Genomic DNA, 461,373 nt, shown 5'->3' with positions numbered 1-461,373 from the left:
AAAACTTTTGCAAGAAGGCGATGAAAAAGCTTGGTATAAAAAATTCATTATTCAAAGACTTATGGAAAGTAAAAGCGCGTATGAGTTTGAAATTTACAAGGAAATGTTTTTTGCGTTTTTTGAAGGAATTTATCATATACCTTTTGTTTATAAGGGGAATAGGGCTTTGCTTGAAGCTAAGAAAAATGGAAATATTTTAGAGGTATATTTGTATTTTGAAATTTTTGGTGCTTTAAAAATTATAATTGATAATGGTAAAATCACACGCATACAAACACCTTTTACTAAAGTAGCACATTTTTTAAACGAGTATTTTAAATTTGAAGTAGTTAGTACGCTTAATCCTATGTTTGTTTTTAAAAGATTGATGGATATAAAGGGATAGAATGAATGAGTTAAAACATCTTGCTGTGGTGATGGATGGCAATAGAAGATGGGCTAGAAAAAATGGACTTTTAGAAAAAATCGGCTATAGTCAAGGTGCTAAAGTTGTTGAAAAAATCATAGAAGTATGTATGGATGAAAAAATTCAAAATCTAACCCTTTATGCTTTTAGTACAGAAAATTGGCAAAGATCAAAAGAAGAAGTGGAATTTCTTTTTAAGCTATTAAATAAATATCTTGATGAATCTTTAAATAAATTTATATCCAATAAAGTGCGTTTTAAGGCTATAGGAAATTTAAGTCTTTTAGATGAATTAACCTTAAAAAAAATACAAAATTTTCAAGAACAAACTAAAAAATATACAAAATTATGTGTAAATTTAGCTATTTCCTATGGAAGTAAGGATGAAATAGTTAGAGCGGTTAAAAAGGTGATTGAAAAAAATCTTGAAATTAATGAAGTGAATATACAGGCAAATCTTGACTTAAGTGAAGATGTGGATTTGTTTTTAAGGGTAGGGAGTGCTAAAAGAATTTCAAATTTTTTATTATGGCAGTCAAGTTATGCAGAAATTTATTTTAGTCAAACTTTATTTCCTGCACTTACTAAAAAAGAAATCGCAAATATCATTGCTGAGTTTAAAAAACGCAAAAGAACCTTTGGTAAATGATATTTTTCTTTTTATTGCTAGGGCTTTGCGTGGGTTCTTTTGTCAATGTTGTGATTTTAAGAACAATTAATAAAGAAAGCATAATAAGCCCAAGATCAAAATGTCCCAAATGTCTTAAAACTTTAAAATTTTATCATCTTTTTCCTTTATTATCTTTTGTATTTTTAAAAGGCAAATGTGCTTTTTGCAAAGAAAAAATTTCTTTGATTTATCCTTTTAATGAACTTATTTGTGCATGTTTGTTTGTTTTTGCTTTTTATCTAATTGAAGATGCTTTTCAAATTTTAATTTTTGCTTGTATGTTAGCTGTATTATTAGTACTTTCTTGGATGGATTATTACTTAAAAGCAGTGAGTGAGTTTTGGCTTTGGATTTTATTTATTTTGGCTTTTTATTTTGATTTTTTACATAATGGTTTAAATTTAGAAAATTTTCAAGATAGCTTTTTATTTCGAGTGTGTTTTGGGGCAGGGTTAATTTTTATACTAAAAAGTATGATTAACTTTATTAAAAATTTTAAAAAAAGAGATGAAATTTTAGAAAGTTTAGGGGAAGGTGATGTTATAATAATAGCTTTGATTTTTGGAATTTTTGGCTATGAAAAAGGCTTTTTGATTTTATTTATTTCAAGTTTTTTAAGTCTTTTGATGTTTATAAAAATAGCTAAGAAAGATTATCAAATGCCTATGATTCCTTTTCTATTTTGTGGAATTTTGATTAATCTAAGTATAGAAAGTATATTATGAAACTAGTTTATAAGTATTTGCTTAATCAGTTTTTAAGCACAATGTTGTCTTTGTTTTTTACCTTATTTATTATTGTTTCGATTATATTTTTTATACAACTTGCTAAAATTACTGCTTATATTGAAATTACTTTTTTTGAGTTAATCAAATTGTATATTTTTCTTTTGCCAAAGATATTGATTTTTACTTTACCCATATCTTTTTTCATAGCTTTAACTTTGGCCTTTTATAGACTTTCTAGGGAAAATGAAAGCACAGTGTTATTTGCTTTGAGCATAGCTCCAGGTATGATAGCAAGTTTTTTTGCAAAAATTGCAGCTTTAGTAAGTGCTTTTATGCTTGTTGTGGTTTTGGTTTTTATACCTATATCTTTTGAACTTTTTGATAATTTTGTAGATTATAAAAAAATTAGTGCTAAAGTAAGTATAAAAACAGGAGAATTTGGACAAAGATATGGAGAATGGCTTGTTTTTATTGATACTAAAAATTCTGATGAAACTTATAAAAATATCATAATGTATCATCCAAAGAAAAACTCACAAGATAAAGAACAAGTGATTTTAGCCAAAGAAGGAAAGTTAGAAACAAATGATGGAGTGATTACTTTTAAACTAGATGAGGGAAAAGCTTATGAGATTAAGGAAGAAGATTGGCATATTTCGAGTTTTAAAAATTTATTAATTAAAAGCAAACTTTCTTCTAAGGAATTAAATACCAAAAGTTTTTATGGGTATTGGTCTGATGTGACAAATAATAAAGAAAAGGCAAAAGAATTTGTTATTTATATTCTTATAGCTTTATTTCCTTTAGCTAGTGTGCTTTTTGCACTCTCTTTTGGTATAGTAACTTATCGTTATGAAAAAGGTTTTGCTTATTTTGGAATTTTTGTGATTATTTTTGCTTATTTTACGCTTTTGATTAGTTTTTATAATCCTCCTTTTGTAGCTATTGCTGTGATTTTTTCAAGCTTTTTAATCGCTTCTTTGTTTTATTTTAAAGCAAAAATTGCAAGTAAGTATTAATGCTTTTGAAATTAACTTTTTCTTATGATGGCTCTAAATTTCAAGGTTCAGCTACCCAACCACATAAGCTTAGTGTCCAAGATGCTTTAGTGCAGGCTTTATCACATTTAGGTATTTATGAAAAGCCTTTATTTGCTTCAAGAACTGATAAAGGTGTGCATGCATTTAATGCAGTTGCTTGTGTAAAAGTGGGAGAACATTTTAAAGATTTTGTGTATTTAAAAAATAAAATCAATCATTTTGCGCACCCATTTATACATATAAAGCATATTCAAAGAATGCAAGAAAATTTCCAAGTGCGTTTTGATGTGAAAAAAAGAGCATATCGATATATCATAAGCCATGAGAAATATAATCCTTTTTTAGCTTCTTATGTTCATTTTTATCCAAAAATAAATATTAAATTAGCCAAAGAAATTGCTTTTTTATTTGAAGGAGAACATGATTTTAAACTCTTTCAAAAAGAAGGCTCTGATAATAAAACAAGTATAAGAAAAATGTATAAAACTAGAGTTTATGCTTATAAAAATTATACTGTGTTTTATTTTGAAGCAAATGGTTTTTTAAGATCGCAAATTAGAATGATGATGGCAAGTATTTTAAAGGTATTAGAAGGAAAAATGAGCCAAAATGAGCTTTTAGAACAAATCAATGCTAAAAAAGCTCATTGTAGATTTTTAGCTCCTGCTAGTGGTTTGTATTTGAGCAAGATTTCTTATCATAATAATGCATGATTTTTTTATGTATAAAAAACGAAAAAAGAATGATTAAAGTCCCTATGCAAAAAGGTAGTAGCTCTACATCTACTCCAAAAATACTCATATTGATAAAAATACTTATAGGTATAATGGCATTATTCATCAAGGCTAAAACTCCACTATCTACTTCAGTAGAGCCTTTATTCCATAAAAAATATCCAAGCCCTGAAGCAATAGTACCAAGATATATCAAAGCTATCCAGGAGCTTAAATTGGATGGTAAATTATTATAATCTCCAAAAAATAAAAAAGCAGGTAAGGTTACGCAGATTGCACCTAAATAAAAATAAGCAAAAGCTTCTTTTTGACTTAAATTTGTATTTTTTTCTAATAAAATTTTATAAAAACTTTGTCCAGCGCCAAATACCAAATTAGCTCCTTGAATAAGTAAAAAGCCATATAAAAAATTAGAGTTAATATTATCAAATTTAACTACAAAAGCACCTATAATACATATAAAAATACTTATAAAATATAAATATCTAAGATTTTTTGAAAAAAGCCCATAAAAAAACACAACATAAAAAGGCGTAAAGATAGTAAAAAGCGCTACTTCGCTTACACTTAAATATAAAAAAGAATGATAATAAAATAAATTCATCATACCAAGTTGTAAAGCTCCAATGCTTATGAGTTTTAGTTTTAAATGCAAATTCAGCTTAAAATTTAAAAAAGGCAAAAATACTAATAAAGACAAAAAAACTTTTGCAAATGCAGCAAAAAAACTATCCATTTCTAAAGTTATAAAATGCCCAATTAATGGAAAAGAAAAAGCCCAAATAAAACTTGCTAGTAATAAACTAGGCATTTTAAAGCACACCTTCTAATTTAAGTAAAGCTTCTTTAATAAATAAACCACCATTGTATCCGCCTAAGTGATTTTTAGCTACCACTCTATGGCAAGGTATAAAAATTGCAAGTTTGTTTTTAGAATTTGCATTACCTACCGCTCTAAAAGCTTTTGGATGATTGATAAAAGAAGCAATTTCTTGATATGTTTTAGTTTGTCCATAGGGAATTTTAATTAAAGCTTTATATACTTTTTGCTCAAATTCGCTCCCCTTTAGAGCTAAGGATGTGTTAAAAGCAAAGAGTTTTTTGTTAAAATAAAGGTCTAATTCTTCTAAGGCTTGTTCTAAAATAGGGTGTTTATCTTTGGTGAAATTAGGCTTGTATGTAGCAAAATCAACATTAACAAGCTTATCTTTATCACTTTGTAAAAGAATATAAGCAAAACTAGCTTTATAAAAATTTTTATACATATTTTTCCTTATTTTAAAAGCAAGCATTGTATGAATTTTAAATTAATTAATTGTTATTAAAGCAAAAATTTAGTTAAAATAGTGATTTAATTTATATCAAAGGAAAATATTTGAAGATTTTATTATTTAGTTTGATTATAAGTTTAAATGCATTAGCTTTAGATTATACTTGTGGGTATGTCAAAGAAAATAAGATGGATTTTTTTAAAGAGTTTAAACCGCAAGTTTCTCAAGATTTTGCTCAAGTAGATTTAAATTGCGATTTTTCTTTAAAAAATAATCAAATCACAAAAAGATTATATGAGCTTGCTAATGAAATTAGGGGAAGCAATAGTGCTTGTATGGGTGGAGAATATTTTAGTGATTTGAGAAAATTTGATTTTAAATTATTAGAAATTGCACTTGATCCACAAGGCCATCAAAAGACTTTACAAGATCCTATAATACTCGAAGAAAAATTTGCAAAATTAAAAGCATATTTTAGATTTTGGGCTTATCAAAGCATTGGAAATTTTAAACTTTTTAAGGAATTTTGGAAAGAATATAACAATGCGATTAATCCTTTAACAAGATATTTTCAAAAGGAATTTAATTTAGATAAAGCAAGTGCAATTTATTTTGCTAGTAATGCTTTGAATGAATTTTTAAACTGGGCAGTTGGTGAGACTAAAATTTTTAAAGATGTTTCAGACTTTGAAAAATTTGTAGCTAATAAAAATAATTCTTTAGAGCAGATTAAAGAATACATTTATACTAAAAAAATTAGCAATTTAGAATTAAACAATGGTTTTAAATCAGCCTTGTTAAATAATAGAGAAAGTGAAATTGTAAGTGAATTTATAAAATTAGGTGTAAAAATAAATGAAGGTTATGAGTCTGCTTTATTTTTTGCACTAGATAATGCAGAAAATGTTAAGCTTTTGCTTGAAAATGAAGCGGTGGTTGATTATAAAAATTCTTTTGGTAAAACACCGTTGTTTTATGCTGTTGAATATAACAACTATAAAGTTGCCAAGCTTTTGCTTGAAAATGGTGCAAATGTAAATCAAAAATACATTAATGACAATGAAAAACTTTCTATTGCTAGTATGGGAAGTAATACGCCATATTTTATCACCTTATGTGCGCTTGAGCATACTTCTAAAAATATCTTTATGCACGGGGCAAATTACGCAGATGTAAAAATGCTTAAGTTGCTTATAGATTATAAAGCTAATTATAAAGAAATAGATGATTTAGGATTTAATGCTCTTGATTTTGCCATCATTGCAAAAAAAGAACAAAATATTAAATTTTTAAAAAAACTTGGTTTAAAAGAAAATGAAAATTTGATGTTATATGAAGAGGCGCAACCATGAAAATTGCTTTAATAACAGGGGTAAGTTCAGGCTTTGGATTGGAAAGTTTAAAAGCTTTAATAGAGCTTGATTATAAAGTTATAGCCATAGCAAGGCGCAAGCAAAGATTGGAAAAATTACAAGGGTTTTATGGAGATAAAATTTACCCTATAGTACTTGATGTTAGGGATAAGCAAGCAGTTTTTGCAACAATTGAAAATCTACCTCAAGATTTACAAAATATTTCTTTGCTTGTTAATAATGCAGGTCTTGCTTTAGGGTTAGATGAGTTTGATTCTTTAGATATTGAAGATATTGAAGCCATGGTAGATACTAATATCAAAGGCTTTTTATATATAGCAAGAGCTACTTTACCTTTACTTAGAAGGGTAAAAAATGCTCATGTGATTAATCTTGGTTCAATTGCAGCTAATGTGCCTTATTATGGAGGCAATGTTTATTGTGGCACGAAAGCTTTTGTGGCACAATTTTCTAAGGCTTTAAGAACGGATTTGCGCGGAAGTAATATAAAAGTAACTAATATTGCTCCAGGACTTTGTAAAACTGAATTTAGCGAAGTGAGATTTAAAGGTGATATTAAAAAAGCTGATGAGATTTATGAAAATACTAAATATATTAAAGCTGAAGATATAGCAAAAATTATTACTTTTATTATTAGCTTGCCTGAGCATATTAATATTAACGAAATCGAACTTATGCCTGTGACTCAAACATGGGCAGGAACTTTTAGCGAAAAAATATAAAAAAACTTAAGGAAAAATATGAGAATTTTTTATTTACTATTAGCCCCTTTATTATTATTTGCTGATACACAAGCAAATGCAGAGCTTTTTGGGGTTTGGACTCTTTTGCCACCGGTGATAGCTATTATTTTAGCTTTTATTACTAAAGATGTAGTGCTTTCGTTGTTTATTGGTGCATTAAGTGGTACTTTTATGTTGGGGCTTATCGAAAATAGTATTTATCATGCTATCATAGCTTCTTTTACAGGATTTATCTCTAAAGTGGTAAATGCCATGGCAAGTCCTGGTAATGCAGGTATTTTGCTTCAAGTTTTAACGATAGGTGGGGTTGTAGCTCTGATTACTAAAACAGGGGGTACTAAAGCTGTGGCCGTTTGGCTTTCTACTAAGGCCAAACAAGCAAAAAGTTCGCAATTTGCTACTTGGTGTATGGGGATTTTTATTTTCTTTGATGATTATGCTAATTCATTAATCGTAGGACCTATTATGCGTCCAGTGACTGACAAATTTAGAGTAAGCCGTGAGAAACTTGCTTTTATTATGGATGCTACCGCAGCGCCAATTACTGGCCTTGCTATTATTTCTACTTGGATAGGACTTGAAATTTCTTTAATTCGTAGTGGATATGATCTAATCGATAATGCAACTTTTGCTCACCTTGGCATAGCTAAAGAAGAAATTAACGCTTTTGAAATCTTTGTGCAAACCTTACCTTATAGATTTTACAATCTTTTTATGTTGATTTTTGTTGTTTTGACAATTTATACAGGTAGAGAATTTGGGCCTATGTTAAAAGCAGAACTTCGAGCTAGAGCGGGTAAATTTTCTCATGGACATGAGCAAATTGACAATATAGAAGATAAGGTATTAGAGCCAAAAGAACATGTAAAATTACAAGCTTCTAATGCGATCATACCTTTGGCTGTGTTAATTGTGTTTTCTTTTATAGGTTTTTATTTTAGTGGCTATAATGCTTTAGATGATGCAAGTATTAAAACACAAATTGATGTAGCGCCATTTAGTTTATTTGCTTTTAGAGAAACTTTTGGCGCAGCTGATGCTTCGGTAGTGTTGTTTCAAGCAGCGCTTTTAGCCACCATAGTAGCTATTATTTTAGGAATGTATAGAAAAATATTTACTTTAAAAGAGGCGATTGCGGTTTGGACACATGGTTGGAGGACTATGATTATGACAGTAATTATTTTACTTTGTGCGTGGTCACTTGCTTCTGTGATTAAAGATCTTGGAACTTCTAAGTATTTAATCGATCTTTTTTCAGACAAAACACCTATTTATTTATTGCCAACTGTAATTTTTATTTTTGCTTCTATTATTTCTTTTTCAACAGGAACTAGTTATGGGACTATGGGTATTTTAATGCCTTTGGCTATTCCTTTGGCAATGGCTGTTGGGGTGCATAATGACTTAAATGGCTTAGAATTGCACCAATATATGATTATTAATATTTCAGGTGTGTTAACGGGAGCGATTTTTGGAGATCATTGTTCGCCAATTTCTGATACGACTATTCTTTCTTCTATGGGAAGCAAGTGTGATCTTTTAGCGCATGTTAGTACACAAATGCCTTATGCTTTAAGTGTTTGTGCTATTAGTATACTTTGTGGTTATTTACCAGTAGCACTAGGACTTAATGTATGGCTTGGGCTTGTTTTTGGAATATTAGCTATGATAGCTTTGCTTTTTGTAGTTGGCAAAAAGGTAGATGAGTAAATGCATTTTGAAGAAAAAATTGCTTTAAACAAAGCATTGTTTTCTTCTTTATATGATGGAGAAATTCAGTGCTTTAAATCACCTTTAAAAGCTTATAGAACTAGGGCAGAGTTTTCTATATATCATCATGAAAATGGAGAAATTTCTTATGCAATGTTTAAAAATAAGAAAAAAACTCCTATTGAGAAATTTGATATAGCGGATGAAAAAATTCAAGAATATATGCCTATTTTATTAAATAATCTAAATGAAAATTTAAAACATAAACTTTTTGGAGTGGAATTTTTAGCGACTAAGTTGGATTTAAGTGCAACCTTGCTTTATCATAAAAATATCGAAACCATCATACATGATCTACAAGAATTATCTACAAGATTAAACCTTAAGCTCATAGCAAGAAGTAGGGGTAAAAAGCTTGTATTTAATGGAGAAAATTTAAGACAAATTTTAAACATCAATACAAATGAATTTTTATACGAGTTTAATAATGATTGTTTTATACAGCCAAATACAACTATAAATGAAAAAATGATTGAATGGGTGGTTGATTTATTAGAAAAAGAAGATAGAAAAGATTTATTAGAACTTTATTGTGGTTATGGAAATTTTACTATAGTATTGGCAAAGTATTTTAATAAGATTTTAGCAACTGAAATTTCTAAAAAAAATATCGAATTTGCTCTAAAAAATTGCACTTTAAATTCTATTGGAAATATATCTTTTACAAGACTTTCTAGCGAAGAATTAAGTCAAGCCTTAAAAAAGGAAAGAGAATTTAATCGTTTAAAAGGTATAAATTTAGATAGTTTTAGTATATCTCATGTTTTAGTTGATCCACCAAGAGCAGGACTTGATTTAAGTGTGATTGAGCTTATTAAAAATTATGAAAATATCATTTATATTTCATGTAATCCTATTAGTTTAAGAGAAAATCTTAAGAAATTATGTAAAACTCACAAAATATCTAAATTTGCATTTTTTGATCAATTTGCAAATACAAATCATCTTGAATGTGGTATTTATTTGAAATTAAATAACAATATAAAACATTAATTTTGCACATATTACAATAATTATAGTAAAAATAAATACAATAGGATGAATATATGCATGAAAAGGATTTTGTTTTTTTAAGATTATTTTATAAAAAAGAGAAAATAGTATTAATATAAAAATACATAAAGCAAAGAATATTTTGCAAACAAATATCCAATTTAATGAATTCAAATGAAAATGAGCCAAATATAAACCGCTAAGAAATAAAATCAATACAATAGGTGGCATTATTTTAATTGTATTTTTAATATCCAAATTTAATTTTCTTAACAAAAATACCTCGGTAAATAAAAATCCTATAAAAAATATAGCACAAAATAAATGTATTATTAGTATATAAGGATAAATATTGATCATGATTACAACCTTTATTGTGATAATTTTAATATTTTACAATACTTAGTGGTAAAATTTATTGATTTGTGTTAAATTATATTAAACATTATAAAATAATAATGCAAGTAAAATTTTAAATTCTATTATTAGTATAAATAAAGCCTCTGAAATCATGGTTTAATTTAAACTAAATTAAGCTTGTTAATACTATAAATATTTGTAAATTTAAAATAAAAACTTGAAATTTATAACAAAGCTACAAAATTTAATTTTTGATTAATTTATTAGTTTTTTTTCATCTTAAATGTGGAGTATATTTAAGGAAAAATTTTATATAAGTTAGAATTTATATAATCTTTGCTACTACTAAAATAGTTGATTTAATAAATTAATTTTTTACAAAGGATTTCTCATAATCAAGAGGTACTTTTAAAATTACTTGATTATATCAATGAAAAATTTAAGAAAGGTTTTTTCATGGGTCTTAGTAAAAAATATAATTTATTTAATGAAAATTTTTTCTGTATTTTTGAGATAAATTTTGTTGTTTGTCTTGTTTTTTTGTATGAGTACTATTTCTAGTGCAGATTATGTTTTGGGTGTTTTAAACCTTCAAACTAGTACCACAGGTCTTATTATGAGAGTTTTTGTTATAGGTGCTTTACTTTTCAGATTTTATTTTGGTTTTATTATTGATGATGTCAATATAAAAAAGTTATAGTGTTTTAGCTTTGGTTTTATCTGTTTTTTAAAGTAAGAAGATTTAAAAAACATCATCATATAAAAAGAAAATTTAGTATTTATAATTATTTTGAAAATCAGTTTAATTTAGCTTTAATAACCTTTTTAACCACATGTCCTTTTGGTGCTATTATAGCATATATGAGTGCTTATGCTCAAAGTTTAAATTTAGCTTTTGCTAGATCTATGTTTTTTGTGATATATGCTGGGTTTTCTATGATTTTTAGATCACTTGCTGGTAAAGTGTTTGATAAATATGGTGCTAACATTGTGATGATTTTTTCCTTTTTGAGTTTTACAGTATGTTTGCTTTTGCATTAAAATTTTATACGATTATTTTATCAGGAATTTTTTGTGCATTAGATTATGCTAATGCTATTTCAAGTGCTCAAGCTTTAGCTATAAAACTTACACCTAAAGATAAAATAGGTTTGACTAATCCTACATTTTATAGCCTTAGATTTTGACATAGGGGTGAGTTCTTATTTGCTAGGTATTATAGAGCTAAGTGTGGTTTTGCTAATGTTTATACTTTTGTGCTTTATTAGTTGCAATAGCTTTGATTTTATATTGTTTGTTGATTATAAAAAAGCTTCTTGTTAAATTGATTTTAGATACAATGCTCTAAAAAGGAAAAAGCATTGAGCGATAGTCATAAAATACTAAGTTCTATGAAAAATATAGCCATCATAGGACTTAGTCCTAATCAAGATAAACCTTCCCATTTTGTAAGTAAATATTTGCAAGATTTAGGTTATAAAATTTATCCCATCTATCCTAAAGAAGATTTTATTTTAAATGAAAGAGTTTATAGAAACTTAAAAGAAATCCCTTTTGAAATTGATACTGCTATAATGTTTAGAAAAGCAAGTTTTGCAAATGAAATTTTTGAAGATCTTTTGAGTAAAAATATTAAAAATTTTTGGATGCAACTTGGTATTGTTAATAATGAAATCATGCAAAAATGTAAAAAATATGGTATAAATTGTGTTCAAGATCGTTGTATTAAAATAGAACTACAAAAAGGATAGTCATGGTTGAATTAAATAAAATTTATCAAGCAAAACAAAAAATTGCCGATTTTGTATTAAAAACTCCTTTTGTGCACTCTTCTTTTTTGAGTGAGTTTTTAGAAACTGATGTTTTTTTAAAATGTGAAAATTTGCAAAAAACAGGTGCTTATAAAATCAGAGGAGCTTATAATACAATAGCTAATTTAACTAAAAAACAAAAACAAGCAGGTGTAATAGCTGCAAGTGCAGGAAACCATGCGCAAGGAGTAGCAATTAGTGCTAAAAAATTTAATATAGAAGCTGTGATTGTTATGCCTGAAGCCACGCCTTTATTAAAAGTAAGTGCGACTAAAAATTTAGGTGCAAAAGTGATCTTAAAAGGAGATAATTTTGATGAGGCTTATGCTTATGCGCTAAATTATGCTAAAGAGCATCATTTAAATTTCATCCATCCTTTTGAAAATGAAAGTATTATAGCAGGGCAGGGTACTTTAATGCTTGAAATGCTTGATGAAATTAGTGATTTAGATATGATTTTGGCTCCAGTTGGCGGGGGAGGTTTGATTAGTGGTGTAGCAAGTGCTGCTAAGCAAATTAATCCTGCTATAAAAATCATTGGAGTGAGTGCTAAGGGAGCTCCTGCTATGTATGAGAGCTTTAAAAGTAAAAAAATGATTAATTCAAAAGCTGTGAGAACGATAGCTGATGGTATAGCAGTGCGTGATGTAAATAAAATTAATTTTGATATTATTCTTGAATGTGTTGATGATTTTATTCAAGTTGATGATGAGGAAATAGCCAATGCAGTACTGTATTTACTTGAAAAACATAAAATCACAGTTGAAGGCGCTGGAGCATCAGGAGTTGCCGCACTTTTACATAAAAAAATAGATTTAAAAAATCATAAAAAAATAGGTGTGATTTTAAGTGGTGGAAATATTGATGTGCAAATGTTAAATATTATTATAGAAAAAGGTTTGTTTAAAGCTTTTAGAAAAATGCTTATTAATGTAACTTTGATTGATAAACCAGGAGCGTTGAGTGCTTTGAGTGATGCTATAAAAGGAGCTAATGCTAATATTGTTAAAATTGATTATGATAGATTTTCTACTAAGCTTGAATATGGTGATGCGATGATTTCAATTACCTTAGAAACTAAAGGAAAGGAGCATCAAGAATTAGTCAGAAGGATACTTTATGATAAGGGTTTTAATTTCAATGAAATTTTATGATAAATTAAATATAATATTTTATAAATAAATTATAAGGAAAAAAATGTCGCAAGAAAAAATTTTAGAACTAGATACATTAATAACCTCTAAGACAGACTTAAAAGGGGATATTATTTATGCTAATGATGATTTTTTAAAATATGCGGGTTATAAAATGGAGGAAATTTTATATAAGCCGCACAGTATTGTGCGTCATCCTGATATGCCAAAAACGGTTTTTAAATGTTTATGGGATTATATACAAGAAGGAAAAGAAATTTTTGCTTTTGTTAAAAATAAAACCAAACAAAATGATTATTATTGGGTTTTTACTAATGTAACAGCCTCTTTTGATGAACAAGGAAATATCATAAATTATTATTCGGTTAGAAGAAAACCTAAGAGAGAGGCAATATCGACTATAGAGCAAGTTTATAAAATTCTTTTAGAAATAGAAGAAAAGAGTGGTATAAAAGCTGGGGTAGATGAGCTTGTTAAAATAGTTAATTCTTATGGTATGAGTTATAATCAATTGATCTTGGAACTTCAAAGATAAATTTGATAAATTTTTGTTTATAAATTATTATTTCATATTAAGATATAATTTCTCCCATTTTAAATTTTAAACTAAGGAGATTATGTTATGTCTTCAGAAAAAAATCTGACTTCAGATGTTTTAATAACATCAAAAACCAATTTAAAAGGTGAGATTGTTTATGCCAATGAAGATTTTTTGAACTATTCTGATTATAAAATTGATGAAATTTTATACAAGCCTCATAGTATTATGCGTCATCCTGATATGCCAAGAACAGTTTTTAAGTATTTATGGGATAATATTCAGCTTAAAAAAGAGATTTTTGCTTTTGTAAAAAACAAAACAAAATTCAATGATTATTATTGGGTTTTTGCAAATATAACTGCATCCTGTGACGCAAATGGAAATACTTTAAACTATTATTCGGTGAGAAGAAAACCTAAAGCAGAAGCTGTTAAAACTATAGAAGGAATTTATAAAGTTCTTATAAGAAAAGAAAATGAAAGTGGCATAAAAGCAGGACTTGAAGAGCTAAATACTATAGTAAAATCCTACGGGATGAGTTACAATGAATTAATAATGCAAATTCAAAAATAAAGGAATAAGGAATGTTGATAAATATTGTATTAATTGGTATTGGACTAGGTGTTTTATCTTGTGTAAATTCTGTATATTCTACGGATTTTATTTCTTTTGGATTTTCTTTAGTTTTACTTTTGTTATTTGTTTTTCTTTATATATTGTTAAAAAAAGAAGATCAATTTAGTGATAAAATTCTAGATCTTAGTCGAGAATTAAAAAATGGTAATTTTGATTCAAGAATTGTGTATATTAAATGTAATAATAAAAAACTTAAAGAAATCGCGGATAATCTTAATAATACCATAGATGGGTTGGAAGCTTATTTGAGGGAAATTAATACCTCTATTGCTTGTTCTCAAAAAGGCGAGTATTTTAGAAGAGCTATTCCTGAAGGTTTAAAAGGGATTTTTGTTCATAATATTAATTTTATCAATAAAGCATTGGACGGTATAGAAAAAACAGGAAAATCTGTTTTCAAAAATGCTTTATCAAGAGAATTGATGGATTTGAGTTTAAATAGTCAAAACAAAAATTTAAATGATTTATCTTCTGCTTTAAATGGTATTATTAAGTTGATGAGAGAAGTGTTTGGTGATATTAAAATAATATCAGATACTGCTCAAAAAAATGGTCTAGAAGTAGGTAATTTGCAAGATTCAGTTTCTTCCATGATGCAAGTAGCTGATGAGAGTAAAAATGCTGTTGATACTTTTGCATCAAATGCTCAAAGTATTAATGCGATTGTGGAAGTTATAAGAGATATAGCAGATCAAACTAATCTTCTTGCGCTAAATGCGGCCATTGAAGCTGCTCGTGCTGGTGAGCATGGAAGAGGTTTTGCTGTAGTTGCAGATGAAGTAAGACAACTTGCTGAGAAAACTCAAAAAGCAACAGGAGAAATTACTTTGGCAATTCAAATAATGAATCAAGAAATTGGATCAATACAAGAAAATAGTGAAAAAGTATTTGATATTGCAAATTCTTCTAATAGCAAAATTGCTGATTTTAGCGAAGCATTTAGAGAATTAGAGGATAAAAGCTCTCACTTAGGAAAAGAATTTGTTAATTTTGCTTCTGATTTAACTTTATCTGCTATGAAAATAGATCATATTTTATATAAATCAGATGTTTATTTAACTCTTAATGGTTCTCAGCAAAATTTACAAAATCTTGATCCAATTTCTAATCTATGTAAAGATGAAGATGCAAAAAGTATTTTCTGTCCTTTAATCTCTCAAAATGAAATGGACTTTAAAAGTGAAAAAATACGACACTCTGCAAATAAAGCTATAGAAATAGCTAAAAAAGAAAATATTTCAAAAGAAGATTATGATTCAATTATTAGTGACATAAGAGAGTTAGAAAAAGATAGTAAATTAATTATGGATAAACTAGAAGCTTCGTAAGCTTCTAGTTTTTAAACAAGAGCTATTTTTAAAACTTCTTGTAAATTTTTCACCCCAATAATCTTCATATTTTTTACTACTTCTTCGGGAATATCTTTCAAATCTCTTTCATAGTTTTTATGTGGAATAATGGCTGTTTTAATATCAGCTTTATAAGCAGCAATTAATTTTTCTTTTAAGCCACCTATTGGTAAAACATTACCCATCAAGTCAATTTCTCCTGTCATTGCAACATCAGATCTTACCTTCTTATTGCTCAAAATAGAGGCAATGGCTGTGGTGATTGTTATACCCGCGCTTGGCCCATCTTTTGGTGTTGCACCATCTGGAACATGAATATGAAGATTGTATTGATTATAAACACTTTCATCTTTTTTATAAAAAAGATTTTTTGGTGCCTTGATTTGTTCTTCATCAATTAAATTTTTAATAAGACTTTGGGCAATTTTTGCTGATTCTATCATTACATCGCCTAAACTTCCTGTAAGAGTTAACTCGCCCTTGCCTTTGATTTTAATGATTTCTATTTTTAATACATCTCCACCTACTGCAGTCCATGCTAGACCGTTGACTTGCCCTATTTTATTTTCTTTTTCATGTTTTTCTATTTCAAAGACTTTTTTATTTAAAAAATCTTTTAAATTTTTAGCATTAATTTGAATGTTTTTAATATTTTCTTCCAAAAGAAGTTTTTTAACACATTTTCTACAAACTTCGGCAATTTTTCTTCTTAAATTTCTTACGCCCGATTCTCTAGTATATTCATTGACTATTAATTCTATAGCTTCGTTATCAAAGCTAATTTCTTTTTCTTTGAGTCCATGTTTTTTTATTTCATCAGGTATGAGATAGTTTTTGGCTATTTGGAATTTTTCTTGCGGAGTATAAGAACTGAGCTCTATAAATTCCATTCTATCTTTTAGTGCAGGTGGGATTAAGCTCGCATCATTTGCTGTGGCTATGAAAATGATTTTACTCAAATCGATATTAAAATTTAGATAATAATCCCTAAATTTCGTATTTTGTTCAGGATCTAAGATTTCAAGTAAAACTGCACTTGGATCTCCTCTGTGATTGCGACTTAGTTTGTCAATTTCATCAAGTACAACCACAGGATTACTTTGTTTTGCCTCTATTAGTCCTTGTATAATGCGTCCTGGCATAGCTCCTATATAGGTTCTTCTGTGTCCTCTTAATTCATTTACATCTTCTAGGCCACCTAAGGCTATGCGGACTAATTCTCTTTTTAATGCTTTTGCGACTGAATTTGCCAAAGAAGTCTTACCTACACCTGGAGGCCCAACTAAACACAAGATAACTTTAGCACCATCTTTGTCTTTGATTTTACGCTTTTCTAAAAGCTCTTTTACTGCAAAGTATTCTTCAATACGCTCTTTTGGTTTTTCTAGAGCATAGTGGTCGCTATTGAGTTGCAAGGATACATCTTTTAAGTTAAGTTTTTTCTTTGAAGAGTGCTCAAAAGGTATATCCAAAACGGTTTCGATATAAGTTTGAACCATAGATGCTTCTGAATTGTCTTGATGAATTCTTTCATATTTTTGAATTTGTTTTTTGATTTCTTTATAAGCATCTTCATACATAAAAGCTTTTTTCTTTTCTAGCTTTTTGTTGTATTCTTCTACTTCACTTTCTTTTTGTATATCACTTCCAAGTTCTCTTTGAATTTGCTTGAGTTGTTCTTTTAGGAAGTATTCTTTATTGACTTTATCTATTTTAGAATGAACTTTATTTTTGATTTCTTTTTGAATTTTATTTGCTTCGATTTCTTTAGCTAAATAATCAATTAAATTTAAAAGCTTGGTTTCTAAATTAGTTTCGATAAAAAATTCATAGGCTTGTTGTTTTTTGATTTTGATAGAATTGAGTATCAAATCACAAATTCTACTAGGTTCAACATCTTCTTCTATAGTTCGTAAAAGATCGGGTGGAAAATAATGACTAACTGTAGATAAAGCTTTAGCTTTTTCTCTAACCACTTCAATAATAGCTTCTTTTTTTGTATTGCAAATAGGTTCTTGATGAATTAAATCAACTAAAGCATATAAAGGATCATCTGAAATTTCATCTACGATTTTAGCTTTAGCATAACCTTGAAATAAAATTTTAATCCTACCATCAGGTAGTGGAACTTTTCTCATAATGGTTCCAATCACCCCGCAGTCATAAATATCATCAAAGCCACGTCCGCCTTCAATTTTTGAAGGTGCAACAAAGATCATGCTTTCATTTTGTAAAGCAGTATCTAAGGCTTTGATATTTTGCATGTCATTTAAAAAAATAGGTGTTATCATAAAAGGATATAAAAAAAGCTCATCTTCCACAAGGATAGGAAGTTTTGCTGGATAGTTTTGAGTATTTTCTAATTTCATTACATTATACCTTCTTCAAATATTTTTCTATACCATGGAAGTTCTGGTTTGATCATTTCGATTGTATTAAAATCGGAATTTTCTATTTTTTGCTTATAAATTTCATAACTTTGTTCTCTATCTTTTTTTTCATACAATTTTGCAATGCTTGTATCAAGATAAAAAACCGCAAGATTAAATTTGGTTAACATGGTATCAATGAGATCATTATATTGCACATTAGGATAGTTTTGGTTGTACTCTTTGATTTCTTCTATGGTTTTAAGCATTAATGCTTGATTGCGATTTGGAACAGCAAAAGAGTCAAATTTAGCTTTGATTTTTAAATATCTTATGTATGCGACATTTTTAGAATCACCAAATTTGTTTAAGTATTCATCAAGATAAAAATTTGCCATTTCATATTCTTCTTCATTAATATGAGCTTGTGCTAAGATAAGCAAAGTTTGTTCTAATAATGGATCAGCAATATGTTCAGCTGCCATGGAAGTATAATGTTTATCAGCTGCTTCAAGATTTTTTTCTTGTAAATCTTTAATGATTTGTTGATACCACTCCATAGAGCTAAGATTATATAAATCTTCTGTTTTTTTAGAACCGCATGCCCCTAAGAATAATCCTATTATTATAAGCGAAAAAATAAAATTTTTTTTCATATATATCACCTTGTAAATTTAATAATTTATAATTATAATGTTTTTATGTTTATGAAAATGTTAATTTTTAAATTAAAATTATAATCAAAAAATTTTAATTAATGTAATTTAAAAAGTTGGAACTAAAATTGCTTAATGGGTTGTAATTTCTTAGTCAATAGATTTTAGGAGGCAAGATGAACTTAGAAGTTAAATGTCCTATTTTAGGTTTTGAAGATACCAAAAATATGAATTTTTATAAAATAGATGAGGTTTTTTATAGACTAAAAAGCCTTGATGGTAAAGATTTTTCTTTTGTGATGATCGATCCTTATATGATCCGTCCTGATTATGATTTTGAAGTTCCTGATTATTATCAAGAGTTGTTAGCTTTAAATGAACAGACTAATTTTGGTGTATTTGTTATCGTGGCTATAAATGAACCATTAGAAGAATCTACGGTAAATTTTTTAGCACCCGTTGTGATGAATTATGATAATAATTCTTTGGTGCAAGTGATTTTAGATACAAGCAAATATCCTAATTATTTTCAATCTGAAAAGATTTCGACTTTTATTAAACAATCGAAATAATGTCCGAAATTTATATTTTAGGAAATGGTGCTATGGCTAGTGCTATAGCAAAAGGTATAAGCGGTGCTTATGAAGTGATAGTAGTTGCAAGAGATTTAAAAAAAGCAAGTAGCTTAAATTTCAAAGTCATATCATATGATGAGTTTGATATGGAAAATAAAAATATTATTTTGGCTTTTAAACCTTATGCTTTAGAAGATGTAGTTGTTAAACTAAAAGGCAAGGCAAGATGGCTTATTTCGGTTTTAGCAAAGACTACTTTTGAGCAACTTCATTGTATTGATGCGCAAAATTATATAAAAATCATGCCAAATACAGCAGCTGAATTTAAAGCTTCAGCGACTGCGTATTTGATGGAAAATGATTTATATAAAAATGAAATCTTATCATTGTTAAATACTTTTGGAAAAGCTATAAGTTTGCAAAATGAAAAAGAATTTGATGTGGCTATGGTTTTAAGTGGTTGTGCCCCTGCATTTTTAGCTTTGATAGCAGAAAGTTTAGCAAATGCAGGTGTTAAAAATGGTTTAAAAAATGAGCTTAGTTATGAGCTTACGCGTGCTTGTTTTGAAAGTTTTAGTGCTTTGTTTAATCATGCTCATCCAGCAATTATAAAAGAAAAAATTTGCTCTCCGGCGGGAGTTACAATTAAAGGAGTTGAAGTTTTGGAAAAAAAGGCTTTGCGTGGTGCTTTTTTTGAAGCTTTTAGCGCAAGTTTAAATAAATGAAGCAAGCTTTTAGTCTCCTAGAGCTTGCTTTTTGTATTGTAATTTTATCTTTTGTTTTTGGATCTTATTATCTTATATTTGTAAATAAATCTTTAGATGTTATATGGCAAAATCAAATCCTTTTTAATGAAGAAAAAGAATTATTGATGCAAAATCCTTCATATAAAGTAAAAGAAATAAATATAAATACTTATAATTTTTTAGAATACACTAGTGATGAGTTTAAACTAAAATCTTTAAAAATAAAAGATTTATCCTATGAAGAAGCTTTTATAGATGAAAAAAGCTTTTAATCTATTAGAGCTTGTGTTAAGCTTTGTTATTTTAGGTATATTGGTTGCTATTTTAAGTAATCCAACCATACATCTTTATAATTATAGTTACAAAATTAAAAATTCCAACACAATATTTTTAAATTTAAATCAAACTTTATTTAGTATAGAAAAAATTTATCATTCTTGTTTAAATGTGACATTGACAAGTAATTCTTTTGAGTGTTATATGAGTACAAATGATGATATTTTTTATGATATATCGTTAAAAAAGTTAAATTTTAGCGGTGTTATTTTAGAAAACAATGAAAGTTCTTTTAGTCCAAAAAGTAATTTACATTTTGTAGAAGATGGAATTTCTAAAGGAATTTTAAGTAATTACAAAGATATGCATAGTGAAAAAAAGTTAAAAATATATGCTAACGATTATATGTATTTTTATGATATGAAAAATTCAAAAGTTTATAAAGTGCTAATTGATGATAAAGAGAAAATCCATTTTTTTAATGAGAAATTTAGTGGATTTTATACTGTTTTATATGCTTATGTTAGAGTATATTTAGAAAATGAAAATATTTATATACAAATAGATGATTTAAATCATAACAAGCGATCTTTTTTACTAGCTCAAAATATTTCAAAACTTATTTTCAAGCAAGATGATAAGGCGCTAAAAGTTTCAATATGTGATAAAAATCAAAATGAATGTTTATCTAAGTGGATGTTTTTATGAAAAAATCTTTTGTTATGGTTTATACATTATCTTTTATTTTATTTATCTCTTTTGTTATGGTATTTATAATAAAAATTTCTTCATATTCTCCAAGAATTATAAAAGATTTAACTCTTTATACTCAAGGAAAGATTTTTCTCCATGATACAAAAGAACTTTCCAAGTATTTTTTATATCAAGCTTATTTAGAGAGTAAAGAATGCTTAAATGAATATAATTTTGAATATAATAATATAAAAATACGAATTGATTATGCTTATCCTTTGGGTGAGTGTAAAGGATATAAATTGATAACAAATGATACTAATGCAAAAAGCATTGTAGCAGTAAATATTAGCGTGTTGCTAAATGATAATAAAGCAGTAAATGAAGAAGTGTTTTTGCAAAAAAGTTTTTTTATTTATCCTAAATTAGATTGGATGTAAGTTTGAACCCCAATGGCTATCATTTTTACCCCCATAGCCATAATAAAAACTAAAGCAATACGTGAAAAAACATAAAGTACAAGCTTGCCTATGACTTTTTCAATAGTAGCTGAAAAGTGAAATAAAGCAAAAATAAAAGCAAAAGTAAGCAACACAGAAGCTATAGCTATAGCTAAATTTTGATCTTCTGAAATAACCACTATAGTAGAAAGTGTACCAGGTCCTACTAGCATAGGAAATGCCATTGGTACTATACTTTTTTTCAATAATTCTTTATTACTTAACCCTTGATAGTGTTGAAATTGAGTGCTTGATGGAGTAAAAAGCAAATTTTTTGTGCTCATAATGATTAAAATCAAACCACCCGCAACTCTTAAATCATTAATATCTATTTTAAATAAATATTTCATGATAAATGATCCAGAAAGTAAAAAAACTAAAACAATACAAAATGCAGTATAAATAATATTTCTAAAAAGTTTTTTTCTTGTATCAGCATCTAGACCTTCAGTCATTGCAATAAATTGTGGAAGATTTCCAAAAGGATTTAAAACTGCTATAATAGCAATAGAAGCAAGTAAAATAACATAAATTTCAGATTCTATATCTGAAAACATAAAGCAACCTTTTATTTTCCCAAGCTTAAAAGCTTGGGATTGATTTAATAATTATAGTCCTTCAAAAGGATTAGTAACAACTTCTTTTCTATCTACAATATAAGGGATAAGTGCTACATGTCTTGCACGTTTAATAGCAATTTCAACCATTTCTTGGTGTTTTTTGCTAGTACCTGTTAAACGGCGCGGCATGATTTTAAATCTTTCTGATAAAGCATGTTTTAACAATACTGTATCTTTATAATCGATGAAATCGACTTTAGCTTCTGTATATTTGCAATACTTACGTGAATATTTTCTTTTTTCTGCCATGATTTTTTCCTTTAAAATGGTAATTCTGTGTCATCATCATATTTATCAATGTCAATTTCCTTCATAGGGGTTTCCTTCTGAGGATTTTGATAAGTATTAGATGGGTTTGTTCTAGTTTGCACTTGAGCATAAGGGTCAAAACTTTGTTGTTGATTAAAATTTTGATTATAACCATAATTTTGACTGTTAAAATTGTTTTGTTGGCTATTTTGTACAGTTGAACCTAGCATTTCTAAATTTTCAACTTGAATGCTGTGTTTTGATCTATTTTGTCCATTTTGATCGCTCCATTGTTCAAATCTTAAACGACCTTCGATTAAAACTTTACTACCTTTGTTAAGGTATTGATTTGCAATTTCTGCTGTTCTTCCAAAAAAGCTAATGTCGATAAAGCAGGTCTCTTCTCTTTTTTCTCCTGTATTGGTGCTAAATCTTCTTGTTACAGCTATAGCAGAAGAACCTATTGCGCTACCTGATGGAGCATAACGCATTTCTATGTCCCTTGTGAGATTACCTACTAAAACGACTTTATTAAACATTAATTAGCCTTCTGTACTTTCACTAGCTTTGATTTCTTTTTTACCTTGTTTAATACCTTTGCTTAATTTTTCCCAAGCAGCGATTTCTTTTTTGTTTTCATATTTTACAACTAAAAATCTTATCACTTCTTCAGTAATTCTTAATACCCTTTCAAGCTCAGCGATTAAATTAGTAGGAGCTTTGAAGTAAATTACAAAATAAGTTCCTCTTTCGTATTTTTTGATTTTGTACGCAAGTTTTCTTGTTCCCATTGGAACTACGCTTTCAATTTCTGCGCCATTTTTTGTAAGGACTTCTTTTACGAATTCCAACTTAGCACTTACTTCTTCTTCTGTAAGTGTTGGTTTTAATATGAATAAAACTTCATAATGTCTCATTTGAATTTCTCCTTGTGGATATAAAGCCTAAAAATTAGGCAAGGATTTTGCATAAAATGCAAATTTTATTTTACCACAAGTTTTCTTAATTTAACTTTTTAATATTGAGCTAAGTTGCAAAAGTGTTGCGATTAAAAATTCTTTTTTTTCTATTTTAGAATTCTTTTTTAATTCATATTCGCAATTACAAAGTGTTAAAAAGATATTTTTATATTGTGATATTTTAATTATAAGAGCTTGTTTTTGAAGATTTTGTGTCACAGAAATAGGTGGAGCATAGCCTAAAATTTCTTTTAAATCTAAATTTCCATAAATTTTAATATGTAAAGCTATTTTAAAAAGTCTAGAAAAATTTGCATATAAGGCATTAATCAATGCTATTTCATTGTAATGATCTAAAATATTTTCAAGATCAGCTCTTAGATCCTTTTTTTGCATGAGGTTATCAAAAAAGCTTTCAAAGCTAATAGTACTTAAACTAAAACAACGTTCTTGTATGATTTTTTCATCAATGCTTAAGCCGCTAAATTTATTTAATTCATTTGCTGCTAAGTATAGATTTTCATTAAAATTGTAAAAAAGTGCAAAAAGTGCATTTTGTGTGATATTGATGTTTAACTCTTTGGCTTTTAGAGCTAGAAGCTCTATACCTTCTTTAGCTGAATTTACTTTATAAAATCTACAAAAATTATTAGCAAAAATTTTCTCCGCTTCACTTTGTTTGGAGCTTTCATCGTAAATTTCAAGTAAAAAATAATTATCTTGTGAATTTTGACAAAGCTGTAAAAGCTGTTTGAGTTCTTTACTTGGGATTTTCTTTTGAGTTTTGATTTCTAGTAGTTTTCTTTCGCTAAATAAGGAAGCACTAGATAAATAATCATAGGCTTGCTTAAAATCATATTCTTCAAAATAAAATCTTAAACTCTCATCAAAAGAGTATTTATCTTTAATAAATTTAGTATAAAGCTCTATTTGGAAATTATCCGCTCCATAAAGCAAGAAATAATTAGGAAAATTATTGCTATTAAGTAAGCTTTGGAGTTGATTTTTATACATTTTGCTTTCTTTCTAAGCTAAAATGCTTGGTGATTTTTCCAAAAATTTTGGCACTAACAATATCCACTTCAGTGATTTCTACTTCAACATGTTCTAATAAATTTGCTCTTGAACCTATAATGGTGATTAAAGCTCCTTTTATATCATCGTTGAGTTTCACTTGTAGTGAGCTTTGATTTTCTATCACTAAGGCTTTGAATTTTTTTCCTATGTTGTATTTTGCCCATCTTGCAAATTTTCTATCCATGAAATTCCACGAGACTTTATCTGCTTCTCTTTCTAAAATGCTTAGTTCTTCGCAAGTACTTTGAATATTTAAAAGCAAATAATTAAACATTTTTTCATCATGATTAATTTTAGCTTTTAAAAGTCTATGTAAAATAAGATCAGAATACCTTCTAATAGGGCTTGTAAAATGGGTATATTTATCAAAACCCAAGCCAAAATGTCCTGCATTTTCACTAGAATATTCTGCCTTTTTTTGTGCCTTGATGATGAGTTTATCTACTTCTTCTCTTATATTTAGCTCATTTGCTAAGACTTGAATGTCTTTAAATAATTCTATGATATTATTTTTAGGATTAATATCTATACTAAGCGTTGAAAGATCAGCTAATAATTGATCTATTTTTTTATAATCAGGACTTAAATGATTCCTAAAAACTCCTATATCAATGAGTTTTGCTGCAGCTTTATTAGCTAAAAGCATGCAATCTTCGATTAAATTATGTGAGGCCGTGTCGCTTTCAAGACGTGTTTTTAGGAGTTGATTGTTTTCATCTAGAGTCATTCTAAGTTCTTGGGTTTTAAACTCACAAGCATTTTTTAGGCGTTTTTTGCGTAAATTTTGAGTGATTGCAAAAGCATCATAAAGCCAATTAATCTCCCCTAAATCATCACGGTTTTTTAAGTACTCATCAACTTCATCATAATTAAAACGGCGTTTTGAGTTAATAATGGCTTCAAAAAGTTCTTCTTTGATGACTTCATTGTTTTGATCTAAGCATATTTTAAAACAAAATGCTAGTCTATCTTCATTAGGTTTTAATGAGCAGATATTTTCGCTTAAAGCCCTTGGTAACATAGGTATGGCAATATGAGGAAAATAAATCGAAAAACCTCTTGATCTTGCTTCTTTATCAATGGCGCTATAAGCATGCACATAAGCACTTACATCGGCTATAGCTACATAAATAGCGTGTTCGCTTTTATCATAATAAATCGCATCATCAAAATCTTTTGCATCTATAGGATCGATAGTGCAAAAATTTAAATTTCTAAGATCTTTTCTTGATGGATACATGCTTGCATCAACTTTATCTCCATAAGCTCTTGCTTCATTTTCACATAAATTATCAAAAATCGCATTTTTATTAAAAAGTGCTAAAGAAATTTTTTCATCTACAAAATCATCATCAATATGTCCTATCACTTCAGTGATATTGTTATCATGGTTTTCTATCTTTAAAATTGTTCCCAAAGGCAGTGCTTTTAAGGATTTTTGAGAGGCTTTTAAGGCACATGTAAGTCCTGTTTGAATATTTACTCCAAGGACTGCTTCGCCGTATTTTTTAGTCATAACCAAAGAAGTTTCGTGGGCTCTTTTGAGTATTGAAATAACTTTAGCACTTGGACGCTTTTTTTTAAGAGGGAGTAATTTTGCCACAACTATATCAGCATAATTTGCTCCTTTTAAATTTTTATTTTCTATGAGCAAATCACGCTTAAAAGCAGGATCAAAACTTTCTAAAAATCCCGTTCCACTAGCTGAAATATCAATCTTACCAAAAGTAAAGCCATCTTTTAAATAGTATTTGTTTTTATAAAATTTAATAATATCACAAGTTAATAATTCTCTAATTATTTGCTTGTTTTTATTGGTAATTTCATTAGCATTTAGACCATAACTTAGTTGATTAAATAATTCTTTCATAAGACTCTTTATAGTAATTTTTCAAAACTTAAATTTTATCATAAAAGGATTAAATTTATATTTTTTAGTTATAATCTTTGCTTTAATTTTAATTTTTTAGGAGTGCATAATGGCTGTATCAATTTATTATGATAAAGATTGTGATATCAATTTAATAAAATCAAAAAAAGTAGCTATTATAGGTTTTGGTTCTCAAGGTCATGCTCATGCTATGAATTTAAGAGATAGCGGGGTAGAGGTGATCGTAGGCTTGAAGGAAAGTGGGCAAAGTTGGGCAAAAGCTCAAAATGCAAATTTTATTGTTAAGAGTGTAAAAGAAGCTACTAAAGAAGCAGATTTGATTATGATTTTAGCTCCTGATGAAATTCAAGGTGAAATTTTTAATGAGGAAATTAAACCTGAATTAAAAGCAGGTAAAACTTTGGCATTTGCACATGGTTTTAATATCCATTACGGACAAATTGTTGCTCCAAAAGGCATAGATGTGATTATGATAGCTCCTAAAGCTCCAGGTCATACTGTAAGACATGAATTTAGTATAGGCGGGGGTACTCCTTGTTTAATTGCTATTCATCAAGATGAAAGTAAAAATGCTAAAAATTTAGCTTTAAGTTATGCTAGTGCTATAGGTGGTGGTAGAACAGGTATTATAGAAACAACTTTTAAAACTGAAACCGAAACAGATTTGTTTGGTGAGCAAGCAGTGCTTTGCGGGGGACTTAGTGCGTTAATTCAAGCAGGATTTGAAACTTTAGTTGAAGCAGGATATGAGCCTGAAATGGCATATTTTGAGTGTTTGCATGAAATGAAATTAATTGTAGATTTGATTTATCAAGGTGGTATTGCTGATATGAGATATTCTATTTCTAATACAGCTGAATATGGAGATTATATCACTGGTCCTAAGATCATCACTAAAGAAACTAAAGAGGCAATGAAAGGTGTTTTAAAAGAGATACAAAATGGAAGTTTTGCAAAAGATTTTATTTTAGAAAAAAGAGCAAATTTTGCAAGAATGCATGCGGAGCGTAAATTAATGAATGATTCTTTGATAGAAAAAACAGGGCATAAACTTCGTACTATGATGCCTTGGATTAGTGCTAAAAAATTAGTTGATAAAGATAAAAACTAATTTGAAAACGATAGGTAAAAAATACAAAGTGCTTTTAGCACTTTGTTTGATTGTATTAGGTATTTTTCTCTTTGCTTTTGGATCTTTGTTTTTAAAAAAAGAAAAAAATAAAGTTTTAGATTACAATCAAACAATGGTGAAAAAAAATCCATTGTCTCCTGCAATAGAACAAGAAAATGATTTTAGTTTTAATGATATAAATTTTACTTTAGAAAATGAAAAATTAGAATTTTTAGATAAAAATATTAGTGAAATTTTAAACTTAAATCCCATAGATATAGAATCAAATCAAACTACAGAAGACAATCAAACTTTACTTTTAGAAGTAATAGAGCAAAATGCAAGCAAAGAATTAAAAAACGAAGAACAAAATATATTAGATAAAAACGAAGATAATAAAACTCAAACTCTAGTGCAAAAAAATACTAAAGCTCGCTTGGCAATTATTATAGATGATATGGCAAGTCACACCCATGTAGATATGCTTAAAAAAACAAATTTAAGATTAATCCCATCTTTTTTTCCGCCTGATAAACGCCATCCTTATACAGCTGAGTTTGCAAAGGATTTTGATTTTTTTATGGTACATTTGCCCCTTGCTGCTATAAAATATGACAAGGCAGAATTAAATACTTTACATCCTAGTGATGACATGCAAAAAATAAGCGAGCGTGTGGCTTTTGTAAAAGAACAATTTCCAAAAGTAAAATTTATTAACAACCACACAGGAAGTTTATTTACTGCAAATAAGCAGGCTATGGAGAAATTATTTAGTGTTTTTAAACAAAATGATTTTATTTTTGTAGATTCAAGAACTATAGGTAATTCTAAAGCTAAAATTTTGGCAAACAAATATAATCAACCATATATTGCTAGAGATGTATTTTTAGATAATGAAGATAATATAGCTTATATTAAAAATCAACTCAAGCAAGCAGTTGATGAGGCGGTAAAAAAAGGGTTTGCTATAGCTATTGGTCATCCACGTGAGAAGACTTTTCAGGCCTTAGTGCAAAGCAAGGAATTGTTTGATTTGGTTGAACTTGTGTATTTAAATGAAATTTATTGACCATCTTGAAGCTTTTGATGAACTTTTAAATCCTCCTGCTAGGGTGTATTATAAAGGAAATTTGAAGCTTTTAGAATCTAGGAAAGTTGCAATTATTGGTTCTAGAAGAATGAGTGTTTATACTAAAAACTCTCTTATAGAGCTTGTGTCATTTTTAAAAAAAGCTAAAGTGTGTGTGGTAAGTGGTGGAGCTTTGGGGGTAGATATTCACGCTGCAAGGTTGGCTTATCCGCATACTATAGCGATCTTTGCAAATGGCTTAGATGAAATTTATCCCAAAGCTAATACAAGTGATATTTTGGATATTTATAACAATGCTTTAGCATTGAGTGAAAATGTACCAGATTATAAAGCCAAGCCTTATGATTTTTTACTGCGAAATAGACTAATCATTGCTTTAAGCGAAGTGGTGGTGATCGCACAGGCTGATTTAAAAAGTGGTTCTATGCAAAGTGCAAGACTTGCTTTAAGTATGAATAAACCCATTTATGTACTTCCTCATAGAAAAAATGAAAGCGAAGGGACTAATTTGCTTTTGGCTCAAAATAAAGCTAAATTGCTTTATGATTATCAGCAATTTGCAGCGATGTTTGGAGAGCTTGAGTGTAAACAGCAACAAGATGACTTGTTAAATTTTATAAAAAACGAAGATGACTTAGAGAAAGTTTTGCAAAAATTTGGCGATAAAGTTTATGAATATGAGCTTGAAGGTTTAGTGGAAATTTCTGGAGTAAAAATAAGAGTTTGTGTATGAAAACTTTAGCATTAGATATAGGTTTAAAGCGTATAGGCGTGGCATTGTGTGTTAATAAGAGTATTGTTATGCCACTTGAGGCTATTATAAGAAAAAATCGCAATAAAGCAGCTAGAGAAGTTCAAGAGCATATCAAAGAATATGAGATAGATACTTTAGTCGTTGGAATTCCTTTAGGTGGAGCAAGTGAAGATGAAATGCGTAAAAGAGTGGAGCATTTTGTTGCCTTGTTAGAGTTTGATAAAGAAGTGTTTTATGTAGATGAGAGCTTTAGTTCCAAAGGAGCACAAGAGCTTGGTGTGGCAAATTTAAGAAAAAAAGATGGTAAGCTTGATTCTTTAGCTGCATATTTATTTTTAAAGGATTTTTATGGCCTTGCTTGATTTAAGTATAGCTTTAGAAAGTATTTATACACAGTCACAAAAAGAGCAAATTCTTCAAAGCTTTGATCAAGAAAAAAATGTGAATATTTTTAGAAATTCTTTACTTATTGGAAATGATGAGCTCGAAAGCATTTTAAAAAATGAAACGATAGAATTTAAAAAAATTGATACATATTGCTATAAAATTCCATTTCATTTTAAAAGCAAATTAAGTGCGATGAGTGCATTTAGCGAGGGAAAGTTTTATATACAAAATTATGCTTCATATTTATGTGCAAAAACCTTAGGTGTAAAAGCAGGAGAAAGTGTTTTAGATATGTGTGCTGCTCCTGGTGGAAAGAGTTTGAATTTGGCTAATTTTATGCAAAACCAAGGATATTTAGCAAGTTGTGAATTATCTAAGACTCGTTTTTTTACTTTGAAAAATACCTTAGAAACTTACCAAGTGAAGATGGCAAAGTGTTTTTTAAAAGATGGACGCACGATAGGAAAGGCATGTCCGCTTAAATTTGATAAAATTTTACTTGATGCGCCTTGTTCTACTTTTGCAAAGATGGGTTTTGGCATCCAAAAAAATACTAAAGAAATCAAGCAAATTGCAAATTTACAAAAAAAATTACTGCATTCAGCATTGTTAGCTTTAAAACATGGCGGAGAACTTGTTTATAGCACTTGCACTTTTTTAAGAGAAGAAAATGAGGCTGTTTTGGAGAATGCCTTGAGAAATTCTAATTTTCATCTTGAATTGCTTGATTTTGAATTGCCAAATGTGCAATTTATCCAAGCAAAAAGCGAAGAATTTGATTTATCTTTTGCTAAAAGGGTTTTACCTGATGATTATGCTGATGGCTTTTTTATCGCAAAAGTGAAAAAACATTAAAAATCAATAAATTTAAATGTGAAAAATATTTTTTAATTTAAAACTTAAAGTGCTATTTTTAGGTAGTTTGAGCTTAAATTCACACTGTGAAACTCTTGTGAATAAAATACCAAAAAAAAGAAAACTTAAATTAAGAAAAAAGTAAAAATAATGGAAGGTGTTTTGCAGGATAAATAAGCACTAGGCTTATTTATCTCTTAAGTTTAATTCGCTAATTAATTTAGTGTAAGCTTGATAATCTTTTCTTTTTAGATAAGATAAAAGTCTTTTTCTTTGACCAACAAGCTTTAAAAGTCCTAAACGAGAAGAAAAATCTTTTTTATAGATTTTTAAATGTTCTGTTAAATCTGAAATTCTCGCACTTAAAAGAGCGATTTGAACTTCTGGAGAACCTGTATCTCCTTCTTTTCTAGCAAATTTTGCAACAATTTCTGCTTTTTTAGCCGAATCTAAAGCCATAATAGACCTCCTGAGCGGTATTTAAAATTAAAAGATGTAATTATAACGAAAAAAACAAAAAAAATGCTGAATTTTAAAATATAAGAAATTTAATATCGAAGAAGACTTATTTTTGATATAATAAAAATTTTATCATAATCGTAATAATTATACTTTATATATTTTAGAAAGGAAAAAAGTGTTATTTACAAAAGCTAGCGAATACGCTTTGTTGTCTTTAATACATATAGCCAATTCTCAAGAACCACAAGATGTGGATACAATGTCAAATGTTTTAGATATACCAAAAAGTTTTTTGGCTAAAATCTTGCAAGCGCTTGCTAAAGATTCGCTTTTAAAATCCTACAAAGGGGCTAAAGGTGGGTTTATGCTTGTTAAAAATCCAAGCGAATATACTTTAAAAGAAATCATAAATAGTGTGGAAAAAAAATCCATCAATGTTTTTGAATGCAGTAATGGAGTTTGTCCTTCACAAAAAGAAGAAAATTGCAAAATTATGCCCGTGCTTGTGAAGCTACAAAATAAAATTGATGATTTTTTGATTTCTATTACTTTAGAGGATATTATTCAAAATAATGGCTAAAAGAGATATTTTTAGCTTGGTATTGCCTTGGGTTGCTCCGCTTGTTGCACCGGTATTAAAGGCAAAAAGCTTAACTATAGTAGCTGTGATAATTGCTATTTTAGCAATTATCATTGTACCTTTACCAAGTATAGTTTTGGATTTTTTTCTTGCTTTGAGTATAGCCATTTCGGTTTTGATTATTTTAATTTCTTTGTATATACCTAAACCTACAGATTTAACAACTTTTCCAACGTTGATTTTGATCATCACGCTTTTTAGACTTTCACTTAACATCGCCACAACGCGTATGATTTTAAGTGAGGGTCATCAAGGTCCAGCGGCTGTAAGTGATATAGTGGCGAGTTTTGGGGAGTTTGTTGTTGGTGGAAATTATGTTATAGGTATGGTTATTTTTTGTATTTTGGTTTTGATTAACTTTATGGTTGTAACCAAAGGTAGTACAAGGGTTTCTGAAGTGCAAGCAAGATTTACTCTCGATGCAATGCCTGGTAAGCAAATGGCGATTGATGCGGATTTAAATGCAGGCTTAATTGATGAAAAAACTGCACGCCAAAGACGTCAAGAAATTATAGCTGAGGCAAATTTCTATGGAGCAATGGATGGTTCTTCTAAATTTATTAAAGGAGACGCTGTTGCGGGGATTATTATAACTATTGTAAATTTAATTGGTGGGTTTATGATAGGATATTTTCAGCATGATATGGAACTTAGCGAATGCGCTTCTACTTATACGATTTTAACGATAGGTGATGGACTTGTTTCACAAATTCCTGGATTGATCACATCGACTGCGACTGCTATTATTATTACGCGTGCTAGCAAAGATGAGGATAATTTCGCCGAGGGTTCTATTAATCAGCTTTTAGGTGAGTATAAGACCTTGCTTATTGTGGGATTTATTTTGTTTATTTTTGCTTTGGTGCCTGGCTTGCCACATTTTTCTTTAGGGTTTATGGCTTTGATGTTTTTGGGGCTTGGCTATATGATAAAACAAGTACAAGAAGGTAAAATTCAAATCAATACCGTCTCGAGTAAAAAATCTCAAGAAGATAACGAGCAAGAGCAGGCTAAACCTCAAAAACGTAGCGAAGAGGAGATTTTAAGAGAAGAAGAAAATAAAATTACAGATATTTTAAAATTAGAAATTTTAGAGTTAGAATTGGGCTATGGGCTAATTAAGCTAGCAGAAAGTGAGTTGACAGAACGTATTAGATCTACAAGACGTAATATAGCCCAAAGTTTAGGATTTTTAATGCCTAAAATTAGAATTAGGGATAATTTACAGTTAAAACCTAATGAATATACTTTTAAACTTAAGGGTGTAGGGATAGCTAGTGCAGAAATTTATCCTGATAAATACTTGGCTATGGATAGTGGTTTTATTACTGAACCTATTGAGGGTATAGCTACTAAAGAACCAGCTTTTAATTCAGATGCTTTGTGGATTGATTCATCTTTAAAAGATGAGGCAACATTGAATGGTTATATTGTGATTGATCCAGCAAGTGTGATTTCAACTCATATGAGCGAGCTTATAAAAGCAAATGCTTCAGAGCTTTTAACTAAACAAGAGGTGCAAAATTTACTAGATAAGATTAAAAATGACTATCCTATTGTAGTAGATGATTGTTTAAGAGTGGCAAGTATTGGTTTAATTCAAAAGGTATTAAAAGCCTTGCTTAAAGAGCATATCCCAATAAAAGATATGCTTACGATTTTAGAATCAATTAGTGATATAGCAGAAGTTAGTAAGAGTTTGGATATGATCATAGAGCATGTAAGAGCTTCTTTGGCAAGAGCGATTACTAATTTATATGTAGATGAAAAAGGTCAAATTAGTTTTTATATCTTTGATGCTGCTGCTGCTGCGAAGCTAATGGAACATGTGCAGTTTAAAGATGGGACATATCATTTGATGATCAATGTAGCACAAACTGGGGCTTTGGTTGAAGCTTTAAAAGCAGAGCTTGCAAGTGTAGCAAATACAAGAATCAAGCCTTTCTTGCTTTGTGTTGAACCACAGCTTAGAAAATTTATCGCCGATATTTGTTCGAATTTTGGTATTAATATTACTGTTTTAAGTTTTGCAGAAATTGCAGAAAATACTAAATTTGAAACAGAAGGCATTATCAAAGTTGATAATCTATAAAGGAAAAATATGAAAATTTATCATCTTTCGCATACTGATTTAGATGGTTATGCTTGTCAGTATGTGCTAGATTTTTATTTTAAGAATTGTTGTTTTTATAATTCTAATTATGGTAAAGAGATTAATGAAAATTTTAGTGTTATTTTTAAAAATATCGAAGAGGATTTAAAAGAAAATCCTAAAGAAGAATTTGTGATTTTAATCACTGATTTAAATTTAACCTTAAGTCAATGTGAAGATTTTCAAAAGACCATAGAAGGCAAAAAAATCAAACTTATGCTCTTAGATCATCATCAAAGTGGCTTAGAGTGTATGCAAAAGTATCCTTGGTATTTTCTAGATGATAAAAGATGTGCAACAAAAATTGTTTATGATTTTTTTAGTAGATGTTATGGTGAAAATAAGTCATTATCTCAGTTTGTAGATGTGGTAAATGCAGTGGATATTTGGCTAAGTGAAGATGATGGTTTTGAATTGGGAAAAGTTTTACTTGGCATGGTTTCTGGAGCAAAAGAGATAAATAGAGTGATGTTTGCACAAGAGAATATAAAATACCTTTTCCATCTTTTTGATGCTTCAAGAAAATATATTCAAGAAATTAATGCGCATATTCGTTTAGATGATGATTTGCATAGTTTAAAAAAATCATTCTTCAAAAAAGAAAAAAATGACACTTTAAGTAATTTAATTTCTCATTTTGTTGTAGAAAAATTAAGTGCTGAAAAAGAAAAATTTAGCATATTTTATAAAGGGTACAAGGGTTTGCTTACTTCTAATATAGGCAATACTTCAGTGATTGGAAATGATTTTTTAATGCAAAATCCTGAATTTGATTTTTTTGTAGATCTTAGCTCAAGAAAAACCTTAAGTTTTAGGGCAAATAATAAAATCGATGTAAGCTTAATGGCTAAAAGCTTGGTTAATGGAGGAGGGCATAAAAATGCTAGTGGAGGTTTGTTTGCTGCGTATAAAGATAGCTCTAATTATGATTTCATCAAAGCACAATTTGTAGATTTGATCAAAAGTAAAGAATTAAAGGAAAACAATCATGAAAACAAACAATCTTAAAGAAGAAGTAGAAAACTTACAATATGAATTAAGTATCGTTTTAGAGGCAATGCTCTTGCTTGCTGGGGTTGAGAAAAATAAATTAGAAAAAGCTGTAGAGGCGTATATTGATTGTATTGATGAGGTTTGTCAAAATACTCAAAAAGAGGGAGTTGAGGAAGTTTTGGAAGTAGTGGAGTATTTGAAAAATCATCACAAAGATTTATTTCAATGAAAATTTTATACCTGCTTTTAATGGGTGTGTTTGCTTGTGCAAATATTTATGAAGATTTGAATGATTTTGCTTATAATAAACAAAATACACTCAACTTAAATTCAAGTCAGGCTTGGTTTTTAGAGTATAAGCAAAACAAGCAAGCTTGTGTAGATATTGTGCTTACAAAGCATAAAGCTTATGTTGTACAAATTCATCTTGCGTGTAATAATCTAAATAAAGAAAAAATAAATGATTATTTAAATTCGCAATTTTTAAGCTTGTATTCTAAAGACCTTACCAAACTTAGAAGAGAAATAGCTAGTATTAAAAATGTTATGCGTGATTTTATGATTTATTATACTTTACATCAATCTTTTGCAAATGATATAAAAAAAATGAGCAAAAGCGATAAATTACAAGTATATCAACTTGATAAGAAAAATGGTGGGAAAATTTTTTACAAAGTCAATAATCAAGCATGCGTAGTTTTTGATCTTTATTTAGATGAAAATTTACAAGCAAATATGCAAGTAAGCGGATTGGAAAATTTAGATAAAACCTGTATGGAGTTAATCTCATCTCCAGAATTTAAGGATCTTTCTTATACTAAAGATGAGATGAAAAAATATAAATTAAAAAACTAACCTAAAAAGTCTTAAACAATAAAGCTTAAAAATTCTACTTAAAGCCATTTTTTTTCTTTCTATATTTGAAAATACATAAGCTTCAAGATCTTGCTTTTCTCTTAAAGTGAGATTTTTCATTATTGTAAACCTTTTAAAAATATTGCTAGGCGAAATTATATTATCTTTTCTTTTAAAAAAACTGAAAATAAATAATTTAAAATTGTAAACTTATAGCTAAAAAAAGTTTAGTCATATTGACTAAATAATATTAAATATTTTTATTTAGAAATAACTTGACATTGTTATACTAAAGTTGTATAATTATTTTGTCACTTAAAAATATCGAGTGACAAAATCGAAATAAGGTTTTATAATGAAGTCTTATAGTAAAAAGGATTTAATTTTAAAAACTATCATTGAAACCTATTTAGAGGGCAATAATCCGTAAGTATACCTGCCTCAACTATAAGAGTTTATTTTAAAAAACTAAGTGATGAAGGTGTTTTACGCAGCTTCATATTAGTAGCGGTCGTATACCAACTGCAAATGCTATGAAAGCTTATTAGTGTGAGCAACTTTGTGAAGATGAGATTGTGATTAATGATCTTGCTTTATTGGGGTTTTTGCTTGATAAGTTTGAAATATATAGTTTAGTTTATGGTGGCGATGAGTTGATTTTACAAGAACTTATCACGGTAAATAACAAATTCATCGTGCTGGATTTTGGATAAATGAACTAGTATTGAAATTTGATTATGATAGTTTGATTTTTTTGCAAAGACTTATCGGGCTTGATGTAAAAGGCATTGAAAATTTAGTTTTTAGAGTGGAATTTAAGGAGTTGTTAGAAAAAATAGCTATGTTAAAACATACAGAGATTTACTATAGGTATAACGAGAGCAAAGCTTAGCAAATTTATCATTTTGATAAATTTGCTAAGCTTTTATCTCCGCAAATTGGATTTTATTTTAATGAAAAATTACAATTTGATCCTTTGTTTGAAGAAGGCTCTATGGGGTTAAAGCTTAAGAGAACATTTTTAGGAAAAGAATCTCATGTGATTTTTGCTAGAAGTGTTTACTCTGATTTTAAACAATGTTAAATGTTATAAAGGAGGCTGCGTGAGCGAAGAAAAGCAAAATGAAACCATGCCAGAAGAAGCAGTGGAAAATTCAGAAAACCAAAACAGTGAATTAGAAAAGCTTCAAACAGAGTATAATGAGTTAAAAGATACTTATTTAAGAGCAAATGCTGAATTTGAAAATATCAAAAAAAGAATGGAAAAAGAGAAAATTTCAGCAACGATTTATGCAAATGAGAGTTTTGCTAAAGATTTGCTTGATGTAGTTGATGCATTAGAAGCGGCTATTAATGTAGAAGCTAATGATGAATTAAGTTTAAAAATTAAAGAAGGGGTGCAAAACACTTTGGATTTGCTTTTGAAAAAACTAGAAAAACATATGGTTAAAGTTATAGAAGCAAATGGTGAGTTTGATCCAAATTTACATGAAGCTATGTTTCATGTAGAAAGCGCTGATCATGAAAGTGGTCATATTGTCCAGCTTTTACAAAAAGGTTATGTGATGAATGATAGAGTGATTAGATCAGCAAAAGTTAGTGTTGCAAAATAAAATTAAAAAGGATTTTTGATGGCAAAGCAAAAAAAAGATAGTGGAAAAAAATATACAAAAGAGGAAATTCTATCTATTAAAAATTATATAGATGCAAATGGAAGTTTTAGAACATATGAAGATGGAAATCAGTATTCTATAATCCATTTTAATAATACCGGAAAAGAAAGATCCGGACATGCTTTATATATGTGTGCATGGAGAATTGAAAATGGAAAATATAATCATATTATTAATTAAAAAAATACATTTAAATAAAAAGGATAAAAAATGGCAAAAGTTATAGGTATAGATTTAGGTACAACAAATTCTTGTGTGAGTGTGTATGAAAGAGGTGAGAGTAAAGTTATCCCAAATAAAGAAGGTAAAAATACCACTCCTTCGGTAGTTGCTTTTACTGATAAAGGCGAGGTTTTAGTAGGTGATAGTGCTAAGCGTCAAGCGGTTACTAACCCTGAAAAAACAATTTATTCTATTAAAAGAATTATGGGTTTAATGATTAATGAAGAAGCAGCAAAAGAAGCTAAAAATCGTTTACCTTATCATATCACAGAAAGAAATGGGGCTTGTGCGATTGAAATAGCAGGGAAAATTTATACTCCGCAAGAAATTTCAGCAAAAGTTCTAATGAAATTAAAAGAAGATGCAGAAGCTTTCTTGGGTGAAAAAGTAGAAGATGCGGTGATCACTGTTCCAGCATATTTTAATGATGCGCAAAGAAAAGCTACGAAAGAAGCAGGACAAGTTGCAGGATTAAATGTGTTAAGAATTATTAACGAACCAACTGCAGCAGCTTTAGCCTATGGTCTTGATAAAAAAGAAAGTGAAAAAATCGTAGTTTATGATTTAGGTGGTGGTACATTTGATGTTACTGTGCTTGAAACAGGCGATAATGTTGTAGAAGTTTTAGCAACGGGTGGTAATGCATTTTTAGGTGGTGATGATTTTGATAATAAATTAATCGACTTTTTAGCAAATGAGTTTAAAGATGAAACAGGTATAGATCTTAAAAACGATGTAATGGCTTTGCAAAGATTAAAAGAAGCAGCTGAAAATGCTAAAAAAGAATTAAGTTCAGCTAATGAAACTAATATTAACTTACCATTCATCACAGCTGATGCAAGTGGTCCAAAACATTTAGCTAAAACTTTAACAAGAGCTAAATTTGAAAGCATGATTGATGGTCTAGTAGCTGAAACTATTAGTAAAATTAACGAAGTAGTAAAAGATGCAGGACTTGATAAGAGTGAAGTAAAAGAAATCGTTATGGTGGGTGGTTCTACTCGTGTTCCTCTTGTGCAAGAAGAAGTTAAAAAAGCTTTTGGTAAAGAGCTTAATAAGTCGGTAAATCCTGATGAAGTTGTAGCAATTGGTGCGGCGATTCAAGGTGCGGTTATTAAAGGTGATGTTAAAGATGTATTATTACTTGATGTAACTCCACTTTCTTTGGGTATTGAAACTTTGGGTGGGGTGATGACTAAAATCATCGAAAAAGGCACAACGATTCCAACTAAAAAAGAACAAGTTTTCTCAACTGCTGAAGATAATCAAAGTGCAGTTACTATCAATGTTTTACAAGGTGAGAGAGAATTTAGCCGTGATAATAAATCTTTAGGAAATTTCAATCTTGAAGGAATTCCACCAGCGCCTCGTGGTATGCCACAAATTGAAGTAACTTTTGATATTGATGCAAATGGTATTTTAACAGTTAGCGCAAAAGACAAAGCTACAGGAAAAGCACAAGAGATCAAAATCACAGGTTCAAGTGGACTAAGTGAAGAAGAGATCAATAACATGGTAAAAGATGCAGAGCTTCATAAGGAAGAAGATAGAAAACGCAAAGAAGCAGTAGAAGCTAGAAATGCTGCTGATAGCTTAGTACATCAAGTAGAAAAATCTTTAAATGAGCTTGGCGATAAAGTAGGCGAAGATGACAAAGCAAATATCCAAAAAGCTTTAGATGAGTTAAAAGAAACATTGAAAAATGCTAATGCTTCTAAAGAAGAAATCGAAAGCAAAATGAAAGCTTTAAGCGAAGTTTCTCATAAATTAGCGGAAAATATGTATAAAAAAGAAGAGCCAAATACTCAAAAGAAAAAAGATGATGATGTAATTGATGCTGAAGTTGAGTAAAAATTAAACTAGAAGCATAAAGCTTCTAGTTTAATTAATCAATATATTTCTTACAGTCTTCTTTGAAATAATTTCTGTCAAATCTTGCAAAATTATCGTTATTTGGCACTTTATAACATTCGCTAAAATTTTTAGCCTTAAGAATTTTGACATAAAAACTAGGAATGGCTATATTGTTTTTAATGCGTTTTGGTTTGTCATCATAAAGCACTAAATTTAAGACTTCTAATTCTTTATTTTTCTTTGCTAAATACCGCTCTCTTTGTTCGATTTCATTCCAAATTTCAGCATTGATATCTTTTTTTTGTGGTGTGATATTACTCATTAAAAAAGTGCTAAGTTGGGCTTGTGGAGTTGCATTCATGGATTGATTAGGCACGACATGTCCTCTTGTGTAGCCGCTTCTTAGGTAATCCTCCCAGTAAGTTCTGTATTTTTTAGGGATATTGGTATCATCTTCAAAGCGTGGGCGTTTTTTGATGTGCCCTTGATTTAAAATTTTAGCTTCTAGTTTATAAGCAATGGCCTTGGTACCCTTATAATTATAATTATAACAATTGATGTAATAATACTTATCCATCAATAAAGAGCATTCTTTAAAATACGGCTTAAAACTAGGGTGTAATTCATATTGAGTATAAGCAAAAGAGCTTAAAGCTAAAGCACAAAGCGTTAAAACTTTTTTCATGCTAAAAGCTTTCTAACCATTTCATTGAGTCTTTTGCCATCAACACTCACACCAAAAACTACTTTAGCTTCTTTCATTAAAACACCTTGTTCTTTTAAAGAATTAATTTGTAATTTTTCTATCAGTTTTTTTAATTCGCTTTCTAATTCCTCATCGCTTAGCTGTTTAGGTAAATAAGCACTTAAAATAGCGACTTCTTGAAGTTCTTTTTGTGCTAAATCTTCTCTAGCGCCCTTATTGAAAGCTAGTGCAGCTTCGTTTCTTTTTTTGATTTCACTTGCAATGATTTTGTAAATTCTTTCATCATCGAGCGTGATTCTTTCATCAACTTCTATTTGTTTAAAACTAGCATTAAGCGTTCTTAGAGTGTTTCTTTTGAAGTCATCTTTGCTACGCATAGCTTCTTTGATATCTTCTAAAATTTGATCTTTTAAATTCATTTTTTCTCCTTTAAATTTTAATATTTTTAAAATGTGCTATACACACACCTTCTCTAACACCATCATCAATGACAATGAGTTTTTGCTTTTCAAATAAAGCAAAAAGGATTAAAGAACCGGCTATAAGGTATTTTTTCTGTTTTCTCCAAGATAAATTCTAGCTTTTTCTTGTTCTAAATTCCAAATTTTCAATGCAAAATTAAAAAAATTCCTTTTTTGAAGTATTTTACCATTAACACTTTCTTCTAGGTAATCTTTGTATTTTATATTTTGTTTGTAAGCACAAAGTGTGGTTGGTACACCTGAATTTAAAACAAAATAACTTCCCTTGATTTCTTTTTTGATGTGCTTACTTATGGTTAGCGCTTGAAATAAAATCTGTTTAAAATGCATAGGATAAGAACTAAGATGAAATTTTAAGTTTTTGTCTTTGATGTATTTAAGGTTTTGTGGATTTTTCTTAAAAAAACGCATATAAGCACTAGGTTTTGTGGTTCTAAATCGCATTCTTTCATAAAAACTAATGATGCCAAAATCATAACTTTTGCAAGATTGCTCACTAGAGATTTCACAAGATGCACCACCTAAATCACAATAACTTAGTTGTTTTTTGAATAATTTTAGACTTTTAAGTCTTTCTTGCATACCTAAAATGCTTAATCTTGCTTCGGTTTTTGCATCTATGATTTGCACTTTGAGTTGAAATTTTTTTTCAATTTGTTCCATAATAGTTGTAACATTTTTTGCTTTTCTAAAAGCAGCTGTGGCAACTGCTTTTGCTTGACTTAGATCGTAATTTTTTTCTTTTAAAGATTTCAAAGCGTTAAAAATTCTTTCAATAGCTTCATCGCTAATAGTGTCATTTTGCATATTTTTAGCCGCTGCTATGATAAATTCTTCACTTTGTAATTTGTTGAAATTTTTATCCATTAAAACAGCCCTTAATGTGTTTGATCCCATATCAATACCTAACACCAGCTCTCCTTAAAAAATTTAAAGTATAATAGCTAAAAAACTTATAAGGAAAACTTATGCTTTTAGGGGTTAATATCGATCATATAGCGGTTTTGAGAGAGGCTAGGAAAGTAAATGATCCTGATTTGCTTGAGGCCGCATTTTTGAGTGCAAATTGGGCTGATCAAATTACCATTCATGTAAGAGAAGACCGTCGCCATGCTAATGAGTTTGACTTGGAGCATATCTTAAAATATTGCAAGTGCGTTGTAAATCTTGAATGTTCTATAGATATGATAGAGTATGCTTTAAAATACAAACCTTCACGTGTTACTTTGGTACCTGAAAAAAGACAAGAGCTTACAACAGAAGGAGGGTTAAATCTTCATAATGAAAAATTGCAAAAAGCAATTGATGTTTTAAAACAAGAAGAGATTGAAGTTTCTTTATTTATTGATCCAAATTTAGAAGATATTGAAAAATCATCTTCTTTAAATGCTGATTTTATAGAACTTCATACAGGTTTATATGCTAATATTTATAATGCATTATTTACCAATATCAATCAAACTTCTTATGCTATAGCTGAGCTAATTTTAAGTAAAAGTGAACTTCAAAAACGTTTAGAAGATGAGCTTCAACGATTAAAGCAAAGTGCAAGTTTAGCAAAAACTTTGGGTTTAAGGGTAGCTGCTGGACATGGATTAAATTATAAAAATGTAAAAAATATTGTGGATATTTTAGAGATAGAAGAGCTAAATATAGGTCAAAGCATAGTAGCAAGATCAGTTTTTGTGGGCTTAAAAGAAGCGATATTAGAAATGAAAGTATTGATGAAAAGATGAAAAAAATTGCCATTAACGTAGGGGATTTAAATGGTATAGGTATGCAAATTTTATTAGCTTGTCATGATGAGCTAGTAAAAATTTGCGAACCTTATTATTTTATACATCATTCTTTGTTTCAAAAAGCAAGCAAGCTTTTAAAAATCACTCCTAAATCTAAAATCAATTTAGTTGAAATTTGCAACGAAAACAAAAATTATTTTGCTTTTAAAGAGGAAAAAGAAAACTGTATGATTTATAGCTTTTCTTACCAAGCTAGTGGAGAAATTGATCCAAATTTCGAGCTAAATCCTGCTACTTTAGATGCGAAAAGTGGAGCGTATTCTTTTTTGAGTTTTGAAGGGGCAAGTTATTGTACGCAATGTTTTTTAGATGCTTTGGTGACTTTACCGATTAATAAAAAAACTTGGCAAATGGCAGGAGTAGAGTATAAAGGACACACAGAGGCTTTAAGAGCGTTTTTTAAGCAAGATGCTATCATGATGTTAGGCTGTGATGAGCTTTATGTGGCTTTATACACTGAACATATGGCTTTAAGAGAGGTTTATAAAGAAATTAAAGCTTTAAAGCTTGCGAAATTTTTAATCAATTTTTACCAATGTACTTCTTTTGAAAAAATCGGCGTTTTGAGTTTTAATCCTCATGCAAGTGATAATGGTGTTATAGGTGGAGAGGAAGAGCGGGAGATAAAAAAAGCCATAAGAATGGCAAATGTTTTTTTAAAAGATCACACTATAGGCTTACAAAAGCTAGAAAATGAGGACTTTCTAAGTCAAAAAGAAAAAGAAAATTTACATCAAAAAAATATTTTTATAAACGAGCCGTTGGTAGCAGATACTGCTTTTACACCTTTTGCTTTAAGTCAATGCAAGCGGTTAGTGAGTATGTATCATGATCTAGCTTTGGCGCCTTTGAAAGCCTTGTATTTTGATAAAAGTGTTAATGTTAGTTTAAATTTGCCTATTGTTCGTACTAGTGTTGATCATGGTACAGCTTATGATAAAGCATATAAAAATATAGATATAAATTTACAAAGTTACATGCAAGCGGTAAAATCAGCGTTACATTTTTTAAAAATCAAAGAAAAAACTAAGTAAAAATCACTAAAATGATAGTCTCAAAATCAATTCTAAGGAGAATGCTTGAGTAAAGATAACGCGATTGCATTTTTTATTTTTATTGTGAGTGTGCTATGCTTTTTTGTTTGGGGTTATAATTATATCTCTAATAATTCCATGGTATTGTTTATTTTAGCGAGTATCTTTGGAATTTTCATGGCCTTTAACGTTGGCGGTAATGATGTAGCAAATTCTTTTGGTACAAGTGTGGGCGCTAAAACAGTTACGATTAAACAAGCTTTGATTATTGCGGCTGTGTTTGAATTAAGCGGGGCTGTATTTGCAGGGGGAGAAGTAACAAATACCATAAGAAGTGGCATTGTGGTTTTACCTGATGGGGTTGAACCTATGGTTTTTGTATGTGTTATGCTTTCAGCTTTATTAAGTTCAGGAGTTTGGTTGTTTATTGCAACAAAAAAAGGACTTCCTGTATCTACTACACATAGTATTATAGGCGGGATTGTTGGTTCTAGTATTGCTATGGGATTTGTGTTTTTTGATCAAGATAAAGCATTTTCTATGGTAAATTGGAATGGTATCTATAAAATTGCTATGAGTTGGATTATCTCTCCATTACTTGGTGGACTTGTAGCGTATTTAATTTATGCTTATATTTATAAAAAAATCCTAAAGCCATCTGAAGATATTTCGCTAGTGGTAAAAGAAATAAAAAAAGAAAGAAAAGCTTTTAAAGAAGAATATTTTGCTAATTTAAAAAACAAAAGCCAAGAAGAGCAAATTAAAGAGTTAAGTGCGATTGTTTTAGATGATGATGAAAAAAGAAGCGAATATAAATTAAAAATTAAAGAGTTGAAAGAAAAAGAAAAAAATATCGATGTTTTTTCAAAAATGAAATTCCATGTACCATTGATCGCAGGTGTGGGAGCTTTGATTATTTCTTCTATGTTTTTATTTAAGGGTTTAAGCAAGGTTTCGACTTTAGATGTGATGCAAAATTTATGGATAGTTTCGATTATTTCTATTTTTGCTTATATTGTTACTTTAGCGGTTGTAAGATTGATGAAAAAAACTCAAGCTAATAAAACCATTGAAAAGATTTTTTCATGGTTTCAAATTTTTACCGCTTCAAGTTTTGCATTTTCTCATGGGGCAAATGATATAGCTAATGCACTTGGGCCATTTGCTGCAATTTTAGATGTACTTAAAAACAACACTATCAATCCTAGTTCACCAGTGCCATTTGCAGTAATGTTGATGTTTGGTATAGCTTTGGTTATAGGGCTTTGGTTTTTAGGTAAAGAAGTAATTCAAACAGTGGGATCAAAACTTGCTGAAATCAAACCAACAACAGGTTTTAGCGCTGAATTAGGTGCAAGTATAGTTATACTTTTGGCAACTCAATTAGGAATTCCTGTAAGCTCAACTCATATTTTAATTGGTGCTATTTTGGGTATAGGGGTGTTTAATAAAGATGCAAAATGGGGCATGATGAAACCGATAGGTTTAGCATGGGTGATCACTTTGCCAGTTGCTGGAATTCTTTCTAGTGTTATTTTTATAATTTTTGTTAATATTATCTTATGAGTTTAAACTCATAAGATTTTTCTTAGCTTCTTCTAAATTTGAACTATCGATAAAATAATCAATCTTTGTAGGTTTTTTATACACTTTATCATAATATTCAAAAAGCATCTTGATGCATTGTTCTAAAAGGTTGTTTTCAAAGTTCTCGCAAAGTTTTGATTTAAATTTTTTACTAATATAGGGAGAAATTTTTTCTACATTTTTATAAAACACATCTTTTTCCATAGGAGTATAATGCTTTAACACTCTTTGAATGCGCAAATTCATATCACATTCACACCAAATTTTCTTAGCATTTTGCATGCTATTGTAAAGATTTAATGGTAAGGTTAAATTTCCAATTTGTCTACTTTCAGCTTCTATAAAGCAAGTTTGAAAAGGGCAGTCTTTTAAAAAGAAAAATAACTCATCTTCAAAGGCTTTTTGACTAGGTTGTTCTCCATAAATTTTACCAAAACTTGATCCTTGGTGGTTGGCTAGTTTTTCTAAATTCAAAGCATTGTCTAAGCTTTGTATTAGATCACTTTTTCCGCTTGCTGTATTACCACAAAGGCATAAGAACTCGATGTTTAAGTTTTTGGTGAAAAAAGCACTTACATAACTTCTATAGGCTTTATATCCACCTTCTAATCTTACAACCCTATATCCTAGTTCGGCTAAGATTAAAGCTACAGCTTTGGATCTTTTTCCACCTCTTGCACAATAAATGCCAACCAAAGATCCGATTTTACATGTTTGATAAAGCTTGAGAATATGCTCGCTCATGTTTTTACATATATAGCTTGCGCCTTCTGCTTTAGCTAAGCCTTTGTTTTTCTTATAAAGTGTACCAATTTCTTGAAATTCAACATCGTTTAACGCATAGTAATTTTGCGCATTTTTAATATGGGCATGATGGTATTCTTTAGGACTTCTAACATCAATTAAAAGATCAAAATTGTAAGTTAAAAAATCTTCAAAATTAACTTCTTTATACATAGTCTTTAAATGCTTTGCATAAACTCATATATACTTTTTCCAAATCGCTACCACAAACTCTAGTTTGTCCTATGGTGGTGATAAAGTTTGTATCTCCTTGCCATCTTGGGATTAAATGATAGTGACAATGTGGTGCTATACCAGCACCTGCTGCAGTGCCTAGGTTCATACCTATATTAACTCCTTTGGCATGAAATTCTTGTTTTAAGATTTTTACGCCAATTCGCACAAAATGGCTGATTTCAAGCCATGTTTCATCATTTAAATCTTCTATGTTTTCTAAGTGTACATAAGGTATGATCATAAAATGTCCTGGGCTATAAGGGTATTTATTCATAACTCCAAAGCAGTGTTTGGCTCTAAAAATCACACCAAGTTTTTCATCTTCATGTAAATTTTGTCTACAGTGGCAAAAAGGACAAAAATCTTTATCTTTAGTGTTAAAATAAACATCTCTCCAAGGTGCGTATAAATACTCCATTATATTTCCTTTATGTTTGCATGTAAATTTGTGATGTTTTTGCTTATTAGTGCTTTATTTTTTGGTATTAAAGGTAAAAGGTTTTTATCTTCAAGGAGAAAAATTCTAGCTCCAGCTAAAATAGCATGGTTAAGATCTGTTTTGTTTTCTAGGTAAAAAATAGCTTCTAGACCAAGATGAATGGCAAAATTATAGAGCTTTTTAAGTTGCATAGTTTTAAGCATTTTAGGGAAAATGATAAATGCATCTGCACCATAAACTAAGCTTTCTAAAATTTGATATTCATCAAAAATAAAATCAAACTGAATCACAGGTTTTTCATGGTAACGTCTAAAAAGACTTAAATTTTGTATATCATGGTTTTGTAAAGAACTTGTTGGCAAGATAACAGCATCAAAGTTTGCTTGATCAAAATTTAAGTCTTTGGAGTATAAAAAATTTGAAAGTCTTCCTTCAATCAAAAGTGTATAGATATCTTTAGGATAAAAAGCATTGGAAGCTAAGCTACGTCCTAGCATATCATAAGGAAAAATTTCTTTTTTTGTTTCTAGAATTTTTTGTGTTTTTGAAAAACAGTCTTCAAGATTTATTTTTGTAAACATTTTTTGATCGCCTTTAAGTGCTCTTTACTTTCATCTGAGCTTGAAAATTCTTTATCGTGAAGTGTTTTTTGTAAAATTTCATAAGCTTTTTTGCAGTCTTTGAGTTTATAATATCCCCAGGCAAGCGAATCAAGATAGTAAAGGTTTTGCGGCTCTTGTTCAAGTGCCCAACCTACTAACTCCATACCTTTGGCTATATCGATATCATATTCGATTAAGGCGTATCCATAGTAGTTTTGATATAAAGCATCGCTACGCACATCTACGCTTTTTTCAAATTTTTTCAAAATAGAAGCTAGAATTTTAGGATCGTTGATTTTTTTACTTTTAGGATCCATATAAATTTCAAACTCTAAAACTCCTGCCATGGAGAGGTATTTTTTATCTTGGCTAAGTTTATAATGCTGGAGTGCTATCGCATAAGCTTTCTTATAATCTTTTATTTGAGTATATAAGAAGATTTTAGTATCAGGATTAATGTTGTATGTTTGGCTTAAATTTAAAGCTTGAGTGTAGTTTTTTTCTTGCACTAGCAGTTCTATGATAGCATAGATGTATTTAATATCATGGTTGAGTTTGTATAGCTTTTCAAGAGTTTGAATACTTGCTTTGTAGTTTTTTTGATCTTGATAGATTTTTAAAAGTAGAGTGCATGTTTTAAGTGTACAGCTTGATGTTTTTACAAAGTCTTCTAGTAGTTTTTTTGCTTGATGAATGTTTTTATTTTTTATATTGATTTCTACCATTTTCAACAATAAATTCTCATGTGCAAAAAGTTTATAAGCAAGGCTATATTGTTCTAAGGCTTTGGTGTATAAGGTTTTTTTGGCAAAAATATCTCCTAGTATTTCATGATTTTTAAAGTCTTGTTTTTTTTCAATAAGCTGATGAAGAATTGCCTCTGCTTGTTTATAATCTCCTATTTCAAAAAAATACAATGCATTTAATCTAGCAATAGCAGGGTGATCTAAAAAATCCTTAGAAGCTTTTATAAGCGCTTCTTTTTCTTTTAAATTAGCCCCAAGAGCAAGAAATAATGCTTTTTTTAGATAAATACTTTCATTGTTTTCTTTGAATAAATCCGCATAAACATTACACGCATCTTGCAGTTGTCCTTCTTCTTCATAAACAAGTGCTTGTATGATTTTATTCTCATCTTTTGCGAAGACAAAACTTGTTAAAAATAAAGCAATGATTAATGAAAACAAACCCCTATGCATTCTTTTTTCAACTCCTCTTTGTGTGTTTTAAAATAATCCCAAAATGGAAAAGTTCGACATTGTTTTGGCCGACATTGATAAATTAAACATTTTTTATGCATTGTATCAAAAAAAATACAACGATAGCCATTTTCGTACTTTGCCTCTTTAAGGCTGTATTTAAAACCAACTTTGATGAGGTATTGTTCTTTAAAAGCTTCAAAATCAAGATTTAAAAAACTAGCAATTGCTTCTAACTCTTCCTTGCTAGCATAAATATACCCACTATCGCCTATGCAACATTTACCACCGCATTTTTGACAAGCATTTTCATCAAAAGAATAATCAAAACCTTTTTCATATATCATAGCTTATAGTTCCTGTAGTGTTGTAAATTTCTTGTATTTTTGGATTAAGTGTATTGTTATTATACATAAAAAGCGTAGGCATAATCACACAAGGACTTTTGCTGTTTTTTTTGATATGCATTAAGATGATTCTTGCATTGGTTTGAGGGTTGGAGTGTACACATTGTAACGCTACCAATTTTAGTTTAAACTCCTTTAAATAAGCGCATATTTCATCTAAAAAATTTGCATCATAGCACATAAAAAAACTACCATTTGGCTGAATGAGGCTATTGATTTTGGCTAACATTTTTTCAAGTGGCATAAATTCTTGATATCTAGATATACACAAATGGGTATCTTCACTTTTTTGGGTGTTTTTTTTATAAAAAGGAGGATTGGAGATTAAAAAGTCAAATTTAATATCGCTATTGTAATTTAAAAAATCTTCGCAAAAGCTTTGGATTTCGAGATTGTTTTCTTTGGCATTTTTGCGTGTTAGTTTGATATTTTGCTCTTGAATGTCTAGCATATATACTTTGGAGTTGGGAAATTTTTGTTTAGTTAAAAGTCCCAAGATACCACATCCACAACCTATATCTAGGATATTTCCTTTGAGGTGGTGTTGGGATAAAAAATCAAAAAGCAAAAGACTATCATTGTTGTAGCGATAGCCTTTTGGAAGTTGAAAAAGTTTTAGCATTTATAAAGATAATCGCAGATTTTAAATGAATCATTTAAACCCACTACAATAGAAGCTCCATTTTTACTAGCAATATCTCCTGCTACAAACAATCCTTTTACATTGCTTTCTTTGTTCTCATCAAAACTAGGTACACCTTTTTCATCAACTTCAATTGAACATTTTTGCAAGAAATCAAGCGGAGTTGAACCACCAATAGCATAAATAATGCGATCGTAAGTTTCACATGTATCATTAGTGAAATTTACCTTTGCTTTGCCATTTTCATCTTCTATACTATTTATATCAATACCTAGTTTTGCTTTGACACTACCTTGCTCGAAAGCTTTTTGAATATCTTCAAGATTAATATCATTTAATCTTGAGAAAGTTTCTCTTCTATAGCAAAGCGTTACGTCGTTATTTTTAGCTAAATCTATGGCGTATTCAGCAGCTGAATTTCCACCACCAACAACCAATATTTTTTCATTTTGACTTGCTGAATTTGCATTGAAATTAATGATTTTAGTTAAAGTGATAGGTAATGGATAACTTGGTTTGTTTGGTTTACCCATTCTACCTATAGCTATAACTGCATTTTTGCAGATATAATTTTCATTTGCAGTGCTAACGATGAAATTTTCTCCATCTTTTTTAACACTTTCAACTTCACTTGAAAGTTTCACCTCAAGGTGATGTTCTTCGATCGCTTTTTGGAAAGTTTCTATTGTACTTTCTCTTGTTCCATCTTCAAAATTTATATGTCCGTAATTTGTACTATCGCAACCTTTATAAGCCTTGTCAACTCTTTTGCCTTCTTTGTAAAATTTAACCAAAGTTTGGCAGATTGAGTCAGTTTTTTCTAAAACAATTACTTCTTTATTTTTTATTTTGGCTTCTATTCCTGCTGCAATACCTGCAGGTCCAGCTCCGATAACTACCATATCAAAAACTTTCATTCTTTCCCTTTTTTAGTATTTTATATATGTAAATGTATCAAAAAAACAATAATAAAAAATAAAAATTTAAAAATATTTCCTATCTTTGAAATTATTTTTTATGATTATAAATTATTAAAATAATAATATCTTATAAAAAAATACAACAATTGTGTAAAAAAATACTAGTTTTATCTTTTTTTGTATAAATTTAAGTATTTATATTTAAAAAACTAGAAATTTATATATAGTATATAAAAGGAGGTTTTTTGATGGGACAAAGTGAAAATCATGGTTTAAAAAATAATTTTTTTACGCTTTTATTGCTGTCTTTTTGTGGATCTATTATTTATGGTTTACCTTATTTTAGAAAATACTACTACGATGATTATATGAATCTTTATCATCTTAACAATTTTGAAATGGGGCTTTTGGGCAGTGCTTATGGTTTACTTGGTTTGTTTTCTTATGCTTTGGGAGGTTATTTAGCAGATCGTTTTGCACCTAAAAAATTATTGATATTTTCTTTAGTTGCTACAGGATTAGGGGGTTTGTTGCATTTGTATTTTACTTCTTTAAATGCCTTGTTGGTTATTTATGGTTTATGGGGGATTACTTCTTTATTGACTTTTTGGCCTTCTTTAATGAAAATAGTAAGAAGCTTGGCAAGCTTCAAAGAACAAGCCCGTGCTTATGGAATTTTTGAAGGTGGAAGAGGGGTTGTTGGTGCGGCACATTTGGCTATAGCTACAAGTATTTTTGGGTATTTTCAAATCCAAGCTCTTGCCAATAAAGGAATAGAGATGATTATTATTTTTTACTCTTTAGCTCCTATTGTAAGTGCTGTTGTTTTGTTTTTTCTTTTAGAAGATAAAATAGAAGAAGCTAGTGAAAAATTACGACTTCAGGATTTGATCTTTCTTCTTAAAAATTCAGCCTTATGGCTTGTGGTAGCCATTACTTTTTGTACATATTTTTTCAATATGAGTTTTTATTATTTTACCCCTTATGCAAGTAATGTCATAGGGACATCTGCTGTTTTTGCAGCTATTTTAACAGTTTTAGCACAATATATCCGTCCTATTTCATCTGTGATAGGTGGGTTTATAGCAGATGGTTATGGTAAAGCAAAGGTAATGATGATAGGCTTTATTTTAATGGGTATTGGAGTGGTGTTTTTGATTTTAAGTTCTTATACAAGCGGCTTTTTGCAAATGAGTATTTTAACCTCTGCTTGTGTTGTGATTTATGTGGCTATGTATTCTAATTTTGGAATTTATTATTCTTTGTTGAGTGAGGGAAAAATTCCTATTCATTTGGCTGGTATGGCTATTGGTATTGTTTCTACATTTGGGTATTTGCCTGAGGTTTTTGCACCACTTTTAGCAGGGGATTTGTTAGATAGATATCCTGGTGTGAAAGGTTTTTATATTTATTTTAGCATTATGATTACAATGGCTTTTTTGGGTGTGATGTTTTGCTTGATTTGGATTAAAAAATATAATAAAAAGGAGAGAATATGAAAGAGATTGTTTTGGATTTTAAAAACAAAGTTAAGGTTATAGAAAATGTATGGATTGAGTTAAAAGATGGAACTAAACTTTCATCTAGAATTTGGCTTCCTCAGGTTAAAGAAAAAGTACCTGCTATTTTAGAATATATTCCTTATAGAAAAAATGATGGTACAAGAGGTAGAGATGAGCCTATGCATGGATATTTTAGTGGAAATGGCTATGCGGTTGTTCGGGTTGATATTAGAGGGAGTGGGGAATCTGATGGCTTGCTAAAAGATGAGTATTTAAAGCAAGAACAAGATGATGCTTTGGAAGTTATTGAATGGATAGTAAAGCAAGAATGGTGCAATGGTAATGTTGGTATGATGGGTAAATCATGGGGTGGATTTAATTCTTTGCAAGTTGCAGCAAGAAGACCTAAAAATTTAAAAGCTATTATAGTAGTAGGTTTTACGGATGATAGATACAATGAAGATATTCACTATAAAGGCGGATGTTTGCTTAATGATAATTTTTGGTGGGGCAATATTATGCTTGCATATCAATCACGTTTTATCGATCCAAAAATTGATCCAAATGGCAGGGAAAAATGGTTAAATAGGCTTAAAAACATGCCTTTATGGCCTGCACTATGGCTTGAACACACTTTAAAAGATGAATACTGGAAACATGGTTCTGTGGGAGAAAACTATGATGATATACAAGTTCCTGTGTTTGCGCTAGATGGTTGGGCTGATTCTTATACGAACACAGTGTTTAGTTTAATGAGGGGGTTAAAGGTGCCTAAAAAAGCTATTATAGGTCCTTGGGCTCATGTTTATCCTCATGATGGTACGCCTTTGCCTGCTATAGGTTTTTTACAAGAGGCGCTAAAATGGTGGGATAAATGGCTTAAAAATGAGCCTAATGATGTGCTTGAAACACCGATGATACAAGCTTATATTGAAAATAGCTACAAACCTTACTCAAAAATAGAAACAGTCCAAGGTCGTTTTGTTGGCGTGGAGGATTTTAAGCAGCAAGTAAGTTATAAAAAATATTATTTAAATTCGCATCAATTATCTTGTCAAAAATCTTATGACTTTGTAAAAATCAATACTCCATTAAACCATGGTCTTTTATCTGGTGAGTGGATGGGAGCAGGTGTTTTAGGTGAAAGCCCTTGTGATCAAAGGCTAGATGATGGAATGGCTGTGGTTTTTGAAAGTGAATGTCTAGAGCAAGATTTAGATGTTTTGGGTTTTCCTATCTTAAAAGTAAAACTTACAAGCGATCAAGAAAAAGCTATGCTTTTTGCTCAACTTAGTGAAGTAAGGGAAGATGGGTATGTTAAAAGAGTAAGTTATGGTGTTATAAATCTTGCGTTGAGTGATGATAATGAACAATTTGTGCCTTTAAAAAAAGATGAATTTGTTCAAAAACAAATCAAGCTTGATGCTTGTGGATATAGATTTGCCAAAGGTTCTAGAGTAAGATTATCATTAGCGAATTCTTTTTGGCCTATGTTTTGGCCTATGCCAAAAATTTCAACCTTAACTTTGGATTTAAGTGAGTGTGAATTTAATTTGCCATGTTTTAGTGGTAAAGACTGTGATAAAATCAATATGCAAGCTCAAAGCGCACCTTTAACACCAACAACACTTTTAGAAGAAGGCAGGGTTGATAGAAGTATTTCTTATGATATTTTAAATGATACTTGGACTTGCATTACAGATGGTGTAGGCGGTGTCTTTGGAGAGGGTGTTTATAGGTTTGATGAGGTTGATGTTTTGGTAAAGCATAATTTAAAAAGAGAATTAAAACTCCAAAACGAAAATCCTTTAAGCGCGCAATACACGATTACTCAAACCATGCAAATAGGACGTGAAGGTTGTATGATGGAAGCGGATATAGTCTTAACACAAACAAGTGACTTGGAGTATTTTTATATTAAGGGAGATATGAGAATGAAAGAAAATGGTAAGTTTGTTTTTGATAAAAAATATGATTATAAAACTAAAAGAAATAGTTTGTAAAAAAGTCCAAAGTATTTACTTTGGACTTTTAGTTTTCTTGTAAATTTTTAGCTAAATCTTTAGCACCTTTTAAATCTACCTTACCTGAACCTAAAAGAGGAATTTGTTCCACTTTAAAATATTTACTTGGCTTAAAAATCGCAGGCATGGTGGAGTTTTTAATCGCTTCACAAATTCCTTTGAAATCTTGTTCTTGACACTCAATCAGTAAACATACCGCCTCGCCTTTTTTATCATCTTCTAGCGCAACAGCGCAAAATTTTACCACTTCGGTGTTTATAAATTTAGCAATTTCTTCTTCTAAGGCTCCTAAAGATACCATCTCACCACCAACTTTTGCAAAACGAGAATAGCGATCTATGATATATAAAAAGCCATCTTCATCCACATGCCCTTTATCGCCAGTGTTATACCAACGTATGCCATCGATTTCTTTAATCACTTCATCAGTTTTTTCTTTGTTGTTTAAGTAGCCCACCATGACTTGATGACCGCCAATGAGTATCAAGCCATCTTCTCCATGATTTAAGCTTTTATAACTTGAAGGATCTACTATGCGTATTGCACTTCCTGGTAAAGGCATTCCTACGCTGCCTTCTTTGTTTGCACGGTGTAAAATCCAATAATCAGGGTCAAATTTATTTGGTAAATTTACACTTGCAACTGGAGTAGTTTCAGTAGCACCATAGCCTTCGAAAATAGGTTTTTTAAATTTCATTTCAAAAGCGGTTCTTACTTCGTTTTTAAGTTTTTCAGCACCTGAAACAATGATTCTTAAGCTTTCAAACATAATCGCATCAAGTTTTTTATTTCTTGCATAAATACCCAAGAAAGTTGAAGTACCACACATAATGCTTACATTATTTTTTGCTACAGCCTTAGCAACGCCTAGAGCATCGGTTGGATCTGCGTGAGTTACGCTTTTTATCCCTTCTAATAAAGGCAAAAATGTCGTTACGGTTAGCCCAAAAGCATGAAAAGGTGGTAAAGAGGATAAAACTACATCTTCATTCTTCGCACATAATACATCTGAAATTTGTGCTATATTGCTTAATATGTTACGATTGTTTAGCATTACCCCTTTTGGCATTCCTTCACTACCGCTACTAAATAAAATAGCAACTACGGCAAGATTTTGTTTATTAGGTGCAAATAATGTTTTTAACAAGCAAGTAGGCAAAATACTTACTAAAGCAAGCATAGAAAAGATTTTAAACTTTTGAGTTTTAAAACTTGCGATTACATCTTCCATAAAAATAAGTCTAACATGGGTTTCAAATTCTAATTTCACACCTTTGCTTTCTAGCTTTTCTATAAATTTTCTAGAAGTGTAAATTTGTTGAATTTGAGAACTTTGTATAGCTTGGTTGATCGCTTTTGTTCCAGCGGTAAAATTTAAGTTTACTACGATTTTATTTGCAAGTAATACGCTTAAATTACAAAGTGAGCTAGCCATAGAAGCAGGGAGTAAAATTCCTATACATTCTTCTTTTGGAGCATAGCTTCCTTGGGTAGGTTGTATATTTAAATCATATGATCGGTTTTTGATAAAAGAACTAAAAACTAAGCTTAGAGCAAGCATTTTTCTATAAGTAATGCCTCCTATGAGTGGGTCAACAATGGCAATTTGATTTAAATTTCTTTTAGCGCTATCAATCCAAGATCTAGCAATGGTGTGCATGCTTTCGCATTGAGATTTCCAAGCAACAAAAGAAAGTTCAAAAACTTTTGCTTTTACTACTTCTTTTTTAGAATGTATTGGCAAACTTTTTCCAAATGCAATAGCGATTTTTCTTTTGCTTATTTTGCGATTTCTTGCTGAAAATTCTTCATCGCTTCTTGAAAAAGCACTTCCCCAAAGCCCTTTGATGTAAAAAGGTAAAATCACTCCATCGCGTTCTTCTAGCTTGGAACAAACCAATTCAAAACCACCTTTAAATTCATTAAGCTGTCCATGGCGTGAAAGTACTCCTTCTGGGAAAAGACAAACTAGATTACCATTTTTAATATGCATAGCGATTAATTCTAAGCTTGATTTGCTTGAAGCGCTAGAAACAGGTATAACACCAAATTTGTCTAAAAATACCTTAATATACCATTTTGAATAAATGCTTCTTTCCATAACAAAATAAATTTTTCTCGGTATGACCATTTGTACTATAGCCCAATCAATAAATGAGATATGATTTCCTAAAAGTAAAGCACCACCTTTTTCAGGGATATTCTCAAAACCTTCTACTAGTAAGCGATAGCGTTGAAAAAAGGCTAGGCTCATTAGCAAACGCACCAAAGAAAAAGGTAATTTACCAAGTACATAAATACTTCCTAGTAGTGCTACAACCATAATAAAATAAAACAAAGTACTTGCTTGTAATTCTAAATAAGCACCCAAGGTAGCTAACATTAAAAAGCCTAGCATAAAGACATTTTGAATGAAGTTGTTTCCAGCTAGTACCTTTCCTAGTTCATTTTCTTTAGCATGAAATTGTATGAGAGAATTTAAAGGTATGATGAAAAATGCACCACATAAGCCAAATACAAAAAATACTGCACTATAGCTTAATAAGGTTTCTAAAAACGGCATTAAAAGACTTATAAGAAAAATACCCAAAGCACCAAGAGGTATAAGACCTAATTCGATATAGTTTTTCGAAAATTTACCACTAATAAGCGATCCTATGATCACTCCTATGCCAGAAAAAGCTAAAGAACACTGTACATAAAAGGTATTTTCGATAAAAAGGTTATTTTTTGCATATACAGGAAAGCTTACTAGATATAGTTGTGATATAGCCCAAAAAAGTGAAATTCCTATAATACAAAGCCAAATGACCTTATGGGAAAATATAGTTTTTAAATTAGAAGCTAAAAGTTTTCCTTGAAAGTATTGTTTTTTATTAAAACTTAAATTTTTATCTTCTTCTTTTAAACTAGGGAGTTTATGTGCCAAAAAAAGTTCCAATAGTGAAAAGGCTATTAAAACAAAACCTAAAGGCGCTATTTGCTGTAAAACATCTGAACTATCGTTAAAATTTGAGTCAAAGAGCATTTCAAAACTTAGAGAAAATACTGCCATACCTGCTAATATAGCTACTATACTAACAGCGTTAACGGCTCCATTTCCCATGGCTAAGAGTTCTTTGCCTACTAATTCTTTAATAAAGCCATATTTGGCAGGAGAATACAAGGCAGATTGTACCCCCATGATAAAAGTCATAGCAAAAGCAAGCCAAAATGCACCAAGATAATAACACAAGCAAATAATGCAGGTTAAAACCACAGAAAAATATGCAGACATCTTCATGATTTTATTTTTAGGGAATTTATCAGCTAAAAAACCTGAAGGTGAAAGCATAAGGACAAAGGGTAGAAGCATTAAGGCATTGACAATAGCGGTTAAAAAAAGTTGAGTACTATCTTCATATACTTTATAGATAGTGTTTTGTATGATGATTTTGTGACCTAAGTCTACAAAAGCATTGATAAAAGCTACTGCCAAAAATGGCAGTACGCCAAAGATTTTTAAAAAATTTCCTTGCATTGAATACTCCATTTAACTTGAAAATCTTATTTTATTATATCAACATTAAATGAAGTTTTATTATTTTCAGTCTTTAAATTCCACCACTTCATCAAAAGCAAAACGAGCTTTTTGTGTGTTTGGGTTGGTATTTATATGGCCTAGGGTGATTAGCATCGAAACTCTTTCTTTGTGAGCGTCTAGTTGGAGGTATTGATTCATTTTTTCTTGATTAAATCCTCCAATCACACATGAGCCTAAATTTAAACTATGAGCTGCATTGATGATATTTGCAATAGCAAGATAACTTTGTTCTTTTGCATAAATAAAACGTTGTTCTAAATTCATAGAATCTATAAACGGTTGATAGGTTTGAATGCGTTTATCAAGCTCTTCTTGACTTATATTGCGTTTTTTAAGCTTCTCTATAAAATAATCCTTAAAATCTGCTCTTGAGATCACAACAATGATAGCAGCACAATCTGCAACATGGGTTTGATTGTTTGCAATGGTAGCGATTTCTTTTTTATGTTTTTCTTGCTGAAAGACAAAAAATTTCCATGGTTCAAGTCCCAAAGAACTAGGGGATAATCTAGCACATTCTAAGATGTATTCTAGGTTTTGCCTAGAAATGCTATCTTTAGTGTAAGATCTAATCGAAGCGCGATTTTGCATTAAATTTAAATAATTTTGCATGATGATTCCTTTTTTGTTTTATCTTATATCTTATTAGCTTTTAAAATTGTTAAAATTATATTTTATTGCTACAATTTTATTTTTACTTCACACAAATGATTTAATATATTTATTTTTAAAGGTGAAAAATGAAAAAGATAGTTTATTTAAGTATATTATTAATCACACTTGCTTTGGGGGTGTATTTTTTCTTTTTTGCAAAAAAGCAAGAGTATAATTACTTAACTTATGAAGTTAAAAGACAGGATATAACTCAGAGTATAGAAGCAGTTGGTGAGGTATATGCAAAAACTCAAGTAGATGTTGGTGCGCAGGTCAGTGGACAAATTACAAAGCTTTATGTGAAATTGGGTGATCATGTTAATGAAGGAGATTTAATCGCTCAAATTGATAAAGATAAACAACAAAATGATTTAGATATTACTAAAGCTAGACTTGAAAGCGCAATGGCAAATTTAGAAAGTAAAAAAATTGCTCTTGAAATAGCTACGGAACAATATGAAAGAGAACAAAAGCTTTATGCTAAAAAAGCTACTTCTTTGGAAAATCTTGAAAATCTTAAAAATACTTTTTATGTTTTAAAAGCAAATGTAGCTGATTTAAAAGCTCAAACCACTCAGCTTGAAATTTCTTTAAAAAATGCTCAAAAAGATTTGGCTTATACTACAATAACTGCTCCTAGCAAGGGTGAAATTATCAATGTTGCAGTTGAAGAGGGTCAAACTGTAAATGCAAATCAAAATACACCAAGTATAGTGCGTTTGGCTGATTTAAGTGAAATGGAAATTCGCATGCAAATAGCAGAAGCTGATATTAATAAAATTAGTGTGGGTAAAAAAGTTAAATTTAGCATTTTAAATGAACCGGATAAAAAATATGAAGCAGTGATTTCTAGTATAGATCCAGCTAATACTACCATTAGTGATGCAACAAGCAATACCAACTTAAACTCAAGTTCAAGCACTAGTACTAGTGCGGTGTATTATTATGCTAGGGTTTTTGTAAAAAATGACAATAATTTTTTACGTATAGGTATGAGTACTGAAAATGAAATAGCCATAAACACACAAGATCAGGTTTTGGTAATACCTACTTTAGCAATAAAAAGTGATACGAATGGCTATTATGTAGAAATTTTAAAAGCGGATGAAAGTAGTGTTAAAATGCCTGTAAAATTGGGTATAAAAGACAGCTTGAATACTCAAATTTTAGAAGGTATAAGCGAAGGTGATTTGGTTATTGTGGGTAAAAATAAAAAATGATATGCTTAGAAAATATTCAAAAAAAGATCAACCATACTACGATTTTAGAAAATATTAATCTTTATATTCAAAAAGGAGAATTTGTAGCTATCATTGGGCAATCAGGTAGCGGAAAAACTTCTCTTTTAAATATTATAGGTACGCTTGATGAGCCAAGTAGTGGAAAGTATTTTTTGGATCAATATGAGGTAACTAAGCTCGATAAAGATGAAAAAGCAAGAATAAGGCGGGAAAAGATCGGTTTTATTTTTCAAAGATATAATTTGCTTAGTCTTTTAAATGCCAAAGATAATGTAGCTTTGCCTGCTGTTTATGCGGGAAAAAACAAGCAAGATCGTCTTGAAAAAGCAAAAAAACTACTTTCTTTTTTGGAACTTGATCACAAAGAATTATCTAAACCAAATGAATTAAGCGGGGGGCAGCAACAAAGGGTTTCTATAGCAAGAGCCTTGATGAATGGAGGAGAATTGATACTTGCTGATGAGCCAACTGGTGCACTTGATTCTAAAAGTGGAAAGATTGTTTTAGAAATTTTAAATAAGTTAAATGAACAAGGACACACTATTGTTTTAGTGACTCATGATAAGGAGATTGCAGTAAAGGCAAAAAGAGTTATAGAAATTAAAGATGGTAAAATTATTAGCGATAGTGGAGCAAAAAAAGCAGAGAAATTTCAAGCTAGGGTTATGCCAAAAGAGAAAAAAAACTTTGTTTTGTTTAAAAATCAACTCTTTGAAAGCTTAAAGATGTCCATTGCGTCAATTGTAGCACATAAGTTACGTTCTTTGCTTACTATGCTTGGTATTATTATAGGGATAGCCTCTGTGGTTTGTGTGGTGGCTTTGGGTCTTGGTGCTCAAGAAAGAATTTTAGCTTCGATTAATTCGATAGGAACAAATACCATAGAAATTGTATCTGGTAGAGATTTGGGGGATATAAGATCTGGTAGGACAACACTTAATTTAAGTGATTTGAAAACTTTAAATTCCTTGCCGTATTTAGAAGCAGTTGAGGCTGAAATTGGTAGAGTTGGAGTAGTAACTTATAAAAATAACTCATTACAAGCAAGAATTCGTGGAGTGGGACCAAACCATCTAAAACTAAGCGGATCTGTGATGGTTGATGGCAGGTTTATTAATGATGAGGATATTAAAGATAACGCAAATATTTGCATTGTAGATGAGAATACTTTGAGAATTTTGTTTGATAATATTAGCACGAAAGATGTTTTGGGTAAAAGTATTATTTTTAACAAACAGCCTTTGATTGTTGTAGGAGTTTCTAAAAAGGTAGATAAAGATGATTTTGGCGCAGATGAAAACACTGTAAAAATATTTACACCTTATTCTACCTTGATGAATAAAATTACAGGTGATAAGAGAATAAGAGTTATTGTAACTAAGGTAAAAGATGAGGTTGAGCCTTCATTAGCCGAAGAAGCTATTGTTAAAATTTTAGAAATTAAGCGCGGTAAAAAAGATTTTTTTACAGTCAATTTAGACAAAATTAAACAAAAAATCGAAGAAAACACTGCTACATTGACTTTATTGATTTCTTCTATTGCGGTAGTTTCGTTGATAGTAGGTGGTATTGGTGTGATGAATATCATGCTTGTTTCAGTGAGTGAGCGTACAAGGGAGATTGGAGTAAGAATGGCAATTGGTGCAAGAAAGGAGGATATTTTAATGCAGTTTTTGATTGAAGCTGTATTGATTTGCTCTTTAGGGGCTATTTTGGGTGTAATGCTTTCTTTTGTGGTTATAGAAGTGTTTAATTCTTTAAAAATAGGTTTTACCATGATACTTTCGCTTGATTCGGTATTTTTAGGACTTTTAAGTTCGGTTGTAATCGGTATTATTTTTGGATTTTTTCCAGCTAGAAATGCTGCAAATTTGAATCCTATTAATGCTTTATCAAAGGAATAAAATGAAAATATTTTTATTGTGTTTTATAGCTTTTTTCTTTAATGCTTGTGTAGGAGTAAAATTAGAGCAAGTATCTCAAGAACAAATAAAAAAAGAGTATTTTGAAGAGTTTAATGCAAGCAAAGCATGGTGGAAAAAATATAATAATCAAGATTTAAATCATATTTTAGATGCTGTAATTAATAATAATAAAGATTTAAATATTGCACGGATAAATTTTTTAAGCACCTTAACAAGATATAAGCTTTTGAAGTTAGATTTATATCCTACTCTAAGCGGTAATTTGGGTGCAAGTGTAAGGAAAAATTTAAACAACGGTTTACAAACGCATGATTTTTCTAATGGGATTATATTAAATTATGAGCTTGACGTGTATGGCAAAATTTCAGATCAAGTTGCAAGTTCTGAGTTTTTAGCAAAAGCAAGTGAGTATGAATTACGTACTTTGGAACTTGACACAGTAAATTTAACAATGAATGCAATTTTTGAGTTGATCTACTTTAATGATGTAGATCGTTTGTTAAATAATCATTTAAAAAATCTTGAAAAAATGCTAGAAATTTATACCACAAAATTTAATTATGGCAAGGTTGAGTATATTGATCTTTTAAACATTAAAAAATCTTTACTAAGTACCAGGCAAAACATCATCGCAAATTTGCAAAATAAAGACTTAACACTTAAAAATATTAAAGACTTACTTGGTAAAGAGGATGAGAATTTAATCAATGCAATATTAGCTTATAGTTTAGATGATTTTTCTATACATAAGCTTAATTTTGATATAGAATTGAAAATGCTTGTTTATAAGCCACAGGTACAGGCAAAGTTAAATCAGCTAAAAGCTTCTTATAAGGACTATTCGAGCATCCAAAAAGGTATTTTGCCTAGTATAAAAATACTAGGGGCTTTAAATGGAAACCATGCAGATATAGATGGGAGTTTTAAATTTTTACTTTTAGGTGGAAATGTAGCCATTGAACTTCCATTTTTGGACTTTTACAGAGTGAAACAAAATGTTAAAATTTCAGAATTAGCCTATCAAGCTCGTTTATTTGAATATAAAGATGTATTGCAAAAAGCCATTCATGAGTTTAAACTTTGTTATGAAAATGATAGATATTATAATGCTTTGTTAAATTTGGTAAAAGATATCAATGCAAATCAAGCAAAAATTACACAACTTTACTATGAAAAGTATGAATTAGGGCGTAGTGAATTAAAAGATTATCTTGATGCAAATACATTGCTTATTAATTCACTCCAAGAACTTAGTAGAGCAAAGCTTTCCTTGCTTAAAAATATTAATTTATACCACAATATTGTTTTGATTTCAGGGTAAAATAGACTTAAAAATGTTTCATTTTGTAATATCACGGTTAAACTGTAATGTTAATTTGTGTTGTTTTAAAGTCATTTAGAATACAATTGATAGATAAATCGAACAAAGGAGAGATATGAAATTTGATTTTTATGCAACGCTAGTTACTATGGTTATAGTATTACTTTTGGGTGTTTTTGTTATTAAAAGGGTAAAATTCCTTCGTGATTATAATATCCCTGAGCCTGTTGTTGGTGGTGGAATTGCTGCGATTGTTCTTTTAATCTTACATAGTTCTTTTTCATTGAATATCAAATTTGATGAATCTATGAAAGATCCTTTAATGCTTGCATTCTTTTCAAGCATTGGTTTGCTAGCTGATTTTTCTTCGCTAAAAAAAGGCGGAAGAAAATTAGCGATTTTCTTGGTAGTAGTAGTTGGTTTATTACTTGCACAAAATATTGTTGGTATAGGTGTAGCAACTGCTATGGGACAAAATCCACTTATGGGGCTTATTGCAGGTTCTGTTACAATGAGTGGTGGACATGGTACAGGTGCGGCTTGGGCGGCTGAATTTATCAAAGAACCTTATTTGTATTCTAGTGCAACTACTGTTGCTATTGCTTGTGCAACATTTGGTCTTATTTCAGGTGGTATTATTGGTGGACCGGTTGCAAGATACCTAGTCAATAAGCATAAATTAGTGGTTCCAAAACAAAACGATGATAAAGATGCGATTTTAAATTTCCAATCTCCAGAAAAAGAAAGATTAATAACTCCATCTTCTTTTATAGAGTCTTTAGCATTGATTGCTTTATGTTTATTAATAGGTAGTGCTTTATCTACTTATATTAAAACCAATACAGGGTTTACTTTGCCAACTTTTGTTTATTGTCTTTTTGTAGGTGTTGTTTTAAGAAATATTTTATCAGCTACAAAAATTCATCATGTGTTTGATAGAGAAGTGTCAGTTTTAGGTAATGTGAGCTTGTCTTTATTTTTAGCTTTAGCATTGATGACAATTAATCTTTGGGATTTAGTTACCTTAGCTTTACCAATGCTAGTTATCTTAGTAGTACAAGTTGCAATGATGGCAGCTTTTGCTATATTTATTACCTTTAGAGTGTGCGGAAAAGACTATGATGCAGCGGTTTTAGCAGCAGGACATTGTGGTTTTGGTTTAGGGGCTACTCCAACAGCTATGGTAAATATGCAAACTGTAACAAATCACTATGGTATGAGCCATATGGAGTTTATTATCGTGCCTTTGGTGGGTGCATTCTTTATAGATATTGTGAATGCTTTAGTGATTAATGCTTTCTTGTATCTACCATTTTTCCATTAAAATCATCTAGCACTAATTTAGTGCTAGATTAATTTTTTATCTTTACTCTTACATAAATGATTTAAAAAGCACTCTTTGCACAAAGGATTTTTGGCTTTGCATGTATAGCGTCCAAAAAGTACCATAGCTTGATGAAGATAGTTGAGATTGTCTTTAAAAATTTTAGTTAAGTCTTTTTCAGTTTCTTCAGGAGTTTTAGCCTTGCTAAGATGAAGTCTATGTGAAACTCTAAAAACATGGGTGTCAACAGCCATGCAATTAGCCCCGCACCATTCTATCATCACTACATGTGCGGTTTTTTGTCCTACTCCTGCCAGACTTTTTAAATCTTGCTCATTTAGAGGAATTTCGCCATTAAATTGCTCACAAACCGCTTGAGCCATTTTGATTAAATTTTGTGCTTTATTATTATAAAATGAGCAAGAATTGATCAAAAGTTTTAAAGATGACAAATTTGCCTTAGCTAAATCTTGCACGCTAGGATAAGCTTTAAATAAAGCCGGTGTGATGAGATTAACTCTTTTATCAGTACATTGTGCTGAAAGCATAACACAAACTAAGAGTTCATAAGCATTGCTAAAAACTAATTCTGTTTTTGCTTGTCCAAAATGCTCTAAAAATAATTTTTTAATTTCTAAATTTCTTTTCATAAACTTATTGTATGTTAATCGGCTTTAAATAAAGTTTAGATATAATAAAATCAACAAAACTATTTCAAAAGGAAAAACAATGAAAAAAATTTCTTTAGTTACTGCGGCTTTATTAACAGGTTTAAGTTTAAATGCTGCGGTGGTTGCAACCCTTGATGGAAACAATATCAGTGATACAGAAGTGAATGAGTTTTTTGCTCCTATGTTAAGAGGTGCTAAAATCACTGATTTGCCAGCTGAACAAAAAAAAGCAATCATTGATCAATACATCATTCAACAACTTGTATTAAAAGACGCTAAAGCTCAAAAAATTGAAAATGACCCTTCTTATAAAGAAGAATTAGAGCGTGCTAAAGAAGCTATTTTGGTAAATATCTATCAAAAGAAAATTTTTGATTCTATTAAAAATAACGATGCGAAAGCTAAAAAATACTATGAAGCAAATAAAGATAAATTTACTAAACCAGCTCAAGTAAAAGCTAAACATATTTTAGTAACTAATGAAAAAGAAGCTAAAGATATCATTGTTCAGCTTAGCAAACTAAGCGGAAAAGCTTTAAATGATAAATTCGCTCAACTTGCAAAAGAAAAATCGATCGACAAAGGTTCTTCGGCTCAAGGCGGTGATCTTGGTTGGTTTGCTGAATCAACTATGGTAAAACCATTTGCTGATGCAGCTTTTTCTATGAAAAAAGGTACTATTTCTAAAACACCTGTGAAAAGTGATTTTGGATATCATGTTATCTTAAAAGAAGATGCAAGAGCAAAAAGTACTATGAGTTATAATGAAGTAAAAGCAGGTATTGAAAGCAATATCAAAATGGAAGAGTTTAAAGAGCTTATGAATAAAAAAGCTCAAGAGCTTCGTCAAAAAGCAAAAGTGGAATATAAATAATGGGTGTATTAGATCTTGTCAAACCAGGTGTTTTAAGTGATGATGATCTAAATACCGTATATAATTATGCAAAGAAAGAAGGATTTGCTATCCCTGCGGTAAATGTTGTGGGGACAAATTCTATCAATGCGGTTTTAGAAAGTGCTAAAAAAGTTAACTCACCTGTGATTATTCAATTTTCAAATGGAGGAGCTAAATTTGTAGCAGGGAAAGCTTGCTCAAAAGCTGATGTGCTTGGTGCTATAAGTGGTGCAAGACATGTGCATTTAATGGCAAAAGCTTATAGAGTTCCAGTGATTTTACACACAGATCATGCTGCTAGAAAATTACTTCCTTGGATTGATGCTTTAATTGAGGCAAATATTGAGTTTAAAAAGGAAACAGGTAAACCTTTATTTAGCTCTCATATGATTGATTTAAGTGAAGAGGATTTAGAGAGTAATTTAAGCACGTGTGAAAATTACTTAAAACAAATGTCTGAACTTGGGATTTCTTTGGAGCTTGAGTTAGGGTGTACAGGTGGAGAAGAAGATGGAGTGGATAATACCAACATCGATAATGCAAAATTATACACTCAGCCTAAAGATGTAGCCTTAGCTTATGAAAGACTTTCTAAGATTAGTGATAGGTTTTCGATCGCGGCAAGTTTTGGTAATGTGCATGGAGTGTATAAACCAGGCAATGTAATTTTAAGACCTGAAATTCTTAAAAATTCTCAAAATTATGTAAAAGAAAAATTTGGCTTAAATGAAGAAAAACCGATCAATTTTGTCTTTCATGGTGGTAGTGGAAGTGATATAGAAGATATCAAAGCAGCACTTAGCTATGGCGTGATTAAGATGAATATAGATACAGATACTCAATGGGCTTTTTGGGATGGTGTGAGAGAGTATGAGTTTAAAAATAAAGCTTATTTGCAAGGGCAAATTGGCAATCCTGAGGGCGATGATAAGCCAAATAAAAAATACTACGATCCAAGAGTATGGCTTAGAGCGGGCGAAGAAAGTATGATCAAACGCTTAGAATGTGCTTTTAGCGATTTAAATTGTATCGATAGAAACTAAGAGTTTTATAACTCTTAGTTGATTTTCCTGTGAAGATTTTCAATTTTTAGAGTAAAATTAACAAAGGTTTATAAAATGGAAGTTAAAACAACTGATGACTTTTCTGATCTTGTATTGCCCGAAGGAAAAGGTAGTACAGGGATTGTTGCGTATTTAAAGATTATATTTATCCCTACTATGTTGTATATTTTGGTTTTTTTGGGGTATTTTGGTAAGATTGATTTTAAAGTAGAATTACACAGTGTTATAATGATAGGGATTATCTTTTTAGTGGCCTTGATCTTTGCTAGACATAGTGCTGATTATGCTTCAAGTATTTTTGAGCAACAAAAAGATGAGTTTAAGCTTATATTAAAACGCTACATTATGAAGCATTTTTTAGTTATAGGTAAAGAGACAAAATCTAACGCGAGTTTTGATGATTTTGCTTATGCTTATGTGAAAGATTTGAGAAATGAAAATTTTGCTTCTGTGGGCGCAGCTATTTTTCCTATGCTCGGTATTTTAGGAACTTTTATAAGTATAGCTATGTCTATGCCAAATTTTAATTCAAGTGACACAGCAGGCTTAGAGCAAGAAATTTCAGTTTTGTTAAATGGAGTAGGAACAGCCTTTTATGTTTCAATCTATGGAATTTTTTTAGCACTTTGGTGGATATTTTTCGAAAAATATGGCAGTAGTAAATTTCAAAAACTCTTAAATCGTCAAAAAAATGCAACAAGTGATTTTTTCTGGTCTAAAGAAGAAATTGATAGAAAATATCTTCAAGAAAGTTTGCAACATTTTGAAAAAATAGGCAGGATTTTTGAACATGTAAGTAATGAGGAATTTTTTAAAGAACTAGATAATACAATAGATAGAAAATTCAAAGTTTTTCAAGAGCTTGTAAATGCTGAAGAAAAAGCTGTGAGATTAAGCAGTGAGCATGTAAAACAAACTATGATTGATTTATCTAAAACCCAAAGAGAGCAAAAAGATATAGTTAAAACTTATAGTGAGATTGCAAATGCGGTGAATATGTTAAATTCAAACATAAAAGATCTAACTTTAAGAATTTCAGAGCAATATAACAGACTCTTAGATGTGAGTTCGGATAAAATTGTTCATCTAGATAAAAGCGTGAGTGCTTTAGATGAAAAGGTAAATAATTTTTCAAATAATATAGAAAAATATCAAAATCTTATGCTTGATAATCAAACCAAGCTTTTTGAAGGTTTTAAAGCAAGTATTATAGAAGGAATGCATACTTTTAAAGAAGTCTATGAAGATGAGAAAAATATCGATGAAAAAATTTCACTAATGCAAGAATTTAAAGAAGAAAGCAAAGAATTAGATGAGCAAACCACGCAAGTGATTACAAAGCTTGAAAATCAAAAAGAAGATGAAAAAATAGATGATAAAAAATAATTCTAACAATGAAGAAAATAATTTTTGGATAGCTTATGCAGATTTAATGGCAGGCTTGCTTTTTATATTTATTTTGCTTATTGGCGCTATAGTAGTTAAGTATGTTTTAACTCAAAGTGATTTGCAAATCATAAAAGAAAATCTACAAAAACAAGAAGAACGCTTAAGAGAAAATAAAGAAGAATTAAATCAAAAAGAAGATATTTTAAAAAATCTTAGCCAAAAATTAAATAATACCTCAAGTACGCTTGATGATGTTAATAAGCAAAAACAGGCTTTAGAAGCTAATATTACTAAACTTAATCAAGATTTAAATTCAAGTTTAGATGAAAAAGATCAACAAATTTTTGCTTTACTTGAGAGATTAAACAAAAAAGATGAAGAAATCAAAGAACTAGAGCGTAATTTTGATGAGGCAAAAAGTAAAATCAAAGAACTAGGCTTGATTAAAGAAAATACCATTAAAAATCTTCAAGCAAAATTTGATACAAATATCACTTTGGATTCTAATTCAGGTGCGATAGTTTTGCCTTCTGAAGTACTTTTTGATACCAATTCTTTTACCTTAAAAGCACAAGCAAAAGAAAATTTAAAGGTAATCTTAACACAGTATTTTGATAATATCTTAAAAGATGAAAATATCTTAAATAGTATAGAAAATATAGTCATAGAAGGGCATACGGATAGTGCTGGTTCTTATATATATAATCTTGATTTATCACAAAAAAGAGCTTATGCTGTGATGAGTTTTATACACTCATTTTATAAAGATTCAAGATTGCAAAAACTTTTAATGGCAAGTGGTAGATCTTATTCTGATGTGATTATGAAAGATGGTAAAGAAGATAAAGAAGCAAGTCGTAGGATAGAGATTAAGTTTAATATCAATACAAATAATGCATTAGAAAAGGTTGAAAAATACCTTGATAGCAAGTAGAATTGATGTTGTAAAATACAAAGATTTTGAATTTTTACTCAAAAGAGATGATTTACTAGGTTATATCAATGGAAATAAGGCTAGAAAACTAGCCTTTTTTGATAAAAACAAACATTTATTCAAAAAAGGACAAAGATTTATTTCTTTTGGTTCTTCTCAAAGTAATGCTTTGGTTGCTTTGGCTAAATTTTGCCATGAGAATGATTTTTTGCTTATTTTTGTTTGTGAAAAAATCAGCACTTTTTTAAAAGAAAAGCCCCATGGTAATTTAGAGTTTGCTTTAAAACATAATGTTATCTTAGTGGAAAATGAAAGCTATCCCACAAGAAGATTACAAGCTTTGGCTTTAAAAAAAGATGATGATATTTTCATAGAAGAGGGTGTGGCTATAAAAGAGGCTGAGTTTGGCTATAAACAACTTGCTTTAGAACTTAATGAGCAACTAAGCGAAAATGTAAGTATTTTTTTACCCTCAGGTACAGGAACTTCTGCGGCTTTTTTGGCTAAGCATAGTCAATTTAAGGTTTTTACATGTGCTTGTGTAGGCGATAGTGCGTATTTAAAAGAACAAATTTTAACTTTGGAGCCAAACCATGATTTTGGTAATTTAACTATATTAAATCCACCTAAAAAATATCATTTTGCTAAACCTTATTTGGAATTATATGAGCTTTATTATGATTTAAAAAAAGAATGTGAAGTAGAGTTTGATTTGCTTTATGATATGGTGGGCTTTAAAACTTTATTAGCTCATAAAGAACAGCTTGGTGGAAAAGTCTTATATATCCATCAAGGTGGACTTGATGGAAATGTGAGCATGATTAAAAGATATAAGTATAAATTTAATTAATATTTTATAAATAAATCTTCTATTTTAATATCTGTATCTATCATTTTATTATCTAGCATAAATTGTTTTGTTTTTTCTAAAGACCTTATATCATCATTGTTTATACTGATATTAAAATCATATAAAGGATACATTTGCTTAACTGCATTGATGTCTAAATTTGTTTCTTCAGCAACGATATTCATACTTTCTTCATAATTTTTATCTATATAATCTAAGATTTCTTTTTGAGCATTAATAAATTCATCAACAAGTATTTTATTTTCATCATAAAATTCTTTAGTTGTAGCAACTACAATCAAAGGCTCGATCAATCCATCAGCTGTAGTAACTACATTATACCCATCTTGTATCAAACTATAAGCACTAGGACCTGCTAATAAAGCCATATCTACAGATTTTCCAGCTAATGCAGCTTGAGCTTGTGGTATTCCCATAGATATAAATTCTACATCATTTTCTTTTAATCCCAAGCTATTAAGATAAGCTAGCAAAAGCTCATGAAGTATGGTTCCTTTCGGACCTGCTATCTTTTTTCCTTTGATATCATCAGCTGTTTTAAATTGGGTTCCTTTTTGGGATAAAATAGTAAAAGTTTTTGAGGATTTACTATATTTATTAACTATTTTAATATCAAGTCCATTAGCCTTTGCTAAGATTACAGAAGTAGATCCCACAGCGTATAAAAATTGTATATCTTTTGAAGCTAAAGCTTGGGTTTGCTCTGGGCCTGTTGTTAGTTGAGAGTAAGAAAGTTTAATGTTATATTTATCAAAATGTTTTTGAAAGATAGCTTTTTCTTTTTCTATGATAGAAGGCGTATTTAATGGTGCTTTGACATAGGTTATGGTTATTTGTTTTGCTGTGAAATTTTTATCCACATTTTCTTTAGAAGATGAATTTTCACAAGCGTTTAACAACAATAGTGAAAATATCACTATAGTTAAAATTTTGAAGGTATTTTTTGAAAAAATTTTCATTTAGTCTCCTTAATAGTATTTAATATATCTTTTTTTAATTCAATAAAATCAAAAGATAATAAGTCTCTTTCATAATCTTTATCTAAAAAATAATCTTTTTCAATCTGACCATTTTTAAAAATTACGATTTTTTTACCTAAAATTAAGGCTTCATCAATACAATGAGTAACAAATATAATGGATTTATTAGTTTGTTTTACTATATTTATAAGACTTTTTTGTAATTTTTCTCTAGTAAAATAATCCAAAGAAGCAAATGGTTCATCCATTAAAATAATATCTGCATCATTAGCTAAAGCCCTAGCTATAGAAACTCTTTGCATCATACCCAAGGATAGTTGTGAAGGATAAGCTTTTTCAAATCCATCTAGCCCTACTAGATTAGTCAGTTTATAAATTTTTTCCTTATCTATTGTGCTTTTTTTTATACCAAAACTTATATTTGAAAAAACATCAAGCCATGGCATTAATCTTGGTTCTTGAAATACTATAGATAGTTTTGCATTGCAAAGAATTTGTCCTTGTGATGGTTTTTCTAAGCCAGATAAGATTTTTAAAAATGTTGTTTTCCCGCAACCACTTTTGCCTAAAATGATAGTTATTCCATTATCTATGGTTTTAAAATTAATATTAGAGAGTATATTTATTTGTTTATTATTGATTGTAAAAAATTTAGATATATTTTGAGCTTCAAGCTTCATAGGTATATCCTGTTTTAGAGGATTTTTTTATCAAATAAGAAAAAAACCAATCAATCAAACATCCTAATAAACCTATAACTATAATACCAGCTATAACTCTATCTGATTTTGACAATTCTTGTGCATCTAATATCATATGACCAAGACCACTAGAAGCTGCTATCATTTCAGCTCCTATAATAGCTCTAAAACTATATCCAAGACCAATTTTCATACCAGATAAAATATAAGGTAAAGAACTTGGCAGTATGATTTTAAAAAACAATTGCATTTTTGTAAAATTTAAAGAATATCCAACTTCCAAAAGCTTTTTATCAACCATATAAATACCTTTTGTTGTGTTGATAAATATAGGAAAAAAAGATGCTAAGATTATAATGATGATTTTTGGTTCTTCTCCTATGCCAAACCATAAGATTAAAATAGCAATTAGACTAATTGGAGGAATATTTCTTAAAAATTCAATAATATTTTCAAAATATTCAAAAATTTGTTTTTTCATTCCAGCAATGATTCCAAACATAAAAGCCAAAATACATGCTATGAAAAAGCCAAATATGATTCTTAATAAGCTAATATAAGTATTTTCTAATAAATTTCCATCAATTAATTCAGACAAAAAAGCTAAAAAGACCTTTTGAGGAGTAGGAAGTATATACTCACTCCATATCTGTAGCTCACTAACTATATACCAAGATAATACAATAATACCAATAAATACATTTTTTTTAATCCATTGCATTTATTAAATTCCATCTCCATTATGACATCCATTATCACAATAAAGCATTTCTATAAGTTTATGTTTTTTGTAAGATTTTTCTTTAAATATTTTGATGATATTTTGCTCACCGCTTACAGAAGGTATTTTTCCTATGGAGCTTTCTAAATCTTTAAAAAAACCAGGAGGGATAGGACTATTTTGTAATTGTTTTTTATTTTTTAAATCAATTTTTAGTTTAAATTTTGATACAAAATTATTCCAAGTTATAAACAGAGTGTTGCTTAAATTTAAGTTATTTCCAAAATTCTCTAAAGCAATACAAGGTGTGGTGATATATAAAAAATCTTTCTTTTGTTTTTGAGCGTGTAAATGTAAAGCTGTTTCTATCAAAATAGGATTGATATTAGCAGAGAAAGTGTGATTTTCTATAAAATCTTTAATCTTAGGACATCTTGAATCTATAATACATTCTTTAGAATTAGAACTTAGTGATAGATATTTATTTTTAACAATTTTAGCGATATTTTTTTTGGGAAAAACGAGTTTAAAATTATTTTGTGTAAGTAGATTTTCTAAATATGATATATCATAAAGTTTTAAAACTACTGGATTGATAAAAATATATTTTTCAGCCAATTAAATAACCTTAATTTTTTGAAAAATATTATCATAATTAATATTTAATGTCAAATGTTTTATATTTTTATTTATTTTGGAAATTTATTAAAAAATTCCAAAATAAAATATGATTAAAATGATAGCTGGAATTATGAATTTTACATAATAATACCAAAGCGTAAAGACTTTTCCTTTTAAGGTATTTTGGTTGGAAAGTTCATAAATAGCATCTTTTTTAAGTACCCAACCTACATAAATACAACAAAAAAATGCAGTTAAAACAAAGAATATATTCCCACTAATAAAATCAAAACTATCAAAGATATTCTTTCCCCTAATGATGGTGATATCTCTTAAAGGACCATAAGTAAGTATACAAGGTAAGTTTCCTAATATAAAAATGGTTCCAAGCGTGAGATTAATCGCAGTGTTTTTAGCTAGTTTAAATTTTTCCTCTAAAACACTAATGATTACTTGGTAAATTGGCAAACTAGTGGTAAGTGCAGCGATGATCAAAAGCAAAAAGAAAAATACACAAATTAAACCACCAAAAGGTATATGCGAAAATGCTACAGGCAGGGTTTTAAAAACCAAAGATGGACCGCTATCAGGAGTTAAACCTACGCTGAATAAAGCAGGGAAAATCATAAATCCAGCAAGCACTGCTATAAGAGTGTTTAAGATCCCGGTGTAGATAGAAGTTTTGATCAAATTTTCATTTTTCTTAAGATGAGATGATAAAGTTATCATTACACCAAAACCTAAAGAAAGTGCAAAAAATACTTGTCCTAAAACATCTATAAATAACTTAGGAGTGATCTTAGAAAGATCAGGGGTAAGGTAAAATTTCACACCTTCACTTGCACCATCAAGGGTTAAATTGCGTGCAACAACGATCAAAAGACAGATAAATAAAAATGGCATAAGATATTTTACGGATTTTTCTATGCCATCAATGATACCTTTTTTTAAAATAATCCAATTAATCGCCACAAAAATTGTGGTAAAAACACCTATTAATAAAGGGTTGTTTTCGATAGTTGTATTGTAAAATTCGCTAGTATATTGAGCATCAATTGGTGTTGAAAGATTGAAATCACCTATGATGATCTTAAAAATATAAGCCAAGACCCAACCACCTATAACCATATAATAAGCCATAATTCCAAAACTACCCAAAAGCCCCATGTAGCCAACGCCTTGCCATGGGCGTGCTATTTTGACGCCGTTATTGGTTTTTCCACCAAAAGCGTCAACTGAATTTAGCATTCTGCGTCTTCCTATGACATTTTCCACTAAAATTACGGGAATTCCTATAAAAATCATTGCGATACAAAAGACTAAAACATAAGCACCACCACCATTTTCACCTACTAAATACGGAAAACGCCAGGTAGCTCCAAAACCTATCGTTGCTCCTGCGACAGTGAGTATGTAAGTTAGCGTGTTGCTCCAAGTTTGTCTTTGCATGCTTTTTCCTTGCTAAATTTAAATAAAAAATATTTTAAGATAAAAAATAATACCATTATGCCAAATTTTTATTTATTTTTTTATCAAATTAAAGGAAAATCCATGCAAAAAAAGAAAATTTTGTTTTTAGGTGCAGGATATGCTACTTTATCGGCTATAAAAGCTTTATCTGATGAGTTTTTTGAAAAAGCGCAGGTGAGTTTGATTAATAACAATTCTTATCATTATCATACTATTTTACTACACAAAGTAGCTTCAAATGAAGATATTTATAGTTCAAAATATGATCTTTTACCTTTATTAAATCCAAAAATTGACTTTATCCAAGATGAAGTTTTAAAAATTTCTAAAGACAAAGTTTTTACTAAAAATAATGAATTTTACTTTGATATTTTAGTGTGTGGGCTTGGTTTTGCCAAAGAAACTTTTGGTATTAAAGGTATGCAAGAATATGCTTTGAGTATAGATAATTATGAAAATGCTTTAAAAATTAATGAAATTATATATGAGAAAATAAAAAATTACAAAACTAGCCAAAATGAAGATGATTTAAAAATCGCAGTTTGTGGTGGGGGTTTAAGTGGAGTTGAATTTGTAGCTTCTTTAGCTAAAGAGCTTAAAATATTTTGTCAAAAAGAGCAAATTGCTTATGAGAAATTAGAATTATCTATTATTGAAGCTATGGATCAAATTTTACCTATGTTTGATAAAAACTTAGCTATAAAAGCAAAACAAAGGCTAGAAACACTTGGTGTGAAAGTATATGAAAAATCTAAAATTATAGAGTGTGAAAAAAATGGCATAAGACTTGATGGGGGAGAATTTGTTAAAGCCAATACCATCATTTGGACTGCAGGAGTTAGAGGTAATAGCGTTATAGAAAATAGCTCAGATTTTCCAAGCGCAAGATCGCGTATAGAAGTAGATGCTTTCATGCATCCATTAAATGTTAAAAATGCATTAAAATACTTTTTTATAGGCGATAATAGTTTATTTAAAAACCCTAAAACTAACACCCAGTATCCTCCAACAGCCCAGCTTGCATTAAGAGAAGGAGCATATGTAGCTAAAGCTTTAATGGCTATGGTTGATGAGAAAGAATTTAAACAAGAATTTTCTTTTGTAAGTGGAAATACCGTTTGTTCTATTGGTAATGATTATGCTGTTGGTACGGTTTTACATAAACCAATTAGTGGTCTTTTGGCAATAAAACTTAAAATTTTTATAGAAAAACTATGGCAATATCAGCTTGAAGGATTGAAAGGTTTTTTGAAATAAAATTAATTTTAAATAGAGTCCTTTAAGGAACTCTATTTAAAAATTCATTTGCATCTACATAGCCTATAATGCGTCCTTTTTCTTCGCTTTTGTTAAAAAATATTATCACAGGAGGCCCAAAAACTCCAAATTTTTTCATAAGAGCTAAATCTTCTTGGCTATTATGTGTTACATCTGCTTTTAAAAGTGTGTAATTAGCAAGCAAATTTTGTACTTTAGTATCTGTAAAAGTATATTCTTCTAAGAGTTTGCAGTTTTCACACCAAGCGGCTGTAAATTCAAGCATAACCGGTTTGGTAGAATTTTGTAATTCTTGCTCAAGTTCTTTTAAATTTTTAATCGTTTTGAAATTTAAATTAGAGCTATTTTCTTTTGAAGTAAGGTTAAGTTCAAGAGGTTTTAGTAAGTTTTTTGAACCCATTGAGCCACCTAAAATTAGACTTAAACTATAAGCTAAAACTAAAATCATACTTGCTTTTTTAAATTTGTCAAAATTAGTTTTAGCTTCATCAAATAAACCCATAAAACTAGCAAAAAATACCCCTATAATTCCATAAAGTATTAAAATGATATTTGCACTAAGTATTCTTTCAAGCATCCAAACTGCCATAATGAGCATGATAAAACCAAAGAAAATCTTTATCTTAAGCATCCATGCACCACTTTTTAAAAAGCTTCCGCCAAGACCGATTAAAAGTAAAGGTATACCCATACCAAAACTCATCACAAATAAAGAAAGTCCTCCCAAAAATACATCACCACTATTAGTAATATAAAGTAAAGCTCCTGCTAAAGGTGCTGCTACACAAGGTCCTACAATGAGTGCTGATAAAAAACCCATAACAGCTATACCAAAAACTCCATTTTTGCCTTCTATTTTTTTATTGATAAAATTTTGAAATTTAAGTGGTAGTTGTAATTCATAAAGTCCAAACATAGAAAGTGAAAGCAATACAAAAATGCCCGCAAAAGTAATGATAATCCAAGGTTGTTGTAATAAACCTTGTACATTAGCTCCTGCAAGCCCTACTAAAGCACCTGCTATGGCATAAGCTAAAGACATAAAAAAGACATAGATAAAAGATAAATAAAAGCTATGTTTTTTAGATGGTTTGTCTTTGAGTTTCATTGCGATTAATGATGAAAGAATAGGTATCATTGGTAAAATACAAGGAGTAAGTGCTAGCAATAAGCCATAACCAAAAAAAGTTAAAAGCGTAATAAATATATTTTGCGTGCTTAAATCATTAGCAATTTGCTCATCTTCGTTTTGCTTTTTAAATTGATTTTTAGTTGATTTTATAGCATAAATTCCATTTTGTTTATTAAGCTCATAATTTACATATATAGGACGATAGCATAAACCATCTTCTGAACAACCTTGATAAGCTAGGGAAAGTTTTGCTTTGTTGTTTTTAATAAAATCATCTAATAATAATTGAGGTATAAAAAGTTCAAGCTGGCTAAAAATCACCTCTTTGTTTTCTCTGGTTTGAGTTTGTGGGAAATTTAATAAAGAAGTAATATCATTAGAGTCTAATTCTACTTTGATTTGATCTTTATAAAGATAAATTCTATCTGCAAGATTGATTTTTAAAAAAATTCCTTGATTATTACTGTGAGTATTGAGTTTAAAGGCTTCACTAAGAGATAATACCCCATTGTTGGCAAAGGTTAAATTTAAAAAAATAAAAAATACCGCTAAAAAACGCATTTTTCTCCTTGAAATCGAAAATTAAATTTGTTTTATTTTACTTATTTGTGGTAAATTTAAGTTAATAATTATCCTAAATTAAGGAGTTTGTTGTGGATAAGGATAAATTTACTCTTATTAAAGTGAAAAAATCAACACTTGAGTATGAAAGCGAGCTTAGAAGATTACAAATTGAGCTTTTAAAATTTCAAAATCATGTCAAAGATAAAGGATTAAAAGTTTTGATCTTAATTGAAGGGCGTGATGCAGCAGGAAAAGGTGGTGCTATTAAAAGATTAATTGAACATTTAAATCCTAGAGGTTGTCGTGTGGTGGCACTTGAAAAACCAAGTGATGTGGAAAGAACCCAATGGTATTTTCAGCGTTATGTGACACATTTGCCTGCAGCAGGAGAGATAGTGATTTTTGATAGATCTTGGTATAATAGAGCAGGGGTGGAGCCTGTGATGGGCTTTTGTACCCCAAATGAGCATAAAAAATTCCTACGCGAGGTGTCTTCTTTTGAAGAAATGCTACTTGATAGTGGAATTTTGTTTTTTAAATTTTATTTTTCAGTTTCCAAACAAGAACAAAAGAGGCGTTTTGAGCAAAGGAGAACAGATCCGCTAAAACAATACAAACTTTCTATTGTTGATGAAAAATCACAAGAATTATGGGACAAATATACTCTAGCAAAATATTCTATGCTTTTAGCATCTAATACACCGAAATGTCCTTGGGTGATCATTAATTCAGATAGTAAAAAGAAAGCAAGGATAAATTTATTTAAGTATCTACTTAATTTTTTAGAATACCCAAATAAAATTAAAAATAAATACTTTCAATATGATAAAAAATTAGTGCGTAGTGGCGAGGAAGAAATTCGAAAAATGGAGCTTAGTTTAAATGATGAAAAACTTAAAAAATTTGATAAAAAATAAAGGCTAGAATTGAATCATCTTTTTATAGTGCGTAATAAATTTAATGAGCATAAAAAAATCAGTCCAAAAGTGTTTGCGGTTAATGCCTTTTTGCTAGCATTTTTATTGTTTTTACTTTTTTATTTATCTTTTTTAAGTGCTAGTTATAACTTTGATTTTATGGCAATTTATGAGTATAAAGACAAAATGATACAAGGTTTTTTTACGAGTTTTTTTATTAGTGTTTTGTCTTTGATTGCAGGTGTGATTTTTGCTTTGATTTTGTGTTATATGAGTCTTTGTAAAATCGTGCTTTTAAATATGTTTGCAAGAGTTTTTATAGAGCTTATTAGAGGTACACCTTTGCTAGTGCAAATTTTATTGATTTATTATATTTTCGCGGATAATTTGGGGCTTAATAATCGCTATGTTTGTGGAGTTTTGATTTTAGCTTTATTTGCTAGTGCTTATATTTGTGAAATATTTAGAGCAGGGATTTTAAGCGTTGAAAATATGCAATATCAAAGCGCTAAAGCTTTGGGTTTGAGTGAGTTTGAAATTTACAAAAGTGTGATTTTTCCTCAAGCATTAAAAAATATCCTAGCACCGCTAAGTGGACAACTTAGCAATTTAATCAAAGATAGTTCACTCTTGAGTGTGATAGCTGTTTCAGAATTAACTCAAAATGCCCAGGAGATCAATGCTTTTACCTTTTCTACTTTGGAAATTTACATTCCTTTGGCACTTTGTTATTTGGTGCTGACTTTGCCTATTTCTATGCTTTCAAGAAGGCTTGAAAAGAGCTTTTCTTAAAAGAAAAACTCTAGCTTTTGTTTTTTAAAAATTGTTTGCATGTCTTGAAGGTATTTTTGACCTAGTTTATCAAAAAAACCATTTTCTTTAGATTTTAAAATAAATTCATTCAACTCTTCTTTTAAATTGGTATTGTTTTTATTTAAAGCTATAGCCCATTGTTCTGGTGTTTTTTCAAAAGGAGTGAAAATGGCTTTAGTTTGTTCAGGGTGTTTTTCCCATGCTTTATAAATACTCATTTGATCATAAATAAACGCATCAGCTTTGGCTTGAATGACTTCTAAGATAGCCACATTTTCTTTATCAAAAACTAAAATTGTCGCATTTTTAAGATTTTTTTGTGCATATAAATGTGCACTAGACCCTCTTTTTAAAGCAAGGATTTTCCCTTTTTGATTTATATCTTCTATGGAATTAATATTTGATTTTTTAGCACTTAATATCGCTAAATTTGCCTTAGCATAAGGCAAGGTAAAATCTATTACTTTTTTTCTTTGTTCGCTTATACTCATAGAAGACATGATTAAATCAATCTTTTGGGTTCTTAAAGCAGGTATAAGTCCATCCCAAGCTATATTTTGAATTTTTAAATCATAGTTTTTTTCCTTAGCAAAGGCTTGTAAAAACTCTACACTAATGCCACTTGGATTACCTTTAGTATCACTCATTTCAAAAGGAGGGTAGGCCAATTCCATACCTACGATTAATTCTTTTGCATGGAGTGTAAAAAACAAGCTGAGTAGAAAAAGTATTTTTTTCATATTTTCGCTCCAAATTGAGCTAAAGCTCTTTCATAATCTTCTTTTGTATCTATACCTATGCTTTGACTTTGTATTTTTAACATTTTGATTTTTTTGCCATTTTCTAAAGCTCTTAGCTGTTCTAGTTTTTCACATTCTTCCAAAGCTGAATTTTTCAAAGTACAAAATTCTTGTAAATTTTTAACCTTATATGCGTAAATTCCAAGGTGTGCTTTGAAATTTTGTTTATAATTTGCTCTTTCATAAGGAATTTTAGATCTTGAAAAATATAAAGCATAATCATTAATATCAGTAACTACTTTAACTAAATTTGGATCTTCGCAAGCTTTTACATCCACTTCTTTATAACAACTACTCATAAAACAAAGCTTATCTTCAAAAGCTTTTTGACTAAATGCTTTAAAATTTTTGATATTTTGTGTTTCTATGAAGGGCTCATCAGCTTGTACGTTGATGATAAGCTCATCTTCACTTAGTTGTAAAATTTGACAAGCTTCGTTGATTCTATCAGTACCGCTTTCGTGGTTTTTGCTTGTTAAAATCGCTTTTATGTTGTGTTTTTGTGCTATTTTTAAAACTTCTTCATCATCAAGTGCTACGCATACTTCATCAACTTCTTGCATTTTTTTAGCTGTATAAATAAACATAGGCAAATTGCCAATTTCGCATAAAATTTTATTTTCAAAACGACTTGATTTTAATCTTGCAGGTATGATTATCATTGTTTTATCCATTCTATAATAGTTTGTTTTAAATTTTCAAGTTTGCAAACTGGATTTTGCTTTGGTATGCTTGTAAATAAGCTTGCGATATTAGGGTGAATTTCTTGGTTAAATTCTTTTGCAAGTTCTTGCATGCAAGCTTGTTCATCTTGGCATTCTTTATTATATATTGCTTGATACATGCTTGGTGTAAATTTACTCCATTGTGCTGTGGAGGTAATAAGGGTGGTGGTGTTAGGATCGAGCATTTTAAAACAAGTGCAAGTATGAGGGTCTAGTAGTCCCAAATGACTGTATTGTTTGATATATTGCATGCATTCATCATCGCTGCAAAAATCAGCTTCAAAATCTTCCTGTAAAAGCTCTAGTTCTGTTTGGTTAAGTTTGTAGTATTTTTCATTTTTTAAAGCTTGCATAAGCTCTTTGGTGCGTTCATCTTTAAATTTATCAAAAAGTAATCTTTCAATATTTGATGATATGAGTATATCCATCGCAGGAGAAATGGTCTTTTGTAAGCTTTTATTTCTTAAGTCATATTTACCTGTATTGAAAAACTCACTTAAGATATTATTGGAATTTGAGGCAATTTTGATTTTTCCTATCTTTGCTCCCATTTTTTTAGCATAATAAGCCCCCAAAGCATCACCAAAATTTCCACTTGGAACGATAATATCAATTGTCTTATTGATTTTTAAACTAGCATAGTAGTGATAGATGATTTGAAAAAGTATTCTTCCAAAATTAACTGAATTTGCTGCACTTAAACTTAACTTTTCTTCTTTTAAGGTCTTTTTAAAATCCTCATCATTTAAAAGTGATTTTAAAGCATTTTGTGCATCATCAAAATTACTCTCAATAGCTATAGATTTTAAATTGCTCGCATTTGAATGCGTCATTTGTAAAGCTTGAGTTTTACTTGTGCCTTCATTTGGATAAATACAAACTACTTTTATACCTTTTTTATTTTCAAAACTTTTTAGTGTAGCAGGTCCTGTATCGCCACTTGTGGCACACATGATTAGAAAATCATCATCTTTTTTTAAGTGTTCTAAAAGTACGCCAAAAGGTTGCAAGGCCATATCTTTAAAAGCCCTTGTTGGTCCATGAAATAATTCATTAATGTAAAGTTTATCATTAATTTTTTTTATATCAATAGGGCAGGTTTTATCATCAAAACTCTCATAGGTTTTTAAAGCTTTTTCAAAAACCTTAAGCTCTAAATCAAAGTCAAACGCCATAATGATTTTTAAAGCTAGCTCTTTGTAATTTAAATTTTTCAAAGCTTCATTGTCTAGTTTGGGTAGATTAAGTGGTGCATATAGGGCATTATTAGGCGCACTAGGGCTAAGCAAAGCTTTTGAAAAGCTTGTTTGATGGTTTTTATCTTGGGTTGAGTGTAGTTGCATTTTCTTCCTTTTTGTTAAATTGATCAATATAATCTTGTAAAACTTGTTTAAAGCTATCTTTTAAAACAATATCAAGATGAATCAGCTCGGTTTTAAAGCCAAAATCCTTCACTTTTACATAGTCTTTAAAGGTTAACATTAAGGTGTCGCAGTTATGCTTTTTTAGAAGTTTTTCTAATTCTTCTTTTTTAAAAGTATAATGATCAGCAAAAAAATAACAAGCCCTAGCTTTGATAAAATGTTCATATAGTCTAAAAGGCTTTGCAATAGAGCTTATCAAAATGGCTTTTTGATTTTCTTTTACATGAGAGTAACGCACAAAGTCTTCATTTTCTTTAGCTATGAAATCAGCCTTTTTAGTAAATGATTTTGGCAAACGATATGCCCCGCTGGGCAAGGTAAAATCAAAAAAAGGTTTTTCTTTACTTTGTAATAAAACATTGAATTTTTTAATATGAAATTTAGAAAAAGCATCATCTAAAAGTATGATTTTTGCTCCAAGTTCGATAGCTTTTTGTATCCCTTTAACCCTATCTTCGCTAACTATCACACCGCTAATATGCTTTGTGAGTGCATACTCCATAGCTTCGTCGCCGCTTTTTTTAATATCGCATAAAATTTCATCTTTATGTTTGACTATGATTAAGCCCTTGCTTTGTCTTTTATAGCCTCTTAAAATGATAAAACAACCCTCAAATTCAGTAGCTATAGCTTTGCAAATGGGTGTTTTGCCATTGCCTCCTAGAGTGAGATTGCCTATGCTTATAATCGGTAGATTAAAGGTTATTTCTTTTTTAAATTTAGTGTTTAAAATCGCTATAACCATATATAAAAAGCTAAAAGGTAAAAGCAAAAAAGCTAGAGTTTTTTGCAAAAAACTAGGTTTAAAAAAATACCGATCAAGCCAAGTCATATGGTGTCTTTTGGTGTTGTTGGGAGTCTGCGTTTAAAGGCGTTATCTTGTACACGTTTTAGGACTAAATTTTTTAATTTTTCATCGAATTTTTCTAAACTTTGATTGTTTTCTAAAGCTTTTAAAACCTCGTCTAAAACTTCATATTTATAACCTAACTCACTTTCATCGCTTTGATTTGGCCAAAGATCAGCACTTGGGGCTTTTTGTATGAAATTTTCATGCACGCCCATCAATTTTGCAAGTTCAAAAACTTCACTTTTATAAAGTGTTGCCAAAGGATTAAAGGCGCAAGCTAAATCTCCATAAATAGTCCCATAACCAAGCATTAGTTCGCTTTTATTGGAAGTACCTACTACTAAAGCTTGATGCAAAGCCGAGTAATCATAAAGTAAACTCATGCGTACTCTTGCGGCTAAGTTGCCAAAGCGTAAAGGGTTTAGATCTTGACAAATTTTTTCATAGGCGTAAAGAATTTCATCGATATAAATAATTTTGTGATGAATTTGCAAATCTTTACAAAGCATCAAAGCATCATTTAGATTTTCTTTTTTAGAATGTTTTGTGGGTATTAAAAGGGCAAAAAGTTTTTCACCTACTGCTTTTTTACAAAGATGAGCGACCAAGGCTGAGTCTATCCCACCACTTAAACCCAAGATAAGATTTTTATCTCCTGCCTGTTTTTTTATAAAATGGATCAATAATTCTTCTATTTTAGTATAATTCATATAAAATCTTTGACAAAGTTAATTTTTTAAAATTATATTTGATTTAGTTAAAAGGAAGTTTATATGCGTATTTTAAAACAACCATGTGGAATGTATGAGACTAATTGTTATATCATAGATCACAATAACAAGCAAATCATCATCGATCCAGGCGAGAATGCTTATGAGTTTATCAAAGAAAACACAAGTAAACCTTTGGCTATTTTAAATACGCATGGTCACTATGATCATGTGTATGATAATGCTAGGGTTAAAAATGCTCATGCGATTCCGCTTTATATTCACCAAGATGATGCTTTTATGTTAAGTAATCCTTTTAATTATGGTTTTGAACACTCAAACGCTGATGTATTGGTAGAAAATGAAAATGAATTAAATATAGATGAGTTTAAATTTAAATTTCATCATTTTCCAGGACATACTCCAGGGTGCTGTATGGTAGAGTTGGTAGGAGAAGATGTGCTTTTTAGTGGAGATTTTTTGTTTTATCGTAGTATCGGTAGATGGGACTTTCCTTATTCAGATGCGACTAAGATGAAAGAAAGTTTGCTTAAAGTTTTAGCTTATGATAAAGACTTTAGATTGCTTCCCGGGCATGGGGAGGAAACTACTTTAAAAGAAGAACAAAAAGCAATTCCTGCTTGGTTAAGGTATTTTCACTAATGGATAAGGTTTTATATTTTTTAAGCTTTTTGTTGGTTTTAAGTGCAATTTTGAGTTTTTTTAAACCCAAAGAAACAAAAAAGAAATTTTTTCATAAATGCCCGTGTTTTAAAGCAGTAGAAAATGGCTTAATGAGTAGAATTTGCATTTATACAGGAAGCTTTGGTTTTATGTACTCGGTGCTTTATATAGGTTTTGGCGTATATGATAAAAAGCTTTTTATCATATTGCTTTTATCTTTTGCCATATGGTATTTTGCTTGGGTTTTGAAAAAAGAGTAAAAGCTATTTTAAAAATGTTAAAATACTTTTTTAAAAATGTTAAAATACTTTTTTTAATTATCAAAAAGGGCATAAAAATGAGAAAAAGTATAGCAGAATGGGAAAAACAAGAATTGCTTTTAATTTCCTTGCCTCATAAAAATAGCGATTGGGCGCCTTATTTGGAAGAAATTTTACAAAGTTATGAAGAATTTGTTAAAACAGTGGCTAATTTTCAAAAAGTTTTACTTATAGCGCCTGGTGATGAAGATTTTCAAAGATTTCAGCATATTGATAATGTTGATTTTTTCAAGTGTGATACTAATGATACTTGGATTAGAGATTTTGGTGCGATTGATGTGCGAGAAGGAGAGAAGCTTTTGGCGCTTGATTTTACTTTTAATGCTTGGGGAGATAAATTCCAAAGTGCTTTAGATAATGCAGTCAATTCAAAGCTTTTTGCACAAAAATTATCAGGAAAATTGGAAAAAATTGATTTTATTTTAGAAGGCGGAAGTGTTGATTTTAATGGTAAGGGAGTAATGCTTACAACTAGTGCTTGTTTGCTAAATGAAAACCGAAATTCTACTTTTGATCAAGCGCAAATTGAAGCTAAATTAAAAGAAATTTTTGGTTTAAAGCAAATGATTTGGTTAAATCATGGTTATATTAAAGGCGATGATACCGATCATCATATTGATACTTTGGCAAGATTTGTAGATGAAAACACCATTGCTTATTGTGTGTGTAAAGATGAAAATGATGAGCATTATGCACCTTTAAAGGCTATGGAAGATGAGCTGAAAAAAACAGGATTTGATCTTTTAGAATTACCTTTACCTAAGGCTTTGTATTTTGAAGGAAAAAGACTTGGGGCAACTTATGCTAATTTTGTTTTTGTTAACGGTGGTTTGATTGTGCCAATATATCATGATGAAAATGATGCTTTAGTGATTGAGAGATTGCAAGAAAAATGCAAGGATAGAAAAGTAGTGGGAGTAGATGCAAGAGTGTTTTTAAGACAAAATGGTTCTTTGCACTGTTCTTGTCAAAACCGCTATGAAGGGCAAAGATGAATTTGCAAAAAAGCGCAACTATTATCGCGAGTGTTTGCGCTATCTTTTTAGCTATTGTTAAATTTGCAGTAGGTTTGGCATCTGGTTCTGTTGCGGTGCTTTCTAGTGCGATTGATTCTTTGCTTGATTGTGTGATTTCAGGTTTAAATTATTTGGCTTTGAAAAAAAGTTCACAAGGATCAAGCAAAGAATATAACTTTGGTTTTAGCAAAATTGAAGCATTGATGGGGCTTTTTGAAGGACTTGTGATTAGTGCTATTGGGGTTTATATATTTTACGAAAGTGTTTTAAAAATTCACAACCAAGAAAGTGTCGAAAAGCTTGATCTTGGAATTTTTGTCATGGCTTTTGCTATGGTAGTTACTCTGTGTTTGGTTATTTTTTTAAATTATGTGGCTAAAAAAACCAAAAGTTTAATCATAAAAGCTGACAGTTTGCATTATAAAATAGACTTTTTAACCAATGCGCTAACACTTTTGGCATTAATTATCATAGCTTTTACAAATTATCATTTTATTGATGGTTTATTTGGTATAGCTATTAGTTTATATACGATTTTTTCAGCCTTGAAGATTATCAAAGAGAGTTCTCAAATTTTATTAGATGTTGCAATTGCAAAAGAACAAGTGGAGAAAATCAAAGAAATCATTCAAGAAAATAAAGAAGTCAAAAGCTTTCATCATTTAAAAACTAGAAAAAGCCCTGATATGCTTTATGTTAGTGTGCATTTAGTTTTTGAGCCTACAATATCGCTTTTGAAAGCACATGAAATAGGAGATGAAATCGAAGATGCTATAAGAGAATATTTTAAAGATGAATTTTGGAATATCCATATACATTTAGATCCATATGATGATTCAGAAGAAGAAAGGAATAAAAATGAAATTAGCACTTATCCAGCATGAATTTAAAGGAAATAAAGAAAAAACTATAGAAAAAACTTGCGAGCTAATCAAGTTTGCTGCGCAAGATGGGGCACAACTAGTAGTTTTGCAAGAATTACACCAAACGCAGTATTTTTGTCAAAGTGAAAATACAAACTTTTTTGATTTGGCTAATGACTGGGAAGAAGATGTTAAGTTTTGGTCTAATGTAGCAAAAGACAATAAGATTGTTTTAGTGACTTCTTTATTTGAAAAAAGAAGTACAGGGCTTTACCATAACACAAGCGTAGTGTTTGAAAAAGATGGAACATTAGCAGGAAAATACCGCAAAATGCACATTCCTGATGATCCTTGCTTTTATGAAAAATTCTATTTTACCCCAGGCGATTTGGGTTTTGAACCTATACAAACAAGCATTGGAAAGCTTGGAGTTTTGGTGTGTTGGGATCAATGGTACCCTGAAGCTGCTAGGTTAATGGCTTTAAAAGGAGCACAAATTTTGATTTATCCTACTGCTATTGGTTGGTTTGATAAAGATGCAAAAGAAGAAAAACAAAGACAGCTTGAAGCTTGGGTAGGTGTGCAAAGAGGTCATGCCATAGCTAATGGCTTGCCTGTGGTGGCTGTAAATAGAGTAGGTTTTGAAAAAGATGAAAGCGGTGTGGAAGATGGTATAAGATTTTGGGGAAATTCTTTTGTTTTTGGTCCACAAGGCGAAGAGCTTTTTAGAGCTGATGATCAGCAAGAGTTGTATAAAATCGTTGAAATTGACATGCAAAGATGTGAAAATGTACGCAGATGGTGGCCGTTTTTACGCGATAGACGCATAGAGTATTTTCACGAATTAAATAAAAGATTTATTGACTAAAGGAGGAAAAATGAAAAAGGTTTTAATACCTTTGGCAAAAGGTTTTGAAGAAGCTGAGTTTATAGGTATAGCTGATGTTTTAAAAAGAGCAGGAGAAGCTAGTGGAAATTTAGAAGTAATTATTGCTTCGCTTGATGATGAACTTTTGGTGCAAGGAGCTAATGGAATTTGCATAAAAGCTGACATAAGTTTGGCTAGTGTTGATCAAGAAAATTTAGATGCAATTGCTCTTGCAGGTGGCTTTAAAGGTATGATGAATTTAAAAAACAATCAAGCTATCATAAAAATCATACAAGATTTGCATGCTAAGAAAAAAATTGTAGCTGCTATTTGTGCTTCGCCTATGGTGTTAGCTAAGGCAGGGGTAATTGATGGTGAGTTTTCTTGCTACCCTGGTTGTGAAGTGGGTATTGAAGGTGTTAGAGTAAACAAGGCAGTTGTAGTTAATAAAAATGTCATCACAGCAGCTGGGCCTGCTACGGCTATTTTGTTTGGTTTAGAGCTTACTAAACATTTGTGTTCAGAAGAAATTTACCAAAAACTTTATGAAGGTATGCTTGTTCCTTTAACAAAATAAACCCTCACTAATGAGGGTTTAGCTTACATTTGTTTCATAAGCTTAGTGATTTCACCCTCATGAGGAAATCTATCTACTTCGCAGTTAAATAAGTCTTTTTTTGAGTAAATGATTTTACCATCTACTTCTACTATAAAATGCCCACCACCTTTTTCTATGGTAGAAATTTGCGCATCTTTGAATTCATTTTGTATTTCTTCTGCAACCCTTGCAGCTTGTGGTTTGTAATTTCAAAGATTACAATAATAAATTTTCACTTCCATTTTTTACTCCTTTTTTGAAAGTAAGCTATTATACATTTTTTCTCCTTGTAAGTTTTAAATTTAAGGTTTTTTTTTATAATAATAAAAAACTTAAGGGAAAAGATGAGCCAATTTACACATTTGCATTTACATACTGAATACTCTTTACTTGATGGGGCAAACAAACTCAAAGAGCTTGCTAAAACGCTAAAAGCACAAGGTGCAACTAGTGTTGCTATGACTGATCATGGAAATATGTTTGGGGCTATTGATTTTTATAAAACAATGAGAGCTGAAGGGATTAAGCCTATCATAGGACTTGAAGCGTATTTGCATAATCATGATGATTTAAGCGATAAAAGCTCAAGACAGCGTTTTCATATTTGTTTATTTGCTAAAAATGAAATTGGTTATAAAAATTTAATGTTTTTAAGCTCACAAAGCTATATACATGGTTTGTATTATTACCCAAGAATTAATAAAAAACTTTTAGAAGCTCATAGTGATGGTTTAATTTGCTCTTCTGCATGTTTGCAAGGTGAGGTTAATTGGCATTTAAATACCAAAAATGAAAGAAATTTAAAATTTGGTGCAAAAGGTTATGAAGGTGCAAAAGAAGCTGCACTTTGGTATAAAAAGGTTTTTGGAGATGATTTTTACCTTGAGATTATGCGTCATGGTATTGATGATCAAAAATTTATTGATGATTCTATCATTAAACTTGCTAAAGAGCTTGATATAAAAATCATCGCAACCAATGATACGCACTATACTTTTAAAGAAAGAGCAGCTGCGCATGAAGTATTTATGTGTATAGCTATGGGGGTTAAGCTTGATGATCCAGGGCGTTTAAGACATGAGGTGCATGAGTTTTATGTAAAAACACCAGAGCAAATGAGTGAGCTTTTTGCTGATATTCCAGAAGCTATTGAAAATACTCAAGAAATAGCTAGTAAATGCAATTTAGAATTAAAACTAGGCGATCCTACTCCACCAAATTTTAAATTTACCCGTGAATATGCAAAAAAATATAGTTTAAATCTAGCGCAAGAAGATCAAGAATTTAGCTTTGATAATGATGATATAGTTTTTGAGTATCTTTGCAAAAAAGGCTTAGAAGAAAGACTTCAATTTATCGATGAGAGTAAGCATCAAGAGTATAAAGATAGGCTTGATTTAGAAATTAGTATTATTAAAAATATGAAATTTTCAGGTTATATGCTTATTGTTCATGACTTTATCGTTGCGGCTAAGGAAAAAGATATACCAGTGGGACCAGGGCGTGGGAGTGCTGCGGGGAGCTTGGTTTCGTATTGTTTGAAAATTACAGATTTAGATCCTATACCTTATAATCTTCTTTTTGAGAGATTTTTAAATCCTGAGCGTGTGTCAATGCCTGATATTGATGTGGATTTTTGTCAAGATAGAAGAGGGGAAGTGATTGATTATGTGATCGATAAGTATGGAGCTGAAAAGGTTGCACAAGTCATTACCTTTGGTAAACTTTTAGCAAAAGGGGTGATTCGTGATGTGGCTAGGGTTTGTGACATGAGTATACCTGATGCTGATGCTTTGGCAAAATTAGTTCCTGAAGAGCTTAAAATCACTTTGGAAAAAGCTTATGAGCAAGAGCCAAAAATTGCTGAATTTGTAAATTCTCATCCAAAAGGACGTCAAGTTTGGGATTTTGCTAAGGCATTAGAGGGTTTAAATAGAAATGCAGGTATGCATGCGGCCGGAGTTGTGATATCTAATGAAGCTTTGTGGAATAAAGCTCCACTTTTTAGACAAAGCAAAAATGATGAGCGTCATTTGGTAACACAGTATTCTAAAGAATATCTTGAAGATGTAGATTTAATCAAATTTGACTTTTTAGGTTTAAAAACTCTTACGGTAATTGATAATGCGATTAAGCTAGTTAAAAAGCGTTATGGTAAAGATGTGATTTGGGAAAAGATCGATATGAATGATCCTAAGGTTTATAAAACCATACAAAGTGGTAATACCTTGGGTATTTTCCAAATAGAATCAGGTGGTATGCAAAGTTTGAATGCTAGATTAAAGCCTGAGAGATTTGAGGATTTAATCGCGGTTTTAGCTTTATATAGACCAGGGCCACTTGATAGTGGAATGGTGGATGATTTTATCGATATTAAACATGGTAGAAAGGCTGCAACTTATGCCTTTGAAGACTTAAAACCTATACTTGAAAATACTTATGGGGTTATAGTTTATCAAGAGCAAGTTATGCAAATAGTGCAAAAAATTGGTGGTTTTTCTTTGGGTGGTGCTGATAATGTGCGCCGTGCTATGGGTAAGAAAAAAAGAGAAATTTTGGATAATCTTAAAGCAGAGTATCTAGAAGGAGCTAAAAAACAAGGCTATGATGAGAAAAAGGCTGATGATTTGTTTGAGCTTATTTTGAAATTTGCTGAGTATGGTTTTAATAAATCTCACTCAGCTGCCTATGCACTTATAACCTTTCAAACAGCGTATTTAAAGACTTATTACCCAAGTGAGTTTATGGCTGCGCTTTTAACAAGTGAAGAAAGCAATGTAGATAAGGTCGCAAAATACATTGAAGAGATGAAAAGAATGAACATCAAACTTTTGCCACCAAGCATTAACAAAGCCCAAAGAGAATTTAGTGCAACTAAGCTTGAAGATGGTTCTGAAGCTATTATCTATGGGCTTGGAGCGATTAAAAGTGTGGGGATTCCCGCGATAGAAAATATCATGGCTATTCGCAAGGAAGAGGGCTTTAGTGATTTTGATGATTTTATTAGTTCGATTGATCCAACTAAGATCAATAAAAAAACCATAGAAAATTTAGCTAAATCAGGTGCTTTTGATGAGTTTGGCTATACTAGAAAATGTTTGGTGGATAATCTTGAGCTTATTTCAGAAACAAGTAGGAAAATCGCTGAGGTTAAAAGAAACTCTACTGCTTCACTTTTTGGAGAAGAAGAAATAGCCGCAGATATCAAAGTGGGGCTTCATGGTAGCAAGATAGAATTTGAACTAATGGAAAAACTAGGATATGAAAAAGAAATTTTAGGAATTTATGTATCAGGTCATCCTTTGGATAAATTTGCAAGTCAAATAGAAAGCATAGAGTATTTTAAAAGTATGGATTTTGAAACACTCAAAGGCGAGGGCGAGCTTTTGGTGGTAGGGAAGATTGAGGATTTTAAATCGATGATGAGTAAAAGTGGTAAAAGATATGCTAAGGCTGTGATTTTAGACTTTTACTCTTCTTTTGATATGATAGTTTTTGAAGCTCAGGTGGAAAAAGTAGAAACGATTTTCAAAGAAAGTAAAGATGAGGCTTTTGCTTTTTTACTAAGATATAAAAACAATGACAATGATTTAAGCTTTAGTCTAAATGAAATTTATACTTTAGAAGAAGCAAAAGAAAATGAGCTAAAATCTTTTAGTAAAAGAAAAAGCTTTGCAAAAAAAGAGAATAAAGAAGAATTCACGCAAGAGCCTATGAAATTTGAAGAAAATATCATAGAGCTTGATATTAACAAACTTAGCAAAGATATGGTGTATGAAATTTATGATCTAGCTAATACAAGACATAACCCAAAAGATGCCAATAACAAAAAGCTTGTGCTAAAAGTGCTTGATATGGGTAGCTGCTTGCTTTATCACACAAATTTTGTCCTTTCGCAAGAAGCTATGGATGTGATAGCTCAAAAATGTAAAGGTTGAGATAAACAGCTAGTATATTTTGGTTTTTTTATTATAATATTGAATATGTATATGAGGTTTTAAAAATCTAATTTTAATCCATAGCTTTAAGCTATGGATTAGCTAATAAGCTCTTCTAAATGTTTTAAAATTTTTACCATGGCTAAAGTATCAAGTTTGCAGTATTCTAGCAAGGCTTGGCGGAGTGCTTTTCTTTTATTTTCATCTTTATCTTGGTATTTATAATTCTACATTATGCTATCTTAAATATTTGCTTTTATACTCTGTTTATACTGATAAAATAAAACACGAATGTGGAGAGATAATAATATAGATGAAGTTTTTGCTAGTTTTAGAAGCTGTAAATGAAGTAAGCAAAAATATGGTATGTTAAAATAAACACCATTTCAAGTGATGTCTTTTGAGATGATAAAGATAAAGTATTTATAAAACTTGTGCTTTGTAAAGAATAATAAAAAACTAGTAGCAATCAATAGATAAAATAGATGTATAGCAGTTGGTGAATATTGCAAAAAATCAAATTTATAAGTTGTATTCAGCAAAAAACATCTTAAAACTTACTTTTATATAAAAATAATGTCGGCGGAAAAATAAAAACAACACAAAAATGCTGATTTTATTTTTCTATAAAGCTTAAACTTAAATTGAATTCCAATTAATATAATCCAAATTAAAATCTTTGTCTTGATTTAATTTTACCTTTACAATTTCTCCTTTATTTGTTAAAACAATATGAGCATTTTTAGTATAATTACCCAAGGTAGAACTTTTTGCACTAAATGTTTGAATAATATAAATATATTTGCCATTATCAAGAATTTGATATTTTCCGTTTATAAATCTATAACTTTTAACATCTGTTGCATGCAATGGTTTAGCTAGCTCTTTTTTGATTACATTTTCAGCCAAAATATTTTCCGCATTTTGTAAATTTTTAAAATTTCCCATCACATAGCTTGGGTCACTATATTTTAAACTTTCTATATTATCATTCAAAACAAATGTAGTTTGACATCTTTCAGCTGGAATATCATAAGAAATATTTTGTGGATTTTTTATTGTCCATATTTCATAAAAAACACACTCCTTAAATTGAATAGGATTAATTTTAATTTTTACAACATTATCTTCAGATGCTTCAATTATAGTATTTCCTAATCTGATATTTTCATCAATAATCTTTTGCATTTTAGTATAAAATGTCACATTATTAGAATAAGTTTTGTTATAATATTCCTTATGAATATCATCTTGTACATCTACTACTTTGGTGCTTACGTCATATTCATTATTTCCACATCCGGATAACAATAAAAATCCTAAACCTAAAATAAATTTTATTTATTTCATTTTACAACCTCCTATAACTTAAATCATATGTTCCAACTACTCTGCCTATAATTTTAATCTCTTCGTTCTCTTCTACGATAATAGGTGGATAATCTTTATTATCACTAATTAAAGATAAAGGTCGTTTTCTCAATCTTTTTACGAAAACCTCACTTTGATATTCTATCACATAAATTCCACCTTCAATCATAGAGCCATCATCCTGAAAAACTATCATTTCACCTTCTTTGATAGTAGGTGTCATACTATCTCCTATTACTGGAATAATACCTATTTTTAAAAACCCTTGAATATTAAACATAAGTCTTAAATCCTGCTTGTTAAAAGGAATATATTGAACCGATCCTTCATAATTTTTAGAACCAAATCCAGCTGAAACAGAATTATCTTTATAGAATGGAATTAAAACAATATCTTCGTTTTTAGTCTTGTTTTCAGTATTTTTACTTGAATTTTTAATTTTTTTATCTTTTTCATAAATTAAAATTTGTTTTCCACTTATTCTACTAGGCCAATTATGTGCCGATTCTCTTGAAAGTCCTAAGTATTCAGCTAACTCGAATTTATCTTTAACATTGTAAAAATCTATCATTTCTTGAAGTAACTGCTCTTTTTCTTCCATGTTTTAAACCCTAAAAATACATATTATGTAAAAATACTTGATTTTTTAAGTAAAATTACTTATAATTTGAAAAATTATTTACAAATTGTATCTTAAAAAATATCAATTTGAAATAAAAATTACAAATTAAAGGATGTGTTTTGCTGAAACAAATAATCAATTTTTTATTAAAGAAGAAGTGAAAAAATCAAATTTTATTGAATGATATTAATACTTATTCTATTATAAGCAATTGCCTTAGATTATTAAACTTTAAGTAAATATATAGCTTATAAATATCTTAGAGAGTTTAAGCTTATAATCTCTCAACTTTAATGAAAGATATATAAAAAAAGATACTTAAAGCTAGAATACAACTTAAAAAGCTTTGATAAAGATAGTATCTTTTTATCTAGTATGATTATGAGTGTGAGGTTGAAGTAGTAGGTTTGATAAATTTTAAATTATGGTTGCTTTGTATGATATGAGAGTTGCTAGTCTAAAGAGCGCCTAGTTGTTAGAATACATAAAAGCAATAATTATTCATGAAGTTTTATGTGTATTATCTCGTAATTTTTTGTTTTTTTTCCTAAAATTTTACCCCAACCTAATTTAGAATGAGAGTGATTTCCTAAATTAAACAACATTCTTTCGTTGAAAATGATTTTAAGATATAAATCAACACAAAATTCATTATTAGTTAAGAATAAAATACTTTCTTTAAGTTCTTTGTGTTTTTTTGCATTTGGAAAATACTTTAAAGCTTCATCATAATGTATATCTTGTATATAAATAGCTATTTTATTTTGATAAGATAAAAATTTTTTTCCTAAAATTAAATTTTTTCCTAAAATATGATTTTTTTGTCCTAACTTATTTAGTTGTGTATGTCTTATATGAATTTGATGGGGTATGTTCTCTATAATACCGAGTTGATTTTGTAGGTTAAAAGTGATTTGTAAAATTTTTTCTATATAGCTTTTTGGTCTCCTTGAGCTTAGCAGTAATGGCGCAAAAGGTAGGTACCTTTTTGCAATTTTTGTATCGTTGATACCTAGTATGGAAAATAGTATTTTGGAAATCCTATCATTGAAATTAATATCAAAATTTTTTGGATAATTATTAAGGGTGATAATTTCAAAAAAAATCCAAAGAAGATAGTGATTAAAAAAATCAAAAAATAAACTCCACCCATCTCCACCATCTTCATTCCTAGAGAGTTTGTCTAGTATATAAGAAGGGAGTTGCGATGTGTTGCCTTGCAAACCCATAAAATTAATCATAATTTCAATGGGAAAATCGTTAATATTTTTACTGAATTTTACATATTCGATTTCTTTGTTAGGATGCATTAGGGCGTTATTTACTCTTAAAAAAATATCTTCTTTAGAATGTTCTTTTAATAATTTTTTAAGAAGTTTATAAAAGGTATAAGAATTTGCATTGTTCATAATATAGGTTTAATTCCTTTTTTAAAAGGATAGTGTATAGTAACTTTTGAATTTATACATTTAATTTTTAATTCACAAAATGAATTAATGCTTACAAAAGATGATAAAAATTCCGAAATTATCAATCCTAACTTGTAAACTTCACCCAAAGAATAAAAATTAGAATCATCTATACTTATGATACTCATAGTTCCTTTTTTTGTAATATATTCATCAATCAAGTAGCTTGGTTTTGACTGAATGTTAATAATTGAAGAGGTAAGTAGTTGGCATACTACTTCAGAGGTTTTATCATCAGGAAAGCTGTAACTTTCTAAAACTTGAAAAAAAGATGTTTTTGTTAAAAGAGTTTGATAGCTAAATGATAAAATAGAAACTAATTTCCATAAAAGATCGCCATTGATCTTAACTTGCTTAATCGGCGTTGGAATGGTAACATTTTTTGTGACAGCATCTTTGTAAAAAGGTATAAGATTAATATCACCTATTTTTAAATGGGTTGGTAAATTTTTATTACAGCATAATACATCTATTGTGATTGTTTCATTTGTATTGTTTGATGAAAAAAAAGATATTTCTTTGAAACTATCTTGCTTGGAATTTGATTTATTTGTAATGTAGTAAAAATCTTGAGTTTTATTTTGCATAAATTCAAAACGTTCAAAATTTTTATAATTTTTTAAAATTCTACTTCCACTGTCGCTATTATGTGCTTTAACTTGTTTTATTTGAACTATATCATATGCATTTAAATTTGTTCTATCGATAAAAATTCTGTATCCATTTTTTGAGTGATTGTTGATGATAGGTTCTGCTGTTTTTTCAAAAATATTAATGATTGGTGTTGTTGATAGTGAGAATAATTCATTTTTTACAATACAATTTTTAGGAAGTGTTTTGTTGAATTTAAAAAAAATACTGATTAGTTTACCTTTGCACTCATGCAAAACATCTAAGCCTTGTATCGAAATAAAGTTAAATTTTTCAGGCAAAAAAAAGTATTCTCTTAGCAAAGAAAAAGATTCAAATCCTAAGTCATTGTAAAATAGACAACTTTCATTTGGTGTTAAACCTACGGTTTTGATATTGTATGTACTTATTTTAAATTCTTCATTTGTATCATGGGATATAATTTTGAATTCTTCTAGGTGTTGGTGTATATAAAAAAGTAGTGTGGAAGATGTATAAACATCATCTCCAAGGTATATACACAGTTTATCTAAATCCAAATCAGCGATGTTTAAATCTTCTTTGTTAACTCTAAGTTGTATATTCATCGTGTGGTATTGCTTTTCACTACCAAAAAATACATTTTCTATGTTTAGTGGGTACAAATATACATCATATACTGTTTTAAATTCACACTCGCATTTTTCTATAGGTGTGGATTTTACTATACTGTTTTTAGGAATAATTAATTTATTGAGTTTGCTATTTTCGTTAAATTTAAATTCTTGCATACACATAGATGGCAAGATGTTAGTGTAGTTTGGAGAAAGAATATTGATTAATGATTCTGCGATGTAGGGTATATTTTGATCTAATTCTTGATGAATTTTAGAAGTTAATATAGCTAAATTTTCAATAATTCTTTCGATGTCTGGATCTTTACTATCGTAGGATAAAAATGGAGCTAACTTAGGAAATTTATCAATAAAAATTTTTCGAGTATGGTTAAGGTAAGCGATCTCTTTTTGATAATAAAACACATCATCTTGTGTCATTAGACAACCTCGCAGTAGCGATTGTTTTTAAATATAATTTCAATTGCAAATTCCTTAAAACTATCATTGCAAAAAACGCATCTTAGTAAAAATGAAAGTTGCCATGGTTTTAAAGAGTCGTTATATGTGATAGAATTAACCACAATCCTTTTTTCATATTTATTTATTAGTTTGTGTATTTCTTTTGCCATGCTTATGCAAAGTTCTGTAGAGCTTAAATTTAAATTTTCTATATTGGATAGTCCAAAGTCTTTAACACTTAAACAATCATCAAGTTTTGCATTAAGCAAAACTTGGATACTATTTTTTATTTCTTGAAATTCATTTTGATAAAAAGGAACATTTTTATATTGATCATCTAATGAATGAATAATTTTATCTAATAAAGACATTGTTATTCTTTATCTAGCTTACCTACTAAAGATAATTCAAAATTTCCACCCATGTATTTAAAATGCGGGCGAACGCTTAGTCCAATTTTATACCAGCCAGGTTCACCTGGTATACTATCTACTTTTACTTGCGCTCCTCTAAAAGGTCTTCTACTTCTAACTTCCGCAGGTGGATTTTCTTGATCTGAAATGTACTGTCTAACCCATTCATTTAAGCCATTTTCTATATCGCTTCTTTCTTTCCAACTTCCTATTTCTTCTCTTTGTAATACTTTTAAATAATGCGCTAATCTTGAAATCAAAAAGACATAAGGCAATTGAGTACCTAAGCGGTAGTTTGTTTCAGCTTCTTTTCCTTCAGGTGTATTTGGAAAAATTTTAGGTTTTAGAGCAGAATTCGCTGAGAAAAATGCAGCATTATTGGTATCTCTTCTTAAGGTTAAGGTTATAAATCCGTTCTCTGCAAGCTCATACTCTCTTCTATCTGTAATGAGTACCTCAGTAGGAATTTTTGCTTTTAAATTTCCAAAATTTTCATAAAAATACGTAGGAAGATCTTTTACGCTTCCACCGCTTTTTGGTCCAATGATACTACCACACCATCTATACTTCGCAAAACTTTCTGTAAGTCTTGTTGCAAAGGCATATGCTGAATTTCCCCATAAAAGGTGGTTGTGAGAAGCGTGTACGTTTTCTTTATAATTAAAGCTTTTTATAGGATTTTCTTCACTATCGTAAGGAGATCTTGTCAAAAATCTTGTAACCATTAATCCAGTGTATTTTGAGTCTTCATTTTCTCTAAAAGTTCTCCACCTTGTATATTGTGGACCTTCAAGAAGACTTTGTAGGTCTTGAATATTAGCTAGTTCTGAGTAATTTTCTAAACCAAAGAATTTAGGTCCTAAAGAAGTTAAAAATGGCGAGTGACTCATGGCTGCTATACTTGACATTTTATTTAAAAATGTCATATCCGGACTTGCAGTGCTTAGTTGATAGTCGCCAATTATTGCACCTACAGGCTCTCCTCCGAATTGACCATATTCTGAAGAATAAATATTTTTATAAACTACGCTTTGAGTAATATCTGGGTTATTTTCAAAATCCTCCAAAACTTCTTCTTTTGTAATATCGAAAAGATTGATTTTTATATTTTCATTAAAATCAGTTCTTTCAACTAAAAAGAAAAGTCCTCTCCAAGTTGATTCTAGTTTTTGAAAATCTTCATTATGTAAAATTTCATCCATTTGTTTTGATAATAAATCATCAATATGAGCGATCATTTCATCAAGTGCAAATTTATTGATTTTATCTTCTACATTATCACTTTCAACTATCGCGGAAATAAATTCAGCCACTCCTCTTTTTGCTATGCTATAACTTTCATCATTTCTAGCATATTTACTTTTTTCCATAATACTTTCAATAATCGGAGTATCAATTACTTTATCTTTTGACATATTATGTTCCTTCTATTCTTCGTTATTTTCTTTTTTAATTTCTAAAAGCAACTGTTCTTTGGTTTTTTCATTTTTTAGAGCTTCTAAGACAGCTTTTCTAAAATTCGGGATATTTCCCATAGGTCCCTTTAATGCCATTAAGGCTTCTCTAAGGCGTATTAGTTTATTTAGTTCTGGAACTTGTTGTGCTATGCTGTCAGGTGAAAAATCTTTCATACTGGATATTTTAAGGTTAACATCTAACTCTTCAGCTCCTCCTCCTAGAGTATTTTTGACATTAAATTGAGTTTTGATGTTTAGTTTTTGCATGACCTGGTTAAAATTTATTTTGTTGATAGAGACAATTTCTCTATCTTCTAAATTTTGCTCATTTTTTCCTGTAAGATTAGCCATTACCATGAGTTTTAATGGTAGCTCTATTTCCGCGTTTTGTCCATTTGTTTTTGCTTTGTAGGTTATATTTATGCGTTCTTTTGGTGCACTTGATCCATCAGACATTTTTATTCCTTTTCTGAATTAAAAATTTATTTTTTAAATTATACATAAAATTAAATAAAGAATAACTAAGTTTATGTTTTTTTGTTGATTTTGTTTTTTGCGTGATTATATTCATCGCTTAGATAGTCTTTTAATAAAGTTTTTTCCATTAATTCGATTAGTTGTGAATGTATAATTTTTGCGTTGTTTTTCATGTTATTGGTTTCAAAAACTTCCGCCATAGCTATTAGGGAATTTATATTGCAAAATAAAGAATTATTGTAATTTTCATTGTTGATGTCAATGAGCATTTGTTCTATTTTTTGTTTTTTATTTTTGTTGGGTGTAGTGATATTTTTTTTGCTGACATCTTGATTTTGTTTTACAAAATAGTTAAAGGTATCTTCTTTGCACATCAATTCACCGTTATCAAACCTTAATTTAGTTATATCATTAAATTTGAGAATAAAATTACTAGTTAATAGAACTAAAATTTTCAATGGTTGTTCTTTTTCGTGATGTTGTAAAAATTCACAAAATATTTTAAATCCTTCTATCCAAAAAGGATTAAGCGAAAGATTGTTGATAAAGCATTTTATTTGTTCTAATTCATTTGTAGTTTTATCAAGTAACATTTTTATTAAATTTTTATCAGGATATCTTACTTTTGTAATAAAATCTGAGTGCGGTGGAAGAGTTTTTAATCTTCCCCAGGCTGCCTCTGCAAATAATGAATAAGCACTAGTGTTTTCAATGTCGTTTTTTAGTAATTCGATTGCTAGGTTGTTTAGTAAACTTCTATATTCTCTATCATTAAGGTTGGATATCTTTGTATTTTTTATATCGATATTTATTTGTGTTACTGGAGATTTAAGAGGTGGTTGCTTGGCTTGAGTTATTTCTTCTTTGAAGTTAAGATTAGCGAAACTACAATTTAAAGTTTCGTGCAACTTTTTAAAATATTCGTTTAAGTTTTTAGCTGTGGCATATGAACATTTTGGTGAAGTTTTGTTAAAATCACCAATGAAATTTTCGATAATTTGTTTATATTTTCTTTTTTGATTTAATAATGTCGCGGATAATTTGCTAATGTTTTCAGGTTTTTCTCGGAATAATTTTTCTGTAAAAATTATTATTTCTAAAAATACTTTAAAACATTCTTCATTGTTTAATGCAAAACATGATAAAGAAAAATAAGCAAAAATTTTCATATCCATTGAGTTGTTTTGTAGGATATCTAATGAATATTCATACACTTTATCCCATTGTATTTTTTCATGATTTAGTGTTTTATATTTTGACATTTCCTCTTCAAGTAAATGGAAGATTTCTAAGTTGTCTAAATTTTCTTCATAATGATCGCAAAAAATCATTTTATCTCCTAAGCGCTATTGAAAGTTTTTTTTATTATAATAAAAAAAAGAAAAATTATAATAGTTATTTAATTAAGTATTATTGATACTTTCAAAAAAGGATAAAAATGAGACAAAAATTAATTATATTGTTTATTGGAATGTTTTTAAGTGCTTGTTCTAGTGTTGTTAGTGTAAAAATTGATAATGTAAAAAATTCTAATTTAAACAACAGAAATGATGATGTTCCTTTGACTGTTATTGTATATCAGTTAAAAAATATAAATAAATTTATCAAGGCTAGTGATTTAGAGTTAATCACTAGAGAAGATGCTGTACTTGGAAAAGATAAAATTGATTCAATTAGATTGCAGATTGCGCCTAGAGACAATGTGATAGCATTTAAAGTTGTAGATGAAGAGGTGCCATATATTGGTATTTTGGTTTTGTTTGCAAATAAAACCAAAAAAATAACAAAAATTTGGGCAAAAACAGATGATGCTAATGGGTTTGGAACCAAAAAAACACTAAAATTTGAAATAACAAAAAATGGTATTAGGAATATTTAATCTAAGGAAGTTGCAATGGCGGATAAATTAAAAGTAGCTTGGTTTAATGGGCTTAATATCGATAAAATTCACTTTGAACAACAGGAGCGATATTTTGAACGAAATATTAATCTTAAAACAATTTCAATCTTTAACAACTTGCATGGGATAATTGATTTAGAATTTTCCAATGAAATGCTAATGCAAGGAAAAATAGCACTCAAAAGAATTTCAGGAATTGCTAAAGATGGTAGCATTTTTAATGCTCCAGAGCAAGACGATCTTCCAGAGCCTTTAGAAATAAATTATGATTCTTTGGCAAATTCTATTATTGTTGTAAAAATTCCTATGGGGTTGTCTTCTATAGCGGATATTTCTTTACACAACAACATACCTAATTCAAAATATATTAGCTTAAGAAGTGTTGTGGCTTCAAGGATATATGATGATAGCACTAATGATGCTTTAAAGCATATTGATTTAGAAGATGAATTTGAAGATAATAATGTTACCTTTTCACAAGAAAAAATGAATATTACCTTGGCAAGTTTAAGACTGAAGTTGGGATTTTTAGGTAGTAAAACTCCAGATGAGTTTGAAATTCCAATAGCAAAAATAAAAAGTATTGATTTAAATAAAAAAATAGACTTGGATGAAAATTTTATACCTACTTGTTTAGATCTAAGCAAATCTTCATATATTAGGTCGTTTTTAGAGGAGATTTCTCATTCTATTAAACAGCATAAAGAGGTGCTTTCTGAAGTTTTTAAAGGTATAGATCAAACTAAAAATACATTAGATTTTAGTACTTATTTGTCGCTTAATCTTTTGAAAAAGTGGCATTTGATTTTTTCATATATAATCAATAAGGATAAAATACATCCTGAAGTTTTATATGAAAAACTAATTGATTTTCAAGGTGATCTAAATGCTTTTTGTACTGAAAATTCTTTTACTGATTTTATAGCATACAATCATGATAATTTAACCAATACATTTTTACCGCTTACTAATCAGCTTAGAATTTTGTTTGCAAAAATAACTTCTCCAAAATATACTATGGCTCAGGTGATTGACAATGGCAATGGGTTTTATGATTTGTTGTTTGATAACCCTACGATTATCGAAGAGGCTGAATTATTTTTAGCTGTTAATGCAGATGTAAACCATGAGTATTTATTGTATAATTTTAAAACCCAAAGTAAAATTTACACGCAAAGTAGAATAAAAAACATAGTAGCAACACAATTACGAGGAATTAACATAGAGCAAATTTCTAACATTCCTTCTTCTATACCATATTTAAATGGCTATATTTATTATAAGATAGACAAGAAAGATGAAATATTTCAACACTTTAAAAATGAGAGTGTTATTAGCTTATACTTGACAACAAATATTAAAAATCCTGATATAAAAATGTGGGCTGTATTTTAAGGAGTATTATGCAAAAAGAAGTGCAATTTAAAGAAAAATCTTTACTATTAGAAAGTGATTTGAAGGGTTTAGAGATTAACAAGGTTGTTGATAATTGCTTGGAAATTCTTTTGCTTGTTTATAGATTATCTAAGGTTCATTCTTTAGATGCTGTTTATATAGAAAATCTTAAAGAAAAGCTTGTAAATGAAATTTTGGTTTGGAGTTCAAAGTTAAGTACTTTTAAAGAATATAATGAAAAAGATATTATAAAATTAAGATATTGTTTATGTGTATTTATAGATGAAAGCTTAATGAAAAATGATTTATTTATTAATAGCTCGTGGGCAAATCATACCTTAACGGTTAGATTGTTTGATGAGACTTTAGGTGGCGATAATTTTTACGATATAGCGCTTTCTTGGTTATCTAATCCATCTAAAAACAAAGATTTTCTAGAATTTATATACGTGTGTTTGATTTTGGGATATAAGGGAAAGTATTCTCATGAAAAGGATGTCGAAGAAAAAATTATTTATCTTTGTAATAATATAGCATCAGCGTTAACTCCGCTTATAAATTTAACAGATAAAACAGCTTTTGAAAAAGCTTATAGCGGTGCAAATAAGGAGAATTTTTGGCAATATTTTCAACGCAGATTTATGAAATTTGCGTTAGTTATTATGCCTATAGGGTGTATTTTGATTTTTTTTATTTTTGCTATTTTTGATTTGCAAACTCACAATACCAAAATAGACTCTAACGTTAGTAGTTTGATTGAAAATATAAAAAAGTTATAAGATTATATTTTTTCGATCATTTCTTTATTCCATCCTTTAGGAAGGTTTTTCATATTAGGATAATATGGTCTTAAAAGTTCAAAGAAAACTTCTTCGTGGTATCTACTTATTTGAAAATAGTATTTGCCTAGGGTAGAGGGACTTAGTATGCATTTTTTTATGGAGCTTTTATCATAGCAAATAATATTGGGTGAATCCAAACTAGAAGCCAAATTTAGCTCATCATAATATGATCCGTTGTATTTATTAATCTCAAAAAACCCATTGTAATTAAAATTATAATCAAAATAATCCACAAAATAATTACCTCGTTTTTCAAATCCCATATTAAATAGTTCTTTTTCATATTTTTTGCTTAATTCATCATTTAATTTATTGTAATGTATTTTTGTATCATCTATATAAGCTGCAGGATTAAAAAGAGAATTGATTTCATTTTGAAGCATACCCTGTGAAAGTTTCAATATAAACCCGCCTAAGCTAAAAACAAAATAATCATAAAAATACTCATCATCAAAAGTAATCAAATAATCTTTGTTTTTTCTATCTTGTCTAGCTAAATAATCCAACATAACAAGCAATAAGGAATTTTTCTTAATTAAGCGATCGTTTTTAAAACCTTCTACTTGTCTTTGGGTAATTATTTCTAGGCTACCTAATTCTTCATAAAGTTCATCATCAAATGCATAAGGTTTTATACCATTATCTTTATAAATTTGTTCTATATAATCTTGAATTATTTTTACATTTTCACTATGAATTTCATTTACATAAGATAAGATTTGTTCTTGGTTTAGTACGGTTGTATTTTTTTCTATTTTACATTGATATTCTAGGTTTTTTGGGCTTGTTATACGGTAGCTTTGTCCTTCTGTTGTAGAGGTGATTTTGGGTTCGACATAGTCACCATTTTTTTCAGCTATCCATAGAGGATTTTTGATTTTTATAATCTCTTCTTCTAAATTTTCAATACTTGTAGGTATGTATTCTGGGATAAGTTTATTGCCTTTTTTGTTAAAAATGATTTTACCTAAATAAATACCAAATTTGGGATTGTAAAATTCATCAAGTTTGTTATCCAACAAGTATTCAATAAACCAATCTTGTTTTTCACTAGGACATATATTGTTAAAACATTTTATATTGGTATTTATACCTAGATAAAGTGCTTGTGAATTTTTTCTGGTTTGTAAAAAATGTTTATATTTTTTTTTATTTGGTAATGGCCCTATGTTGTTATTCATTGTATTATCCCTGTTTTTTCTCTAAATTTTCCAGCAATAATCTTAGTATCTCTTTCACTTGGTTGTATAAAATACAAAGGAGAAGCTGTTAAATCCTTTTTTTTGCCTTTTGTAATTACAATCTTTTTTCTGCTTTCATAGTAAGTTTTATTTATAAAACATTTATGTGTTCCATGTTCAGCACTATCAAAAGGCAAACATTTTTTACTATAGGCATTAAAAATATTATAATGATTCCATTGTATATATAATTCCATTGTATTTAAAAAAAGCAACCTTTCTAAGCTATTATTGGGGTTGATGTTTATGCGACAAATATAAAAATGTCTAAATTCATGTATGATAGTATCAATGAAATCAATATAATGTGCTCTTGTGTTTAAACTCAAAATATTAGTTGTAAAATCATAATCTCCAGAATTTCCTTTATTAGGATTATTTGTAATTATAGGTAGATCTTTTTCGTTTATATTTAATCTTTTGGCAAAGTTTTTTAAAAAATCTTTTATAATTTCTATATCAACATCTTCATTTTGGATGTTTTTTTCAAAGGTAAGTCTATAAATAGGATTTTGATTGTAAATTTCTGAAGCAGTTATATAAAATTTCTCTCTTTCTTTTAAGTATTCATCTCCATCTTTTACACTTTTTATAAATTTTTCATTTGCCAAATCAAACCTATAATAAATATAAGCGATTTTTCCGGCAAGTTGAGGGTAAGTTTTAAAAAAAATATTGTTATCTATTTTATTATTTTTTTTTAATCTATTGCAGGCTATTAAAAACTCTATAGCTTTTGATACGCTAAAAATGCAGTTTGTATAAATAATGTCTTTTGTTGAATTGTTTTCGTTTGCATTCTTAATACTTTCTCTCAATACCCCCTCTCTTACACTATCATCATCTCCAACTCCAACTCTAAAGCTCATATCTATAATGATATAATGATCTTCTAAATTAGGTATAGTTTTTTCACTGCTATAAGCAAATACAACTATATAATATTTATAATCTTGCATATCTTCTTTAGGCTCATTGCTTCTATTTATAGGTAAGCAAAAAGATAAAACATTATCTTCATAGCTTTCATTATAAATCAAATCATCATTTTCAAATAACACTTTAAGGTTTTTTTCATCAACATAGCCGTTACAATCATGCAATAATAAATTTAATTTTTCTTTGCTTTCACATTCTACAAAAGCCCATTTTAGCTTTTCATCGCTTTCTTTTTCTAGTTGTAAGCTTATATAAGTCCCCGGTGCGAATGAGGTATTTGGGTTTATATTATCACTTGCAAATACAATTTTATTGTTTGGTTTTTGAGGATATTGAACTTCTAATTCGCAAAGCAATTCTTCTTCATTTACAACATAACCTAAATACTTTAGTAAGTTTTCAAACAATACCCCATTAAGTATTCCTATACTGCCATTGCTACCAAATTCTCCCTTTTCATTAATGTTATAAAGATACAAATCCCCCTTACTTATACTTTCTTTATTCTTGCTTTTTTCTTTTTCATCATTTGGATTTGAAATTTCTATTTCTTTAAAACTTTTAGAGCATTCTTTATCTGTGTATAATCTAACACAATACTTTCCCCAAGTCTTGCCTATGCTAAAAGGATAATCTTTTAAAAAATCAGGTTGTTTGTTGTAATGAATCTCATTGATTTTAAAATAATACTTTCCTTCAGGTAAGCTTCCAAATTTATCTTTAATACTTTCATCATCATAGTAAAAATATGCTTTTTTCTTAGTAGTTTTATCTTTTATATCTTGATAAAAACTAAAAGCAATTTGTTTATTTGACGGTTTTAAATTATCAGCTTTAGCTACTCCACTTCTTGCCATATAAGAAGCTATTAAATCTTTTCCTTTAAAATGATATAAATAAAAACCATCATATTTAAAATAATCTTTATTTTTAAATCTAAGTATAAGTCCTATTTTATGATTGGTATAATTATTAAATATTCTTTTGCTATCTTGTAAGGGTTTGGCTAAATAAGCTTTGTTATCTTCTAATCTAACTTTAAAACTATAACAATTACTGAAGTCTTTTTCTCTATCAAATCTTATCTTGCCTTCTTTATTAGTTTTTAACTTTAATACGCTTTGCTTGATTAGTTTTTCATGATCATACCCTTTTATACTAATGCTAGCATTATCAATAGCCTTGCCATGTTCATCTTGTATGATAAGGCTGATGTAATTTGAAGTGGCAGTGTTGTTTATAATGCTAGTGTTATTGTGGGTTAAATTTAGATCTTGATGGTTTAAATCATCATAAGCATAGTGCTTGCTTATCTTTTTAGGTTCTAATTTTATATTTAAACTATTTTTAGCTAAAACATAGTTCTTAATCTTACAATGATAATAATCATAAGTAATGTTTAAATCTTTGAAAGCATATAAATTATTCTCATCATATTTAAGATAATAATTTATTTTTTCATCATTGAAAGAAAAAATTTCATCTTCCTTTGCGCCTAAAAGAAGTTTTTCATAAAAAAATACTCTTGTTTTTAGTTTATTAAAATCTAGATTATAGTTTTGTTCTAATAAAGCTATATCTATTAATGACTCATCTTTAACAAATATATCACAATTGTTCTCATAAAGATGTAAAAGATTTGACATAGATGAAGCATTGTCAAAAAATATAAGCTTTTTATTTTTATCTTTGTTTTCTAAGATGAAGTGGCTTAGGTTTTTAAGGTGATAAGATACAATCTTAAAATCTTCTTTTGTATCACTTTCTTGATTTAAGTTTTTATTTATTTCTTTATTTTCGTTTTTATTGATTGTTTTATCTTTGTTATTTAATTCTTCATTGATAGTAAAAGAACTCATATAAGTTTGATAAGCATGTTCTAAATCTTTAAAACCAAGTCTTTTAAATTCATCAATACTTTTATAAAGTTCTTTTCTTGTATTTAAGTAAGTATCATTTAGTTTGTTTTTATGAGAGATAAAGATAGTATAAAAGCTAGAGTTAAATTCTAATTCTTTTATTGTGTTTTCATCAAATAAAGCTTGCTTATCTTTATCATATAAAACATAATCTTCACAAAAATATAAAGCTTTTAATAGATAGGGTTTTGAATCGATGTTGATGTTGTTGATATCTTGCAAGTTTAAAGTCTTTAGTAGGTATTGTTTATTAGCAATAATACTTAAGCTTTGATTGGAATTTAAAAAAGTATTTTTTTCTTGTTTTAATTGAAAGCTTAGCTTTTCATTTAAAGACTTAAATAAAGAATTAAAAATTTCATTTTTTATTTTATTGTCTTCTTTATAAAGTTTTAAATCCAATTGATATTTTTGTTCTTCTTGTTCAATGATTTTTTCTTGTTCTTTTAAATCTTGTATGTTTTTTAAATATTCTTCGTCTATAAAATTGTAAGTTGTAGAAGCTATACTTGTTTTAGTTATAAGTTCTTTTTTCTTTGCTAGGGCAAGTTTGTATTGTTTTGAATAGCTAGGGTAGGGGCGTGGAGTGAAGAGGGAGAAACCAAGGACTTCGTATATATTGTTGAATATTTCATCTATATTTTTATCATTTTTATAATATTGTCCATTGCCTAGATGGATAGTTTGTGGAAAATATTGTATTTTTGGATTTAAAAAATTTATTATTATTTCTTTAGCTTTTTGTGATATATAGTAACTCAGCTCCTCCCCTTTAGTGAATATCACAAAGGCACCAAATGCTACCAAAGGTGCTGAATCTGGACATAATATACCAACCAAACTCACAATTCCAGCTGCAATTGCAGTCGCAGAAATACCAACTGTATAAACAATAGTTTCAACCCCTTCAGCTATAGCTTTAATAACTACCGACCTTTCGCCATTAAGGACATATTCTAAAGAATAATCCATAATTTTTAAAGTGTTTTCTGTTGGTTTGGTTATTATTCTTATTTTTCTTGCTATTGGTTCTAAAGTAGGATATTGCTTGGAGTAGGAATTTACGGTGTTTTTTAATCTATCTACAGTATCCCGCAAATATTGAGTTTTATCTTGTATGTCTTCTATATCTTGTCTATTAAAATTTGCTATCCAATCTGGTATTATATCTTTTTTAGCAAGCACAGCATTTTCTATACCTTGTCTATCTTCAGGACTTAAATTATTTTCCGCATGCATTTAATCTTCCTTTAGCAAAATTTATGAAATAATTAAGTTTTTTTGTTACATATATTGTTTCGTATAATTCTTGATCTTGAAATTTTAAATCTGCATCATGAAATAAATTCATTTTTTTATAAGAATTAATCATATTTTCTAATAACTGTTCTTTTTGAGGTATAGAACACATAAGATTTATATCTAAAGTAAAACCAAAAAACAAGATATTATAAGTCATAAAATTAATTTCAAACATTATTTTACCTGGATTATACTTAGATGGTAATTTTTCAATTTCACTCATAAAGACAAGAAACTCATCCACAACATTTAAATAATTATTAATTTCTTTTAAATCAGTGCTATTGGAAATAAAATAAAAATAATTAAGATTATTTTGCATTTGCAAACCAAATAATACATCCTTATTTTTAAGAGCTACCAAATAAGCATTGTCTAAACCTAAAATTTGCATAAATTTAAAATCTTTTTTAAAATTATGCATATAATTTAATAATTCTTTTTGATTAAGTTTTAATTCTTGATTTAAGTTTTGTTCTACAAAAACTTTTTTAAATTCTTCTTCGTTGCTCTTAAATAGTTTGTATATATCTTTAGCATTTTGATATTCTTTTTCATGATTATACTTATCCCAAAAGATAAGCTCTAAAGGGCGATAAGCTAAGCTTATAAAAATAATCAAAGCTATAAGTAAACCACAAGGTATATAAAATCTTTTAAGTTTATAAAAAGGTTTTTTCATTTATATTCCTTGATGTTTTAAAAATAGTTTTTGTGTCTTTTTCTGTTTCGTTTAAGGTTTTATTTTGAGTGTTAAGTTCTATCTCATTCATTTGTGCATTCTTTTAGTTTAGATTGTATGGATTTAAGTTTATTAGTTTGTTTTTGACCGAGTTTGAGTTTCTTAAAATTATAGATTGCCTTTTCTAATTGCATTTTTAAATGACTATCAGTGTGTATTTTTAATTCTTTATTTAAAAACAATAAAACTTTGTCAGTAGCAATGTTAATTTGACTCATACCATTTAAAATTGTTATAGTTTTAGGGGTATTTAAATCACAAATATAATCTTGTAAAAATTCACTCAAATACATACTAGTAAATCCACTATTATAGCCAATTAGGTCGCTAACATACGTTCCGATTCTAACTACATCAAAGCTATCAAACTTATGAATATTTTTTTGCAAAAAATCCTCTTCTAAACGAGTATTTAGAAAAAATAAAAAATCTTCAAAAACTTTAAATCTTTCCTTATCAAATAAAAAATAAGTTTTATGATTTGTGATATTTCTTTCATTGTATAAAAGATAAAGTATAATATCAGTATTTGAATTTGTTGTAACATGCCCAGCTTGTCTCATAAGCTCAACATCTTCATCTGTGGGATAGTAAGAGGTTAAAATTCTTATATCTTCAATACTAGCTTGTATCATCTTAAGATTTTTAATAATCATTTGTGTAACTTTTTCTTGATTATAGTTTTCTTTGCTTAAATTCTTAGCATATTCTAATTCTTCCTTGCCTTCGTTTTCACTCCATTTGATTAAAGCACTAAGATTTTCTCTTGCTTTATTTTCATTAGCTTCTTTAAATTGTAAAGCTTCTTGGATCAATTCATAAATACCAATAGCTAGGATAAAAGCTAATATAATAAAAATTCTTTTTGATATTTTAAGCAATTTTTTTACCTTTAAAGTTAGTATTATTTATTGTAGCATTATTAGATACAATCTTAAAATCTTCTTTTATATCATCTATAATGATATTGCTTTGTTTTATTTTTAAAGAAGTTTCATTGTTAAAATTTGTGTTTTTTATTATAGTATCTATACTTTCTTTTGTATTGTTTTCTTGATTTGAATTTAAAGAAAGTTCTTTGAAATTTATACTTTCTTTTATATTACTTTTTTGATTTAAGTTTTTATTTATTTCTTTATTTTCGTTTTTATTGATTGTTTTATCTTTGCTATTTAATTCTTCATTGATAGTAAAAGAACTCATATAAGTTTGATAAGCATGTTCTAAATCTTTAAAACCAAGTCTTTTAAATTCATCAATACTTTTATAAAGTTCTTTTCTTGCATTTAAATAAGTATCATTTAGTTTGTTTTTATGAGAGATAAAGATAGTATAAAAGCTAGAGTTAAATTCTAATTCTTTTATTGTGTTTTCATCAAATAAAGCTTGCTTATCTTTATCATATAAAACATAATCTTCACAAAAATATAAAGCTTTTAATAGATAGGGTTTTGAATCGATGTTGATGTTGTTGATATCTTGCAAGTTTAAAGTCTTTAGTAGGTATTGTTTATTAGCAATAATACTTAAGCTTTGATTGGAATTTAAAAAAGTATTTTTTTCTTGTTTTAATTGAAAGCTTAGCTTTTCATTTAAAGACTTAAATAAAGAATTAAAAATTTCATTTTTTATTTTATTGTCTTCTTTATAAAGTTTTAAATCCAATTGATATTTTTGTTCTTCTTGTTCAATGATTTTTTCTTGTTCTTTTAAATCTTGTATGTTTTTTAAATATTCTTCGTCTATAAAATTGTAAGTTGTAGAAGCTATACTTGTTTTAGTTATAAGTTCTTTTTTCTTTGCTAGGGCAAGTTTGTATTGTTTTGAATAGCTAGGGTAGGGGCGTGGAGTGAAGAGGGAGAAAGGATTGATTAGTTTTTGAAAAAAATCATTTGGATGATCAATACATTGACCATTAGGTGTTATAGAATTACTAGGGCATACAACAGGAGGTTTAATTTTATCTCCGATTTTATTAAGCAAATCTTGAGTATTTATTAGTAGTTTTTTTGTTAATTCTTTAATGTTTTCAGAAAAATAGTAAGATATAACACTTCCTCCAGCAAAAATAATTATACCAAAAATAATTTTTCCTCTAGACAAGATAAGTGCTATTTCTTTAGAAATATCTAAGCCTTTTTTTAAAACAAAATCTTGTATAACTTCTTCTCCTAGTTTTACTAAAACTTTAGTTATGTCACCATTGTTAATATACTCTAAGGTATATTCAGTAATTTTTAGTTTGTTATCCACTTTCTCTGTAATAACTTGAACTTTTTGAATATAAGGTTGTAGGGTTTCTTTAGTGGGAGAGTTGGGGGAAAGGTTGAAGCCACTGCTAAAAAAATCGAAAGTATTACTTGCTTTTCCTATTCCTTCTCTACCACTTTCTATAACCTCTTGTCCTTCTCTTAGAGCTTCTTTTATATTTTCTTCAATATTAATAGTGGTATTGTTTTCATTATGAACACTAGTATTAATTTCATTTGCATTCATCTAAGGCCTTTTGGATTTTGTTTATTGTATCTTCTATAAAAGGTAATATATCCTTACGATAATTCCTAAAATTTTCTTTTAATGTCTTGTCGAAAAGTTTTGAGCCATCAGGATCTAAATTATTAAATATATTATAGTTTTCTTTCATGTTTTGAAATATGAAATTTGTATCCTTAGAAGAACACAATTGATTGTTATGAAATAAAAGAAGACCTCGAATTGTTATTTTTGGATAGATTGCCATAGTTTTATACCAAGCTCCCTTATCCAAATAGCCTATACTATCTAAATAATCATAAAATTCTTCATAGTGTTTTATAAAATTAAGTTTTTCTTTAAAAATTTGTTTTTCTAAATCTTTAGTAGAGGCTCTTAAGTTTAGGTATTTTTGTTTTTCATTTGAGTTTAAATCGCTTATGAAATTAAGATAATTAAAATAAGTATGTTCTTTGCCATGTAGAAAAATGAAAAGACCAATATAGCTTTTAAGAGAAATTTCAAAGTACCTATCCTCAAATCCAAAGAATTTAGCCACCTTAAAATCAAAAATAGCCTTTTGCATTTTTGCATTTAAATCTTTAAAGTCTTCTAGTTTGGGTTGATAATCATCTACAATTTTAATCATATCTTTAGGACTTGGATTTAAAGTCATTTTTTCAAAATTTCTAAATTCTTGTTCTTTTTTAGGAAAATGATACATTCCCCAATAAATCGTATATAAAGGAGAGTGAAGTAATTTTGCAAGTACAGCAAGTATTATGATCAATATAATGCAAAGTATATAAAATCTTTTAAGTTTATAAAAAGGTTTTTTCATTTATATTCCTTGATGTTTTAAAAATAGTTTTTGTGTCTTTTTCTGTTTCGTTTAAGGTTTTATTTTGAGTGTTAAGTTCTATCTCATTCATTTGTGCATTCTTTTAGTTTAGATTGTATGGATTTAAGTTTATTAGTTTGTTTTTGACCGAGTTTGAGTTTCTTAAAATTATAGATTGCCTTTTCTAATTGCATTTTTAAATGACTATCAGTGTGTATTTTTAATTCTTTATTTAAAAACAATAAAACTTTGTCAGTAGCAATGTTAATTTGACTCATACCATTTAAAATTGTTATAGTTTTAGGGGTATTTAAATCACAAATATAATCTTGTAAAAATTCACTCAAATACATACTAGTAAATCCACTATTATAGCCAATTAGGTCGCTAACATACGTTCCGATTCTAACTACATCAAAGCTATCAAACTTATGAATATTTTTTTGCAAAAAATCCTCTTCTAAACGAGTATTTAGAAAAAATAAAAAATCTTCAAAAACTTTAAATCTTTCCTTATCAAATAAAAAATAAGTTTTATGATTTGTGATATTTCTTTCATTGTATAAAAGATAAAGTATAATATCAGTATTTGAATTTGTTGTAACATGCCCAGCTTGTCTCATAAGCTCAACATCTTCATCTGTGGGATAGTAAGAGGTTAAAATTCTTATATCTTCAATACTAGCTTGTATCATCTTAAGATTTTTAATAATCATTTGTGTAACTTTTTCTTGATTATAGTTTTCTTTGCTTAAATTCTTAGCATATTCTAATTCTTCCTTGCCTTCGTTTTCACTCCATTTGATTAAAGCACTAAGATTTTCTCTTGCTTTATTTTCATTAGCTTCTTTAAATTGTAAAGCTTCTTGGATCAATTCATAAATACCAATAGCTAGGATAAAAGCTAATATAATAAAAATTCTTTTTGATATTTTAAGCAATTTTTTTACCTTTAAAGTTAGTATTATTTATTGTAGCATTATTAGATACAATCTTAAAATCTTCTTTTATATCATCTATAATGATATTGCTTTGTTTTATTTTTAAAGAAGTTTCATTGTTAAAATTTGTGTTTTTTATTATAGTATCTATACTTTCTTTTGTATTGTTTTCTTGATTTGAATTTAAAGAAAGTTCTTTGAAATTTATACTTTCTTTTATATTACTTTTTTGATTTAAGTTTTTATTTATTTCTTTATTTTCGTTTTTATTGATTGTTTTATCTTTGCTATTTAATTCTTCATTGATAGTAAAAGAACTCATATAAGTTTGATAAGCATGTTCTAAATCTTTAAAACCAAGTCTTTTAAATTCATCAATACTTTTATAAAGTTCTTTTCTTGCATTTAAATAAGTATCATTTAGTTTGTTTTTATGAGAGATAAAGATAGTATAAAAGCTAGAGTTAAATTCTAATTCTTTTATTGTGTTTTCATCAAATAAAGCTTGCTTATCTTTATCATATAAAACATAATCTTCACAAAAATATAAAGCTTTTAATAGATAGGGTTTTGAATCGATGTTGATGTTGTTGATATCTTGCAAGTTTAAAGTCTTTAGTAGGTATTGTTTATTAGCAATAATACTTAAGCTTTGATTGGAATTTAAAAAAGTATTTTTTTCTTGTTTTAATTGAAAGCTTAGCTTTTCATTTAAAGACTTAAATAAAGAATTAAAAATTTCATTTTTTATTTTATTGTCTTCTTTATAAAGTTTTAAATCCAATTGATATTTTTGTTCTTCTTGTTCAATGATTTTTTCTTGTTCTTTTAAATCTTGTATGTTTTTTAAATATTCTTCGTCTATAAAATTGTAAGTTGTAGAAGCTATACTTGTTTTAGTTATAAGTTCTTTTTTCTTTGCTAGGGCAAGTTTGTATTGTTTTGAATAGTTAGGGTAGGGGCGTGGAGTGAAGAGGGAAAAAGGATTGATTAGTTTTTGAAAAAAATCATTTGGATGATCAATGCATTGACCATTAGGTGTTATAGAATTATTAGGGCATACAACAGGAGGTTTAATTTTATCTTCGATTTTATTAAGCAAATCTTGAGTGTTTATTAGCAGTTTTTTTGTTAATTCTTTAATGTTTTCAGAAAAATAGTAAGATATAACACTTCCTCCAGCAAAAATAATTATACCAAAAATAATTTTTCCTCTAGACAAGATAAGTGCTATTTCTTTAGAAATATCTAAGCCTTTTTTTAAAACAAAATCTTGTATAACTTCTTCTCCTAGTTTTACTAAAACTTTAGTTATATCACCATTGTTAATATACTCTAAGGTATATTCAGTAATTTTTAGTTTGTTGTCCACTTTCTCTGTAATAACTTGAACTTTTTGAATATAAGGTTGTAGGGTTTCTTTAGTGGGAGAGTTGGGGGAGAAAGATATTGTTTTGTCGGATATATTTACACTATTATTAAACAATCCATTGACTTCTCTACTATTCTCTACAATTTCTTGTCCTTCTCTTAAGGCTTCTTTTATACTTTCTTTAATGTTAATAGTAGTATTGTTTTCATTATTAACACTAGTATTATTTTCATTTGCATTCATCTAAGGCCTTTTGGGTTGTATTTATCCATTGTCTTTGTTGAATTGAAAATTCTTTATGTAGATATTTCCAATTTTCCTCTGTTAATCCATCGGGAAGTTTTGTTGAAATATTTAAATCTAAATTATTAAATACTTTATAACTTATTTTCATTTTTTCAAACATTAGGTTTCTATCTATAAAAAAACATATTTCAGAATTTAAATTTAGAAAAAAACCATATAACAAAATTTTAATCATATTTGCCAAACCTTTATACCAAGAACCCTTATCCAAATAGCCTATACTATCTAAATAATCATAAAATTCTTCATAGTGCTTTATAAATTTAAGTTTTTCTTCAAAAATTTGTTTTTCTAAATCTTTAGTAGAGGCTCTTAAGTTTAGGTATTTTTGTTTTTCATTTGAGTTTAAATTGCTTATGAAATTAAGATAATTAAAATAGGTTTGCTCTTTTCTTATCACTGAAAGAAATACTCTAGCATAATTTTGAAGAGAAGCTTGGTAATACCTATCCTCAAATCCAAAAAATTTAGCCACCTTAAAATCAAAAATAGCCTTTTGCATTTTTGCATTTAAATCTTTAAAGTCTTCTAGTTTAGGCTGATAATCATCTACAATTTTAATCATATCTTTAGGACTTGGATTTAAAGTCATTTTTTCAAAAATTCTAAATTCTTGTTCTTTTTTAGGAAAATGATACATTCCCCAATAAATCGTATATAAAGGAGAATAAAGTAATTTTGCAAGCACAGCAAGTATTACGATCAATATAATGCAAAGTATATAAAATCTTTTAAGTTTATAAAAAGGTTTTTTCATTTATATTCCTTAATGTTTTAAAATAGCTTATAAAATTTTCTATAAAAATAATAATGATAATTTTTATGTTATTTATTGTATTGCTAATATTTGGCATTCTAAAATCTTTAAAATATAGTATTTATTTTCAAATAAAATTTAACTATATTATTACTCTGCTTTAATTTCCCCGCCTTTAACAATAAGACCCTTAGAATCTATCACTACTTCCACCCCACCTGCTTTAATGATGACGCAATTGGGTTTGGCGTTGATAAATGTTTCTCCTACTTGTATAGTTGCTTCACTATCGGCCTTTAAATAATGAGTTGTTTTTGCATAAGTAGTTATATTATCAGCTACCATACTCGTATTTTTATTGCTTTCAAATCCTATGGATTCATTGCTTGTAAAAAGTATATTATCTTTACTTTTATAATCCATTTCTTTTTCACTCAAGACTTGCATTTTGTTACTCGTGCTTATATTGTAATGACCTTCAATAATCTCTTTTTTATTACCTTTGACATTTTTAGTTTCGTCTTTATGTATAGTGGTGTTTTTATTTGCGCCTATTTCAGTGTCTTTGTTTTCTCCTATGTATTCACTCGAATTTTTAGCTACCCTTAGTTTGTTATCCACTCCTATATTTAAAGTATTAGATAGACCCACTATAGTATCTTTAGATAAACCTACATTTATCAGATATTCAGTACCAACATTGACACTTTTAGCTAAATCTATGGTTTGTGTATGGACTTTTTTAATTCTTTCGTTATAAATGCCATCTACTGTAGAATCTTTGTCATTTAAAATTTTTTGGGTAAAGTTATGTTGAACTAATTCATCGTAGTCTCTTTCTGCTTTTAAGTAGATTTGCTCTTTATTTTTTATATTAGACAAAGTTAGTTCGTTGTATCCTTGTTCATACACTCCTATAGTTTTAGAGCTAATGGAGGTTTTATGATCATGATGTGGTAGTGCAACAAGAGGATCGTTCACCCCATTATACAAACTCCCACTGATAAAAGGTTTGTCTATATCATCATCTAAAAATGAAATAATAACTTCATCTCCTATTCTTGGTGTATGATAAAAACCTGAATGATTGCTTGCTACATTACTAGCTACTCTTAAGAATGGACTATGATGATACATGTTTGCTTTATTATCTAATTCTTCTTGATTAGCATAAAGATTAATCCTTACTTTTACTCTTCCATATTCATCTGTATATATGGTGTTTCTTTGATTTTCTATATTAGAATCTTCTCCTATTACTATACCTATGGTATTAATTGGAGGTTTTGGTTTGGATTTAAAACTAGGTGTAAAGGTTAAAAAAGATGGAAGTAGGGTTAGGTTGTTTGTATAAGATTTACTTAGATTTAAGTCCTTGATATTTAAATTATCATTGGTGTTGATAGTATTGGCTAAAATAGCATCATCAATTAAAATTTGTTCTTTGGCTATGATGGTATATTCTTGAGTATTTTCTTTTTGAATATTAATTTTAATACTTTCATTTAAACTAAGATGATAAATATTGCTTTTTGCTTTTAGTATATTATTAAGCATAGTATTTCTTTTTTCTTTTAGGGCAGGGGATTGTTTTAAATTGATATCTTGCGTAAAAGAATACTCGCTTTCATAATAATGCTCATTATAGTGTGTATTAGCGTTTTGTTCTTTAGTGCTTAAGGAATATAAACTTAAAGGTTGTTTGGAGTTATTACTAGAGTGAGTAAAAGCATTGGTCTGTATTTGTTTTTCTTTATTGAGTGCATAAATACAAGCTTCATTAAGATGGTTGTTGATGTTAGGGTTAAATGTTATATTTTTAATTTTACCCTTATGAGTGTAAAAATCATAAAAATAGATATTATCTTTATCTTCATAAAAATAAATGCCATGATGGTGTGCTAATCTTGTGATAAATTCTAAATCACTTTCATTGTATTGAGAAATCAATTCTTTAGTCTCATATGTATGATGAATATTAGAAAAATCAATGTTTTTATTTAGCTTGGTGTTATAATAAGCTAGAGTTTGCTTGATTGCTTCTATTATATTTGTATGTGTATAAATACGATTTGCTTTATTAAAATCAAGTCTTATTAAAGGAGAATGCAAGTTAAACTTAAAAAAATGTTTATGGTTTAATTGTTTAAAATTTTCTTTTGCGATATTATTTGCACTGTTTTGATTAATGCCTAAGTATTCAACATAAGATATTACTCCCTTATAAATCATATCAATATTAGTTGAAAAATCTAATTTTTTGTTTTCATAAGGATTTTTAATTATAAGCGAAGCTTCTTTATCAATAAGCATACTAGGATCAAATTCATTATTACTACTAAAAATATCATCATGGATATTTTCATAAAAACCTTCACATTCACATAAGAAGATCTGATCTAAGCTTTCTTTTATAATGGCTTTTGTGATTTTAAAATCAAGTTTGTTAATTTTTAAGTTAAGATAAGAGTTGTTTGTACTCATTAAAAAACCTTTGTTTTTTGGTATAGGAGTTTATTGGGGTGTTGGGATTGAAATATAATTGAGTGTTTCTTGAAAATTTTCATACTCATTTATCCAATACAATTGTATTTTTTTTGCTCCAAAGGGTGTAATAAGTGTAAAATATCTAAAATCATCGACTTTGAGATTAAAAATTTTATCAAATTCGATATAACTCATTAAGCCATAATCTTTAAAATCGCATTCTTTATATGTGGATTTTAAAAATTTTGGCACCTCGCTGATAATGAAAAGTATTTTTATTTTTTCCTTTGATAGGTTAATGGTTAACTCTTTGACTGTGTTGTTTGGATATTCTTGTTTAATGATATCTAATAATTGCTTGTTATTGCAATTTTCCAAGCTATCAAGTTCAATTTCAAAATCTTTTTTGATTTCTAATTTTGTAGGTGTATATTGTAATTTATGTTCTTTATTAGGTTGTGGTAGTAGTATATTAATTTCTTTTTGATCTTGAATAATTATTTTCGCAATACCCATGATTTTTGTGTTTAAATCTAGTAAAAATTGTAAGTCTTTTTTAGGGATTATGTTTTCTATATCTTTTTTAAAATTATTTAGATTTAAATTTTCACTAGATAAAAACTGTATAAGTTTATTTAAAAATATGGGTTGAGGGGGTATCATAGCTCGTGTAATCCTAATTTTTTAAGCTCTTCTAAACTCATGGCTCTAATCAAAACCCTTTCTTCTGATTGTATTAAAGAAAATTCTTGTAATTTTTCTAAAGCTTCTTTATACCCTAAATATCCTAAAGGCCTATCTTCACTAATGCTGAAAAAACTTAGTCTCCATTCTGCTTCCTCATCTTCATTATCTAGTTTGAAATTTTCCCAAGGTTCTTTAAATAAAATAGTGTCTGTATCTTCACTAAGGGTAAAATTTATTATTGCTCCATTTGGTATTTCATAAAGTTTAGGCATAGCTTCATAAGCTTCTTCCCAACGTTTTTGCAAAAAGTTTAAATCTTCCATAAAATATCCTTGTGTTAAAATAGCATTATAACCAAAAATTTTTATATTAAATCACAAGGAAAGTATTTATACTGTTTAAATTCTTCTTTATCCAAATTCATTAGTTTTACAATTGTAGCACCTTCAAGATCCCAGGTATCTAAAGGATCCCTTAACCTTGTATGTTTTTTCATATATTTATGTAAAAACTCAATATCTTGTGTGGCTATAAAATCTTTAATCAGTTCATGTTCTTTGCAAACACATTTGCGTTCTAAATTTAAATTCTTACCCTTAGAACCTATAAAATGTAAAAACCAATCTCTATTGAGTATGTCCCTTCTTTTTCTCTCATCTTCTTCTATTAATTTTAACAAACAAGTAGTATCCATATCTAATAATACTCTAACGCAAAGCTCAATAGCATTTGCACCATAACTACCACACCGAAATCCTGTTTCTAAACGATTTTTTTCTTTTAATAGCATAAGTGCTTCTAAATCTTTTTTAACTATGTTTATATCATCACCACGAGAGTATTTATCTAAAGCAATACATTTTTTTCTATCTTCTATACAAAAAATACAAGTTTGTCTATCTCCAAAAGGAAGTTCTAAAAATATTTTTTCGGATCTTTTAATAGATTCTTCACTTTCTATTATTTCTTTAGTAAAATACGCTTCATCTTTGCTAGTATCCCTTACCATTTTCTATCCTTTCTATTAAGTTTTTAGTTTTTGCATTTTTATCTAATTCTTTAATATTCACATTACCTTGTTTATCAACATGAAATAAATCTTTTCTGACTTCATTGCTATTTTTTTCAAGAAGTTTTGCTATTTTTTCAGCTTCTACTTCTCCTACATTATCTTTAAGTCGCTTTAGTTTATTATTTATTATCCAATCATCACTCATTTGCTTGTATTTTTGATTTCTATTTAACTTGCTTGTTCCAAACTTAGCTTCTGCGATGATATATTTTGGATTTTTATTGGGGTTATAATAAATTCCATCAATTCCTTGATGAATTCTATCATCAAGTTCTTGAACTTTGTTTAAGCTAATTCTTTTATAGCCTTGATTTAAATAATGCAAATGCATTTTAACTTCGCCATAATTTCCTTTTTGTTTATTGCTTAATTTATCAATGCCATTTAATTTTTGTATCTTTTTTTCCATATTTGCTAAAACTTTTTTAGCTTCTTTTTGTTGTGCTTGAACTTCTTTTAAAAATGCTTGTTGTTTATTTACTTGTTTCCTTCTTTGTGCTGCTTTTAGCTTACCTCCCATCCCTTCCCATTTTATCTTGTCCCATTTAATCTTAGCAAGAGGATTAGCTTGTATTTTAGTTAGAGCAAATTTAATCTTATTTTTCTTAGGTATAGCTAGTATAGGATAACCTTTATTACTTACTCCTATTAAACCCATTTGTAAAACAGAATGTTTATGATTTACTTTATGATTGGAATAAGTATAAGCCAATACTAAAGCTACTTTAGTGCAAGGTCCTCCTGCTATAGGTGGATTTACACATCCACTTATACTAGCTCCTTGTATTTCATTATGAAGCATAATGGGAGTATTATCTGATTTTATCCTTTTAGCATTCTTTGCTTTTAACTTAACCTTACCTCCATGTATGCATAATAAAGTATTATCTTCTAATATAGGATGCATACAAGAAGTATCAGGACTTATATTAATATCTTCTATTCTAGCAAGAGTGATTTTTCTTTTTTTAACCATAGAAAACCTTGTGGGTTTGAAGTATGCTTTTTAATTGCTCATCTTTAGCATAAAGAAGTTTTTCTTCTAAAGAACAATCAAAATTTAAAGGAAAAGGTTTTAGAATATCCTTGCTTAGAAATTTTTGCCAAAGTATAGAGTTTTCTTCTAGTGAGAAATTCCAAAAATCTTCTTTGTTGTTGTAAACATAGTCTTTATAGTCTATAAAATTTACAAAGTTGATATTTACATTTTTTTGCTTAGAAAGCATACCTTGTATGCTTTCTTCTGCTGTATTTTTTGGAATTTTATTATAGTTTTTAAGATAATGCTTTATTCTATTGTTATTTAAGTCTTGATTTTCAAGTTCATTTAAAAGTTCTTTAGAATAATAATTTAAAAAATAATTATTTGCATATTCTTCAATATACTCTTTAAAACTTCTTTTATAAATTAACTCATCATAACTAATAGGGTAAGATTTTAAAGTATTATTTTTAGAATTTAATATATAATCATACCCTATAAAAAAATAAGAAAAATCCATAAAGGCATAATCAGCACTTATGCCTTTACAAAGACTTAAAAAAATATTTTCAAGTTCTAAGATGATTTTTTCATCTTTGCTTAAATTTAACTCTTTTTGAAGTTGTTCTTGGGTTTTTGGGGTAAAACCATAATTAAGCCTATCTTCATAATTTTTTATTAGATAATTTAAATTTTCATCATTAAGATTAAAAGTAAGGCATAATGAAGAATTAAAATAAACATCGTATTTATTAAAATAGGGTGCTAGATTATCTTTTTCTATAAAAGTATTGATTTGGCTTTGAGAAAAATTTTCTCCTTTTTCATCCCAAAAAGGAAAATTAGGAGAGAGGTTTTTAAGAGTTCCTATTTCACTTAAATCATCTTTTTGATAGTATCGGTGTAAAATATACTTGCTTTTATCTTGACATAAGCGATTATAAATTTGAGTATAATTTGAAGGTAAAAAATTTAACCATTCATCATCACCATGTAAATTTATACCTTCAAATTGATCAACACTAAAATAAGCTTTAAGTTCTTGTATAGCTTTTAAGGTGTTTTCTAAATGTTTATTATAGAAATTATTTTCATTAGCTTTTTTAAAGCTAAGCCATTCTTGTAAATTAAGGCGATTGCCTTTTAAACTCCAAGCGTTAAGGTATTTTTCATCACTAAAAGTTTTTTTAGATAAAAGATGAAAGCTAACTTGATTGGCACTTAATGTTTGTTTCATTTAAAAGTTTTCAAGGCATCAATAAAATCTTTTATATCTTTTACCTGATCTTCTACCCAATCCTCCACTGTATAATCCTCATCACATTCGCTATCTTCACTGTAATAATCTCCTCCTTCAAAATCAGCAGGATTATCATAAAGTTCCATTTCTATATGTTCTAATTCAAATTCCAAATCATTTATAAAATTTCGAAGAATCGTCCCATTAAAATTCTTTTTATCATAGTCTAAAATAGTGATTAGATTAGACGGTAAAACAACCTTATCTTTTTCATCAAATTTTAAGTTGTTGTTTTCTACTAAATTTTTATATTCATAACTTAAGATGTTACTTATGAAAGTTCTTCGTTTGTGTTTTTTTAAACCATCTAAGGCATCTTTTACATAATTATCATTTTCAAGATAGTAATTAAACACTTCTTGTATATCTTCATCTAATAAAATTTTATTTTTCATAATCTCTCCTTATAATTTATTTTAGCTAAAGTTAATTTTTATCACTCTACTCATTCTCCTTGGCTTTTTTTATGGCATCGTTTAAAAGTTTAGAGCATTCATCACGATATTTACCTAATAAATCAAAGTCAGTTTTTCCATCAATTTCACAATGAGAAGAATCATATGCTGGTAAATTATATTTTTTTCTGATTTGCTCTGAAGTCATTGCTCCTGCATCTTTTAAAAGTTTTTTATTTCTAGATCCTCTTGCATCATCTAAAGGAGTTCTTGGGGTGACAAAATTCACATTAGCTCCTAATTCGATTAAAAGTTTTGTAACCTTATAAGTTTCAGGTTCTTTTACAGCTTCAAATAAAAGGGTTTCATTGTATTCACTCTCTTGAATAAGTCGGGTTTGTATATCCACATTAGCTCCTCCTTTAATAGCTAGTTCTAATAATTCATAATTATTCTGCATAACCCAAAAATGCATAGGAGTCCTACCAGAATATCCTTCATCATGCACTTCAAATTTAGCTCCACGATTGACTAGATATTGTATGATTTGAGAATTTGGGTTTTTAGCATTGAGTATATATGCGTAGATTAGAGCATTTTCATAGATACAAGGATCATCTTCTACTTTTTTCATTAAGATGTATTTTTCATTAGCTTCTTTGATATATTTCATATCTACAAAGCGAAGATTGTATTTAGGATCTTTTAAACTTAAACCATACTCATCAAATAAATAATCTAAAATAGAAAAATCATTATTATTTTCTTCGCAAGCAAATGCAGCTCTTACTATCAAATAATAAGGATCAAATAAAGGGAAGTCTCCATCCTCATCTTTGATATTAAGCTCATAACAAGATATTTTTACAGGATAATCTTTTAAAATATCTTTTACTTTAACTAAGTCATTATCATCTATAGCTTCAAGAACTAGATCTTCTAATTCATCTTTTTGTTTGTAACTCATAGCTTTGATATCTTCTAATGTTTTCATTGTTTTTCCTTTAGTTTTTTTGTATTTGTTTGTTTTTGTTTAATTCTTCTTCTATATTAGCAGGATCATTTAAATTTAATCTTTTTATCATGATTTTATTAGGTGTTGCTCCTTTGATATGGTGTAGATACATTTCTTTAAATATTGTCTTTATGCTTCTGTGAGCATGTCTGTGGTAGATAAAACCACTTCTTGATCCTTTGTGATCTTCATCGCCTTTATTAAATATCTCTAGATTAGTTATATTATCTATTAATTTTGTGTAATGATTGCATAAAAATAAATAATCAAGCTCATATTCTCTAGCAAGTTTTAATTCAAAGCTTATTTGTTCTGTTAAAGCTTGATCTTTGACATTTTTAACCTCTACTAAAGTAGGGTAATCATTTAGCGTTACTAAAAAATCAGGTATGGTGTGATTAAAACCTTTAGTATTAAAATTAGCATCTAGTTTTCTTCTATTAGATAAATACCTAGTTGATCTTTTAGTAAAAAGCATAGAAGCAGCATATTCTCCTGCATCTCCTATATCTTTTGAATTGATGGTTTTATTTTTTTGTTCTTCTTGGTTTGGAGTGGTGCTGTTTGTTGCCATCATATCTAAAGGATCTGCATTTTTAACACTATCTTGCTTACCATTACTAGCTTGTTGAGGGTTTTGAAGTTGATCAATCATGTCTTTATGTTTTTCAGCTTTTTCTTGATTTCTTTGTAAAAATTCAAGCCTACCTAGTAGGCTTAGTTCTTTTGGTGATTTGTTTTTATTATCTTGTAAGTCACTTATTTTCTTCTTTAATTCTTGCTTATCTGTAATAATATCTTTTAAACTTTCATCATCTTTAAGCAAGATTTTAGTCATTTCATCTGCTTTTTTTGCGCAAGCTTCTTGGATAGCTTGTGCTTGCTCTTTTTTATCATCTTCTGTAAAATCTCTATTGTCATTTAAGGCTTGTAGGAATTCTTTAGGGCTTTGCAAAGTTAAGTTAGGATTTTTTATTTTAGCTATACTTCTTTGAAAGCTTAAATCTATATTTTTTTCATCTTTTTTCCCTTTTCTAAAATCAGTCACTACAAAGCCCTTATCTTCTAAAGGCACAGGATCAAAGTGTAATGTTTCATTTTTATCTAAAGATACTAATCTTGGTATTAAAATATATTTTTTTTCTTCAAAGCATTTATTAAAAAAATCTGCTTTAACTGTAGCTATACCATCTTTTACTTCAAAGCCATCATATCCTAGCTGTTCATTTAAGCTTTTAATATCATTATCTTTACTTGTATAAACATCATAAAAGATATCATAGTCTTTAAAACTTTCAGTATTTCTTGATAAAGGTTTATCTTTTCTTTCTTTATAGGCATCATTTAGCGTATTAATATTCTTCTTATCAAAATAAGCATTGATTGCATCATTTCCCTTTTTATCATTGCTAAATAATACTTCTTTATCCTTTATTGTTTCATCTTTTGCTTCTTCTCTTGCTTTTATTTGGTTTTGCTCTGAAGTTTTATCAATACCTATAGCTTCTTCCTCTATTTTGTTTTTTAATTCATTTTCTTTTTTAACCATAAAAGAAAATTTATTTTTATTTTGTTCTATCCTTATTATTTCTTTTCCATTTTGTGTTTGCAAATGAAAAGGACTGTAAAAATACAATTTGCAATTTTCTAGTATATAAACCTTTTGAAATTCTTTGATATGAAAATTGACATCGGTAAAGTTAATTTTTATCACTCTACTCATTCTCCTTGGCTTTTTTTATAGCATCGTTTAAAAGTTTAGAGCATTCATCACGATATTTACCCAATAAATCAAAGTCAGTTTTTCCATCAATTTCACAATGAGAAGAATCATATGCTGGTAAATTATATTTTTTTCTGATTTGCTCTGAAGTCATTGCTCCTGCATCTTTTAAAAGTTTTTTATTTCTAGATCCTCTTGCATCATCTAAAGGAGTTCTTGGGGTAGCAAAATTCACATTAGCTCCTAGTTCGATTAAAAGCTTTGTAACCCTATAAGTTTCAGGTTCTTTTACAGCTTCAAATAAAAGGGTTTCATTGTATTCACTCTCTTGAATAAGTCGGGTTTGTATATCTACATTAGCTCCTCCTTTAATAGCTAGTTCTAATAATTCATAATTATTGCGTCTAGCCCAAAAATGCATAGGAGTCCAACCAAAGTCATCTTCATGCACTTCAAATTTAGCTCCACGATTGACTAGATATTGTATGATTTGAGAATTTGGGTTTTTAGCATTGAGTATATAATAATAGATTAGGGCATTTTTGTAAATGTTAGGCTTATCTTCCATATATCTTATTACAACATATTTTTCATTAGCTTCTTTGATGTATTTCATATCTGTAAAGCAAAAATTATATTTAGGATCTTTTAAACTTAATCCATACTCATCAAATAAATAATCTAAAATAGAAAAATCATTATTATTTTCTTCGCAAGCAAATGCAGCTCTCATTATCAAATAATAAGGATCAAATAAAGGGAAGTCTCCATCCTCATCTTTGATATTAAGCTCATAACAAGATATTTTTACAGGATAATCTTTTAAAATATCTTTTACCTTGGCTAAATTATTATCATCTATAGCTTCAAGAACTAGATCTTCTAATTCATCTTTTTCTTGATAGTTCATAGCTTTGATATCTTCTAATGTTTTCATTGTTTTTCCTTTAGTTTTTTGTAATTTTAGTTTTAATTTAAGAAAATTGCTTTTAATCCGCTCTTAAATCACCTCCTTTTACTCTCAAACCTTTATCATCTATAATTACTTGTATTTTTCCTAAATCGTATTTTTGCGATGTTAGGATTATTTATTTGCTAATATGTTCTTTTTATTTAAGTTTTTGGCAAATTTCGTAAGTATAGAAATTTCATATGTATTTAGTAACATTTGAAATATTCCATTTACTTAGATCTCCATTAAAGTTTTCACAACCTTCAAACATAGAGCTCATATCTGTAACATTACTTACATCCCATTTACTTAGATCTCCATTAAAGTTTTTACAACCTGCAAACATAGAGCTCATCTTTGTAACATTGCTTACATCCCATTTACTTAGATCGCCATTAAAGTTTTTACAACCTTCAAACATACGACCCATATCTGTAACATTACTTACATCCCATTTACTTAGATCTCCATTAAAGTTTTCACAACCTTTAAACATAGACCACATATTTGTAACATTGCTTACATCCCATTTGCTTATATCTCCATTAAAGTTTTTACAACCTGCAAACATAGAGCTCATCTTTGTAACATTACTTACATCCCAAGTTTCTATACCGTCAAAATTAATTCCATATATGTCATCAAATAAAAAACTCATATCAGTAATCTCACTTATATCAATCTTGGCTAAACTAATTTTATTACTAATTAAAGCTTTTATAAAATCTTTATGTTTTGGTAAATACATGCCATTTTTAATAGAACAAAACCAAGTTGGATATTTTTTCTTTTGATTTAGCTTTGAGGAATAAAACATATTTATAAAACTAATTTTTTTTGATTTGCTAGAATTTTTAAAATCAATTTTCTCTCCCCAAGATTCTAAATTTTGAACAAAACTTTCTGTGCATGAAAACATATATTTAAAATTTGTAACGCTTGATATATCCCATTTATCTAATGGTTGATTAAAAATTTCACATCCATCAAACATTCTTTCCATACTTTTTACTTTACTAACATTCCAAGATTGTATATTATGATTAAAATATTTTGCATCTTCAAAGCAAGAATCCATATTTGTAACCTTACTTACATCCCAAATTTCAATTCCACTAAAATCTCTTCGTTTGCTTTTTTTAAATAGGTTTTTAAAATTTGTAATATTGCTAATATCAATATCACCCAAATAAATATTTTTATCTTTGACTAATTTTACAAGCTCGGCTTTGTTTTTTGGAGTATGTGTAACACCCTTGCTTTTTGCGATCTTAAAAAGTCCATCAAGTGATTTTTTCTTGCTTTTTGCTGCATTTAATCTTGAAAGTATATTAAATAGCTCATATTCATCGCTATTTTTTATGCTTCTGCCTGCATATACTGCCCTATCATCCCAATACTCTTGCTCTAAATCACTAAGATAAGTTTCTAGATTGTCTAGTGTATATTGTGGGATGCTTGCACCCTTATCAAAAAGCTCTAAAATGACTGCTTTTTTAGCTTCCCATTCTGATATATTGGATTTTCTTAAATCGTTTATTGCTTTTAAAAGTTGTGAATCTAAATCTTGCATAAGCCCTCCTTGTATAAAATAAAATTATAACTAAAATTTTCATATCAAATCATAAGGAAAACATTTATACAAAGCTAATTTTGTTTTGCTTAATCATTCTAGCACGATTGATAAGAGCATAAAGGGCTATACTTTCATCATTCAATATTCTTTCAAAAGTTTCACTATATCTATCCCCATCAAACTCAATACTTCTATATTCTATAAGCTCTGCTTTAGCATTAGTGATAAAAGAAATATATTTATCTCTTTGTTTATCGTGTTTAATACCTGCTCGTATTGGTTTAAGTGCTTCATCATACCAAATCACTTCTAGATTTTCTTCTTTGATGATTTTTAATGCTACTTCTTTTGTTAGATATTCTTTAATATCTTTTCCATCGTATTTTTTTCGCCTATAATTCATCTGTAACATTTTATCAATAGCTTCTTTTTCACTATCAAAAGAATAGCTAAGACTAACACTCCCCCTTTCTCCAACATAGAAAGTTTCATATTTATTATTATCAGAATCAAACCACATAGTAAGATGATATTCTCCTAAATGTTTATAAGAAGGATACCAAGTTGTATCAATCAACTTTTCTTCTTTTATAATTGTTCTGCTTGTTCTCTTGTCATTTTCTATTCTTTATTATGGTATTTGTTTGATAAAACCTAATAAGTTTATATAATTTATAATTGTAATATTTTTATATGTTTATTAATTTTCATATACCATAACTTCACTAAAACTAAAACCTAATAAATTGTTTTCTCTCACTATTTTTCTAAATTCACTTGATACAAAAACAGGTACTTCATCATCTTTAATTCTAAATATATGACTTCCATCAAGTTTTGATTTTTTTAAAACAGCTTTAGTAATACTTAGATATTCATCATTATCGCCCATATAAGTATATATAGAATGTTCATAATCTAAAACTTCAAGTGATTTTGTTACATGCATAATTTTACAATCATAATAATTTATTTCCTGACTTTTAATTTCTACATCTAAATATTGCACACAATCTTTAATTAAATCTTGCATTAAATTTACAAATTTTGGAGAGACTATACGCCAACCACAGTCATTGTGTATAAGATCAGTCAGTATGTTACCATCATCTTTGTCGATTTCAAAACTAGGTGTTTGCCAATTTGTGATAGGTTTGGATTCTAAAAGTGCATATTCATCGTTATTTTTTATATCTACAAGATCACAAGAGTACCAATTATCCACATCGTTATGATTATAGTTATACATCATTTTATAATATTTCATTAATTTCTCTCCTTATAGTATTCTTTATGAAGTAAAACAGGATTATTTTTGATTTCTTCTTTTAGTTTTTCAAATTCTTTTAAGAATTTATCCTTATCTCCTCTAGCTATTTTATCAATTTTACTCATTTTTTCAAGAATATATTCGTGATATTCATTAGGATGTCTTCCACGATGTGGCATTTTAACTTTGTTCCAATCTCCATCCAATTCCAAGTTATATTTTTTTGTTATTTTTCGAAATTCTTTAGTAAATCTTTTATTTTTATCGGTAGCAATGTGATGGGTTTGAATTGGTTGTTGTTTGTTGTGGCTTTCCATCCCTTCCCATTTTATCTTGTCCCATTTAATCTTAGCAAGAGGATTAGCTTGTATTTTAGTTAGAGCAAATTTAATCTTATTTTTCTTAGGTATAGCTAGTATAGGATAACCTTTATTACTTACTCCTATTAAACCCATTTGTAAAACAGAATGTTTATGATTTACTTTATGATTGGAATAAGTATAAGCCAATACTAAAGCTACTTTAGTGCAAGGTCCTCCTGCTATAGGTGGATTTACACATCCACTTATACTAGCTCCTTGTATTTCATTATGAAGCATAATGGGAGTATTATCTGATTTTATCCTTTTAGCATTCTTTGCTTTTAACTTAACCTTACCTCCATGTATGCATAATAAAGTATTATCTTCTAATATAGGATGCATACAAGAAGTATCAGGACTTATATTAATATCTTCTATTCTAGCAAGAGTGATTTTTCTTTTTTTAACCATAGAAAACCTTGTGGGTTTGAAGTATGCTTTTTAATTGCTCATCTTTAGCATAAAGAAGTTTTTCTTCTAAAGAACAATCAAAATTTAAAGGAAAAGGTTTTAGAATATCCTTGCTTAGAAATTTTTGCCAAAGTATAGAGTTTTCTTCTAGTGAGAAATTCCAAAAATCTTCTTTGTTGTTGTAAACATAGTCTTTATAGTCTATAAAATTTACAAAGTTGATATTTACATTTTTTTGCTTAGAAAGCATACCTTGTATGCTTTCTTCTGCTGTATTTTTTGGAATTTTATTATAGTTTTTAAGATAATGCTTTATTCTATTGTTATTTAAGTCTTGATTTTCAAGTTCATTTAAAAGTTCTTTAGAATAATAATTTAAAAAATAATTATTTGCATATTCTTCAATATACTCTTTAAAACTTCTTTTATAAATTAACTCATCATAACTAATAGGGTAAGATTTTAAAGTATTATTTTTAGAATTTAATATATAATCATACCCTATAAAAAAATAAGAAAAATCCATAAAGGCATAATCAGCACTTATGCCTTTACAAAGACTTAAAAAAATATTTTCAAGTTCTAAGATGATTTTTTCATCTTTGCTTAAATTTAACTCTTTTTGAAGTTGTTCTTGGGTTTTTGGGGTAAAACCATAATTAAGCCTATCTTCATAATTTTTTATTAGATAATTTAAATTTTCATCATTAAGATTAAAAGTAAGGCATAATGAAGAATTAAAATAAACATCGTATTTATTAAAATAGGGTGCTAGATTATCTTTTTCTATAAAAGTATTGATTTGGCTTTGAGAAAAATTTTCTCCTTTTTCATCCCAAAAAGGAAAATTAGGAGAGAGGTTTTTAAGAGTTCCTATTTCACTTAAATCATCTTTTTGATAGTATCGGTGTAAAATATACTTGCTTTTATCTTGACATAAGCGATTATAAATTTGAGTATAATTTGAAGGTAAAAAATTTAACCATTCATCATCACCATGTAAATTTATACCTTCAAATTGATCAACACTAAAATAAGCTTTAAGTTCTTGTATAGCTTTTAAGGTGTTTTCTAAATGTTTATTATAGAAATTATTTTCATTAGCTTTTTTAAAGCTAAGCCATTCTTGTAAATTAAGGCGATTGCCTTTTAAACTCCAAGCGTTAAGGTATTTTTCATCACTAAAAGTTTTTTTAGATAAAAGATGAAAGCTAACTTGATTGGCACTTAATGTTTGTTTCATTTAAAAGTTTTCAAGGCATCAATAAAATCTTTTATATCTTTTACCTGATCTTCTACCCAATCCTCCACTGTATAATCCTCATCACATTCGCTATCTTCACTGTAATAATCTCCTCCTTCAAAATCAGCAGGATTATCATAAAGTTCCATTTCTATATGTTCTAATTCAAATTCCAAATCATTTATAAAATTTCGAAGAATCGTCCCATTAAAATTCTTTTTATCATAGTCTAAAATAGTGATTAGATTAGACGGTAAAACAACCTTATCTTTTTCATCAAATTTTAAGTTGTTGTTTTCTACTAAATTTTTATATTCATAACTTAAGATGTTACTTATGAAAGTTCTTCGTTTGTGTTTTTTTAAACCATCTAAGGCATCTTTTACATAATTATCATTTTCAAGATAGTAATTAAACACTTCTTGTATATCTTCATCTAATAAAATTTTATTTTTCATAATCTCTCCTTATAATTTATTTTAGCTAAAGTTAATTTTTATTCCCTCATTCACTTTCTTTAGCCTTTTTTATAGCATCGTTTAAAAGTTTAGAGCATTCATCACGATATTTACCCAATAAATCAAAGTCAGTTTTTCCATCAATTTCACAATGAGAATCATCATATGCTGGTAAATTATATTTTTTTCTGATTTGCTCTGAAGTCATTGCTCCTGCATCTTTTAAAAGCTTTTTATTTCTAGATCCTCTTGCATCATCTAAAGGAGTTCTTGGGGTAGCAAAATTTACATTAGCTCCTAGTTCGATTAAAAGTTTTGTAACCCTATAAGTTTCAGGTTCTTTTACAGCTTCAAATAAAAGAGTTTTGCTGTATTTTCTTAATTTACTAAAAGTTTGCATATCCACATTAGCTTCTCCTTTAATAGCTAGTTCTAATAATTCATAATTATTGCGTCTAGCCCAAAAATGCATAGGAGTCCAACCAAAGCCATCTTTATGCACTTCAAATTTAGCTCCACGATTGACTAGATATTGTATGATTTGAGAATTTGGATTATCAGCATTGAGTATATAATCATAGATTAGAGCGTTTTGATAAATAATGCTGTTTTCTTCTACTTTTTTCATTAAGATGTATTTTTCATTAGCTTCTTTGATGTATTTCATATCTGTAAAGCAAAAATTATATTTAGGATCTTTTAAACTTAAACCATACTCATCAAATAAATAATCTAAAATAGAAAAATCATTATTATTTTCTTCGCAAGCAAATGCAGCTCTTACTATCAAATAATAAGGATCAAATAAAGGGAAGTCTCCATCCTCATCTTTGATATTAAGCTCATAACAAGATATTTTTACAGGATAATCTTTTAAAATATCTTTTACTTTAACTAAGTCATTATCATCTATAGCTTCAAGAACTAGATCTTCTAATTCATCTTTTTGTTTGTAACTCATAGCTTTGATATCTTCTAATGTTTTCATTGTTTTTCCTTTAGTTTTTTTGTATTTGTTTGTTTTTGTTTAATTCTTCTTCTATATTAGCAGGATCATTTAAATTTAATCTTTTTATCATGATTTTATTAGGTGTTGCTCCTTTGATATGGTGTAGATACATTTCTTTAAATATTGTCTTTATGCTTCTGTGAGCATGTCTGTGGTAGATAAAACCACTTCTTGATCCTTTGTGATCTTCATCGCCTTTATTAAATATCTCTAGATTAGTTATATTATCTATTAATTTTGTGTAATGATTGCATAAAAATAAATAATCAAGCTCATATTCTCTAGCAAGTTTTAATTCAAAGCTTATTTGTTCTGTTAAAGCTTGATCTTTGACATTTTTAACCTCTACTAAAGTAGGGTAATCATTTAGCGTTACTAAAAAATCAGGTATGGTGTGATTAAAACCTTTAGTATTAAAATTAGCATCTAGTTTTCTTCTATTAGATAAATACCTAGTTGATCTTTTAGTAAAAAGCATAGAAGCAGCATATTCTCCTGCATCTCCTATATCTTTTGAATTGATGGTTTTATTTTTTTGTTCTTCTTGGTTTGGAGTGGTGCTGTTTGTTCTACTATCTGAAAAATCATCATCAGCATCATCTTTTTTATCATCACTAGCTTGTTGAGGGTTTTGAAGTTGATCAATCATGTCTTTATGTTTTTCAGCTTTATCTTGATTTCTTTGTAAAAATTCAAGCCTGCCTAGTAGGCTTAGTTTTTCATTTGTTTTGGGTTCTTTTTGTAATTCACTTATTTTCTTCTTTAATTCTTGCTTATCTGTAATAATATCTTTTAAACTTTCATCATCTTTAAGCAAGATTTTAGTCATTTCATCTGCTTTTTTTGCGCAAGCTTCTTGGATAGCTTGTGCTTGCTCTTTTTTATCATCTTCTGTAAAATCTCTATTGTCATTTAAAACTTGTAGGAATTCTTTAGGGCTTTGCAAAGTTAAATTAGGATTTTTTATTTTAGCTATACTTCTTTGAAAGCTTAAATCTATATTTTTTTCATCTTTTTTCCCTTTTCTAAAATCAGTCACTACAAAGCCCTTATCTTCTAAAGGCGCAGGATCAAAGTGTAATGTTTCATTTTTTTCTAAAGATACTAATCTTGGTATTAAAATATATTTTTTTTCTTCAAAGCATTTATCAAAAAAATCTGCTTTAACTGTAGCTATACCATCTTTTACTTCAAAGCCATCGTTATATTTTAACTCTTCATTTAAGCTTTTGATATCATTATCTTTACTTGTATAAACATCATAAAAGATATCATAGTCTTTAAATTTATCTTGTCGCTTTTCTATGCTTTGTGTTTGTATATTTGAAGCAAAATTATTTTCATCAAGTTTGTTTATCTCTTTATCGATTTTTTGTGCATAATCTTTTGCTTGTTCTTTTGTGATATCAGCTTTTTCGTTTGATTGATCTTGGGAATTTATTTTTTCAATTTCTTTTTCTTGATGAATTGTTCCATTTTTATCTTCAAATTTTTTTCCATTGTTTTTATCTTCTGTTTGCAAATGAAAAGGACTGTAAAAATACAATTTGCAATTTTCTAGTATATAAACCTTTTGAAATTCTTTGATATGAAAATTGACATCGGTAAAGTTAATTTTTATCACTCTACTCATTCTCCTTGGCTTTTTTTATAGCATCGTTTAAAAGTTTAGAGCATTCATCACGATATTTACCCAATAAATCAAAGTCAGTTTTTCCATCAATTTCACAATGAGAAGAATCATATGCTGGTAAATTATATTTTTTTCTGATTTGCTCTGAAGTCATTGCTCCTGCATCTTTTAAAAGTTTTTTATTTCTAGATCCTCTTGCATCATCTAAAGGAGTTCTTGGGGTAGCAAAATTCACATTAGCTCCTAGTTCGATTAAAAGTTTTGTAACCCTATAAGTTTCAGGTTCTTTTACAGCTTCAAATAAAAGGGTTTCATTGTATTCACTCTCTTGAATAAGTCGGGTTTGTATATCCACATTAGCTCCTCCTTTAATAGCTAGTTCTAATAATTCATAATTATTCTGCATAACCCAAAAATGCATAGGAGTCCAACCAAAGCCATCTTTATGCACTTCAAATTTAGCTCCACGATTGACTAGATATTGTATGATTTGAGAATTTGGGTTTTTAGTGCCTAGTATATATGCGTAGATTAGAGCTTTTTGATAAATAATGCTGTTTTCTTCTACTTTTTTCATTAAGATGTATTTTTCATTAGCTTCTTTGATGTATTTCATGTCGGGAAAAGCAAAATTATATTTAGGATCTTTTAAACTTAATCCATACTCATCAAATAAATAATCTAAAATAGAAAAATCATTATTATTTTCTTCGCAAGCATATGCAGCTTTCAGCAAGCTCGCTGCTGGATCAAATAAAGATAGCTCGTAATCTTCATTATTATGATGGTATGTAAAATGTGCCTCATAAAAGCTTTCTTTTATGGGATAATCTTTTAAAAGATTTTTAACATTTTCCAAGTCATTATTACTAATAAAATCAAATAATTGTTTTTGAATTTGCATTTTTTCTTCAAAACTCATAGCTTTGATATCTTCTAATGTTTTCATTGTTTTTCCTTTAGTTTTTTGTAATTTTAGTTTTAATTTAAGAAAATTGCTTTTAATCCGCTCTTAAATCACCTCCTTTTACTCTCAAACCTTTATCATCTATAATTACTTGTATTTTTCCTAAATCGTATTTTTGCGATGTTAGGATTATTTATTTGCTAATATGTTCTTTTTATTTAAGTTTTTGGCAAATTTCGTAAGTATAGAAATTTCATATGTATTTAGTAACATTTGAAATATTCCATTTGCTTAGATCTCCATTAAAGTTTTCACAACCTTCAAACATAGAGCTCATATCTGTAACATTACTTACATCCCAAATTTCAATTCCACTAAAATCTCTTCGTTTGCTTTTTTTAAATAGGTTTTTAAAATTTGTAATATTGCTAATATCAATATCACCCAAATAAATATTTTTATCTTTGACTAATTTTACAAGCTCGGCTTTGTTTTTTGGAGTATGTGTAACACCCTTGCTTTTTGCGATCTTAAAAAGTCCATCAAGTGATTTTTTCTTGCTTTTTGCTGCATTTAATCTTGAAAGTATATTAAATAGCTCATATTCATCGCTATTTTTTATGCTTCTGCCTGCATATACTGCCCTATCATCCCAATACTCTTGCTCTAAATCACTAAGATAAGTTTCTAGATTGTCTAGTGTATATTGTGGGATGCTTGCACCCTTATCAAAAAGCTCTAAAATGACTGCTTTTTTAGCTTCCCATTCTGATATATTGGATTTTCTTAAATCGTTTATTGCTTTTAAAAGTTGTGAATCTAAATCTTGCATAAGCCCTCCTTGTATAAAATAAAATTATAACTAAAATTTTCATATCAAATCATAAGGAAAACATTTATACAAAGCTAATTTTGTTTTGCTTAATCATTCTAGCACGATTGATAAGAGCATAAAGGGCTATACTTTCATCATTCAATATTCTTTCAAAAGTTTCACTATATCTATCCCCATCAAACTCAATACTTCTATATTCTATAAGCTCTGCTTTAGCATTAGTGATAAAAGAAATATATTTATCTCTTTGTTTATCGTGTTTAATACCTGCTCGTATTGGTTTAAGTGCTTCATCATACCAAATCACTTCTAGATTTTCTTCTTTGATGATTTTTAATGCTACTTCTTTTGTTAGATATTCTTTAATATCTTTTCCATCGTATTTTTTTCGCCTATAATTCATCTGTAACATTTTATCAATAGCTTCTTTTTCACTATCAAAAGAATAGCTAAGACTAACACTCCCCCTTTCTCCAACATAGAAAGTTTCATATTTATTATTATCAGAATCAAACCACATAGTAAGATGATATTCTCCTAAATGTTTATAAGAAGGATACCAAGTTGTATCAATCAACTTTTCTTCTTTTATAATTGTTCTGCTTGTTCTCTTGTCATTTTCTATTCTTTATTATGGTATTTGTTTGATAAAACCTAATAAGTTTATATAATTTATAATTGTAATATTTTTATATGTTTATTAATTTTCATATACCATAACTTCACTAAAACTAAAACCTAATAAATTGTTTTCTCTCACTATTTTTCTAAATTCACTTGATACAAAAACAGGTACTTCATCATCTTTAATTCTAAATATATGACTTCCATCAAGTTTTGATTTTTTTAAAACAGCTTTAGTAATACTTAGATATTCATCATTATCGCCCATATAAGTATATATAGAATGTTCATAATCTAAAACTTCAAGTGATTTTGTTACATGCATAATTTTACAATCATAATAATTTATTTCCTGACTTTTAATTTCTACATCTAAATATTGCACACAATCTTTAATTAAATCTTGCATTAAATTTACAAATTTTGGAGAGACTATACGCCAACCACAGTCATTGTGTATAAGATCAGTCAGTATGTTACCATCATCTTTGTCGATTTCAAAACTAGGTGTTTGCCAATTTGTGATAGGTTTGGATTCTAAAAGTGCATATTTGTCATTGTTTTTTATATCTGACTTAATACAGTTTATCCAATTATCAACATCATTATGTTGTCCATTATACATCATTTTATAATATTTCATTAATTTCTCTCCTTATAGTATTCTTTATGAAGTAAAACAGGATTATTTTTGATTTCTTCTTTTAGTTTTTCAAATTCTTTTAAGAATTTATCCTTATCTCCTCTAGCTATTTTATCAATTTTACTCATTTTTTCAAGAATATATTCGTGATATTCATTAGGATGTCTTCCACGATGTGGCATTTTAACTTTGTTCCAATCTCCATCCAATTCCAAGTTATATTTTTTTGTTATTTTTCGAAATTCTTTAGTAAATCTTTTATTTTTATCGGTAGCAATGTGATGGGTTTGAATTGGTTGTTGTTTGTTGTGGCTTTCCATCCCTTCCCATTTTATCTTGTCCCATTTAATCTTAGCAAGAGGATTAGCTTGTATTTTAGTTAGAGCAAATTTAATCTTATTTTTCTTAGGTATAGCTAGTATAGGATAACCTTTATTACTTACTCCTATTAAACCCATTTGTAAAACAGAATGTTTATGATTTACTTTATGATTGGAATAAGTATAAGCCAATACTAAAGCTACTTTAGTGCAAGGTCCTCCTGCTATAGGTGGATTTACACATCCACTTATACTAGCTCCTTGTATTTCATTATGAAGCATAATGGGAGTATTATCTGATTTTATCCTTTTAGCATTCTTTGCTTTTAACTTAACCTTACCTCCATGTATGCATAATAAAGTATTATCTTCTAATATAGGATGCATACAAGAAGTATCAGGACTTATATTAATATCTTCTATTCTAGCAAGAGTGATTTTTCTTTTTTTAACCATAGAAAACCTTGTGGGTTTGAAGTATGCTTTTTAATTGCTCATCTTTAGCATAAAGAAGTTTTTCTTCTAAAGAACAATCAAAATTTAAAGGAAAAGGTTTTAGAATATCCTTGCTTAGAAATTTTTGCCAAAGTATAGAGTTTTCTTCTAGTGAGAAATTCCAAAAATCTTCTTTGTTGTTGTAAACATAGTCTTTATAGTCTATAAAATTTACAAAGTTGATATTTACATTTTTTTGCTTAGAAAGCATACCTTGTATGCTTTCTTCTGCTGTATTTTTTGGAATTTTATTATAGTTTTTAAGATAATGCTTTATTCTATTGTTATTTAAGTCTTGATTTTCAAGTTCATTTAAAAGTTCTTTAGAATAATAATTTAAAAAATAATTATTTGCATATTCTTCAATATACTCTTTAAAACTTCTTTTATAAATTAACTCATCATAACTAATAGGGTAAGATTTTAAAGTATTATTTTTAGAATTTAATATATAATCATACCCTATAAAAAAATAAGAAAAATCCATAAAGGCATAATCAGCACTTATGCCTTTACAAAGACTTAAAAAAATATTTTCAAGTTCTAAGATGATTTTTTCATCTTTGCTTAAATTTAACTCTTTTTGAAGTTGTTCTTGGGTTTTTGGGGTAAAACCATAATTAAGCCTATCTTCATAATTTTTTATTAGATAATTTAAATTTTCATCATTAAGATTAAAAGTAAGGCATAATGAAGAATTAAAATAAACATCGTATTTATTAAAATAGGGTGCTAGATTATCTTTTTCTATAAAAGTATTGATTTGGCTTTGAGAAAAATTTTCTCCTTTTTCATCCCAAAAAGGAAAATTAGGAGAGAGGTTTTTAAGAGTTCCTATTTCACTTAAATCATCTTTTTGATAGTATCGGTGTAAAATATACTTGCTTTTATCTTGACATAAGCGATTATAAATTTGAGTATAATTTGAAGGTAAAAAATTTAACCATTCATCATCACCATGTAAATTTATACCTTCAAATTGATCAACACTAAAATAAGCTTTAAGTTCTTGTATAGCTTTTAAGGTGTTTTCTAAATGTTTATTATAGAAATTATTTTCATTAGCTTTTTTAAAGCTAAGCCATTCTTGTAAATTAAGGCGATTGCCTTTTAAACTCCAAGCGTTAAGGTATTTTTCATCACTAAAAGTTTTTTTAGATAAAAGATGAAAGCTAACTTGATTGGCACTTAATGTTTGTTTCATTTAAAAGTTTTCAAGGCATCAATAAAATCTTTTATATCTTTTACCTGATCTTCTACCCAATCCTCCACTGTATAATCCTCATCACATTCGCTATCTTCACTGTAATAATCTCCTCCTTCAAAATCAGCAGGATTATCATAAAGTTCCATTTCTATATGTTCTAATTCAAATTCCAAATCATTTATAAAATTTCGAAGAATCGTCCCATTAAAATTCTTTTTATCATAGTCTAAAATAGTGATTAGATTAGACGGTAAAACAACCTTATCTTTTTCATCAAATTTTAAGTTGTTGTTTTCTACTAAATTTTTATATTCATAACTTAAGATGTTACTTATGAAAGTTCTTCGTTTGTGTTTTTTTAAACCATCTAAGGCATCTTTTACATAATTATCATTTTCAAGATAGTAATTAAACACTTCTTGTATATCTTCATCTAATAAAATTTTATTTTTCATAATCTCTCCTTATAATTTATTTTAGCTAAAGTTAATTTTTATTCCCTCATTCACTTTCTTTAGCCTTTTTTATAGCATCGTTTAAAAGTTTAGAGCATTCATCACGATATTTACCCAATAAATCAAAGTCAGTTTTTCCATCAATTTCACAATGAGAATCATCATATGCTGGTAAATTATATTTTTTTCTGATTTGCTCTGAAGTCATTGCTCCTGCATCTTTTAAAAGCTTTTTATTTCTAGATCCTCTTGCATCATCTAAAGGAGTTCTTGGGGTAGCAAAATTTACATTAGCTCCTAGTTCGATTAAAAGTTTTGTAACCCTATAAGTTTCAGGTTCTTTTACAGCTTCAAATAAAAGAGTTTTGCTGTATTTTCTTAATTTACTAAAAGTTTGCATATCCACATTAGCTTCTCCTTTAATAGCTAGTTCTAATAATTCATAATTATTGCGTCTAGCCCAAAAATGCATAGGAGTCCAACCAAAGCCATCTTTATGCACTTCAAATTTAGCTCCACGATTGACTAGATATTGTATGATTTGAGAATTTGGATTATCAGCATTGAGTATATAATCATAGATTAGAGCGTTTTGATAAATAATGCTGTTTTCTTCTACTTTTTTCATTAAGATGTATTTTTCATTAGCTTCTTTGATGTATTTCATATCTGTAAAGCAAAAATTATATTTAGGATCTTTTAAACTTAAACCATACTCATCAAATAAATAATCTAAAATAGAAAAATCATTATTATTTTCTTCGCAAGCAAATGCAGCTCTTACTATCAAATAATAAGGATCAAATAAAGGGAAGTCTCCATCCTCATCTTTGATATTAAGCTCATAACAAGATATTTTTACAGGATAATCTTTTAAAATATCTTTTACTTTAACTAAGTCATTATCATCTATAGCTTCAAGAACTAGATCTTCTAATTCATCTTTTTTGTTTGTAACTCATAGCTTTGATATCTTCTAATGTTTTCATTGTTTTTCCTTTAGTTTTTTTGTATTTGTTTGTTTTTGTTTAATTCTTCTTCTATATTAGCAGGATCATTTAAATTTAATCTTTTTATCATGATTTTATTAGGTGTTGCTCCTTTGATATGGTGTAGATACATTTCTTTAAATATTGTCTTTATGCTTCTGTGAGCATGTCTGTGGTAGATAAAACCACTTCTTGATCCTTTGTGATCTTCATCGCCTTTATTAAATATCTCTAGATTAGTTATATTATCTATTAATTTTGTGTAATGATTGCATAAAAATAAATAATCAAGCTCATATTCTCTAGCAAGTTTTAATTCAAAGCTTATTTGTTCTGTTAAAGCTTGATCTTTGACATTTTTAACCTCTACTAAAGTAGGGTAATCATTTAGCGTTACTAAAAAATCAGGTATGGTGTGATTAAAACCTTTAGTATTAAAATTAGCATCTAGTTTTCTTCTATTAGATAAATACCTAGTTGATCTTTTAGTAAAAAAGCATAGAAGCAGCATATTCTCCTGCATCTCCTATATCTTTTGAATTGATGGTTTTATTTTTTTGTTCTTCTTGGTTTGGAGTGGTGCTGTTTGTTCTACTATCTGAAAAATCATCATCAGCATCATCTTTTTTATCATCACTAGCTTGTTGAGGGTTTTGAAGTTGATCAATCATGTCTTTATGTTTTTCAGCTTTATCTTGATTTCTTTGTAAAAATTCAAGCCTGCCTAGTAGGCTTAGTTTTTCATTTGTTTTGGGTTCTTTTTGTAATTCACTTATTTTCTTCTTTAATTCTTGCTTATCTGTAATAATATCTTTTAAACTTTCATCATCTTTAAGCAAGATTTTAGTCATTTCATCTGCTTTTTTTTGCGCAAGCTTCTTGGATAGCTTGTGCTTGCTCTTTTTTATCATCTTCTGTAAAATCTCTATTGTCATTTAAAACTTGTAGGAATTCTTTAGGGCTTTGCAAAGTTAAATTAGGATTTTTTATTTTAGCTATACTTCTTTGAAAGCTTAAATCTATATTTTTTTCATCTTTTTTCCCTTTTCTAAAATCAGTCACTACAAAGCCCTTATCTTCTAAAGGCGCAGGATCAAAGTGTAATGTTTCATTTTTTTCTAAAGATACTAATCTTGGTATTAAAATATATTTTTTTTTCTTCAAAGCATTTATCAAAAAAATCTGCTTTAACTGTAGCTATACCATCTTTTACTTCAAAGCCATCGTTATATTTTAACTCTTCATTTAAGCTTTTGATATCATTATCTTTACTTGTATAAACATCATAAAAGATATCATAGTCTTTAAATTTATCTTGTCGCTTTTCTATGCTTTGTGTTTGTATATTTGAAGCAAAATTATTTTCATCAAGTTTGTTTATCTCTTTATCGATTTTTTGTGCATAATCTTTTGCTTGTTCTTTTGTGATATCAGCTTTTTCGTTTGATTGATCTTGGGAATTTATTTTTTCAATTTCTTTTTCTTGATGAATTGTTCCATTTTTATCTTCAAATTTTTTTCCATTGTTTTTTATCTTCTGTTTGCAAATGAAAAGGACTGTAAAAATACAATTTGCAATTTTCTAGTATATAAACCTTTTGAAATTCTTTGATATGAAAATTGACATCGGTAAAGTTAATTTTTATCACTCTACTCATTCTCCTTGGCTTTTTTTATAGCATCGTTTAAAAGTTTAGAGCATTCATCACGATATTTACCCAATAAATCAAAGTCAGTTTTTCCATCAATTTCACAATGAGAAGAATCATATGCTGGTAAATTATATTTTTTTCTGATTTGCTCTGAAGTCATTGCTCCTGCATCTTTTAAAAGTTTTTTATTTCTAGATCCTCTTGCATCATCTAAAGGAGTTCTTGGGGTAGCAAAATTCACATTAGCTCCTAGTTCGATTAAAAGTTTTGTAACCCTATAAGTTTCAGGTTCTTTTACAGCTTCAAATAAAAGGGTTTCATTGTATTCACTCTCTTGAATAAGTCGGGTTTGTATATCCACATTAGCTCCTCCTTTAATAGCTAGTTCTAATAATTCATAATTATTCTGCATAACCCAAAAATGCATAGGAGTCCAACCAAAGCCATCTTTATGCACTTCAAATTTAGCTCCACGATTGACTAGATATTGTATGATTTGAGAATTTGGGTTTTTAGTGCCTAGTATATATGCGTAGATTAGAGCTTTTTGATAAATAATGCTGTTTTCTTCTACTTTTTTCATTAAGATGTATTTTTCATTAGCTTCTTTGATGTATTTCATGTCGGGAAAAGCAAAATTATATTTAGGATCTTTTAAACTTAATCCATACTCATCAAATAAATAATCTAAAATAGAAAAATCATTATTATTTTCTTCGCAAGCATATGCAGCTTTCAGCAAGCTCGCTGCTGGATCAAATAAAGATAGCTCGTAATCTTCATTATTATGATGGTATGTAAAATGTGCCTCATAAAAGCTTTCTTTTATGGGATAATCTTTTAAAAGATTTTTAACATTTTCCAAGTCATTATTACTAATAAAATCAAATAATTGTTTTTGAATTTGCATTTTTTCTTCAAAACTCATAGCTTTGATATCTTCTAATGTTTTCATTGTTTTTCCTTTAGTTTTTTGTAATTTTAGTTTTAATTTAAGAAAATTGCTTTTAATCCGCTCTTAAATCACCTCCTTTTACTCTCAAACCTTTATCATCTATAATTACTTGTATTTTTCCTAAATCGTATTTTTGCGATGTTAGGATTATTTATTTGCTAATATGTTCTTTTTATTTAAGTTTTTGGCAAATTTCGTAAGTATAGAAATTTCATATGTATTTAGTAACATTTGAAATATTCCATTTGCTTAGATCTCCATTAAAGTTTTCACAACCTTCAAACATAGAGCTCATATCTGTAACATTACTTACATCCCAAATTTCAATTCCACTAAAATCTCTTCGTTTGCTTTTTTTAAATAGGTTTTTAAAATTTGTAATATTGCTAATATCAATATCACCCAAATAAATATTTTTATCTTTGACTAATTTTACAAGCTCGGCTTTGTTTTTTGGAGTATGTGTAACACCCTTGCTTTTTGCGATCTTAAAAAGTCCATCAAGTGATTTTTTCTTGCTTTTTGCTGCATTTAATCTTGAAAGTATATTAAATAGCTCATATTCATCGCTATTTTTTATGCTTCTGCCTGCATATACTGCCCTATCATCCCAATACTCTTGCTCTAAATCACTAAGATAAGTTTCTAGATTGTCTAGTGTATATTGTGGGATGCTTGCACCCTTATCAAAAAGCTCTAAAATGACTGCTTTTTTAGCTTCCCATTCTGATATATTGGATTTTCTTAAATCGTTTATTGCTTTTAAAAGTTGTGAATCTAAATCTTGCATAAGCCCTCCTTGTATAAAATAAAATTATAACTAAAATTTTCATATCAAATCATAAGGAAAACATTTATACAAAGCTAATTTTGTTTTGCTTAATCATTCTAGCACGATTGATAAGAGCATAAAGGGCTATACTTTCATCATTCAATATTCTTTCAAAAGTTTCACTATATCTATCCCCATCAAACTCAATACTTCTATATTCTATAAGCTCTGCTTTAGCATTAGTGATAAAAGAAATATATTTATCTCTTTGTTTATCGTGTTTAATACCTGCTCGTATTGGTTTAAGTGCTTCATCATACCAAATCACTTCTAGATTTTCTTCTTTGATGATTTTTAATGCTACTTCTTTTGTTAGATATTCTTTAATATCTTTTCCATCGTATTTTTTTCGCCTATAATTCATCTGTAACATTTTATCAATAGCTTCTTTTTCACTATCAAAAGAATAGCTAAGACTAACACTCCCCCTTTCTCCAACATAGAAAGTTTCATATTTATTATTATCAGAATCAAACCACATAGTAAGATGATATTCTCCTAAATGTTTATAAGAAGGATACCAAGTTGTATCAATCAACTTTTCTTCTTTTATAATTGTTCTGCTTGTTCTCTTGTCATTTTCTATTCTTTATTATGGTATTTGTTTGATAAAACCTAATAAGTTTATATAATTTATAATTGTAATATTTTTATATGTTTATTAATTTTCATATACCATAACTTCACTAAAACTAAAACCTAATAAATTGTTTTCTCTCACTATTTTTCTAAATTCACTTGATACAAAAACAGGTACTTCATCATCTTTAATTCTAAATATATGACTTCCATCAAGTTTTGATTTTTTTAAAACAGCTTTAGTAATACTTAGATATTCATCATTATCGCCCATATAAGTATATATAGAATGTTCATAATCTAAAACTTCAAGTGATTTTGTTACATGCATAATTTTACAATCATAATAATTTATTTCCTGACTTTTAATTTCTACATCTAAATATTGCACACAATCTTTAATTAAATCTTGCATTAAATTTACAAATTTTGGAGAGACTATACGCCAACCACAGTCATTGTGTATAAGATCAGTCAGTATGTTACCATCATCTTTGTCGATTTCAAAACTAGGTGTTTGCCAATTTGTGATAGGTTTGGATTCTAAAAGTGCATATTTGTCATTGTTTTTTATATCTGACTTAATACAGTTTATCCAATTATCAACATCATTATGTTGTCCATTATACATCATTTTATAATATTTCATTAATTTCTCTCCTTATAGTATTCTTTATGAAGTAAAACAGGATTATTTTTGATTTCTTCTTTTAGTTTTTCAAATTCTTTTAAGAATTTATCCTTATCTCCTCTAGCTATTTTATCAATTTTACTCATTTTTTCAAGAATATATTCGTGATATTCATTAGGATGTCTTCCACGATGTGGCATTTTAACTTTGTTCCAATCTCCATCCAATTCCAAGTTATATTTTTTTGTTATTTTTCGAAATTCTTTAGTAAATCTTTTATTTTTATCGGTAGCAATGTGATGGGTTTGAATTGGTTGTTGTTTGTTGTGGCTTTCCATCCCTTCCCATTTTATCTTGTCCCATTTAATCTTAGCAAGAGGATTAGCTTGTATTTTAGTTAGAGCAAATTTAATCTTATTTTTCTTAGGTATAGCTAGTATAGGATAACCTTTATTACTTACTCCTATTAAACCCATTTGTAAAACAGAATGTTTATGATTTACTTTATGATTGGAATAAGTATAAGCCAATACTAAAGCTACTTTAGTGCAAGGTCCTCCTGCTATAGGTGGATTTACACATCCACTTATACTAGCTCCTTGTATTTCATTATGAAGCATAATGGGAGTATTATCTGATTTTATCCTTTTAGCATTCTTTGCTTTTAACTTAACCTTACCTCCATGTATGCATAATAAAGTATTATCTTCTAATATAGGATGCATACAAGAAGTATCAGGACTTATATTAATATCTTCTATTCTAGCAAGAGTGATTTTTCTTTTTTTAGCCATAAAAAGCCTTGTGGGTTTTTTAACCCACTAAGATTATATTAAATCATAAGGAAAGTATTTATACTGTTTAAATTCTTCTTTATCCAAATTCATTAGTTTTACAATTGTAGCACCTTCAAGATCCCAGGTATCTAAAGGATCCCTTAACCTTGTATGTTTTTTCATATATTTATGTAAAAACTCAATATCTTGTGTGGCTATAAAATCTTTAATCAGTTCATGTTCTTTGCAAACACATTTGCGTTCTAAATTTAAATTCTTACCCTTAGATCCTATAAAATGTAAAAACCAATCTCTATTGAGTATGTCCCTTCTTTTTCTCTCATCTTCTTCTATTAATTTTAACAAACAAGTAGTATCCATATCTAATAATACTCTAACGCAAAGCTCAATAGCATTTCCCCTGTAATAGCCAATATCTAATCCTGTTTCTAAACGATTTTTTTCTTTTAATAGCATAAGTGCTTCTAAATCTTTTTTAACTATGTTTATATCATCACCGCGAGAGTATTTATCTAAAGCAATACATTTTTTTCCATCTTCTATACAAAAAATACAAGTTTGTCTATCTCCAAAAGGAAGTTCTAAAAATATTTTTTCGGATTTCTTGATATCTTCTTCACACTTTATTATATGTTTTGTAAAATACGCTTCATCTTTCTTAATATTTCTTACCATTTTTTATCCTTTAGGTTTTTTAATTTTATTTGCATCTTTATCTAAATAATGAATGGTTTCTTTGCCTCCTTCATCAACATGAAATAAATCTTTTCTGATTTCATTGCTATTTTTTTTAAGAAGTTCTTTTATCTTTTCTCTATGTTCTTCATCTGCAATACTAAGTCTATTTTTATCCTTTTCTAATATCCAATCATCACTCATTTGCTTGTATTTTTGATTTCTATTTAACTTGCTTGTTCCAAACTTAGCTTCTGCGATGATATATTTTGGATTTTTATTGGGGTTATAATAAATTCCATCAATTCCTTGATGAATTCTATCATCAAGTTCTTGAACTTTGTTTAAGCTAATTCTTTTATAGCCTTGATTTAAATAATGCAAATGCATTTTAACTTCGCCATAATTTCCTTTTTGTTTATTGCTTAATTTATCAATGCCATTTAATTTTTGTATCTTTTTTTCCATATTTGCTAAAACTTTTTTAGCTTCTTTTTGTTGTGCTTGAACTTCTTTTAAAAATGCTTGTTGTTTATTTACTTGTTTCCTTCTTTGTGCTGCTTTTAGCTTACCTCCCATCCCTTCCCATTTTATCTTGTCCCATTTAATCTTAGCAAGAGGATTAGCTTGTATTTTAGTTAGAGCAAATTTAATCTTATTTTTCTTAGGTATAGCTAGTATAGGATAACCTTTATTACTTACTCCTATTAAACCCATTTGTAAAACAGAATGTTTATGATTTACTTTATGATTGGAATAAGTATAAGCCAATACTAAAGCTACTTTAGTGCAAGGTCCTCCTGCTATAGGTGGATTTACACATCCACTTATACTAGCTCCTTGTATTTCATTATGAAGCATAATGGGAGTATTATCTGATTTTATCCTTTTAGCATTCTTTGCTTTTAACTTAACCTTACCTCCATGTATGCATAATAAAGTATTATCTTCTAATATAGGATGCATACAAGAAGTATCAGGACTTATATTAATATCTTCTATTCTAGCAAGAGTGATTTTTCTTTTTTTAACCATAGAAAACCTTGTGGGTTTGAAGTATGCTTTTTAATTGCTCATCTTTAGCATAAAGAAGTTTTTCTTCTAAAGAACAATCAAAATTTAAAGGAAAAGGTTTTAGAATATCCTTGCTTAGAAATTTTTGCCAAAGTATAGAGTTTTTTAAAAACTTTTAATTGTAAGATTTGCTTTTTTATTGTCAGCTAATTGTAAAACCTTTTTAAGGAGTTCTATAAAATCATTACCATCGCTTGTTATAAAATAATTCGATAGATCTGTAATATCGCTACTAATATTATCGCCCCAAGGTGGCATAAGAGATAAATTTTCAATATCCCAAATTATTTGTTTCGGAGTAAAATTTTTAAATTCTTTTTGTATATTCTCTAGTTCATTTAGTGCTAAAGAGGCTTGAGAAAAATTTAATTCACCTTGATATATTTCATTCATTAAGATAGGGAATCTACTTCCCCAATTCCCTTTTTCAAGATGATAAGCTACATTGCTAAAAAATGCATATAAAAAATCACCGCTACCTATTTCAAACCAAAGTCCATTTATATTAAAACCCACCATTAATTTCCTTAAATTTATTTAGTTTTAAATTGAATAAGTATAGCACAATTCAATTTAGCATAAATTTTTTGTTTTATTTTCTCTTGTATTTCTTTAGATATATTTTGTTCTCTAGAATCTATAATGAATATTTGTTTAGTTCCAGGTGGTAAATGTTGCAATCTTTGTTGATACTGTTTGGTGATAATATTAATTAAATTATTTACATTAGATGTTTTATCAAGATTATAGTTTTTAATTTCAATGCTAGAGCCGCTTTTGTATAAGTCTGGACGAACGGAATGTTTTGTTCCATATTGCACTTCCTTGCCATTAAGAAAAGATTTCTGTTTTTCATAATCATGGTATGATTTTGACATATCTTCTTCAGATTTTCGCCAATGAGGTTTTTTGGTGGGTATATTTAATATAGATATTTGTTTTGAATTATTATATTTTTGCTGATTATGTTTTAATTTTTGTATTTGCTTTGCTCTATCATTTTTGTTTTTCTTATTTCTTTTACCTCCCATCCCTTCCCATTTTATCTTGTCCCATTTAATCTTAGCAAGAGGATTAGCTTGTATTTTAGTTAGAGCAAATTTAATCTTATTTTTCTTAGGTATAGCTAGTATAGGATAACCTTTATTACTTACTCCTATTAAACCCATTTGTAAAACAGAATGTTTATGATTTACTTTATGATTGGAATAAGTATAAGCCAATACTAAAGCTACTTTAGTGCAAGGTCCTCCTGCTATAGGTGGATTTACACATCCACTTATACTAGCTCCTTGTATTTCATTATGAAGCATAATGGGAGTATTATCTGATTTTATCCTTTTAGCATTCTTTGCTTTTAACTTAACCTTACCTCCATGTATGCATAATAAAGTATTATCTTCTAATATAGGATGCATACAAGAAGTATCAGGACTTATATTAATATCTTCTATTCTAGCAAGAGTGATTTTTCTTTTTTTAACCATAGAAAACCTTGTGGGTTTGAAGTATGCTTTTTAATTGCTCATCTTTAGCATAAAGAAGTTTTTCTTCTAAAGAACAATCAAAATTTAAAGGAAAAGGTTTTAGAGTATCCTTGCTTAGAAATTTTTGCCAAAGTATAGAGTTTTCTTCTAGTGAGAAATTCCAAAAATCTTCTTTGTTGTTGTAAACATAGTCTTTATAGTCTATAAAATTTACAAAGTTGATATTTACATTTTTTTGCTTAGAAAGCATACCTTGTATGCTTTCTTCTGCTGTATTTTTTGGAATTTTATTATAGTTTTTAAGATAATGCTTTATTCTATTGTTATTTAAGTCTTGATTTTCAAGTTCATTTAAAAGTTCTTTAGAATAATAATTTAAAAAATAATTATTTGCATATTCTTCAATATACTCTTTAAAACTTCTTTTATAAATTAACTCATCATAACTAATAGGGTAAGATTTTAAAGTATTATTTTTAGAATTTAATATATAATCATACCCTATAAAAAAATAAGAAAAATCCATAAAGGCATAATCAGCACTTATGCCTTTACAAAGACTTAAAAAAATATTTTCAAGTTCTAAGATGATTTTTTCATCTTTGCTTAAATTTAACTCTTTTTGAAGTTGTTCTTGGGTTTTTGGGGTAAAACCATAATTAAGCCTATCTTCATAATTTTTTATTAGATAATTTAAATTTTCATCATTAAGATTAAAAGTAAGGCATAATGAAGAATTAAAATAAACATCGTATTTATTAAAATAGGGTGCTAGATTATCTTTTTCTATAAAAGTATTGATTTGGCTTTGAGAAAAATTTTCTCCTTTTTCATCCCAAAAAGGAAAATTAGGAGAGAGGTTTTTAAGAGTTCCTATTTCACTTAAATCATCTTTTTGATAGTATCGGTGTAAAATATACTTGCTTTTATCTTGACATAAGCGATTATAAATTTGAGTATAATTTGAAGGTAAAAAATTTAACCATTCATCATCACCATGTAAATTTATACCTTCAAATTGATCAACACTAAAATAAGCTTTAAGTTCTTGTATAGCTTTTAAGGTGTTTTCTAAATGTTTATTATAGAAATTATTTTCATTAGCTTTTTTAAAGCTAAGCCATTCTTGTAAATTAAGGCGATTGCCTTTTAAACTCCAAGCGTTAAGGTATTTTTCATCACTAAAAGTTTTTTTAGATAAAAGATGAAAGCTAACTTGATTGGCACTTAATGTTTGTTTCATTTAAAAGTTTTCAAGGCATCAATAAAATCTTTTATATCTTTTACCTGATCTTCTACCCAATCCTCCACTGTATAATCCTCATCACATTCGCTATCTTCACTGTAATAATCTCCTCCTTCAAAATCAGCAGGATTATCATAAAGTTCCATTTCTATATGTTCTAATTCAAATTCCAAATCATTTATAAAATTTCGAAGAATCGTCCCATTAAAATTCTTTTTATCATAGTCTAAAATAGTGATTAGATTAGACGGTAAAACAACCTTATCTTTTTCATCAAATTTTAAGTTGTTGTTTTCTACTAAATTTTTATATTCATAACTTAAGATGTTACTTATGAAAGTTCTTCGTTTGTGTTTTTTTAAACCATCTAAGGCATCTTTTACATAATTATCATTTTCAAGATAGTAATTAAACACTTCTTGTATATCTTCATCTAATAAAATTTTATTTTTCATAATCTCTCCTTATAATTTATTTTAGCTAAAGTTAATTTTTATCACTCTACTCATTCTCCTTGGCTTTTTTTATGGCATCGTTTAAAAGTTTACAGTATTTTTCCATATAGCTTTTATCTTTTTCACACTCTTTGCTATCCCAGTATATATTGTATTTTTTATCAAGTTGAGCTGAAGTCATTGCTCCTGCATCTTTTAAAAGTTTTTTATTTCTAGATCCTCTTGCATCATCTAAAGGAGTTCTTGGGGTGACAAAATTCACATTAGCTCCTAATTCGATTAAAAGTTTTGTAACCTTATAAGTTTCAGGTTCTTTTACAGCTTCAAATAAAAGGGTTTCATTGTATTCACTCTCTTGAATAAGTCGGGTTTGCATATCCACATTAGCTCCTCCTTTAATAGCTAGTTCTAATAATTCATAATTATTCTGCATAACCCAAAAATGCATAGGAGTCCTACCAGAATATCCTTCATCATGCACTTCAAATTTAGCTCCACGATTGACTAGATATTGTATGATTTGAGAATTTGGGTTTTTAGCATTGAGTATATATGCGTAGATTAGAGCATTTTCATAGATACAAGGATCATCTTCTACTTTTTTCATTAAGATGTATTTTTCATTAGCTTCTTTGATATATTTCATATCTACAAAGCGAAGATTGTATTTAGGATCTTTTAAACTTAAACCATACTCATCAAATAAATAATCTAAAATAGAAAAATCATTATTATTTTCTTCGCAAGCAAATGCAGCTCTTACTATCAAATAATAAGGATCAAATAAAGGGAAGTCTCCATCCTCATCTTTGATATTAAGCTCATAACAAGATATTTTTACAGGATAATCTTTTAAAATATCTTTTACTTTAACTAAGTCATTATCATCTATAGCTTCAAGAACTAGATCTTCTAATTCATCTTTTTGTTTGTAACTCATAGCTTTGATATCTTCTAATGTTTTCATTGTTTTTCCTTTAGTTTTTTTGTATTTGTTTGTTTTTGTTTAATTCTTCTTCTATATTAGCAGGATCATTTAAATTTAATCTTTTTATCATGATTTTATTAGGTGTTGCTCCTTTGATATGGTGTAGATACATTTCTTTAAATATTGTCTTTATGCTTCTGTGAGCATGTCTGTGGTAGATAAAACCACTTCTTGATCCTTTGTGATCTTCATCGCCTTTATTAAATATCTCTAGATTAGTTATATTATCTATTAATTTTGTGTAATGATTGCATAAAAATAAATAATCAAGCTCATATTCTCTAGCAAGTTTTAATTCAAAGCTTATTTGTTCTGTTAAAGCTTGATCTTTGACATTTTTAACCTCTACTAAAGTAGGGTAATCATTTAGCGTTACTAAAAAATCAGGTATGGTGTGATTAAAACCTTTAGTATTAAAATTAGCATCTAGTTTTCTTCTATTAGATAAATACCTAGTTGATCTTTTAGTAAAAAGCATAGAAGCAGCATATTCTCCTGCATCTCCTATATCTTTTGAATTGATGGTTTTATTTTTTTGTTCTTCTTGGTTTGGAGTGGTGCTGTTTGTTGCCATCATATCTAAAGGATCTGCATTTTTAACACTATCTTGCTTACCATTACTAGCTTGTTGAGGGTTTTGAAGTTGATCAATCATGTCTTTATGTTTTTCAGCTTTTTCTTGATTTCTTTGTAAAAATTCAAGCCTACCTAGTAGGCTTAGTTCTTTTGGTGATTTGTTTTTATTATCTTGTAAGTCACTTATTTTCTTCTTTAATTCTTGCTTATCTGTAATAATATCTTTTAAACTTTCATCATCTTTAAGCAAGATTTTAGTCATTTCATCTGCTTTTTTTGCGCAAGCTTCTTGGATAGCTTGTGCTTGCTCTTTTTTATCATCTTCTGTAAAATCTCTATTGTCATTTAAGGCTTGTAGGAATTCTTTAGGGCTTTGCAAAGTTAAGTTAGGATTTTTTATTTTAGCTATACTTCTTTGAAAGCTTAAATCTATATTTTTTTCATCTTTTTTCCCTTTTCTAAAATCAGTCACTACAAAGCCCTTATCTTCTAAAGGCACAGGATCAAAGTGTAATGTTTCATTTTTATCTAAAGATACTAATCTTGGTATTAAAATATATTTTTTTTCTTCAAAGCATTTATTAAAAAAATCTGCTTTAACTGTAGCTATACCATCTTTTACTTCAAAGCCATCATATCCTAGCTGTTCATTTAAGCTTTTAATATCATTATCTTTACTTGTATAAACATCATAAAAGATATCATAGTCTTTAAAACTTTCAGTATTTCTTGATAAAGGTTTATCTTTTCTTTCTTTATAGGCATCATTTAGCGTATTAATATTCTTCTTATCAAAATAAGCATTGATTGCATCATTTCCCTTTTTATCATTGCTAAATAATACTTCTTTATCCTTTATTGTTTCATCTTTTGCTTCTTCTCTTGCTTTTATTTGGTTTTGCTCTGAAGTTTTATCAATACCTATAGCTTCTTCCTCTATTTTGTTTTTTAATTCATTTTCTTTTTTAACCATAAAAGAAAATTTATTTTTATTTTGTTCTATCCTTATTATTTCTTTTCCATTTTGTGTTTGCAAATGAAAAGGACTGTAAAAATACAATTTGCAATTTTCTAGTATATAAACCTTTTGAAATTCTTTGATATGAAAATTGACATCGGTAAAGTTAATTTTTATCACTCTACTCATTCTCCTTGGCTTTTTTTATAGCATCGTTTAAAAGTTTAGAGCATTCATCACGATATTTACCCAATAAATCAAAGTCAGTTTTTCCATCAATTTCACAATGAGAAGAATCATATGCTGGTAAATTATATTTTTTTCTGATTTGCTCTGAAGTCATTGCTCCTGCATCTTTTAAAAGTTTTTTATTTCTAGATCCTCTTGCATCATCTAAAGGAGTTCTTGGGGTAGCAAAATTCACATTAGCTCCTAGTTCGATTAAAAGTTTTGTAACCCTATAAGTTTCAGGTTCTTTTACAGCTTCAAATAAAAGGGTTTCATTGTATTCACTCTCTTGAATAAGTCGGGTTTGTATATCCACATTAGCTCCTCCTTTAATAGCTAGTTCTAATAATTCATAATTATTCTGCATAACCCAAAAATGCATAGGAGTCCAACCAAAGCCATCTTTATGCACTTCAAATTTAGCTCCACGATTGACTAGATATTGTATGATTTGAGAATTTGGGTTTTTAGTGCCTAGTATATATGCGTAGATTAGAGCTTTTTGATAAATAATGCTGTTTTCTTCTACTTTTTTCATTAAGATGTATTTTTCATTAGCTTCTTTGATGTATTTCATGTCGGGAAAAGCAAAATTATATTTAGGATCTTTTAAACTTAATCCATACTCATCAAATAAATAATCTAAAATAGAAAAATCATTATTATTTTCTTCGCAAGCAAATGCAGCTCTTACTATCAAATAATAAGGATCAAATAAAGGGAAGTCTCCATCCTCATCTTTGATATTAAGCTCATAACAAGATATTTTTACAGGATAATCTTTTAAAATATCTTTTACCTTGGCTAAATTATTATCATCTATAGCTTCAAGAACTAGATCTTCTAATTCATCTTTTTCTTGATAGTTCATAGCTTTGATATCTTCTAATGTTTTCATTGTTTTTCCTTTAGTTTTTTTGTAATTTTAGTTTTAATTTAAGAAAATTGCTTTTAATCCGCTCTTAAATCACCTCCTTTTACTCTCAAACCTTTATCATCTATAATTACTTGTATTTTTCCTAAATCGTATTTTTGCGATGTTAGGATTATTTATTTGCTAATATGTTCTTTTTATTTAAGTTTTTGGCAAATTTCGTAAGTATAGAAATTTCATATGTATTTAGTAACATTTGAAATATTCCATTTGCTTAGATCTCCATTAAAGTTTTCACAACCTTCAAACATAGAGCTCATATCTGTAACATTACTTACATCCCAAATTTCAATTCCACTAAAATCTCTTCGTTTGCTTTTTTTAAATAGGTTTTTAAAATTTGTAATATTGCTAATATCAATATCACCCAAATAAATATTTTTATCTTTGACTAATTTTACAAGCTCGGCTTTGTTTTTTGGAGTATGTGTAACACCCTTGCTTTTTGCGATCTTAAAAAGTCCATCAAGTGATTTTTTCTTGCTTTTTGCTGCATTTAATCTTGAAAGTATATTAAATAGCTCATATTCATCGCTATTTTTTATGCTTCTGCCTGCATATACTGCCCTATCATCCCAATACTCTTGCTCTAAATCACTAAGATAAGTTTCTAGATTGTCTAGTGTATATTGTGGGATGCTTGCACCCTTATCAAAAAGCTCTAAAATGACTGCTTTTTTAGCTTCCCATTCTGATATATTGGATTTTCTTAAATCGTTTATTGCTTTTAAAAGTTGTGAATCTAAATCTTGCATAAGCCCTCCTTGTATAAAATAAAATTATAACTAAAATTTTCATATCAAATCATAAGGAAAACATTTATACAAAGCTAATTTTGTTTTGCTTAATCATTCTAGCACGATTGATAAGAGCATAAAGGGCTATACTTTCATCATTCAATATTCTTTCAAAAGTTTCACTATATCTATCCCCATCAAACTCAATACTTTTGTATTCTATAAGCTCTGCTTTAGCATTAGTGATAAAAGAAATATATTTATCTCTTTGTTTATCGTGTTTAATACCTGCTCGTATTGGTTTAAGTGCTTCATCATACCAAATCACTTCTAGATTTTCTTCTTTGATGATTTTTAATGCTACTTCTTTTTTGTTTTGCATTGAGTAGTCTTCATTTACGCTAAAATATTTTTGTTTATAATTCATCTGTAACATTTTATCAATAGCTTCTTTTTCACTATCAAAAGAATAGCTAAGTTCAACACCTCCTCTTTCTCCAATATAAACAGCTTCGTATTTATTATTGTTAGGATTGAACCAAATTGTAAAATGATATTCTCCTGCTGTATCATCATAATCACGCCAAGTTACATAAATCAACTTTTCTTCTTTTATAATTAATTCTGCTTGTTCTCTTGTCATTTTTTTTCTTTGTTAGTCTACAAAATCTATATTAAAATACTTACAAGTTAAAGTGATATATTCTAAATCATTATCAAAATATATGCTTATTAGCATCTCTTCTTCTTTTTCAATATAGCTTGTCATATCATCCCAATTATTTCTTATTAAATCGATAAAATTAGCTTTTAGCTTATTAAAATTTTTACAATATGATTTTGAATGTAGTAACTTATAATTATAAAAAATAATTTGCAAATCTTGTATATCCTTTTTCTCTGATTTAAAAAATATTTCTAAAGTTTTTTCATTCATTGCGATAGAGCAAATAAAAAAATCATTTCTTAAATCTATTTTTGTATCTTTAAGATAAAATTCTCTTTTAAATAAACTTCCATGCTTTAAATTCTCAAATTTCATTATTTTGCCTTTTTAAATAATTTTCTATAATATCTAAATCTTTGTGGGATATTGGTTCTACTATACCCTTTGACATTCTATACTTTGTCGGATCTTGAGGGTTTATATGTTTAGCATATTCTATTTTATGAGGTGTATCAATTAGTTTTTTTGATGTCTTCTCATAATGTGGTTTACCATCTAAATCATATCTGATAAGTTTATTTTTTGTTTCTATAGAAACACTATTATATCCTCTGTTTAAAGTATTTTTTATTTCCATGGCTCTTTGTTTGATGTTTAGAATAATCCTACCATCTTCATGAATATAATCAGAGCTTCTAGGTTTTAGAGTATCTTTAGGCCATATTCCATTATGTTTATAAAGATGAACTTCTTTATCACTTACCTTACCTTTTTTATTTTCATTTTCTAAATATAAAAGCATTTTTGCTTTTTCTTTACTTTTTTCTCTTCTCCTTCTTTGTGCTGCTTTTAGCTTACCTCCCATCCCTTCCCATTTTATCTTGTCCCATTTAATCTTAGCAAGAGGATTAGCTTGTATTTTAGTTAGAGCAAATTTAATCTTATTTTTCTTAGGTATAGCTAGTATAGGATAACCTTTATTACTTACTCCTATTAAACCCATTTGTAAAACAGAATGTTTATGATTTACTTTATGATTGGAATAAGTATAAGCAAATACTAAAGCTACTTTAGTACAAGGTCCTCCTGCTATAGGTGGATTTACACATCCACTTATACTAGCTCCTTGTATTTCATTATGAAGCATAATGGGAGTATTATCTGATTTTATCCTTTTAGCATTCTTTGCTTTTAACTTAACCTTACCTCCATGTATGCATAATAAAGTATTATCTTCTAATATAGGATGCATACAAGAAGTATCAGGACTTATATTAATATCTTCTATTCTAGCAAGAGTGATTTTTCTTTTTTTAACCATAGAAAACCTTGTGGGTTTGAAGGTAATCTTAAATTTTTGAAAATTTTTACGAATACACTTTTTTATTGGTGTCTGATAATAACTTAATAAAAATATCATTATCATCCCAAGAGTAACACTCAATCATTGATAATAAACCATTTTCAATATAAATCATAGCTCCACCTATCATAACACCATTTAAACATAGATTTAAAGAATTAGTAAAACCATTGACTTGAATTTTTGGTCTTGTGGGATCAGTTTTTATATTAGCAAAATATCCACACTTATCAGCTTTTCTAGAAACAATATTAGCATGTCTAAAATGATCTAAGAGTAATTTTTGTTCTTTGGAAAAATATTCAATAATTTTTTTCTCTAATTCTTGAATATTAATTAAATGTTCTAGATAGAAACATTGTTCCAATTTTTGATTCTCCATTTTTTATAACCCCTCTTACTTCAATATTAAATCCATTAATGTTTATAATATGCCCTTGTGTAAAATTTTCAGAAACTTTACCGTTTATATAATCTTTTTCTATTTTTTTTACAACCGCCTCATAAGCTTTTTCTTTCGAATTACCAAAAAACCTTAAAAAATCATCTAAATTATGTTCTTTTTTATTAAATATGTGGTTGAGTTTATTTTGAATACTATTAATTTGATTGGCGCTTTCTAATAAATTAAACTTCTCTTTTGTTGTATCTTTTATAATATCTAAATTTTCTTTATTTATATCTTGCTGTCTTTGCTGATTATGTTTTAATTTTTGTATTTGCTTTGCTCTATCATTTTTGTTTTTCTTATTTCTTTTACCTCCCATCCCTTCCCATTTTATCTTGTCCCATTTAATCTTAGCAAGAGGATTAGCTTGTATTTTAGTTAGAGCAAATTTAATCTTATTTTTCTTAGGTATAGCTAGTATAGGATAACCTTTATTACTTACTCCTATTAAACCCATTTGTAAAACAGAATGTTTATGATTTACTTTATGATTGGAATAAGTATAAGCAAATACTAAAGCTACTTTAGTGCAAGGTCCTCCTGCTATAGGTGGATTTACACATCCACTTATACTAGCTCCTTGTATTTCATTATGAAGCATAATGGGAGTATTATCTGATTTTATCCTTTTAGCATTCTTTGCTTTTAACTTAACCTTACCTCCATGTATGCATAATAAAGTATTATCTTCTAATATAGGATGCATACAAGAAGTATCAGGACTTATATTAATATCTTCTATTCTAGCAAGAGTGATTTTTCTTTTTTTAGCCATAAAAAGCCTTGTGGGTTTTTTAACCCACTAAGATTATATTAAATCATAAGGAAAGTATTTATACTGTTTAAATTCTTCTTTATCCAAATTCATTAGTTTTACAATTGTAGCACCTTCAAGATCCCAGGTATCTAAAGGATCCCTTAACCTTGTATGTTTTTTCATATATTTATGTAAAAACTCAATATCTTGTGTGGCTATAAAATCTTTAATCAGTTCATGTTCTTTGCAAACACATTTGCGTTCTAAATTTAAATTCTTACCCTTAGATCCTATAAAATGTAAAAACCAATCTCTATTGAGTATGTCCCTTCTTTTTCTCTCATCTTCTTCTATTAATTTTAACAAACAAGTAGTATCCATATCTAATAATACTCTAACGCAAAGCTCAATAGCATTTGCACCATAACTACCACACCGAAATCCTGTTTCTAAACGATTTTTTTCTTTTTCTAGTATGTATGCTTCTAAATCTTTTTTAACTATGTTTATATCATCACCGCGAGAGTATTTATCTAAAGCAATACATTTTTTTCCATCTTCTATACAAAAAATACAAGTTTGTCTATCTCCAAAAGGAAGTTCTAAAAATATTTTTTCATCTCTTTTAACTTCTTCTTCCCATTCTAGTATACGTTCAGTAAAATACGCTTCATCTTTCTTAGTATTTCTTACCATTTTTTATCCTTTAGGTTTTTTAATTTTATTTGCATCTTTATCTAAATAATGAATGGTTTCTTTGCCTCCTTCATCAACATGAAATAAATCTTTTCTGATTTCATTGCTATTTTTTTTAAGAAGTTCTTTTATCTTTTCTCTATGTTCTTCATCTGCAATACTAAGTCTATTTTTATCCTTTTCTAATATCCAATCATCACTCATTTGCTTGTATTTTTGATTTCTATTTAACTTGCTTGTTCCAAACTTAGCTTCTGCGATGATATATTTTGGATTTTTATTGGGGTTATAATAAATTCCATCAATTCCTTGATGAATTCTATCATCAAGTTCTTGAACTTTGTTTAAGCTAATTCTTTTATAGCCTTGATTTAAATAATGCAAATGCATTTTAACTTCGCCATAATTTCCTTTTTGTTTATTGCTTAATTTATCAATGCCATTTAATTTTTGTATCTTTTTTTCCATATTTGCTAAAACTTTTTTAGCTTCTTTTTGTTGTGCTTGAACTTCTTTTAAAAATGCTTGTTGTTTATTTACTTGTTTCCTTCTTTGTGCTGCTTTTAGCTTACCTCCCATCCCTTCCCATTTTATCTTGTCCCATTTAATCTTAGCAAGAGGATTAGCTTGTATTTTAGTTAGAGCAAATTTAATCTTATTTTTCTTAGGTATAGCTAGTATAGGATAACCTTTATTACTTACTCCTATTAAACCCATTTGTAAAACAGAATGTTTATGATTTACTTTATGATTGGAATAAGTATAAGCCAATACTAAAGCTACTTTAGTGCAAGGTCCTCCTGCTATAGGTGGATTTACACATCCACTTATACTAGCTCCTTGTATTTCATTATGAAGCATAATGGGAGTATTATCTGATTTTATCCTTTTAGCATTCTTTGCTTTTAACTTAACCTTACCTCCATGTATGCATAATAAAGTATTATCTTCTAATATAGGATGCATACAAGAAGTATCAGGACTTATATTAATATCTTCTATTCTAGCAAGAGTGATTTTTCTTTTTTTAACCATAGAAAACCTTGTGGGTTTGAAGTATGCTTTTTAATTGCTCATCTTTAGCATAAAGAAGTTTTTCTTCTAAAGAACAATCAAAATTTAAAGGAAAAGGTTTTAGAGTATCCTTGCTTAGAAATTTTTGCCAAAGTATAGAGTTTTCTTCTAGTGAGAAATTCCAAAAATCTTCTTTGTTGTTGTAAACATAGTCTTTATAGTCTATAAAATTTACAAAGTTGATATTTACATTTTTTTGCTTAGAAAGCATACCTTGTATGCTTTCTTCTGCTGTATTTTTTGGAATTTTATTATAGTTTTTAAGATAATGCTTTATTCTATTGTTATTTAAGTCTTGATTTTCAAGTTCATTTAAAAGTTCTTTAGAATAATAATTTAAAAAATAATTATTTGCATATTCTTCAATATACTCTTTAAAACTTCTTTTATAAATTAACTCATCATAACTAATAGGGTAAGATTTTAAAGTATTATTTTTAGAATTTAATATATAATCATACCCTATAAAAAAATAAGAAAAATCCATAAAGGCATAATCAGCACTTATGCCTTTACAAAGACTTAAAAAAATATTTTCAAGTTCTAAGATGATTTTTTCATCTTTGCTTAAATTTAACTCTTTTTGAAGTTGTTCTTGGGTTTTTGGGGTAAAACCATAATTAAGCCTATCTTCATAATTTTTTATTAGATAATTTAAATTTTCATCATTAAGATTAAAAGTAAGGCATAATGAAGAATTAAAATAAACATCGTATTTATTAAAATAGGGTGCTAGATTATCTTTTTCTATAAAAGTATTGATTTGGCTTTGAGAAAAATTTTCTCCTTTTTCATCCCAAAAAGGAAAATTAGGAGAGAGGTTTTTAAGAGTTCCTATTTCACTTAAATCATCTTTTTGATAGTATCGGTGTAAAATATACTTGCTTTTATCTTGACATAAGCGATTATAAATTTGAGTATAATTTGAAGGTAAAAAATTTAACCATTCATCATCACCATGTAAATTTATACCTTCAAATTGATCAACACTAAAATAAGCTTTAAGTTCTTGTATAGCTTTTAAGGTGTTTTCTAAATGTTTATTATAGAAATTATTTTCATTAGCTTTTTTAAAGCTAAGCCATTCTTGTAAATTAAGGCGATTGCCTTTTAAACTCCAAGCGTTAAGGTATTTTTCATCACTAAAAGTTTTTTTAGATAAAAGATGAAAGCTAACTTGATTGGCACTTAATGTTTGTTTCATTTAAAAGTTTTCAAGGCATCAATAAAATCTTTTATATCTTTTACCTGATCTTCTACCCAATCCTCCACTGTATAATCCTCATCACATTCGCTATCTTCACTGTAATAATCTCCTCCTTCAAAATCAGCAGGATTATCATAAAGTTCCATTTCTATATGTTCTAATTCAAATTCCAAATCATTTATAAAATTTCGAAGAATCGTCCCATTAAAATTCTTTTTATCATAGTCTAAAATAGTGATTAGATTAGACGGTAAAACAACCTTATCTTTTTCATCAAATTTTAAGTTGTTGTTTTCTACTAAATTTTTATATTCATAACTTAAGATGTTACTTATGAAAGTTCTTCGTTTGTGTTTTTTTAAACCATCTAAGGCATCTTTTACATAATTATCATTTTCAAGATAGTAATTAAACACTTCTTGTATATCTTCATCTAATAAAATTTTATTTTTCATAATCTCTCCTTATAATTTATTTTAGCTAAAGTTAATTTTTATCACTCTACTCATTCTCCTTGGCTTTTTTTATGGCATCGTTTAAAAGTTTACAGTATTTTTCCATATAGCTTTTATCTTTTTCACACTCTTTGCTATCCCAGTATATATTGTATTTTTTATCAAGTTGAGCTGAAGTCATTGCTCCTGCATCTTTTAAAAGTTTTTTATTTCTAGATCCTCTTGCATCATCTAAAGGAGTTCTTGGGGTGACAAAATTCACATTAGCTCCTAATTCGATTAAAAGTTTTGTAACCTTATAAGTTTCAGGTTCTTTTACAGCTTCAAATAAAAGGGTTTCATTGTATTCACTCTCTTGAATAAGTCGGGTTTGTATATCCACATTAGCTCCTCCTTTAATAGCTAGTTCTAATAATTCATAATTATTCTGCATAACCCAAAAATGCATAGGAGTCCAACCAAAGTCATCTTTATGCACTTCAAATTTAGCTCCACGATTGACTAGATATTGTATGATTTGAGAATTTGGGTTTTTAGCATTGAGTATATATGCGTAGATTAGAGCGTTTTGATAAATAATGCTGTTTTCTTCTACTTTTTTCATTAAGATGTATTTTTCATTAGCTTCTTTGATGTATTTCATATCTACAAAGCGAAGATTGTATTTAGGATCTTTTAAACTTAATCCATACTCATCAAATAAATAATCTAAAATAGAAAAATCATTATCATAATTTCCACAAGTAAATGCAGCTCTTACTATAGTTGTGCAAGGATCAAACAAAGACAAATCATCCTTGCTGTTTTGTTTTTTAAAATGTGCCTCATAAAAGCTTTCTTTTATGGGATAATCTTTTAAAAGATTTTTAACATTTTCCAAGTCATTATTACTAATAAAATCAAATAATTGTTTTTGAATTTGCATTTTTTCTTCAAAACTCATAGCTTTGATATCTTCTAATGTTTTCATTGTTTTTCCTTTAGTTTTTTTGTATTTGTTTGTTTTTGTTTAATTCTTCTTCTATATTAGCAGGATCATTTAAATTTAATCTTTTTATCATGATTTTATTAGGTGTTGCTCCTTTGATATGGTGTAGATACATTTCTTTAAATATTGTCTTTATGCTTCTGTGAGCATGTCTGTGGTAGATAAAACCACTTCTTGATCCTTTGTGATCTTCATCGCCTTTATTAAATATCTCTAGATTAGTTATATTATCTATTAATTTTGTGTAATGATTGCATAAAAATAAATAATCAAGCTCATATTCTCTAGCAAGTTTTAATTCAAAGCTTATTTGTTCTGTTAAAGCTTGATCTTTGACATTTTTAACCTCTACTAAAGTAGGGTAATCATTTAGCGTTACTAAAAAATCAGGTATGGTGTGATTAAAACCTTTAGTATTAAAATTAGCATCTAGTTTTCTTCTATTAGATAAATACCTAGTTGATCTTTTAGTAAAAAGCATAGAAGCAGCATATTCTCCTGCATCTCCTATATCTTTTGAATTGATGGTTTTATTTTTTTGTTCTTCTTGGTTTGGAGTGGTGGTTTGTTTTTGCTTGTTTTTATTTGTTTTAGATGGTTTTTTCTTTTTCTTGCTATCATTAGTATCATCTTTTTTATCATCACTAGCTTGTTGAGGGTTTTGAAGTTGATCAATCATGTCTTTATGTTCTTTAACTTTTTCTTGATTTCTTTGTAAAAATTCAAGCCTACCTAGTAGGCTTAGTTCTTTAGGTGATTTGTTTTTATTATCTCGCAATCTACCAATTCTTTCCTCTAATTTTTCTTCATCTGTAATAATATCTTTTAAACTTTCATCATCTTTAAGCAAGATTTTAGTCATTTCATCTGCTTTTTTTGCGCAAGCTTCTTGGATAGCTTGTGCTTGCTCTTTTTTATCATCTTCTGTAAAATCTCTATTGTCATTTAAGGCTTGTAGGAATTCTTTAGGGCTTTGCAAAGTTAAGTTAGGATTTTTTATTTTAGCTATACTTCTTTGAAAGCTTAAATCTATATTTTTTTCATCTTTTTTCCCTTTTCTAAAATCAGTCACTACAAAGCCCTTATCTTCTAAAGGCACAGGATCAAAGTGTAATGTTTCATTTTTATCTAAAGATACTAATCTTGGTATTAAAATATATTTTTTTTCTTCAAAGCATTTATTAAAAAAATCTGCTTTAACTGTAGCTATACCATCTTTTACTTCAAAGCCATCATATCCTAGCTGTTCATTTAAGCTTTTAATATCATTATCTTTACTTGTATAAACATCATAAAAGATATCATAGTCTTTAAAACTTTCAGTATTTCTTGATAAAGGTTTATCTTTTCTTTCTTTATAGGCATCATTTAGCGTATTAATATTCTTCTTATCAAAATAAGCATTGATTGCATCATTTCCCTTTTTATCATTGCTAAATAATACTTCTTTATCCTTTATTGTTTCATCTTTTGCTTCTTCTCTTGCTTTTATTTGGTTTTGCTCTGAAGTTTTATCAATACCTATAGCTTCTTCCTCTATTTTGTTTTTTAATTCATTTTCTTTTTTAACCATAAAAGAAAATTTATTTTTATTTTGTTCTATCCTTATTATTTCTTTTCCATTTTGTGTTTGCAAATGAAAAGGACTGTAAAAATACAATTTGCAATTTTCTAGTATATAAACCTTTTGAAATTCTTTGATATGAAAATTGACATCGGTAAAGTTAATTTTTATCACTCTACTCATTCTCCTTGGCTTTTTTTATAGCATCGTTTAAAAGTTTACAGTATTTTTCCATATAGCTTTTATCTTTTTCACACTCTTTGCTATCCCAGTATATATTGTATTTTTTATCAAGTTGTTCTGAAGTCATTGCTCCTGCATCTTTTAAAAGCTTTTTATTTCTAGATCCTCTTGCAATATCTAAAGGGGTGGTCGGGGTGACAAAATTCACATTAGCTCCTAGTTCGATTAAAAGCTTTGTAACCCTATAAGTTTCAGGTTCTTTTACAGCTTCAAATAAAAGGGTTTCATTGTATTCACTTTCTTGAATAAGTCGGGTTTGTATATCTACATTAGCTCCTCCTTTAATAGCTAGTTCTAATAATTCATAATTATTGCGTCTAGCCCAAAAATGCATAGGAGTCCAACCAAAGTCATCTTCATGCACTTCAAATTTAGCTCCACGATTGACTAGATATTGTATGATTTGAGAATTTGGGTTTTTAGCATTGAGTATATAATAATAGATTAGGGCATTTTTGTAAATGTTAGGCTTATCTTCCATATATCTTATTACAACATATTTTTCATTAGCTTCTTTGATGTATTTCATATCTGTAAAGCAAAAATTATATTTAGGATCTTTTAAACTTAATCCATACTCATCAAATAAATAATCTAAAATAGAAAAATCATTATTATTTTCTTCGCAAGCAAATGCAGCTCTCATTATCAAATAATAAGGATCAAATAAAGGGAAGTCTCCATCCTCATCTTTGATATTAAGCTCATAACAAGATATTTTTACAGGATAATCTTTTAAAATATCTTTTACCTTGGCTAAATTATTATCATCTATAGCTTCAAGAACTAGATCTTCTAATTCATCTTTTTCTTGATAGTTCATAGCTTTGATATCTTCTAATGTTTTCATTGTTTTTCCTTTAGTTTTTTGTAATTTTAGTTTTAATTTAAGAAAATTGCTTTTAATCCGCTCTTAAATCACCTCCTTTTACTCTCAAACCTTTATCATCTATAATTACTTGTATTTTTCCTACTTGTAGTATGATTTTATCTTTTGTTTGTGTGATGGTGGTATTTTCACCTACTTGAGAGATGATTTGTTTTTGTGCTATTAAAGTGCTTTCTTTATTGGCTAAAGTGTTTATTTCATCGGCCGTAAAAGAGCAATTATTTTTAGCTTTAAAACTAATGGAATCATCAGCTTCAGCTTTGAAATACTCATTTGTTTCTATGCTTAGATCTTTTTTGGAGTGAAATTTTATACTTTGATTGGTTTGAAGCACGTAAGAACCTTTTATGGTTTCATTTTTATTATGTTCTATTCTTTGGATAAAATCATTTTTGATATCTTGCTCTAGATTATTGTTGATGATTACTCTTTTATCATTTCCTATTTTTTCTTCATGATTTTGTCCGATATTGACTTCATTACTAATTCCTACATTTAAAGTATTACTTAAACCCACATTAGTATCTTTAGAAAGCAAGGTATTTTCTAGATACTGCGCACCTACATTGACATTTTTAAAACCTATGATATTTTGCATATGCCCTAAGGTAATGAATTCAGTATATAAAGCGCCAACTTCTGAAGTTTTGTTATTTTTTATAGTTTGCTCATAGTTGTTGCCTATTTCTTCCTTGTAATCTTTTTGTGCTAGAATGTAAAATTCTTCCTTGTCTATATCATTTTTTAAAGTGATTTCGTTTCTTGCCTTTGCATCGGCGTTATTTTTTCCTATAGTGGAATTAGATATAGTTAAATAATGTTCATTTTTATAATTTAGATTATAATCTGTATTTTCTTGTAATTTAAGCTCATCTAAGCCTTTGTTATACATAGGTATAGCACTTAGATAATTTAGTGTTTGTTCGGCGATTTCTCTTTTGTATCTTGGGTAGTTGTATTGTGGCATAGAGTTCACCCCATTATACAAACTCCCACTGATAAAAGGTTTGTCTATATCATCATCTAAAAATGAAATAATAACTTCATCTCCTATTCTTGGTGTATGATAAAAACCTGAATGATTGCTTGCTACATTACTAGCTACTCTTAAGAATGGACTATGATGATACATGTTTGCTTTATTATCTAATTCTTCTTGATTAGCATAAAGATTAATCCTTACTTTTACTCTTCCATATTCATCTGTATATATGGTGTTTCTTTGATTTTCTATATTAGAATCTTCTCCTATTACTATACCTATGGTATTAATTGGAGGTTTTGGTTTGGATTTAAAACTAGGTGTAAAGGTTAAAAAAGATGGAAGTAGGGTTAGGTTGTTTGTATAAGATTTACTTAGATTTAAGTCCTTGATATTTAAATTATCATTGGTGTTGATAGTATTGGCTAAAATAGCATCATCAATTAAAATTTGTTCTTTGGCTATGATGGTATATTCTTGAGTATTTTCTTTTTGAATATTAATTTTAATACTTTCATTTAAACTAAGATGATAAATATTGCTTTTTGCTTTTAGTATATTATTAAGCATAGTATTTCTTTTTTCTTTTAGGGCAGGGGATTGTTTTAAATTGATATCTTGCGTAAAAGAATACTCGCTTTCATAATAATGCTCATTATAGTGTGTATTAGCGTTTTGTTCTTTAGTGCTTAAGGAATATAAACTTAAAGGTTGTTTGGAGTTATTACTAGAGTGAGTAAAAGCATTGGTCTGTATTTGTTTTTCTTTATTGAGTGCATAAATACAAGCTTCATTAAGATGGTTGTTGATGTTAGGGTTAAATGTTATATTTTTAATTTTACCCTTATGAGTGTAAAAATCATAAAAATAGATATTATCTTTATCTTCATAAAAATAAATGCCATGATGGTGTGCTAATCTTGTGATAAATTCTAAATCACTTTCATTGTATTGAGAAATCAATTCTTTAGTCTCATATGTATGATGAATATTAGAAAAATCAATGTTTTTATTTAGCTTGGTGTTATAATAAGCTAGAGTTTGCTTGATTGCTTCTATTATATTTGTATGTGTATAAATACGATTTGCTTTATTAAAATCAAGTCTTATTAAAGGAGAATGCAAGTTAAACTTAAAAAAATGTTTATGGTTTAATTGTTTAAAATTTTCTTTTGCGATATTATTTGCACTGTTTTGATTAATGCCTAAGTATTCAACATAAGATATTACTCCCTTATAAATCATATCAATATTAGTTGAAAAATCTAATTTTTTGTTTTCATAAGGATTTTTAATTATAAGCGAAGCTTCTTTATCAATAAGCATACTAGGATCAAATTCATTATTACTACTAAAAATATCATCATGGATATTTTCATAAAAACCTTCACATTCACATAAGAAGATCTGATCTAAGCTTTCTTTTATAATGGCTTTTGTGATTTTAAAATCAAGTTTGTTAATTTTTAAGTTAAGATAAGAGTTGTTTGTACTCATTAAAAAACCTTTGTTTTTTGGTATAGGAGTTTATTGGGGTGTTTTTAATGAAAGTGATAAAAGTTTATAAATTATCTAAAAAGCCCATTATTTAAAACAATAGGCTTTTAAAGAAATTAAGAGTTTGCTTCTCTCCAATCATCACTTCCGCTTGTCCCAGCTGCTGTGTGTTCCCAAATAACTTTTCTGTAATTTAAAGATACTTTAAAAAGCTCCGTTTTGTCATGGTTGCTTGCTTCTTGTGCATTTGGCATTATTAAAGTAATATCTGTAATGATAGCATCTTCTAATTTAGTTGTAAAAAAATGCTCTTGCCCTCCGCTTGTTGATGTTCTAAACCAATGCACTTCAACACTTGGAAGTCTTTCACCTTTTGTTAGTGCGTTGTAAAGCAATGGAACGGCTTTATTTAGAGAGCAAGTGAAGGTAAAAGGTTTATGAACTCTTTGTCCTGATGGTTGTCCACTTTGTTGATCAACTGGAACTGTTACGATATGAGAAATTTCTTGAGCCATAATCTCATCTTCGTGTCCAGCTTGATAACGATTTCCTATACTTGCTTCTGTAGAAGCACCACTTGAAATAAGTCCTTGAGTTGATCCTTCGATCTTGATGTATGCTGGTTGTGCCATGTTTTTCCTTTTTAAATAAGATTAACTTTGTGTTTGTATCAAAAGTTTTTTATATTTTAATACAAAATAAGTAAAAATAATATAAAATTAATAAATAGAAATAAATTTATTTAAATTTAAAGTTACAATTATTTGTTTAGGAAAAACCATGTTTCAAAAAATTATACAAATTTTAAAATCAAGAATTTTTATAACTACAGTGATACTTGTTGTCTTGGGTGTTTTGAGTTTATTTTTTTGGTCTTATGGATCTTTGTTTGCATTTAATGAAATTTATGTTTTTAGTAATCCTTATCTAAGATTTGGGATAATTTTTGTATTTTGGTGTTGTATTTTTTTATTTTTTCTTTTAAAGCCTTTAAGTAATTTTATAAAATCTTTTAAAGATGATAAAAGGATAAAGCTTAAAGAAATCAAAAAAGAAGCAAATGAATTTTTATATAAAGCAAAAAGGAATTTTTTTATTGCATTAAAAGATGCGCAGCAAACATGGAAGAAAGATATCAATACTAAAAATCTACCACTTGTCATTATTATAGGTAAAGAAGGGGCGGGTAAAAGCACTTTTATAAATTACTCTGACATAGAATATCCTTTAAGTGATAGTTTAGAATCATATAAAAAAATGCATAAGTCTACTAGTAATTTTAGTTTATACGTTTCCAAAAGAGGTGCTTTGCTTGATACTGAGGGAAATTATTTTTCTCAAGAAGATTTTTTTCATCCAAACAGTAGTGATGAATTACCTGAGGATGATATAGAAAAAAATAAAGATTTTTTAATCAAAAAAAGTATTTGGCAAAATTTTTTAAGATTTTTAAATAAGAATTATTTTCATAGTAAGTTAAATGGCGTTGTTTTAGTGGTTGATACTAAAATGTTTTTGGAAAATCCAAAAGAGTATGCTAACAATCTAATTCGCTATTTAACAAAAAGAGTGCATGAGTGTGAAAAGATTTTAGGTGTTCAATTGCCTATTTATGTGGTTTTTTCGAAGTTAGATTTAATAGAAGGTATGAAAGAATTTTTTGATACTTTTAGTGATAAAATTCCTAAAAAAGCTTTTGGTATAAGCTTTATAGAGGGTTTTAAAGATGAGGATGTTCAACGATCTTTTGAAGAAATAAGCCAATCGTTATTTTTGCATTTTGTTGATAAAAATTCTTCTATATATTCCATAGAAGAAAAAAATAAAATTTATTTGTTTTTAAAACAATTAGATAATTTATTTGCACTAAGTAAAGAATTTATTGTGCAATTACAAAATGAAAATATGCTGAAAAACAGTTCAATTTTAAGAGGCATGTATTATGTGAGTGCTTATCAAGAAAATGTTCCAAGAAATTTTGTGCTTGATATAATCTGTGAAAAGTATAATATAAAAAAACCATTAGCTCAGGTAAAACCATCTTTTAATAAGCAAAGTTACTTTGTTCAATCTTTGCTTGAAGATATCGTTTTTAAGGATTCATCGCTAAGTAAAATTAAAAGTTTTTATAAGAAGATGTCGCTTGTGGGGTTAATACTGCTTTTGGTTTGTGTGACTTATTCTATATCATCATATGTTATTCTTAAAAGCGAGCAAGAGAAAAAGATATCCCAAAGTGTCTATAATAACCTTTCGCTTTTATTGGAAAATATACAAGATTATTCTATGATGGGCATAGAGGAAAAAGCAAAATTACTAGTTGATTTGAGAAATATATTAAGCGTATATCCGCAATTGGTTGAAAAGTCAAGTATAACCGAATATCTTGGTTTGAATATAGCTTATAAAGGTTTTGAAAAGGCGCAAAATTTATATTATAGAATCAGTGAAGATGTGTTAAAAAATACTCTATTGAAAGAAATGGAAATAATATTACAAACAGATGATAATTATGAAAATTTAATTAAAACTTTATATGTTTATAAGTCATTGTTCGAACAAAAATATCTTGATAAAAATTTGTTGAAAATATGGATTAATGAAAATTGGAATTTTTTGGAAAAATATAAAATTTCTAAAGAGAATTTTTTATCTGGCATCGATGAACTTCAAAAAATTGACCTAAGTTCTTCTCAAGAAGATGAGACTTCGATTAATTTATCTATTGAAAAATTATACAATATGGCAAAAATTCAAAGAATATATACTTTGTTAAATTTTATTAATCTAGATAAGAAAAATACAACATACAGTTTTAAAAATGAACTAGGCTTTGCAGCTAATAATGTATTTTCAGAATCTATTAGGATCGATAATATCGATGAGATTTATACTAAAAGAGGTATGGTTGATTTCTTGCAGACATTAAATGTAAAAATAGACAAAGCCATGGAAATTGATTCGTGGATTTTGAATGATATGTCAAATACTGAAAATAGAAGTAATATGGCTATGAGGATTATAAAAATTTATTTAAGTCAGTATCAAAACAAATGGCAAGAAATTTTAAATTCACTTGCGCCTAAAAAATTTATTTCTAAAAGTTCTATGTTAAATGAGCTTAGTATATTATCTAAAAAAGAAAACCCTTTAATGAATTTTATAAAAATTGTCAGTATAAATACCAATCTTAATGATGCCACTTTGTTAACTCAGGCGTATAATCTTGGTATCAATGCTGCTGAGATAAAAACAAGTTTTATGGGTATTACAAGTGCATTTGATGCGTATCATAAAATTATAGAGCAAAATTCTATTTTAAACACAGGTGCCACTGCGGTAGGTTTGGATGTTGGAAGTCATCAAAAAACTATGGAGTTGATAAATGCAGATTTGTTAAATATTCACAAAAAAATAACTGATTTTAGTACAAATAATTCTCAAACTATTGAAGAGAAAATAAAATATGCTTTAAGTGATAGTAAGGATTCTAGTGATCCTTTTAGTTCTCTTGGGCAAAACATCAAAAATTTACCAAGTGAATTGGAGAAATATTATTCAACCCTTTCTTTATATGCATGGAATATAGTAGAAAACCACGGAATTTCTTTATTTAATACTGTTTGGCTGAATGAAGTTTATGCACCATTTGTTAACGAAATAGCACCTTTTTATCCTTTTAATTTATTAAGTTCACAAGATTTAAGTATAGACTCTTTTAAAAATTTCTTTGGTAAGAACGGAATTTTGAATAAATTTTATGAAAAATACTTAACAAGTGTTTTAACCAAAAGAAAAAATGTTTATTCTATTAATTCTAAATTTAGTTCAAGATTAACTTTTTCTAAAGAATTTTTGGATTTTATTACTAAGGCTGGTAATTTATCGGAGTTGATGTTAAATGCAAACGATGTAATGAGGGTGCGTTTTACTTTACAAAGTCTTGATTTGAGTGCTGATTTCTCATTTGTAAAGGTTAAGTATAATGATACTTCTATTACATATGATCATACATTACATACAAAATTAGATGTTATAACTGATGAATTTAACAATGGAACTAGTTTTGATTTCACTGCGTATTCTTACTTAGATGCTAATATAAATTACACAAAATCATATAAAGGAGAATGGGCTTGGTATAAATTATTACAGGAGAGTAAAAATTTAAATTCATCTTATAGTGTTTTATTTAATGATAATAAAAAAATGTATTTTGATTTCAAGCTTAATAACAACAACTCAGATGTTGATAATATAATTAAGATATTAAGTGATTTTAAAATAGTAGAAAATATAACAAGGGCTCAAAATGATAGATAAAGAAACCATAGGATTGATAATTGAAAATGTTGAAGAAAACACAACAAAAACAGTAGCGTGTGTATTTGATGAAGCTGGTGGACTTGTTGGATCAAGTCCTGAGTGCTTGTTTTGGGTGCAAGATAAACATAACTCCATCGAAGAAAGACATATGAAAGTTGCTTTTGAAGAAGGCTTTTTTACTATTTCACCTGTGGAAGGCAGCGATATTTTTTATAATAATTCTTTTTCTAGACTAGATGATGGTTATGAGATTATTGTTAATAAAGGAGATGTGTTAAAGTTAGGTCTTATTGAGCTGCGTTTTGTTGATTCAAAAGAGGTTAAACAAGAAACTTTAAAACAAGTAAAAGAAATAAAAGAAATAGAAAAACATACTCAGATGGATGAAATAGAGTTAAAACCTCGAGGAAAAATAGATGGTTTGGATTTTAAAGCAAAAGAAGATATTAAAGAGCTTATTGAAACAAAAATAGATTATAGTTTTATAGAGGATAATAATATTAAAAATTCTGAAGTTATTGCAGAATCTAGTTCTTCTGTAAATTTAGACTTTACTTATGAAAATATAGGAAAAATGTTAGATAAATTACAAAATGAGTTATCACAAAATCGCAAAAAAACAATATTAAGCGATAGTTTTCAAAAATTAAATATAGATGATTTTCAAACAGTTATTTCAAAAATCCCACTTGTTAAAGATACCAAGTTAATTAATCTTGTTGTGTTAAGTTTAATCACTAAAGAATTGTATTCACCTGTATTTAAAGAGATGGATGAGGATATTTTCATGAATTATTTGCAAAATGCCTTGCAAAATATCATCAAGAATGATCAAAATATATTCGAAAATTTGACTTTACTGTCTTTGGATAAATACAAAGACAAATAACTTTTTTAAGATGTATTTAATAAGCAAAGATGATTTTTTAAAGGTAAATTTCAAAAAGGAGTATCAAATGAAAATCACAATGATAATTCTAAGCTTGTTTTCTTTAGTATCTTTAGGTGCATGTGCTTTTAAAGAAAATAAAGCAAGTGAATTAGAAACTCTTGCAAGTAATTATGGTGGAATTTATATTTTTGATAAAAAAATAAGAGAAGAGATATTGGAAAATGAAAGAAAGATAAAAGAATATAATCAATGGATTAATAATATATCTGCTTCTGATGAAGAGTTAAGAGCTAATATTAAAAAGTATGATGTAGAAAAAAAATTCCCTCAAGTCCTTTCTAATGGTTGTAAATATTATCGTAATGATTATAATTATGATGTAGATGATCCTGACTATGATTTTAACTTCGATAATAAACCCGAATTTGCATACTATGAAGATCAATTTAAAGCATATATGGGTGAAGAAAACTATAAAAAATTAAGACCTTATTTAGGTATGACAACTTATTATGTGTGTGAGGGTAGAAAATATCCTGTTGTTTTTGCTACTATGATAGATTATAAAGTAAAAAGCTATGGATTATTTGGAGATGAAGGAAGAGGATTTAGCTTTTCTAGCATTAGTCGTAAAAGTGCAGGAGGAGGATCTTTTCATTATTTTACTAATAATAAATTTATAAAAAGTGATGAAAAATATACAGGACAAAGTTACTGATGAATCCTAAAGAACTTATTTCTCAAATCAAAGACTATGCTGATATAGCAGATGCTAGTTATGCGATGTTGTAATATGTTTGGGAAAATATAGAGCAAGATGAAAAGAATAATATTTATAAAGCAGATAAACTTACTTTTGGTGATAAATTAAAGCAATATATTGTTATGAAAAATAGTAAAGGGGAAGATATTGTAAAACCTAAAAATACAAACACAGCTTATGCTTATGCTATACGAGCTCGTTTTGAACAAAATAAAATAGTTAAATAGAATCTAAATATTGTATTTCTCTTATAAATACTTGTTTTGATAGTAAAGAAATAACATTGGATAATGATATTAGTAGGGTAGGATTAAATGATGCACTGAGTAAAAGAACTATTGATTTTGTAAATAGATTTAAACTTTTAAAACATCAGCCCAACACTACAAGTGGCTTTAGTGCTACTTTGTTTGGAGAAAAAAGAAAACAAATTGATAGTAAAACTAAAGAAAAAATCTATACAAGTGAATATGACTATATCAATTATATTTTTGCCATTAGAGGAATAGAGCCTAAGGAAGTCAAATAATGAAAAAGTTTCTTGCACCTAAAAAGATTATCTTAGTATTTATTACATTATTTGGAATTTATCTACTTGGAATCCCGCTTTATTATACTCCTTATGAATTACAACCAAGTTATTGGAAGTTTAAGAAAATATGTGAGTTAGATATTACACCGCCTTCTAAAAAAAGAACAGAGAAAGCATTAAAATTATTTGGAGTTAATCCTAGTGATTTACAAAATAATTTAAAACTTGAGAATAATAATTATATTGCACGATTTAGATATGATACTGAGAGAATAAAAGCTCAATTAAATATTAAAATGGATTTGGAAAAAAATATAATAGAAATCAATGAATCAGGCTCAATTTGGTATGATTGGAGACCTATGATATTAGGCAATGAAGGCAATATGGATTTTAGAGTTATGTGGAATAATTATATTACCTGTGGTAATATCTATATTAAAGAGATGCCAGAATGTTTCAAAGATAATAAGTTTATCTGTAATTTTAAGGAGGCAAAATGACAAATAAAGAGATAGTTGAAAAACTACGAGATAACGCTGAGTTAGCATGGGCTAGCTATGGATATTTTCACTATTTTTTAGAACAGCAAAGTAAATCTCACTTTCTTGTAATGCAAGATAGGCAAGGCAATGAAATTAGAGACGCTGACAATAAATCTAAAATTCAAGAAATTTACATTACGGATATTTTGAATACAAACTATAAAAATCATAGAGTTGTTGAATTTGTTCAGTTAGATAAAGAACAAAAAGAAATTACTATCAGCAAGCTCGATGGCGACTTCTCCCCACTCCAAGCCAAACAATTCTTAGATAGATATGATTTATTAATCCATCAAACAAATACAGAGTCAAGCTTTTCTGCTGCTTTGTTCTATGATACACACAAAGATGGTTTCGTGGTGTGGTTTAGGGAAACAGAATGCGGATTCTAAAAATACTTTATATTTGTTGGATTATATTATGTGTTGTAGGTTGGCTTATATCTCCTATTGTTGGACATAATCCAAATAGGGTTGAGGAGTTTTTTATAATGCTTGGTTGGATAGTCTTTCCACTAATGATAGCCAATCTATGGCTTTTTGGAATAACAAGAATTAAAAAATATTTAAGGAATTTTTTAATATTGTTTTTATATTACCCTTTGGCATTTGCTCTGTTTTTGGTGCTAAATTAACTTTAGGAGACTAAATGAAAGAATTAATCAACAATCTAAGAGACTATGCCGAGTTGGCTCAAGCAAGTTATTTTAACTTTATGTATATCAATAACGATGAGCGAGAAATGGATAGTTATAAAATAGGGCAAAATAGATTCCCTAAAGATAAAGACAATATAGAAAATTTAGAATATACAAAGACCTTATCTAAAAAATATAAAGATTATTTTATTTATGATGATTCCATTGCACTATATCCGACACTTAATGGAGAATTTGGGGAGATTCAAGCTAAAAACTTTGCTAAAAAATATGAGATTAAATTCCACCAACCAAATACGGCTTCTGGCTTTAGTGCTACTTTGTTTTATGATAAAGAAAAAGATAAGTTTGTAGTAGGGTTTAGGGGGACAGAGGGACTTTGGAGTATGGATACTTTGGCGGATATAGGGCTTACCTTTGGTAAGGGCGATTTTCAACTTAATGTTTTAAAGCAATTTTTATTAGACATAGCACCTATTTTAAACAAAGTAGATTCAAATAATATTATTTTTATAGGGCATTCTTTAGGCGGATATTTAGCAGTTATAGCAATGCAATTTTGCGATACTATTGATAGGAGCTTAAATACACAATTTAATGCAATCAAATTTATGGCATCGCAAGTCTATACTTTTAATTCTCCTGCTATTGATGAGATTGATAATATGCTAATGCGGGCTTTGGCAGCATTATTAGATAAAAATATTATGGAGCAAGTCTTAAATCCTCAAAAAGTATATTGTGTCTATGACAGCGGTGGTATAAATATCATCGCTTCTGCTCAATATGGTGTAAGCAATGCCTTAGGTATATATACAGGAGAAGATTCTCACTCCATAATCCCCCTAACTCAAACCCTTTACTTCTACTCCTATCTTTTAGAATTAGATGCTAACTATAACAAAGTCAAAGATAAAAGTTTTAGTGAATGTATAGAGTATCTTAATCATTTTATGAAAAATATTCAAATATATACAGAAACTTTTGTGTTAAAAAATAATGCTATTAATAATAAAAATTTCGCTCTTAAAAATGGACCTCTTGGACTTTTTAGAAGTTCTCCAGAAAAAATCAATCATTTTGAATATTTTCTTTCATTAATAGCCACCATAATGCAAGAAACAAATGGTATTTTAGAAGAGGTTGGAGATAATTATTATGCAAGCTATAAAGCTCCTACCATTAGTCAAACAAAAATCATAGATTTTATTTTAAAGGCACATGAAAAAGAAAAATATATTTTAATTCTTGATAAAAATGATTTTAATCAATACAGAAAAGATAGTTCTTTTGTCAATAATCAAGAAAATTTAGCTCATAAAATTGCCATTGGAGAATTTAGAATTTTTATTGTAGTTTATAAAGATATGAAATGTCTTGAAAATATTAATAATATAACAAAAATATACGGATATAATTCAAAAAGTTATAAAATAAAAGATCAAATTTGGGATGAGCAATATTTAGGTGGAGTTTGTAAAATATCGCAAGCTTTGTATTTTAGCGGAAAAGCCAAAGTAGGTATTATTTAGGAAAATTATGATAAGTAGAGACTTTTTATATTCTATTTATAAAGATAAAAAAAGTATTTATTTATTTTGTGAAAATAAAAGTATCATTGATTGTCAAAGTATTTATGATGAACTTTACAAATTAGAAGCAACGACAGATTTTACTTTTGAAGAACTTCAAAACTACCAAGCTTATATCTTCTTAAACTCCACTCTCCTTACAGGCTCAAGCGAACTTCCTAATAATCCCTTTTACTTTGGAGAATTAGATCAAGATAATACTATAAAACAAGATACACCTAGTTATTATTTTTCTCCTAAAGATGAAAATAGTGGCAAAGGAAAACTTAGCATCTTTTATAAAAATGATGAACTTTGTTTGCTTAATTATTCTATTATAGAAAATTCTTTAAATATCAAATTAGAATGTTTAAGCAAGCAAAGCTTAGAGTATAAAGATTTAATTTCAAACACTCTAAAAGAACAAAAAACCATACAAATAAATAAAAAACAAGCTATAGCTAAACTTCATGCCCTTTTAGAAAATCAAAACCTAGAATGTATCCATGGAGGTAAAGTCATACTTAAATCAAACAAAGGAAAAACTTTTAAAGATGATGGTGTGCCTATTATGTTAGAAAGTGATTTGCTTAATTCTAGCATAAGCGGTTGTCCCAATACTATGGGAAAGGTAAGTTATCCTTGCACTAAGGTGGTAGATGTTAAAGGCTCTTTATCTCAAAAGAAAGTCAATGATGAATACGCAATCTTACAAGAACTCATCTCAGCTTGTGTCACAGATAAAGGATATCCTTTAAAAGTAAGCTTTGTACCTACTAAGTTTAAATTTGATCATAGTTTTAATCCTAAGGAAGGCTTAGTAAAGCAAAGCAAAAACCAAACAAAGCTAAAAGAGCCTATAATAAGACTACATTATAAAAGCGATAGATTTCAAAAAGATAACCTACCTATCTATAATCTTTTGATCAATAATGAAAAAAAAGAACAAAATAAAGCTTTAAGTGAATTAAATATAGATCAAAAAGATTTAAAAGATATAGAGGATGTTAATATTCTTAATCAATTCAAACAAGACTTTAGTAAAGGTTATGAATTTAAAGAATTAAATTTTAGTTTTGATACTAATTTAATCAAACTTTATTTTATTATCCCAAAAAATATCGCTAAAGTTTATAAAAGTGCTTATAAAGAATCTGAATATAAAGATTTAGGAGCAGGGTATTTTACACAGCTACATGAGTATGATAAAATCATCAAAAATTCCCTAGAAGATAATAAAGAATTAAACGAATATCATTTTAGTTTTTTAGCTCCTGCTAAAATGCAAAATTTAAAATTTCAAATCGCAAATGGACTAGATGAGATCTTAGAAGATGAAGATAGAAAACAAGAGCTTTATGTTTGTAAATTTGTAGTAGTGAATGGGATTAAAATATGAAAATAAAAGATTTCACCTTAATTACGTCAAATCATAATTTGGAAATTGAGTTAAAAAATCTTACCGAAAATGCTAATAAAATTATTTTTATATGTGGTGATTTTGATGGATATAAAGAAGCTGAGAATTCTTTGTATAAGACACTACATACTATTGAAGATAAATTTAAATTTAACAAGAAAAAAACTTTTAAAATCATACATTTAAATCAAGCTAATAAAGATGAAATCACAAAAGAACAAAAATTTAGCTCTGATAAAAATTTATCTAGTATTAAAAAAATTATCTTTAATAATTTAAAATTTTTAAATAATGTAATCAATCAAAACGAAAACAAAACGCTCAATAAAATTATTGATGAGAGTAATGAAGAAAATATTGAAAATTTTTTAAAAGAAGTTCAAAAAGAATTAAATACATTATTAAAAAATATCAAAGAATCTGATTATTTTGAGCAAGAGATTAAACCAAAGATACAGCTTACCCTAGATACACTTTTTAATACACTTTTAAAAAATATTACCCAATCTAATGATGATGAATATAAGCAAATTATTAGAGCTATAGCAAAATTTTTTATTAATATATTAGATTCTGTAACTAATCTTAAAAAACCTATCTCTTTAGTTAAAAAAAATCCTTATGTTTTTGTTGTAAATACATTATTTGAAGCTTATAATTCTTCTGCTGAGTATCAAGAGTATAAGGAGCAAAAATATTATTATGATTTTGCTTATCCACTTTTAGAGCTTATTACTAGTAAACTTTATCCTATTATTGCTTTGTGCAATGAAGAAATTTTATCTGATGTATTGATTATAGATGATAAAGTATTATTAGATTTTTCGTCTTATTCTAATGTGCCTTCTATTAGTCTTTATAAAAATAGTTTTTATAAAGTTATTTTAGATGAAGAATTTCAAGGTATTTTTGATCATTTTTTAGAAAACAATCCAAAAATTGAAAACGAAAAATTAAATAATACGCTTTTGATTAATTCTAGTTTAAAAAATTTTGATACAACATTAAAAAAAGCAATCAATTCAAATATCTCTGAACTTAATCATTTCTTTTATGCAGAATATCCTGATTTAAATTCTTCCATACTAGTGGAAATGATACTAGATAAACAAAATACTGATCAAATCAATACAACCAAAATGGGTAAAAATTATTTGTTTATTACTAATCCACCACAGCTTAACAATGCAGCACTTTGTGAAGATTTGTATCAAAAAAAATTAGGAGCAATAATAAAAAATCGTCCTAAAGCTCTTACAAAAAATGAAAAACTTGGATTAAAAGAGCAATTTCCTAGTAAAAGAGATTATGGTTCTTATTTTATAGAAAGAGATGTTAAAAAGGAAGATGATTTTGTATTGCAGCTTTGTCCTTTTGTGAAACTTGATGGACAGATTTATCAAAAATATAAAAGGTATTTTAATTTTTATAATCAACCATATTCTCGGTTGATATTTGATTTATTAGAGAATGTAAAACAATCAGTTGAACAAGATTTTGCTTATATTGATGGCTTTTTTAAACTACCCAAAGAACTGGAAGAAATTAGCGAAAAAGAAAAAGAAAAAGTAAAAGAATATATCGGGCTTTTTAATAATTATTTAGATAATATCAATTCTTATTATGATCAAATGCAATTTTTTCTTGAGTTAGAGTCATCAATATCCAAAACATATGAAAATGTAGATTTTAAGAAATACTCACCTTTAACGGTTGTTTTATTGACTTTGACTTTGTATGTTTTACAAAAAGACTTAGCTTTTACACAAGAATATTCTCTTGGTGTTAAAAATATTGTAATTCCAAATTTAGATTATGGTGATAAAGAAATTTCACTTAATTACCAAAAGATTAAAATACCAAATTATTTTAATGAGTATATTTCATTTATCCCTGATGACATTTATTTTTATGATAATGATAAAAAAATTTACATCTTTTTATCTAAAGAATTAAATAAAAATAAAAAAGAAGATGAAATTATCTATTTAGATGAATTAGCCAAAGCTATGTTTGAAAATGATTTTAAAGAAGAAGATCAAACTTATGTGAATTTTTTAAAAACCTTAAATGAAAGTTTTGATGAGGAAATTGAATTTAAAGAAAATACACAAACAGACAAAACTCTTCCTTTGAAAAAAGATTTAGATAAAAGTATTCAAGAAATTATGCTTGATAATGAACTTGCAAAATTATCCATAGATATCACTTTTTTTAATATCATTAAGCAACTTTTTCCTTTTGCAGAATTTTTTATGAGCCAGCCTGATTTTTTTAAAAAAATGATTTTATTTTTTATAAATTCAAGCTTTGATAAAAAGCATTATGGTAATAAATTATTTTCTAGTTTTAAAGCACATTTTTTTAAAGAACTAGGGATATTTTATGCACTTAATCCTAAAGGACATTTTATAAAAATTAATCCAAAAAGTAAAAAGCCACTCAATAAGCTTTTTTTATATCAAATAGGAACAAATTATTATTATTTTAATCAATTAGAATATGCAAGCGAGTTGAAAAAGTCAAAGAGTTTTTCAAGATTGGATAAAGCTAAGCAAATTCATTTGATATCAAAAGTAAAAAAACAATTAGCTATTGATTTTTCTATTAAAGTAAGTAAAAATTTAAGTGCGGATGTGTTAAAAAATTTAGCAGGATCTTTTATCGATACACTTTTGCCTACAAATTATGAAAGGTTAAAAATTTTATATGAAAAACTAATGTATGAAAAATTTACTTACAATTACGATTTTCCTTTAGCTGTAAAAAAAGAAGAATACTTAACCTATCCTTTATTGATAAATTCTAGATTTATGAGTTTTGATTTATCTGAGTTTATTTTTGGTTCTTTATTATGCACAGGTGGGCTTAATTATTATCCTAGTATTGCTTGTGCTACGACTTCAAGCAAAGCTAGGGAATTTGTCTTAAAAAGACTTTTATCTTATATTATTTTAGATGAGAAAAGAAGTGCTTCTAAGGAAGATAAAATTAATGAGGGCAAATACATCTTAAATGATAAGGAATTTTTTGAAGAAAACAATATAGAACTTAGAAATTGTAATATATATAAGCTAGAGCATTTTCAAAGAAAAGAAGAGTATAAAACACAACACCCAGTGATAAAACAACACCCTATCTTAGCTTATAATGATGCTATACAAATTTTATATGAATATGCAAATGGTATTTATAATACTACTCAAGATGAAAAGGGTAAGTTTATAGAAGATAGGCAAAAAGCAAGAAGATTAATGGAAAATTTAGAAGCCATAGGGCAACATAATTTAGAAGTGATGTATAAGGGGGTAAATAATAAAGATGTTGATAATGAAAGAAATAGAAGAAAAGATAAAGAAGATTTTAATGATATTAATAAAATACAAGATTATTCCAACAAATTCATAGGCAGACTAGCTACTACTATAATCATGGAAGATGGTTTGTATATAGGATGAAAGGATAAAAATGAGTGGTAATAAAGATATTTACGAGATTTATACTTCTAATGGACTTATATTAGAAGTTGATAAAAATACAAATCAAATTATATTTGATAAAAGAAAAGATGGGCGTGAAGTAGGCAAATACACCCAAGAATATTCTAAAGCTTTGTTTGAAGCTGATCGTATATTAAGAAACTCTCTTTACAAAGACTATCAACCTAGATATTTAGATCCTAATCTTTACACAGGGCAAAGTTCTACTTTGCTTGAGTTTAAAGATTGGCAAAGTATTTATTTAAAAGATCCTATAAAAGGAGCTATAGCTCCTTGGACTAAAGCAGAAAAAGCTTATTATAAATCTTTAAAAACTAAAAGAGAAAGATATAAGTATTTAGTTATAAGAAGTGGATTAAGAAGTACTGTTATAGATATACCTTATGAAGCTATAGGAGCTGTAGATGAAAAAGGAAATGTAGATCCTAAATATGAAAAATTATATAGAATAGTAGATGATAATAAACATAATCTAAGATCAAGTTTATTTCATAATGAATGGGGTATGGCAGCAGGAATATTAGGTGATTATAAATATCTAGCTAATGATATGTCTCAAAATGGTTTTAATGCAAGATTTATCCAAGCTACTATACTTTATATACAATTAAGTGGAGGAAGTAGTATATTAGATAAACCTAATTTATTAGGTGCTATTTATGGTTATGCAGATATTGCTGTAGGAAGCGGTTTAGTAGGAGTGCATAAAAATCCTTTAAGAGAACAAGAGATTAAAACCTTAGCTAAGACTTTAAAACCTGATGAATTTGGTATGCTTCCTTTTATAGATGAGATTATGGGAGTAGATTGGGTGATTGATTATAATGAATATCAAATTTCTGAAGATGAATTTGGAGATATATATAAAGCCTTAAGAAGTGATGTGGTTGAGGGTAAATTAAAAGATCCAAGGGATGTAGATTCTACTTATGAAAGCAGAAGAGAATTTGATCGTTATATGGATGGGTATTCTAATGGTATGATTAATGCTTATGGTTATGATATTCCAAATGATTGGAATGATGCACAATTAAAAATAGATTCTATGATTTTAACTGCCAAACTAGCAGCCCTAACTCCACCTCAAGGCTATCCTAATGCACCAAGATATTTTACCCCCGAAAAACTAGAATGGTATTATAAAAGACATAAACTTGATAGACTCCTTGATCCAAGAATTCCTGCCATATATAGATATAATTTTCCGCAAGAACTTCGAGCTAAAATACTAGCTTATGCTAAAGAGCATAATATAAAAGAGTAATTTAATCAAAACAAAAAAATATTTAAAGTAAAATTAAAATAAAAGGACAAACAATGCAAAAAATACTTCAAATTGATTTAGAAAAAAGAAAAGCTTTAGAGAATTTAAAAAATTTAAGCTTATTGGGTTTTGGTGGGGTTATGTTATTTAATCTAAATAAAGATAATTTGATTAAAGATAATGATATTTTTTCTATGCATAATATGAATCATTTTTTGCAACTTAGTTTAGATCAATTTTACATACCTAATGCTTTTTTAAATATTTTAGAATTTTTACATATTAAAAAGCATACTAATATAAAAGAATCTTTTTATATCAATATCTTAATCAATAGTGATACATATTATAAAAACCCTTTATTGCAATATAATATTAATAGAACAATTTCTAAAGATGATAATATCATTTATGCTTTAAAAAATAGTTCTAGAATAAATCAAGCTTTTAAAAACTTAAAAGAATTACAAGAAGCATTATTAAAAGAAAATATATTTTTAAATTTTATAGATTTAAATAGTAAAGAAAGCCTTTTAAGTTTTTATAATCAAATATTAAGTAATCATCACCTTAAAACTTATTTGTATATAAAAGATAATCAATTTTTTATTAAAGAAGATATAAAAAATCAAATTTTATTCAATGGTATTAACACTTCTTCTATTATAAGTAGTTATCTTAGACTATTAAATGATTTTAATACTTTAAGTAAGATAGAACTTGTAAATATATTAGAGAGTTTAAGTTTATACAATCTTTCAACTTTAATGCAAGATATACAAAAAAGAAACTTAAAACTAGAATATAACTTAAAAAGCTTTGATAAAGATAGTATCTTTTTATCTAATATGATTATGAATATGAGGTTGAAGTAAGGTAGGTAGAAAGTAGTAAGTGTGTGGTTTATTAATCAAGCCTTTAAAAACCATCTTTAATAAAGTGTTTGTATTCATACATTATATTTTATTGCTAAAATTTATAAAAAGTGATGAAAAATATACAGGACAAAGTTACTGATGAATCCTAAAGAACTTATTACCCAAATCAAAGACTATGCTGATATAGCAGATGCTAGTTATGCTATGCTTGATTTAATCGATGAGAATGATGAAAAAGGTTTTAGTGGTATGCTAAATATAAAAACTAAATTTTATTTATACTAAGGTATTTGAAATAATATACTTTAAAAAGGAGTATCAAATGAAAATCACAATGATAATTCTAAGCTTGTTTTCTTTAGTATCTTTAGGTGCATGTGCTTTTAAAGAAAATAAAGCAAGTGAATTAGAAACTCTTGCAAGTAATTATGGTGGAATTTATATTTTTGATAAAAAAATAAGAGAAGAGATATTGGAAAATGAAAGAAAGATAAAAGAATATAATCAATGGATTAATAATATATCTGCTTCTGATGAAGAGTTAAGAGCTAATATTAAAAAGTATGATGTAGAAAAAAAATTCCCTCAAGTCCTTTCTAATGGTTGTAAATATTATCGTAATGATTATAATTATGATGTAGATGATCCTGACTATGATTTTAACTTCGATAATAAACCCGAATTTGCATACTATGAAGATCAATTTAAAGCATATATGGGTGAAGAAAACTATAAAAAATTAAGACCTTATTTAGGTATGACAACTTATTATGTGTGTGAGGGTAGAAAATATCCTGTTGTTTTTGCTACTATGATAGATTATAAAGTAAAAAGCTATGGATTATTTGGAGATGAAGGAAGAGGATTTAGCTTTTCTAGCATTAGTCGTAAAAGTGCAGGAGGAGGATCTTTTCATTATTTTACTAATAATAAATTTATAAAAAGTGATGAAAAATATACAGGACAAAGTTACTGATGAATCCTAAAGAACTTATTTCTCAAATCAAAGACTATGCTGATATAGCAGATGCTAGTTATGCGATGTTGTAATATGTTTGGGAAAATATAGAGCAAGATGAAAAGAATAATATTTATAAAGCAGATAAACTTACTTTTGGTGATAAATTAAAGCAATATATTGTTATGAAAAATAGTAAAGGGGAAGATATTGTAAAACCTAAAAATACAAACACAGCTTATGCTTATGCTATACGAGCTCGTTTTGAACAAAATAAAATAGTTAAATAGAATCTAAATATTGTATTTCTCTTATAAATACTTGTTTTGATAGTAAAGAAATAACATTGGATAATGATATTAGTAGGGTAGGATTAAATGATGCACTGAGTAAAAGAACTATTGATTTTGTAAATAGATTTAAACTTTTAAAACATCAGCCCAACACTACAAGTGGCTTTAGTGCTACTTTATTTTATGATAAAGAAAAAGATAAATTTTTAGGAGTAAATTTGCAAATTCCTATTTATTCTAAACTCAAAGCAAAACTAGAAAGCAAAGGAATAGACAATATATCAAGCGGACAAATTGCTTGGTTTGTATGTAGTGTAGGGATTTTTATCATTCCTATGGTATATTTTTATATCAGTAACAATTATGATCAATTCACTATTTTATTTTTTATGCTATTTATTTTTATATTGAATATGCTTTATATTAAAAATTTTTTTGCATTATTGTTGCTTGTGATATTAATATTTATATATATGAAATATCATGAGTTTATCTATAATTTTAAAATTTTATTTTTTATTTTTGCACCTATAATTTTTATCTTTTTAAGAGCTTGGAGAATTTTAATAACTTTTTTATGTGGATATATTTTTTTAGTGGCTATGGTATATATATTTGAGTTATTAGGAGGATTTTATAAATGAAATATTATGTTACGATTTATATTGATCCATTGGTGGAATGTTTTTTGGATTTTAAAAATCAGTGTTACTGGCAAAGAGAAGATTTCACTCACGCTTTCTTAGGACTTACTAAAGATAAAAGTCCTGATGAGTTAGATAAAATAGATGAAACATTAAGACAAGAATGTCTTAAAAACAAAGAATGGGACATGATAGATCAAAAATGGTATGAAGTTAAAGAGTCTAAAGAACTCAATGGTGGTTTTTTTGGGCTTTGGAATTAAAATGAATTCTGTTAATGTTACAAGCAATAAGATGTTAAAAAATAATCAATATATAGTAAGGGAATATCTATGAATAACAAATTTAATTTTGCTAAATTTGTATTAGATTGTTTCGCTTGTTGCGGATTGACTATAATATCTTATTTCATATTTTTTTTACCTATTATTTATTTTATCAGATTTATTTATTTAATAGGAATAAATATGGATATTTTAAATGGATTTGGCGACTATGCCTTGCTTTTTACATTGTGTCATATTGCATTTTTTACTATTTGGTTTTTATTAGAAAAGAGAAACATTATAAAATATAAAATTCATAAATTAAGTTTTTGGATAGTATTTGCATTTGCAAATAGTTTTTGGTGGTATTTAGCTTATTGGTTAGCAAATAGAGGGTTTTATAAATGAAGTACTACGCAACGATTTATATCCACCCTATGGATTGGAACATTCCTCACGCCTTTTTAGGACTTACCAAAGATAAAAGTCTTGATGAGTTAGATAAAATAGATGAAACATTAAGATAAGAATATCTTAAAAACAAAGAATTTAAATTAATTAAAAGTATCAAGTAGATTGGTTATAATAAAACAATTTATCTATATTAGGAGTAAATTTGCAAATTCCTATTTATTCTAAACTCAAAGCAAAACTAGAAAGCAAAGGAATAGACAATATATCAAGCGGACAAATTGCTTGGTTTGTATGTAGTGTAGGGATTTTTATCATTCCTATGGTATATTTTTATATCAGTAACAATTATGATCAATTCACTATTTTATTTTTTATGCTATTTATTTTTATATTGAATATGCTTTATATTAAAAATTTTTTTGCATTATTGTTGCTTGTGATATTAATATTTATATATATGAAATATCATGAGTTTATCTATAATTTTAAAATTTTATTTTTTATTTTTGCACCTATAATTTTTATCTTTTTAAGAGCTTGGAGAATTTTAATAACTTTTTTATGTGGATATATTTTTTTAGTGGCTATGGTATATATATTTGAGTTATTAGGAGGATTTTATAAATGAAATATTATGTTACGATTTATATTGATCCATTGGTGGAATGTTTTTTGGATTTTAAAAATCAGTGTTACTGGCAAAGAGAAGATTTCACTCACGCTTTCTTAGGACTTACTAAAGATAAAAGTCCTGATGAGTTAGATAAAATAGATGAAACATTAAGACAAGAATGTCTTAAAAACAAAGAATGGGACATGATAGATCAAAAATGGTATGAAGTTAAAGAGTCTAAAGAACTCAATGGTGGTTTTTGGGGTTTTGGAACTGGAATTGCTAATGTTGCAGAATCTCTTATAGGATCTCCTGGTAAAGTATTTAACAATAACCAATATGTATTAGATAACAATATTGATAAAAATTGTTATATTATTAAAAAACTAAGAAGCCCCCAAACTTTCAAACCTTCTAATCGCTGTTCTTTAGAACTTTCTAAAGAACAATATGAAAGCTTACTTGTAAATATTAAAAATGATTTTAATACTACAAAAGAAATCACACCTAATAGCGAAAAGCCAATCAATGAAGAATTTACCTATAAGCTTCTTGAAAATAATTGCGTTACTTGGGTTATTCAAAAACTTTCTGATATAGGAATAGAGCTTATTGATGATAAATATAAAGTGCCTGGAAATTTGATAGATATCTTTGGATTGATCAAATCTCTTCACTCTATCTTTTTGAAATTTCAAAACATTGATGATAATTTACAAAGTGTAAAAGGCGCAAGAGCTTTTATTACTTGGACTAGATCTATGCTAGATAATAATTATATATGTTATGTAAATCAGGAAAATTTAGAAAAGAAAACACAAACTTTTTGTAAAAAAGATATAGAAAATCAAAGATATTATGAAAGTATTAAAAAATTTTATAATGAAATCTCTCAACTTAAAAGTATATATAATAAATTAGATTTTTGTTTGGAATCTATCACTAAAAAATTTAATACAAGCATAAAAGGCGATTTTGAATTGATTTATTTCGATAGAAAAGATAGACAAATTAAACTTTTAAAAGCGAGTAATGATTATGAAGTTATTGCGATACAAGATTTAGATTTGAGTCAGAAATACAATAATTTTAGTGTGAGTAAATTTTATCCTTTTATTTTTATACCTAAAGATGAAATGATTTCAAGAATGCTTTATCATAAATATGATTATGGTAATATCTCACAAGAATATCAAAAAGATAGAAATGAATTTTATTTTAATGTTTTAGCAGGAGAAAAAAGCGATAAATATTGGAGTCTTAGTTATCATAAAATGACTAAAAATTTAAGGAAAATTCATGTCTCTTGAAAAAGTAAAAGAAACAATTTTTGCTTATGATAAAGAAGTGATTGATTGTGAAATCTTAAGGGCTAAAAATGTTGATTTAACTCATTCTAAAAATTTATTTCAAAGGTGTATTACTTACAGGCTCTGCTGAACTTCCTAATAATCCCTTTTACTTTGGAGAATTAGATCAAGATAATACTATAAAACAAGATACACCTAGTTATTATTTTTCTCCTAAAGATGAAAATAGTGGCAAAGGAAAACTTAGCATCTTTTATAAAAATGATGAACTTTGTTTGCTTAATTATTCTATTATAGAAAATTCTTTAAATATCAAATTAGAATGTTTAAGCAAGCAAAGCTTAGAGTATAAAGATTTAATTTCAAACACTCTAAAAGAACAAAAAACCATACAAATAAATAAAAAACAAGCTATAGCTAAACTTCATGCCCTTTTAGAAAATCAAAACCTAGAATGTATCCATGGAGGTAAAGTCATACTTAAATCAAACAAAGGAAAAACTTTTAAAGATGATGGTGTGCCTATTATGTTAGAAAGTGATTTGCTTAATTCTAGCATAAGCGGTTGTCCCAATACTATGGGAAAGGTAAGTTATCCTTGCACTAAGGTGGTAGATGTTAAAGGCTCTTTATCTCAAAAGAAAGTCAATGATGAATACGCAATCTTACAAGAACTCATCTCAGCTTGTGTCACAGATAAAGGATATCCTTTAAAAGTAAGCTTTGTACCTACTAAGTTTAAATTTGATCATAGTTTTAATCCTAAGGAAGGCTTAGTAAAGCAAAGCAAAAACCAAACAAAGCTAAAAGAGCCTAAGTTAAGAATATATTATAAAGAACATAAATATCAAAAAGATAATCTTTTAATCACTAATTTATACCTAAATGATACTCTATATCAAAACGAACAAGGTTTAGATCAATTAGAATTATCTAAAAACGATTTATTTGATTTAAATGATGTCAATATACTAAATACTCTTAAACAAGACTTTAGTAAAAACTATGATTATAAAGAGTGTAAAATTACACTTGGTGTGCATTTGTTAAAATTAATCTTTATTATCCCAAAAAATATCGCTAAAGTTTATAAAAGTGCTTATAAAGAATTTGAATATAAAGATTTAGGAGCAGGGTATTTTAAAGAGCTTTTTGAATATCATAAAGATTATCGAGAAAAAGAAAATATTATACATTATAGAGTTTTTTTAACCCCTGCTAAAATGCAAAAGATTGAATTTGAAATTGCTAAAGGTTTAGATGAGTGGCTTGATAATGAAAATGTATGTTCGTTTAATATTTTAACTAAGGATTATTTTAAGGCAAATGATAAAGATATGCTTACAAGTGATAATATAAAAGATGATATAAATACCACACAAACTCACATCAATGAAAATTATAACAATACCCAAGAACTCATTCCTGATAATGTGATAAGAATACAAACACAAGATGGCAGTGGAGAGTTTATTGAGATAATATTTGATGAATTTAAAGAATGGGAAAAATCATCAAGTGGAGCTATAAAACCTTTATTTGCTCCATTAGAAGGTATAGTGGAAGATATTCCAAATTCACTTGAAAATATTGGCATTACTAGCGATACTTTAGCAATGCTTGGTGCAGTGAAAAATCCTAAAAATGTAAAAAATATTACTAAGAAAAAATCATTGACAAAGAATGAAATTTTAAATGAAATTAAAAAATTAAAAAAATCTCATAATAGAATTTATTTAGTAGGTGATATAAATGAATTGATGGTTTTATGGGACAAGTTAACAAAAAATTATCAAAAAGAAATAATGGAAACAAATAGTAAAGGAATTAGAATTATAAGAATTTTAGAAGATGACACAAAATTAATGTTGAGAAATTATTCAAGCAACAAAAGTGACAATATGCCCACGATAGATACTAAAATTAACAATAAAGATTATAAAATACATATTAATAACCTAGGAAAACCTTAATGAAATTTAAAGTTTTAGAAACCATAAATGCAGAATTATTTCCACAATGGGATGTTTTGCTTGATTTGCATATAAATTCATTTCTTGATATATTTTCCACACATAAACAAGTAAATAAAAATGATATAACAGAGATTGTAGAGTATAGTTTTTTATGTGATTTCTTAGAATGTAGTGATTATGCAGAATTTTTTATGATTTTTAATCTTTATACAAAAGATTATCAAGGTGAATTTGTAAAAGTATTTACAAAATTATTTCTAAATGATTTAATTGATTTTTATATAAACGATGAAAAACAAAATACATTATCAGCTTATACCAAAGATAAAGATAAAAATTGGAAATATTTTTTAGATAATTATATCATTAAAGAGTGTTTTTATATAGATGATTTTTGTATTGCTTCTTGGGATATTCCAAGTAGTTGGAATAAATATAATATCAATGCAATTATTACCCCCAAAGGCACAAAATACTTCAAAGAAATCTTAGCTCCTAAATTTTACAACAAATACAAAGATCTAGAAGTAGAAATTGATGATAAAGGTAATATTATAAGGTGGATTGGAGAGATTAATAGATGATTTTACTTAAATTTTTATTTAAATAAAAAATCTTAAGCCAATATTTACTTAAAGATAGATAATGAAAAATAAAGAATTTGCTTGTCATTATATTTATCATCAAAACGAGCTTAAAAACTTGATAGATAAATATTGCAAACAAGCTAAAAATATAGTTTTATATTGTAATAATTTTTCAAGAAAAAATATACTAAATTTAGCACTAACAGATTATGATATCGCTAAGGATTGTTATTGTAGTTTAGATAAATACTTATATGATACTCTTAAAATATCTGCTTATAAAGGAAAAAAAGTTCAAATTTATGATTATTCTTATGAAAAATTTACTGATTCTAATAAGCTTAGCAATAATCTCCCAAACTTTACCATCGCTCCTTTATCTTGCGATATGACAAGCATTTTAGATGATTTTGTAAAAGCCTTGGGAAAATCTGAAAATCAAACTATTTCAGAAGCTATGACACAAAAACTAGAAAAAGAGAACAAAAATATTAATTCTTTAATCATTTGCATTAATGAGAAATTAAAAATCCCTATACTTCAAAAACTAAAATCATTCGATGAATATCAAAAATTAAACGAGTATAAACTAAATGAACAAATAGAGCTTGTCTTTAATGAATTAATACAAAATATTAAAGATATTCATGCAGAAGGTTATAATCTTGTATATAAGAAAATCATTAATGCTTTTCTTGGTATTGTCAATATCTTTAGATTGAAAAGCTTTTTAACAAAAACACAGCCATTGTTAGTTATTAGTGATAGTGCTTTTGAGTTGATAAAAGCTTATAAAGAAATTTCAAAGTGGAGTGAAGATAAATACTCTTATGCTATTTATAATGCTATTGTGCAACTACTCATAAGTGATATTGGTTATATTTTTACTCTTTTTGAAAACAAAATTGATCATTACACTTTGATCATAGATCATAAAATTCTTTTTGATTTTTCAGGCTTTGGGACAATAAGGAACCAATCATTAGCATATCATAAGCAAGATCTTGCAATTTATCTTCAATCAAACGAAGAAATTTTTAAAGATTTTCACAATAAAAAATTCTTAAAGCTCATCACTCAAAATTCCAAAGAAGAATTAATATTGCATAATAGATATTCTATTAAAGAGGCACTTAAAAAACAAATGTCCCTTGATCAAAACAGGCTAAGCTATATAGAAAGTCCGTATTTTAACTCTATTGCGCTAGCTCAAATCATAAAAGATTTAAAGAGTGAAAAAAACGAATCTTATTATGCAAAAAATTTTCTTATCATTACAAATGCTCCACAAAAATTTAATGCAGGACTTCATCAAAAGCTCACAGAAGAAATTTTTGAAAATACCATCATTTATCCAGATACCATAGAAGATGAAACACAAAACGATATTTTAATCAAAGCTCCAAAAGACTACGATGCAATGATAGATTATAGTAAATATAAAATCGATATTATTGATAATGAAAAAGATGCCTTTGTGCTTTCTTTAAGTCCTTTTATTTGCTTAAATTATCAAACCTATCAAGGCTTTGAAGATACAGTAAAAGAAAAAGAAGAGTTATTTAAAGATATTGCAGATGACAATCTAGAAAATATATTTCAATATATGAATTTTATAAAAAATCCTAGTAATATCAATAAAATATATAATTATCATTATTTACAATCTATTTTTTATCAAGCAAATAATAAAAAAACTTTCTTAGAAAAACAAAAGCAATACTTTCAAGAAGGCATAGAATGCATAAGAACTTATATAGATAGTATCACCCATATTGCACAGCCTAAAATAGGTACTTACACAGGTGTGGTATACAAAGGAGAGAGTTTTGTAAAGAAAAATGTATTTACTATCACAGATGTGATTTTACTTGCTTTAACTTATTATACGATAAAACATTTTTATTCTTTTATTCAAACTGATTTCCAAGCTTGGTGGAAATTGTTTTCAAATTGTGAAAGTATACAAATAGAAGAGGAAGAAAGTATTGATATACTTCCTACAAATGTCTTTTTAAATATAAATGAAGAAAAAATTCCCCTATGTTTTTCAAAACAACAAAAGGCTAAACTCGCAAAAAATGAAATTTTTTGTATAGAAGAATTTGTGGATTATTTAGAACAATTAAAAGATCATGAAATTAGTGGTGAGGAAGATAGACAGTTTTTATCTTCCCTAAAAGAGCCTCAAAGTGAAAATCATCAAACCCAAGATGAAGCAGTGGAGTATAATCTAAAACAAATAAACGCATTGATTGAAAAAGAGAAAATATCAAACAAAAAAATCGATAATGAACTTGATGAATTGATAAAAGATATAGAAAAAAATAATATAAATAAAATTCCTTATAATCCGCAAAAAACTATAGTGGCTATGATGGATGTTTTTATAGATAAATTCTTTCCTTTTGCAGATTTTTTAAGAGCAGATGAATTTAAATTTGCTAAATTGCTTAGTAAAACCATTCTTAATTTTTTAACCCTTAAAGCACAAAAAGCTTTTTATGAAAGTATAGGTATAAGTTATTTATTGTTTTTGATGATGAATTCAAGTATTCAAATGAAAAAGGTTAAAATACAAAATCAAGAACAATTTAACAAAAGACTTAAAAGACTAAATAAAATAGCTTTATTAGAACTTTGCTATATGCAAAAAAATAAAAACAAATACGAAGCTATTATGCTAGTAGATGATCCAAGCTTTAAAGAGTTAAAAAATCATGATGGTTTTAAAGATATAACAAATATCAGCAAAAAACAAATTTTTCAATATAAATTTAATTTTACTTTAAAAAATATTCGTAGTATTGCCAAAGAATCTTTCATATCTTTACCTCAAGCTGTCATTACAGATTTGATCAATCAATTATGGATTAGCGCATATGAACAAAGTAAAAAAGAACACGAAAGATTGCAATTTTTAAATTTTGCTCATAAATATAACCCTCCTTATGTTTTAGTAAAAAAACCTACAAATGCACAAGAAGGATTCATCTCTTATCCTATGTTTATTAATAATACTTTTATTTCTTTTAATTTTACTTCTATGTTTACAGGGGGAAAGCTACAAACAGGAGGTTTGGGAGAGAAAGAAGCTTTATTTATTTATCATAAAGATGTAGGCGGCACAAAAAGGGTAAGAAATTATCTTTTAAACAAACTTTTTGCGTATTTATGTTTAGATGAATTAAGATCAAAAACTGGTGATTTAAAAACCATAGAGGATATAGACTTTTTTAATACCTATTCTTATTTACATGATTTAGCTATAAAACCAAGGCTTTTAAAACTAAAACACGAAGAAGATTTTTTAATCTCTGATTGTCTTAGTAAAACTCAAAAAGAAAACATACAAAAATATAACCAAAAACTACAAGCTATTAACAACGATGAAGCAAAAAGGGCTTTGTATGATGAGTATAAAAATAGAGAAGTAAAAGGTTTATCAGCCATAGATGCTTATCATCAATGTATGGATTATTTAGAAGATATGGATAATGATGTATTTAACACTAAAGCAACAAACAACACCCCTGATCCTTTAAAACATAGAAATTTCTTAAGGGCTTTAGATACCATAGGGCAAAATAATATTAAGGCTTTGTATGCGGGAGTAAATAAAAAGAGTGAGAATATGCAAAAACAAAAAACAGATGAAGAGGACACGACGACCTCTAATGAAAATAAAAACTCTGAAGAAAAACCACCAAAAATGATAGGCAGACTAGCCACTACTATCATTATGAAAAATGGTTTATGTATAGGCTAATTAAAGAAAGGATAAACAATGAGTGAAACTTATGAGATTTATACACCAAATGGACTTATATTAAATGTAGAAAAAGATACAAATAAAATATTAATTGGTGATACAATTAATAAGCCTATAGATAAGTATGTTGAGCAACATTCCAAAGCTCTTTTCAAAGCCCACGAAATCCTAAAAAACTCCCCCTATAAAGACTATCAACCCAGATATTTAGATCCTAATCTTTACACAGGACAAAGTTCTACTTTGCTTGAGTTTAAAGATTGGCAAAGTATTTATTTAAAAGATCCTATAAAAGGAGCTATAGCTCCTTGGACTAAAGCAGAAAAAGCTTATTATAAATCTTTAAAAACTAAAAGAGAAAGATATAAGTATTTAGTTATAAGAAGTGGATTAAGAAGTACTGTTATAGATATACCTTATGAAGCTTATACCAATGTAGATGAAAAAGGAAATTTAATCAATGAAGATTATAAAGAACTTTATAAAAAAGTAGAAAGCAATAGAGGCTTAGCTCATTTAAGTAATGGATATTTATTTATGAGTGAATGGGAATTGGCAGCAGGGATACTAGGAGATATAAAAGGCTTTGCAAAAGGTGGAGGAGGATTATGGAAAACAGGATTTACCACTAGAGCTTATCAAGCATTATTTCTAGCAGCACAACTAGGACATCAACCTTCTTTAGAACACCAACTTAGTACTTATTCTTCTTCTGTAGCCTTAGCAGGTGGAGGCCATGCTAATGCTTTAAGAGAGAAAATGCTAAAAGATTTTTCTAAAAATCCTCCTTATGATGAATTTGGTATGCTTCCTTTCTTAGATGAACTTATAGGAGTGGATTGGATTATTGATTTAAACAAGTATGATTTTGCTTATGATGAAGCAGGTGATATTATCAGAGCTTTAGATGATGATGTTTTAAAAGGCAAATTAAAAGATCCAAGGGATATAGATTCTACTCCAGAGAGTAGGTGGGAATTTGAATACAAAAGAGATGCTTATAAAAATGGGATGTTAAATGGTTATGGTGATAATATCCCAAGTGATTGGACGCAAAAAGAAGTAAAATTGTGGCTAGATACTTTGGTTTTACAAGCCAAACTAGCAGCTCTAACTCCTCCACAAGGCTATCCTAATGCACCTTATTATTTTAGCCCAGAAAGATTAGAATTTATTTATAAAAAACACAAACTAGATAGATTAAAAGATCCAAGAATTCCTGCTATATATAGATATAATTTTCCGCAAGAACTTCGAGCTAAAATACAAGCTTATGCTAAAGAACATAACATAAAAGAGTAAAAATAATGAATTTCATAACTATACTAGCCACTACTATCATTATGAAAAATGGTTTATGTATAGGTTAATTAAAGAAAGGATAAACAATGAGTGAAACTTATGAGATTTATACACCACATGGTTCTATATTAGATGTTAATAAAAAAACCAATGAAATATATTTTGACAAAAGCTCCAAGCCCACAGGCAAATACACCCAAGAATATTCTAAAGCTTTGTTTGAAGCTGATCGTATATTAAAAAACTCCCCCTATAAAGACTATCAACCCAGATATTTAGATCCTAATCTTTACACAGGGCAAAGTTCTACTTTGCTTGAGTTTAAAGATTGGCAAAGTATTTATTTAAAAGATCCTATAAAAGGAGCTATAGCTCCTTGGACTAAAGCAGAAAAAGCTTATTATAAATCTTTAAAAACTAAAAGAGAAAGATATAAGTATTTAGTTATAAGAAGTGGATTAAGAAGTACTGTTATAGATATACCTTATGAAGCTTATACCAATGTAGATGAAAAAGGAAATTTAATCAATGAAGATTATAAAGAACTTTATAAAAAAGTAGAAAGCAATAGAGGCTTAGCTCATTTAAGTAATGGATATTTATTTATGAGTGAATGGGAATTAGCAGCAGGGATACTAGGAGATATAAAAGGCTTTATAGGAGCCTTGCAACTTTCTATGACAGGATTTAAAGCAAGAACCCAAGCAATAAATTTTTTACTCATACAACTAGGACATGAACAAGGTCTTAAGAGTCTTTATGATTCTTATGCATATAGAGGTTTAGTAGATGGTATACATAAAAACCCTCTTAAAGCTCAAATGCTAAAAGATTTTTCTAAAAATCCTCCTTATGATGATTTTGGAATGCTTCCTTTCTTAGATGAACTTATAGGAGTGGATTGGATTATTGATTTAACAGAATATGAATTTGCAGATGATGCTGATGGTAAAGCTATTAGATCTTTAGATGATGATGTTTTAAAAGGTAAATTAAAAGATCCAAGGGATATAGATTCTACTCCAGAGAGTAGGAAAGAGTTTAATCGTGAAATGTGGGCATATCGTAGAGGTGCTGTTGCATTTTACAATACAGATATTCCCAATGATTGGACTAAAAAAGAAGCAAAACTATATATGAATTCTCTTATTTTAGAAGCTAAACTCGCAGTTTTCACTCCCCCTCAAGGCTATCCTAATGCACCTTATTATTGGATTCCAGAGCATTTAGAATATGTTTATAAAAAACACAAACTAGACAAACTCCTTGATCCAAGAATTCCTGCCATATATAGATATAATTTCCCAGAGGATTTAAGAGCTAAAATACAAGCTTATGCTAAAGAACATAACATAAAAGAGTAAAAATAATGAATTTCATAACTATACTAGCCACTACTATCATTATGAAAAATGGTTTATGTATAGGCTAATTAAAGAAAGGATAAACAATGCAAAAAATACTTCAAATTGATTTAGAAAAAAGAAAAGCTTTAGAGAATTTAAAAAATTTAAGCTTATTGGGTTTTGGTGGGGTTATGTTGTTTAATCTAAATAAAGATAATTTGATTAAAGATAATGATATTTTTTCTATGTATAATATGAATCATTTTTTGCAACTTAGTTTAGATCAATTTTACATACCTAATGCTTTTTTAAATATTTTAGAATTTTTACATATTAAAAAGCATACTAATATAAAAGAATCTTTTTATATCAATATCTTAATCAATAGTGATACATATTATAAAAACCCTTTATTACAATATAACATTAATAGAGTAATTTCTAAAGATGACAACACTATTTATGCTTTGGAAAATCTTTCTAGAATAAATCAAGCTTTTAAAAACTTAAAAGAATTACAAGAAGCATTATTAAAAGAAAATATATTTTTAAATTTTATAGATTTAAATAGTAAAGAAAGCCTTTTAAGTTTTTATAATCAAATATTAAGTAATCATCACCTTAAAACTTATTTGTATATAAAAGATAATCAATTCTTGATTAAAGAAGATATAAAAAATCAAATTTTATTCAATGGTATTAACACTTCTTCTATTATAAGTAATTATCTTAGCTTGTTAAATGATTTTAATACTTTAAGTAAGATAGAACTTGTAAATATATTAGAAAGTTTAAGCTTATACAATCTTTCAATTTTAATACAAACTATACAATCAAAAAATGCATATGACTCAAAAGGCTTTAAACAAGATAGTATCTTTTTGTCTAATATGATTATGAATGTGAGGTTGAAGTAAGGAAGGTAGAAAGTAGTAAGTGTGTGGTTTATTAATCAAGCCTTTAAAAACCATCTTTAATAAAGTGTTTGTATTCATACATTATATTTTATTGCTAAAATTTATAAAAAGTGATGAAGAATATAATTTGGAAAGATATTAATGAATCCTAAAGAACTTATTACCCAAATCAAAGACTATGCTGATATAGCAGATGCTAGTTATGCTATGTTGCAATATGTTACTTTTAATGTTCTTGGTATTTATGGCTGGAATGGTTCCTAGTGTAATTATATTTTGATTTTTAAAAAGTAGGATAATTTTATTAAAAATATAAAAAGGAAAATAAATGGGTTTATTAAAAAAAATATACATTGCTTGGGGGTTGTTTTGGGGGATTATTTTTTTGTTTAGTTCTTTATATGCTTATTTTAGTGATATAGAATTTTTTGGTGATATGTTAAAGATTGCATTTTTTATATATTCTTATCCATTGTTACCTTACATATCATATTTAACACTACAAGAAACTATTAAATCCAAAAATATTTTTCTTTATTTTTCTTTATTTTTCTTTATTTTTCTTTATTTTTCTTTATTTTTCTTTATTTCGGGAGGATTTTTTAATTATATAATAACATTAGGTATTTATACAATATTATTTTTAATAATATCTATTAAATTTAGAAAAGAACTTTCTTATTATTTTTCTTTATTATTTTGTATTTTTTTATACATTTTTTTATATCTTTTTATTTTCTATATGGATTTAAAAAATGAGTAATAAAACTCAAATTAACAATCTCAAAAATTACGCTAAACTTGTATAGATTGGTTTTTTGATTTTTTAATAATAATTTAAATTTCAACAAAAAAGGAAGTAGTGTGATAATACTAAAAAATCTATATATTATTTGGATTATAATTTGGGGATTTGGGGCTATTTTAGGTTATTATATGGCATATGATGCAACTTTTACTGAAATGTTCTTTTTTCTTGTTATATTTTATCTTTTTCCATTGTTGCCTTATTTTTATTATTTAATTTATAAAAAAGCAAGAAATACAAAAAATATATTTGTTGCTATTTGTTGCTATTTGTTGCTATTTGTTGCTATTTGTTGTTATTTGTTGCTACTATTGATTAATAGAAATAATAGTAATTTTAAGTTGTGCTTAATTATTATTGTGATGCATATTATAATATTTGCAATAATTTATTTAATTAAAAGAAATAAAAATGAAAACTCAAATCAATAATTTAAAAGATTATGCAGAACTTGCACAAGCTAGTTATTTTAATTTTGATTTTTTAAATACTAGAAATATATTTGAGTTAGATTTTAATCAAGAAAAAATTCAAGAAGAAAATTCTCTTAGAGGCTATAGAGAAATAAAGGTAAATTTAGAACATGTTGTCAGTCAAAAATATAAAGATAAAGAAGTATTGATTGATTTAAGACAAGATGATGCTTGGCAATCAAAAATGTTAAATTTCTTTGATGAAAAGACAAATTTTGATAAACTAAACGGAGAATTCGGAGAATTACAGACTAAAAATTTCATTCAAAGATATGAAGTTCAATTTCATCAGCCTAACACTACAAGCGGCTTTAGCGCTACTTTGTTTTACGATAAACAAAAAGATAAATTTGTTGTAGGATTTAGGGGAACTGAAGGTTTGTTAAATATAGATGTAGTTCAAGACTTAGTCTTATCTCTCAATGGTAACCTCCAATCTTCTTCTCTTTTAGAATTTTTAGAACAAGTAAATAAGATAATCAGAAATAAACACAAAAGCATTATATTTGTAGGACATTCATTGGGTGGGTATTTAGCTCAAATGGCTTTGATATATTGTGATATTAAATATAAAGATAAATTATCTTTTAGCCCTAATGAAGTTTATACTTTTAATGCCCCTAGTGTTTATGGTTGGAATTTTCCTAGTGTAATTATCAACCCTAATACAATAAAAATTATGCAAGATCTTTTAGGAAAATACACTATAGATGTTTCAGAAAAAATCACTCACATTTATGATAATGGTAAAATTGAAATCATCGCTTCTGCTCAATATGGCTCACACAATAGACTGCCTATCTATACGGGTAAAGATTCTCACTCCATAATCCCCCTAACTCAAACCCTTTACTTCTACTCCTATCTTTTAGAATTAGATGCTAACTATAACAAAGTCAAAGATAAAAGTTTTAGTGAATGTATAGAGTATCTTAATCATTTTATGAAAAATATTCAAATATATACAGAAACTTTTGTGTTAAAAAATAATGCTATTAATAATAAAAATTTCGCTCTTAAAAATGGACCTCTTGGACTTTTTAGAAGTTCTCCAGAAAAAATCAATCATTTTGAATATTTTCTTTCATTAATAGCCACCATAATGCAAGAAACAAATGGTATTTTAGAAGAGGTTGGAGATAATTATTATGCAAGCTATAAAGCTCCTACCATTAGTCAAACAAAAATCATAGATTTTATTTTAAAGGCACATGAAAAAGAAAAATATATTTTAATTCTTGATAAAAATGATTTTAATCAATACAGAAAAGATAGTTCTTTTGTCAATAATCAAGAAAATTTAGCTCATAAAATTGCCATTGGAGAATTTAGAATTTTTATTGTAGTTTATAAAGATATGAAATGTCTTGAAAATATTAATAATATAACAAAAATATACGGATATAATTCAAAAAGTTATAAAATAAAAGATCAAATTTGGGATGAGCAATATTTAGGTGGAGTTTGTAAAATATCGCAAGCTTTGTATTTTAGCGGAAAAGCCAAAGTAGGTATTATTTAGGAAAATTATGATAAGTAGAGACTTTTTATATTCTATTTATAAAGATAAAAAAAGTATTTATTTATTTTGTGAAAATAAAAGTATCATTGATTGTCAAAGTATTTATGATGAACTTTACAAATTAGAAGCAACGACAGATTTTACTTTTGAAGAACTTCAAAACTACCAAGCTTATATCTTCTTAAACTCCACTCTCCTTACAGGCTCAAGCGAACTTCCTAATAATCCCTTTTACTTTGGAGAATTAGATCAAGATAATACTATAAAACAAGATACACCTAGTTATTATTTTTCTCCTAAAGATGAAAATAGTGGCAAAGGAAAACTTAGCATCTTTTATAAAAATGATGAACTTTGTTTGCTTAATTATTCTATTATAGAAAATTCTTTAAATATCAAATTAGAATGTTTAAGCAAGCAAAGCTTAGAGTATAAAGATTTAATTTCAAACACTCTAAAAGAACAAAAAACCATACAAATAAATAAAAAACAAGCTATAGCTAAACTTCATGCCCTTTTAGAAAATCAAAACCTAGAATGTATCCATGGAGGTAAAGTCATACTTAAATCAAACAAAGGAAAAACTTTTAAAGATGATGGTGTGCCTATTATGTTAGAAAGTGATTTGCTTAATTCTAGCATAAGCGGTTGTCCCAATACTATGGGAAAGGTAAGTTATCCTTGCACTAAGGTGGTAGATGTTAAAGGCTCTTTATCTCAAAAGAAAGTCAATGATGAATACGCAATCTTACAAGAACTCATCTCAGCTTGTGTCACAGATAAAGGATATCCTTTAAAAGTAAGCTTTGTACCTACTAAGTTTAAATTTGATCATAGTTTTAATCCTAAGGAAGGCTTAGTAAAGCAAAGCAAAAACCAAACAAAGCTAAAAGAGCCTAAGTTAAGAATATATTATAAAGAACATAAATATCAAAAAGATAATCTTTTAATCACTAATTTATACCTAAATGATACTCTATATCAAAACGAACAAGGTTTAGATCAATTAGAATTATCTAAAAACGATTTATTTGATTTAAATGATGTCAATATACTAAATACTCTTAAACAAGACTTTAGTAAAAACTATGATTATAAAGAGTGTAAAATTACACTTGGTGTGCATTTGTTAAAATTAATCTTTATTATCCCAAAAAATATCGCTAAAGTTTATAAAAGTGCTTATAAAGAATTTGAATATAAAGATTTAGGAGCAGGGTATTTTAAAGAGCTTTTTGAATATCATAAAGATTATCGAGAAAAAGAAAATATTATACATTATAGAGTTTTTTTAACCCCTGCTAAAATGCAAAAGATTGAATTTGAAATTGCTAAAGGTTTAGATGAGTGGCTTGATAATGAAAATGTATGTTCGTTTAATATTTTAACTAAGGATTATTTTAAGGCAAATGATAAAGATATGCTTACAAGTGATAATATAAAAGATGATATAAATACCACACAAACTCACATCAATGAAAATTATAACAATACCCAAGAACTCATTCCTGATAATGTGATAAGAATACAAACACAAGATGGCAGTGGAGAGTTTATTGAGATAATATTTGATGAATTTAAAGAATGGGAAAAATCATCAAGTGGAGCTATAAAACCTTTATTTGCTCCATTAGAAGGTATAGTGGAAGATATTCCAAATTCACTTGAAAATATTGGCATTACTAGCGATACTTTAGCAATGCTTGGTGCAGTGAAAAATCCTAAAAATGTAAAAAATATTACTAAGAAAAAATCCAAATATGCCACCAAAAAAGAAGTGATAGAGGTATTAAAAAATAAATATAATCTTAAGACTTCTAAAGAATTAAGACTTGGAAGAAGTGAAAATGTTTTCTGGGCTAAGGATAATAAGCAAATAAAAGAGATTTGGGAGGATGTTACAGAGAGAGCAGAGATGTTAGAAGATGTAGGCAAAGATAAACTTGAAGGTACTATAAAAATAAGAAAACTGAGCGATGGAACTATTGTAAAATTAAGACAAAAATCCAAATCTGGCGGTTCAGCGGTAGAAATTGATAAGAAGCCCGAAGAGCAAACAAAAATACATAGCATAAGGGATTTAAAAAAATGATATATAAAGTACTTACAGACTTGCAAAGTTATATATTTTTAGAGCTTTCTGAAGAAATTTGCAACACAATAAAAGCCAATCAAAAAATGCGCTACTATGTAGAATTTGGACTTTTTTTACAAATTCCAAATCTTACAAAAACAGATATTTTAGAACATTTTGAAGAAACCATTTTAAAATTATCAACAGGATATTTTGGAAATGATAGTGCTATAGAATTAGATTCTTTGTTTTTTGCATATTTGCTTGATAGTAAAAATGTGATAGAGGATAATTCTGCTAATCCAACCTATATTAGTGAATATATTAATATTATAGGACAACTATTCTTAGCAGGTTATATAGAATTTGGTATGTGCGGTTTACAAGATAAGGAAGAAAATTTACTTTCCAATCAAGGTGATAAATATCAAGCTTGGATATACTTTAGAGATAATTTCTTTTATACTGATGCGTATTATAGAGATGTAATAGATCTTAGAGAAAAATATCCAAATATGAGCAAGGATGATTATGCATATTCTAATTGGGATATGCCACAATACTGGGATAGATATACATTTTGGGTAGCAATAACCCCCAAAGGCACAAAATACTTCAAAGAAATCTTAGCTCCTAAATTTTACAACAAATACAAAGATCTAGAAGTAGAAATTGATGATAAAGGTAATATTATAAGGTGGATTGGAGAGATTAATAGATGATTTTACTTAAATTTTTATTTAAATAAAAAATCTTAAGCCAATATTTACTTAAAGATAGATAATGAAAAATAAAGAATTTGCTTGTCATTATATTTATCATCAAAACGAGCTTAAAAACTTGATAGATAAATATTGCAAACAAGCTAAAAATATAGTTTTATATTGTAATAATTTTTCAAGAAAAAATATACTAAATTTAGCACTAACAGATTATGATATCGCTAAGGATTGTTATTGTAGTTTAGATAAATACTTATATGATACTCTTAAAATATCTGCTTATAAAGGAAAAAAAGTTCAAATTTATGATTATTCTTATGAAAAATTTACTGATTCTAATAAGCTTAGCAATAATCTCCCAAACTTTACCATCGCTCCTTTATCTTGCGATATGACAAGCATTTTAGATGATTTTGTAAAAGCCTTGGGAAAATCTGAAAATCAAACTATTTCAGAAGCTATGACACAAAAACTAGAAAAAGAGAACAAAAATATTAATTCTTTAATCATTTGCATTAATGAGAAATTAAAAATCCCTATACTTCAAAAACTAAAATCATTCGATGAATATCAAAAATTAAACGAGTATAAACTAAATGAACAAATAGAGCTTGTCTTTAATGAATTAATACAAAATATTAAAGATATTCATGCAGAAGGTTATAATCTTGTATATAAGAAAATCATTAATGCTTTTCTTGGTATTGTCAATATCTTTAGATTGAAAAGCTTTTTAACAAAAACACAGCCATTGTTAGTTATTAGTGATAGTGCTTTTGAGTTGATAAAAGCTTATAAAGAAATTTCAAAGTGGAGTGAAGATAAATACTCTTATGCTATTTATAATGCTATTGTGCAACTACTCATAAGTGATATTGGTTATATTTTTACTCTTTTTGAAAACAAAATTGATCATTACACTTTGATCATAGATCATAAAATTCTTTTTGATTTTTCAGGCTTTGGGACAATAAGGAACCAATCATTAGCATATCATAAGCAAGATCTTGCAATTTATCTTCAATCAAACGAAGAAATTTTTAAAGATTTTCACAATAAAAAATTCTTAAAGCTCATCACTCAAAATTCCAAAGAAGAATTAATATTGCATAATAGATATTCTATTAAAGAGGCACTTAAAAAACAAATGTCCCTTGATCAAAACAGGCTAAGCTATATAGAAAGTCCGTATTTTAACTCTATTGCGCTAGCTCAAATCATAAAAGATTTAAAGAGTGAAAAAAACGAATCTTATTATGCAAAAAATTTTCTTATCATTACAAATGCTCCACAAAAATTTAATGCAGGACTTCATCAAAAGCTCACAGAAGAAATTTTTGAAAATACCATCATTTATCCAGATACCATAGAAGATGAAACACAAAACGATATTTTAATCAAAGCTCCAAAAGACTACGATGCAATGATAGATTATAGTAAATATAAAATCGATATTATTGATAATGAAAAAGATGCCTTTGTGCTTTCTTTAAGTCCTTTTATTTGCTTAAATTATCAAACCTATCAAGGCTTTGAAGATACAGTAAAAGAAAAAGAAGAGTTATTTAAAGATATTGCAGATGACAATCTAGAAAATATATTTCAATATATGAATTTTATAAAAAATCCTAGTAATATCAATAAAATATATAATTATCATTATTTACAATCTATTTTTTATCAAGCAAATAATAAAAAAACTTTCTTAGAAAAACAAAAGCAATACTTTCAAGAAGGCATAGAATGCATAAGAACTTATATAGATAGTATCACCCATATTGCACAGCCTAAAATAGGTACTTACACAGGTGTGGTATACAAAGGAGAGAGTTTTGTAAAGAAAAATGTATTTACTATCACAGATGTGATTTTACTTGCTTTAACTTATTATACGATAAAACATTTTTATTCTTTTATTCAAACTGATTTCCAAGCTTGGTGGAAATTGTTTTCAAATTGTGAAAGTATACAAATAGAAGAGGAAGAAAGTATTGATATACTTCCTACAAATGTCTTTTTAAATATAAATGAAGAAAAAATTCCCCTATGTTTTTCAAAACAACAAAAGGCTAAACTCGCAAAAAATGAAATTTTTTGTATAGAAGAATTTGTGGATTATTTAGAACAATTAAAAGATCATGAAATTAGTGGTGAGGAAGATAGACAGTTTTTATCTTCCCTAAAAGAGCCTCAAAGTGAAAATCATCAAACCCAAGATGAAGCAGTGGAGTATAATCTAAAACAAATAAACGCATTGATTGAAAAAGAGAAAATATCAAACAAAAAAATCGATAATGAACTTGATGAATTGATAAAAGATATAGAAAAAAATAATATAAATAAAATTCCTTATAATCCGCAAAAAACTATAGTGGCTATGATGGATGTTTTTATAGATAAATTCTTTCCTTTTGCAGATTTTTTAAGAGCAGATGAATTTAAATTTGCTAAATTGCTTAGTAAAACCATTCTTAATTTTTTAACCCTTAAAGCACAAAAAGCTTTTTATGAAAGTATAGGTATAAGTTATTTATTGTTTTTGATGATGAATTCAAGTATTCAAATGAAAAAGGTTAAAATACAAAATCAAGAACAATTTAACAAAAGACTTAAAAGACTAAATAAAATAGCTTTATTAGAACTTTGCTATATGCAAAAAAATAAAAACAAATACGAAGCTATTATGCTAGTAGATGATCCAAGCTTTAAAGAGTTAAAAAATCATGATGGTTTTAAAGATATAACAAATATCAGCAAAAAACAAATTTTTCAATATAAATTTAATTTTACTTTAAAAAATATTCGTAGTATTGCCAAAGAATCTTTCATATCTTTACCTCAAGCTGTCATTACAGATTTGATCAATCAATTATGGATTAGCGCATATGAACAAAGTAAAAAAGAACACGAAAGATTGCAATTTTTAAATTTTGCTCATAAATATAACCCTCCTTATGTTTTAGTAAAAAAACCTACAAATGCACAAGAAGGATTCATCTCTTATCCTATGTTTATTAATAATACTTTTATTTCTTTTAATTTTACTTCTATGTTTACAGGGGGAAAGCTACAAACAGGAGGTTTGGGAGAGAAAGAAGCTTTATTTATTTATCATAAAGATGTAGGCGGCACAAAAAGGGTAAGAAATTATCTTTTAAACAAACTTTTTGCGTATTTATGTTTAGATGAATTAAGATCAAAAACTGGTGATTTAAAAACCATAGAGGATATAGACTTTTTTAATACCTATTCTTATTTACATGATTTAGCTATAAAACCAAGGCTTTTAAAACTAAAACACGAAGAAGATTTTTTAATCTCTGATTGTCTTAGTAAAACTCAAAAAGAAAACATACAAAAATATAACCAAAAACTACAAGCTATTAACAACGATGAAGCAAAAAGGGCTTTGTATGATGAGTATAAAAATAGAGAAGTAAAAGGTTTATCAGCCATAGATGCTTATCATCAATGTATGGATTATTTAGAAGATATGGATAATGATGTATTTAACACTAAAGCAACAAACAACACCCCTGATCCTTTAAAACATAGAAATTTCTTAAGGGCTTTAGATACCATAGGGCAAAATAATATTAAGGCTTTGTATGCGGGAGTAAATAAAAAGAGTGAGAATATGCAAAAACAAAAAACAGATGAAGAGGACACGACGACCTCTAATGAAAATAAAAACTCTGAAGAAAAACCACCAAAAATGATAGGCAGACTAGCCACTACTATCATTATGAAAAATGGTTTATGTATAGGCTAATTAAAGAAAGGATAAACAATGAGTGAAACTTATGAGATTTATACACCAAATGGACTTATATTAAATGTAGAAAAAGATACAAATAAAATATTAATTGGTGATACAATTAATAAGCCTATAGATAAGTATGTTGAGCAACATTCCAAAGCTCTTTTCAAAGCCCACGAAATCCTAAAAAACTCCCCCTATAAAGACTATCAACCCAGATATTTAGATCCTAATCTTTACACAGGGCAAAGTTCTACTTTGCTTGAGTTTAAAGATTGGCAAAGTATTTATTTAAAAGATCCTATAAAAGGAGCTATAGCTCCTTGGACTAAAGCAGAAAAAGCTTATTATAAATCTTTAAAAACTAAAAGAGAAAGATATAAGTATTTAGTTATAAGAAGTGGATTAAGAAGTACTGTTATAGATATACCTTATGAAGCTTATACCAATGTAGATGAAAAAGGAAATTTAATCAATGAAGATTATAAAGAACTTTATAAAAAAGTAGAAAGCAATAGAGGCTTAGCTCATTTAAGTAATGGATATTTATTTATGAGTGAATGGGAATTGGCAGCAGGGATACTAGGAGATATAAAAGGCTTTATAGGAGCCTTGCAACTTTCTATGACAGGATTTAAAGCAAGAACCCAAGCAATAAATTTTTTACTCATACAACTAGGACATGAACAAGGTCTTAAGAGTCTTTATGATTCTTATGCATATAGAGGTTTAGTAGATGGTATACATAAAAACCCTCTTAAAGCTCAAATGCTAAAAGATTTTTCTAAAAATCCTCCTTATGATGATTTTGGAATGCTTCCTTTCTTAGATGAACTTATAGGAGTGGATTGGATTATTGATTTAAACAAGTATGATTTTGCTTATGATGAAGCAGGTGATATTATCAGAGCTTTAGATGATGATGTTTTAAAAGGCAAATTAAAAGATCCAAGGGATATAGATTCTACTCCAGAGAGTAGGTGGGAATTTGAATACAAAAGAGATGCTTATAAAAATGGGATGTTAAATGGTTATGGTGATAATATCCCAAGTGATTGGACGCAAAAAGAAGTAAAATTGTGGCTAGATACTTTGGTTTTACAAGCCAAACTAGCAGCTCTAACTCCTCCACAAGGCTATCCTAATGCACCTTATTATTTTAGCCCAGAAAGATTAGAATTTATTTATAAAAAACACAAACTAGATAGATTAAAAGATCCAAGAATTCCTGCCATATATAGATATAATTTCCCAGAGGATTTAAGAGCTAAAATACAAGCTTATGCTAAAGAACATAACATAAAAGAGTAAAAATAATGAATTTCATAACTACACTAGCCACTACTATCATTATGAAAAATGGTTTATGTATAGGCTAATTAAAGAAAGGAAAAACAATGCAAAAAATACTTCAAATTGATTTAGAAAAAAGAAAAGCTTTAGAGAATTTAAAAAATTTAAGCTTATTGGGTTTTGGTGGGGTTATGTTGTTTAATCTAAATAAAGATAATTTGATTAAAGATAATGATATTTTTTCTATGTATAATATGAATCATTTTTTGCAACTTAGTTTAGATCAATTTTACATACCTAATGCTTTTTTAAATATTTTAGAATTTTTACATATTAAAAAGCATACTAATATAAAAGAATCTTTTTATATCAATATCTTAATCAATAGTGATACATATTATAAAAACCCTTTATTACAATATAACATTAATAGAGTAATTTCTAAAGATGACAACACTATTTATGCTTTGGAAAATCTTTCTAGAATAAATCAAGCTTTTAAAAACTTAAAAGAATTACAAGAAGCATTATTAAAAGAAAATATATTTTTAAATTTTATAGATTTAAATAGTAAAGAAAGCCTTTTAAGTTTTTATAATCAAATATTAAGTAATCATCATCTTAAAACTTATTTGTATATAAAAGATAATCAATTCTTGATTAAAGAAGATATAAAAATAAAATCGTATTTAATAATATCAATTCTTCTTCTATTATAAGTAGTTATCTTAGACTATTAAATGATTTTAATACTTTAAGTAAGATAGAACTTGTAAATATATTAGAGAGTTTAAGTTTATACAATCTTTCAATTTTAATACAAACTATACAATCAAAAAATGCATATGACTCAAAAGGCTTTAAACAAGATAGTATCTTTTTGTCTAATATGATTATGAATGTGAGGTTGAAGTAAGGAAGGTAGAAAGTAGTAAGTGTGTGGTTTATTAATCAAAATAAAAACTTTGCAATTGATTTGAAAAAAATAACAGGGTTTTAAAGGTAATATAATAGAGAGGTTTTAAAAAATTTGGGCAATGTCATTGGGTTTAGTAGATATACATTTAAATAAAATTTCTCAAGAAGCTTTTTTGTAAAGACTATGTATTTTTTAAAAAAAAGTATTTTTAAACCAAAGTTTTTACAATGATAATAAAACTTATCATTTAAGAAATTAAAACTTAAAAATGAAAAGATGAAAAAAGCTAGCAAAACTCAATAAGCAAAATAGATGTGTAGAAGTTGGTGAATATTGCTCTAAAAAATTAAATTCATAGGTTGTATTCAGGATAAAAAACACATTGTTGTTTTAATTCAAAATTAGCAAAAATATTTAATGAGCAAGGATACCCGCAAATTGGAAGAGATTGTGGTTCTCTAAAAAGTCTTGATTATGGAGGATTTATTCCAGAAGAATTTCAAAAGTTAGATTTTAGTGAAATAGATTTAAGTGAATTTGTTGCTGATATTGTTGGAAGTATTGATGTGGATAAAATATAAGCTAATTCTATAAAAATACAAGAAAAGATTGAAAGCAATCTTGAGAATTTAACAAGAAATGGCTAAGTGCTCAATAGCTTATAATGTTATCTTGCTGCATTCAGCTTTAAATTATAAAACTCTGTTATAATGTATCTTAGAAAAAGATAGTAAAGAATGCTAAATATTATGGATACAATTGATTTTCAATTTACACTAAAGTAAAATATAATTAATAAAAGGTTTTTAGTGAAATTAGTTTTATTTTTAAATATGGGTGGAGCTACAAATTTACAAGATTGCGAAACTTTTTTAAAAAATATGTTTAATGATCCTTATATTTTAGGTATTAAAAATAAATTTATAAGAAGATTTGTGGCGTGGATTATTACAAAATCTCGCGTAAAAGCTATGAGGGAAAATTATAAACAAATGGGTGGAAAATCTCCACTCAATGAGTTTACGCAAAGCTTGTGTGAAAAGCTTAATGTAAAAACAAATGACTTTAAATTTGACTTTATTAATCTTTATGTGCCTCCTTTTGCCAAAGAGGTTTTACAAAAATATACTTTAAATGAAAATGATGAAATTATTCTTTTCCCGCTTTATCCGCATCATTCTCGCACCACAGTAACTTCATCTTTAGAAGTTTTACAAAATGAAATTTTAAAGCAAAAAATTCAAGCAAAAATAAAAACTATAGATATCTTTTACAAAAATGAGCTTTACAATGAGATGATAGTTTTGCACATTTTAGCTAAGAAAAGTAATTTTGATGCTAAAACTTTGATTTTTTCAGCACATTCTTTGCCACAAAGTATTATTGATAAAGGCGATTTATATGAAAAGCATGTAAATGATCATATAAAACTTTTAAAAGAAAAACTAAAAGATCATTTTGATGAATTTATTTTAGCTTATCAGTCTAAACTAGGTCCTGTAAAATGGCTTGAGCCAAATACAAGTGATATTTTAGCAAATTTAAACAATAAAGCTTTGATTTATCCTATATCTTTTTGCATAGATTGTTCTGAAACGATTTTTGAATTAGGTATAGAATATAGACATTTAGCAAAATATGATTATGACTTAATTGCGTGTCCTAATGATAGTGATGAATTTGTTCAGTTTGTTTTGAATTATTTATTAAATTTATAAAAGGATTTTAAAATGTTTGAACTTTATTTGAATTTTTGGAAACAAGCTACCGACTTTAAGACGCGAACTAATAGGGGTGATTATTGGGCTGTGATGCTCATGCAAATTCTCGTTAGTTTTTGTGTGGCTTTGGCATTTTTTTGGTGGTTGCCAATTATTGATCATATTTTTTCGCTCGCAAGTTTGTTGCCTATATTTGCCATAGGTGCAAGAAGATTGCATGATATAGGATTTAGTGGATGGTGGCAGCTTTTATACATTTTGATTATTCCTATAATCGTGTTTGTGATTTTATATTGTTTCAAATCAAATGAATTTACTAATAAATATGGAGAACGCATACCAGAAACTAGAAATTTTATCCTATACTTTAGTATTAATCTAATCATTGGAATTTTAATTTTTTTAATTAATGTTGCCCAAATTTAAGACTTGTTTTGCAAGTCTTAAAAATTCATCAAATAATCTATCAGCAAAAAACAATGTTGTAAGAGTAAAATTTGTTGAGAGCAATATAAGGTTAAGGATGCAAAAAGTAGAATATCAATATTATGAAATTGCAACAAATATTTTATATAAAAATTGTTATACATATGAATGGCTTGACATAGGTATGTTTCTAAATACAAAAAATGATATGCCCTGATATTCAAAAATATAAAGAATTACAAGAAAAAAAATTATTAATATATGAAAAACAAGTCAAATATATGAAACTTTATAAATATGCTAGAATGTGCTAAGCTAGGTATTCTATAAATTTAAATGAGAGCATGCTTAAGAAATTTCTAAAAAATATAAAAACAATAAGATGAAATAATGGATGAAGAACTTTTTTGGGAAAATCTTGTTCCAGTAGGACATATTAATGAAGAAACTTTAAAGAGTCAAAATTATATTAATAATATAAATTTTAGTACTTTACAATATGATGAAACAGTTTTGCCTACAGAATTAGAGTGTTGTTATAATGAATTTAAATACTATCAAAAAAGCAATAATGAAATAGCAACACTAGGTTGGGCTGTTAGCTATCAGCTTCAAGTATTGTGGCAAAATAGCCCTAAGATAGATACAATACAAAATTATCATCTTCCCATAAAACAAAACAAACCTAATAATCCCCAAGCAGAACAAAGACTAAAAGAAATACAAAATTTCTTACAAAGTAAAGGTATAGAACCTCTTATTTTACATTATACCCCTTATCCAAAAAACACACAAACTCAAAAGATGAAAAAACTAAGGCAAAATTCAGAGCGTTTTTCACGCCATGTAGATAATAAAACAAATGAAGTAAGAGAAGAAAAGCGTTCTATTAAATTTTATACTACGCTAGATTGGGATAAGTTTTATTCTCATTTTCCTATAATAAAAAGACTAAGTAAAAAATTTCATACAAAAGAAGACATATACACTCAAAATTTTACAAAGCAAATAGAAATAATCTTACAAAAAAACTCATAATATTTTGACATTAAAAAAATTACCTCAAGGAGAATATAAATTTGATTTTGCTATCGATATAAAAGAAAATCGAAGCGATAAAAATGAAGAATCTTATATCATCATTAAAGAAAATGATGAAATTTCAAAAGATTATAAACGCATTTTAGACTGTAAGCCCTATGAGCTTGATACTTTAAATTGTCAATATATAGGTGTGGGTGATGATGAGTTTTTCAAACAAATTTGGCAAAATTTAGGTATAAATATTGCAGAGAAATTTAAGGTAGATTTTTCTTATGCTAGACTTGATAAATTTATTTTTGCGACATCGCCACTTGGACTTACTTATAATACATATGAGACTTTAGAGCAAACTTATGATGAACTCATGCAAGATCTATCTCTTTATGCTTGTAGTGGTAAATTTTCTTTTAATTTTGTTCCTTCGAAATTAAGCATTAAAAAAGAAATTCAAGGAGATAGAGAAAAGGTATCATACCGCGTTGATGAAATGCTTGTTTATGTTTATGATAGCTTTGATTTTTTAGATCAAGGACATGAATTTGATGATGATGGAAATTTTATCAAGCTAGGACAACCTGTTGGAGCTTGGGATTTTAATGAAAAGAGTTTCAGTATTTGGGGATCTACAAGACAGATGGAAACTTATAAACCAAAGATATATATTATACCACAAATAACCTTTGCTGATGTCCTACAATCCCCAAAAACTAAACAATACTATCTTTACAATCAAGATTATCAAGATTATCAAAAATTTACTCCTTATGGTTTGGATTTTAAACTTTATAGTAAGGATTTTATTGCTAAACTTGATTTTAAAGATAAAGCTTATAATGTGCTTTATAATACAGGAGTTTAAATGGGAGAAGATATTACACTTTCTATTTTTTGGGGTTTGGTAGGATTTATTTTTAGACTTGTTGCTATTGATGCAATACTTTATATTACAGCCTTAAGCGTTCTTATTGCCTTTTCTATTATAAATTATTGGATGAGAATTAATATAAAAGAATTTGTAAAATCTTATTTTTTAATGTATTTTATTGTGTTTTTTACAGTTATTGTTATCATATTTTATTTTAGCTATGATATTGAAACTTATAGAGGATATGTAATGCTTGGTCCTCCAGAAGTTGAAAAATTATCACCACAAGAATATATAGTATATAAGTGTTTTAAATTTTTAATCTTTATAAATTTTATTTTTTTTACAATCACATTTATTATACTTCCTTGTTTATTACAAGCTTATTTATTTAAATGTTATAGCATAAAAGAAAAACGCAAAAAATTAAGTTGGTTTATGGGATTTGTGTGTAATATTATTATATTAATTGCAAGTGTGTATTTGATGTATATATTTATTTAAAGACTATCAAGAATTCACTCCTTATGGTTTAGATTTTAAACTTTATAGTAAGGATTTTATTGCTAAACTTGATTTTAAAGATAAAGCTTATAATGTGCTTTATAATACAGGAGTTTAAATGGGAGATAGTATTGCACTTTCTATTTTTGTAGGTTCGTTGCTATCCATTGTTATTATCGTAAAATTTTATCTTACAGCTTTAGCTGTGTTTATTGCCTTTTCTATTATAAATTATTGGATGAGAATTAATATAAAAGAATTTGTAAAATCTTATTTTTTGACATCTTTCACTATCTTTTTTACAGTTATTGTTATCATATTTTATCTTACTTATGATCTTGAAACCTCTAGATCGCTTGTATTGCTTGGTCCTCCAGAAATTGAAAAATTATCACCGCAAGAATATAAAGCGTATAATTATTTTGGATTTTTAAGTGGTATCACCATTGTCTTTTTAGTGATCACTTTTTTTATACTTCCTTGTTTATTACAAGCTTATTTATTTAAATGCCATAGTACAGGAGAAAAATGCAAAAAATTAAGTTGGTTTATAGGATTTGTGTGTAATGTTCCTATATTGATCTCAAGTGTTTATGTGATATATGAAAATTTTTAAAAATTATCAAAAAATTTAATATATTTGATATAATATTCATTTATCTTAAAATATTTAGAGAAAAATGGATAGAGAGTTATTTATAACAAGGCTTGCCTTTATAAACAATGACGAAATAGACAAAATAGATAAAAATTCATCCATAGCATATTTAAAAGCCTTATATCAATGTGAAAATTCCATAGCTATAAATTATAATCAAGAAGATCTTTTCACCCAAGCTAGCGCTATAAACAATCTAGGCTATAATTCTACTTTCACAAAAATCTTCATCCTAGATAAAGAAAGTCTAAATGATACCTATCTTGATGCTAGAAAAAAGCTTTATAAATCTATCAATACTTTAAAAGAAAAAATAAAAGATATCCAAGCTTATTTAGATAAAGAAATTTCCTTGCAAGATAATCTAAATAATCAAAGCTTTAATACTAAGGAAAATGATGTTAATTTAGCTTTAAACGAAGTATTTAACATAGAGCAATTTTATGATAAAAATACCAATACCATAGTATTAAAGATAAATAATATAAAAATCATATTCTTAGATAAAGTAAATTTGCAAGATAATTCTAACAATACTTCTTTTATCTCTATGTCAAATTTAATTCATATTTATGATAATCATTGTGATATTTTCACAAAAGATAGAAGTGTTTTAGATATAAAGGACATAGAAGAAAAATATCAAATAGATTTTAAAAGTTTAGATACAAAAATCTTCTTAAACTCCACTCTCCTTACAGGCTCAAGCGAACTTCCTAATAATCCCTTTTACTTTGGAGAATTAGATCAAGATAATACTATAAAACAAGATACACCTAGTTATTATTTTTCTCCTAAAGATGAAAATAGTGGCAAAGGAAAACTTAGCATCTTTTATAAAAATGATGAACTTTGTTTGCTTAATTATTCTATTATAGAAAATTCTTTAAATATCAAATTAGAATGTTTAAGCAAGCAAAGCTTAGAGTATAAAGATTTAATTTCAAACACTCTAAAAGAACAAAAAACCATACAAATAAATAAAAAACAAGCTATAGCTAAACTTCATGCCCTTTTAGAAAATCAAAACCTAGAATGTATCCATGGAGGTAAAGTCATACTTAAATCAAACAAAGGAAAAACTTTTAAAGATGATGGTGTGCCTATTATGTTAGAAAGTGATTTGCTTAATTCTAGCATAAGCGGTTGTCCCAATACTATGGGAAAGGTAAGTTATCCTTGCACTAAGGTGGTAGATGTTAAAGGCTCTTTATCTCAAAAGAAAGTCAATGATGAATACGCAATCTTACAAGAACTCATCTCAGCTTGTGTCACAGATAAAGGATATCCTTTAAAAGTAAGCTTTGTACCTACTAAGTTTAAATTTGATCATAGTTTTAATCCTAAGGAAGGCTTAGTAAAGCAAAGCAAAAACCAAACAAAGCTAAAAGAGCCTAAGTTAAGAATATATTATAAAGAACATAAATATCAAAAAGATAATCTTTTAATCACTAATTTATACCTAAATGATACTCTATATCAAAACGAACAAGGTTTAGATCAATTAGAATTATCTAAAAACGATTTATTTGATTTAAATGATGTCAATATACTAAATACTCTTAAACAAGACTTTAGTAAAAACTATGATTATAAAGAGTGTAAAATTACACTTGGTGTGCATTTGTTAAAATTAATCTTTATTATCCCAAAAAATATCGCTAAAGTTTATAAAAGTGCTTATAAAGAATTTGAATATAAAGATTTAGGAGCAGGGTATTTTAAAGAGCTTTTTGAATATCATAAAGATTATCGAGAAAAAGAAAATATTATACATTATAGAGTTTTTTTAACCCCTGCTAAAATGCAAAAGATTGAATTTGAAATTGCTAAAGGTTTAGATGAGTGGCTTGATAATGAAAATGTATGTTCGTTTAATATTTTAACTAAGGATTATTTTAAGGCAAATGATAAAGATATGCTTACAAGTGATAATATAAAAGATGATATAAATACCACACAAACTCACATCAATGAAAATTATAACAATACCCAAGAACTCATTCCTGATAATGTGATAAGAATACAAACACAAGATGGCAGTGGAGAGTTTATTGAGATAATATTTCCTAGTCAATTAGAACTCAATGATAAACCTTTAGAAGATGTGAGTTATACATTTGTTCCGGCTTTAAAAGGTTTACATTCAATGTTTAAAATTACAAGTAGACTTAATAGTGGTTTAACACGACAAGAAGTAGTGAAAATTATTGAAAAACTACAAAAAGGTAGTAGTGGGAATATTCGCCTTTTAAAAAATAAAAAAGAATTAGATGAACTGTGGCAAAAATTAATAAAAAATGCTACAAAGTTAGAAGAAAAATATATTCCTATAAAAAATCATAAAACAGGACAAATTACGCAAGAAAAATTGATAAGATATAAATTGAACGATGGAATTGATATTATATACAGAACAGGTTCTGGAAGTGGGGGAGAAGCAATAAATATTTATGGTAAAAATCCAAAGCTCAATAAAACTATTCATATTAAACCATAGGAATAAAAGTGAAAAGAATAAAAGTAATATATGCAATGGGTAATCCTATTTTTTCTTATAAAAAAAAAGATGATATAGGATATAAAAGTTATGAAAATTTAAGTAAAGTATTAAATAATAAACCATATTTTTCTGAAATGGATTTACTTTTAGAATATTTAAGATACACAACAAAAACAGATATTCTCTTAGCATTTGAATATTTATTATTAAAACTTATTGATGATGAATTTTTTGCAAGACATGAAATAGATGCAAATATCATTCAATTTTATAATATTGATAGTCTTAACAACACTTCTTCTTTAAATACACCCAAACCTACCTATATAAGTGAATATATTAATGTTTTGGGGCAGCTTTTTCTAGCAGGATATATAGATTTTGGATCTTATTGTGATGAAGATAGAAATAAAATAGATTATCCCTCAAACTTATCTTATTATAAAGAAGATAAGTATCAAGCTTGGATATATTTTAGAGATAATTTCTTTTATAAAGAAAGATTTGAAAGAAATTTGAATGATGATGTTATTATAGATGGATGTAGCACAATGTTTTCTCCCACTTCTTGGGATACACCACAATATTGGTCACAATACAATATCTGGGTAGCAATAACCCCCAAAGGCACAAAATACTTCAAAGAAATCTTAGCTCCTAAATTTTACAACAAATACAAAGATCTAGAAGTAGAAATTGATGATAAAGGTAATATTATAAGGTGGATTGGAGAGATTAATAGATGATTTTACTTAAATTTTTATTTAAATAAAAAATCTTAAGCCAATATTTACTTAAAGATAGATAATGAAAAATAAAGAATTTGCTTGTCATTATATTTATCATCAAAACGAGCTTAAAAACTTGATAGATAAATATTGCAAACAAGCTAAAAATATAGTTTTATATTGTAATAATTTTTCAAGAAAAAATATACTAAATTTAGCACTAACAGATTATGATATCGCTAAGGATTGTTATTGTAGTTTAGATAAATACTTATATGATACTCTTAAAATATCTGCTTATAAAGGAAAAAAAGTTCAAATTTATGATTATTCTTATGAAAAATTTACTGATTCTAATAAGCTTAGCAATAATCTCCCAAACTTTACCATCGCTCCTTTATCTTGCGATATGACAAGCATTTTAGATGATTTTGTAAAAGCCTTGGGAAAATCTGAAAATCAAACTATTTCAGAAGCTATGACACAAAAACTAGAAAAAGAGAACAAAAATATTAATTCTTTAATCATTTGCATTAATGAGAAATTAAAAATCCCTATACTTCAAAAACTAAAATCATTCGATGAATATCAAAAATTAAACGAGTATAAACTAAATGAACAAATAGAGCTTGTCTTTAATGAATTAATACAAAATATTAAAGATATTCATGCAGAAGGTTATAATCTTGTATATAAGAAAATCATTAATGCTTTTCTTGGTATTGTCAATATCTTTAGATTGAAAAGCTTTTTAACAAAAACACAGCCATTGTTAGTTATTAGTGATAGTGCTTTTGAGTTGATAAAAGCTTATAAAGAAATTTCAAAGTGGAGTGAAGATAAATACTCTTATGCTATTTATAATGCTATTGTGCAACTACTCATAAGTGATATTGGTTATATTTTTACTCTTTTTGAAAACAAAATTGATCATTACACTTTGATCATAGATCATAAAATTCTTTTTGATTTTTCAGGCTTTGGGACAATAAGGAACCAATCATTAGCATATCATAAGCAAGATCTTGCAATTTATCTTCAATCAAACGAAGAAATTTTTAAAGATTTTCACAATAAAAAATTCTTAAAGCTCATCACTCAAAATTCCAAAGAAGAATTAATATTGCATAATAGATATTCTATTAAAGAGGCACTTAAAAAACAAATGTCCCTTGATCAAAACAGGCTAAGCTATATAGAAAGTCCGTATTTTAACTCTATTGCGCTAGCTCAAATCATAAAAGATTTAAAGAGTGAAAAAAACGAATCTTATTATGCAAAAAATTTTCTTATCATTACAAATGCTCCACAAAAATTTAATGCAGGACTTCATCAAAAGCTCACAGAAGAAATTTTTGAAAATACCATCATTTATCCAGATACCATAGAAGATGAAACACAAAACGATATTTTAATCAAAGCTCCAAAAGACTACGATGCAATGATAGATTATAGTAAATATAAAATCGATATTATTGATAATGAAAAAGATGCCTTTGTGCTTTCTTTAAGTCCTTTTATTTGCTTAAATTATCAAACCTATCAAGGCTTTGAAGATACAGTAAAAGAAAAAGAAGAGTTATTTAAAGATATTGCAGATGACAATCTAGAAAATATATTTCAATATATGAATTTTATAAAAAATCCTAGTAATATCAATAAAATATATAATTATCATTATTTACAATCTATTTTTTATCAAGCAAATAATAAAAAAACTTTCTTAGAAAAACAAAAGCAATACTTTCAAGAAGGCATAGAATGCATAAGAACTTATATAGATAGTATCACCCATATTGCACAGCCTAAAATAGGTACTTACACAGGTGTGGTATACAAAGGAGAGAGTTTTGTAAAGAAAAATGTATTTACTATCACAGATGTGATTTTACTTGCTTTAACTTATTATACGATAAAACATTTTTATTCTTTTATTCAAACTGATTTCCAAGCTTGGTGGAAATTGTTTTCAAATTGTGAAAGTATACAAATAGAAGAGGAAGAAAGTATTGATATACTTCCTACAAATGTCTTTTTAAATATAAATGAAGAAAAAATTCCCCTATGTTTTTCAAAACAACAAAAGGCTAAACTCGCAAAAAATGAAATTTTTTGTATAGAAGAATTTGTGGATTATTTAGAACAATTAAAAGATCATGAAATTAGTGGTGAGGAAGATAGACAGTTTTTATCTTCCCTAAAAGAGCCTCAAAGTGAAAATCATCAAACCCAAGATGAAGCAGTGGAGTATAATCTAAAACAAATAAACGCATTGATTGAAAAAGAGAAAATATCAAACAAAAAAATCGATAATGAACTTGATGAATTGATAAAAGATATAGAAAAAAATAATATAAATAAAATTCCTTATAATCCGCAAAAAACTATAGTGGCTATGATGGATGTTTTTATAGATAAATTCTTTCCTTTTGCAGATTTTTTAAGAGCAGATGAATTTAAATTTGCTAAATTGCTTAGTAAAACCATTCTTAATTTTTTAACCCTTAAAGCACAAAAAGCTTTTTATGAAAGTATAGGTATAAGTTATTTATTGTTTTTGATGATGAATTCAAGTATTCAAATGAAAAAGGTTAAAATACAAAATCAAGAACAATTTAACAAAAGACTTAAAAGACTAAATAAAATAGCTTTATTAGAACTTTGCTATATGCAAAAAAATAAAAACAAATACGAAGCTATTATGCTAGTAGATGATCCAAGCTTTAAAGAGTTAAAAAATCATGATGGTTTTAAAGATATAACAAATATCAGCAAAAAACAAATTTTTCAATATAAATTTAATTTTACTTTAAAAAATATTCGTAGTATTGCCAAAGAATCTTTCATATCTTTACCTCAAGCTGTCATTACAGATTTGATCAATCAATTATGGATTAGCGCATATGAACAAAGTAAAAAAGAACACGAAAGATTGCAATTTTTAAATTTTGCTCATAAATATAACCCTCCTTATGTTTTAGTAAAAAAACCTACAAATGCACAAGAAGGATTCATCTCTTATCCTATGTTTATTAATAATACTTTTATTTCTTTTAATTTTACTTCTATGTTTACAGGGGGAAAGCTACAAACAGGAGGTTTGGGAGAGAAAGAAGCTTTATTTATTTATCATAAAGATGTAGGCGGCACAAAAAGGGTAAGAAATTATCTTTTAAACAAACTTTTTGCGTATTTATGTTTAGATGAATTAAGATCAAAAACTGGTGATTTAAAAACCATAGAGGATATAGACTTTTTTAATACCTATTCTTATTTACATGATTTAGCTATAAAACCAAGGCTTTTAAAACTAAAACACGAAGAAGATTTTTTAATCTCTGATTGTCTTAGTAAAACTCAAAAAGAAAACATACAAAAATATAACCAAAAACTACAAGCTATTAACAACGATGAAGCAAAAAGGGCTTTGTATGATGAGTATAAAAATAGAGAAGTAAAAGGTTTATCAGCCATAGATGCTTATCATCAATGTATGGATTATTTAGAAGATATGGATAATGATGTATTTAACACTAAAGCAACAAACAACACCCCTGATCCTTTAAAACATAGAAATTTCTTAAGGGCTTTAGATACCATAGGGCAAAATAATATTAAGGCTTTGTATGCGGGAGTAAAAAAAGATAAAGAGGAAAAAGAATTAAAAATCAAGAATAGAAATAATTCTGATGATGAAAGATATATCAGTGAGAATAAAAATAAAGAAAATAGTAAACCACCAAAAATGATAGGTAGACTAGCCACTACTATCATTATGAAAAATGGTTTATGTATAGGCTAATTAAAGAAAGGATAAACAATGAGTGAAACTTATGAGATTTATACACCACATGGTTCTATATTAGATGTTAATAAAAAAACCAATGAAATATATTTTGACAAAAGTTCCAAGCCCACAGGTAAATACACCCAAGAATATTCTAAAGCGGTTTTTGAAGCTGATCGTATATTAAAAAACTCCCCCTATAAAGACTATCAACCCAGATATTTAGATCCTAATCTTTACACAGGGCAAAGTTCTACTTTGCTTGAGTTTAAAGATTGGCAAAGTATTTATTTAAAAGATCCTATAAAAGGAGCTATAGCTCCTTGGACTAAAGCAGAAAAAGCTTATTATAAATCTTTAAAAACTAAAAGAGAAAGATATAAGTATTTAGTTATAAGAAGTGGATTAAGAAGTACTGTTATAGATATACCTTATGAAGCTTATACCAATGTAGATGAAAAAGGAAATTTAATCAATGAAGATTATAAAGAACTTTATAAAAAAGTAGAAAGCAATAGAGGCTTAGCTCATTTAAGTAATGGATATTTATTTATGAGTGAATGGGAATTGGCAGCAGGGATACTAGGAGATATAAAAGGCTTTGCAAAAGGTGGAGGAGGATTATGGAAAACAGGATTTACCACTAGAGCTTATCAAGCATTATTTCTAGCAGCACAACTAGGACATCAACCTTCTTTAGAACACCAACTTAGCACTTATTCTTCTTCTGTAGCCTTAGCAGGTGGAGGCCATACTAATGCTTTAAGAGAGAAAATGCTAAAAGATTTTTCTAAAAATCCTCCTTATGATGAATTTGGTATGCTTCCTTTCTTAGATGAACTTATAGGAGTGGATTGGATTATTGATTTAACAGAATATGAATTTGCAGATGATGCTGATGGTAAAGCTATTAGATCTTTAGATGATGATGTTTTAAAAGGCAAATTAAAAGATCCAAGGGATATAGATTCTACTCCAGAGAGTAGGAAAGAGTTTAATCGTGAAATGTGGGCATATCGTAGAGGTGCTGTTGCATTTTACAATACAGATATTCCCAATGATTGGACTAAAAAAGAAGCAAAACTATATATGAATTCTCTTATTTTAGAAGCTAAACTCGCAGCCCTAACTCCACCTCAAGGCTATCCTAATGCACCTTATTATTGGATTCCAGAGCATTTAGAATATGTTTATAAAAAACACAAACTAGACAAACTCCTTGATCCAAGAATTCCTGCCATATATAGATATAATTTCCCAGAGGATTTAAGAGCTAAAATACAAGCTTATGCTAAAGAACATAACATAAAAGAGTAAAAATAATGAATTTCATAACTACACTAGCCACTACTATCATTATGAAAAATGGTTTATGTATAGGTTAATTAAAGAAAGGATAAACAATGAGTGATAATAATAAAGATATTTATATAATATACGCTCCTAATGGAAGAGGGGTAGAGGTGGATAAAAAGACAAATAAAATATATTTTTCAGAAAATATTAAGCCCACAGGCAAATACACCCAAGAATATTCTAAAGCTTTGTTTGAAGCACACAATATCAAACAAAACTCCCCCTATAAAGACTATCAACCCAGATATTTAGATCCTAATCTTTACACAGGACAAAGTTCTACTTTGCTTGAGTTTAAAGATTGGCAAAGTATTTATTTAAAAGATCCTATAAAAGGAGCTATAGCTCCTTGGACTAAAGCAGAAAAAGCTTATTATAAATCTTTAAAAACTAAAAGAGAAAGATATAAGTATTTAGTCATTAGAAGTGGATTAAGAAGTACTGTTATAGATATACCTTATGAAGCTTATACCAATGTAGATGAAAAAGGAAATTTAATCAATGAAGATTATAAAGAACTTTATAAAAAAGTAGAAAGCAATAGAGGCTTAGCTCATTTAAGTAATGGATATTTATTTATGAGTGAATGGGAATTGGCAGCAGGGATACTAGGAGATATAAAAGGCTTTGCAAAAGGTGGAGGAGGATTATGGAAAACAGGATTTACCACTAGAGCTTATCAAGCATTATTTCTAGCAGCACAACTAGGACATCAACCTTCTTTAGAACACCAACTTAGCACTTATTCTTCTTCTGTAGCCTTAGCAGGTGGAGGCCATACTAATGCTTTAAGAGAGAAAATGCTAAAAGATTTTTCTAAAAATCCTCCTTATGATGAATTTGGTATGCTTCCTTTCTTAGATGAACTTATAGGAGTGGATTGGATTATTGATGTGAATAAATATAGAATAACACATGATGAAACAGGTAGAATTATCAGAGCTTTAGATGATGATGTTTTAAAAGGTAAATTAAAAGATCCAAGGGATATAGATTCTACTCCAGAGAGTAGGTGGGAATTTGATCAAAAAATGTATGCTTATAGAAATGGAATGAAAACTAATTATGATGTAGATATTAGAAATGAAAGAAGTGAAAATTCGGCAAAATTAACCATGAAATCCATGATACTAGAAGCCAAACTAGCAGCCCTAACTCCACCTCAAGGCTATCCTAATGCACCAAGATATTTTACCCCCGAAAAACTAGAATGGTATTATAAAAGACATAAACTTGATAGACTCCTTGATCCAAGAATTCCTGCCATATATAGATATAATTTCCCAGAGGATTTAAGAGCTAAAATACAAGCTTATGCTAAAGAACATAACATAAAAGAGTAAAAATAATGAATTTCATAACTACACTAGCCACTACTATCATTATGAAAAATGGTTTATGTATAGGCTAATTAAAGAAAGGAAAAACAATGCAAAAAATACTTCAAATTGATTTAGAAAAAAGAAAAGCTTTAGAGAATTTAAAAAATTTAAGCTTATTGGGTTTTGGTGGGGTTATGTTGTTTAATCTAAATAAAGATAATTTGATTAAAGATAATGATATTTTTTCTATGTATAATATGAATCATTTTTTGCAACTTAGTTTAGATCAATTTTACATACCTAATGCTTTTTTAAATATTTTAGAATTTTTACATATTAAAAAGCATACTAATATAAAAGAATCTTTTTATATCAATATCTTAATCAATAGTGATACATATTATAAAAACCCTTTATTACAATATAACATTAATAGAGTAATTTCTAAAGATGACAACACTATTTATGCTTTGGAAAATCTTTCTAGAATAAATCAAGCTTTTAAAAACTTAAAAGAATTACAAGAAGCATTATTAAAAGAAAATATATTTTTAAATTTTATAGATTTAAATAGTAAAGAAAGCCTTTTAAGTTTTTATAATCAAATATTAAGTAATCATCATCTTAAAACTTATTTGTATATAAAAGATAATCAATTCTTGATTAAAGAAGATATAAAAATAAAATCGTATTTAATAATATCAATTCTTCTTCTATTATAAGTAGTTATCTTAGACTATTAAATGATTTTAATACTTTAAGTAAGATAGAACTTGTAAATATATTAGAGAGTTTAAGTTTATACAATCTTTCAATTTTAATACAAACTATACAATCAAAAAATGCATATGACTCAAAAGGCTTTAAACAAGATAGTATCTTTTTGTCTAATATGATTATGAATGTGAGGTTGAAGTAAGGAAGGTAGAAAGTAGTAAGTGTGTGGTTTATTAATCAAAATAAAAACTTTGCAATTGATTTGAAAAAAATAACAGGGTTTTTATATAGGCAATTTTTAAAGAGTTTGGGTAGATATATACTTTAAAACAAGGTTTTACAAACCCAAATTCACAAAATGAAGTTTTTATGATGATGTTAAATCAACATTCTTGGGTAATATAAAGGCTTATGTTAATCTAGATATAAATTTAAATAAAATTTGTCAAGAAGTTTTTATAAAGAGTATGTATTTTTAAAAAGATATTTTTAAACCAAATTTTTACTGTGACAATAAGGAAAATAAAACTTAAAAATGAAAGTTTGATTATCAAAGTTCCTAGTGATTTCATCAAAGTTTTAGAAAATATTATAAAGTATGATAATAACTCACATAGTATAACAAGTTTTACCTATGAAAAAGATTTATACCTAATAAATTTAGATGTGTAAAAATAAATCATGATTGTATGTGTATAAAAAATAAAAAGTCGTTTTTTGAAATATGGTGCCCGAGGTCGGACTCGAACCGACACAAGGTTGCCCTTACCAGATTTTGAGCCTAATGCGTTTTGTTATCATTTTTTATCAAAGTATTGAAAAATAGGTATTTTGTTGTTTAAGTTTATCTTAAAAATAGTATTATTTTATACCATTTTGAGAAAAAAACCGCTACCAAAACCGCTACCACTAAAATCCATTTGAGATACTATTTTTAGTATATTTTTAATTTTATATTATGTAAAAAATAATAAAATTTTCTGCGTAAATTAAAAGCAAAAAAGGAATATCTTGAAAAATCTAGTAAAAATAAAAGAATATAAGGGTATATATTTTATAGACAAAGATAAGAAATTGGAGGATATAAAAGAAATTAGCTTAGTAGAATTACATAGAAGATTAACTATACCATACGAATTAGCTATAAGATATTATGAAGGAAAAAAATCAAGTTATGAGATATTTCCTATTTTAAATAACACCCAGACCCTTAAAAAGAATTGTGAGTTAATTGCCTTGCAAAGAATTAATGGAAAATTTGCAAAGAAATTTAAAATTAAAGAACCTAAACTAAATGAAGTGTTTGAAGAATGGATTAGTATGCGAAAAAATACTATTTCTAAAAAACATTACGAGGTAACCATATTTTCATATAATGCACATATAAAAGATGTTATAGGAAACATCAAAATAAAACAAGTCAAATTAAAAGATATGCAAAATATTGTCAATAAAATGATTGATCAAGGTAAATCTCCAAGAACAACAAAAACAATAAAAGATATACTTTCTCCAGTATTTGAATTTGCTATTAAAAATGATTATATAGAAAAAAATATAGCAAGAGAAATAGAGATACAAAAATTTGACAACAAAAGATATTTTACTATTGATGATGAGGATAGAAATGCTCTTTATAAAGCTATTATAAATTATGAAAATTTAATGATAAGAGCTATGTTTATATTTCTTTTACATGGAAGAAGAAAAAGTGAAGTTCTTACATTAAAATGGGATAATATTGACTTTGCTAATAAAATTTATTTTTTACCTTCAAGCCAAAACAAATCAAGGAAAAACTTACAATTTCCGTTAAGTTCTTTACAAATAGAAGCTTTAAAAAGCATTGGAGTAAAAAATAAAGGATATATTTTTATTAAAGAAGATGGAAACCCTTATAAAGATATAAGATGGCATTGGGATAAAATAAATCAAAAATTAAAAACTCCTATTAGATTGCATGACTTAAGACATTTAATAGGATATATAGGTATTAATATGGGTATATCTTTAGAAGCTATTGGAGAAACATTAGGACATTCAAGCATAGGAGTTACAAAAAGATATGCAAATATTAAAAATGAAACTATTAATAATACTTTAAATGCTATTTTTAGTAATTTTAAAACTGAAAAACACTAATTTACAATGGTTTTTTAGGTTTTTCGGTTTTTTAGTTAAGTGTGATTAAAATTTTAAACTATTTTTAGAGCTATTAAGTTTTAAATATTCATCAAGATCATCTTTTTTAAAAACAAGTTTTTTACCAATTTTACAAAAAGGAACTTTTCCTAAATTACAATCCTTGTAAAGTTTTGAAGTACTTATTTTTAAATAATTTGAAGCCTGTTGTACATTTAAATTTTCATCAGTTTTATTCTTGATTAATTCATTTTCTTTTAAAATCTTTTTAAAAATATCTTCAAGATCACTAGCTTTGCAAATTACTATATTATCCATATCCATTATTTTTCCTCATTTTTTAAGTAATAATAAATCGAATTGTTATCAAAACGATCTTTGAGCATGCACCATTTTCCTTTTTTTGCATATTCTTGCAAAAGTTTTCTTGCCTTTTCACGACCAACATATCTTTTGCAATTTCTTAAGACTAGGTTGATTAATTCATTTTGCTTAAAACGACCCATCTTTAAAATCTCTAAAACAGTTTTTATAAACTCTATCTCATAAGAACTCATCTCAACACTATCAAATTCCATTCTTTCTAAATTGCTAAAATTTAAAACTTTGAATGCTATTTTTTCAAGTATAAATCTTCCAAGTTTTTCTGGTCTTAACAAAATAGAATTCATCTCTTCAGTGTATTCACATCTATAGCTAAAATCAGCATAATCAACAATTTGATGACTATCAGAAAAAACTCCGCTTTTATTTAAATGATGAATAAAAAGCACAGTCCCACCTTTTTTTCGAATTATTTTCTCTTTTGAAAATAAATAATTTGGATCAATAAATCTTCCTATTTTTCTAGTGACACAATTTAAAGAATCAACAATTATAAATACATTGAATTTCTCTTGAATTTTTATTATTTCGTCGCATATGTTTTCAAAATATATGAATTTTTTATCAGAGCATGTTAAATCTATTACAAAAAAACGGTTGGTAAAATTTTCAAGAAGATTTGCGAAACCATATTTTTTTAAACTCGAAAGTCCCATATCTGCATTTATATAAAACACTCTAATTTCATTATCTTTCTTTAAAATTTCCTTGCAAAAATACAAACAAACACTTGTCTTTCCACTACCACTACTACCATAAAGCAAACCCAAAGATTCTTTCGGTATCAAATCTTTTAAGAGCCATGATTCTTGACAAGATTGAAAATTTTCCAATTTCAATGAAAATTTTTTTATGTTTTCCATCTTATAATCCTTTTTTAGAATTATAAATTCTTTAATTTAAAATAATATAAATTTTTATTTTATTTTTAACAAAAATATTTTAATATTTTAATAATTTTATATAGGATAATTCTATTATGATAAAAGAAAATATTAAGTTTTTAAGAAAACAACGCAAATTAACACAACAAGAGTTGGGCGAAATTTTAAATGTAGGACAAAAAACAGTAAGTATGTGGGAAAAAGGAAATAACAATATTACACTTCCTACAATACTAAAAATATGCGAATATTTTCAAATTAGTCCAAATGAGCTACTAGCAAATAATTTAGCGGATATGGAATTACATAGAAATCTTAGAAATTACAATAGACTTACACATGAATTACAGCTAAAAAATGGCTTAAATGATTTTTTAAAATCAAACATTGTAAATATGCAACTTCAAAAAATATCTAAACATATTCGTTCTCTCAAAGGTGTAGGATTTATAGAGAAATTAAGTGAAAGCTGGAGTGGAAATGGAGAGAAAATGCTTTTAATTCTTCTCTTGTTTATTAAACACTTAAACAAGATAGAATTAAGCCACACAACAATGAGTAAAAAAGATTTTATAAACATGTTAAAGAAATTTAAAATTTCTTTAAAAAATATCAAATTATACTCTTTAATTTTAAGTGAAAAAGACAAAATAAATACCATAGAGTGGGTAGAAAACAACTTAGATGAGATCGATGTAAATGCTTTATTTATTGATTTAAGGAAAGATGTTGAAAAAATAATTATAAATGAGCTTAATTCGTTTAATTATTTAATTTTTAAGGATTAAAACAGATAATATTTGCTGGTTGTTATTTACCAGCTAAAATTTTGCAACAGAATATGAAATCATTCTGTACAAAGATTTGTTAGTTTTTAAAATAACCGTTTTTGCTATTCTTTAATTCTTTATATTGTATTTTAATTGTTTTATTTATGTAATTTTACATAAATAAAAAGTTTTTCAAATTTACAACAAAATCCTTTATGCTATAATAAAAAATAAAATTATATAAGAAAGGATGTAGATGTCTATAAAAATTGAAATTAGTGGATTTGATAAGGATTTTTTGCCTGTTTTTGAGAGTTTGGCTAAAAGCCTAAGAGCTACTTATTGTTTATTAGAGTATGATATCCCAGATGAGAAAAAACAAAGTTCTATGAAAAAAGCTTTAGAAGAAATGAAAAATGGAGAGTATGAAACTTTTAAAAACTTTGATGAGTATAAAAAGGCTATGCGTGAAATATGAAATTAGAGTTTTAAAAGAATACAAGAAAAATTACAAGAAGCTAACACTAAAAGAAAAAGATTTGGTAGATGAAATAGTTTATCGCTTATCTAACAATGAAACTCTTGAAAGAAAATACAAAGATCATAAACTAAAAGGTGAATTTAAAGAGCTTAGAGAGTGTCATGTAAAACCTGATTTGCTCTTAATTTATCAAAAACAAGATGATAAGCTTATTTTAACCTGTATTAATATAGGTTCTCATAGTGAGTTGTTTTAAATAATTGAAGTTAAATTAATCAAGTTAATAAAAATCCATAACTACACATTAAGTCATTTATATCACTATAAAAATAAAAAAAGGAAAACACTATGGAAAAATTATCCCAAGAAGAAATACAAAAAGCTATGAGAGAATGTGTAGTAAGTTCTTATACTTATGATCCAGCTAATCCTAATGGTTATTCTCAAGATTTATTTGATGTAGAAAATGAAGTTTTTGCTAAAGATTATGAATTTATAGAAAAATGTGGTTTAGATGATATGGTAAAACACAAAGAAAGTGGTTATGTTTTTAAAGTTTTTTACAAACAAGATCACAAAGTTAGACTTCTTAGAGTTAGCAATATACAAACAATGAATAGTTTTGAAAGCTATAGGGGTATAATGGCAAAAATAATAGGTTTTAAGCCAGAAGATCAAGAGTGATAAAAGCAAACGGTTTTTAAGAAGTTTAGTGAATTTTTAGAAGAACATCATATTTTTCCTATAAATTCTAATATAGGAAAAGAGATATCTAAAAATTTTATCTCATCTAATGATAATATAATTAATAATATAGCAAATATAGCACTTATTACAAAAGAATCTAATAATAAAATCAATAATAAAAATCTAAGCACATATATAAAAGAGTTGCTAAATAAAAAAATACAAGATAATCAACAAGAACAATTTTTTAAAGATTTAGAAACACATTTTATAACAAAAGATATGGTTAAATATTTATTAAATGATGATTTTGAGAATTTTATTATTAGTCGAACAGCTTTAATTTATGATTATATGAAAAACATTACTTAAATTCATAGGATAACTATATTATCCTAACTATAAAATTGTATATCAACAAGATATAGTAAAAACTTTAAATAATTTTTATTTTAAGCTTTCTAGCATAAAATTCATCATAATCCAAACGCTTGAAAGTATAGTTACTGTAGTTGCTACTGCAGTACCTAAAAGCCAATAAAGTGCTTTTTGCTTAGCGCTAGAAATTTGTTCTGAGAATTCAGTTTTAACTTCAGCTATTTCAGTTTTAATTTCAGCTATTTTGGTGTTAATAATTCCTTCTAGTCTTGCAACTTCAGAATAAATTAAACTTTCCAATCTTTTAATCTCTGATTGAAATAAATCTTTACTTACAAGCTCTTGTCTTATTTCTTCTATAGTTTGATTTTTAAGATTTTCAAAATTCAATCTTTGAGTAGTTGCTCTACCATTAACAAGTTCTTCAAAAGCTTTAATTAATTTTTGTGATTGTTCAGGATTAGAAAAAATACTTTCTAATAAAGCTTTAAAACTTTCATTAAGTATATACTCTTTTTCCTGAGCCATAATATTTCCTTGTATATTTATCCTTTATCATTATAACACAATTTGTGATAGGTTATTTATTTTATATATCAAGCTTTTGTGTTTAACTTATATTAAGCTGTTTTATATTTTATACTAGATTGTAGGCATTTCCAATGTTTTTTGCACATATTCACTATATGCAACTTCAACTATAAAAGGTTTGTTTTGTATCAGTTTTATAAACCTCACAAATTGCAACCAAATCTTGAGCGTATTGCCATTGATTATTTACTAATTTTGGATAGTTTTTAATCTCACTATAAGAACGAATATCACCAAATTTTCCGCTTTTATGAACAATAACTAAAAAGCCATCTCTACCAACTAAAGGTTCTATTTTTTCAACCCACACATCTTTACCATTTTTTTGTAACTTTTGCCCTATGAGGAACAAAAAATACTTGGCGTAAGAAAGGATCTAGACCATATTTAGTTGCAACACTAAGACAATATTCCATTTCTGTTTTATTGATCTTAGTTTCAGCAGGGAAGAAATGTTTTTTAATTAGAGCGATTCTTTCTTTGTTTAATTCTGTATTTTGATTTGTATTTGTTATTGCTGACATGTTTTTCCTTTTTTTTTGATTTGATAATAAAAAAGGAATAGAAAATTCCCTAAAGTGGGAATATCTATTCTCACCTAAGGGTTGAAATATTAAAAAATCGATTAATTTTTATTGTTATCGGTTTTTTTATCTTTATCAAAGTCATAAAATGTCACAAATATGCCAACTGCTATTGCAAAGGCTAATACAATATATTGTCCCATTTTATTTCCTTTTTTTGTTATATAAATTATTAAATTAATATATTATCCAATCAACTTTAAAAATACAATATTATTTTTTTTAATTATAATATTTCCAAAGATCTAGCTTTTATCAACTTTGTATTATATCCATAGTTGTTTTGTTGATATTTTTGATATTTGCGAAATCTACAAATTTCTACTAAGAATAGTTTAAATAATATATTTACAAAAAAAATTATTTATAAGTTATAAAGTCTATTTTTGATATATTCTTTATATTATTAGCTTAGGATTTTTAATGGGTGTAAGCGAAACTATTTTTGAAATTATCTTAGAAAAATTAAAATAAGTAAAATTAAATAATAAAACAAAAGGATAGGCATGTTTAAAAACGAAGAATATATAAAACAGAGAAAAGTATTATGGATAAAAAGTTTTGAAGCTTTTAAAGATGATGAAGAATTCCACAAAGAACAATTAGAACTTGCTGAAGCAGGAATAAATGATGAATTTGAGGAAGATTAATTATATAAATTAATCCAAAATTGTAAAAATAAGACAAAACAAACTATTTAAATTGTTTTAGCTAAAAAAACCAATTTTAGATATTATTGATTAATCTGTATATAATCACAATATAAAAAAAGAAGTAGGGCTTTTTATAATATTATTTTAAATACCATTATATTGTTCTAATAATTTTCTAAAATAATATAGATTACTTTGAGTTAGATTATTTAGTGAATTTTTATCAATCTCACGCTGGTCATTGCAAAAAACAGCGATATTGCAAAAATACTTTTCAGCATTTTCTATACATCCACCTTTATTTAATATTTGAGAATATAAATCGTTAGTAGATGATTTAAAATTCTTACTATCGCTATATCCTAATTTTTTATAAAAATTTGTTTTGTTATTTTTACTATTATCTACAAAATGAAATCTAAGCCAATCTTCAAAATCATCAAGAGTAAGAAATAAATGCTTGTCTTTTGAATTTTTTATATGTTTTATAAGTTTTTCTAAAATTTTTAACTTATTAGTATCACTTTTTGCTCTATCTAGATCCATTACAATAATAAGCTTATCAATATAAGGTGCTTTTTCTATTTTATAAAGAATGTTTTTATATGAATTATTATTTTTTAAATTTTTTACATCTATTTTAACATTATCATAATTTAGATATTTAAAAAGAGAATTAAAATAATCTTCTTCTGTTTTACCTTCACACCAAATCTGTAATACTGGGTTTTGTTTTTTTATTCATCATAAAGCCCTTTTAAATAATCAATATATGCTTTTTTCTTTTCGCTTCTAATATCATAATCGTAGTAAGTTCTTATCTTACTCTCTAGGTATTGATCTTTTTGAATTAAAAATATTTGTTGTGAATTTAAAAAACTAACATCAAATAATAAAACATTATGAGATGAAACAATTAATTGTCCATTATGATTTTCCTCTGTATTAATAAGATTGTTAAATATAAGTATTAGCGCCAAAGTGCTTATTGAAGAATCTAATTCATCAATAAAAACAATTTTTCCTTCCTTGATAATTTGGGTTATTTTATCTGCAAAATATACTATTTTTTTAATACCTTCTGATTCTATTTGATAATTAAATTTCTTTCCATTGCGAACAAAAAAGATTTCGTATATATTCTTTCCATCTTTTTCATACTTTTTAAACTCAAAATCTTTTATAGTTTTATCTAACAATTGAAAAATTTCCAAAATACTTTCTTTGTGTTCTAAAAAATATTTCTTTTTATTTTCTTCAAATTCAAAATTATATTTTTTTGAATAATTACTATTCATATAAACTTCGATATTGTTTATAAGATTCATAAATATTTCTTTTTGTTTTATGTCAAAATCTTTTAAGAAATAAAATATATTTTCACTAAGATTTCTTGAAAAGAATAACTCTAGCTGTTTATTTTTTTCTTTACTATCAATATTAAAAATAGCCTTATCATTCTCAAATTCATATATAATTTTATTATTTTTCAAAAAAGATTCTTTTAGGATATATTTTTTATCAAACTCTATCGAATATGTAAAAATATCTTTATTGTTATTAGATAACTCAATACTTAATTTTATAGAATTTGAATTTTCATTAAAGGCATTGTCTGTTAAATGCTCTCTTAGGGTATGTGAAAAGCCATATTTAATTATATTTAGTAAAATTTTTACGCCTATAAAAAAGTTAGTTTTTCCGCTAGTATTCTTTCCAAAAAAAACTGCTGATTTCATAGGTTTCCCAGCTTGTGATAAATTAAAATTATACTCATATTTTGTATTTTTTAACTTACTTTTTGGCTTTGCTGTAAAATCAACAATTTGTGTTTCTATTCCAAAAGAATATAGACCAGATATTTCTATTTTTCTTAACATAATGTTTTCCTTTTGTATTATTATAAAGCATTGATAGTTAATATAAACATAAAATATGTTTATATTTAAAAATATATAGTTTTAAAGTCTGTTTTGATATTTTTTATAATATTCACTAAAGAATTAAAGCTATAAAAATGAATTAATAAAAATACATTCTTAATCAAGGTAAAAAATAAACAACTTAGCAAATTTCAATATTGCACTTCATAGGCATATAAAATATTCGTATAAAACTAAATCCACAAAAATATATTTGCTCTTAATGATTTAAATGAAACATTCAATAAATATATTTTGAAATATTGTTAAGAATAAAATAAGTTATTATGAAGCCCTTTGAAATTAATATAATAATTATGGCTTCAAAGAAAACTAAAGCATAAAACTGTATAAGAAGATATCTCTATAAAGAAAACACTACTGATCTAATAAGTTTTCTAGTAGGTATAATATCCATTTATAATTACACAAAATAAAAATACAAAACTTTTATATTTATAAGTTACAAAGTTAATTTTTGATATATTCTTTATATTATTAGCTTAGGAGTTTTAATGAGTGCAAACGAAACTACTTTTGAAATCATCTTAGAAAAATTAAAAAAAGCAAATTTAAACACTAGATCGAAGGGATCTATGTTTGAAAAACTTTCAAAACATCTTTTAAAAGAAAAAGATACAGCAAATATTTATAAAAATATTTATCTTTGGGATGAATGGGATAAAAAAGATGGGCAAGATCGTGGTATAGATCTAATCATTCAAACAAAAGATGATGATTATATTGCAGTTCAATGTAAATTTTATGAAAATTCAAAAGTAGATTTTAAAGATTTAAGTACTTATTTTAGCAAGTTGCAAAGTGGAATAGGGGAGATTAAATTTAGTAAAGGCATTATTATAAGTGCTAGCGATCTCACTCAAAACGCTAAAAAAGAGATGAAACAAATTTTAACACCTATAGAATTGATCACTTTAGAAGATTTTTTAAATTCAAACATAAGTTGGGATAAATTTGATCCAAATAATTCTTTAGAGCTACCAATTACTGCAAAGAAAAAACCAAGAGAACATCAAATACAAGCCATAAATAACACAAAAGAATATTTTGCAAACAAAAATAACACAAGAGGCAAGCTTATCATGGCTTGTGGTACTGGGAAAACTTTTACATCTTTAAAAATTATAGAAGAAATTACTCCTAAAAATTCCATTGTTTTATTTTTAGCTCCTAGTATAGCTTTAGTAGGGCAAACATTTAGAGAATATTGCAAAGAGAAAACTGATGATTTTGTTGCTTCTATTGTATGCTCAGATAGTAAATCAGGTAAAAGCATTGAAGATGATATAGATATTTTAGAATTGCCCATTCCTGCTTCTACTGATACACAAAGCATTAAAAAAGCTTACGATATAGCTAAAAAAGACAACAAAAGATTTATCATCTTTTCTACTTATCAAAGTGTTGAAAAAATCATGCAAGCTCAAAAACAAAACGATCTAGATGAGATTGATCTAATCATTTGCGATGAAGCTCACAGAAGTGTAGGAAATTTATATTCAGGTAAGGAAAAAGATAAACTAAATACTTTTACTCTATGCCATAGTGATGAAAACATCAAAGCCAAAAAAAGAATTTACATGAGTGCTACTCCAAAGATTTATTCTAGTTCTCAAAAAAGCAAAGCTTTGGAAAGTGATAATGAAGTATTTTCTATGGATGATGAAGAAATTTTTGGAGATGAAATTTATAGTATTAATTTTAGAGAAGCAGTTGAAAAAGGCTTACTCACTGATTATAAAGTTATTATTTTAGCTATTAAACAAGAAGGTATTGCAAACATAGCAAATACAGCCATAGCAAAATTAAAAGATGAAAAAAATGTAGATGAAAAATATGTAGATATAGACTTTGTATCTAAAATCATAGGTACGCATAAAGGTTTAGCAAGAAATGATTTAGTTGCTCTTGATGAAAATAACCAAATAGATAATGACTTTTTAGAAGAAATGGATAGTAATATTTCAAGAAGAGTTATAAATTTTTGCAAAAGCATAAGAGATTCTAAAAATATAACCAATTCTTTTAAAATTATTATGCAATGTTATGATGAAGCATTAAAAAAAGATTCTTTTAAAAATCTTGATATAAACATAGATCATGTTGATGGAACTATGAACTCCAATATAAGATTAAATAAACTAAATAATCTTAACTCCCCAAAAGAAAATACTTGTAATATACTAAGCAATGCAAGATGTTTAAGTGAAGGTGTGGATGTACCCGCTTTAGATAGTGTAGTATTTTTTGATGGAAGAAATTCTATGGTAGATATAATCCAATCAGTAGGTAGAGTAATGAGAAAAGCTCCAAATAAAAAAACAGGTTATATCATACTGCCTTTAGCATTAAGCGAGAATGAGCTTTCAAATTTAGATGAGGCTATAAAAAATACCAATTTTTTAAATATATGGAATATCTTAAAAGCCCTAAGAAGTCACGATGATACCTTAGTAGATGAGGCTGTATTTAAAGAAAAGATCAAAATAGCTGTGGCTGATTATGTGGCAGATGAAAGCTCAAATAATACAGATAAAAACTATGAGCCAAGCTTGTTTGATAGCTTTACCTTAAGCGAGCTTGCAAACACGATGTATAATGCCATACCAACTAAGCTTGGCGATAAAGGTTACTGGCAAAGCTTTAGTGCAAAAACAGCTAAAATAGTAGAAAAATTAAACATTAGATTAAATGCTATCTTTAAAGATCATCCTGAAATTTTAGAAGAATTTTTAACTTCCTTAAAAGAAAACATTCACCCAAACATCAAAGAAGATGAAGCCATAGATATGATATGTTCTCACATTATAACTAAACCTATATTTGATGTTTTATTTGATAAAAATATGGATGATAATCCTATAGGAAAAGCTCTTGATGAAGTAAATCAAAAGTTAAATACCTTTGGTTTAGATGATGAAGAAACAAGATCTTTAAAAGCCTTTTATAAAAACGTAGAAGAAAATGTAAAATTAGCAAAAAGTCAAAAAAGCAAACAAGAACTCATTAAAAACTTATACGATACTTTCTTTAGATCAGCTTTTAAAAAACAAGCTGAAAAATTAGGCATAGTTTACACTCCTATACAAGTGGTTGATTTTATACTTCATTCTGTTAATGAGCTTTTAAAAAGACATTTTAATACAGATTTTAACGATGAAAATGTAAAAATCTTTGATCCATTCACTGGCACTGGAAGTTTTATCACAAGATTATTAAGTAAAGAAAATGACTTAATTAGTGATGAAAATTTTAAAAACAAATACGAAAAAGCAATCTTTGCTCAAGATATAATTTTACTTGCTTATTATATAGCACTTATTAATATCACTCAAACTGGTAATGAAAGGATAAACACTTTAGATAAATTTAAAAATATAGCCTTAGCTGATAGTCTTGATTATCTAGATAAAAAAACACAAGATAATGGTTTATTTGCTTTAGAATTTAAAGATTTAGAAGAAAATAAAAAGATCAAAGATTTAATAGCCAATGAAAAAATCAAAGTCATCATAGGTAATCCTCCTTATTCAGCTGGAGCAAATAGTGCAAATGATAATAATGCAAACATTTCTCACCCCAATTTAGAAAAACGCGTCAAAGACACTTATGGCAAAGAATCAAATGCAAATTTAGCTAAAAATACTAGAGATACACTAATCCAAGCTATACGTATGGCAAGCGATAAAATAAAAGATAATGGCATTATAGGTTTTGTAGTAAATGGAGGCTTTATAGATGCAACAAGTGCTGATGGCTTTAGAAAATGCGTAGCTAAAGAATTTAGTGATATTTATATTTTAAATTTAAGAGGAAATACAAGAACTTTTGGAGAAAAAGCTAAACAAGAAGGCGGACAGATATTTAGTTCTGGATCACGTGCAACAGTGGCTATAGTATTTTTCATAAAAGATACAAATGCTAAAACAAATAAAATTCATTATTATGATATAGGAGATTATCTAGATAGACAAACTAAGCTTGATAAATTAGATAATTTTAAAAGTATAATAAATGTGCCTTTTATAAATATAATCCCAAATGAAAAAGGCGATTGGATCAATCAAAGAAGAGATGATTTTGATAAATTAATGCCTTTAAAAAGCGATAAAAATGAATATGGAATTTTTGCTATAAATGCCACAGGCATAGTAACAAATCGTGATAGCTGGGCTTATAATTTTTCTAAAGAAAAGCTTGCAAATTCTATGCAAAAATGCATAGCTACTTACAATGAAGACTTAGCTAAATTTGATCATCAAGCATTTTTAGATAAAAATAAAAATATTAAAAAATCTGAACTTTATAAAGAGCTAAGCGATAATGATATAACCATAGATAATACTAAAATAGCTTGGACTAGAGCTTTAAAAAAAGATTTAATAAATAATGAAAAAATCAAAGATTTTGTCGGCGGAAAAATAAAAAGCAACCATAGAAAAATAAAATGATACTTTTTGGTTACATTTTATTTTTCTTCAAGACTTAATCTTAAATTTTCAATTGCTATTATTTTTTAAATAATCAAACAATATTTTTAGTATAATAAATAAAAACTTTGAATAGGAGCTAATCGATATGCTTAAACACTTATTTGCTTTGATTGCATTTGCAATAATTTTTATTGGTTGTGGCTATAATGAGGACACAAAATTAGAATTATTAAGAAATGATATTTACAAAGAATTTAATGGATTAAGTTATAGAAATGATACAAATTTTCATAAAAATTTAGTTGAATTTTTAGAAGAACATGTGAAAAAAAATAATTTTATAATGGACGAAAAAGAATTTAAGAACTATACAAATTGTATTTACTACAATGTATGGACAAAATCAAATAAAACGACATTGTCTATTCCTTTACAAACATGTGATAATGAATTCAAAAATAATATTTTAATGAACACTCAATATGGAAATCCAAGTTATGTTATGGGTAACAACAGTTTATGGGATGGGGAAAATTCGATTGCTAAGAATATTATAATAAAATCTTTATATATACCTGATAGTTATAATTTTAAAGACTCTCATCATGCAATAAAAGACAATGGAATGCAAATAGCCATTAGAACAAATTATACAGCCAAAAATCAATTTGGCATGTCATTTGAAGGAAGTACTTATATTTTATTTGATCAGTTTGGAAACATGCTATATGCCGAGTAAAAGCAAGATTTTTTTTCTTGTTTTATATAATAGAACGCAGAACCTTTCCTTGTATAATTAACTCAATTTGTGAGTCTTTTAGGTCTATGCTGTAGCTTTTGTAATCCTTATTAACACTAATGATATCCAAAATTTTACTTATTGGATTTAATTGCAAAAGCTTGACCATAAGTTGATTATCAAAATTTAAAATATATAATCCATCTCCTTGATACTCATGTGTTTCTTCAAATACTACCCAGCTATCAGGTAGAAGCATCGGAACCATAGAATATCCATCAACTTTAATAGCTTTTAAATTCTTTGGTGTTGTTTTAAAAAAAGCTTTACTAAGCTCAAGCATTTCTCCAGTTTCATATTCTTCTAATCCTATTAATTCATTACCACCACCAGCAGAAGCTGAAATATTAAGTTTTGGTATAGAATAAAAATTAATTTCTTGTTTATTTATATCTTTAGTTTGTGTATTTTTCTCTTTATCAATGTAAAATTTTTTACTTAATTTGCTTATATTATCAAAATACTTTTTGCTAATAGGTGTTTTGCCTTTTTCTATATTAATAATTTGCTGTCTTGTTAAATTAAGCTCACTACCTAATTGCTCTTGTGTAAGTCCTAATTTTTCTCTTATTTGTTTAAAATCATTTGCGGTCATATATTACCCTTATAAAAAGTAAAATATTTAACATAGTTTATTGACTAATGTAAAATTTTTTACTATAATACTTCAATTAAAATTGAAATTTTATCACAATCAAAAATAAACTTCAATTAAAATTGAAGTATTAAAGGAAAAAATATGATTAAAGCATATTTTGAAAACAACGCTATTAATGTAAAAGCCTTTGCTAGAACACATAATATCAGTTATGATATTTTACATAGAGTTATTAAAGGCGAAATTACAGGTCAAAGAAATACTAAAGGTAGTACAAAAGTTGTATTTGAAAAACTATTAGAGCTTGGTATTATTAACGAGCTTCCACAAGGTTTAAAGTAAAATGTATTTTTTAGAAACCAAAGAAGCTTCGCAAATTTTTAATGTAAGTGAAGGCGCCTTAAGACTTGCAGTAACTAGAAGATCAAATAAATATGAGTGGTTGAAAGTAGATAATGCTAATGGTGGCAGAGGTGGCAAAAAACTACTATTTAAAATAAGTAAAGAGCAGATTTTAACCGCCTTTAACCAAGAATTAATCACTAATGATATTTTGATTTTTAATGAAAAAATGCAAAAAGTAGACTTAAATAATATCATAAGTAATAATACTGAAAATAACACTATTAAAGAAAATAGTTTATGTTTAACAGAGCCAAAAAATAGTGATTTGGCTGTTTTAAATATAAAGTTTGAAAATTTAAGCGATGAAATAAAAAACAATGCCAGAGAAAAGCTTAAAGTTCTAAAACAAGTTGAAAAATATGTTGAAGGCGGATTGAAGCAAAAGAGAGCTTTAGAAATATGCGGCGTTTCTAAGATAGAAATTTTCAGAATTCGCACAGCATATAAAAAACATGGCATTCTAGGTCTTATCGACACTCGCGGACTTCACCGCAAAGATAAAACAAAACTTAGCGCTTGGATACAAGAGTATGCTTTAAGAGAGTATCGCTCCTTTGCAGCAGGTGGATTTAATTTCACTGAACTTTGGTGGAAAATTCACAAAGAGGCTGCACAAAAAGAAAACTATGATTTTATAGGTTTTGATTTAGGAGAGGTAAAACCGCTTTTTAGTGTAAAAACCTTACAAAACTTTATTAAAAACTACTATAAAGATAAACCATTAGAACATTGTATTATCACTCAGGGTTTAGATAAAGCAAAAAGTAAGTTTCTACCTGCACTTGGCAATCAAAGAGAGCTTTATGATATGAAAAATATGTGTTGGCAAATCGATAGCTCTCCAGCTGATTTTATAGTTAGAGATGATGAAACTTTCGAGCCTTTCCGCCCTCATATTTTAAGTGTCGTTGATGTCTTTAGTGGTATGGGAGTAGCTACTTTAGTAAAAAAATCTAACTCTTTAAGCTTAATACGCCTTTTATGGAAAGCTATAGATAAGTTTGGTAAGCCTGATATGATTAAAGGGGATAATGGTAAAGATTATCTTTCAAAAGATTTTCAAAGCTTACTTGATGGTCTTAATATAACTTACGATGCAGCTATTGCTTATGCGGGAGAACAAAAGGCTTTAGTTGAAAGAAGATTTGGAACACTTGGGCATGCTGGTATTTCTTTATTTCATGGAGCAATAGGATCAAATTTAGCTAAAAGAGAAGCTATTGAGCAAAAAACTCCTAAAAAAGAACGACATGCTAAAGATGAATACGGTTTTACTAAAAAGACTAATCAAAAACTACTTCATACCTTTAATGAGGCTTGTGAATTTTTAGAAGCTGAAATAATTAAATGGAATATGTCTAAAGTACGTCGCAAAAAAGGCGTTAAAACTCCACTTGAACTTTGGAACTCATGTGATAGAGCTATGGTAAAAATCTCTTATGAAGAATTTTTATTTAATGCAGGTAATAAGGAACTTAGAGTCGTGGGTAAAAAAGGCGTTAATTTTGAAGGTAGAGTTTATAAAAGTGCCTTAATGCCAAGTGTTGGAACAAAGGTTAAATGCGTGCAAAATATCGATAATATCAAAGAGCTTTTCATCTATGATATGATGGGAAAATTTATTTGCTTAGCACTTGATGAAAGTATCGCTAAACTTAGCAAAGAAAGCTTTAAAATACTTAAAAAAGGCTATGAAAGCGAAGTTAAAGCCATCAAAGAAGTGCTTAAAAAAGATGAAATTGCGGCCTTTACTAAACTTAATATTAAACAAGACTTACAAGATCTACAAGTTGCTTTTGAAAACTCACTTATAAAAGCTAAAGAAGTACAACAAAAATCACTTGCTAAAGAAAATTTAACAACACAAAGAAAACTTGAAAAAATTAAAAACGATACCAGCGCTGATGAGCTTATTTTAAACTCTAAAAAAGAAACTACAAATAATGAAAGCGAATTTGACATGGAAGCTTTTATGGATAGAAAATATTTTGCTGGTTAAAAATTGTTTAAAGCTTGATTAATTCAAGTTTTAAAGAGTTTTTAAAATCTAAAAACTTAGCAAAAAACAAAAGGATGAAAAATGGATTTAGCCCAACAAACAAAGAGATTTTTAAATACACAAAACATCTCTCAAAACAACTTAGCTGATCGCTTAGGTATTAATAAAAGCTATATGGTTGGATACATGAAAGAAGGTAGTGCTTATAAATATGCTACTAAAGTAGAACCATTGCTTGAAAAGTATATAAAAAGCTTCGTAGAAGAAAAGAGCATTAAAGAACTACAAACACCTTTTATAGTTACAAAAGATGTAAAAGCAATTAATGTAACTATAGAAAATGCTATGTGTAATCGTGAAATGGGGGTTATCATAGGCGAAGCAGGAACTGGTAAAAGCCGAGCTATTAAAGAATATGCTAATAAAAATGGCACAAGGGTAGTTTTGTTTGAAGCTACTACTGAAACTAGCAAAAGAATGCTTTTAAGCGGTCTTGAAAACAAACTTAATGTGTGTTTTAAAGGCTCACTTGATGATAAGATTAGAGGCATAGCTAGTGAGTTATCAAGAACTTCAAAAGTTTTAATTATAGATGAGAGCGAACACTTACCTTTTAGAGCACTTGAGTGCTTAAGACGCATATATGATTTTTCAAACACTGCTTTGATTTTAGTAGGAACTAAAAAACTTAAAAACAATCTTACAGGTGTTGGTAGAAATGATTATAACGAATATGGACAGCTTAGCTCTAGAATTGGTGCAAAATGGGAGTTAAAAGGACTTTGCTATCAAAACAAAGAGGGCTTAAAAAATGATGATTTAAAAGCTCTTTGTGATTATTTTTCCTTAGTAGATAAAAAAGCAATAGATTTGGTTTTTAATCTAGCTAGAGGTAATTTTAGAAAAAGCGAAAAGCTTTTAAAAAGAGCTAGTGATTTTGCTGATGGTAAAAGTATAGAAATAAAGCATATTGAAGCTGCAGCTGGATATTTACTATTAGGTTAAGAATGAATTTTGAAGAAATAGCTAGGGAATTAAATATCTCAAGAGTTAGAGTTGGACAAATATATAAATCTGCCTTAAAAAAGCTAGCTCATCCAAAAAACAAAGAAAAATGGAGAGAGATTATGGATGCCTTAGAAGCTTTAGAAGAGCAAAGAGTAAAAAAAGAAAATTTAATGCAAGGAGAAAGAAAATGAGAAGAATGATTAGAGGTGAAAGAGCTGATTATAGCACTTCTTTGTATGTGGTAAAAGGAATAAATATTATTTACAAAGAAAGCGGTGAGTTTATAGATATTTTAAAAGGAATCTATCCTGATCATATTGCCTTAAAAATAATCAATCATGAAAAAAGCAAAAAGCTTAACAAAGGTGCTTAATTAAAGCACTTTGATTAAGTTTTTTAAAACTTAAATTTATTAGAAAGGAAAATTCATGGCAATAGTTTATATAGCTTCCCCTTATAAAGCTTTAGCTGTAAGAGAAAGTCAAAGAAAAGCGTGGGCTATTAGCATAGCAACGCAAGAATGCTTAAAAATCATGCGTGAATGTGAAGGCTTTACACCTGTTTCACCTATTTTACAATTTAGCTATTTAGATGAAGAAAAACACAGAGAAATAGCTTTAAAAATGGGATTAGAGCTTTTAAAAGCAAGTGATTATATTTATATGAGTACTCATGAAGATGCTAAGTATTCACAAGGTATGCAAGAAGAATTAGCATTAGCTAAAAAGCTTGGCATTAAAGAATTAACATTGGATTTGCCCTTATAAAAAGGGCTTGAGAATAGTTAGAAAAAGAATTAAACACGCGATACTTTTAAGGTATGGTGTAGTTCTTTGGGATTACCAAATTAAAAAATACAATTTAAAGGAGAACAAATGGAAATAAAAAGTTTTGAAGATGTCAATTTAGCACTTAAAAAAATAGCTGAACTTAGTGTAAAGATAGAAAAGATTAATGGTGATGTAACTTTAGCTTGTAATGAGATTAAAGAAGCTCATGCGGGTAAAATTAAAGTTTTAAACGATGAGCTTAAATATATGGAACAATGTATTAGCACCTTTTGTGAAAACAACAAGCATGAATTTGCTGAAAAAAGATCTAAAGAATTTACCTTTGGAAAAATTGGTTATCGAATAAGCGAGAGTGTGCCTTTACCAAGAGTAAAAGAAAAGCTAGAAGCTCTTGTAAAAGCTTTTAAAAGTTATGGGCTTAATGAATGTATTAGCTACAAAGAAGAGCTTAATAAAGATGCTATTGTAGGGCTTGAAGATAGTACTTTAGTAAAGCTTGGTCTTAAAAGGGTGGTAAAAGATAATTTTAGAATAGAACCTCGTATTGAAAGTTTGGAGATTGAAAAATGAAAAAACTTTCTTTAGTGGCTTTTGGACTTTTAAATAGTGTTTTTAAAGCAAAAACAGCTCATTTTAATGGCTTTTTAGCCATTAATTCTAAAAACAAACCCAAACTAAAAAAACAAAGATTTAAAAGAAAAAAAGAGAATGAGTGCAAAGCAAAAAAATTAGATTTAAAAAAAGAAAAATTTAACAAAGTCCATTGATTTAATGGGCTTGATTAAGTTTTTAAAACTTAAATTAAAACAAAAGGATGAGAATGTATGTAAATGTAAGTGTAGATGCAGATGATCTAGAATGTGTTAGTGTGGATGATGTTGTTGAGTTGTTTGATACTTTGGACAATGAAGAACAAGAATTATTTTTTAAAAGAATTGGTAGAGATACATGTATTATAAAAAAAATAAGAGATTTGTTTTATGAATTAAACAATAATGAAGCAGTAGAGCTTTTAAATGAGTTAAATAGCAATTTCAAAAGCGATAAAGAATGGCAAGAAATAGTTAAAAATATAAATGAAGATTAATATAGGAGGGTAAAATGGATATAAAAGGTATTGTTTTTAATGAGTGGTATATTTTGTTTATAGTTCTTTTTATAATAGCTTTGGTTTTAAATTATCACTATAGTAAAAAGCAAAAAGAGCTTTTGATGTTAAACTTACAAGCATTAGAATTAAATTTACAACTACAAGAAGAAAGCATTAAGCGATTAGAAATTCAACAACAAGAATTAAAACTTCTTATAGATATATACAAGGATAATTTAGTAAAAATCAAAATATAAGAATTTAACAAAGCCCATTAAATCAATGGGTTTGATTAAGTTTTTAAAGGATGGTTTGTGAAATTTCTTACTTCAAAGTCTTTTAATGATGAAAGTGTGTTTTTTATAAAATTAAGAGCTTATCAAGCCTTACAAAATATGTCTATAAAAAGTTTAGAAAAATTTTTAATACAAAAATTCTTTAAACAGGCTGTGATAAAAAATAAAATTTTGGTTTTTTATTTTACAAATACCACTGCTTTAATGGAATTTAACGCAAAAAAAGAATTGATAAAAGCTCAATTAAGGATTATTTACAAACAAAATTTTGAACTTTTTTATAAGAATTATATGCTTATCTTTAAGGATATAAAAGCACAGCTTTTAATTTTAAAAAACACACAAGAAAAAGAAGTTTTTAAAAAAGAAATCTTTATTGAAAAAAGCACGGGAAACTTTCATATTCACGATAATGTTTTAAAAGAAAAATTTTTAGAACTTCAAATTATTATAAAAAACAATATTAAAAAGGATTTGAATGCAAAATCTTAAAAAACAACTTATAAAAATAATTCATACCCTAAGAAAAGACGCTCATTTAAGCGATGATGAAAGCTATCGCTGGGTATTAAACGAAAGATATGGTAAAAGCTCATCCAAAGATTTAAGCATTGAGGAACTTAGAGATTTTGCTATAGCTTTGTGGTATGATGAAAAGTTTTTAAAAAATACTAAAAAAGCAAGATATTTTAAAAATGAAAATACCAAAAGTGGAAGGGCTACAAAAAAACAGCTTAATATGATACAAGCTATTTGGAGTAAAAATGCTAAAAATCCTACACAATGGGCTTTAAGAGAATTTATTAATAATATCATTAAAAAGCGACCTTTGCATCTTTGGTATTTAAGTATAGAAGATGCTAATAAAGTCATTTTAGGGCTTAAAAATTTAGAAAAACAACAGCACAACATTCAGCTAAGCGAAGCTAAACTTAAAGAATGATTTATTTTGATGAAAGCTCTCTTATCTTAGCTTTTAATAACTAAGATAAGAGTGATTAATGTTATCATAAAGATAACAATTTTATCCATCTTAATATCCATTTTAGTATCCTTTTTAAATAAAATTACCAAATTATATTTAAAAGGAAAATTTCTTACATAAAAGCTTCTTTAAACTTTTTCATTTTTATATAGTTTAAGATTTTTTTTATCTTTTTTTTACTTTAGTTTGTGATTAAATAAATTGATTACTTATTAGACTTTTCTCTTATAATTCTTTTTTGCTTTCATTAAAATTATTACTAGCTAATAAAGATAAAGATGAGAATAATAGAATAGATAAGAGTTTTTTCATTGTTTTTCCTTTATGTAAAAATGCAATTATAATCTCAATTTACCAAATTTTATTTTTTTAGATAAAATTTTAAAAATCTTTATTTAAGGCTTAATGTGCTCTCTAATAGTGAATATTTTGATTATTTTATTGATTTTGTGAAAAATAATGATAAGCGTGAGATTTTAAAAGAATTTGGTGGTGGAAATATTTATATCCCAAGCTATAAGACTTTAATGAGAGATGAAGAATTAAAACAAGATTTTAAAACACTTATAAAACAAGGTTTAACCACCAAAAATGCAAGTGTAGAATGTGCCAAAAAATATGATTTAAGCTTAAATGCTGTGTATTTAATCACTAAAGAATTAAGAGAAAATTTAGAGCCAAGCTTGTTTTAATTTTTAAGAAAACTTCAATTAAATTTGATATTTTTACTAAAATATGATAGCATTTAAACTTTAAAAACCTTTAAATTTGTCAAGGTTTTTCCATCTTGTCAAGGGAAATTAAATGGAAAAGTTAGTTAGAGATAGTTATGGAAAAGTTGGCTATATCAATACGCCTTACGAGAATACGGGTAGTACCTGCAATACTAGAGCAGAGCAAACCGATGATGCAACACTACATGACAAATTGCAAAATATCAGTGATATTTTAGATGAGTTATATATAGAATGTGAAATCAATGAGTTTTTCGAAAATAAGTTACGTTAAAAAACTTTTTTCTATATATGTGAAATATCTTCAAATTGATTTAACTAATTCACTTTTAAATAGTAATTCTTGCTATCGTAATATAGATATTATCATTATATTAAAAGATGTTTTTAATATGCTTTATCAGTCGGATGAAATATTAGAAAAAAAGAAAGACAAGATAGATAATTTATTGAAAGAAATTAGAAAATTAATAGAAGAGTACGACTCTCTTAAGGAAATCAAAAAGGCTGATCTAGATTTTCAAAAAATTGAAATATGTGATGATAAATTAATTGCTGATATTTTAGAAGATGAAGAGTTAATTGAATTAAATGCTCATTTTATGAAAGCAAATAGGATTTTTAGGAATTATTTTAATGGAAAATATATTGAAGAAAAGGTTCTAGAAAAATTTTCCAATAAATCACAAACATATGAGTGCTATTTATTTATACAACCTTTATTAGAGGCGAATAATGCATTGTCACATTTGGCTATTTATATATATAATAATGGTGAAAAAGAAAATGAGTTAAAAAATATTGACAAAGCAAAAAGTCACCTTTATAGAGGTGCAATTGACTATTATAAGATGTTTATTCGTTTTTCTATAGAAAAATCAAAAATAAATAAAGATAATATCTTTGCATCATTTTGTTCTATACGAAAACAAGAATTTTTGTCTTTAGGTAAAAATCTAATGGAAAAAGACATTAAACTTATTAACCCAGAGACTGGAAATGAAGAAATGAGATGTATTTTTGAAGCTTATAGAAAACTTTTTGTTGAAATTAAAAATGATTTGGATTTGCAAAAATCAGCTCTCAAACTCTAGCTTAATCACATAAGCTGAGTCATTAAAATTATGACTCACGCTTTTGATACTAAATTCATAATTATCCATATTAATATCTTTAATCTTAAGTTTACCACCAGCTCTTATCTCTCTTCCTATAAGCTCGCATCTTCCATTTACTCCACCTTTTTGAAGCTCATTTAGCTTGCTTTGTGCTTTTTTAAAAGCTTCATTATCGCTTTTTGGTTGTGATATGTGCATTTTATAAATATTTTCCCCACTTCCTACTTTTATACTTTTTATCTTTGCTTCATCTATATCTTGCCACTCTACTATCACAGCAGAGTATTCATTTCTACCACTTTCTGAAATTTCTAATGAGCTACATTCACATAAGGCTATCTCAAAACAAGGTAATTTTTCATTTTTACTTGTAATGTTTGCAGCATTATCTCCTATTTTTCCATCTTTTGGTGTTATGATTAAGGTATTTTCTTTAATCATGCAAATAAATCCATATTCAAAACAAATCTTATATAAAAATTCTAAGTTGTTTTGATTGTTTTGTAATATGCTTACGATATTTTGATCCTCTCCACTTGTTTTTATCTTTAAACTATTTTCACTCGCTAATTTACTTGCTATAGTAAAAAGTGTGGTATTTTCAAAGCTTCTTGTTTTTTTATCTTTTATGTTTGTGTTATTTTTTCCACTAAAATTAACAGCACTAGCCCTTACTTCTGTAGTATTTAAAGTGTAATTTTTGCTCACAACATTTACATTAAAAGTTCCACATTTAAAAAGCTTTTCAAAACCAAGCCAAAGTTCTAAACTATCCCCAAACAATGGTTTAGAGTAAAGCCCAAAAAAGCTTAAGCTAATCTCATCGCTTTCACTACCTTCTTTATCTTCATAAGAAATACTGATAATATTTTTAGAAAGCTTTTGTGTAACATCTTTTCCTTTTGCAACAAGTTTAAATCTTGGTTTTCTTACCATAAGGCTTTTTCCTTATCCTCTTTGATTTCAAGTTGCGGTAGAATAATCTTATCTCCTGCTTTTAAAATAGGTTCTAATTTTGGATTAGCTATTAATACCTGCTCAAAACATCGTAAATTTTTATAATGTTTATAAACTATACTATCAAGCCTTTCATTATTTTTAGCTATATAAATCTTATTCATCAAAGTCCCTTTCTAAATCCATACTAAAGCTTTGTGCTACAAAGCCACTTCCATCTACAAATGCACTTCTATTTTCATTTAAAGCTAAAATCACAAACTTACCATAATACTTTCCATTAGCTCCTATTAAAATATAAGATTTTTGTTCTTTTGCCATATTCTCAAGTTTATCTAAGTAGGTGTTTCTATCCCCTTTTAAAGGTAAGGTTTTGCCTTGTATTTTAATCTTTTCACTTTCTTTAGAACTTGCAAATAAAGCATTATGATTATTAAGTCTATTTTGACTTTGTATGTTATATTCTAAGCTTCTTTCTAAATTATCAAAATTTAAAGCTTTAAACTCAAATTCTCCTAAAGCTAAAACCATTTAAACTCCTTTTTAGTTTTGCAAAGCTAAAATTATTTTAATTAGATAAGGTTGATGATCGCAATGTAGTAGTCGATAGGTGCTCATCAACATGGATGAGATCGGACCTGTATTGTAGGTGCAACTCCTACCGCCTTATCTGATTTTAATTAACTCTTGTTGCTTTTTATTATCTTCTTCCACTTTTCCAAGCGTAATAACTGCATTGCTTTTTCCAAATTTTTTTAGTTTGTAATCAGGTCTTATAATGATTTTATTCACTTTTTTACTATTTTTTATATCATCAAAAAAATAAACCAAACTTTCTTCTTTCTTATCCCAATAAACCTCTTTTGCTTCATCTAAAACCTTAACAATTTGCTTGATTTCATCCACACTTAAGGCTTGATTGTAGTTTGCTTTTCTTTTAGGACTTGCGTGTAAAAGATTGTTTTTGCTAAGTGTAAAGTATAAATCCTCTAAGTCTTTTTTGTTAAGCTTTTCTAAAAATTCCTTAGTGCTTTTATCCATTTTACCCACTTGAATGAAATTAATAGGATATTTTTGATTGTCATTAACAATAATTTCATCTACCATTTCATCTAAACTTTTTTGCCAAGTATAGAGTTCTTTTTCGTGAGTAAAACTCTTAGCTTCTTTTGTTTTTTTGGCTGCAGTACTTAGCATGTTAAGTTTTATGAAATTTTGAATTACTTCGGTGTTTTTTTGCTTATAAAGCTCATCTAAAAGCTCTTCATCATTTAAACCATTAAAATTGCTTTCTTTGGCACTTGATGGTGGTGTTTTTAAGCCTTTAACTTCATTCTCTCCTAGTGCTAAAACATAACATCTACAACCATAATCATGCATGCTTACATGTGGATAGTGCGTATCCCAAAAAGGATCATCTTTAGGTAAAACTATGCCATCAAATGCTCTATGCTTATCTCTAACATGCGAATCTTGTTTTGTGCGGTATTTAAGATAAGGCTTAGTGCTTTTCATTTGATTTTCATAGATAGCTTTGGCTTTAGCTTTTCTTGAGTTTTCTTCAAAAATCTTTTTTAATCTTGCACTATTAAAATTGGTTTTTTTAATTTCACCTGTTTTTCTATCTATAATTTCTTTTGAACCCCACCAACCCTTAGCTTTTAATTTTTCTTCAGCAATCTTACTCCAAGTACCAAATTTATCTCCATTTTTTATAGCATTTACTAAAGAATCTTGTATATCTTTCAATAAGCTTTCATCTATAAGCTTGGCAATAGTAAAAACTTTTTTATGAGAAGAATGTGAAAGCTCATCATAATCAAAGTTAACTTGTGGCTTTTTATTTTTTAAAAATAAAACAGCTTCACTTGGTTCTTGGAAAAAACCTATTTTAGCGTTTAGCATTTTAATCCTCCAAATATCCCAAGATATTAGAATTAACTAAAGACATATAAAGATATTTTTCAAAATCAGCTTGCTTTAGACTAGAAAAACTCCCTTGAAGTTTTTCAAATACTTCATCATAATTTTTGCTTTCTTTAATAGTTTTTTCAAATTGTTCTTTGAAAAATTTTGCCATAGCCTCATCAACTTGTAAATATTCTTTTTGTTCTAAAGCTTTATCTATAAAATCTTCTTCAAAATCTTCTTTTAAAGTTGCTTTGTTTTCAAAAATTTCTTTATCTTTATCATTAGTTGTTAAAATTTCTTTAACAAGCTTTCCATCTACATTATAGGTTCTTTTAATATATTCTTCATCAAAACAAAAACCCATATTAAAAAGTTTTAAATCCCTTTCGCAAAGCTCATTTTTTGGCTCTGCTTCATTAAAAAATTGCACAAAAAGCTCATCTTTAAAATTATTGATTTCTTTGAAAAACTTAATTGCACGATTTAAAATAAAAAGAACGATTTGTCCATCTTGAGTAGCTAAGTCTTTTCTTATTTGATTATGAGACTCTGCAGCTGCTAAAGAGCCACCACTTACTTGAGAACTTAAATTAGCTCCTAAAACCACACTTCTTATTTGATTATCAAGATAATCTATTATTTCATTGTAATTTGCCTTAGCTGTTGGCTGAATTAAATCAAGTTCTTCTTCTTTATCAATAACGGCACTATCGCCATTTAACATTTGATGGATTTCATTAGCAAGTGCATCAGGATCACTATCGGTTTTCGCAACAGCCCAAGGAGAGCCAAACCTTTCTAAAAATTCCATCCAAAACTTTAAACTTGCATTTTTAAGTTTTACTGGAAAATAAAGTTTAGTTAGCAAAGCATCTCCATTTTTAAATAAGAAATTAGATCCAAAAAGCCCATAAATTGCTTTTTTATCTTCGATAATTTCATCATATCCATTACCATTATAAATTAATTCATCATTTTCATTAAAGCCAAAATTTCTAAAATCTCTTTGCTTTAAAATAGGATAGTAAAAACCATCTTTTAATTTGTAATTAACCTCAAAAATATTAAACCCATAAAGATAGGTTTCTAAGATTTGACCTATTAAATCAGGATTGAAAAAATCCTCAAAACTTTCTTTTATTTTTTCATTTCCACAAACGATTTGGAGCTCTTTTGCTAAAATCACACTTCTGCGTGATTGATGAGCTTGAGTAAAGCTTAGATCTTTAAAAATCATTCTTTGATCGTTTTCGCTGATTTTAAACACATTTATATAGCTTGAGTTTATAAGAGTGTTGATAAGACTATTATTTTTTAATATCACTTCTCTTTTGCTTTTTGTTTCTTTTTTCATATTTTTCCTTTAAAGATGCCTTACTCTTTGCACAGAGCTAAAATGATGTTTTCTTCTTTTAATGCTTGATTTTGTTCTTGCTAATAAAAAAGCTCCTGCTAAGCTATCAGGCGCATCATCATTTTTACCCTCTGGAAATTCTAAAAGCTGATTTATGAGCATAGTTTGGCTTTTATGTAAAAAAAGTTCTTCATTTTCAAAGGCAAGGCTTAAGCTTTCAATGCGTTCAAACTTACTAGTACTGTTATTTTTACCTCTTAATGGTAAGAACACTCCGCTCTCTAAACTTTTTTCTTGTATCCATTTTTTTAAGAAAAATTGACCACCATTAGTTTCAATTTCAATTAAACGGCACTTATAAATTTTTTGTAGGTTAAAAATAGTTTTTATAATACTTTGTGCTTTTAAAATTTTAACAATGCTTTCTATTACATAAAAGCCCTTTGTAGCTTTACCAATAACTGTAATTGCTGTATAATCGCTTTTTGCTTTCTCTCCTGCTGGATCGATATACATGTAATATTGGCTAATGGGCGGCAAGTGATTATAAAAATTAATTGCTTCAAGATTAAATATTTGATTTTCGCTTCTTGGATTATTAAGCTGCTCTTTATTGAAAGCTTTTAGATTTTCAGCTCTTAATTTCATTAAATCTTCTAAGCTTTTAGCCTCGCTCCAAAGAACTTTAGCGCCTTTATCCATTAAGGTTTTATTTTTTAGGTAAAAATTATGAGCGCTTTTAAAATCACTATTTCTATAAAGTGTAGCATACTCATCCCATAAATCAAGTCTTTGTGGAAATTCTTCAATAGAACGAAATACTTTTGGATTCCAAAAACCAAGTTTTAGCTTTCTTGCTAGAACGCTATCGTTATGTAAAATTGTACCAATATAAAGCACATCAAGCTTTCCATCAGCACTTCCTAGGTTTAAAACCGCTTCATCTACCCAATCTTCTAATTTATCTCTTTGATCTTTACTTCTAACATTGGTGTCATTTTCTAAATCATCCAAAATAACTAAATCAGGTCTTTTGACCCCATATCTAACCCCACGAAGTCTTTTTCCACTACCAAAGGCTTTAACCTTAACACCGTTATTACTAACAAATTCTCCAACACGCCAAGTTTTACCAATTCCTACAACATCAGGAAAGTCAAGCTTTAAATGTGGATTATCTTCAAGTTCTGCTTTTATAGCTTCAAGCATTCCTTCCATAAGTTCGACTGCATCTGAAATTTCTACTATAAAGCTTTTATAGTTAAAAACTAAACACCATAAAGGAAAGAGTTGTGAGGTGTAAGTTGATTTACCATGGGCTCTTGGGGCAGCTATAGCATGTTTTTCTCCTTTACTGTCTTTTTTAAGAGCCAATTTTTCAAAAATTTTATTTAAATGCAAATGTAAAGCACACTCACCTTTGATGGTAAAATAATGTGGAAAGTAAGTTCTTGCAAAATAATCAAAATCCACACTTGCTTTTTTAATTCTCTCTTCTTTTAGATTAGGGTTTAAATGGCTCTCATGTAAAAATTGAGTTTTTAATTCATTTTTAAGAGTATCCATCCATTCTAAAAAGTCTTTTCTTTGCATGGCACCTTTTAGCTCATTTGGAGTATTCTCGTGTTTTAGCTCATTTGAGATTAAAAACTCATCCAATTCTTCTTTGGTAAAAAGCATTACTCATCCATTGCTAAGATTTCTTTTTCTATCACGCCACTTTCTAAAAGCAATACTAATTTGCTCACACAATCTTTATCGTTTTTCAAATGGCTTATTATGATTTCAACTACTTTTTTAGCGACATTTAAACGATAAGTACTTGGATCTTCAAGTCTTGCTACTTTTCTCATTTTTGAAAAACTATCGCCTATTCTTGCGATAGCTTCAGTTTTTTTCTCAGCATTCATTTTTTCATCAGAATTGATATTTTCAATCGCACGAAACATTTGATCTGTAAAGCTTTCATATAAAGATGCACTTTCCTTATCTTTAATTTTTGAAGTTAAAAGACTAGTTTTAACCTTATCCCAATCTCCATCTTTAGCTTTATAATTTCTAATTGTTTTTTCATTGCGGTTTAAAATTTTTGCAATTTTAAAAATATCAAAACCTGCAATGTATAGTTCTTTTGCAAGCTCTTTGATCTCATTGCTAGCCATTTATACTCCTTAAATCCATTCTTCTTCTTTTGTGTTTAAACGCCCTAGCTTTGTTTTGTGGAATAAAATCATCTTCATCAATTTCAGTTGGAATTTTTTTATTAGCCATTTTTAAAAGCAAATCATTTGCCCATTCTATAATTTCATTCAAACTTTCCTTTGGAAAATCATTACGGCGTTTTAGCTCCATAATTGTAAGCTTTACACAAATATCTTTTAAAAGAGGAGTTGGTTTATTAGGTATCTTTATAAAACTTGCAATATAACTTTGTGCATCATTAATGGCATCATCAATTACTTCTTTATCACAAACTCCATCAGCGTTTAAATCGCTAAGCTCTGCTATGGCATGAACGCTTAACTCTTTTATCAAATCTTTTTCATCTATTATAGAAAGATGCATTTTAGTTTCTGTGATAAGTTCTTCTTTTAAAGTGTCTTGATAATTCATTTTAAAAACCTTTTTTTAATATGGTTAAAATATGGTTAAAATCGTTTAAAATAATTTTCCAATATCTTTTTAGCTTTAAAAGCATTTTTTGCTTTTAAAGCTAAAATTGTGCGTTTTATTCTAAAACAAGCTTAATAAGCCCATTTGGTCTGGTGCAAACTGGCATAGCTCTCATTTCGCCTACGATTTCAATTCCAGCACCGCGAGGTAAAATTTCAGGTTTTGAAACAAACATTAAACTTGGTGCTTTTCCTAAAGCATCAGTATGGTTTGCTCTTGTATAATAAATACGATTAGAATTATCCTTTGGTACAACCATACCCTCAGTGCCTTTTAAAAATTCAACGCTTTTTCCATTTGTATTTTTATATTTTGCACTATAGCGGCGATATTTAGCCCCATATAAAATTAAGGACTTATCTTTATCATCCCTAATTGCAAGATGATTTTTATAAAGATCTTCGCTTAAGGCTAAATTAGAAATAGCCGCAAAAAGTTCATTTCCACAAAGCACTTCATAATCAGTACTTGTTCCAAATTCATCAATAATTGCCGTATCAATTGAATCACAAACACTGCCTAAAGTCACACTCCCGTCTTTTTTAACGCTAACAACTTTCTTGCTTGTGCTGCCAAAGTCAAAAAGCACATTTCCTTTGCCATCTAAAATCTTGCCAAATAAAGCACCGTTTGCCATATATTCAAGTGTAGTGTTAAAGCTTTCTTTCATTTCTTTAACCAAAACCCCAAGAGCCCCACTTAAGCTTTTAGCCTGAGCTTCTTGCAAAGCCAAAGACCTTAAAGAATTAATCTCACTTGCACTGATTCTTTTTGCTAATGCAAAGCGTGGTAAAGGTATATTTAAAATAAAAGCATCTTTGGTATTTTCTAAAGAATGTTCCCCATTATCTGAAATGCTATTTAACACAATTCCAGCACCTTTTATAATTTCAACTCTTACGGTGCTCTCAAGGCTTGGTATTTTATCCTTAAAAAAAGTATCGCTTACAAAGCGAGGTGAAGCTTTAGTTTGATTGATAACTTCAGTTACTTTTGTGCTTGAAAAAAGTTCCAAAAGTTGCTCTAAATCCATTTTTACTCCTTATTATTGATAATTAAATTTTGCATAAAAGCTTTTTTAAGTGCACTTGCATGAACACCTTTTAAATTGATTTCTCCTGCTAATAAAACCCCATAAACTCCAGAGCTTAGAGCGTGATCTTTAAGCATTGCTAATTTAATATTTTCTTTTGCACTAATATCTTCATCTGGACATTTTTTAAAGCTTTCTCCAAAATCTTCGCTGATTAAAAGCGTTCCAAGAGCCAAGCTTTCATTAGTTTCAAGTTCAACTTTTGCATTGATTGAAAGTAAATCTTTATTGATAAAACTTTCAAGGCTTTTTGGCATAGCAATTAAAGGATCATTACTTAAACTTTTTGGTGTGACCTTTGATGGCATTTCTTCTCCTTTTTCGTTTATTAGTTCCTTAGCGGTTTCATTTTCACTCACAGCCTCTTCATTGCTTGAACTCTCATCTTCTAAAGACAAAGTTTCAGGCAAGTCTTCATTTTCTAACTTTTTAGTTTCTTTTTTAGCTCTAGCCATTTTTAATCTCCTAACATCATTTTTACAACATCAAGCTCACTAGTTTTTGCTGTGTTTTTGTTTGCAAAAAGATTATTTTTTGGAATTTGTGCGTTAGCTTGGGTATTATTAGTATTTAAAAAACTTTTAAAGCCCTCTAAATCTTTACAAGCATAAGTTAATGCCCATTCTTTTTGACAATTCGCAATTTTGCCAGTGCTTAAAGCATTATCAACTAAAGAACTCGCCAAGTTTTTAACGCTTTCTTCGTTTTGTTTTTTTAAGTCCTCATTTTCTTTTTTCAGTAAGTTGCTCTCATCTTTTAAAGCTATAATTTGAGATTCTAACTCTTTAATTTTTTCATCCATTCTCTCTCCTTTGTTTTGATGAATATTGTTTTTGTTTGCAATGAGTTCTCCTAGCTCATCAATAAATGGCGTATTTGTTAGTGCGACTGAGTGAAGCTTAGCTCTTACTAGTTCTCCACTTTTATTGTCTTTTGCATTAAATTCAAACACAGGGGATAAATAGCGGTATTGCTTATTTGATATATATTTTTTAGCTTCTTCGTTAAATTCAGCCTTAGCCATTAAGGCATCATTTTCTAAGTAAAGCTCTTTAATCCAACCTGCAGCTGGAGCTTTTTTATTTTTCAAACTTTGGTGCTCATAATCAATAACCAAATCAATCTTTTTTTGATTAAAATTATTAATCATAGATTCTAAATCTTTATCATCCACCTTAAATCTACCATTATTATGTCCTTTCCACTCACCCTTGATTGCTACTTTTATAGGCTTATCACTGCTTACTTCAACTAAATTTTCTTTATTTATAAAAAGCACTTTAAATCCTTAAAAAATCATTTTTTGGCAAAAAACAACTTTGCAAAGTTCTTGCATAAATACTTAAATAACCATGATCACTAACTCCTTCATAAATCTTTTTAAGATCTTTTAACTCTACTCTAAAGCCATTATTAAGTTCTGCATTTAAAAGCACCTTATCAACGCTTTCTATAGTGTCAAATAATTTATGTTTTGCATCTATTCTATGTTTGGATGTTTTTGATTTAGTGTGAGTTAAAATATAAAGTTTCCAAGTGCCTATTTTATTTTCTAAATCTTTATAGCTTTCTCCTTCAAAATCAAGCAAAAGCGAAGCTTCTAAACCATTGATGCAAGTTGCTATATTTTGAGTGTTTTCAAATTCCCCTAAATATGCTCTGATATTAAAATCTTCAAGTAATTTTAAAAGCTCAACTTCAAATTCTTTAAGCATTTGTTTCCTTATAAAAAATTGATGGCATTTTAGAATGAGAGTTTTTTACTTTCAAATAATGATTTTTGCACAAATGTTTTAGCACAATTTTTTTCTATTTTTTAAAGATCCTTTTTTATTAAACTTGCAGCAATTCAAAGGAGAAGAAAATGAAAGCAAACCCTTATTTTAAACTTGATGAGTTTAAATGTAGATGTGGAAAGTGCCAACTGCCAAAAGGTGTACCAAGTGATGAGCTTGTGGATATTCTTTGTCAAATAAGGGAGCATTTTAACTCACCTTTAATTATAAATAGTCCATATCGTTGCCCTGAATATAATACTAAAGTGGGTGGTGCTCCAAAATCTCAACATACTATTGGCAGTGCAGTAGATTTTGTAGTTAAGGGTGTTAAAACAGAGGAAGTTCATCAATATGTTTTAGATAGTTTTGGCGAGAGAGGTTTAGGGATTGCTATAAAACATAATTTTGATAATTCTTATGCAGGTTTTGTGCATATTGATACGCGTGGCAAAAAAGCAAGATGGACTTATGCTTAAAGGTTTAAAATGCTTGATATATCTAAATTATTTGGTTTTGAAAAAATAGCTATTTTTGCCTTAGTTGTTTTAAGTTCTTTTTTGTTTTTTAAAAACCATACTCTAACTTTAGAAAATGAAAATTTAAAACTCAAGTCTTTGCATTTAAATAGTGAAATAAATGTATTTAAAGATAAGTTAAAAGAGCAAAACAAAGCTATTGAAAAATTAAAAATAGAGTTAAAACCCAAAGAGGTTTTAAAAGAAGTTTTAAAGGTTGATAAGGTTTTTATCAAGGATGAAAGCTGTCAAAGTAAGCTTAATGCTTATAAGGAGCTTTTTAATATCTTAGGTAGCAAGCAATGAGAATTCTTTATATAAAACTATTAATCCTTCCTTTTGTTTTAAGTGCTTGTGCTAGCAAGGATATTTTGATTAAAACTGAATTTAGCGAGGTTAAAATACCTGTTAAATGTCCTTTAAAGCTTCCTTTAAAACCTTTAAACAAGGGTGATTTAGCTAGTGCAAAAGAACTTAGCAAATATTATTTAGAGATTGAAAGTATTGCTAAAACTTGCACAGGATGGGATGAAAATGAAACTAGTTATTGAACTTAGCATTGCTTCTTTGTTTTCTAGCTTTGCTTTAGCGTTATTTTATTTGATTGAAATTCTTACAAGGAACTAGCACATGAAGTTAGAAGATATTTTTGTATATATAGTTTTAATGATAGTAAGCTTTATAGCAGGACTTGTAGGAATAGTAACGAAAAACAAGCTAAGTAAAGAGCTTAACATAAAAGGCAAGTTTATACTCTTTTTAAAAGGTATGCTTGGATCTATGTTTGTAGCATACTTAGTTTTTGAAATTGTAAGTTATTTAAATTTTGGCATAAAACTTAGCGTTGCTATGGGTGGATTTGCAGCTTACATGGGAACAGATGCATTACTTAAAATAGAACAGCTTGTAGAAAAAATAATAAGCAAGAAAGTAGAAAAACTATGAATGAGCTTGGCATTATTTGCGACATTAAAGACAATAAAGCAAAAGTTGCTATTGGAGAAATGGTAACTGATTTTTTAAGTGTTTTTCAAGCTTTTTCAAATTCTTACGCAGTGAGCTTTTCACCTTTAAGAATAGGAGAGCAAGTTTTAGTAATGCCTGTGCGTGGAGATTTAAATTCAGGTGTAATTTTACGCGGACTTTATCAAGAAAAACACAAAGCAAAAAACACAGATACTAATACTTTTAATATAGACTTTGAAGATGGAACACACCTAGAATATAACTCTAAAAGTAGCACTTTAAAGCTTGATGTAACTAAAGATATAAACATTACTTGTATTAATGCACATATTAAAGCAGAAAAAGTTTTAGTTGATAGTCCTAGTATTGATTTAGGACTTAATGGTGAAGGTGTGGTAACTACTGAATGTATTTGTGCTTTTACAGGAAGTCCACATCCACATGGTTCAAGCAATACAAGGAGTAAAATCTAATGGCAATTTCACAAGGCTCTTTAGTTTCTAAAATGGAAAATCATTTACAAGATCAAGGTTATTCAAGAGTAGAAGATGAAGATAATGGCAGAGGATATAGAAGATATTCTATGCCATTTTTAAGAGCCTTAGCTGCAGCTATTGTAGAAGAAATTAAAGAAAATGCCAAAGCAATTGACACAGTAGATGGTGGTAAGTGGAGTATAGAATGAAATTTATGGTTAGCATTGAAGAAAGTGTTAAAGACATTTTAATCACTCCTTTGGGTTCAAGAGTAATGAGACCTGAGTATGGTTCTTTGCTTTATACATTAATAGATAGAAAAATTGATGATGATTTTAAAATCAAACTTACTAGATATACAGCAGAGGCTATTTCAAAGTGGGAAAAAAGAGTAAAACTAAAAGGCGTAAGACTTAATGATTGCAAAGATAATAAATTAAACATTACCTTGCTTTTTGAAAATTATCAGGATTTAAAAGTGGAGCTTAGCAAATGAGTGAAATTTTAAACGCTAATAATGCATACTTTAAACAAAGCTTTTTAAAAGATATTCCTTATCCAAAAATCATAGAAGAGCTTGATTTTGAAAAGATTTTAAAAGATCTTGAAGAGCTTTTTAAAAGCTTTTTAAATGAAAATGTAGAGCTTTTAGAATCAGATCCTTTTAAGGCTGTATTAGAAGCACTTGCTTATAGAGAAATGATAATTAGAGCAAGAATTAATGAAGCAATAAAGGCTACATATTTACATTATGCTAGTGGAAGTGATTTAGATAATGTAGTAGCAAATGGCTATTTGATACAAAGGCTTAAAGGGGTTAAACCAACAGCCAAAGTAGAGTTTGAATTAAATACTTTACTTACTTATGATGTAATCATTCCAAAGGGTGCAATTTTTTCCAATGAAAATGCTGATATTGCCACCTTAAAAGAAGAGGTGATAATCAAAAAAGGACAAAACAAAGCACAAGGTATTTTAGAACTTGATGAGTTTGTGCAAAGTAAAGAAAGTAAAACCGAGTTTTTGCAAACCCCACTGCCTTTTGTAACTAAAATAAAACAACTTGAAAGTTTTAGTGGTGGAGCCAGTGAAGAAAGTGATGAAGCCTTAAGAGAAAGAGCTGTAATGAGTGTGCATAGATTTTCAACAGCAGGAAGTGAAAAAGGATATATCTATCATGCTTTAAGTGCAAGTGCCAAAGTAGCTTCAATTAAAGCTTTAAACAATGGAGCAGGAAAAGTAAGAGTTATTATTAAAAGTGAAGATAAAGCAAGTGTTGATGTGGTTAAAGAGTATTTAAGTGCAGATGAAAGAAGACCTTTAACTGATGAAGTAAGCGTGGAGTTAGCTAAGAAAAGAGAGTTTATTATAGAAGCTAAACTTTTGCTTTTAGAATTAAGTCGTGCTAATGAAATTAGCGAAAAAATCAATGCCTTACAAAGTGATTTTGATTTAAGTGTAGATTTAGCACTGGGATTTATTTATAAATGCTTACATCAAGATGGGGTTTATAAAAGTGAAATTTTAAGCATTAAAGAAAAAATTATAAATGAAGAAGAGCAAGAATTACCTTTAGCAAACATAATAATAGCTGATGATGAGTTTGCAAAAATTAGTTTTGAACTTAGCTATGAAAAGGCTATATTATGAATAGCTTAGTTTTAAACCACCACCCAAAACAAAGCAAAGCTATTGATTTAAGCGCAAAAGCAAGATTTGAAGATTTAAATTTAGCTAGTATCACAAATTTAGCACAGCATTGTGATGAAAGATTATTGCCAATTTTAGCAAATGCTTATGATGTAAGTATTGATGGTTTAAGCCAAAAAGAAGCAAGAATGCTTATATCTAAAGCCTTGCTTTTAGATAGATACAACGGCACTGCTTGGGCTATAAAAGAAGCTTTAAAAGCTGTGTTTCCAACAGCAGTAGTTAAAGAGTGGTTTGAGTATAGTGGAAAAGCTTATTTTTTTAAAGTTAAAGTAAGCACAACTAGTGTTAGCTTTGATGAAAGAACGCTTAATACTTTAGAAAGATTAATTTATGATTTTAAAAATGTTAGAAGTGTTTTAGAAGCAATTGAAATAGAAATAGAAAGCAAAAATGATAGCTTTAATGCTAGTGTAGAAATTAGCGGGGAAGCTTTAGAGATTTTACCTTTTCAAACTACACAAATTTCAAGCAAACAAAAATCAAGCTTTAATGCAATGGGTATTTTTATGTGTGAAATATCAAAATCAAATGTTGATTTTAAAGGAGTGTATTAATGTCAAAAAGCGAATATTATACTATTTTAACAAAAATTGGTATTGCTAAATTTATAGCTGCTCGTGCTAGTGGAAATGGAGTTAATTTAAAAAGCTTTAAATTAAGTTCAAAAGTTATTCTACCAAATGAAGAAATGCAAAGCTTAGAAGATGTTGTTTATGAAGCTAATATTAACTCAAAAAGCATTGATGAGAAAAATCCTAATTATGTTAATTTAATGTGTCATGTTCCAAGTAATATAGGCGGGTTTGAAGTAAATGCCATAGGTATTTATGATGAAGAAGGAGATTTATTAGCTGTTGGTAATACTCCAAGAACTTATAAACCATTACTAGAGCAAGGAAGCGCTAAAGAGCTTATGATTAAAGTGGTAATGGAGCTTTCAAATGCAGAAGAAGTTATCTTAAAACTTGATCCTAGTGTGATTATGGCAAGTCGTGATTATGTAGATGCTATTAAAATAGAACTTGAGCTTAAAATTAAAGCTTTAGAAGAAGAATTAAAAGCTTTAATTAATACAAAAGAAGATAAAGGAACAGCAGCTAATTTAGATAAAGCTTTAGAGACTAAACTTACTAATTTAATCAATAAAAAAGAAAACACAGGTGTAGCAAAAGCTCTTGTAGATGCTTTAAGGACTGAATTGCTAAAAAATATTGATTCTAAATACGCAACAAAAAACTTTGTTAGAGAAACTGTGATGTTTAATAGAGGTGTTTATAGACAAGAATCAATTAATCATGATGTTATGTATACAAATACTACAAGAAACCCATTATTAGTAAAATTTGAATTTTTTGTTAAAAAACACTATGGAGCTGAAATTCAAGATCAAAAAAGATTTCTGAGATTTTACGTGGATGATGTTCTTGAATTAGAAAAATCATATTTAAGATTACCAGGTGTTGGTTCAACTGCAAAACTAATCTGTAATTATTTTAGGATAGAAGCAAACCAAACATTTAAATTTATATCAACATATACTGATCCTACTTATGTCACAACAGGTGGTTGGATACGAAAAATGATATGGAATTAATAGGAGACATAAATGAGATATTTTAAAGATACAAATGATAATAACCAATTATATGCTTATGAAGATGATGTTAGAGATGAACAAATAAAAGTGGGGTTAACTGAAATTAGTGAAGAAGAGTTTAATCTAATAACAAATCCTCCTAAAAGTGAAGAGGTTTTACTAAGAGAGATAAAAGAAAACAAACTTAATGAAATAAGAGCTAAAAGAGATGAGGCTTTAGAAAGCGGACTTATTTATAATGAGCATACTTTCCAAACAAGCCAAAAAGATAAACTCAACATCAATGGAGCTGTAACTAATTTAATGCTTGATATGCAAAGTGGGACTAACTTAATTTCTGAAATTATTTGGATTGACAAAAACGATGAAAAAATAACTTTTACACCACAAGATTTTTTAAAATTTGCTTCAAGTGTAGCTTATCATACTCAAGAAATTACTTTTAAAGCTAATGCATTAAAACAAAAAGTATATCAAGCTAAATCTAAGCAAGATTTAGAAGCTATCGTTTGGGAGGAATAATGAAAAAAGTAATTTTAAAACCATTTAGCAAAGATAGATTTATACTTGTGCAAGATTATGAGTTTAGTTTAAAAAGCTTTAAAGGAAAAATACCCGCTAATTTTACAAGCAATGGGGCAAATATTCCTAGAATTTTTTGGAGTATTTTTCCACCAAACTCACCTGAATATTTAAGTGCAGTTGTTGTGCATGATTATTTATGTGAAAGAGCTAATTCTAGAAATGATTATAAATTAGCAGATTTAGCTTTAAAAGAAGCTATGCAAGCCTTAGGATGTTCTAGTGTTAAAACTTTTATTTTTTATCATGCGTGCAATAGCTTTCATGCAATTAAATGCTTTTTAAAAGGTATTTAAAGGAGTTTAAATGGATTATGGCATTTCTTATATACCAGAAGATGGACAAGGTAATTTAATAAAACCTCCAATTCAAAAACCAGAAGTAATCGATAAAGAATTTATAGAAGGTCTTATAGATAATAAACTAGAAGGAATTAAAGGTATTAAAGGCGAAAAAGGAGACACTGGAGCCAAAGGAGAAAATGGACAGAGTGCTTATGAAATTTGGCTTGGCAAAGAAGGCAATGCAGGAAAAAGTGAAGATGAGTTTTTAGCTTCTTTAAAAGGCGAAGGTGTTTCCAAAGAAGAATTACAACCTATAGTGGAAGAAATTGTAAGTAATCTACCACAAAAAGATGCAGGTTTTATCACTTCTTATGAGTTGCCAAATCCTGATATAAAAGCTGAAGTTGGAACACTAATAAATTATGTTAACGAGGAAAGCTCTACTATTTATTTATGCATAAGAAATCAAGGAAAAGGTTCAGTATGGCTTGATTTGTTTTCTAAGAAAAAGTTAGCTAATGAAGAATATACAAAAATAAAATTTAAAGTGAAAACTTTATCAGGGCAATATGGTGGTTGTTTGAGTGATGTGTTATTTGCTTTTTCTAACGGCTTTGCTCATACTGTAAAACTTGATGAGAGTTTAAGCACAAATTATGATGAAGGTAATTTTATTATACAAAAAAGTGGTTTAGGTGGAACTTCTAATGCCGCACAACCACAAAGAATAGATTGTCTTTCTCAAGTATTAACTAAAGATGAAGTTTTAGGAAAAATTAAAACAACTGGTATTTATAGATCTACTCATAATATCCATCAATCTTTAATGCGTTATTTTAATTTTGACAATACTGCTGCAAGTGGTCAATCTTGGACAACTTGTAGCTTATGGAATTCAAATGGAGAGTATGAGGTAGAAATCATACTTTTTAATGATGAAGTTCCTAGTAAGTTTTTTGCAAGAGGCACTGGGTATTACGGTCAAGTTTATATACATAGTTTAAGTGTTGAAAAGATTATCGCAAAAGCTGATGTAATTAAAGAGATTATTCCTTATGAAGTTCAAGTTTTACCACCTTTTGGCACTGCCAAAGAAAATGAAAATCACGCTGGATATATCTTTGATGATTATTATAAAGCTTATTATCAAAGTAATACTCATAGTAATGATGAGCAAAATAATTTATTTAGTAATTATGGTCAGTTTGCAAATTTGTTTTTAATTACACCAACAAATCAAAAAAACAAAAAGACAACAAAAACCACAAAAAAAGGAGTTAAATAATGGCAGCTAATTATGGAGTTAATTTTACTATAGAAAATGGTGCAGCAAGTGGTGTATCTATACAAAGTGATACACCTATAGGTATAGCTGGAGTGATTGAGGGTGCAAGTAAAGATATGATTTATGCTAAAGCTGGATATGAGAGTGCTCAAACTATGCCAATTTTTGCTTTTTCTAATGTAAGCAAGGCAAAAGAGTTTGTAGGTGATTTGATTAAAGAGCATAATTTACAAGATTTTAGACTCTTAGACACTTTAGAATGCATTAATTTACAAAATGTTTCTAATGTGATTATCATTAGTTTTTTTGAAAAAGATACAGAGGATGAAAACACTTTAGCAAATGCAAGTGAAGCAATAGAAATGTTTAAAAAAGCAAAGCATCGCACAGGCTTTGCTCCTGATTTAATCATCGATCCTTATTATTCTCATGAAGCAGGTATAAAAGCTAAACTTCAAAGCGTGGCAGAGGCTATGAATATTACAGCTATAGTAGATTTATATGCAAACAATGCTGGAGAAGCTATTAATGCTATGGAAAGTTTTAGTTCAAAAAGATTGGTTGCCACTTGGCCTTGGGTGCAAATTTTAAATACCCAAGGAAAATACACCTATGTTCCTCAAAGTCCAATCATAGCAGCAATGATAGCACATACTGATGGAGATAAAGAATATGGCTTTAGTGATTCTTACTCCAATAGAGTTATGAATGGAGTAACTGGAAGCGAGCATTTTGTGGAATTTATTATGGGTGAAGATTGTGATGCAGATAGATTAAGAAAAAATCATATTTCAACTTGTATTCTTTATGAGGGCTTTAGAACTTGGGGCGGGGAAAGTAGTGATGAAGATACCATATGGCAAGATTTAGCAAGAGTAAGAACTTTTGATCGTATAGCCATATCAGCCCAAAAGGCTTCTTTTAAAGCAATTGATAAAAAAGCTAGTGAGCTTTATTTTGTGAAAATTAGTGTTGAGGAAATGCTAAGAAATTTAAAAGGTGCTAAGGTTTTAATTGGCTATGATGTAGAGTGGGATGAAGAGCAAAACACTCCAAGTAATGTTAGTGCTGGTAAGTTTTACTTAAAAGTAAAAATCATGAATAACCCAATTGTAAAACAACTAACCATTAACTTCAAATACTCAGATGAGTGGAGTGATGATTTGATTAAAACTATGCAAGGAGAGTAAAAATGAAAAGAAGAATCGGGGAAGTTATACAAGAATGTAATGTTTATATAGATGGTCAGGGTTACTTAGGAGTAGTTAGAAATCTAAAACTTCCTGATATAGAGCAAGAAATGATAGAAACAAAAGGAGTTTTAAGTGCAAATTATGGTAGTGGCGTGTTAAAACCATTAGAAATCTCTTTTAAACTTTCTGTGGTTGATCCAGTACTTTATGCTGCATTTTTTCATACAACTTATAGCACTATTAAAGCACCCATTCTTTTTAGAGAAAGTGTGCATCAAGGAGGTGATAATCATGGAATTAGTGCTGAAATCATGGGTGAGTTTATAAGTTTAAATGAAAGTGATCATGAAAGCGGAAAAGAAGTTGAAGTTGAAGTAAAAATGGCTGTTCATTTTTATATGCAAAGAAGAAACAAAATACCAATTATTACTTATGATCATAAAAATACTATTTTAATGATTAATGGTATTGATTTAATGAGTGGTGTGCGCTCTAATTTAACTATTTAAATGCTGGTTAATTGAAATTTAAACATTAAAAGGAGTAAAAGATGAAAGAAAAACTAATTAAACTTGAAAATGGCGAAGAGTTAAAAATGAAAGCACCTAATGTGCGTGTTTTAAAAAATGCTACCAATAAAAGCGATAAAGAAATGGATCAAACTATTTATATGATAGCTACGCTTACAAATAAACAAGAAAGCGACATAGAAGAATTAAATCTTAAAGATTTTATGGCTTTGCAAAATGCTCTTAAAGATTTTTTGCAAGAAGCAGGAGTTATAGCTTAGAAGCTGTAGCTCTTATAAGCCATAGTTTAAATTGGGGTTTAAATGAGGTGTTAGATTTAGATTTGGAAGAATTTGAAAAAGCTTTAGAAATGGCAAAAGAGTTGTTAAAGGCTAAGAGTTTTTGATTGTTTTATTTTTAAAAGAACAAAATTTTAAAGCTACATATAAAACAAAGTCTAAAACTGCAATTAAACACCAAGTTGGTAAAACAATTAAAAGTGTAATAGGTGGCACAATCATCATTAAAATAGCAGTTATGATAATGCCTATAAAATAAGAAAAAATAAAAATAGCTATTGTATTAAAAAAACCATCATTTGCACTTTGATAACTTATTAAAAAAGCAGGTATAAGTGTTGTTAGTAATAAAGCAATGTGTGAAATCATATCATCGTTAATAAATTTTAAAACTTTCATAGCAAAGATTTTAAAATACAAACACTTAAAAAGGGTTGAATATGGAAAATGCTGGAAGTATTGGAATTGGTGTTGTTTTAGGTTTAGTGACTAAAAATGCAAGTGCTGTTGGTAAAATAGTTAAAGATTTTAATAATTTAGAAAAAGTAGCAGCAAAAACCAAACTCGGCATTAGTGGCTTACAAAAACAACTAGATACCCTTAAATTAAATAGCAATCTAAGAGAAGAATTAAAAGCTCAAAGAAAAGGATTGCAAGATGAAATTTTTACTTTAGGAAATTTAATAAGCAGTGGGATTGTTGGTAAAAGTATAAAAGTTGGAATTGATTTTGAAAGTGCAATGGCTGATGTAAAAAAAGTAACAGAGCTTAGTGAGGGACATAGTTTAAAAGATTTCAAGCAAGATATCATAGATTTAACTAAAAAGCTACCAATGAGTGCTGAAGAGATTGCAAAAATAGTAAGTGAAGGAGGAAAGTTAGGTTTAGCTAGTAAAGAAGCTCTTGAGTTTGGAAAAACAGCTACTGCAATGGGAGTTGCTTTCGAGATGGGAGCAGATGAGGCTGGTGAGGCCATAGGTGGTCTTATGGCAAATTTACAAACTGATGTAAAAGGTATAAAAGATTTAGGTGATAGTATTAATTATTTAGCAGATAAAGGTTCTAGTGATGCTAAGAATATAGTAGATATTATAAGTAGAATTGGTGGAATGGGCAATCTTGTAGGACTTCAAAGAGAAAATATGGCTGCACTTGCGGCCACCCTTGATGAAGTGAAAATTCCTGCTGAAGTTGCAGGAACAGCAATTTCTAATATGTTTGTAAAACTATCCACTGCGGATTCTTTAGGGGAAAAAGCAGAAGAAGCTTTTATGCAATTAGGGCTTAGTGGTGAATTTATGAAAAAAGCTTTAAACAAAAACTCTCAAGAAGCTATTGATCTATTATTATCTAGGATTAAAATGCTGGATAAAGAATCGCAAATAGGTGTTATGACTAATATTTTTGGTGTAGATCAAGGAACAATACGATCTATTACAACACTTATGAATAATTATGATCGTTACCAAGAACTTTTAAAAATGGCAAATTCTGAAGAGAAAAAAGGGTCTATGGATAAAGAATTAGCTAATAAATGTGATACAACAGCTGCTGCTTTAAAAATACTTGGCAATAACATTACTGCCATTGCAATTAAATTTTCAGATGCTTTGCTCCCTGTAGTTAAATCAGTAGCTTTAGGTTTTAGCTTTGTTGCTAATATCATAGATACCTTACTTTCAAATTTTCCAGTACTTAGTACAATTATAGCTACAGCTACCGTTACTTTTTTACTTGCAAAACCAGCAATATTAGCATATGCATTTGCTAAAAACTATGTTAAAGATTCCACTCTTTTATTCAAAAATGCCTTAATAGCAGCAAGAATTCATCTTTTAGCTTTTGCCAATTCTTGTAATATTTCAAAAATATCACTTATTGGTAAAGCTCTTGCATTAAAACTAGTAAGAATCAGACTAATAGCTAGTGTGATTGCAGCGATTATTTATAAAAAAGCTGTTATAGGATTAAACCTTGCACTAGCAAATCTTTCTAAAGCTTTTATAAATGTAGCAAGATATATTAAATTTTTAACCATAACAATGCTTACTAGTCCACTTGGTATTGCATTGGCTGCAATTGGTATTATTGCAGGAGTTATTATAGCTAACTGGGATAAAGTTAAGATTTGGTTTGTCTCTTTTATAGAATGGCTTAAACCTATTTTTGAGCCAATAGCAAATATTTTTAATTCTATTTGGCAAGGAATAAGCGACTTCTTTTATAGTATTTTTGGTGGTATGTTTGAGTGGTTTGGAGATAAACTTTCTTGGATTAGTGAAGCAATAGCTTCTGTAGGAAATTTCATAAATGATGTTTTAGGATTTTTTGGTTTAAATGATGATGAAGTCAAAGTAAGTACCAATAAACAAAGTGAAGAAAAGATTATTAATGCTTATGGGGATGAATTACCACAAACAAATGAAATTTTAGAAACAAAAAGCATCAAACAAATACCAATTAATTCTACTCCAAGCTTTAACAATGGCAGTATCAATGTAACGGTCAATGGTACTTTTAATATAGCCACAAAAGATGGTAATTTTAATATGCAAGAGTTTGCTACTGCTATACAAAAAAGCATATTTGATGCTTTAAGAAAACAAGAGCAAAATAAAATCAATACTACAATTTATGGGTAATTTATGAGCGATTATATAGAGATTAAAGGACTTGAAAACTTTTTTAAGGCTTGTGATAAATTAATAGATATGGATAAACATGGGCAAAGCATTTTAGCAGGTGCTGGAGAAAGTATAAGAAATGCTATCATAGATTCTTTTAAAAATGAGCGTAGTATTTTTGGGCAAAAATGGCAAGGTTTAAAACCAGCAACAATAAAACAAAAAATTAAAGAAGGAAAAAATAATGGTATTTTAAAAAGAGATGGTGAGTTAAGCAAAGAAACGAATTGGCAAAGTAAAGTTAGTAAAAATAGTGTAGAAGTTTTTAATAATATACAAAGCAAGAAAGGTTTTAAATATGGACTTACTCATCAATATGGTAGCAAATATATACCAGCAAGAGCTTTTTTACCAATAGATAATAACAATGTTTTACATAAAAGCGTAAGAGAAACAATTTATGAAGATACTAAAGATTTTATTAAAAAAATTAGCAAAAACTAAAATAGGAAAGCCATAAGCTCTCCTTTCTAAAAACTAGCAAAAGCATTATAACCTTCTTTTTAGAAGCTAGCTAATTAAATTTTATTTTAAAAGGAATTTGTTATGAACACTATAAACAAATTTCTAAAAACTAGCACACAAACTAAACCTACACAAACTAAATTAAAAGCCGCCTTTGCTTGGTTGGGTGGTAAAAACTATTTAGCTAAAGAAATCATTGCTTTAATGCCAGAGCATAAAACTTATATAGAAGTTTTTGGTGGAGCTTTGAGTGTTTTTTATCAAAAAAGTCCTTCAAAAATAGAAGTTATTAATGATATAAATAACGAGCTTATTAATCTACATCTTTGTATTAGAAATAAACCACAAAGCTTAGCAAATGTGCTTAATTCTATGTTAGTGAGTAGAAAGATATTTGCAATGATAAAAAATAAAGAATTAAAGCCAAGAAATGATATAGAAAGAGCTGCTTTTTATTTTTATCTTATTAGTACTTCTTTTGGATCAAACATGGGGCAATTTGCTATGAGCAAACAAAGAGCGCCAAAAAGATTGCTTAGAGATTTTAGCTTACATACACAAAGGCTTAAACATGCTAGTATTGAGAATAAAAGCTTTGAATATATTTTAAAAGAATATGATTATAATGAAGCTTTGTTTTATTTAGATCCACCTTATGTGGGGACTGAAAATTATTATAAAAACACTAATGGTTTTGGAATAAAAGAGCATAAACTATTAAATGAGTTGTTAAAAAACATCAAGGGCAAATTTATGCTTTCTTATAATGATTGTGAGCTTGTAAGAGAGCTTTATAGGGGCTTTAATATTAAAGAATTAAAGATAAGATATTCTTTAAATAATAATGTTTTAAAAAGAAAAGAGAGCAAGGAGGTTTTAATAATGAACTTTTAAGAATAAAGTTAAGAGAATATAATATTCTCTTTTACTTAAGCAAAGAAGCTAAAAATTCTAAAGCTTCTTTTCTAAAATTTTCTTTGTATTCTTCTAGATAATCTTTTTCTAAAATAGCTCCGTATTTTAATAAGAGTAAAATAGCTCCAAAATTATTATGATTAATAGCATAAAACATAGGTTGTTCGCCCATACATTCTTTAGTAGCACTCATACCGTTTTTAAGATACTCTAATACAACATCATTGTTGCCATTGCAAATTGCATTTATAAATCCCTTGCTAACACCTTGTCTTATATCTGATATTATTCTATTCATCTTATCTCCTTTTGTTTTGATAAGACAACATTAGCTTGGCTTAGCTGAATGTGTGCTGTTGTAAGCTATATTGTTTTAACCCAACTTGATACTACATTTAATAAATGATTATAGTCTTTACTTGTAGCTTCTTTGAAAAACTCATCTCTAATATCTTTGTCTATTTTAGCTTTTTTTAAAGCACTATCAACTCTAGCTAAAATTGAAAAAGCATTACCATCTTCTCCGACCAATTTAACTTTTATATTTGGATATTTTATACTCATTTTTAACCCCTTAAAATTCACAAAAAGTACTTTTTAATTCATATCTTTGTTTTTTGCTATTGTATTGAACTACAAATTTTCTACCGATTATATATCTTTCAAATAAAGGCACTTGTATAATGGTTTTTTCTTCATTTATTTCAAGTATTTTTGCGATTGAGTAAGAGTTTATACCCATATTATAAATAGTCATAAGCTCTAAGATATTATCTCTTACTAGATAATCTTTTTCTTTTAAAAGTCTTTTATACAAAATTTTAAATTCATCCTCTAAATCCTGCATGATTTTTTCTTTTAATTCTTCATCAGTATAGTTTTTAATCTCTTTCATTTTTTCTCCTTTTGTTGATTAAGCACACAATAGCTTGGCTTAGCTTATTGTGTGCTGTTAGATCTTAGAAAGCTCTCCAACTACCACGCCAATTAGCAAAAAATCTCCATTTTTATAAAATATGTCTTTATATAAAGGATTTAAAGAGTGTAAAATCACTCCATTATCTTGTTTTAAAACTTGTTTGATAAAAAGTCCATCTTTAGTATTAACTATGCAAATACTTTTATTCTTAAAAGTTTTATTTCTATCTATTACGCAAATACTTCTATCTTTGATAATTGGCTCCATACTCTCACCATAGCAAGTAATAAGCTCACAATCTTTTGTTTTAAAAAAATCTAATATCTTTTGATCTATTAATATGTTTTCAAAGTCTAAAATATCATTAATACCACCTCCACCTAAGCTAGCATTGGTTTTATATAGTTTTAAAATTTTATATTTGTATTCACATTCTAATTGATCTTTTGGAGAGCTTCCATAAAAGAAGTAATTAATGCTAATATTTCTTTTTTCTAAGAAGTTTAAAATGTGTGCATAAGGAATGGAGTTTCTAAATTTCATAGAATTAAAAGTGTCTGGGTGGATACCTAATTCTTTAGCTATATCTTTTGTTTTTAATTCGCACTTACCTTCACTTGCAAGTATGTCTTTTAACTTCTCAATTACTTCTTGCATTTGCATGTTCAATCCTTTTATTTTAATTTAAAAGAATTTAACAAAAAATTGCAAAAAGCAATGAAAAGATTTTATTTTGAAAGGTTGATTTTTAAGTTTATTTTAAAAAAAGTTTAAGTTTTATATGTAACTATCCTTCAAACCTTAAAGCTATAGATAGTTACATATTATTTTTATATAAAAAATGGTTAAATTATGATTATATAGCGTTTTATAAAGATAGTTACATTAAAAATAAAATATAAGTTTATTTTAAGTAAAAATGTAACTATCTTTGGAGAGTAAAACATTTTTTAGGATTTAAAATTTAAAAATAAACTTCGCATTTATCTGCCTTTTAAACAGTATTTAATCACTTTCTTGGGATAAAACGGATATTTTGGGATATTTGGGATATTTTACGCTTTAGATTTGGAAAGATAAAAAGTTGTTTTTATATGTTTTAAAAGCCTATTATTTGGGAGTTTTGCTAAAATTATTTAGAGATAGTTACATATTCTTATTAAAATACCCCTTACAGATTTTAATCAAGAAAATATAAGAGAAATTTCTCATCGTCCCTTTACTAAAGAATATCTTTACTGGGATAAAACTTGGAATGAAGAACAATCTCAATTTTCAAAATTATTTCCTAAAAATACAGATGAGAATTTATTGATTTTAACAAGTTTAATGGCGACTAAAGAATTTTCATCTTTTATAGTAAATTCTATAACCGACTATCAAACTTTAGCCAACACTCAAGCTTTTCCGCTTTATTTTTATCAAGAAAATGGAAGTAAAGAATACGCTATAAGTGATTTTGCTTTAGATGAATTTAAAAAACAATTAAAAGATGAAACTATAAACAAAGAAGATATATTTTATTATATATATGCTATTTTAAATCACAAAGGCTATTTAGAAAAATGCAAATTTGAACTTTCAAAAGAAGCTCCAAGAGTGCCTATAAGTAAAGATTTTAAAAACTTAAGCATTTTGGGTAAAAAACTAGCCACTTTACATTTAAACTATGAAAACAATGAGATGTTTAAAGAAGTAGAATTTAAAGATGGTATCTTAGCTGATATAAGCAATGATGAATTTTACAAAGTCACTAAGATGAAAAAACTAGGAAATGATATTTTTTATAATCAAAATATCACTATAAAAAATATACCAAATATTGCTTATGAGTATAAAATCAATGGCAAAAGTGCGATTGATTGGATTATCGATAGATACCAAATAAGCATAGATAAAAAAAGTTTAATAGAAAATAATCCAAATGATTATCAAGGTGGTAAATATATCTATGAACTTCTTTTAAAAATCATTGATTTATCTATAAAAAGCGTTGATTTGATAGATGAGATTGGCAAAATGGAATGTGAGTGATGAAGAAAGAACAATATGAAGTATTTTTAAATACTAGTATTAAAAATATTAAAAAAGCGCTCGATGAAAATTATTTAAGTATATTTGCAGGAGCTGGCATAAGTGCTAATTCTCGCTTACCTACTTGGAGTAAACTTATAGAAGATATTTCAAAAGAACTTTATGGCAACGAAAAATATTCTGAATATAATTTAGTTTTAGCAGAAAAATTTTATAATCAGTTTGGAGAAAATTATTATTATCAAAAGCTAAGCGAATTTATTCCTAATAATAAACAACCAAACGACTTGCATAAAAAAATAGTAAAATTAAATCTAAAAAATCTTATCACTACTAATTGGGATAATCTATTTGAAAAAGCAATAGATGAGGAAGGTTGTTTTTATAATATTATAAAAAAAGATGAAGATATAGGATTTGCAACTGGATTTTCAAAGCTTATTAAAATGCATGGGAGTTTAGAAGATCAAAATATAGTTTTTAAAGAAGATGATTATCTAAAATATTCTGATAATTTTCCCTTAATAGAAAATTATATCAAAGGTATTTTTTCTACTGATTTGGTAGTTTTAATGGGATATTCGCTTAGTGATAGCAATGTAAAACAAATCATTTCATGGGTAAATTCTAAAGCTAGCAACATAAAACCTGTATATCTTGTCAAAATAAATAAAAAATTTGATAAATTAGAATTTGATTTTTATAAAAATAAAAATATTTATATTTTATATTTAGATGAAATATATAAAAAAAATGATTATGAACAATTTTTATATGATTTCTTTTTTAAAAATGAAATTAATAATTCTATTGACAATGTATTAAATTTATTTTTTAACGATATTGATGAAAATTGTTTAATTTTGAATAAATTAAACAATCAAGAGATAAATGACAAAGTAGAAGAATTTTTACAAAAATATAGAAATTGCAAATTTGTAATTTTAAAATCTTTTGTAAAAGATTTTAAAAATTATTTCACATTGGATACAAAAGATATTAGCTTTGATATTGATTGTATATCAATAAATAATAAAAAATTAATTAACTTTGTTGATGAAAAAAACTACAAAGCAATAGCTAATTTAACCAAAACTTTAATTTACATAAACAATAAATACATAAAACCTGATTATAAAGATAAAAAAGATATAGAAAATATTTTATATTTCAATTATGATAATATAGAAAAAGAAATAAAAGAACTTTCATTGAAAGATCTAAGTGATGAAGAAGAACTAAACTTAGCTTTTTGGCTTTATCAAAATGAACATTATATACAATCTTATAATACTCTAAAAAGAGTATCTAAAAATGCTTTTAAAAATAAAGATTATACTACTTGGTTTATAAGTGAAATAAATAGAAAAAATTTTATTTTTAAAGGTGTAACCAAAGAAAATGAAGAACAAATAAGAACTTATTTAAAAGAGATGAATAAAATTGATGCAGATGAGCTTTATTTAAAATTACCTAAAAAGAATAGATTAGAGGTCAAATCTTTAAAAGAGCTAGATAGCTATATAGATAAAAACTTGATTAAAATTAACGAATTACAAGAAAAAATTTCAAGAGATTATAATAACTATAAAAATGGTGGTTTTAATATAAATAATAATATATATCTAATCAGTAATATTTTTCAAAAAATACTTAACATAGAAATAGATTTAAAACTTATGTGTTCTTTAGAATCTATATATGACAATGTTGTAAAGTCATTTTTAATTTATTCGGCTAATGAAGGATTGCAAAAAGAAAAAAATAAAGAAGAAAATATATCTATCGACATAGATATATATTTATTTAGCTTTGCCATTAAGTATGTTGAAAATCAAGATTTAAAAAATATTTTTGATAAATATTTTAAGCAAAGCTATGTATTAAAATTAGACAATAATGAAGATATAAATAAGATCTATAAAAATATTTGTAAAAATTTTATTACTCAAGGATTTATTACAACTAAATATAGTAAATTATTTGATAATTTTTTAGCATTTAGCTCTTGGATAAATTTAACTCAAGAAAATTTTAATCTAATTATAGATAATTTTAATGAAAAATTAGAAAATAATTTATTAGGAATTTCTCAATATGATGGTATGAACTATTTTTTATCTAATCAATACCAAAAAAATAAAAATTTAGATTTCTCTAATATAACTAATATTATTAAAAAATATATAAATGCGTTTTTAAGTGGTAGATTTGGTGGTTATAATACATTAGCTTTACAGCGTTCAAATATGTTTTATAGTGTTTTTAATATACTAATTAATAAAAAAATAAAATTAGAAGATAGTTTTAATACAAAAATATCAGAATTTATAACCAATTTAAAAAATAAAAATATAAATGATAAGTATTATTATACAATATACCTTTTGAGATTATTGAGTTATATTGTAATTGAAGTTACACAACAAGAAATAGATGATTTTAATCGAGAAATTTATAATCAAGTTAAAAATGAAAATAAAGATTTGTATACACTAGAATTAGGATTTTGTTTATATAGTGATAAAAAAATACCTAAAGAAGAGTATAAGAAAGAGTTCTTTGAAATCAAAAAAAGAACAAAAGAAGAGTATGATAAAAAAATATCTAAAATGGAACTTAATAATTTAGGTGAAATTATGAGCATTTTAGATTTTATAGAACAAAATGAAAAAAAGATATTTGGAGAAGATAATGAGTGATATTAAATCAATAAATGATTTATTTGGGTTGAATTTTGTAATTCCATCTTATCAAAGGGGTTATAGATGGGATGAAATACAAGTTAGAGATTTATTAGAAGATATATGGAATTTTTGTGAAAAAGAAGATGATAAGAAAGATAGTTTTTATTGCTTACAGCCGATTATTGTAAAAAAATACGAACAAGATGAAAAAAATATAAATTAGTTGATGGGCAACAAAGACTTACTACTATATATATGATTCTTTCTCATTTTAAATTATATATGGATGATAGTAGATATGAATCATTTAAAATAGAATATGAAACTAGAGAAGATAGTAAAGATTTTTTAGAAAATATACAAGAAAGATACAAAACAAATGAAAAAGAATTAAATATTGATTTTTATTATATGAGTAAGGCTTATGAATATATTGAAAAATGGTTTAGTGAAAATAACAACAGAAGGCAAGAATTTTTTAGAATTTTAACATCACAAAATAATATAGCAAAAAATGTGAGAATTATATGGCATGAAATAGAAGATAATGAAGATGAAAGGGAAGTATTCTCAAGAATAAATAATGGAAAAATTCCATTAACTAATGCCGAATTAATCAAAGCCTTATTTTTAAATAGCAATAACTTTAAAAAAGAAGAAGTTGATTTAAGACAAATTGAAATTTCTAAAGAATGGGATGAAATGGAATATGCCTTACAAAACAACGAATTTTGGAGATTTTTAACTAGCGATGAAGATTATCCAGCAAGAATAGAGCTTTTGTTTAAAACTTACTATAAAATAAAAAAAGATGAAAAATATGAAGACTCTTATGCAATTTATAGATTTTTTTCTGAAGAATTAAATTTTGAAAATGATAAATTTAAACAATTAGATGAAATTTGGCTAGAAGTTAAAAAAATATTTTTAACATTTAAATATTGGTATGAAAATCATAAGTTATATCATTTAATAGGCTATTTAAATGTTTTAAATGTTTTAAATGTTTTAGAAAACAAAGAAAGCGAAAAATCACTAGTTAATCTTTATAAAGAATCTTCAAAAAAGAGCAAAGAGGATTTTATGCTATTTATAGAGGAGCAAATTAGTAAGCGTGTAAATGTAAAAAATATAAGTGAAATAAAGGAAATGAGCTATGAATATAATAAAAAGGAGATAAAGAAGATATTATTGCTATTTAACATAGCTACATACTTAGAGAGTGATATAAGATTTTCATTTGATAAATTTATATCAGAAAAATGGAGCTTAGAGCACATAAATCCTCAAAGCAGATTTACCATAAAAAGCAAAGATGAAAAAAAACAATGGATAAAAGAAATTATTGATGTTTTAAAATTACTTCAAGATGATAATTCGAATGAACAAACAACTTCATTATTAAAAAAACTTATTAATAATATAAATGAAAACATTGATGATAAAAAATTTGCTGATATAACTAATGATGTTTTTGAATATTTTAGTCCTGAAGATAAACATAGTATAGCTAATTTGACTTTGCTTTCGCTTGATACAAATAGTAGGCTTAGCAATCATATATTTGCTATTAAAAGAAATAAATTAAAAGAAGATGAAAAAAATGGAAAATTCATCCCTTTATGCACTAAAAATGTGTTTATGAAGTATTATAGTGAAAAATTTGATGATGTAAAAAATATTTATTTTTGGACTAGTAGTGATCAAGATTCGTATTTAAAAGCTATTGAAGAAAAAATCAAAATTTTTATAAAAAATGGAGAATAACAATGCTTAAAAATATTACCAATTTTAAAAAATTAATTGAAGAATGTCAAATTAAAATTCCTATTATACAGAGAGATTATGCGCAAGGAAGAATTGAGGCTAGTGTTATTAGGAATAAATTTTTAGACAATATTCTTGCACACTTGAACAATAATAAAGAAATGCGTTTAGATTTTATTTATGGAAGTGTTAAAAATGATGTTTTTTTGCCGCTTGATGGACAACAAAGACTGACTACTATTTTTTTACTTTATTGGTACTTCGGAAAAAAGGAAGATAAAGAAATAGATTTTTTAAAAAAATTTACTTATGAAACTAGAGCTAGTTCAAGAGAGTTTTGTCAAAAAATTAATACAAGAAGAATTTAATACTTTTGAAGATGGTGATAAATTATCTGAAAAAATTAAAAACAGCAGTTGGTTTTTATATTTTTGGGATAATGATCCTACTATTAAATCTATGCTAGCAATGATAGATGATATACATAAAAAATTTAACAACGAAGAATTCTTTGATAAATTAGAATTACTTAAATTTTATTTTATTAAACTAGAGAATTTTAATTTAGATGATGATTTATATATAAAAATGAATGCTAGAGGTAAAAAATTAACAGATTTTGAAATTTTTAAAGCAGAATTTGAAAAATTTCTAATTAGTAAAAAGAAAAATCCCTTCAAAGAATATTTTATAAAAAATATTGATGGCGAGTGGACAGACTTGTTTTGGAGATTAGGTTTTAAAAATAAACACTATTTGATAGATGATGCTTTTATGAATTTTTTTTATTTTATCAGTGAAATGCTTCATGTAAAAAATAAAGAAAAAACAGCAGTTGCTGATTTTGAAAATATGAAAAAAAACATTAGTAAGTTGATTGAAAATGTGTATTTTAATGATGAAAATATTGATTTCTTCTTTAAAGCTATTAAATACTTAGAAAATATAGCTAATTTTAACAAGGAAAACCTTTCAGATAATTTTGAAAAAAATAAATTAGCTTTATTTGATAAATATCCAGATTTATTAATAAAAGTAATTAATAATGATAAGGGTAATCTGATTAATTTACAGCAAAAAATATTATTATTCATCATCATTAGTAATTTTGTAGAAAATGAAGGCAATATTAATGTTGTAAATTTATTAGATAAACTTAGAATTGTAAGAAATTTAACTCAAAGAATTAGAGCTTTAAAGCAAGGTAAAATAGATTATACTGCTACTTTATCTTATGAAAAATTACATTATATATTAAATATGTCTTTAGTTAATGCAAAAGAAAATATATATACCCACCTAATCAATAATGAAGTAAAATTAACAAATACGGATATAAGCAAAGATTCATTGGATCAAGAAGTGTATAAAGCAAAATATACACAAAATGACAATAATTTAAAATGCGTTATTCAAAAATTAGAAGATTATAAATATATTTGTGGAGATCTATCTTTCTTTTTGTTCGAAGATAAAGAATTGTTAGAATTTGCAAGTGATAATATTGATAAAATTTTTAATAGTGAAACTCATTTAATTATTAGGTCTTTGCTAACCATAGATGACTATGTAAAATATATTGGTTTTGCTGGCTCTGGTTCAAAATATTACTTTGGTGTTAATAATAAATGGGAAATCTTATTAACCAAGAATAATCAAGATGATATAGAAAATTACATAAATTTATTTTATAATTTTTTTAAAAAATATAAATTTATTAAGGATAATTTTTCAGATTATGATTCAAATAAAATATTAGAGCATTTGATTTCAGATTATCTCAATAACGAAAGTAATATAGACTATACTAGTTGGATTTATTATTTCATTAAATATGGAGATAAAATATTTAATAATATAGAAAAAAATTATTTTGTTTGGTATGATGATGAAGATAATTTTAACATAAATAAAATGTATGGCGAAACAATGGGTAGCAAATATGTAAATACTTATGTAAAAATATTATACAAAGAAATATACAAAGAAATATCTAATATAAATTTTGATGATAAAAATGAAGTTAGTTTGATAGAAGATGAACAAAGATCTGAATATATTAAAATTGCTGATAAAATAGAAATAATATCATGTAATAAAAATGGATGGCTTATAAAATTGAATGATGATTTTAGTATGGAAAATATAAATAGTGATTTTGTTTTAGAAAAAAAGATAAAAATGGGGTTTATATTTTAAAACACAATAAATCACAAGATGTTATTGAAATGGCACAAGAATTAATTAATACTATCCAAAATAACTAGTTTAACCTAGTTATTTTGCTTTTAAAAAAGAAATAAAATCCACTTTTATTTATATCTGTTTTCCTTGTCTTCACCAATTCCTTTTTTTAAAAAATCACAATTTGCTTTTTTTACATTCTTTTTGCCTGTAGCTATAAAATACAAGACTTGAGTTAACGCATAAAGCTCATCTTTAATGTTATACTCATTAAAACCTTTAATTTTCAAGGTAGAAAAATCATTTAAACTTCCTTTTATTTCTGTATCAATACTTGTTAAATCGCTATTAATTTCTTTTGCTAATCTAAAATCAGAAATTTTTATCACAGGATAAATATTATCATATAACTTCAGCAAGATATTATTAAAACTAATGTCCCTATGTAATATATTATTGTTCCATAGAATTTCAATCCCTTTGAGCACTTGATAATCTAAGGAAATTCTTTCACCGTTTGAAAGCTTTTGGTTATAATTTTTTATATATTTTTCTAAAATGAAATCAGTATACTCCATAATATATTCCTTCTTTTTTCACTCATAGAATATACTTTTAGAATATAAGGATTGTTAACACTTCTCATTATTTCATACTCTTTAACAAATCTAATTAAATTCTTTATCGTTGGCAGCCTTATTTAGTCTCTTTAATGCAAAATGACATTGATAAAAATTAGCATAAGATCCACTACCAATAGAAGTTAAAGTGCACTTTCTGAGTATGTTTGGAATATTTATTTTGTTTGACAAAATAAAAATAGATATATTTTTTCATAAGTAGTTATTTTTTTCATTCCTAAAGGAATCTCACTACCTCTACTATTTTCTAAAAAATCTAAGCACTGTTTAAAAATATTGTAATAATATTTATCTATCTCAAAAGATAACTCACTGTTTTTAAATTCTTTCTGTAAGTGCAAAGCTAACTCTATATTGGTTTTTAACTTTCTACTATAGTCGGCCAAATAATGTTTATTGCTTTTTCGGTAGATGGAAGACGTTCGTTCATTTTTTTAAAACACTCTATAATGTTATTATGTAAAGATGAAAAAACTAATTGAAGGTGTTTGTTTGTGGTGCAAGAATACAATTCTAAATAAGAATTAGATAATGTTTGTTGAAGTTCGTTAAGTGCATTAGTTAAATTATTTTCTAATATTCTATCTATATTTAAAACTCTTTTACCTATAAAAAATAAAACTATTGATTAATAAAATCTATGCAAAATAAATTATAACACAAAACAAGCTCATAAATCGATTTTAATTATTTAATGCTATGTTGATATTGCTTTATAGTAGATTTTTGATTTTAAGCTTATTTTTGTTTATATTTGGCGGTATTTAATTGCAATAAAATCTTTATAATATTTTCAAAGTCTTTAACATCTTCATTTAATAAAGCACATTTATTGCTTAATATGGCATATTTATAAGCATTGATAATATCTAAATCAGGATATTTTTCTTGTAAGCTTTTTATTTTACTTGATTGCTTTACTCTAGCAAGTTTTGATTTATAGAGATTTTTATATTTATCATAAAGCGAAGAGCTAATGCCAATTAAAGCACCTTCATTTTTAGTTTCTTTAAAGATTCTTAAGACGAATTTGATACAGCCATTTTTTCTGTTAATGCGTCTTGTATCATAAGGATTTTTTAAAGAATATTTAGTGCAATTTACTACCCAAGTGTGAATTATTTTTTCTAATCTATCACTTTTGTTTTGTGTAGGAGTTTCATCTAGTTTTATCTCATCTTTAGGATTATCAGCAGATACAGTTTTTTTTGAAAAATGTATTTTTAAACACAGAATAACTTGCCTTTTTTAACAAAAATTTATAATATTTTATCATACAAAAATTACAAAATCATAACATTTTCATTTTTTAAAAAAACACAGCAAATCTCAAAAAAATACTAAAGGTAACAAAAACATATAATCTAATACTTACGAAGTAATGTATTGCAAAAACGATTATTTTTAACAAAAATGACAAATTTTATAAAAATCTATAAAAAATACACCAAAAATTTATCAAAATATACGAAATATATACTTTTTAGGCTAAAGGTAACGAAAACGGTATATCTGCTTAGCATGGTGTAGTGATTATTTTAAAATGGGCTTTTTTTATAAATTTTAACCTATAAAACTCCAAAAAGAAAGCTTTAAAATACAGCTTAAAATTTCCATTTTACTAAACTTTTTATCAAAACAAAAAAAGGTAAGATTTTTTGAAAAAATTAACTTGTATTTTTTTGGATATTTTTTTATAACTTTAATAAAATGAAGATATATTTTAAGAAAAAATGAGAGTATTTTTAAGCTAGCGATCCAACTAAAATAAATTTCATTTTTATAAAAAATAAAAAAGATAAAATCAGATTAATTTTTATTTTAATATCAATCATGATCACCTCCTTATAGTTTAATAAAATATAAAAAGGATCGCAGCTCCAGCTAATCGCTAGCTTAAAAATACTAAGTGATATAATTTTATAATAATTTTAAATTAAAATAATTTTTTTATATTTTTGATAAAAAGATTAAGATGTATATAAAATAATATTTGCTTAATCCTAAAAGCAAAAAACCGAAAAAGCCGAGAAACCATTATTTTACCAATGCTAATAATTATAAAATTTCATATGTTTTAATGGTTTAACTAATTTTAAAGCCTTATGAATAAAATAAATAAATTAATGTATTTAGTTTATACTGTCTTCTTTTAATAAAAAAAGAAATAGAAAATGAATTAGCAATTGAATATAAAAAAGTAAAATGTATTTTTATTTTATTCTTTTTTAAATATTTTTATAAAAGTCAATTTCTTTTTTTTAGATTATAATGATAAATTATATTATTTTAATATGGAGTATTAAAAATTAATTTTTGAGAAAAAAACCGCTACCAAAACCGCTCCCTGAGCTTTTTAAAAAAATTAAAAAACACTTTGAAAAGTAATGGTGCCCGAGGTCGGACTCGAACCGACACAAGGTTGCCCTTACCAGATTTTGAGTCTGGCGCGTCTACCAGTTTCACCACTCGGGCTTTTTGCAATGATTGGGATTATACTAAAAAAATATTAAAAAAAAATAAAATATTTGATATGAAATATTAAAATATTTTCAAATTTTGGAACTTTTTTTGCTTTATTATACTTAAAAAAATTATCTGTGGAGTAAAATTATGAGAATTAGCAATCAGTATAATTTCTATACATCTATACAAAGTTACAATGATGGACAGTCTTTGTTGAATAAATATAATTTACAATTACAAACAGGTCAGCTTATTCAACACTCTTGGGAAAATGCTAATACTTATATTAATGGTTCAAGATTAGAGTATGAGCTAGCTAATATAGGTCAGGTAATTCAAGGAACTCAATCTGCTATGGAGTTAGCAAGAAATACAGATACAGCATTAAAAAATATTACAGAGCTTTTGGAGAAATTTAAAACACTTTTAACTAAAGCCGCAAGTGATGGTAATTCTAAAGAATCTAGAGAGGCTATTGCAAAAGAACTGCAACTTGTGAGAGATTCTATTGTAAATATTGCAAATACTAGTATTAATGGACAATATTTATTTGGTGGATCAAATAGTGCAAACAAACCTTTTGATAAATATGGAAATTATTCTGGTAATAAAGATAATATTTATGTTGTAAGTGGAGCAGGAACCCAAATTCCTTATAATATTCCAGGTTGGGATTTATTTTTTAAACCTGATTCAAATATCAATAAAATTATATCTACTAATGTTTCTTTTAAAGATAATCGTTATACAACTTCTCCTGAAAATGAAAAAATTTTAGATGGAGAGTCTAAATTTTCACATCTTATAGGACAAAATTATGTCCAAAATGGTGAACTCGATCCAGATAAACATTTTGACAGTAATTATGAGGAAAAACTTCCCTTTCCGCACTCATCAATGTATGTTCAAGGGGTAAGACCCGATGGAACAAGTTTTAAAGCTACTTTAGATATAGATCCTGATGCGAAAATAGATGATGTGTTAAATAACATAGGTAAACTATATGGTAACACAGAAGGCAACAAAGTAGTAGATGTAACGATTAATGATAGTGGTCAAATTGAAATCAAAAGCTTAAAAGAGGGAAGTAGTTCTTTAGACTTTCATGCAGTTGCTATGACTCCGCAGCTTCAAGATGCAGAGCAAATTAAAGCTTTAAAAGCCGCTGCAGATGCTGAAGGTATCAGCATGGAAGATGTGACCGATCGTATCATGCAAGCCGCACATGGAGGGAATTTAAATAACACAAGAAGTCCGGTTACTATCGAGGTTAATAACCAACAATTTACTGTAGATATACACAAAACAGACTTTATAAAAAGCAATATCAATGGCAATAAAACCAATGGAGCTGATTTTGATGTGCCTTTTGAAAAAGATGGTAATACTGTTTTTGGTAATGTTTCTCAAGTGGTGAAAGGAACAAGCGAATACGCAACAGATAGTACAAAGCTTAGTGAAGTAGTTGCAAATGCCAATGGTAGCATGCAAGGTCAGCGACTCCAAATGGAGATTACTTCTAAAAATGGACGAACTTATAATGTAACTATTGATTTAGGAAATTCAACAGTAAGCTACCCTGATCCAAATAATCCAGGTCAAAACATAAGTTTTCCTATCACTCATTCTCAATACAATGAAGCAACTGAAACTGCAAGCGGGGTGCAAACAAGACCTGAGGATATTACTTATGGTCAATTAAATGATATTATAGGTATGTTTGCTAGCGGTAATGTTCCTACTGCAACTATAAATGTAAATAATGGCGTTGTTGATGATGCTGGGTTTCAAACTATTCAACAAAATATAAGCGACTCTAAGGGTTTTGTTGAAGTCAGTATGGATTATAAAGGTCGTATCAGCATTACTGATAAATTTTCAAGTAATACTAATATAGGTCTTACTATTAAAGATTCAAATTCAAATAGCAACTTTCCTCCAGCAGGAGAAATACGCAATGGATCAGGTTTTGTATTTAGTGCAAATAATTCTTTGACTATTGATGAACCAAATATTGATCTAATTAAAGACTTAGATGAGATGATTGATGCGGTTTTAAATGGCACTATGAGAGCTGATTCAGAAGGAAGTGATCCTAGAAATACAGGTTTGCAAGGAGCGTTAGAGAGAATTGATCACTTGCAAGAGCATGTTAGAAAAATGCAAACTACCATCGGTGCGTATACAAATAATATAGAAGAAACTAACAAAAGAATGACTTTTTTAAATATCAATGTAGCTTCTATAAAAAGTGGTGTAACTGATGCTGATTATGGGCAAACTTATATGATGTTTATGCAAACTATGGTTTCATACCAAGCAATGCTTTCAGCAACTTCTAAAATTTCTCAAATGAGTTTATTGAACTACATGTAATTTTTGATATAATAGCTTTTTCTTTATAAAGGATATATTATAAAAAAAGAAGCTATTTTTGTTATTTCTAATATTTTTATTTTTTATTTTTGTTTAAGTGTTTTGATACCTGATCAAGCTTTGGTAAGTATCATAGGATATTCTTTAGCAAAACTTAGTTATTTTTTATTTGGATCATTGACTAAATTTTATCCTTTTGTCTTTTTTTGGTTTAATTATCTTTTGTATAAAAATGATTATAACTTTGAACTTATAGAGCGTAGATTTAGTATGGCTGTTTTTGCTTGTATTTTTGCTTCGCTTATTTTTGCTTCAGCATTCTTGCAAGATAAAGGCTATATAGCTTCTGCTATGTTTGTGATTTTAGATGGAATTTTTGGAAAAATTGGTAGTTTAATCTTGGTAATTTTGCTTTTAGCTTTTGCTTTTAGTATTTCTTTTCCGCAAATTATAAAAGATGTGTTTAAAATAGAGCTTGATTTTGATTTTTATTTAAAGCTAGAAACTTTAATTAAAAATAAAATTTTTGGCTTTTTTGGTGGCGATAAGTATGAAAATGAAACCAAAGAAGAGCAAGAAAAACTCAAACAAGAGCTTTTAATCAAAGAGAAAAAAGAAGAATTTGTTAAAAAAGAAGAACTACCAAAGCAAGAGGCTCAAGAAAGTAAAAAATTCAACCTCGAAGATTTGAAAAATCAAGAATTAGAAGAAGTGATAATTAGCGAAGAGGATAAAAAATTAAGCTCAAGTTATATTCATGAACTTTCAGAACCTATCGCAAATTTTGCACAAAAAGCCAGCCAAATAAATATAAAGGAAAATGAAATGACCCCTGAAGAGTATTTGTCAAAATATAAAAATAATAGTGAAGATATTTATACTCAAACTTTAAAAAGTAAAAATTTAGATGAGCCAAGTTATAAAAGACGCAACATGGATTTCAATGAAAATAAAGAAGAAGTGATAGAAGAAAATTCTTTGTTTGCTAAAGAACTTAAAGAGCGTGAGCAAATGTTACAAAAAGCTAAATTATTAGAAGAATATAAAGCCTTGCAAAAAGAAAAAATTTTAGAAGAGCTTAATGAGGATTTTAAAAAAATCGAAGAATTAAACGCCTTAGAGGCACAAAAAGAGGCTGAGTTTAAAAAAATCCAAAATAAAACTAGGTTTTTAGGGGTGAAAGATTTTAAAGATGAAGATTTTATCCCACAAAATGAAGTAAAAGAATTAGATTTTAGTGAAGATGATTTTACTAAGCCTGTTGGCATAGAAGAGCTAAGAAGTAAAAAAAATTATGAAAGTCCTTTTGTGATAGAAGAAGTGCAAAATGAAGTTAAAGAAGAAAAAAATCCATTTGAAATTATCCAAAAGCCTATAGCGGAAGTAATAGAAAATAAAACACACCATTCTATCACTAATGAAGTGAGTGAAAATAAAGCTTTATTAAAAGATCTTGACTTTGGAAATTTTGAAAAGCCAAAAGATTTTTCTTTACCACCTTTAGATTTTTTAACTATGCCAAAAGAAGGCAAAAGTGAAATCAATGAAGAAGAGATTGATAGAAAAATTTATGATTTACTTGAAAAATTAAGACGCTTTAAAATAGGTGGCGATGTGGTTAGAACTTATACAGGACCTGTTGTTACCACTTTTGAATTCCGCCCTGCAGCTGATGTAAAGGTGAGTAAAATTTTATCTTTGCAAGATGATTTAGCTATGGCTTTAAAAGCGCAAACTATAAGAATTCAAGCCCCGATACCAGGTAAAGATGTGGTTGGTATAGAGGTACCAAATGAGCAAATCGACACGATTTATCTAAGAGAAATTCTAGAAAGCGATGTATTCAAAAACTCTAGCTCACCTTTAACTATAGCTTTGGGTAAAGATATAGTAGGCGATCCTTTTGTGACAAATCTTAAAAAACTTCCTCATCTTTTAATAGCGGGAACAACAGGAAGCGGTAAAAGTGTAGGGATTAACTCTATGCTTTTATCTTTGCTTTATAGAAATTCACCAAAAACTTTAAGACTTATGATGATAGATCCTAAGATGCTTGAATTTAGCATTTATAATGATATACCACATTTACTTACCCCGGTTATCACTGATCCTAAAAAGGCGGTTAATGCATTATCAAATATGGTAGCTGAAATGGAGCGAAGATACCGCTTGATGGCTGATGCAAAAACTAAAAACATCGAAAATTATAATGAAAAAATCAAAGAACAAGGCGGAGAGATCTTGCCATTTATCGTGGTGATCATCGATGAATTAGCTGACTTGATGATGACAGCGGGTAAAGATGTGGAATTTTATATAGGTCGTTTAGCACAAATGGCAAGAGCTAGCGGAATCCACTTAATCGTAGCTACTCAACGCCCTTCGGTAGATGTGGTTACTGGGGTTGTAAAAGCGAATTTACCAAGTAGGATTTCCTATAAAGTAGGACAAAAAATAGACTCTAAGGTTATTTTGGATTCTATGGGTGCTGAGAGTTTGTTAGGACGCGGGGATTGTTTATTTACCCCTCCTGGTATGAGTGGTTTGGTGCGTTTACATGCTCCTTTTGCAAGTGAAAATGAAATCGAAAATATCGTAGAATTTTTAAAAGCTCAACAAGTAGTTGAATATGATGAAAGCTTTTTGAAAGATGACAGTCAAGATGGGGTTTATAAAAGAAGCGAAATAGATGATGGGGAATTAGATGATCTTTATGAAGAAGCAAAAGCAGTGATTTTAGAAGATAGAAAAACAAGTATTTCATATCTGCAAAGACGCTTAAAAATAGGCTATAACCGCGCAGCAAACATCATAGAACAACTTTCTCAAATGGGTGTTTTAAGCGAACCTGATGCAAAAGGGCAAAGAGAAATTTTATAATTAATTTCTTATTGCCTTATTATGTTCTTTTAAAGTAGAGGTAAAAATATGCTTATTGGTTTTTTTGTCTCTTACAAAATATAAATATTCTGTTTTAGCAGGAAAAATAGCCGCTTTAATCGCTTCAAATGAAACATTACACACAGCTTCTTTTGGTATGCCACTGAATTTGTAAGTATTATAAGAGCTATTGTCTGATCTTATTCTTTGTGGGGTAACTTTTTCATGAGAGTACTTTCCGTAGTTGAGTGTTCCATCCATTTGAAGCTTCATGCCTTTTTTTAAGCGATTTCTAATTACTGATGAGATGATAGGCATTTCTTCATTATCCGCTGCCTCTTTTTGAATAATGGAAGCTATAATGATGTATTCATGCCATTTTTTTTCATTATATTCTCTAAAAATTTTAAAAGAAAGTTTTTTAAATTCATTAGTAGAATAAGCTAAAAGATATTTTACTAAAAGCTCTTCTGTAATGCCTTTTGGAATCTTATAAGTTTCAGGAAAAAGCATGCCTTCTTTAAAAGGACTTTGTTTGTAAAATTCTTGCATTAAAGTTTTAGCGTTTAAGTTAAGCTTAGGGGCTAATTCGTGAAAGAATATCTCTGTGGTTTCTCCAGGAATGAGTGTAATGGTTTCAAGTGCTGCTTTGGCGATGGTAAGTTTGTGTAAAAATTCAGCTCGGTTGAGTGCATTTGTGCCTATATTGATCCAACCAGATTGAGGATGACCTAAAAAATACAAAGTGTATTTGTCAATACTGCTCATTTTATAGTTATTTTTATCTAATTGCGTTATAATCTTACTTACAGAACCTTGTGGTATAAAAACCACGGAGTTTGTTTTTATGGGTAAGAGTAGATAGTAAAAAATGGATAAAAGAAAAATTAAAACAAAATCACAACATATTAAAAAAATTCTTAAATTTTTAGCATTGCCTATTATTTTTTTCATAGCTTTGTTTATTTACCTCAAAAATGGAATTTATATAGAAAAAATCGAGATTGCTTCTATAAATTTGGAGAAATTATATATTAAATTAGATAAAAAACTTATTTTAAATGCAAAAAAAGTTACTATTAATTCGCACAATCAAAAGGGGCAAAATGATACTAGCGCAAGTAAAGCTATTAAGATTATAAAAGATGTGAAGTATTTGTACTGGTTTTTTCAAGAAGTAAGCATTGGAGAAATTTTAGTCAATAATTATCCAGTAGAGTTTGTATACAAAAATGATTTGTTTTTTGTCAATGGTGAGGATTTGTTGATTAAACTTAATTTAAAAGTTGATGATAAAAAAATTCAAGTTGATGTAAATAATTTTCTTCTAAAAGATTATGATCTTAATATTATGGGTACTTTAATGGTAAATCCCAAAACCAAATTTTACACATTTAGAGGTAAGCTTGAAAGTGATTTTTTAAAAAGCGATGTTAAATTTTCACTTAAAAGAGAAGAAGTTGCATATGAGTTAAAAAATATCAGCACAAATAATATTTCTAAAATCTTCCATATTCTTACAGAAAATGGAGTGAAGCTCCCGACTAACTTGGATCTTTGGGTGGGAGGCAAGGTTAAAGCAGATTTTTATTTTATCGAAGAATTAAATGGTTTTGCGGATTTTGGAAAGCATAGGTATTATTTAGATGATATAAAAGCTAAGGGCTATGTGAATAATCTAAGAGTGGTTTTGGATAAAGGAATTGATCCTATTGTTAGTCCTTTTGTAAGGCTTGAATTTGCCAAACAAAGACTTGATTTTATTTATGATGAATTACATTTTAATAATTATGAACTAACTCAAAGTCAAATTTATATAGATAATATGCTAAATGAAAAAGCAGGAATTTATATACGTATTAAAAGTGATAATGCTAGAGCTGATTATAGAGTTAATAAAATTTTGCTTTTATATGATATAAAATTACCATTTTTGCAAAATAATGGTATTACAAAGACTGATTTGATATTAAAAATTCCTTTTGAACATCCTGAGAAAATCGCTTATAATGGTAGTTTTAATATGATTAATTCAAATATAAATATAAGTGATTTTAAGATAGCTCAAGCAAATGTTACTTTGAAAAAAGATAGACTAGATATACAAAATGCAAGCGTACAAAGTAGCATAGTTAATGGTGATTTTAATGCAAGTGTTGATTTGAAGCAGAAAAAAGGTGATTTTGAAACTTTTATAACAAACTTAGACTTACCACAAGATAGCTTAAAAATGGAAAACAAATTTCTTGATCTAAACCTTGATTTTGATAAAAATATTAATTTGTATAATAAAGAATTTACTACAACATTAAATTTTGATCAAGGTATGTTTGTTTACGTTGAAAAACTTGCAAAATATAAAAATTATTCTAAATTAATGCAAAAAAATAAAATACATGATGGGGAATTATCTTTAAATACTTTAAATTTTCAAGATTTTAATGTAGATATTAACAATACTACTTTTGAGTCATTTTTACTTTATAAAGATAATAATCCTTATGAGTATGATAGTTTTAGCATAAAAATAAAAGGAGAGGATTTTAATTTAGCTAGTGCAAGTGGTAGTATTTTTGCACAAAAAGACAATGATGATGTAAATATCACTTTAAATAATATTAATTTATTGATTTCTCAGCAAGATACAGAAAACACCTTAGATGCTCTTGAAAATTTAACTTATAATATTAGCGGGAAAAATATAGATTTGATTTTGAAAGATTTTAACAAAACTTTAGATTTTGATCAATTTAGTGCAAATGTAAAAAAAGATTTTGTAAAAGCACAGGCAAATCGCGGTGAATCTAAATTTAACTTTTTATTAAAAGAAAATCAGATGCAAATTAGAGCTTTGAAAATGGATGATGATTTTTTAAATACTTTTATGCGACAAAATGCTTTTGAAAAAGGTGAATTTAACCTTTATATAGATGGTAATAGTACAGATTTTTTTAAAGGAAAGTTTTTATTTAAAGATACATATTTAAAAGATCTTAAATTTCACCAACAGCTTTTGAGTTTTATAGATACTATACCAAGTTTGCTTTTATTTAAAGCCCCAACTTTCAATGAAAAAGGTTTTAGTATTGAAAATGCAGGTGTGAGTTTTAGTAGAAAAAAAGATCTTTTTGAAATTGATGCGCTTAATTTCAATGGAGATAGCGCAGATATTTTAGGTCAAGCTAAGGTGAATTTAAGAAGTGGTCAAGTTGATGGTTTATTAGAGCTAAGAACATTAAAATCAGCTAGTTCTGTGATCTCTAAAGTGCCAATTATTAACCAGATTATCTTAGGAAAAGATAGACAAATTAGTACACAAATTAAATTAGGTGGAACGCTAGATAACCCTGAGTTTAAAACTCAGCTGATTGCACAAAGCTTACAGCTTCCATATCATTTGATAAAAAATATTTTCGAGCTACCAGCAAATTTAGTAAAATAACTACAAAAGGAGTGACAATGAAAATCACTATCATAGGTGCTGGAAATGTTGGTACAAGTGTAGCTTATGCATTGATTTTAAGAGAGTTAATCAGCGAGCTTGTTTTGGTTGATATTAATAAAGATTTGCTTCTTGCAAGAGAATTGGAACTAAGCCAAAGCATTGCAGCGTTTAATTTTGATGTAAAAATTACTTGTACGAGTGATTATAAATATACCAAAAATTCTCAAGTGGTTATCTTTAGTGCGGGTGTGGCTAGAAAAGAAGGGCAAAGTAGAGATGAATTGTTTACGATAAATTCTAAAATAATGCTCGAATGCGCACAATGCATTAAACAATATAATCAAGATCCATTATTTATCATAGTTAGTAATCCGGTGGATTTTTTACTTAATACTCTTTATAAAAGTAAGCTTTTTAGATCAAATAAAATTATCGCTATGGCAGGGGTACTAGATAATGCAAGATTTAAATACGAGCTAAGCAAAAGATTAAATTTAAAAACATCAGAAGTAGATACTAAATTAATAGGTTTTCATAATGACAGTATGGTTTTGATCCAATCACAAAGTAAAATTAAAAACAAAGCCTTAGATGAAGTGTTAAATGCACAAGTTATCGCTCAAATAGAACATGAAGTCAAAACAGGCGGTGCTAAGGTGATTAAACACTTAAAAACTTCAGCATATTTAGCTCCAGCAAGTGCTTGTGTGAGAATGATGGAAGCTTTAAAAAGTGGAGAATTTTTACCTATGAGTGTGATTTTAAATGGTGAATATGGCTTATACGGAAAAGCTTTTGGGGTTATGGCAAGAATCAGTCTTGAGGGTGTGCTTGAAACCTTAGAGTTGAAATTAAGTGAGCATGAGCAACTAGCTTTGGAAAAATCTTTCATTCAATACAATTATAAATGATATTTTAGGAGTTACTACTCCTAATGTTACTTTGCGTGATAAAACTTCAATTGTTTTATTTTATCTTTCAAATAATGCTATAAATTCGCTATAATAAAAAGTTTGTTTAAAAATAACTTTTGATAAAAAATCATTAAAAAAATTACAAAAACTAGAAAGGAATATTAATGGTAGCTCCAGAAAATACACCAGTTTGGGTTGATGAAGCAAGATGCAAAGCTTGTAATATCTGTGTTAGCTATTGTCCAGCTGGAGTTTTAGCAATGAGAGATGAAATCAGTGCAGTTTTAGGACAGATGATAGAAGTGGTTCATCCTGATTCTTGTATAGGCTGTAGCGAGTGCGAAAGCCACTGTCCTGATTTTGCAATTTTTGTTGCTAAGAGAGATGAGTTTAAATTCGCAAAGCTTACACCTGAAGCCAAAGAAAGAGCTTTAGCAGTCAAAGAAAATAAATACAAAAAACTAAATGCTTAGGAAAAACAATGAGAGAGATTATATCAACAGGAAATGTTTTAGTAGCAAAAGCTGCAATTGATTGTGGCTGTAAATTTTTTGGTGGCTATCCAATTACCCCAAGTTCTGAAATAGCGCATGAGCTAAGCCATATGTTGCCAAAAAATGATGGTACTTTTATTCAAATGGAAGATGAAATTTCAGGTATTAGTGTGGCTTTGGGTGCTTCAATGAGTGGAGTTAAGTCCATGACGGCAAGTAGTGGCCCTGGAATTTCTTTAAAAGCTGAGCAAATTGGTCTAGGTTTTATAGCTGAAATTCCACTAGTAATTGTAAATGTTATGAGAGGTGGACCATCAACAGGGCTTCCAACAAGAGTTGCGCAAGGAGATTTATTTCAAGCAAAAGCTCCAACACACGGTGATTATGCGAGTATAGCTTTAGCTCCTGCTTCATTAGAAGAGGCTTATACTGAAACCATTAGAGCCTTTAATTTGGCAGAAAAATACATGACACCAGTATTTTTACTTTTAGATGAAACAATAGGACATATGAATGGTAAGGCAAAATTACCTGATTTAGAAGAATTAAAAATCATCAATCGTAAAAAATTTACTGGCGACAAAAAAGACTATAAGCCTTATGCAGCAGGGGAAAATGAAGCTGCGACACTTAATCCTTTCTTTGAAGGTTATCGCTATCATATCACAGGGCTTCATCATGGAGATATTGGTTTTCCAACTGAAGATGGGGCGATTGTAGATAAAAATATGAAAAGATTGTTTGGTAAGATTAAAAACAACACAGATGAAATTTGTACTTATGAAGAATTTATGTGTGATGATGCACAGTTTTTGATTATTGCTTATGGTAGTGTTGCAAGATCTGCTAAAGAAGCTATCTTAAGACTTAGAGAAGAGGGTTTAAAGGTAGGGCTTTTTAGACCTATTACTCTTTATCCAGTAGCTGAGAAAAAAATAGCTCAAGTGGTATCTAAATTTGAAAAAGTTATGGTAAGTGAGCTTAATATGGGGCAATATTTAGAAGAAATTCAAAGAGTGAGCAAAAGAGATGATTTTATTAGCTTGCACCGTGCAAATGGTCGCCCTATAACCCCAAGTGAAATTATTGCTAAAGTAAAGGAGAATATGTAAGATGGCTTTTAATTATGATGAGTATTTAAGAGTAGATAAACTTCCAACGCAATGGTGCTGGGGTTGTGGGGATGGCGTTGTTTTAAAAGCTATTATTAGAGCTATTCAAAAACTTGGCTGGAATATGGATGATGTTTGCTTAGTTTCTGGCATAGGTTGTAGTGGTAGAATGAGTTCTTATGTAAATTGTAATACAGTGCATACTACCCATGGTAGAGCTATTGCTTATGCAACAGGGATTAAACTAGTAAATCCTAAAAAACATGTAATCGTAGTAAGTGGAGATGGTGATACTTTGGCAATTGGTGGAAATCATACTATCCATGGTTGCAGAAGAAATATAGATATAACACATATTTTGATCAATAACTTCATCTATGGTCTTACTAATTCACAAACCTCGCCAACTACTCCGCAAGGTTTTTACACTGTAACAGCACAAGCAGGTAATATTGATCCCAATTTTGATGCATGTGAGCTAACTAAAGCTGCAGGAGCTTCTTTTGTGGCAAGAACAAACGTGATTGAAGCAAATAAGCTTGAAAATATTATTTTTAAAGCTTTATCGCATAAGGGTTATAGTTTTGTTGATGTATTCTCAAACTGCCATATCAATTTAGGTAGAAAAAATAAAATGGGTGAAGCTGTAAGCATGCTTGATTGGATTAAAAATCGTTGCGTGGATAAGTTTAAATTTGAACAATTAGACTATGAGCAAAGAGCAGATAAATTCCCTACAGGAATTTTACATCAAGATGAAAGCAAGGCAGAATATTGCGAAGCTTATGAAGAAGTTAGAAGAGCCTTAAAAGAAAAAAGAATGGTTGATTTAGGAGCATTAAAATGAAATATCAATTAAGATTTTGCGGTGAAGGTGGACAAGGAGTTATCACTGCAGGTGAAATTTTAGCTAAAGCTGCCATTAAAGAAGGGCGCAATGCTTTTAAAGCTTCTACTTATACTTCTCAAGTTAGAGGTGGACCAACTAAGGTTGATATTATCATTGATGAAAGTGAAATCTTTTTTCCTTATGCAGTAGAAGGTGAGGTTGGTTTTATGCTTTCAACTGCTGATAAGGGTTATCATAATTTCAAAGATGGTGTTTGTGATGGCGGTGTTATAGTTGTAGAGCCAAATTTAGTTCATCCAAGCAAAGAGGATTATGCTAGATGGAAAATTTTTGAAATTCCTATTATTACTATAGCTAAGGAAGAAGTAGGTAATGTAGCTACTCAATCAGTCGTTGCTTTAGCTATAGCTGCTTATATGAGCAAATGCATTGATATTGAAGCTTTAAAACAAACTATGCTTGATATGGTGCCTGCAAAAACTAAAGAAGCAAATGCTAAGGCCTTTGATTTGGGCATAGAATACGCTAAAAAAGCCCAAGGAGTTTCTTGATTTTCAAGAAACTCCTCTTATAAAAATATATTTATCAAATTATCGTTATAATATTTTCCATTTTTCAACAAAAAGGTAAAATAATGAAGGAGCTAAATGGCTCGCAAATGATTTGTGAAACACTAAAAGAAGAGAATGTTAAGGTTGTTTTTGGTTATCCTGGTGGAGCAGCTTTAAATATTTATGATGAAATTTATAAACAAACGTATTTCAAGCATATTTTAGTAAGACATGAGCAAGCAGCCTTGCATAGTGCTGATGCATATGCTAGAATGAGTGGTGAAGTTGGTGTGGCAGTAGTTACAAGTGGACCCGGTTTTACTAATACAGTTACAGGTTTAGCTACTGCTTATAGCGATTCTATCCCCTTGGTTTTAATTTCAGCTCAAGTTGCAAATTCTTTAATAGGAACAGATGCCTTTCAAGAAATTGATGCTATAGGTATTTCAAGACCTTGTGTGAAGCATAATTATTTAGTGAAAAATATTGAAGAGTTACCTAGAATTTTAAAAGAAGCTTTTTATATTGCTACAACAGGTAGAAAAGGACCTGTGCATATTGATATACCTAAAGATGTTACTGCGGCTACGGGTGTTTGGGATTATCCTAAAGAAATTTTCATGAAGACTTATAAGCCTACTTATAGGGGAAATATTAAGCAAATTAAAAAACTAGTTAGCTTGATAAAAAATTCCCAAAAACCTTTATTTTACCTAGGTGGAGGTTGTATAGCTTCTAATGCTAGTGATGCATTAAGAGAATTAATTCATTTTTGTCAAATTCCTGCGGTTGAAACTTTAATGGCATTAGGAACTTTAAGAAGTGATGATGAGCTTAATTTAAAAATGGCAGGTATGCATGGGAGTTACTGTGCGAATATCGCTTTAAGTGAATGTGATTTGTTAATTGCTGTAGGGGCTAGATTTGATGATAGAATTACAGGAAAAACAAGTGAATTTGCAAAGAGTGCAAAAATTGTCCATATTGATATAGACCCAAGTTCTATTTCTAAAATCATTGAAGCACATTATCCTATAGTTGGGGATATTAAAAGTGTGATTATGGATACCTTAGAAGAGTTAAAAAAAGAAAATTTGGATCAGACTCAGTATCAAGAATGGTTTAAAACTCTACAAAGATATCAGCAGCTATATCCATTAAGCTATGAAGATAGTGATGAAGTGTTAAAGCCCCAGTGGGTAATAGAAGAGTGTGCTAGGTTGGCTCCTGATGCGAGAATTATCACAGATGTGGGGCAACATCAAATGTGGGTAGCGCAATTTTATCCGTTTAATTATACAAGACAACTTGCAACAAGTGGTGGTCAAGGAACTATGGGTTATTCTCTACCAGCAGCACTTGGAACTAAATTAGCTGTGGGTGAAGAAGTGGTGGTAAATTTTGTTGGTGATGGATCTTTTTTGATGAATATACAAGAGCTAATGACAGCAAGTGCTTATGGTATAAAAGTGATTAATATTATCTTAAATAATTCCTTTTTAGGTATGGTAAGACAGTGGCAAAGTATGTTTTACAAAGAAAGATTTTCCAATACAGACTTAAGCATTCAGCCTGATTTTGTAGGGATTGCAAGAGGATTTCACTGTGAGGGTTGCAATGTTTTTAGTAAGGAAGAATTTCAAAAAGCTTTTCAAAAAGCTTTAGAATCTGATAAAACCTATGTATTAAACGTAGCGATAGATCGCTATGAAGATGTACTGCCGATGGTACCAGCGGGTGGAGCGATTTATAATATGATTTTACCTAGTTTCAAAAACAAGGATAAAAAATGAAAAGAAGGGTGATTTCAGTTATTGTGTTAAACGAACACGGGGTGTTATCGCGCGTAGTTGGTCTTTTTTCAGGAAGAGGTTATAATATAGAATCTCTCACCGTGGCTCCACTTGATGATAAGGATTTTTCGAGGATAAACATCGTTACCTTAGGCGATGAAAAAGTTTTCGAGCAAATTATCAAGCAGTTACATAAGCTCATACCTACTTATAAGGTGATTGATTCAAGTGATTTTATAGAAAAAGAAACAGCATTAGTTAAAATCGCATTAAGTGAAAATTTTGCAGGATTAGATACTATATTAAAAGCTTACAATGGTAGTGTAACTTATAGTGATGATCAATGTATTATTGTGATGACGTGTGATGATGCTTGCAATATTGATAACTTTTTAAAAACCATGAAAAAGTATAATCCCATAAGTGTAGTAAGAAGTGGTTCTATTTTAATGGAGGTAAAATGAAAATTAGTGAAATTGCTAAATTTTTAGGCATAGAATATTGTGGAGATGATATAGAGATTACAGCTTTGAATTCTTTGAATAATGCAAGTTTTACTGAGCTTAGCTATTGTGATGGGGAAAAAAATTCTAAAAAAATAGCCAGCAGCGGAGCAGGGGCTATATTGGTATCTAAAGAATTTGAAAATTTGGTTTCAAAAGATTGTATTGAATTAGTTGTTGACAACCCACATTTATCCTTTGCGCTTTTAAGCAAACTTTTTGCTAAACCTTTGATTGCTAGTGAAAAAAGACAATCTCACATTGCTAAAAGTGCTAAAATCATGCCAAATGTTTATATAGGTGAAAATGTCCAAATAGCTAATCATGTAGTGGTAATGGCAGGAGCTTATATAGGGGATAATGTAAGTATAGGCGAGCATACTATCATTCATCCTAATGTTGTGATTTATAATGATACTAAAATTGGTAAAAAGTGTCATTTGTTAGCAAATTGTGTTATAGGTAGTGATGGTTTTGGTTATGCCCATACAAAAAATGGTGAGCATTATAAAATTTACCACAATGGCAATGTTATTTTGGAAGATTTTGTGGAAATTGGTGCTTGTACGACAATTGATAGAGCAGTTTTTGAAAGCACTATTATCAAGCAAGGTACTAAGATAGACAATCTTGTTCAAGTAGGACATAATTGTGAGATTGGAGAAAATTGTCTTATTGTAGCACAAAGTGGAATTTCAGGTTCGAGTATTTTGGGTAAAAATGTCATTATGGGTGGACAAAGTGCTACAAGTGGTCATTTAGAAATAGGAGATTTTGCTACCATAGCAGCAAGAGGTGGGGTGACTAAAAGCCTTGAGGGTGCTAGAGTATATGGTGGTTTTCCTATTATGCTTCAAAAAGATTGGTTAAAACTTCAGGCAAAAATTATTTCAGCTTATAGGGATAAACATGAGTAAAAAAATATACAAAAGCATAGAGCTACATGGCAGTAAAAACGGCGAAATTAGCCTTTGTCATCTTGCAAATCCTTATGGAGTAGGGAGTGAAGATATATTAAGTATTGGTGTGGCTTTAAAAAAAGAAAGTGGAGTGGATTGGAAAATTCACATTCCATATGAAAATTTAAAAGAGCTTATTCAAGCACTTCAGGAAATTGAAAAAAGTAGAGCCTAGTTTAAAAACTAGGCGTTTTGATATTTCTTTTTCTTCCTGCTAGTAGTATTAAAATCAAAATGAGCATTGTTAAGATATAAACATAAATAGGTATATTAAAACTATCTCCATTGGCATAAGAATGTAAACCAGAAAGGAAAAAATTTACTCCAAAATAAGTCATTAATATGCTATAAAATGTCAAAATACTAGCACTTGCAAAAGCAAAAATAAAACTAGTTTTAACAATAAACCTTAAGTGTAATACCATGGTATAAACTACAATAGAAATCAAAGCCCAAGTTTCTTTTGGATCCCAACCCCAGTATCTCCCCCAGCTTTCATTGGCCCATACTCCACCTAAGAAATTTCCTATAGTAAGCATCGCAAGTCCTATGATCATAGACATTTCATTAATACAATGCAGTTTTAAGATATTTTTATCGATATGATTGTTTTGATTTCTTAGGACAAAAAGGATTAAGCTTAAAATTCCAAGTATAAAACAAAGCGCTAAAAATCCATAACTTGCTGTTATAATGGATACATGAATATTAAGCCAATATGATTTTAAAACAGGAACTAAATTTCCAATTTGCGGATCCATAAAACCAAGATGTGCAACAAAAAGTGCAATTCCTGCTAAAAAACTTGCTCCACATAAGGCTAAGAGTGATTTTCTAAAAAACACCACAGCACTTATCGCGCATGCAAAAGCTATGTAAACCATGCTTTCATAAGCATTACTCCAAGGAGCGTGATCGCCTACATACCAACGAATGATTAAAGCTAGTGCATGTATTAACACACAAATACTCAAAATAATATAAAAAAACCCATATACCCAAGATGATAAAGTGGTGTTTTTTAATATAACATAAAAACTCAAAACAAAAAATACAAGTGAAAAGCTGATATAAATAAAGGTGAGATTATCAAAAATATTATAGTGATTTAGTAGTATTTCAAGTTCTATTCTTTCTTTTGGTGGTAAAATCTTGCTGCCATAGTGAAGCTGAAAATCTTTTAGAGATTGCAGAATTTCATTTGCGTCTTGCCATTGATTGTTTTCAATGCCATTGCGAGTTTGTAGAAAATAATTCACTAAAAGCATTTGTAAGCGTTCAATATCTTCTTTGGCAAAAGGTAAAACATGCACAGGAGAAAACCATTTTAAACTTTGTTCGTTAATATCAGGTAGTATAGTTAAAGCTTGTCCACTATAAATATAATAAGCGTGGTTGATTTTTTCATCCAAGGCGATCAAGTCTTTGTCTAATTTTGTGCGTTGTGAAGGGGTTTTTCGATTAGCTTCTTCGACATAATTGCTAAGCTTGTATACTCCATTGTCAAAAACATCATCAAATGCAATATGTTTTTCATTGATATTTGTGCCTATTAGTTTTCTTAAGTCTTTAGTTTTAGTAGAGATCATTTTGATTTTTCTAAATTCATTAGGATAAATCATCATAGCTAAAAAGATTTGATCATAATGTAAATTTAAAAAATCATCTTCCTGGGTGATTTTATGGATAAATTCCATCGCTAAAGTATCTAAAGGTTTTATTCTTCCGTTGTGATCTTGTACAAGTAATTTGGCAAAATTTAAAGAATGTGCGTATGAGTTTTTTTGGATATTGGAGATTAAATTTAAAATCTCATTTTTATTTTCTTGGGCAAAAAGTGGAGTATGCAAGCTTATAAAGAGCAAAGTTAATAATGTTAAATTTTGTCCTTTTTTAAGATAAACATTGAGGCGATGAAATCTTGAATTTTTATCAAATAAAACCCATAGAAATCCTAAGATCAATAAAGTATATCCTATATAGGTTGGAATTTTTCCAGGATCTTTATTGACTGAAAGTATTGTTCCTTGCTCATCTTGATCATATGAGTTTTGAAAAAATCTATATCCACCATAATCAAGAACATTATTCATAAAAATATCATAGTTTTGATAGATGTGGTTTTTTTCATCTATGATTTTGATTTTTGAAGTATAAGAAGAAGGACTCATAGAGCCTAAGTAGCGTTCTAGTATAAAATCTTCTAAATACAATGCAAAAGGAAGTTCGATTTTTCTTGGACCCCAGTTAATCTCAAAAGCTTTGTTTTGAAAATAAAATGAAGTTGCCACCTTGTCTGTGAAATTTGGATTTAAAGTGATATTTTTATCTTGATTTTGATAATGAATATTTAGTGTTAAGCTCGCAGGTGTTACAGAGTCTTTTTGCGCAGTGTAGTTAATGGAGCTTACGGTTAGCTTTTGATGATCAAAACTAAAAGTTTTTTGAAAATGTTTCTGACTAAGCGGTGTAAAACTGATGGGAAATTCTACACTTGTATTGGTATCAAGATCGGTTATTTTTATCAATTCTTCTCTTGTGGCTATGATGTTAGAACTTTGGTTTTCTCTTATATGCATTCCACCTTCTAAGCCAAAATACCGCGTAAGTCCTGCTCCTATAAGTATCATGATAAAAGAAAAATGTAAAAGTAAACTCGCGTATTTTTTCTTTTGTAGTAATTTTTTATAGATTATTACTCCGGCTAAATTAAGTCCTAGTAATAAATGTAGCATGTCAAACCAAGCATTATCATAAACTAAAGCTTTAGCTGCACTAATGCCATAGTCATTTTCTATAAAAGTTGCCACAGCACATGCTATAGCATAAACACTCATAAGTGAAAAACTCATTGCAAAAGAAAAAAAATACCGCATTGTGCAACCTTTAAATATTGTGGTCTTTGTAATAATGAATAAGCTTTTGCGCTATGCTTGCTTCATCTAATTTTTGATTTTCACTTTTATTTAAAAAATCCATAGTAGCGTATAATCTTTTTGCGCTTATAAAACCAGGGTAATTAAGCAAGGTTTGGTAGTTTTGGTTTAAAATTACAACCGTTGGAGTTGCTACGATATTATAAATACTAGAAAGTTCAGCGGTACTTAGATCGCTTTTGTGGTTTTTATAAAATGTATGAATTTTTTTATAGCTTATGTTGATATAATAAGAACTATATTGATCTTGTATCATTTTTTGTAATTTTTTGTCATTTTCTATTTCTTCTTTTAGTTTATCACAGTATATGCAGTGATTAGCACTAAAGATGATTAAGATGTTTTTTTCATCGCTTTTGATATTGGTATTGTCTTTAAATAAATGCGCGATTTCTTCGTAAGATTTTTTATCTAGATCTTTTGCTTTTTGTGAATTTTCTTTGGAAAATTGCGTACCACTTGAGATTAAATTAGAATCAAGCTTTTCTTCCTTAGAGCATGCTATAAAAAAAGCACAAGTTAGGCTAAGTAAGAGTATTGTTTTAAACATTTTTACATCCTTAAAGAAGTTGGAAAAAGTCCTTATTCGCTATTATAGCGAATAAGGTTATAAGATAGTGTTAAAGAAAGTATAAAGCATTAAAGATAAAAATACTAAGCCAGTGATTAGCATCGCAAATCCTATAAATTTAGATAACCATTGATATATTTTGGAATTACTTTTATTTTCATATAAAGTGCTTAGTTTACCACTTTCTTTTAAGCGTTTATACCACACACTTCTTTCTTGCTTGATTTCTTCTTCGCTTATACTTCCTGAGAAAATCACCATATCCATAGGGAATCGATCTGCTCTAAAATGTGTATTAAAGAAGTGAATTGCAAAAATAAATCCTGTAGCAAGCAATGCTTCATCAGAGTGAAGTAGGGTTGCTATGTTGATCGCCTCGCCTGGCAAAAATTTACCAAAGAAAGTAGGAAACCATAAAACAAGCCCTGAAATACCGATGATAAACATACCCCAAAATACTGCTAGATAGTCAAATTTCTCCCAATAAGTCCAGCGGTCAAATTGTGGTCTTGAACCAAAGCCAAAAAACCATTTAAAATGATCTTTCATATCTTTTAGATCTTGTAAATTTGGCATTAAAGAATCAGGACCAAAGGTCGCTTTTAAGACTTTTATAAAGCTTATTTTTCCGGTTATTGGATCTCTTGCTACATCGCGACGCTTCCAATTGACAATGATAATTTCTCCGATGTGAGAGAAAAACACCGCAAACATTACAATCGCGGATATATGGTGTATAGTAGCTGCATGAACGATATCTCCACCCATTAAATCGATCATAGGTTTAGCCCATGGTGAGTCGTAAAATTTTTGTGGTAAACCTGAAAAAGCAAGCCCTAAAAAGCTAGCTGCCATAAAGAAATGCTGAATTCTATGTAAGGTGGTAAATCTTCTTACTTTCACCCTATCTTCATGAGCTGCTTTTCTTGCTTCTTTCCATTCTTTAGGGTATTTAATACGCATAGCAATTAAACGCAAGCACCAAAGTATAGTATGAGCACCAAAGAAAACAAACACAGAGATAACTAAAATAGTCATAAAAATATAAGCACCATGTAAACCCGGATAGTTTTCTCCATCTCCATGATCAGCATGCGCCATCCAATTTACAAAATTTTCATTTGAATTAGGGTGGCAAGATTGACAAGTTTGAACACGGTTAATAGGAAATAAACTTGAACTTCTCTCTGTAGATTTTAAGATATTGTGCTTACCATGACAGTCAGAACATGTAGCAACACTTGGAGTCTCCCCTGGTGTGCTTAATACCATACCTTTACCATGAAAAGTCATATGGAATGTTTTGGTTTTTTGTTTATGGCATTGTGCACATTTTTGATCCACTAATTGCTTTTGTGAATAAATACCTGAATGCTTTGGACTAACATGGATGGAATGACAAGTTATACAAGAAGGTTTTTCTTTTTTATTTTCTGTGCTTTGATTTGGTAGAAATTCTTGCACTCCATGAGCACTTTTTGCTAAAGCATTGCTTGCTTTTTCGTGGCAAGTAGCGCATTTTTGGTTGATTAGATTTTTACTTGCTGCAATATCAGCTCTAATACCCTTGTCTTTTTGCGCGTGACAATCACGACAAGAAGGAGTGTTGCTAAATTTAAATCTTGAATGAATCGTATCTTTAAATTCAATAATCTCTTTAGCTTTTTCCCATTTTACAGTGTCGATTTTTTCGACTTTTCTACCTGATGTTACCCATGATTCAATACCATCAAGCATTACAACAGAGTTTTTATAGCCAAGTTCTATAGCAACAGCAGCAGCTTGAGAAGCTTCAAATCTAAAACGATTTAAACCATAAAATACTAAATTTGCATTTTTATCTTGCGGTAGTAAATTTTGCCAATTTTCAACATAAGTTGATATAGAATTAGGTATATAACCATTAGTTTGTCTATCTTGCTCTGAATTGACATCAAAAAAATAAGTATTATTTTGATCTAGCATTGCTTGAGCTTGAGCTAAACTAATGCTTTTGACACCTTCTATTGTTCCTATTTCTCCATTTGCCTCAGCAAAAACAAATCCTGATGGCGTAAAAAGAGCAAAAAAAACAATAAAAAATCGTGTAATTAAATTTTTCAAGACTAGCTCCTTATTTACAAGGAAGAATGTTATATTCTTCCTTTATTTTATTTACCATTTAGGATATTTTGTGCTTCTTGGATATAAATCAACGCTTCTTCTATGATCTTTTTAGAATAAGCAGGTCCATGAACACCCCAAGATCCATCTTTTTCTAGTCTATCAGCTATGGCTTGAGCTTGATTAGTTAGGCTTAAGACTTTTGATTTTTGTTCTACTGAAAGTTTAGTTTTTTCAGCAAAAGTTTTATCAATGTTTGCTATGCCTTGTCTGATTTTTTCATAGCCTTCTTTAACAGGGTTTTGCCACTGCATAACTTTATCATAAATCATTTCTTGATTGCTAAAATGAAGTTTTTCAGGTAGAGTTGATTGTACTGGACTATGGCAACCACTTGCACCAGGTCCCATTAGATTGATATCGCTAAAGCTTGTTCTACCACAACTCCACATCAAATCAAGGAAAAATCTACCCTCATCATCTCTAGCTATAGTCCAACCACTTACTTTAGGAGATCTTTCTTTGCCTTCTGGTGGATTTAGTGTTTTTGCGGTTTTATCTACTTTGATATTCCAAATATGCGAAGCTCTTACATTATCAAAACCACCTTTGTCAGGGTTTTGAACCGCACCAAAGTTTTCACAACTCATCATGTTTGGCATATGGCAAGCTGTACAATTGTCTTTTGCGTGAATTCCACCTTTTTTGAAAAAGCTAGCTTGTGTTTCATGGCAGTCTTTACAAGTTTTTTTAAGTTTTGTTTTAGTATATCCACTTTTCCAATCATTAAAGGTTACTTCATGTGGATCATGGCAAGTATTACATCTCATGCCTTTATCATAGTGTGCTGAAGAATACATCTGTGCACCTTCCGTTCCACATGCAGGACAGCTTGACTTAAAGTATGCATTAAATGGTTTTCTAGGGTTGATTTTAGCATCAGTTTCGTTGTAAGAAAATCTTTGATGGCATCTTTCACAGTTTGATGGCATACCCGCACCTCTTGCACCATAAAGGTGAGCTCCAGCCCCATGGCATTCTTCACAAGTAATCCCTTTTGAAATGGTGTGTTTTTGAAGTTCTTTTGGATTGCCTAAGGCTTTGTAAAATTCTTCTTTACTTTTAAAGTCAAATTTAAATGTATGACAAGTTTCACAATATGCAGTTGCAGGTTGAAACACTGCTTTTTCTTTATAACTTGCTGCATAGGAATTTGTCCCCCAAACTTGAGAACCATTTCCGCCAAAGTCTTCCATTTTGGTAGGAAAACCTGGAGCAAATGTTGCTATTTTTTGCGCCATTTCAGGCGTTAAAAACTCACTCCAAAGTCTTGAAAACTGATTGCCACCAGCGGTTAATTTACCACTTAAATCACTCAAATTCCCATCTTCAACATGGTAAGTTCCACGCACAAGCCATCTATCTATAAAACCGTATTTTGTTCTTGGTGTTCCAATAAGAGCATAAACATCATTAGGATAAATTCCATCAGGTAAAATAGTAGCTTGAGAATTATACATAGGTTTTTTTAAACCATCAGCTCCACCAACTTCTTCCATTTCATGTGGGAAACGCACAGTTTTTGCATGACGAGAGCGTTCCCAAGAAGCATATTGGGCAGGGTGGCACTCACCGCATTTTTTTGGACCTACAAATTTATTTGGAAAATCTAAAAAAGACTCATAAGGCAAACGATAAGTAATAGAAGCTTGTTTTAAATCATGCTCTTTGGCAAATTTAGCACCGTTTTGATTAACAACCCAGTTTTCTGTTCTATCGCTATGGGTAAATTTACCCACCAAACGTCCTTCTTTTTCATATTTAAAAATAGGATGGTGTTTGTAAAGATAGTCAAAAAATGCATCTTCTTGAACTACATAACCATCAAGAGTTCTAGGCTCTGAAGAAGCAAAAGATTGCGAACTTAAACTTATACCTAAAGCTAAACAGGCGTAGGTAGCAGCCTTAGCTAATTTGTGTTTCATAACTTCCCTTTCGCGTATTTTGTTAAAAGATAAAAATACTCTTATTTATTATCTATTAACTATTAAAGTATAATTGTGACGATTTTTTAATAAAAATTAACTTAAAAATATATTTTTATTTATTTTTTATTAATCTAAACAATAAAAATTATTATTTATGAAAAAAGAAGTTATTTATCAGGTATTAAATTCTACTTATAGTCCCCACTACCTTACCAACGATTAAAAAATCACCATTTTGGTAATGTACATCAGCATAGCTTAGATTAAAAGAGTGTAGATAAACTCCTCCTTTGTTGCTTTTAAAAATTTGTTTGATAAATAAACCATCTCGAGTATTTACCGCAAAAACTCCACCTTCTTTAAAGCTTTTGCTTTTATCTACTAAACATAAAGAATCATCTTTGATTTCAGGCTCCATACTATCACCTATACAAGGAATAATATCGCAATCTTTGGAGCCAAAAAAATCACTAAGCTTTTCATCTATAATTACTTCGGAAAAACTTACATTATCATTTAAAGCCCCACCTCCCATAGAGGCATTAACATCGTAATATTTTAAAACATTACAATTTAGATTAAGTGCTGGAGTATTGCTCTCAAGGGAGTCTTCATAAAAAAAAGCATTGATGTTGATGTTTCTTTCATTGAGAAAATGAAGTATTTGTTTATAAGGTATGGAATTTCTAAATTTCATACTATAGAAAGTATCGGGGTTGATATTTAGTATTTTAGCTACATCGGAATCTTTAGCGTTTTTTATACCTTCTTTTTGGAGTATAAATTTTAGTTTATCGGTAATTTCATTCATTTGCATAAAAATCCTTTTAAATAAAAGGTATTTTAGCAAATTTTCTTTTATTTTACAAGATATTTTTTAAAATAAAAGATTTTAGCTTCCAAAATTTTAAAATAAAGGAAGCTAAATAAAAATTAATGGTTGATCAAGCTTTTGATGTATTGATCTGCCATGTATAAGCCATTACCATTGTCGCTTATGAGCTTGATTTTATCTACAATGCCTCTAAAAAGCGCTTCCTCTTCATGTTGTTCGCTTACATACCATTGTAAGAAATTAAAAGTGGAATAATCTTTACTTGAAAGCATAAAATCCACAAGATTATTGATAGAAGCGGTAATGCTTTGCTCATGTTCAAAGGTTTTTTCAAACACATCAAGCAATGATTTAAAATCACTATCAGGTTTTTTAACTTCTTTTAATTCTACCTTAGAATCAGTTTCATTTAAATAAGTGATGAGTTTTCTTGCATGATCGCTTTCTTCTCTTGCATGCTCAAACAAAAACGCCCCCGCACCATCAAAACTATGCTCATAACACCATGAACTCATGCTTAAATACAAATTTGCTGCATACATTTCTTTGTTGATTTGCTCATTTAGCAAAGCTATTACTTCTTTAGATAGCATTTTTTCTCCTTTTTTTATAATGACTTTATAATGATATATTTTTTAGTTTAAAATATCTTTTAATTTTAACCTCTTAATAATTTTTCCATCCCTTTGTCTGAATTTTCTTTATATAATTGAAATAAATATTTCGTAAATTTTTAAATTATCTTCACAACAAAATTTAAAATTATATTTATTTTCTCCAAATATATTAACATATCTTTTCTTTTTACTGTTTAGGTTTCTTTTTTGATTTATTATATATTATGTAATTATTTTTATTCAATTGTAATGCTTTTTGAAAAAGATAAACTATGGATAAGTCACTTAAGGGAAAAGAAAAACTATAAATATAAATATTTTTTTGCTTTAACTATCGCATTAAATGCTTTCATCCAAAGAGCTTGTATAGTTGCATGGCTATAGTTACTTGTTTTATCAAGTATAGGTGGAATATTGAACGATTATAATACCAATAAAAATTTATATTAATGATTTAAAATATGGTATTTTAATCTATAATAGAAATAAAAAATAATTGAAAAATAATATTCTTTTGTTTAAAATTGCAAGTTTATTTATTATCAAAGGTTAAAAATGCAAGAATGGTTAAAAGTAGATGAAGAAACTTTAAAAAACAAAGTGCGTGAAGCGTATTTTTCAAAATTTTCTATAGTTGGTTCTAAGATAGATTTTATTATCACGCAAAAGCACAAAGATTTAGGCGAGATTAATTTATTTTGGGCTGAAGCTAAGCAAGGCATAAGTGATATTAAAAAATCATTTGTTCAACTCATTATGACTATAAAAAATGGAAGTTTTCATACCATGCAAACACCTGCTTTAATAGGTGCATTTGATGCTGAAAAAATCGCATTTTTACCTTATTATAAAATTCAAGAAATTTTTTATCAAAATGATAGGGTTTGGGGTGTAGCAGCTAGCAAACACACAAGTGAGCAGTTTTTAAAACTTTTAAAAGAATTAGATGAAATTTTAAACGAAGCTTTGATTTTTTACTATGAAAAAAATGATAAGGAATTAAAAAATTTCATAAAAGAAAATTTAACAAACGAAAACATAAGCAAATTTAAAATCGACAAAAACAACTTTGTAAGCATATATCACAAATGGAGCAAAAGCGTAAAAGAAAGCATAAGTATAGATTGGGATTTAGCAAAGAAAAACGGCATTATCGATGCGGACTTTTACCTAGCTGATTTACTCTCAAATGAAAATCAAACCATAGTAGAAAAGCTTTTTGCTATCTTGAAAAAAGATCATTATGAATTTAATGCCAAAAAGACGGATCTAGGCTCTATCGCTACAGAAAAAACGGGCTTTAAAGACAATCAAAAAGCACATAAAGATTTTTGGGCTATTTATGAGCGTCCGCCTTTGGAGGAATTTTGGGATTATATGATAGAGCGTAGGGATTTGCTTGTAGATCAAGACATTAGAGAAAGAAAAGGGGCGTTTTTTACTCCAAGAATTTGGGTGGATAAGGCTTGTGAGTATTTATCAAAGGCTTTAGGCAAAGACTATGAAGAGAAATACTATATATGGGACTGTGCTGGTGGGACAGGAAATTTACTAGCAAATTTCACAAATGCAAAAAATATTTTTTGCTCTACTATAGATAAAGCAGATGTTGATGTGATACATGAGCGTATAAAAAATGGTGCAAATTTATTTGAAAATCATGTTTTTCAATTTGACTTTTTAAATGATGAATTTTTTGATAAAGTAGATGATAAAGGCAATGTTATTTATAAATCAAAACTACCTTCAAATTTACAAGAAATTTTAAAAGATGAAAACAAACGCAAAAAACTCATCATTTTTATAAATCCACCTTATGCAGAAGCAGGAAATTCAAAAACTGCTACAAAAACAGGTATTCACAAGGCAAAAGTAGCAAGAGAAAATAGAATTTGTGAAAAATACAAAAATATCTTAGGTAAAGCTAACAACGAACTTTTTACACAATTTTATATAAGAATATATTGTGAGATTGATGGAGCTATGCTAGCTACTTTTTCTACTTTAAAATATGTAAATAGTTCTAATTTTGATGATTTTAGAGAAACTTTTAAGGCTAAATTTTTAAAAGGCTTCATAGCACCTTCTTATACTTTTGATAATGTAAATGGAAAATTTCCTATAGGGTTTTTGATATGGGATATGAGCCAAAAAGATGAGCTTAAAAAAGTAAAGCTTGATATGTTTAATGAAAATGGAAATTTTTTAGGTAAGAAAAATTTTTATAACGATAAAAAAGAAAGTATAAATAAATGGCTTAGAAAATTTAATATTAAAGATAATGGAATAGGTGTATTGATGACCGATGCACCTGATTTTCAACAAAATAACCATGTTGCAATTTTAAATCAGAAAGGGACGGCGCATTTAATTTTTCAAAATATAAATCAAAAAAACCTTATTGATACCGCAGTTTATTTTTCAGTACGCCATGCTATAAAAGCTACTTGGCTAAATAATAGAGATCAGTTTTTATACCCAAACAAAGCATATCAAAACGACAAAGAATTTCAAAGTGATTGTTTGGCTTTTATACTTTTTCATGGACAAAATAAAATTAGCGCAAAAGAAGGTGTAAATCACTTCATACCTTTTAGTGAGAAAGAATTAGGCATTACCCAAGAAGCATTTAAGAGTGATTTTATGTATAAATTTATAAATGGCAAGATAAAAAACGAAGATGTTTTATTTGATGATACATTAGACAAGGTGGAATTTTCTAATGAAGCAAAAGAACTTTTAAAAGCAGGCAAAGAGCTTTTTAAGTATTATCACACACATAAAGAAAAGGCAGGGTATTTAGTAAATGCTTCTTTGTATGATATAAAAGAATTTTTTCAAGGTAGAAATGAAAAAAGCAAGATGAACATACCTAGCAAAGCAAAAGATGAGCATTATAAAATTTTACTTAGTGATTTGAATTTAGCTTTGGATGTTTTAGCTAAAAAAATCGAGCCAAAAATTTATGAATATGGCTTTTTGAGAGAGTGATTAGCCAATACTAAAAGAAAATATGCTACCTTTTTGTGGGCTAGATTGAATTTTTAAAGAACTTTTGTGTAAAGTGAGTATTTTTTTAACTAAAAACAATCCTAGTCCAAAAGAATTGTTTTGGCTAGTATTGATTTTATAAAATTTTTTTGTGATTAATTTTAAGTATTTTTCCTCTATGCCTATGCCTTGATCTTGTATAATAAATTCTTGGTTTTTAACTTCAATAAAAATATCTTTTTGACTATATTTTAGTGCATTGCTAATGAGATTAATAATAACTTGCTCAATGAGAAAAGAATCTGCTTTTATGAAAGTTTGCTCTCCTTGAATTTTAATCCTGCTTTCATTAAAATTTTCAACAATATTTTTACTTAAAGCATATAAATCAAAATTTTCTTCATTTAAAGATATGATATTTAAATTAAAAACAAAATTTAGTTTGTGTGTTAGTTGGTTGATTTTTACGCTTTGCTTGTGAATTTTTTCAAGCATAAATTTTCTCATAGTTTCATCATTATGTTCTTTTTCTAAAGATTGCAAACTTAAATTTATAACACTTAAAGGATTTTTTAACTCATGTGAAATAGCGCTGATTAAATTTGAAAGTTGAGTGTTTTTCATTTTAATTTTTTTGGCTTGTTTTTTATTTTGTAATTCTTTCTCATAAAATAATTTTTTTATTTTTAATAATCTTAAATTTAAAGAATTTAAATCATAAAAAAAGTTCTTTGTAAAATGAAATTCTGATTGACTCTTTATATTTTTAATAAACAAAAGTAATTCTTGAAAGTATTTTTTAAAAAAGTTAAATATAAAAATATATATTGCAGTTAATACTGCTAAAAAAAGTAAAAAAATCAAAATATTTTTTATCCAAAAATCTTGTATTTTTGCGTTTATTTTTGGATAAACAATGATGATGTATTTATATCCTTCATATTGATAAGCTTTATAATAAATTTCTTTATTATTAAAAAATTCATGTGTAAAATCTGCGTTAAATTGTTTTTTAAAGAAATCAAAATCATCTAAAGATGAGATGGTTTTTCCATCTTTTTTGATGATAAAATCTGCTCTTGTTTGTTGAGAAAATTCTTGAATGTTGTTTGTATTGAGTGTTTTTATAATGCTAAATTTTAATGTATCATTCAAGGTTTTTAATTTTTGCTCATAAGTGCTTTTTATAGTGTTGTTTATATATTGCTCATTAACAAAATAAAACAATCCTATAAAAAATATACAAAAACATATAAAAAATAAAGCAAAAAAATTTCTGATTTTTAACACAATTTATAACCCACCGAGCGCACTGAAATGATATTTTCTTTAATTTGTGGAATTTTTTGTTTTAATCTTAAAATAGCCGTATTGATTGTCTTATCGCTTGTTGTGTCATTTTTCCATACTTGCTCACTTAAAAATTGACGGCTTAGAAGTTGATTTTTGTGATTAAAAAAACACTTGAGTAATTCTACATCTAGGGTTGATAAATTTTCAAATGTATTTGTTTGATAAATTAATTTTCTTTCTTCTATATATAAAGTAAAATCTTGATAAGAAATTTGTTCTTTTGGAGTTTTATTTCTTTTAGTTACGGCTTTGATTCTAAATAAAAGTTCATTAAAATCAAAAGGTTTGCATATATAATCATCGCAGCCTTGCTCAAAACCTTCTAAAATATCTTTTTGTAAAGTCTTTGCACTAAGAAAAATCACAGGCTCCATATAACCTTTTTTTCTTAATTGTTTTATCATCTCTACACTATCGCCACTTGGTAAATTTCTATCCATGATGATTAAGTCTATTTCATTTGTATCTAGAAAGGTTTCTAAGTCAAAAAAATCAAAATAATTATAAATTTTTATATTTTCTTGACTAAGTCTTAAACTAATTAACTCATTTAAATCTTTATCATCTTCTATCAAAATAACATTTAGCATACAAAATTATATCAAAAAATACATGTATCCAAAATGTTTCCAAGTTTTTTTAAATTTTCATTACTTTTTTTTAAAACAAGGAGAAAAAATGAAAAAACTTTTGGCTTTAAGTGTGGCTACCTTTGTTAGTTTAAACGCAGCAGAATTAAAAATAACAGGTTCATCTACTGTCTATCCTTTTACTTCTTTTGTTGCTGAAGAGTATGCTTCTATAAAAAATACAAAAACACCTATAGTTGAAAGTCTTGGCACAGGCGGTGGTTTTAAAGTGTTTTGCGAGGGAATTACTGATATTTCTAATGCTTCAAGAGCAATCAAGCCAAGTGAATTTGAAACTTGTAAAAAATCAGGTGTGAGTGATATAGTCGGGATTATGATAGGCTATGATGGCATAGTTTTAGCTCAAAATAAAATCAATGCTCCATTAAATATAAGCTTACATGAGTTATTTTTAGCTTTAGCTAAAGAAATTCCACAAGATGGGAAATTAATCCCAAATCCTTATACAAATTGGCAACAAATCAATAAAAATTTACCAAATAGAAAAATTACCATCTATGGTCCTCCATCAAGCTCAGGAACAAGAGATAGTATAGAAGAACTTGTAATGGTAGACATTTCTAAAAAAATTCCAGAATATCAAGGTGCATATAAAACTATACGCCAAGATGGAGTTTTTATACCAAGTGGAGAAAACGATAATTTAATTGTTTCAAAACTTTCTATCGATAAAGAAGCTTTTGGGCTTTTTGGATACGGATTTTTAGCTAGTAATGATGATAAGATTAATGCAGTTGATATTGATGGTGTAAAAGCTGATGAGAAGAATATTTCCGAAGGAAAATATAAACTAGCTCGTTCTTTGTTTATATATATGAATGCTAAGAAAAATCCAGAAGTATTTGAATTTGCAAAAATTTATATGAGTGATGATTTAGCTAAAAGCGGAGCGGAATTAGAAAAAATAGGATTAGTTCCTTTAGATGAAGAAACCTTAAAAGCAACCCAAAAACACATAAAAGAAAAAACTTTATTAACTGATGAGCTTGTTAAAGCTGGAAGAGTTTTTTGATTTAGGATGAAAAATTGATAAAAGAAAAAATAATAAAATTAATGCTTTTTCTTTGTGCTTTTGTTAGCGTAGTAGTAAGCTTTGCTATTATGCTAACAATTTTAATCGAGGCTTTAAAATTTTTTCAAAAAGAAAGCGTATTTACTTTTTTATTCTCAAGTCAGTGGGCAGCAGATGCTGCATTTGTAGGTGCTGATGGAAGTAGCAAGCATGGGGTTTTTGGTGCTTTGAGTTTATTTTGGGGAACTTTTTATATTTCATTAATAGCAATGCTAACAGCCTTACCTTTAGGTGTAATGTGTGCGATTTATCTTGGAGTATTTGCAGGTAAAAAATCTAAAAACTATTTAAAACCTATTTTAGAAATCATAGCAGGAATTCCTACTGTAGTTTTTGGATTTTTCGCAGCTATAGTGGTGGCACCTTTTATAGTGTGGTTTTTTTCTTTTTTGGGCATTAAAGCGAGTTTTCAAAGTGCTTTGGGAGCTGGTTTTATAATGGGTGTTATGATAACTCCTATAGTAGCTTCGCTCTCGCAAGATTGCATTGAAGCTGTAAGTTTAAAAAGGATAAACGGAGCTTATGCTTTAGGTATGACTAAAAAAGAAGTTGTTTTTGCAGTAATTTTACCAGAAGCAATGCCAGGTATAGTTGCAGCTTGTCTTTTAGGACTTTCAAGGGCTTTAGGAGAAACAATGATAGTTGTTATGGCGGCTTCATTGCGTCCAAATTTAACAATGAATTTTTTAGAAGATATGACAACAGTAACTGTCAAAATAGTAGAAGCATTAAGCGGTGATCAAGCTTTTGATAGTTCTTTAGCTTTAAGTGCATTTTCTTTAGGGCTTGTGCTTTTTATCATCACTTTAATCATTAATATTTTTAGCGTTTATTTGATAAATCGCTTTCATAAAAGGAAAAATTTATGAAAAAACTTTTTAAACAAAGAAAAAAAGCTTCTAAAAATTTTAAAAGATTTTGTAAAATGGGGCTTTATATCAATCTTATCTTTCTTTTTGTTTTTTTATCAAGCGTAGGGTATCTTGGGATAGGAGCGTTTAAGCAAACTTATATTTATGTCCAGGCTGATAGAAATAACCCTTCTTATGAACTTCTATCACGCGCTGAGCAAAGAAAAATAAGAACAGGTCAAATCAAAGAAAAATCTTGGCTTTTAGCAAATTCTGAAGTTGATCAATATATGAAAAAAAACTATAATAAACTAAGTGATGAGCAAAAAACTTTGGTTGATGAATTAGCTCAAAAGCAAGAAATCAAGCTAAGCTTTAATACAAATTTCTTTTTTAATGGAGATTCTAAGTCGCCTGAAAATTCTGGAATTTTTGCTTCTGTGGTTGGAACCTTGCTTGTTATGATAGTATGTATGGTAGTAAGTGTGCCAATTGGAGTTGGGGCAGCTATTTATTTGGAAGAATTTGCTCCGCAAAATGTATTTACGCATTTTATTGAAGTATGTATAAATAATCTAGCAAGTATTCCTAGCATTTTATTTGGACTTTTAGGACTTGGGGTGTTTATTAATCTTTTTGGGATGCCTCGTTCTAGTGCTTTAGTTGGAGGATTAACTTTGGCTATTATGAGCTTACCTATTATTATTGTTTCAACTAAAGCTGCTTTAAAAAGCGTAGATATTAATATGAAAAACGCTGCATATGCTTTAGGCATGACTAAGGTTCAAATGATAAAAGGCATTATGCTACCTTTAGCAATGCCTATGATTTTAACAGGATCTATTTTAACTCTAGCAGGGGCTATTGGTGAAACTGCACCTTTGATGATTATAGGTATGATAGCTTTTATACCTGATGTGGCAAATAGTGTTTTTGCACCAACAAGTGTTTTGCCTGCTCAAATTTTTTCATGGTCGGCTATGCCAGAGCGTGCATTTTTAGAAAGAACAGCAGCAGGGATTATAGTGCTTTTGCTTTTATTGGTAATATTAAACTTAGCTGCAATACTTTTAAGAAGATATTTTCAAGGAAAATTAAAATGATAGCAAAAACAACAAATCTTAATTTATTTTATGGTAAAAAACAAGCTTTATTTGATATTAATATGGAAATTCAAAAAAATAAAATCACAGCTTTAATAGGTGCTTCAGGTTGTGGAAAATCCACATTTTTGCGTTGTTTTAATAGAATGAATGACAAAATAGCTAAAACCGATGGTCTTGTAGAGATCGAAGGAAAAGATGTTAAAAACCAAGACTTAGTTATGCTTAGAAAAAAAGTTGGCATGGTATTTCAACAACCTAATGTTTTTGTAAAAAGCATTTATGATAATATTTCTTATGCTCCAAAACTCCATGGAATGATTAAAAATAAAGATGAAGAAGATGCTTTAGTAGAAGAATGCCTTAAAAAAGTGGGTCTTTTTGAAGAAGTAAAGGATAAATTAAAGCAAAACGCTCTAGCACTTTCAGGTGGCCAACAACAACGCCTTTGTATCGCAAGAGCTTTGGCTATAAAGCCAAAATTATTACTTTTAGATGAACCAACTTCCGCACTTGATCCTATATCTTCAAGTGTAATAGAAGAACTTATTAAAGAATTAAGTCATAATCTTTCTATGATCATAGTGACACATAACATGCAACAAGGTAAGCGCGTGGCTGATTATACTGCATTTTTTCATTTAGGGGAGCTTATAGAATTTGGAGAAAGTAAAGAGTTTTTTGAAAATCCCAAAGAAGAAAAAACAAAAGCATATTTAAGTGGATCTTTTGGGTGATTTTTGTTTGTTTGGAAAATTTTGATGATATAATTAATCAAATTTTCCAAAAGGCTTTTAAATGCTTAAAAATAAAACCTATTTTATAGACTCTTGTGATGATGTAGAATTAAATATAAAAAGAGAAAGTAAGTTAGAATACAGAATCACTTATGATGATACTAAAGAAATGAAAGCTATTGTTTTTATCATAGGTGGTTATGGGGTAAATTCCAATATAGCTTTTTTGGATTTTGATAGGAAATTTTTATGTGAAAAATTTGATGTTGTGGTTGTAGATGTATTTTATCATTGTTTTTGTGCTAGGAAAAGTATCAATGATGGATATAATCCTAAAATGGTTCCAAATGAAGATGATATAAATATAATGAGAGATACGCTAATTAAACTAGGAGTTAATGTTTTTGTAAATCAAAATAATTTTTTTGATTTCATCCCTTTGATAAATACAAAAATTCAAGAATTCAAAGACAAAAATCTTATAGATATAAATTTAAAAGCGCAATTATTTTGTGATTTCATCCCACCTAATAATGAGTATCAAAACTATGGTATCATGGCTGCAATTGATCATATTAACGCTTTAAAAGATATTATAAAAAACTATCCTCAATTTAAATCTTTACCTAAGATTTATGGGGGGGGGTCATATGGTGGCTATTTAGCATTAATGTGTGCTAAAATAGCTCCTTGGTATGTAGATGGAGTGATAGATAATTCAGGAGTGGCATTACCAAATTTATCTCATGTTTTAGGTAGAGAAATTACTACAGGAGAATTTGCTTTTAATGAGAGTAATGTAATGATTATGTGTTATGTAAAAAAGTTTTGGACAAGAAATGAAAATTCTAAATATTATTTTTCTGATGATAATTATCTAATTAGAGCTATTTTAAATTCTAAGCATTTATATGAACAAAGCAAATTTAATAAAGATATTATTTATGTAGCTTATCATAGCGCAAAAGATCAAGGTGCTCCTGTGGAAGATAAAATAAAACTTTTTAAAACTTATAAGAATTTAGGATTTGATGCTACTTTGCATTTAATCGAAGATGAAACTCAAATAGATGGTAAATTTATAAAAAGTTTAGATCATGGTTTAAGAATGAGTAATAAAGCCCTTTTTAACAAGGAACTACCAAAAATGATTGAAAAAATAAAAGATAAAAAATTTAATCCCAAAGAAGATGAAGTTAGCTATCCTTGTAAAAATAAAGTCTTTACCTTTAAAGACAAGGGTGATAAATTTATTTTAGAGATTATTTGATAAAATATATCTAAAACTAACAAAGGCTTTTAAATGCTTAAAAATGAAACTTATTTTATAGACTCTTGTGATGATGTAGAATTAAATATAAAAAGAGAAAGTAAGTTAGAATATAGAATCACTTATGATGATAGTAAAGAAATGAAAGCTATTGTTTTTATCATAGGTGGTTATGGAGCTAATGCAAATATACATTTTTTAGAAAGCTATCGAAAATTTATTGCTAAAAAATTTGATGTAGTAGTTGTAAATGTTTTTTATCATTGTTTTTGCCAAAGAAGATCTGATGTGGAGAAATATAGTGCTGAAATGACTTTTTTGCTAGATGATATAAGGAAATTTGAAAAAGCCTTTAGGGAATTTAAAATTGATTTTGAAATATTGAATAATACAACTAGCATAGAAAAATATTATCATATTCTTGATCAAAAAATGACCGTATTAAAAGATAAAGGTTTATTGGATAGGGATTATAAAGTTGATTTATCTGTAACTTTTATCCCACCCAATAATGAGTATCAAAATTTTGCCATTATGCCTGCCATTGATCATATTAATGCTTTAAAAGATATAATGAAAAATTATCCTCAATTTAAATCTTTACCTAAGATTTATGGGGGGGGGTCATACGGTGGCTTAGTAGCATTAATGTGTGCTAAAATAGCTCCTTGGTATGTAGATGGAGTGATAGATAATTCAGGCGCTGCTTTGCCACCTTTAAATTATGTAATCGGAAAAGAAGTAAAAAGTTATGATTGTAAAGTTGGTAATGAAAATATAATAATTTATAGCACTATTAAAACCCATTGGACACGCAAAAATCCAAACTCACCTTATTATTTTGCTGATGAAAACTACCTAATAAGAACTTTGTTGAACAAAGATCACTTGATTTTGCAAGCACAAAAGAACAAAAACATCATCTATACAAGTTATCATAGTGCAAAAGATGACTTAACTCCAGCTGATTATAAAATTTCAATGATAGAAATTTTAAAAGCCTTGGATTATGAAGTAGATTTTCATCTAATAGATGAAAAAGATATAGATGGTAAATTTATTAAAAATTTAACTCATGGCTGTGGAATTCCTGATAAGGCTTTATTTAATAAAGAATTACCTATTATGCTTGAAAAATTAAAAGATAAGACATTTAGTATGAAAGAAGATAACATATCTTATCCTTGTAAAAATAAAGTTTTTACTTTTAAAGATAAAGATGATAAATTTATTTTAGAGATTATTTGATAAAATATATCTAAAACTAACAAAGGCTTTTAAATGCTTAAAAATGAAACTTATTTCATAGATTCTTGTGATGATGTAGAATTAAATATAAAAAGAGAAAGTAAGTTAGAATATAGAATCACTTATGATGATAGTAAAGAAATGAAAGCTATTGTTTTTATCATAGGTGGTTATGGAGCTAATGCTCATATGGCTTTTGTTGATTTCAATAGAAAATTAATAGCACAAAAGCATGATGTAGTTGCGATAAGTGTTTTATACCATTGTTTTTGCCAAAGAAGATCAGATATTGAAAAATATAGTGCAACCACTGCATTTATAGAAGAAGATTTACCTAGCTTAAAACTTGCATTAGAACAATTTAATATTAATACCAATGCTTTAAATATTTATACTGCTTGGGAATACTATGAGCTTTTAAATAGAACCATAAGTGAATTAAAAAATAAAAAGATGTTAATTCAACCTTATAGGGCACATTTTAATGCTACTTTCATCCCACCTAATAATGAGTATCAAAACTATGGTATCATGGCTGCAATTGATCATATTAACGCTTTAAAAGATATTATAAAAAACTATCCTCAATTTAAATCTTTACCTAAGATTTATGGGGGGGGGTCATATGGTGGCTATTTAGCATTAATGTGTGCTAAAATAGCTCCTTGGTATGTAGATGGAGTGATAGATAATTCAGGTGGAGCTTTACCTCCATTTACATATTTTTTAGGAAAGGAATTTGATAAAGAAGATAGTGTATTTTACGATCCAAATACTATTGTACATTGTCAAGTAAAAACTTATTGGACACGTAAAAATCCAAACTCACCTTATTATTTTGCTGATGAAAACTACTTAATAAGGGCTTTATTAAACAAAGATCACTTGATTTTGCAAGCACAAAAGAATAAAAACATCATCTACACAAGTTATCATAGCGCTAAAGATGTTTTAGTATCTTTTGAGCATAAAAGTCAATTGTTGCAAATTTATCAATTTTTAGGCTATCAAGTTAATTTTAATATAATTGATGAAGAAAATATAGATGGTAAATATATAAAAGACTCAGCGCATGGTGGTGGGATTTCTGATAAGGCATTATTTAATAAAGAATTACCTATTATGATTGAAAAATTAAAAGATAGAAAAACTACCATAAAAAAGAATAGCATATCTTATCCTTGCAAAAATAAAGTTTTTACTTTTAAAGATAAAGGTGATAAATTTATATTGGAAATTATATGATTTTGATAAAATTACTAGATATTGATTTTTAAATATGAAAAGGAAAAAAATGACAGCATATATTAGTATAGGAACAACCAACAGTGGCAACCAAGAAAGACAAGGATTTTTAATGCAAAATGAAGATAAGTTTTTGCAGCAAGGATATATTTATCCAAAATCTCTTAGAATGGCAAATAGACATTGGGTTTTAGTGGATATAGTTTTAGAGCTTGTTAAAAAAGATAAGTTAAGTCAAAATCCATTAGATGACTTAGAAGATGAACGTTTAATTAAGGCTGTTGAAAATTTTAAAATAGAAGCTAAAATTCATAAAGATAAAAAATTTATCTTTTCAGCAGAAGGGATAGTTTGGGATTTTTCCACTAAAAGACATATAGAAATTCTTAAAAGCATTTTAAATGCTTTGGGTTTTGATGAAATTTATGAAATAATTTATTTTAGAGATACTCTTGGATATTTAAATTCTCATTGCTCTCAAGACATTAAAAACAATATGGGTTTTTATAGTGCTGATTTTAAACCTGATGAACATCCTAGAAAATATATCTTTGATTATAAATGGATTTGTGAGAGTCATATTGAAGTGTTTGGAGAAAAAAACTTAATAGTAAGACTTCTAAAAGAAGAATATATTGGTGGATCATTGCTTAAAGATTTTGCATATCATTTGGGTTTAAAGTGGGATGATACTTTTTCCTTAAAACAAAATAAGAATGAAAGTTTTAATCTTTTGGGTATGGAGCTTCAAGGAAGACTTATAAAAAAAGATTTACATGGACAAAATATAAATTCTTTACTTTACACAGCTAGAAAAATTTTCGAAGGTGCTAATGAAGATAGATTGAAGTTTAGAGTACAAAAAGAAATAGCAAAAGCTTATGTTGATTATTATGCTCCTTCACTTGAGTGGGTTAGAGCTAAGTATTTTCCACACAGAAAAAGCTTATTTGAGCCGATTAATTGGGATGAGTATAAAGAAAATCCAACTTTAACTCAAACTAAAGAGAGTGATTGGGATAAAATAGCTGATTTTATAGCAGAAATTATTATATCTAAAAATAAAATCATCCAATCTTTAAAGGAAGAATAATACAATGCCATTTTTGGCATTGTATTATTAATTATAAGCTTTTTCTAGCATATTTTTAATACTTTGAAAATCTTCAAAATTTTCAGGACTTATAAATTCAGCATTAAGGCTTTTTCCGTAGTGTTTTTCGATTTCAGCTATTAAAGCCATGATATCGATACTATCTATGATATCTTCACTTACTAAATTTTGCATTGTTTCATCAATATCAGTTCTTTCTATATTCATAAAAAATTTTTTAATATTTTGCATATTTATCCTTTTTTGTTTAAAATAATAGTGATTATTATATCTTATTAATATTGAAATTTATAAGAATTTGATAATATATTATTTTTTAATTAGCTTAGAAAAGTTTTAAATGGTTGCAGGTGTTATATGGCTTACGGGCTTAGCTGGTAGTAGAAAAAGTGCTAAAAGTTATGATGAAATTCAAGGACGATACATAGGTTTATTCAAATTTTTAAACTTATGATGAGCTTGATAGGACTTTACTTTATGATGAAAAATATTTTAAAAATATGTATATGACAAGTTTTTTAAAATTTTATTGATAAATATAAAAATGCAAAAGCTATGAAATCAACGGAAATTGGTGTGAAATTGATTTTATGAGTGATTTGAGGATAGAGATTTAACAAATTTCACTCAAAACCCTCCTATCGATCTTTCCATTTGCATTTAAAGTAAATTGTTCTATTTTGATAAATTTCTTAGGTATCATGTAAGCAGGAAGTTTGTCTTTTAAAAAGTTTTTAAGGTCTAATTCTTCCTTGCTTTCATAAAAACAAATAATTTCTTCTTTAAAAATACAAGCGCAATTTCTTACATTCTCGTGAGAATTTATTACACTTTCTATCTCTCCAAGTTCTATGCGATGACCCATGTATTTGATTTGATGATCTATTCTACCATAGCATAAAAGCTCGCCAAATTTATTATAAGCTACTACATCACCTGTTTTATAAAGCAAGTCTAAGTAGTTATCGTGCAAAGGATTTTGCACAAAAGCTTGCTTTGTTTTTTCTTTATCATTGTAATACCCCAAAGAAAGACAAGTTCCTCTTATATAAAGCTCTCCTTTGATGCTTGTTTGATTTGGAGTAATTAAATTTAAATCCTCATCAAAAACTAAAAGCTGGATGTTTTTGCAAGCTTTACCTATAGGTAAAAGTTCACCATCGCTAAATTGCCTATCAACTATGTAAAAAGAACATACATCGGTGATTTCAGTAGGCCCATAAAGATTGGCAAATAAAGTTCTAGGAAGGTGTTTACGCCAAATGTTGAGTTGTTTATTTGGCATGATTTCACCACAAAAGAGAACTTTATTTAAACATTCTAGTTTGAAGGTATCAAGAGCGTTGGTATTGGCAAAATAAATTAACACGGAAGGCACCCAAAAAATCATGGTAATTTTTTCTTGTTCTAAATACTCTAAAATTTTATTTGGAAAAGCAAAAAGATGATTAGGAATGATGTGAAGTGTGGCGCCCATTTTAACAGAGCTAAATATATCTAATATACTATTATCAAAGTAAAACGGTGCTTGATTCGCAAGTATATCATCATGGCTTAGTTTAAAAGTCTCACACACCCAAAAAGTATAATCAATCACACTTTTATGGCTTATACTTACTCCTTTTGGTACTCCTGTGCTTCCACTTGTAAAAAATACATAAAGTAAGTTTGTATCTATATGAGCATTTAGAGCTTTTTCTAAAGCATTTTCATTTATATCAAAGTTTTCAAAATCTTCTGTAAAAATAGTATCAAGATTAAAATCCAAATTTAATTTTTTAGAAGTGATTAAAAGCTTTGGTTTTAAAACTTCTATGACTTTTTCTACACGCTCTTTGGGGCTTTTTTCATCTAAAAGCGTATAAAAATTCCCGCTTTTTGCCACACCAAAAAAAGAAAGCAAACAATCAATCCCTTTAGGAAGTATGATTAATATAGGCTCTTGTGTGCTTTTTGTAGGAAGTTTAGAAAGAATTTTACTTGCAATTTTTTTACTTAAATTATCAAAGTCTTTATAGCTTATACTTTTGCCATTAAACTCAACAAAGGCATTTTTGCTTCCAAATTTAGCAACGCTTTTTTGTAAAAAATCATTGATGTGGGTTGTCATTTTACTCCTTCAATAGGCAATAAGGATTGTCTTTTAAAGCCTCTAGTGTTGTTTTTAAATAGCTTTTCATATTGATACTTATGATATGAGCATTGGAAAAGGCTAATATATTAAAGTTGTTGTTATTTTTTAAAATAGCCACTTGCTTATCGACATCTAAATCTGAATTTTGATCTAATTTTCTAACATAATATTGAATCTTTTTTTTGATTTTTTTGCCATTTTCTGTGATAATATTACCACTAAAGTCCTTAAAATACCTATACGGTACATAAGCTTTTTCTTCTATGAAATGACTAAAAGTATACCCAGCTATTTTAGAACCAAATAAAACTAGTTTTCCATTTTCTTTAGCTAAAACATCATACACACAATTTTCTCCAAAACAACTTGTAGTGTCTTTTAAAAACAATTCTTCTTTAGCTCCTTTAATGGCAAAAGAAAATATAGGATCATTGGTGCGTTTTACCCCCCCCCATTTGCGAAAATATTCTGTTAAAACGCCAACAGTGCTTTTTGAATTTAAATTATCATAAGTTTCATTTTTACAAAAACTATAAGTAAAAGTAGGCATGATTAAAGTACCTTCTTTGCCTATAACTTCAAAAAAACAATCCAAAATAGTTTGTAAAAAATCACTTCTATTAAGTAATGGTTGACCAAATTTCATCAATTCACTATGTACGCATAAAATATCACCTTTTTCAATACTAAGTTTTTTAAAAGATTCTATTAAGTCAACATCAGAATATCTTTTATCATTGCATTTAAATATATATTTCATACTTTTTTCTTTGAACGCATTTTAATTAGTTATAATATCATATAAAATACAATATCAAGAAAGAAAAACATGCTTAAAAATGAAACTTATTTTATAGACTCTTGTGATGATGTAGAATTAAATATAAAAAGAGAAAGTAAGTTAGAATACAGAATCACTTATGATGATAGTAAAGAAATGAAAGCTATTGTTTTTATCATAGGTGGTTATGGAGCTAATGCAAATATACATTTTTTAGAAAGTTACCGAAAATTTATTGCTAAAAAATTTGATGTAGTAGTTGTAAATGTTTTTTATCATTGTTTTTGCCAAAGAAGATCTGATGTGGAAAAGTATAGTGCAACCACTGCTTTTATGGAAGATGATTTACCTTTTTTGAAAGAAGTTTTGGAAAATTTCAAAATTCAATCAAGTAAATTAGATACTAATAATGCCCATATACATTATGATTATTTATATCATACCATTGCTAATTTAAAAAATAATAAAATTTTAAATCAAGATTATAAAGCACATATTTATGGAAGTTTTATCCCACCCAATAATGAGTATCAAAATTTTGCCATTATGCCTGCCATTGATCATATTAATGCTTTAAAAGATATAATGAAAAATTATCCTCAATTTAAATCTTTACCTAAGATTTATGGGGGGGGGTCATACGGTGGCTTAGTAGCATTAATGTGTGCTAAAATAGCTCCTTGGTATGTAGATGGAGTGATAGATAATTCAGGCGCTGCTTTGCCACCTTTAAATTATGTAATCGGAAAAGAAGTAAAAAGTTATGATTGTAAAGTTGGTAATGAAAATATAATAATTTATAGCACTATTAAAACCCATTGGACACGCAAAAATCCAAACTCACCTTATTATTTTGCTGATGAAAACTACCTAATAAGAACTTTGTTGAACAAAGATCACTTGATTTTGCAAGCACAAAAGAACAAAAACATCATCTATACAAGTTATCATAGTGCAAAAGATGACTTAACTCCAGCTGATTATAAAATTTCAATGATAGAAATTTTAAAAGCCTTGGATTATGAAGTAGATTTTCATCTAATAGATGAAAAAGATATAGATGGTAAATTTATTAAAAATTTAACTCATGGCTGTGGAATTCCTGATAAGGCTTTATTTAATAAAGAATTACCTATTATGCTTGAAAAATTAAAAGATAAGACATTTAGTATGAAAGAAGATAACATATCTTATCCTTGTAAAAATAAAGTTTTTACTTTTAAAGATAAAGATGATAAATTTATTTTAGAGATTATTTGATAAAATATATCTAAAACTAACAAAGGCTTTTAAATGCTTAAAAATGAAACTTATTTCATAGATTCTTGTGATGATGTAGAATTAAATATAAAAAGAGAAAGTAAGTTAGAATATAGAATCACTTATGATGATAGTAAAGAAATAGAAGCTTTAGTTTGTATTATACAGGGTCTTGGAGCTGATATAAGCGAACCTATGCTTAATTTTAATATGAAATATTTTGCAATGCATTATAATGTAGCTGTTTTAAGTGTGAATTATCATTGTATAGGAAATCGTCCTCAAATTGGTGCTAAATATTTTTTTGATAATATTGATAAATTTATTTTAGATACTAGCTTAAAATCTATAAATATCACTCTACCTTTCAATACTAATCAAATTAATACTTTTGAAGAAATTAATAGTTGCTTAGAATATACAGATAATCAAATTTCTATTTTAAAATCAAAATGGATATTAGATAATTCTTATAATTTAAAATTAAGTATAACCCTTCAACCTACTAAAAATGAATATCAAAATTTTGGTATCATGCAAGCAATGGATATAATCAATGCTATTTTATATATAAAGAAAAATTCTCCTTTTAAAATTACGGAGAGAGGGGGGGGGTATAAAGACTATTTTAGTAGGTGGTTCTAGGGAGGATATTTAGCTAATTTATGCGCCAAAATAACTCCTTGGAATGTGGATGTTGTTATAGATAATTCATCTAATGCCTTATTAGGTGATTTATGGAGAATTATAGGCTTTGGTAAAGAGATTGATTATACTAAATTATTATGGATTTTTAACTCCTAGTGTTGCACACAATTTAATTTTATATGGTTTTGATAAAACCTTTTGGACCTCCAATTCTTCTTCGCCAAATTATTTTTCCAACGCTAGAAGAATGATTAGAGATATATTAGTAAAAGATCATTTAAAAGTTCAAAGTCTTTATCCAAAACCAAAATATGTTTTTTATCATTCTAAATTTGATATTGATTTGGCTCCTCCACAAGATAAAGAAGAGCTAGCTAAAGTATTAAAAGATCTAAATTTTAATGTTAGTTTGCATATGATAAAAGATGAAAAAGAAATAGATGGAAAATTTATTAAAAATCTAAATCATGGTATGGGAATACCTATGAAGTTACTCATCAAAAAACATTTATCACAAATTTTAAAAGAACCTTTGCAAGATAAAACTTGTAAAAAAGAAATATCATACCAATGTGATGATTTATTATATACTTTCAAAGAGAAAAATTATCAAATACTTTTAGACATTACAAATATAAAATAAATTATAAAGCTTATAAAAAGTAATTTTTAAGTAAAATTACTTTTTATACTTTCAAAATTTACTATCATAAAGAGTATTCATGGCAAGCAAACAACTTTCGCTTAAGCATCTTAGTATGCCTATACTACTTGAAATGTTTTTAAGATATTTTTCTTTGATTATCAATACTGTGATGGTTTCGCAGTATTCTAACTTTTTAGTTGGAGCTATGGGCGCGGGTAATCAGGTGGCTGATTTGTTTATCATTATTTTTAGCTTTTTAAGTGTAGGTTGTAGTGTGATAATCGCTCAAGCTTTAGGAGCTAAAGACTATACTCTAGTTAGAAAGGCCATTCATCAAAGTTTATTTTTAAACGCACTGATTGGACTAGTGTGTGGAAGTCTGATTTTATGGCATGGAGAGTTTTTGCTTCATCTTTTACAAATTCCAAATGAACTTTTAAAAGATAGTGAAATTTACTTGCATATGCTTGGAATTTGCTTGTTTTTTGATGCTATGGGTATAGTTTTAGCTGCTATTGTAAGAGTATACAATATGGCTTATTGGGTTATGTTTACTACTTTGTTAATGAATGTTGTGATATTCATAGGAAATTTTTACGTGTTGCATTTTACCAAGTTAGAGCTTTTTGGAGTAGGGCTTAGCAATATAACAGGGCGTGTGATATCTTTTTGTATGCTTGTGGGTATACTTAGCTTTAAGCTTAAAATTCATTTAAAATTTAAAGAAATGATAAGTCTTGAAAAAATGGTTTTAAAAAAGATACTCAACATCGGTGGGTTTGCAGCAGGGGAGCATTTGATATGGTTTATCCAATACACCATTGCTTTTGCCTTTGTGGCAAGTTTGGGTAAAGAAAGCTTAAGTGTCCAAACGATTTATTTTCAAATTTCTTTACTCATTATGCTAGTAGGACAAGCTATAAGCGTAGCCAATGAAATCATCATAGGTAAACTAGTAGGTGCAAGGTATTTAAATGTAGCTTATAAGCATACTTGGATAGCGCTTTATTTTAGTGTGATTGCAAGTGCTTTTGTGGCTTTGTTAAATTATGTTTTGCAAGACTTTACCATGGGTGTGGTGAAACTTGAAGAAAGCTTAAAAGAATTAATGATACCACTTTTTACTCTTTCGATTTTTTTAGAAATTTCAAGAACTTTCAATATAGTCATGGTAAATTCACTAAGAGCTACAGGAGATGCTAGGTTTCCGTTTTTAAGTGGAATGGTATTTATGCTTGGGGTGTCTTTGCCGGTAGGTTATGTGCTTTGTTTTTATGCAGGACTTGGAATGCTAGGAATTTGGATAGGATTTTGTGCAGATGAGTTTTTACGTGGTATTGTAAACTCTTATAGATGGAAAAGTAAAAAATGGCAAAACAAAGCATTAGTATAAAAGGAATTTTGGAATTTAAAGAATTTCGTTTTACTTATGAAAAGAAAAAGCTAAAATACCTTAGGCTTCGAGTAGATAGAGACTTAAATTTTAAACTTAGTATACCGCTATACTATGAACAAAGAGATGTCTTGCGCTTTTTAGAAAAAAATGAAGCTTGGATAAGAGCCAAGGAAAAAGAATTAACCTCAAAAAGAGTGGTTTTGTCCGAAGATGAAGTGTATTTTTTGGGAAAGAAATTTCATTTGGTTTGGAGTGAAAAATACAAAAAAGTACGAATTCAAAAAGATAAAATATACGCAAAAGACCAAAAACACTTGCAAACTTTTATAAGACAAAGTGCGAGGATTATTTTTGAATTTTTTATCCACAAGTGGCAATTTGCTTTTGATAGAAAAGTGCAAAGAATTTGCATTAAAGAAATGGTCTCAAGATGGGGTTCATGCAATCATCAAAAAGCATATATAAATTTAAATTTAAAACTAATGCAAAAACCCATAAAAGCAATAGAATATGTCATCGTTCATGAGTTAACCCACTTGATCTACCCACATCATCAAAAAGAATTTTACGACTTCTTATATCATTTGATACCAGATTATAAAGAAAGAGAAGCGTTTTTAAAAACTCTTATTTTTTAAGTATATCTTTAAGCTTTCCTTAGAATTAAAATTGTTATATTTATATTTTTAAAAAATTTTATTTTTAAGGTTTTTGATTTGCTTTTAGAAATTACTTTTAATTATAAATCCAAAAATGACATTTTTGAATATTTACTTGGTTATTATGCTAAAGATTACACATATCACTATGAACAAAAAGATGAAAAAATCACCATTAAGGTAAAAGGCGAGAAAGATGAAATTCAAGCATTTTGCACTACTTTAGAAAAAATCAGCCATAGTGTGTTTTTGAATAAATTTGATTTAAAGCTTATAGAAGAAGATTTCACACCTATAAAAAAAGAAAAAAATTTCACTAAAAGAAGTTTTTTAACTAGACTAAATGCAAATGCATACACCCAAGGTGAGCTTTTAAGCAATGAATGGGGCGTTTTTGTAGATGAGGAATTTAAAATAGAAAATGAGTTTATAAAAATCACTAAAGAAAATTTCCATGATAATTTAAAAAAAGCTTTAGAGAGATTAAAAAAACAAGAAAAAATATATTTTAAAAATTCAAAAGGAGTGTATGTTTTTGAAATTTTTAATGATAATTTAGATGATTTTTTAATCCCGAGCGATCCAAAACATATCAATGCATTTTTTTCATGCAATAATGAGCAATTTAAAATTTTAGCAGGGGTTGAAAAACCTCTAATGAAACTTAAGTTTAATGCTATTTTTAGGCAAAACCACTCACCAACACAAGAGTATTTTAAAATCAAACTTTATGATAATCTTTTTTTATTTGCAATATGTTATGAGCTAGAAAAAGAAGGAGTGAAATTTTTAAATTTCAAAAAAATAGAGCATTTTGAAGATGATTTTGAAGTTGCTTTTATAGAAAATGAATTGCTTGTGTGTAAAGGATATGATTATATTTTACCTGAATTTAGAAATTTGATTTTTCAAAAAGAAGATAAAAATTTTGCAAGAATTTCTTGTATATTGACTGATTTTAAAGACAAAAAACCCTTGCTTTTAGAGCTTAGTAAGACTTATGATGATGTTATTTTACTTGATAAAGAATTAAACCTTTTAAAACTTTCCTTGCCAAAGAGCTTTGATGAGTTTTATGAAACTATAAGTCAAGATGATATTGCTAAGAGATTACTAGCTAATTATGAAAAAGAATTTACTCTAGTGCAAAAAGAGTTTAATATTACTAATAGTTTTTTTAATCTTTTTGGTATGATAGGCGTGGTTTTGGAGCTTGATAAAGATATGCAAAAAGCAGCATTGGCGCTTTTGGCTTTAGCAGATGAAAGCAAAATGACAAAAGGTGTTAGGATAGACTTTAAGCTTAATGAGCAAAAAGAATTTGATTATACTAAAACCTTAAGAAGCGTGATGAGTTTTAAGCTTGCTGGAGTGGAAAATCAAATTATAGCACTAGGTGTGGTTGAGAGTTTGGCGTATTTTTTAAGAGATTTATTTGATGATTTAAAAGCCAAAAATCAAGTAGATTGTGTAGTGCTTAGTGGAAGTTTGTTTGAGCATAAAAGCCTTAGTAAGAATGTATTTAAACATATTCCTTTTTTTAAGTTAAGTGATGTCCCACTTTGGATATGAAATTCACATCAAAGGACTAGTGCAAGGAGTTGGTTTTCGTCCTTTAGTTTTTAATATAGCTCAAGAGTTACACTTAAAAGGTGAGGTGTATAATGATGGCTTGGGCGTTGTGGTGATCCTTGTATGTAATCAAAGTGAAGTTTTAACTTTTAAAGAAAAGCTTTTTTTACATTTGCCACCTTTAGCACGAATCGATGAGTTTGTTTTTTTTGATAAAAAAATTAATAAAAATTACGATAGTTTTATTATAAATCATTCACAAGATGGTGAAAAATTTAGTCCTATTTTAAGTGATTTTGCTCTTTGTAAAGACTGCTATGAAGAATTTTATGATGAGAAAAATCCTCGTTTTAAATACCCTTTCATCACTTGCACAAATTGTGGGCCAAGATTTTCTATCATTAAACAACTTCCTTATGATAGAGCTAATACCACTATGGAACAATTTAACATGTGTGCTTTTTGCCAAAGTGAATACAAAGACCCAACTAATCGTCGCTTTCATACCCAGCCTCTTTCGTGTCCAAAATGTAAAATTACAATCTTTTTAAAAGATAAAAACCAAAATATTTTAGCTCAAGATGAAGAAGCTTTTATCCTGCTTGCAAAGTTTTTAGAGCAAGGTAAAATCATAGCTTTTAAAGGCATGGGAGGATTTCACTTAATTTGTGATAGTACAAACGAAAACACCATCATAGAACTTAGAAAACGCAAAAACCGCCCTAAGAAGCCTTTTGCTATTATGGTGAAAGATCTTGATATGGCTCAAAAGTTAGCTTTTATTAATAAATTTGAAGCAAAGCTTCTCACTTCAAATTTAAAACCTATTGTGATTTTAAATAGTAAAAATATCCATCAAATATTGGCACCTGATACCGATAAAATAGGCATTATGTTAGCTTACATGGGGACGCATTTAATGCTTTTTGAACATTTTAAAAAACCTATCATTGCAACGAGTGCCAATTTAAGCTCGCAAAGTATTATCTATGAAGAAACAAAACTTTTAGAACAGCTTAGCGATGTGTTTGATTTTTATCTTGACTATGATAGGCAAATACAAAACTCAAGTGATGATAGTATTGCTCAAGTTATTAACGATAAGGTAATGTTTTTAAGAACTTCAAGAGGTTTAAATCCACTTTATATTAATACTAAAAATATTTTTAATTCTAAAGAAAATATCCTTGCCTTAGGAAGTGAATTAAAAAACGAATTTGCGTGCTTTTTTAAGGATCAAATTTTCATTTCTCCTTATATAGGCGATATGAAAAATTTAGATATCCAAGAAAGATTTTTGAAAATTTTACACTTTTTTCAAAAGGCATATGGGGTAAGTTTTGATCAAATTTTGTGTGATAAACACCCGCATTTTGCTTATGTAAAAGAAATAAGTCATGATGAAAAATTTATGATACAGCATCATTATGCACACTTGTGTGCATGTTTATTTGAATATAAAATTTACAAAAATGACGTTTTAGCTTTTGTATTTGATGGTACAGGCTATGGAGATGATGGTAAAATTTGGGGTGGAGAGATTTTTAGGGCAAATCTAAGAGATTACACCAGATTAAACCATTTTAAAAATTTCAAATTAATTAATGCTGATATTAAAAATATCGCAAATTTAGCTTTGGCTTTGATTTTTGATTTTAATTTAGAAAGCAAAGCTAGCGAGTTTTTAGCTAAATTTTCTCAAGTAAAATTAAATAATCTTAAAAAAATTCACACTCAAAGCTCTTTATATACGAGTTCTCTTGGTAGAATTATCGATGCTTTTGGAGCAATTGCCTTTAATCAAGAAAAACTAGACTATGAAGCACAAATTGGGCTTTTGATGGAAAAATACTACAATCAAAACCTTGATTATAGCTATAAATTTGACATCAAAGATAATGAAATATGTTTTAAAAATGCTTTTTTGCAAGCTTTAAAAGATCAAGACAAGGTTAAAATTAGCACAGGATTGATCAATGCTATTGCAAATTTGATCATAGAATACTCAAAAAATTTCAAAGAAGAAGTGATTTTATGTGGCGGGGTATTTCAAAATAAAACACTTCATATGGTATTATCTCAAAAAAATTTCTCTTATAAAACTTCTTTACAATATCCTTGCAATGATAGCTCCATTGCGCTTGGGCAGCTTGTGCATTATTTATCATTAAAAACTTAATCAAACTCATATTTTTTTAATACTTTTTTATATAAAATAAACAAAAAATATAAAAAGGATATCTTATGTGTAAAGACTGTGGCTGTTCTATCAATGGACATGATCATAACCATGATCACCATCATGAAAATCCAGCTTTAAAAGAGGAAAAAACTATTCATGTTATTAGTAAAATTTTATCAAAAAATGACCATCAAGCCTCACATAATAGAGAACATTTTAACGAACATGGCACACTTTGTATTAACTTAATGAGTTCTCCAGGTAGTGGAAAGACAACACTTTTAGAAGAAACGATAAAAAATTTAAAAGATGGCTTAAAAATAGCTGTAGTTGAAGGAGATTTAGAAACCAATAACGATGCAAACCGCATTATCAAAGCAGGGGGCTTAGCTCATCAAATTACCACAGGGCAAACTTGCCATTTAGATGCTTTTATGGTACATGATGCTTTACATCATTTTAAACTTAGTGAACTTGATATAGTTTTTATCGAAAATGTAGGAAATTTGGTATGCCCTGCAAGCTATGATTTGGGTGAGCATTTAAATGTAGTTTTGCTTTCAGTTACAGAAGGTAGCGATAAGGTAGAAAAATATCCAGTGATGTTTAGAAAAGCAGATTTGCTAGTTATAACCAAAGCAGATTTAGCTCAACACTTTGACTTTGATTTTAAAGCTGCTTCCATGGCAGCTAAAAGATTAAATCCTAAAATCGACATCATGATCTTAGATAGTAAAACAAAAACAGGTTTTGATCTTTGGTTGAATTACTTGAAAATGAAAAAGGAGCTTCATTAATGTGCCTTTCAATACCTTCTAAAATTTTAGAAATCGATGAATTAAATTCAGCTATAGTCGAGACCTTAGGAGTTAAAAGAAGAGTAAGTTTGGATTTGATAAGCGAACCTTTAAAAGTAGGTGATTATGTGCTAATACATGTGGGTTTTGCTATGGAAAAAATTGATACGCAAGCTGCACAAGAAAGTTTAAAAATTTATACAGATATAGCAGAAAAAATGCAAAATGGACAAATCGATGAAAATGAAGGCAATATGGGATTAAAACATGGATTTAATTAATGATTTTAGAGATAAAGAAAGGATTTTAGCCCTAAAAGAACTTATCGCTTCTAAGATTACCAAGCCTATTAATATTATGGAGATTTGTGGGGGACATACTCATAGTATTATGAAATTTGGTTTGATTGATTTGCTACCTAAAGCAATCAATTTTATACATGGACCAGGTTGCCCTGTGTGTGTCATGCCAAGAGAACGCATAGATGTAGCTTTAAAGCTTGCAAGTATGCCTAGTACTATTTTTTGCGTCTTAGGTGATATGTTAAAAGTGCCAGGAAGTCATGAGAGTTTAATCGATCTTAGAGCCAAAGGAGCAGATATTAGAGCACTTTACACCCCTTTAGATGTGGTGGATATTGCTTTAAAAAATCCTGAAAAAAATGTGATATTTTTTGCCATAGGTTTTGAGACAACCACACCTATGAGCGGAGTAATCTTAGAAAAAAGCATAGCTTTAAATTTAAAAAATTTATTTTTTCATATCAATCATGTGTTAGTTCCGCCCGCGGTAGAAGCTATCATGCAAGATAAAAATGTAAAAATTGACGCCTTTTTAGGACCTTCCCATGTAAGCGTTATCACAGGATCAAACATTTATGAACCTATTGCTAAAAAATATAAAACCCCTATAGCAGTGAGTGGTTTTGAACCGGTTGATATAATGCTTAGCGTGTTAAATATAGTAGAGCAAATGAATGCAAATACTTTTGAAGTTTATAATGAATATTACAGAGTAGTTAGCAAAGAGGGAAATTTAAAAGCCAAAGCTTTAGTAGAAAAATACTTTAAACCTTGTGATTTTGAATTTAGAGGTCTTGGAGTGATCCCAAATGGTGGACTTTGTTTAAAAGATGAATTTGCACACTTAGATGCTAGCAAAGTGTTTGATTGTAAAGTACAAAGTAAAGATGAAAGTAAGGCTTGTATTTGTGGTCAAATTTTAAGAGGCTTAGCTAAGCCTTATGATTGTAAGGTGTTTGCAAAAGCTTGCACTCCAAAAAATCCTATAGGTAGCTGTATGGTTTCTAGTGAAGGAGCGTGTGCGGCTTATTATAAATATTATCAAGATAAGGCATAAAATGAAGCAAATTACTTTAGCTCATGGCGGCGGTGGCGAAGAAATGAATGCTTTGATAAATGAAATTTTTTCTATTTTTGAAAATGATGTTTTAAAAGAGGCAAATGACGCTGCTATTTTAGATGATTTGGCTTTTAGCACCGATTCTTTTGTTTTAAATCCTATTTTTTTAAAAAATGTAAACATAGGAAAGCTTGCAGTTTGTGGTAGTGTTAATGATATTTTGATGGTGGGAGCTAAGCCTTTATATCTTTCTTTAGCTTTGATTTTAGAAGAGGGTTTTGAGATAGAAAAGTTAAAAATTATACTCAAATCTATAAAAGAAGAATGCGATAAAGCGGGAGTAAAACTAGTTTGCGGGGATACTAAAGTTGTTCCTAAAAATAAAGGCGATGCGATATACATCAACACTTCTTGTATAGGAAAAAACATACAAAAAATCAACACCAAAGACATAAAAAGTGGTTGTAGTATACTAGTTTCTAGAGATATAGGAGCACATGGTTGTGCGGTTTTGGTTGAAAGAAATAATCTAGAAGCAAATATTAACAGTGATTGTAAAAGCTTAAAAGAAGAAGTTTTAGCGCTTTTAGAAGCTGATATAAAAATCAAAGCAATGCGTGATGCAACGCGTGGTGGACTTAGCGCGGTGTTAAATGAATGGGCCAAGTTGAGTAATTTAGAACTTATGGTATATGAAGAAAAAATTCCAGTTTGCAATGAAGTTTTAGGAGTTTGCGAGCTTTTTGGATATGAACCTTATGAACTTGCTAATGAAGGAACCTTTATACTATGTGTAGAGCAAAAAGATGAACAAAAAGCATTAGAAATCTTAAAAAAGTTTAATGCCAATGCAGCTATTATAGGTAAAATCACAGCTAATGAAAAAGCAAGGGTGATTTTAGAAAATGCCTATGGAGCAAAGCGTATTTTAGAAGCTCCAAAAGGTGAACTTTTACCAAGAATTTGCTAATGCATGAGTTAAGTATTACAGAATCTTTACTAGAACTTTGTGAAGAATATGCCCAGGGCAAAATAGTCGAAGAAGTACATGTAAAAATAGGGCGCTTAAGCGGTGTTGAAGCTGCACTTTTACAAAGAAGCTTTAAGACATTTAAGGAAAATAGCCCCTTGTGTAAAAATGCCAAATTTATCATGCATCTTCAAGAGGTGGTAGTGGAGTGTCAAAAATGCCATTTTAGCGGGGTGCTTGAAAATAATATCTTTTGGTGTCCAAAATGCGAAGATAAGAATTTAAAAATTATCGATGGAGAGGAGCTTTATCTTATGCAACTTGTATTAAAAGAAGATGGGAAATAAAGGTGGTATTTGTACAGTGAAATCATTTTAGGTGCGGGTTGTTTTTGGTGTACGCAAGCTGTATTTGATGAGATTAAGGGTGTAGTGTATACAGAAGTAGGTTATATGGGTGGCAAGCTAAACCCAAGCTATGAAAGTGTAGTAAATGGCGATGGAAATATAGAAATCACTAAAATAGTATATGATCAAAAAGAAATTACACTAGAAAAAATTTTAGAAGCTTTTCTAAAAATGCATGATCCTACAAGTATTGATAAACAAGGAGCGGATGAGGGAATTCAGTATCGTTTAGTCATCTTTTACCAAGATGAAACACAGTTAAAAATCATTAGTGACTTTTTGCAAAAAGCACAACAAAACTATAAAAAAACCTTAGTGACACAGGTTTTGAAAGCAAAAAAATATTACAAAGGTGAAGATTATCATCAAAAATATTTAAAAACAATCCTGATCAGGCTTATTGTCGATTTGTCATTGAACCTAAAATTAAAAAAATAAAAACTTGCATATAAAAAATAAATGATTTTATAGGTAGTTTTAAAAGCCTTTTTACAGGCTTTTAAATTTTAGTGGCAACCACAACCGCCGCATCCACAACTTTGGTTAAAAAAGTTTTCTAAAGCTTGCATATTTGGTAATTCAGTAACTTCATTTACAAGTTCTTTATATACAACCACACCATCTTTTACCACAAATACAGCTCTAGCTAGAATTCCCTCAAGCGGACCATCTGCCATTAAAACACCGTATTTCTCACCAAATTCTTTAGAAACAAAATCACTTGCAACGGTTAGATTGTCAATACCTTCGGTTAAACAAAAACGACCCATAGCAAATGGTAAATCCATACTTACTACGATTACTTCAGCACCACTTGCTGCTGCTTTTTTATTAAATTCTCTAGCTTCAGTAGCACATACTGGAGTATCAAGGCTTGGTACGCTGATAATGATTTGAGTTTTACCTTTTGGAGCGATTTCAACACCTGAAAGATCTTTGGCTTTTAGAGTAATGTTTGGCGCCATATCTCCAACTTGAACATTATTTCCTTTTAAACTTACTTTATTTCCTTTGAATAATACGCTATTCATTTTTTTCTCCTTAAATGATTTATATTAATCATAATATAAAAAGATTAATAAAGTCTTATTTTTTTTCTTCTTTACACATACCTGCTTCGATTAGAAAACATGAAGGCTGATAATTGCTTTTTTTTATCTTATCGTATTTTGCATAGCTTAAGTATAAAGTATCTTTAGCTCTAGTAACCGCAACATAAAAAAGCCTTCGTTCTTCTTCTAAGCTTCCACCCATGCTCATGAGTTTTTGGTTAGGAAATCTTCCTTGCGCAAGATCTATAACAAATACAAGCTCAAATTCAAGCCCCTTGCTAGCATGAATACTTAAAAGATTAACCCCGCTTCCACTACTCATTTCACTAGCACCAAGGGTGAGAAAGTTGTAGTATTTGTAATTATCACTATAATTTTTAGCTAATTCTTTTAATACAAACATTTTTGCATTGATTTTTTCTAAAATTTCACTTTTTTTATTTAAATCAACATTAGAATTTTTATTAGTCGCTCGCTTGGTTGCTAAAATATCACAAATTTCTTTAAAATAATCATTTTCTAAAATCAAATTTACAAGCTGGCTTGAAACCTTACATTCACTAGCTTTTTTTATAAAAAGATAAATTTTTTCAAGATTTTTTGCGCAAAATTCATTGATCTTAGGCAGGCTTAAAATAGGGTGGGTGTTAAACTCACTTTCTAAATTAAATCTTGATGGAGAAGCTAACTCTTCAATATCATCAAACAAACCCAATTGATAACTTTGTTTTTTGTATTTTTTTAAACTTACACTAGTATCAGGATTTAAAAATCCTTTAATCAAACTAGAATGTCCTAGTTTTAACAAAGCATCAAAAATATCTTTAGCTAAAACCCCTCCAACTCCTTTGGTGTATTCAAGTAAATGGATAAAAGCCATGATATCTTTTGGATTAAGCACGATCGCAAGCATGGAGCAAAAATTCTTCACTTCTAAACTTTCAAAAAAACTCCCACTACCTTTTCTTTTACTAGCTATACCAAGTTCTCTTAAAGCTACTTCTATGCCATCAGCACTTGAGTTATTTCTAAAAATAACAGCGATTTCATCTAAATTAACTCCGCTTTGTAGAATTAATTTTGCGATGGTGGAGTATTGATCAAATAATTCGTTAAACGTTAATAAACTTGGTGCTTTAAAGTCTCCTTCTCTTGTTACGATTAATTCTTTAGGGTATAGCCTTTCATTATTTAAGATGACTTTATTGGCTAGTGCAAGAATATTTTTACTAGAGCGATAGTTTTTATTTAAAGTAAAAATATTTGCATCCACAAATCTATCTTTAAAACTTCCTATAATGGAAATATCTGCTCCATTAAAAGCATAAATGCTTTGATCATAATCCCCCACACAAAATAAACTTTTACTATTAAACGCGTCAATAAGTGAACCCTGTAAGGTGTTAGTGTCTTGATATTCATCTACTAAAATTTCATCAAATTCAAAATGATGTGAAGATAAAACGTGTTTTAATTTAATCAATAAATCATTAAAATCTACATAGTTAAAACGTGCTTTTTCTTCTTCATATTCTTTTAAAATATCTTCATAAATTTCAGCGTAAACAGCTTGTTCATCATAGTTTTGACAAAACCAGTTATAAAATTCATCTAAATTTGCATTGGTATTTTGAAATAAAGAATACACATCATATAAATAACTTGGCATATAAGGCTTAGTGTCGCTTAAATGATGAAAAGTGCGTTTTTCAAAAATAGAACGCAAAAGAATTTTAAGTTCGCTTGCTGGTTTTAAAATGATATCATGGTTTAGCTCTTTAAGTAAAGTATAGGCAGTGCTATGAAAAGTTCCTGTGGTAATTTTTGAAGTAATGCTTTTATCAAAATACCTCCCAAGTCTTTCAATCATTTCTTTACTTGCTTTGTTTGTAAAGGTTAATAACATGATTTTTTCAGACTTTATACCATTTTGAAGCAAGAATGCTATTCTTGCAACAATAGTAGAAGTTTTACCTGTGCCTGCACTTGCTATGATTAGATTATGTCCAAAAGGAGCACTAGCGGCTTTATATTGTTCTTCATTTAAACGCGATAAAGGCATGGAAATCCTAGTTTAAAATTATATTTTCTATATGATTAAAATAAAAATAATTTACGCCATCTTTGTATTCATAATGAAGTGTAAGTTTATGAGAATCTAAAATAGTTTTAACGATGTATAGTCCAAGTCCAAAACTATCTTTATTTTTCTTTCCTTGAGTAAAGGCTTGAGTATAGTGTTTTAAGTCTTTATCCAAGGCTTTTCCTTTGTTTTTAAAGCAAAGGTATTCTTTGGTTATTTCTATGGTAACACAATTTTCATCAGAGTATTTTGTCGCATTATCGATCATATTTTTCATCGCAGTGGTAAATAATTTAAAATCCACATTAACACTAAAACTTTCTTTGATGCTAATTTTTACTTTTTCATCATCACTCATGGCAATATCTTTTGCTTCATCTAAAAGATCTAAGATATTGTATTTTTTTAAATTAATCAAACCCGCACCCGAAGTAATTTGTTCAATAGCGGCAAATTCATTGATTAAAATTTCTAAGCGATTAAAAGCACCTATGAGTCTTTCTTTGTATTTGCTATTTTCAAGCATTTCTAAAGTGATCAATCCTTTGGTAATAGGAGTTTTTAACTCATGCATGATATTTCTTAGAAAAAATTGTCTTGAGGTATTAAGCTTTTGAATTCGCAAAATAGACTCATAAAAGGCTGTTGCAACCTGTGAAATTTCATCGTTGCCTTTGCTGACATTTTGAATTTCATCTAGTTTATTTTCTCCAAATTTATCAATTTGTCTTTTTAAAGCTCTTAATGGTTTTAATTTTTTAATGATAAAAATATACAACACCAGTAAAACCATCACTACAATACATGCAATAAGCTTGATTACAAAGTAACGATAACCTTGATATTCTAAATCTTTATATAAATAAAGCTTGCCATCAAAGATGATTTTTAAATACACATTATCTTCTAAAGTAATGATTTCAACCACACCTGTGCTAGTTTGAGCACGTGCTATGGTTTCAGCTTTGTAGATGATTTTTCTTATAGAAGAAGGTGCGGTTAATTCAACCATCTTGTAATTTTTAGTTTGCTCATAAAATTCCTTCTCGCTAATTACATGATTAAAATACAATAATCTTGCGTTGGCTATAAAGGAGTATTTTGCATTAAGTTCATTAGTGTAATTTTGCTGATCATACTTAATAAGCCATAAAAATGCCAAAATCACACTAACACTTGCAAGTAAAAAAACAAAGGTTATGGTATAAAAAATCGATGATTTATTCATTGAGTTAGTTTATATCCTATGCCTCTGATTGAATGAATGTATTTTGGAGTTTTAGGATCATCGCCGATTTTTTGTCTAATTCTACTAATAATTACATCTATACTTTTATTACTAGAATCTTCGCTAATAGAACTACAATTATATACAAGTTCTTCACGGCTTACCACTCCACCTTCTTTTTTAATTAAATAACTTAAAATGTCAAATTCAGCATTAGTAAAACTAATCTCTTGATCTTTCATAGTGATAGTGTGTTTATATTTATCATAGACAAGATCTTTTTTGACTTGAGCTTGGGCGGTTTTGGTGTTTGAAATTCTTCTTAGATGACTTTTAATCCTTGCTTGAAGTTCTTGAGGATTATATGGTTTTGGCAAATAATCATCAGCACCCAAATCAAGAGCAGTGACCTTATCGCTAATATCGTGTCTTGCACTTGAAATAATAATAGGTGTATCGTATTTTTTACGAATTTCCTCACACACTTCAAGCCCATCAAGACCAGGTAAACTTAAATCCAAAATGATTAAATCATAAGGATTTAAAGCAAGTCTTGAAAGACCGATGTATGGTTCATGCGCGATATCTACTTTCATGTCAAATTGATCTAAGTACTCTGCTATAATCTCGGCCAATTCTAAATCATCTTCAATCATTAAAATATTTGTCATTTTTTTCCTTTCTTAAAAAAGTAAAGCTCTAACTAAACCGCCCCTATTGATCCAAATTTTAACATATTCTTTGCCTTTATTTAACTCTAAAGCTTTTGATAATTCTTTAAAATTTGAAACCTCATATTGATCGATACCTATGATAATATCACCTTGTTCAAAGCCTATTTTTTCTGCTTTTGATTTTGGCGTAACTTCGGTGATTAAAATACCACTAATGTTTTCAGGTATACGGTATTGGGCTTTGTTTTTAGCATTTAATTCAACTAATTTTAAGCCATCAATATAACCTTTTTCATATTGTAGCGACTTTTCATCGGTTTTTAACATAAATTTCGCAGTTTTAATCTTATTATCTCTTTCATAAGTTAACTCTATCGCTTGTTTTGGATCGATACTTCCTATATAGTTTTTTAAATCCATAGGGCTTTTAACCGTGGTTTTATCTACTTTTATGATCAAATCACCTCTTTTTAAACCTGCATTATAAGCTGCTGAATCTTTTTGCACTTCAGTGATTAAAGCTCCTTCTTGATTAGTATAGGCTTTTTTGATATCTTGAGTTAAAGCCCCTATGACTACACCTAAATATCCTCTTTCAATTTTTCCATGCTCGATTAGTTTTTGTGCGATAGATTTTGCCATATTTGAAGGGATGGCAAAACCAATACCGTTATTTCCTCCACTTCCTGAAAGTATGGCTGAATTGATCCCGACTAAAGCTCCTCTACTATCTACCAAAGCTCCACCTGAATTTCCAGGGTTGATAGAAGCATCAGTTTGAATGAAATTTTCGTATTGATTTAAACCTATATTGTTTTTATTTAAAGCCGAGATAATTCCACTTGTAACACTACTTCCCACGCCAAAAGGATTACCTAAAGCAAATACCACATCACCTTCTAACAATCTATCTGAATCAGCAAAAGTAACAGCGGGCAAATTCTTAGCTTCAATCTTTATTACAGCTAGATCTGTTTTGGGATCAGCTCCGATTAATTTTGCTTTGTATTCGGTGCTTGAATCAGGTAAATTTACAGTGATTTTTTCAGCACCTTCGACAACATGATTGTTGGTTATAATATATCCATCATTTGAGATAATCACACCCGAGCCAAGTGAGCTTACCACTTCTTTATTTTTCTTGCTTTTTGGAGCTTGTGGAAAATCAAAACCAAAAAATTGCTTAAAATAAGGATCATTGAAAAAATCATCAATGCCAAAAGAACTACTTTGAACGGTTTTTGAAGTTGAGATATTTACTACAGAATTTTTTACCTTTTGTATAGAATCATGATAAGAAAGTATGGAATTTGGATTACTAGCTGGTAAAGTTCTTTGTATATTATCATCTGCTTGTTTAAAATCGATACTAGCACTAAAAATGCTAGTTGCTACTGCTAAAGAAAGTATAGTTATTTTTTTCATATTCATCCTTTATAAAATCATTTCCTACAAGTATAAAATTTTATTTTTACACAATTGTAAATAAAACCTTTAGTTTTAAAACTTATAAAAGTTGATTGACTAAGACTAAAGTTTTTGATATAATCAAAACATTATAAATTTGAAGGAAGAACAATATGAGTAATAGTTTATACGATACTTTAGGTGTTGCTAAAAATGCTAGTGCGGATGAGATAAAAAAAGCTTATAGGAAATTAGCAAGACGATACCACCCTGATATCAACAAAGAAGCAGGTGCTGAGGAAAAATTTAAAGAAATCAATGCCGCATATGAGATTTTAAGCGATGAGCAAAAAAGAGCTCAGTATGATAGATATGGTGATTCAATGTTTGGCGGGCAAAGTTTTCATGATTTTTCAAGAAACGCAGGTGAAGCTGATATTAATGATATTTTAAATAGTATCTTTGGTGGAGGTTTTGGGGGCTTTGGTGGAGGTTTTAATTCTAGTAATAATTTTAAAAGTAGTTTTGGAGGTTTTGAAGAAGATTTAGACTTGCAAGCTAGTATAAAAATTCCTTTTGAAAAAGGAATTTTGGGTGGTGAACATGTAGTAAATATCAACAATGAACAAGTGAAAATCAAAATTCCTCATGGCATTAAAGATGGAGAGAAACTACGTATAAGAGGTAAGGGTAAAAATTTTCAAGGACATAGTGGAGATTTGATTTTAAAAGTTGAGCTAGAACAAAGCGATAAATATGAAAGAGAAGATGATGACTTGTATAAAAAAGTTGAAATCAGTTTAAAAACAGCTCTTTTTGGTGATAAAATTAGCGTTCATACTCCACGAAAAGAAGTTAAAATCACTATACCACCAAATTCCAAAAACAATCAAAAAATCCGAATCAAAGGCTATGGGGTACAAAATAGAAAAACTGATTTATATGGAGATATGTATTTGATTTTAAATGTAAAAATACCTGATATTAACACACTTGATTCTGATTTTGTAAAAATTTTAGAAGAAAAATTACCTTAAGGAATGGACATGGAACACAGTTATGATGAACCGGTATATCTTATCAGTGTTGTGGCAAAGGTTTTAAGTATACACCCGCAAACTTTAAGACAATACGAAAAAGAAGGTTTAGTTGAACCAAGTAGAACTGATGGCAAAATGAGGCTTTATTCACAAAAAGACATTGATCGTATAAAAATGATCTTACGTTTAACTAGAGATCTTGGGGTAAATTTGGCAGGAGTAGATGTGATATTAAAACTCAAAACAAAAATTGATGAGTTTGAAAATACCATAGAAGAGTTAAGATTAGAGCTTAATAGAAGAGATAATCCTTCAAAATCAAGATCGGTTGTCAAACATAGAAGTAATTTTGATTTAATTTTTTTAGAAAAAATCAAATAACTTCATATTGCAAAAAGGCTGGTTAGTGGATGCATTTATAACTTTATTTTTGACCGCAGTAGCAGTAGCAGTTGTTTTGAATGTTATACTTAAAAAATTTGGTATTCCAACTATTATAGGTTATATAGTTACAGGTTTATTTGTGCGTGAATTTTATGGCTTTAGCACCAATGAAATCATCATACATATAGCTGAATTTGGTATAGTTTTTTTAATGTTTACCATAGGGCTTGAATTTTCATTTAAGCATCTTTTAGCAATGAAAAAAGAAGTGTTTTTAAACGGAAGTTTGCAAATGCTAACTTGTGGTTTGGTTTGCACTTTGCTTGTAACTTATATTTTAGGTATAGCAAGCCATATCGCGATGATAGCAGGTTTTGCTCTAGCCTTATCCTCCACTGCTATAGTTTTAAAAATACTTAATGATAATGGCGATATTAACGAAGAATATGGCAGAAAAGCTTTAGGAATTTTACTTTTTCAAGATATTGCAGTAATACCACTACTGCTTATGATTGATATATTTAGTTCTCAAAACGCTGATATTTCAAAGCTTTTATTTACGACTTTAGTCAGTGCTGTGATTTTACTTGTTTTGCTTTATTTTATAGGCAAATACCTTTTTACTTATATTTTAAAATTTATCATTAAGACTAATGCAAATGAAATTTTTATCGCGACCATTCTTTTTACTGTGATTGGCGCAAGCTTTTTGGCGCACTCATTTGGTTTTTCATACTCTTTAGGTGCTTTTATAGCCGGAGCTTTGATAGCAGAAACACAATACAAGCACAAAATTGAAGCAGATTTGGTACCTTTTAGAGATTTACTTTTGGGATTTTTCTTTATTAGTGTTGGCTTGCAGATAGATTTTCATCTTGTTTTTGAAAATTGGTTTTTGATTTTTGTATTTGTAAGTTTAGTTTTGGTTGTAAAGTTTGTAGTTATTTATGGTCTTTTGGTTTTATATACTAGAAAAAGAGTAGCATTAAAAACAGCTTTAAGTATTTCTCAAATTGGAGAATTTGCACTCGCAGTATTTTCACTCATGCAAGTTAATTCACTTTTAGATGAAAAAACTGCGCAAATTTTTATCATAGTTTCTATTGTAACAATGGTTGCAACACCATTTATTTTAAACAATCTTAGAAAAATAGCCAATGCGGCTGAGGGTGAGCAAAATGATATGGCTAAATTTTATCTTTGTGATCAAAAAATGAAGGATCATTTTATTATTTTTGGTTATGAAAGATTAGGTCAAGAAGTCGTACAAAAAATCAAAAAAACAGGTATTCCTTATTTGGTTTTAGAGAATGACTTGAATTTAGTCGAACTTGGTCGAAGTAGAAATGAAAATGTATTTTTTGCAAATGTTGCACAAGTAGAAACTTTAAAAATAGCCAATATCGAAGAATGCTCAGTCGCGATTATAACCATAAGCAATGAAGCAAAACTTGATATGCTTTATCAAGTGCTTTCCAATCTAAACAAACCTATCAAAACAGTGTTAAAAACAAGTGGTATGGGAGCAAAGATCATCTTCCCTCATACTGATAAATACTTACACATTGTAGATGCAGAAGCTTCCATAGCAAGAAATTTAGTCCAAGAGGCATTACAATGTAGAATCAACACAAGTGCAGCAGAATGAAAAATGAAGAAAAAGCCTTAAGGGTAAAATACGTAAGAGCTTTGGAAAAATTTACCAATTCTGCAATCAGCGCATTAAAAAGAGAAGATTTTGATATGATACTTTTTAGAGAAAGAATGCAAAAAAATGCTAAGATTTTTGAAAAAATTCAAGCGGTTTTTTTAGATTCTACCTATACTAAGGCTTTGGAAATTTTTGTCAATGAGTGCTTAGATGATGGCTTAGATCAAAAAACGCTTGTTTCAAAAGCAAATGCTTTGTACAAATTAAAGAAAAATCAAAGCTATAAAAAAGACAAACATAAAACTAAATTTAAGGATGAATATTGATTAATGTAATTTTTGATATGGACGGAACTTTAATAGATAGCGCTAATGCTATTGTATGTGCAGTAAATGAAATAAGAGCTGATTTAAATCTTGAACCTTTAAAAAGAGATTTTATCCTTGATACAATCAACACTCCAGGGCAAAACTATGCTAAGATTTTTTATGGCGTTGATACTTACTCTCACACAAGCTTCAAAGAAGGTTATGAGAAGTATTTTATCAAGCATTATGACCAAAGCGTGGTGCTTTTTGATGGAGTAGTTGAAGTTTTGGATTTTTGTAAAAAAAATGGGTGCTATTTGGCCATTGCTACCAATGCGCCACAAGAAAGCTTAGTGCCTATTTTAAAAAAACAAAACATTCTTTCGTATTTTGATAAAATTTTAGGCGTTAGTTATGGTATAGAAGCTAAGCCTGATCCTATGATGTTAAGATTGATTGCAGATGAGGCAAAATACAATAAAAGTCTTTTTATAGGCGATAGCTTAAAAGACAGACTTTGTGCAAAAAATGCAAATGTAGATTATATACATATTGCTTGGCATAAAGAAGTTAAAGAACCAGATGAAGTTAATGATAAAAACACTTTAATAGAAAAAATTCAAACTCACATGAAAGGTTAAAATATGGATATTTTTGATGAAATGTTTGCTAAAACTCCTAAAGAAAAATTTATAGAAACAATAAAATACGCAAACCTAGGTGCTTTAGAAAATGTAATGGAAAAATTACTAGCAGATCACATTGCTATGATAGAACTTTTAGAAAAAAATAACCTTAACGAAACAGATGTTGCTCAATTTCAAATGGAAAATTCTCTTTTGATAGATGAAAGAAAAAATGACTTTTATATAGGCTTAAGCGCTGAAATTTTAGGGCATGAGAGTTGATTTTGCGTTGGTTTTGGTGGATATTTTTATTTTCTAATTTACTTAAAGCTGAAGTTTTTTTTGACTATACCTATCAATTTACCTTAAGTAAAGATGAAAAAGCGAGTGTAAGAATTAAAGAGATTGATTACCCTGATGAAATCTATCATTTTGACTTCTCATGGACTTTGTTTGATCAAACTAATATTATCGTATATTCAAAATACAAAAAATATCCCAGACAATTTGTCATGTCTTTAAGAAGAAATTTAAACTGGGTGGTTCAAACTTTAGTGCCTGATTATAAAAATCCGCATATAGATAGAGCAAGATTAATACTAGAATTTAGTGATTTTAAAAAACGCGAAGCTATTTTTACTATCTATATAGAAGATAGAGATAAAAGATTAGAAGTAGAATTTTTAGACCCTAGAAAAGCTAGTCTTAACCAAAACTAAAGTAAAATCTAATAAAATACAATATAAGAAAACTAAGGAAAGCATAGTGCAAAAGATCGATCAATACATGCATGAATTTTTATCAGAGTTAAATTACGAACCTATTTTAACGATGAGTTCAAAACTTCAAGGCGGAAAAAAATTACGCTCAAAATTACTTTTAAAAATCGCCAATGAAAATGAAATCAGTTATAAAATTTGTGCCATTATAGAGTTAATTCACGCTGCGAGTTTGCTACATGATGATGTTATTGATGAGGCAAAACTTAGAAGAGGTGTAAAGTCGATCAATGCAGAATTTGGCGCAAAAAATGCCATTATGTTGGGTGATATTTTATATTCAAAAGCTTTTTATGAACTCTCGCTTTTAGATTTAAAACTTGCAAAAGTTATCTCTAATGCAGTAGTAAAGCTTTCTATTGGAGAGTTAATGGATGTAAATTTAAGTGAAACTTTCAACACTAACAAAAATGCTTACTTGCAAATGATATACAATAAAACTGCAGTTTTAATCGAAGCTAGCGCAAGAAGCGGTGCAATACTTGCTGGCTTAGATGAAAATGATTTTGCAGAATATGGTAAAAATTTAGGTTTAGCTTTTCAAATTGTAGATGATATTTTAGATATTAAAGGTGATGAACAAACCTTGGGTAAACCTGCTATGAATGATTTTAAAGAAGGTAAAACCACTCTTGCATATATGTATTTATATGAAAAATTAAATCCACAAGATCAAAAAATACTTAAGTCTTATTACAAGAAAGATTTAAGTATGGATGAGCTTGCTTGGATTAAAAATAAAATGCATGAACATGAAATTTTTAATCAAGTTAGCCAAGAACTAAACACTTATGCAAATAATGCACTAAAATCCATAGAAAAATACAATATAAAAGACTTAGAAGATATTATTAAAAGTATAATAGAAAGGGAATTTTAATGCATTATTATTGCATCAGCTTTACGCACAAAAATACAGATATTACTACTAGAGAAAAACTTTCCTTTTCTAATGAAGACAAAAAAAGAGAATTACTAAAATTAATCCATACTAATAATAAAATTTTAGAAAGTTTAGTGCTTAGCACTTGCAATAGGGTTGAAATTTTACTTTTTGTAGGAGAATTAGAAGGTGTTGGCGAGCATGTTTTAAAAACTTTAAGTTTACTTTGTAATGTTGATAAAGAAAATCTTAACTCCAAGGCAGATTTTTATGAGGATAGTGGTGCTATTCACCATCTTTTTTCTGTAGCTAGTTCACTTGATAGCTTGGTTATTGGTGAAACACAAATTGCCGGACAATTAAAAGAAGCGTATAAGTTTGCTCTGCAAGAGCAAAGGTGTGGTGTGCATATAACTAGAGCTATTCATTATGCTTTTAAATGCGCAGCCAATGTTAGAAATCAAACTGAAATTTCAAAAAATCCTATCTCAGTCGCTTCAGTAGCAGTAGCAAAAGCTAAAGAGCTTGTAAATTTAGAAAATAAAACAGCTGTTGTTATTGGGGCAGGTGAGATGAGTGAATTAGCCTGTAAGCACCTTTTAAATGCAAAAGCTAAAGTGCTTATACTTAATAGAGACATAGAAAAAGCAAGGAAGCTTTGTAAAGATTTAGGCGAAAATGCAAGTTGTGAAAGTATTGCGAATTTAAAAAATACCTTAAATCAATATGAAGTTTTTTTTAGTGCTACTAATGCTCCACATGCTATCATAACTCATGATTTATTAGAAGAAAAAAATTATAAAAGATATTTTTTTGATATAGCAGTGCCTAGGGATATCGATGTAAAAGCAAATGAAAAAAATATAGTCTATGCTGTTGATGATTTAGAAGAAGTTGTAAGAAAAAATTTAACTCTAAGAGAACATCAAGCTCAAATTGCTTACTCTATAGTAGGAACTATGACAAATGAGTTTTTTCAGCATTTAAGCAAGCTAGCAACCTTGCCTTTAGTGAAACAATTTCGTTTGCAAGCTGATGGAATTGTCAACAAAGAATTGCAAAAAGCTATAGAAAAAGGGTATTTAAAACACTCAAATCATGAAGAAGCAAGAAAGCTTATAAGACAAGTAATGAATGCCTTTTTGCACCATCCTAGTGTAAATCTTAAAAAACTAAGCGGAACCATGCAAAATGATTCAGTGATTAATGCAATGCGTTATGTATTTGATTTAAAAAATGAAAATATGGAAGGTTTAAACCTTTATAAATGTGAATTTAATTTGGAGAATAATCATGAAATTTAGTAAATTTTATGCCGTAAGTACAAAAGAAAATCCAAAAGATGCTACACTACCAAGTCATATATTTTTAGTTAAGGGTGCTTTTGTAGAGCAAATTGGAAGTGGCTTGTATAATTTTTTACCTTTAGGAAAAAAAGTTTTAGATAAAATCAAAAACATCATCAAAGAAGAAATGGATAAAGCAGGAGCTCTAGAAGTAAACTTAAGCTTTAACACCCCAGCTGATCTTTGGAAAGAAAGTGGAAGGTTTAATGTATTTGGCAAAGAACTTTTACGCTTTAAAGATAGAAAAGAAAACGATTTTGTTTTAGGACCAACCCACGAAGAAGCTATGGTGGCTTTAGTTAGAAATAAAGTTACTTCATACAAACAACTTCCTTTACACTTATATCAAATTGGCTTGAAATTCAGAGATGAAGCTAGACCTAGATTTGGACTTTTAAGATGTAGAGAATTTTTAATGAAAGATGGCTATAGTTTTCATGCTAGTGAAGCAGATTTAGATAAAGAATTTAACCTCATGCACGAGACTTATAGCAAAATTCTCACACGATTAGGGCTTGAATTTAGAGCTGTTGAGGCTGATAGTGGAGCCATTGGTGGTAGCGGTTCGAAAGAATTTATGGTTTTGGCTAAAAATGGCGAAGATGATATATTATTATGCGAACACTGTGACTATGCAGCTAATATCGAAGCAGCAAAAAGAGCTAAAAAAACCTGCCAAGATGAAAGACCCGAAGCAGATTTTGCAACACAATTTCACACTCCTAATGTAAAAACCATAGAAGAGTTAGCAGAATTTTTCAAGATTAACCCTTACTATACCATTAAGGCTATTGCAAAAAAAGCTATTTATGAAAATGAAGAAAAAATCGTGGTATTTTTTGTGCGTGGTGATGATGAGTTACAAGAGGTTAAAGCACTTAATGCAGCCAATGCGCTAGAATTAACCGATGCAAGCGAGGAAGAATTAGTAAAAGCGGGTTTAGTGCCCGGATTTATCGGCTTTGTGGGGTTAAATGGTGTTGATTTTTATATCGATCATGAACTTGAAAACGAAACAAATATGATTATCGGGGCTAACAAAAAAGATTATCATTTAGTAGGTATTAACGTAGTTAATCTAAACAAAGAACGCTTTAAAGATCTTGCAGCAGTCAAAGAACACGATCTTTGTCCAAAATGCCAACACAAACTCAAACAAAGCAAAGGTATTGAAGTAGGGCATATTTTTAAACTTGGTAGCAAGTATTCTAAAGCAATGAATGCAAGTTATCTAGATGAAAATGGCAAAGCACAGTTTTTTACTATGGGTTGCTATGGCATGGGGGTAAGTCGCTTGGTAGCTGTTGCTATAGAAGCAAGTCATGATGAAAAAGGTTGTATCTGGAATAAAACCTTAGCACCTTTTATTTTAGATATCATTGTTTCTAATGTAAAAGATACAAAAGCTATGGAATTAGCTGAACAAATTTATAACCATTTTAAAGATAAAGAAGTGTTGTTTGATGATAGAAATGAGCGCTTTGGAGTAAAAATCAACGACTTTGAATTAATGGGATTTCCTTATGCTTTAGTTATTGGCAAGGGCTTAGAAAAAGATGAAGTTGAGCTAATCCACAGAAATACCTTAGAAAAACAGGTGTTAAAAACACAAGAAATCATTCCACACTTAGAGAAAATTTTATGATAGCAAAAGTCAACCTTAGTGCTTTTTTGGTTTTAGAATTAATTGCAAGTGTTTTGTTTATTGTTTTTTTTGGTTTTTTAAATTTTTTTATGATAGTTTTTGCAAGCATGTTTTTAGGGGCAATGTTTTTAGCAAAAACTTGGACCAATCTCATCACCATGCAAAATACCCATACTAATTTATTTGGTATGATTAAATTATTTTCTTTAACCATAGTAGGAATTTTACTGTTAATACCGGGAATTTTGAGTTCATTTTTAGGCATATTGTTGTTGTTTTTCATGGCAGTTTTAAAATTTTTCACTCATAAAAAATCCAAAAAACACCAAACACCAAACAACGAAGAAGAAATCATTGATGTAGAAATCATACAGGAGCATAAAAAATGCAATTAATCATCGCAACAAGAAAAAGTCAACTTGCATTATGGCAAAGTGAACACGTAAAAGAACAATTACTGCAAACACATGCAAATTTAAAAATTACACTAGAAGGATTTAAAACCAAAGGCGATGTTTTACTTGACTCACCTTTGGCAAAAATAGGTGGAAAAGGACTTTTCACAAAAGAACTTGAAGAAAGCATGTTAAGAGGCGATTCGCATTTGGCTGTACATAGCTTAAAAGATGTGCCAAGTTTTTTCCCTGATGGTCTAGTTTTAGCTGCTATTTCAAAAAGAGAAGTTGTGAATGATGCTTTTTTAAGCGAACATTATGAAAACCTAACTGCACTTCCAAAAGGTGCAAAAGTTGGCACCACAAGCCTTAGAAGAAGAATGCAACTTTTAGCATTAAGACCTGATTTAAATATCATTTCTTTAAGAGGCAATATCAACTCACGCTTAGAAAAACTTAAAGCAAAAGAATTTGATGCGATCATTTTAGCGTTAGCTGGTATCAAACGTTTAGGTTTAGATAAAACAATTAAACATGTCAAAGCTTTTGAGCTTGATGAGATGATACCTGCAGCCTCTCAGGGTGCTTTAGGCATAGAAAGTATTAATGATGAAAAAATTTTAAAATACCTAGAATGCTTAAATGATGAAAATGCCTTTATAGAAACTCATATAGAAAGAGACTTTATCAAAACTTTAGAAGGTGGCTGTCAAGTACCTATAGGCATTAATGCAAAAATTCTTCAAGATAATATAGAAATTCGTGCCATAGTAGGCTTGCCTGATGCAAGTAAATTGCTAAAAGAAAAAAGAGTTATTAAAAAACAAGACTATGTTAATGCAGGTGAACTTTTGGCTAAAGAAATGATAGCAAAAGGAGCAAGAGAAATTTTAAAAGAAGCAGAGAGTATGATATAAATGCAAAAATTTATAGAACTTTTAGAAAAAAATCATCTATTAAAAATCATCAACGATCCTGTTGATGTTGATCTTGAAATGGCGCATTTAGCTTATATAGAAGTCAAAAAGGAAGATTCTAAAGCTTTACTTTTTACTCATGCGGTAAAAAATGGCAAAAAGTATGACTATCCGGTGCTTTTAAATACTTTTTGTAATGAAAAAGCTTTAAATTTAGCTTTTGGAAGAGATCATGAAGAAGTAGCTAAAGAAATTAGCTCTTTATTGAAAATGCATATTCCGCAGAGTTTTGGTGCAAAATTAAATTTTTTCAAGACTTTATTAGATCTAAAAAATATCCCACCTAAACGCATTAAAAAAGAAGGAGAATTCACCTATAAAAGTTTAAATTCTTTAAGTGATATTCCTATTTTAAAAACCTGGGAAAAAGATGCTGCACCTTTTATCACTATGGGGCAAGTTTACACTCAAAGTTTAGATGGAAAACAAAATAATCTTGGGATGTATCGCTTGCAAGTTGTTGATGATAAAACTTTGCTTATGCATTGGCAAATTCATAAAGATGCGAGTCATTTTTTTCATGAGTATAAAAAAGCAAATCAAAAAATGCCAGTTAGCATAGCCATAGGTGGCGATCCTTTGTATATTTGGTGTGGACAAGCACCTTTACCAAAAGGAATTTTTGAGCTTTTGCTTTATGGTTTCATCAAGAAAAAACCCGCCATTTTAGCAAAATGCAAGAGCAACCCGCTTTATGTGCCTTATGATAGTGATTTTGTAATAGAAGGTTTTGTCGATCCCAATGAATTTGCGCCTGAGGGGCCTTTTGGAGATCACACGGGATTTTACACTCCGGTTGAACTTTGTCCTGTATTAAAAGTAGAGAAAATTTTTGCTAAAAAAAATGCAATCTATCAAGCTACTGTTGTAGGAAAACCTCCATTAGAAGACAAGTACATGGGGCTTGGCACCGAAAGAGTTTTTTTACCTTTACTTCAAACTAACGCACCTGATTTGATCGATTATAATATGCCAGAAAATGGAGTATTTCATAACTTAATCTTAGCCAAAATAGAAGCAAAATACCCTGCACACGCAAAACAAATCATGCATACATTTTGGGGTGTAGGACAAATGAGCTTTGTTAAACATGCTATTTTCATAGATGAAAATGCACCTTCATTAAAAGACTATGACAAACTCATACCTTATATACTCAACCGTTTTGATGAAGAAAAATTGCTTATTAGTGAAGGAATTTGCGATCAACTCGATCACGCTTCAAGCACTTATTGCTATGGCGGGAAAGCAGGGCTTGATGCATGTGGTGATGAAAAAAAAGTAGAACTAGAAATTTTAAAGGATGAAACTTTGCTTCAATTATTTAAAGAGAAAGATTCAAGTATTTTAAATTTAAAACAATTCTACACTCAAACTTTCGCACCAATTAGCGTGGTTTTGATTGATAAAAAAGAAAAAATTGTTCAAGTGTTTGAAAAACTACAAATTTATAAAAAACACTTTAGAATTTTGGCCTTTTTAGATCAAGATGCCATTTTAGAAAATCCCTACATGTTAGTATGGCGTATCGTAAACAATATCGATGCAAAAAGAGACATTTTTATAAAAAAAGATTGTGTTGGGATTGATGCGACAAACAAAGGTTTGCTAGAAGATTATCATAAAGCATGGCCTTTAATGACTAATTGCTCTAAAGAAGTTATCGATAAGCTCATTGCAAAAAAATTGCTCCCTAATGATGAGAAATTCTTCAAAAAGTTTGAAATTTTTTAGTTTTAAGTTTTTTTAGAACACTTTTTGCTTATAAAAATATAAATTTTTATATTTAAATATTAATTTTTTTGAAATTACGTCGATAGTGTGTTTTGAAGTCTTTTAAAAAGGAGTTTAAATGGACATTGGTAATATTCAAAGAGATGTAAATATCACTCATTTAAATACAAAGAGTGCGGAAAAAACATCTCAACAAGAAAACAAACAACAAATCGATTTAAAAGATCAAGATGAGAATTTAAATGATAAGTTGAAAAATGCGACAGAAAAGTTAAACCAACAAATGGAAACTTTGGAAACAAATGTGCGTTTTGCATATAATGATAAAATCAACGAAATATATGTAAATGTGATTGAAAAAGACACTGGTAGGCTCATACGTAAAATTCCTAGTGAAGAAGTTATGAAGCTAATAGAGCATTTTAAAGGTGTTATAGGAACTATTTTTGATAAGGAGAGTTAGTTATGGCGGTAGGTAGTTTAGGAAGTTTAGGGATAGGTTCAGGTGTTTTAACAAGTGATACTTTAAATAAACTCAAAGAAGCAGAGATGAATGCACATTTGAGTCTTTATAACTCACAACTTGAAACCAATACTTCAAGACAAAAAGATTTGGCAGAACTTGAGGCTAAATTACTTGCTTTTCAAACTGCTGTAAATAGTCTTGGCGATGCAACACAGTTTAACAAGAAAAAAGTTTCCCCAAGTGTAAGCGGAGATAGTGCTGCTGCTAGTTTGGTTGTAGGCTCTTTATCGAATATTAAAAACATGAAAGTTGTAGTAGAACAGCTTGCTCAAAAAGATGTATATCAAAGCAATGGTTTTAAAGATAAAACTGCTTCTGTTTTACAAAGCTTAGGGTTAAACCAAGATGAAACAAATAAAAGTGTATCTTTTACTATAACTCAAGATGGTAAAAATTATAAAATCGATATTGATCAAAATACAACAGTGGCACAACTTGCTGAAAAAATTAATGCAGCTAGCGGTGGTAAAATAGAAGCGAAATTAGTTAATACCGGAGATAGAGATAATCCTTATCGTTTGGTTATACAAAGCACCGAAACGGGCACTCAAAACAATATTTCTTTTTCAGGCGATGAAGCATTTTTAGAAAAAATGGGATGGGGTATTGATAAAGATAGTATCAGTGCTGGCGGTATGTTTGGTTTTAGACCAAAAATAGGCACAGGAGAATCAAATTCAAAAAAGAATGAAATAGAAGGTCGTTTTTCCGAATTATCCCCTTTAAACACTAACGATCTTTCTCAAATAAAACTTTTAGGAGAAGGTGAAAAAACTTCTCTTACTTTTGTAGTTAAAAATGGTGATAGTTACGACAGATATACTATAGATATAGATGATAAAACTACTTATGAAAGTTTAGCTAAAGACTTAGAAGCCAAAACCAATGGAAAGGTAAAATTAGATTTACAAGAAGCAGGAAATGGTAAATTAAAATTTACTACCACTTCTCCAGATGCTGAACTTAGTATTTTTGATGGTGGATATGCAGTTGATGAAAATGGAAATATTGATAAGAGTAATTACAAAAGAGATCCCCTAGCAACAAAATTACTTAGTGATAGATTTGGCATAGAATTAGATACTAGCACCCCTCAAGGATACAATGTTAAATCAAATAATGAAAACCATATACAAAAAGGTATGGATGCGATTTTCACTGTAGATGGTGTTAAAATGATTAGATCAAGCAATACTGTTACAGATATAGCACCAGATACAACTTTAGAGCTTAAACAAAAAGGTGAAATTAGTTTTAATGTTACACAAGATACAGAAGCTATAGCCCAATCTTTAGAAACTTTAGCTACCGCTTACAATGATTTAATGGCTAATATCACAGCTGCTACTAAATATGATCCAGAAGTTGGGACAAAAGGAAATTTTGTAGGTGTAAGTGAAATTTATAGTATAAAAACCCAAGTGAATGAAATTTTACTTAAAACACTAACCGTAGATGGAACAGTAACAGTAGGGGATAGTGATAGCTCTGATGGGGTTAAAGTTTCAGCAAAAGTTAGTTTGTCTTTAGCTGATTATGGCTTAACTTTAAATGATGGAATATTAACATTTGATTCTGGAAAATTTAATGCTAAATTTAATGAAGATCCTCAAATGGCAGAGAAATTTTTTGTAGGTCACAATGGCTTTGAAGATTTAAATTTGACTGGAGATAAGGTTGATTTTTCAAAAACAACTAAAACTTCAAATGGTACAACCCCTGAACCTATAACTTTTGAAGAAGGAAAATTTAAAATTATTTATAATGATGAAACAATAGATTTATCTAAAACAAAAAATGGTGAAAAATTTGTTTTAAGTGGAAAAGATAATGTAGAAATGGCACAAAATTTAGTAAATCACATTAATAGTTTTGGTTTGGAAGGTTTAGAAGCTAGTTTTGAAATTATTAATGAGGGTAATGATAAAACAAGTGTTCAATTTAAAATCAAGGGAACATCAGGAAGTGATTTAGAAATTCAAGGAGATAATGAATTTTTAAAACAATTTGGATTAAGCTCGAAAACATTATATTCGGTATATAAAGAAGAAACTGGAACTTTTGGTATATTAAAAAATACTATGGGTGAAATTATAAGTTCTGATGGATCATTTGGAGGATACAAAGAGTCTTTAACAAAAGAATCAAAAAATTTAAATGAAACTATAGAAAACACTAAAAAATCTATAGAAAGTAGATATGATACAATGTGGTCTAGATGGGCTGCTTACGATGGTATTATTGCGAAATTAAATAACCAAGCAAGTGTTATTACAAATATGATTAATGCAGCTAATAATCAAAATTCTTAAAAAAGGATCTTTAAATGCTAAATAATGCAGTTTATAATGCATATTCGCAAAATCAAATTGGCGTAGAATCTCAAGAAAAACTTATTGAAATGCTATATGGTGGAATTTTACGCTTTTCAAGTAGAATTAAACTAGCTATACAAAATGAAAATATAGAAGAAAGAGTGTATTATGTAAAAAGAGCTAGCGCTATTTTTATCGAGCTACTTAACTGTCTTGACTACGAAAAAGGCGGGGAAGTAGCACATTATCTTAGTGGTTTATACACTAGAGAGTTACAACTTCTTTCTTTAGCAAATATAGAAAACAATGAAGCTAGAATAGATGAAGTGATTAATGTAGTTAAAGGTCTGTTAGAAGCTTGGAGGGAAGTACATCGAAAATGAGTGAAAAAAAATGGATTGAAGAATTTAAGCTAGCCGTCTATACTGAAGATGTAGAAAAAATAGTTAAACTCATAGAAAAACCCGATTTTAATGATTGTCCTAATGAAGCTTTGGCATTAACTAGTGAAGCCATAGCTTTTATGAAAAAAAAGCAAGATAAAGTTGCTTTAAATTTGCAAAAACTCAAAAAAGCTTCTGCTTATATGAAATAAAAAACATGGCGATAAGCCGAGTTCTGTCAAGAGCGATCATTTATCTAGACTTATTTTTGCAAACAAGTTCAAGCGAAGGGTTAAATCATAAGACTAAAACCACCCCTTCTTGCTGCAGATTGGGTTTACATAGCTAACTTTGTTGCCAAAGTTACTGGTAGGCTCTTACCCCACCGTTTCACCTTTTCCATATAAATATGGTAGTTTTCTTTCTGTTGCACTTTCCCTTAGGTTGCCCTAGCCATCCATTAGATGGAATCTTTGTCTTATTGCAGCTCGGACTTTCCTCTTCCAAAGAAGCGATCGCTTACCATGTTTGGATGAATTTTATCAAAAAAATCATTTTTATACTAGAGCAAAGATAAGATTTAATGTAATTTTTAATTTATTTTCATATTTTACAAGTTCTAAATTTTTAACCTTTATATAAGGATCTAATTTTTGCAAAAATTGCATTAAAAAAAGAAAATCACCAACAAAACTTAATCTTAATTCATAATAAGTAAAAGATCTATCTTGGCTTTTATAACTTTGAATTTGTAAAGACCTTGCTTTAGTAAGATTTTTTTCAATATCTTTTAAAATGCTTTGATAATCTTTATCTACACCCAAGAATAACTGCTCATTATAAGATATATTTCCATCTTTTTCCAAATCAGAAACCACCTCTTGTTTTTGCTCGTATTTTGTTTGTAAAACATGTAACTCATCTTTTGATAACTTTACTTGTTTTTCAAAATAGTCAAAAACAATCACATAAATCATGAAAAAACCAAAAACAAAGGCAACCATCAAAGCTAATGCAAATTCACGCTCAGATAATTTAGTAAAGATATTTTCTAAATTTTTATAAAGATTTTTCAAAAACAAGAGTAATTTTTCCATTATTAATTTCTTTATTTTTTAATACAAAATGATATTTTTTAAAATCTTCATAAAATTCATAGTCATTTTTAAGCTCTATAATAAAATCATTATTTTTCACATACAAAGCCTCTATATAAGCTTGGTGAAAATTTAAGACTTTTAAAAAATCATAAAATTCCTTATAACAAAGTGTGTTTATATAAAATTTTTGTAATAAATCAATCTTTTGCTTATTTTCTTCTTGTAGTTTTTTAAGTTCTTGATTTTGTTTTTGATTTATTTTTGCTTGCTCTAAAATATCATCTTGCTTTTTTATTAAATTTTCATATTTTATTTTTTCTTTTTCATAAAATGATTTTTGTGTATATAAATACAAAGGATAAGCTAAAGCTAGTAAAATCCCACAAGCAAAAACTGATAAAATCTTAAAGCTGAAAGATTTTAAATGATTTATATTTTCTTTATTAGTAAAGTTAATCTTAACTTGTTCGCAATTTTTTAACAATTTTTGATAAAAATTATTACTATTAAATTTATCAAAACTGCTAAAATTTTGAATATCATCTATACTTATAATGTTTTTATAAGTATTTTTTAATTTTTCTTCATATATTTTATCATAGACATTTAATGGTATAACTTTACTGTTTTGAAAGTTACATCCTAAATACTCCACTAAAACTATATATTTTTCTTTAAACAATAATGCAAGATTTTCACCATTTGTATCATTCTTAAAATACACTTCAAAAAGTAAAGGTTCAGGGATTATATAATCAATATCTAAAATATCTTCATATTTGCACAAAAATACATATACAAAAAAATTATCTTTAAAATATTTTAGCTTATAAGAAAAATCATCTTTAAGGCCAAGTTCTTCAAAGCTCTTTTTTAAAATTTCATCTTCACTAATAGGATTTGCAAATTTAATATATAAAAGCTTTTCATAAGCAAGAAAATCTTTTGAAATGGTTTTCTTACTCATCATAAAGGATTTTTTTAAGATTTTGCTCGTTTTTATGCCAATTTTTTTCAAGTTGAACGAACAATTTTAGCATTACCTTTTTTTGTGCTAATTTTTCTATCTTTATCCTAGCTTCTTTTCCTATGCGTTTAATCGTTGCACCATCTTTGCCTAGTATCATTCCTTTATGCGAATTACCATCTGTGATGATTGTGGCATTGATGTGATAGATTTGATCTATTTCTTTGATTTTTTCTATTTTGACTTCAGTAGTGTATGGAATTTCATCACTTAAATTCTCATATATTGCTTCTAAAATAAAATCTCTGTAGATATCTTTTTCATTTGTTGTAGTGATAAATTCAGGATCAAAATAATACGGATGTTCAGGCAAATACTTAACCATCTCATCTAGAAGAATTTTTTTATAAAATTTTTGCTTTGCAGAATAGGGGATAATAGCACTAAAATGGGAACTAAATCGAGCGTATTCGCTTAGTTTTTTCAGTAAAATTTCCTTTTTTACCAAATCAACTTTATTAATTAATATAATATGTGGTACTTTGGGATTTAAACTTAAAAAATTTTCATAATCTTTAATATCATCATAAATACTGGCTACAAATAAAATCACATCACAATCAGCAATGCTTTTAATCGCCAAATCTATCATAAGTTGATTCATAGCCTTAGAACTTGCATGCAAACCAGGTGTATCTATAAAGATAAGTTGGTGATCTTCATGCATGACAATGGCGTTGATTTTTCTTCTTGTGGCGTTTTGTTTATGAGAAACCATCGCCACTTTTTCTTCTAATAAAGAATTAAGGATAGAACTTTTTCCTGCATTAGTTCTACCCACTATACTAACAAAGCCACTTCTCACAAGATATACCTAGCTAGATCTTTGTTTTCTATGATATCTCCAAGCTTAACTTGCACTTTAAAATCATCTATTTTATAAACTTTACCAGCATATTCATCTGCTTCAAAGCTTATATCTTCCAAAAGTTTTTCTACTACTGTATGTAAGCGTCTTGCGCCGATATCTTGCATTTCTTCATTTGCTTTGCTTGCTATTTTTGCTATTTCTCTAATAGCATCATCTTCAAAAACTAATTCCACTTTTTCAGTTTTTAAAAGCTCAATATATTGTGTTAGCAATGAGTTTTTAGGTCTTGTTAAAATCGCATACAATGCTTCCTCATCTAACGAATCAAGCTCCACTCTCAAAGGAAAACGCCCTTGAAGTTCAGGAATCAAATCACTTGGCTTGCTTAAATGAAACGCACCTGCTGCAATAAATAAAATATGATCAGTTTTTAAAGGCCCAAATTTAGTTTGTATAGTGCTACCTTCAACTATAGGAAGCAAATCTCTTTGTACACCTTCTTTACTTGGGTCTTGGCGATTAGAATTAGAGCTTGAAACCGCTACTTTATCTATTTCATCGATAAAAATAATCCCTTCATTTTCAGCTCTTCTTAAAGCCTCGCCTTTAATGCTTTCCATATCAAGAATTTTCTCACTTGCTTCTTGAGCTAGGGCTATTCTTGCATCTTTTACTTTCATTTCTTTTTTAACTTTTTTATTACCCACGCCAATAACTTTTACTATATCTTGCATAGCACCCATTTCAGGTGGTAAGTTTGGATTAGCATCAAACACACTTTGTGAAATTTCAACTTCTATCACGCTATCATCTAAATCACCAGCTTTTAATTTCACACGCATTTTTTCTAAAGAATTTTGATATTCCTCTTGTTTTTCTTCACTAACACCCTTTGGTAAAGGCGGTAAAAGTTTTTCTAAAATTTTATTTTCTATAAATTCATTAATCTTGTCTTTATTTTTTTCTTTTTCTTCATTTTTTACCAAATTTAAAGCAGCATTTGCTAAATCTCTAACCATACTTTCTACATCACGCCCAACAAAACCAACTTCAGTATATTTACTTGCTTCAACTTTTACAAAAGGAAGTCCCATCATCTTAGCAAGACGTCTTGCAATCTCTGTTTTACCAACCCCGGTTGATCCTATCATTAAAATATTTTTTGGCATGATATCATCTTGAAGTTCAGGGCTAAGCTGCATTCTCCTATAACGATTTCTTAAAGCAATTGCTATGATTTTTTTGGCATTTTTTTGTCCAATTACATAATCATCTAAAAATTTTACAATCTCTTTTGGAGTTAAATTCATTTATCATCCTCAATCACATAAGTTTTAATATTTGTATTTGTATAAATGCAAATTTCACCAGCTATTTGTAAACTTTCTTTAACTAATTCTTCTTCATCTAAGCTAGAATGCTTAGCTAAAGCTCTTGCTGCAGAAAGTGCATAATTACCCCCGCTACCAATGGAAGCTATAGCACCATCTTCAGGTTCTACTACATCTCCAGTTCCTGAAAGTAAAAATATATGATCTCTATCAAGCACAAGCATCATAGCTTCAAGCTTTCTTAAGTATTTATCTTTGCGCCATTCTTTAGAAAAGTCTATGGCAGCTTTTAGCAAGTCACCCTTAGAACTAGAAAGTAATTTTTCAAACATATCAAAAAGATTAAAAGCATCGGCAGTACTTCCTGCAAAGCCTGCCAATACTTTACCATTATTTAATTTTCTAATTTTCACCGCATTGTTTTTTAAAACAGTATTTCCAAAACTTACTTGTCCATCTCCACCTATAACAGACTTATTTTTGCCTTTATAAGCTAAAATTGTAGTCGCGTGAAACATTACTCTCCTTTAACCTCTAGCTTAAATAAAGCATGGATCGCATGTCCTAACTTTACTGAAATTGTATGCAAGCCAAGCTCTTTTATCGTGTCACATTCTAAGCTTTTTTTATCAAGCTCTATGCCTTTTTGATCTTTTAATGCATGAGCAATTTCATCTTTGGTAACCCCACCAAATAAACTTCCATTAGCTCCCACAGGTTTAGCTATACAAATCGTGATTTTAGATAACTCTTCTTTTAGTTTTTCCAAATTTGCAAGCTCAAATCTTAAATTTTCAGCCTTTTTCTTTTGCTCGGCCTCATATTGCTTTAAAACCTCATGTGTAGCAGCTTTAGCAAAACCTTTCGCAATTAAAAAATTTTGTCCATAACCGTCTTTAACTTCTTTAACTTCTCCTGCTTTTCCTAAGCTTTTTACATCTTTGATTAACAATACTTTCATTTTTGTCCTTTATTAGAATTTTCTTCCATTTTTACCTGCGATGATAAATCTCAACGCATTCAATCGTATGAAACCTTGTGCATCTTTTTGATCATACACTACATCTTCTTCAAAAGTACAATAAGCTTCATTAAACAAGCTATCATTTGCACTTTCTCTACCTATTACTATTACATTGCCTTTATATAATTCAAGCTTAACTTTACCATTTACATACTTTTGTGATTCATCGATCAATGCTTGCAGCATTAATCTTTCAGGTGAAAACCAATAGCCATTATAAATTAAACTTGCATACTTTGGCATTAACTCATCTTTTAAATGTGCTGCTTCTCTATCTAAAGTGATGCTTTCTATAGTACGGTGTGCTTTTAATAATATAGTCCCCCCTGGGGTTTCATAGCAGCCTCTACTTTTCATTCCCACATAGCGATTTTCAACAATATCAAGACGACCTATGCCGTGTTTTACACCAAGTTCATTTAATTTAGCTAAAAGTTGCGCAGGAGACATTTTTTCTCCATTTATAGCGCACAAATCACCTTTGTTAAACTCTAGTTCCACCATCTCGCTTTCATTTGGGGTGTCTTTTAAGTCTTTCACCCAACGCCACATATCTACTTCAGGTTTAACCGCAGGATCTTCAAGCACCAAACCCTCATAAGAAATATGCAGTAAATTCGCATCCATAGAATAAGGCGACTTGCCCGGTTTTTTAACGATATCAATTCCATGCTTTTGCGCATAAGCTAAGAGTTTTTCACGGCTATTTAAATCCCATTCTCTCCATGGAGCAATAATAGCCAAGTTAGGATTTAACGCTAATGTACCTAGCTCAAAACGCACCTGATCATTACCCTTACCAGTTGCCCCGTGGCTGATCGCATCTGCGTTGGTTTTATTTGCAATTTCTACTAAAGCTTTTGCTATCAAAGGTCTTGCTATACTTGTACCTAGTAAATACTCTCCCTCATAAATAGCATTTGCTCTAAACATAGGAAATACATAGTCTTTTACAAATTCATCTTTTAGATCCTGAATAAAAATATTTTCTTCTTTCACACCTAAAGAAAGGGCTTTTTTTCTAGCAGGTTCTAGCTCTTCACCTTGTCCTACATCTGCTGTAAAAGTGACAACTTCACAGTTATATTCATCTTGTAGCCATTTTAAAATTATACTTGTATCTAGTCCACCAGAATACGCTAAAACCACTTTTTTGATATCTTTTTTCATTATCTTTCCTCTTTGTAAAAAAATGATTGTAAAATTTAACGAATTTAGCTTAATATAATGTAAAATATTAAAACATTTTGCAACATTTTCTTGTATTTTTTGATAAAATATTTTTATGAGAATAGATAAGTTTTTAAATGTAGTCAATATCACCAAACGTCGTGCTATTTCAGAAGATATGTGCAAAAGCGGTGTAGTAAGCATTAATAATCAAGTTGCAAAAGCAAGTAAAACAGTAAAAGTCGGCGATGAAATCAGTATTAAATTTATAGAATACACCAATATCTATAAAGTCTTAGATATACCAACAACCAAAAGCATACCAAAGGCTATGCAAGAAAAATATGTGGTGAAAATTCAATGAAAGAAATGATTTTAAGTCAAAATGAACTAGATCAATTATGTATGGTTTTACCTAAAAACGGGGTTGTTTTACTTCAAGGAGACTTAGCAAGTGGTAAAACTACTCTAGTACAAGCTTATGCAAAGTTACTTGGAGTGGAAAAAAAGCTTCATTCTCCTACATTTTCTATTATGCAAGAGTATGATTTTCATCAAGGTAAAATGTACCACTATGATATCTATCAAGAAGGTTTTGATGGACTTTTAAAAAATGGTTTAATTGAAAATTTTTTTGAAGAAGGTTTGCATTTGGTGGAGTGGGGCGATGAAAAATTAAAAAAATATTTAGATAAATACCAAATTTTTAATATAATTTTACAAATCATTCCTTATGAAAATAAAAGAAAGTACGTAATACATGAGTAAGCTAGAAGCTAGAAATTTAGAAAAAATCATTAAAAAAACGAAAATCATTCACGATGTCTCACTAGAAGTACAAAGCGGAGAAGTCGTAGGGCTTTTAGGGCCTAATGGAGCAGGAAAAACTACTAGTTTTTATATGATATGCGGACTTATTTTGCCAACTAGCGGACAAGTGTTTTTAGACTCTCAAGATATCACAAAAGAACCGCTTAATAAAAGAGCAAAACTTGGCATTGGGTATTTGCCTCAAGAAAGTAGCGTATTTAAAGATTTAAGCGTTGAAGAAAATTTACTCTTAGCTGCACAAATTATCTATAAAGATAAAAATTTATTAGAACAAAAAGTGGAGCAAATGTTAGAATTGCTTAGCATAGAGCCAATTAGACATAGAAAAGGCATGAGTTTAAGTGGGGGTGAAAGAAGGCGTTGTGAGATAGCAAGATCACTGATGTGTGACCCTAAGTTTTTACTTTTAGATGAGCCTTTTGCAGGAGTTGATCCTATCGCAGTGAGTGAAATTCAAAGCTTGATTAATGACTTAAAAGCTATGAATATAGGTGTTTTAATCACTGATCATAACGTAAGAGAAACATTAGCAATTTGCGATAGAGCTTATGTAATCAAAAGCGGAAAATTACTTGCTAATGGCAATGCAAATGAAATCGCACATAATGAAGATGTTAAAAAATATTATCTTGGAAGTGAGTTTAGACTTGAATAATGCTTAAACAAAAAACCTCTATAACGCAAAAAGCAAAACTATCGCAAACTTTAAGATCTTGGCTTCCTATACTACAAGCTAATATTGAAGATTTAAAAGAAAGCCTAGATGAATTTGCAAAAGAAAATCCCTTTATAGAAGTAAAAGAAAACTCAAGCATTACAAATAACCAAAACAAATACTTTCAAGAATACTTCAGTAAAAATACAACCACTCAAATGATTGATGCAAAAAGTTTAGAAGTAAAAAATGTATATGAACTTTTAAACGAGCAAATCATACCTCCATTTTTTCCTACACAAAAATCCCAAACCATTGCAGAAAAAATCATAGAGTGTTTAAATCATGAAGGTTATTTTGAGTATGATGAGGAAATTTTAGGCGAATTTGATCCTACGGAAGTAGAAAAAATCAGACAAAGATTTAAATATCTTGATCCTATTGGAGTAGGGGCAAAGGACCAGCAAGAAGCCCTTATTTTTGCGTTGGAGCACTTTGACTTAGATGATGAACTTTATGAGTTTTGCAAAATGCTAATTTTAAATTTAGAAAATGTAAAAGATTTTATCAAAGATCCTTTATATAAACAAGCCATAGCTGTAATTAAAAAAATTTCTTTTCCGCCTTTTTTAGAGTACTTTGAAGAAAGTATGGAAATCATTCCTGATATATTTATCTATCAAGAAAATGGCGAAATTAAAATCAAAATCAACGATGATTATTACCCAGAAATTGCTTTTGAAGCAGATGGCTTAGATCATGAGTTTTTAAGTGCTTATTTAAAAGATGCTAAAAATTTAATTGATGCATTAGCTATGCGCAAAGCCACTCTTTATAAATTAGGACTTATGATCATAGAATATCAATATGATTTTTTCATGGGCGGGGATATCAAGCCTATGCAACTTAAAGACTTAGCGCAAGACCTTGAAAGAAATGCTTCTACTATCTCAAGAGCCATTGCAAATAAATACCTAAGTTGCGATAGAGGCTTAATACCTTTAAAGTCTTTCTTTACTACCGCTGTCGATGATGGAGAAACCTCCAATGCGACCATTAAAGATTTTCTTAGCAATCTAATAAAAAAAGAAAATCCTAAAAAACCTTTAAGTGATTTGAAAATTCTTGAACTTACTCAAAAAGAATTTCCAAGCGTACAGCTAGGGCGTAGAACCATCACAAAATACCGTATGCAACTTGGTATAGGAAGCTCAAGTGAGCGTAAAAAATTATATGAATTAATGTAGGAAAAAAATGAATTTAGAAAGTATTTTTGAAAAAACTATCAAACAAAATGTACGTTTAATAGCGGCTAGCAAGTATGTTCAAGATGGACAAATTCGGGAGCTTTTTAAGCAAGGTGTTGTAGAGTTTGGAGAAAATCAAGTCCAAGCTTTAGCTTTAAAAAAAGAAAAACTGCAAGATTTGCAAGAAATCAAATGGCATTTTATAGGTAATCTTCAAAGCAATAAAATCAATCTTTTGATCAAACAAAACCCTATACTTTGGCAATCATGCAATGGTTTAAAAATAGCCAAAGCAGTAGATAAAAGACTTGATTATAAATTAGATACTTTATTGGAAATTAATACTGCTAATGAAAGTTCCAAAAGCGGTATAGAACAAAATAAAGCCGTAGAAGAGTTTTTGCAAATAAAAGAAGAATGTACAAATTTAAATCTAGTAGGGGTTATGTGCATAGGATCTATGAATGAAGCAAAAGTTCAAGAAAGTTTTGAGCAAACTTTTAAAATCTATGAAAAACTACAAAAATACGGGGCGAAAATTTGCTCCATGGGTATGAGTGGGGATTTTGAGCTTGCTATAAAATGCGGATCCAACATGGTGCGTTTGGGGAGTATTTTATTTAAATAAACCCCATTTGTTTTGCTTTTTCTATCATAAAATCAGCACCATTTTCACTTTTTAAATTTTGCAATGCTAAGGATTTTGTTTCTAGTGAAAAATTTTCCACCAAAGTTAAAAAATCACTTTTTTCATCTTGAGTTAAAATCTCACACAAATTACGCTCTTTTAAATACAAAGCATTAAAATACTGATGATTTTTAGCTGCATAGGGATAAGGTATAAAAATACAAGGGAGCCAATTTGCGCTAAGTTCAAAAAGACTACTTGCACCTGATCTTGATATAGCTAAATCTGCTTTAGAAATTTTATCTATAATGTTTTTATCAAAATCAAAAAGCTCCACGTTGATACTTAAATCCTCATAAGCCTTTTTACATCTTTCATAATCATTTTTACCACACTGGTGAATAATATTAATACCTTTTTCTTTAAAATACCAAGCATTTTCTAAAGCAAGATCGTTAATAAATTTAGCCCCTTGTGAACCACCAAGAAAAATAATATTTTTTAATTCCTTTCTCACTCTTGCTTTTTGCGAAAAAACCTCATTAATAGGGTAAGAACAAAAGAAAGTATTTGCCTTGTTAATTTGATCTTCAAAAGCAGTAAAAAAAGCTTTAGAAAGCGGTTTTAAGAGTGAATTTAAACTTCCCATTTTAGAATTTTGCTCATGGATCAAAAGAGGTGTATTTGACATTAAAGCACCAAAGGCACCCGGAGCGCTACTGTATCCTCCTACGCTAAAAACTGCCTTGATTTTATGCTCTTTTATAATTTCTTTTGTTGTTTTAGCAAGTTTTAAAATATGTAAAAAAGACTTAAATTTAGCCAAACCTTTTTTATTTACCACGCCTTGAGAACTTAAAAAATACTTTTTATAAAAACCATTTTCATTTTCAAACCAAAGCCTATCTTGTCCATTTTCACTCCCTATATAAATACAATCTAAGCCTTGTTTTTTTGCACTTTGTAATAGACATCTTGCTATAGCTAAATGTCCTCCTGTACCTCCACCTGTAATTGCTATCATTTATAAACCTCTTTGTTTAGTTTTTCTTCTAAAATAGCAAGTCTTGCTTCTAATTTAGTGATTTTTTCTTCATAACCAATCTTGCCATGTTCTTTGATATAAGCGGGTATGCCCACAGCAGTTAAATTAGGTCCAACATCTTTCAAAACAACCGCATTAGAGCCTATTTTGGCATTTTTACTTATGGTAATATTACCTAAAATTTTAGCACCAGATCCTATTACTACGCCATCTTCTATAGTAGGGTGTCTTTTAGTATTTTTATCTAAACTCGTTCCACCTAAAGTAACACCTTGATAAATCAAAACATCATCACCTATGATAGAAGTCTCACCGATCACAACCCCACTTGCATGATCAATAAATATCCTTCTACCCAAACTCGCACCTGGGTGTAAATCAACCCCTGTAAAAAAATGCGAAATTCCACTAATAATCCGCGCAATTTTTTTATAACCTTTTTGATAAAAAAAATGCGCAAAGCGATAATTCACCACAGCCCAAACACCAGGGTAATTAAAAACTAATTCAAAAGAAGACCGATATGCAGGATCTTTTTGTTTTGGCATAGAAAAATCTTCTTTAAGAATATAAAAAAATCCCATATTCCTGCCTTTTTTTAATATTTTAAAAATAATTTTACCAAAAAAAATATAAATAAATTTACATTATACTTAAGTGTTTTTTTATAATGTGGGGGGGGTAGAATACTTTTTTCTAAAACAAGGATTAAAATGCAAGAAAAATTAGAAAAGTCTTAATAAATTTTCTCAATAAATATAAACATTCTAAAGAATATAAACACTATAGAGAGCAAGAAAAGATAATTGAATATCTTTTTGACAGCTATCCAGATAACAAAAATAAAATTTCTATTTTTCTAAAAGCTTGTATTATATAGATAACTTTTATAGTACGAATTTAAAAATATATGGCATAAATGATATGGCTGATTGGATATCAAAACTAGATATTGACAAGGCTTTAAAAACAGGAAATCCTTGTGTTGTTGAGCAAATTGCAAATTTTACAAATTCTAAAAATAAAAAAATATTTTTATATTCTTTTGCTGGCAAATACTGTTTTCATCATAACAAACAAAAATATGTTATTTATGATCAATTTATTTCAAAAAGTTTAATTTATTTTAATAAAAAATATAAATTTTCATCATTTTACTTTACGAAAAATAATTTAAAAAATTATAAAAATTTAATAAAAATAATAAATGAATTTAAAATATTTTACAAATTAAATAATTTTAGCAATAGAGAAATTGATCATATACTTTGGATATATGGTAAAGAAAACTCAAAATAAGGAGGAATAAAAAAACTAAAAAACTAAAAAAATAAGGAAACAAAATGAAAAACAAGTTTAAAAGTATAATTTGTATTACTTCGGTATTATGTACTTCAATGTTAAACGCAGGAGATTTAAAAAATTTTATCGTTGATAATAATACACTTTCTAATCAGGAAAAACCAAAATCAATGAACAATAAAAAACCAAAAGATGGTATATATGATTTTGAATTTTCTGGAAAAAAATATTTGCTTGAAGTTAAAAAAGGATTGAGCACTAGGGCACAATGTCCTAACAGTAAAATAATTAGAATTTCTGAAGAATTTAAAAATCCACCAACTACACCGGATGGTAAAAAAGCTCTTATGATATATATACAACAAAAATGCATGACAACCGATTGGTAAGAAATAAGGCAAGAAAATTCTCCTTGCCTTATTATTTTATTTACTACCTATGCTTTTTAAATATCCATTATCATTTAAAAATAAATAAATTTCACCCAAAATATGCTTTTTTTGATTTTCATTAACAAGCTTTGAAGTATGAATTTTTTCATTGATGCTATCCATTATAGCGTGTATATCATAGTCAAGATCTTCTAAGGTATCCAAAATAGACTGAGCTTCTAAAACACTTTCTACTTCAAAATCCTTTTCATTGATACTAATACTTGCTTCGGTTGGATGTGTAAAAAGATTGTGTTTCATACCCAAAACTTCTTGATAAGCTCCTACTAGGAAAAATCCTAAAAAATAATCTTCAGCTTCTACATCAATATCATGTAAAAATAAAGGATTGTTTTTAGAATATGAAATTTCTCCATCACTATCACAAGTTATATCCCATATACTTGCACTTCTAGTTGGTTTTTTATTGAGTCTATCTAAAGGCATGATAGGAAAGTTTTGTTCTAAACCCCAAAAATCAGGTAAAGATTGAAACAAAGAAAAATTCACCAAGTATTTTTCTTGCACTTCATTTTGTAAGCTTGATAAATCAGCTTGATCACCCACCAAAGAAATAGCTTTTCTCATAATCAAATGCAATAAAATTTCACTATTTGATCTATCTTGCAAATCAACATACCCCAAATCAAACAAAGTCAAAATACTCTCCATATGATCGATGCTATCATGTAAATACTCTAACGCATTAGAAGCTTTAATGTTTTTATATAAATCATAAAGTTCATCAATGAGTTTTGGATTTTTATCTTTTAATAAAAGCTTGCTTTCGGTGTATTCTTGTGAAAAAAGTTCTAAAACAGGGGCTACTAAAACAGCATGATTAGCCGCTACAAAGCGCCCGCTCTCTATAAAAATATCAGGCTCTAAATCTTTTTTTTGCTCTGCAATGCTTTTTAGTATAAACACCACATCGTTTGCATATTCACTTAAGGTATAATTTCTGTTCATTTCATTTTTAAACTGAGAGTATTCTACCGCTAAACCCCCACCAAGATTAATAGCTTTTAAATTTTTTGCTCCCATTTTTCTAAGTTCAGTGTAGATGTTTCCTGCTTCATTTAAAGCTTTTTTTAAAGGATGAATTTCAGTGATTTGTGAGCCTAAGTGAAAGTGTATCATGGTAAATTGATCTAAAAGTTTATTAGTTTTTAATAAATTCACAGCTTCTATTAATTCAGTAGAAGTAAGACCAAATTTTGAATTTATACCACCGCTTTTTGCCCAAATTCCAACTCCAGCTGAATGCAAACGAACTCTTAAACCTATATTTGGCTTTGGTTTAAAACGATTTTTAGCAATTTCAATCATTGCTTCAAGCTCATTAAGTCCTTCCATAGTTAAAGTGATATTATGTCCCATTTCACAAGCTATAAAACCCATATTAATAAGCTCTTTGTCTTTAAAGCCATTAACCGTTATAGGCGCGCCTTCGTTATTATAAGCCATGGCCAATAAAAGCTCAGCTTTGCTTCCTGCTTCTAAACCATAGTTATAAGTTTTACCAAGTTTGACTAAATTTTTTACAAATCCTGGGTATTGATTAACCTTTAGTGGATATACAGCATTAAAAGAACCTTTATAGTTAAATTCTTTTTTTGCTTTGGCAAATTTTTCATATATTTGTTCAATTTGCTTATGGATTAAATGAGGAAAGCGAAGTAACAACGGTCCCTTATAGCCATCATCACGCAAAGTATTTACTATATCTATAATAGCTGGTTTTTTACCATGATTTACACATACTTTGCCATTTTCGATGATAAAATTATTTGCTCCCCAAATACTAATACCATAATCAATCATATCTCATTCTCCAAATTTGCTAATTTTATATTTTTATTTTCTTTACTTTCTAAATTTTTATAAAAAATCTCTTCTTTTTGCACTTCATCTTCACCTATACACAAAAAGATTTTAGTATTGGTAGTATCTGCTTGATTTAAGTGTTTTGCAAGTTTTTTTGCTTCATAGCTTATATATACTTTATGTTTTTTTCTTAAAGTATTTGCTAGTTTAAAAATAGTATCTATATAAGCTTCATCCATAGCACAAAGATAAATTCCTTCTCTAGTTTTTACGCTTTGTTTTTGCTCCAAAATAGCCATAATCCTTTCTATACCCATAGCAAAACCTACACCATAGCCACTTTTACCATCTAAATACTCAATCAATCTATCGTATCTTCCACCGCCTGCTACAGCAGCTTTTGCTCCGATTTCATCACTGATAAACTCAAATGCACTTTTTGAATAATAATCAAGCCCACGCACCAACTTCTCATCGCATTCAAACTCAACATCATTCTCGCTTAAAAGCTTTTGTAATTTTTCATAGTCTTTCTTGCAACACTCACATAAATTTTCGCTTAGTTTCGGCACATTTTCAATTAAACTTTGACAATGATTGTTTTTACAATCAAGAACCCTAATAGAATTTAACTCTTTTCTTCTTAAGCAATCTTCGCAAAAACCTTCTTTGGAATTTAAAAAAGCTATGAGTTTTTCTTTATATGCACCCATACATTCTTTACAACCTAAAGAATTAATTTTCAAGCTTGTGTGAATTTCTAAGCGTCTAAAAATTTCACTTAGCATTAAAATAATACTCGCATCTTCATACACACTTGCCACACCAAAGCTTTCTACTCCAAATTGATGAAATTCACGCAATCTTCCTTTTTGCGGCCTTTCATAGCGAAACATAGAACCATGGTAAAACCATCTTTTAATACTTTGTGCTTTATCCATTTTGGCCTCAATGTATGATCTTACCACTCCAGCTGTACCCTCAGGTCTCAAACATACTTCATTACCTGCTTTATCAACAAATTCATACATTTCCTTGCCGACTATGTCAGAACTTTCTCCTACACTTCTTTTAAAAAGCTTAGTAAGCTCTAAATGCGGACAATTAATAAAAGTAAAACCATAGTTTTTAGCTACTTCCTCGCAAGTTTTTACTACTTTTTCATAAAGTCTAGCTTGCTCATCTTGTAAATCTTTCATTCCCTTTAAAGCATTAATCATCGATAAATTCCTTAATCTTTTCATGTAAATTTTCAATACTCAAAGATGCATCTAGTTTTAAAATTTTCATATCTATTTTAGTTTGCAAAAAATCTAAAGTTTCTTCTAAAGCTTTTTGTGTATTTAAGAAAAACTCAATCCCTCTTTGCTCAATACTATCCAAATCTTTTTTAGAAAGCCTTTGAGTGATAAGCTCTTTTGAACCGTATAAAAATACAACCTTTTGTGGAAAAACCCCACTTGTAGCAAAGACATTCAACTCAAACAAAATATTTTGATCAAAATCACATCTTGCATAAGCCATATTAGAGATAAAACTACGATCTGAAATGATAAGTTTGTTTTTATTTTGTGCTAAATACATATCAATCAAATTAGCTCTATCAGCTAAAAAAAGCAAAAGTTCAGCTTTTTTTGAAAATTGTATTTTGCTTTCTAATAAAATTTTTCTCAAATACATCCCAAGTTCACTCCCACCGGGTTCTTTAGTAAAAAATGCATCAGGAAAATGTTTTTTTAAAAGTTCTATTTGCGTGCTTTTACCCACACAATCAACCCCTTCAAAAGCTATATACAATCTCTCTCCTTTAATAAAGATATGATTTCTCTTGGCACAAGCTTACCTACATCACCATTATGCAAACAAATAGATCTCACTATGGAACTTGAAATAAAAGAATTTTTTAAATTTGGCATAAGATATATGGTTTCAAAATCTTCCCAAAGCATGTGATTTGCATAGCCAAGTTGCAATTCATACTCAAAATCACTCACCGCTCTTAAACCTCTTATAATGATATTTATTTGCAAATTTTTAGCAAGATCTACTAGCAAGTTATCAAAAGTCACAATTTTAACATTTTTTAAGTCTTTTGTAGCGATTTTTACCATTTTTTCTCTATGCTCTAGACTGAACATGGGTCTTTTACTTTCACTTTTAGCTATAGCAATGACTACTTCTTCAAACATCTTACTAGCTCGAATGATCACATCTAAATGTCCATTAGTGATAGGATCAAATGTCCCTGGGTATATACAACTAGTCATCATTGCCACCTTTGGTATAAATTATGCTCAATATTTGCTAGATCGAGCCATTTTCCTATGATAAATTCATTTAATTTTTCTATACTATCAACCTTAGCATAACTTGCCATTACAGGAGGAGCGATGATAACTCCATAACTAGAAAGCTTTGTCATTTGCTCTAAATTTAAAGTAGAATAGGGCATTTCTCTTACCCCAAGTATAAGCTTTCTTCGCTCTTTCAAAGCTACCCCCGCAGCTCTTGTGAGTAAAGTATCGCCTATACCACAAGTAATTTTTGCTAAAGTATTAATCGAACAGGGTGCAATAAAAGTCGTTTCTATACCAAAAGATCCACTTGCAACATTTTGACTAATATCTTCATTATCTAAAAAATTCACATGGTCAAGTTCAAATTTGTCTTTTATGTATTGCATGAAGTTTATGTTTTCTAAAAGTGAATTTTCTTTTATAAAACTAATTTTGGCATTTTGGGTTATAATGGCAAAAATTTGCCCCTTTTGCCTTAAGTGCTTTAATAATAAAAAGCCAAGCTCGCAAGAACTAGCCCCGCTAATACCTACTAAAATTTTCCTCATTTTAGCTCCACGTAATTTTTACTAATAACTTTACCATATACTACTTTTCCATCTTTATTTTTAAGACGAATTCTTTGATTTAAGTTTCCACTTTGCAAAGCTTTTAACTCTATCATCATGCTTAAATCCCCATCTTTGATGATACCATAAACAGAATCGTTTCTTTGTATAAGAGTTTTAGTTTTAAACATATTGTATTTTAAAATCACATTTTCTCTTATATTACTTTTGGCAATTAAATTTGCGATTTCATCTTTTTTTAGCACGCCTTGCGGAGCTTTATCAAAAGGAATTTTTAAAATTTTAAAACTAGCAGGGCTTAAATTTTCATTACGTGAAATAGGACGTGTGGTTTGCAAAACCTCTAACTTTGCCTTTAAAAAATACTTGAAAAATATATTTTTTTTATATTGCTCTGGAGTTTTAAATTCAGCTTTTATAAAACCATCGGCTCTATCAAAATTATGATTACCTAGTTTTAAAAAAATGTATTGATTAAAATCAGCAGGCAAGCTTGATTGAGTGTTAAGATCTAAAGAAATGATTTCTAACTGCGGATAATTTATTTTAAATTCTTTAATCAAAGCTAATTTTACTTCATCAAAATTCGAAGCAAAACTTAAAGTATAGAAAAATAAAAACAATACAATATTTCTCACAAACAATACAACCTTTGCAATAATTTTAAAAACCAACATATCATACATAAAAAAAGTTTGAATTTGGTTGAAAATTACCAAAATAAATAAAATAAAATTTGCTTGTAAAATGCAAGAGATTGAAGGTAAAATCTAAATCTAAGGAATTGCATAATAAGTATTTAGTATAAATGATAATTCCTTTTATGGTTCTATCATTTCACAAACAAAGCAAATAAAAAAATAAAACAAGTCAAATTTTGCAAATACTTTTGTTAAACAAAATGCTAGTAAATTAGTTGAAATTCAAAGTAATAATACTCAAGCATTAGCACTTAATGAAGCAATATTAAATCAAAAAGTATTAAAAGCGACTCTCCTAATATCATATATCAGGTGATTTTAAAAATTCTATTTATGCTTTAAAATATAGACAAACTAATAACCCTGTTTCTATAGCTTATGGTTATAGTGTTGATTCTAGTAGTTATATGGGTAGTGATTTTGATAAAGCTACGGGATTACCTGAAGATTTTGAGATACATAAATCTACTTTAGATGAGATATATAATGAGGAAAATTATTTTGACACATCAAAAAATTCCTTGGATGTAACTAGTAATTACTATACAAATATAGATATAGCTGATACCATAAGACAATATTATTCTAAATTTGATCAAATTATAAATCATAGTTTTTGGAAATTCTAATAAGACTCATTTTTAGTGTAGAAGATTTAATCTTTATCAAAAGATTATAGTGTTTATGGCACAAATAACAATTTTGCTTCTTTAGAAAATTTAGATAACCAAACTATAATAAATTTTTATGATATACAATAAGTAATATAATACTATAGATAACATAGAAATGCAAAATTCTATCAACACAAGATTAAAAAAATTAAATTTTTCCCTTGAAAGTATGGAAACTCAAATTTAGATTGCGGTATAGTAAAAGATACTTTTAATCCTGATATGTCTGTTTATCCAAAAAATGAAGATGGAAGTTTATGCTAAAGAAACTTTTATTTATGAGTTTTTTAAAGTTTAGCGGTGGAGCAATTTTAGAAGGTGAAAGCACCAAAGTTAATCCTAAAAAATCAAGCATTTAAAGAAACTATAACAAAAGAAATTTTAATGATTCTTTAGCCTCTTCAAGTGATATTATGACAGGTAAAGTTGATTTTGCACAAATTTTAAAAGCACTTGCTCAAGATGGTTGACTTGATTCTAAAATTTATGCCAAAGAAAATAATATTGCTTGGCAAAAATCAAGCATAGGTTATATCAGTTTAATCACCCTAAAGCTAGTGGCTGATCTCCTAGCAATGAAAATATAAATTTTGCAATGAATAAATTAAATAATATTTTAAATCAAACTAGGGTGTAAAAAAGTGGAGCGGGAAACGAGATTCGAACTCGCGACCCCAACCTTGGCAAGGTTGTGCTCTACCCCTGAGCTATTCCCGCATTATATTAAAGAAAGCGTGATTTTATCAAAAAAATACCTTATAGTCAAGTAATCACATCTAAAAAGTTGACTTTCATTATCTGTTTTACTTGTATTGCTCACAAGTCTTATAAAAATATAATGCATTTATCATAGTAGGTGCTATTTGCCCACTTTAGCTTCTAAAGATAAAGAATGTTTTTACCTTCAAAAAATAAGTTTTTATTTAATTTATAAACTACATTTTTACATACTTGCTAAAGTTTATAAATAGGAATATTTTTTGCTTATAGATAATAAAACCACAAAAGGAGTTTTCATGCAAATAAATGATAAAAATAGTCCGCTAGCTTTAAACAATATGACAAAAATCAAAGAAAAAAATACCTCTTCAGACGAATTTCAAGCTACACTTAATGCACTCAAAGACAAAGAAGAAAAAGAATATAAAAAAGATAGCAATAATGCTTTTAGTAATACAGATTTAAATATAGGTTCGATTTCTAAAGATTATAGTGTATATGCTTGGGAGAAATTACGCCAAAGCAAATACCAAAAAAAATGAAGAAAACATTCTAAATAACCTTTTTAAAACTCTAGATAAAGCAAGAAGCTAATCACTTAAAATAGGGTAGTGCAATAATACCCTATTAAATTTTTAAGACTTTAACTTCTTGATCTTTTATCAATTTTGTATCATCAATTTTTGTAATTAAAATATGTGTGTTTTCGTATAAAGGTTTAATCATACCTGATCCAAATTTAGCTTTATTTGGTATAAAAGATTCTTGTGATATCTTTCCAAACACAAAATCATTCCTACCACCTTTAAAATTTAAATCACTTGCTAATTTTACTTCTAAAAATTCCAATAAATCTAGTCCATAAAATAAATTTAAAATATTTTTAGCAAAAATATGTGTTGAAATTAAAGAGGCTAGGGGATTTCCTGGTAGTGCCAGAAAAAGCATATTGTTTTTATTAAAAACTTTTACATGCTTACAAAGCTTTGCATTAACTTTTTCAAAAATAGGGCTAAAATCGCACTCAAGCAAAGCCTGTTTGATAAAATCAGCTTCACCCACGCTAGCTCCACCGCTGCTTATAAGCATATCAAATTGTTTATTTTCTAAAAGCTTTTTATAGGCATTTAAATCATCTTTTATAAGCCCTAAATACTCAACATCAGCATAATCTTGCAAAATAGCATAAATTCCAAATGCATTAGCGTTATATATGTTGTATTCATCAGCATCTTCCCAAGGCTCTACAAGCTCATCTCCACTTGAAAAAATTCCAACACGCATTTTTTTAACAACATTTAACTCATAAATTCCTTGAGCAGCAAGCATAGCTATCATGCCTGAAGTGATCTTTTGTCCTTTTTGAAACAAAAGCTCCCCAAGCTTTGCTTCTTCACCTTTAAAACGAATAGCGTTGTTTTCTTTAGCATTTTTGGCATTGAGTTTTTCATTTTCAAGTAAAGCTTCTTCAAACATCAAAATGGTATTTGCATTTTGAGGAATTTTAGCTCCTGTCATGATTTTATAACATTCATTTTTTTCTAAAATATAAGTATTTTTATCACCCGCTAAAATACTTCCTTTGATTTTTAACATTTCGTTTTTTAAAGCATAATTTAATGCATACCCATCTAAAGCAGAGTTATCAAACGCAGGTAGATTTTTTTGAACAAAAATATCTTCATATAAAATACACCCCAAAGCTTGTGTTAAATTTACTTTTTCAAATTCATTTCTTGTTTTAATGTGTGTTTTTAAAAATTCTAAAGTTGCAAAAATATCTCTCATTCTTCAAGCCTTCTTATACTCGCCCCTAGCTTTTTAAATTTATCTTCTAAATTTTCATACCCTCTATCAAGATGATAAATTCTATGAATTTTACTAGTTCCTTTAGCTGCTAAAGCTGCTAAAATCAAAGCCGAAGACGCACGCAAATCAGTAGCCATTACATCAGCCCCTAAAAGTTCTTTGGTGCCATTAATAGTTGCAATATGCCCATTTAATCTTATATCAGCTCCCATTCTTAAAAGCTCACTTACATGCATGAAGCGGTTTTCAAAAAGCCTTTCATCGATGATACTTGTACCATTTGCTTTTAAAGCTAATGCCATGAATTGTGCTTGCATATCTGTTGGAAATCCCGGGTATTCACTTGTTAAAATTTCCACCGGTTTGATTTCTTTTGCAGGGTTAATGCTAATACTATCTTCATTAATATCAAAACTAAAACCCATTTGCTCTAATTTTGCCAAAACTGCACTAAGATGACCTGCGTTGACTTTTTTAAGAGTGATTTTTGAGTTAGTGATAGCTCCTGCACACAGATAAGTTCCTGCTTCAATACGATCTGGTATAATTTCAAAAGGTTTAAATTCCAAAAGCTCTCCACTTGTACCATAAATTTCAAGCTCAGAAGAACCTATGCCTTGTATATCAAGTCCAGCTCTAGCTAAAACATCGCAAAGTTGCACCACTTCAGGTTCTTTAGCTACATTTAAAATTCTAGTTTTACCATGAGCTAGAGCTGCTGCCATGATGATGTTTTCACTGCCTGTAACGGTGATTTTATCAAACATCACATCTGCACCACTTAATTTACCATTAGCTACAACATAGCCTTGTTTGATCTCGATATTTGCTCCCATTTTTTCTAAAGCTAAAAGATGTAAATCAATAGGGCGTTGACCTATAGCACAACCTCCGGGCAAAGAAACTTCACAATTTCCAAATCTAGCTAACAAAGGCCCTAAAGTAAGTATAGAAGCACGCATTTTGCGTACGATGTCGTATTTTGCTATGGTTTTGTTTAAATGATTTGTATTGATTGTTGCAAAATTATCTTTAAAGGTATAATTTGCTCCTAAATTTTCAAGCAAAGAAAGTAGGGTGCAAATATCTGCTACATTAGGTAAATTGGAAATTTGCACTTCATTTTTTGCTAAAATACTTGAAGCTATCAAAGGAAGTGCAGCATTTTTAGCACCACTAATTATCACTTCTCCATTAAGTTTTTCAACACCATCAATCTCTAAATAAGTCATCTTTTTCCTTAAAATATATACATAGTAAAGATATTATTTTACAATAAACATAATAAATATTAGTTTTTAATTGAAAATTTATGATGGAGTTTTATGGCATATCCTTAAAAAAGAATATGCTTTGATCTTAGTTTCTATCGTGAAGTTTTTTAGCTACTTCTGCAGCTAGTTTAAGCTTTTCGTTATCAAAATGGGTGTAAATCCTTGAAGTATTTAAACTCGCATGTCCTAATGCTTCTTGTACTAAAACTAGATCTTTTTGCTTTTTATAAAGTAGGGTGGCAAAAGTATGTCTTAGCATATGTGCGCCATTTTTTTGCTTGCGAATGCCAGCTTTAAATAAAATTTGCTCCACTATGCGTGAAATATAAGCTTGCGTAAGGGCTTTGCCATTGCGGTTAACAAACAAAAGCCCATCTTGAGAAAGGTAGTTTACCCTCACATCTTTTAAAAGATGTTCTATTAACTCTTTTTTTATCATCACAACACGGTATTTATTGCCTTTTCCTCTAATACGTATAACATAAAGATCATTTTCCTCGCTAATATCTTTTAATTTAATATAAATAGCCTCACTTACACGAATTCCTGTGAAAATAATAATCTTAATAATCAAGCGATTACGTATGGTGTTATTTTTAAAATCTGTATTATCAATAGCATCTAAAAATTTACCAACTTCATCTTCACTCATATATTCAGGTAGTTTCACTCCTTTAGATCCGCTTATACCTGCCCAGTTTTTAAGATTAATGTCAAAAATATGCGCTTTATCATCTTCTTCATTTTGTTTATCTAAAAATGCAAAAAAATTAATCACTGCGATACGGTAATTTTTTTTACTCGCATCAGATAAAGAAGCACTAATGCTTGCTAAAACCTCTACTAGCATTTCCTCGTCAATTTGCTTTAAAGAATAAAGCTTATAAAACATCAAATATTCATAAAGTTTTTTCAAGGGATTAAAATAAGTATTTACCCCGCTAAGTCCCGCATTTCTAGCTTTTTTCACATAAGCATCAAGCTCTTGTATGTTTTTAACGCCTTTACTAAGCGCTAAATTAACCATAGCCAGAGCCTGCGGATCTTTTAATTCTTTGTTTGATAAAGAATTAAGCTTAAATTTTACATAACGACTCAACCAAAATAAAAACGACTTTTCAAAACTATCTTCACAATCTAGCGGATATTTCATCACTCATTCTCCAAAGCCTTCAAGGTGGCAATTTTTGCATGGATATATGCACTATCAAACAAGCTCTTAGAGCTTTCTTTTATAATTAAACCAAGTTCGGTACAACCTAAAATAACCCCTTGTGCTTGTGGAAATTGCTCGATTAAATCATGAAAATATTTTTTTGAATTTTCTTTTATCACACCCTTGCAAAGCTCATCAAAGATAATATCATTGATTTTAACCATATCATCTTCTTTAGGGGTAAACACCTCAATGCCTGATTGGATTAGCATTTCTTTATAAAATCGCTCTTTCATTGTGTATTTAGTACCAAGCAATAAAACCTTGCTCACATTTTGCTCTTGAAGTTCTAAAAGCATAGCTTTAGTAATATGCAAAATAGGGGTTTGAATACGGCTTTGGATGTCTTCATAACACCAATGCATTGTATTAGTACAAATAAGGATAAAATCAACGCCACATTTTTCCAAAAGTAGGGCATGATGGGTTAAAATTTCACTTGCTTTTTGCCAATCATTTTGGTTTTGGCACTCTTTAATCTCTTCAAAATCAACACTAGTTAAAACAATCTTAGCACTATGTAATTTACCTAATTGATGGTTTGTAATTTTATTAATAACCTCATAATAACTTAATGTGCTTTCATAGCTCATTCCTCCTATTAAACCTATGGTTTTCAAACTTTTTCCTTTAATATAAATATAAGCATTATAAAAAAATCTAACTTAAAAAATATCAAGCTATAATTATAAAAAACAAAACTAGGAGCAAGATATGTTTTTAAAAAAAACTCCACAAAAACCTACCAAACCAAACAATACAACTAATCAAGAAAGTATTTACAAGAACGACTTTAGTCAAGAAAAAAGATTGTATGAATTTAAAGAGAATATGAAAAAACTTTCACAAAATGAAAATAGTGCTATGATTTTAGCAAAGCAATTATCAAGACTTATTCAAAAATCAAAATAAATACAAATTTTTCACCGCTCATTCTAGATTGCATTTTTATTTTAATCATTCAAGCCCATTATCTTAACCTAAACACTAAACCTTTTTTTGACTTTTATCTAAATAAAAATATTTTAATTTAAACTTAATATATATGTAAAATTATATGATAAATAGTAAAATAGTGAAATAATATATATTTTGTATTGAAAACTATAATTTTCAAACTTTTATATTTATCTACACTTCTATCAACACATCATCTTACAAAATACCTATAATATAGTGTTTTAAAGCATTTTAACTTTTGCGCGATAAAAACTTATCCACAAAAAAATAAGTATAATTTTTTGAAAAATAATATAAGTAATTTTATACAAGAAGTTCGTAAAGATAAAACATGAAATATATTTCAGGTAAATTTTAGTTTATTTTTACACTTAAAATAAATTGAAATAAAAACGAAGTAAATTAAAAGTCGTAATTGAATTAAATATGATCTGAACTTTTAGGATAGTCAAAAAATACTACTTCCCCACTATGTTCTTTTAACTCTTTAAAATCTTGTATATCAAAACGCATACATAAAATAGCAGAAGTTGGAAAGCTTTCTAATTCTATATGGGCTAAATACTCACATAGTTCTTGCAAGAAAGGATTATGCATGATTAGCACTACCCTACTCTCTTTAAGCTCTTTAATAAAATTTAAAATACAATCCACATCACCTTCATAAAAGCTTTTTTCTATGGTGATATCTTTTTCTTTCAGTGAGAAACATTTGCAAAACTTTTGTGCGGTTTTTATACTGCGTTTTGCTGGACTTGATATAATGCTTTGTGCATTGAAATTCAAATCCTTAATTCTATAAATCATCGTTTTTAAATCATCTTTTCCATTAGAGCTAAGTTCTCTTTGTAGGTCTTGTTCGTAGTTTTCTTTTTGAGCTTTTGCATGGCGGATAAAATAGATATATTTCATTTTATTACTCTTAACCTACCCAAAACATATCCGCATATAAATCCAAAAATATGTGCATACCAAGCCACATTTACCCCCATAAAAATAGGCACAAAACTCATTAATAATATCGCTACGATTAATCCTTTAGTGGCAGTTTTATCCAAATAAGCATAATAACCCATCAAAACACATATCGCACCACTTGCGCCCACTACATTCACAAAACTTCCATCAAAGCTTAAATACACATAAAAAACACTAAGTAGAGAGCAAAACACTCCACCTATTAGATAAAGTAAGATAAATTTAAAACTTCCTAAATATTTCTCCAACATCATTCCAAACTGAAAAAGCACTATCATGTTTAAAATCAAATGCGTCCAGTTTCCGTGCATAAACATTGTGCTTAAAATTTGCCAGTAAAACCCTTGATAGAAAAATAAATTTAAACCCAAAATAAGATCTAATTTCAATGATCCAAAATAAAGATAATTTACAAAAATAAATACAACAACATTTAAAGCGATTAAAAAAGAAGCTACCATCACCCTACTTTGTTTTTTATTAATTATAACAAAAAGCTATTTAAATTCTAGCTTACACATAAAATTCACACTAATAAGATACAATATCGGCAAAAAAACAAAAAATAAGGTTAAAAATGAAAAAATTAGCTTTAGCTTTTTTTATTAGTTTAAATACTCTTAATGCTGGTATTGTTATAGCACCCGATTCACTACCGGTTAATATCAAAAAATTCATCAAAGATTATTTTAATGCAGATATAGGCTTAGTAGAGCAAGATGGTCATTCGTATGAAATTTATCTTAGCGATGGTAGCGAAATCGAGTTTTCTTTAAATGGAGAATTTAAAGAAGCAGAAAATTTTAGGTCACTCAATTATGCGATTTTGCCTTTAGCTATACAAAATACCATTAAAAACATCTACCCTAATACCGCAATCATAGAAATAGAAAGAAAAATTTCTTATTATAAAATCAAACTCAACAATCAAATGAAACTTTATATAGATCACAACGGAACTATTTTAAGACAAAAATTTGATGATTAAAGCTTATTTGATTAGACTCAAATAAGCTAATTTTGAATTACTTTTCCAAAATGGCTTTAACTCTTCAAAACTCACAAATACTTCAACAACTCCAGTTAAATAAGGAGCTATTTCATAAGGTTCCCATATAAAATTAATACCATCTTCTCTTAATTCAAAAATTTCACTCATTTTAAATTCTTTAAGATCAAATATTTCTTTTACATCATATAAGCTTGTGATTTTTTGTTTCATCATTTCTTGAAAGTCTTCGTTGTCTAGTTTTAATTCTTTTTTCAATCTAAGAAGTTTCATATCATCGATATTATACGTTTTTCTTATAATATGGGTCATACCATGAGCTCCACCTTTACACTCATAAATATTTTTTCCCAAAGAAATCACATGCATATCTTGATAAAAAACAAAGCTTGTGAAAAAAACTCATTACTAATATTTTCTTCTTTTTGCCATTTTTCTAAATTTTCTTTTGCTTTTTGCTTGAGTGAGTTTTGGTCTAAATTTTCATTAAAATCATCTATAATTTGCATTAATTTCTTATCTGTGCTTGAAAATTTAAGCATATCTTCACTAAAATCAAATTCTATGCTTTTATCATTTTGAAGTTTCTTTTCTTTTTTAATTGAAACTTGATAAATTTTTGATTTAGATTGTTAAAGATAAAAGATCCGATTCTTTTTTCTCTTCATTTATTTCACAAAAAGCTTTAAATTTATTTTGGAAAGTATTTTTTAATGCACAAGTCCTAAAATCTGCCATATCAATATAATACTCACCATTTTTAGCACTATCCAAAAACTATACTGCTTTTGCTTATTTTGTGCTAAACCATAGCTAGTGTGAGTTTTTTTTAGAACTATATAAGTAAATATCGAATTCTTTTCCTTTTAAATATCCAACTTAAAAGTGTTTTCATCGTATGCATATAAACTCGCACATAAACTTAAAGCTGCGATGATTTTCTTATTCATTTTCAACCTCTTGTGCTCTTATAATTAAGCTTTTTGGGAGTTTAAAATACTCAATCCATTCTTGCTCTTTTTCCCTCATTTGACCTTGGTCCACCTCATGATCATAACCTTGCAAATGCAACATTGCATGGATAAACAACAATGCCATTTCTTCTTCACTAGTGTGTTTATATTCCTGAGCTTTTTTATCAACTTCATCTAAATTTATCACTATACTACCTAGCAAATTTTCACAATTTTGTGCCAATGGAAAAGACAACACATCAGTGCTTTTATCAATCCCTCTTTGACTAAGATTAATCCCACGCATTGCATTTTCATTTACTAAAACAAGCTCTATATTTTGATCACTCATTTTTCGTGCAATTTTTTCAAGAAAAGAAACATCCATTTCTTCTTCACAAAAAATCATTATTATCCTTTTGGTTTTATAATTTCAAATTATATCAAATTTAAGGAAAAGTATGAGAAAAGCTCTTTGTGTTATTAGTGGCGGTATGGATAGTACTTTATGTGCATATTTAGCCAAAAAAGAAGGCTATGAGATCATCGCCTTGCACTTAGACTACAACCAACGCACTATGAATAAAGAAAGAGAATGTTTTAATAAAATTTGTAAAGAATTAAATATTCAAACAAAATATATTTTAGATGTTTCTTTTATAGCTAATATTGGTGGAAATTCTTTAACTGATTATACTTTAGAAATTCCCAAAGAAAAATTGCACGAAGTAGAAGTACCAAACACCTATGTGCCTTTTAGAAATGGTATCTTTTTATCGATTGCAGGCGCAATAGCTGAAAAAGAAAAATGTGAGAGTATTTTTATAGGTGTGGTACAAGAAGATAGTAGTGGTTATCCTGATTGTAGTGAAAAATTCATACAAAAAGCAAGCAAATTCATCAACGAGGGTACGACAAATTCTTGCAAGATACAAATAAAAACTCCATTAGTTCATCTTAATAAAAGTCAAATAGTTGATTTAGCCTTAAAAGAAAAAGTAGCTTTAGAATATACTTGGTCTTGTTATGAAAGAGAAGATAAAGCTTGTGGTAAATGCGATAGTTGCTTGTTAAGACTAAAAGGCTTTCAAGAAGCTAATGTAAAAGATTTTATAGAATATGTTTAAAAAATTTACTTTCATTTTATTTTAGTTTGTATAATTTACTTTTTTAAACATTAAGGAGAAAACATGAAAAAAATATTATTTGGTTCATTTTTAGCTGCTTCAATTTTAACAAGTAGTGCTTTAAGCAAAGAATTTAGCTTAGATAAGGCACATACAAATGTAGCTTTTAAAATCAAACATTTGCAAATTAGCAATGTAAACGGAAATTTTAAAGAATATGAAGCGGTAATTGATTTTGATAGTGCTAAATTTGAATTTAACAAACTTCAGGCAAACATAAAAGTTGCTTCTATAAACACAGAAAATAAAGCAAGAGATGCACATTTGCAGCAAGATGATTTTTTTAAAGCAAAAAATCACCCAAATATTACTTTCACTATGAGCAAGTATGAAAAAATTTCTGATGAAAAAGGTAAAATGCATGGTGTATTAAACATCGCAGGTGTAAGTAAAGATATTGTTTTAGAAACTGAAATTGGCGGAGTTATAAAAACAGATAGTGGTAAAGAAAAAGCAGGTTTTACCCTGCAAGGTCAAATCAAAAGAAGTGATTTTAACTTTGCTCCAGATACCACTAGTCTAACACTAGGTGATGAAGTACAAATTAGTATTGAGGCAGAGATTAACGAAAAATAACACTAAAAAAAGCATTTTACTTTAGTAAAATGCTTTTTGGATTATTTTGCCATCCAACCTTCTTTCTCCCAAACTTTTTGAGCTTCTTTACTTTGTGTAAATTGAATAAATTCAGCTACTTTTGGATTTTTAAGTCCTTTTTGAGTTGGAACTATTTCAGCTGCTCTATATATGATTGAGTTTTTACCTGCTTTAATAAAGCGATTTTCTTTTTCCCCCACTGCTTTAATCCAATGTGTCCAAATGATCAAGGCATTGATGTTTTTATTATTTTTCCACTCATCAACAGCCTCTTTAGAATTTTTTGCATAAACTTTTATATTTTTTCTTAGTTTTTTTAAATTTTCAATTTTTCCTGTTTTTAAAGCCATATCTTCATACAAGCCAACCTGCCCTGCTCCATCAACTACCATAACATTCACGCCATCTTTTAAAAGATCTTCAAATTTTTTAATTTTTTTAGGATTATTCGCTCTTACAATCATACCAGAACCTCTAGCGTTTAAAACCTGCACATCTTCGATTTTAATTTGTTTTGGCATTGCTTTAATAAAGCCATCCATCATAGAAGTATTACCTGAGTAAATAATATCCGCATCTTTTTTAGCTTGCTTGATCCATTTAGGAGTTGGCCCTGCATTAATAATTACTTTTTCTCCATTTTTTGCTTCAAATTCCTTAGCAAGCTCTTTTAAAACAGGAGCAGGACCACCTGGACCATAAACTAAAATTTCAGCATTTAACGCAGCTGCTGCAATTAAACTAACAAATAAAATTTTTTTCATTTTTTGACCTTATTAATAAAATAAAATCAAAAATATACCATATAATGTTTGATAGTTTTTAATCAAAAAGACTTATGTTTTTTTCTTTATAAAGAAAATATTCTAAAAAGTCTTCTTTATTTTCCTTAATCAAGCAGTATTTAAAATCAAAGAATTTTTTCAATTCTTCTAAACTAGTATAAGAAAAATCACAAAGCAAGGAATTTTTTAGCGCAGTTTTAAACCCCTTAAAACCTTGGAGTTTTTGTGCAATAAACTCAAAATCTTTTTCATTTTCTACAAGTAAAATTACTCTAGAGCTACCACCAAAAGAACAAATTTGATTTTGAGAATTTAAAAAATATGCATCAAAAAGTTCTAGTTTTTTTTCATTAAAATGAAAAGATAGTTTTTGATTTTCTATCAAATCAATGAAACTAGCAAAAATATCCGCGTAAAAAAATGCAAATTTCAAGTCTTTAAAATATAATTTTTTACAAAGTATACTTGTTTGAAATAAAGACTTAGCACCTAAAATTTCATAATCACAAGTCTTAAGAGTATGAAAATTTGATTTGAGTTTTAAGATAAATTGCTCATTGCTAGAGCAAAAAAATGTTCTTTCTTTAGCATTTTTTAAATTTTCAAAATCTACCAAAACATTAGAGCTTAAGATTTTAAAATTAAATGCTTTAGCAAATTTCAACCCCACATCATCACAATATACAAACTCGCAAGATTTTTCTTCACATAAAAATCTAAACAGTCTTAAGATAGCTTCTTCAAGATCATCAACTTGAAGATAAAACACATCCTCATCTTCAAGCTTTAATCTTTCCTCACTTACTATCACATAAGCACCAAGCTTTATAGCATAACTTGCTTGTTCTTGATTTTTAGCAAAAAAAGCACTTGCTTGTTTTACTTTGTTTAAGTCTATACTAAAATCATACACACTAGAGGTTGCACCATAGTTGGCAACCTGTGCATTAATAAGCTCACAAAAATTAGATATATTCATCTAGCCTATTAAAGCTCCATTTTCAATAAAACTTTGCGGACTAATTAAAACCAATTTTCCATCTTTTTCTGCACTTAAAATCATACCTTGGCTTTCGTGTCCAAAAATTTTAGCCTTTTTTAAATTAGTGATCATGCAAACTTGTTTACCAACTAACTCACTTGCCTTATAAAATTTAGCAATATCCGAAAGCACTTGTCTTAGTTCGCCATTTTCAAGCTCAAGTTGAAATTTTAAAAGCTTTTCACTTCCTTCGATATTTTGACAATCTTTTACCAAGGCTACCTTGATTTCGATTTTTTTAAAATCATCAATTTTAATCTGAGCTAAACTCGGTGTAACTTCTTTTTTTTCTTCTTGCATAAATTCTACTTTTGGAAATAGAGCTTCACATGTACTAGATTTTAGATCGCATAATTGATAGTTTAAAATTAATTTTTGATAATTTTCATTTGAAATTTCAAAATTTAAAGCTTTTGCAATTTTTAACGCTGTTTTTGGCATAGCCGCATAAAGTAAAATAGCTACCTTTGCTAAAATATTAGCACATAGAGCTACCAAAGCATTAGCTTTTTGAGTTTCGTTATTTTTAATTAAATTCCAAGGCTCATACTTACTAATACATAAATTTGCTAATGACAAAGCCTTAAAAAGCTCTTCTAGATAGCGATTTGGTTGAATACCCTCTAAGACATTAATTGCATGATCTAAATACTTTTTACACTCATGTAACTCCTGAGTAAAATACAAACTCACATCTTTAGAATCAATCACATTTTGGGAATATTTAGCACTCATACCGATAATTCTATTTAACAAATTTCCAAGTTCATTACTTAACTCCGCATTAATTCTAGTAATCAATGCTTTTTGTGAAAAATCCCCATCATTGCCAAAAGGAACTTCTCTAAGTAAAAAATACCTAAAAGCTTCTAAACCAAAAGCATCAGCCACTTCTTTAGGTGCTACCACATTGCCTTTAGATTTACTCATTTTTTCACCATCTTTAGTCCACCAACCATGCGCTGCAATAAATTGAGGTAAAGGAAGTTCCAAACTCATCAAAAATGCTGGCCAATATACCGCATGAAAACGCAAGATATCCTTACCTACAAAATGAATATGAGCAGGCCAAAGATCCATATTTTTTTCATCAAGTCCATAGCCCAAAGCACTCACATAATTCATCAAAGCATCAAGCCAAACATACACCACATGTTCTTCATCATTTAGTTCTTTTGGAAGTTTTATCCCCCATTCAAAACTCGTTCTTGTAATGGAAAGATCTTTTAATCCTCCTTCAACAAAGTGAATTAATTCATTGGCTTTATTTTTAGGTAAAATTGGCTCTTTTTCTTTATACCATTTAAGAATTTGATCTTGATATTTAGAAAGCTTGAAAAAGTAACTTTCTTCTTTCAGCAGTTGTGTTTTTTTACCACAATCTGGACAATGGCACTCATTTACAAGCTGAGTTTGGGTAAAATAACTCTCACAAGAAACACAATAAAAACCCTCATATGTACCTTTATAAATATCACCTTTATCAAACATTTTTTTAAATGCTTTTTGTACACTTAATTTGTGGTTTTCATCTGTAGTTCTGATGAAATAATCATAAGAAATTTCAAACTCATCCCATAATTTTTTAAATTTAGCACTAATCTCATCTGCATATTCTTTAGGAGTGAAATTTCTAGCACTAGCAGCTTGTTCTATCTTTTGACCATGCTCATCAGTTCCTGTAAGAAAAAAAGTTTTCTGACCTTGCAAGCGATAAAATCTCGCCAAAGTGTCAGCTATGATTGTAGTATAAGCATGACCTATGTGTGCTACATCGTTTACATAATATATAGGAGTAGTAATATAACGCATTTTTTACCTTTAAATTAAAAATCAAATCCACCTTCTTTGCCTTTAGACATGCTTTTATAAACAGCATCGATATACTCTTTTCTTAAAGCACATTCAAAAATCATAGAACAAGGCAAACAAGATTTTAAATTTTTTACATTTTGACAAGTTACAAGTTCGTTTTTTTTGACTTCTAAAGCTAGTTCAAATTCATCTTTTACTTCAGACATCAAAGTCCTTTATAAGCTTGTTTTAATTTTTCAATTTCATATTTTGAACCCAAAAAGCATGGTGTGCTTGCATGAATTTTATCAAATTCTAATTCCAGCAAAGAATCATTTACACCATTGGTAGAAAATCCCCCTGCTTTTTCAAATATAAATGCAAAAGGAAACACTTCAAAATAAGCTCTTAATTTTCCATTGAGTGCATCAGTAGTTGCAGGATATGAAAACAAACCTCCGCCTTTGAGTAAAATTTGATGTAAATCACTCACCATTGCACCTGAATATCTTAAACGATAGCCCTCATCAAACAAAGTCTTAATGAAGTCTCTATGTGTACTAGACCAGTTTTTTTGTGTTCCACCACTTGCATTTAGTTTGCCCTTTTCGCTGAGTTTTAACTCTTTCACATAAACAAATTCATTATTTTCATTAAGTCTATAAAGTTTAGGGGTATCCATGCAAACTATCAACTCTAAACGCACGCCATAAATCGCATAAACAGCCGCTTTTAAATTCTTAGCGCTCGCTTCTTGCTCATAAATGGCAAAAATTGATCCTATGGCAAAATTTACATCAACCAAAGATGAACCATCTAATGGATCATAAGCTATGATGTATTTTTCATTTTCATTGATGAGCAATTGCTCTTGTTTTTCTTCGCTAATTAAGCTTTTAATACCTTTACTTTGTTTTAAAACACGAGTAATAATCTCATCACTTTTAACATCAAGCTTAAGCTGGTTATCTCCTGTGGCATTTTGAGAACTTGTATAATCAAAGTCTTTTAAATATCTAAGCTCATGAGAAATTTCAATCACAGCCTTTTGTATATCATTGATAATCTCTTGCATTTTCACTCCTATACTTTTTTTGAATTGTTTAATATAAAATCACAAATACTTTCTAAATCATCTAAATAAAGCCAAGTTAAATTTTCATTTTCTATCTTTTCATAACTTGCTATAGCATTAGAATAAGCAAAATAAGACTCATCAACCTCTTTGCAAAATACACTAATTCTTGACATATCTAAAGTCTTCAAACCCTCTATTAACAAAAAATCAAAATCATCTAATTTTGAAATCGCCTCTTCCAAAGTGCTTGGAGAATGTGTAAATAAAGTTGTTCTTGTAGGACTTAAAACCATCACATCTGCGCCACTTTGAAAAAATTTAAAACTATCTTTTTTAGCGATATCAAAACTTGCCTTATCTTTTGGATCATGCTTAATAATACAAACTTTATAATTTTGACTCATCAAATGCTTAGCCACTTGAGTAATCAAAGTAGTTTTACCCGAATTGGAAGGACCACTAAAAGCCATTGCTAATCTTTTCACTATGTTTTCCTTAATATAAAGAAAATAAGTATAATTATATCTTTTTAAAAGTTAAAAGCTTATAATTATGAAAAAATTAGGAAAAATTATGAAAAAACTTTTTACGATTATATTGCTTGCTTTTGTTTTTAATGCATGTGCAAATAAAACTCAAGAACAAAGCACGGTGAATTTAAAAAGCCAAACACTCATGTATGCGCAAAAAATCAACTTTAACTATAAGAACAACAGAACAGTGGCTTTGCTTAGTTATTTAAACCCTGTTCTTGATGAAAAAAGTCAAAAAGAATTTTTTGTGTTAAGCTTTTTACCAAGCATTCATATCAATCAAGATCAAATTTCTATTTTAATTAATGGAGAAAAAACCACAATAAGCGTTTTAAAACCTAATGATGAATTATTTAAGTATATCATCAAAAATGATTATGCAAGTTATTACAAAATCACCCTTGATGAGTTGATTCAAAAACCTATTTTGCAGGTTTATTCGTGTTTTGAGAATCAGTGTTTTGAGTTAAAGTTTCAAAAAATTTCGAAATCGGTGTATTATCGTTCAGAAGATGTAAATACACAATATAATTAGCTAAAACTTTTTTAGCATACGCTCTACTTTCAGCATAAGGAACGAGTTCCATAGATAAAAATGGCTCGTACTTTCCTGCTCTAAACATATCATCTCTTTTTAACATTCTCGTAGTAAAACCTATACCTCCATTATACGCATATGCTACAAAAACCGGAGAGTTAAGTTTGGATTCTAAATAATCTAAATGATGGTTTGCAAAAGTATAAGCTGTTTTTGGTTCAAAAAGCATATCTTGATCAAAATTTGGAATTTGCAATTCTTTATTACCTATATGGTTAGCTAAAAATGGGATAAATTGCATTATACCCAAAGCATAAGAAGTAGAAATTGCTGTTGGTATAAAACGACTTTCTTGTCTAGCTAAAGCCAAAATCATCGCTTGTCTTTGGGTTGAATACGCTTTTAAGTATTCAAAATAAGGCATGATAAAATAATGCTTTGAAAAATTTTCCGCTCTTTCTTTAATATACGCATAAATAGCGATATTGTCTTTAGTATAAAAGTCTTTAGCAAGCTTGTCTAATTCTTCTGGAGTGCCTTTTGCGACTTCTTTTGCTAGTTTTTGCCAAGCAAAAGGATCTTTCATATCAAAGTCATTTTTTTGCTTTTTAGGATTTAATTTTTCTATTTTAGGTAAAGGTAAACCTTTTAATTCTCTCGCATAAAGACTATAAATATTTAAAGAGTCACTTTGAGCAAGCTCATCAAGGTGTTTTTTATCTTGAGTAATTAAATACAACCAAAAAACCGCATTATCTATCAATGATCTGCTTTTAAAAGTATCTCTTGCAACTTGAAAAAATTCCAATGCTTTTTGATCATCATGTTCTAAAATAGCATTCACACCTAAATAAAATGCATTATCCTGAAAACTTAAATTCGCATCCACATTAACCAAAGACTTTCTAATTAAAGGACTTTTTTTCTTAATGATAATTTCTTTCACAAAATTTGTAAATTCTTTCTCTTTGGCTAATTCATTGACAAAATCTTTTTCCAAGAAAAAGTCTTTTTTATCTTTTGTAAAGTCATAAATTTTGTAAAAATTAGCACTATCATAATTTAAAATCGCATAGTTTAAAGGATCTTTTGCATCAAAAGCTTCTAAAAGTTTTGTTAAATTTGGATTATCCTGTAGGATATTTTTTTTCATCTCATTACGCACTGAAGTATTAAGATCTTGTATAAAAGTTAGACTATTTAATCTTATAAGCTGACATGTTGCATTGGCATCTAAGATATTTTGAGTGTTAAATTCATAACAAGCTTTATATTCTTTATTATATCCCAAAGGTGGTACAATAACTTCAATAGCATTTTTAATACGCCCTGCATAACGATAAATATGCTCCTTTAAGCCTTCAATTTCATCTTTTTTAAATTCATTTTTTTCCAACAAACGATATAAATAATAATCTTTAGCTAAAGAGTTGGGTTTTTGCTCCAATTCTTCATACGAATACATTACACAATTAGCATAAACCACTCCAGCTAAAAGCAATACTACACTTTTTTTTAACACTTATAAACTTCCTAAAATTAAATTTGATAAAAATATTTGAATAAATTTTAATCCCAAAATAATGATCAAAGGTGCCAAATCAATACTTCCTATTCTAGTTGGGATAAACCTTCTTACAAAAGTATAAGCAGGTTCTGTCAAACGATATAGAATTTGCACAATAGGATTATACGGGTCAGGTCTTACCCAAGAAATCAATGTCGCAATAATTATAACCCATATATAAATTTCAATTACCAAAGAAAAAATTTGCACCAAAGATACAATCAAACTTATTCCAATTTCCATTTTACTCCTTTATGATTTCTTTAATAAATGGCTTAATTAAGGTATAAATTTCACTCATTTCAGGCCCATGGGTAACTCCTGTTAACACTAAACGCAAAGGCATAAAGAAATTTTTACCTTTTAGTTTTGTTTTTTCCATTAAAATCTTTTTAAACTCTTCATAATTTTGTGGCAAATCCAAATCTTTTAAAATCTCCTTGATTAAACCACATCCGTTTTCAAATTCATGGTAATTTTTACTTGCAAAAATAGCCTGGATTTTTTCTTTAATTTCATTTAGTGTGCTAGCTTCTTGAGTATAAAATTTCGCAAGCTCTGCCACATCTTTGTCTAAATTAAGCATAGCATTTAACTGTGTATTATCTAACATTTTAATATGCTCACGGTTAATTTGCATTAAACGCTTTGTGTCAAATCTTGCTGGAGATTTTGAAACTTTTTTCAAATCAAACCACTCTATAGCCTCTTCTAAAGTAAAAATTTCTTTTGGAGTTTTATTACCCAAAAGGATTAAATAATTTGCAATAGCACTTGCAAGATAACCATGATCAAGCATCCACTTAACACTAGAATGCGCTTCTCTTTTGCTCATTTTAACACCCTCTTCATTTAAAATGATAGGCAAATGTGCATATGTCATGCTTTTATCATAACCCAAACTAGCTCTAATATGTTCTTGTTTAGGAGTGTTTGAGACATGATCTTCACCCCTTATAATACAAGTAACACCTTCGAGCATATCATCTACTGCGCAAGCAAAATTATAAGTTGGAGTTTTATCTGCTCTCATAATCACAAAGCTATCAATATCTTCAGGATTAAAGCTAATCTCACCTTTAATATAATCAGTAAATTGCATTTGTGATTGTGGTTTTTTAAGACGAATTACAAAAGGTTTTTCACAATTTAACACATCAATATCTGCAAGTTTTTCACATGTGCCATCATATCTGTAAGCTTGATTTTTACTTTTAGCTAGTTCTTTTTTATGGGCCAACTCATCTTCTGTGCAAAAACACGCAAATGCTTTTTTTTCACTCACTAATTTTAAAGCCATTTGACGATGAAATTTTAAATTCTCACTTTGTACATAATAATGCTGCCAAGCTATGCCAAATTCTTTTAAAATTGCTTTTATTTCTTCTTCTTTTCCGGCAATATTTCTAGCATTATCTGTATCTTCAATACGTAAAATAAAATCTGTATTTTCTTGTCGTGCTTTAATATAATTAAACAAAGCAGCTCTTAAATTTCCAATATGCATATCTCCAGTAGGCGATGGTGCAAACCTATACATTATCTATCCTTTTAAAACTTTTTTATCATTATACAATTAAATACTTGCTATTTATTTTAAAAAAATAAAGTTCACACAAAATTCACTTAATATTATTATGATTTCACAAATAATTCAATTTAAAGGATAAAAAATGAAATTAAAAATAGCTTTAACAACATTAGCTCTAGCAAGTTGTGTTTTTGCTAAAGATATCGTTGTAGGTGTAAATGCTTTACCGGCAAATTCTAAAAACTTCATACAAAAACATTTTACAGACTCTAACATCGCTCTAGTAAAACAAGATATTGATAGTTTTGATGTATACCTTGATAATGGTACGGAACTTGAGTTTTTCACAAATGGTGATTGGAAAGAAATAGATGCAAAATATAGACCAATTGATACTTCTTTTTTAAGTCCAAATGTTTTAGCAACAATTAAAAAAATGCACCCAAATGCAAGTATAATTAAAGTTGAAAAAGAAATTCAAGGTTATAAATTTAAGCTTAATAATATGATGGAAATTTATACTGATGTGAATGGAAATTTCTTAGGACAAAAATTTGATGATTAATAAAACTAAAGAATAAGTAAAAACTTGGTCTAATTTTTATAAGAGCTTAAAGCAAGCTCTTGTATATCATGGTTTGCAATTCTTTCACAAGTGAAGCCTTTTTTCTCTAAAAAATCAAGCAAAATTTTCTCCATTTTTTCTAAAGCAATCAAGACTTCTTTGGAAAGCTCAAAACTTAAGGGTTCTATACGTTTTGGCACACAAGCTAAAATTTGAGTTTTAGGCAAGTCTCCCATAAGCTCCATATACTGTAAAGTTTGTAGCATTTCAACTTCATGTGCGCTACCACTCCAATTTACTTTTTTTGGCATTGCATCATAAGGAAAGAAAAATATATCTCCGATTTTAGCATCATCTGCTGCAATACAATCAATCACAACCATTTCATCATATTCAGCTATAATATAGCTAAGTTGCAAAGCCAAAGTTCCACCATCTACAAAGCTTACCGAGTCTTTTTTATGATAAAACTTATAATTTTTTTCTAAAAGCTTGCAAAGATGAACGCCTAAGCCCTCATCTGCAAACATAATATTACCAATACCTAAGATCAATAATTTCAATGATTTTCTCTTACAAATTTATAACCACTAAAAATAGCATCTAGGGCACCATCTTTACCTTTAACTGAGTTAAACACAGCCATATAAATATGCACTGGAACAAAAATTAAAACAATCCACATTAAAATTCTATGGTAGGTTCTAACATCGGCCAATCCACCTAACATTACTTCAATAGGTCTTAAAATATCATATAAAAATCCACCCAAACCCTCATGAAACACATGTACATAAAGAATTAAACCTGTTAAAATAAGTCCAAACATAACAAGATAAAAGAAAAAATAAGTTACAAATTGCAAAGGATTATATACACCTTGCAAATGCGGGTGCTTTCCTAGGAAAATATAAAATTTAATCTGCTCTATCCATAATTTTACATTAAAAATATCTTTTATGCTTTTTCTCTCACCGTCGCTTTTTTTATCAAAAAAGAACAAATATGTTTTAAAAATCACACAAGCTATTAAGATAAATCCAAAAATTTGGTGCACCATACGGTATTTTGCCTGCATAAATAAAGTTGGTTCAGATGAGATAGATGGAGATTGAAATACATAAGAAATATAATATCCAGTCCCTACTAAAATCACGATTGCAACTGCTCTTAACCAATGTGTAAAGCGAAGGCCAATACTAAATTCATATTGAGCTTTTCTATTTGTTTTTAAGGAATGTTTAGAATCCATACTAAAGTCCTTTCCTTATAAATTTACATTAACTTTATACTCGCTAAGATTATTGCCTTTAGTATCCATTACATGCACAGCACATGCTATACAAGGATCATAAGAGTGGATTGCTCTTATAACTTCTAAAGGTTGTTTAACATCAGCTAGTTTTATTCCAATAAGACATTGCTCATAACTTCCACCTACCCCATTTGCATCTTTTGGACTTGCATTCCAAGTAGAAGGAACCACAGCTTGCCAATTTTCAATCACACCATTTTTAATTCTACACCAATGACTCAACGCACCACGAGGCGCACTTCCCATAAATCTACCTTTGTATTCTTTGTTTTTATCGATTACATAAGTAGCACAAGTGCTTTCATCTGTTTTTAAATTTTCAACTAAAGAATTAAATGCTTTTAAACCATGATCAGCAATGATTTTAGCTTCAATCGCTCTAGCACCGGTTCTTCCTAAAGTACTCATAAGTGCTTTAACTGGTAAATTCGTAGCTTTTAAGAATGAATCAACCGCTTCTACTACGATTTTATTACCCTTAGCATAATTTACTAAAATATTTGCTAATGGTCCAACTTGCATAGGTAAATTTTCATATCTTGGAGCTTTAATCCAGCTGTATTTACCTTTGGTATCAAATACCTTACTATGAACCATATTGCCTTTATCGTCAATGCTTTCACCATCAATTAAGCCTGTATAGTTTGGATTAGTTTTGCCATCATAAGGGTGTAAAGCTTCATTATCTGCATACCATGATTTTGTAGCCTCTTCAGTGATTTTAGCTTCATCTACTTCTTCAACTTTACTCAAATCACCATTTCTAATAATACCACCCTCAAATAACCATTCATCGCTAGAAACTTGGAATTCTCTTTCGGTGTAGAAATTATTTACTCCAACATCATTTAATACACTCGCTTCTTTAGAATAAGCTTTTGCTGCCATGATTAAATCAGGATAATAAGCACGGTTAATAAAATCAGCTACTTCTTGGAATTTAGTCATATATTCAGCCATTCTTGATGGGTTTAAAAGATCCATAATACAAGTTACACCACCTACAGTTAAACTTTGTGGATGAGGATTTTTAGCACCAAAAATCGCCATAGCTTGAGCTATAACTCTTTGAATTCTTAAGCATTCTAAATAATGTGAAAGTGCAATAAGGTTTTGCTCAGGAGTAAAGCGATAAGTCGCGTGTCCATAATAAGCATTTGCAAATGGTCCAAGATTTCCTTTATCTACAAAAGTTTTTAATCTTTTTTGTACTTCTAAAAGTTTATCTGCACCTGTTGCATAAGGCATATCTGTATATTTAAATGCTTCATCACTTGCTTTTTTTACATCAGCGCTTAAAGCACTTACAACATCAACAAAATCAAGCCCATGAAGTTGATAAAAATGCACAGGATGATCATGCATATACAAAGCTGCATTCATTAAAGTTCTAGTTAAAATCGCATTTAATGGTGGAGTAATACCTAAAGCATTTTCTACTGCAATAATCCCTGCTCTATAATGCGAAAAAGTACAAACACCACAAATTCTTTGAGTTAAAAAGCCTGCATCTCTTGGATCACGACCTTTTACAATAGTTTCTAAACCTCTCCATAGAGTTGATCCTGAATATGCTTCCTTGATAACATTGTTTTCATCAACCACCACTTCAACTCTTAAGTGCCCTTCTATTCTAGTAAGTGGATCTATAATAATTCTTTTTGACATTCTTAATCCTTATTTTTTTCTAATGAAGCAATCACAGCATGCGCAGCAACAGCAACACCTGTTACACAAAGCACACCTATACCAATTTTATCTGAAATACTATCAGCACCCAAGCCATAAACAGTATCAAATAATCTTCCCGCCATAACTTCTTCAAAAGGTCCCATAGTATCCCAAAAATCAGGTTCTGAGCAACCTATACAACCATGTCCAGCTTGGATTGGCCATGAGGTATGTTGATTAAATCTTTCTCTTGAGCAGTTATTAAAAGTATAAGGTCCTTTACAGCCTACCTTATAAAGACAATATCCCTTTTTTGCCCCCTCATCACCAAATTGTTGCACAAACTCACCCGCATCAAAGCGTCCTCTTCTTTCACATAAATCATGGATTCTAAGTCCATAAGCCCATTTTGGTCTATTATAAGCATCAAGCGCTGGCAATGTCTGATACAATATATAATGAATCACATTACCTATAATGTTTTTTTCGCTTGGAGGACAACCTGGAACATTAATAACTGTTTTGTTTGTAACTTTACTCAAACTTACAGCATTGCTTGGATTAGGTCTAGCAGCTTGAATACCACCAAAAGCCGAACAGGTACCTATAGCAAAAATAGCCAAGGCATTATCACAAGCTTCTTGAGCTATTTGCTTACCTGTTTTACCGTGTGGTCCTATGGTTAAAAAGTTTTCTGTAGCACCTGTTGGTATACCACCTTCTACCATTAAAATATATCTACCTTTATATTTTTCCATAGCAGCTTCAAGATTATACTCAGCTTGCCAACCTGCTGCACCCATTATAGTTTCATGATATTCTAAAGAAATATGATCAAAAATTAAACTATCTATAGTAGGAGCATCACTTCTTAATAAACTCTCAGAACATCCTGTACATTCAGCCATATGAAGCCAAATCACTGGAAGTCTATCACTAAGCTCAGCAGCTCTTGCAACAACTGGAGTAAAGCTAACAGGTAGTGCTAAAAATGCAGTCATTGCGCTAGCCCATTTCATAAAATCCCTTCTTGAAAAACCTGATTGCTTTAGGGCTTTAGAAATAGAAATCTCGTTTTTCAAAAGAGGAAGTTTTTCTAATGCGTCTAAACGGCGATTGAAAACATCTAAATCACTCATTTGTTTTCCTTTAATAAATAAAAAATATCGGAATTGATTTTAGAATAATAATTGTTAAGAATTTATAAAAAATAAAAAATTTTTTGCAAAATATATTTTATATTTATAATTTAATGACAGTAAAATAATTTCACTCTAAAATAAGCAAGTATTACACTTGCTTATTGTTTAACAATGATAATCTCATCATCTTTAGAATTTATAATAATCTCATCATTTTCATTTAATTTATCGGATAAAATCATATCACTTAATTTATCCTCGACCATATCATACAAAGCTCTTTTTAATGGCCTTGCACCAAAATCCACATCATAACCAACCCTTGCAATCAAACTAGCTGCTTCATCACTTAAACTCGACTGAATACCTCTATTTACAAGACTTTTTTGCAGGGTATTAAATAATAGTTTAACTATTTTAACAGCTTCACTCTCTCCTAAAGGATTAAACATAATAATATCATCTAAACGATTTAAAAATTCAGGCTTAAAAAATCTCCTAAGTGTTTCTTTGATCGCCTTATCTCTTTCATCTCCTTTAAGCTCCATAATAAAATTAGCACCAATATTAGAAGTTAAAATAATAATAGTATTAGTAAAATCAACCGTAATACCCTTGCTATCTGTAGCTCTACCATCATCTAAAATTCCCAAAAGTATATTAAATACATCTTTATGTGCCTTTTCCACTTCATCAAACAAAATCACACTATAAGGTTTTCTTCTTACTGCTTCGGTTAACTCCCCACCTTCTTCATGTCCTATATACCCAGGAGGTGCTCCTAAAAGTCTTGATACGCTATGTTTCTCCATAAATTCACTCATATCAAAACGCACCATAGCCTTTTCATCATCAAATAAAAATCGAGCCAAGGCTTTAGCACTTTCTGTCTTACCCACTCCAGTTGGCCCTAAAAATAAAAAACTTCCTATAGGTTTTCCAGCTTGATTTAACCCTGCTTTATTGCGCTTAATAGCTCTAGCCAAGGCGCTTAAAGCCTCATCTTGACCTATAACACTTTTTTGCAAATATTCTTGAATATTTAAATACTTTTGTTTTTCAGAAGTAAGCATTTTTTGTACACTAATACCTGTCCACTTGCTTAAAATTCCAGCTACTAAATCCTCATCAACTTGATTTTTAAGCAAAACTCCTTCTTGTGTCATTTGCTTCCATTTTTCTTCTAAATTTAAAACTTCCTTTTCACACTCTAAAATCTTACCATACTCTATCTCGGCTGCTTTTTGAAAATCACCTTTGTTTTTTGCAAAATTTGCTTCATTTTTCAAACTGTCAATTTCTTTCTTCTTTAAGCTAATGCCATTAAAAACAGCCTTTTCATTTTCAAACTGAGTATTTAGCTTAATCTGCTCTTCTTTTAAATTTGCTAATTCTTTTTTAATCTCTTCTAGTCTTTTTGCATTAGCTTCATTGTTTTCCATTTTTAAAGCTTCATTTTCTACTTCCAAACTTTCAATTTGCTTTCTAACCTTTCTTAATGAATTTGGCTCACTTTCTATTTGCATTTTTAATTCTGCTGCAGCCTCATCAATTAAATCAATCGCCTTATCAGGCAAAAATCTATTAGCTATATAACGCTTAGATAGCTTTACTGCTGCTACTAAAGCACTATCATTAATAGTTACATTATGATGAATTTCTAATTTTTCTTTTATACCTCTAAGCATAGCCAAAGCTTCATTCACACTAGGTTCAGCTACATTTACAGGTTGGAATCTTCTTTGTAAAGCCGCGTCTTTTTCAAAATATTTTCTATATTCTTTTAAGGTTGTAGCGCCTATAGTATGAAGCTCACCTCTTGCTAAAGCAGGTTTTAAAATATTTGCTGCATCCATACTTCCTTCATTTGCACCTGCACCTACAATGGTGTGAATTTCATCTATAAATAAAATTATATTTTTATGTTTTATTACTTCATTTACAACAGCTTTTAATCTATCTTCAAATTCACCTCTGTATTTTGCTCCTGCTATTAAAGCACTCATATCCAAAGCTATGACTTTTTTATTTTGCAATGAAATAGGAACATCTTTTTTTACTATTCTTTGTGCTAAAGCTTCTACTACAGCAGTTTTACCCACTCCTGGTTCACCTAATAAAATAGGATTATTTTTAGTTTTCCTGATTAAAATTTGCATTAATCTTTGAATTTCTTCTTCCCTGCCTATAACAGGATCAAGTTCATTGTTTTTAGCTTTCATAGTCAAATCAATACCAAATTTAGACAAAGAATCAAGTGTTTCATCGCTTGTTTTAGTTTCTATTTTAGCTCCAGCCCTAATGAATTCTAATTCTTTTTTAAACTCATTTAAATCTACAAATTTAGATAAAAGTTCTTTAACAACCCCACTCATACTTTCTGAAACAAGCCACATATCCACAGCTAAATAGCTATCTTTATTTTCTAAAGCCAAGCCTTTTGCTTTTTCTAAAGAATTAATAAATTCATTTGAAAATTTAATATTGTCTTTATTTACATTTGAACTAGTAGGAAAAGATGAAATTTTACTTTTTACTTCTAACTCAAATGCCTCTTTAGAAACATTTAATTTATTAAAAACTTGATTAAGCAAACTTGAACTATCAACACCTAAAGCCCATAATAAATGTAAAGGTTTGATTTCACTATTCTTAGAATGAATGGCCAAAGAAATTGCGCTTTCTATATTTGAAAGCATAGAATCTGTTAAAAATTCTTGTATATTTGCCATTTTTTACTCCTTTTTACTTTTATATGAGATATATTATATAGCTTTAGTCTATTATTGTCAAGTTTATTTAGTTATATTTATAAACAATTTTTTATATATATACACTAATATCATAAAAATATTTACTTTATTTACAATTTTTTAAGCAAAAATAACTAAAATTAGATAATTATTTTATGAATTCATATTTATTTTGGAGTTTTTCCTTTGAAGACAAAAAGAAATCTTATTATCGCAGCTAGCATTTGTAGTTTAGTAACCGCTTCTTTTATTTTTACTAATTTACAAGCTAAAAATCCCACTCCTAGTGAAGCAGAAAAGAAAATAGAAGCCTTATCTAAACTCACAAGAACCATGTCCATCATAGAACAATATTATGTTGATGATGTTAATTATACAGATTTAGTTGATAAATCCATTGCAGGTTTGCTAACAAATTTAGATGCTCATTCTTCCTTCTTAGATGAAAAAGGTTATAAAGAACTTAAAGAACAAACTAATGGAGAATTTGGCGGACTTGGCTTTACTATCACACAAAAAGATGGAGCAATTAGCGTTGTAGCCCCTATAGAAGGAAGTCCAGCAGATAAAGCAGGTATTAAAACTGACGATATTATCTTAAGAATTAATAATGAATCAACCTTGGGTATGACTTTAAATGAAGCTGTTTCTAAAATGCGTGGAGAACCTAAAACAAAGGTTACTCTAACTATCTATAGAAAAGGTGATGCAAAACCATTTGATGTCAATTTAAAAAGAGATATTATAAAGGTTGATAGTGTTTATGCTAAATTAATCGAAAATGAAAACTTACTTTATTTAAGAGTGACTAATTTTGATAAAAATGTCATAGACGAAGTTAGCAAAGCAATTAAAAAGCATTCTAATGTAAAAGGAATTATACTAGATCTTAGAACCAATCCAGGTGGTATTTTAAATCAAGCCGTAGGTTTAGTAAATCTTTTTATAGATAAAGGAATAATTGTTTCACAAAAAGGAAAAATAAAAAGCGAGAATGTAGAATTTAAAGCAAATCCAAATAAAAAAATCACCAACGCACCTTTAGTAGTGCTTGTAAATGGCGGTAGTGCAAGTGCAAGTGAGATTGTAAGCGGAGCTTTACAAGATTTCAAACGTGCTATTATCATAGGTGAAAAAACTTTTGGAAAAGGTAGTGTGCAACTTATATTACCTATGGATGAAAAAGGTAAAGAAGGCTTAAGACTTACTATAGCAAAATATTATTTACCAAGTGGTAGAACTATACAAGCTGTTGGGGTTAGTCCTGATATAGAAGTATTCCCAGGAAAAGTAAGCAAAGAAGAAAATCATGGTTTTGAAATCAAAGAAAGCGACCTTAAAAAACACTTGCAAGCTGAACTTGATAAAATCGGGCATCAAGAAAAGAAAAAAGATACTAAAGAAGATAAAAATATCATCACTAAAGAACAAATTGATAATGATATACAATTAAAAACGGCAATTGATGCAATTAAAATTCTAAACATCACGAAAGGAGAGTAAAATGGCAGCAAAATTAGATCTTTTATACGAGGGAAAAGGTAAAAAAATGTTTAAGACTGATGATGAGAATTTACTCATCACAGAATTTAAAGATGATTTAACTGCTTTTAATGCAGAAAAAAAAGGTAACGAAGCAGGAAAAGGCGCATTAAATTGTAAAATTAGTACTGAAATTTTTCATCTTTTAGAAAAAGAAGGCATTAAAACACATCTAGTAGAAACTATCAGTGATAAAGAACAAATTGTTAAAAAATGCGATATTATACCTATTGAAGTTATCACTAGAAATGTAGCTACAGGATCTTTAACAAAAAGATTGGGTATTAAAGAAGGTACAATCTTACCTTTTGCTGTAGTTGAGTTTTGTTATAAAAATGATGACTTAGGCGATCCTATTATCAATGATGAGCATTGTTTAATTTTAAATTTAGTAAAAAGTGAAAAAGATTTAGAATTAATAAAAAATATAGCAAGACAAATCAATTCTATCTTGGTTAAATTCTTTGAATCTAAAGGTTTAAAATTGATTGATTTTAAATTAGAATTTGGTATTGACAACGAAGGAAATATGATACTAGCTGATGAAATTAGCCCTGATAGTTGTAGATTTTGGGATAGCAAAACTAATGAAAAATTAGACAAAGACCGCTTTAGACAAGACTTAGGCAATGTAAAAATGGCCTATGAAGAAGTATTAAAAAGAATTTTAAGTTAGGAAAAATAATGAAAGTAATTGTAAATATTACACTAAAAAATGGGATTTTAGATCCTCAAGGCAAAGCCATAGAAAAGGCTTTGCATTCTTTAGATTTTAATAACATAGCAAATGTTAAAACCTCAAAACAAATTAGTTTTGATATAGCTTGCGATGATAAAGAAGAAGCTTTAAAACAAGCTGATTTAATGTGTAAAGAATTGCTTGCAAATACTGTGATAGAAGATTATGAGATAATATTATGAAAGTAGCTATTATTCGTTTTCCTGGAACTAATTGTGAGTTTGATACAGCTTATGCTTTTGAAAAACTAGGAATAAAAACTGAAATCATTTGGCATGAAAAACAAGATTTTAGTGCAGATTTAATTGTTTTACCAGGTGGATTTTCTTATGGAGATTATTTAAGATGTGCCGCTATTGCAAAACTTGCTCCTGCTATAAAAACCCTAAAAGAGCATGTTAAAAAAGGTGGATATGTCCTAGGTATTTGCAATGGTTTTCAAATTTTATTAGAACTTGGTCTTTTAAAGGGAGCTATGAAACACAACAATAACTTAAGTTTTATTTCCAAAATACAAGCATTACAAGTAGTATCAAACAATAATGTTTTTTTGAAAAATTTCCAAAAAAATGACATTATAGAATTACCTATTGCTCACGGAGAAGGAAATTACTTTAATAGCGAAGATGGTATTAAAATACTAGAAGATAAAGATATGATTTTATTAAGATACATCAACAATCCAAATGGCTCTTTAAATGATATAGCTGGAATTTGTAATGAGAATAAAAAAATCTTTGGACTTATGCCACACCCTGAAAGAATGTGTGATGATATACTTGGTTCAAAAGTAGGACTTAAAATGTTTGAAGGATTTTTAAATTGCTAAAAATCTTCAAAGTTTTTTGTATTTTTTTACTAACACTTAATTTATATGCTCAAGAAAATAGTGTTTTTGAAGATTACAACACCTTAGAAAAAAACTACAATCAATTAGACGATCAGGCTAAACAAATTTATCAAACCATTGCTCCAAGCGATGAAGGTAATTATGAAAGCAAAATCAATGATGAAAATTTTATTCCTCAAGGTTCTTTGGTATTAAATGCGAAAGAATACACTGATGAGGCTTATATAGATGAAGCTTTTACTATAGATCTTGAGGTTATTACTACAACTAATATAAGTTTTGATTTAAATGTGAGTTTTGAAAAAAATGATGATATGCTTTGGATTAACCCTAATCCTATTTGGGAGCAAAAGGCTAATTCATATCATACAAAATTATGGTTTGAAGCAAAAAGTTTAAATGCAAATTTAAATAAAATCATCGTTTCACTAAGCAGAAATGATCATATTTTTCAAAGCTCATCATTAATTATAAAACCTATTAGACTTAAAAAAATCGACGCTCCTTCTAATAAATACTCACACATAGTTGCAAGTAATTTAGAAGTCAAACAAGCAAAAGCAAGCCATTTTGATAATGATAATATAATTTTATTTATAGAACTTATAGGAGAAAACACAAACCTAGCAAGTTTTAACATAAAAGATATTCAAAAACAAGGCGTAGAGGCTATTAAAGGTGATTTTAAAAAGCAAAATGGGTTTTATTATGCTATTTTAGATAAAAGCAAAACGCGTTTTGATTTTTCTTATTTTAATTTAAATTCTAAAGAATTAAAAGATTTTTCCTTAAAAATAGAACTTAAAGAAGATAGTATAAGCACACAAAGTGATTTAAATCCAAAAACTAATGATTTTAATTTTTACAAACAAGTATTTTCATGGAGCTTGTGTGGTGTTTTTGCTTTATGGTTTGTATTTAAGAAAAGCTATGTAGCTTTAGGCTTAGTAATTTTGGCTCTAGTAGCAAGTTTTTTAGCCCAAAATAACATATATAAAGCTACATTAAAAGCTGAAAGCAAAGTACAAATTTTACCAACCCTAAACTCAACTCATTTTTATTCTGGAAAATACAAACAAGAAGTGGAGGTACTAGATTCAAGAGATGAATATAAAAAAATTTTATTTAATAATGGAAAAATAGGCTGGGTAAAAAGTGAAGATTTATCAAAGATTTAAAGCTTTAATATTTTGGATTGAATTTATTTTATCTATTATATTTTTATGCATTGCCTTTTTATTATTGCAATCACAAGAAAAAATTTGGAAAATCAGAAAAGCATGGTCAAAACTGCAAAAATATGTAGTAAATTATAAAATCCAAACCCAAGGTTCTATACATCCTCAAGCTAATTTACTTTTAATCAATCATCAAAGCTTGTTAGACATAGTTGTTTTGGAAGATTTATGTCCAAAAAATATATCTTGGATAGCTAAAAAAGAACTTGGTGAACTTCCAGTTTTTAAAACTTTGATTAAAAAACCTAAAATTATTTGCATAGATAGAAGTCCAAAAGGCCTAGTAAAACTTTTAAAAGAAGCCAAAGAAAGACTAAAAGAAGATAGAATTTTAGCTATATTCCCAGAAGGTACAAGATCTAAAACACAAAAACTTTTAAAATTTAAAGTCGGAGCTAAAATTTTAAGTGAAAAACTTAATCTAAAAGTCCAACCTGTGGTAATCGTTGATTCAGCTAAAATTTTAGACACACAAAACTTTAGTGCAAATAGTGGTGTTTTAAAAGTAGTATTTCTTGATCTTGTTGATATAAGTAAAGATGATTGGCTTGATCAAACTAGAGAAAGAATGCAAGCAATCTTAGATAGTGAAAGGACACAAGTTTGATTAATACAATTTTAGCTGTAGGTTTTGGTGGCTTTTTAGGAGCCATATCTAGAATGCTTACTAGTAGCTTTTTTAATAAAATCGTTCCACATGATTTTCCCTATGGTACTTTACTTGTTAATATCATAGGATCTTTTTTAATGGGCTTGTTTTTTTCTTATGCAAACTCTAAAGATGTGCATATTTTTACTAAAAGTTTAATTAGTACGGGTTTTTTAAGTGCTTTTACGACTTTTTCAACTTTTTCTTATGAAAATTTGCTATTTTTGCAAAGTGGTAATTATTTTCACTTTTTTCTAAATATTATTTTAAATGTTATCCTTTGTCTTTTGGCAGTGTGGATTGGTTTTTTAATTTTTAAATAAAGGAGATAAAAATGCAATTTCAAACTGAAGTTAATCAACTTTTACAACTTATGATTCATTCTTTGTATTCAAACAAAGAAATTTTTTTAAGAGAGCTTATTTCTAATGCAAGTGACGCACTTGATAAGCTTAGTTATTTAAGTGTGAGCGATGATGCTTATAAAAATTTAAAATTTGAACCAAAAATTCAAATCAATTTCAACCAAGAAGCAAAAACCCTAACCATAAGTGATAATGGTATAGGTATGAATAAAGAAGATTTGATCAATCATCTTGGAACGATTGCTAAAAGTGGCACAAAAAGCTTTTTAGAAAACTTAAGCGGTGATGCCAAAAAAGACTCTCAACTTATAGGACAATTTGGCGTAGGCTTTTACTCTGCTTTTATGGTAGCTTCTAAAATAGAAGTTTTAAGCAAAAAAGCATTAGATGATAAAGCTTATCTTTGGATTTCTGATGCTAGTGGTTATGAAATAGAAGATGCAAATAAAGATGAGCAAGGCACTTGCATAACCTTGCATTTAAAAGATGAAGAATTTTTAAGCTCATACCGCATTGAAAGCATAGTAGAAAAATACTCTAACCATATTCAATTTCCTATTTTTATGGAAAAAGAAGAGTATTTACCATTAGAAGAAGGTGAAAAAGAGCCTAAAAAAGAATTAAAAAATACTCAAATTAATACCGCAAGTGCTTTATGGAGACAAAACAAAGCAAATTTAAAAGCACAAGATTATGAAAGATTTTATGAGCAAAATTTCCATGATTCAAATAAACCTATGCTTTATATTCATACAAAAGCTGAGGGTTCTATAGAGTATAATTCTTTATTTTTTATACCTGCACAAGCTCCATTTGACCTCTATAGAGTGGATTATAAAAGCGGTTTAAAACTATATGTAAAACGCGTATTTATCAGCGATGATGATAAGGAATTGCTACCAACTTACCTAAGATTTGTACGTGGTATTATTGATGTAGAGGATTTACCGCTTAATGTTAGTCGTGAAATTTTACAAGAAAATAGAATTTTGAAAAGCGTCCAAGAAGCAAGTGTTAAAAAAATCCTAGCAGAACTTAAGAAATTTAAAGACAAAGACAAAGAAAATTATCTTAAATTCCATGAAAATTTTGGAAAAGTTTTAAAAGAAGGTTTATATGGTTTTGGTGAAAACAAAGACGCAATTGCTAAACTTTTATATTTTAAAAACTCAAACAAAGAAGAATTAATCGATCTTGAAGAATATAAACAAAACCTAGCTGAAGGTCAAAATGAAATTTTTTACATTAGCGGTAAAAATGAAAAATTATTAAGAAATTCTCCATTACTTGAAAGCTATAAACAAAAAAATATCAATGTTTTATTGCTTGATGAAGAAATCGACACCATAGTTATGCCTATGATGAGTGAATTTGAAGGTTTAAAATTTAGCGCTATTAATCACTTAGCAAGTGAAGAAACGAGCGAAGAACAAAAGGCTGATTTTGCACCTTTACTCATTAAAATTAAAGAAGTTTTAAAAGATGAAGTGGAAGAAGTTAAATTAAGTCAAAGACTTTCTAATAGTCCAAGTTGTATTGTTTATGATCAAAATAAGCCAGATTTTGCTATGCAACAAATTCTTAAACAAATGGGTCAAGAACAACAAGTAAAACCTATACTTGAAATCAATCCTAATCATGCAATTTTAAAAGCCTTAAAAGACAATGACTCACTTGCTAGCGAAATGGCACACATTCTTTTAAATATGGCTAAATTAAGCGAAGGTATGGGTATAGATAATCCTAGCGAATTTAATAATGCGTTAAACACTATCATTTCCAAGGCTTTAGAAAAATGAAAAATATTGCAATTTCTAAAGATATCTTGCAAGATTATTACATTGTAGATGTTAGAACTCCAAGTGAATGGAAAAGTGGAGTTATAAAAGAAGCTATACTCATCGCACTTTGCGATGATAATGGCTTTATGAATGGAAATTTCATCCAAGAATTTAAAGAAAAAGTAGATTATCAAAATAAAAACATAGCCTTTGTATGCGCTACAGGCTCAAGAAGCAAACATACTGCTATGATGATAGAAGATGCCCTAGGTATAGAATGCACTAATCTAGATGGTGGCATGGTAGCGCTTTTATCACAAGATTATGAAGCTACAAAAAAGGAAAGTTGATTATGAAAAAATATTTTTGTTTTTGACACTTTGTGCTAGTTTTGTTTTAACAGAAGTTAAAAATATCGATATTAATGCAGGAATTTTAGAAAATTATCAAGTAATTGATGTTTAGAAAACCTAGCGAATGGGCACAAACTGATACAATAAAAAATACCATTAAAATTAGCTTTTATAATGAAGATGGCAGTGTAAATAAAAATTTCGTTGAGGAAATTAAAAAGATTTCAAGTAAAAACCCATTACTATAACTTGCAGAAGTGGTTCAAAAAAGTACTAAAGCTTCTGCTTTACTAGATTAAAATGACATAGAAGTTACTAATTTAAAAGGTGGTATGAACGCACTTTTATCGCAAGGTTATAAAACCTCAAAGTAAGTCTAACTAGACTTACTTTTTCTTTGGTCTAAATACAGAAATTATCTCTTCATTATTTTCAATATAAGCTCCACCTATTAAATCTACACAATAAGGAATAGCAGGAAATATAGGCTCAATACATTCTCTTATAGCTTTTGGATTACCCGGTAAGTTAATAATCAATGATTTTCCTTTTATACCTGCGCTTTGTCTTGAAAGTATAGCTGTTGGCACATATTCTAAGCTTTTTGCACGCATTAACTCCCCAAAACCTGGAAGCATTTTATCACATACTGCTTGTGTTGCTTCTGGTGTCACATCACGCAAAGCAGGCCCTGTACCTCCTGTAGTAAAAATTAAATCACATTTTACTTCATCAGCTAAATAAGCTAATTTTTCTATGATTAAATCGTACTCATCAGGAATTAGCTCATAGTAAAAGCTTTTTTCATTTTTCATATAAGAATCTAAAATTTTTTCTATCTCTACTCCGGATTTATCTTCATAAACTCCACTACTTGCTCTATCTGAAAGTACTAAAATTCCTATTTTTACCATTTTTACTCCATTATGATTTTTTCTATATCTTGTTTTTCTATTTTTTCATTTTCTAAAAGAATACTAGCTAATCTCACTACTTTTTCTTTCATTAATTCTAAAAATTCTTTTACTTCTTGCTTTTGCTCTTGCAATAAACTCTCATTTGCCATAGCAAAAGTTTCCATAAAAGTAAGCAATTCTTTAACCTTTAAAAGATCACTTTGTGCATTAGTATAGCTTTCATTAAAAATAAGCTCCATAGCAACTGAACCTGCTAAAAAAACTTTTATTTTGTTTAATAATTCTGATTTTGATTTGATGGTATTTTCATACTCTTTAAATCTATCTTCAATTAGGGTAATTTTTTCAAATTTAACATCAAAATAAAAAGCACACAAAGCTTTAGCTGCTTGGTATGTGGCTTGAATTTTTCTTTCCTTATCGCTTAGAGAAAAAATCTTTTTTTTGCCCATTAAAACTTTATTAAGCACTGCAAAAAAATCATTTTCTTCTATTAAGTCTGATTTTCTTCTTATAGCATTAATAGCCGCTTCATTAACTAAAGTCTCTAAGGCAGCTCCACTAAAACCCACGCTAGTTTTTGCAATTTTTTCTAAATCTACGCTAGATTTTTTTTCTTTCATATAATTTTGTAAAATATGCATTCTATCTTTAAAATCAGGCAGAGATATAAAAATTCTTCTATCAAAACGCCCTGATCTTAACAGCGCATTATCCATAAGATCGATTTTATTTGTAGCAGCCATCACTATAACACCACTATTATCTTCAAATCCATCCATTTGAGTTAAAAGCTGATTTAGAGTATTATCTCTTTCTACATTAGAAAAATCCCCCCTACTTTTACCAACTGCGTCAATTTCATCTATAAAAATGATACTTGGAGCTTTTGATTTAGCTTTTAAAAAAAGCTCTCTAACTCTTTTTGCACCCATACCTACATAAATTTCTACAAAACTAGCCCCGCTTTGATAAAAAAATGGCACCCCAGCCTCGCCTGCTACTGCTTTTGCTATCAAGGTTTTACCCACTCCAGGAGGCCCTACTAGTAAAACCCCTTTTGGCATTTTCACGCCAAAATCTTTATATTTTTGAGGATTTTTTAAAAAATCAACGATTTCTAAAAGCTCTACCTTAGCCTCATCAATCCCTGCTACATCTTTAAATTTAACTTCACTTACTACATCTTGTATAGTACTATTTTGTTCATTTTTTTCTAAAATATTTTTTTCTAAAGAAAGTAAATTTTGTCTATCTTTATTTTTTTTATTAAGAAAGAGTAAAAAACTTACAAGAAAAGCAAGCAAAATAAATATCAAAAAAAACTCACTTAAATTATAATCTTTAGCATATTCTAAAGGAATTTTTTGCCACAAAGCATTTAAATCCACTACATCTTTAGCAATTAAAAATTTTCCTTCTTTGCTTTTTAATAATACTTCATTATTTTCTACTATGGCTTTTTGGATTAAATTTTGCTCTAAGAGCTCTTCATAAGCAGCCTTGCTAATATAATCAGGTTGATTTTTTATAAACGCAACTATTACAAAAACACAAAGCAATAAAAATGAAGCTAAGATAATCTTTTTATTTTTCATCCCCTAACCTTACATAGTTACAATCTTCTTTGCATTCATATTTTTCAATACTTATCCATTGTTTAGCAATATCTTCTTTGCTTGTAATTTTGATTTTATTAAAAAATTGATCATAGCCTTCATAAAAACCATCTTTTTTACTCTCAACTAAAATTTCTAAAATATCTTTTTGATTTTTTCTAAACTCATAATTATTTTGCGTGACTATATCTTTTAAAATATCTAATCTTTCTTTGGCTATTTCACCATTAATTCGTTCACTCATAGAAACAGAATGCGTTCCATCACGCGGTGAGAAAATAAAAGCATGAATATGTGTGAGTTTAAATTGCTTGAAATTTTCTAAAGCTTCTTGCCATATTAATTCACTTTCTCCAGGGTGTGCTACAATAAAGTCTGTTCCTAAAGCAAAACCTTTTTGACTTAACTCATTAAACAGCGCTAAATCATTTTGTGTATGCGATCTTCTGCGCATTATACGCAACATTTTTTCATGAGTGTGTTGCAGGGCAATGTGTAAATGCTTTTCAAGCCAAGGCTCATCTAAAATTTCTTTAAAACTCTCATCAATTTGAGCAGGCTCCAAACTCCCAAGTCTTACTCTTTTTATACCATTCACCTTACCTATTTCTTGTAACAATTTTCCAAGTGTAGTTTTATCTTTTAAACCATAACTTCCTATATTAGTACCCGTTAAAACTACTTCACTATAACCATTTTGAGCGAGAAGTTTAATTTGTTTTATTATTTCCTCACTTGGCATACTTCTTGATTTGCCCCTAACACTTGGGATTATACAATAACTACAAGCAAAGTCACATCCTTCTTGAATTTTTACAAAAGCTTTAGTATGATTTTCATAATTACTTACGATTTTTGTATCAATAAAGCATAAATTTCCAAGCTCATAAAAGGCTTTATCTTGCGAGATTAACTCATTGATTTTATCTTTATTGGAAGCTCCTAAAACTCCAAAAATTTCTTTTTTATCAAAAAAATCCTTTCCCTTGCTCACAGCACCACAACCTGTAAGTATAACCTTAACTCCATTTTTCTTTACACCATTAATATAGCTTCTAAGCCCACTATCAGCACCATTTGTAACAGTACAAGAATTTATCACTATCACATCAGCTTCTTGCTCATTTTGTGTAATATCATGATCTTTAATATAAGTTTTTAATAATTGCGTATCATAAATATTAGTTCTACAACCAAAAGTTTTAAAATATACTTTTTTTTTCAAATATCTTCCTTGTTTTCTATAAATTTATGTTTTGCCATATATAAATTTTGTGATGGATAAGCTATTTTTATATCATTATGTTTATTAAATTCATTAATGATTTCTTTGCTTATATTACTTCTTAAAATCAAAGCCGCATAAGAATTTGTCATATACCAAGCAGAAATTCTCATACCATAACCTTCTAAAAATGTAAAAAACCTAGGTTCTACTTTAGGATTTCTAATGCTATATTCATTTCTTAATTTATTCATGGATTCTTTAGCTAATTTTGTATAACCTTTAGAAGCTTTTATAACAATTTCTTCTATTATCTCTAAGGCTTTTTGATGGTTTGAATCAAAAGTCAAAGTAATATCAAGCCCGTCCCAAACTGTCTTCATCCCATGATGAGTATAATTTGATATAAGATTAGTAAATATAAAATTATTTGGTATAAAAATTATCCTGCCGCTTCTTCTATTATCTGTATAAGTTAGCAAAGAAATATCTTCATATAAGGTTATTCTTAAAAACGAAATGTCAATTATATCACCAATATAATGCGTATTATTTTGAAAAACTCTAACTCTATCACCCACTCTAAAACTTCCACCAAAAACTATCACACACCAACCAAGCATAGACATAAACATATCTTTCATAGCAATAGCTAAACCAGCAGAAGCAAAACCAAGCACAGTAACCAAATAACTGATATTTTCAATGTACCCAAAAAGCAAGATTAAAACAATCATATTAATATTAATAAAATTAATAATTTTATTTGCTGTATAAAAACGATCATTATCACCTATATATTTTCTAGCTATAAATTTGAGTAAAAATGCTATAGCTACAACTATAACGATAGTTAAAACTATATTAAAAGCCCTTACACTCTGAATTTTAATAGAAGCAGTTGTTTTTTCAATCTCTTCTTGAATTTTTTTCTCGTACACGGAATAAGAAATTTCTCCAAAACGCAAGGTTTGTGAAAAATCTCTTACCATTTGATTAGATATTTTTAAATACTCATCATGTTCTTTACTAGGAGCTAATTTAGCTATCTCAGCTACTAAAACATTTTCTTTTATAAGCTCATCTAAAGTCTGCTTAAAACTATTTAAAAGATTGATATATTCTTCTTTATCACGTCTTAATTTTTTTATGTGTGAGTATGCTGAAATAATAGCTAAAGGATTGGTTAACTTATCTATTTTATCAACTTCTTCAGGCGCTAAAACCATCTTAGAAAAATTTGCACTTTTATATTCACTTAAAAGCTCTAATCTTTCTTTTAAGATTAAAATTTGTCTTTCTATAATGCTTTTATTGCGTTCATTAGCCTTTAAACCCTCTTTCTCAAGAGCAAGAATTTCTTCTTGTGTTTTTTTATAAATATTAAAATTATTATATTTAATTATCCAAGTATTATATGCTAAATTATTATGTAATTCATTTAATTTTTGATCTAAATGTTCTATATCATCTTGTGCTAAAAGCACTATAAAAGGTAAAAATAAAAGTAGAAAAATCTTTTTCACACAAACACCTCTAAAGTGCGTAAAATATCTTCTTTGCTTATATTATTTTTTATACAAGCCTTTCCTAAGCCACAAGCTAAAATAAAACTAATCTTTTGAAAATGTGTTTTTTTATCTAAGAAAAAGGCATTGTAAAACTCTTGTGTATTTGAAATTTTATAAGATATGGGTAATTTAAATTTTACAAGTAAATTTTGCACTCTTTGGCATTCTTGTGCACTTAATAATCCTAAATTTAACGCTAAAATATTCGCCATATTCATACCTATAGCCACAGCTTCACCATGTAAGTACTTTTTATACCCTGTTTGATTTTCTATAACATGAGCAAAAGTATGACCATAGTTTAAAAGCATTCTTAAACCACTTTCTTTCTCATCTTGCGAAACCACACTAGCTTTAAGCTCTATACTTTTTTGGATGATTTGAGCTAAAGTAATATCATCTAATTTAGCATTTAAAAATTTATCCTCGTCCAAATTTTCTAAAAAAGATAAAATTGCTTCATCAAAAACCACAGCCATTTTGATAAATTCGGCCATACCCGCAGCTAGTTCTCTTGAAGGTAAAGTTTTTAAAAACTCACTCTCACAATATACTGCTTTTGGCTGATAAAAAGTACCTATTAAATTTTTACCAAATTTATTATTAACTCCCGTTTTACCACCCACACTTGCATCCACACAAGCTAGTAAAGTTGTAGGGATATTAATAAATTCTATCCCTCTTTGATATATACTTGCCACAAAGCCACCCATATCAGAAATAACTCCACCGCCAAAGCTTATAAGCAAGCTTTTTCTATCTAATTTATAAGCACACATTTGATCCAAGATATATTCTATGGTTTGCAAATTTTTATACTCTTCGCCATCTTTGATTTTTATGATAAAAAGCTCTTTAGCTTGAATTTTTTCCAAAAGCACATCTAAATGTAGCTTTACTACTAATTCATTAGTTAAAATCACTACTTTGGTATTAAAATTTAACTTTTCTAACTCATTTATGTAAACATTATAACTTGTATTTTTATCTAAATTTACCTTAACTTGCATTGTTTTCTCACAGCGATGGTATAAATAATTGATAATTTTTACTCATCTTATAATATATTGTATTTAAATCTGTTTTTAAAATTTTATTGAAATTACTTCCTAAAATTTTTTCATTAAATGGCACAAAATGCAATACATTTTGTTTATAAGAAAATTTATTAATAGGGTTGTGCTCTTTTTCTTCTATTAAAAGTAATTTTTCATCATGGAGTTTTGAAAGGCTTTCAAAATATTGATGGTATTCAAAAATTTCTGCTTTATTTAGTTTTAACGCATAATAATACAGAGAAAGTCCAAGTTGAATTTGCTTATTAAAATCAAGCATAATCGAAGCAATCCCTTCTACATCTTCAAAATTTGAGCTTAAAACTACCGATGATTTTAAGTCCGCAAAATCCCCTTTACCTGCTTTTAACACAGGAATTTTTAAAGTAAAAAGAAAACTTTTTTCTTTTTCAAAAAGATAATCTTCCACCACCAGCAAACCTATGCTAGTATTTTCCACAAAAGGTTTAATGTTTTTTATATTTTTACTTTCATAGTCAAATATCACTTCAGTACTATTTTTATGCAAGGCTTTAAGTTTATAATACATAGGAGTTAAAGTAGGATTAATCACTTTAAAGTAAAGCTTTTTACTATTAATCCTTACATGCAAAAGCAAGCTTGCAAAAATAAGCTTTTCTATAGCAAATTCACTCATTTTTTTCATATCTATAATACAAAGTATATTATCCCCAAAAGGCGATGGAAAGCGTCCTAAACTTGTTTTAACATTAGTAAAAACACTTTGTAAAACCTTAGGATCACCTACGATTAAAATACTATCATTTGGCATTAAAATAATTCCAGGTTTTGCCAGGATAAATTCATTATTTCTATAAACCATTGCGATTTTAAAGCGTTTTTGGCTAATCGAGCTAATATGCCTGTAAGCAAAGCTTGATCCTGCAGGAATTCTCACCTCCATAATCTCACCTTGCCCAAGTCCTATAAACTGCGCCATGGAAGGCATGTTATCTAAACAACCCGAAAGTCTTATACTTAAAGTATCATAGACATTAATCACTTCACAAAAATTATCATCAATTTGCGTATTCCACAGATCCATAATGACAATGTTTAATCTTGGTTGTAGTTTTCTTAAATTTCTATAACACGCTAGCATATCAACTTCTTCTTGCATATAAATAATAGCTTGATAAAAATCTTCTTTTAATAAATTCTCTAATTTAACTAAACTCGTAGGATCAAATTTATAAAAAGATATTTGCTCATTTTCTAAATCTAAATCCACACTTTCATCATTATAATAAACAACACTCAAAGATTCTTTGAAAGTTTTATTGCTATGAATTTTTCTTAAAAAATCTTTAGCAAAAACCCCATCAGCCAATAATAAAATCTTATTCATATAACCCTCTAATTTTTAAAATATAATTATAGCAAATTTAAATTATATAAAAATTCATCCCAGTGTATTTTTACTGTAAAATAGCACTAATATTCTTTTAATAAAATTTATTATATAATTATTAAAGTTTAATTTAGTAATTTTAAAAAACTAAGGAATATTTACATGAAAAATTACAACATTTTATCAAAGCGTAAATCAGTTCTAATTTTGAGTATGGCATTGGTAAATAATATTTATGCAATTGATCTTTGCTTTGCAAACAGCATTATTGACATTAATCAAAAATGCACCTCTACTATAAAACCCGACAACAATCAAAAAATCATTATTGGGTTCAATGGAAGCATAGAAGTTGATAAACGCAACAGTGATGCTATCACCATTGACAAAAAAACTGGTGTTAGTATAGAAAATAACTCTAAAATACTCTCAAGTAACAAAAATGGTATCAGTATCAACAACAATTCTCATGTTACAAATATTGACAATAAATACGATAGTTTTATCATTGGAAGAAAAGATGGTATAGAAATTTCCAATGGTTCAACAGTAAATAATATCAACAACAATGGCACCATTAAAGGTGATAAAGAAGTGGCTATTGATATCACTCATAACTCAAAAGTTGACACCATTAACAACCATGGGTTAATCCATGGTGGTAAATACGGTATAGATGTTACTAATAATTCTAGCGTAGGTTCCATTAACAACCATGGCAATATAAAAGGCAAACACGCAGGTATAGAGGTACACAGCAACAGTACAGTTGATAACATTCATAATCATGGAAACATTCAAGCCATGAAAGGTATTAAGCTATATAGAGAAAATTCTCAAATAAATACTATCATCAACTATAAAAATGCAAACATTATCACAAATGAAGTAGGTATTGAACTACAAGAAAATACTAAAATTAATCATCTTAATAATCAAGGAAAAATACAAGGTGCAAATGGCATCAAAGTCTCCGATAAGTCTCAACTTGGAAGTTTGGTTAATTCAGGACAGATTATAGGAACAGGAGAGTATCAAGGTCCATGGTATGCTCACTCTGGCATTGAGGTATCTGGAAAAACAGCAAAAATAGATAGTATAATCAATCAAGCAAATGGTATTATAAAAGGAGCTAAAGGCGTATACATCCATGGTGGAAGTATTGATCAAATTAGCAATAATGGGATCATACAAGGAACAACAGAAGCAGGTATAGGCTTATATAGCGATTTTTACTACACTCACTCAAGTATCAATACCATTGACAATACAGGCGAAATTAGCTCTATAAAAAACAGTGCTATTGTCGTCAATACAGGTGCTAGTATAGATAATATCCATAACAAAGGAAATATTCACGGTGCTAAAGATGGTATAGAATTAAAGTTCAATAAAGATTCTACAAATAATCTTGAAACTAGTATAAAATCTATCCAAAATGAAAATCTTATCTATGGAAAAAACAACGGGATTAACATCGCAAGCAACGGCAATGGATCTGATAAATTTAATATCGAAAATATCATCAATAGTGGAAATATCATAGGCGAAAATGCCAATGGTATCTATCTTCAAAAAAGTAAAGATAAAAGCAAATCAACAGCGATCAAAGATATCACACTTAAGGGTAATTCACTCATCCAAGGTGGTCAAAATGGTATCAATAACGAATCAATCATAGGCGATAAAAATAACAAAAAAACTAGTATTGATCTACAAAGTGGTTCCATACAAGGCATAAAGCACTCTGGTATATTAAATAACGGTCAAATATATGGCAATATCTCTTTAGGTATCAATGCATCTATATTAGGTAAAAAATATGGTATTTTTAACAATAACCTAATTGATGGTAACATCTCCAACCAAGGTGTAATATCAGGAGAGCAATCTGGAATTTATAACAACTCTACTATCAATGGAAGTATTTTCAACTCAAACCAAGAAGCAATGATCTCTACAATACACAACAACAAAAAAGCCTCCTTAAAATCTATAGAAAATCAAGGCACAATCTACCTAGCATACAATGAAGGAACCATCAAAGGGCATATCAAAAACGATGGTTTTATAGATACAATTCATAATATAGGCTCTATCAAAGAAAACATTCAAAACAATGCAAAAATCACCAATATCATTAATGATGGCATAATCGAAAAAAATATCAATCTAGGTAAAAACTCTCACACGCAAAATATTATCAACAATGGAACTATTAAAGAAGGTATTTCTATACAAGAACAAGGCAATGTTAATTACTTAGCAAACACAGGATATGTCAAAGACATCACAAGCAAAGGAAACATCCAAGAATTTGTAAATACAGGCACGATTGAAAATGATTTTAACATTAATGGAAACATGATTTCTTTTGCAAATACAGGAAATATAAACTCTGTTGCAAGCAAAGGAAATACTAAAGACTTTACCAACACCGGTACGATTAAAAATGGTTTTAGTATTGATGGAGATATGAATACTCTTGTAAATAGTGGAAGCATTAAATCTATCACAAGCAAAGGAAACATCCAAGAATTTGTAAATACAGGCACGATTGAAAATGATTTTAACATTAATGGAAACATGATTTCTTTTGCAAATGCAGGAAATATAAACTCTGTTGTAAGTAAAGGAAATATCCAAGATTTTGTTAACACAGGTACGATTAAAAATGATTTTAGTATTGATGGAGATATGAATACTCTTGTAAATAGTGGAAGCATTAAATCTATCACAAGCAAAGGAAACATCCAAGAATTTGTAAATACAGGCACGATTTTAACAAGCATTAACAATGAGGGTGGAAGTATCAACATTACCAACCATGGCAATATCAAAGGTGGTATTATTAATAAAGAAGGCACAGTAAACATCAACAACTTCACCCCAACCCCAACAAATAGCCATAAAGGTTTTAATGGAAATTTAGGTAAAACCAATGGTTATCATATTCAAAACAAAAAAGGTGCAACTACCAATATCAAAGGTTGGTTTTTTGATGACACAGAGTATGCTACAAACGAAGAAAGAAAAGAAAACTCCATTATCGTTGATGGGGATATTAATGGAATTCATGTAGAAAAAGTTGTTGTCTCTACAACTAAAGTTAATGTGGTGTATGATTCTAACACCTTTGTTGCAGATAAAAATGGACAAGCCATAGGTGATAAAGTTAATAACGGGCAAGGTATTACCATTAATAACCTCGAAGACATTACAGGGCTTTTTGATTTTGTTCGCACTGGAGAAAAAGGACAATATAAAGTCAAGATAAACAATAATGAAACATCAGGTAAAACCTTAATAAAATCATCTATCTACTCTGCAAGATTAAGAGCGATCAATATCTCAAATATGCTAAAAGATATCAATGGTAAAACATTTGGAACAGATTTTAGCCAAGTAGATAATATGAATAACTCAAAACACAATGAAAGTTATGGCAATAACGCTGACTTGATCAACGAACTTGATCAAACTTTTCTAACACACAAAAACTACGATAGCGAGTATTTTACCTTTGCCATTCCTTATCATAGTTACTCAACCATCAACATAAGCCCAAGTCTAGGCGAAATCAAAAACCACACTAGCGGTATTTTAGCAGGGGTTCAAAAAAAATTATCAAGCGATGATGGCATACTAGGCGTATATCTTGGCTATGAAGGCGCAGATAGAGTTCAAAGTACACAAAGACTTAGTTTTGATGATACAACTTATTATGGTGGTTTAAACTATTATAATATTTTTGCACGAGATGGTATTAAAGAATTTTTTATAAGCGCTGGAACTAAATTTGACTACACTCAAATTGATATCGATAAAAAATACAAACTACTACCCGAATCAGCAAAATCAAACTCTAAATCATTTAGCTATGGTGGTGATATCAAAATAGGTGTTAACCTTTATGACACAGCAAACATTTCAATGCTTTCGCCGGAGATTGGTTTAAATTATCAAGGTATGAGCTTTAAAAATTTCTCTATAAGACATATCAATGGATTAAAAGAGCATTATTATGCATCACAAATTAATTTTTTAGATACCACTATGGCAGTAAAATGGCAAAAGCCATGGAGTGATAAAGTACGCTCAACTATTTCAGTAGGCGGCTTGATCAACCTTTATAATGATGCTGATAGCACTACTATACAACTAGCAGATTACAAAAACGAAGAAGACATTTCTACAGCAAAATGGTTTACCTACACCCAAGTTGGACTTTCTTATGCAATAGCAAACAATATCGACTTATCATTAAATTATGGTGGTGTTTTCAATACCAAAACAAGATCACATGCTGTTTATTTAAAAGCAGGTTTATGGTGGTAAAATCTTATAGTGCTACAAAGCACTATAAGATCTACTCTTTAAAATTTTAAAAACCAATACCATACTCACAAAACTTACTAGCATCACAAAAATCATATAAACAAACATATATTCTTTATAAATAGCATTGATCAATAAAGGTGTAACAAATCCAAACAATGCATATGAGATATTATATGCAAAAGAAAGTCCACTTGATCTTATTTCTACATTAAAAATTTGGGTCATAAAAATAGGGGCAAAACTTATAATACCTTGCGCAAAACAAGCTAATAAGTAAAAATATATAAAATTATCATTATAAAAACTAAATAAAAATCCAAATAACCCCAAGGCAACACTAAAAACTATACAAGTTTTAAAAGCACCAAAAATATCACTTAAAAAACCTTGCACCAAAGCGCCAAAAATCACAGCAATAATGGCAAGATTTTGATAATACAATGTAGTATTTTTACTTACATTTAATAAATCTTCAAAATACTGAGGCAGTATCATTAAAGTTGCCACCCCACTCGTCAATACAATAGTTTCAAGCATACAAACCAACATGCTTAACTTGTGAGTTTTTATCGCATTTTTAAGTGGGAATTTCAAAAGTGTTTTAGACTGTTTGAGTTTTTGAAATTCTGGAGTTTCACTTAGCTTATTTCTTAAAAATAAACTCAAAATTCCAAAAAATCCTCCAATAATAAAAGGAATTCTCCAAGCATAAACTTCTACCTCTTCTTGGGTAAAAAATTCATATACCATCAAAGTAGCTAAATTTCCAAGCAATAAACCTAAAGTTAAAGTCGCTGAAATAAAACCAAGAGCTAAGCCTATCCTTTTTTTACTTACAAACTCACTCACAAAAATCCATGCTCCACTTACTTCAGCACCAATGGCTAATCCCTGAGAAATTCGTATCGCAAAAAGACAAAAAGTAGTAAATAAACCTATGCTTTCATATGTCGGTAAAAACGCTAAAATAAAACTAGGTATCACCATCAAAAGCATGCTGATATAAAAAACATTTTTTCGACCTTTAGTATCTGCAAAATGTGCCATTATAACAGCTCCAAAAGGTCTAGCTAAGTATCCTGCTCCAAAAGCAATATAAGTATTCACTAAAGGCCAAAAGTCATCATTTTGAGGAAAGAAGATTTTTGCAAAAACACTTGCAAAGAAGATAAATAAAACAAAATCATAAAATTCTAAAATACCACCTAAAGAAGCATAGATGGTATTTTTAAAAGCTTTTTGCATTATTAAATTTTGCCACCTTCAATTACCACATCATCAGCTTTTATATCATCGCTAAAGAATGGCTTTAAAGTTTCATCATAAGCTTTGTGGAAAAATTGCTCATTTTGTAATTTTAAAATCAAATCATTGATAAATTTCAGCATAGCTTCATCGCCTTTTTTTACAGCAGGAGCTATAACATCATGATTTCCAAGTTCTTTAATCACTACTTCAAAATTTGGATTTTCTTTAGCCCAAGCAAAAAGCAATGCATTATCATGGCTTAATGCATCACCTCTTTTTCCAATTAAAGCTGCAAAAGTCTCTGTATTTTGATCAAATTTAATGGTTTTAATTTCTGGCATGTTTTTTGTAAAATACGCATCCGCTGTGGTGCCTTTATTGATGATTAAAGTTTTATTTTTTAAATCATCTACAGTTTTAATATCTGAATTTTTAGGAGCTACAACCCCAAGCGCTACTTTCATGTAAGGTAGTGCAAAATCAACCACAGCTTCTCTTTCTGGAGTTTTTGTAAAATTTGCTAAGATTAAATCTACTTTATTTGACTCTAAAAACTCAACCCTATTTGCTGCTTCAACCAAAACAAATTGCACTTTAGACTCATCTCCTAAAAGCTCTTTTGTAATGCGTTTAGCAAAATATACATCATAACCTTGATTTTTTCCTTGTGCATCTAGGTAACCAAATGGAGGTTTATCACCGAATACACCTATGCGGATCACACCTTGCTGTTTGATTTTTTCTATGGAATTTTCATTAGAGCTTGAATTTGAACATGCACTAAAAAAAAGTGTCATCAAAAATGATAAAAGAAAAATTTTTTTCATGTTTTATCCTTATGTTAAAAATTTAAATTTTTAAACCTTATATTATTTTTTTAAATAAATATTTAAAAAAATAATATCAACGATGAAAATCGAACAAATTGAGAAATTTTTTCGCACGATCTGTCTTTGGATTTTCAAAAAATTCCTTCGGATCTGAAATTTCGACTATCTTTCCCTCATCCATAAAAACTATCTTATCAGCAACCGCTCTTGCAAAACCCATTTCATGTGTAACTATAAGCATAGTCATACCATCTTTTGCTAAATTTAAAATCACATCTAAAACTTCACGCACAATTTCAGGGTCAAGCGCTGCTGTAACTTCATCAAAAAGCATGATTTCAGGATTCATACAAAGGCTTCTAACTATAGCTATACGCTGTTTTTGTCCACCACTTAACTCTTTAGGATAAGCTTTTAATTTATACAAAAGCCCTACTCTATCAAGCCAGTATCTAGCTTCTTCTAAAACCTCTTCTTTGTTTCTTTTTTGCACCTTTAAAGGCCCTAAAAGTATATTTTGTTCAACATTTAAATGATCAAAAAGCTCATAAGATTGAAATACCATACCTATTTTTTGGCGAATTTGAGTCCATTTTTTATAATTTTTATCAATTTTTTCATCATCTACCAAAATAGTCCCATCAGCCATTTCTTCTAGACCATTAATACATCTTAAAAGTGTAGATTTCCCACAACCACTTGGACCAAGTATCACCACTACTTCTTTTTGACTTACTTCTAAATTTATATCTTTTAAAACATGATGATTGTCATAGTATTTTTGTAAATTTTGTATTTTTAAAATGCTCATATTAGCTCCATTTTTTCTCTAAAAACTTTGAATACACCGATAAAGGATAACAAAGTATAAAATAAATCAATAAAATCAAACCATAAATCACAAAAGACGTGTGAGAATTTTGAAATAGATTAAGCTCGATCACTTGTTGACCCACCTTAATAAGCTCTATACCGCCAATTAGATAAATTACAGAAGTACTTTTAATAATTCTTGTAAAAAGATTAATACTCATTGGCAACAATCTTCTTAAAGATAAAGGTATAATGATAAAAAAATAAACTTCAAATTTATTAAAACCTAAGGAAAATCCTGATTCATACTGATGTTTTGGTATACTCGCTAAAGATGATCTAACTAAATCCATCATCTCAAACACACCCCAAATACTAAAAACAACAATACTTGAACCCAAAGCACTCAAATGCCATCCAAACCATTTTGCTAAACCAAAATGCACTATAAAAAGCCAAACAATCAAAGGCATAATACGCACAAACTCAAGCATAAAACGACAAAAAACATAAAGGATTTTATTTTTAGAATGCATTAAAATTCCAAAAAATACTCCTCCTATGAGTGAAATCAAAACACTAATTAACGAAAGCTCTAAAGCAACCTTTAAACCTTGTGCTAGTCTAAAAAAGGTATCTTGATTTAAAATTTCAAACATAGTTTAACCTTTTTTCTATGCGGTTTAACACCAAAGATAAAGGTAAAATCAAGATCAAATAACAAAGCACCAAAGCAAATAAAGCTTCATTGCTTTTATAATAAAGCCCTATAAGATCTTTAGCTACATACACTAAATCTGCTAAAGCGATAATACTTACAACCGATGTTTCTTTAAGTAAAAAAATGATATTTGCACTAATGCTTGACATGGCTATACCCAAAGCTTGAGGCATGATAACATAACAGAAATTTTGCCATTGGCTCAAACCCAAAGAAAGTCCTGATTCATACTGTTGTTTTTTTACCGCTTCCATACCCGCTCTTAAACTCTCGGCCATATAAGAACCACCTAAAAAACTAAGTCCTATCACAGCACAAACAAAAGAACTAAGACGTATCCCAAATTCAGGTAAGGCATAATATAAGAAGAAAAGCTGGATTAACAAAGGTGTATTTCTTGAAAATTCTATATAAAATTTACAAATTGCGTTTAAAAATGAAATTTTAAAATAACTTACTCCTACACAAAATAAACCTACCAAAAATGAAAAAAATACCCCGTAAATAGCAAGTTTTAATGTAAGCCAAGAAGCTTGTATAAACATGGGGCTAAACTTGACTAAAAAATCAAAATCCATAAAACCTTCCATACTTTAAATACAATATTGTAACAAATAAGACTTAAAAAGACTTAATTAAATTTTGCATTTTCTCTTTATTTAAAATTACTATTTTACCTTTATTTGTGCAAATAAGCTCATTTTGTTTTAATTCTTTCAAAAAACGTGACAAAGATTCTGGGGGCAAATTTAAAATCACAGCAATTTCTTTTTGTTTTAAATTTTGTAGTTTTTCTTCATTTTCTAGCAAAAAGCTGACTAATCTTGACTTTAAATCCAAAGATTTTTGTCGAATAAAATTTTCTAAAATTCGAATTTTATCAATTAAAGAAGTCAAAAGCAAAAAGCTAAATTCCCCATTTTCTAAACATAATTTTTTAAATTCATCAAAATCAAAAACGCAAATTTCACAATCTTGCTCACAAATAGCATTAGCTGGGTAATCAATACCTTCAAACACAGGCATTTCGGCTATAAAATTTACCGGAGTTAAAGTGTGAAGTGTTAACTCAAAGCCTTTTACATTAACTTTGTATATACGCACTTTTCCACTTAGTAAAATATAAATTTTATTTGCTTTTTCACCTTGAAAAAATAAAATATTCCCTTTGCTAAAATGTTTTTTCTTGCCTTTAGAAATTAAAATTTCAAAATGTTTATCCATTTTCTTTTTCCATGTTTTTTATACTTTCTTTTGCTTTTAAAACTAGCTCTTCATCATCTGCAAAGTCAAAAAATTTAAAATGATTGCCATGTTGCACTCTACCATCTAGTAAGTCCCCGCTTAGCCTGTTTTTTAAATCAAGCTCGGCTATTTTAAATCCATCTAAAGTTTTAGCAAATTCAAGCAAACGACTTGGAATTTCTTTTTGCTTAGTATATAAGTAACAAAAGCTCTCAAGCCCCACTCTACCAACCCTACCTCGAAGCTGATGTAATGTAGCAAGTCCTAATCTTTCAGCCCCAACTATTACAATCACACTAAGTCTTGGTAAAGAAATCCCCACTTCAACCACAGTCGTAGAAAGTAAAATCGTGCCCTTTTCTCTAAATTCTTGTAAAATTTGATCTTTATTTTTATCTTTACCATGGGTTATATAAACATTTTTATATTTGTTTATCCAGTATTCTTGTGCTTGTTCTAGTGATAAATAATCTATATTTTCACTTTCATTTATCAAAGGATAAATGATGATTGCTTGGTGATTTTTAGCAAGTTCGTCATCGATTTTTTTAAGCAAATATTTAAAATCCTTATCTTGTATACAAAAAGTCTTAATGTCTTTTTTAAAAGGCATTTGTTTGATAAAACTAAAATTTACAAGCTCACTTTGTATCATAGAAAGTGTTCTTGGTATAGGTGTAGCGGAAAATTGCACAATATGTGGAGCATATTGAGAGTTTTTGCTAAGCTCACTTATTTTTTGTCTTTGATTAGAGCCAAAGCGGTGTTGCTCATCTATCATAACTAAAACTGCTTCATAATCCTCTTGATGAATGAGTGCATGTGTACCTATGATAAAATGGGCTTGTTCTTTTAATTTTGTTAAATCTTTATCTTTTTTACCACCTTTTAAAAGCAATACATTAACAAAATCAGGCAAAAGCCTCTTAGCTTCATGATAAATTTGCTCTGCTAATATACTAGTTGGAGCCATTAAAATAGCCTTTTTTGGATACACAAGCAAACTCGCAGCAAGTATAACCAAAGTCTTACCACAACCCACATCGCCCATTACCACGCGCCTTTTAGCGACTTTATTTTGTAAGTCTTTTTTGATATCTTCTATCGCTAAAAGCTGATCATATGTAGGGCTAAATTCTAAACCTTTAAGCCAAGAGTTTATATCAAAAAGTTCTATCTCATAAGCATTTTGTGATATTTTTTTACCCTTTAAACGCCTTAGATGATTAAAAATTTCTATATATTTTAAGTCTTTAACTATGGTATTAAAATTTTCATAAAAAGTTAAATCATCATAATTATGTAAATTTAAAAGCAAATTAATATATTTTTGTTCTAAATTTAGTGCTTTTAAGTTGGCTTCATTGACATACTTTGAAATAAGTTTTTTTATGCTTTCATCTTTAATAGAGCTAATTTGATATTTAGGGACTATTTGACCTGTGTTTTTTACTATTTTTGGGTTTATAAACTGCCAAATTCCATTAAAAAAATTCATCTTTGCATGGATACAGACCAAAGCATTATGTTTAAAAATTTTAAAATGCCATTTATTGGGATGAAAAATCACTATATTTGCTTTTATGCCCCATTCTAAACATTCACAAAGCATGAAAAGTTGAGAGTGATGATTTTGCGTACTGATAATTTTTACATTTTGGGTGCAAAATGTATCTTTTGGAAACTTTGAAATTCTAAAATCATCAAATTTTTTAGGTAAAATCAAAGCCAAATCAATACAATTTTTAACCCCTAGAGCATGAAGTAGTTTTAAGTCCTTTTCTTCAACTTTCATTTTCTATACTTGCAAAACTCACTTTGGTGATTTCATTATGTACTTTGATAAAGTCATTTAACTCATCTAAAGTAGCGTTTTTAATCTTTTGCATTTCTTCTTTTAAATTTCCAAGTTTTAAGCCATGTAAATACTCATTTAGCATTATATCTAGTCTTTTAGCCAAGCTTTCATACCTTAAAGGCATAGAATCAACTAAAAATTGCTTAGCTAATTGAAATTCCTTTTCACTTACTCCATTTTGGACAAAGTTTTCAAAAACTTCCTTAACTAAAGTTTTAGCTTCATTAGAACTTTCATTTTTAGTTTGTAAATATCCAAAAACTCTACTATAATTTAAATTTATATCAAGCATTGTATACGCTGAATAAGCCAAACCTCTTTTTACACGAACCTCTTCCATCAATCGTGAACCAAAACCACCTTGACCCAAGATAAATAAAGCAAGTTTAGCTAAATACATTTTCTCATCATTAATTTGCATATTAAATGGAGAGCAAAAGTATATATAAGCTTGCTCGGTGCTTTTTTGCTCACTTACTTCTATACTCTCATCAATGAGTTTGTAACTTTTATTTTGATTTGGGATATTTCTTTTTAAAATTTGGCAAATTTTTTCTACTTTAATCTTTATTTCATCTTCTTTAATATCTCCGCCAAAAACAAATAAAGTATTATCAAGCACCAAATTTTCACCCATAAAATCTTGCAATTCTTTTAAGCTAATCTTTTCTATACTTTCTTTAGTTCCATCAAGACCACTAGCAAAAATTTCATCTTTAAAAACATTCTTATTTAAAAGTCTTTTTGCTTGATAATCATAATCAGTATTTAAACTTGCAAGTTCACCTAAGGCTAAAGTTTTTAATCTATGCAAAATTTTTTCCTCAAAACACACATTAAGCAATAATTCTTCTAATTTTTCCACAGCAAAATCAAAATGTTCTTTTAAGCATTTAATACTAATTTGAAAATGCTCAAAACTAGCCTTAGCATAAAGCTCTATAGCACGGTTTTCTAAGCTTTTAAAAAACTCATCATTACTTCCTTCATTTAATAATCTTGCAAGCATACTTGCACAACCTCTATTGTGTTTTTCTGCTATTTTTCCACTATTTTTAAAAATGAGCTTAAAAAATATTATAGGAAGCTCGTTTTCATACTCATATATTATGTCTATTTTAGTATCATTGCAGTCTAAATTTAACATCAAAACCTTTCTAAAATATTATAAGCAGTATCGCGTTTGGCAGGTAATTCTCCTATATCTTTTATAAGCTCTATCATCTGCTCTTGATTCATTCTATATTTTGCACCAGCTGCAGCCACGACATTTTCCTCCATCATAGTCGAACCTAGATCATTTGCCCCAAACTGCAAAGCAAGTTGACCTATTAAAGAGCCTTGTGTCACCCAAGAACTTTGTAAATTTTTAAAATTATCCAAATACAATCTTGCTAAGGCTAATAATCTTAGATACCTATTAGAACTTTGTTTGATAATTTCAGGATGTTTTTCAATCAAAGGTGTATTTTCACTTTGAAATGACCATAAAATAAAAGCTCTAAAGCCATTTGTTTTATCTTGTAAATTTCTTAAATGATCAAAATGCTCGATGATTTCCTCTTCGCTCTCAACCGTACCAAACATCATTGTAGCAGTACTTTTCATACCTATATTATGTGCACTCTCATGCACCCTAAGCCAAGTAGCTGTGTCGCATTTGTGTGGTGCTATAATATCTCTTACTCTATCACTTAATACTTCAGCACCCGCTCCAGGTATAGAAAAAAGCCCCTTAACTTGTAATCTTTTTAAAACATCTTCTATAGTAATTTTAGAAACTCTTGCTATATAAGCTATCTCTACCGCTGAAAACCCATGCACAGTGATAGAAGGATAATTATTTTTTATATAAGAAAGTAAATCTTCATACCATTCTATTTTAAGCTTTGGATGCACCCCGCCTTGAAATAAAATTTGAGTGCCTCCAATAGCTTGTAGTTCTTCTATTTTTTGTCCTATTTCTTCATATTTTAAAATATAAGAATCATCATCTTTTTCTTTTCTACAAAAAGCACAAAAAGCACAATCAATACAGCAAACATTCGTATAATTTATATTTCTATCTACTACGAAAGTAGTTATTTTCTCAGGATGTAGTTGTATTTTTTTCTCATAAGCCATTGCACCTAATTCATACAAAGGTGCATTTTGAAGCAAATTTAATGCTTCTTTTTTGCTTAATCTACTCATTTTCAAACCTTTTTTATAAAAAAACTATTATATCATTTAAATGTAAAATAATCTTAAAAACGATATAATCAAATACTTTAAATTTCATACTTAATTCATAGGATATTCATGACATATAGGTCTTTACTTCAAAATAATAAAACATTTCGCCTTTTAGCAATAGTGCAATTTATAAGTTATTTTGGTGCATGGTTTTCCCAAGTTGGAGTTTTTACTCTTTTAACCAAAGAGCTTCAAGCACCTGCAAATATCATAGGTTTTTCAGCTATTTTTATTTTTTTGCCTTCTATTATACTTGCACCCATAAATGGGGTTATAGTAGATAGGTTTAAGCCTAAGAATTTATTACTAACAATGATTAGCATTGAGATGATTTCTATTTTTATGTTAATTTTTATTAACTCCCTAACAATGCTTTGGTTTTTGTATTTTTTAACTTTTGTACGTATGGCTGTTGCAAGCATGTATTTTCAAACAGAAATGTCTGTTTTACCTAAAATTTTAACCCAACAAGAACTAAAACTCGGTAATGAGCTTCATAGTATTATATGGGCTGTATCATATGCTTTAGGTATGGGTGTAGCAGGACTTTTTATAGATCTTTTTGGAGTAAAACCAGCTTTCATAGCTGACACCTTAATGTTATTTTGTGCTATACTTGTACTTAAAACTTTAATCTTACCTGATGAAAAAAACACCACACAAAATAATCTTTTTATACTAATCAAAGAAGGTTTAACTTATATATTTAGCAATAAAAAAATCATTCATTTGATTTTACTTCATGGGGTTGTAGGGATAACTGCTTATGATGTTTTAATCACTCTTTTAGCAGAATATGAATACGCTAAAGTTATTTCCATACCTTTAGCTATAGGATTTTCTAATGCCATAAGAGCCATATCTTTACTCATAGGTCCTTATGTGCTTAGTCCTTATATCAACAAAAATACTTTAGTGTATTTATACCTAGCACAAGGTATAGGTATAATGCTTTGGGCTTGCTTGCAATTTAACTTTTATCTTGCCTTTATAGGCTTAGTAATGGCAGGTTTTTGTACTTCATCTTTATGGAGCTATACCTACACACTTTTGCAAAATGATTGCGATAAAAGATACTATGGTAGAGTAATCGCTTATAATGATATGGTATATTTAACTTTTAGTGCAATTGTTGCTTTTTCAACAGGATATTTATTTGAATTTTATGGAGTAAAATTAAGCCATTTTACTTTTGGTTTAGGAGTATGTTTTGTCTTTGCAGCGATTTATTGGTGGTGGTTTAATAAAAAATATAACTAATCCACCTTAGAATAATAAACCCCACCTGCTGAAAAGTTCTTATCAAAATAAGCTGTTTCAGGTACAAGATCTGATTTTCCTGGGTAAATTCTACCCTCTCTATTTAACATCCTATGAAAACGTTCCATTAGTCTTATTTTGAAATCTTGATCAAAGTAAATCATCATATTTCTTGAAAAAATCACATCAAATTTTCCAAGCTTAAATAATAAATCATCAAAAACATTACAAAGTTCAAAACGACATCTGCAAACCAAGGCTTCTTTTTTAAGATGATACATTCTATCTTTTATATCAAAATAACGTGTTTTTTGCACAGTGTTTAATCTAGCTACTGAACGCTCTGAATATATCATTTCATTGCATTTATCTATCATTTTTTTATTGATATCAATACCAATTATATTCATACCTTTGATGAAATTTTCACTTGCTAAAATTGCTAAAGAATACACTTCCTCACCACTTGAACATGGAGCACAAAGCACATTTACAGGACGATCAAGAGATTTTATGTAATAAATTACGTCTTTTAATTGCTCTAATTCTCTAAAAAAATAAGTCTCGCAAACTGTAATAAAATCCATAGTTTCTTGTTTTAAATTTCTTTGGAACTGCACTTTTTCATTTAATTCATTAAGATTACTTAAACCTAATTCTTGTAAAAATTTAGGAAGTTTTATAGATAAAATATCTTTTTTAGTATTAAGATTATTTCCACTTATTTGTTCTACTATTTTTATAAAATCACTCATTTCATTTTCTGTAATTTTTATCATCTTTCCATCCTATGATTTGATAAAATGTATTATTTCTTTTTTGAGTTCTATTAAACTCATCGGCTTTAAATTTGGGTTAGTATCCCTAGCTTTTTTAGGCATACCATACACTATAGAATCTGCTTCATTTTCACATAAACATCTCACACCAGCCTTATAAAGTTCAAACAAAGACTTAGCACCATCATCACCCATTCCTGTCATAATTAAGGCTAAAATCTTATGGTATTTACAAAGATTTACAGCAGAATTAAATAACACATCAATTCCTGGATTAAAACTACTAACTTCATCTGTAGTATTTAATGTTAAGGTATTATTACCACTTAAAATCATATTTCTTTGACAAATATAAATTTTATTTTTCAAAACTTCCTTATCACTTGGTATAATCACCTCGCTCAATGCTTCTTTGTTAAACTGATTTACAAAAGAAGGAATAAAAGCTGGATTCATATGCTGAGCGATCACCAATGCACAATCTTTCAATTCTACATCATTTAGTAAAAACTTTAGTTGGCTTGGGCCGCCTGTTGAAGAACCAATCAATATAAGCTTCATTTTTTACCTTAAATAATTATTGTTATCATATCAAATAAATATTTGAAAATATAAAAAAATAATTATATATAAGAAAGAAAAATTTTAATTAAATATGATAAAATTAATACTTTAAAATTCCAAAAAATGATAAAGTGAATGCTAAATGTTAAGAGAAAAAATTTATATTGCAAGTGATCATGCTGGTTTTACTTTAAAGCAAGAAATCACGAAATTTTTACAAGAAAAAAACATCGTTTTTGAAGATTTAGGACCTTTTAGTGATGATCGTTGTGATTATCCTGATTATGCGCATTTATTAAGCTCTAAAATCAATGAAAAAAGTTTTGGAATTTTAGTATGTGGTTCAGGCATTGGTATGAGCATAGCAGCAAATCGCCATAAGAATATACGTTGTGCCTTATGTAATGAACCATTAAGTGCTAAACTTTCAAGAGAACATAACGATGCAAATGTTTTAGCTTTGGGAGCTAGATTAACTGGAATAGATATGACTTTTGAAATCATATCAATTTTTATCAACACTTCTTTTAGTGGTGGAAGACATCACATAAGAATTAGTAAAATAGAGGAAAGATTATGATCTTAAGTTGGCTTGTATTAACTGTATTAATTTGTGTTAGTATTTATATGACTATTATGCTACTTTATTATAAAACCCTACTCCATAAAGAAAAAGTGGCAAAAGAATTTATAAAAAACAACCTTGATGATACTGAAATTGTTATTAGAAAATTACAAGTGCAACTTCAAAGAAGTTTAGGAAATATAGATATTTTAACCGAAGAATTAAATAAAAGTAAAGCAGATCTAACCTCTCTTAGAACAAGAAATTCACAATATCGTATCGAAAATGAAAAATTAAGACAGAGAATCAAAGAACTAGAAGCAAAAATAGAGGCATTATTATGATAAAAGAGCAAGATAAAAAATATTTACTAGATAGTATCAGATCTATTAAGGATTTTCCAAAAGAAGGGATTATTTTTAGAGATATTACTACTTTATTAAACAACAAAGAAGCATTTGCATTTTTAATGGATCATTTAGTTGAAAAATATCAAAGCACAAAGCTTGATTATATCGTTGGTATAGAAAGTAGAGGTTTTATTTTTGGAGCCGCCTTAAGCGCTAGACTAAAACTTCCTTTTGTGCCTATAAGAAAACCTGGAAAACTTCCATCAAAATGCATACAAGAATCATATAGTCTAGAATATGGTAGTGATACTATAGAAATTCATATCGATGCTTTTAATAATCAAAAAGCAAATGTTTTACTTATAGATGATCTTATCGCTACAGGTGGTACAGCTATCGCTGCTGTCAAACTTATAGAAAAACTCAATGCAAAGTGTATTGAAGCTTGTTTTTTACTAGAATTAAAAGATCTAGATGGTGCTAAAGAATTAGCTAAATTAACTTCTGTTTATAGTGTTTTAGAGGTATAAAATGGAAGAATTTTTAAAACAACTTTTGTATGATTATAAAAATTGGGCTTATATTATTGTATTTTTATGGTGCATACTTGAAGGAGAACTTGCATTAATTTTAGCAGGTATTTTTGCACATGAAGGCCATGTAAATTTAGGACTTATTATTTTCATAGCGGGCTTAGGTGGCTTTGTAGGCGATCAAATATACTTTTATATAGGAAGATATAATAAAAAATACATTCAAAAAAAACTTCGCACCCAAAGGCGTAAATTTGCCATAGCACATTTACTTTTACAGCGTTTTGGTTGGCCTATTATTTTCATACAAAGATATATGTATGGTTTTAGAACTATCATTCCTATGAGTATAGGACTTACACGCTATAGTGCAAGAAAATTTGCTTTTATCAATCTCATTAGCGCTTGGGCTTGGGCTGCGATAACTATTTTACTTGCTTGGTTTTTCGGTAAAGAAATTTGGCTAGCTGTTGAATGGGCAGGAAATCACTGGTATTTTGCCATACCTATTATAGTTTCTTTCTTACTAACATTATTTTTTGGAATGAAACAAATAGAAAAATCAATACTTACAAAAAGGACTAGAAAATGACTTTTAATTTTATAGAGGAAAATATCAGCTCTATAAATGCTGATTTTGAAATCATTTTAACACAAGATAAAAAAATAGAAAAATACACTCAAAGTCAAGAACTTTTCAAGCTTTCAAACTATAAAGGTGAAGGAATTTGTATAGATATGCAAAATAAAATTCTTTATAGCGAACTTAAAAGCTTAGAATATGAAGATATAAGACTTGCTTTTGCAAATGCATATAAAGCTTTAAAAAAACTTGAAATTCAAAGTGTAAAAACAAAAAGTGTCATAGGAAAATGTGTAGTAAATAGCTTCAATGCCATGATTCAAGGATTTACTTTTGGTGCTTATGAATTTAACAAATACAAAAAAGAACCAAGTTTAAGTAAATTAGAAAATATCTTCATTACAAAAGATGAAATTAATGATAAAACATATAATCTAGAGGAAGCTTGCATAGGCATAAACTACGGTCAAGTTTTTTCTAACGCGTGTGATTTTGCAAAAAATATTGTTAATGAAATCCCACAAATTTATACTCCTGCTAAAATGGCTGAAGATGCACTTGAGCTGAGCCAAAATAATTCTAATATTTCATGTAAAATTTATGAAAGTGATTTTTTAGAACAAGAAAAAATGCAAGCATTTTTAGCAGTAAATCGCGCTTCAATCCATCCCCCAAAACTCATTCATCTTTCTTATAAACCACAAAATCCAAAAATGAAAGTAGTGTTTGTAGGTAAAGGGCTAACTTATGATAGTGGTGGGCTTAGTCTAAAACCTGCTGATTACATGCTAACGATGAAATCAGACAAAAGTGGTGGTGCAGCTGCAATGGCTATTATTAAAGGTGCAAGTGAGTTAAACCTTGATATAGAAGTTCATTCTATCATTGGTGCAACTGAAAATATGATAGGTGGAAATGCTTACAAGCCTGATGATGTGCTTATTTCAAGAGAAGGTGTGAGCATCGAAGTGAGAAATACAGATGCTGAAGGAAGATTGGTTTTAGCAGATTGTCTTTCACTTGCCCAAGATCTTAAGCCTGATTTACTTATCGATTTAGCTACTTTAACAGGCGCGTGCGTTGTTGGGCTTGGAGAGTATACTAGTGCCATCATGGGCAACAACGAAGACTTGCAAAACGAATTTTACAAGGTAAGCAAAAAAAGTGGAGATTTAGCTACTATTTTACATTTTAATCCTCACTTAAAAGAGCTTATAAAATCAAATATAGCAGATATTAGCAATACCTCTTCAAGTCGTTATGGTGGGGCTATTACTGCTGGATTATTTTTAAATTCTTTCATTAGAGAAGAATACAAAGACAAATGGTTACATTTAGATATCGCAGGACCAGCTTACTTAGAAAAAGCTTGGGGTTATCACAGCTTTGGTGCAACTGGAGCAGGTGTTAGAATGTGCCTTTCATATTTACTTTATCTTTCAAGGAATAAAAAATGAGTTTATCAGTTGGTATAGTTGGACTTCCAAATGTAGGAAAATCAACCACTTTTAATGCACTCACAAGAGCGCAAAATGCTGAAAGTGCAAATTATCCATTTTGTACTATAGAACCTAATAAAGCCGTGGTTCCTGTGCCTGATCATCGCTTAAAAGAACTAGCAAAGATTGTAAATCCACAAAAAATCATACGCTCTAATATTGAATTCGTAGACATAGCAGGATTAGTAGCAGGAGCTAGCAAAGGCGAGGGTTTGGGTAATAAATTTTTATCCAATATACGCGAAACAGAAATGATTTTACATATCGTGCGTTGTTTTGATGATGAAAATATCACTCATGTTGCAGGTAATGTTGATCCTGTGCGTGATGTGCAAATCATAGAAACAGAACTTATACTAGCAGATATAGAACAACTTAGCAAAAAAATAGAAAAACTCGCTAAAAGTGCAAAAGCAAATGAAAAAGGTGCAAAAGAAAACTTAGCCTTAGCAAATGAACTCTTAGAACATTTAAACCAAAACAATAGTGCAAGCTCATTTCCAAATAAAAATGAAGTTTATCAAGCACTCATAAAAGAACTAAGATTGCTTTCAGCCAAAGAAGTCATCTATGGAGCCAATGTTGATGAGAATTCACTCTTAGAAGATAATGACTTCGTAAAAGATCTAAAAGAATTTGCCACTAAATGCGGCCATGAAGTGATCAAGCTTTGCTCTAAAATAGAAGAAGAAATGATAGCTTTAAGCGATGAGGAAAACCATGAATTTTTAAAATCCTTGGGTATAGAAAGTAGTGGTTTAGAAGTTGTAATACGTACTGCATTTTCTAAACTAAACTTAATTAGTTATTTCACTGCAGGGCAAATCGAAGTAAGGTCATGGACTATACAAAGAGGCTGGAAAGCACCTAAAGCAGCAAGTGTGATCCATAATGACTTTGAAAAAGGTTTTATCAAAGCCGAAGTAATCTCTTATGAAGATTATATTACCTACAAAGGCGAAAGTGGTGCTAAAGAAGCAGGAAAACTACGCCTTGAAGGAAAAGACTATATCGTGCAAGATGGCGATGTAATGCATTTTAGATTCAATGTTTGATAATATCAAACATTGAACTGCTTTTTAATCCATTTTTGCAACCTTTTTTTAGTATCTTCTTCATTATTAAATGTAAGCAAATTTGCCTTAGACCAAAAATAACTCTTTGGATTTTCAAATTTACCCCAACGCCAATCAAACCTAGGAGCTAAAAGCACGGTAGTAGGTATATCTAAAGCTAAAGCTAAATGAGCTATAGCACTATCTATACTCACAACACAATCAATATCTTTTAAATGATTTAAAGTATCTTCCCAGTTTTTTAAACCCTCTCCCCTATTTTCTACTATATCAGGCAAGTTAAAATAACCAACATTCTCCACTTGAAAAGAAACAATTTCACAATCTAAATCTTTTAAGGCATTAAGTAAAAATTCTAATTCTACATTTCTTAACAAATCCGAATGAGCTGCATTTGGTGTAAACCAAAAAATACCTATTTTTTTCTTTATATTGCTTGGTTTTTCTAGACTTATAAGTGGTGTTTTTAGTCTAGGAATTTCATCTAGCTTGATATCGCACAACAAAGGCAAAGAGCAAATTGGCATTGCATAGTCAAAATCTTTTGGAAAGTCTTTTAAAACTTTTAAATTTAAAAATGCTTTACTGTTTTTGTTAATTTCTTTGATTTGATTTTTAAACATTTCATACATAGCACTTTGAGGGGCAAATAAAACTTTAGAGGCAATTTGACAAAGTTTTTCTAAACATCTTGCATACATAATGGTATCGCCAAAACCTTGCTCACAAAAAACCAAAATCGTTTTATCTTTAAAAGCTTGCACACCTTCTTTATTAAAAGCTTGAATAGTTTTGTTGTAATGATACGGAGAAAAAGTTTCATTATGTGCGTAAAAAAGTCTACTTTCATATATCCTTTTACCTTCTTCAAAGTTATCACTCTCACCCATACGCATTAACAAATACGCCAGATCAAACTGATAAGTCGCGTGAGAATGTAAACTCAAGGCTTTTTGGTATGCATTGTAAGCACCTTGGTAGTTAGAACTAAGCTCGAGCGCCTTTGCATAATTTTGCCAAAATTGTGCATTGTTTTGATTAAATTCGCATAAGCAAGCAAATAAATTTAAAGATTCTTCTAATCTCAAAAGTTTAAAAAGCAAATAAGCCTTTTGCGGTAGAATTTGTGTATTAAGATACTCATTAATCTTAACAATCGTTAGATTTTCTTGTGTTTTTTTCTGTAGTCTATCTTGCAAATTAGCACTATGAATATGGTTTTTTTCTACTAATTCTCCATTTTGAAGTTTTTCTATCATTACTTGCGCAAATTTACAAAGCTCCTCATGTGCTTGTAGTGCTTTAGTGAAATTACTTTTAAAATAAAGCTCAGCATAGCTTTTCCATAAGTCAAGATTATACAAGTCTTTTTCCAAAGCAACTTGATATAATTTTTCCGCTTCGACTAGATTACCTATGCTTTGGTATGCATACGCAAGCTCCAAACTAAGTTCATCAAACAAATCATCTTTTCTTTTTAAAAGCTCTTGCAATAATTTCACACCATCTTCAAAATATCTATTAGACAAAAGTGCTTTTGCATACATTAAACCATAAAAACTTGTAGGGTAAAGGTTAAAAATTTGCCTTGCATAATGCAAAGCATTTGTAAAATCACCTAGTTTAAACGATGATATCATCGCATATTCTAGTGCATTTTTTAGATCTTGATTTAAGTATGCCTCACTATATTCTAAACACTTTCTATAATTTTCATTGAAATAATAATATAAAATCTTATCTAGCATTTTTTGGTATATCCTTTATTAAACTAGGCAAAAAATTACTTAATTCATTAATTTTGCAATATACATCAATTATTTATATTATTACCACCATAAACCCAATTTAAAAAACATTGAATGTGAAGCAGTATTGCTAAATGTAAATACACCAGAATAATTTAACGATAATTCAGCATTTTTGGCTATAGCATAAGACAAACCAAGCTGTCCAAATCCGTAATATTTAGATGTTTCAATATCTGCTGTAATTTTATTTTTGCCAAGCTTCATACTACCTTTTGCATCATTGTATAAATTAATGATTGATCCTGCAACGATACTTGTTTTAAGCTTATCACTCCATGGTTTATGTACTTTTAAAACTGCACTTAAGTCTACAAAGTTAAAATGCTCTCCATTATAAGTTTCCTTTGCATTATTAAAATGTTTCAAGAAAAAACTTTCATTGCTTATACCATAATAACTTAAGCCAATTTCAGGAGAAATTCTTGCAATATCTAATGTATTATAATAATTAGCTCCTGTTTTAATGTCTATACCATAGCCATAGGTTTTAATATCGCTACCTACATGTGCAGAATTGTTTTTATAAGTTTTATCTAAAATAGTATCAGTATAATCTAAAATAGTATCAATACTGATATAATATTGATCTATACCTTTTCTTGCTAACACACCATAATATGTCAAACCACCATAATAACTTTTATCGTCAAATTTTAATCTTTGATAAGCTTGCTCTTTTGAACTTTTTTCATGTCCTAAATAAAACCCTATAACACCATTATCATTTGGCAATTCTTTTTGAGTTCCACCTACCAAACCAAATGTATTGCCTTTTAATCTTTTCGAATTACCTCCTGTTGTTATAGAGAAATTACTATAATAAGGGATTAAAAAAGAATAATTAGTTGCTTTTGGGTTTTTATTAAAGATAAAAATATCTTCTAATTCAGCTAATAAATCAGCATCATTTCCATATTCCTCAGTTTCAGTACTTAAATCCATACTTGATACTTGATCAAATTCTGTTTGAAAATTCTTAAAATTTGTTTCTCTTAAAATATTAGAAATATTAATATTTCGCAATCTAGCAGAATAGATTATGGATTTAGCCAAAGTTTCACCACTTAACTCATTTAAATCTAATTGAGTAGAATATTTTCCTCCACCAAGATTTACAAAATCAAATAATCCTGTTGGATCTTCTATGCTATCAGCATTAACACCTTTTCCATCATTAATTTCATGTCCTTTTATATCACCATTTGAATCTGTAAAAAAAGTATTTCCATCATATATAGCACCTTGCACAACATTGGCAGTATTTATATAAATTTTATTTAAATGGATACCTTCTAGATTATCCCCTCCAATAGCGATAGAATTTTCCAATCTATCTTTTTCACTCTCATATTCAGGAGCATTAAAATACCACCCATTAATTTCAATTATACCATTGTTATTATTTTCAAGATGATAACCTTGACTACTCTTTCCTATACTAGCTTTTTCTCCATATTTATCTTGAGCATTATCTAAAAAAATAGTTCCACTATTTACTATACCTCCATAAATAACGCCCGTATTATCTATTTTAATAGTTCCTTTATTTGCTATGCCATTAAAAATAACACCATCATTTTTTAACTGATTAATATTGCCATTATTAACAATACCATAAACTTTATCATCGAAAAGAGATGTTTTTTCGTCACCTATAGTTCCAATATTATAAATATTATCTATATTACTATCATTATAAATTATTGAAATATTAGCTCTTTCTTGATTATAAATATGATTTATACTTGATATATTTTTCAAATCAAAAGTGGTTAATTCATTATTTTGTATATTATCTATATAAGCAACATCATCCATATTTTTATTACATTTATTTGAATGGCAATTTACAATACTTGTTATGCTTCCATTATTTGAAATAGTATCAACATTTCCTTGATTTACTAATGATTTATCAATATTTCCATTATTAAATATACCTCCTTGTATTACTCCATGATTATGTATGCCAGTTACAGTAGCATCCTCATCATTGATAATATTTTCCATTTTATCTTTATTTTGAAAATAGTTTTCTATTGTTCCACTATTAATGATATTATCTATAGAACTAGTTTCATCTTTATCTATAGTAATACTTCCTTGCTTATTCTCTAAAATACCAACCTTGGAATTATTATGAATTTCTATTTTAGCATCGTTAAAGTTAATGATTTTACCAACAGATGAAGACTGCTCTAATTCAATAGAAAGTGTTTTAAAATTTTCAATATAATCTACAGAACTATTATCTAATTTTAAACCTTCTTTGATCATTCCAGTATTACTGATACTATCTATATGAGATTTTGTTAATTCTATAGAATTTTCAATTGTTCCTTTATTGTCAATAGCATTAATAAAAGAATCATTCAGTTTTATAGATCCTTGAATTAATTTTTCATTATTAACAACACCAATAATTTTAGACTTATTAGATAAAACAATATTTCCTAATATCGTTCCTTTATTGTCAATAGCATTACCATTTGAATCATGAATCATTTCTCCTTTATGCTCAATAGAAGCTGATATAGTAGCTTCATTTAAACTTATAGCATTATTATCGCTTTTGGTATCATCACTACTTTTTCCCAATGTTCCTTCATTGATAATACCAGTCTTTCCAGATATTATAGCATTACTATCTAATATTACATTTTCTATACTACCTGATTGGTTATAAATACCAGCCTTATTTCCTATAATAATCCCACTTACTTGAATTGTTCCAATATGATTTTTACTTTCTGAATTTTCTATAAATACACCATAGCGATCGGCTAAAATAATTCCGGTGTTATTAATGGTTTTTATGTTTATATTATATTCATTTGAATCTTGTTCTACTTTTCTTTCATCTCCCAAAACAATACCATCTTGTTTAGCTAAAATAGTTCCAGTATTGTTAATGGTTTCTATTATGGTATTTGATGCAAAAAACATCCCATTATACACATCTATCAATCCAGAATTATCAATATTTCCAATAGTTGTCGTGTGTATATTTTCAGTATATATACCATTTCCTATTTTATCAGATGATAAATTTTCTTTAGTTCCATCCCATTTTATAGTGCCTGAATTTGCAATCGTTTTAATCTCAAAATTTTCTTGTATCACCTGCCCTTGGTTTATTACAATACCACTACCACTGTTAAAAGAAATAAAACCACCATTATTAATATCTGAAATATGTGCTCTTCTTTGAACAACAATAGCGCCAAGCCTTTGACTATCAAAATCAAGTTCATTTGAATTAGCTATAATAGCGCCTGTATTATAAATACTTCCTATCGTTCCTCCTGCAAAATATATACCTCTATCTCCTTCAATAGTGCCTGTATTAGTTATATTATCAATAGAAGAACTTGCTCCTTGTATACGAATACCAGCAGATTTTGAACTTATAAGCCCTTCATTTTTTATATTTCCAATCGTGCCAGAAACTGTAATAGCTGGTTTTGGCAAATCTGTATTAGATTCAACTTTTACTACTCCATCACTAGTTATAGTTATATTTTTTTCTTTACTACCTATAGATATACCATTATTAATAGTAGTACTTATAGTGCAATCTGCTTGCTTAGCATCACAAACATTAGTAGCTTTAACAATTCTAACACTTCCATTTGAAATTTTATCACTAGCAGTTACTATACTGGCATCAGCACAAGTTTGCAGAAAAGATATAACAGACAATGATAGTAAAATTTTTCTACAATTTAAACTTTTAATATCATTTGTTGCCAATAGATTATTCGACTGAGAAGACATTTTATGTATCCCCCCCCCAGCCAAGCTTCCAGTTTTTTGCAAAACATCAAGAGAAGAGATCAATCTAACAATCATTATCACTCCAATAAGTTATTATTAAATTTATATTATAATAAAATTTTACATTAATAATTCTTAAAAGCAATAAAACTCTGAAAATTTATCCATTGAAATACGCTTTCTACTTTAGAAAAACCCGCTTTTTTTAACATGGTTATATTTTCATTTTGAGTATAAGGTATGAGAATATTTTCTAAAGCTTCTCTTTTAGTTGCAATTTCTAATTTACTATAACCTTGATCTTGCTTGTAGTTTTCATAAATTTCTATCATTTTTTTAGATATTTTTGCATCCTCATAAAGAATTTTTTCACTCATGATAAAAATTCCACCCTTATTTAAATTTTTATAAATTTTATTAATGACTTCTTGTCTTTTTGGAGGACGGATAAATTGCATGGTATAAGTAGCGATGAAGACATCATTTGTAAAAAATTCAAAATCGTCTAAATTTTTTTGATAAAACTCCACCTTAGCCCCAAAAGCTTGGCATTTGCTTTTGGCGATCTCTAGCATAGCTTTTGCATCATCAACCCCGCTTAAAAGCAAATCTTTTCTTTTTTCATATAATGCTAGTAGTAAAGTAGCTGTAGAGCAACCAAGATCACAGATTTTCGCATTTTGCGGTGTAAAATGATCGATGAGTTCTACTATGAGTTTTAAATTTTGTGTATAAAAAGGCACAGATCTTGAAACCATATCATCAAATACACTTGCTACGCTTTTATCGAATTCGAATTGTTTTTCTAAAGGTTTTTTAAAAATTTCATCTTTCATGGGATCTTCCTAAAATTTCTTTTGCTTTTTTGATATCTTTGCTAATTTGTGCTTTTAGTAAGGCTAAGTTATTAAATTTTTCATTGGCTCTTATATAGCCAATAAAACTTAACTCTACTGACTTTGCATTTGTGTTTGTAAATTTTTCATCTAAAATATGTGTTTCTAAAGCAAAATTTTTATCAGTAGATCTTATACCTATAAAGCTTACACTATAATAACTTTTATTTTCAATTTTCACTAAAGTTGCATACACACCATCTTTAGGCAAAATGAAGTCTTTTGCATGTAAATTTAAAGTCGCAACAAGCTCTTTAGCGCCTATACCTTGGCCTTTGATGATGTTTGCTTTTATGGTATAAAACCTACCTAGAAAATTTTTAGCTTCTTGGACTTTAGCTTCTTTGAGTAAAGTTTTAACCATGCTTGCATGAACACTTTTGTTTTGAATTTTAAACTCATCTACGATGATGGTATTTACCCCGCAAAGACTTTGTATATCTTTAGCACTACATTTTCTTTCTTTACCAAATTTAAAATCATACCCTACGATGATTTTTTCTAGTTTGGGAAATTCCTGCCTTAAAAGCTTTAAAAAATCCTCACCTTTATAGTCTTTGATTTTGTAAAAATCACAAAAAATCAAAGGAAAATCAACTAAAGTTGCTCTAAAATTTCTAGGTGTTAGGGCTTTGTTTTCTTCTTTAGTGATGACAAACAAGGCTCCATTTTCATCTAAATGTTTAAAAAGCTCAAAATGCCCCAAATGCATACCATCAAAACGCCCTATGGCCAAATTTGTGATTTTAGTTTTTTCTATAGGCGTAGAAAAACTCAACATTGCCTTCTTTTCCTTTTAACTGTGACTCTTGACTTACTTGTAAGATCCAACCAAGTTTTGCACAGGCTTTTTCAAAGTTTTCTTTGGCATTTTTAATGGCTTTTGTATCTTTTACCACTCCATTTTTATCGCGCTTAGTGTTTTTACCTACTTCAAATTGAGGTTTAAAAAGTAAGATGATAAGATCTTTAGCAAATTTATCTATATGAAAAATCAAATGCGTTAAAGATATAAAACTCACATCACAAGTGATAACATCATATAAAATTTCGCTTTTAAACTCACGTAAATCGGTATTTTCACAAATTTGAAGATTTTCTAAATTTCTTAAACTCTCATGAAGTTGGTTAGAACCCACATCTAAAGCAGTGATATGTTTAGCCTTGTTTTGGTGTAAAATTTGCACAAAGCCTCCGGTTGATGAGCCTATATCTAAACAAATTTTATCTTTTATAGTAAATGCATGCTCGTGTAAAAAATACTTGAGTTTAAAAGCGGCTCTACTTACAAAAAGCTCTTCTAAAAGTGTGAGTTTTAAACTCTCATCTTCTAAAGGATTTAAAGATGTGAGTTTAAAAGAAGTCTTTTTAAACTCGCCATTGAGTAAAATTTGCTTGTTTTCTATAAGCTCGCAAGCTTTATTACGAGAAATGTTTAGTTTTGTACTTACAAAAACATCAAACCTCATCAGCACCACCTAAAAGGGCATTAAACTCGGCTTCATTGATACACTTAACCCCTAAACTTTGTGCTTTTTCAAGCTTTGAGCCTGCTTCACTTCCATATAATACAAAGTCAGTTTTTTTAGACACACTTGAGCTTACTTTTGCACCAAAACTTTCGATCAACTCTTTAAAATGATCGCGTGATTTGCTTAAAGTACCCGTGATCACAAAGGTTTTATTAGAAATATTTTCATTTAAAACAAGCTCTTTTTTCTCATCTTCTAAGTGTAAAATTTCATAAAAATGCTCAATACGGTTTGCGTTGACATGAGTAAATTCTTCTAAGCTTTTAGCCATTTGTTCGCCAAAGCCTTCTAAATTCGCATAAGCTTCATAACTTTGCATAAACCATTCAAAGCCAAAAGATTGTGCCAGCTTTTTAGCCGCTACTTCGCCAATATGCTCTATACCCAATGCAGTGATAAATCTTGATAAAGGGCATTTTTTTGCATTTTCAATAGCACTTAGAAGATTGTTGATTTTTTTCTCTTTAAAGCCTTCTAAACCTTCAAAATCACTGTATTTTAAGAAAAATATACTCTCTATGTTGGTGATTTTTCCTTCTTTAAATAAAAGCTCGACGATGTTTTCTCCAAGGCCGTCTATATTTAAACACTTTTTGGATACAAAATGTATAATGGAATTTACAAGTCTTGCCTTGCAGTCTAAGTTTTGGCATTTTAAAAAAGCACCTTCATCTAAAAGCTCACTAGAACACTCAGGACAAAGAGTTGGTTTGGAGATTTTGCTTTCTAAACCATCACGCCTTTGGGTGAAAACTTTGGTGATTTTTGGTATCACATCGCCACTTCTTATCACACTTACACTATCGCCTATCATCACTCCCAGTCTTGCTATCTCATCAAAATTATGCAAGGTCGCAGACTTCACCACCACTCCATCTAAATTTACAGGATCTAGCACTGCCACAGGAGTGATCACTCCGCTTCTTCCTACTTGTAAATTCACTCCAAGCAAGGTGGTAGTTTTTTCCAAAGCAGGAAATTTAAATGCTGCCATAAATTTTGGAAATTTCACAGTATAGCCTAAAAATTCACAATGGGCTAAGTCATCTACCCTTACAACCATACCATCCATCATCATAGGCTTTTGATCTCTTTTTTCTAAAAGCTCATGATATCTTTCCAAAACCTCATCTAAAGTTTTCACACAAAAAACAAAGTCATCTTTTAAAAAACCAAGACTTCTTATAAACTCCATCACTTCAGAGTGCTTCTTAAACTCCAAAGAATTCTCCCCTACTCCCCAAGGGTAAAATTTTAAATTTCTTTCTTTTGTAATACTTGTGTCAAGCTGTCTTAGCGAGCCACTTGCCCCATTGCGTGGATTTGCAAATAAACTTAAGCCCTCTTTAGCTCTTTTTTCATTGATTTTTTCAAAATCTTCTTTTAAAATCACCACTTCGCCACGAATTTCTATCTTATCTTTATAAGGTATGCTTTGAGGTATATTTGATATCTCTTTTACATTTAAAGTAATATCTTCGCCTACTTCTCCATCGCCTCTTGTAGCACCGCTAATTAAAATGCCATTTTCATAAGTAAGATTTAAACTTGCTCCATCAAATTTAGGTTCTATGAAAAAATCAAACTCACATTTGGCTCTTTTTGCCCAAGCTCTAAGCTCAGCTTCATCAAAAACATCTTCCATAGACCACATTTTTGCACTATGCGCAAGCTTGTGGAATTCACTTTGTATTGTCGGGGCGATATTTTGCGTAGGAGAATCTTTAGCAATTTTTTCAGGGTATTTTACTTCAAATTCTTTCAACTCTCTAATGAGTTTATCATACTCCTCATCGCTTGCTAAAGGCTCATCATCTTCATAGTAAGCCCTCATCCATTCTTTTGCTAGTTTTACTTTTTCTAAATACTCTTGATAAGTCATCATTGCTCCAAAGAAAGTTCATTCATCGCTTTTGCAAGCTCAAACATTTGTTTATGCTCGTATACATCATGCACCCTTATAATACTTGCACCATTTTTAAAAGCCTCTAAATGCAAATATAGCGTACCTGCAAGTCTTTGTTCTACATTTGATTGAAAATACGCATTAATCACGCTTTTTCTACTAGCTCCGATTAAAAGCTCCTTTTCAAAGCGCAAAAAATGCTCTAAGTGTTTAATTAACATCATATTATGCCAAGGACTTTTACCAAAACCAATACCAATATCTAAAATCACATCTTTTAAGCCAAGCCCACTAAGTCTTTGTAACTTTTGCGCAAAAAAACTATCAAGCTCGGCTAATACATCTTCATAACAAGGGTCATCTTGCATATTTTGCGGAGTATTTTGTATATGCATGAGTGTATAGGTGGCTTTGTAACTTAAAGCTAGTTGGGCCAAATTTTCATTTTTAAAACCAGTAATATCATTAATAAGCTTAAAGCCTTTGTTTAAAGCATATTCTAAACAATACTCATCAAAGCTATCTAAACTAAAAATACATTTTTCATAAATTTTTTCTTTATAGATTAAATCTAAGGTGTTTTTTAAACGCTTAAATTCTTCTTCCTTCCCACAATACACACTACCAGGTCTTGAAGAAACCGCACCTATATCTATATAATCAGCCCCTTGAGAGATCATGAGTTCGATTTTTTCTAAAACTTCATTTTCTTTAACCCTGCTTTGCGCATTAAAACTATCTTCATTGACATTGATCGCACCCATGATTTTTGGTTGAGTGGGTTTAATAAATTTAGACTTTAAAAATAATGCTAAATTTTTGAGTTTAAAATCTTGCAATTTTTCTTTCTCTATGAGTTTTTTAGCTTGATCTTGCGTTACCATAAGCAAGGCACTAGTTTGCTCCTTACCCAAAATAACCTCTTTATGTGTCACAAGCTCAGCTCCCACTCTTAATGCATCTTGCTTGAGTATATTTGCAGCAGGTGCTCTTAAGTCTTTGATAAGAAAAAAATGAATTTGAGTTTTCTCACTCATAATCTTTTCTCCCGCCTTATGCGGTTTGATATAGTGACAAATTTTATCAAAGTGGGTGTTGGGATTGATTTTGATGATTTTCATTGTTTTCTCTCATGTAAAAATAAAACTATCGTGCTAAGCAAAACTGATGGCTTGGCATTTAACTTAGCTAATTCATAAGCTTTATAAAAAAAGTCGATCTCTTCATCATTTAGCTTGATATCTTGCTTAAAACACTCATAACTTAAAGCACTAATAAGCTCTAAACACTCTTGTTTATCTATATTTTCGTATTTTTTTAAAAATGCTAAAACATTTGCAAGATCCATTTTTTTAAGATCTAAATTTAGGCTTATTTTTTCCCTTTGAATTTTATGCTTTTCTATCATAAACCTTGAAAGTATGGTAGGTAAAAATACATTCTTAGATGGCGCTACAATGATAAAATACACATTTTTTGGTGGCTCTTCAAAAAGTTTTAGTAAAAAATTTTGCGCTTCTTCACGAAAAGATTTTGCTAGTATGACAATGATTTTAGCATGTGCTTCAGCCATATAGCTTTCTTTCATAATAGCTCTTGCAGTTGCTTGAGCATTTTTATCATAAGTTAGGTCATTTAGTCTTAGTTCTAAGTCGGGATTTTTAGGTATGAAAAATCTAAGGTTTTTTTGTCCATATTCTTCTATGAGTTTTTCTTGCATCAACTCAAAATCATTATAAATAATGATTTTATTTCTTAGGTTCAAATTTCTACCTTAGAAAAAAGTACCGCTTCTAAGCTTTGTTCAAACACTTTATACAAAGAAATGAGTTTATAATCTAACTCTTTATCACGCGAGGAAAGATAAAAGCTGTTTTGCAACTGCTCATCAAAAAGCCAAAGCATACTTTCTGCTTTAGAATTAGCGATTTTAAATTTAAAACCTGTATTAGTCCCTATATAAAAAAACGCATAACCATTAGGAAAAGAAACACTTAAAAGATCATTTAGTAAATCTATATCTTCTTGGGTATTGCAAGCTTTATTATAAATTCCTTTTAAAGACACAAAAGGCACTAAAGGTCTTGTGTTGCTAGCATTAATTTGGCTTAAAAAATACTCTTCAAACCACATTCTTTGCTCATCAGTAATCACAATAAAAGTATAACCTTGTAAAAGCAAAACTAGTTTAGAAGCAATCAAAGGCGACCACTCAAGACGCCTTTCTTCTAACCAACTTGCATAAGTGCCATTTTCTCGGATTTGTTCTAGGGTAAATTTTAAAAAACTATTACTCATTTATATATCTAGTTTATAAACTTCATGTAGTACTCTTACAGCTAATTCGCCGTATTTTTCATGTACGATCATTGAAATTTTGATTTCGCTTGTAGAGATCATTTGTATATTGATGTTTTCATTAGCTAAAGCCTGAAAAGCAGCCGAAGCAACACCAGAATGTGACTTCATACCTACACCTACAACAGACACTTTTACTACCGCACTATCTGTTTCTATAATGGCATTAGCTCCTAAAACTTTTCTCATAGCATTGGTCGCTAAATCTAATTCATTTTCTGGCACAGTAAAGCCTAGATTAGTAGCTCCATCTACTCCTACATTTTGAATGATCATATCCACATTAATGTTTTCATCTGCCAAAGTACTAAAAATCGCAGCTGCAATTCCTGGTTTATCATCGATATTCCTTAATGTTACTCTTGCTTGGTTTTTATCTAATGCTATACCGCTAACCAAAGCTTGTTCCATATTTTCCTCCTTAGTAATAATCGTCCCTTCATTTTCATTAAAACTGCTTCTAGTTACTAGTTTAACATTTAATTTTTTAGCTAATTCTACTGAGCGATTTTGTAAAACTTTAGCTCCTAAACTTGCAAGTTCTAACATCTCTTCATAAGAAATTCTATCTAGTTTTTTAGCCTTAGGTTCTATCCTAGGATCTGTCGTATAAACCCCATCTACATCTGTGTATATCTCGCATAAATCTGCTTTTAAAGCTCCCGCTAAAGCTACCGCACTCAAGTCGCTTCCGCCACGACCCAAAGTAGTAACATTACCCATTTTATCAACACCTTGAAAACCCGCAACCACTACGATATAACCCTCATCTAGAGCTTTTGTAAGATTTGAAGTTTCAATATGCTCAATTCTTGCTTTAGTATATACATCATCTGTGATGATCCCTGCGTTGCGACCTGAAAATGCAACCGCTTTTAAACCCATTTCATTTAAAGCAATAGCAAGCAAAGATGAAGTTACACGCTCACCACTACTTAAAAGCATATCCATCTCACGGCCTGAAGGGTTTTTACTAAAATGGTGCGCAAAATCAATAAGCTCATTAGTAACCCCACTCATCGCTGAAACTACCACAACTAGCTTATCGCAAGTTTTTTTGCTTTTAGCTACTCTTTTAGCGACCTCATCAATGCGTTCTAGCGTTCCTACGCTTGTTCCTCCATATTTTTGTACGATCAGCATTAAATATACCCCCTTTCTTTAAAATGTTTCAATACTTTGATGTATATAGGTTTTTTAAAATGATTTATCATGTCATAAACTTGATCTAAATCAACAAGCTTATAAGCATCAAATTCTGGATTTTTAGTGTCAAGATTGATTATGGCTTTGTTTTTTAACTTCACTAAGAAATATTTTTGGCTTTGTCCATCATAAGGATACATCTTCTGTGCGACTTTAGCCGGAAAATCATAACTAATCCACTCAGGATGTTCGGCTAAAATTTCAATCTCATCTGTGCCTATTTCTTCTTTTAATTCTCTAAACAATGCGCTTTTAACATCTTCCCCCTCATCAATGCCACCTTGAGGGAACTGCCATATATCTTCCATATCATTGCGTTTAGCAAGTAAAATTTTACACTCAAAAGGATAAGCTGATGATAACACTATAGCAGCTACATTTGGCCTGTATTTTTTTTCTTTTTCCATGATTTTCTTATCCTTGACTTTTAGATAATATAATTCTAACAAAAAAATACGAATTTATATTATATTTTAGAGAAGTTTTATGCATTTATATATCCATGTACCATTTTGCGAGAGCAAATGTTTTTATTGTTCTTTTACCTCGCTTAAAAAAAAGGACTTTGAAAAAGATTACTTAAACGCTTTAATGCAAGATATAAAATACCAACTAGATTTTTTTAAAGTTGCCAAAAACTCTATAAAGACTGTTTTTATAGGTGGTGGCACTCCTAGTTTAATGGATATACATTTTTATGAAAAAATTTTTATATTTTTGCAAGCTTATTTAAAGCAAGAATGTGAAATCACCATTGAAACTAATCCTAATTCTAGTAATTTTTCATGGCTAAGCACTATAAAAAATTTAGGTTTTAATCGCATTTCTTTTGGCGCGCAAAGCTTTCATGAAAAAAAATTACAATTTCTTGGGCGTATTCATGATCAAAAAGCCATCTTTAAGAGTATAGAAAATGCCAAAAAAGCAGGATTTGACACTATCAACCTAGACTTAATCTATGATACAAAATTAGATGATACTAAAATGCTTGATTATGAAATTTCAAAATTAGCCTTGCTAGATATTAACCATGTAAGTGCTTATAATTTAACTATAGAAGAAAAAACTAGATTTGCTAAAAAATTTCACTATAAAAAAAATGCACCACGCCTTGCGAAGTATTTTATCAAGGCGATTGAAAGCCTTGGCTATAAACAATACGAAATCAGCAATTTTGGACAAATTTGCAAGCACAACCTTGCTTACTGGCAGGGAAAAGACTATATAGGCTGTGGTTTAAGCGCGGTAGGATTTTTAAAAAATCAAAGATTTTACACCAAGAAAAATTTAAAAGATTATATCAATGATCCTTGTTTTAGAGAGATTGAAAATTTAAATTTACAAGATTTACGCTTAGAGCATATTTTCTTAGGACTTAGAAGTCTTATAGGCATAGAAGAAACAAAACTTGAACCTTTAGAAAGAGAAAAAGCGATGTTTCTTAGCAAAAAAGGGAAGCTAGTTTATAAAAAAGGTATTTTTTATAATACTAACTACCTCTTAAGCGATGAATTAGTCTTATATATTAGCACTTAGAAAGTATTGTTTTAAATTTTTTAATTCTATCAAGTATTTTTGGACTTAATCTTAACAATTCATGGGTATGATCATTTATAATGATACAATTTTGCTTCCAAGCCTTGGTGGATTTTAATAAAGAATAATCCAATAAGCTTTGTTTGTTTGCACCCATTCCAAGTATGATCATGTCAGGATTTTGCTTTAAGATATACTCTTGAGAAAGAATGGGTCTTGAAACCTTGCTTTTGGGACTAACATTAAAAAAACCTAATAATCTTAAAATATCTGCGATCAAAGAATTATCATTAAAAGCCATCAAAGGTTGAGCTGAATACAAATATATAACATTTTTATTTTTAGCTTGCTCTTGAAGTTGTTTAAGTTCATTTTGAAAATATTCCAAAAGTTTTTGACCTTGCTCCTCTTTATGAATAAGCTTTGCTAAGATGAGAATATTTTCTTTGATATCTTCTAAATTTTTTGATTGTAATACAATGCTTTTGATTTTAAACTGATCTAACATGGGTTTTAGACTAAAAGAATATTCACTCAAAATAACTAAACTTGGCCGTAAGGAAACAATTTTTTCCACTGAAGGGTTAGAAAAAGTCCCTACACTTGGGATATTTTTAGTCTTTTCTTCTGGATAAATACTAGAATATTGCAACTTAGCAATACCAACAATCTCATCTGCCCCACCAAGCATAAATATAGTCTCAACACTAGCAGGATCTAACACCACTAAACGCTCTTTAGAATACACAAAGCTAATCACAATACTTATAAACAATAATATTTTTTTCATTTTATCCCTTCAAAGCTAAAACATATGGTCTTGCATTTTTATAAATCACTTCGCATTTTAATCCATAAATTTCATATAAAATTTCAGGAGTAAAAAGCTTATGTGCACTGTCAAAATACCGAACTTTTCCATCTTTTAAAAATACCAATTGATCGCAAAAAATCGAAGCCAAATTTAAATCATGCAAAATAGCCACAATAGAGATATTTTTTTCATGGATAAGTTGCTCACAAAATTTTAAAATTTCTATAGAGTATTTTAAATCTAAAGCTGAAGTAGGCTCATCTAGGAAAAGTATTTTTGGATTTTTTAATAAAGCCCTTATAAGGAGGATTTTTTGGAATTCTCCCCCACTTAAAGATAAGATATTTCTATACAACAAATGCTCACATTGTAGTGTTTTTGCGTAATTTTTCACTTCTTTTATATCTTCATGAGTATAACTTGAAAAAGAATACTTTAGTGCGTTATATTTTCCCATTAGCAAAACATCTACAACCTTTAAAGGAGCTTGGAGTTTAGATTTTTGTGGTACTAGCCCTATTAGACGTGATATGTCTTTTGTGTTAATATGATTCACATTTTCGCCTAATAAAACAATTTCACCTTGATTTGGCACTAAATCTTTCAATAGTAACTTTAATAAAGTACTTTTTCCAGATCCATTTGGACCTAAAATACCTAAGAATGTTTGATGTTTTAGACTGATATTGATATTTTCAAGTATTGTTTTATGGCCATATGAAAAATACAAATTATGAATTTTAATCATTTTTCAAAATCCTTTTTTTGACTTCAAAGCTAAATATAAAAATATAGGCGAACCAAACAAAGCAGTAATAATACCTATGGGTATTTGAACAGGAGAAAGTAAAGTCCTTGCTATAATATCACTAATGAGCAAAAAAATACCGCCAAAAACAACAGAGTATGGGATCACAATAGCATTATCATAGGTTTTAAAAATCAATCTCACAACATGCGGTATAATCAAACCAACAAAAGCTATAATCCCCGTAAAAGCCACAGCAAAAGATACAGCTAATGAAGAAACGATCAAAAGTTTTATCCTTAAACTATATGCATCAACTCCTAAATTTTTAGCCTCTTCATCTCCACTTAGCAAAATATTTAAGGCATTTTTATTGATATAAAAATACAATAAACTCAAAAGCAAAGGCAAGATAAGAATTTGCACATGATACCAAGAACTTAAGCCAATATTTCCCATCAACCAAGCTACAACCTTAAAAGAGTCTTCTCCAATAACATAAGTAAAGAATGAAGTAAAAGCCCCTAAAAAAGATGATGTAGCAATACCAATAATCAACAATGTACTAATGGAAGTTTTAGAAGCGATTTTAAAAACAAAAAAAGAAAAAATACTCGAACAAATAAAGGCAAAAATTCCATAATAATAATCTTCAAAGCCCAATAAATAAGCAACAATAGCCCCAAAAGTAGCTGCTGAAGCAATACCTATGATATAAGGATCTGCTATGGGGTTTGAAAATACATTTTGAGTAATAGCTCCACTACTTGATAATAACATTCCAATCAAAATAGCCATAACCGCCCTACTTAAACGAGTATCTATGATCATTTGATTTAAAGTGTCATTCTGTATAAAAACATACTCATACAACCGCAAAGGATTGATATTTTCTTCACCTAAGCATAACGCCATTACAATAACCACAAAATAAGCCAAAACAAACATGGAGTAAATTAAAGTGTTTTTAGAACACATACTTAAACTCCGTATAATAACTTCTTCCATTTCCTGGTAGGTACTGATCATTTATACTATCTTGATAGGTGTAGTATTTTTTATCAAATACATTTCTTATCCCTGCAGCAATTTGCAAATTTTTATAATTATAGCTTGCTCCAATATCTACTAAAGTGTAGTCTTTAATCCATTCATTTTGATACATTTTTCCCGTTTTCTCATCTATCATACCGCCATCTTTAGCTCTAGAATGATAATTTAAGTCAACAAAAGTATTGAAATTTGCACTCCAATAATAATCTAATCCCGCGTATAAATTAACCTTAGAAACATAAGGAATTCTTAAGCCATTGTTAACCCCTTTAGATATGCTTGCATCGATGTAAGCTACACCTTGTTTTAAGATCAAAGTTTCTCCAAGTAGTTTTTGACTTAAATTCATTTCAACACCAAGTCGTCTGGTCTCATCTATATTGTAGTATTTCCACCATGATCCTGATGTAGCATGCGGGTTGCCAAGATAAGCGATCTCATCTTTACTTTGGGTATAAAAAACACTTGCTCTAAAAGCATGAAAATCCCACAATACATCATTAATGCCCAATTCAAAGGTATGAAAAATTTCAGAATTTAAATCCGTAGAATAATATTTCTTGCTTTCGTTATCTTTATTCACAAATTGTGCTGGGCTTGGAGATATAAAACCCCTTTCGTATTTAAAATACGCCAAACCCGTATCAGAATATACAAAAGTAGGAGTAAGCTCAAAAGCAATATTATCACTGTGTTTTTTTGTGTCAAAAAGACTTAACTCGTCTATAGGTGGACGATTTGGAATGCTAACTTGCATTTGATTTTTATAACTTCTATGCGTAGTGTATTGGTTCCATTCGTATCGAATACCACTAGATAAAACAAAAATATCACTAAATTGATGAGAGTTTAAAACAAAAACCGAATGGCTTTGTTTGTTCATATCCATAATAGTTTGCATATTATGATAAGGTATGATAGGAAAAACGCTATATTTTAATAAGCTTGTTCGCTTAGCATCGTGGTTTAAAAAATCATACCCGCTTACTAAGTAAGAATTCTCATCGTAATTGTATTTTGCTTTAAAATTAAACCCCAAAGTCATGTCATTAAAGCCACTTCCATCTTGGTAAGCTTTAATGCCTTTCACTACAATCACATCTTTATCATAAACGATTTTTTGATCTTGCCAAAAACCCCCTAAGCGAAATTCCCAAGCATCACCAAGGTAATAATTATAATCTAAGCTCAATTCAGAT

The 461,373-nt window shown here is 28.6% G+C and carries 459 protein-coding genes, 2 tRNA genes, 1 other RNA gene and 10 pseudogenes (2 of these 472 running past the window's edge); 242 read left to right on the top strand and 230 right to left on the bottom strand.

Annotated elements, in window-relative coordinates:
• The 5 genes in view from CSUB8523_RS06285 to truA are tightly spaced (at most 1 nt apart) and all read left to right on the top strand, a layout consistent with a single transcriptional unit that may run on beyond the window.
• A protein-coding gene (locus tag CSUB8523_RS06285; protein WP_043019948.1) for a hypothetical protein crosses the window boundary here: on the top strand, window positions 1-385 show its 3' portion. Its footprint begins 236 nt before the window's first position; only the last 385 of its 621 coding nucleotides appear in the window; the start codon falls outside the window, past its left edge; it ends in the stop codon at window positions 383-385.
• A 1-nt stretch (window position 386) separates the two neighbouring features.
• Complete coding sequence (gene uppS / locus CSUB8523_RS06280; protein WP_039664178.1) at window positions 387-1,055, top strand: polyprenyl diphosphate synthase; 669 nt, start codon at window positions 387-389, stop codon at window positions 1,053-1,055.
• Complete coding sequence (locus CSUB8523_RS06275) at window positions 1,052-1,801, top strand: prepilin peptidase (protein ID WP_043019947.1); 750 nt, start codon at window positions 1,052-1,054, stop codon at window positions 1,799-1,801. The genes uppS and CSUB8523_RS06275 overlap by 4 nt, the downstream gene beginning before the upstream one ends.
• The gene (locus CSUB8523_RS06270) at window positions 1,798-2,823 is read left to right on the top strand and encodes an LptF/LptG family permease (protein WP_039664176.1); all 1,026 of its coding nucleotides are present in this window, start codon (window positions 1,798-1,800) and stop codon (window positions 2,821-2,823) included. The genes CSUB8523_RS06275 and CSUB8523_RS06270 overlap by 4 nt, the downstream gene beginning before the upstream one ends.
• Window positions 2,823-3,557: a tRNA pseudouridine(38-40) synthase TruA gene (gene truA, locus CSUB8523_RS06265; RefSeq protein WP_043019946.1), complete on the top strand. Its 735-nt coding sequence runs from the start codon at window positions 2,823-2,825 to the stop codon at window positions 3,555-3,557. Before CSUB8523_RS06270 ends, truA begins: the two co-directional genes overlap by 1 nt.
• Here truA and CSUB8523_RS06260 read toward each other — a convergent pair.
• Window positions 3,511-4,389 (bottom strand): EamA family transporter, encoded by an 879-nt coding sequence (locus tag CSUB8523_RS06260; RefSeq protein WP_043019945.1) that lies wholly within the window; start codon window positions 4,387-4,389, stop codon window positions 3,511-3,513. The two genes, truA and CSUB8523_RS06260, sit on opposite strands and share 47 nt — an antisense overlap.
• A gap of 1 nt (window position 4,390) precedes the next feature.
• On the bottom strand, window positions 4,391-4,843 hold the full coding sequence (locus CSUB8523_RS06255; protein WP_043019944.1) for an O-6-alkylguanine-DNA/cysteine-protein-methyltransferase: 453 nt from the start codon (window positions 4,841-4,843) through the stop codon (window positions 4,391-4,393).
• Window positions 4,844-4,953: 110 nt separating this feature from the next.
• Here CSUB8523_RS06255 and CSUB8523_RS06250 point away from each other — a divergent pair, with 110 nt between their 5' ends.
• From CSUB8523_RS06250 to CSUB8523_RS10575, 10 genes are all read left to right on the top strand, one after another.
• The gene (locus CSUB8523_RS06250; RefSeq protein WP_043019943.1) at window positions 4,954-6,201 is read left to right on the top strand and encodes an ankyrin repeat domain-containing protein; all 1,248 of its coding nucleotides are present in this window, start codon (window positions 4,954-4,956) and stop codon (window positions 6,199-6,201) included.
• Window positions 6,198-6,944: a short-chain dehydrogenase/reductase, subgroup 5 gene (locus CSUB8523_RS06245; protein ID WP_043019942.1), complete on the top strand. Its 747-nt coding sequence runs from the start codon at window positions 6,198-6,200 to the stop codon at window positions 6,942-6,944. Before CSUB8523_RS06250 ends, CSUB8523_RS06245 begins: the two co-directional genes overlap by 4 nt.
• Before the next feature lie 18 nt (window positions 6,945-6,962).
• The gene (locus tag CSUB8523_RS06240) at window positions 6,963-8,675 is read left to right on the top strand and encodes a Na+/H+ antiporter NhaC family protein (protein WP_043019941.1); all 1,713 of its coding nucleotides are present in this window, start codon (window positions 6,963-6,965) and stop codon (window positions 8,673-8,675) included.
• Window positions 8,676-9,728 carry a tRNA (uridine(54)-C5)-methyltransferase TrmA gene (trmA, locus tag CSUB8523_RS06235; protein ID WP_043019940.1) on the top strand — a complete coding sequence of 351 codons (1,053 nt, stop codon included), beginning with the start codon at window positions 8,676-8,678 and terminating at the stop codon, window positions 9,726-9,728. It begins immediately after the preceding gene.
• Between the two features lie 1,382 nt (window positions 9,729-11,110).
• Window positions 11,111-11,275: a hypothetical protein gene (locus tag CSUB8523_RS10060; protein WP_158336973.1), complete on the top strand. Its 165-nt coding sequence runs from the start codon at window positions 11,111-11,113 to the stop codon at window positions 11,273-11,275.
• Between the two features lie 204 nt (window positions 11,276-11,479).
• Entirely contained in the window at window positions 11,480-11,839 is a 360-nt protein-coding gene (locus tag CSUB8523_RS06220; RefSeq protein ID WP_052243718.1) for a CoA-binding protein, read from the top strand.
• Between the two features lie 2 nt (window positions 11,840-11,841).
• Window positions 11,842-13,053, top strand: coding sequence for a threonine ammonia-lyase (gene ilvA / locus CSUB8523_RS06215; protein WP_039664166.1), 1,212 nt, complete (start codon window positions 11,842-11,844; stop codon window positions 13,051-13,053).
• Window positions 13,054-13,096: 43 nt separating this feature from the next.
• On the top strand, window positions 13,097-13,588 hold the full coding sequence (cetC, locus tag CSUB8523_RS06210; RefSeq protein ID WP_039664165.1) for an energy taxis response protein CetC: 492 nt from the start codon (window positions 13,097-13,099) through the stop codon (window positions 13,586-13,588).
• Between the two features lie 87 nt (window positions 13,589-13,675).
• Complete coding sequence (locus CSUB8523_RS06205; RefSeq protein ID WP_039664164.1) at window positions 13,676-14,167, top strand: PAS domain-containing protein; 492 nt, start codon at window positions 13,676-13,678, stop codon at window positions 14,165-14,167.
• A gap of 11 nt (window positions 14,168-14,178) precedes the next feature.
• Entirely contained in the window at window positions 14,179-15,558 is a 1,380-nt protein-coding gene (locus CSUB8523_RS10575; protein WP_039664163.1) for an MCP-domain energy taxis signal transduction protein, read from the top strand.
• 11 nt (window positions 15,559-15,569) lie between these two features.
• Here the strand turns inward: CSUB8523_RS10575 and lon are convergent, their stop codons facing one another.
• Complete coding sequence (gene lon, locus CSUB8523_RS06195) at window positions 15,570-17,948, bottom strand: endopeptidase La (protein ID WP_039664162.1); 2,379 nt, start codon at window positions 17,946-17,948, stop codon at window positions 15,570-15,572.
• Window positions 17,948-18,604 (bottom strand): outer membrane protein assembly factor BamD, encoded by a 657-nt coding sequence (locus CSUB8523_RS06190; protein WP_039664161.1) that lies wholly within the window; start codon window positions 18,602-18,604, stop codon window positions 17,948-17,950. The genes lon and CSUB8523_RS06190 overlap by 1 nt, the downstream gene beginning before the upstream one ends.
• A 176-nt stretch (window positions 18,605-18,780) precedes the next feature.
• Here CSUB8523_RS06190 and fliW point away from each other — a divergent pair, with 176 nt between their 5' ends.
• Genes fliW through CSUB8523_RS06165 form a run of 5 tightly spaced genes read left to right on the top strand, consistent with a single transcriptional unit; the run spans window position 18,781 to window position 21,334 of the window.
• The gene (gene fliW / locus CSUB8523_RS06185) at window positions 18,781-19,176 is read left to right on the top strand and encodes a flagellar assembly protein FliW (protein ID WP_039664160.1); all 396 of its coding nucleotides are present in this window, start codon (window positions 18,781-18,783) and stop codon (window positions 19,174-19,176) included.
• The gene (locus CSUB8523_RS06180) at window positions 19,176-19,904 is read left to right on the top strand and encodes a pyrroline-5-carboxylate reductase (RefSeq protein ID WP_039664159.1); all 729 of its coding nucleotides are present in this window, start codon (window positions 19,176-19,178) and stop codon (window positions 19,902-19,904) included. Before fliW ends, CSUB8523_RS06180 begins: the two co-directional genes overlap by 1 nt.
• Window positions 19,901-20,197, top strand: a complete 297-nt coding sequence (locus CSUB8523_RS06175; RefSeq protein ID WP_043019936.1) for a hypothetical protein — start codon at window positions 19,901-19,903, stop codon at window positions 20,195-20,197. The genes CSUB8523_RS06180 and CSUB8523_RS06175 overlap by 4 nt, the downstream gene beginning before the upstream one ends.
• Window positions 20,181-20,909: a hypothetical protein gene (locus CSUB8523_RS06170; RefSeq protein ID WP_043019935.1), complete on the top strand. Its 729-nt coding sequence runs from the start codon at window positions 20,181-20,183 to the stop codon at window positions 20,907-20,909. The genes CSUB8523_RS06175 and CSUB8523_RS06170 overlap by 17 nt, the downstream gene beginning before the upstream one ends.
• Window positions 20,906-21,334 (top strand): hypothetical protein, encoded by a 429-nt coding sequence (locus CSUB8523_RS06165; RefSeq protein ID WP_043019934.1) that lies wholly within the window; start codon window positions 20,906-20,908, stop codon window positions 21,332-21,334. Before CSUB8523_RS06170 ends, CSUB8523_RS06165 begins: the two co-directional genes overlap by 4 nt.
• Here the strand turns inward: CSUB8523_RS06165 and CSUB8523_RS06160 are convergent.
• The 6 genes from CSUB8523_RS06160 to CSUB8523_RS06135 form a co-directional block, all read right to left on the bottom strand.
• Window positions 21,310-21,951 carry a MarC family protein gene (locus CSUB8523_RS06160; protein WP_043019933.1) on the bottom strand — a complete coding sequence of 214 codons (642 nt, stop codon included), beginning with the start codon at window positions 21,949-21,951 and terminating at the stop codon, window positions 21,310-21,312. The two genes, CSUB8523_RS06165 and CSUB8523_RS06160, sit on opposite strands and share 25 nt — an antisense overlap.
• Before the next feature lie 51 nt (window positions 21,952-22,002).
• Window positions 22,003-22,263, bottom strand: a complete 261-nt coding sequence (gene rpsR / locus CSUB8523_RS06155; RefSeq protein WP_039664154.1) for a 30S ribosomal protein S18 — start codon at window positions 22,261-22,263, stop codon at window positions 22,003-22,005.
• Between the two features lie 11 nt (window positions 22,264-22,274).
• Window positions 22,275-22,802 carry a single-stranded DNA-binding protein gene (locus CSUB8523_RS06150; RefSeq protein ID WP_039664153.1) on the bottom strand — a complete coding sequence of 176 codons (528 nt, stop codon included), beginning with the start codon at window positions 22,800-22,802 and terminating at the stop codon, window positions 22,275-22,277.
• Window positions 22,803-22,805: 3 nt separating this feature from the next.
• Entirely contained in the window at window positions 22,806-23,180 is a 375-nt protein-coding gene (rpsF, locus tag CSUB8523_RS06145; RefSeq protein ID WP_043019932.1) for a 30S ribosomal protein S6, read from the bottom strand.
• 90 nt (window positions 23,181-23,270) lie between these two features.
• Window positions 23,271-24,236 (bottom strand): DNA polymerase III subunit delta, encoded by a 966-nt coding sequence (gene holA, locus CSUB8523_RS06140; protein WP_039664151.1) that lies wholly within the window; start codon window positions 24,234-24,236, stop codon window positions 23,271-23,273.
• On the bottom strand, window positions 24,229-26,169 hold the full coding sequence (locus CSUB8523_RS06135; protein ID WP_043019931.1) for an RNB domain-containing ribonuclease: 1,941 nt from the start codon (window positions 26,167-26,169) through the stop codon (window positions 24,229-24,231). Before CSUB8523_RS06135 ends, holA begins: the two co-directional genes overlap by 8 nt.
• A gap of 109 nt (window positions 26,170-26,278) precedes the next feature.
• On the opposite strand from CSUB8523_RS06135, the gene ilvC reads away from it, so the two are divergent.
• The 5 genes from ilvC to CSUB8523_RS06110 are packed head-to-tail and all read left to right on the top strand — an operon-like array spanning window position 26,279 to window position 30,387.
• Window positions 26,279-27,301: a ketol-acid reductoisomerase gene (gene ilvC, locus CSUB8523_RS06130; protein ID WP_043019930.1), complete on the top strand. Its 1,023-nt coding sequence runs from the start codon at window positions 26,279-26,281 to the stop codon at window positions 27,299-27,301.
• The gene (locus tag CSUB8523_RS06125) at window positions 27,282-28,370 is read left to right on the top strand and encodes a divergent polysaccharide deacetylase family protein (RefSeq protein ID WP_069107232.1); all 1,089 of its coding nucleotides are present in this window, start codon (window positions 27,282-27,284) and stop codon (window positions 28,368-28,370) included. Before ilvC ends, CSUB8523_RS06125 begins: the two co-directional genes overlap by 20 nt.
• Window positions 28,357-29,124, top strand: a complete 768-nt coding sequence (locus CSUB8523_RS06120) for a DNA-processing protein DprA (protein ID WP_043019928.1) — start codon at window positions 28,357-28,359, stop codon at window positions 29,122-29,124. The genes CSUB8523_RS06125 and CSUB8523_RS06120 overlap by 14 nt, the downstream gene beginning before the upstream one ends.
• The gene (gene ruvX, locus CSUB8523_RS06115) at window positions 29,121-29,507 is read left to right on the top strand and encodes a Holliday junction resolvase RuvX (RefSeq protein ID WP_043019927.1); all 387 of its coding nucleotides are present in this window, start codon (window positions 29,121-29,123) and stop codon (window positions 29,505-29,507) included. The genes CSUB8523_RS06120 and ruvX overlap by 4 nt, the downstream gene beginning before the upstream one ends.
• Window positions 29,494-30,387 (top strand): RsmB/NOP family class I SAM-dependent RNA methyltransferase, encoded by an 894-nt coding sequence (locus CSUB8523_RS06110; RefSeq protein ID WP_052243683.1) that lies wholly within the window; start codon window positions 29,494-29,496, stop codon window positions 30,385-30,387. Before ruvX ends, CSUB8523_RS06110 begins: the two co-directional genes overlap by 14 nt.
• Window positions 30,388-30,573: 186 nt before the next feature.
• On the opposite strand, the gene rpsO is transcribed toward CSUB8523_RS06110, so the two are convergent.
• Window positions 30,574-30,846 carry a 30S ribosomal protein S15 gene (gene rpsO / locus CSUB8523_RS06105; protein WP_039618506.1) on the bottom strand — a complete coding sequence of 91 codons (273 nt, stop codon included), beginning with the start codon at window positions 30,844-30,846 and terminating at the stop codon, window positions 30,574-30,576.
• Between the two features lie 178 nt (window positions 30,847-31,024).
• Here rpsO and CSUB8523_RS06100 point away from each other — a divergent pair, with 178 nt between their 5' ends.
• The 5 genes from CSUB8523_RS06100 to CSUB8523_RS06080 are packed head-to-tail and all read left to right on the top strand — an operon-like array spanning window position 31,025 to window position 35,489.
• Window positions 31,025-31,429: an Rrf2 family transcriptional regulator gene (locus CSUB8523_RS06100; protein WP_043019926.1), complete on the top strand. Its 405-nt coding sequence runs from the start codon at window positions 31,025-31,027 to the stop codon at window positions 31,427-31,429.
• The gene (gene flhA / locus CSUB8523_RS06095; protein WP_043019925.1) at window positions 31,422-33,581 is read left to right on the top strand and encodes a flagellar biosynthesis protein FlhA; all 2,160 of its coding nucleotides are present in this window, start codon (window positions 31,422-31,424) and stop codon (window positions 33,579-33,581) included. Before CSUB8523_RS06100 ends, flhA begins: the two co-directional genes overlap by 8 nt.
• Window positions 33,582-33,590: 9 nt before the next feature.
• Entirely contained in the window at window positions 33,591-34,649 is a 1,059-nt protein-coding gene (locus tag CSUB8523_RS06090) for a DHH family phosphoesterase (RefSeq protein ID WP_043019924.1), read from the top strand.
• Complete coding sequence (locus CSUB8523_RS06085; RefSeq protein ID WP_039664141.1) at window positions 34,630-34,863, top strand: hypothetical protein; 234 nt, start codon at window positions 34,630-34,632, stop codon at window positions 34,861-34,863. The genes CSUB8523_RS06090 and CSUB8523_RS06085 overlap by 20 nt, the downstream gene beginning before the upstream one ends.
• Window positions 34,860-35,489 (top strand): hypothetical protein, encoded by a 630-nt coding sequence (locus tag CSUB8523_RS06080; RefSeq protein ID WP_039664140.1) that lies wholly within the window; start codon window positions 34,860-34,862, stop codon window positions 35,487-35,489. The genes CSUB8523_RS06085 and CSUB8523_RS06080 overlap by 4 nt, the downstream gene beginning before the upstream one ends.
• Here CSUB8523_RS06080 and CSUB8523_RS10560 read toward each other — a convergent pair.
• Window positions 35,478-35,609 carry a hypothetical protein gene (locus CSUB8523_RS10560; protein WP_256378632.1) on the bottom strand — a complete coding sequence of 44 codons (132 nt, stop codon included), beginning with the start codon at window positions 35,607-35,609 and terminating at the stop codon, window positions 35,478-35,480. The two genes, CSUB8523_RS06080 and CSUB8523_RS10560, sit on opposite strands and share 12 nt — an antisense overlap.
• Before the next feature lie 235 nt (window positions 35,610-35,844).
• Here CSUB8523_RS10560 and CSUB8523_RS06075 point away from each other — a divergent pair.
• From CSUB8523_RS06075 to dnaK, 4 genes and pseudogenes are all read left to right on the top strand, one after another.
• Window positions 35,845-36,596: pseudogene (locus CSUB8523_RS06075) on the top strand (HrcA family transcriptional regulator).
• The gene (gene grpE / locus CSUB8523_RS06070) at window positions 36,593-37,102 is read left to right on the top strand and encodes a nucleotide exchange factor GrpE (RefSeq protein WP_043019923.1); all 510 of its coding nucleotides are present in this window, start codon (window positions 36,593-36,595) and stop codon (window positions 37,100-37,102) included. The pseudogene CSUB8523_RS06075 and the gene grpE overlap by 4 nt, the downstream one beginning before the upstream one ends.
• A gap of 18 nt (window positions 37,103-37,120) precedes the next feature.
• Entirely contained in the window at window positions 37,121-37,342 is a 222-nt protein-coding gene (locus CSUB8523_RS06065) for a hypothetical protein (RefSeq protein ID WP_039641671.1), read from the top strand.
• 30 nt (window positions 37,343-37,372) lie between these two features.
• On the top strand, window positions 37,373-39,235 hold the full coding sequence (gene dnaK, locus CSUB8523_RS06060) for a molecular chaperone DnaK (RefSeq protein WP_043019922.1): 1,863 nt from the start codon (window positions 37,373-37,375) through the stop codon (window positions 39,233-39,235).
• 34 nt (window positions 39,236-39,269) lie between these two features.
• Here the strand turns inward: dnaK and CSUB8523_RS06055 are convergent, their stop codons facing one another.
• The 3 genes from CSUB8523_RS06055 to CSUB8523_RS06045 form a co-directional block, all read right to left on the bottom strand.
• The gene (locus CSUB8523_RS06055) at window positions 39,270-39,923 is read right to left on the bottom strand and encodes a DNA/RNA endonuclease G (RefSeq protein WP_043019921.1); all 654 of its coding nucleotides are present in this window, start codon (window positions 39,921-39,923) and stop codon (window positions 39,270-39,272) included.
• Window positions 39,920-40,363 carry a GatB/YqeY domain-containing protein gene (locus tag CSUB8523_RS06050; protein WP_043019920.1) on the bottom strand — a complete coding sequence of 148 codons (444 nt, stop codon included), beginning with the start codon at window positions 40,361-40,363 and terminating at the stop codon, window positions 39,920-39,922. Before CSUB8523_RS06050 ends, CSUB8523_RS06055 begins: the two co-directional genes overlap by 4 nt.
• Window positions 40,364-40,483: 120 nt before the next feature.
• Window positions 40,484-41,338, bottom strand: coding sequence for a Ppx/GppA phosphatase family protein (locus tag CSUB8523_RS06045; protein WP_235362550.1), 855 nt, complete (start codon window positions 41,336-41,338; stop codon window positions 40,484-40,486).
• A gap of 56 nt (window positions 41,339-41,394) precedes the next feature.
• On the opposite strand from CSUB8523_RS06045, the gene CSUB8523_RS06040 reads away from it, so the two are divergent.
• From CSUB8523_RS06040 to CSUB8523_RS06030, 3 genes are read left to right on the top strand one after another with little or no spacing between them, the layout of a single operon-like run.
• Window positions 41,395-42,162, top strand: coding sequence for a pyridoxine 5'-phosphate synthase (locus CSUB8523_RS06040; protein WP_043019919.1), 768 nt, complete (start codon window positions 41,395-41,397; stop codon window positions 42,160-42,162).
• Window positions 42,159-43,259, top strand: a complete 1,101-nt coding sequence (pdxA, locus tag CSUB8523_RS06035; RefSeq protein WP_043019918.1) for a 4-hydroxythreonine-4-phosphate dehydrogenase — start codon at window positions 42,159-42,161, stop codon at window positions 43,257-43,259. The genes CSUB8523_RS06040 and pdxA overlap by 4 nt, the downstream gene beginning before the upstream one ends.
• Window positions 43,260-43,304: 45 nt before the next feature.
• Window positions 43,305-44,825 carry an inorganic phosphate transporter gene (locus CSUB8523_RS06030; protein ID WP_043019917.1) on the top strand — a complete coding sequence of 507 codons (1,521 nt, stop codon included), beginning with the start codon at window positions 43,305-43,307 and terminating at the stop codon, window positions 44,823-44,825.
• Here CSUB8523_RS06030 and mnmH read toward each other — a convergent pair.
• Genes mnmH through CSUB8523_RS05995 form a run of 7 tightly spaced genes read right to left on the bottom strand, consistent with a single transcriptional unit; the run spans window position 44,820 to window position 50,073 of the window.
• Entirely contained in the window at window positions 44,820-45,803 is a 984-nt protein-coding gene (gene mnmH / locus CSUB8523_RS06025; protein ID WP_043019916.1) for a tRNA 2-selenouridine(34) synthase MnmH, read from the bottom strand. The genes CSUB8523_RS06030 and mnmH overlap by 6 nt on opposite strands.
• Window positions 45,796-46,284 (bottom strand): HIT family hydrolase, FHIT branch, encoded by a 489-nt coding sequence (locus CSUB8523_RS06020; protein WP_043019915.1) that lies wholly within the window; start codon window positions 46,282-46,284, stop codon window positions 45,796-45,798. Before CSUB8523_RS06020 ends, mnmH begins: the two co-directional genes overlap by 8 nt.
• Window positions 46,284-46,886, bottom strand: a complete 603-nt coding sequence (locus tag CSUB8523_RS06015; protein ID WP_052243682.1) for a beta/alpha barrel domain-containing protein — start codon at window positions 46,884-46,886, stop codon at window positions 46,284-46,286. Before CSUB8523_RS06015 ends, CSUB8523_RS06020 begins: the two co-directional genes overlap by 1 nt.
• On the bottom strand, window positions 46,871-48,106 hold the full coding sequence (locus tag CSUB8523_RS06010; RefSeq protein WP_043019914.1) for a tetratricopeptide repeat protein: 1,236 nt from the start codon (window positions 48,104-48,106) through the stop codon (window positions 46,871-46,873). The genes CSUB8523_RS06015 and CSUB8523_RS06010 overlap by 16 nt, the downstream gene beginning before the upstream one ends.
• On the bottom strand, window positions 48,082-48,453 hold the full coding sequence (locus CSUB8523_RS06005; protein ID WP_039664126.1) for a YkgJ family cysteine cluster protein: 372 nt from the start codon (window positions 48,451-48,453) through the stop codon (window positions 48,082-48,084). The genes CSUB8523_RS06010 and CSUB8523_RS06005 overlap by 25 nt, the downstream gene beginning before the upstream one ends.
• Complete coding sequence (locus CSUB8523_RS06000; protein WP_043019913.1) at window positions 48,443-49,135, bottom strand: tRNA1(Val) (adenine(37)-N6)-methyltransferase; 693 nt, start codon at window positions 49,133-49,135, stop codon at window positions 48,443-48,445. The genes CSUB8523_RS06005 and CSUB8523_RS06000 overlap by 11 nt, the downstream gene beginning before the upstream one ends.
• Window positions 49,129-50,073, bottom strand: a complete 945-nt coding sequence (locus CSUB8523_RS05995; protein WP_043019912.1) for an NAD(P)-binding domain-containing protein — start codon at window positions 50,071-50,073, stop codon at window positions 49,129-49,131. Before CSUB8523_RS05995 ends, CSUB8523_RS06000 begins: the two co-directional genes overlap by 7 nt.
• A 251-nt stretch (window positions 50,074-50,324) precedes the next feature.
• Here CSUB8523_RS05995 and CSUB8523_RS05990 point away from each other — a divergent pair, with 251 nt between their 5' ends.
• Window positions 50,325-51,575, top strand: coding sequence for an MFS transporter (locus CSUB8523_RS05990; protein ID WP_043019911.1), 1,251 nt, complete (start codon window positions 50,325-50,327; stop codon window positions 51,573-51,575).
• Window positions 51,572-53,581, top strand: coding sequence for a CocE/NonD family hydrolase (locus CSUB8523_RS05985; protein WP_043019910.1), 2,010 nt, complete (start codon window positions 51,572-51,574; stop codon window positions 53,579-53,581). Before CSUB8523_RS05990 ends, CSUB8523_RS05985 begins: the two co-directional genes overlap by 4 nt.
• A gap of 28 nt (window positions 53,582-53,609) precedes the next feature.
• Here the strand turns inward: CSUB8523_RS05985 and CSUB8523_RS05980 are convergent, their stop codons facing one another.
• The gene (locus CSUB8523_RS05980; RefSeq protein WP_043019909.1) at window positions 53,610-57,122 is read right to left on the bottom strand and encodes a 2-acylglycerophosphoethanolamine acyltransferase / acyl-acyl carrier protein synthetase; all 3,513 of its coding nucleotides are present in this window, start codon (window positions 57,120-57,122) and stop codon (window positions 53,610-53,612) included.
• A gap of 66 nt (window positions 57,123-57,188) precedes the next feature.
• Window positions 57,189-57,797, bottom strand: coding sequence for a nitroreductase (locus CSUB8523_RS05975; protein ID WP_039664112.1), 609 nt, complete (start codon window positions 57,795-57,797; stop codon window positions 57,189-57,191).
• Window positions 57,798-57,925: 128 nt separating this feature from the next.
• Between CSUB8523_RS05975 and CSUB8523_RS05970 the strand changes: the two genes are divergently transcribed.
• The 4 genes from CSUB8523_RS05970 (at window position 57,926) to gltS (ending at window position 63,650) form a co-directional block, all read left to right on the top strand.
• A complete protein-coding gene (locus tag CSUB8523_RS05970) occupies window positions 57,926-59,059 on the top strand; it encodes an efflux RND transporter periplasmic adaptor subunit (RefSeq protein WP_043019908.1) in 1,134 nt (377 codons plus the stop codon).
• Window positions 59,056-60,984: a MacB family efflux pump subunit gene (locus CSUB8523_RS05965; RefSeq protein ID WP_043019907.1), complete on the top strand. Its 1,929-nt coding sequence runs from the start codon at window positions 59,056-59,058 to the stop codon at window positions 60,982-60,984. The genes CSUB8523_RS05970 and CSUB8523_RS05965 overlap by 4 nt, the downstream gene beginning before the upstream one ends.
• A gap of 1 nt (window position 60,985) precedes the next feature.
• Window positions 60,986-62,326 (top strand): TolC family protein, encoded by a 1,341-nt coding sequence (locus tag CSUB8523_RS05960; protein ID WP_039664107.1) that lies wholly within the window; start codon window positions 60,986-60,988, stop codon window positions 62,324-62,326.
• A 115-nt stretch (window positions 62,327-62,441) separates the two neighbouring features.
• A complete protein-coding gene (gene gltS, locus CSUB8523_RS05955) occupies window positions 62,442-63,650 on the top strand; it encodes a sodium/glutamate symporter (protein ID WP_043019906.1) in 1,209 nt (402 codons plus the stop codon).
• Between the two features lie 23 nt (window positions 63,651-63,673).
• Here gltS and nth read toward each other — a convergent pair whose 3' ends face one another.
• Window positions 63,674-64,300, bottom strand: a complete 627-nt coding sequence (gene nth, locus CSUB8523_RS05950) for an endonuclease III (RefSeq protein ID WP_043019905.1) — start codon at window positions 64,298-64,300, stop codon at window positions 63,674-63,676.
• Between the two features lie 79 nt (window positions 64,301-64,379).
• On the opposite strand from nth, the gene CSUB8523_RS05945 reads away from it, so the two are divergent.
• The 5 genes from CSUB8523_RS05945 to CSUB8523_RS05925 all read left to right on the top strand — a co-directional run bounded on the left by CSUB8523_RS05945 (window position 64,380) and on the right by CSUB8523_RS05925 (window position 69,453).
• On the top strand, window positions 64,380-65,195 hold the full coding sequence (locus CSUB8523_RS05945) for a major antigenic peptide/PpiC-type peptidyl-prolyl cis-trans isomerase (protein WP_043019904.1): 816 nt from the start codon (window positions 64,380-64,382) through the stop codon (window positions 65,193-65,195).
• A complete protein-coding gene (fbaA, locus tag CSUB8523_RS05940) occupies window positions 65,195-66,259 on the top strand; it encodes a class II fructose-bisphosphate aldolase (RefSeq protein WP_039664098.1) in 1,065 nt (354 codons plus the stop codon). Before CSUB8523_RS05945 ends, fbaA begins: the two co-directional genes overlap by 1 nt.
• A 75-nt stretch (window positions 66,260-66,334) precedes the next feature.
• Window positions 66,335-67,666: a MotA/TolQ/ExbB proton channel family protein gene (locus CSUB8523_RS05935; RefSeq protein WP_043019903.1), complete on the top strand. Its 1,332-nt coding sequence runs from the start codon at window positions 66,335-66,337 to the stop codon at window positions 67,664-67,666.
• Complete coding sequence (locus CSUB8523_RS05930; protein ID WP_043019902.1) at window positions 67,653-68,603, top strand: OmpA family protein; 951 nt, start codon at window positions 67,653-67,655, stop codon at window positions 68,601-68,603. The genes CSUB8523_RS05935 and CSUB8523_RS05930 overlap by 14 nt, the downstream gene beginning before the upstream one ends.
• Window positions 68,590-69,453, top strand: coding sequence for a 1-aminocyclopropane-1-carboxylate deaminase (locus CSUB8523_RS05925; RefSeq protein ID WP_043019901.1), 864 nt, complete (start codon window positions 68,590-68,592; stop codon window positions 69,451-69,453). Before CSUB8523_RS05930 ends, CSUB8523_RS05925 begins: the two co-directional genes overlap by 14 nt.
• On the opposite strand, the gene CSUB8523_RS05920 is transcribed toward CSUB8523_RS05925, so the two are convergent.
• The 5 genes from CSUB8523_RS05920 to CSUB8523_RS05900 form a co-directional block, all read right to left on the bottom strand.
• Window positions 69,450-70,433, bottom strand: coding sequence for a nitrate/sulfonate/bicarbonate ABC transporter, periplasmic substrate-binding protein (locus CSUB8523_RS05920; protein ID WP_052243680.1), 984 nt, complete (start codon window positions 70,431-70,433; stop codon window positions 69,450-69,452). The genes CSUB8523_RS05925 and CSUB8523_RS05920 overlap by 4 nt on opposite strands.
• The gene (locus tag CSUB8523_RS05915; RefSeq protein WP_043019900.1) at window positions 70,430-71,134 is read right to left on the bottom strand and encodes an ABC transporter ATP-binding protein; all 705 of its coding nucleotides are present in this window, start codon (window positions 71,132-71,134) and stop codon (window positions 70,430-70,432) included. The genes CSUB8523_RS05920 and CSUB8523_RS05915 overlap by 4 nt, the downstream gene beginning before the upstream one ends.
• Window positions 71,124-71,876: an ABC transporter permease gene (locus tag CSUB8523_RS05910; RefSeq protein WP_043019899.1), complete on the bottom strand. Its 753-nt coding sequence runs from the start codon at window positions 71,874-71,876 to the stop codon at window positions 71,124-71,126. The genes CSUB8523_RS05915 and CSUB8523_RS05910 overlap by 11 nt, the downstream gene beginning before the upstream one ends.
• A 3-nt stretch (window positions 71,877-71,879) precedes the next feature.
• Window positions 71,880-72,494 (bottom strand): hypothetical protein, encoded by a 615-nt coding sequence (locus CSUB8523_RS09580; RefSeq protein ID WP_052242994.1) that lies wholly within the window; start codon window positions 72,492-72,494, stop codon window positions 71,880-71,882.
• 87 nt (window positions 72,495-72,581) lie between these two features.
• Window positions 72,582-73,946, bottom strand: coding sequence for a sodium-dependent transporter (locus CSUB8523_RS05900; protein ID WP_043019898.1), 1,365 nt, complete (start codon window positions 73,944-73,946; stop codon window positions 72,582-72,584).
• 102 nt (window positions 73,947-74,048) lie between these two features.
• Between CSUB8523_RS05900 and CSUB8523_RS05895 the strand changes: the two genes are divergently transcribed.
• A complete protein-coding gene (locus CSUB8523_RS05895) occupies window positions 74,049-75,224 on the top strand; it encodes a type II NADH dehydrogenase (protein ID WP_043019897.1) in 1,176 nt (391 codons plus the stop codon).
• 22 nt (window positions 75,225-75,246) lie between these two features.
• Here CSUB8523_RS05895 and dsbD read toward each other — a convergent pair whose 3' ends face one another.
• Window positions 75,247-76,938, bottom strand: a complete 1,692-nt coding sequence (dsbD, locus tag CSUB8523_RS05890) for a protein-disulfide reductase DsbD (protein ID WP_043019896.1) — start codon at window positions 76,936-76,938, stop codon at window positions 75,247-75,249.
• A 77-nt stretch (window positions 76,939-77,015) separates the two neighbouring features.
• On the opposite strand from dsbD, the gene ppk2 reads away from it, so the two are divergent.
• Window positions 77,016-77,858 carry a polyphosphate kinase 2 gene (ppk2, locus tag CSUB8523_RS05885; protein ID WP_148308423.1) on the top strand — a complete coding sequence of 281 codons (843 nt, stop codon included), beginning with the start codon at window positions 77,016-77,018 and terminating at the stop codon, window positions 77,856-77,858.
• Window positions 77,859-77,867: 9 nt separating this feature from the next.
• The gene (locus CSUB8523_RS05880) at window positions 77,868-78,650 is read left to right on the top strand and encodes an amino acid ABC transporter permease (protein ID WP_043019895.1); all 783 of its coding nucleotides are present in this window, start codon (window positions 77,868-77,870) and stop codon (window positions 78,648-78,650) included.
• Here the strand turns inward: CSUB8523_RS05880 and CSUB8523_RS05875 are convergent.
• Genes CSUB8523_RS05875 through CSUB8523_RS05855 form a run of 5 tightly spaced genes read right to left on the bottom strand, consistent with a single transcriptional unit; the run spans window position 78,647 to window position 83,180 of the window.
• On the bottom strand, window positions 78,647-79,411 hold the full coding sequence (locus tag CSUB8523_RS05875) for a transporter substrate-binding domain-containing protein (RefSeq protein WP_043019894.1): 765 nt from the start codon (window positions 79,409-79,411) through the stop codon (window positions 78,647-78,649). The genes CSUB8523_RS05880 and CSUB8523_RS05875 overlap by 4 nt on opposite strands.
• Complete coding sequence (gene kdsB / locus CSUB8523_RS05870; RefSeq protein ID WP_043019893.1) at window positions 79,408-80,133, bottom strand: 3-deoxy-manno-octulosonate cytidylyltransferase; 726 nt, start codon at window positions 80,131-80,133, stop codon at window positions 79,408-79,410. The genes CSUB8523_RS05875 and kdsB overlap by 4 nt, the downstream gene beginning before the upstream one ends.
• Window positions 80,130-81,539, bottom strand: coding sequence for a threonine synthase (gene thrC, locus CSUB8523_RS05865; protein ID WP_043019892.1), 1,410 nt, complete (start codon window positions 81,537-81,539; stop codon window positions 80,130-80,132). Before thrC ends, kdsB begins: the two co-directional genes overlap by 4 nt.
• Window positions 81,514-82,452 carry a tetraacyldisaccharide 4'-kinase gene (locus CSUB8523_RS05860; protein WP_039664069.1) on the bottom strand — a complete coding sequence of 313 codons (939 nt, stop codon included), beginning with the start codon at window positions 82,450-82,452 and terminating at the stop codon, window positions 81,514-81,516. Before CSUB8523_RS05860 ends, thrC begins: the two co-directional genes overlap by 26 nt.
• Complete coding sequence (locus tag CSUB8523_RS05855) at window positions 82,449-83,180, bottom strand: NAD+ synthase (protein ID WP_043019891.1); 732 nt, start codon at window positions 83,178-83,180, stop codon at window positions 82,449-82,451. Before CSUB8523_RS05855 ends, CSUB8523_RS05860 begins: the two co-directional genes overlap by 4 nt.
• 63 nt (window positions 83,181-83,243) lie before the next feature.
• On the opposite strand from CSUB8523_RS05855, the gene CSUB8523_RS05850 reads away from it, so the two are divergent.
• The 6 genes from CSUB8523_RS05850 (at window position 83,244) to CSUB8523_RS05825 (ending at window position 87,508) form a co-directional block, all read left to right on the top strand.
• The gene (locus CSUB8523_RS05850) at window positions 83,244-83,843 is read left to right on the top strand and encodes an MBL fold metallo-hydrolase (protein ID WP_043019890.1); all 600 of its coding nucleotides are present in this window, start codon (window positions 83,244-83,246) and stop codon (window positions 83,841-83,843) included.
• Window positions 83,843-84,124 (top strand): hypothetical protein, encoded by a 282-nt coding sequence (locus CSUB8523_RS05845; RefSeq protein WP_043019889.1) that lies wholly within the window; start codon window positions 83,843-83,845, stop codon window positions 84,122-84,124. The genes CSUB8523_RS05850 and CSUB8523_RS05845 overlap by 1 nt, the downstream gene beginning before the upstream one ends.
• Window positions 84,125-84,201: 77 nt before the next feature.
• Window positions 84,202-85,179, top strand: coding sequence for an agmatine deiminase (locus CSUB8523_RS05840; protein WP_043020410.1), 978 nt, complete (start codon window positions 84,202-84,204; stop codon window positions 85,177-85,179).
• Window positions 85,176-86,084 carry a cation diffusion facilitator family transporter gene (locus CSUB8523_RS05835; protein ID WP_043019888.1) on the top strand — a complete coding sequence of 303 codons (909 nt, stop codon included), beginning with the start codon at window positions 85,176-85,178 and terminating at the stop codon, window positions 86,082-86,084. The genes CSUB8523_RS05840 and CSUB8523_RS05835 overlap by 4 nt, the downstream gene beginning before the upstream one ends.
• Complete coding sequence (locus CSUB8523_RS05830) at window positions 86,059-86,931, top strand: N-carbamoylputrescine amidohydrolase (class 11 nitrilase) (protein ID WP_043019887.1); 873 nt, start codon at window positions 86,059-86,061, stop codon at window positions 86,929-86,931. Before CSUB8523_RS05835 ends, CSUB8523_RS05830 begins: the two co-directional genes overlap by 26 nt.
• A 10-nt stretch (window positions 86,932-86,941) precedes the next feature.
• Entirely contained in the window at window positions 86,942-87,508 is a 567-nt protein-coding gene (locus CSUB8523_RS05825) for a 4-methyl-5(beta-hydroxyethyl)-thiazole monophosphate synthesis protein (RefSeq protein WP_043019886.1), read from the top strand.
• 23 nt (window positions 87,509-87,531) lie between these two features.
• Here the strand turns inward: CSUB8523_RS05825 and CSUB8523_RS10570 are convergent, their stop codons facing one another.
• The gene (locus tag CSUB8523_RS10570) at window positions 87,532-87,771 is read right to left on the bottom strand and encodes a SelT/SelW/SelH family (seleno)protein (RefSeq protein WP_257396702.1); all 240 of its coding nucleotides are present in this window, start codon (window positions 87,769-87,771) and stop codon (window positions 87,532-87,534) included.
• Window positions 87,772-87,873: 102 nt separating this feature from the next.
• Between CSUB8523_RS10570 and dnaE the strand changes: the two genes are divergently transcribed.
• Window positions 87,874-91,467 carry a DNA polymerase III subunit alpha gene (dnaE, locus tag CSUB8523_RS05820; protein ID WP_039664049.1) on the top strand — a complete coding sequence of 1,198 codons (3,594 nt, stop codon included), beginning with the start codon at window positions 87,874-87,876 and terminating at the stop codon, window positions 91,465-91,467.
• A 639-nt stretch (window positions 91,468-92,106) separates the two neighbouring features.
• Here the strand turns inward: dnaE and CSUB8523_RS05815 are convergent.
• From CSUB8523_RS05815 to CSUB8523_RS05780, 8 genes are all read right to left on the bottom strand, one after another.
• Complete coding sequence (locus CSUB8523_RS05815; protein ID WP_235362549.1) at window positions 92,107-92,778, bottom strand: hypothetical protein; 672 nt, start codon at window positions 92,776-92,778, stop codon at window positions 92,107-92,109.
• Between the two features lie 40 nt (window positions 92,779-92,818).
• Window positions 92,819-93,439: a LexA family transcriptional regulator gene (locus CSUB8523_RS05810; RefSeq protein WP_043019885.1), complete on the bottom strand. Its 621-nt coding sequence runs from the start codon at window positions 93,437-93,439 to the stop codon at window positions 92,819-92,821.
• 518 nt (window positions 93,440-93,957) lie between these two features.
• Window positions 93,958-94,869 carry a type VI secretion system baseplate subunit TssG gene (locus tag CSUB8523_RS05805; RefSeq protein ID WP_043019884.1) on the bottom strand — a complete coding sequence of 304 codons (912 nt, stop codon included), beginning with the start codon at window positions 94,867-94,869 and terminating at the stop codon, window positions 93,958-93,960.
• On the bottom strand, window positions 94,866-96,593 hold the full coding sequence (tssF, locus tag CSUB8523_RS05800; protein ID WP_043019883.1) for a type VI secretion system baseplate subunit TssF: 1,728 nt from the start codon (window positions 96,591-96,593) through the stop codon (window positions 94,866-94,868). Before tssF ends, CSUB8523_RS05805 begins: the two co-directional genes overlap by 4 nt.
• Entirely contained in the window at window positions 96,593-96,985 is a 393-nt protein-coding gene (locus tag CSUB8523_RS05795; RefSeq protein WP_039664040.1) for a GPW/gp25 family protein, read from the bottom strand. The genes tssF and CSUB8523_RS05795 overlap by 1 nt, the downstream gene beginning before the upstream one ends.
• Before the next feature lie 2 nt (window positions 96,986-96,987).
• A complete protein-coding gene (tssC, locus tag CSUB8523_RS05790) occupies window positions 96,988-98,442 on the bottom strand; it encodes a type VI secretion system contractile sheath large subunit (protein ID WP_043019882.1) in 1,455 nt (484 codons plus the stop codon).
• Between the two features lie 12 nt (window positions 98,443-98,454).
• Window positions 98,455-98,940, bottom strand: coding sequence for a type VI secretion system contractile sheath small subunit (gene tssB / locus CSUB8523_RS05785; protein ID WP_039664036.1), 486 nt, complete (start codon window positions 98,938-98,940; stop codon window positions 98,455-98,457).
• 71 nt (window positions 98,941-99,011) lie between these two features.
• Complete coding sequence (locus CSUB8523_RS05780) at window positions 99,012-100,292, bottom strand: TssA family type VI secretion system protein (RefSeq protein ID WP_043019881.1); 1,281 nt, start codon at window positions 100,290-100,292, stop codon at window positions 99,012-99,014.
• Window positions 100,293-100,399: 107 nt separating this feature from the next.
• Here CSUB8523_RS05780 and tssJ point away from each other — a divergent pair, with 107 nt between their 5' ends.
• Genes tssJ through icmH form a run of 3 tightly spaced genes read left to right on the top strand, consistent with a single transcriptional unit; the run spans window position 100,400 to window position 103,035 of the window.
• Window positions 100,400-100,840: a type VI secretion system lipoprotein TssJ gene (gene tssJ, locus CSUB8523_RS05775; RefSeq protein WP_039664032.1), complete on the top strand. Its 441-nt coding sequence runs from the start codon at window positions 100,400-100,402 to the stop codon at window positions 100,838-100,840.
• A gap of 15 nt (window positions 100,841-100,855) precedes the next feature.
• Window positions 100,856-102,256, top strand: coding sequence for a type VI secretion system baseplate subunit TssK (gene tssK, locus CSUB8523_RS05770; protein ID WP_039664030.1), 1,401 nt, complete (start codon window positions 100,856-100,858; stop codon window positions 102,254-102,256).
• Window positions 102,257-102,264: 8 nt separating this feature from the next.
• Complete coding sequence (gene icmH, locus CSUB8523_RS05765; RefSeq protein WP_039664028.1) at window positions 102,265-103,035, top strand: type IVB secretion system protein IcmH/DotU; 771 nt, start codon at window positions 102,265-102,267, stop codon at window positions 103,033-103,035.
• A 2-nt stretch (window positions 103,036-103,037) separates the two neighbouring features.
• On the opposite strand, the gene CSUB8523_RS05760 is transcribed toward icmH, so the two are convergent.
• The 68 genes and pseudogenes from CSUB8523_RS05760 to CSUB8523_RS05430 form a co-directional block, all read right to left on the bottom strand.
• Entirely contained in the window at window positions 103,038-104,279 is a 1,242-nt protein-coding gene (locus tag CSUB8523_RS05760; protein WP_043019880.1) for a hypothetical protein, read from the bottom strand.
• Window positions 104,276-108,436 (bottom strand): hypothetical protein, encoded by a 4,161-nt coding sequence (locus tag CSUB8523_RS10475; RefSeq protein ID WP_235362547.1) that lies wholly within the window; start codon window positions 108,434-108,436, stop codon window positions 104,276-104,278. Before CSUB8523_RS10475 ends, CSUB8523_RS05760 begins: the two co-directional genes overlap by 4 nt.
• The gene (locus tag CSUB8523_RS05745) at window positions 108,420-109,181 is read right to left on the bottom strand and encodes a hypothetical protein (RefSeq protein ID WP_043019879.1); all 762 of its coding nucleotides are present in this window, start codon (window positions 109,179-109,181) and stop codon (window positions 108,420-108,422) included. Before CSUB8523_RS05745 ends, CSUB8523_RS10475 begins: the two co-directional genes overlap by 17 nt.
• 83 nt (window positions 109,182-109,264) lie before the next feature.
• Window positions 109,265-110,122, bottom strand: a complete 858-nt coding sequence (locus CSUB8523_RS05740; protein WP_039664022.1) for a hypothetical protein — start codon at window positions 110,120-110,122, stop codon at window positions 109,265-109,267.
• Window positions 110,115-111,737, bottom strand: coding sequence for a hypothetical protein (locus tag CSUB8523_RS10300; RefSeq protein ID WP_167333036.1), 1,623 nt, complete (start codon window positions 111,735-111,737; stop codon window positions 110,115-110,117). Before CSUB8523_RS10300 ends, CSUB8523_RS05740 begins: the two co-directional genes overlap by 8 nt.
• Complete coding sequence (locus CSUB8523_RS10295; RefSeq protein ID WP_043019878.1) at window positions 111,724-112,554, bottom strand: hypothetical protein; 831 nt, start codon at window positions 112,552-112,554, stop codon at window positions 111,724-111,726. The genes CSUB8523_RS10300 and CSUB8523_RS10295 overlap by 14 nt, the downstream gene beginning before the upstream one ends.
• An 83-nt stretch (window positions 112,555-112,637) precedes the next feature.
• On the bottom strand, window positions 112,638-113,495 hold the full coding sequence (locus CSUB8523_RS05725; RefSeq protein WP_039664022.1) for a hypothetical protein: 858 nt from the start codon (window positions 113,493-113,495) through the stop codon (window positions 112,638-112,640).
• Window positions 113,488-115,110 carry a hypothetical protein gene (locus CSUB8523_RS10290; RefSeq protein WP_167333035.1) on the bottom strand — a complete coding sequence of 541 codons (1,623 nt, stop codon included), beginning with the start codon at window positions 115,108-115,110 and terminating at the stop codon, window positions 113,488-113,490. The genes CSUB8523_RS05725 and CSUB8523_RS10290 overlap by 8 nt, the downstream gene beginning before the upstream one ends.
• Window positions 115,097-115,930, bottom strand: coding sequence for a hypothetical protein (locus CSUB8523_RS09805; protein ID WP_052243679.1), 834 nt, complete (start codon window positions 115,928-115,930; stop codon window positions 115,097-115,099). The genes CSUB8523_RS10290 and CSUB8523_RS09805 overlap by 14 nt, the downstream gene beginning before the upstream one ends.
• Window positions 115,931-116,080: 150 nt before the next feature.
• Complete coding sequence (locus CSUB8523_RS09665) at window positions 116,081-118,414, bottom strand: type VI secretion system Vgr family protein (RefSeq protein WP_039664009.1); 2,334 nt, start codon at window positions 118,412-118,414, stop codon at window positions 116,081-116,083.
• Window positions 118,415-118,444: 30 nt separating this feature from the next.
• Complete coding sequence (locus CSUB8523_RS05705; protein WP_152822480.1) at window positions 118,445-119,080, bottom strand: hypothetical protein; 636 nt, start codon at window positions 119,078-119,080, stop codon at window positions 118,445-118,447.
• Window positions 119,077-119,427, bottom strand: a complete 351-nt coding sequence (locus CSUB8523_RS05700; RefSeq protein WP_039664007.1) for a DUF4299 domain-containing protein — start codon at window positions 119,425-119,427, stop codon at window positions 119,077-119,079. Before CSUB8523_RS05700 ends, CSUB8523_RS05705 begins: the two co-directional genes overlap by 4 nt.
• A gap of 41 nt (window positions 119,428-119,468) precedes the next feature.
• A complete protein-coding gene (locus CSUB8523_RS05695) occupies window positions 119,469-120,113 on the bottom strand; it encodes a hypothetical protein (RefSeq protein WP_043019877.1) in 645 nt (214 codons plus the stop codon).
• Entirely contained in the window at window positions 120,097-121,152 is a 1,056-nt protein-coding gene (locus tag CSUB8523_RS10285) for a hypothetical protein (RefSeq protein WP_167333034.1), read from the bottom strand. The genes CSUB8523_RS05695 and CSUB8523_RS10285 overlap by 17 nt, the downstream gene beginning before the upstream one ends.
• Entirely contained in the window at window positions 121,145-122,395 is a 1,251-nt protein-coding gene (locus tag CSUB8523_RS05685; RefSeq protein WP_043019874.1) for a hypothetical protein, read from the bottom strand. Before CSUB8523_RS05685 ends, CSUB8523_RS10285 begins: the two co-directional genes overlap by 8 nt.
• Window positions 122,392-122,853: a hypothetical protein gene (locus CSUB8523_RS05680; RefSeq protein ID WP_039663849.1), complete on the bottom strand. Its 462-nt coding sequence runs from the start codon at window positions 122,851-122,853 to the stop codon at window positions 122,392-122,394. The genes CSUB8523_RS05685 and CSUB8523_RS05680 overlap by 4 nt, the downstream gene beginning before the upstream one ends.
• A gap of 46 nt (window positions 122,854-122,899) precedes the next feature.
• The gene (locus tag CSUB8523_RS05675) at window positions 122,900-123,847 is read right to left on the bottom strand and encodes an ankyrin repeat domain-containing protein (protein WP_082019376.1); all 948 of its coding nucleotides are present in this window, start codon (window positions 123,845-123,847) and stop codon (window positions 122,900-122,902) included.
• A gap of 10 nt (window positions 123,848-123,857) precedes the next feature.
• Window positions 123,858-125,591 (bottom strand): putative toxin, encoded by a 1,734-nt coding sequence (locus CSUB8523_RS05670; protein ID WP_043019871.1) that lies wholly within the window; start codon window positions 125,589-125,591, stop codon window positions 123,858-123,860.
• A complete protein-coding gene (locus CSUB8523_RS05665; RefSeq protein WP_167333033.1) occupies window positions 125,584-126,528 on the bottom strand; it encodes an ankyrin repeat domain-containing protein in 945 nt (314 codons plus the stop codon). Before CSUB8523_RS05665 ends, CSUB8523_RS05670 begins: the two co-directional genes overlap by 8 nt.
• Window positions 126,529-126,739: 211 nt before the next feature.
• Window positions 126,740-128,116, bottom strand: a complete 1,377-nt coding sequence (locus CSUB8523_RS05660) for a BspA family leucine-rich repeat surface protein (RefSeq protein ID WP_052243678.1) — start codon at window positions 128,114-128,116, stop codon at window positions 126,740-126,742.
• A gap of 64 nt (window positions 128,117-128,180) precedes the next feature.
• Window positions 128,181-128,737 (bottom strand): annotated as a pseudogene (locus tag CSUB8523_RS05655) (hypothetical protein).
• 82 nt (window positions 128,738-128,819) lie between these two features.
• On the bottom strand, window positions 128,820-129,386 hold the full coding sequence (locus tag CSUB8523_RS05650) for an imm11 family protein (RefSeq protein ID WP_043019876.1): 567 nt from the start codon (window positions 129,384-129,386) through the stop codon (window positions 128,820-128,822).
• Window positions 129,386-130,162, bottom strand: a complete 777-nt coding sequence (locus CSUB8523_RS10470) for an AHH domain-containing protein (protein WP_235362545.1) — start codon at window positions 130,160-130,162, stop codon at window positions 129,386-129,388. The genes CSUB8523_RS05650 and CSUB8523_RS10470 overlap by 1 nt, the downstream gene beginning before the upstream one ends.
• Window positions 130,155-131,405, bottom strand: a complete 1,251-nt coding sequence (locus CSUB8523_RS05640) for a hypothetical protein (protein ID WP_043019874.1) — start codon at window positions 131,403-131,405, stop codon at window positions 130,155-130,157. Before CSUB8523_RS05640 ends, CSUB8523_RS10470 begins: the two co-directional genes overlap by 8 nt.
• Window positions 131,402-131,863 carry a hypothetical protein gene (locus CSUB8523_RS05635; protein ID WP_039663849.1) on the bottom strand — a complete coding sequence of 154 codons (462 nt, stop codon included), beginning with the start codon at window positions 131,861-131,863 and terminating at the stop codon, window positions 131,402-131,404. Before CSUB8523_RS05635 ends, CSUB8523_RS05640 begins: the two co-directional genes overlap by 4 nt.
• Window positions 131,864-131,909: 46 nt before the next feature.
• On the bottom strand, window positions 131,910-132,851 hold the full coding sequence (locus tag CSUB8523_RS05630; protein WP_082019375.1) for an ankyrin repeat domain-containing protein: 942 nt from the start codon (window positions 132,849-132,851) through the stop codon (window positions 131,910-131,912).
• Window positions 132,852-132,861: 10 nt separating this feature from the next.
• The gene (locus tag CSUB8523_RS05625) at window positions 132,862-134,505 is read right to left on the bottom strand and encodes a putative toxin (RefSeq protein WP_043019875.1); all 1,644 of its coding nucleotides are present in this window, start codon (window positions 134,503-134,505) and stop codon (window positions 132,862-132,864) included.
• Complete coding sequence (locus CSUB8523_RS05620) at window positions 134,498-135,454, bottom strand: ankyrin repeat domain-containing protein (protein ID WP_082019374.1); 957 nt, start codon at window positions 135,452-135,454, stop codon at window positions 134,498-134,500. Before CSUB8523_RS05620 ends, CSUB8523_RS05625 begins: the two co-directional genes overlap by 8 nt.
• Before the next feature lie 211 nt (window positions 135,455-135,665).
• The gene (locus CSUB8523_RS09555; protein ID WP_052243677.1) at window positions 135,666-136,244 is read right to left on the bottom strand and encodes a DUF285 domain-containing protein; all 579 of its coding nucleotides are present in this window, start codon (window positions 136,242-136,244) and stop codon (window positions 135,666-135,668) included.
• A 64-nt stretch (window positions 136,245-136,308) separates the two neighbouring features.
• Window positions 136,309-136,865, bottom strand: a pseudogene (locus CSUB8523_RS05610) (hypothetical protein).
• An 82-nt stretch (window positions 136,866-136,947) separates the two neighbouring features.
• Complete coding sequence (locus tag CSUB8523_RS05605; protein ID WP_043019873.1) at window positions 136,948-137,514, bottom strand: imm11 family protein; 567 nt, start codon at window positions 137,512-137,514, stop codon at window positions 136,948-136,950.
• Window positions 137,514-138,290 (bottom strand): AHH domain-containing protein, encoded by a 777-nt coding sequence (locus tag CSUB8523_RS10465; protein WP_235362545.1) that lies wholly within the window; start codon window positions 138,288-138,290, stop codon window positions 137,514-137,516. Before CSUB8523_RS10465 ends, CSUB8523_RS05605 begins: the two co-directional genes overlap by 1 nt.
• Window positions 138,283-139,533 carry a hypothetical protein gene (locus tag CSUB8523_RS05595; protein ID WP_043019874.1) on the bottom strand — a complete coding sequence of 417 codons (1,251 nt, stop codon included), beginning with the start codon at window positions 139,531-139,533 and terminating at the stop codon, window positions 138,283-138,285. Before CSUB8523_RS05595 ends, CSUB8523_RS10465 begins: the two co-directional genes overlap by 8 nt.
• The gene (locus tag CSUB8523_RS05590) at window positions 139,530-139,991 is read right to left on the bottom strand and encodes a hypothetical protein (protein WP_039663849.1); all 462 of its coding nucleotides are present in this window, start codon (window positions 139,989-139,991) and stop codon (window positions 139,530-139,532) included. The genes CSUB8523_RS05595 and CSUB8523_RS05590 overlap by 4 nt, the downstream gene beginning before the upstream one ends.
• A 46-nt stretch (window positions 139,992-140,037) precedes the next feature.
• A pseudogene (locus tag CSUB8523_RS05585) lies at window positions 140,038-140,980 on the bottom strand (ankyrin repeat domain-containing protein).
• 10 nt (window positions 140,981-140,990) lie between these two features.
• The gene (locus CSUB8523_RS10460; protein ID WP_235362544.1) at window positions 140,991-141,491 is read right to left on the bottom strand and encodes a putative toxin; all 501 of its coding nucleotides are present in this window, start codon (window positions 141,489-141,491) and stop codon (window positions 140,991-140,993) included.
• A complete protein-coding gene (locus CSUB8523_RS10455; protein ID WP_235362543.1) occupies window positions 141,466-141,831 on the bottom strand; it encodes a hypothetical protein in 366 nt (121 codons plus the stop codon). Before CSUB8523_RS10455 ends, CSUB8523_RS10460 begins: the two co-directional genes overlap by 26 nt.
• 1 nt (window position 141,832) lies before the next feature.
• A complete protein-coding gene (locus tag CSUB8523_RS10450) occupies window positions 141,833-142,156 on the bottom strand; it encodes a hypothetical protein (protein ID WP_235362541.1) in 324 nt (107 codons plus the stop codon).
• A 332-nt stretch (window positions 142,157-142,488) separates the two neighbouring features.
• Complete coding sequence (locus tag CSUB8523_RS10445) at window positions 142,489-142,629, bottom strand: hypothetical protein (protein ID WP_235362539.1); 141 nt, start codon at window positions 142,627-142,629, stop codon at window positions 142,489-142,491.
• A 1-nt stretch (window position 142,630) separates the two neighbouring features.
• Window positions 142,631-143,587, bottom strand: coding sequence for an ankyrin repeat domain-containing protein (locus tag CSUB8523_RS05575; protein WP_082019374.1), 957 nt, complete (start codon window positions 143,585-143,587; stop codon window positions 142,631-142,633).
• 211 nt (window positions 143,588-143,798) lie between these two features.
• Window positions 143,799-144,377 carry a DUF285 domain-containing protein gene (locus CSUB8523_RS09550; RefSeq protein ID WP_052243677.1) on the bottom strand — a complete coding sequence of 193 codons (579 nt, stop codon included), beginning with the start codon at window positions 144,375-144,377 and terminating at the stop codon, window positions 143,799-143,801.
• A 64-nt stretch (window positions 144,378-144,441) separates the two neighbouring features.
• Window positions 144,442-144,998 (bottom strand): annotated as a pseudogene (locus CSUB8523_RS05565) (hypothetical protein).
• 82 nt (window positions 144,999-145,080) lie between these two features.
• Complete coding sequence (locus tag CSUB8523_RS05560; RefSeq protein ID WP_043019873.1) at window positions 145,081-145,647, bottom strand: imm11 family protein; 567 nt, start codon at window positions 145,645-145,647, stop codon at window positions 145,081-145,083.
• Window positions 145,647-146,423, bottom strand: coding sequence for an AHH domain-containing protein (locus CSUB8523_RS10440; protein ID WP_235362536.1), 777 nt, complete (start codon window positions 146,421-146,423; stop codon window positions 145,647-145,649). Before CSUB8523_RS10440 ends, CSUB8523_RS05560 begins: the two co-directional genes overlap by 1 nt.
• 33 nt (window positions 146,424-146,456) lie before the next feature.
• Window positions 146,457-147,101 (bottom strand): DUF1911 domain-containing protein, encoded by a 645-nt coding sequence (locus tag CSUB8523_RS05550; RefSeq protein WP_043019872.1) that lies wholly within the window; start codon window positions 147,099-147,101, stop codon window positions 146,457-146,459.
• 3 nt (window positions 147,102-147,104) lie between these two features.
• Window positions 147,105-148,136, bottom strand: a complete 1,032-nt coding sequence (locus tag CSUB8523_RS10265) for a hypothetical protein (protein WP_069107231.1) — start codon at window positions 148,134-148,136, stop codon at window positions 147,105-147,107.
• A 144-nt stretch (window positions 148,137-148,280) separates the two neighbouring features.
• Complete coding sequence (locus CSUB8523_RS05540) at window positions 148,281-148,694, bottom strand: immunity 70 family protein (RefSeq protein ID WP_039663993.1); 414 nt, start codon at window positions 148,692-148,694, stop codon at window positions 148,281-148,283.
• A 14-nt stretch (window positions 148,695-148,708) separates the two neighbouring features.
• A complete protein-coding gene (locus tag CSUB8523_RS10260; RefSeq protein ID WP_167333032.1) occupies window positions 148,709-149,662 on the bottom strand; it encodes a hypothetical protein in 954 nt (317 codons plus the stop codon).
• Window positions 149,655-150,905, bottom strand: a complete 1,251-nt coding sequence (locus CSUB8523_RS05530) for a hypothetical protein (protein WP_039663851.1) — start codon at window positions 150,903-150,905, stop codon at window positions 149,655-149,657. Before CSUB8523_RS05530 ends, CSUB8523_RS10260 begins: the two co-directional genes overlap by 8 nt.
• Window positions 150,902-151,363, bottom strand: a complete 462-nt coding sequence (locus CSUB8523_RS05525) for a hypothetical protein (protein WP_039663849.1) — start codon at window positions 151,361-151,363, stop codon at window positions 150,902-150,904. Before CSUB8523_RS05525 ends, CSUB8523_RS05530 begins: the two co-directional genes overlap by 4 nt.
• Before the next feature lie 46 nt (window positions 151,364-151,409).
• On the bottom strand, window positions 151,410-152,330 hold the full coding sequence (locus CSUB8523_RS05520) for an ankyrin repeat domain-containing protein (RefSeq protein ID WP_082019373.1): 921 nt from the start codon (window positions 152,328-152,330) through the stop codon (window positions 151,410-151,412).
• 10 nt (window positions 152,331-152,340) lie between these two features.
• Complete coding sequence (locus CSUB8523_RS05515; protein WP_043019871.1) at window positions 152,341-154,074, bottom strand: putative toxin; 1,734 nt, start codon at window positions 154,072-154,074, stop codon at window positions 152,341-152,343.
• Window positions 154,067-155,011: an ankyrin repeat domain-containing protein gene (locus tag CSUB8523_RS05510; protein ID WP_082019372.1), complete on the bottom strand. Its 945-nt coding sequence runs from the start codon at window positions 155,009-155,011 to the stop codon at window positions 154,067-154,069. Before CSUB8523_RS05510 ends, CSUB8523_RS05515 begins: the two co-directional genes overlap by 8 nt.
• Before the next feature lie 212 nt (window positions 155,012-155,223).
• Window positions 155,224-155,802: a DUF285 domain-containing protein gene (locus tag CSUB8523_RS09545; protein ID WP_052243677.1), complete on the bottom strand. Its 579-nt coding sequence runs from the start codon at window positions 155,800-155,802 to the stop codon at window positions 155,224-155,226.
• 64 nt (window positions 155,803-155,866) lie between these two features.
• Window positions 155,867-156,427, bottom strand: a complete 561-nt coding sequence (locus CSUB8523_RS05500; protein WP_043019870.1) for a hypothetical protein — start codon at window positions 156,425-156,427, stop codon at window positions 155,867-155,869.
• Between the two features lie 12 nt (window positions 156,428-156,439).
• A complete protein-coding gene (locus CSUB8523_RS05495) occupies window positions 156,440-156,826 on the bottom strand; it encodes a hypothetical protein (RefSeq protein ID WP_043019869.1) in 387 nt (128 codons plus the stop codon).
• Complete coding sequence (locus CSUB8523_RS10255) at window positions 156,816-157,772, bottom strand: hypothetical protein (RefSeq protein ID WP_167333031.1); 957 nt, start codon at window positions 157,770-157,772, stop codon at window positions 156,816-156,818. The genes CSUB8523_RS05495 and CSUB8523_RS10255 overlap by 11 nt, the downstream gene beginning before the upstream one ends.
• A 46-nt stretch (window positions 157,773-157,818) precedes the next feature.
• Window positions 157,819-158,196 (bottom strand): hypothetical protein, encoded by a 378-nt coding sequence (locus CSUB8523_RS05480; RefSeq protein WP_039663855.1) that lies wholly within the window; start codon window positions 158,194-158,196, stop codon window positions 157,819-157,821.
• Window positions 158,147-159,037, bottom strand: coding sequence for a hypothetical protein (locus CSUB8523_RS10250; protein WP_167333030.1), 891 nt, complete (start codon window positions 159,035-159,037; stop codon window positions 158,147-158,149). Before CSUB8523_RS10250 ends, CSUB8523_RS05480 begins: the two co-directional genes overlap by 50 nt.
• A 33-nt stretch (window positions 159,038-159,070) precedes the next feature.
• Complete coding sequence (locus tag CSUB8523_RS05470; protein ID WP_043019868.1) at window positions 159,071-159,715, bottom strand: PoNe immunity protein domain-containing protein; 645 nt, start codon at window positions 159,713-159,715, stop codon at window positions 159,071-159,073.
• A gap of 3 nt (window positions 159,716-159,718) precedes the next feature.
• A complete protein-coding gene (locus CSUB8523_RS10245; protein WP_069107231.1) occupies window positions 159,719-160,750 on the bottom strand; it encodes a hypothetical protein in 1,032 nt (343 codons plus the stop codon).
• Window positions 160,743-161,993 carry a hypothetical protein gene (locus CSUB8523_RS05460; protein ID WP_039663851.1) on the bottom strand — a complete coding sequence of 417 codons (1,251 nt, stop codon included), beginning with the start codon at window positions 161,991-161,993 and terminating at the stop codon, window positions 160,743-160,745. Before CSUB8523_RS05460 ends, CSUB8523_RS10245 begins: the two co-directional genes overlap by 8 nt.
• Window positions 161,990-162,451, bottom strand: a complete 462-nt coding sequence (locus CSUB8523_RS05455; protein WP_039663849.1) for a hypothetical protein — start codon at window positions 162,449-162,451, stop codon at window positions 161,990-161,992. Before CSUB8523_RS05455 ends, CSUB8523_RS05460 begins: the two co-directional genes overlap by 4 nt.
• A 46-nt stretch (window positions 162,452-162,497) precedes the next feature.
• Window positions 162,498-163,421, bottom strand: a complete 924-nt coding sequence (locus CSUB8523_RS05450; protein ID WP_082019371.1) for an ankyrin repeat domain-containing protein — start codon at window positions 163,419-163,421, stop codon at window positions 162,498-162,500.
• Window positions 163,422-163,431: 10 nt separating this feature from the next.
• Window positions 163,432-165,186: a putative toxin gene (locus tag CSUB8523_RS05445; RefSeq protein WP_043019867.1), complete on the bottom strand. Its 1,755-nt coding sequence runs from the start codon at window positions 165,184-165,186 to the stop codon at window positions 163,432-163,434.
• Window positions 165,179-166,096 carry an ankyrin repeat domain-containing protein gene (locus tag CSUB8523_RS05440; protein WP_167333029.1) on the bottom strand — a complete coding sequence of 306 codons (918 nt, stop codon included), beginning with the start codon at window positions 166,094-166,096 and terminating at the stop codon, window positions 165,179-165,181. The genes CSUB8523_RS05445 and CSUB8523_RS05440 overlap by 8 nt, the downstream gene beginning before the upstream one ends.
• Window positions 166,097-166,148: 52 nt before the next feature.
• Window positions 166,149-168,614, bottom strand: coding sequence for a type VI secretion system Vgr family protein (locus CSUB8523_RS10435; RefSeq protein WP_039663844.1), 2,466 nt, complete (start codon window positions 168,612-168,614; stop codon window positions 166,149-166,151).
• A 116-nt stretch (window positions 168,615-168,730) separates the two neighbouring features.
• Window positions 168,731-169,246, bottom strand: a complete 516-nt coding sequence (locus tag CSUB8523_RS05430; RefSeq protein WP_039663843.1) for an Hcp family type VI secretion system effector — start codon at window positions 169,244-169,246, stop codon at window positions 168,731-168,733.
• Between the two features lie 148 nt (window positions 169,247-169,394).
• Between CSUB8523_RS05430 and tssM the strand changes: the two genes are divergently transcribed.
• From tssM to CSUB8523_RS05190, 48 genes are all read left to right on the top strand, one after another.
• The gene (tssM, locus tag CSUB8523_RS05425; RefSeq protein ID WP_043019866.1) at window positions 169,395-172,937 is read left to right on the top strand and encodes a type VI secretion system membrane subunit TssM; all 3,543 of its coding nucleotides are present in this window, start codon (window positions 169,395-169,397) and stop codon (window positions 172,935-172,937) included.
• Window positions 172,927-173,829, top strand: a complete 903-nt coding sequence (locus CSUB8523_RS05420; RefSeq protein WP_043019865.1) for a hypothetical protein — start codon at window positions 172,927-172,929, stop codon at window positions 173,827-173,829. The genes tssM and CSUB8523_RS05420 overlap by 11 nt, the downstream gene beginning before the upstream one ends.
• 67 nt (window positions 173,830-173,896) lie before the next feature.
• Window positions 173,897-174,550 (top strand): hypothetical protein, encoded by a 654-nt coding sequence (locus CSUB8523_RS10230; RefSeq protein ID WP_235362532.1) that lies wholly within the window; start codon window positions 173,897-173,899, stop codon window positions 174,548-174,550.
• Between the two features lie 328 nt (window positions 174,551-174,878).
• Window positions 174,879-175,124, top strand: coding sequence for a hypothetical protein (locus CSUB8523_RS10430; RefSeq protein WP_235362534.1), 246 nt, complete (start codon window positions 174,879-174,881; stop codon window positions 175,122-175,124).
• Window positions 175,124-175,630: a hypothetical protein gene (locus tag CSUB8523_RS05400; RefSeq protein ID WP_039663837.1), complete on the top strand. Its 507-nt coding sequence runs from the start codon at window positions 175,124-175,126 to the stop codon at window positions 175,628-175,630. The genes CSUB8523_RS10430 and CSUB8523_RS05400 overlap by 1 nt, the downstream gene beginning before the upstream one ends.
• On the top strand, window positions 175,627-176,064 hold the full coding sequence (locus CSUB8523_RS05395; RefSeq protein WP_039663835.1) for a hypothetical protein: 438 nt from the start codon (window positions 175,627-175,629) through the stop codon (window positions 176,062-176,064). Before CSUB8523_RS05400 ends, CSUB8523_RS05395 begins: the two co-directional genes overlap by 4 nt.
• 256 nt (window positions 176,065-176,320) lie before the next feature.
• Window positions 176,321-177,862 carry an alpha/beta hydrolase family protein gene (locus CSUB8523_RS10220; RefSeq protein WP_043019864.1) on the top strand — a complete coding sequence of 514 codons (1,542 nt, stop codon included), beginning with the start codon at window positions 176,321-176,323 and terminating at the stop codon, window positions 177,860-177,862.
• 7 nt (window positions 177,863-177,869) lie between these two features.
• On the top strand, window positions 177,870-179,300 hold the full coding sequence (locus CSUB8523_RS05380) for a hypothetical protein (RefSeq protein WP_082019370.1): 1,431 nt from the start codon (window positions 177,870-177,872) through the stop codon (window positions 179,298-179,300).
• Window positions 179,297-182,779, top strand: a complete 3,483-nt coding sequence (locus CSUB8523_RS05375; protein WP_043019863.1) for a hypothetical protein — start codon at window positions 179,297-179,299, stop codon at window positions 182,777-182,779. Before CSUB8523_RS05380 ends, CSUB8523_RS05375 begins: the two co-directional genes overlap by 4 nt.
• Window positions 182,780-182,789: 10 nt before the next feature.
• Window positions 182,790-184,085 carry a hypothetical protein gene (locus CSUB8523_RS05370; RefSeq protein ID WP_043019862.1) on the top strand — a complete coding sequence of 432 codons (1,296 nt, stop codon included), beginning with the start codon at window positions 182,790-182,792 and terminating at the stop codon, window positions 184,083-184,085.
• Window positions 184,086-184,138: 53 nt separating this feature from the next.
• A complete protein-coding gene (locus CSUB8523_RS05365) occupies window positions 184,139-184,960 on the top strand; it encodes a hypothetical protein (RefSeq protein WP_043019861.1) in 822 nt (273 codons plus the stop codon).
• Between the two features lie 141 nt (window positions 184,961-185,101).
• Window positions 185,102-185,248, top strand: a complete 147-nt coding sequence (locus CSUB8523_RS09955; RefSeq protein ID WP_148308422.1) for a diadenosine tetraphosphate hydrolase — start codon at window positions 185,102-185,104, stop codon at window positions 185,246-185,248.
• Window positions 185,249-185,285: 37 nt separating this feature from the next.
• Window positions 185,286-185,939, top strand: coding sequence for a hypothetical protein (locus CSUB8523_RS10215; RefSeq protein ID WP_235362532.1), 654 nt, complete (start codon window positions 185,286-185,288; stop codon window positions 185,937-185,939).
• Window positions 185,940-186,267: 328 nt separating this feature from the next.
• Window positions 186,268-186,858 (top strand): hypothetical protein, encoded by a 591-nt coding sequence (locus CSUB8523_RS10425; protein WP_235362531.1) that lies wholly within the window; start codon window positions 186,268-186,270, stop codon window positions 186,856-186,858.
• Window positions 186,855-187,121 carry a hypothetical protein gene (locus CSUB8523_RS09950; protein ID WP_043019860.1) on the top strand — a complete coding sequence of 89 codons (267 nt, stop codon included), beginning with the start codon at window positions 186,855-186,857 and terminating at the stop codon, window positions 187,119-187,121. Before CSUB8523_RS10425 ends, CSUB8523_RS09950 begins: the two co-directional genes overlap by 4 nt.
• A gap of 204 nt (window positions 187,122-187,325) precedes the next feature.
• Window positions 187,326-187,532, top strand: coding sequence for a hypothetical protein (locus CSUB8523_RS10420; protein ID WP_235362530.1), 207 nt, complete (start codon window positions 187,326-187,328; stop codon window positions 187,530-187,532).
• Window positions 187,529-187,651 (top strand): hypothetical protein, encoded by a 123-nt coding sequence (locus CSUB8523_RS10555; RefSeq protein ID WP_256378629.1) that lies wholly within the window; start codon window positions 187,529-187,531, stop codon window positions 187,649-187,651. Before CSUB8523_RS10420 ends, CSUB8523_RS10555 begins: the two co-directional genes overlap by 4 nt.
• A gap of 89 nt (window positions 187,652-187,740) precedes the next feature.
• Window positions 187,741-188,166, top strand: coding sequence for a hypothetical protein (locus CSUB8523_RS05335; protein ID WP_039663824.1), 426 nt, complete (start codon window positions 187,741-187,743; stop codon window positions 188,164-188,166).
• Window positions 188,163-189,461 (top strand): hypothetical protein, encoded by a 1,299-nt coding sequence (locus CSUB8523_RS10415; RefSeq protein ID WP_043019858.1) that lies wholly within the window; start codon window positions 188,163-188,165, stop codon window positions 189,459-189,461. Before CSUB8523_RS05335 ends, CSUB8523_RS10415 begins: the two co-directional genes overlap by 4 nt.
• Window positions 189,451-189,591: a hypothetical protein gene (locus CSUB8523_RS10345; protein ID WP_200884857.1), complete on the top strand. Its 141-nt coding sequence runs from the start codon at window positions 189,451-189,453 to the stop codon at window positions 189,589-189,591. Before CSUB8523_RS10415 ends, CSUB8523_RS10345 begins: the two co-directional genes overlap by 11 nt.
• A gap of 145 nt (window positions 189,592-189,736) precedes the next feature.
• Window positions 189,737-191,434: a hypothetical protein gene (locus CSUB8523_RS05320; protein WP_235362529.1), complete on the top strand. Its 1,698-nt coding sequence runs from the start codon at window positions 189,737-189,739 to the stop codon at window positions 191,432-191,434.
• On the top strand, window positions 191,434-192,021 hold the full coding sequence (locus CSUB8523_RS05315) for a hypothetical protein (protein WP_052242991.1): 588 nt from the start codon (window positions 191,434-191,436) through the stop codon (window positions 192,019-192,021). The genes CSUB8523_RS05320 and CSUB8523_RS05315 overlap by 1 nt, the downstream gene beginning before the upstream one ends.
• Window positions 192,022-192,082: 61 nt before the next feature.
• Window positions 192,083-195,793, top strand: coding sequence for a hypothetical protein (locus CSUB8523_RS05310; RefSeq protein WP_043019852.1), 3,711 nt, complete (start codon window positions 192,083-192,085; stop codon window positions 195,791-195,793).
• 18 nt (window positions 195,794-195,811) lie between these two features.
• Window positions 195,812-197,098: a hypothetical protein gene (locus tag CSUB8523_RS05305; protein WP_043019857.1), complete on the top strand. Its 1,287-nt coding sequence runs from the start codon at window positions 195,812-195,814 to the stop codon at window positions 197,096-197,098.
• Between the two features lie 86 nt (window positions 197,099-197,184).
• On the top strand, window positions 197,185-198,462 hold the full coding sequence (locus CSUB8523_RS05300) for a hypothetical protein (protein WP_043019856.1): 1,278 nt from the start codon (window positions 197,185-197,187) through the stop codon (window positions 198,460-198,462).
• A gap of 86 nt (window positions 198,463-198,548) precedes the next feature.
• A complete protein-coding gene (locus tag CSUB8523_RS05295) occupies window positions 198,549-199,361 on the top strand; it encodes a hypothetical protein (protein ID WP_043019855.1) in 813 nt (270 codons plus the stop codon).
• Between the two features lie 141 nt (window positions 199,362-199,502).
• On the top strand, window positions 199,503-199,625 hold the full coding sequence (locus CSUB8523_RS10550; RefSeq protein WP_256378628.1) for a hypothetical protein: 123 nt from the start codon (window positions 199,503-199,505) through the stop codon (window positions 199,623-199,625).
• A gap of 600 nt (window positions 199,626-200,225) precedes the next feature.
• Window positions 200,226-200,600: a hypothetical protein gene (locus CSUB8523_RS10195; RefSeq protein WP_167333028.1), complete on the top strand. Its 375-nt coding sequence runs from the start codon at window positions 200,226-200,228 to the stop codon at window positions 200,598-200,600.
• A complete protein-coding gene (locus CSUB8523_RS05280) occupies window positions 200,581-202,164 on the top strand; it encodes an Mbeg1-like protein (RefSeq protein ID WP_043019854.1) in 1,584 nt (527 codons plus the stop codon). The genes CSUB8523_RS10195 and CSUB8523_RS05280 overlap by 20 nt, the downstream gene beginning before the upstream one ends.
• A 7-nt stretch (window positions 202,165-202,171) precedes the next feature.
• Complete coding sequence (locus CSUB8523_RS05275) at window positions 202,172-204,256, top strand: hypothetical protein (protein ID WP_235362528.1); 2,085 nt, start codon at window positions 202,172-202,174, stop codon at window positions 204,254-204,256.
• A complete protein-coding gene (locus tag CSUB8523_RS05270; RefSeq protein ID WP_043019853.1) occupies window positions 204,253-204,960 on the top strand; it encodes a hypothetical protein in 708 nt (235 codons plus the stop codon). Before CSUB8523_RS05275 ends, CSUB8523_RS05270 begins: the two co-directional genes overlap by 4 nt.
• Before the next feature lie 61 nt (window positions 204,961-205,021).
• A complete protein-coding gene (locus CSUB8523_RS05265; RefSeq protein WP_043019852.1) occupies window positions 205,022-208,732 on the top strand; it encodes a hypothetical protein in 3,711 nt (1,236 codons plus the stop codon).
• Window positions 208,733-208,750: 18 nt separating this feature from the next.
• Entirely contained in the window at window positions 208,751-210,031 is a 1,281-nt protein-coding gene (locus tag CSUB8523_RS05260) for a hypothetical protein (protein WP_043019851.1), read from the top strand.
• A gap of 86 nt (window positions 210,032-210,117) precedes the next feature.
• Window positions 210,118-210,732, top strand: coding sequence for a hypothetical protein (locus CSUB8523_RS05255; RefSeq protein WP_235362526.1), 615 nt, complete (start codon window positions 210,118-210,120; stop codon window positions 210,730-210,732).
• Window positions 210,733-211,342: 610 nt separating this feature from the next.
• Window positions 211,343-211,513: a hypothetical protein gene (locus CSUB8523_RS10630; protein ID WP_316248803.1), complete on the top strand. Its 171-nt coding sequence runs from the start codon at window positions 211,343-211,345 to the stop codon at window positions 211,511-211,513.
• A gap of 228 nt (window positions 211,514-211,741) precedes the next feature.
• Window positions 211,742-212,650, top strand: coding sequence for a ferrochelatase (hemH, locus tag CSUB8523_RS05250; RefSeq protein ID WP_043019850.1), 909 nt, complete (start codon window positions 211,742-211,744; stop codon window positions 212,648-212,650).
• Window positions 212,651-212,662: 12 nt separating this feature from the next.
• Window positions 212,663-213,079 carry a DUF805 domain-containing protein gene (locus tag CSUB8523_RS05245; RefSeq protein WP_052242990.1) on the top strand — a complete coding sequence of 139 codons (417 nt, stop codon included), beginning with the start codon at window positions 212,663-212,665 and terminating at the stop codon, window positions 213,077-213,079.
• Window positions 213,080-213,469: 390 nt separating this feature from the next.
• Window positions 213,470-214,117 carry a hypothetical protein gene (locus CSUB8523_RS05240; protein ID WP_039663801.1) on the top strand — a complete coding sequence of 216 codons (648 nt, stop codon included), beginning with the start codon at window positions 213,470-213,472 and terminating at the stop codon, window positions 214,115-214,117.
• A 4-nt stretch (window positions 214,118-214,121) separates the two neighbouring features.
• A complete protein-coding gene (locus CSUB8523_RS10185; RefSeq protein ID WP_043019849.1) occupies window positions 214,122-214,982 on the top strand; it encodes a DUF6402 family protein in 861 nt (286 codons plus the stop codon).
• Window positions 214,983-215,492: a hypothetical protein gene (locus CSUB8523_RS05230; RefSeq protein WP_043019848.1), complete on the top strand. Its 510-nt coding sequence runs from the start codon at window positions 214,983-214,985 to the stop codon at window positions 215,490-215,492.
• A 118-nt stretch (window positions 215,493-215,610) separates the two neighbouring features.
• On the top strand, window positions 215,611-216,108 hold the full coding sequence (locus CSUB8523_RS05225) for a hypothetical protein (protein ID WP_043019847.1): 498 nt from the start codon (window positions 215,611-215,613) through the stop codon (window positions 216,106-216,108).
• 64 nt (window positions 216,109-216,172) lie between these two features.
• A complete protein-coding gene (locus CSUB8523_RS05220; protein WP_235362527.1) occupies window positions 216,173-218,650 on the top strand; it encodes a hypothetical protein in 2,478 nt (825 codons plus the stop codon).
• 8 nt (window positions 218,651-218,658) lie between these two features.
• Window positions 218,659-219,399: a hypothetical protein gene (locus tag CSUB8523_RS05215; RefSeq protein WP_043019846.1), complete on the top strand. Its 741-nt coding sequence runs from the start codon at window positions 218,659-218,661 to the stop codon at window positions 219,397-219,399.
• A gap of 61 nt (window positions 219,400-219,460) precedes the next feature.
• Complete coding sequence (locus tag CSUB8523_RS05210; RefSeq protein WP_043019845.1) at window positions 219,461-223,183, top strand: hypothetical protein; 3,723 nt, start codon at window positions 219,461-219,463, stop codon at window positions 223,181-223,183.
• An 18-nt stretch (window positions 223,184-223,201) separates the two neighbouring features.
• On the top strand, window positions 223,202-224,485 hold the full coding sequence (locus CSUB8523_RS05205; protein WP_043019844.1) for a hypothetical protein: 1,284 nt from the start codon (window positions 223,202-223,204) through the stop codon (window positions 224,483-224,485).
• Window positions 224,486-224,571: 86 nt separating this feature from the next.
• Complete coding sequence (locus CSUB8523_RS05200; RefSeq protein ID WP_043019843.1) at window positions 224,572-225,867, top strand: hypothetical protein; 1,296 nt, start codon at window positions 224,572-224,574, stop codon at window positions 225,865-225,867.
• An 86-nt stretch (window positions 225,868-225,953) separates the two neighbouring features.
• Complete coding sequence (locus CSUB8523_RS05195) at window positions 225,954-226,568, top strand: hypothetical protein (RefSeq protein WP_235362526.1); 615 nt, start codon at window positions 225,954-225,956, stop codon at window positions 226,566-226,568.
• A 1,006-nt stretch (window positions 226,569-227,574) separates the two neighbouring features.
• A complete protein-coding gene (locus tag CSUB8523_RS05190; protein WP_043019842.1) occupies window positions 227,575-228,705 on the top strand; it encodes a tyrosine-type recombinase/integrase in 1,131 nt (376 codons plus the stop codon).
• A gap of 45 nt (window positions 228,706-228,750) precedes the next feature.
• Here CSUB8523_RS05190 and CSUB8523_RS05185 read toward each other — a convergent pair whose 3' ends face one another.
• A complete protein-coding gene (locus CSUB8523_RS05185; RefSeq protein WP_167333027.1) occupies window positions 228,751-229,029 on the bottom strand; it encodes a helix-turn-helix domain-containing protein in 279 nt (92 codons plus the stop codon).
• A complete protein-coding gene (locus CSUB8523_RS05180) occupies window positions 229,029-229,952 on the bottom strand; it encodes an AAA domain protein (protein ID WP_043019841.1) in 924 nt (307 codons plus the stop codon). The genes CSUB8523_RS05185 and CSUB8523_RS05180 overlap by 1 nt, the downstream gene beginning before the upstream one ends.
• A gap of 116 nt (window positions 229,953-230,068) precedes the next feature.
• Between CSUB8523_RS05180 and CSUB8523_RS05175 the strand changes: the two genes are divergently transcribed.
• The 5 genes from CSUB8523_RS05175 to CSUB8523_RS10625 all read left to right on the top strand — a co-directional run bounded on the left by CSUB8523_RS05175 (window position 230,069) and on the right by CSUB8523_RS10625 (window position 232,283).
• Window positions 230,069-230,761 (top strand): helix-turn-helix domain-containing protein, encoded by a 693-nt coding sequence (locus tag CSUB8523_RS05175; protein WP_043019840.1) that lies wholly within the window; start codon window positions 230,069-230,071, stop codon window positions 230,759-230,761.
• Window positions 230,762-230,999: 238 nt separating this feature from the next.
• Window positions 231,000-231,221, top strand: a complete 222-nt coding sequence (locus CSUB8523_RS05170) for a hypothetical protein (protein ID WP_043019839.1) — start codon at window positions 231,000-231,002, stop codon at window positions 231,219-231,221.
• A complete protein-coding gene (locus CSUB8523_RS05165; RefSeq protein WP_002789000.1) occupies window positions 231,211-231,480 on the top strand; it encodes a type II toxin-antitoxin system RelE/ParE family toxin in 270 nt (89 codons plus the stop codon). The genes CSUB8523_RS05170 and CSUB8523_RS05165 overlap by 11 nt, the downstream gene beginning before the upstream one ends.
• A 92-nt stretch (window positions 231,481-231,572) precedes the next feature.
• Window positions 231,573-231,908, top strand: a complete 336-nt coding sequence (locus tag CSUB8523_RS10105; protein WP_043019838.1) for a hypothetical protein — start codon at window positions 231,573-231,575, stop codon at window positions 231,906-231,908.
• 207 nt (window positions 231,909-232,115) lie between these two features.
• A complete protein-coding gene (locus tag CSUB8523_RS10625) occupies window positions 232,116-232,283 on the top strand; it encodes a hypothetical protein (RefSeq protein ID WP_158336971.1) in 168 nt (55 codons plus the stop codon).
• Between the two features lie 75 nt (window positions 232,284-232,358).
• On the opposite strand, the gene CSUB8523_RS05155 is transcribed toward CSUB8523_RS10625, so the two are convergent.
• From CSUB8523_RS05155 to CSUB8523_RS10405, 3 genes are all read right to left on the bottom strand, one after another.
• The gene (locus tag CSUB8523_RS05155) at window positions 232,359-232,817 is read right to left on the bottom strand and encodes a hypothetical protein (protein WP_069107230.1); all 459 of its coding nucleotides are present in this window, start codon (window positions 232,815-232,817) and stop codon (window positions 232,359-232,361) included.
• 166 nt (window positions 232,818-232,983) lie between these two features.
• Complete coding sequence (locus tag CSUB8523_RS10410; RefSeq protein WP_052243676.1) at window positions 232,984-233,190, bottom strand: hypothetical protein; 207 nt, start codon at window positions 233,188-233,190, stop codon at window positions 232,984-232,986.
• Window positions 233,191-233,194: 4 nt separating this feature from the next.
• Window positions 233,195-233,404, bottom strand: a complete 210-nt coding sequence (locus tag CSUB8523_RS10405; protein ID WP_052243675.1) for a recombinase RecT — start codon at window positions 233,402-233,404, stop codon at window positions 233,195-233,197.
• A gap of 566 nt (window positions 233,405-233,970) precedes the next feature.
• Here CSUB8523_RS10405 and CSUB8523_RS10180 point away from each other — a divergent pair.
• Window positions 233,971-234,114 carry a hypothetical protein gene (locus CSUB8523_RS10180; protein WP_167333026.1) on the top strand — a complete coding sequence of 48 codons (144 nt, stop codon included), beginning with the start codon at window positions 233,971-233,973 and terminating at the stop codon, window positions 234,112-234,114.
• Window positions 234,115-234,261: 147 nt separating this feature from the next.
• Here CSUB8523_RS10180 and CSUB8523_RS05145 read toward each other — a convergent pair whose 3' ends face one another.
• Together CSUB8523_RS05145 and CSUB8523_RS05140 are read right to left on the bottom strand one after the other, a co-directional pair.
• The gene (locus CSUB8523_RS05145; RefSeq protein WP_235362577.1) at window positions 234,262-234,831 is read right to left on the bottom strand and encodes an RloB domain-containing protein; all 570 of its coding nucleotides are present in this window, start codon (window positions 234,829-234,831) and stop codon (window positions 234,262-234,264) included.
• Between the two features lie 23 nt (window positions 234,832-234,854).
• Complete coding sequence (locus tag CSUB8523_RS05140) at window positions 234,855-235,997, bottom strand: AAA family ATPase (RefSeq protein WP_043019836.1); 1,143 nt, start codon at window positions 235,995-235,997, stop codon at window positions 234,855-234,857.
• Between the two features lie 557 nt (window positions 235,998-236,554).
• Between CSUB8523_RS05140 and CSUB8523_RS05135 the strand changes: the two are divergent.
• Window positions 236,555-240,487 (top strand): annotated as a pseudogene (locus CSUB8523_RS05135) (DEAD/DEAH box helicase family protein); the annotation flags it as partial.
• Window positions 240,488-240,638: 151 nt separating this feature from the next.
• The gene (locus tag CSUB8523_RS05130) at window positions 240,639-241,232 is read left to right on the top strand and encodes a hypothetical protein (protein WP_039663980.1); all 594 of its coding nucleotides are present in this window, start codon (window positions 240,639-240,641) and stop codon (window positions 241,230-241,232) included.
• A 22-nt stretch (window positions 241,233-241,254) separates the two neighbouring features.
• Here the strand turns inward: CSUB8523_RS05130 and CSUB8523_RS05125 are convergent, their stop codons facing one another.
• A complete protein-coding gene (locus CSUB8523_RS05125) occupies window positions 241,255-241,887 on the bottom strand; it encodes a LexA family transcriptional regulator (protein ID WP_039663978.1) in 633 nt (210 codons plus the stop codon).
• Window positions 241,888-242,031: 144 nt separating this feature from the next.
• Here CSUB8523_RS05125 and CSUB8523_RS05120 point away from each other — a divergent pair, with 144 nt between their 5' ends.
• The 15 genes from CSUB8523_RS05120 to CSUB8523_RS05050 all read left to right on the top strand — a co-directional run bounded on the left by CSUB8523_RS05120 (window position 242,032) and on the right by CSUB8523_RS05050 (window position 250,292).
• Entirely contained in the window at window positions 242,032-242,232 is a 201-nt protein-coding gene (locus CSUB8523_RS05120; RefSeq protein ID WP_039663976.1) for a Mu phage-associated protein, read from the top strand.
• A 1-nt stretch (window position 242,233) separates the two neighbouring features.
• A complete protein-coding gene (locus tag CSUB8523_RS05115; RefSeq protein ID WP_043019834.1) occupies window positions 242,234-244,294 on the top strand; it encodes a DDE-type integrase/transposase/recombinase in 2,061 nt (686 codons plus the stop codon).
• Between the two features lie 81 nt (window positions 244,295-244,375).
• On the top strand, window positions 244,376-245,299 hold the full coding sequence (locus CSUB8523_RS05110; RefSeq protein WP_043019833.1) for an AAA domain protein: 924 nt from the start codon (window positions 244,376-244,378) through the stop codon (window positions 245,297-245,299).
• Window positions 245,300-245,301: 2 nt separating this feature from the next.
• Window positions 245,302-245,493 carry a sigma factor-like helix-turn-helix DNA-binding protein gene (locus tag CSUB8523_RS05105; RefSeq protein ID WP_043019832.1) on the top strand — a complete coding sequence of 64 codons (192 nt, stop codon included), beginning with the start codon at window positions 245,302-245,304 and terminating at the stop codon, window positions 245,491-245,493.
• Complete coding sequence (locus tag CSUB8523_RS05100; RefSeq protein WP_043019831.1) at window positions 245,490-245,675, top strand: hypothetical protein; 186 nt, start codon at window positions 245,490-245,492, stop codon at window positions 245,673-245,675. Before CSUB8523_RS05105 ends, CSUB8523_RS05100 begins: the two co-directional genes overlap by 4 nt.
• A gap of 55 nt (window positions 245,676-245,730) precedes the next feature.
• The gene (locus tag CSUB8523_RS05095; RefSeq protein ID WP_039663964.1) at window positions 245,731-246,069 is read left to right on the top strand and encodes a DUF7768 domain-containing protein; all 339 of its coding nucleotides are present in this window, start codon (window positions 245,731-245,733) and stop codon (window positions 246,067-246,069) included.
• A 108-nt stretch (window positions 246,070-246,177) separates the two neighbouring features.
• The gene (locus CSUB8523_RS05090; RefSeq protein WP_039663961.1) at window positions 246,178-246,663 is read left to right on the top strand and encodes a host-nuclease inhibitor Gam family protein; all 486 of its coding nucleotides are present in this window, start codon (window positions 246,178-246,180) and stop codon (window positions 246,661-246,663) included.
• On the top strand, window positions 246,660-246,860 hold the full coding sequence (locus tag CSUB8523_RS05085) for a hypothetical protein (RefSeq protein WP_043019830.1): 201 nt from the start codon (window positions 246,660-246,662) through the stop codon (window positions 246,858-246,860). Before CSUB8523_RS05090 ends, CSUB8523_RS05085 begins: the two co-directional genes overlap by 4 nt.
• Window positions 246,861-246,913: 53 nt before the next feature.
• Window positions 246,914-247,180 (top strand): hypothetical protein, encoded by a 267-nt coding sequence (locus CSUB8523_RS05080; RefSeq protein ID WP_039663960.1) that lies wholly within the window; start codon window positions 246,914-246,916, stop codon window positions 247,178-247,180.
• 14 nt (window positions 247,181-247,194) lie between these two features.
• Window positions 247,195-247,440: a hypothetical protein gene (locus CSUB8523_RS05075; RefSeq protein ID WP_043019829.1), complete on the top strand. Its 246-nt coding sequence runs from the start codon at window positions 247,195-247,197 to the stop codon at window positions 247,438-247,440.
• Between the two features lie 57 nt (window positions 247,441-247,497).
• On the top strand, window positions 247,498-247,971 hold the full coding sequence (locus CSUB8523_RS10100; RefSeq protein WP_043019828.1) for a hypothetical protein: 474 nt from the start codon (window positions 247,498-247,500) through the stop codon (window positions 247,969-247,971).
• Window positions 247,958-248,422 carry a phage protein GemA/Gp16 family protein gene (locus tag CSUB8523_RS05065; protein WP_043019827.1) on the top strand — a complete coding sequence of 155 codons (465 nt, stop codon included), beginning with the start codon at window positions 247,958-247,960 and terminating at the stop codon, window positions 248,420-248,422. Before CSUB8523_RS10100 ends, CSUB8523_RS05065 begins: the two co-directional genes overlap by 14 nt.
• A gap of 449 nt (window positions 248,423-248,871) precedes the next feature.
• Window positions 248,872-249,156: a Mor transcription activator domain protein gene (locus CSUB8523_RS05060; protein WP_043019826.1), complete on the top strand. Its 285-nt coding sequence runs from the start codon at window positions 248,872-248,874 to the stop codon at window positions 249,154-249,156.
• Window positions 249,157-249,268: 112 nt separating this feature from the next.
• Complete coding sequence (locus tag CSUB8523_RS05055) at window positions 249,269-249,472, top strand: CJH_07325 family protein (protein ID WP_043019825.1); 204 nt, start codon at window positions 249,269-249,271, stop codon at window positions 249,470-249,472.
• Window positions 249,444-250,292, top strand: coding sequence for a hypothetical protein (locus tag CSUB8523_RS05050; RefSeq protein ID WP_043019824.1), 849 nt, complete (start codon window positions 249,444-249,446; stop codon window positions 250,290-250,292). Before CSUB8523_RS05055 ends, CSUB8523_RS05050 begins: the two co-directional genes overlap by 29 nt.
• On the opposite strand, the gene CSUB8523_RS05045 is transcribed toward CSUB8523_RS05050, so the two are convergent.
• The 12 genes from CSUB8523_RS05045 to CSUB8523_RS04990 form a co-directional block, all read right to left on the bottom strand.
• Window positions 250,275-251,252 (bottom strand): phage late control D family protein, encoded by a 978-nt coding sequence (locus CSUB8523_RS05045; protein ID WP_043019823.1) that lies wholly within the window; start codon window positions 251,250-251,252, stop codon window positions 250,275-250,277. The two genes, CSUB8523_RS05050 and CSUB8523_RS05045, sit on opposite strands and share 18 nt — an antisense overlap.
• Window positions 251,246-251,437, bottom strand: coding sequence for a phage tail protein X (locus tag CSUB8523_RS05040; protein WP_039663936.1), 192 nt, complete (start codon window positions 251,435-251,437; stop codon window positions 251,246-251,248). The genes CSUB8523_RS05045 and CSUB8523_RS05040 overlap by 7 nt, the downstream gene beginning before the upstream one ends.
• Window positions 251,430-251,804, bottom strand: a complete 375-nt coding sequence (locus CSUB8523_RS05035) for a phage tail protein (RefSeq protein WP_039663934.1) — start codon at window positions 251,802-251,804, stop codon at window positions 251,430-251,432. The genes CSUB8523_RS05040 and CSUB8523_RS05035 overlap by 8 nt, the downstream gene beginning before the upstream one ends.
• Window positions 251,805-251,939: 135 nt before the next feature.
• Window positions 251,940-253,178: a phage head morphogenesis protein gene (locus CSUB8523_RS05030; protein WP_043019822.1), complete on the bottom strand. Its 1,239-nt coding sequence runs from the start codon at window positions 253,176-253,178 to the stop codon at window positions 251,940-251,942.
• Window position 253,179: 1 nt separating this feature from the next.
• Window positions 253,180-254,538, bottom strand: a complete 1,359-nt coding sequence (locus CSUB8523_RS05025; protein ID WP_043019821.1) for a Mu-like prophage protein gp29 — start codon at window positions 254,536-254,538, stop codon at window positions 253,180-253,182.
• 9 nt (window positions 254,539-254,547) lie between these two features.
• Window positions 254,548-256,218 (bottom strand): phage terminase large subunit, encoded by a 1,671-nt coding sequence (gene terL / locus CSUB8523_RS05020; RefSeq protein WP_043019820.1) that lies wholly within the window; start codon window positions 256,216-256,218, stop codon window positions 254,548-254,550.
• Entirely contained in the window at window positions 256,218-256,700 is a 483-nt protein-coding gene (locus CSUB8523_RS05015; protein ID WP_039663924.1) for a DUF1804 family protein, read from the bottom strand. The genes terL and CSUB8523_RS05015 overlap by 1 nt, the downstream gene beginning before the upstream one ends.
• Complete coding sequence (locus CSUB8523_RS05010) at window positions 256,693-257,151, bottom strand: phage protein Gp36 family protein (RefSeq protein WP_043019819.1); 459 nt, start codon at window positions 257,149-257,151, stop codon at window positions 256,693-256,695. Before CSUB8523_RS05010 ends, CSUB8523_RS05015 begins: the two co-directional genes overlap by 8 nt.
• A 115-nt stretch (window positions 257,152-257,266) precedes the next feature.
• Window positions 257,267-258,244: a major capsid protein gene (locus CSUB8523_RS05005; protein ID WP_043019818.1), complete on the bottom strand. Its 978-nt coding sequence runs from the start codon at window positions 258,242-258,244 to the stop codon at window positions 257,267-257,269.
• 2 nt (window positions 258,245-258,246) lie between these two features.
• A complete protein-coding gene (locus CSUB8523_RS05000; protein ID WP_043019817.1) occupies window positions 258,247-258,759 on the bottom strand; it encodes a hypothetical protein in 513 nt (170 codons plus the stop codon).
• A gap of 2 nt (window positions 258,760-258,761) precedes the next feature.
• On the bottom strand, window positions 258,762-259,583 hold the full coding sequence (locus tag CSUB8523_RS04995) for a Mu-like prophage protein (RefSeq protein WP_043019816.1): 822 nt from the start codon (window positions 259,581-259,583) through the stop codon (window positions 258,762-258,764).
• A 1-nt stretch (window position 259,584) separates the two neighbouring features.
• A complete protein-coding gene (locus tag CSUB8523_RS04990) occupies window positions 259,585-260,019 on the bottom strand; it encodes a hypothetical protein (protein ID WP_043019815.1) in 435 nt (144 codons plus the stop codon).
• Window positions 260,020-260,168: 149 nt separating this feature from the next.
• Between CSUB8523_RS04990 and CSUB8523_RS04985 the strand changes: the two genes are divergently transcribed.
• From CSUB8523_RS04985 to CSUB8523_RS04910, 16 genes are all read left to right on the top strand, one after another.
• Window positions 260,169-260,558: a peptidase, M15 family gene (locus CSUB8523_RS04985; protein WP_043019814.1), complete on the top strand. Its 390-nt coding sequence runs from the start codon at window positions 260,169-260,171 to the stop codon at window positions 260,556-260,558.
• A gap of 9 nt (window positions 260,559-260,567) precedes the next feature.
• Window positions 260,568-260,903: a hypothetical protein gene (locus tag CSUB8523_RS04980; RefSeq protein ID WP_043019813.1), complete on the top strand. Its 336-nt coding sequence runs from the start codon at window positions 260,568-260,570 to the stop codon at window positions 260,901-260,903.
• Window positions 260,900-261,148 (top strand): hypothetical protein, encoded by a 249-nt coding sequence (locus tag CSUB8523_RS04975; protein ID WP_043019812.1) that lies wholly within the window; start codon window positions 260,900-260,902, stop codon window positions 261,146-261,148. Before CSUB8523_RS04980 ends, CSUB8523_RS04975 begins: the two co-directional genes overlap by 4 nt.
• 79 nt (window positions 261,149-261,227) lie before the next feature.
• Window positions 261,228-261,542, top strand: a complete 315-nt coding sequence (locus CSUB8523_RS04970) for a phage holin family protein (RefSeq protein WP_039663905.1) — start codon at window positions 261,228-261,230, stop codon at window positions 261,540-261,542.
• Complete coding sequence (locus CSUB8523_RS04965; protein ID WP_039663902.1) at window positions 261,539-262,036, top strand: phage baseplate assembly protein V; 498 nt, start codon at window positions 261,539-261,541, stop codon at window positions 262,034-262,036. Before CSUB8523_RS04970 ends, CSUB8523_RS04965 begins: the two co-directional genes overlap by 4 nt.
• The gene (locus tag CSUB8523_RS04960) at window positions 262,036-262,248 is read left to right on the top strand and encodes a hypothetical protein (RefSeq protein ID WP_039663900.1); all 213 of its coding nucleotides are present in this window, start codon (window positions 262,036-262,038) and stop codon (window positions 262,246-262,248) included. Before CSUB8523_RS04965 ends, CSUB8523_RS04960 begins: the two co-directional genes overlap by 1 nt.
• The gene (locus CSUB8523_RS04955) at window positions 262,245-262,535 is read left to right on the top strand and encodes a GPW/gp25 family protein (protein WP_043019811.1); all 291 of its coding nucleotides are present in this window, start codon (window positions 262,245-262,247) and stop codon (window positions 262,533-262,535) included. The genes CSUB8523_RS04960 and CSUB8523_RS04955 overlap by 4 nt, the downstream gene beginning before the upstream one ends.
• Window positions 262,532-263,689 carry a baseplate J/gp47 family protein gene (locus tag CSUB8523_RS04950; RefSeq protein ID WP_043019810.1) on the top strand — a complete coding sequence of 386 codons (1,158 nt, stop codon included), beginning with the start codon at window positions 262,532-262,534 and terminating at the stop codon, window positions 263,687-263,689. The genes CSUB8523_RS04955 and CSUB8523_RS04950 overlap by 4 nt, the downstream gene beginning before the upstream one ends.
• Window positions 263,686-264,306 carry a phage tail protein I gene (locus tag CSUB8523_RS04945; protein ID WP_039663893.1) on the top strand — a complete coding sequence of 207 codons (621 nt, stop codon included), beginning with the start codon at window positions 263,686-263,688 and terminating at the stop codon, window positions 264,304-264,306. The genes CSUB8523_RS04950 and CSUB8523_RS04945 overlap by 4 nt, the downstream gene beginning before the upstream one ends.
• Window positions 264,306-265,346, top strand: a complete 1,041-nt coding sequence (locus CSUB8523_RS10400) for a phage tail protein (RefSeq protein WP_235362525.1) — start codon at window positions 264,306-264,308, stop codon at window positions 265,344-265,346. Before CSUB8523_RS04945 ends, CSUB8523_RS10400 begins: the two co-directional genes overlap by 1 nt.
• Window positions 265,347-265,358: 12 nt before the next feature.
• Complete coding sequence (locus CSUB8523_RS04935) at window positions 265,359-265,871, top strand: DUF4376 domain-containing protein (protein ID WP_043019809.1); 513 nt, start codon at window positions 265,359-265,361, stop codon at window positions 265,869-265,871.
• Window positions 265,871-266,227, top strand: coding sequence for a DUF1353 domain-containing protein (locus tag CSUB8523_RS04930; RefSeq protein ID WP_043019808.1), 357 nt, complete (start codon window positions 265,871-265,873; stop codon window positions 266,225-266,227). The genes CSUB8523_RS04935 and CSUB8523_RS04930 overlap by 1 nt, the downstream gene beginning before the upstream one ends.
• A gap of 10 nt (window positions 266,228-266,237) precedes the next feature.
• A complete protein-coding gene (locus CSUB8523_RS04925; protein WP_043019807.1) occupies window positions 266,238-267,500 on the top strand; it encodes a hypothetical protein in 1,263 nt (420 codons plus the stop codon).
• A complete protein-coding gene (locus CSUB8523_RS04920) occupies window positions 267,500-268,690 on the top strand; it encodes a phage tail sheath family protein (RefSeq protein WP_043019806.1) in 1,191 nt (396 codons plus the stop codon). The genes CSUB8523_RS04925 and CSUB8523_RS04920 overlap by 1 nt, the downstream gene beginning before the upstream one ends.
• Window positions 268,691-268,692: 2 nt before the next feature.
• Window positions 268,693-269,202 carry a phage contractile tail tube protein, P2 family gene (locus CSUB8523_RS04915; protein ID WP_039663878.1) on the top strand — a complete coding sequence of 170 codons (510 nt, stop codon included), beginning with the start codon at window positions 268,693-268,695 and terminating at the stop codon, window positions 269,200-269,202.
• A 41-nt stretch (window positions 269,203-269,243) separates the two neighbouring features.
• On the top strand, window positions 269,244-269,483 hold the full coding sequence (locus CSUB8523_RS04910) for a phage tail assembly protein (protein ID WP_039663876.1): 240 nt from the start codon (window positions 269,244-269,246) through the stop codon (window positions 269,481-269,483).
• Window positions 269,484-269,594: 111 nt separating this feature from the next.
• Here the strand turns inward: CSUB8523_RS04910 and CSUB8523_RS04905 are convergent, their stop codons facing one another.
• Window positions 269,595-269,900, bottom strand: a complete 306-nt coding sequence (locus CSUB8523_RS04905) for a hypothetical protein (RefSeq protein ID WP_043019805.1) — start codon at window positions 269,898-269,900, stop codon at window positions 269,595-269,597.
• A 41-nt stretch (window positions 269,901-269,941) separates the two neighbouring features.
• Between CSUB8523_RS04905 and CSUB8523_RS04900 the strand changes: the two genes are divergently transcribed.
• The 3 genes from CSUB8523_RS04900 (at window position 269,942) to CSUB8523_RS04890 (ending at window position 273,544) form a co-directional block, all read left to right on the top strand.
• On the top strand, window positions 269,942-272,143 hold the full coding sequence (locus CSUB8523_RS04900) for a phage tail tape measure protein (protein ID WP_043019804.1): 2,202 nt from the start codon (window positions 269,942-269,944) through the stop codon (window positions 272,141-272,143).
• A gap of 3 nt (window positions 272,144-272,146) precedes the next feature.
• Window positions 272,147-272,629 carry a phage virion morphogenesis protein gene (locus CSUB8523_RS04895; protein ID WP_043019803.1) on the top strand — a complete coding sequence of 161 codons (483 nt, stop codon included), beginning with the start codon at window positions 272,147-272,149 and terminating at the stop codon, window positions 272,627-272,629.
• Window positions 272,630-272,731: 102 nt separating this feature from the next.
• Window positions 272,732-273,544 (top strand): DNA adenine methylase, encoded by an 813-nt coding sequence (locus CSUB8523_RS04890; RefSeq protein ID WP_039663867.1) that lies wholly within the window; start codon window positions 272,732-272,734, stop codon window positions 273,542-273,544.
• Window positions 273,545-273,575: 31 nt separating this feature from the next.
• Here the strand turns inward: CSUB8523_RS04890 and CSUB8523_RS04885 are convergent, their stop codons facing one another.
• The 4 genes from CSUB8523_RS04885 to CSUB8523_RS04870 all read right to left on the bottom strand — a co-directional run bounded on the left by CSUB8523_RS04885 (window position 273,576) and on the right by CSUB8523_RS04870 (window position 275,147).
• Complete coding sequence (locus tag CSUB8523_RS04885; RefSeq protein ID WP_043019802.1) at window positions 273,576-273,863, bottom strand: ankyrin repeat domain-containing protein; 288 nt, start codon at window positions 273,861-273,863, stop codon at window positions 273,576-273,578.
• Window positions 273,864-273,928: 65 nt separating this feature from the next.
• Complete coding sequence (locus CSUB8523_RS04880; RefSeq protein ID WP_039664819.1) at window positions 273,929-274,123, bottom strand: hypothetical protein; 195 nt, start codon at window positions 274,121-274,123, stop codon at window positions 273,929-273,931.
• Between the two features lie 16 nt (window positions 274,124-274,139).
• Complete coding sequence (locus CSUB8523_RS04875; RefSeq protein ID WP_043019801.1) at window positions 274,140-274,460, bottom strand: hypothetical protein; 321 nt, start codon at window positions 274,458-274,460, stop codon at window positions 274,140-274,142.
• Window positions 274,461-274,517: 57 nt separating this feature from the next.
• The gene (locus CSUB8523_RS04870) at window positions 274,518-275,147 is read right to left on the bottom strand and encodes a S24 family peptidase (protein WP_039663861.1); all 630 of its coding nucleotides are present in this window, start codon (window positions 275,145-275,147) and stop codon (window positions 274,518-274,520) included.
• Window positions 275,148-275,636: 489 nt separating this feature from the next.
• On the opposite strand from CSUB8523_RS04870, the gene CSUB8523_RS04865 reads away from it, so the two are divergent.
• Genes CSUB8523_RS04865 through CSUB8523_RS04850 form a run of 6 tightly spaced genes read left to right on the top strand, consistent with a single transcriptional unit; the run spans window position 275,637 to window position 283,171 of the window.
• Window positions 275,637-276,518, top strand: a complete 882-nt coding sequence (locus tag CSUB8523_RS04865; protein WP_335334109.1) for a type ISP restriction/modification enzyme — start codon at window positions 275,637-275,639, stop codon at window positions 276,516-276,518.
• Window positions 276,518-279,220: an SIR2 family protein gene (locus CSUB8523_RS09640; RefSeq protein ID WP_069107229.1), complete on the top strand. Its 2,703-nt coding sequence runs from the start codon at window positions 276,518-276,520 to the stop codon at window positions 279,218-279,220. Before CSUB8523_RS04865 ends, CSUB8523_RS09640 begins: the two co-directional genes overlap by 1 nt.
• Window positions 279,213-279,428 (top strand): DUF262 domain-containing protein, encoded by a 216-nt coding sequence (locus tag CSUB8523_RS10515; protein WP_167333025.1) that lies wholly within the window; start codon window positions 279,213-279,215, stop codon window positions 279,426-279,428. Before CSUB8523_RS09640 ends, CSUB8523_RS10515 begins: the two co-directional genes overlap by 8 nt.
• A 32-nt stretch (window positions 279,429-279,460) precedes the next feature.
• Window positions 279,461-280,972: a GmrSD restriction endonuclease domain-containing protein gene (locus CSUB8523_RS04855; RefSeq protein ID WP_167333045.1), complete on the top strand. Its 1,512-nt coding sequence runs from the start codon at window positions 279,461-279,463 to the stop codon at window positions 280,970-280,972.
• Between the two features lie 2 nt (window positions 280,973-280,974).
• Window positions 280,975-281,340 carry a DUF262 domain-containing protein gene (locus tag CSUB8523_RS10170; RefSeq protein ID WP_167333024.1) on the top strand — a complete coding sequence of 122 codons (366 nt, stop codon included), beginning with the start codon at window positions 280,975-280,977 and terminating at the stop codon, window positions 281,338-281,340.
• Complete coding sequence (locus CSUB8523_RS04850) at window positions 281,282-283,171, top strand: hypothetical protein (protein WP_167333023.1); 1,890 nt, start codon at window positions 281,282-281,284, stop codon at window positions 283,169-283,171. Before CSUB8523_RS10170 ends, CSUB8523_RS04850 begins: the two co-directional genes overlap by 59 nt.
• A gap of 113 nt (window positions 283,172-283,284) precedes the next feature.
• On the opposite strand, the gene CSUB8523_RS10395 is transcribed toward CSUB8523_RS04850, so the two are convergent.
• Both CSUB8523_RS10395 and CSUB8523_RS04840 read right to left on the bottom strand, forming a co-directional pair.
• Window positions 283,285-283,734, bottom strand: a complete 450-nt coding sequence (locus CSUB8523_RS10395) for a protein kinase domain-containing protein (protein WP_235362573.1) — start codon at window positions 283,732-283,734, stop codon at window positions 283,285-283,287.
• 2,451 nt (window positions 283,735-286,185) lie between these two features.
• Window positions 286,186-286,272, bottom strand: a tRNA-Leu gene (locus tag CSUB8523_RS04840).
• Window positions 286,273-286,410: 138 nt separating this feature from the next.
• On the opposite strand from CSUB8523_RS04840, the gene flgL reads away from it, so the two are divergent.
• On the top strand, window positions 286,411-288,639 hold the full coding sequence (flgL, locus tag CSUB8523_RS04835) for a flagellar hook-associated protein FlgL (RefSeq protein WP_043019800.1): 2,229 nt from the start codon (window positions 286,411-286,413) through the stop codon (window positions 288,637-288,639).
• 270 nt (window positions 288,640-288,909) lie between these two features.
• Window positions 288,910-291,519, top strand: a complete 2,610-nt coding sequence (locus CSUB8523_RS04830; protein ID WP_417903408.1) for a DNA translocase FtsK — start codon at window positions 288,910-288,912, stop codon at window positions 291,517-291,519.
• Here the strand turns inward: CSUB8523_RS04830 and mltG are convergent, their stop codons facing one another.
• On the bottom strand, window positions 291,520-292,473 hold the full coding sequence (mltG, locus tag CSUB8523_RS04825) for an endolytic transglycosylase MltG (RefSeq protein ID WP_082019369.1): 954 nt from the start codon (window positions 292,471-292,473) through the stop codon (window positions 291,520-291,522).
• On the opposite strand from mltG, the gene CSUB8523_RS04820 reads away from it, so the two are divergent.
• From CSUB8523_RS04820 to CSUB8523_RS04775, 10 genes are all read left to right on the top strand, one after another.
• Window positions 292,391-294,961, top strand: a complete 2,571-nt coding sequence (locus CSUB8523_RS04820; protein WP_069107228.1) for a YhdP family protein — start codon at window positions 292,391-292,393, stop codon at window positions 294,959-294,961. The genes mltG and CSUB8523_RS04820 overlap by 83 nt on opposite strands.
• Window positions 294,962-294,978: 17 nt before the next feature.
• The gene (locus tag CSUB8523_RS04815) at window positions 294,979-295,875 is read left to right on the top strand and encodes a malate dehydrogenase (RefSeq protein WP_043019799.1); all 897 of its coding nucleotides are present in this window, start codon (window positions 294,979-294,981) and stop codon (window positions 295,873-295,875) included.
• Between the two features lie 161 nt (window positions 295,876-296,036).
• The gene (locus CSUB8523_RS04810; protein WP_039663780.1) at window positions 296,037-296,351 is read left to right on the top strand and encodes a 2-oxoglutarate:acceptor oxidoreductase, delta subunit; all 315 of its coding nucleotides are present in this window, start codon (window positions 296,037-296,039) and stop codon (window positions 296,349-296,351) included.
• Window positions 296,352-296,359: 8 nt separating this feature from the next.
• Window positions 296,360-297,484: a 2-oxoglutarate synthase subunit alpha gene (locus tag CSUB8523_RS04805; RefSeq protein WP_039663778.1), complete on the top strand. Its 1,125-nt coding sequence runs from the start codon at window positions 296,360-296,362 to the stop codon at window positions 297,482-297,484.
• Window position 297,485: 1 nt separating this feature from the next.
• Window positions 297,486-298,331, top strand: coding sequence for a 2-oxoglutarate ferredoxin oxidoreductase subunit beta (locus CSUB8523_RS04800; RefSeq protein ID WP_043019798.1), 846 nt, complete (start codon window positions 297,486-297,488; stop codon window positions 298,329-298,331).
• The gene (locus tag CSUB8523_RS04795) at window positions 298,328-298,885 is read left to right on the top strand and encodes a 2-oxoglutarate:acceptor oxidoreductase, gamma subunit (protein WP_043019797.1); all 558 of its coding nucleotides are present in this window, start codon (window positions 298,328-298,330) and stop codon (window positions 298,883-298,885) included. The genes CSUB8523_RS04800 and CSUB8523_RS04795 overlap by 4 nt, the downstream gene beginning before the upstream one ends.
• 83 nt (window positions 298,886-298,968) lie before the next feature.
• Window positions 298,969-300,678 (top strand): acetolactate synthase III, valine-sensitive, catalytic subunit, encoded by a 1,710-nt coding sequence (locus CSUB8523_RS04790; protein WP_043019796.1) that lies wholly within the window; start codon window positions 298,969-298,971, stop codon window positions 300,676-300,678.
• The gene (ilvN, locus tag CSUB8523_RS04785) at window positions 300,675-301,142 is read left to right on the top strand and encodes an acetolactate synthase small subunit (protein ID WP_039663769.1); all 468 of its coding nucleotides are present in this window, start codon (window positions 300,675-300,677) and stop codon (window positions 301,140-301,142) included. Before CSUB8523_RS04790 ends, ilvN begins: the two co-directional genes overlap by 4 nt.
• On the top strand, window positions 301,139-302,098 hold the full coding sequence (gene lpxD, locus CSUB8523_RS04780; RefSeq protein ID WP_043019795.1) for a UDP-3-O-(3-hydroxymyristoyl)glucosamine N-acyltransferase: 960 nt from the start codon (window positions 301,139-301,141) through the stop codon (window positions 302,096-302,098). The genes ilvN and lpxD overlap by 4 nt, the downstream gene beginning before the upstream one ends.
• Window positions 302,091-302,315 carry a hypothetical protein gene (locus tag CSUB8523_RS04775; RefSeq protein WP_052243672.1) on the top strand — a complete coding sequence of 75 codons (225 nt, stop codon included), beginning with the start codon at window positions 302,091-302,093 and terminating at the stop codon, window positions 302,313-302,315. Before lpxD ends, CSUB8523_RS04775 begins: the two co-directional genes overlap by 8 nt.
• Before the next feature lies 1 nt (window position 302,316).
• On the opposite strand, the gene CSUB8523_RS04770 is transcribed toward CSUB8523_RS04775, so the two are convergent.
• The 6 genes from CSUB8523_RS04770 to CSUB8523_RS04745 form a co-directional block, all read right to left on the bottom strand.
• Entirely contained in the window at window positions 302,317-305,016 is a 2,700-nt protein-coding gene (locus CSUB8523_RS04770) for a cytochrome c biogenesis protein (RefSeq protein ID WP_043019793.1), read from the bottom strand.
• Window positions 305,017-305,026: 10 nt separating this feature from the next.
• Window positions 305,027-305,626, bottom strand: coding sequence for a SoxW family protein (locus tag CSUB8523_RS04765; RefSeq protein WP_052243671.1), 600 nt, complete (start codon window positions 305,624-305,626; stop codon window positions 305,027-305,029).
• Window positions 305,627-305,683: 57 nt separating this feature from the next.
• Window positions 305,684-307,750, bottom strand: a complete 2,067-nt coding sequence (locus CSUB8523_RS04760; RefSeq protein ID WP_052243670.1) for a cytochrome c family protein — start codon at window positions 307,748-307,750, stop codon at window positions 305,684-305,686.
• 47 nt (window positions 307,751-307,797) lie between these two features.
• Complete coding sequence (locus CSUB8523_RS04755) at window positions 307,798-309,735, bottom strand: multiheme c-type cytochrome (protein WP_082019368.1); 1,938 nt, start codon at window positions 309,733-309,735, stop codon at window positions 307,798-307,800.
• A 184-nt stretch (window positions 309,736-309,919) separates the two neighbouring features.
• Window positions 309,920-310,555, bottom strand: a complete 636-nt coding sequence (locus tag CSUB8523_RS04750) for a S24 family peptidase (protein ID WP_043019791.1) — start codon at window positions 310,553-310,555, stop codon at window positions 309,920-309,922.
• A gap of 116 nt (window positions 310,556-310,671) precedes the next feature.
• On the bottom strand, window positions 310,672-311,166 hold the full coding sequence (locus CSUB8523_RS04745) for a ferritin (RefSeq protein ID WP_039663757.1): 495 nt from the start codon (window positions 311,164-311,166) through the stop codon (window positions 310,672-310,674).
• Window positions 311,167-311,745: 579 nt separating this feature from the next.
• Between CSUB8523_RS04745 and CSUB8523_RS04740 the strand changes: the two genes are divergently transcribed.
• Window positions 311,746-314,181 carry a hypothetical protein gene (locus CSUB8523_RS04740; protein WP_043019790.1) on the top strand — a complete coding sequence of 812 codons (2,436 nt, stop codon included), beginning with the start codon at window positions 311,746-311,748 and terminating at the stop codon, window positions 314,179-314,181.
• Here the strand turns inward: CSUB8523_RS04740 and CSUB8523_RS04735 are convergent, their stop codons facing one another.
• Window positions 314,182-315,471 carry a sensor histidine kinase gene (locus CSUB8523_RS04735; protein WP_043019789.1) on the bottom strand — a complete coding sequence of 430 codons (1,290 nt, stop codon included), beginning with the start codon at window positions 315,469-315,471 and terminating at the stop codon, window positions 314,182-314,184. It lies immediately after the preceding gene.
• Window positions 315,465-316,124 (bottom strand): response regulator transcription factor, encoded by a 660-nt coding sequence (locus CSUB8523_RS04730; protein WP_043019788.1) that lies wholly within the window; start codon window positions 316,122-316,124, stop codon window positions 315,465-315,467. The genes CSUB8523_RS04735 and CSUB8523_RS04730 overlap by 7 nt, the downstream gene beginning before the upstream one ends.
• A gap of 88 nt (window positions 316,125-316,212) precedes the next feature.
• Here CSUB8523_RS04730 and CSUB8523_RS04725 point away from each other — a divergent pair, with 88 nt between their 5' ends.
• The 8 genes from CSUB8523_RS04725 to CSUB8523_RS04690 all read left to right on the top strand — a co-directional run bounded on the left by CSUB8523_RS04725 (window position 316,213) and on the right by CSUB8523_RS04690 (window position 324,803).
• Window positions 316,213-317,196, top strand: coding sequence for a substrate-binding domain-containing protein (locus tag CSUB8523_RS04725; protein ID WP_043019787.1), 984 nt, complete (start codon window positions 316,213-316,215; stop codon window positions 317,194-317,196).
• A gap of 14 nt (window positions 317,197-317,210) precedes the next feature.
• Entirely contained in the window at window positions 317,211-318,125 is a 915-nt protein-coding gene (gene pstC, locus CSUB8523_RS04720) for a phosphate ABC transporter permease subunit PstC (protein ID WP_043019786.1), read from the top strand.
• Window positions 318,122-319,210, top strand: a complete 1,089-nt coding sequence (gene pstA, locus CSUB8523_RS04715) for a phosphate ABC transporter permease PstA (RefSeq protein WP_039663745.1) — start codon at window positions 318,122-318,124, stop codon at window positions 319,208-319,210. Before pstC ends, pstA begins: the two co-directional genes overlap by 4 nt.
• A complete protein-coding gene (pstB, locus tag CSUB8523_RS04710) occupies window positions 319,207-319,947 on the top strand; it encodes a phosphate ABC transporter ATP-binding protein PstB (protein ID WP_043019785.1) in 741 nt (246 codons plus the stop codon). Before pstA ends, pstB begins: the two co-directional genes overlap by 4 nt.
• 61 nt (window positions 319,948-320,008) lie before the next feature.
• Window positions 320,009-321,217 (top strand): DUF2920 family protein, encoded by a 1,209-nt coding sequence (locus CSUB8523_RS04705; protein ID WP_043019784.1) that lies wholly within the window; start codon window positions 320,009-320,011, stop codon window positions 321,215-321,217.
• A gap of 33 nt (window positions 321,218-321,250) precedes the next feature.
• Entirely contained in the window at window positions 321,251-322,465 is a 1,215-nt protein-coding gene (locus CSUB8523_RS04700; protein WP_043019783.1) for a DUF2920 family protein, read from the top strand.
• A 33-nt stretch (window positions 322,466-322,498) separates the two neighbouring features.
• The gene (locus CSUB8523_RS04695; RefSeq protein WP_043019782.1) at window positions 322,499-323,710 is read left to right on the top strand and encodes a DUF2920 family protein; all 1,212 of its coding nucleotides are present in this window, start codon (window positions 322,499-322,501) and stop codon (window positions 323,708-323,710) included.
• Between the two features lie 49 nt (window positions 323,711-323,759).
• The gene (locus CSUB8523_RS04690) at window positions 323,760-324,803 is read left to right on the top strand and encodes a hypothetical protein (protein WP_043019781.1); all 1,044 of its coding nucleotides are present in this window, start codon (window positions 323,760-323,762) and stop codon (window positions 324,801-324,803) included.
• A 27-nt stretch (window positions 324,804-324,830) separates the two neighbouring features.
• Here the strand turns inward: CSUB8523_RS04690 and CSUB8523_RS04685 are convergent, their stop codons facing one another.
• A complete protein-coding gene (locus CSUB8523_RS04685; protein ID WP_039663731.1) occupies window positions 324,831-325,055 on the bottom strand; it encodes an acyl carrier protein in 225 nt (74 codons plus the stop codon).
• Between the two features lie 154 nt (window positions 325,056-325,209).
• On the opposite strand from CSUB8523_RS04685, the pseudogene CSUB8523_RS09930 reads away from it, so the two are divergent.
• Window positions 325,210-325,441, top strand: a pseudogene (locus CSUB8523_RS09930) (sugar nucleotidyltransferase); the annotation flags it as partial.
• Here CSUB8523_RS09930 and CSUB8523_RS04680 read toward each other — a convergent pair.
• Together CSUB8523_RS04680 and CSUB8523_RS04675 are read right to left on the bottom strand one after the other, a co-directional pair.
• On the bottom strand, window positions 325,438-326,934 hold the full coding sequence (locus CSUB8523_RS04680) for an amino acid adenylation domain-containing protein (protein ID WP_043019780.1): 1,497 nt from the start codon (window positions 326,932-326,934) through the stop codon (window positions 325,438-325,440). The pseudogene CSUB8523_RS09930 and the gene CSUB8523_RS04680 overlap by 4 nt on opposite strands.
• 1 nt (window position 326,935) lies before the next feature.
• Complete coding sequence (locus CSUB8523_RS04675; RefSeq protein ID WP_043019779.1) at window positions 326,936-327,718, bottom strand: AAC(3) family N-acetyltransferase; 783 nt, start codon at window positions 327,716-327,718, stop codon at window positions 326,936-326,938.
• 69 nt (window positions 327,719-327,787) lie between these two features.
• On the opposite strand from CSUB8523_RS04675, the gene CSUB8523_RS04670 reads away from it, so the two are divergent.
• The 13 genes and pseudogenes from CSUB8523_RS04670 to msrA all read left to right on the top strand — a co-directional run bounded on the left by CSUB8523_RS04670 (window position 327,788) and on the right by msrA (window position 340,090).
• Window positions 327,788-328,999, top strand: a complete 1,212-nt coding sequence (locus CSUB8523_RS04670) for a DUF2920 family protein (protein ID WP_043019778.1) — start codon at window positions 327,788-327,790, stop codon at window positions 328,997-328,999.
• Between the two features lie 33 nt (window positions 329,000-329,032).
• A pseudogene (locus tag CSUB8523_RS10620) lies at window positions 329,033-329,803 on the top strand (DUF2920 family protein).
• The gene (locus CSUB8523_RS10615; protein WP_187759242.1) at window positions 329,754-330,290 is read left to right on the top strand and encodes a DUF2920 family protein; all 537 of its coding nucleotides are present in this window, start codon (window positions 329,754-329,756) and stop codon (window positions 330,288-330,290) included. Before CSUB8523_RS10620 ends, CSUB8523_RS10615 begins: the two are co-directional and overlap by 50 nt.
• A gap of 79 nt (window positions 330,291-330,369) precedes the next feature.
• Entirely contained in the window at window positions 330,370-331,686 is a 1,317-nt protein-coding gene (locus CSUB8523_RS04660) for an MATE family efflux transporter (RefSeq protein WP_043019777.1), read from the top strand.
• Window positions 331,662-332,327: a M48 family metallopeptidase gene (locus CSUB8523_RS04655; RefSeq protein ID WP_039663718.1), complete on the top strand. Its 666-nt coding sequence runs from the start codon at window positions 331,662-331,664 to the stop codon at window positions 332,325-332,327. Before CSUB8523_RS04660 ends, CSUB8523_RS04655 begins: the two co-directional genes overlap by 25 nt.
• Before the next feature lie 78 nt (window positions 332,328-332,405).
• A complete protein-coding gene (locus tag CSUB8523_RS04650; protein ID WP_043019776.1) occupies window positions 332,406-333,920 on the top strand; it encodes a Kae1-like domain-containing protein in 1,515 nt (504 codons plus the stop codon).
• The gene (gene hypF / locus CSUB8523_RS04645) at window positions 333,901-336,099 is read left to right on the top strand and encodes a carbamoyltransferase HypF (RefSeq protein ID WP_043019775.1); all 2,199 of its coding nucleotides are present in this window, start codon (window positions 333,901-333,903) and stop codon (window positions 336,097-336,099) included. Before CSUB8523_RS04650 ends, hypF begins: the two co-directional genes overlap by 20 nt.
• Before the next feature lie 65 nt (window positions 336,100-336,164).
• The gene (gene hypB, locus CSUB8523_RS04640) at window positions 336,165-336,899 is read left to right on the top strand and encodes a hydrogenase nickel incorporation protein HypB (protein WP_043019774.1); all 735 of its coding nucleotides are present in this window, start codon (window positions 336,165-336,167) and stop codon (window positions 336,897-336,899) included.
• Window positions 336,899-337,180, top strand: coding sequence for a HypC/HybG/HupF family hydrogenase formation chaperone (locus CSUB8523_RS04635; RefSeq protein WP_043019773.1), 282 nt, complete (start codon window positions 336,899-336,901; stop codon window positions 337,178-337,180). The genes hypB and CSUB8523_RS04635 overlap by 1 nt, the downstream gene beginning before the upstream one ends.
• Complete coding sequence (hypD, locus tag CSUB8523_RS04630) at window positions 337,167-338,258, top strand: hydrogenase formation protein HypD (protein ID WP_043019772.1); 1,092 nt, start codon at window positions 337,167-337,169, stop codon at window positions 338,256-338,258. The genes CSUB8523_RS04635 and hypD overlap by 14 nt, the downstream gene beginning before the upstream one ends.
• A gap of 1 nt (window position 338,259) precedes the next feature.
• Window positions 338,260-339,231: a hydrogenase expression/formation protein HypE gene (gene hypE / locus CSUB8523_RS04625; RefSeq protein WP_043019771.1), complete on the top strand. Its 972-nt coding sequence runs from the start codon at window positions 338,260-338,262 to the stop codon at window positions 339,229-339,231.
• The gene (locus tag CSUB8523_RS04620) at window positions 339,231-339,578 is read left to right on the top strand and encodes a hydrogenase maturation nickel metallochaperone HypA/HybF (protein ID WP_039663703.1); all 348 of its coding nucleotides are present in this window, start codon (window positions 339,231-339,233) and stop codon (window positions 339,576-339,578) included. The genes hypE and CSUB8523_RS04620 overlap by 1 nt, the downstream gene beginning before the upstream one ends.
• Window positions 339,579-339,599: 21 nt before the next feature.
• Window positions 339,600-340,090, top strand: a pseudogene (msrA, locus tag CSUB8523_RS04615) (peptide-methionine (S)-S-oxide reductase MsrA).
• Between the two features lie 54 nt (window positions 340,091-340,144).
• Here the strand turns inward: msrA and tpx are convergent.
• The 5 genes from tpx to CSUB8523_RS04590 are packed head-to-tail and all read right to left on the bottom strand — an operon-like array spanning window position 340,145 to window position 346,100.
• Window positions 340,145-340,669 carry a thiol peroxidase gene (gene tpx, locus CSUB8523_RS04610; RefSeq protein WP_039663701.1) on the bottom strand — a complete coding sequence of 175 codons (525 nt, stop codon included), beginning with the start codon at window positions 340,667-340,669 and terminating at the stop codon, window positions 340,145-340,147.
• A 55-nt stretch (window positions 340,670-340,724) separates the two neighbouring features.
• Window positions 340,725-342,752, bottom strand: a complete 2,028-nt coding sequence (locus CSUB8523_RS04605; RefSeq protein ID WP_043019770.1) for an ATP-dependent helicase — start codon at window positions 342,750-342,752, stop codon at window positions 340,725-340,727.
• A 7-nt stretch (window positions 342,753-342,759) separates the two neighbouring features.
• Window positions 342,760-344,001 (bottom strand): ArsS family sensor histidine kinase, encoded by a 1,242-nt coding sequence (locus CSUB8523_RS04600; protein ID WP_043019769.1) that lies wholly within the window; start codon window positions 343,999-344,001, stop codon window positions 342,760-342,762.
• Window positions 343,998-344,672 carry a response regulator transcription factor gene (locus CSUB8523_RS04595; RefSeq protein ID WP_039663694.1) on the bottom strand — a complete coding sequence of 225 codons (675 nt, stop codon included), beginning with the start codon at window positions 344,670-344,672 and terminating at the stop codon, window positions 343,998-344,000. The genes CSUB8523_RS04600 and CSUB8523_RS04595 overlap by 4 nt, the downstream gene beginning before the upstream one ends.
• A gap of 12 nt (window positions 344,673-344,684) precedes the next feature.
• Window positions 344,685-346,100 carry a DegQ family serine endoprotease gene (locus CSUB8523_RS04590; protein ID WP_043019768.1) on the bottom strand — a complete coding sequence of 472 codons (1,416 nt, stop codon included), beginning with the start codon at window positions 346,098-346,100 and terminating at the stop codon, window positions 344,685-344,687.
• Window positions 346,101-346,255: 155 nt separating this feature from the next.
• Between CSUB8523_RS04590 and CSUB8523_RS04585 the strand changes: the two genes are divergently transcribed.
• The 17 genes from CSUB8523_RS04585 (at window position 346,256) to CSUB8523_RS04500 (ending at window position 361,286) form a co-directional block, all read left to right on the top strand.
• Window positions 346,256-347,119, top strand: coding sequence for a co-chaperone-curved DNA binding protein A (locus CSUB8523_RS04585; RefSeq protein WP_039663690.1), 864 nt, complete (start codon window positions 346,256-346,258; stop codon window positions 347,117-347,119).
• 9 nt (window positions 347,120-347,128) lie between these two features.
• The gene (locus tag CSUB8523_RS04580; protein ID WP_039663688.1) at window positions 347,129-347,503 is read left to right on the top strand and encodes a heat shock protein transcriptional repressor HspR; all 375 of its coding nucleotides are present in this window, start codon (window positions 347,129-347,131) and stop codon (window positions 347,501-347,503) included.
• A 25-nt stretch (window positions 347,504-347,528) separates the two neighbouring features.
• On the top strand, window positions 347,529-349,154 hold the full coding sequence (locus CSUB8523_RS04575) for a glutathione-regulated potassium-efflux system protein KefB (protein ID WP_043019767.1): 1,626 nt from the start codon (window positions 347,529-347,531) through the stop codon (window positions 349,152-349,154).
• Entirely contained in the window at window positions 349,151-349,483 is a 333-nt protein-coding gene (locus CSUB8523_RS04570) for a hypothetical protein (RefSeq protein ID WP_039663684.1), read from the top strand. Before CSUB8523_RS04575 ends, CSUB8523_RS04570 begins: the two co-directional genes overlap by 4 nt.
• Entirely contained in the window at window positions 349,480-350,106 is a 627-nt protein-coding gene (locus CSUB8523_RS04565; RefSeq protein WP_043019766.1) for an HAD family hydrolase, read from the top strand. Before CSUB8523_RS04570 ends, CSUB8523_RS04565 begins: the two co-directional genes overlap by 4 nt.
• A 3-nt stretch (window positions 350,107-350,109) precedes the next feature.
• Window positions 350,110-350,373, top strand: a complete 264-nt coding sequence (locus tag CSUB8523_RS04560) for a DUF2018 family protein (RefSeq protein WP_043019765.1) — start codon at window positions 350,110-350,112, stop codon at window positions 350,371-350,373.
• Window positions 350,370-350,810 carry a hypothetical protein gene (locus tag CSUB8523_RS04555; protein WP_043019764.1) on the top strand — a complete coding sequence of 147 codons (441 nt, stop codon included), beginning with the start codon at window positions 350,370-350,372 and terminating at the stop codon, window positions 350,808-350,810. Before CSUB8523_RS04560 ends, CSUB8523_RS04555 begins: the two co-directional genes overlap by 4 nt.
• Before the next feature lie 46 nt (window positions 350,811-350,856).
• Window positions 350,857-351,750 carry a polyprenyl synthetase family protein gene (locus tag CSUB8523_RS04550; RefSeq protein ID WP_043019763.1) on the top strand — a complete coding sequence of 298 codons (894 nt, stop codon included), beginning with the start codon at window positions 350,857-350,859 and terminating at the stop codon, window positions 351,748-351,750.
• Complete coding sequence (gene hemA / locus CSUB8523_RS04545) at window positions 351,750-353,057, top strand: glutamyl-tRNA reductase (protein WP_039663674.1); 1,308 nt, start codon at window positions 351,750-351,752, stop codon at window positions 353,055-353,057. The genes CSUB8523_RS04550 and hemA overlap by 1 nt, the downstream gene beginning before the upstream one ends.
• Window positions 353,044-354,744 (top strand): proline--tRNA ligase, encoded by a 1,701-nt coding sequence (locus tag CSUB8523_RS04540; protein ID WP_148308449.1) that lies wholly within the window; start codon window positions 353,044-353,046, stop codon window positions 354,742-354,744. Before hemA ends, CSUB8523_RS04540 begins: the two co-directional genes overlap by 14 nt.
• Window positions 354,741-355,139 (top strand): FxsA family protein, encoded by a 399-nt coding sequence (locus CSUB8523_RS04535; RefSeq protein WP_043019761.1) that lies wholly within the window; start codon window positions 354,741-354,743, stop codon window positions 355,137-355,139. Before CSUB8523_RS04540 ends, CSUB8523_RS04535 begins: the two co-directional genes overlap by 4 nt.
• Complete coding sequence (hemC, locus tag CSUB8523_RS04530; protein WP_043019760.1) at window positions 355,130-356,056, top strand: hydroxymethylbilane synthase; 927 nt, start codon at window positions 355,130-355,132, stop codon at window positions 356,054-356,056. The genes CSUB8523_RS04535 and hemC overlap by 10 nt, the downstream gene beginning before the upstream one ends.
• The gene (locus CSUB8523_RS04525; RefSeq protein ID WP_043019759.1) at window positions 356,057-357,850 is read left to right on the top strand and encodes a menaquinone biosynthesis decarboxylase; all 1,794 of its coding nucleotides are present in this window, start codon (window positions 356,057-356,059) and stop codon (window positions 357,848-357,850) included.
• 118 nt (window positions 357,851-357,968) lie between these two features.
• Window positions 357,969-358,313, top strand: a complete 345-nt coding sequence (locus CSUB8523_RS04520; RefSeq protein WP_039663663.1) for a flagellar protein FlaG — start codon at window positions 357,969-357,971, stop codon at window positions 358,311-358,313.
• A 2-nt stretch (window positions 358,314-358,315) separates the two neighbouring features.
• Window positions 358,316-360,688: a flagellar filament capping protein FliD gene (fliD, locus tag CSUB8523_RS09525; RefSeq protein ID WP_052243669.1), complete on the top strand. Its 2,373-nt coding sequence runs from the start codon at window positions 358,316-358,318 to the stop codon at window positions 360,686-360,688.
• Window positions 360,689-360,702: 14 nt separating this feature from the next.
• Window positions 360,703-361,074: a flagellar export chaperone FliS gene (fliS, locus tag CSUB8523_RS04505; RefSeq protein ID WP_043019758.1), complete on the top strand. Its 372-nt coding sequence runs from the start codon at window positions 360,703-360,705 to the stop codon at window positions 361,072-361,074.
• Window positions 361,071-361,286, top strand: coding sequence for a hypothetical protein (locus tag CSUB8523_RS04500; protein WP_039663659.1), 216 nt, complete (start codon window positions 361,071-361,073; stop codon window positions 361,284-361,286). Before fliS ends, CSUB8523_RS04500 begins: the two co-directional genes overlap by 4 nt.
• On the opposite strand, the gene rnpB is transcribed toward CSUB8523_RS04500, so the two are convergent.
• From rnpB to CSUB8523_RS04465, 8 genes are all read right to left on the bottom strand, one after another.
• Window positions 361,283-361,605, bottom strand: an RNA gene (gene rnpB, locus CSUB8523_RS09630) — RNase P RNA component class A. The two genes, CSUB8523_RS04500 and rnpB, sit on opposite strands and share 4 nt — an antisense overlap.
• Before the next feature lie 26 nt (window positions 361,606-361,631).
• A complete protein-coding gene (locus CSUB8523_RS04495; protein WP_039663657.1) occupies window positions 361,632-362,171 on the bottom strand; it encodes a hypothetical protein in 540 nt (179 codons plus the stop codon).
• Window positions 362,134-363,144, bottom strand: coding sequence for a hypothetical protein (locus CSUB8523_RS04490; RefSeq protein WP_148308419.1), 1,011 nt, complete (start codon window positions 363,142-363,144; stop codon window positions 362,134-362,136). The genes CSUB8523_RS04495 and CSUB8523_RS04490 overlap by 38 nt, the downstream gene beginning before the upstream one ends.
• Window positions 363,134-364,006 carry a GTPase Era gene (gene era / locus CSUB8523_RS04485; RefSeq protein ID WP_043019756.1) on the bottom strand — a complete coding sequence of 291 codons (873 nt, stop codon included), beginning with the start codon at window positions 364,004-364,006 and terminating at the stop codon, window positions 363,134-363,136. The genes CSUB8523_RS04490 and era overlap by 11 nt, the downstream gene beginning before the upstream one ends.
• Complete coding sequence (gene hslU, locus CSUB8523_RS04480; protein WP_039663651.1) at window positions 364,003-365,322, bottom strand: ATP-dependent protease ATPase subunit HslU; 1,320 nt, start codon at window positions 365,320-365,322, stop codon at window positions 364,003-364,005. The genes era and hslU overlap by 4 nt, the downstream gene beginning before the upstream one ends.
• Window positions 365,319-365,861: an ATP-dependent protease subunit HslV gene (gene hslV / locus CSUB8523_RS04475; RefSeq protein ID WP_039663649.1), complete on the bottom strand. Its 543-nt coding sequence runs from the start codon at window positions 365,859-365,861 to the stop codon at window positions 365,319-365,321. Before hslV ends, hslU begins: the two co-directional genes overlap by 4 nt.
• Window positions 365,861-366,304 carry a 50S ribosomal protein L9 gene (rplI, locus tag CSUB8523_RS04470; RefSeq protein WP_043019755.1) on the bottom strand — a complete coding sequence of 148 codons (444 nt, stop codon included), beginning with the start codon at window positions 366,302-366,304 and terminating at the stop codon, window positions 365,861-365,863. The genes hslV and rplI overlap by 1 nt, the downstream gene beginning before the upstream one ends.
• Window positions 366,305-366,316: 12 nt before the next feature.
• Window positions 366,317-367,537 (bottom strand): argininosuccinate synthase, encoded by a 1,221-nt coding sequence (locus CSUB8523_RS04465; RefSeq protein ID WP_043019754.1) that lies wholly within the window; start codon window positions 367,535-367,537, stop codon window positions 366,317-366,319.
• A 115-nt stretch (window positions 367,538-367,652) separates the two neighbouring features.
• On the opposite strand from CSUB8523_RS04465, the gene CSUB8523_RS04460 reads away from it, so the two are divergent.
• From CSUB8523_RS04460 to CSUB8523_RS04440, 5 genes are read left to right on the top strand one after another with little or no spacing between them, the layout of a single operon-like run.
• Entirely contained in the window at window positions 367,653-367,901 is a 249-nt protein-coding gene (locus tag CSUB8523_RS04460; protein WP_039663642.1) for an RNA-binding S4 domain-containing protein, read from the top strand.
• Window positions 367,898-368,305: a tRNA (adenosine(37)-N6)-threonylcarbamoyltransferase complex ATPase subunit type 1 TsaE gene (gene tsaE / locus CSUB8523_RS04455; RefSeq protein WP_043019753.1), complete on the top strand. Its 408-nt coding sequence runs from the start codon at window positions 367,898-367,900 to the stop codon at window positions 368,303-368,305. The genes CSUB8523_RS04460 and tsaE overlap by 4 nt, the downstream gene beginning before the upstream one ends.
• On the top strand, window positions 368,298-369,023 hold the full coding sequence (gene lptB / locus CSUB8523_RS04450; RefSeq protein WP_043019752.1) for an LPS export ABC transporter ATP-binding protein: 726 nt from the start codon (window positions 368,298-368,300) through the stop codon (window positions 369,021-369,023). The genes tsaE and lptB overlap by 8 nt, the downstream gene beginning before the upstream one ends.
• Window positions 369,023-370,270, top strand: a complete 1,248-nt coding sequence (locus tag CSUB8523_RS04445; protein WP_043019751.1) for an RNA polymerase factor sigma-54 — start codon at window positions 369,023-369,025, stop codon at window positions 370,268-370,270. Before lptB ends, CSUB8523_RS04445 begins: the two co-directional genes overlap by 1 nt.
• Window positions 370,271-370,277: 7 nt before the next feature.
• Entirely contained in the window at window positions 370,278-370,898 is a 621-nt protein-coding gene (locus CSUB8523_RS04440) for a YggS family pyridoxal phosphate-dependent enzyme (RefSeq protein WP_043019750.1), read from the top strand.
• Here CSUB8523_RS04440 and CSUB8523_RS04435 read toward each other — a convergent pair.
• Both CSUB8523_RS04435 and cysE read right to left on the bottom strand, forming a co-directional pair.
• Entirely contained in the window at window positions 370,891-371,922 is a 1,032-nt protein-coding gene (locus tag CSUB8523_RS04435) for a UDP-N-acetylglucosamine--N-acetylmuramyl-(pentapeptide) pyrophosphoryl-undecaprenol N-acetylglucosamine transferase (protein ID WP_043019749.1), read from the bottom strand. The genes CSUB8523_RS04440 and CSUB8523_RS04435 overlap by 8 nt on opposite strands.
• Window positions 371,919-372,527 (bottom strand): serine O-acetyltransferase, encoded by a 609-nt coding sequence (gene cysE / locus CSUB8523_RS04430; protein WP_043019748.1) that lies wholly within the window; start codon window positions 372,525-372,527, stop codon window positions 371,919-371,921. The genes CSUB8523_RS04435 and cysE overlap by 4 nt, the downstream gene beginning before the upstream one ends.
• A 340-nt stretch (window positions 372,528-372,867) precedes the next feature.
• Between cysE and CSUB8523_RS04425 the strand changes: the two genes are divergently transcribed.
• Entirely contained in the window at window positions 372,868-373,242 is a 375-nt protein-coding gene (locus tag CSUB8523_RS04425; protein ID WP_223065091.1) for a hypothetical protein, read from the top strand.
• A 44-nt stretch (window positions 373,243-373,286) separates the two neighbouring features.
• Window positions 373,287-373,634, top strand: coding sequence for a hypothetical protein (locus CSUB8523_RS04420; RefSeq protein WP_043019747.1), 348 nt, complete (start codon window positions 373,287-373,289; stop codon window positions 373,632-373,634).
• A gap of 36 nt (window positions 373,635-373,670) precedes the next feature.
• On the opposite strand, the gene speA is transcribed toward CSUB8523_RS04420, so the two are convergent.
• Genes speA through flgA form a run of 6 tightly spaced genes read right to left on the bottom strand, consistent with a single transcriptional unit; the run spans window position 373,671 to window position 379,046 of the window.
• Window positions 373,671-375,500: a biosynthetic arginine decarboxylase gene (gene speA / locus CSUB8523_RS04415; protein ID WP_039663623.1), complete on the bottom strand. Its 1,830-nt coding sequence runs from the start codon at window positions 375,498-375,500 to the stop codon at window positions 373,671-373,673.
• Window positions 375,497-376,723 carry a histidine--tRNA ligase gene (hisS, locus tag CSUB8523_RS04410; RefSeq protein WP_039663621.1) on the bottom strand — a complete coding sequence of 409 codons (1,227 nt, stop codon included), beginning with the start codon at window positions 376,721-376,723 and terminating at the stop codon, window positions 375,497-375,499. The genes speA and hisS overlap by 4 nt, the downstream gene beginning before the upstream one ends.
• Window positions 376,716-377,300, bottom strand: coding sequence for a dTMP kinase (gene tmk / locus CSUB8523_RS04405; RefSeq protein WP_039663619.1), 585 nt, complete (start codon window positions 377,298-377,300; stop codon window positions 376,716-376,718). The genes hisS and tmk overlap by 8 nt, the downstream gene beginning before the upstream one ends.
• Window positions 377,291-377,773: a pantetheine-phosphate adenylyltransferase gene (gene coaD, locus CSUB8523_RS04400; RefSeq protein ID WP_043019746.1), complete on the bottom strand. Its 483-nt coding sequence runs from the start codon at window positions 377,771-377,773 to the stop codon at window positions 377,291-377,293. Before coaD ends, tmk begins: the two co-directional genes overlap by 10 nt.
• Window positions 377,770-378,348 carry a UbiX family flavin prenyltransferase gene (locus tag CSUB8523_RS04395; RefSeq protein ID WP_039663614.1) on the bottom strand — a complete coding sequence of 193 codons (579 nt, stop codon included), beginning with the start codon at window positions 378,346-378,348 and terminating at the stop codon, window positions 377,770-377,772. The genes coaD and CSUB8523_RS04395 overlap by 4 nt, the downstream gene beginning before the upstream one ends.
• Window positions 378,345-379,046 carry a flagellar basal body P-ring formation chaperone FlgA gene (gene flgA / locus CSUB8523_RS04390; protein WP_052243032.1) on the bottom strand — a complete coding sequence of 234 codons (702 nt, stop codon included), beginning with the start codon at window positions 379,044-379,046 and terminating at the stop codon, window positions 378,345-378,347. Before flgA ends, CSUB8523_RS04395 begins: the two co-directional genes overlap by 4 nt.
• Before the next feature lie 431 nt (window positions 379,047-379,477).
• On the opposite strand from flgA, the gene CSUB8523_RS10610 reads away from it, so the two are divergent.
• Window positions 379,478-379,699 (top strand): Cj0814 family flagellar-dependent secreted protein, encoded by a 222-nt coding sequence (locus CSUB8523_RS10610; RefSeq protein ID WP_235362627.1) that lies wholly within the window; start codon window positions 379,478-379,480, stop codon window positions 379,697-379,699.
• A gap of 687 nt (window positions 379,700-380,386) precedes the next feature.
• On the opposite strand, the gene CSUB8523_RS04380 is transcribed toward CSUB8523_RS10610, so the two are convergent.
• A tRNA-Gly gene (locus CSUB8523_RS04380) sits at window positions 380,387-380,461 on the bottom strand.
• A gap of 299 nt (window positions 380,462-380,760) precedes the next feature.
• Between CSUB8523_RS04380 and CSUB8523_RS04375 the strand changes: the two are divergent.
• Window positions 380,761-381,058: pseudogene (locus CSUB8523_RS04375) on the top strand (invasion antigen C).
• A 33-nt stretch (window positions 381,059-381,091) separates the two neighbouring features.
• On the opposite strand, the gene CSUB8523_RS04370 reads toward CSUB8523_RS04375, so the two are convergent.
• From CSUB8523_RS04370 to CSUB8523_RS04355, 4 genes are all read right to left on the bottom strand, one after another.
• Window positions 381,092-382,252, bottom strand: coding sequence for a molybdopterin molybdotransferase MoeA (locus CSUB8523_RS04370; RefSeq protein ID WP_043019745.1), 1,161 nt, complete (start codon window positions 382,250-382,252; stop codon window positions 381,092-381,094).
• Window positions 382,249-383,505, bottom strand: a complete 1,257-nt coding sequence (gene murA / locus CSUB8523_RS04365) for a UDP-N-acetylglucosamine 1-carboxyvinyltransferase (RefSeq protein WP_043019744.1) — start codon at window positions 383,503-383,505, stop codon at window positions 382,249-382,251. The genes CSUB8523_RS04370 and murA overlap by 4 nt, the downstream gene beginning before the upstream one ends.
• A gap of 127 nt (window positions 383,506-383,632) precedes the next feature.
• Entirely contained in the window at window positions 383,633-384,700 is a 1,068-nt protein-coding gene (locus CSUB8523_RS04360) for an integrase/recombinase (RefSeq protein WP_043019743.1), read from the bottom strand.
• A complete protein-coding gene (locus CSUB8523_RS04355; protein WP_043019742.1) occupies window positions 384,700-385,383 on the bottom strand; it encodes an aspartate/glutamate racemase family protein in 684 nt (227 codons plus the stop codon). The genes CSUB8523_RS04360 and CSUB8523_RS04355 overlap by 1 nt, the downstream gene beginning before the upstream one ends.
• 94 nt (window positions 385,384-385,477) lie before the next feature.
• On the opposite strand from CSUB8523_RS04355, the gene CSUB8523_RS04350 reads away from it, so the two are divergent.
• The gene (locus CSUB8523_RS04350; RefSeq protein WP_043019741.1) at window positions 385,478-385,675 is read left to right on the top strand and encodes a hypothetical protein; all 198 of its coding nucleotides are present in this window, start codon (window positions 385,478-385,480) and stop codon (window positions 385,673-385,675) included.
• Between the two features lie 468 nt (window positions 385,676-386,143).
• Here the strand turns inward: CSUB8523_RS04350 and CSUB8523_RS04345 are convergent, their stop codons facing one another.
• Together CSUB8523_RS04345 and CSUB8523_RS04340 are read right to left on the bottom strand one after the other, a co-directional pair.
• Window positions 386,144-386,635 carry a phosphohistidine phosphatase gene (locus CSUB8523_RS04345; protein WP_039663595.1) on the bottom strand — a complete coding sequence of 164 codons (492 nt, stop codon included), beginning with the start codon at window positions 386,633-386,635 and terminating at the stop codon, window positions 386,144-386,146.
• Window positions 386,632-387,162, bottom strand: coding sequence for a rhomboid family intramembrane serine protease (locus CSUB8523_RS04340; protein WP_043019740.1), 531 nt, complete (start codon window positions 387,160-387,162; stop codon window positions 386,632-386,634). The genes CSUB8523_RS04345 and CSUB8523_RS04340 overlap by 4 nt, the downstream gene beginning before the upstream one ends.
• Before the next feature lie 116 nt (window positions 387,163-387,278).
• Here CSUB8523_RS04340 and CSUB8523_RS04335 point away from each other — a divergent pair, with 116 nt between their 5' ends.
• A complete protein-coding gene (locus CSUB8523_RS04335; protein ID WP_039663590.1) occupies window positions 387,279-387,689 on the top strand; it encodes a PepSY-like domain-containing protein in 411 nt (136 codons plus the stop codon).
• A 3-nt stretch (window positions 387,690-387,692) separates the two neighbouring features.
• Here CSUB8523_RS04335 and CSUB8523_RS04330 read toward each other — a convergent pair whose 3' ends face one another.
• The 4 genes from CSUB8523_RS04330 to ybeY form a co-directional block, all read right to left on the bottom strand.
• Entirely contained in the window at window positions 387,693-388,073 is a 381-nt protein-coding gene (locus tag CSUB8523_RS04330) for an RsiV family protein (protein WP_158336969.1), read from the bottom strand.
• A complete protein-coding gene (locus CSUB8523_RS09925) occupies window positions 388,070-388,252 on the bottom strand; it encodes a hypothetical protein (protein WP_148308418.1) in 183 nt (60 codons plus the stop codon). Before CSUB8523_RS09925 ends, CSUB8523_RS04330 begins: the two co-directional genes overlap by 4 nt.
• Before the next feature lie 82 nt (window positions 388,253-388,334).
• A complete protein-coding gene (locus CSUB8523_RS10050) occupies window positions 388,335-388,484 on the bottom strand; it encodes a hypothetical protein (RefSeq protein ID WP_158336823.1) in 150 nt (49 codons plus the stop codon).
• Between the two features lie 168 nt (window positions 388,485-388,652).
• Window positions 388,653-389,072 (bottom strand): rRNA maturation RNase YbeY, encoded by a 420-nt coding sequence (gene ybeY, locus CSUB8523_RS04325; RefSeq protein WP_039663585.1) that lies wholly within the window; start codon window positions 389,070-389,072, stop codon window positions 388,653-388,655.
• Window positions 389,073-389,124: 52 nt separating this feature from the next.
• Between ybeY and queC the strand changes: the two genes are divergently transcribed.
• Both queC and CSUB8523_RS04315 read left to right on the top strand, forming a co-directional pair.
• Window positions 389,125-389,790, top strand: a complete 666-nt coding sequence (gene queC / locus CSUB8523_RS04320) for a 7-cyano-7-deazaguanine synthase QueC (RefSeq protein ID WP_039663583.1) — start codon at window positions 389,125-389,127, stop codon at window positions 389,788-389,790.
• Between the two features lie 63 nt (window positions 389,791-389,853).
• Complete coding sequence (locus CSUB8523_RS04315; RefSeq protein ID WP_043019738.1) at window positions 389,854-390,426, top strand: YceI family protein; 573 nt, start codon at window positions 389,854-389,856, stop codon at window positions 390,424-390,426.
• 41 nt (window positions 390,427-390,467) lie between these two features.
• On the opposite strand, the gene CSUB8523_RS04310 is transcribed toward CSUB8523_RS04315, so the two are convergent.
• From CSUB8523_RS04310 to mobB, 6 genes are read right to left on the bottom strand one after another with little or no spacing between them, the layout of a single operon-like run.
• Window positions 390,468-391,211 carry a major antigenic peptide PEB2 gene (locus CSUB8523_RS04310; protein WP_043019737.1) on the bottom strand — a complete coding sequence of 248 codons (744 nt, stop codon included), beginning with the start codon at window positions 391,209-391,211 and terminating at the stop codon, window positions 390,468-390,470.
• Between the two features lie 58 nt (window positions 391,212-391,269).
• Window positions 391,270-392,211: a hypothetical protein gene (locus CSUB8523_RS04305; RefSeq protein ID WP_039663578.1), complete on the bottom strand. Its 942-nt coding sequence runs from the start codon at window positions 392,209-392,211 to the stop codon at window positions 391,270-391,272.
• Window positions 392,212-394,086 (bottom strand): methionine--tRNA ligase, encoded by a 1,875-nt coding sequence (gene metG, locus CSUB8523_RS04300; RefSeq protein ID WP_043019736.1) that lies wholly within the window; start codon window positions 394,084-394,086, stop codon window positions 392,212-392,214.
• Between the two features lie 14 nt (window positions 394,087-394,100).
• Window positions 394,101-394,295 (bottom strand): hypothetical protein, encoded by a 195-nt coding sequence (locus CSUB8523_RS04295; RefSeq protein ID WP_039663574.1) that lies wholly within the window; start codon window positions 394,293-394,295, stop codon window positions 394,101-394,103.
• Window positions 394,295-395,143 (bottom strand): class 1 fructose-bisphosphatase, encoded by an 849-nt coding sequence (locus tag CSUB8523_RS04290; RefSeq protein WP_043019735.1) that lies wholly within the window; start codon window positions 395,141-395,143, stop codon window positions 394,295-394,297. The genes CSUB8523_RS04295 and CSUB8523_RS04290 overlap by 1 nt, the downstream gene beginning before the upstream one ends.
• Before the next feature lie 8 nt (window positions 395,144-395,151).
• A complete protein-coding gene (gene mobB, locus CSUB8523_RS04285) occupies window positions 395,152-395,631 on the bottom strand; it encodes a molybdopterin-guanine dinucleotide biosynthesis protein B (protein WP_043019734.1) in 480 nt (159 codons plus the stop codon).
• An 88-nt stretch (window positions 395,632-395,719) separates the two neighbouring features.
• Here mobB and CSUB8523_RS09920 point away from each other — a divergent pair, with 88 nt between their 5' ends.
• Window positions 395,720-396,214, top strand: coding sequence for a hypothetical protein (locus CSUB8523_RS09920; RefSeq protein ID WP_148308417.1), 495 nt, complete (start codon window positions 395,720-395,722; stop codon window positions 396,212-396,214).
• On the opposite strand, the gene CSUB8523_RS04280 is transcribed toward CSUB8523_RS09920, so the two are convergent.
• Genes CSUB8523_RS04280 through gltX form a run of 3 tightly spaced genes read right to left on the bottom strand, consistent with a single transcriptional unit; the run spans window position 396,102 to window position 399,324 of the window.
• Window positions 396,102-397,682 (bottom strand): soluble lytic murein transglycosylase, encoded by a 1,581-nt coding sequence (locus CSUB8523_RS04280; RefSeq protein ID WP_052243711.1) that lies wholly within the window; start codon window positions 397,680-397,682, stop codon window positions 396,102-396,104. The two genes, CSUB8523_RS09920 and CSUB8523_RS04280, sit on opposite strands and share 113 nt — an antisense overlap.
• Before the next feature lie 57 nt (window positions 397,683-397,739).
• Window positions 397,740-398,027: a YggT family protein gene (locus CSUB8523_RS04275; RefSeq protein WP_043019732.1), complete on the bottom strand. Its 288-nt coding sequence runs from the start codon at window positions 398,025-398,027 to the stop codon at window positions 397,740-397,742.
• 1 nt (window position 398,028) lies between these two features.
• The gene (gene gltX / locus CSUB8523_RS04270) at window positions 398,029-399,324 is read right to left on the bottom strand and encodes a glutamate--tRNA ligase (RefSeq protein WP_039663565.1); all 1,296 of its coding nucleotides are present in this window, start codon (window positions 399,322-399,324) and stop codon (window positions 398,029-398,031) included.
• Window positions 399,325-399,457: 133 nt separating this feature from the next.
• On the opposite strand from gltX, the gene CSUB8523_RS04265 reads away from it, so the two are divergent.
• Window positions 399,458-399,880, top strand: coding sequence for a PepSY-like domain-containing protein (locus CSUB8523_RS04265; protein ID WP_039663563.1), 423 nt, complete (start codon window positions 399,458-399,460; stop codon window positions 399,878-399,880).
• A 29-nt stretch (window positions 399,881-399,909) separates the two neighbouring features.
• On the opposite strand, the gene CSUB8523_RS04260 is transcribed toward CSUB8523_RS04265, so the two are convergent.
• The 5 genes from CSUB8523_RS04260 to CSUB8523_RS04240 all read right to left on the bottom strand — a co-directional run bounded on the left by CSUB8523_RS04260 (window position 399,910) and on the right by CSUB8523_RS04240 (window position 406,740).
• Window positions 399,910-400,443 (bottom strand): HyaD/HybD family hydrogenase maturation endopeptidase, encoded by a 534-nt coding sequence (locus CSUB8523_RS04260; protein ID WP_039663560.1) that lies wholly within the window; start codon window positions 400,441-400,443, stop codon window positions 399,910-399,912.
• On the bottom strand, window positions 400,440-401,132 hold the full coding sequence (gene cybH, locus CSUB8523_RS04255) for a Ni/Fe-hydrogenase, b-type cytochrome subunit (RefSeq protein WP_043019731.1): 693 nt from the start codon (window positions 401,130-401,132) through the stop codon (window positions 400,440-400,442). The genes CSUB8523_RS04260 and cybH overlap by 4 nt, the downstream gene beginning before the upstream one ends.
• A 15-nt stretch (window positions 401,133-401,147) precedes the next feature.
• Window positions 401,148-402,863, bottom strand: coding sequence for a nickel-dependent hydrogenase large subunit (locus CSUB8523_RS04250; RefSeq protein WP_043019730.1), 1,716 nt, complete (start codon window positions 402,861-402,863; stop codon window positions 401,148-401,150).
• A 2-nt stretch (window positions 402,864-402,865) separates the two neighbouring features.
• Window positions 402,866-404,005 carry a [NiFe] hydrogenase, small subunit gene (locus tag CSUB8523_RS04245; protein ID WP_039663554.1) on the bottom strand — a complete coding sequence of 380 codons (1,140 nt, stop codon included), beginning with the start codon at window positions 404,003-404,005 and terminating at the stop codon, window positions 402,866-402,868.
• 161 nt (window positions 404,006-404,166) lie between these two features.
• Window positions 404,167-406,740, bottom strand: a complete 2,574-nt coding sequence (locus CSUB8523_RS04240) for an ATP-dependent Clp protease ATP-binding subunit (RefSeq protein ID WP_052243668.1) — start codon at window positions 406,738-406,740, stop codon at window positions 404,167-404,169.
• A 207-nt stretch (window positions 406,741-406,947) separates the two neighbouring features.
• On the opposite strand from CSUB8523_RS04240, the gene CSUB8523_RS04235 reads away from it, so the two are divergent.
• Genes CSUB8523_RS04235 through CSUB8523_RS04195 form a run of 9 tightly spaced genes read left to right on the top strand, consistent with a single transcriptional unit; the run spans window position 406,948 to window position 414,275 of the window.
• Window positions 406,948-408,264 carry a S41 family peptidase gene (locus CSUB8523_RS04235; RefSeq protein WP_043019729.1) on the top strand — a complete coding sequence of 439 codons (1,317 nt, stop codon included), beginning with the start codon at window positions 406,948-406,950 and terminating at the stop codon, window positions 408,262-408,264.
• A gap of 1 nt (window position 408,265) precedes the next feature.
• Complete coding sequence (gene purC / locus CSUB8523_RS04230) at window positions 408,266-408,979, top strand: phosphoribosylaminoimidazolesuccinocarboxamide synthase (RefSeq protein ID WP_043019728.1); 714 nt, start codon at window positions 408,266-408,268, stop codon at window positions 408,977-408,979.
• Between the two features lie 8 nt (window positions 408,980-408,987).
• Window positions 408,988-409,224, top strand: coding sequence for a phosphoribosylformylglycinamidine synthase subunit PurS (gene purS / locus CSUB8523_RS04225; protein WP_039663547.1), 237 nt, complete (start codon window positions 408,988-408,990; stop codon window positions 409,222-409,224).
• Entirely contained in the window at window positions 409,221-409,871 is a 651-nt protein-coding gene (gene purQ / locus CSUB8523_RS04220; RefSeq protein ID WP_043019727.1) for a phosphoribosylformylglycinamidine synthase subunit PurQ, read from the top strand. Before purS ends, purQ begins: the two co-directional genes overlap by 4 nt.
• On the top strand, window positions 409,865-411,070 hold the full coding sequence (locus CSUB8523_RS04215) for an SH3 domain-containing protein (RefSeq protein ID WP_043019726.1): 1,206 nt from the start codon (window positions 409,865-409,867) through the stop codon (window positions 411,068-411,070). Before purQ ends, CSUB8523_RS04215 begins: the two co-directional genes overlap by 7 nt.
• Window positions 411,048-411,737 (top strand): lysophospholipid acyltransferase family protein, encoded by a 690-nt coding sequence (locus CSUB8523_RS04210; RefSeq protein ID WP_043019725.1) that lies wholly within the window; start codon window positions 411,048-411,050, stop codon window positions 411,735-411,737. The genes CSUB8523_RS04215 and CSUB8523_RS04210 overlap by 23 nt, the downstream gene beginning before the upstream one ends.
• Entirely contained in the window at window positions 411,734-412,102 is a 369-nt protein-coding gene (gene crcB / locus CSUB8523_RS04205) for a fluoride efflux transporter CrcB (RefSeq protein WP_039663537.1), read from the top strand. The genes CSUB8523_RS04210 and crcB overlap by 4 nt, the downstream gene beginning before the upstream one ends.
• An 11-nt stretch (window positions 412,103-412,113) precedes the next feature.
• Window positions 412,114-413,943: a molecular chaperone HtpG gene (htpG, locus tag CSUB8523_RS04200; RefSeq protein ID WP_043019724.1), complete on the top strand. Its 1,830-nt coding sequence runs from the start codon at window positions 412,114-412,116 to the stop codon at window positions 413,941-413,943.
• Window positions 413,940-414,275, top strand: coding sequence for a rhodanese-like domain-containing protein (locus tag CSUB8523_RS04195; protein ID WP_039663532.1), 336 nt, complete (start codon window positions 413,940-413,942; stop codon window positions 414,273-414,275). Before htpG ends, CSUB8523_RS04195 begins: the two co-directional genes overlap by 4 nt.
• 389 nt (window positions 414,276-414,664) lie before the next feature.
• On the opposite strand, the gene mog is transcribed toward CSUB8523_RS04195, so the two are convergent.
• Genes mog through CSUB8523_RS04165 form a run of 6 tightly spaced genes read right to left on the bottom strand, consistent with a single transcriptional unit; the run spans window position 414,665 to window position 422,034 of the window.
• Window positions 414,665-415,192 carry a molybdopterin adenylyltransferase gene (mog, locus tag CSUB8523_RS04190; RefSeq protein ID WP_043019723.1) on the bottom strand — a complete coding sequence of 176 codons (528 nt, stop codon included), beginning with the start codon at window positions 415,190-415,192 and terminating at the stop codon, window positions 414,665-414,667.
• 2 nt (window positions 415,193-415,194) lie between these two features.
• Window positions 415,195-416,793, bottom strand: a complete 1,599-nt coding sequence (locus CSUB8523_RS04185; protein ID WP_043019722.1) for an integral membrane ATP-dependent zinc metallopeptidase — start codon at window positions 416,791-416,793, stop codon at window positions 415,195-415,197.
• A complete protein-coding gene (gene mtaB / locus CSUB8523_RS04180) occupies window positions 416,783-418,039 on the bottom strand; it encodes a tRNA (N(6)-L-threonylcarbamoyladenosine(37)-C(2))-methylthiotransferase MtaB (RefSeq protein WP_043019721.1) in 1,257 nt (418 codons plus the stop codon). Before mtaB ends, CSUB8523_RS04185 begins: the two co-directional genes overlap by 11 nt.
• Entirely contained in the window at window positions 418,036-419,565 is a 1,530-nt protein-coding gene (locus CSUB8523_RS04175; RefSeq protein WP_039663524.1) for a mechanosensitive ion channel family protein, read from the bottom strand. Before CSUB8523_RS04175 ends, mtaB begins: the two co-directional genes overlap by 4 nt.
• Window positions 419,562-420,620, bottom strand: a complete 1,059-nt coding sequence (aroB, locus tag CSUB8523_RS04170) for a 3-dehydroquinate synthase (protein ID WP_043019720.1) — start codon at window positions 420,618-420,620, stop codon at window positions 419,562-419,564. The genes CSUB8523_RS04175 and aroB overlap by 4 nt, the downstream gene beginning before the upstream one ends.
• Window positions 420,621-420,627: 7 nt before the next feature.
• Window positions 420,628-422,034 carry a COG3400 family protein gene (locus tag CSUB8523_RS04165; protein ID WP_043019719.1) on the bottom strand — a complete coding sequence of 469 codons (1,407 nt, stop codon included), beginning with the start codon at window positions 422,032-422,034 and terminating at the stop codon, window positions 420,628-420,630.
• A gap of 165 nt (window positions 422,035-422,199) precedes the next feature.
• On the opposite strand from CSUB8523_RS04165, the gene CSUB8523_RS04160 reads away from it, so the two are divergent.
• Entirely contained in the window at window positions 422,200-426,375 is a 4,176-nt protein-coding gene (locus CSUB8523_RS04160; protein WP_043019718.1) for an autotransporter domain protein, read from the top strand.
• A 12-nt stretch (window positions 426,376-426,387) separates the two neighbouring features.
• On the opposite strand, the gene CSUB8523_RS04155 is transcribed toward CSUB8523_RS04160, so the two are convergent.
• From CSUB8523_RS04155 to CSUB8523_RS04115, 9 genes are all read right to left on the bottom strand, one after another.
• The gene (locus CSUB8523_RS04155) at window positions 426,388-427,623 is read right to left on the bottom strand and encodes an MFS transporter (protein WP_043019717.1); all 1,236 of its coding nucleotides are present in this window, start codon (window positions 427,621-427,623) and stop codon (window positions 426,388-426,390) included.
• A gap of 2 nt (window positions 427,624-427,625) precedes the next feature.
• On the bottom strand, window positions 427,626-428,423 hold the full coding sequence (locus tag CSUB8523_RS04150; protein ID WP_392389817.1) for a cysteine ABC transporter substrate-binding protein: 798 nt from the start codon (window positions 428,421-428,423) through the stop codon (window positions 427,626-427,628).
• Between the two features lie 106 nt (window positions 428,424-428,529).
• Complete coding sequence (locus CSUB8523_RS04145) at window positions 428,530-429,267, bottom strand: pathogenesis-associated glutamine ABC transporter, ATP-binding protein (RefSeq protein ID WP_043019715.1); 738 nt, start codon at window positions 429,265-429,267, stop codon at window positions 428,530-428,532.
• A gap of 1 nt (window position 429,268) precedes the next feature.
• A complete protein-coding gene (locus tag CSUB8523_RS04140) occupies window positions 429,269-429,928 on the bottom strand; it encodes an amino acid ABC transporter permease (protein WP_043019714.1) in 660 nt (219 codons plus the stop codon).
• The gene (locus tag CSUB8523_RS04135) at window positions 429,921-430,568 is read right to left on the bottom strand and encodes an amino acid ABC transporter permease (protein ID WP_043019713.1); all 648 of its coding nucleotides are present in this window, start codon (window positions 430,566-430,568) and stop codon (window positions 429,921-429,923) included. The genes CSUB8523_RS04140 and CSUB8523_RS04135 overlap by 8 nt, the downstream gene beginning before the upstream one ends.
• Before the next feature lie 43 nt (window positions 430,569-430,611).
• Window positions 430,612-431,214, bottom strand: a complete 603-nt coding sequence (locus tag CSUB8523_RS04130; RefSeq protein ID WP_039663502.1) for a nitrosative stress-response regulator, Crp/Fnr family — start codon at window positions 431,212-431,214, stop codon at window positions 430,612-430,614.
• A complete protein-coding gene (gene recG, locus CSUB8523_RS04125) occupies window positions 431,207-433,030 on the bottom strand; it encodes an ATP-dependent DNA helicase RecG (RefSeq protein ID WP_043019712.1) in 1,824 nt (607 codons plus the stop codon). The genes CSUB8523_RS04130 and recG overlap by 8 nt, the downstream gene beginning before the upstream one ends.
• A complete protein-coding gene (locus CSUB8523_RS04120) occupies window positions 433,020-434,240 on the bottom strand; it encodes a M16 family metallopeptidase (protein ID WP_043019711.1) in 1,221 nt (406 codons plus the stop codon). The genes recG and CSUB8523_RS04120 overlap by 11 nt, the downstream gene beginning before the upstream one ends.
• Window positions 434,240-435,286, bottom strand: coding sequence for a dehypoxanthine futalosine cyclase (locus CSUB8523_RS04115; protein WP_039663496.1), 1,047 nt, complete (start codon window positions 435,284-435,286; stop codon window positions 434,240-434,242). Before CSUB8523_RS04115 ends, CSUB8523_RS04120 begins: the two co-directional genes overlap by 1 nt.
• Before the next feature lie 108 nt (window positions 435,287-435,394).
• Between CSUB8523_RS04115 and CSUB8523_RS04110 the strand changes: the two genes are divergently transcribed.
• Window positions 435,395-436,588 carry an MFS transporter gene (locus CSUB8523_RS04110; protein WP_039663494.1) on the top strand — a complete coding sequence of 398 codons (1,194 nt, stop codon included), beginning with the start codon at window positions 435,395-435,397 and terminating at the stop codon, window positions 436,586-436,588.
• Here CSUB8523_RS04110 and CSUB8523_RS04105 read toward each other — a convergent pair.
• The gene (locus tag CSUB8523_RS04105; RefSeq protein ID WP_043019710.1) at window positions 436,585-437,367 is read right to left on the bottom strand and encodes a CheR family methyltransferase; all 783 of its coding nucleotides are present in this window, start codon (window positions 437,365-437,367) and stop codon (window positions 436,585-436,587) included. The two genes, CSUB8523_RS04110 and CSUB8523_RS04105, sit on opposite strands and share 4 nt — an antisense overlap.
• A gap of 9 nt (window positions 437,368-437,376) precedes the next feature.
• Window positions 437,377-437,928 carry an MCP protein-glutamate methylesterase gene (locus tag CSUB8523_RS04100; RefSeq protein WP_039663489.1) on the bottom strand — a complete coding sequence of 184 codons (552 nt, stop codon included), beginning with the start codon at window positions 437,926-437,928 and terminating at the stop codon, window positions 437,377-437,379.
• Window positions 437,929-438,073: 145 nt separating this feature from the next.
• Between CSUB8523_RS04100 and rpiB the strand changes: the two genes are divergently transcribed.
• Genes rpiB through ychF form a run of 6 tightly spaced genes read left to right on the top strand, consistent with a single transcriptional unit; the run spans window position 438,074 to window position 442,516 of the window.
• Window positions 438,074-438,511 (top strand): ribose 5-phosphate isomerase B, encoded by a 438-nt coding sequence (gene rpiB, locus CSUB8523_RS04095; RefSeq protein ID WP_043019709.1) that lies wholly within the window; start codon window positions 438,074-438,076, stop codon window positions 438,509-438,511.
• Window positions 438,508-438,840: a hypothetical protein gene (locus CSUB8523_RS04090; RefSeq protein ID WP_039618138.1), complete on the top strand. Its 333-nt coding sequence runs from the start codon at window positions 438,508-438,510 to the stop codon at window positions 438,838-438,840. The genes rpiB and CSUB8523_RS04090 overlap by 4 nt, the downstream gene beginning before the upstream one ends.
• Window positions 438,831-439,376 carry an adenine phosphoribosyltransferase gene (gene apt, locus CSUB8523_RS04085; RefSeq protein ID WP_167333043.1) on the top strand — a complete coding sequence of 182 codons (546 nt, stop codon included), beginning with the start codon at window positions 438,831-438,833 and terminating at the stop codon, window positions 439,374-439,376. Before CSUB8523_RS04090 ends, apt begins: the two co-directional genes overlap by 10 nt.
• Window position 439,377: 1 nt before the next feature.
• Window positions 439,378-439,971, top strand: coding sequence for a DedA family protein (locus CSUB8523_RS04080; RefSeq protein ID WP_039663479.1), 594 nt, complete (start codon window positions 439,378-439,380; stop codon window positions 439,969-439,971).
• Window positions 439,968-441,419 carry a leucyl aminopeptidase gene (locus CSUB8523_RS04075; protein ID WP_043019708.1) on the top strand — a complete coding sequence of 484 codons (1,452 nt, stop codon included), beginning with the start codon at window positions 439,968-439,970 and terminating at the stop codon, window positions 441,417-441,419. Before CSUB8523_RS04080 ends, CSUB8523_RS04075 begins: the two co-directional genes overlap by 4 nt.
• Complete coding sequence (gene ychF / locus CSUB8523_RS04070; RefSeq protein WP_043019707.1) at window positions 441,416-442,516, top strand: redox-regulated ATPase YchF; 1,101 nt, start codon at window positions 441,416-441,418, stop codon at window positions 442,514-442,516. Before CSUB8523_RS04075 ends, ychF begins: the two co-directional genes overlap by 4 nt.
• A 5-nt stretch (window positions 442,517-442,521) precedes the next feature.
• Here the strand turns inward: ychF and CSUB8523_RS04065 are convergent, their stop codons facing one another.
• The 11 genes from CSUB8523_RS04065 to CSUB8523_RS04015 all read right to left on the bottom strand — a co-directional run bounded on the left by CSUB8523_RS04065 (window position 442,522) and on the right by CSUB8523_RS04015 (window position 456,430).
• The gene (locus CSUB8523_RS04065) at window positions 442,522-444,285 is read right to left on the bottom strand and encodes a hypothetical protein (protein ID WP_043019706.1); all 1,764 of its coding nucleotides are present in this window, start codon (window positions 444,283-444,285) and stop codon (window positions 442,522-442,524) included.
• 81 nt (window positions 444,286-444,366) lie between these two features.
• Complete coding sequence (locus tag CSUB8523_RS04060; RefSeq protein ID WP_043019705.1) at window positions 444,367-448,200, bottom strand: autotransporter outer membrane beta-barrel domain-containing protein; 3,834 nt, start codon at window positions 448,198-448,200, stop codon at window positions 444,367-444,369.
• Window positions 448,201-448,250: 50 nt separating this feature from the next.
• Window positions 448,251-448,961 (bottom strand): carboxy-S-adenosyl-L-methionine synthase CmoA, encoded by a 711-nt coding sequence (gene cmoA, locus CSUB8523_RS04055; protein WP_043019704.1) that lies wholly within the window; start codon window positions 448,959-448,961, stop codon window positions 448,251-448,253.
• Entirely contained in the window at window positions 448,951-449,802 is an 852-nt protein-coding gene (locus CSUB8523_RS04050) for a bifunctional riboflavin kinase/FAD synthetase (RefSeq protein ID WP_043019703.1), read from the bottom strand. The genes cmoA and CSUB8523_RS04050 overlap by 11 nt, the downstream gene beginning before the upstream one ends.
• On the bottom strand, window positions 449,768-450,490 hold the full coding sequence (gene tlyA / locus CSUB8523_RS04045) for a 23S rRNA (cytidine-2'-O)-methyltransferase TlyA (protein WP_043019702.1): 723 nt from the start codon (window positions 450,488-450,490) through the stop codon (window positions 449,768-449,770). Before tlyA ends, CSUB8523_RS04050 begins: the two co-directional genes overlap by 35 nt.
• Entirely contained in the window at window positions 450,480-452,435 is a 1,956-nt protein-coding gene (gene ligA / locus CSUB8523_RS04040; RefSeq protein WP_043019701.1) for an NAD-dependent DNA ligase LigA, read from the bottom strand. The genes tlyA and ligA overlap by 11 nt, the downstream gene beginning before the upstream one ends.
• Complete coding sequence (gene folP, locus CSUB8523_RS04035) at window positions 452,435-453,580, bottom strand: dihydropteroate synthase (RefSeq protein WP_043019700.1); 1,146 nt, start codon at window positions 453,578-453,580, stop codon at window positions 452,435-452,437. Before folP ends, ligA begins: the two co-directional genes overlap by 1 nt.
• Entirely contained in the window at window positions 453,577-454,179 is a 603-nt protein-coding gene (locus CSUB8523_RS04030; RefSeq protein WP_052243710.1) for a DNA polymerase III subunit delta', read from the bottom strand. Before CSUB8523_RS04030 ends, folP begins: the two co-directional genes overlap by 4 nt.
• 41 nt (window positions 454,180-454,220) lie before the next feature.
• Window positions 454,221-454,757 (bottom strand): HobA family DNA replication regulator, encoded by a 537-nt coding sequence (locus CSUB8523_RS04025; protein ID WP_043019698.1) that lies wholly within the window; start codon window positions 454,755-454,757, stop codon window positions 454,221-454,223.
• On the bottom strand, window positions 454,758-455,960 hold the full coding sequence (locus tag CSUB8523_RS04020; RefSeq protein ID WP_043019697.1) for an aspartate kinase: 1,203 nt from the start codon (window positions 455,958-455,960) through the stop codon (window positions 454,758-454,760). It abuts the gene before it with no gap.
• Window positions 455,960-456,430: an RNA pyrophosphohydrolase gene (locus CSUB8523_RS04015; RefSeq protein ID WP_043019696.1), complete on the bottom strand. Its 471-nt coding sequence runs from the start codon at window positions 456,428-456,430 to the stop codon at window positions 455,960-455,962. The genes CSUB8523_RS04020 and CSUB8523_RS04015 overlap by 1 nt, the downstream gene beginning before the upstream one ends.
• 79 nt (window positions 456,431-456,509) lie before the next feature.
• Here CSUB8523_RS04015 and hemW point away from each other — a divergent pair, with 79 nt between their 5' ends.
• Entirely contained in the window at window positions 456,510-457,559 is a 1,050-nt protein-coding gene (hemW, locus tag CSUB8523_RS04010; RefSeq protein ID WP_043019695.1) for a radical SAM family heme chaperone HemW, read from the top strand.
• Here hemW and CSUB8523_RS04005 read toward each other — a convergent pair.
• The 4 genes in view from CSUB8523_RS04005 to CSUB8523_RS03990 are tightly spaced (at most 3 nt apart) and all read right to left on the bottom strand, a layout consistent with a single transcriptional unit that may run on beyond the window.
• A complete protein-coding gene (locus tag CSUB8523_RS04005) occupies window positions 457,549-458,349 on the bottom strand; it encodes an ABC transporter substrate-binding protein (protein WP_043019694.1) in 801 nt (266 codons plus the stop codon). The genes hemW and CSUB8523_RS04005 overlap by 11 nt on opposite strands.
• A 1-nt stretch (window position 458,350) precedes the next feature.
• Window positions 458,351-459,121: an ABC transporter ATP-binding protein gene (locus tag CSUB8523_RS04000; protein WP_039663449.1), complete on the bottom strand. Its 771-nt coding sequence runs from the start codon at window positions 459,119-459,121 to the stop codon at window positions 458,351-458,353.
• A 3-nt stretch (window positions 459,122-459,124) separates the two neighbouring features.
• Complete coding sequence (locus CSUB8523_RS03995; RefSeq protein ID WP_148308416.1) at window positions 459,125-460,129, bottom strand: FecCD family ABC transporter permease; 1,005 nt, start codon at window positions 460,127-460,129, stop codon at window positions 459,125-459,127.
• Window positions 460,089-461,373, bottom strand: the 3' portion of a protein-coding gene (locus CSUB8523_RS03990) for a TonB-dependent receptor (RefSeq protein WP_039663447.1). Its footprint extends 836 nt past the window's final position; 1,285 of the gene's 2,121 nt are visible here — the last part of the coding sequence; its start codon lies off the right edge, out of view; the stop codon is at window positions 460,089-460,091. Before CSUB8523_RS03990 ends, CSUB8523_RS03995 begins: the two co-directional genes overlap by 41 nt.

This window comes from Campylobacter subantarcticus LMG 24377, assembly GCF_000816305.1.
In the GTDB taxonomy this organism is placed as follows: Bacteria; Campylobacterota; Campylobacteria; order Campylobacterales; family Campylobacteraceae; genus Campylobacter_D; species Campylobacter_D subantarcticus.
Note: the sequence above shows the minus strand (reverse complement) of the source record. Positions and strands in the feature narration are given on the sequence as shown.

What these genes read in the sequence shown, in the direction of transcription:
- CSUB8523_RS05965 (WP_043019907.1), top strand. Translation starts at nt 59,056, where the DNA reads ATGATATGCTTAGAAAATATTCAAAAAAAGATCAACCATACTACGATT.
- CSUB8523_RS05660 (WP_052243678.1), bottom strand. Translation starts at nt 128,116, where the DNA reads ATGCAAGATTTAGATTCACAACTTTTAAAAGCAATAAACGATTTAAGA.
- CSUB8523_RS05445 (WP_043019867.1), bottom strand. Translation starts at nt 165,186, where the DNA reads ATGAGTAGAGTGATAAAAATTAACTTTACCGATGTCAATTTTCATATC.
- CSUB8523_RS05205 (WP_043019844.1), top strand. Translation starts at nt 223,202, where the DNA reads ATGAGTGAAACTTATGAGATTTATACACCACATGGTTCTATATTAGAT.
- hslU (WP_039663651.1), bottom strand. Translation starts at nt 365,322, where the DNA reads ATGAATTTAACTCCAAAAGAGATTGTAAAATTTTTAGATGATTATGTA.
- CSUB8523_RS09545 (WP_052243677.1), bottom strand. Translation starts at nt 155,802, where the DNA reads ATGCAAGATTTAGATTCACAACTTTTAAAAGCAATAAACGATTTAAGA.
- ychF (WP_043019707.1), top strand. Translation starts at nt 441,416, where the DNA reads ATGAGTTTATCAGTTGGTATAGTTGGACTTCCAAATGTAGGAAAATCA.
- CSUB8523_RS05270 (WP_043019853.1), top strand. Translation starts at nt 204,253, where the DNA reads ATGATATATAAAGTACTTACAGACTTGCAAAGTTATATATTTTTAGAG.
- CSUB8523_RS10560 (WP_256378632.1), bottom strand. Translation starts at nt 35,609, where the DNA reads ATGAAAAATCTCACTTTAAGAGAAAAGCAAGATCTTGAAGCTTATGTA.
- CSUB8523_RS04830 (WP_417903408.1), top strand. Translation starts at nt 288,910, where the DNA reads ATGGCTGTTTTTGCTTGTATTTTTGCTTCGCTTATTTTTGCTTCAGCA.
- CSUB8523_RS04675 (WP_043019779.1), bottom strand. Translation starts at nt 327,718, where the DNA reads ATGAAATATATATTTAAATGCAATGATAAAAGATATTCTGATGTTGAC.
- CSUB8523_RS04065 (WP_043019706.1), bottom strand. Translation starts at nt 444,285, where the DNA reads ATGCTAGATAAGATTTTATATTATTATTTCAATGAAAATTATAGAAAG.
- speA (WP_039663623.1), bottom strand. Translation starts at nt 375,500, where the DNA reads ATGATTGATTATGGTATTAGTATTTGGGGAGCAAATAATTTTATCATC.
- CSUB8523_RS04690 (WP_043019781.1), top strand. Translation starts at nt 323,760, where the DNA reads ATGACAGCATATATTAGTATAGGAACAACCAACAGTGGCAACCAAGAA.
- CSUB8523_RS05275 (WP_235362528.1), top strand. Translation starts at nt 202,172, where the DNA reads ATGATAAGTAGAGACTTTTTATATTCTATTTATAAAGATAAAAAAAGT.
- CSUB8523_RS05530 (WP_039663851.1), bottom strand. Translation starts at nt 150,905, where the DNA reads ATGAAACAAACATTAAGTGCCAATCAAGTTAGCTTTCATCTTTTATCT.
- CSUB8523_RS05540 (WP_039663993.1), bottom strand. Translation starts at nt 148,694, where the DNA reads ATGGTGGGTTTTAATATAAATGGACTTTGGTTTGAAATAGGTAGCGGT.
- CSUB8523_RS04970 (WP_039663905.1), top strand. Translation starts at nt 261,228, where the DNA reads ATGAAGTTAGAAGATATTTTTGTATATATAGTTTTAATGATAGTAAGC.
- CSUB8523_RS04915 (WP_039663878.1), top strand. Translation starts at nt 268,693, where the DNA reads ATGAAAAGAAGAATCGGGGAAGTTATACAAGAATGTAATGTTTATATA.
- rpsF (WP_043019932.1), bottom strand. Translation starts at nt 23,180, where the DNA reads ATGAGACATTATGAAGTTTTATTCATATTAAAACCAACACTTACAGAA.
- trmA (WP_043019940.1), top strand. Translation starts at nt 8,676, where the DNA reads ATGCATTTTGAAGAAAAAATTGCTTTAAACAAAGCATTGTTTTCTTCT.
- CSUB8523_RS04025 (WP_043019698.1), bottom strand. Translation starts at nt 454,757, where the DNA reads ATGAGTAATAGTTTTTTAAAATTTACCCTAGAACAAATCCGAGAAAAT.
- CSUB8523_RS04950 (WP_043019810.1), top strand. Translation starts at nt 262,532, where the DNA reads ATGAGTGAAATTTTAAACGCTAATAATGCATACTTTAAACAAAGCTTT.
- CSUB8523_RS05045 (WP_043019823.1), bottom strand. Translation starts at nt 251,252, where the DNA reads ATGGTAAGAAAACCAAGATTTAAACTTGTTGCAAAAGGAAAAGATGTT.
- holA (WP_039664151.1), bottom strand. Translation starts at nt 24,236, where the DNA reads ATGTATAAAAATCAACTCCAAAGCTTACTTAATAGCAATAATTTTCCT.
- ilvC (WP_043019930.1), top strand. Translation starts at nt 26,279, where the DNA reads ATGGCTGTATCAATTTATTATGATAAAGATTGTGATATCAATTTAATA.
- gltX (WP_039663565.1), bottom strand. Translation starts at nt 399,324, where the DNA reads ATGTATAGGTTTGCACCATCGCCTACTGGAGATATGCATATTGGAAAT.
- CSUB8523_RS04000 (WP_039663449.1), bottom strand. Translation starts at nt 459,121, where the DNA reads ATGATTAAAATTCATAATTTGTATTTTTCATATGGCCATAAAACAATA.
- tssC (WP_043019882.1), bottom strand. Translation starts at nt 98,442, where the DNA reads ATGTCAAAAGATAAAGTAATTGATACTCCGATTATTGAAAGTATTATG.
- CSUB8523_RS05420 (WP_043019865.1), top strand. Translation starts at nt 172,927, where the DNA reads ATGATAGATAAAGAAACCATAGGATTGATAATTGAAAATGTTGAAGAA.
- CSUB8523_RS10610 (WP_235362627.1), top strand. Translation starts at nt 379,478, where the DNA reads ATGGGTAGTGATTTTGATAAAGCTACGGGATTACCTGAAGATTTTGAG.
- CSUB8523_RS10475 (WP_235362547.1), bottom strand. Translation starts at nt 108,436, where the DNA reads ATGCATGCGGAAAATAATTTAAGTCCTGAAGATAGACAAGGTATAGAA.
- CSUB8523_RS05680 (WP_039663849.1), bottom strand. Translation starts at nt 122,853, where the DNA reads ATGAAAAATAAAATTTTATTAGATGAAGATATACAAGAAGTGTTTAAT.
- CSUB8523_RS06160 (WP_043019933.1), bottom strand. Translation starts at nt 21,951, where the DNA reads ATGTTTTCAGATATAGAATCTGAAATTTATGTTATTTTACTTGCTTCT.
- CSUB8523_RS04765 (WP_052243671.1), bottom strand. Translation starts at nt 305,626, where the DNA reads ATGTTTAAAACAATACTCTTACTTAGCCTAACTTGTGCTTTTTTTATA.
- CSUB8523_RS10435 (WP_039663844.1), bottom strand. Translation starts at nt 168,614, where the DNA reads ATGAGTACAAACAACTCTTATCTTAACTTAAAAATTAACAAACTTGAT.
- CSUB8523_RS04975 (WP_043019812.1), top strand. Translation starts at nt 260,900, where the DNA reads ATGAGAATTCTTTATATAAAACTATTAATCCTTCCTTTTGTTTTAAGT.
- CSUB8523_RS05035 (WP_039663934.1), bottom strand. Translation starts at nt 251,804, where the DNA reads ATGGTTTTAGCTTTAGGAGAATTTGAGTTTAAAGCTTTAAATTTTGAT.
- CSUB8523_RS05590 (WP_039663849.1), bottom strand. Translation starts at nt 139,991, where the DNA reads ATGAAAAATAAAATTTTATTAGATGAAGATATACAAGAAGTGTTTAAT.
- CSUB8523_RS05455 (WP_039663849.1), bottom strand. Translation starts at nt 162,451, where the DNA reads ATGAAAAATAAAATTTTATTAGATGAAGATATACAAGAAGTGTTTAAT.
- CSUB8523_RS04060 (WP_043019705.1), bottom strand. Translation starts at nt 448,200, where the DNA reads ATGATTGTTAGATTGATCTCTTCTCTTGATGTTTTGCAAAAAACTGGA.
- CSUB8523_RS05065 (WP_043019827.1), top strand. Translation starts at nt 247,958, where the DNA reads ATGCAAAATCTTAAAAAACAACTTATAAAAATAATTCATACCCTAAGA.
- CSUB8523_RS04885 (WP_043019802.1), bottom strand. Translation starts at nt 273,863, where the DNA reads ATGAATAGAATAATATCAGATATAAGACAAGGTGTTAGCAAGGGATTT.
- CSUB8523_RS04600 (WP_043019769.1), bottom strand. Translation starts at nt 344,001, where the DNA reads ATGAATAAATCATCGATTTTTTATACCATAACCTTTGTTTTTTTACTT.
- CSUB8523_RS10105 (WP_043019838.1), top strand. Translation starts at nt 231,573, where the DNA reads ATGGAAAAATTATCCCAAGAAGAAATACAAAAAGCTATGAGAGAATGT.
- CSUB8523_RS05685 (WP_043019874.1), bottom strand. Translation starts at nt 122,395, where the DNA reads ATGAAACAAACATTAAGTGCCAATCAAGTTAGCTTTCATCTTTTATCT.
- CSUB8523_RS10455 (WP_235362543.1), bottom strand. Translation starts at nt 141,831, where the DNA reads ATGACTAAAATCTTGCTTAAAGATGATGAAAGTTTAAAAGATATTATT.
- recG (WP_043019712.1), bottom strand. Translation starts at nt 433,030, where the DNA reads ATGAAAGTTGAAGAAAAGGACTTAAAACTACTTCATGCTCTAGGGGTT.
- CSUB8523_RS05875 (WP_043019894.1), bottom strand. Translation starts at nt 79,411, where the DNA reads ATGAAAAAAATACTTTTTCTACTCAGCTTGTTTTTTACACTCCATGCA.
- CSUB8523_RS04345 (WP_039663595.1), bottom strand. Translation starts at nt 386,635, where the DNA reads ATGAAATATATCTATTTTATCCGCCATGCAAAAGCTCAAAAAGAAAAC.
- CSUB8523_RS04290 (WP_043019735.1), bottom strand. Translation starts at nt 395,143, where the DNA reads ATGCAAGAGATTATCAATGATATACAAAAGGCTGTGATTGAAATTTCT.
- CSUB8523_RS04295 (WP_039663574.1), bottom strand. Translation starts at nt 394,295, where the DNA reads ATGTCTGAAGTAAAAGATGAATTTGAACTAGCTTTAGAAGTCAAAAAA.
- pstA (WP_039663745.1), top strand. Translation starts at nt 318,122, where the DNA reads ATGAAAAAACTTTTTAAACAAAGAAAAAAAGCTTCTAAAAATTTTAAA.
- CSUB8523_RS04875 (WP_043019801.1), bottom strand. Translation starts at nt 274,460, where the DNA reads ATGAAAGAGATTAAAAACTATACTGATGAAGAATTAAAAGAAAAAATC.
- rpiB (WP_043019709.1), top strand. Translation starts at nt 438,074, where the DNA reads ATGTTAAGAGAAAAAATTTATATTGCAAGTGATCATGCTGGTTTTACT.
- CSUB8523_RS05010 (WP_043019819.1), bottom strand. Translation starts at nt 257,151, where the DNA reads ATGAATTATCAAGACACTTTAAAAGAAGAACTTATCACAGAAACTAAA.
- CSUB8523_RS05840 (WP_043020410.1), top strand. Translation starts at nt 84,202, where the DNA reads ATGAGAAAAAGTATAGCAGAATGGGAAAAACAAGAATTGCTTTTAATT.
- CSUB8523_RS05265 (WP_043019852.1), top strand. Translation starts at nt 205,022, where the DNA reads ATGAAAAATAAAGAATTTGCTTGTCATTATATTTATCATCAAAACGAG.
- CSUB8523_RS05920 (WP_052243680.1), bottom strand. Translation starts at nt 70,433, where the DNA reads ATGAAAATTTTTTCAAAAAATACCTTCAAAATTTTAACTATAGTGATA.
- purS (WP_039663547.1), top strand. Translation starts at nt 408,988, where the DNA reads ATGAAAGTAATTGTAAATATTACACTAAAAAATGGGATTTTAGATCCT.
- CSUB8523_RS04350 (WP_043019741.1), top strand. Translation starts at nt 385,478, where the DNA reads ATGTTTTTAAAAAAAACTCCACAAAAACCTACCAAACCAAACAATACA.
- CSUB8523_RS05945 (WP_043019904.1), top strand. Translation starts at nt 64,380, where the DNA reads ATGAAAAAAATTTCTTTAGTTACTGCGGCTTTATTAACAGGTTTAAGT.
- CSUB8523_RS05695 (WP_043019877.1), bottom strand. Translation starts at nt 120,113, where the DNA reads ATGGTAAGGGATACTAGCAAAGATGAAGCGTATTTTACTAAAGAAATA.
- CSUB8523_RS04160 (WP_043019718.1), top strand. Translation starts at nt 422,200, where the DNA reads ATGAAAAATTACAACATTTTATCAAAGCGTAAATCAGTTCTAATTTTG.
- CSUB8523_RS04140 (WP_043019714.1), bottom strand. Translation starts at nt 429,928, where the DNA reads ATGTTTGAAATTTTAAATCAAGATACCTTTTTTAGACTAGCACAAGGT.
- CSUB8523_RS04105 (WP_043019710.1), bottom strand. Translation starts at nt 437,367, where the DNA reads ATGATAAAAATTACAGAAAATGAAATGAGTGATTTTATAAAAATAGTA.
- CSUB8523_RS05605 (WP_043019873.1), bottom strand. Translation starts at nt 137,514, where the DNA reads ATGAAATATTATAAAATGATGTATAATGGACAACATAATGATGTTGAT.
- CSUB8523_RS10295 (WP_043019878.1), bottom strand. Translation starts at nt 112,554, where the DNA reads ATGAAAAAACCTTTTTATAAACTTAAAAGATTTTATATACTTTGCATT.
- CSUB8523_RS04425 (WP_223065091.1), top strand. Translation starts at nt 372,868, where the DNA reads ATGGCTGATTGGATATCAAAACTAGATATTGACAAGGCTTTAAAAACA.
- CSUB8523_RS04925 (WP_043019807.1), top strand. Translation starts at nt 266,238, where the DNA reads ATGGATTATGGCATTTCTTATATACCAGAAGATGGACAAGGTAATTTA.
- CSUB8523_RS04005 (WP_043019694.1), bottom strand. Translation starts at nt 458,349, where the DNA reads ATGAAAAAAATATTATTGTTTATAAGTATTGTGATTAGCTTTGTGTAT.
- CSUB8523_RS06165 (WP_043019934.1), top strand. Translation starts at nt 20,906, where the DNA reads ATGAAAAAATCTTTTGTTATGGTTTATACATTATCTTTTATTTTATTT.
- CSUB8523_RS05000 (WP_043019817.1), bottom strand. Translation starts at nt 258,759, where the DNA reads ATGGCTAGAGCTAAAAAAGAAACTAAAAAGTTAGAAAATGAAGACTTG.
- CSUB8523_RS04535 (WP_043019761.1), top strand. Translation starts at nt 354,741, where the DNA reads ATGATAGCAAAAGTCAACCTTAGTGCTTTTTTGGTTTTAGAATTAATT.
- CSUB8523_RS04700 (WP_043019783.1), top strand. Translation starts at nt 321,251, where the DNA reads ATGCTTAAAAATGAAACTTATTTTATAGACTCTTGTGATGATGTAGAA.
- CSUB8523_RS04740 (WP_043019790.1), top strand. Translation starts at nt 311,746, where the DNA reads ATGCAAGAATGGTTAAAAGTAGATGAAGAAACTTTAAAAAACAAAGTG.
- mog (WP_043019723.1), bottom strand. Translation starts at nt 415,192, where the DNA reads ATGGTAAAAATAGGAATTTTAGTACTTTCAGATAGAGCAAGTAGTGGA.
- dnaK (WP_043019922.1), top strand. Translation starts at nt 37,373, where the DNA reads ATGGCAAAAGTTATAGGTATAGATTTAGGTACAACAAATTCTTGTGTG.
- CSUB8523_RS05835 (WP_043019888.1), top strand. Translation starts at nt 85,176, where the DNA reads ATGAATTTGCAAAAAAGCGCAACTATTATCGCGAGTGTTTGCGCTATC.
- CSUB8523_RS04135 (WP_043019713.1), bottom strand. Translation starts at nt 430,568, where the DNA reads ATGGATTTTGATTTTTTAGTCAAGTTTAGCCCCATGTTTATACAAGCT.
- CSUB8523_RS04590 (WP_043019768.1), bottom strand. Translation starts at nt 346,100, where the DNA reads ATGAAAAAAATAACTATACTTTCTTTAGCAGTAGCAACTAGCATTTTT.
- CSUB8523_RS04990 (WP_043019815.1), bottom strand. Translation starts at nt 260,019, where the DNA reads ATGCTTAAAGAATTTGAAGTTGAGCTTTTAAAATTACTTGAAGATTTT.
- flhA (WP_043019925.1), top strand. Translation starts at nt 31,422, where the DNA reads ATGGCTAAAAGAGATATTTTTAGCTTGGTATTGCCTTGGGTTGCTCCG.
- CSUB8523_RS05825 (WP_043019886.1), top strand. Translation starts at nt 86,942, where the DNA reads ATGAAAAAGGTTTTAATACCTTTGGCAAAAGGTTTTGAAGAAGCTGAG.
- hypB (WP_043019774.1), top strand. Translation starts at nt 336,165, where the DNA reads ATGTGTAAAGACTGTGGCTGTTCTATCAATGGACATGATCATAACCAT.
- CSUB8523_RS05560 (WP_043019873.1), bottom strand. Translation starts at nt 145,647, where the DNA reads ATGAAATATTATAAAATGATGTATAATGGACAACATAATGATGTTGAT.
- CSUB8523_RS04745 (WP_039663757.1), bottom strand. Translation starts at nt 311,166, where the DNA reads ATGCTATCTAAAGAAGTAATAGCTTTGCTAAATGAGCAAATCAACAAA.
- CSUB8523_RS05085 (WP_043019830.1), top strand. Translation starts at nt 246,660, where the DNA reads ATGAAAAAACTTTCTTTAGTGGCTTTTGGACTTTTAAATAGTGTTTTT.
- CSUB8523_RS10515 (WP_167333025.1), top strand. Translation starts at nt 279,213, where the DNA reads ATGAGTGATATTAAATCAATAAATGATTTATTTGGGTTGAATTTTGTA.
- CSUB8523_RS09920 (WP_148308417.1), top strand. Translation starts at nt 395,720, where the DNA reads ATGAAAAAACTTTTTACGATTATATTGCTTGCTTTTGTTTTTAATGCA.
- CSUB8523_RS04195 (WP_039663532.1), top strand. Translation starts at nt 413,940, where the DNA reads ATGAAAAATATTGCAATTTCTAAAGATATCTTGCAAGATTATTACATT.
- kdsB (WP_043019893.1), bottom strand. Translation starts at nt 80,133, where the DNA reads ATGATAATCATACCTGCAAGATTAAAATCAAGTCGTTTTGAAAATAAA.
- CSUB8523_RS05050 (WP_043019824.1), top strand. Translation starts at nt 249,444, where the DNA reads ATGAGTTTTTCGAAAATAAGTTACGTTAAAAAACTTTTTTCTATATAT.
- lptB (WP_043019752.1), top strand. Translation starts at nt 368,298, where the DNA reads ATGAGTAAGCTAGAAGCTAGAAATTTAGAAAAAATCATTAAAAAAACG.
- ligA (WP_043019701.1), bottom strand. Translation starts at nt 452,435, where the DNA reads ATGACTTATCAAGAGTATTTAGAAAAAGTAAAACTAGCAAAAGAATGG.
- CSUB8523_RS10250 (WP_167333030.1), bottom strand. Translation starts at nt 159,037, where the DNA reads ATGGCTAAAAAAAGAAAAATCACTCTTGCTAGAATAGAAGATATTAAT.
- CSUB8523_RS05760 (WP_043019880.1), bottom strand. Translation starts at nt 104,279, where the DNA reads ATGAATAACAACATAGGGCCATTACCAAATAAAAAAAAATATAAACAT.
- CSUB8523_RS06190 (WP_039664161.1), bottom strand. Translation starts at nt 18,604, where the DNA reads ATGAAAAAAAATTTTATTTTTTCGCTTATAATAATAGGATTATTCTTA.
- CSUB8523_RS05575 (WP_082019374.1), bottom strand. Translation starts at nt 143,587, where the DNA reads ATGAAAACATTAGAAGATATCAAAGCTATGAGTTTTGAAGAAAAAATG.
- CSUB8523_RS04890 (WP_039663867.1), top strand. Translation starts at nt 272,732, where the DNA reads ATGAACACTATAAACAAATTTCTAAAAACTAGCACACAAACTAAACCT.
- CSUB8523_RS05175 (WP_043019840.1), top strand. Translation starts at nt 230,069, where the DNA reads ATGATAAAAGAAAATATTAAGTTTTTAAGAAAACAACGCAAATTAACA.
- CSUB8523_RS05075 (WP_043019829.1), top strand. Translation starts at nt 247,195, where the DNA reads ATGGATATAAAAGGTATTGTTTTTAATGAGTGGTATATTTTGTTTATA.
- CSUB8523_RS05025 (WP_043019821.1), bottom strand. Translation starts at nt 254,538, where the DNA reads ATGAAAAAAGAAACAAAAAGCAAAAGAGAAGTGATATTAAAAAATAAT.
- gltS (WP_043019906.1), top strand. Translation starts at nt 62,442, where the DNA reads ATGAAATTTGATTTTTATGCAACGCTAGTTACTATGGTTATAGTATTA.
- CSUB8523_RS05805 (WP_043019884.1), bottom strand. Translation starts at nt 94,869, where the DNA reads ATGAACAATGCAAATTCTTATACCTTTTATAAACTTCTTAAAAAATTA.
- CSUB8523_RS05990 (WP_043019911.1), top strand. Translation starts at nt 50,325, where the DNA reads ATGGGACAAAGTGAAAATCATGGTTTAAAAAATAATTTTTTTACGCTT.
- CSUB8523_RS04440 (WP_043019750.1), top strand. Translation starts at nt 370,278, where the DNA reads ATGAATTTAGAAAGTATTTTTGAAAAAACTATCAAACAAAATGTACGT.
- CSUB8523_RS06270 (WP_039664176.1), top strand. Translation starts at nt 1,798, where the DNA reads ATGAAACTAGTTTATAAGTATTTGCTTAATCAGTTTTTAAGCACAATG.
- purC (WP_043019728.1), top strand. Translation starts at nt 408,266, where the DNA reads ATGGCAGCAAAATTAGATCTTTTATACGAGGGAAAAGGTAAAAAAATG.
- mnmH (WP_043019916.1), bottom strand. Translation starts at nt 45,803, where the DNA reads ATGTATAAAGAAGTTAATTTTGAAGATTTTTTAACTTACAATTTTGAT.
- CSUB8523_RS10245 (WP_069107231.1), bottom strand. Translation starts at nt 160,750, where the DNA reads ATGGTTAAAAAAAGAAAAATCACTCTTGCTAGAATAGAAGATATTAAT.
- CSUB8523_RS05595 (WP_043019874.1), bottom strand. Translation starts at nt 139,533, where the DNA reads ATGAAACAAACATTAAGTGCCAATCAAGTTAGCTTTCATCTTTTATCT.
- CSUB8523_RS10420 (WP_235362530.1), top strand. Translation starts at nt 187,326, where the DNA reads ATGGATATTTTAAATGGATTTGGCGACTATGCCTTGCTTTTTACATTG.
- CSUB8523_RS10265 (WP_069107231.1), bottom strand. Translation starts at nt 148,136, where the DNA reads ATGGTTAAAAAAAGAAAAATCACTCTTGCTAGAATAGAAGATATTAAT.
- CSUB8523_RS10575 (WP_039664163.1), top strand. Translation starts at nt 14,179, where the DNA reads ATGTTGATAAATATTGTATTAATTGGTATTGGACTAGGTGTTTTATCT.
- aroB (WP_043019720.1), bottom strand. Translation starts at nt 420,620, where the DNA reads ATGCAAGTTAAGGTAAATTTAGATAAAAATACAAGTTATAATGTTTAC.
- CSUB8523_RS04245 (WP_039663554.1), bottom strand. Translation starts at nt 404,005, where the DNA reads ATGAGTGATTTAGATGTTTTCAATCGCCGTTTAGACGCATTAGAAAAA.
- CSUB8523_RS05700 (WP_039664007.1), bottom strand. Translation starts at nt 119,427, where the DNA reads ATGGAAGATTTAAACTTTTTGCAAAAACGTTGGGAAGAAGCTTATGAA.
- CSUB8523_RS05230 (WP_043019848.1), top strand. Translation starts at nt 214,983, where the DNA reads ATGGGAGAAGATATTACACTTTCTATTTTTTGGGGTTTGGTAGGATTT.
- CSUB8523_RS04695 (WP_043019782.1), top strand. Translation starts at nt 322,499, where the DNA reads ATGCTTAAAAATGAAACTTATTTCATAGATTCTTGTGATGATGTAGAA.
- CSUB8523_RS05110 (WP_043019833.1), top strand. Translation starts at nt 244,376, where the DNA reads ATGGATTTAGCCCAACAAACAAAGAGATTTTTAAATACACAAAACATC.
- CSUB8523_RS06180 (WP_039664159.1), top strand. Translation starts at nt 19,176, where the DNA reads ATGTCCGAAATTTATATTTTAGGAAATGGTGCTATGGCTAGTGCTATA.
- CSUB8523_RS05630 (WP_082019375.1), bottom strand. Translation starts at nt 132,851, where the DNA reads ATGAAAACATTAGAAGATATCAAAGCTATGAGTTACAAACAAAAAGAT.
- CSUB8523_RS04595 (WP_039663694.1), bottom strand. Translation starts at nt 344,672, where the DNA reads ATGACAAATATTTTAATGATTGAAGATGATTTAGAATTGGCCGAGATT.
- CSUB8523_RS04335 (WP_039663590.1), top strand. Translation starts at nt 387,279, where the DNA reads ATGAAAAAATTAGCTTTAGCTTTTTTTATTAGTTTAAATACTCTTAAT.
- CSUB8523_RS05895 (WP_043019897.1), top strand. Translation starts at nt 74,049, where the DNA reads ATGCAAAAAAAGAAAATTTTGTTTTTAGGTGCAGGATATGCTACTTTA.
- CSUB8523_RS04490 (WP_148308419.1), bottom strand. Translation starts at nt 363,144, where the DNA reads ATGATGAGTAAGAAAACCATTTCAAAAGATTTTCTTGCTTATGAAAAG.
- CSUB8523_RS06090 (WP_043019924.1), top strand. Translation starts at nt 33,591, where the DNA reads ATGAAAATTTATCATCTTTCGCATACTGATTTAGATGGTTATGCTTGT.
- CSUB8523_RS10395 (WP_235362573.1), bottom strand. Translation starts at nt 283,734, where the DNA reads ATGGAGTATACTGATTTCATTTTAGAAAAATATATAAAAAATTATAAC.
- CSUB8523_RS04730 (WP_043019788.1), bottom strand. Translation starts at nt 316,124, where the DNA reads ATGCTAAATGTTATTTTGATAGAAGATGATAAAGATTTAAATGAGTTA.
- purQ (WP_043019727.1), top strand. Translation starts at nt 409,221, where the DNA reads ATGAAAGTAGCTATTATTCGTTTTCCTGGAACTAATTGTGAGTTTGAT.
- CSUB8523_RS05635 (WP_039663849.1), bottom strand. Translation starts at nt 131,863, where the DNA reads ATGAAAAATAAAATTTTATTAGATGAAGATATACAAGAAGTGTTTAAT.
- tssB (WP_039664036.1), bottom strand. Translation starts at nt 98,940, where the DNA reads ATGTCTGATGGATCAAGTGCACCAAAAGAACGCATAAATATAACCTAC.
- CSUB8523_RS05515 (WP_043019871.1), bottom strand. Translation starts at nt 154,074, where the DNA reads ATGAGTAGAGTGATAAAAATTAACTTTACCGATGTCAATTTTCATATC.
- CSUB8523_RS04770 (WP_043019793.1), bottom strand. Translation starts at nt 305,016, where the DNA reads ATGCGGTATTTTTTTTCTTTTGCAATGAGTTTTTCACTTATGAGTGTT.
- CSUB8523_RS05185 (WP_167333027.1), bottom strand. Translation starts at nt 229,029, where the DNA reads ATGGATATGGATAATATAGTAATTTGCAAAGCTAGTGATCTTGAAGAT.
- CSUB8523_RS10285 (WP_167333034.1), bottom strand. Translation starts at nt 121,152, where the DNA reads ATGGTTAAAAAAAGAAAAATCACTCTTGCTAGAATAGAAGATATTAAT.
- rpsO (WP_039618506.1), bottom strand. Translation starts at nt 30,846, where the DNA reads ATGGCTTTAGATTCGGCTAAAAAAGCAGAAATTGTTGCAAAATTTGCT.
- CSUB8523_RS04955 (WP_043019811.1), top strand. Translation starts at nt 262,245, where the DNA reads ATGAAATTTATGGTTAGCATTGAAGAAAGTGTTAAAGACATTTTAATC.
- CSUB8523_RS04945 (WP_039663893.1), top strand. Translation starts at nt 263,686, where the DNA reads ATGAATAGCTTAGTTTTAAACCACCACCCAAAACAAAGCAAAGCTATT.
- fbaA (WP_039664098.1), top strand. Translation starts at nt 65,195, where the DNA reads ATGGGTGTATTAGATCTTGTCAAACCAGGTGTTTTAAGTGATGATGAT.
- CSUB8523_RS05520 (WP_082019373.1), bottom strand. Translation starts at nt 152,330, where the DNA reads ATGAAAACATTAGAAGATATCAAAGCTATGAGTTACAAACAAAAAGAT.
- CSUB8523_RS06135 (WP_043019931.1), bottom strand. Translation starts at nt 26,169, where the DNA reads ATGAAAGAATTATTTAATCAACTAAGTTATGGTCTAAATGCTAATGAA.
- CSUB8523_RS04635 (WP_043019773.1), top strand. Translation starts at nt 336,899, where the DNA reads ATGTGCCTTTCAATACCTTCTAAAATTTTAGAAATCGATGAATTAAAT.
- CSUB8523_RS04750 (WP_043019791.1), bottom strand. Translation starts at nt 310,555, where the DNA reads ATGCAAATGAATGAAATTACCGATAAACTAAAATTTATACTCCAAAAA.
- CSUB8523_RS05440 (WP_167333029.1), bottom strand. Translation starts at nt 166,096, where the DNA reads ATGAAAACATTAGAAGATATCAAAGCTATGAACTATCAAGAAAAAGAT.
- CSUB8523_RS05910 (WP_043019899.1), bottom strand. Translation starts at nt 71,876, where the DNA reads ATGCAATGGATTAAAAAAAATGTATTTATTGGTATTATTGTATTATCT.
- CSUB8523_RS04100 (WP_039663489.1), bottom strand. Translation starts at nt 437,928, where the DNA reads ATGAAGCTTATATTGATTGGTTCTTCAACAGGCGGCCCAAGCCAACTA.
- CSUB8523_RS04280 (WP_052243711.1), bottom strand. Translation starts at nt 397,682, where the DNA reads ATGTATTCGTATGAAGAATTGGAGCAAAAACCCAACTCTTTAGCTAAA.
- CSUB8523_RS04725 (WP_043019787.1), top strand. Translation starts at nt 316,213, where the DNA reads ATGAAAAAACTTTTGGCTTTAAGTGTGGCTACCTTTGTTAGTTTAAAC.
- uppS (WP_039664178.1), top strand. Translation starts at nt 387, where the DNA reads ATGAATGAGTTAAAACATCTTGCTGTGGTGATGGATGGCAATAGAAGA.
- fliD (WP_052243669.1), top strand. Translation starts at nt 358,316, where the DNA reads ATGGCGGTAGGTAGTTTAGGAAGTTTAGGGATAGGTTCAGGTGTTTTA.
- CSUB8523_RS04360 (WP_043019743.1), bottom strand. Translation starts at nt 384,700, where the DNA reads ATGAAATATCCGCTAGATTGTGAAGATAGTTTTGAAAAGTCGTTTTTA.
- CSUB8523_RS04370 (WP_043019745.1), bottom strand. Translation starts at nt 382,252, where the DNA reads ATGAGAGATATTTTTGCAACTTTAGAATTTTTAAAAACACACATTAAA.
- CSUB8523_RS06255 (WP_043019944.1), bottom strand. Translation starts at nt 4,843, where the DNA reads ATGTATAAAAATTTTTATAAAGCTAGTTTTGCTTATATTCTTTTACAA.
- CSUB8523_RS05400 (WP_039663837.1), top strand. Translation starts at nt 175,124, where the DNA reads ATGAAAAAGTTTCTTGCACCTAAAAAGATTATCTTAGTATTTATTACA.
- CSUB8523_RS10465 (WP_235362545.1), bottom strand. Translation starts at nt 138,290, where the DNA reads ATGGTTAAAAAAAGAAAAATCACTCTTGCTAGAATAGAAGATATTAAT.
- CSUB8523_RS05105 (WP_043019832.1), top strand. Translation starts at nt 245,302, where the DNA reads ATGAATTTTGAAGAAATAGCTAGGGAATTAAATATCTCAAGAGTTAGA.
- CSUB8523_RS06050 (WP_043019920.1), bottom strand. Translation starts at nt 40,363, where the DNA reads ATGAATTTAAAAGATCAAATTTTAGAAGATATCAAAGAAGCTATGCGT.
- CSUB8523_RS04910 (WP_039663876.1), top strand. Translation starts at nt 269,244, where the DNA reads ATGAAAGAAAAACTAATTAAACTTGAAAATGGCGAAGAGTTAAAAATG.
- CSUB8523_RS05210 (WP_043019845.1), top strand. Translation starts at nt 219,461, where the DNA reads ATGAAAAATAAAGAATTTGCTTGTCATTATATTTATCATCAAAACGAG.
- CSUB8523_RS05860 (WP_039664069.1), bottom strand. Translation starts at nt 82,452, where the DNA reads ATGACTTGGCTTGATCGGTATTTTTTTAAACCTAGTTTTTTGCAAAAA.
- CSUB8523_RS04315 (WP_043019738.1), top strand. Translation starts at nt 389,854, where the DNA reads ATGAAAAAAATATTATTTGGTTCATTTTTAGCTGCTTCAATTTTAACA.
- CSUB8523_RS04150 (WP_392389817.1), bottom strand. Translation starts at nt 428,423, where the DNA reads ATGACACTTTTTTTTAGTGCATGTTCAAATTCAAGCTCTAATGAAAAT.
- CSUB8523_RS06240 (WP_043019941.1), top strand. Translation starts at nt 6,963, where the DNA reads ATGAGAATTTTTTATTTACTATTAGCCCCTTTATTATTATTTGCTGAT.
- tssM (WP_043019866.1), top strand. Translation starts at nt 169,395, where the DNA reads ATGTTTCAAAAAATTATACAAATTTTAAAATCAAGAATTTTTATAACT.
- CSUB8523_RS05225 (WP_043019847.1), top strand. Translation starts at nt 215,611, where the DNA reads ATGGGAGATAGTATTGCACTTTCTATTTTTGTAGGTTCGTTGCTATCC.
- CSUB8523_RS05985 (WP_043019910.1), top strand. Translation starts at nt 51,572, where the DNA reads ATGAAAGAGATTGTTTTGGATTTTAAAAACAAAGTTAAGGTTATAGAA.
- CSUB8523_RS04800 (WP_043019798.1), top strand. Translation starts at nt 297,486, where the DNA reads ATGGCTTTTAATTATGATGAGTATTTAAGAGTAGATAAACTTCCAACG.
- CSUB8523_RS05510 (WP_082019372.1), bottom strand. Translation starts at nt 155,011, where the DNA reads ATGAAAACATTAGAAGATATCAAAGCTATGAACTATCAAGAAAAAGAT.
- CSUB8523_RS05995 (WP_043019912.1), bottom strand. Translation starts at nt 50,073, where the DNA reads ATGAAAGTTTTTGATATGGTAGTTATCGGAGCTGGACCTGCAGGTATT.
- terL (WP_043019820.1), bottom strand. Translation starts at nt 256,218, where the DNA reads ATGCTTTTTACCAAAGAAGAATTGGATGAGTTTTTAATCTCAAATGAG.
- CSUB8523_RS05745 (WP_043019879.1), bottom strand. Translation starts at nt 109,181, where the DNA reads ATGAAAAAACCTTTTTATAAACTTAAAAGATTTTATATACCTTGTGGT.
- rpsR (WP_039664154.1), bottom strand. Translation starts at nt 22,263, where the DNA reads ATGGCAGAAAAAAGAAAATATTCACGTAAGTATTGCAAATATACAGAA.
- cybH (WP_043019731.1), bottom strand. Translation starts at nt 401,132, where the DNA reads ATGGATTCTAAACATTCCTTAAAAACAAATAGAAAAGCTCAATATGAA.
- CSUB8523_RS10400 (WP_235362525.1), top strand. Translation starts at nt 264,306, where the DNA reads ATGTCAAAAAGCGAATATTATACTATTTTAACAAAAATTGGTATTGCT.
- CSUB8523_RS04460 (WP_039663642.1), top strand. Translation starts at nt 367,653, where the DNA reads ATGAGAATAGATAAGTTTTTAAATGTAGTCAATATCACCAAACGTCGT.
- truA (WP_043019946.1), top strand. Translation starts at nt 2,823, where the DNA reads ATGCTTTTGAAATTAACTTTTTCTTATGATGGCTCTAAATTTCAAGGT.
- CSUB8523_RS04495 (WP_039663657.1), bottom strand. Translation starts at nt 362,171, where the DNA reads ATGGAAAAATTACTCTTGTTTTTGAAAAATCTTTATAAAAATTTAGAA.
- CSUB8523_RS10405 (WP_052243675.1), bottom strand. Translation starts at nt 233,404, where the DNA reads ATGTCAGCAATAACAAATACAAATCAAAATACAGAATTAAACAAAGAA.
- CSUB8523_RS04815 (WP_043019799.1), top strand. Translation starts at nt 294,979, where the DNA reads ATGAAAATCACTATCATAGGTGCTGGAAATGTTGGTACAAGTGTAGCT.
- CSUB8523_RS04165 (WP_043019719.1), bottom strand. Translation starts at nt 422,034, where the DNA reads ATGAATAAGATTTTATTATTGGCTGATGGGGTTTTTGCTAAAGATTTT.
- CSUB8523_RS06005 (WP_039664126.1), bottom strand. Translation starts at nt 48,453, where the DNA reads ATGATATATGAAAAAGGTTTTGATTATTCTTTTGATGAAAATGCTTGT.
- tssK (WP_039664030.1), top strand. Translation starts at nt 100,856, where the DNA reads ATGGCGGATAAATTAAAAGTAGCTTGGTTTAATGGGCTTAATATCGAT.
- hemW (WP_043019695.1), top strand. Translation starts at nt 456,510, where the DNA reads ATGCATTTATATATCCATGTACCATTTTGCGAGAGCAAATGTTTTTAT.
- CSUB8523_RS04580 (WP_039663688.1), top strand. Translation starts at nt 347,129, where the DNA reads ATGGAACACAGTTATGATGAACCGGTATATCTTATCAGTGTTGTGGCA.
- CSUB8523_RS05525 (WP_039663849.1), bottom strand. Translation starts at nt 151,363, where the DNA reads ATGAAAAATAAAATTTTATTAGATGAAGATATACAAGAAGTGTTTAAT.
- CSUB8523_RS05080 (WP_039663960.1), top strand. Translation starts at nt 246,914, where the DNA reads ATGTATGTAAATGTAAGTGTAGATGCAGATGATCTAGAATGTGTTAGT.
- CSUB8523_RS04560 (WP_043019765.1), top strand. Translation starts at nt 350,110, where the DNA reads ATGGATATTTTTGATGAAATGTTTGCTAAAACTCCTAAAGAAAAATTT.
- CSUB8523_RS04900 (WP_043019804.1), top strand. Translation starts at nt 269,942, where the DNA reads ATGGAAAATGCTGGAAGTATTGGAATTGGTGTTGTTTTAGGTTTAGTG.
- CSUB8523_RS09555 (WP_052243677.1), bottom strand. Translation starts at nt 136,244, where the DNA reads ATGCAAGATTTAGATTCACAACTTTTAAAAGCAATAAACGATTTAAGA.
- CSUB8523_RS04185 (WP_043019722.1), bottom strand. Translation starts at nt 416,793, where the DNA reads ATGAAAAATAAAAAGATTATCTTAGCTTCATTTTTATTGCTTTGTGTT.
- tssF (WP_043019883.1), bottom strand. Translation starts at nt 96,593, where the DNA reads ATGACACAAGATGATGTGTTTTATTATCAAAAAGAGATCGCTTACCTT.
- CSUB8523_RS04500 (WP_039663659.1), top strand. Translation starts at nt 361,071, where the DNA reads ATGAGTGAAAAAAAATGGATTGAAGAATTTAAGCTAGCCGTCTATACT.
- CSUB8523_RS05310 (WP_043019852.1), top strand. Translation starts at nt 192,083, where the DNA reads ATGAAAAATAAAGAATTTGCTTGTCATTATATTTATCATCAAAACGAG.
- CSUB8523_RS04585 (WP_039663690.1), top strand. Translation starts at nt 346,256, where the DNA reads ATGAGTAATAGTTTATACGATACTTTAGGTGTTGCTAAAAATGCTAGT.
- CSUB8523_RS04935 (WP_043019809.1), top strand. Translation starts at nt 265,359, where the DNA reads ATGAGATATTTTAAAGATACAAATGATAATAACCAATTATATGCTTAT.
- CSUB8523_RS04820 (WP_069107228.1), top strand. Translation starts at nt 292,391, where the DNA reads ATGGATAAAAGAAAAATTAAAACAAAATCACAACATATTAAAAAAATT.
- CSUB8523_RS05220 (WP_235362527.1), top strand. Translation starts at nt 216,173, where the DNA reads ATGGATAGAGAGTTATTTATAACAAGGCTTGCCTTTATAAACAATGAC.
- CSUB8523_RS06020 (WP_043019915.1), bottom strand. Translation starts at nt 46,284, where the DNA reads ATGGAGTATTTATACGCACCTTGGAGAGATGTTTATTTTAACACTAAA.
- CSUB8523_RS04395 (WP_039663614.1), bottom strand. Translation starts at nt 378,348, where the DNA reads ATGAGGAAAATTTTAGTAGGTATTAGCGGGGCTAGTTCTTGCGAGCTT.
- CSUB8523_RS09640 (WP_069107229.1), top strand. Translation starts at nt 276,518, where the DNA reads ATGAAGAAAGAACAATATGAAGTATTTTTAAATACTAGTATTAAAAAT.
- hslV (WP_039663649.1), bottom strand. Translation starts at nt 365,861, where the DNA reads ATGTTTCACGCGACTACAATTTTAGCTTATAAAGGCAAAAATAAGTCT.
- CSUB8523_RS04155 (WP_043019717.1), bottom strand. Translation starts at nt 427,623, where the DNA reads ATGCAAAAAGCTTTTAAAAATACCATCTATGCTTCTTTAGGTGGTATT.
- CSUB8523_RS10060 (WP_158336973.1), top strand. Translation starts at nt 11,111, where the DNA reads ATGTTTGCTTTTGCATTAAAATTTTATACGATTATTTTATCAGGAATT.
- CSUB8523_RS04305 (WP_039663578.1), bottom strand. Translation starts at nt 392,211, where the DNA reads ATGAATATATCTAATTTTTGTGAGCTTATTAATGCACAGGTTGCCAAC.
- cysE (WP_043019748.1), bottom strand. Translation starts at nt 372,527, where the DNA reads ATGGGATTTTTTTATATTCTTAAAGAAGATTTTTCTATGCCAAAACAA.
- CSUB8523_RS05795 (WP_039664040.1), bottom strand. Translation starts at nt 96,985, where the DNA reads ATGTCTTTATTAGATAAAATTATTCATTCATTAGATGATCAATATAAA.
- CSUB8523_RS05245 (WP_052242990.1), top strand. Translation starts at nt 212,663, where the DNA reads ATGTTTGAACTTTATTTGAATTTTTGGAAACAAGCTACCGACTTTAAG.
- CSUB8523_RS10215 (WP_235362532.1), top strand. Translation starts at nt 185,286, where the DNA reads ATGAAAATCACAATGATAATTCTAAGCTTGTTTTCTTTAGTATCTTTA.
- CSUB8523_RS05460 (WP_039663851.1), bottom strand. Translation starts at nt 161,993, where the DNA reads ATGAAACAAACATTAAGTGCCAATCAAGTTAGCTTTCATCTTTTATCT.
- dsbD (WP_043019896.1), bottom strand. Translation starts at nt 76,938, where the DNA reads ATGCGTTTTTTAGCGGTATTTTTTATTTTTTTAAATTTAACCTTTGCC.
- hypE (WP_043019771.1), top strand. Translation starts at nt 338,260, where the DNA reads ATGAAGCAAATTACTTTAGCTCATGGCGGCGGTGGCGAAGAAATGAAT.
- lon (WP_039664162.1), bottom strand. Translation starts at nt 17,948, where the DNA reads ATGAAATTAGAAAATACTCAAAACTATCCAGCAAAACTTCCTATCCTT.
- CSUB8523_RS04905 (WP_043019805.1), bottom strand. Translation starts at nt 269,900, where the DNA reads ATGAAAGTTTTAAAATTTATTAACGATGATATGATTTCACACATTGCT.
- CSUB8523_RS04980 (WP_043019813.1), top strand. Translation starts at nt 260,568, where the DNA reads ATGCTTGATATATCTAAATTATTTGGTTTTGAAAAAATAGCTATTTTT.
- CSUB8523_RS06010 (WP_043019914.1), bottom strand. Translation starts at nt 48,106, where the DNA reads ATGCATAGGGGTTTGTTTTCATTAATCATTGCTTTATTTTTAACAAGT.
- CSUB8523_RS04120 (WP_043019711.1), bottom strand. Translation starts at nt 434,240, where the DNA reads ATGTTAAATTTAGACTGCAATGATACTAAAATAGACATAATATATGAG.
- ruvX (WP_043019927.1), top strand. Translation starts at nt 29,121, where the DNA reads ATGAAAACTTTAGCATTAGATATAGGTTTAAAGCGTATAGGCGTGGCA.
- CSUB8523_RS10170 (WP_167333024.1), top strand. Translation starts at nt 280,975, where the DNA reads ATGCTTAAAAATATTACCAATTTTAAAAAATTAATTGAAGAATGTCAA.
- CSUB8523_RS10260 (WP_167333032.1), bottom strand. Translation starts at nt 149,662, where the DNA reads ATGGTTAAAAAAAGAAAAATCACTCTTGCTAGAATAGAAGATATTAAT.
- CSUB8523_RS05055 (WP_043019825.1), top strand. Translation starts at nt 249,269, where the DNA reads ATGGAAAAGTTAGTTAGAGATAGTTATGGAAAAGTTGGCTATATCAAT.
- thrC (WP_043019892.1), bottom strand. Translation starts at nt 81,539, where the DNA reads ATGCAACTACACTCAACCCAAGATAAAAACCATCAAACAAGCTTTTCA.
- CSUB8523_RS06245 (WP_043019942.1), top strand. Translation starts at nt 6,198, where the DNA reads ATGAAAATTGCTTTAATAACAGGGGTAAGTTCAGGCTTTGGATTGGAA.
- CSUB8523_RS04790 (WP_043019796.1), top strand. Translation starts at nt 298,969, where the DNA reads ATGAAGGAGCTAAATGGCTCGCAAATGATTTGTGAAACACTAAAAGAA.
- CSUB8523_RS05100 (WP_043019831.1), top strand. Translation starts at nt 245,490, where the DNA reads ATGAGAAGAATGATTAGAGGTGAAAGAGCTGATTATAGCACTTCTTTG.
- CSUB8523_RS06015 (WP_052243682.1), bottom strand. Translation starts at nt 46,886, where the DNA reads ATGTTTACAAAAATAAATCTTGAAGACTGTTTTTCAAAAACACAAAAA.
- CSUB8523_RS05980 (WP_043019909.1), bottom strand. Translation starts at nt 57,122, where the DNA reads ATGCAAGGAAATTTTTTAAAAATCTTTGGCGTACTGCCATTTTTGGCA.
- CSUB8523_RS05095 (WP_039663964.1), top strand. Translation starts at nt 245,731, where the DNA reads ATGGCAATAGTTTATATAGCTTCCCCTTATAAAGCTTTAGCTGTAAGA.
- flgA (WP_052243032.1), bottom strand. Translation starts at nt 379,046, where the DNA reads ATGTTGGTTTTTAAAATTATTGCAAAGGTTGTATTGTTTGTGAGAAAT.
- CSUB8523_RS04145 (WP_043019715.1), bottom strand. Translation starts at nt 429,267, where the DNA reads ATGAGCATTTTAAAAATACAAAATTTACAAAAATACTATGACAATCAT.
- CSUB8523_RS04660 (WP_043019777.1), top strand. Translation starts at nt 330,370, where the DNA reads ATGGCAAGCAAACAACTTTCGCTTAAGCATCTTAGTATGCCTATACTA.
- dnaE (WP_039664049.1), top strand. Translation starts at nt 87,874, where the DNA reads ATGAGCCAATTTACACATTTGCATTTACATACTGAATACTCTTTACTT.
- CSUB8523_RS04570 (WP_039663684.1), top strand. Translation starts at nt 349,151, where the DNA reads ATGAAAAATGAAGAAAAAGCCTTAAGGGTAAAATACGTAAGAGCTTTG.
- CSUB8523_RS05470 (WP_043019868.1), bottom strand. Translation starts at nt 159,715, where the DNA reads ATGGTAAGAAATACTAAGAAAGATGAAGCGTATTTTACTGAACGTATA.
- CSUB8523_RS05200 (WP_043019843.1), top strand. Translation starts at nt 224,572, where the DNA reads ATGAGTGATAATAATAAAGATATTTATATAATATACGCTCCTAATGGA.
- CSUB8523_RS05500 (WP_043019870.1), bottom strand. Translation starts at nt 156,427, where the DNA reads ATGACAAGAGAACAAGCAGAATTAATTATAAAAGAAGAAAAGTTGATT.
- CSUB8523_RS05295 (WP_043019855.1), top strand. Translation starts at nt 198,549, where the DNA reads ATGCAAAAAATACTTCAAATTGATTTAGAAAAAAGAAAAGCTTTAGAG.
- CSUB8523_RS05395 (WP_039663835.1), top strand. Translation starts at nt 175,627, where the DNA reads ATGACAAATAAAGAGATAGTTGAAAAACTACGAGATAACGCTGAGTTA.
- CSUB8523_RS10220 (WP_043019864.1), top strand. Translation starts at nt 176,321, where the DNA reads ATGAAAGAATTAATCAACAATCTAAGAGACTATGCCGAGTTGGCTCAA.
- hemA (WP_039663674.1), top strand. Translation starts at nt 351,750, where the DNA reads ATGCATTATTATTGCATCAGCTTTACGCACAAAAATACAGATATTACT.
- cmoA (WP_043019704.1), bottom strand. Translation starts at nt 448,961, where the DNA reads ATGAAAGATGAAATTTTTAAAAAACCTTTAGAAAAACAATTCGAATTC.
- hisS (WP_039663621.1), bottom strand. Translation starts at nt 376,723, where the DNA reads ATGATTAATGCTTTAAAGGGAATGAAAGATTTACAAGATGAGCAAGCT.
- CSUB8523_RS05900 (WP_043019898.1), bottom strand. Translation starts at nt 73,946, where the DNA reads ATGCAAAGACAAACTTGGAGCAACACGCTAACTTACATACTCACTGTC.
- hemC (WP_043019760.1), top strand. Translation starts at nt 355,130, where the DNA reads ATGCAATTAATCATCGCAACAAGAAAAAGTCAACTTGCATTATGGCAA.
- CSUB8523_RS04075 (WP_043019708.1), top strand. Translation starts at nt 439,968, where the DNA reads ATGACTTTTAATTTTATAGAGGAAAATATCAGCTCTATAAATGCTGAT.
- CSUB8523_RS04310 (WP_043019737.1), bottom strand. Translation starts at nt 391,211, where the DNA reads ATGAAAAAAATTTTATTTGTTAGTTTAATTGCAGCAGCTGCGTTAAAT.
- CSUB8523_RS04090 (WP_039618138.1), top strand. Translation starts at nt 438,508, where the DNA reads ATGATCTTAAGTTGGCTTGTATTAACTGTATTAATTTGTGTTAGTATT.
- pdxA (WP_043019918.1), top strand. Translation starts at nt 42,159, where the DNA reads ATGAAAAAAATTGCCATTAACGTAGGGGATTTAAATGGTATAGGTATG.
- ybeY (WP_039663585.1), bottom strand. Translation starts at nt 389,072, where the DNA reads ATGATTTTTTGTGAAGAAGAAATGGATGTTTCTTTTCTTGAAAAAATT.
- CSUB8523_RS06055 (WP_043019921.1), bottom strand. Translation starts at nt 39,923, where the DNA reads ATGAAAAAAGTTTTAACGCTTTGTGCTTTAGCTTTAAGCTCTTTTGCT.
- CSUB8523_RS04805 (WP_039663778.1), top strand. Translation starts at nt 296,360, where the DNA reads ATGAGAGAGATTATATCAACAGGAAATGTTTTAGTAGCAAAAGCTGCA.
- CSUB8523_RS05005 (WP_043019818.1), bottom strand. Translation starts at nt 258,244, where the DNA reads ATGGATTTAGAGCAACTTTTGGAACTTTTTTCAAGCACAAAAGTAACT.
- CSUB8523_RS05975 (WP_039664112.1), bottom strand. Translation starts at nt 57,797, where the DNA reads ATGCAAAATTATTTAAATTTAATGCAAAATCGCGCTTCGATTAGATCT.
- CSUB8523_RS04655 (WP_039663718.1), top strand. Translation starts at nt 331,662, where the DNA reads ATGGCAAAACAAAGCATTAGTATAAAAGGAATTTTGGAATTTAAAGAA.
- CSUB8523_RS06275 (WP_043019947.1), top strand. Translation starts at nt 1,052, where the DNA reads ATGATATTTTTCTTTTTATTGCTAGGGCTTTGCGTGGGTTCTTTTGTC.
- CSUB8523_RS05960 (WP_039664107.1), top strand. Translation starts at nt 60,986, where the DNA reads ATGAAAATATTTTTATTGTGTTTTATAGCTTTTTTCTTTAATGCTTGT.
- CSUB8523_RS04115 (WP_039663496.1), bottom strand. Translation starts at nt 435,286, where the DNA reads ATGAGTAGATTAAGCAAAAAAGAAGCATTAAATTTGCTTCAAAATGCA.
- CSUB8523_RS04465 (WP_043019754.1), bottom strand. Translation starts at nt 367,537, where the DNA reads ATGAAAAAAGATATCAAAAAAGTGGTTTTAGCGTATTCTGGTGGACTA.
- CSUB8523_RS05705 (WP_152822480.1), bottom strand. Translation starts at nt 119,080, where the DNA reads ATGATACCCCCTCAACCCATATTTTTAAATAAACTTATACAGTTTTTA.
- CSUB8523_RS05830 (WP_043019887.1), top strand. Translation starts at nt 86,059, where the DNA reads ATGAAATTAGCACTTATCCAGCATGAATTTAAAGGAAATAAAGAAAAA.
- CSUB8523_RS10470 (WP_235362545.1), bottom strand. Translation starts at nt 130,162, where the DNA reads ATGGTTAAAAAAAGAAAAATCACTCTTGCTAGAATAGAAGATATTAAT.
- CSUB8523_RS04015 (WP_043019696.1), bottom strand. Translation starts at nt 456,430, where the DNA reads ATGGAAAAAGAAAAAAAATACAGGCCAAATGTAGCTGCTATAGTGTTA.
- ilvA (WP_039664166.1), top strand. Translation starts at nt 11,842, where the DNA reads ATGGTTGAATTAAATAAAATTTATCAAGCAAAACAAAAAATTGCCGAT.
- cetC (WP_039664165.1), top strand. Translation starts at nt 13,097, where the DNA reads ATGTCGCAAGAAAAAATTTTAGAACTAGATACATTAATAACCTCTAAG.
- CSUB8523_RS04340 (WP_043019740.1), bottom strand. Translation starts at nt 387,162, where the DNA reads ATGGTAGCTTCTTTTTTAATCGCTTTAAATGTTGTTGTATTTATTTTT.
- CSUB8523_RS05030 (WP_043019822.1), bottom strand. Translation starts at nt 253,178, where the DNA reads ATGCTAAACGCTAAAATAGGTTTTTTCCAAGAACCAAGTGAAGCTGTT.
- CSUB8523_RS09950 (WP_043019860.1), top strand. Translation starts at nt 186,855, where the DNA reads ATGAAATATTATGTTACGATTTATATTGATCCATTGGTGGAATGTTTT.
- CSUB8523_RS05125 (WP_039663978.1), bottom strand. Translation starts at nt 241,887, where the DNA reads ATGACCGCAAATGATTTTAAACAAATAAGAGAAAAATTAGGACTTACA.
- CSUB8523_RS05090 (WP_039663961.1), top strand. Translation starts at nt 246,178, where the DNA reads ATGGAAATAAAAAGTTTTGAAGATGTCAATTTAGCACTTAAAAAAATA.
- CSUB8523_RS05380 (WP_082019370.1), top strand. Translation starts at nt 177,870, where the DNA reads ATGATAAGTAGAGACTTTTTATATTCTATTTATAAAGATAAAAAAAGT.
- ilvN (WP_039663769.1), top strand. Translation starts at nt 300,675, where the DNA reads ATGAAAAGAAGGGTGATTTCAGTTATTGTGTTAAACGAACACGGGGTG.
- CSUB8523_RS05430 (WP_039663843.1), bottom strand. Translation starts at nt 169,246, where the DNA reads ATGGCACAACCAGCATACATCAAGATCGAAGGATCAACTCAAGGACTT.
- CSUB8523_RS04755 (WP_082019368.1), bottom strand. Translation starts at nt 309,735, where the DNA reads ATGAAACACAAATTAGCTAAGGCTGCTACCTACGCCTGTTTAGCTTTA.
- CSUB8523_RS04855 (WP_167333045.1), top strand. Translation starts at nt 279,461, where the DNA reads ATGATTCTTTCTCATTTTAAATTATATATGGATGATAGTAGATATGAA.
- CSUB8523_RS05845 (WP_043019889.1), top strand. Translation starts at nt 83,843, where the DNA reads ATGGATAAGGTTTTATATTTTTTAAGCTTTTTGTTGGTTTTAAGTGCA.
- CSUB8523_RS10255 (WP_167333031.1), bottom strand. Translation starts at nt 157,772, where the DNA reads ATGGTTAAAAAAAGAAAAATCACTCTTGCTAGAATAGAAGATATTAAT.
- CSUB8523_RS10415 (WP_043019858.1), top strand. Translation starts at nt 188,163, where the DNA reads ATGAAATATTATGTTACGATTTATATTGATCCATTGGTGGAATGTTTT.
- CSUB8523_RS06085 (WP_039664141.1), top strand. Translation starts at nt 34,630, where the DNA reads ATGAAAACAAACAATCTTAAAGAAGAAGTAGAAAACTTACAATATGAA.
- CSUB8523_RS04130 (WP_039663502.1), bottom strand. Translation starts at nt 431,214, where the DNA reads ATGGATAAACATTTTGAAATTTTAATTTCTAAAGGCAAGAAAAAACAT.
- CSUB8523_RS05780 (WP_043019881.1), bottom strand. Translation starts at nt 100,292, where the DNA reads ATGATTTTTTGCGATCATTATGAAGAAAATTTAGACAACTTAGAAATC.
- flgL (WP_043019800.1), top strand. Translation starts at nt 286,411, where the DNA reads ATGAGAATTAGCAATCAGTATAATTTCTATACATCTATACAAAGTTAC.
- CSUB8523_RS06175 (WP_043019936.1), top strand. Translation starts at nt 19,901, where the DNA reads ATGAAGCAAGCTTTTAGTCTCCTAGAGCTTGCTTTTTGTATTGTAATT.
- murA (WP_043019744.1), bottom strand. Translation starts at nt 383,505, where the DNA reads ATGACTTATTTAGAGATTGATGGTGTTGAAAAACTTAATGGAGAAGTG.
- CSUB8523_RS04870 (WP_039663861.1), bottom strand. Translation starts at nt 275,147, where the DNA reads ATGCAAATGCAAGAAGTAATTGAGAAGTTAAAAGACATACTTGCAAGT.
- CSUB8523_RS05550 (WP_043019872.1), bottom strand. Translation starts at nt 147,101, where the DNA reads ATGGTAAGAAATATTAAGAAAGATGAAGCGTATTTTACAAAACATATA.
- hypF (WP_043019775.1), top strand. Translation starts at nt 333,901, where the DNA reads ATGTCCCACTTTGGATATGAAATTCACATCAAAGGACTAGTGCAAGGA.
- CSUB8523_RS05935 (WP_043019903.1), top strand. Translation starts at nt 66,335, where the DNA reads ATGGAAGTTAAAACAACTGATGACTTTTCTGATCTTGTATTGCCCGAA.
- CSUB8523_RS04525 (WP_043019759.1), top strand. Translation starts at nt 356,057, where the DNA reads ATGCAAAAATTTATAGAACTTTTAGAAAAAAATCATCTATTAAAAATC.
- CSUB8523_RS04020 (WP_043019697.1), bottom strand. Translation starts at nt 455,960, where the DNA reads ATGCTGATCGTACAAAAATATGGAGGAACAAGCGTAGGAACGCTAGAA.
- CSUB8523_RS04930 (WP_043019808.1), top strand. Translation starts at nt 265,871, where the DNA reads ATGAAAAAAGTAATTTTAAAACCATTTAGCAAAGATAGATTTATACTT.
- CSUB8523_RS06000 (WP_043019913.1), bottom strand. Translation starts at nt 49,135, where the DNA reads ATGCTAAAACTTTTTCAACTTCCAAAAGGCTATCGCTACAACAATGAT.
- CSUB8523_RS04030 (WP_052243710.1), bottom strand. Translation starts at nt 454,179, where the DNA reads ATGCAAGAAAAACTCATAGAAGAATATGGACAAAAAAACCTTAGATTT.
- coaD (WP_043019746.1), bottom strand. Translation starts at nt 377,773, where the DNA reads ATGATGACTAGTTGTATATACCCAGGGACATTTGATCCTATCACTAAT.
- CSUB8523_RS05115 (WP_043019834.1), top strand. Translation starts at nt 242,234, where the DNA reads ATGTATTTTTTAGAAACCAAAGAAGCTTCGCAAATTTTTAATGTAAGT.
- CSUB8523_RS10460 (WP_235362544.1), bottom strand. Translation starts at nt 141,491, where the DNA reads ATGCTGCTTCTATGCTTTTTTACTAAAAGATCAACTAGGTATTTATCT.
- CSUB8523_RS04240 (WP_052243668.1), bottom strand. Translation starts at nt 406,740, where the DNA reads ATGGCAAATATACAAGAATTTTTAACAGATTCTATGCTTTCAAATATA.
- CSUB8523_RS05120 (WP_039663976.1), top strand. Translation starts at nt 242,032, where the DNA reads ATGATTAAAGCATATTTTGAAAACAACGCTATTAATGTAAAAGCCTTT.
- CSUB8523_RS09550 (WP_052243677.1), bottom strand. Translation starts at nt 144,377, where the DNA reads ATGCAAGATTTAGATTCACAACTTTTAAAAGCAATAAACGATTTAAGA.
- CSUB8523_RS06170 (WP_043019935.1), top strand. Translation starts at nt 20,181, where the DNA reads ATGAAAAAAGCTTTTAATCTATTAGAGCTTGTGTTAAGCTTTGTTATT.
- CSUB8523_RS04435 (WP_043019749.1), bottom strand. Translation starts at nt 371,922, where the DNA reads ATGATAGCAATTACAGGTGGAGGTACAGGAGGACATTTAGCTATAGCA.
- CSUB8523_RS04520 (WP_039663663.1), top strand. Translation starts at nt 357,969, where the DNA reads ATGGACATTGGTAATATTCAAAGAGATGTAAATATCACTCATTTAAAT.
- CSUB8523_RS06110 (WP_052243683.1), top strand. Translation starts at nt 29,494, where the DNA reads ATGGCCTTGCTTGATTTAAGTATAGCTTTAGAAAGTATTTATACACAG.
- CSUB8523_RS06260 (WP_043019945.1), bottom strand. Translation starts at nt 4,389, where the DNA reads ATGCCTAGTTTATTACTAGCAAGTTTTATTTGGGCTTTTTCTTTTCCA.
- CSUB8523_RS06080 (WP_039664140.1), top strand. Translation starts at nt 34,860, where the DNA reads ATGAAAATTTTATACCTGCTTTTAATGGGTGTGTTTGCTTGTGCAAAT.
- CSUB8523_RS10180 (WP_167333026.1), top strand. Translation starts at nt 233,971, where the DNA reads ATGTTTAAAAACGAAGAATATATAAAACAGAGAAAAGTATTATGGATA.
- CSUB8523_RS10550 (WP_256378628.1), top strand. Translation starts at nt 199,503, where the DNA reads ATGAATCCTAAAGAACTTATTACCCAAATCAAAGACTATGCTGATATA.
- CSUB8523_RS05930 (WP_043019902.1), top strand. Translation starts at nt 67,653, where the DNA reads ATGATAAAAAATAATTCTAACAATGAAGAAAATAATTTTTGGATAGCT.
- hypD (WP_043019772.1), top strand. Translation starts at nt 337,167, where the DNA reads ATGGATTTAATTAATGATTTTAGAGATAAAGAAAGGATTTTAGCCCTA.
- CSUB8523_RS04250 (WP_043019730.1), bottom strand. Translation starts at nt 402,863, where the DNA reads ATGTCAAAAAGAATTATTATAGATCCACTTACTAGAATAGAAGGGCAC.
- CSUB8523_RS05640 (WP_043019874.1), bottom strand. Translation starts at nt 131,405, where the DNA reads ATGAAACAAACATTAAGTGCCAATCAAGTTAGCTTTCATCTTTTATCT.
- CSUB8523_RS05850 (WP_043019890.1), top strand. Translation starts at nt 83,244, where the DNA reads ATGCGTATTTTAAAACAACCATGTGGAATGTATGAGACTAATTGTTAT.
- CSUB8523_RS05810 (WP_043019885.1), bottom strand. Translation starts at nt 93,439, where the DNA reads ATGGAAGAAAAAGAGCAGTTACTTCAAGAAATGATAGATTTTTACAAT.
- CSUB8523_RS04275 (WP_043019732.1), bottom strand. Translation starts at nt 398,027, where the DNA reads ATGGAAATTGGAATAAGTTTGATTGTATCTTTGGTGCAAATTTTTTCT.
- CSUB8523_RS05155 (WP_069107230.1), bottom strand. Translation starts at nt 232,817, where the DNA reads ATGGCTCAGGAAAAAGAGTATATACTTAATGAAAGTTTTAAAGCTTTA.
- CSUB8523_RS05365 (WP_043019861.1), top strand. Translation starts at nt 184,139, where the DNA reads ATGCAAAAAATACTTCAAATTGATTTAGAAAAAAGAAAAGCTTTAGAG.
- CSUB8523_RS05180 (WP_043019841.1), bottom strand. Translation starts at nt 229,952, where the DNA reads ATGGAAAACATAAAAAAATTTTCATTGAAATTGGAAAATTTTCAATCT.
- CSUB8523_RS04265 (WP_039663563.1), top strand. Translation starts at nt 399,458, where the DNA reads ATGAAATTAAAAATAGCTTTAACAACATTAGCTCTAGCAAGTTGTGTT.
- nth (WP_043019905.1), bottom strand. Translation starts at nt 64,300, where the DNA reads ATGAAAAGAAATTTAGAAATTAAAAAATTATTTTTAGAGCATTTTGGA.
- tsaE (WP_043019753.1), top strand. Translation starts at nt 367,898, where the DNA reads ATGAAAGAAATGATTTTAAGTCAAAATGAACTAGATCAATTATGTATG.
- CSUB8523_RS10345 (WP_200884857.1), top strand. Translation starts at nt 189,451, where the DNA reads ATGTCTCTTGAAAAAGTAAAAGAAACAATTTTTGCTTATGATAAAGAA.
- CSUB8523_RS06065 (WP_039641671.1), top strand. Translation starts at nt 37,121, where the DNA reads ATGGCAAAGCAAAAAAAAGATAGTGGAAAAAAATATACAAAAGAGGAA.
- CSUB8523_RS04795 (WP_043019797.1), top strand. Translation starts at nt 298,328, where the DNA reads ATGAAATATCAATTAAGATTTTGCGGTGAAGGTGGACAAGGAGTTATC.
- CSUB8523_RS04920 (WP_043019806.1), top strand. Translation starts at nt 267,500, where the DNA reads ATGGCAGCTAATTATGGAGTTAATTTTACTATAGAAAATGGTGCAGCA.
- rplI (WP_043019755.1), bottom strand. Translation starts at nt 366,304, where the DNA reads ATGAAAGTATTGTTAATCAAAGATGTAAAAAGCTTAGGAAAAGCAGGA.
- CSUB8523_RS09805 (WP_052243679.1), bottom strand. Translation starts at nt 115,930, where the DNA reads ATGAAAAAACCTTTTTATAAACTTAAAAGATTTTATATACTTTGCATT.
- CSUB8523_RS05315 (WP_052242991.1), top strand. Translation starts at nt 191,434, where the DNA reads ATGAAATTTAAAGTTTTAGAAACCATAAATGCAGAATTATTTCCACAA.
- CSUB8523_RS05260 (WP_043019851.1), top strand. Translation starts at nt 208,751, where the DNA reads ATGAGTGAAACTTATGAGATTTATACACCAAATGGACTTATATTAAAT.
- CSUB8523_RS09955 (WP_148308422.1), top strand. Translation starts at nt 185,102, where the DNA reads ATGAATCCTAAAGAACTTATTACCCAAATCAAAGACTATGCTGATATA.
- CSUB8523_RS04705 (WP_043019784.1), top strand. Translation starts at nt 320,009, where the DNA reads ATGCTTAAAAATAAAACCTATTTTATAGACTCTTGTGATGATGTAGAA.
- CSUB8523_RS04445 (WP_043019751.1), top strand. Translation starts at nt 369,023, where the DNA reads ATGCTTAAACAAAAAACCTCTATAACGCAAAAAGCAAAACTATCGCAA.
- CSUB8523_RS06150 (WP_039664153.1), bottom strand. Translation starts at nt 22,802, where the DNA reads ATGTTTAATAAAGTCGTTTTAGTAGGTAATCTCACAAGGGACATAGAA.
- folP (WP_043019700.1), bottom strand. Translation starts at nt 453,580, where the DNA reads ATGAAAATCATCAAAATCAATCCCAACACCCACTTTGATAAAATTTGT.
- CSUB8523_RS05970 (WP_043019908.1), top strand. Translation starts at nt 57,926, where the DNA reads ATGAAAAAGATAGTTTATTTAAGTATATTATTAATCACACTTGCTTTG.
- CSUB8523_RS05375 (WP_043019863.1), top strand. Translation starts at nt 179,297, where the DNA reads ATGAAAATAAAAGATTTCACCTTAATTACGTCAAATCATAATTTGGAA.
- CSUB8523_RS06220 (WP_052243718.1), top strand. Translation starts at nt 11,480, where the DNA reads ATGAAAAATATAGCCATCATAGGACTTAGTCCTAATCAAGATAAACCT.
- CSUB8523_RS05040 (WP_039663936.1), bottom strand. Translation starts at nt 251,437, where the DNA reads ATGAATAAGATTTATATAGCTAAAAATAATGAAAGGCTTGATAGTATA.
- CSUB8523_RS04605 (WP_043019770.1), bottom strand. Translation starts at nt 342,752, where the DNA reads ATGCCTTTATCGCGTTTAAATGAAGAACAATATAAAGCCGCTAGTGCT.
- pstB (WP_043019785.1), top strand. Translation starts at nt 319,207, where the DNA reads ATGATAGCAAAAACAACAAATCTTAATTTATTTTATGGTAAAAAACAA.
- CSUB8523_RS05255 (WP_235362526.1), top strand. Translation starts at nt 210,118, where the DNA reads ATGCAAAAAATACTTCAAATTGATTTAGAAAAAAGAAAAGCTTTAGAG.
- CSUB8523_RS10555 (WP_256378629.1), top strand. Translation starts at nt 187,529, where the DNA reads ATGAAGTACTACGCAACGATTTATATCCACCCTATGGATTGGAACATT.
- CSUB8523_RS04670 (WP_043019778.1), top strand. Translation starts at nt 327,788, where the DNA reads ATGCTTAAAAATGAAACTTATTTTATAGACTCTTGTGATGATGTAGAA.
- CSUB8523_RS04985 (WP_043019814.1), top strand. Translation starts at nt 260,169, where the DNA reads ATGAAAGCAAACCCTTATTTTAAACTTGATGAGTTTAAATGTAGATGT.
- fliS (WP_043019758.1), top strand. Translation starts at nt 360,703, where the DNA reads ATGCTAAATAATGCAGTTTATAATGCATATTCGCAAAATCAAATTGGC.
- CSUB8523_RS06205 (WP_039664164.1), top strand. Translation starts at nt 13,676, where the DNA reads ATGTCTTCAGAAAAAAATCTGACTTCAGATGTTTTAATAACATCAAAA.
- CSUB8523_RS05480 (WP_039663855.1), bottom strand. Translation starts at nt 158,196, where the DNA reads ATGGAGAATCAAAAATTGGAACAATGTTTCTATCTAGAACATTTAATT.
- CSUB8523_RS05280 (WP_043019854.1), top strand. Translation starts at nt 200,581, where the DNA reads ATGAAAACTCAAATCAATAATTTAAAAGATTATGCAGAACTTGCACAA.
- icmH (WP_039664028.1), top strand. Translation starts at nt 102,265, where the DNA reads ATGCAAAAAGAAGTGCAATTTAAAGAAAAATCTTTACTATTAGAAAGT.
- CSUB8523_RS10290 (WP_167333035.1), bottom strand. Translation starts at nt 115,110, where the DNA reads ATGAATGCAAATGAAAATAATACTAGTGTTAATAATGAAAACAATACT.
- CSUB8523_RS05675 (WP_082019376.1), bottom strand. Translation starts at nt 123,847, where the DNA reads ATGAAAACATTAGAAGATATCAAAGCTATGAGTTACAAACAAAAAGAT.
- CSUB8523_RS05650 (WP_043019876.1), bottom strand. Translation starts at nt 129,386, where the DNA reads ATGAAATATTATAAAATGATGTATAACTATAATCATAACGATGTGGAT.
- CSUB8523_RS05665 (WP_167333033.1), bottom strand. Translation starts at nt 126,528, where the DNA reads ATGAAAACATTAGAAGATATCAAAGCTATGAACTATCAAGAAAAAGAT.
- CSUB8523_RS06040 (WP_043019919.1), top strand. Translation starts at nt 41,395, where the DNA reads ATGCTTTTAGGGGTTAATATCGATCATATAGCGGTTTTGAGAGAGGCT.
- CSUB8523_RS05170 (WP_043019839.1), top strand. Translation starts at nt 231,000, where the DNA reads ATGTCTATAAAAATTGAAATTAGTGGATTTGATAAGGATTTTTTGCCT.
- CSUB8523_RS04080 (WP_039663479.1), top strand. Translation starts at nt 439,378, where the DNA reads ATGGAAGAATTTTTAAAACAACTTTTGTATGATTATAAAAATTGGGCT.
- tssJ (WP_039664032.1), top strand. Translation starts at nt 100,400, where the DNA reads ATGAGACAAAAATTAATTATATTGTTTATTGGAATGTTTTTAAGTGCT.
- CSUB8523_RS10440 (WP_235362536.1), bottom strand. Translation starts at nt 146,423, where the DNA reads ATGGCTAAAAAAAGAAAAATCACTCTTGCTAGAATAGAAGATATTAAT.
- CSUB8523_RS05915 (WP_043019900.1), bottom strand. Translation starts at nt 71,134, where the DNA reads ATGAAGCTTGAAGCTCAAAATATATCTAAATTTTTTACAATCAATAAT.
- CSUB8523_RS09665 (WP_039664009.1), bottom strand. Translation starts at nt 118,414, where the DNA reads ATGAGTACAAACAACTCTTATCTTAACTTAAAAATTAACAAACTTGAT.
- CSUB8523_RS05130 (WP_039663980.1), top strand. Translation starts at nt 240,639, where the DNA reads ATGCTTAAACACTTATTTGCTTTGATTGCATTTGCAATAATTTTTATT.
- metG (WP_043019736.1), bottom strand. Translation starts at nt 394,086, where the DNA reads ATGCGTTATATTACTACTCCTATATATTATGTAAACGATGTAGCACAC.
- CSUB8523_RS04420 (WP_043019747.1), top strand. Translation starts at nt 373,287, where the DNA reads ATGAAAAACAAGTTTAAAAGTATAATTTGTATTACTTCGGTATTATGT.
- htpG (WP_043019724.1), top strand. Translation starts at nt 412,114, where the DNA reads ATGCAATTTCAAACTGAAGTTAATCAACTTTTACAACTTATGATTCAT.
- CSUB8523_RS04050 (WP_043019703.1), bottom strand. Translation starts at nt 449,802, where the DNA reads ATGTTGAGTTTTTCTACGCCTATAGAAAAAACTAAAATCACAAATTTG.
- CSUB8523_RS03995 (WP_148308416.1), bottom strand. Translation starts at nt 460,129, where the DNA reads ATGGAAGAAGTTATTATACGGAGTTTAAGTATGTGTTCTAAAAACACT.
- CSUB8523_RS05305 (WP_043019857.1), top strand. Translation starts at nt 195,812, where the DNA reads ATGAGTGAAACTTATGAGATTTATACACCAAATGGACTTATATTAAAT.
- CSUB8523_RS04965 (WP_039663902.1), top strand. Translation starts at nt 261,539, where the DNA reads ATGAATGAGCTTGGCATTATTTGCGACATTAAAGACAATAAAGCAAAA.
- CSUB8523_RS05015 (WP_039663924.1), bottom strand. Translation starts at nt 256,700, where the DNA reads ATGGCTAGCAATGAGATCAAAGAGCTTGCAAAAGAACTATACATTGCA.
- CSUB8523_RS04960 (WP_039663900.1), top strand. Translation starts at nt 262,036, where the DNA reads ATGGCAATTTCACAAGGCTCTTTAGTTTCTAAAATGGAAAATCATTTA.
- CSUB8523_RS10300 (WP_167333036.1), bottom strand. Translation starts at nt 111,737, where the DNA reads ATGAATGCAAATGAAATTAATACTAGTGTTCATAATGAAAACAATACC.
- CSUB8523_RS05495 (WP_043019869.1), bottom strand. Translation starts at nt 156,826, where the DNA reads ATGAAATTTGAGAATTTAAAGCATGGAAGTTTATTTAAAAGAGAATTT.
- tpx (WP_039663701.1), bottom strand. Translation starts at nt 340,669, where the DNA reads ATGAATAGCGTATTATTCAAAGGAAATAAAGTAAGTTTAAAAGGAAAT.
- CSUB8523_RS05240 (WP_039663801.1), top strand. Translation starts at nt 213,470, where the DNA reads ATGGATGAAGAACTTTTTTGGGAAAATCTTGTTCCAGTAGGACATATT.
- tlyA (WP_043019702.1), bottom strand. Translation starts at nt 450,490, where the DNA reads ATGAGGTTTGATGTTTTTGTAAGTACAAAACTAAACATTTCTCGTAAT.
- CSUB8523_RS05855 (WP_043019891.1), bottom strand. Translation starts at nt 83,180, where the DNA reads ATGAATTATACTAAAATAGAAGAATTATTGATCCATTTTATAAAAAAA.
- CSUB8523_RS04620 (WP_039663703.1), top strand. Translation starts at nt 339,231, where the DNA reads ATGCATGAGTTAAGTATTACAGAATCTTTACTAGAACTTTGTGAAGAA.
- CSUB8523_RS09925 (WP_148308418.1), bottom strand. Translation starts at nt 388,252, where the DNA reads ATGCTTAAATTTTCAAGCACAGATAAGAAATTAATGCAAATTATAGAT.
- CSUB8523_RS04680 (WP_043019780.1), bottom strand. Translation starts at nt 326,934, where the DNA reads ATGACAACCCACATCAATGATTTTTTACAAAAAAGCGTTGCTAAATTT.
- fliW (WP_039664160.1), top strand. Translation starts at nt 18,781, where the DNA reads ATGAACTTAGAAGTTAAATGTCCTATTTTAGGTTTTGAAGATACCAAA.
- CSUB8523_RS05620 (WP_082019374.1), bottom strand. Translation starts at nt 135,454, where the DNA reads ATGAAAACATTAGAAGATATCAAAGCTATGAGTTTTGAAGAAAAAATG.
- CSUB8523_RS10230 (WP_235362532.1), top strand. Translation starts at nt 173,897, where the DNA reads ATGAAAATCACAATGATAATTCTAAGCTTGTTTTCTTTAGTATCTTTA.
- CSUB8523_RS06120 (WP_043019928.1), top strand. Translation starts at nt 28,357, where the DNA reads ATGAAATTTATTGACCATCTTGAAGCTTTTGATGAACTTTTAAATCCT.
- CSUB8523_RS05140 (WP_043019836.1), bottom strand. Translation starts at nt 235,997, where the DNA reads ATGTTAAGAAAAATAGAAATATCTGGTCTATATTCTTTTGGAATAGAA.
- CSUB8523_RS04685 (WP_039663731.1), bottom strand. Translation starts at nt 325,055, where the DNA reads ATGCAAAATATTAAAAAATTTTTTATGAATATAGAAAGAACTGATATT.
- CSUB8523_RS05300 (WP_043019856.1), top strand. Translation starts at nt 197,185, where the DNA reads ATGAGTGAAACTTATGAGATTTATACACCACATGGTTCTATATTAGAT.
- mltG (WP_082019369.1), bottom strand. Translation starts at nt 292,473, where the DNA reads ATGAAAAAAATAATAGGCAATGCTAAAAATTTAAGAATTTTTTTAATA.
- lpxD (WP_043019795.1), top strand. Translation starts at nt 301,139, where the DNA reads ATGAAAATTAGTGAAATTGCTAAATTTTTAGGCATAGAATATTGTGGA.
- CSUB8523_RS04850 (WP_167333023.1), top strand. Translation starts at nt 281,282, where the DNA reads ATGAAACTAGAGCTAGTTCAAGAGAGTTTTGTCAAAAAATTAATACAA.
- CSUB8523_RS04895 (WP_043019803.1), top strand. Translation starts at nt 272,147, where the DNA reads ATGAGCGATTATATAGAGATTAAAGGACTTGAAAACTTTTTTAAGGCT.
- CSUB8523_RS05370 (WP_043019862.1), top strand. Translation starts at nt 182,790, where the DNA reads ATGAGTGGTAATAAAGATATTTACGAGATTTATACTTCTAATGGACTT.
- queC (WP_039663583.1), top strand. Translation starts at nt 389,125, where the DNA reads ATGAGAAAAGCTCTTTGTGTTATTAGTGGCGGTATGGATAGTACTTTA.
- CSUB8523_RS05450 (WP_082019371.1), bottom strand. Translation starts at nt 163,421, where the DNA reads ATGAAAACATTAGAAGATATCAAAGCTATGAGTTTTGAAGAAAAAATG.
- CSUB8523_RS04775 (WP_052243672.1), top strand. Translation starts at nt 302,091, where the DNA reads ATGAGTAAAAAAATATACAAAAGCATAGAGCTACATGGCAGTAAAAAC.
- CSUB8523_RS05670 (WP_043019871.1), bottom strand. Translation starts at nt 125,591, where the DNA reads ATGAGTAGAGTGATAAAAATTAACTTTACCGATGTCAATTTTCATATC.
- CSUB8523_RS05195 (WP_235362526.1), top strand. Translation starts at nt 225,954, where the DNA reads ATGCAAAAAATACTTCAAATTGATTTAGAAAAAAGAAAAGCTTTAGAG.
- CSUB8523_RS05625 (WP_043019875.1), bottom strand. Translation starts at nt 134,505, where the DNA reads ATGAGTAGAGTGATAAAAATTAACTTTACCGATGTCAATTTTCATATC.
- CSUB8523_RS04110 (WP_039663494.1), top strand. Translation starts at nt 435,395, where the DNA reads ATGACATATAGGTCTTTACTTCAAAATAATAAAACATTTCGCCTTTTA.